The organism is Burkholderia sp. HI2761 (genome assembly GCF_002223355.1).
GTDB lineage: Bacteria > Pseudomonadota > Gammaproteobacteria > Burkholderiales > Burkholderiaceae > Burkholderia.
Window position 1 is genome coordinate 1 of sequence record NZ_NKFN01000007.1, and the last position, 459,843, is coordinate 459,843.

Below are 459,843 nucleotides of genomic sequence, written 5' to 3' on the forward strand. Positions count from 1 at the left end.
CTTCATAAACCTGACTTACTTTAGTGTGAGACTCTTGATACTTTCGCTTTCTGATCCGAGGATCAGCTCGCTTCCATCAAGCGCCCACACTTATCGGCTGTTAATTTTTAAAGAGCATTTCTGCGAGGAACCTGAAGTTTCCCGGCAGCGCTGCGTTTTCAGCAGCAGAGAAGCGAGATTATGAACCGTGTTTCGCAGCTCGTCAACAACTTTCTGCACTACATCGTTGCGACTGCGGGGCCATCTTCCTGCACCGCCAAGGCTCGCTACCACCGAACCTCACCAGCACCGCTTCCCTTCCTTCCGCGCCGTGTTTCCGTTAGCGCGAAAGAGGCGTGATTCTATGCATCCACCGGCAATCGCGCAAGGGGTTTCGCAAAAAATATAAGGCGCCGCACGCTATCGCGTGCGGCGCCTTATATAGAAGCAGCCGAACAGTCAGGAGGCCGCACGCACCTGGCGCGCGACGATCTCCATATAGTGATCGAGATCCGGCGTGATCTTGCCTTCCTCCTTCGCCGTGTCGTCCCAGCGGCGCAGGCGCAGCGCGTCCTCCGCGAACGGGCGCTGCAGGAACGCAGCCGTCTCCTCCTCACTGAAGATGTCGCCCTGCAACGCCAGACTGCGCACCGAATCCGGCGACAGGCTCTCGAAGTAGCCGGCGTCCGTGCGGCACAGGCAGCGCTTCGCGTCGACGTGCAGCCGGATCGGCTCCAGCACCGCATCGTTGAACAGCGGCCGCAGGAACGGCAGCACGTAATACTGATGCAGATCGTCGATCCCGCGCGCGCTCGGCGTCTCGCCCTGCCGATTCAGCAAATGGCCGAGGTCGTGCAGGAACGCCGCGGCGACCAGCGCTTCGTCCGCCCCGGACGCCTCCGCCAGCATTGCGCTCTGCAATGCATGCTCCAGCTGCGTGACCGGTTCGCCGGCATAGGCCACATGGCCATGCTCGCGATACAACCCGTGGATCTCTTCCACCGTCAACGCCATTCGTTTACTCCCAAGGCAACGAAAACGTCTTCAGGTTCGTGAAACTCTTCATCGCCTCCTGGACGCCTTCCTTGTAACCGAGCCCCGAATCCTTGATCCCGCCGAACGGCGACAGTTCGATCCGGTATCCCGGTACTTCCCACACGTTCACTGTGCCGACGTTCAGTTCGTTGACGAACCGCACGACGGCCGCCGTGCTGTCCGTACAGACACCCGACGACAGCCCGAACGCCGTCCCGTTGCTGATCCGGATCGCGTCGTCGATCGTGTCGAACGCGATGACGGGCGAGACGGGGCCGAAGGTCTCCTCGCGCACGATCGTCATCGACGGATCGACGTTGTCGAGCACGGTCGGCGCGTACAGCGCGCCGCGCCGCACATTGCCGGTCAGCAGGCGCGCACCCTGCGCGACCGCCTCGTTCACGCGTGCCTCGAACAGCCGCGCCGCCGCTGCGTCGATCACCGTGCCCATTTCGTTCGCGGAATCGAACGGATCGCCGTATTTCCATGCGCGCGTCTTCTCGACGAGCAGTTCGGTGAACGCGGGCGCGATCGAGCGCTGCACCAGCATCCGCTTGACGGCCGTGCAGCGCTGGCCGGAATTCCGGTACGAGCCGAGCACCGCGAGCGACGCCGCGCGGTCGAGATCGGCATCGGCGAGGACGATCAGCGGATCGTTGCCGCCCAGTTCCAGCACGATGCGCCGGTAACCGGCCCGCGCGACAATCGCCTTGCCGATCGCGACACCGCCCGTGAACGTGATCAGCGACGCATGCGGATGCGTGACGAGTTCGTCCGCGATCTCGGCCGGGTCGCCGGTCAGCACCTGCAGCATCGGCTCGGGCAATCCTGCTTCGTACAGCAGGTCCGCCAGATAGAACGCCGACAGCGGCACCTTCTCCGACGGCTTCACGATCACGCGGTTGTTGGTCGCGATCGCCGGCGCGATCTTGTGCGCCACCTGGTTCATCGGATGATTGAACGGCGTGATCGCGACGATCACGCCGTCGAGCGGCTGCCGCTGCGAGAACACGCGCCGTGCCTTGCCGTGGGGCGTCAGGTCGCACGAGAAACTCTGCGCGTCGTCGCGCAGCGCCTCGACCGCCGCGAACTTCAGCACGTCGGCGACACGGCCGATCTCGTAGCGCGAATCCTGTTTCGACAGCCCCGATTCGAGCGTGATCAGGTCGGACGCTTGCTCGGTGCGTTCACGCAGCAACGCGGCCGCACGTTCGAGAATCTGCGAACGCTCGTAGCGCGTGAGCGTCGGCCGGTAGGCCATCGCATAATCGAACGCCGCGCGCACGTCGTCGACGCTGGCGAGCGGCGCGGTGCCGACGCGTGTGCCCGTGTACGGATCCGCGACGTCGAGCGTGCGCTCGCGCATCGCACGCGTGCCGCGCCAGCGCAATGCTTCTGCGCGAAACGCCGGATGATCTTGCCGCGGATGAGCCATCATGTCGCGATCCGGTTCAACACGAAATCGAACACGTCGAAGTTGCGCGGGCGACGGGCGGGATCGTCCCGCTCGATACGGCGATTGAACAGCAGCGGCACTTCCTGCTCGGACACGCCGCCATGCGAACGCAGCGGCACCGTGAGGCCCGACAGGTCGTGTTCGCGCTCGCGCGTGCCGAGCGTCATGTCGCGGCGGCCGATCACGACGAGATCGCCGATCCGGTCGGCCGGCAGTTCGAAGCGCGCGGCAGCTTCCGCGTTGTCGAGCACGAGCTCGACGCCGTCGAGGCCACCGATGCGCCACATCGCCTCGACCCGGTCGACACCCGGCGCCAGGTAGATCGTCGCAAACGAACCGAGCGCACCGTGGTGCACGACGTACGGATCGGTAATCGGCAGGATCACGCGCGCAGCCTGCGCGCCGTACCAGGCGTCGAAGGCATCCTGCAGATAGATCACGTTCGGCCGGCCCGTCGCCGGATCGTGCTTCGCGTTCATCCCGTGGTCGGCCGTGAGGCCGATCGCCCAGCCGAGCGCGTCGAGCTGCGCGAGGTAGCCGTCCATCATCGCGTAAAACGCATTCGCGCCGGGACTGCCCGGCTCGCACTTGTGCTGCACGTAGTCGGTGGTCGACAGGTACATCAGGTCGACCTGCCGCGTCTGCGCGAGCCGTACGCCGGCCGCGAACACGAATTCGGACAACGCCGCGCTGTACACATCCGGCGACGGCAGGCCGACCCAGTCGAGCACGTCGACGATGCCGTTTTCCGCGAGATTGGCCTGTGCGGCCTTCTCGGCCGAAAAGCAGATACCGTTCAGCCGCCAGCCGAGCAGCCTGCGCAGCTTGTCCTTCGCGGTCACGACGGCCACCCGCGCGCCGGCGTCGGACGCCGCCGCGAGCAGCGTGCCGGCACGCAGATAGGCCGGGTCGTTCATCATGACTTCGGCACCGCGCCCGCCGTCGGCGGCGGGATCCCAGAAATAGTTACCGCAGATGCCGTGGACCGACGGCGGCACGCCGCAGACGATCGACAGGTTGTTCGGGTTGGTGAAGGTCGGCACGACGCAATCGGCCCGCCAGGCCGTGCCTTCCGCGATCATCCGGCCGATGAACGGCGCGACGCCCGCTTCCACCGCGCGTTCGAGATAGTCGTACTCGCAGCCGTCGACACAGATGACGACGGTCGGCTCGACCGGCAGCCGGTAGTGCCGGCCATTGACGTCGATCGAACGTCCGGCGAGACCGGTCGACGCGCCGGCGGGCGACGCATCACCGGGATGGCGCAACGCGAACGCGGCGTTCATGATGGCGCCCGCTTGCCGCGCGGCACGCGCGCGGCGATCAGCAGCAGCGCCGCGAGCGACGCGCCGAGCATCAGCAGCGACAGCGCCGACGCCGGCAGGTAATAGCCGCGCTCCACCTGGCCGATCACGACGATCGGCACGGTCGCGAAGCCGGGCGGATAAACCGTGAGCGTCGCGCCGAGCTCGCCGAGCGACAGCGCAAAGCCGAGCGCGAGGCTCGCGCGCAGCGCCGGCACGAGTTGCGGCAGCAGCACGCGGCGCAGCACCATCGCGGGCGGCGCACCGAGGCTCGCGGCGGCTTCGCGCAGCACGGTCAGCTCCGGACGCAGCGCGGCGGCCGCGCAGCGATAGCAGAACGGCAGGATCAGCGCGAGTTGCACCAGCACGACGATCGCCGCCGAGCTCGACAGGTCGAGCGGCTTCTGGTGATACGCGATCAGCACCGCGAGCCCGAGCACGACGCTCGGTACGCCGTTCGGCACCATCACGAGCGCGTCGACGACCGCGCCGAGGCCGCGCCGGTCGCGCCCTTCGAGCGCGAGCGCCAGCCACAGCCCGAGGATCGTGCCGAGCGCCGATACGCCGAAGCCGATTTCGAGGCTCGTCAGCAGCGCGTCGTATTCCTGCGAGCCGAGCCGCTCGAACCAGCGCAGGCTGTAGCCGGCCGGCAGGATCGTGCCCGACCACTGCGTCGCCACGCTCGACAGCGCGACGACGATCACCGGCAGCACGAACAGCCAGAAGCACGCGAATGCGGCCAGCGCGAGCGCGGCGCGCGACGCATGCTTGAGCAGCGCGTCGGTCCAGCCGATCTGGTGGCGCGGCACGGCCTGCCCGATACGGAATTCAGCGGACATCGTTTCCTCCCGTCGCACGCCGGTTCACCCGGCGATAAACCGCATACAGCGCCAGCGACAGCGACAACATCACGACCGCGCCGGCCGACGCGGTCGGCAGGTCGAGATCGACGGTCGCGCTGCTGTAGATCGCGACCGGCAGCGTCACGAGCCGCGCACTGCCGAGCACGAGCAGAATCCCGAACTCGTTCAGCGTCAGCAGGAAACACAGCACGGTGCCGGCGGCGATGCCCGGCCACGCGATCGGCAGCACGACGCGGCGCGCGAGCATCCAGCCGGGCGCGCCGAGGCTGCGCGCGGCTTCGATCAGCCGCAGGTCGAGCGTCGCGAACGACGCGAGCGTCGGCCGCACGACGAACGGCGTGTAGAACACGGTCTGCGCGAGGATCACGCCGCCGATGCCGAACAGGAAATCGAGCGGCGGATTCTCGAGATGGAACAGGTGCTGCAGCGCGATGCTGATCGAGCCTTGCGAGCCGTACAGGAAGATCAGCGTGAACGCGACGAGGAACGACGGAAACGCGACGTACAGCTCCAGGAAGCGCGTGACGAGCGACGCGCCCGGGAACGGCCTGAAGAACAGCAGCGCCGCCAGCAGCACGCCAAGCACCGACGCGGTGCCGGCGCTCGCGAACAGGACGCCGAGCGTCGTCAGCAGCACGTTGCGCGTGTCGGGATTGCCGAAGAAGGTCCGGTACGCGGCGAAACTCAACCCGTGATCGCCCGAGACGCTCAGCAGCACGAGCCGCACCAGCGGATAGACGACGAGCGGGCCGAGCACGACGATCGCGAGCGCGGCCAGGTGCAGGTCGCCCATGCGCCTGCGGCGCCGCGCGGCGGCGGCATGCGCGGCGGCCGACGCGAGCACGTGCGGCGGCAGGCCGGCTTCAGGGCTCGATAAGGACGACATCGTCTGCCTCGCAATGCAGGGACACGCGCGCGCCGCGCTCGGGAGCCGCGCCGCGGCCGCGTTGCATCGTCACGCGCACGGGTTCGTCGGGCGCCGCGTCGATGACGACCGCGATCGACAAGTCCGCACCCTGCCATTCGACCGACGACACGGTGCCGTGCAGGCCGCCTGCCGCGGGCGGCATCACGGTCAGCCGCTCGGGGCGCACGCAGGCGACCTTGCCGCGCACTTCGTGGCGCGGATCGCCGAGCGGGAAGATCACGTGCGGAGGCAGCAGGTTCGCCGGGCCGAGATAGCGCGCGACGTAACCGTCGCACGGCGCGTCGTACAACTGCTGGGGCGTGCCGAGCTGCGCGATGTGGCCGTCACGCATCAGCAGCGCGCGGTCGGACAGCACGAGCGCGTCGTCGCGGTCGTGCGTCACGCAGACGACGGTCAGGTTCGGCAGGCGCTCGTGCAGCGCCTTCAGTTCGCTGCGCACCGATGCGCGCAGGTTGGCGTCGAGCGCCGACAGCGGCTCGTCGAGCAGCAGCACGTCGGGCTCGATCACGAGGGCGCGGGCCAGCGCGACGCGCTGCTGCATCCCGCCCGACAGTTGCGCGGGCAGATGGTGGCCGGCGTCGCCGAGTTGAACGAGCTTGAGCGCATCGGCGACACGGCGCGTCACTTCCGACGACGCCATGCCGCGTGCGCGCAGCCCGAATGCGACGTTCTCGAACACCGACAGGTGCGGGAACAGCGCGTAACTCTGGAACAGCAGACCGAGGTTGCGCTTGTGCGGCGGCGCATAGGTCAGGTCACGCCCGGCAACGGTCAGCGTGCCGGTCAGGCCGTCGGCCTTCACGAACCCGGCGATAAAGCGCAGCAGCGTGGTCTTGCCGCAGCCGCTCTTGCCGAGCACGGTCAGAAATTCACCGGCGCCGATCGACAGCGACAGATCGTCGAGCACCGTGCGTGCGCCGTAGCGCACGCTCAGGTGTTCGATCTGCACGCCGCCCGGCGCGCCGGACCGCAGCGTCGCGTGCGGTTCGGCGGCGCCGAATGCGCCGGGATGGGTCAGGGTGGTTTCCACCGGGTTCATCCTCTTGCTCGCTGTACAGGCGGCGTGCGCCGCTCACTTCGGCTTGACGACGTCGAGCTGCTTGCCCGAGCTGCCGATCACGTCCTTCTTCCAGCGCTCGATCCACACCGGCTTCTTCGCCATCACCTGGGTCCAGTCGACCGGAATCAGCTTCACGCCCGCGATCGCCTTCTTGACCGCTTCGCCGTTCTTGCCGGACAGCGGCACGTCGGTGCGGCCCGGAATGCCGTACATATCCGGCACCTTCGACTGCACTTCCGTCGACATCAGGTAGTCGATCAGCTTCCTGCCGGCGTCCTGATTCGGGCCGCTCTTGATCAGGCCGATGCCGTACGGGAGCTGGAACGTGGTCGGCTGGTCGCCGTCCTTCGCGGACAGGAAGATCGGCTTGACGGACAGCGCGCCGTGTTCGGCGTCGTCGAGATCCATCTGCAGGTCGCCGTTCGCGACGCTGATCTCGTTACGCGAGAGCAGCACGTTCAGGTAGCCCGTGCCCTTCGTGTGGAACTTCACGCTCTGCGACAGCTTCGCGAGGTAGTCGAACGCCTTGTCCTCGCCCATCAGCGACGTCGTCAGGATCAGCACGGCCATCCCGTCGCCGGCCGTGGCCGGGTTCGAATACGCGACCTTGCCGGCGTAGGCCGGCGCGAGCAGGTCGGCGAACGTCTTCGGCTGGTTCTTCACGACGTCCGGGTTGATCGCGAACGAGAAGTAGTTGTTCACAAACGTCGCCCACGTGCCATCTTCGGCCTTCGCGATGGCCGGCACGTTCTTGTAGTTGACGCTCTGGTACGGCTGCAGCAGGCCCATCTGGCCGGCTTGCTGGATGAACGGCGGCAGCGTGACGATCACGTCGGCCTTCGGGGAATTCTTCTCGATGTTCGCGCGGTTCACCACTTCGCCGCTGCCCGCCGTCACGATGTTGACCTTCACGCCTTCCTTCTTCTCGAAGGCCGGCAGCACATCGCGATAGAGGTTCTCGAGGCCGTCCGCCGTGTACAGCACGACCGCGTTTGCCGCATGCGCCGGCATCGCGGCGCCTTGCAGCAGACCGGCGGCGCAGGCGGCCAGCGCGAGCTTGCGGAACGCGCCGGCGGCGGCGCGCGAGGGTTTCTGCAGTGTCATCTCACTTCTCCGTAGGCGGAACACCAAACGGCCGGGGCACGATCCGGCTCTCCTGTTATCTCTGGGCAGACCGCCTGGCGGCCCGCCTCGCTACCGCGCTCAGGCTGGGTGTCGCGCGGCAACCGAAGGATCACAGCGTTCGATGACAAAGCCGTGACGAATGCCACAATTTCCAAAAAATGACACATTTTGCCACTATCATGCAAGTCATTCAGAAATGCCGATCGGCGTTTCGTTCGCCCTTTGCCGGAGAAAAAAACCATGCCCGACCCGATCCTGCTCACGCCCGGCCCGCTCACCACGTCCGCCACAACACGCCACGCAATGCAACATGACTGGGGGTCGTGGGATGCCGCTTTCAATCAACTGACGGCCAGCGTCTGTGCCGATCTCGTCGCCATCGCGGGCGGCGGCGACGCGTACGTGTGCGTGCCGATGCAGGGCAGCGGCACGTTCTCGGTCGAAGCCGCGCTCGGCACGCTGGTGCCGCGCGACGGCGTCGTGCTGGTCCCCGACAACGGCGCGTATTGCGCGCGCATCCTGAAGATTCTCGGCCGGCTCGGCATCGACGCGATCGCGTTGCCGTTCGGCGAAGACGCGGCCGTCGACGCGGCGGCCGTCGAAGCCGCATTCGCACGCGAGCCGCGCATCACGCACGTCGCGCTCGTGCACCTGGAAACGAGCGCCGGGATCCTGAATCCGCTCGATGCGATCGCGGCCGCGTGCCGGCGGCACGGCAAGCGGCTGATCGTCGACGCGATGAGTTCGTTCGGTGCGCTGCCGATCGCGCTGGCGGACAGCGGCATCGACGCGCTGATCTCGGCCAGCGGCAAATGCCTCGAAGGCGTGCCGGGAATGGGGTTCGCGATCGTGCGGCGCGACGCGCTCGACGCGAGCGAAGGCAACTCGCCGTCGCTCGCGCTCGATCTCCACGATCAGTACGCGTATCTGCGCAAGACGGGGCAATGGCGCTTCACGCCGCCGACGCACGTGATTGCCGCGCTGCGCGCCGCGCTCGACCAGTACCTCGCCGAAGGCGGCCAGCCGATGCGCGGCGCACGCTATGCGGACAACTGCCGGACGCTGATCGAATCGATGCGCGCGCTCGGCTTCGTGCCGTTCCTCGACGCCGGCGTGCAGGCGCCGGTGATCGTCACGTTCCACGCGCCCGACCATCCGGCCTACGATTTCCGCCGCTTCTACGACGCGGTGCGCGACGCGGGCTTCATCCTGTATCCGGGCAAGCTCACGCGTCTCGAAACGTTCCGCGTCGGCTGCATCGGCGCGATCGACGCGACCGATATCCGGCGTGCGGTCGCCGCCATCGCGGCCGCGGTCGAATCGCTCGGCATCGCGATGCAGCACGCGTGAAGTTGCGTACGTGCCGGCCGCCCGCCGGCACGCGCAAATAAAAAAGCCCGACGGCCGATCGGCCGCCGGGCGAATGCACCGAGTGTGCGGGGAGCCGGTATTTACAACTCGATCCGCTTGATGTCGCCGACGACGAAGATGTACGACAGCGCGCCGATCAGCGCGATCACGCCGATGAATACGAGCGCGCCGACGAACGAGCCGGTCGACGCGACGATGAAGCCGACGACGAGCGGCGTGATGATGCCGGCGAGGTTCGCCGCGAAGTTGAAGATGCCGCCCGTCACGCCGAGCAGGCCGTCCGGCGCGATGTCCGACACGAGCGTCCAGCCCAGTGCGGCCATCCCCTGCGCGAAGAACGCGACCGACATGATCGCGATCACGGCTTCGTTGCTCTGCACGTAGTTCGCGAGAATGATCGTCGACGCGAGCAGCAGGCCCGCGATGATCGGCAGCTTGCGCGCGAGGTTCGCGGACTTGCCGCGGCGCAGCAACCAGTCGGAGAAGATTCCGCCGAACATCACGCCGATCGACGCGGCGATGAACGGCATCACCGCGAAGAAGCCGATCTTCAGCCAGCCCATGTGGCGCTCGGTTGCCAGATAGGTCGGGAACCAGGTCAGGAAGAACACGAGCGTCGAGTTGCCGGCGAACTGGCCGAGGCAGATGCCCGCGAGCTGGCGCTTCTTCAGCAGTTTGCCGGCCATCGCCCAGCTGAACTTCGGTTGCGCGGCCTTGCCGCTCTTGTCGTCGGTCTTGCGCACGCCGTGCACGAGGCCGCCGCCCGCCTCGATATAGGCCAGTTCCGCCGCGTTCGCACCCGGATGGTTGCGCGGCTCGTGGTAGAGCTTCCACCAGACGAGGCCGAACACGATGCCGACCGCGCCCACGACCCAGAACAGCGAGCGCCAGCCGAAAGCGCCCATCAGCGCGAACAGCACGGGGCTGAAGAACGCGAGGCCGATGTATTCGCCGACGGTATAGGTGCCCGTCGCCATCGCGCGTTCGTTCTGCGGGAACCACGTCGCGACGACACGGCTGTTGGTCGGGAAGCACGGCGCCTCGGTGATGCCGAGGCCGAGGCGGCACGCGAGCAGCGTCGCGACGCCCGGCACGAAGCCTTGCAGGAGCGTGCACAGCGACCACAGCGTCATCGACCAGTAGTAGGTGATCTTGCTGCCGAAGCGGTCGAGGAACAGGCCGCCTGGAACCTGCATCGCCACGTACGTCCACGAGAACGCGGAGAACATGATGCCCATCACGGCCGCGTTGATGCCGAGCTCCTTCGTGAGCTGCGGCGCAGCCACGCCCAGCACGGTGCGGTCGAGATAGTTGATCATCGTGCCGATCGCGAGCAGCGCGAGGATCTTGTAGCGCGCCGACGTGCGCCGGACCGTGCCGGCCGCCTGCGCCGGCGCGGCGCTCGTCTGGGTAGTGTGCTGCATGGTCGTCTCCTTGGTCTCTTTCTGTATCTGTAAGGGGTCAGCGCGCGACGAGCGACTGAAAGTGCTCGAACATCCGCTCGGCGTCGGGCGTGCGCCCGGTGAAGATCTCGAACGCGTCGACGGCCTGGTACACGGCCATCCCCCCGCCCGGCAGCGTCGCGCAGCCGGCCGCGCGTGCGGCGTGGATCAGCTCGGTTTCGAGCGGGAAATACACGATGTCGGCCACCCACATGCCCGCGTGGAGCAGTTCGGCCGGCAGCGGCAGGCCCGGATGCTTGACCATGCCGGTCGGCGTTGCGTGGATCAGGCCGGTCGCGGCGCGCATCGCGGCCGCGAGATCGCTACCCGGCGCGACCCGGGCCGCGGGGAAGCGCTGCTGCAATTCGGCCGCCAGCGCGGTGGCCCGCGTGCCGTCGACGTCGAAAATCGTCAGTGCGGCCGCGCCCATCTGCAGCGCCGCGTGCGCGACAGCCGCGCCCGCGCCGCCCGCGCCGAGCTGGACGACGCGTTCGAGCGACGCGCCGGGCAGCCCGCGGCGGAACGATTTCGCGAAGCCCGACCAGTCGGTGTTGTGGCCGATCCGCTTGCCGTCCTTGAACAGCACGGTGTTCACCGCGCCGAGCGCACGCGCGTCGTCCGACAGCGCGTCGAGGTGCTCGATCACGCGCTGCTTGCACGGGTGCGTGATGTTCAGCCCGTTGTAGCCCATCCGCTGCGCGGCCTCGAGCAGTTGCGGCAGCGCGTCGACGCTCAAGCCGAGCGCATCGAGATCGATGCGCCGGTACACGTAGCCAAAGCCCTGGCGGAATCCCTCTTCCTCGTGCATCGCGGGCGACAGCGAACCGCCGATGCCCTGGCCGATCAGGCCGATCAGAAACGACGGGCGGCTCATCGGGCGGCTCCCTGTGCGAACAGCGTCGCCAGGCGCTGCAGCGCGAACACGTAGCCTTCGGTGCCGCAGCCGCAGATCACGGCTTCGGCGATCGCCGACACATACGAATGGTGGCGAAACGCCTCGCGGCGATGGACGTTCGAGATATGCACTTCGATCACCGGCTTCGCGATCGCGGAAAGCGCGTCGGCCAGCGCCACCGACGTGTGCGTATAGGCGGCCGGGTTGATCACGATGCCGTGCGTGTCGTGACGCGCGGCATGCAGCCAGTCGATCAGTTGATGCTCGGCGTTCGACTGGCGGAACTCGATTTCCAGCCCGAGCCCTTCCGCCGCCGTGCGGCAACGCTGCTCGAGATCGGCGAGCGTTTCCGCGCCGTAGATGTGGGGCTCGCGCGTGCCCAACAGATTCAGGTTCGGGCCGTTCAGCACCAGCACCTTGTGCTTGCTCATGTGATTTTGCTCCAGAAACGGGGGCGAATCGTTAGCCGACTCCGTCCCCTGACGTCAAGATTTGGCGCTAGTGTGCACTTGCGCCAGCGCAATGTCTTTTCGGGTTTTCGCTAATTTGTACCATCTAGTTAGTTTGTACAATACGCATCACTAGCCCAGTAAATTCGGGATATGGCGCCCGCGCCGAACTCAACGACTGGTTCATTCAGGGTCGGTTCGACCGGCGTCATGCCCCGCTCATCCGCAGGAATCGCCCATGCAGCGCTCGATCGCCACCGTGTCCCTGTCCGGCACGCTCGCCGAGAAGCTCGCCGCCATCCAGGCCGCGGGCTTCGACGGCGTCGAAATCTTCGAAAACGACCTCGTCTACTTCGACGGATCGCCGGCCGACGTCCGGCGCATGGCCGCCGATCTCGGCCTCGACATCGTGCTGTTCCAGCCGTTTCGCGATTTCGAGGGCGTGAGCGCGGCCCAGCTCGCGCGCAATCTCGACCGGATCAAGCGCAAGTTCGACGTGATGCATGCGCTCGGTACCGACCGCATCCTCGTCTGCAGCAATGTGTCGGCCGATACGATCGCCGACGACGGGCTACTCGTCGATCAGCTCGGCGCGCTCGCCGAGGCCGCGCGGCAGGCCGGCGTGGTGGCCGCGTACGAAGCGCTCGCGTGGGGCCGCGTCGTCAAGCGGTACGGCCACGCGTGGCAGCTCGTGAATGCGGTGAACAGCCCGCATCTCGGCCTTGCGCTCGACAGCTTCCACACGCTGTCGCTCGACGATTCGCCGGACGCGATCGCCGACATCCCCGGCGACCGGATCGCCTTCGTGCAGATCGCCGACGCGCCGAAGCTCGTGATGGACGTGCTCGAATGGAGCCGCCACTACCGTTCGTTCCCGGGCCAGGGCGACTTCGACCTGGCCCGCTTCACCGCGCGCGTGATCGAGTCGGGCTATACGGGGCCGCTGTCGCTCGAGATCTTCAACGACGGCTTCCGCGCGGCGCCGACCGCGCTCACGGCAGCGGACGGCCATCGCTCGCTGCTCTATCTGGAAGACCTGACGCGCGCGCGGCTCGCCCAGGAGGGTCGCGCGCCGGCCGCCGGCCAGCCGCTGTTCGCACCGCCCGCGCCGCCCGCGCACGTCGGGTTCCAGTTCATCGAATTCGCGGTCGACGCGCAGGCGGCGGCGACCGTCGGCGAATGGCTCGGCCGGATGCGCTTCCGGCTCGCCGGCCGGCATCGCTCGAAGGACGTGACGCTGTTCCAGCACGGGGCCGCATCGATCGTGCTGAACGCCGAGCGCGACTCGTTCGCCGATGCGTTCTTCCAGCAGCACGGGCTGTCGCTGTGCGCGTCCGCGTTCCGCGTCGACGATGCCAAGGTGGCGTTCGAACGCGCGGCCGGCTTCGGCTACGCGCCGTTCTCCGGCCGGGTCGGGCCGAACGAGCGCGTGCTGCCGAGCGTGAAGGCGCCGGACGGCAGCCTCGAATATTTCGTCGACGAAGCGCCGGATGCGCCGACGCTGTATGAATCTGACTTCGTGCTGACCGACATCGACGGCCCGAGCGAAGTCGGCCCGCTGACGGGCATCGATCACGTGTGCCTCGCGCTGCCGGCCGACGCGCTCGACACGTGGATCCTGTTCTTCAAGACGGCGTTCGGCTTCGAGGCCGAGCGCAGCTGGCTCGTGCCCGACCCGTACGGGCTGATGCGCAGCCGCGCGGTGCGCAGCGCCGACGGCTCGGTGCGGATCGCGCTGAACGCGTCGGTCGACCGTCACACGGCCGTCGCCGAATCGCTCGACCGCTACCACGGCACCGGGCTGAACCACGTCGCGTTCCGCACGGGCGACATCGTGAAGACGGTCGCCGCGTTCGCGGCCGACGGCGTACCGTTCCTGCGCATTCCGGCCAACTACTACGACGATCTCGCCGCGCGCTATGCGTTGCCGGACGACGTGATCGATACGCTGAGCGCCCATCATCTGCTGTACGACCGCGACGAGCACGGCGGCGAGTTCCTGCATGCCTATACGGAACTGGTCGACAACCGCTTCTCGCTCGAGATCGTCGAGCGACGCGGCGGATACGACGGCTACGGCGCGGCGAATGCGGCCGTGCGGCTCGCCGCGCAGGCGCAGCGCAGGAAATAAGGAAAAGGACGCGAACCGGAGTGGGGGGCCGGATCGCGCCCACCCATCGATCGGACGGGCCCGCTTGCCTGCCGCATCGTGGTGTATCTCGCGGCCAAGGGCCGGCCCGCATGGCTGCCCGCGGTCGTGCCGGGAGCCGCGCGTCGTCGGACGTTACATCCGGTAACCCGTACCGCAGTGCAGCATTGCGTCGCCCACCACGGTTTTAAGAATCGCTTAAGTCTTAGACGGCACCATCCGCAACCAGTACCCGATGGTTATCTTGAAAAGGAGGAAAGCGATGAGCGCCGTAGAAGCACCCGCGGGCCGCCCGGCCGCGCCCCCTGCAAAGAAGACGATGCTGCGCCGCCTGCTCAGTCATCACGAAATCGCGACGTTGCTGGTGCTGCTGCATGCGCCGATCGGCGCGAACGCCAAACCGGAATTGCCCGCGCTGCAGGAAGCCGGCCTCGTCGAAATGGTCAAGCTGGACCCTGATACGACCCCGAGCTTCCGGCTGACCGAAGACGGCACGGCCGTCCTGAAAGGGCTCGGCTACCGTTGAGCCACCGCTTTACCCGCTTTCACCCGTTCCCGTTTCCCCGCCCGACCCCGGTCCCTGCCACGCGCCGACCACGCCGGCGAGTGGCGTCACCCTGCCCGCTCCTGCAGCATCAACCGGTATTCCGTCGGCGTCACGCCGACCGTCGCCTTGAACTGGCGCGTGAACGCGCTGTGATCCGTATAACCGCATAACGCCGCGACGTCGGTCACCTTGTCGTGGGTGACGAGCAGCGCGGTGGCCGCGTCGAGCCGCGTCTTCAGCAGCACCTGACGCGGCGTCAGGTGGAACACCTTGTGGAAGTAGCGCTCGAGCTGCGCGACCGACATCCCGGCCATCTGCGCGAGATGCTTCAGGTTCAGCGGCTGCACGTAGTGATCCTGGATGTGCTGGACCACGTCGGCGAGCCGGCTGTACGCCGGGTGCGATCCCTCGTGCGCCTTCAGGTCGCGCGAGATGCCCGCGAGGCCGATCACCCGGCCCGCGGCGTCGCGCAGCGGCTCCTTGCAGGTCAGGCACCAGCCCGGCTGGCGGCCCGGATACAGGTGCAGCTCGAGCTGGTCCATCAGCTGCTGACCGGCGTTGATCGTCGCCATGTCCTGCTCGAAGTAACTACGGCCGAAGCGGCGCGGAAACACCTCGTCGGCCGTCTTGCCGAGCAGGTCGCGCTTGTCCTTGTAGCCGCAGCGCATCGCCAGCGTGCGATTGACGATCGCGTAGCGGCCGCTCGCATCCTTCACGAAGAACGCGACATCCGGCAGCGCATCGAACACCGGTTCGAGCAGACGGAAATGCGCAAGCATCGCACCGAGATCGGCGTTGTCGGGCTGGTAGCGCAACGTGTCGGACAGGCTCATGGGCGGTACGGCAAGCAAGGTCGTCATCCCGGCAACCGCGAAGCGAGTGGCAGATGGCGTCGATTATAGGAGCGCCCCTTCGATCGCGTCGCGCCGAAGGCGGGGCAGGCAAGACGGCGGCCGGTCGAATCGTGTGTCCCGGCCAGGTTCATCGGTCAGCGGGACAGGTTGCGTACGCAACCACTACGCGGCACGTGCGCGGCCGGCAGCCGTTCCGCTTGCGCCGCTGCGGCCGCGGCGCATCGACACGCCGGTGCCACGCACCCGAATTCATCATCCTAAAAATGCCGACGACCCGCGTCTTGGCGGGTTTGCGCATTCGTCATGACGATTTCAGCATATATCAGGGTTATCGACGATATGCCGATATCGTCGCCGGCCACGCATCGAACGCGCAAGACGCACGCATTTTCGCTACCTAGACTTCGCTTCACGGTCACGAGACGACATCCCGTCGCTGCCGCAATCGGCATGCACGGCCCGCCGCATCCACCATCGCGCACGCCGATTCCGGCACAGCGCGCGCAGCACGCGGCAAGCACGCATGGCCGGCCCATCGGCCTGCGGACCGATACGTCTCGCCCGGTTTACCGGCGCCGGCCCGCATGCCGGCGGCGGCCCAACCACGCCATCAAGGGGAAGTGAAAGTGAAGCTGAAGGTATCGCACGTCGCGCTGGCCGCCGCCTGCGCACTGTCGGGCGCGCACGCCGTCGCCGCCGACGTCGTCAAGATCGGTTTCGCCGCACCGCTGACCGGCCCGCAGTCGAATTACGGCACGGACATGCAGAAGGGCGTGCAGCTCGCGATCGCCGATTTCAACGCGACGCATCCGACGATCGGCGGCAAGCCCGTCACGTTCCAGCTCGACTCGCAGGACGACCAGGCCGACCCGCGCACCGGCACGACCGTCGCGCAGCGGCTGATCGACGACAACGTCCGCGGGATCATCGGCCACTTCAACTCGGGCACCAGCATTCCCGCGTCCGATCTGTACGATCGCGCGGGGCTGCCGCAGATCTCGATGGCGACGTCGCCGCAATACACGGCGCGCGGCTACAAGACGACCTACCGGCTGCTGACGAGCGACGCGCAGGCCGGCCGCATCGTCGGCACGTATGCGGTGAAGACGCTGCACTTCAAGCGCATCGCGATCATCGACGACCGCACGGCCTACGGCCAGGGCATCGCCGACGAATTCGCGAAGGCCGTGGAAGCGGCCGGCGGCACGATCGTCAAGCGCGACTTCACGAACGACAAGGCGCTCGATTTCTCCGCGATCCTGACCAACCTGAAGGGCGTGAATCCGGATGCGGTCTTCTACGGCGGCGGCGACGCGCAATCGTCGCCGATGATCCGCAAGATGCGCCAGCTCGGAATGAAGTCGGCGTTCGTGACGGGCGAGATGTCGCGCTCGCCGACGTTCCTGAAGGTCGGCGGCGACGCGGCCGAAGGCGCGATCGTCTACATGGGCGGGCTGCCGAAGGAAAAGATGCCGGGCTTCTCCGGGTACGCGGCCCGCTACAAGGCGCGCTTCAACGAAGACGTGATCACGTACTCGCCATACTCGTACGACGGCACGATCGCGCTGCTCACCGCGATGAAGGACGCGAATTCGACCGATCCGAAGGTGTACACGCCGTACCTCGGCAAGGTGTCGATCAAGGGCGTGTCGGCTCCGAGCATCGCGTACGACCCGAAGGGCGACCTGAAGGATGCGCCGGTGACGATCTACAAGGTCGAGCGCGGCGCGTTCAAGCCGGTCGATACGATCGCCGGCAACTGATTACGCGGGCCCTGCCCCGCGCGGCGCGCCAGCGGCTCACCGGCCGCGCGCGCCGCGTGCGCTTCGGCTGCATGGTCCGAAGCCGCGCTCGGCGCGCGCCCGCGCGCAGGCATTTCGCGCTCCTGTAGAATCCCCCCCACCCGCTTTGCCGCTTCGTCTCTGCCGTGCCCCATCCCGGTGCGGCGGCGCGTGTTTCGTGCCTCACCCGGCACGCGGCACGCTTCGACGACGCAAGCCGCGCCTTGTCAGTCCATGCCGATAGCGGGCCCTGGAGACGCAGCACCGACAACAACATTCGAAAACCGATCGTCCTGACCATGCAAGCTTCCGAATTGAGCGGCGTGCCACTCGCCGCCGAACGCGCGCTCACGCGCAGCGACTACAAGACCCTTGGCCTTGCCGCACTCGGCGGCGCCCTCGAGTTCTACGACTTCATCATCTTCGTGTTCTTCGCGCCGGCGATAGGACAACTCTTCTTCCCGCACGACATTCCCGACTGGCTGCGCCAGTTGCAGACGTTCGGCATCTTCGCGGCCGGCTATCTCGCGCGCCCGCTCGGCGGCGTGATCATGGCGCACTTCGGCGACCTGTTCGGCCGCAAGCGGATGTTCACGCTGAGCGTGCTGATGATGTCGGTGCCGACGCTGCTGATGGGCATGCTGCCCACCTACGACACGATCGGCATCCTCGCGCCGGTGTTGCTGCTGCTGTTCCGCGTGCTGCAGGGCGCGGCGGTCGGCGGCGAGGTGCCGGGCGCGTGGGTGTTCGTGTCCGAGCACGTGCCGTCGCGCCATATCGGCTACGCATGCGGCACGCTGACCGCGGGCCTGACGGCCGGCATTCTGCTCGGCTCGCTCGTCGCGGCCGGCATCAACAGCCGCTACTCGACGGCCGAAGTCGGCGCGTTCGCGTGGCGCATCCCGTTCCTGCTCGGCGGCGTGTTCGGGCTGTTCTCCGTGTACCTGCGCCGCTGGCTGCATGAAACGCCGGTGTTCGCCGAGATGAAGGCGAAGAAGGCGCTCGCGGCCGAGATTCCGCTGAAGGCGGTGTTGCGCGACCACGGCCGCGCGGTGATCGTGTCGATGCTGCTCACGTGGATGCTGTCGGCCGCGATCGTCGTCGTGATCCTGATGACGCCCGCGCTGCTGCAGAAGCAGTTCCACCTGACGCCGGCGACGACGCTGTTCGCGAACAGCGTCGCGACGCTGTGCCTGACGGCCGGCTGCATCACCGCGGGTTCGCTCGCGGGCTGGATCGGCGCGAAGCGCGTGCTCGGCATCGGCGGCATCGGGCTGGCCGCGTGCTACTACCTGCTGTTCGTGCAGGTCGCGGCCGATGCGTCGACGCTGCCGCTCTACTACGGGATCGCGGGCTTCATGGTCGGCACGATCGGCGCGGTGCCGTTCGTGATGGTCAAGAGCTTCCCGGCCGTCGTGCGCTTCTCGGGCATCTCGTTCTCGTACAACGTCGCGTATGCGATCTTCGGCGGCCTCACGCCGGTGATCGTGTCGCTGATGATGAAGTCGAATCCGCTCGCGCCGGTCGTGTACGTCGCGGCGATCTGCGTGCTGGGCGCGATCGCCGTGCAGTTCTCGAAGGATGCGAAGGACGTGAAGGGCACGCACTGACGCTGGCGCCCGCTTCATGAACGAAGGGCCGAATCCCGCGGCGTGCGGGATTCGGCCCTTTTGACTTGCCTCGGCGTAGCGGCGCGAGTGCGGTCAGCTCAACGCAGCATGCCGTACGACGAACTCGGCCGGCGCAACGCGTCGATGCTCGCGCCGCCGGCGCCGGTGACGAACAACAGCAGGAACCCGCCGGCGATCGCGACGTTCTTCCAGAAGTGAATCACCATGTCGTGCTGGACGGCGGCGTTGGTCGCGTCCCAGAAGTTGTGCCCGACCATCGCGGTCGCGATCGTGTAGACCGCCATCAGCAACGCGAGCGGCCGGACCTTGTAGCCGACGATCAACAGCAGGCCGCCCAGCCCCTCGATCGCGACGACGATCGGTGCGACGACCTGTTGATAGGGCACGTTCATCGTGTGCAGATACGCGACGAAATCGCTGTAGCCGAGCAGCTTCATGATGCCGCCCCACAAGAACAACGCCGCCAGCGCCAGGCGTGCGAAAAAAATGACGCCGGAATCGACGGTACGCGTCATGCCTCTCTCCTCGTATGCAATTCGGCCGCCCGCCCGGGCGCGCCCGGGCGGTTCGGCGCCGCGCGGCCCGGGTGGGCGCGCGGCAAATGGGCCAGCATAGAGGGTCTTTTCGCCGTGTCCAAGAAAAAGGTTGTAGCAAATCTTTACACTGCGGCGGCGGCGCCGGCAGCCCGGCGCGCTGAAAAACGCGTTTAGCCCGCGTCGCTCAACAGCACGCCCTTCTTGAAGATGAAGCAGCCGTAGCCGCGCAGTTCGCCGGTGACGATCACCGCATACGTCTGCTGCGCGCGCTCGTAGAACGCGAAACGTTCGACGCCGGCAAGCGGCACGGCGCGCCCTTCCGCGCGGTCGATCTCGGCCTGCACTTCGCGCTGCACGGGCGGCACCGCGGCCGCGTCGCCGACGACTTCCATGCGCCACGCGGGCGTGTCGACGAACGTATCGAGCGGCAGCACGGACAGCACCGCGCGCACGACGCGCGCCGAATCGGCGCCGTCGATCCGCAGCGCACGGCCGACCACCGTGTGCTCCGCGACGGATTCCGCCGGGAAATTCGCATCGCAGATCGCGATTTCGTCGCCGTGACCCATCGCGCGCAGCGTGTGCAGGATGTCGGCGTGCAGCAGCGGGTCGAGATTCTTCAACATGTGGGCTAGTCTCCGGGTTCAGGAACGAATCGCATAACGTTACCCGATCCCGGCGGCCCGCAGTGCATGCATCGTTGGGATCAGGACGCCGCGGCCGGCATTTCGTCGATGAAACCCGTGACCGACGCGAGGCGGCCCGACGCGTCGACGGTGCCGAAGTCCGAACCCTTTACGATCGCCGCGCCGTCGGGCGACACGAGCTCCCACGAGAATCGCAGGTACGAGCCGAACGCATCGACGTCGGTCGTGCGGCTGAAGCGGTAGGCGGGGAAACGTTGCTGCACGGCGGCGATCATCGTGTCGATGCCCGCGTGGCCGTCGCCGGCCATCAGCGGATCGCGATAGGCCGCGTCGCTCGCGTACGTCGCATCGATCAGCGCGCGGCGGCGCGCGACGTCGGGTTCGTTCCAGGCGTCGAAGTAGCGGTCGATCAGATCGGCGTGGACGGACGATGCGGATTGAGCGGTGTTCATGGCGAGGCTCCTTGTGTCGGTGACGGACGATGTCGCGGACGTTTCGTGTCCGCGTGCCGCTATCGTCGCCGGGCCGGCGGGGGCGGTCGATTACGCGGGAGGTAAGGAAATCGCGCCGGCCACGCGCCACATGCCCGCGCCAAATCGCCATGCGCATCGCAACGAAAACGGGCGCCCGAAGGCGCCCGCATCGTCGTGCCGCAACCACCGCGCGCGCGTCAGGTCACCGGCGCCGGATTGAACAGCGTCAGCGCATTCGCGAGCTTCCATTGCTCGGCCCACGTGCGGCGCTTGCCGCTGGCGACGTCGAGCATCAGCCGGAACAGTGCCCAGCCCGTGTCCTCGATGGTCGCCGCGCCGGTCGCGATCTGCCCCGCATCGAGATCCATCAGGTCGTGCCAGCGGCGCGCGAGATCGCTGCGCGTCGCGACCTTGATCACCGGCACCTGCGCGAGGCCGTACGGCGTGCCGCGGCCGGTCGTGAAAATGTGCAGGTTCATCCCCGCCGCGAGCTGCAGCGTGCCGCAGATGAAATCGCTCGCGGGCGTCGCCGCGTACAGCAGCCCCTTTTGCCGCGCGCGATCGCCGGGGCGCACGACGCCGGCGATCGGCGCGCTGCCCGACTTCACGATCGACCCCATCGCCTTCTCGACAATGTTCGACAGGCCGCCCTTCTTGTTGCCCGGCGTCGTGTTCGCACTGCGGTCGACGCGGCCGCGCTGCAGGTAGCGGTCGTACCAGTCCATCTCGCGGATGATCTCGCGGGCGACGTCCTCGTTCGCCGCGCGCGACGTGAGCTGCGCGACGCCGTCGCGCACTTCGGTCACCTCCGAGAACATGATCGTCGCGCCCGCACGCACGAGCAGGTCGGCCGCGAAGCCGACCGCCGGGTTCGCGGTGAGCCCCGAGAACGCGTCGCTGCCGCCGCACTGCACGCCGACGACGAGATCCGACGCCGGGCAGGTTTCGCGACGGCGGCGGTTCAGCCGCTCGAGATGCGATTCGGCCATCTTCATGATCGAGTCGATCATCGAGTTGAAGCCGACGTGCGCGGCGTCCTGCAGGCAGACGACGCCGCCGTTGCCGGTCGCGCCGTCGGCCGCCAGCGGAATCGAGCCCGGCGGCAGCAGCCGCTCGGGCTGCAGCTTCTCGCAGCCGAGGCTCACGGTCATCACTTCGCCGCCGAAGTTCGGATTCAGGCTGATGTTGCGCAGCGTGCGGATCGGGATGTCGGCGTCGGGCGCATCGATCGCGACGCCGCAGCCGTACGTATGTTCGAGCCCGACCACGTCGTCGACGTTCGGGTAGCGCGGCAGCAGTTCGTCCTTGATCCGCTTCACCGCATGCTCGACGACGCCCGACACGCACTGCACGGTCGTCGTGATCGCGAGGATGTTGCGCGTGCCGACCGAGCCGTCGGCATTGCGGAAGCCCTCGAACGTATAGCCTTCGAGCGGCTCGAGCGGCGGCGCGGCGCGCGTGGCGAGCGGCAGGTCGTCAAGGCCGGGCGGCTCGGGCATGCGCATCGTGCGCTCGTTGACCCAACTGCCGCGCCGCAGGTCGGTCAGCGCATAGCCGATCACCACGTTGTAGCGAACGACCGGGTCGCCGGCCGCGAGGTCGACGAGCGCGACCTTGTGCCCCTGCGGCACGCCTTCGCACAACGTCAGCCCGTCGGCGAACGTCGCGCCTTGGGGCAAACCACCGTCGTTGACGACGATCGCGACGTTGTCGTCCGGATGCACGCGGATGTAGAGAGGGGAAGCAGTCATCGGAATTCCTGGAAGCTATCTGCGATATCGTTAGTCATCATACGACATTCAACCTCAATCCACGATGCTGAGTAAACCCTTATCCGGAAAGACCCTACCCTTGACCGGCCAGCAAACCGCTTGCGCCGCTCTTTCTTGCGTTGTACGATGACATACAACGACATCGCCAATATGGCTCGGATGCCGTACCGACGAACCCCGCACTCGCGCTAGACGGACGACCCAACCATGACTTCACCGCAAGAACTCAAACAGATCATCTCCCACGGCCTGCTGTCGTTTCCGCTGACGGATTTCGACGCCGACGGCAGCTTCCGCCCGACCACCTATGCCGAGCGCCTGGAATGGCTGGCGCCGTATGGCGCGAGCGCACTGTTCGCGGCCGGCGGCACCGGCGAATTCTTCTCGCTCACCCAGCGCGAGTATTCGGACGTGATCCGCGTCGCGACGGAAACCTGCAAGGGCAAGGTGCCGATCCTCGCCGGCGCCGGCGGCGCGACGCGCGTCGCGATCGAATATGCGCAGGAAGCCGAGCGCCTCGGCGCGAGCGGCGTGCTGCTGATGCCGCACTACCTGACCGAAGCGAGCCAGGAAGGAATCGCCGAGCACGTCGAGCAGGTCTGCCGCGCGCTGAAGATCGGCGTCGTGGTATACAACCGCGCGAATTCGAAGCTGAATGCCGACATGCTCGAGCGCCTCGCCGACCGTTGCCCGAACCTGATCGGCTTCAAGGACGGCGTCGGCGAAATCGAAAGCATGGTCACGATCCGCCGCCGCCTCGGCGATCGTTTCGCGTACCTCGGCGGCCTGCCGACGGCTGAAGTCTATGCAGCCGCGTACAAGGCGCTCGGCGTGCCGGTGTACTCGTCGGCGGTGTTCAACTTCATCCCGAAGACGGCGATGGCGTTTTACGAGGCGATCGCGAAGGACGACCACGCGACGGTCGGCCGCCTGATCGACGAGTTCTTCCTGCCGTACCTGAAGATCCGCAATCGCCGCGCAGGCTACGCGGTCAGCATCGTGAAAGCGGGCGCGAAACTCGTCGGCCACGACGCGGGCCCCGTGCGTGCGCCGCTCATCGACCTGACCGAAGCCGAAGCGGCCGAGCTCGACGTGCTGATCAAGAAGATGGGCCCGCAGTAAGCAGGTTCGCCGTCGGCGCGGCCTTCATGGCGCCGCGGCCGGCCTGATCACGCCGTACCCGCATCACTCGACGGCCGCGCGGCGCGACGCGCCGGCGCGATCGTCACATCTGCGCGATCGCGCCGACGATCCGCTGGCGCACGCCGGTGAGCGTGCGCTGCGTCTCGTCAATTCCCTTGCGCGCCGCGACCGGCCGGCCGCGCGTCGGCGACTCGGCGCCCACGATCTGCTCGAGCACGTCGCGGTCGACCACCGCATCGAAGAACCGCCCGACCGTGAATATCGCGTACTGCTTCGCGGTCGCGAGATGCGTATTGGCCTGCGTGAGTGCGTCGGCGCGCTGCGCGCCGTTGGGCTCATCGATGCTGCGGCGATGCTTCAGCGCGAACACCACCGCCTCCATGTCGTACCTGAAGCGCTCGACGGCCCTGCCGAAGATCACCGAATGCGGATCGGAGCCCACGACGGGCCGCCCCTGGTTGATCGTCACGTCGAATTCGCCGCCGCCCAGCTCGCGCTGCAGCGCGAACAGCGCGTCGGCCAGCACACGCCCTTCGCTGTATTCGCCGATCTGGGTACGGACCGATTTCGCGACGTCGCCGATTGCTTTCCACAACCCGGCCGCGAACAGGTGGTCGCCACGCTTGCTGATATTCATCGGATGGTTCCTTGTTGGTTTTGTGCGTCTCTCAGGCTCGCCTGCGGGCCGGACAGCCCGAGGCTTCGCTACTGTAGGAGAAACGCGGGCAACAGGAAAGCCGACATTTAGTCGCCCGCCCCGCTCACTGACCGAGCGAACCTGGCACGAAAACCGGCGCTGCATAAAAAACGGCGGGGCCCGTGAGCCCCGCCGCCATGTTCCATCGTGCCGGAACGCGTCCCTTCCGGGACGCTGCCTTCAACGGTTACGCCACGTCACTCCGCCTTGCCGTCGCGCAGCCGCGGAATCGCGAGCGGATTGCTTTCCTGCAGTCCTTCGGGCAGCAGATCGTCCGGGAAGTCCTGATAGCACACCGGCCGCAGGAAACGCTCGATCGCGGTCGCCCCGACCGACGTGACGGCCGGATTCGACGTTGCGGGGAACGGCCCGCCGTGCACCATTGCGTCGCACACCTCGACGCCGGTCGGGTAACCGTTGACGAGCAGGCGCCCGGCCTTGCGTTCGAGGATCGGCAGCAGCCGGCGCGCGAGCGGCTTGTCGTCGGCATCCATCTGCAGCGTGGCCGTGAGCTGGCCTTCGAGCGCGTCGAGCACGCGCGCGACTTCGTCGAGATCGCGGCAGCGCACGATCAGCGACGCCGGCCCGAACACCTCGTGGCTGAACGCCGGCTCGGTCAGGAACGCCTGCGCGCCGACTTCGTACAGCGCGCCGCCCGCCTGGCAGTCGGTCTGTGCGGATTCACCCACGCCGATTTCGCGCACGTCGGACAGCTCGGCCAGCTTGCCGCGACCGTTGCGGTACGCATCGGCAATGCCGCGCGTGAGCATCACGCCGGCCGGCTTCTTCGCGAGCGCCTGCGCGGCGACCGTCTCGAAGCGGTCGAGATCGGGGCCGTCGATCGCGAGCACGAGGCCCGGATTGGTACAGAACTGGCCGACGCCGAGCGTCAGCGAATCGACGAAGCCCGTCGCGATCGCGTCGCCGCGTGCGGCCAGCGCGGCCGGGAACAGCACGACGGGGTTGATGCTGCTCATTTCCGCGTAGACCGGAATCGGCTGCGGGCGCGCGTTCGCGAGCTGCACGAGCGCCATCCCGCCCTGCCGGGAACCGGTGAAACCGACGGCCTGGATCGCCGGATGGCTGACCAGCGCCGCGCCGGTCACGCGGCCCGGGCCGACCAGCAGCGAGAACACGCCGGCCGGCATGCCGGTTTTCGCGACCGCGGCGCGGATCGCACGGCCGACCAGCTCGGACGTGCCGAGGTGCGCTTCATGCGCCTTCACGATCACCGGACAGCCGGCCGCGAGTGCCGACGCGGTATCGCCGCCGGCCACCGAGAACGCGAGCGGGAAATTGCTCGCGCCGAACACGACGACGGGCCCGAGCGCGACTTTCTGCAGCCGCAGGTCCGAACGCGGCAGCGGCGTGCGTGCCGGCTGCGCGGGATCGATCGACGCGGCGAGGAAGCGCCCGTCGCGCACGACGCGCGCGAACAGCCGGAGCTGGCCGACGGTGCGGCCGCGCTCGCCCTGCAGCCGCGCGACCGGCAGGCCCGTTTCGGCATGCGCACGCTCGATCAGTGCATCGCCGAGCGCGACGATTTCATCGGCGATCGCTTCGAGAAACGCCGCGCGGGCCGCGAGCGGCTGCGTGCGGTACGCGTCGAACGCGTCGCGTGCGAGTTCGCACGCGCGGTCGACGTCGGCCTGCGTCGCGACGCCGAACGCCGGGACGTCGATCGGCGCGCCCTTCGTCGGGTCAAACGCGTGCAAGATTCCAGCCGAGCCGGCCACCGCTTCGGCGCCGATCAGCATCTCTCCTGTCAGTTGCATGGGGTGTGCTCCGTGGTTCGGGAATGGATTGCTCATTGTAGCTCAACAGATACGATGTCTGCCGACAGTATCGCATCGCCTGCGAAGGCGCCGACGATACACCCGCAAGCCTTTCCAGGCCAGCAAATCCGGACTTTTCCATATTGTGGCGACGCTCTTCAAAGGGAAAACCCGAGGTTTCTGAATCCGCATATTCTTAATAAACTTCGCTTATGTCATACGACGACGTACATTTAAAGTGAGCAATCAGACCTCCCCTCGCGATCTTCCGCTCGACGTCGCGCGCACCGCGCGCCGAACCGCCGTGCGCTACTGGATTCTGGCGATGCTGTTCGTCGTCACGACGCTCAACTACGCGGACCGCGCGACGCTGTCGATCACCGGCACACCGATCCGCAAGGCGTTCGGCATCGATCCGGTGACGATGGGCTACATCTTCTCGGCATTCAGCTGGGCGTACGTGCTCGCCCAACTGCCGAGCGGCTGGCTGCTCGACCGCTTCGGCGCGCGGCGCGTGTATGCGGCGAGCATCTTCCTGTGGTCGGCGTTCACGCTGCTGCAGAGCACGATCGGCCTCGGCGGCAGCGCCGCGTTCGCGGTCGCCGCGCTGTTCGCGATGCGTTTCGCGGTCGGCATTGCGGAAGCGCCCGCGTTTCCGGCGAACGCGAAGGTCGTCGCGAGCTGGTTCCCGACCGCCGAGCGCGGCACGGCATCGGCGATCTTCAACGCCGCGCAGTATTTCGCGGCCGTCGTGTTCTCGCCGCTGATGGCGTGGCTCACGCATGCGTACGGCTGGCACCACGTGTACCTGTGGCTCGGGCTCGCCGGCATCGCACTTGCATTCCTGTGGCTGCGCGTGATGAAGGATCCGGTCGACCATCCGGGCGTGAACCGCGCGGAGCTCGAGCATATCGAACAGGGCGGCGGCCTGGTGCGGTCGACGGCTCGGCCGACCGGAGCAGGCGGTAGCGGCGGCGGCGCTTCCGAAGGCAGCCGCGTGGCGGGTTGGTACTACGTGCGCCAGCTACTGTCGAACCGGATGCTGCTCGGCGTCTATCTCGGCCAGTACTGCGTGAACGTGCTGACGTACTTCTTCCTCACGTGGTTCCCGATCTACCTCGTGCAGGCGCGCGGGATGTCGCTGCTGAAGGCCGGCTTCATGACGTCGCTGCCGGCAATCTGCGGATTCCTCGGCGGCGTGCTCGGCGGGATGCTGTCGGACGCGCTGATCCGCCGCGGCGTATCGCTGACGCTCGCACGCAAGATTCCGATCGTCGGCGGGATGGCGCTGTCGATGGCGATCATCGGCTGCAACTACGTCGACAGCGAAGCGCTGGTGATCATGCTGATGGCCGTGTCGTTCTTCGGCAAGGGGATCGGCTCGCTCGGCTGGGCCGTCGTCGCGGATACCGCGCCGAAGGAAGCGATCGGCCTGTCGGGCAGCCTGTTCAACATGTTCGGCAATACGGCGGGCATCGTCGCGCCGATCGTGATCGGCTACCTCGTCGGCGCGAGCGGCTCGTTCAACGGCGCGCTCGTGTTCGTCGGATTGAACGCGCTCATCACCGTATTCAGCTATCTCGTGATCGTGAAGGACATCAAGCGCGTCGAACTGCGTCATCGCGACGCGTGAGGTTCGACCTTCGGGAAGCGGCGGCCGCGTAACAGTGGCCGCCGTTTTTTTGCATCGAATCGACGTCAGGTCGACGCATGCACGACGCGCAACATGTCGTGCACGCCGGACGTCATCAGCGCGAGGAACGCGAGCAGGCCGACGTAGCAGAGTGCGTAGGTCGTCTTCGTCTCGATCGACGTCGCGTAGTACACGCGATTCTCCGGCGCGTCGGGATCGTAGCGCCACGCGCGCTTCAGTTGCGGCAGCGCGAGGATCGCCATCACGATCAGCAGCGGGCTCGGCCGATACACGAACAGCGCGATCAGCACCGGCACGCCCGCGAACCAGATGCGCGGCGACAGCACCGCGGTGATCCGCCCGCCGTCGAACGGCGACAGCGGAATCATGTTGAACAGGTTCAGGAAGAAACCCGTGTACGACAGCGCGAGCAGCAGGTTGCTGTCGTAGTGACGCGCGGCCGCATAGCAGGCCAGCGCGCCGAGCGTGCCGACGAACGGCCCGGCGAGCCCGACATATGCCTCCGTTTCCGCGTCGTGCGGCATTTCCTTCAACTGGATCCATGCGCCGACGAACGGGATGAACGTCGGCAGCCCGACGTCGAGCCCGCGCCGCTGCGCGGCGAGGTAGTGGCCGGCTTCGTGCACCAGCAGCAATGCGACGAAACCGGCCGCGAAGCGCCAGCCGTAGAACAGCGCATAGACCGCGATCGACGCGAGCATCGTGCCGGCCGATACGAGCACCTTGCCGAGCTTCAGCCCGCCGAAGATCAGCAGCAGCAGCTTCGTCATTCCTTGCGCTCCGTGGCGGCCGCATCGGATGTATCGGCGACGGCCGGCACCGCGGCCGCCTTCGGCTTGCGTCCGAAGAAGCGCTTGAGCGCCGCACCGCCGGCCAGCAGCGCGACCGCGCCGATCTTGAAGAACTTCAACGCGAACGCGCCGATCAGCGCGAGCAGGCCGAGCTTTTTCGCGCCGACGCCGACGATCAGCGCCGCGAGCCCGTACTCGGCGACGTGGTCCGTCGACTTGTTGAAGTCGGCATAGCGCTTGCCGTCGTTGAAGCTGATGTTCGACAGCAGCGCGTCGGCCGATGCCTTGTACTTCGGCAGGTCGGCGAGCGTCGACGCCATCGTCAGCGACAGGTAGCCGTCGCGGCCGAGCACGAGCGTCCGGTAGTTCACGCCGTCGCTCCCGGCATTCGGCGCCGTGCCCTTGTCGCGGATGATCGCGGACCACACGAGCCGGTGCGTGGCCGCATCGTATGCGGGCGCCTTCGCCCAGCCGACCACCTCGGTTTCGGGCAGGCCGCGCTCCTTGCGCGCCGGGTTGTTCTCCTCGGTGCCGGCCTGCAGGCTTTTCAGCAGCTCGTCGGGCTTCCAGTCCTTCGCGTCGTCGTCGCGGATGTAGCCGCTCGGCTCGAACGACACGACCGAGATCCAGTCGGCGTCGGGATCGTCGGGCAGCACGAGGCCGACCAGCTTCGATTCGTCGATCGCGTTGCCCATCGAACGCAGGTAGCGGCCGGCCTCGGCGGCCGGCACGAACGATTCGCCGGCCTTCAGCTTCAGCACGGCTTCGTGTTTCACGTCGATGTCGGTCGGTCCCTTCACGACCGCTTCGTTGGCGGCCGCGGCGGCGGCCCTCATTTCCACCTGCGCAGCTTCGGTCTGCGCGTGGCCGCTGGTCGCGGCGAGTGCGAGCGTCGCCACGCAGGCGAGCCGGACGGCAAGTTTTTTCATTGTTGGATTCCCCTGGAATGCCTTGTTGTCAATGTGCGCGGCGACCGGCCCAGGCATCGTCGTCGCGGGTCCGGCGCCGCCTCTCAGGTGGCACGGGAGCTATGGTAACGCAGCGGATGTGCGCGCCGGGGGCGCGGTGCTTACCTCGCAGGTAATACCGAAGCGGCGCGGGATTGCCTATCATCATCCTCCATGAACTCGACCGCTACCCTCCATTCGCCTTCCCCGCCCGCCGGCCGCGCGTCCGGCGTCGGTCCGCTGCTGCGCACGTGGCGGCAACGCCGGCGCCTGAGCCAGATGGCGCTCGCGCTCGACGCGGAAGTGTCCGCGCGCCACCTGAGCTTCGTCGAATCGGGCCGCGCGCAGCCGAGCCGCGAGATGGTGCTGCATCTCGCCGAACGCCTCGACGTGCCGCTGCGCGAGCGCAATGCGCTGCTCGTCGCGGCCGGCTTCGCGCCGCTGTTCCGCGAACGGCCGTTTTCGGATCCGCAACTGGATGCCGCGCGCCATGCGGTCGAAGCCGTGCTGCGCGGCCACGAGCCGTACCCGGCGCTCGCGGTGGACCGCCACTGGACGCTGCTCACGGCGAACCGGATGCTCGGCGCACTGGTCGCGCAGGCCAATCCGGCGCTGCTGCAGCCTCCCGTCAACGTGCTGCGCCTGAGCCTGCATCCGGACGGTCTCGCGTCGCAGATCGTCAACTGGCACGAATGGCGCGCGCACATCCTGCATCGGCTGCAGCGGCAGATCGATGCGAGCGGCGACCGCACGCTGCATGCGCTGCGCGACGAACTCGCCGCGTATCCGGCGCCGGCCGGTCAGCCCGACGACACGCATGCGCGCACCGATTTCGCGGATATCGCCGTGCCGCTGCGGCTACGCACGGCGCGCGGCGAGCTGACGTTCTTCAGTACGACGACGGTGTTCGGCACGCCGGTCGACGTGACGCTGTCGGAACTCGCGATCGAGGCGTTCTTTCCGGCGAATCCGGAAACGGTGGATGCGATGCGGGCGCTGGCGGACGCGTTGCCGGCGGAGTAGCAAGCGGGCAGCGGCGATCGACGGAAGCCGCCGCTCGAACACCGCCTTGCGCGCCGACGCCGGTGTGCCGGCGGTCGGCGCAACCATCAAGACGACGAATTTTCCCCCCAGCATAGAGATCGGGCGCCATGGCAAACCTGGGCGCCGGCAAGTCCGATCAAAATGCGTCGTCGCATCTCCGTGCTGCAGATCCGGGACGCGTCGGCGTTCCGGATAAGTCAAATGTAGCGGCACCTGTGCCATTTCCCCCCTGGACGCACTCCGCCGAATGTCAAATTTGTTTAGTACATCTTTTCAATTTGATCGTACTCGAACAACGACTTCGGTAAAAAAAATCGCGAATGCACCGCGATCGGGAAATCGTGAGAACGACGAGCAAGCCACAACACAATTTTTATATCGAGCCTAGGAAAAACATGAACAAGATGCATCGAGGGTTGGGGAATCCGGCACTGCACGCGCCGGCGAAGTCGAAAGCGGCGTTGGCCATCGCCGTGAGCGCAGCGGTTGTCGCATTCGCGGCTTCCGCACCCGCGCGCGCCGATTATGTGCAGAACGGGACGTCGACCGACACGTCGGGCGGCTGTGTCGGCAACATCGCCATCTCGGGAAGCGGCACGTATCCTGCCAATGCAACCGGCTGCGACAACGTGGCGATCGGCACCGCGGCAGTCGCGAACTCGGGCTCGTCGACCGGGGCCTATAGCGAAACCGTCGCGATCGGCCGCATGGCGGCCGCGACCGGTACGCTCGCGACGGCCGTCGGCGGAAATGCCGTGGCAACCGGCGATCAGGCAACGGCGGTGGGCGCGGCGTCAAGCGCGGTCGGAACCCAGGCGACGGCAGTCGGCAACGGCGCCATCGCGAACGGCGGGACGGCATCCGCCTTCGGCCAGGGCGCGTTCGCCGTCGACCAGTCGACGGCGGTCGGGCAAAGCGCCAGCGCCACCACGACATTTTCCACGGCCGTGGGTAAGGGCAGCATTGCGGCCGGCGGTACGGCACTCGGCTTCCAGGCGAACGCAGGTGCGGGCGACGCGGTCGCGCTCGGCATCGACAGCGTGGCATCCGCTACCGGCAGCGTCGCGATTGCGCGCGCAACCGCGTCGGCGGTGAATTCGGTCGCCATCGGCGAAGGCGCGAACGCGGCCAATGCGAATTCCGTGGCCCTGGGTTCGAACGCTGCCACGCGTGCTTTCACGACCGTAAACAGCGTGACGCTCAACGGCGTCAGCTACGGCGGTTTCGCGGGTACGCCGGTGGGCGTGGTCAGCGTCGGCAGCGCGGGCGCCGAGCGTCAGATCGTGAACGTCGCAGCCGGCGCCATCAGCGCGACCAGCACGGACGCCGTCAACGGCTCGCAGCTCTTCTCGGTCGCAAATCAGGTTTCCACGTTGACGGCGGATCTGGCAACGCTCACGACGACCGTCGGCAAAATTTCGTCGAGCGTCCCGAGCGGCACGGTGACGGACGATACCGACACCGCAATCGGCAAAAATACGCTGGTCAGCGTGCCGAACGGCACCGCAGTAGGCAACGGCTCCAACGTCTCGGGAGACAACGGTACGGCGGTCGGCGTCACCGCCACTGTCACCGCAACGAACGGAACGGCCATCGGCACGAATTCGAAAGTCACCGGGACAAACGGAACGGCGATCGGCACCGGCTCGAACGTGTCGGGCACGGACTCGACCGCGATCGGCACGAATAGCCGCGCGAGCGCCAACAATTCGGTGGCATTGGGCGCCAACTCGGTGGCGGATCGCGACAACACGGTTTCGATCGGCGCGCCGGGCGCCGAGCGTCAGTTGACCAACATGGCCGACGGCACGGCACCGACGGACGGCGTGAACGTGCGCCAGTTGAACGGCGCAATCAATTCCGTCCGCGAGGAAATGTCGAAATATCGCAAGGACGCGAATGCGGGCACGGCAAGCGCGATCGCGATGGCGAACCTGCCGCAAGCCGTGCTGCCGGGTGAAAAGGTGGTCGCGCTCGGCGGCGGCACGTACGGCGGTCAAAGCGCAATGGCGGTCGGCCTTTCCGTCGCGACGGCGAAATGGCTGGTCAAGGGCTCGGTGACGACGGCTGTTTCGGGCCACGGCTCGTTCGGTGCGGGTGCGGGCGTAGGCTACCGCTGGTAATCGGCCTCTGACCGTGCAGTGTCAAGAGACCGTCTTGACACTGCCATGCTGGTCATCGGCGTCACCGCGCCGATGACGCGGTCGTGACACGCGGCATGCCGGTTACGCTGGCGATTCATTTCGCTTACGTATAGAGCGACGCCGGCGGCAATTCCGCGGTGAGCGCGAACCGGCCCACGTCGCGCAGCCGGTAGTCGAGCGGATCGTGCAGCGTATGCGTGCGCGCATTCCGCCAGAAGCGGTCGAGGCCGAGCGACGCGGCCGTCGCGCGCGCGCCGCACGCATCGAACAGCGCCTCGCCGTTGTCGAGCGCCGCGCGCTGCGCGACGATCTTCGCTTCCGATACCGCGAGCGCGACTTCGGCGCGTTCGTCCGCCGTCAGCGCATCCTGCCGCGCCCACGCGTGCTGCAACGCGCCGGCCGCGCGATCTGCCAGCGCCGCCGCGGCAATCGCACGCACGCGCATGTCGCCGAAGCGCTGAAGCGTGTACGGATCGTCTTCGGCCCGCTCGACGTTCGAGTGAACCCACGGGCGGCCATGCTGACGCACGTAGTCGCGCGCCTCGGCCAGCGCGCCTTCCGCCAGGCCGACGAACAGGTTCGTCAGCACGAGCTGCGACACGAGCGTGCGCAGCGTCGCGCGCGGCGTCGGTGGAGTTTCGGAACGATGCAGCACCTCGTCCGCCGCGAGCACCACGCCGTCGAAGCGCACGCTGCCGCTGTCGGTCTGGCGCTGGCCGATCGGGTCCCAATCCTCGTTGACCGTGATCCCCACCCGATCGGTCGGCACCACGCCGAACACGGTGCGGCCGATTTCCGGATCGTGCGCGGACACCGTCATCCGCTGCGAGCCGCGCGTGCCGGAACAGAAGCCCTTCACGCCGTCGAGCCGGTAGCCGCCGTCGGGCGTCGCCGTGGCCACGAGCCGCGTGTCGAGCGGATTGACCGCGTTGCCCCACCACCAGCGCTCGTCGACCGTGCCGCGCAGATAGCGCTCGCGCTGCGCGGCGCTGCCCCACACGTCGACGCTCACCACCTGCAGGCACTGGAACCCGACGAGATGCGCGAGCGCGCTGTCGACCCGCGCGACCTGCCGGATCGCGTCGTAGATCGCGGGCCACGCCGCCTCCTGGCCGCCGAACGCGCGCGGCACCGCGAGCGTCAGCAGGCCCGCATCGGCGAGCCACTGCTTCTCCTGCGCCGCATGACCGCCCGCGCGGTCGCGCGCGGCGGCGCTCGCTCGCAATGCATCGATGACGGGTGTCAATGCGCCCGGGCCGAGTACCGGCGCATCGTCGGTATCCGGCGCGAGGGTCGCCGGGCCGCGCGGATCGTTCATGCGACAGCTTCCTGTTCAACGGTTTCGCCCGACAGCGGTACGAGCGCGCCGAGCCGGCGGCCGGTCAGCCGCGACAGGATCTCGCGCCGCCAGTCGTCGTAGATCGCACGATATTCCGCGATATCCGCGCCGAACACCAGCGCGGTGTGCGCGTACTCGTCGTGCAGGTAGCCGTCGAGCCGCGCCTGGGTTTCCTCGTCGGCCGCGATCACGCGATCGATCAGCGCCTCGCGCTCAGCGGCCGGCAGCGCCTGCAACGTGTCGAACCACCACTGGACGATCTGCACGCGATGCCATTCCTCGTCCGGGCGAATCCGGTTCTCGCCGTGCTCGCGCATCGCACCGTCGCCGATGCGGCCGGTCTTGCGCTGAATCCACAGCTTCGCGAGGATGTGCAGCTCGTAATGCCATTCGAACGCGAGAAAGCCCGCGACGTCGCGCACCGCGATGTCGCCGATGCGCGCCCAGTGCGCGGCGACGAGCCGGTCGACTTCCGCCAGCGGATCGTGCCCCGTCAGTTCGGTCACGCGCTCGCGGCCGATCACCGCATGCGCGCCGTCGTCGCCGAGCTGGCGCGACAAGATCAGCTGGAAATGCGAATCGTCGCGGAACAGCGTGTCGATCGCCTTCGCGACGACCTGCACGATGAACAGGTCGTGCGACGCCATCTTCGTGTAGTAGTCGGCGACGGCGGCCAGTTCGTCCGCGTTGGCCGGCTCGCGCGGCGGCGTGGCGAGTTTGTCAGGGAAGCCGGGACGATGGCGTCGCGCCACGTCGAGAAACAGCGCTTCCTCGAATTGTCCGTTCCATTCGCGCGGCGCGCCGAGGGGCAAGGTCATATCTGTCGGTCTCTCAGGATCATTGATGAAGCGAGCGGACGCTCGTGGCGTCGCTCAGGTACGCCGGGTCACGCGTCGGACCAGGCGGTCGCCCGTGATTTGCACGGCCGAGACGAGCGCGATCAGGATCACGATCACGGTCGCCATGACGGTGGTGTCGAAACGCTGGTAACCGTAGCGGATCGCGAGATCGCCGAGCCCGCCCGCGCCGACGGCGCCCGCCATCGCGGTCGAGCCGATCAGCGCGACGACGGTGATCGTGAAACCGCCGAGCATGCCGGGCAGCGCTTCGGGCAGCAGCACGTGCCACACGATGTGGCGGCGCTTCGCGCCCATCGCGAGCGCGGCCTCGATCAGCCCGCGATCGACTTCGCGCAGGCTCACTTCGGCGATCCGCGCGAAGAACGGGATCGCGGCGATCGACAGCGGCACGACGGCCGCCCAGACACCGATCGTCGTGCCGATCAGCACGCGCGTGAACGGCAGCAGTGCGACCAGCAGGATGATGAACGGCGTCGAGCGGAACACGTTGACGAGCGCGCCGAGCACCGCGTTCACGCCGCGCCGCGCGTAGATGCCGCCGGGCGCGGTGGTCACGAGAATCACGGCGAGCGGGATGCCGATCAGCGCGGCGATCGCGGCCGACGCGGCGACCATCGACAGCGTGTCGCGGATCGCGTCGAGCAGTTCGGGCCACCAGAGCTCAAACATAACCGAGCACCTCCGCGTGATTCGCATGGCGGCGCGCGCGTTCGAGCAGCGCGGCGACCGCATCGCCGCGCGCCGCCGACGGGCCGGCGTCATCCGCACGCGGCGTCGCGGCGATCACGAGCCGCCCCTGCGCATGCCCCTGGATGCTTTCGATGCCGCCGTGCAGGAACCGCACGGAGCCGCCGAGCGCCGCCGCGAGCGCGCCGACGTCCGGCTCGCCGCCGCTCTCGCCCGTATAGCGGACGTCGAGCACGATCCGCGCGCCGTCGGGCAGCGCGGCGGGTTCGGGCAGCGGCCTCACGCGCGCGGCCAGCTCGGCCGGCAGGTCGTGCTGAAGCGTGCTCAGCAGCGCACGCGTCGCACCGTGGCGCGGATCGCCGAACACGCGCCACACCGGCCCCGTTTCGACGACCTCGCCCTGTTCGATGACCGCAACGGTGTCGCACACCGCGCGGATCACTTCCATCTCGTGCGTGATCAGCACGATCGTCAGCCCGAGGCGGCGGTTGATGTCCGCGAGCAGCGCGAGGATCGATTGCGTGGTTTCCGGATCGAGCGCCGACGTCGCCTCGTCGCACAGCAGCACCTCGGGATCGTGCACGAGCGCCCGCGCAATGCCGACACGCTGCTTCTGCCCGCCCGACAGGCTCGCCGGATACGCATCGCGCTTCGCGGCGAGCCCGACGAGATCGAGCAGCGCCTCGACCTTGCGCACGCGTTCGGCCTTCGGCACGCCGGCGATCTTCAGCGGCAGCGCGACGTTCTCGAACACCGTCTTCGCGGACAGCAGGTTGAAATGCTGGAACACCATGCCGGTGCGGCGCCGCAACGCGACGAGGCCGTCCTCGTCGAGCGCGCCGACGTCGACGCCCTGCACGCGCACGCGGCCCGAGCTCGGCCGTTCGAGGCCGTTCACGAGCCGCAGCAGCGTCGACTTGCCGGCTCCGCTGCGGCCGATGATTCCGAACACCTCGCCGCGCCGCACGTCGAGCGTGACGTCGCGCAGCGCGGCGGCATGGCCGCGCGGTGTCGCGAACACCTTGCCGACCTGCTCCAGCGATACGGCCACGCCATCGGCCGGCGCGGCCGTTTCGTCATGCGCCGTCGCACCGGCGCCGGCACGCGCGGCCGACGCCTCGATGAAACCCAGCGTATCGAACAATTGCGTCATCGCTTCGCTCCGTCACGTTCAGGCATGCGCGGGGTGCGCGGGTTCGGACACGACCGTCGGCCGGTGCTGCGCGCCGGTATGCCAGGCGGGCAGGCGCGGGCCCGCGCCGAACAGCTTCTCGCGCAGCGTCGGCGCGGGATCGTAGTCTTCCTTGTAGACGCCGCGGTTCTGCAGCTCGGGCACGACCCAATCGACGAAATCCTCGAACGATTCCGGCATCACGGTGCGCGTCAGGTTGAAGCCGTCGATGCCCGTCTCGTCGATCCACGACTGCAGCTCGTCCGCGACCTGCGACGGCGAACCGACGATCGGCGCATAACGGCCGCCGAGCGACATCTGCTCGAGCATCCGGCGCACCGTCCACGTGCCGGTCGTGCTCTTGCGCGAGATCGCGTCGACCGCCGACTGGATCGAATCGGTCTTCACGTAGGAAATCGGCTCGTCGAGACCGTATTTCGCGAAGTCGATGCCGGTCGAACTCGCGAAGTGCGCGAGTCCGGCCTCCGGGCTCGCGTAGCGCCGGTACTCGTCGAATTTCTCGCGCGCGAGCCGCTCGGTCTCGGCGGTCACGACGCTCACCCCGGCGAAAATCCTGATCGACGCCGGGTCGCGCCCCTGCCGCGCGGCGGCCGCGCGGATGTCGAGCACCGCCGCGCGCGCCGCGGCCTTGCTCTGCCCGTTCACGAACACGCATTCCGCGTGGCGGCCCGCGAACTCGACGCCGCGCGCGGACGACCCGGCCTGATACAGCACCGGCGTGCGCTGCGGCGACGGTTCGCTCAGATGAATCGCATCGATCGAATAGAACGGCCCGTCGTGCTTCACGCGCCGCACCTTGCCCGGCTGCGCGAACACACGCGCCTGTGCGTCGCGGATCACCGCGTCGTCGTCCCAGCTCTGTTCCCACAGCTTGTAGACGACGTCCATGTAATCGTCGGCGCGCTCGTAGCGGTCGTCGTGGCCGATCTGCTGCGCGAGGCCCATCCCGCGCGCGGCGCTGTCGAGGTAGCCGGTGACGATGTTCCAGCCCACCCGCCCTTTCGTCAGATGATCGAGCGTCGACATGCGGCGCGCGAACAGGTACGGCGGCTCGTAGGTCAGGTTCGCGGTCACGCCGAAGCCCAGATGCCGCGTGACCTGCGCCATCGCCGGCACGAGCAGCAGCGGATCGTTGACGGGCACCTGCACCGATTCGCGCAGCGCGGCGTCGGGCCCGCCGCCGAACACGTCGTACACGCCGACGATGTCCGCGAGAAAGATGCCGTCGAATTTGCCGCGTTCGAGCGTCCTCGCGAGATCGGCCCAGTAGTCGAGATCGGTGTAGTGCGCGGAGCGGTCGCGCGGATGCGTCCACAGCCCGTGGTTGATGTGCCCGACGCAGTTCATGTTGAACGCGTTGAGCAGGATCTTCTTGCGGTTCGCCGTCGTCATGTTCGCCTCCGTCACCACGCGATCGCGTACAGCGAGCCGAACGCGTTGTCGAGTGCCCGGCGCACGGCCGGCGAGTGCTGGTAGATCGCGATGAACTTGCGGATGCGCGGATCGTTCGCGCTCTCGGGCCGCACGACCCACTGGATCGCGAAGTTCTTATTCTCGGTGCCGTCGAACAGCAGCGCGCTGTTCGGGTCGGTCGTGCCGGCGAGCTTGATGAAACTCGGGTAGCCCTGCGCGAGGTCGACGTCGTCGAGCGAACGCGCGAGCTGCGACGCTTCGAGCGGGATGATCTTCAGGTGCTTCGGATTGGCGACGATGTCGTGCGTCGTCGCACGGTAGTCGGTGCCCGGCTTCAGCGTGATGAGCCCCGCGCGCTGCAACAGCAACAGCCCGCGCCCGCCGTTGACCGGATCGTTCGCGATCGCCACGCGCGCGCCGTCCTTCAGTTCGGCGAAGCTTTTCACCTTCTTCGAATAGAGGCCGATCTTCATGATCGTGCCGGGCGCGATCGAGATGAAGTTGTAGCCGCCCTGCTTCTTCGCGTTCTCGAGAAACGGGATGTGCTGGAAGTAGTTGACGTCGATGTCCTTGTTCGCGAGCGCCGCGTTCGGCGTATTCCAGTCGGTGAATTCGACGATCTTCACGTCGAGGCCCTGCGCCTTCGCCTCCTTCGCGGCGATCTTCAGCGCCTCGATCTGCGGGCTGGTCGAGATGCCGACCTTCAGCGGCGCGGTGTCGGCGCGCGCGCCGTTCGACAGCACGAGGCCGAACAACGTCGCGAGCAAGGCGGCCGTCAGCAGGCGGGCCGGCCGGGCCAGGCGGCCGACGGAAAAGCGGGCGGAAAAAACGGGATGCAGCATGGAAACCACTCTCCTGTCCAGGGACGGTATCGACGGATGAGCGATGCCGCGGCGAATGCGCGGGCGTTCTCCGGACAGTCGTCATCGCATCGGAAAAGGATCAGCCGATGATAGAGAGCGGCGGGAGGGTGGTCTACGAAGCGATTGTGCGAAGAAAATCGCGCGCGGCGATATGGCGGGCGCCGGGCGCGGCCGGCCGCCCGGGCCGCAGCCAGGCCGAAATCTCGGCCTGCCCGCCGCGCCGATTCCGAAATCTCGGCCAGCCGGCGGGGAAAACCCTTTCCGCAGACGAATCAAATCCCTTGTGAATCAATGCATTAAAAATATTCCGGCAGGCCGGAATACTGGCACGGAGGTTGCGTAATAGACGGCACACGATGCCGCGAAGCGAATGCAGGCATTCCAAACATCAGGAGACACGTCTTGCAGACCTCTATCCAAACCCCGTCTCATCCCGCGCCGATTGCCGAAGCCGGTCCCGCCACGCGCGAACGCTTCTGGCCGGAAGGCTGGTGGAAGCTGATGGAAATCCGCATCGGCATCATTCCGCTGCCCGTCTATTTCATCCTGCTCGCGCTGATCGTCGGCTTCGTGGTGACCGGCAAGGTGCCCGGCGAAATCTCGATGGCGATCGCGGTGCTCGCGTTCTTCGGCTTCACGTGCGCGGAACTCGGCAAGCGCCTGCCGCTGCTGCGCAACATCGGCGCGGCCGCGATCTTCGCGACCTTCGTGCCGTCGGCGCTCACGTACTACCACGTGCTGCCGAAGCCGGTGCTGAACCTGACGACCGAATTCACCAAGTCGACCAACTTCCTGTACCTGTTCATCGCGTCGATCATCGTCGGCAGCATTTTGAGCATGGACCGGCGCGTGCTGATCCAGGGCTTCGTGAAGATCTTCGTCCCGCTCGCCGTCGGTTCGATCGCGGCCGCGATCGTCGGCACGGCGGTCGGCACCGCGCTCGGCCTCGGCGCGCGTCACACGCTGCTGTACATCGTCGTGCCGATCATGGCGGGCGGCGTCGGCGAAGGCGCGATTCCGCTGTCGATCGGCTATTCGGAACTGATGCACCTGCCGCAAGGCGAGATGTTCGCGATGGTGCTGCCGTCGGTGATGCTCGGCAGCCTGACCGCGATCATCCTGTCGGGCGCGCTCGACATGCTCGGCAAGCGCCTGCCGCACCTGACCGGCAACGGTCGCCTGCAAGTCGGCGAAAGCGGCGACATGACGCCGGAAAACGAGGAGATCCGCGGCCACGTCGACGTCACGCACATCGCGGGCGCCGGCATCACGGCGATCACGCTGTACCTCGTCGGCCTGATGGCGCACAAGCTGTTCGGTCTGCCCGCGCCGGTCGCGATGCTGTTCCTCGCGGTGCTGGTGAAGCTCGCGCGCGCGGTGTCGCCGCCGCTGCAGGAAGGCGCGTTCGTCGTCTACAAGTTCTTCTCGACCGCCGTCACGTATCCGCTGCTGTTCGCGATCGGCGTCGCGATGACGCCGTGGGACAAGCTGACCGCCGCGTTCACGATCGTCAACGTGATCACGATCGTGTCGACCGTCGCGACGCTGATGGGCACCGGTTTCGTGGTCGGCCGCCTGCTGAAGATGTACCCTATCGACACCGCAATCGTGAACGCCTGCCACAGCGGGCAAGGCGGCACCGGCGACGTCGCGATCCTGACCGCCGCGAACCGGATGCAGCTGATGCCGTTCGCGCAGATCGCCACCCGGATCGGCGGCGCGATCGTCGTCACGGTGACGCTGATCCTGGTCGCGCACTTCGGATAATGCGCGGCCGCGCGCATCGTCGCGCCCGCTGCTTCGCACGCGCCGCCGCCGGCCCTGCCGGCGCGCGGCGCGCGTCGTTCTGAGCGGACGGTTGTGGACGGCCGGTTGTGGACGGCCGGTTGTGGACGGCCGGTTGCGGACGGCCGGTTGCGGACGGCCGGTGACGGACGACCGGTGGCGAGCTTCGATGAGGGCGAACGTGCAGAAGAGCTTCAAGGGAATCCCGTGGTGGGGCTGGGCATCGGCCGCGGTGCTGTATGTCGGCGTGGCCGGTGCGGCCGTCGATTTCGCGTGGGAACGCGCGATCGACGCGCTCGAGGAGGCCGGCGCGCACCGGCTCGACCTGTACGCGTCGAGCCTGAAAAGCGAGCTCGGCCGCTTCGAGATCCTGCCCGGCCTGGTCGCGCGGCAGGACGGCGTGCGGGCGATGCTGAAAGCCGCGCCGAACGATGCGCCCGAGCTCGCGCATGCGGTGAACACCTACCTCGAAGCCGTGAATCGCGACGCGGGCAGCGGCGCGGTCGACGTGATCGATCTGCAGGGCGACGTGATCGCCGCCAGCAACTGGAACGAGACGATCAGTTTCGTCGGCACCAACGTGTCGTACCGGCCGTACTTCAAGGACGCGCTCGCGCGCGGCAGCGGCCGCTTCTTCGGCATCGGCACCAACACCGGCGTGCCGGGCGTCTATTTCGCGAGCGCGGTGCGCAGCGACGGCGTGCCGATCGGCGTGGCCGCCGTGAAGATCAGCGTCGACCCGCTCGAATCGGCGTGGCGCGCGCCGGGCGTCGCCGCGCTGGTGGTCGACAGCAACGGCGTGGTCGTGATCTCGACCGAGCCCGCGTGGAAATTCACCGCGCTGCGCCCGATCACCGCGCAGCAGCAGCGCGACATCCAGGCGTCGCGCCAGTACGCGGGCCGCACCGTCGACGCACTGCCCTATCGCCGCATCGGCGATCGCAGCTCGGCCGCCTGGTTCGGCACCTTCCCCGATCCGCGTCACGCCGGCCGCACCACGCGTTATCTCGTGATGTCGCGCCCCGCGCCGCAGGCCGGCGATTCGTTGATGGTGCTGCTCGACATCGCCGGCGCGCGGCGCCAGCAGCAGACGGCGTTCGTGTTCGTCACCGGCGCGTTCCTGATCGTCGCGCTGCTGGTCGGCTATGCCATCCAGCGCCGCCGGGCGATCATCGCGCGGCTGAGCGCGCAGGACGCGCTGCGCCGCGCGAACGACCGGCTCGAACTGACGGTCGCGCAGCGCACGGCCGCGCTGACGACCGCGAACGAGCGGATGCAGCGCGAGATCGTCGAGCGCGAACGCACCGAGCAGCGCCTGCGCGCGTCGCAGCAGGAAGTCGTGCACGCGGGCAAGCTCGCGGTGCTCGGGCAGATGGCCGCCGGCCTCACGCACGAGCTGAACCAGCCGCTCGTCGCGATCCGCACGCTGTGCGACAACGCGCGCACGTTCTTCGAACGCGGCCAGCCGGCGCCGGCGCTCGCGAACCTCGAACGAGTCGGCAAGCTGGTCGACGGCATGGCCGTGCTCACCGGCGAGTTGAAGACCTTCGCGCGCAAGCCCGACGTCGAGCGCGTCGCGGTGTCGCTGAACGAGGCCGTCGCGCATGCGCGGCTCATCTACGATGCACGCATTCGCGACGAAGGCGTGCGGCTCGACGTGAACATCGCGCCCGGCACGATGGTATCGGCCGAATCGAGCCAGTTGCAGCAGGTGATCGTGAACCTGCTCGGCAACGCGCTCGACGCGGTGCACGACGCGCCGGTGCGCCGCATCGTCATCGAGGCGGACGATGCGGACGACGCCGGCCGCGTGCGCTTCACGGTGGCCGACAGCGGCGCCGGCATCGCGCCCGACGTGCTGCCGCACCTGTTCGAGCCGTTCGTCACGACCAAGCCGCGCGGCCAGGGCCTCGGGCTCGGCCTCGCGATCACGTCGCGCATCGTCGAGGCGTTCGGCGCGAAGATCGCCGCGGCGAACCGCGACGAAGGGGGCGCGCGATTCACCATCGAATTCGCGGCGGCGACGCCGCAACAAAGGACAGAGCATGGAAGATGAGATTCGGGTGCTGGTCGTCGAGGACGATGAAAACGTCCGGATCGGCGTCGAGCAGGCCGTCGCGCTCGCCGGATTCCCGGTCGACGCGTTCGCGTCGGCCGCCGACGCGCTCGCCCACGTCGCGCCCGGCGCGCCGGTGGTGATCGTGTCGGACGTGCGGATGCCGGGCATCGACGGGCTGCAGTTGCTCGACCGCGTGATGGCCGTCGATGCGCAGATCCCGGTCGTGCTGATCAGCGGCCACGCGGACATCTCGACGGCCGTCGGCGCGATGCAGGTCGGCGCGTACGACTTCATCGAGAAGCCGTTCTCGTCGGACCTGATCGCCGGCCGCGTCGCACGCGCGGTCGAGAAGCGCCGGCTCACGCTCGAAGTGCAGGGGCTGCGTGCGGCGCTGAACAACTGGCAGGGCATCGAGGCGTTCGTGCTCGGCAAGTCGCCCGCGATGGCCGACGTGCGCAAGAAGATCCTGCGCCTCGCCGATACGTCGGTGTCGGTGCTGATCACGGGCGAAACGGGTACCGGCAAGGAGCTGATCGCGCGCAGCCTGCACGACTTCGGCGGCCGGCGCGATGCGCATTTCGTCGCGCTGAACTGCGGCGGCCTGCCCGAGCAGATTTTCGAAAGCGAACTGTTCGGCCACGAGGCCGGCGCGTTCACCGGCGCGATCAAGAAACGCATCGGCAAGATCGAATGGGCGAATGGCGGCACGCTGTTCCTCGACGAGATCGAGACGATGCCGATTGCGCTGCAGATCAAGATGCTGCGCGTGCTGCAGGAGCGCGTGATCGAGCGGCTCGGCGCGAACGACCTGATTCAGGTCGATTGCCGCGTGGTGGCCGCGTCGAAGGCCGATCTCGCCGAACTCGCGGCCGACGGGCGCTTTCGTGCGGACCTGCTGTATCGCCTCAACGTCGCGCAGATCGAGCTGCCGCCGCTGCGCGAGCGGCGCGAGGACGTGCCGCTGCTGTTCGAGCATTTCGTGCTCGCGGCCGCGCGGCGCTTCGGGCAGCCGGCGCCGGTCGTGACCGCCGCGCAGGTGTCCGAACTGATGACGCACGCGTGGCCCGGCAACGTGCGCGAGCTGCAGAACGTGGCCGACCGCTTCGTGCTCGGGCTGACCGGCGACAGCCTGCTGTCGTCAGGCGGCGCGCCGACGGCCGGCAGCACGCTCGCGGAACAGCTCGCGTATTTCGAGCGGATGCTGATCGAGGACATGCTGCGGCGTCACAACGGCAACGTCGCGGACGCGAGCGAGGCGCTCGGCATGCCGAAGAAAACGCTCTATCACAAGCTGCGCAACCTGCGGATTCCCGCGCGCGGCGACGCGGCGGCCGACGGCGGCGAATGACGCGGACAAGGACACGCACTGCATGGATCGCATCGAAGTGACTGAACAAGGCCGCATCGCCGGCCACCTGATCCGCGGCGTCACACGCGCGCAGAAAACCTTCCGCCCCAGCGACTGGCCCGAACGCCTCGCGGGCGTCATCACGCTGTTCGTCGGCGAGCGACGGCCCGGCTATCCGTGCGCGCTGTCGCGGCTCGCGATGCCGGTCGTCGACGGCGGCGTCAAATGCCTGTTCGTGTCCGACGAATTGCGCGGCGTGTGCGCGGACGCGTTCGACTTCGCGATGCAGTTCGCGGCGGACAACGATCTGCCTGTCGAGCTTCAGACCGCGCCCGCGTTGACGGTGCGCTGACGCGCGGGCCCGCCTGCTTCCTTTTTCCGGTGCGAATGCGCGTGCGCGCAGGCCGCCGCAAGCCCTTTCGGCGACGAAACCGATCGTCAGATTATTGAAGGCTTCGGCGCACGCCTACGCTCCGACAGGGGTTTGCGGCGTAGCCATCAATAAAATTGATCGTCACGATGAAAATTATGCGTTTTCCTTGCAGGTCGCCGTGATGCATAGTTGCGTCGTGTTGACGCACCTTTGAGCCTTTCAGTCATGAACATGCGAATCGAGCCGTCCGTGCTCGCGAACCCCGACCTGCAATTTGCGACGCTTTCGTCGGGCATCAGCCTGCCGTATGTCGAGCGGGGCAGCGGCGCGCCGATGGTGTTCGTGCACGGTTCGCTGTGCGACTACCGCTACTGGGATCCGCAGCTTGCGGCGCTGTCGGCTCATTACCGCTGCATCGCGCCGAGCCTGAGCCACTACTGGCCGGCCGTCGAAGCGGGCATCCAGGACGAGTTCAGCTGGCAGAACCACGTCGACGAGCTCGCCGAATTCATCGACGCACTCGATCTCGGCCCCGTGCATCTGGTCGGCCATTCGCGCGGCGGCAGCGTCGCGTTCAACGTCGCGCGCCAGCATCCGCACCTCGTCGAATCGCTTACGCTCGCCGATCCGGGCGGCCCGCTGCAGCAGCCGGGCGTACGCGAAGCCGCGCTGCCGGCCGCCGCACTCGCACTGCGCACGAAGGCCGTGAATCTGATCGATCGAGGCGAAGTCGAAGCCGGCCTGGAGATGTTCGTCGATTCCGTGAGCCTGCCCGGCGCATGGAAGAAGAGCACGTCGCGCTTTCGCACGATGGCGATCGACAACGCGAGCACGCTGCCGAAGCAACTGCGCGACCCGCTGCCCGCGTATTCGCAACTCGCGGCCGGCGATATCGCATGCCGCACGCTGCTGATCGACGGCCAGCGCAGCCCGAAGATGTTCCGAAGCAACGTCGATACGCTGTCGCAGTGGATCGGCGATGCGCAACGGCAGACCGTCGCCGGTGCGTCGCACGGGATGAATGCGGCGAGCCCGGCGGTATTCAACCGTTACGTGCACGAGTTCGTCGCCGCGTAACGTCGCGGGCGGCATGCGCGCCGCCCGCCTTCCCTGATCGAAGCGAAACGACGCGGCTTGCCCGCATCGGATCGTTTCGCATCCCTCTGCGTCATGCCGCCGGCGCCGCCTTGCGTGTCACCGCATCCGGCAACCCGAACACACTGTCGAACGCCCAGTTGTACGCGAACGTGAAGATCGGGAAGAACACGATCAGCACCGCGTCGTACAGGAGTGCCTGCAGCAGCGACACGTCGAGCCACCATGCGATCAGCGGAATCAGGAACGTCACGAGCGCGACCTGGAATCCGATCGCATGCACGACACGCCTCCCGACAGTGCGCGTGGTGGCCGCGCGCCGCCGCTCCCACGCCTCGAACCCGAGGTTGTACAGGAAATTGACGATGACGCCCGTCGTCGAAATCATCACGCCGAGCAGGCCGCTCGCCGTCGCGCTCGCGCCGCTCAGCATCCCGAGCACCGACGATGCGACGAGGATGCCGAGCACCTCGAACATCACGACGTAGACTATGCGTCTTTTCCATCCTTGCATGACCGCCCCCCTTCGTTTCGAACCAGGTGGCGAGACTACAGCGGGCACTTCGTCCGCCAAAGTCAGGTCCTTTCAATTTTTCTGACAGGAGGCGGCTGACCATGCTGACCAGCGATCACATCGACATGCTGCTGACCGTCATCGACAAAGGCTCGTTCTCGGCCGCCGCGCGCGCGCTCGGCCGCACGCCGTCGGCGGTCAGCATGGCGATCTCTAACCTCGAGGCCGAGCTCGACCTCGTGCTGTTCGACCGCGGCACGCGCGAGCCGACACCGACCGCCGCGATGGCCGCGCTGCTGCCCGACGCGCGCTCGATCTCCGAACGGCTGCATGCGCTGCGTGCGCATGCGCAGCATCTGTCCGAAGGTGTCGAGGACACACTGCGGCTCGGGCTCGCGGCCGAAATCGACGGCACACCCGTCGCGCGCGCGCTGACGGCCGTCGCGGCGAAATATCCGGCGCTCGCGGTCAACCTCGTCACGGCGCCGCAGGATGCGATCGTCGACGCACTGCATCGCGGCGCCGTCGATCTGTGCGTCGCATACGGCGGCCTCGATCTTCATCCGCAGGAACAGATTCACGCGCTGTGGACCGAGACGCTGATCGCGGTCGCCGCGCCCGACCATCCGGCAATTGCCGACGCCGCGCATCCGGAGGCGATCGAACGATTGTCGGGATTTCGGCAGATCGTGATCGCCGATCCGGAGCGACCGTTGACCGACGTCCGGCCCTTGATCGGCAATCGCACGTGGAAGGTGACCGACATGGGGACCGCAATCGCGCTCGTGAAGGCGGGCCATGGCTGGGCGAACCTGCCTGAATCCGTGATCGGCCGACACGTTGCCGACGGCGAACTCGCACCGCTCGTGTTCGCGAACATCCGCAACGGGTTGCCGCTGCCGGTGTATTTGCGGCGGCCGAAACATACGGGGCTCGGCAAGGCGGCGAGCGACCTGGTGCGGGCGCTGCGCGCCGAACGCGCCGACACCTGAGCGCCGCCGCTGACGACAGCCCCCGTCAACGTGCGCGCTTCGCCGCGCGCGGCCGTTTCCCGGTCGGGCCCCGGCGCGTCGCCGCCCCCGCGAACATCGTCATGTCGTGCAGCAGGCAGTTCAGCAACGTATCGGCCGCGACGCCGAGCGGCCTCCCCACCTTCACGAGCAGGCGCGCTTTCGCGGAATCGAACAACGGATGCGCAATCGGCAGCGCAACGAGTTCGCCGCTCTCGAGTTCGCGATACGCGGCGAATGCGCCAATCAACGTAATCCCGTCGTGGCGCTTCACGAAATGGCGCAACACCGCGAGGGAGTTGGTCGTCAGCGTCGGACGGATCGGCAGATTCTCCGTATAGGCGAGCATCTGCGCGACCTGACCGAGGCCGAACGCCGGCGGCATCAGTGCGAGCGGATACTCGCCGAGTTCGTGTGCGCGCACCGCGCCGCCACGCACCGCGAGCGGATGGCCGGCATGAACGAGCGCCACCACCGGCTGTGACGACGTGGCGAGATACGCGATCTCCGGATGGGCCGGCGGGTTGTACGCGAGCCCGATGTGCGCGCGGCTTTCCGCCACTTCCTGCAGCACGTTGTTGACCGGCAGGACGTCGACGATCACGTCGAGCTTCGGATAGCGCATGCAGAAATCGGTCAGCACCTCGTCCATCAGCACGTCGACATAACCCTCGCTGGTGACGATGCGCACCTGGCCGGATTGCAGCCGCCGCAACGCCTGCAGGCGCTCCTCGAACAATTCCTGCTGCGAGCGGCACCCGCGCCAGTACTCGAGCAGATGCGCGGCCGCCTCGGTCGGCCGCACGCCGCGCGCCTGCCGCTCGAACAGCTCGACGCCGATCTCCTCCTCGAGCAGGCGAATCTGCCGCGTGATCACGGACGGCGCGGTATTGATGCTGTCGGCCGCGCCGCGGATGGAGCCGTGCGTCAGCACCTCGTGGAAGTAGCGCAAGCGGCGCTGGTTGAGTTCGCGCATGGAGTGTCCCGTCTGCCTGATGGTCGCCCGGGCGGTTCGCCTGAGCGGTTCGCCAGGTCGTTGCCCATTGAGCAACATTAGATCACTTAAGTTGCTCTTGCTCTGCTTTTTCGGCTCTCCGACGATGCGGCAATCGGAACCCATCCCACAAGACGCTTACGCCACTGGAGAGAGACATGTCCGCCGTCCCATCCTCCCGCCGTTCGGCCACGCACGACAGCGCGCCGGTGCAGGCGCTGTACCGCAAACTGAACTGGCGCCTGCTGCCGCTGCTGTTGCTCTGCTACACGTTCGCGTATCTGGATCGCGTCAACATCGGCTTCGCGAAACTTCACATGCAAAGCGCGCTTGGCTTGTCCGACGCGGCGTATGGCCTCGGCGCGGGCATTTTCTTCCTCGGCTACGTGCTGTTCGAGATTCCGAGCAACCTGATACTGCCGCGGATCGGCGCGCGCAAGACGATCAGCCGGATCATGGTGCTGTGGGGGCTGACGTCCGCCGCCATGATGTTCGTGCACGACTCCACGTCGTTCTACGTGCTGCGCTTTCTGCTCGGCGTGTTCGAGGCCGGCTTCGCGCCTGGCATGATCTTCTACCTGACCTACTGGTACGGCCCGCGCCGCATGGCTGGCGTGATGGCCGTCGTGATGCTGGCCGGGCCGATCGGCGGCATCGTCGGCTCGCCGCTGTCGACCTGGCTGATGACCGCCCTCGATGGCGCACACGGGCTGGCCGGCTGGCAATGGATGTTCGTCGCGGAAGGTTTGCCGTGTGCCGTGCTCGGCCTGCTGGTGCTGAAGATACTGGCCGATCGCCCGGACGATGCGGCGTGGCTGAGCGATCGCGAGAAAAGCCTGCTCGCCACCGAACTGCAGACGCCTTCGGCCGGCCACCACGCGTTCGGGCAGGCGGCGCGCGACCCACGCGTCTACCTGCTGGCCTTCGCGTACTTCACGATGATCTGCGGAATCTATGCGGTCAGCTTCTGGCTGCCGTCGATTCTCAAGGCCAACGGCGTGACCGACACGATGCAGATCGGCTTCTATTCGATGATTCCGTATATCGGCGCCGCCTGCGCGATGCTCGTGATCGGCCGGCGCTCGGATCGTCGCGGCGAGCGCCGCTTGCACAGCGCGGTGTCGGCGCTCGTCGGCGCCGCGGCGCTGGCCGCCGCGACATGGGCCGGCGGCAATCTCGCGGTATCGCTCGCCTGCATGACGATCGCCACGGCGCTGTTGTGGGCCGCCTACACGGTGTTCTGGGCCATCCCGTCGCAATACCTGACAGGCAACGCGGCCGCCGGCGGCATCGCGCTCATCAACACGATCGGCCTGCTTGGCGGCTTCCTCAGCCCGACGCTGATCGGCGAAATCCGCACCGCAACCGGCAGCATGCAGGCGGGGTTGCTCGTGATCGTCGTGCTGATGGTCGCGGGCGCCGTGGCGCTGATCATGAACCGCCTGCCCGCCGCGGCACGGTGACCGGTCGCGCCGCGACGGCACCGTATCGCCCCATGGACCACGCACAGCTGCCTGCTCTAAAGGACTCAGTCTCATGACCCGACGCATTCTCGTTGCCGGTTTCCAGCATGAAACCAACACCTTCGCCCCCACCAAGGCCACCTATGCCAACTTCGAACGCGGCGAAGGGTTTCCCGCGCTGGTGCGCGGCGCCGACGTGCTCGCCCTGCGCGACGTCAACATTCCGGCCGGCGGCTTCATCAACGCGGCCGAGCGGCGCGGCTGGCGCTTGCTGCCGGTGATCTGGGCCGGCGCGAGCCCGTCGGCGCACGTCACCGAGGACGCCTTCGAACGCATCGCCGGCGAGATCGTCGATGCGGCACGACGTGGCGAATGCGACGCTGTGTATCTCGACCTGCACGGCGCGATGGTCGCCGAGCATACGGACGACGGCGAAGGCACCTTGCTCGAGCGCGTCCGCGCCGCGGTCGGTCCGAACGTGCCGGTGGTCGCGTCGCTCGACCTGCACGCGAACGTGACCGACCTGATGCTGAACCGCGCCGACGCGCTGCTTGCCTTTCGCACGTATCCGCACGTCGACATGGCGGAAACCGGCGAACGCGCGGCCGCACTGCTCGAACGCCTGCTCGCTGGCCGCGACCCGCTGCATCGCGCGGCGCGGCGGCTGCCGTTCCTGATCCCGATCAACGGGATGTGCACGCTGCTCGATCCCGCTCGCGCGATGTACGCGCGCCTCGCGGCGCTCGAAGCCGGCGGCGTGGTGTCGCTGTCGTTCGCACCGGGTTTCCCGGCCGCGGATTTCCCGGAATGCGGGCCGGTCATCTGGGGCTATGGCGACGCCGACGCGGTAGAGGCCGCCGTACAGACGCTGTACGACACGATGCTGGCCGACGAGGCGCAGTGGCAGGTGCCGTTCCTGTCGCCGGACGACGCCGTGCGCGAGGCAATGCTGCTCGCAGCGGACGCAAGCAAACCAGTCGTGATCGCCGACACGCAGGACAACCCGGGCGCGGGCGGCGATTCGAATACGACGGGCCTGCTTCGCGCGCTGCTGCGTCATGGCGCGCAGGACGCAGCGCTCGGCCTGCTGTGGGACCCGGCGGCGGTGGCCGCGGCGTGGCGCGCAGGGGTCGGCGCGCGCGTCGACCTGTCGCTCGGCGGTTCGGGCGTGCCCGGCGACGAGCCGCTTCGCACGTGCTTCGAGGTCGTCGCGCTGTCCGACGGAATCTGCCGCTACGACGGCCCGATGATGAACGGCATGCAGGCCGATGTCGGGCCGGTCGCCTGCCTGCGGATCGACGGCGTGCGGATCGTCGTGAGCACCGGCAAGGCGCAGATGCTCGACCGCAATCTGTATCGGGTGGGTGGCGTCGAGCCGGAAGCGATGAAGATCCTCGTCAACAAGAGCTCGGTGCACTTCCGCGCCGATTTCCAGGACATCGCGCATGCGGTGCTGGTCGCCAAGGCGCCGGGACCGATGCAGGCCGATCCGGCCGACCTGCCGTGGACCCGGCTCGCGCGCGGGATGCGAATGAGGCCGATGGGACGCGCGTTTGGCGGCGCGTGATGCGGTGGTGCGGTGGCGCGACCGGTTTCGCTCGGATGCGGCTACGGTGTCACGCGTTGCCGTCCTGCCTGCAGGCTGATCGTCGTCATCCATCGACGGTGCGCGTGGCGGGACGCCGCCGCACCGTCGGAAGGTGCGGGGCGGAACTGACCGTTAGTTGCCAAACGCAGTCAATAAAAAACCCCCGGCATGCAGACCTGAGCCTGCATGCCGGGGGGTTTCGCTTCTCGGCCGGCGAGCGACGAGTCGCAGGCCGTTCGCACTCACCGCGTCGCCACTTCCTGCTTGGCAGTCGCCGCATCGCCGACCGCCGTCGGCGCCGCGCCCCACCCGCCACCCAGCGCGCGGATGAGGTTGACGGTCGACACCGCCTGCGCACCCGTCAACTGATTCGACTGCAATTGCGACTGCAGCACCGACCGCTCGCTGTCGATCACGTCGAGATACGCGACCTCGCCTTCCTGGTACTGCGTCCGCGACAGCGTCGCCGCACGGCGCGACGCGTTGACGGCCGCATCCTGCGCGCGGATCTGGTCGTCGAGCAGGCGCAGGTCGGCGAGATTGTCCTCGACCTCGCGGAACGCGACGAGCACCTGCTGCCGGTAGTTCGCGACCTGTTCGTCGTACTGCGCGCGCGCCTGCTGCACGCCGGCCGCACGACGCCCGCCGTCGAACAGCGGCAGCGTCAGCGCGGTGCCGGCGAACGGCCCGAGCAGGAACGTGCGGCTCGACCACAGGAACAGGTTGCCGAGTGTCGACGCCTCATAGCCGAACGACCCGGTGATATCGAGCTTCGGGAAGTACGCCGACTTCGCGAGCCCGATCCGCGCGTTCGCGGCCGCCATCGCGCGCTCGGCCGCCGACACGTCCGGGCGGCGCTCCAGCAGCGCGGACGGCAGGCCCGGCGGAATCTTCACCGCGACCGGCACGATCGGCGTTTCCTTGAACGCGAAATCCGCGGGCGCCTTGCCAAGCAGGATCGCGAGCGCATGCTCGGACGCCGCGCGCCGGCGCGCGACGCCGACCGCATCGGCCTGCGCGCTGGCCAGCTCGTTCTTCGCGCGCGACACGTCGAGCTCGCTGATATCGCCTTCGTTGAAGCGGCGCTGCACGAGCTTCAATGCCTGGTCGCGCAGTTCGACGGTGCGGCGGTACAGATCCTGGTCCGAATCGAGCTGCCGCAGTTCGAAGTAGTTCTGCGCGACGTCGGCCTGCAGCGCGAGCTGCACCGAGCGGAACAGCGCTTCGCTCTGCGCCTGGTCGGCGCGCGACGCCTCGACGTTGCGGCCGACTCGACCGAACAGGTCAGCTTCGTACGACACCGTGCCCTGGGCGCGCCATAACGTCGCGTTGGTCGGGCCCGTGCCCTGCGGCTGGAGCTGCGACGCCGACGACAGCCCCTCGCGCGTCGGCCCGAACCCGGCGCCAACCTGCGGGAACCATTGCGAGCGCGCCGAACGGGTCGCCGCACGCGCTTCCTCGACCCGCGCGGCCGCGGCCTTCAGGTTCTGGTTCGCGGCGAGCGCCTGCGTCTCGAGCGAATCGAGCACCGGGTCGCCGAACACCTTCCACCATTCGCCGCGATGTTCGCCGTCCGACGGCTCGGCCGTCTTCCACGTGCCGGCCTGCTCGCCGGCGGCGAGGGTCGGCGCTTCCTTGAACGCGGCGGGCGCCGCCGCATCCGGACGCTTGTAATCGGGGCCGACCGCGCACGCGGCGAGCAGCGTCGCGAGCAGGGTGCTCGCGGCCGCCACCTTCGCGAAGCGCATCAGGCCGTTCGTGTTGTGCAAGTTATTCATTTTCTGGTCCTCAAGCATCGGGCGCCGGCACACCGTACCCCGCCGAATCCTTGCCGGCGACGTGGATCTTCCCGCCCGCGAGCGTACGCAGCACGACGTAGAACACCGGCGTCAGCATCAGCCCGAACAGCGTCACGCCGAGCATCCCGAAGAACACCGCGACACCCATCGCATGGCGCATTTCCGAACCGGCGCCCGTCGACGTGACGAGCGGCACCACGCCCATGATGAAGGCGATCGACGTCATCAGGATCGGGCGCAGCCGCAGACGGCTCGCCTCGATCGCGGCCTCGAGCGGCGTCCTGCCGTCGTGTTCGAGCTCGCGCGCGAATTCGACGATCAGGATCGCGTTCTTCGCCGACAGCCCCACCAGCACCATCAGGCCGATCTGCGTGAAGATGTTGTTGTCGCCCTGCGTGAGCCACACGCCCGTCAGCGCCGACAGAATGCTCATCGGCACGATCAGGATCACCGCGAGCGGCAGCGTCAGGCTTTCATACAACGCGGCGAGCACGAGGAACACGAGCAGCACGCTGATCGGGAACACGTACATCGCCGAATCGCCCGCGAGGATCTGCTGGTACGTGAGGTCGGTCCACTCGAAGCGCACGCCGCGCGGCAGCGTTTCGTGCGCGATGCGCTCGACCGCGGCCTGCGCCTGCCCCGACGAGAAGCCGGGCGCCGGGCCGCCGTTGATGTCGGCCGCCGTGTAGCCGTTGTAGCGCACGACCATTTCCGGGCCGAACGTCGGCGTCACGGTGACGAGCGACGACAGCGGCACCATCTCGCCCTTGTCATTGCGCGTCTTCAGTTGCAGGATGTCGTCCGCGCGCTGACGGAACGGCGCATCGGCCTGCACGCGCACCTGGTACACGCGCCCGAAGCGGTTGAAGTCGTTCACGTACAGCGAACCGAGATACACCTGCATCGTGTTGAACACGTCGGTCACCGGCACGCCGAGCTGCTTCGCCTTCACGCGGTCGAGATCGACGTTGAGCTGCGGCACGTTGATCTGGTAGCTCGTGAACAACGGGCCGAGTTCCGGCGCCTGCTGCGCGCGCTTGATGAAGTCGTTGGTCGCATCCGACAGCTTCGCGTAACCGACCGCGCCGCGATCCTCGATCTGCATCTTGAACCCGCCGAGCGTACCGAGGCCCAGCACCGGCGGCGGCGGAAACACCGCGACGAACGAATCCTTCATCGCGCCGTATTTCTGGTTCAGCGCACCGGCGATCGCGCCGGCAGACAGCGCCTTGCCGTGCCGTTCCGCGAACGGCTTCAGCGTGACGAACACGATACCCGCGCTCGAGCTGTTGGTGAAGCCGTTGACCGACAGCCCCGGGAATGCGACCGCGCTCTCGACGCCCGGCTGCTTCAGCGCGATCGAACCCATGTCGCGGATCACCTTCTCGGTGCGGTCGAGCGATGCACCGTTCGGCAGCTGCGCGAACGCAATCAGGTATTCCTTGTCCTGCGCGGGCACGAAGCCGCCCGGCACGACCTTCGATACGAGCACCGTCGCGCCCACCAGCACGAGATACACGCCGAGCATCGCCGTCTTGCGCGACAGCACGCCACGCACGCCGCGGCCGTAGTTCTCCGCACCGCGATGGAACACCTTGTTGAAGCCGCGGAAGAAGCCGCCGAGCACGCGGTTCATCACGCGCGTGAGCCAGTCTTCCTTCTCGCCATGCCCCTTCAGCAGGATCGCTGACAGCGCCGGCGACAGCGTCAGCGAGTTGAACGCCGAGATCACCGTCGAGATCGCGATGGTCATCGCGAACTGCTTGTAGAACTGGCCGGTCAGGCCCGACATGAACGCGAGCGGCACGAACACGGCGACGAGCGTCAGCGCGATCGCGATGATCGGCCCGCTCACTTCCTGCATCGCCTTGTAGGTCGCCTGCCGTGCGGTCATCCCGCCCTCGATGTTGCGCTCGACGTTCTCGACGACGACGATCGCATCGTCGACCACGATCCCGATCGCGAGCACCATCCCGAACAACGACAACGCGTTGATCGAATAGCCGAACGCCAGCAGCAGCGAGAACGTGCCGATGATCGACACCGGCACCGCGATCAGCGGAATCAGCGACGCGCGCCAGGTCTGCAGGAACACGATCACGACGATCACGACCAGCGCGATCGCCTCGAGCAGCGTGTGCACGACGGCCTTGATCGACGAGCGCACGAACTGCGTCGGGTCATAGACGATCTTGTAGTCGATGCCCGCCGGCATGTCCTGCTTCAGCTCCGCCATCGTCTTGCGCACTTCGTCGGAGATCTGCAGCGAGTTCGCGCCCGGCGACTGGTTGATCGCCATCGCGACGGCCGGCTTGTTGTCGAGCAGCGAGCGCAGCCCGTATTCGGATGCGTCGAGCTGGATCCGCGCGATGTCGCGCAGGTGCGTGACGCCGCCGTCCGGCGTCGTCTTCACGACGATGTCGCCGAATTCGTCTTCCGTCTGCAGACGGCCGCGCGCGTTCACCGACAGCTGCAGCGGCGTGCCGGGCAGCGACGGCGATGCGCCGATCACGCCGGCCGCGACCTGCACGTTCTGCTCGCGGATCGCCTGCACGACGTCCTCGGCCGACAGCCCGCGCTGCGCGACCTTCTGCGGATCGAGCCACACGCGCATCGCGTAGTCGCCCGAACCCCACAGCTGCACCTGACCGACGCCCTGGATCCGCGACAGGCGATCCTTCACGTTGATCAGCGCGTAGTTGCGCAGATAGGTCATGTCGTAGCGGTTGTCCGGCGAGATCAGGTGGACCACCATCGTCAGCGTCGGCGAGCTCTTCACCGTGGTGATGCCGAGCCGCTGCACGTCTTCCGGCAAGCGCGGCAGCGCCTGGTTCACGCGGTTCTGCACGAGCTGCGTGGCCTTGTCCGGATCGGTGCCGAGCTTGAACGTGACGGTGATCGTCATGTTGCCGTCGCTGTTCGCCTGCGACTGCATGTAGAGCATGTCCTCGACGCCGTTGATCTGCTCTTCCAGCGGCGACGCGACCGTCTCGGCGATCACTTTCGGGTTCGCGCCCGGGTACTGCGCCTTCACGATCACGGAAGGCGGCACGACTTCCGGATATTCCGAAATCGGCAGCAGGAACATCGCGATCACCCCGCCGAGCAGGATGATCACCGATAGGACTCCTGCAAAGATCGGCCGGTCGATAAAGAATTTTGAAATGTTCATGTGTGGCTCTGTCTGGTTGAACGCGGATGCGAAGCGGGCGCGCCGCTTACGAATCCGCCTTCGCCGGTGCGGCCGGCTTCGCGGTGCTCGCGAGCGGCGCGGACGGCTCGTCGCCGCCCGTCATCGGGACCATGTGCGGCTTCACCTGCTCGCCGGGGCGCACGCGCTGCGTGCCGTTCACGATCACGCGGTCGCCGGCGGCGAGGCCGCTGACGATCACGCGCCGGTTGCCGTGCTGCATCCCCGGCTGCACTTCGCGATACGACACGCGGCCCTGCTGGTCGACGACGAACACGAACTTCTTGTCCTGGTCGGTGTTGATCGCCGCGTCGTCGACGAGCAGTGCCTCGTGCGGCGCGCTGCCGCCCACCTTCACGCGCGCATAGAGGCCCGGGACGAGCGTGCCATCCGCATTGTCGAAGCGTGCGCGCACGCGGATCGTGCCGGACGACGTGTCGAGCCGGTTGTCGACCGAATCGATCTCGCCGCTGCGCGAGTAGCCGGTTTCGTTGGCGAGGCCGAGCTCGACCGGCACCTTGCGGCCGCTGCGCGCGCCGTTGATGTATTGCAGATAGGTCTGTTCGTCCGCGTCGAACGACGCGTAGATCGGCGATACCGACACCAGCGTCGTCAGCGGCGCGGCCGACGCGCCGGCCGACACGACGTTGCCGAGCGTGATCTCCGCGCGCGACACGCGGCCCGATACCGGCGCGGTGATGCGCGTATAGCCGAGGTTGATGCGTGCCGTTTCCAGCGCGGCTTCGGCGGCCTTCAGGTTCGCGTTCGCTTCGCGTGCCGCGTTCTGCTTTTCGTCGTAGTCGCGCTTCGCGATCGCGTTGTCGCCGATCAGCCGCTGCGCGCGCTGCCAGTCGCTCTGCGCGTAGCCGTTGCGTGCCTGCGCGCCCGCGAGCTGCGCGGCGGCGCGGTCGACTTCCGCCTGGTACGGGCGCGGATCGATCACGAACAGCACGTCGCCCTTCTTCACGAGCGCGCCGTCCTTGAAGTTCACCGCGACGATCGTGCCCGACACCTGCGGGCGCACGTCGACTTTCTCGACCGCTTCGAGGCGGCCCGAGTAGCTTTGCCAGTCGGTCACGGTCTGCGGCACGATGGTCGCGACGTCGACTTCGGGCAAGGGCGCCGCGGCTTTTTCGGGCGCGTTCGCGTTCACGCGCATCGCGCCGAACGTGCCGAGGCCGACGACGGCGAGCGTGACGATCGCCGCGGTCGCGATTCGGGAACGGGAGGTGCGTAGGATGGCCATGTGGATCTCCGGTAAACGTGGATTGGTCTGGTTATTCGGAACGGTTCGGCTGGCGCGCCTGGAAGCGGCACTGGAAGAAGCGCACGGCTTCCTCGAACGCGGCTTCGTGCGTGGCGAGCGCGGCGTGCGTGATGTCCGGATAGCGGATCACCTGCGTGAGCACGCCCGACGAAATCAGGCAGCCCGCATATTTCTCCGCCTCGACGTGCAGCACGTCGTTCTGCGCGGTGACGACGAGCGTCGGCGGCAGCCCCGCGAGGCGCACCGATTCGATCGGCGCCGCGTACGGGTGCATGCGCTGCGCCGCCTGCGGCAGGTACGCGCGATAGCAGGCCGCGCATTCGCGCGCGGTGATGTCGGACGCGAGGCGCTCGGCGTCGCCGATGCGCGTCATGCTCGGGTCGAGCATCGGCCCGAACAGCGCCTGCGCGGCGATCGACACTTCACCTCGGTCACGTGCGATGAAGGCCAGGCAGTTCGCGAGCTGGCCGCCCGCGTCGTGCCCCGCGACCCCGATCTTCTTCGGGTTGCCGCCGAACGCGCGGGCGCGCGTCGCGGCCCACACGGCGGCGCGATACGCATCCTCCGGCGCGGCCGGAAAAGGAAAGGCCGGCGCGAGCGAATAATCGACCGACACTACGAGAGCTGGTAAGCGTTCTGCTAAAAAACGCGCGGCGAAATCCGCGTCTTCGAGCGAACCGCGGACGAAGCCGCCGCCGTGGAAATAAAGCACTACTGGCAACCCGGTCTTGTCCGGACGGCGGTAGAGGCGCAGCACGATGTCCTGTGCGTAGCCGGGAATTTCCACTTCGGCAACCGTCAGCGCCGCGCCCGCCAAGGCTTGCGCGGGCAACGCGGCTTTCAGGAATTTGCTGAATTCAGATGCGTCCATGACGATGCAGGATCCATTTCGAGATGGAACGAATTCTGGGTCCGGCAGACATTGGGATAAATGCCTATAATCCGGCAACACAATTCAACGCCCCCGAACAATCCGAGGCTGCGTTCACCCATGAGGTAGCGCAGCCTTGTCGTTCCGGCGGCAAATTAGATTGCGGATAGATTGCGGAGGTTGTGATGGACCGGCTTCAGGCCATGCAGGTGTTTACTCGCGTCGTCGATACAAGCAGCTTCACCAAGGCAGCAGAAACGCTCAGCTTGCCGCGAGCGTCCGTCACGACGATCATCCAGAATCTCGAAGCATTCCTCGGCGTGCGGCTGATGCACCGGACCACGCGCCGGCTCTCGCTCACGCCGGACGGCGCCGCCTACTACGAACGATGCGTGCGGATCCTCGCGGACGTCGAGGAAACCGAAGCAAGCTTCCAGGCCAACAACCGGAAGCCGCACGGAAAGTTGCGTATCGACATGCCGGGCTCGATCGGGCGGCTGCTCGTGATTCCGTCGCTGTGCGAGTTTCATACGCGCTATCCGGACATCGACCTGCAACTCGGCCTGTCCGATCGGCCGGTCGACCTGCTGCAGGAAGGCGTCGACTGCGTGATCCGCGTCGGTGCGCTGCAGGATTCGTCGCTCGTCGCACGCCGCGTCGGCCTGTTCGAATGCGTGACGGTCGCGTCGCCCGACTATCTCGAGCACCACGGCGAGCCGCAGACGATCGACGACCTGAGCCAGCACAAGGCCGTCAACTACTTCTCGAGCCGCACCGGCCGCACGATCGACTGGACGTTCCTGATCGAAGGCAAGGAAGTCGAGATGAAGATGGAAGGCATCGTGTCGGTGAACGACGCGGATGCGTACGTGACGTGCGGGGTCGAGGGCTTCGGCCTGATCCAGCCGCCGCTGTTCATGGTGCTGCCGCACCTGCGCGAAGGCCGGCTCAAGGAAGTACTGCCCGGCCTCAAGCCGCTACCGATGCCGATCTCGGTCGTGTATCCGCACAGCCGGCATCTGTCGCCGAAGGTGCGCGTATTCGTCGACTGGATTGCCGAGGTGTTCGACCGCTGCCCGCTGCTGAGCGGCAAGGGCAGCCTCGACGCGACGTGCAGCAAGCGTACGTTCGAGGAAGCCGAGCGCGCGCCGGTGCTCGATACGCCGGTCATCAACGAGTGGGTCGCCTGAGCGGGGCGCGACCCGCCCCCATCACTTCGGCCGCCACCCGCGAATGAACGCGCCGACTTGGCTGTGCCGCACGGCGCGGCCGGGCTGCACCTCGCGCGCCAGGATCCGCGCAAACTCGTCGCGCTGCAGATTCACGTGCCGCGCGCAATGCTGATCGATCACCCCGATCTGGTGTTTCAGGAACGCGATCGTCAGGACGATGCCATTGCGCACGCTCGCGTGACACCAGGTCAGCAGTTGATATTCGGCGATCTGCATGCGCGCGAGCTGGCGGCGGCGCTGCACCAGCGCCTGCACATGTCCCAGCTGCGGATCGGCCAACGGCGCGACGAGCCGCCCGCCACGCGGATAGCGGTCGAGCGCCCCGGCCAGCGCCGCCAACAGGCGCGCCCGTGCGCCCTTCCCTTCTAGCGAGCCGGCGACGCGGTCCGGAATCCAGTCCCGGGCCTGATGCGGCTTGGCGATGGCCAGCGGCAATCGCAGCGCCTGCAGCACGCACGCCACCTCGCATTCGGGCCCGCCGGCCGACTCCACCACGACAAGCGCCGGCGCCCATTCGGCGATCGCATCCGCGAGCGATTCGATGCCGAACGTCTCGTTGCGGTAGCCGAGGATCACGCTCAGCGACGAAATGCACACCTCGAGCGTCTCGCGCGTCACGCCGATGCCGACATACACGGGCTCGGGCGCCACCCCGTCGTTGTCCCGAGCCGCCATTTCGTCGTTCATGCCCGCTTCCCCTCGGCGTCGGCAACGTCGGCCGCCCCATGGCCGCCGAGGCCGCGCCCAGTTACCAGAATTGTCATAATCAAAAGTAATATGGTCGTATTGGAACCGGTCCCGGTTGCGAGGGCGTCCTCCGCATGGCCATCGCATCGCCGGCCGTTCGTTGAACGCATCGTGCGGCCGGCGCTGGGCCGTGCAGGCAAGATGCCCGGAAGAGGCAAGCGCCTGCACGACTCGAACCCATACTCCCACCGCGATTCGACTCCACCACATAATCAGGAATCCTCAGATTGTTTCGAATCGGTGGACATCGCATCGATGGCGAACCGGCTTCGATCCTGACCGCGCATCCACGCCGGTTCACGACCGACGCCGGACCACGTCTGCCCGGTCTGGGGATTGAAGTACTTGACGCGGCGCTTTCTCGTGGACGGTCCGCCATCGGCGGGGAAGATGTCGCGCGACGTGAAGCCGAACTCTTCGACGCAGCGCCGTACTTCGATCAACACGGTCGCCGCGATGGCGAGACGTTCCCGCTCCAACTGCGCCTCGAGCAACGCTTTTTTTTCGACAAAGGACTTGTAAGTCAACATGACATGCTCCCCGAACCGCTTGTTTCCGTCGTTGCGCCAACCGTCCGACCCGATGACCAAGCGTAATCGCGCCATTCGCGCGCATTGACAACTTTTGTCAACAAAAATCAGCCATCACATTCGCCAAAGACTCTGCAAAATTGATCAATACGTCCAATTTCAAGGATTCGTTGCGTTCAAAATCGTTGACAATTTTTTCGACGCTTCGATGCGAACATCGCGACACATTGCGTGCCGCCGATTGCCGTGTGCCTGCGTCGATCCGCCCGCTCCAGCCTGGATGCTCGATATGTCGTGATCGCCACGACCGATATCGAAGGAGTACGTAACATGAACGTTCTCTATCTCGAGGACGACCCCGCCTATGTCGAACTGGTCACCTCGATACTGGAAACGTCCGGCTATCGCGTGCATGCGGTCGGCAACGGAAACCAGGCGATTCGTCATCTGGAAAGTTCGGTGGTCGATCTGCTGATTCTCGACTGGCTGGTGCCCGGCATGTCCGGCTTCGAAGTGCTTCAATGGACCCGCGAACGGATCGGCGGCCATCTGCCGATCCTGTTCCTGACCCAACGCGCGCGCGACGACGCAGTCTTCTCCGCGATCAACGCGGGCGCGGACGACTACATGGTCAAGCCGATCAATCGATTCGAGCTGCTGGCGCGCACCAACGCGCTGCTCAGGCGCGCGTATCGCGGCGATAGCGGCCGGCACGACACGCTCAGGCTCGGCGGCTACCTGATCGACACGCGGACGCGAACCGTGCTGTTGCATGACGCGCCGATCAAGCTGACCCCGCGGGAATTCGACCTCGCGGTGCTGCTGTTCCGTAATCCCGGCCGCATCATGCCGCGCGATGCGCTGATTCGCTCGCTGTGGGGCCGCGACATGGCCGGCGTGTCGCGCAGCCTCGACACGCATATCTACCGGTTGCGCATGAAGCTCGCGCTGCAGCCGTCGAACGGCGTGCGGCTCAGCGCGGTCTATACGCTGGGTTACCGGCTCGAAGCGATCTGACTCGCCGTCCACCGTCGGGCGGCGCAGCCGGCCGCGTCCGTGGGCACGACGCGCGATGAACGGCACGCGCCGCGGCATCCTGACACCGTGCGCAATGGACTGTTGCTGCACGCGTACCGATCGTCGCGGCGCGCCCCGTCCGACCCGCTGTATCCCGCTGTCAGCCCCACCGAGCAAGGCTGTGCGCATGCCCCCACCGCCCGTGCGGATTCCAATTGTTCCAGTACAGCGACAATTCAATTCGCGGTAGCCGCATTTATCGGCCCGGAACGGACACCTAGAGTAAACCCTGTCGCGCACCTCGTTGCGCATCGAACAGATCCCGCCTCGCGGGACCGGAGTCAGCGCTCAAGCGCCAGCTCCGACATCTCCAGGAGTTACGCCATGAACCGCCGCCATCTTCTCTCGGCCCTTGCTCTTACCCTTGCCGTGTCCGCACCGGCCTTCGCCGATTCGGGCACCCCGCACGCCGGCGACTACGGCAACACATCGTGGTACTCGCAGCACAACGGCCCGCGTACGCGCGCCGAAGTGAGCGCGGAAGTCGAGCAGGCACGCAAGGACGGCACGCTCGCGTACCTGCGCAAGGCGACTTCGTATCCGCAAGGGCTCGAACTCGCGCAAGGCCCGTATCGCCCGACGCCGGAAGGCAATCAGCTCGCCGGCGGGGGCCGGTAAACGCACGACGCCGCGCAACGGATTGCCCCGTGCGCGGCGTCTCGAATCACCTCGTCGACGACTTGCTGAGTCAGTTAGTTGCAGGAGCACATGATGAACGACCCACTTCCTTCGCCGCTCGATCACTGGGACGACACCACGCCGGTGTGGACGCCGTTCCGTTCGGCCTCGCACGTGCATTGACCATTGACCGCCGGCTGAATCATCGTCCGGCGATCAACGGCGCGGCACCCCGTCGCGCCATTCGCCCCAGTGCGTGACGATGTCCTGCACCAGCGGATTGCCCGCGCGGTACAGGTTTTCGGTCGCCGGCGCGAAGCCGCCCTGATCCGCGTAGTTCAGCAGGTTGTCGGCGCTCGTCTGCCCCGCGTACGGCCGGTCGAAATCGGACCCCGTGCGCAGCACGGCGACGCGCGACAGGTCGACCCGCTTCACGCTCGCCGCGCGCTTGAGCGCTTCGTACGTCGCGTTGTCTTCCTGCGCGGTCATGCAGTAGGTGCCCTTGCCGTCCGTCAGGATCTTGGTCCACTGGCGTGCGCGCTCGCCGATCAGCGTGCCCGAGAACCACGTATTGCCCGATGACGTGTCGCACTGGATCACCGTCGGCGGCCGGTTTGCCGGCGCATACGTGAACTTCGCACGCGCCGCCTGCGCCTGTGCGCTGTCCGCCAGCACGACGTTGCGCGACAGCGCGTAGGCGGCGTCGGTCAGTTGCGGGTTGAGCTGGAACACTTCGGTGCGATAGTCGAGCGGCGGCTTGTCGTTCGGACTCTTCGTATTGATGCCGAGATAGCCGGTGTTCCAGCCGGCCGGGATCTCGCGCGCGTCGAGCTCCCATTGCAGGCTGAAATCGACGAGGTATTTCGACCACGCGGCCGATCCGACCGTGCCTTGCGCGGGGTCGACGCCCGCGATGCCCGAGACCAGGAAATACGTGCGGCGCAGATCGAAGCGTTGCGAGAACGTGAGCGCCATGATCGTCGCCGACGCGTTCGCATAGCCCATGCCGGTCGTGACCACGCACACGTCCTGCTTGTTGCAGTGGACGGCCGGATAGTCGGGCGACAGGCCCGGCACGGTGATGTCGCGCCACGGGCCGAGCCGGTCGAGCCACGCCTGGCCCTCCGGCCCGAACATCGTGATGATCATGACCTTGACCGGGCGGCCATGCGAGCCGGTCTCGGCGAATGCCGCGTTGCCTGCATCGTTGCCCGGGTTGTCCTGCGCGATCGACGGCGCGGTCGCACAGGCGGCCAGCGAGAATGCGGCGGCGGAAAGAATGGAGCGAGTCAGCATCGGCGTTCCTTGTTTCGGTGATGTTGGGTGAGAACGGCTGTCGGAGACTGCGCGACGAGTATAGAACGGGCGTGCGCGGTGCGGAACCCGACTACGAAACGACTGGCGGTGTTTCGTGCGAACGGATGCGTGTTGCGTGACGGAAAATCGCGCGTTCGTCGCCGTGTTGCAAACATCAGGAATGCTATCGGGTTCGCCGCCACGTGCGACGTCGGCTGCTTCTCGCCGCGCTACACGCGCATCAACGCCGCGACGCCGATCATCAGCGCGACGGGCCCGACCGACAGCGCGATCATCAGCCCGAACAGGAAGTCGTTCATCGGTCGTCGATGCCTTCGAGGAAAGGCATCGATTCTATCGACCGACGGCACTCCAGCACGAGAAAACCCGCGTCAAGCGACGTCGACGCGTGAAGGCCCGTCCACCATCTCGCCGATCACGGCCGCGCGGTCGAAACCGTCGGCGCGGAAGCAGGCGAGCACGTCGTCGACCGCTTCCGGCGTGCACGCCACCAGCAACCCGCCCGACGTCTGCGGATCGGTCAGCAACGCCTGCGCGACGGGCGGCAGCCCGTCGGCGAGCCGCACATCGGTGCCGTACGCGGCCCAGTTTCGGCCCGATGCGCCTGTGAACACGCCGTCGGCAACGAACGTCTCGACGCCCGCGAGCCACGGCAGCGACGCATAGTGCACGCGCGCGGTGAGCTGCGCGCCGCGCGCCAGTTCGAGCGTATGGCCGAGCAGCCCGAAACCCGTGACGTCGGTCAGCGCATGCACGCCCGGCAGCGCGGCAAGCTCGGCGCCCGGCCGGTTCAGCTTGGTGGTCGTCGCGACCATTTGCGCGTAACCGTCGGCATCGAGCTGGTTCTTCTTCAGCGCGGCCGACAGTACGCCGACGCCGAGCGGCTTGCCGAGCACGAGCACGTCGCCCGCGCGCGCGGCCGCGTTGCGCTTCACGCGCGACGGATGCACGACGCCGATCGCCGCGAGCCCGTAGATCGGCTCGACCGAATCGATCGAATGGCCGCCCGCGACCGGAATGCCGGCATCCGCGCACACCGATTCGCCGCCGCGCAGCACGGCAGCGATCGTCTCGTGCGGCAACACGTTGATCGGCATGCCGACCAGCGCAAGCGCGAGGATCGGCTTGCCGCCCATCGCGTAGACGTCGGACAGCGCATTGGTCGCCGCGATGCGGCCGAAGTCGAACGGATCGTCGACGATCGGCATGAAGAAATCGGTGGTCGCGACGATCGCCTGCTCGTCGTTGAGCCGGTAGACGGCCGCGTCGTCGGACGTCTCGGTGCCGACCAGCAGGTCCGGGAACAGCGCGGGCGGCGTCGCGCGCTTGAGCAGCTCGGACAGCACGCCCGGCGCGATCTTGCAGCCGCAGCCGCCCCCGTGCGACAGGCTCGTGAGGCGCGGAACGGCAGGCGGGGTAAGGGTGGCTTCGGTCATCGTCGGCATCCGGTGAATACGGTGAATAACAACGCTCCATTATCGACAATTCCGCGCGAACGCGCCCGATACCCACATAATTGACGGCCCTTGCCCGCTCCCGCCCTCGCTCGCACCTTCATTGATCGATGGATCACCTCTTCATCGCCCTCGTGCTGTGCTCGGCTCTCCTGCACGCGATCTGGAACGCGTTCCTCCACGTCAGCGAAGACCGGCTGGTGCAACTCGGCACGATGGCGCTGCCGTATCTCGCGTTCGGCATCGCCGGCGCCGTGCTGCTGCCCGCGCCGGCGCCCGCCGCATGGCCGTACGTCGCCGCGTCGGCCGTACTCGAGGTCGCGTACTGCTTCACGCTGGCGCGCGCGTACCGCAGCGGCGAATTCGGGCAGATCTATCCGATCGCGCGCGGAATCTCGCCGCTGCTCGTTTCGGTGCTCGCGTTCGCGATGCTGCACGAGCGACCGACGCCGTTCGGCTTCGCGGGCATCGCGCTCGTATCGTTCGGCATCATGTCGCTCGCGCTGCGGCGTGGCTTGCGGTTCTCCGGCGAAGGCGTGCCGTATGCGCTGCTCACGGGCGTGTTCATCGCCGCGTATTCGATCTGCGACGGGATCGGCTCGCGCGTGTCCGGCAGCGCGCTCGGCTACATCGCGTGGGTGTACCTGCTGTGGAGCGTGCCGCAGCTCGTGCTGGTCTGTGCGTGGCGCGGCGGCCCGCGCGCGGTGCTCGGCTCGCGCACCGCGCTCACGCAGGGCGCAATCGCGGGCACGATCTCGCTCGCCGCGTACGGGATCGTGATCCTCGCGTACCGGCACCTGCCGGTCGCGACCGTGTCGGCGCTGCGCGAGACCAGCTCGATCTTCGCGGTCGCGATCGGCTGGGTCGTGATGCGCGAGCGTCCAGGCCCGCAGCGGCTCGTCGCGTGCGCGCTGGTGGTGGCGGGCGCGGCACTGATTCGCCTTTGAGCAGAACCGGCGCGCCCGCGGCGTCGCGCGCCGGCGTCAGAACTTGTGGCGAATGCCCGTCACGGCAACGATCTGCGTACGCGTGCTCGACGGATTCGCGATCCCTTCGATCGCGGCCACCGCGTTCGACGACGCGCGCTGGTAGAACGCATTCACGTAGACGTCGGTGCGCTTCGACAGGAAGTACTGCACACCGACACTCGTCTGCAGATAGTGCGAGTTCGGCTTCGGCCCCTGCGACGCGAGCACCTGCGTGTAGGTTTCGCCCAACGCGAACTGCAGCGCGGGCGTCATCAGGTAGCGCACGCTGCCCTCGTAGTTGTTGAAGCGCATCGCTCCGCCCGTCTGCAGGTTGAACAGCGAGCTCGTGTACAGCAGCCCGAACGTCGCGGCGCCCCACGCGTACGCGCCGCCCGCGCCCCAGATTTGCTGGCGCGCCACGCCCTTGATGAACGTGTAGTAGTTGTCGGATGCCGCCGCACCGCTCGTGTCGAGCGCCGGATGATCGACGCGCACATATGCCGCGCCGAGTTGCAGCGGCCCGTTCTCGTAGCTCGCGCCAATGCTCCACACGCGATTTTCCGCGAACGACGTCGAATTCGAGAAACCGTACAGGCCCACCGCGCGCAGGCCGTACCAGGTGGGTGTCTGATACTGCACCGCGTTGTTGGTGCGGAACGTATTGTTCAGGTCGTCGGTGTCGAAGGGATGCAGTGCGTACTGAGTGAGCGCGGTGGTCGCGCCGATCTGCAGCGGCTCCAGGATTTCCTGCGCCGCGTTGTACTGGCGCCCCATCGTCAGCGTGCCCCAGCGGTCGTTTTCCAGCCCCACGTATGCGCGACGCCCGAACAGCCGCCCGCCCTGGCTCGCGGCACCGGTCTCGAGATTGAAGCCGTTCTCCAGCCGGAACACCGCGCGCGTGCCGCCGCCAAGATCCTCCTTGCCGAGCAGCCCCCAGCGCGTGCCCTGCTCGTTGCCGCCGGTCGCCTGCCACGCGGCATGCCCGTTCTGATTGTTCGTGTACGTGATCCCCGCATCGACGACGCCATACAGCGTCACGCTCGACTGCGCATGCACGAGCGGGACGCCCGCTGCCATTGCAACGCCTGCCAGCACCATCGTCATCTCTTTCCGCTTCATCTCCGACCCCTTTTGTCCATTGCATATCGAGCGTGATTTATTTCTCGCGCGACGTGTTTTATTGAATAAAACATGGTCTTATTAATTGTGGGATTTGGGGATTTGAAGCGTCAAGCCGCGCCAAAAAATGCCGACAGGCGTCGATACGATCGTGTGTGCTCGGCGTTTCAAGCAATGAAACGACGTCAATGTGGATGGGCTTTTCGGGCGAGTCAGGAGCCATAACTCCCGCGCCGAAAAAAGCCCTTGACCGCAATTTTCTGCCGTTGTGAAATATTGATACGCTGTTTTAATAAATAAAACGCGCTGCCCGAATGCCGCGAGAAACTAGGTAAAGAACCTGATCCCATGCTGACGTTTAATTGCAACACCGCTGCTGCCGGCGAATCGCCCGCGTATCGCGTCGCGCTGCCAACAGCGCCGGCGCTGCCGATCGTCGTCGATTCGCCGCACAGCGGCATCGCGTATCCGCCCGACTTCTCCACGGTCGCGCCGGACGACGCGATCCGCACGACGTGGGACGCGTACGTCGACGAACTGTGGGGTGGCGCCCCCGCGTGCGGCGCGACGCTGCTCGGCGCGACGTTTCCGCGTGCATACATCGATCCGAACCGCGCTGAAGCCGACATCGACGCGGCACTGCTCGCCGAACCCTGGCCCGAGCCGCTTGCGCCGCAGCCGTACACGCAGCGCGGGATGGGGCTGATCCGGCGCGACGCGCTGCCCGGCGTACCGCTGTATGACCGCAAGCTGTCGCTCGCGGAAGTGCGGCACCGGATCGATGCGTACTACCGGCCGTACCGCCGCGCGCTCGCGTGCATCGGCGAACCGCTGCACGCCGCGCATCGCGCGCTGTGGCACATCGATTGCCACTCGATGAAATCGCGCGGCAACGCGATGAACGTCGACGCGGGCGCGTTGCGGCCGGACGTCGTGATCAGCGACCGGCGCGGCACGACAGCCGACCCGGCCTTCACCGCGTGGACGGCACGGTGGTTCGCCGAGGCCGGCTATCGCGTGCAGGTGAACGACCCATACCAGGGCGGCGACCTGCTGACCGCGCTCGCCGATCCGGCGCGGCAGCGCCACAGCATCCAGATCGAATTCAACCGCGCGCTGTACATGGACGAAGCGGCGTTCGCGAAACACGCGGGCTTCGCCGCGCTGAAACGCTCGGTCGACGCGTACCTCGACGCGCTCGCCGGCTACGTTCGCGCGCGCCTTGCCTCGCCGGGAGACCCCGCATGACGACCTACATCGTCGACGCCGTCGACAGCGCGCTGAAGCTGCTGACCTACGTGGCCGAGCATCCGAACCTCGGCGTGACCGAGCTGGCATCGCAACTCGGCATCAACAAGTCGCGCACGTACCGGATGCTGTGCACGCTCGAGCTGCACCGCTTCGTCGTGCAGGACCCGCGCATGTCCACCTACGCGCTCGGCCCGCAGGCGTTCGTGATCGGCGTGGCCGCGTCGCAGCAGAACGCACTGGTGCGCGCCGCGCACCGGCACATGCTGGCGCTCAATCAGGCGATCAACGAAACCGTCGTGCTGCGCGTGCGCGAAGGGCTCGAATCGGTGTGCGTCGGGCGTTGCGAAACGACGCATGCGGTGCGCACCGTCGGCGCGGTCGGCAACCGCCGGCCGATCAATTTCGGCGCATCGGGCAAGGTGCTGCTCGCGTTCGCGCCCGACGCAGTGCGCGACGAATATCTCGCGCAGCTGCGCAGAAGCGGGCAGGCCGACGCGCCGCCGAAACTCGCGGGCGAACTCGACGCGGTCGCGCGCAAGGGCTACGCGGTGAGCAGCGGCGAGGTGACGCCCGGCGCGGTCGGGATCGCGGTGCCGGTGCGCGACCTGACGGGCGCGACGGTCGCATCGGTCAGCGTGACGGGGCCGGAGGTGCGCATCAGCCACGCCGACATTCCCGACTACCTCGAACGTCTGCAGGCGTGCAGCCACGCCATTTCCGCCGAACTCGGCTACGTCCCGGCGCGCGCCGCGCTGCAACCGGCCTGACGGCCCGCTCCCTCACCGACGAGAATCCGATGTCCGCCTCTTCCCCCAACCCGGCCGGCGCGCACGGCGCCGACACCCACGCACTCGCGGCCGACGATCCGGCGGGCGGCGCTCCGGCGGCCGGCGATCCGGCGGCCGGCGCTCCGGTCGCGTCCGCCGCTCATGCGCCGCATCCGCACGGCAAGATGCTGCATCCCGTCGTGATGATGCTGTGGGTGCTGGCCGCCGCGATCGCGCTCACGTGGATCGTCGACTCCGGCCACTTCGCGCGCAACGGCCGGCTCGTGGTGCCGGGAACCTATCAGGTGGTGCCGAAGACGACCGCGCTCGCGACGCTCGTCGCGCCGGCCGTCAGCCACAGCACCGCCGCGCATGCGCTGCCGGCGAGCCTCGTGTCCGCGTTCGTCGCGGTGCCGGAAGGCCTGCTGAAGAATGCGCCGCTGATCGTGATGGTGATGTTCGTCGGCGGAATGTTCGGCGTGATGCGCCGCACGGGCGTGGTCGATGCCGGCATCGACCGTCTGCTGCAGCTCACCGGCAACAACGCGTACCTGCTGACGCCGATGCTGATGATCCTGATCGGGCTCGGCAGCACGCTGCTCGGCTTCATCTCCGAATACCTCGTGATCATTCCGATGGTCGTCGTGATCGCGCGGCGCCTCGGCCTGTCGGACCTGTTCGCGGTCGCGCTCGTCGCGATCGCCGCGAAGATCGGCTATATCGCGTCGGTCACGAACCCGCTCGCGCTGGCCGTCGCGCAGCCGCTCGTCGGCGTGCCGCTGTTCAGCGGCGTCGCGCTGCGCGCGGCCGTCTTCGTCGTATTCCTGACGATCGGCATCCTGTACCTGCTGCGCTACGTGCGGAACACCGGTTACCGGGCCGGCCAAACCGCGTCCGACGACACCGCACGCACGGCCGCGAAACTGTCGCTGCGGCACAAGGCCACGCTGGCCGTATTCGCCGCGGCCGTCGCGATGCTGATCTACGGCACGCGCGAACTGAAATGGGGCAACGTCGAACTCGCGGCGTTCTACGCGTTCGTGAGCATCGCGACGGCCGTCATCGGCCGGCTCGATTCGCGCAGCGCGGCCGACGCATTCGTCGACGGGATGAAGAACATGATGCTGGCCGCGCTGCTGATGGGACTCGCAGCTTCCGTCGAACTGCTGCTGCAGAACAGCCTCGTGCTCGACACGCTGATCCATTTCTTCACGCGGCTCGCGGACGGGCAGTCGCCGGTATGGGTCGCGAACGGGCTGATGGGCGTGCAGATGGTGCTCGACGTGTTCATTCCGTCGGTATCGGGCAAGGCCGCGGTCAGCATGCCGATCATCGGGCCGATCGCGCAGCTCTCTGGCGTGAGCGGCCAGACCTCGGTGCTCGCGTTCGTGCTTGGCGGCGGGCTGACGAACCTCGTCACGCCGACGTCCGGGATGCTGCTCGCGTATCTCGCGACCGCGCGCGTCGATTTCGGCGCGTGGATCCGCTTCGTGCTGCCGCTGTTCGCGATCCTTCTCGCGCTGTCGTGTGTCGTACTGACGTTCGCGGTGTGGATCGGGTATTGAGATTCACGGTACAGCGAGACGCACGAGCTCGACGGCGCGCATCGCAACGCGCTGCCGTCGCCGGATGCGACGTTCAAGCCAACGCCACGGCCCCGCCGAACGCCCGCTCGTCGATCGCCTCCGCGAGCGTCGCGAACGCGGTCGCGATCTCGTCTTCCGGCACGCACGCATAGCCGAGCAGCAACCCCGATGCAGCCCGCGAGCGGTCGGCGTAATACCCGGACAACGGCCGCACGACGATATTGCGTTCGAGCGCAGCCTGCGCGACCGCGCGATCGTCGACGCCCTCCGGCAACTGCGTGACGAGATGCAGCCCCGCGTCGCTGCCGAGCGCGTGCAGCGTATCGCCGTAGCGGCGCGCGACCGCCTCGAGCAGCACCTCGCGGCGTTGCCCGTACAGCGTGCGCATCTTGCGGATATGCGACACGAAGTGCCCTTCCCCGATGAATTCGGCGAGCACGGCCTGTTGCAGCAACTGGCCTTCGCGATACAACTCGGCGCTCGCGGTCGCGAAACTCTCCGCGAGCGGCTCCGGTGCGACCAGATAGCCGACCCGCAGCCCGGGGAACAGCGTCTTGCCGAAACTCCCGACGTAGATCACCTGCCCGGCCGTGTCGAGGCCCTGCAGCGACGCAAGCGGCCGGCTGCCGTAGCGGAATTCGCTGTCGTAGTCGTCCTCGATGATCCAGCAGCCGTGCTGGCGCGCGTATTCGAGCAACATCCGGCGGCGCGCGAGGCTCATCACCATCCCGAGCGGATACTGATGCGACGGCGTGACGAGCATCAGCTTCGGCGGCTCGGCGAGATCGGCGGCCGACGGCGCGATGCCTTCGTCGTCGACCGGAATCGGCCGCGTGGTCAGCCCCGACACGTTCAGCACGCTGCGCACGCCCCAGTAGCACGGATCCTCGGTCCAGATCGCGTCGCCCGGGTCGGTCAGCAACCGCACCGCGAGGTCGATCGACTGGTGGATGCCGGTCGTGATCACGATCTGCTCGGGCGTGCAGCGCACCGAGCGCGCCGTGCGCAGATAGTCGGCCAGCGCCTCGCGCAGCAACGCGAGCCCGCCGCCCGGCGCATAGGTCAGCAGGTCCGGACGCAGGCGCCGCCAGTACTTGTTGTGCAGCCGCGTCCACACGCGCGCCGGAAATCGCGACACATCGGGCACGCCCGGCATGAACGCGCCGCCCTGGCGCTTCGACACGCCGGCGCCTTCGACGAGCCGCGTGCCGCGCGCGGACAGGCGCCGCGCGGACGGCATCACGACGGCCGGCCCGGCCGCCGCGTCCGGCGGCGCGCCGACGATCTCGTCCGGCGCGCTGTCGGCGACGAACGTGCCGCGGCCCGTCGCCGAGTGCACATAGCCTTCGAGCGCAAGCTGTTCGTATACCTGCGTGACCGTGTTGCGCGCGATCCCGAGCTCGGCGGCCAGCAGCCGCGACGACGGCACGCGCGTGCCGGCCGGCAGTTCGCGCGACAGGATCGCCTGTTGCAGCAGCCGGTGAAGCTGCCGGTAGATCGGCTGTTCGCCGCCGCGCACGAGGCGTTGCGCCAGCCAGTCCGACAACACGCTCGCGCGCATGATTGGCTCCTGAATATTTATTGAAATGGCTCTGATTGCCAGAGCCAAATGTGATTATAGTCGCCTCCATGGGCTGCCAAGGCGCCCGATTTTCTACTGACCGGACCGAATATCAAGGAGATGACCGTGAAGAATGCCGACCTGCAGGCCCGCAAGAACGCCGCCACCCCGCGCGGCGTCGGCGTGATGTGCGATTTCTACGCAGCCCGCGCCGAGAACGCGGAGCTGTGGGATGTCGAAGGCCGCCGCTTCATCGATTTCGCCGCCGGCATCGCGGTGCTGAACACGGGCCACCGCCACCCGAAGATCGTCAAGGCGATCGCGGACCAGCTGAACAGCTTCACGCACACCGCTTACCAGATCGTCCCGTACGCGTCGTACGTCGAGCTGGCGGAAAAGATCAACGACCGCGCGCCGGGCGACTTCCCGAAGAAGACCGCGTTCTTCACGACCGGCGCGGAAGCCGTCGAGAACGCGATCAAGATCGCGCGTGCGGCGACCGGCCGTCCGGGCGTCATCGCGTTCTCGGGCGGCTTCCACGGCCGCACGATGATGGGCATGGCGCTGACCGGCAAGGTCGCCCCGTACAAGCTGAACTTCGGCCCATTCCCGGGCGACGTGTTCCACGCACCGTACCCGAACGCGCTGCACGGCGTGACGACCGCCGACTCGATCAAGGCGATCGAAATGCTGTTCAAGGCCGACATCGATCCGAAGCGCGTCGCCGCGATCATCTTCGAACCGGTCCAGGGCGAAGGCGGCTTCAACCCGGCGCCGGCCGAATTCGTGCGCGCGCTGCGCAAGATCTGTAACGAGCACGGCATCCTGCTGATCGCCGACGAAGTGCAGACGGGCTTCGCGCGTACCGGCAAGCTGTTCGCGATGCAGCACTACGACGTGCTGGCCGACCTGATCACGATGGCGAAGAGCCTCGCGGGCGGCATGCCGCTGTCGGGCGTCGTCGGCCGTGCGGACGTGATGGACGCGGCCGCGCCCGGCGGCCTCGGCGGCACCTACGCAGGCAACCCGCTGGCCGTCGCGTCGGCGCACGCGGTGCTCGAGATCATCGACGAAGAGAAACTGTGCGAACGCGCGACGCAGCTCGGCGACGTGCTGAAGGCGAAGCTGAACGCGCTGCAGGCCGACGTGCCGCAGATCGCCGACGTACGCGGCCCGGGCGCGATGATCGCGGTCGAATTCCTGAACCCGGGTTCGGGCGAGCCGGATGCCGAATTCACGAAGCGTGTGCAGACGCGCGCGCTCGAACGCGGCCTGCTGCTGCTCGTGTGCGGCGTGTACTCGAACGTCGTGCGCTTCCTGTTCCCGCTGACGATCCCGCAAGCCGTGTTCGACGAAGCGCTCGTGATCCTCGAGGAAGTGCTGAAGGAAACGGTCGGCGTGCCGGCCTGAGTGCCCGTCCAACTCAACTGAATGCGCCGCCGCCGTCGTGAAGACGGCGGCGGCCGTTTTCATCCGTCCTTTTCGAAGCAGGTGATTCATATGAGCACGGTTCAGGAAACCCTGGCACTGAAAGATCCGTCGCTGTTCCGCCAGCAGGCGTACGTCAACGGCGAATGGCAACACGCAACGAACGGCGAGACGTTCGACGTCCGCAACCCGGCGACGGGCGGCCTGCTCGGCACCGTGCCGGCGATGGGCGCGGCGGAAACGCGTCACGCGATCGACGCCGCGAATGCCGCATGGCCGGCGTGGCGCAAGAAGACCGCGAAGGAACGCGCGGTCGTCCTGCGCAAGTGGCACGACCTGATGATGGAAAACGCCGACGACCTCGCGCTGATCCTCACCACCGAGCAGGGCAAGTCGCTGGCCGAAGCGAAGGGCGAGATCGGCTACGCGGCGTCGTTCCTCGAGTGGTTCGCGGAGGAAGGCAAGCGCGTGTACGGCGACACGATCCCGACGCCGGCGAGCGACAAGCGCATCGTCGTGACGAAGGAAGCGATCGGCGTGTGCGCGGCGATCACGCCGTGGAACTTCCCGGCGGCGATGATCACCCGCAAGGTCGGCCCGGCGCTCGCGGCAGGCTGCCCGATCGTCGTGAAGCCGGCCGAGGCGACACCGTTCTCCGCACTCGCGATGGCCGTGCTGGCCGAGCGCGCGGGCGTGCCGGCCGGCGTGTTCAGCGTCGTCACGGGCGACCCGAAGGCGATCGGCGGCGAGCTGACGTCGAACCCGATCGTGCGCAAGCTGTCGTTCACCGGCTCGACGCCGGTCGGCCGCCTGCTGATGGCGCAATGCGCGGCGACGGTCAAGAAAGTCTCGCTGGAGCTCGGCGGCAACGCGCCGTTCATCGTGTTCGACGACGCCGATCTCGATGCGGCCGTGCAGGGCGCGATCGCGTCGAAGTACCGCAACAGCGGCCAGACGTGCGTGTGCACGAACCGCTTCTACGTGCATGAAGCCGTGTACGACCAGTTCGCGCAGAAGCTCGCGGCGGCCGTCGGGCAGTTGAAGGTCGGCCGCGGCACGGAGCCGGGCGTCACGCAGGGTCCGCTGATCAACGAAGCAGCCGTGCTGAAGGTCGAGGCGCATATCGAGGACGCGCTCGCGAAGGGCGCGACCGTCGTGACGGGCGGCAAGCGCCACGCGCTCGGCCACGGCTTCTTCGAGCCGACCGTGCTGACCGGCGTCACGCCGGCGATGAAGGTCGCGAAGGAAGAGACGTTCGGGCCGCTCGCACCGCTGTTCAAGTTCGGCAGCGACGACGAGGTGATCCGCCTCGCGAACGACACCGAGTTCGGCCTCGCCGCGTACTTCTACAGCCGCGACATCGGCCGCGTGTGGAAGGTCGCCGAAGCGCTCGAATACGGGATGGTCGGCGTGAACACGGGCCTGATCTCGAACGAAGTCGCGCCGTTCGGCGGCGTCAAGCAGTCGGGCCTCGGCCGCGAGGGCTCGCACTACGGCATCGACGACTACGTCGTGATCAAGTACCTCTGCCTCGCCGTCTGACGGTTCAGGGCCTGCCGCTTCGGCGACGGGCCTTGGCCGCCCGGCCGGAACCGGGCGGCCCGACGCGGGCCGGCCCTCCTCTCCGTCGCGCCCGCGTCACCTTCCCTTCCCGCGATCAGCGAAACACGTTCACCGCATCCACCAGCCGCGTCGCCTGCTGCTTCAGGCTTTCCGACGCCGCCGTGCTCTGCTCGACGAGCGCCGCGTTCTGCTGCGTGATGTTGTCCAGATGCACGACCGCCTGGTCGACCTGCTCGACGCCCGTGCTCTGCTCGGCCGTCGACGAGCTGATCTCGGCGATCAGATCCGAGACGCGCTTCACCTGCGTGACGATGTCCTCCATCGTCTTCCCCGCGCCGTCGACGATCCGCGCGCCCGATTCGACACGCTCGACGCTCGCGCCGATCAGCGTCTTGATTTCCTTCGCCGCGTTTGCGCTGCGCTGCGCGAGCGCGCGCACTTCGCCGGCCACCACCGCGAAGCCGCGCCCCTGCTCGCCTGCGCGCGCGGCCTCGACCGCGGCATTCAGCGCGAGGATGTTGGTCTGGAACGCAATGCCGTCGATCACGCCGATGATGTCCGCGATCTTGCGCGAGCTGTCGGTGATGTCGTTCATCGTCGCGACGACTTCGTTCACCGCCTGCCCGCCGCGCCCGGCCGCCTCGCTCGCGGAAACGGACAACTGGTTCGCCTGCAGCGCCGTCTCCGCGTTGCTCGATACGGTCGCCGTCATCTCGGCCATCGATGCGGCCGTTTGCTGCACGCTCGAGGCGGCCTGTTCGGTGCGCGCGCTCAGGTCGCTGTTGCCCTGCGCGATCTCGTTGCTCGCGCGCTGCACGTTCAGCACCTGTTCGCTGACGTCGTCGACGAGCCAGCGGAACATCAGCCCGAGCTGGTTGATCGTGCGCAGCGTCATGCCGATCTCGTCGACACGGTTCATCCGCACGCCGCGCCGGCTTTCGCCGGTCGCGACGCGCAACGCCTCGTCGCGCAACTGCCGGAGCGGCCGCACGATCTGCGCGTCGAGCCACAGCCCGGCGCCGGCCGTCACGGCGACCGCCGCCCCGGCAAACGCCGCGAGCGCCCCGCCGCTCAACCCGCACGCCCAACCGGCGCCGACGACCGCCGGTGCCAGCACGCACAGCGTCGACACCACCCGGGCCCGCACCGACATCGTCTGGAACAGCGACGCGATGCGCATCGCGCCCGTGCGGACGATCAATCCCTTGTGGAACCCGCGGCTGCCGGCCTTGCCTTCACGGAAATCGCGATACAGCGCGTCGGCGGCCGCGATCTCGTCGCGCGTCGCCTTCGTGCGCACCGACATGTAGCCCTTCGGCTGCCCGTTGCGCATCACCGGAATCGCGTTCGCGCGCACCCAGTAGTGGTCGCCGTTCTTGCGGCGGTTCTTCACGAGCGCGGCCCACGGCTCGCCGCCCTTGAGGGTCGCCCACATGTCGGCGAACGCCTCCTTCGGCATGTCCGGATGCCGCACCACGTTGTGCGGCTGGCTGACGAGCTCCTCGTTCGAGAAGCCGCTCACCTGCGCGAACGTCGTGTTCGCGTAGGTGATGATGCTGTCGGCATCGGTCGTCGACATCAGCGTGACGTCGTCGGGAAAATCGAATTCCTGTTGGGTAACGGGCTGGTTGTTGCGCATGCAAGGCTCCGAAAAGCGGATCTGTCGTCCGCGCCGCGCTGAAATCGCGCTCAGTAGCCGAAAAACGGTGGATCGCTTTACGACATTCTCGTCCTTGCTGTCGGCAATTCACCGGAAAACCTTAATTCGATTTCGAATAAAAAAGGATAATCCGGCCATTACCATGATTTCGATCAAATAATCCGGCGATAATCGTCGCGCGCGTTTATCCGCATGTCACGAAACGCTGCGCGGCATCGAATATGCCCGCAGCCGTTGCGGGCGGCGAAACGATTGGCCTATCCTGCTCCATTCCACCGGAATTCGAATTCGATGAAAAAGGCATTGCATGAACTGAATCGGCTGTCCCGGAATACGGCGACGGTCGCGCATGATCGCAATCAAAGTGATCAGTCCGCGTTTTTCCCCAATGGCGGCGCCACGCGGTTCCCTAAAAAGCGTGAACTGGACGGCCACCCGATGGCGCTGCCCGACGGCATGACGCGCGTGTCGCTAATGGTGGCAATCGCCGCGCACCGGGTGGCCGCATGACGCGCCGCACCGCCGCCGAACGCGACGCGCTGTCGGCCCGCCTGCTTGCCCGCGACGACGTACCCCTCGTATGGACCATCGACCGGCGCGAAATCATCGAACACCTGTACGTGCTGCGCGACGGCGCGCTGCATCTCGTGCCCGAGTTCTACGACGTGGCAGGCTGGCCCGACGGCGAAGCCGAGCATTACACGCCGATCCTGCTCGACTGCCACGATCGCGGCGGCTGGTTTCTCGGCATGTTCGACGGCGCGCGGCTCGTCGCGGCTGCGATCGTCGACAGCCGGCCGCTCGGCCCGCAACGCGACATGCTGCAACTGAAGTTCCTGCACGTGAGCCACGACTGGCGCGGCTGCGGGCTCGGCGAACAGCTCTATCGCGCGGCCCGCGCGCAGGCGCGCGCGATGGGCGCCGAGCGCCTGTACGTGTCGGCCACGCCGTCGCGGCGCACGATCGACTTCTACCTGCGGCTCGGCTTCACGGTCAGCACGGCGCCCGATCCCGAGCTTCATGCGCTCGAGCCCGAGGACATTCACCTCGAAGGGCCCACGCGCTGACGGCCCGGCTCGTGGATGAAGCGTGGAATTTTCCGCTTAGCCCCAGCGACCATCAGCCGCCATCAGCCACCATCAACCGCCACGGAGCGCGACATTGAACGACGACCCGCCACCGGGCCGCCACGCCGAAGATCCTCGTCGGCCTATGCGTGGTCGGTCATCCGGTCCGTAACAATGGCTCGGCGAAGACCGCCGCGCACGACGCGCGCCTCAGGCAACTGTCACAGGCCGGTTAACGACGCAGGGCGGCACGAGATACCTCGTGCCGCCCTGCGTGGCGGAACCAGCGCAGCGGTAAAGCGGCGCGTATCCGGCCGCTTCGCCGCATCGCGCCGCTCAGACGCGTTCGATCGCGATCGCGATGCCCTGGCCGACGCCGATGCACATCGTGCACAGCGCAAAGCGGCCGTTCGTGCGATGTAACTGGTACATCGCGGTCGTCACGAGGCGTGCACCCGATGCGCCGAGCGGGTGGCCGAGCGCGATCGCGCCGCCGTTCGGGTTCACGCGCGGATCGTCGTCGGCGACGCCGAGCATGCGCAGCACCGCAAGGCCCTGCGACGCGAACGCTTCGTTCAGCTCGATCACGTCGAACTGGTCGATCGTCATCCCGAGCCGCGCGAGCAGCTTCTGCGTGGCCGGCGCGGGGCCGATGCCCATCACGCGCGGCGCGACGCCGGCCGTCGCGATCCCCAGCACGCGGGCGCGCGGCGTCAGGCCGAAGCGCTTCGCGGTTTCCTCGTTCGCCAACAGCAGCGCGGCCGCGCCGTCGTTCACGCCCGACGCGTTGCCGGCCGTGACCGAGCCGTCCGGGCGCACGACGCCCTTCAGCTTCGCGAGCGCTTCGAGCGACGTCTCGCGCGGATGCTCGTCGCGCGACACGACCACCGGATCGCCCTTCTTCTGCGCAATCGTGACCGACACGATTTCTTCGGCGAGCGTGCCGTCCTGCTGCGCCCGCGCGGCCTTCTGCTGGCTGCGCAGCGCGAACAGGTCCTGATCCGCGCGGCTGATGGCGTAATCGACCGCGACATTCTCGGCCGTCTCCGGCATCGAATCGACACCGTGCAGCTGCTTCATCAACGGATTGACGAAGCGCCAGCCGATCGTCGTATCGTGGATGTCGGCCTGGCGCGCGAACGCGCTCGCGGCCTTGCCCATCACGAACGGCGCACGCGTCATGCTCTCGACGCCGCCCGCCACCATCAGCGCGGCTTCGCCCGACTTGATCGCGCGCGCGGCCACGCCGACCGCGTCCATTCCGGAGCCGCACAGGCGGTTGATCGTCGAACCCGGCACGCCCTGCGGCAGGCCCGCGAGCAGCAGCGACATGCGCGCGACGTTACGGTTGTCCTCGCCGGCCTGGTTCGCGCAGCCGTAGATCACGTCGTCGATCGCCGTCCAGTCGACGTCGCGGTTGCGCTCGACGAGCGCCTTGAGCGGCACCGCGCCCAGATCGTCGGCGCGCACGCCGGACAGTGCACCGCCGTAACGCCCGATCGGCGTACGGATCGCATCACACAGAAAAGCTTCGGTCATCAGTGTCTCCGGTCCCGTGAAAGGCTGGGAAGTGAACAGCGCGCGCCCCTTGCATTGCCCACCGGGATGCGCTTAAATGTTCTATATACGAACATAAGATCGTGTATCGAACGTTCAACGCATCATAGGGAGTGCAGGGACGACCTGTCAAGCGCGGTCCGCCGGGCGGTTGGCGGGTCGGGTCCCATGCGCTATCTTCTCGGCTGCACGACATTTCAGGCACTCATGACAACCGACGATATTCAGACGAAACCCGGCGACTCCTATGTGCAGTCGTTCGCGCGCGGCCTCGCGGTGATCCGCGCATTCGACGCGGCGCGCCCGGAGCAGACGCTCACCGAGGTCGCGTCGGCCACCGGCCTCACACGCGCGGGCGCGCGCCGGATCCTGCTCACACTGCAGACGCTCGGCTACGTCGAGGCCGACGGCCGGCTGTTCAGGCTCACGCCGAAGATCCTCGAGCTCGGCTTCGCGTACCTGACGTCGATGCCGTTCTGGAATCTCGCCGATCCGGTGATGGAGCAACTGTCCGCGCAGATCCACGAAAGCTGCTCGGCCGCGGTGCTCGACCGCACCGAGATCGTCTACGTGCTGCGCGTGCCGACCCGCAAGATCATGACGATCAATCTGTCGATCGGCAGCCGGCTGCCCGCGTACTGCACGTCGATGGGCCGCGTGCTGCTGTCCGCGCTCGACGACGCGGCGCTCGACGAGACGCTCGCGCAGAGCGGCATCCGCGCGCATACGCCGCGCACGATCACCGACCTCGGCGAGCTGAAGGCGGCGATCGCGCAGGCGCGCCAGCAGGGCTGGGCCGTGGTCGACCAGGAACTCGAAGTGGGGCTGATGTCGCTGTCCGCGCCGATCCGCAACCGGCGCGGGCAGATCATCGCCGCGATGAACATCAGCGGCAACGCGCAGCGGCATACCGCGAAGCAGATGGTGAAGGAGTTTCTCGGGCCGCTGCAGCAGGCCGCGCAGACGGTATCGGAACTGGTGGCGCGGCGCGGCTGAGCAATCGGTTCGCCGGGCGGACCGGCAAGACGGGGGATGGGCGGAGCGCGTGGAGTGCACGGATAAAAAGACGGGCGGCATGCGCCGCCCGCTCAACTCTCTGACTCTATTTGCAACGTCCTTCTCACGGAACACGGAGCGCGCTCCGCATTACCCAATTTAGAGGTGCGGCAACGCCCGGTCAATTTGACGAGAACGAAATTGCACGGCGCATCTCGTACACGTGCGCGCCCGGCGCCGCTCACGCGCCCAGCAGCATCCCCTTTCGCACCGGCACCGTGCCCGTCACGCGGCCGAGCGGCGCGCCGGCCGTCACGAAACGGATCGCGCGCCGCATATAGAACACGCCGTCGGTCGCGCTCGAGATCGTCGTGACCGCATCCGTCAGCGGATCGACGATGTCGAACAGCGGATCGCCCGCACGGATCGTCGCGCCGATCGCCGCACGGTGCACGAGGATCCCGCTCACCGGCGCGTAAAACTGCTCGCTGCCCGCAAGCGGCGTGGCCGGCGCGGCCAGCGGCGGCAGCGGCGCACGTTCGCCGCGCACCGCGCCGCACCACACGAGATAGTCGACGAGCGCGCTGGCGTCGCGTTGCGCATAGTCGTACGTCACGTCGCGCTGGCCGCGACACTCGACCGTCACGGCCACGGTGCCGGCCGCCATCGGCGTGCCGTCCGGCAAAAGCGCGCGCAACCGCGACCACAGCAGGTGATGCGCATCGTCGAACGCATGGCCGCCCGAATCCTCGGCGAGCAGCGATACCTCCGCACCGAGATAGCGCGCGAGCGGCTCGACCTCCGGCCATGCGGTATCGCTCGTGTACACGTGCATCACCGCTTCGAGAGAACAATGCAGGTCGATCACGACATCGGCGTCGTGCGACAGCTTCAGCAGCGCGAGCTGCAGTGAATCGAATTCGGTGCGCGGCGCGATGTCGTCGAGCGCCGCGCCGACGCATTCGCGCACGATCGCGCGATTGCGCACGCCGTCGTCGCCCAGCCGGTCGCGCGCACGCGCGGCGATCTCCGCGAGCGGCAGGAAGCCGCGATTGAAGTTGCGGCCGCTTGCGAGATCGAAACGGCCGATGAACTGCCCGAGCAGATGATGATTGAGGCCGACCGGGTTCGACACCGGCACGAGCACGATGTCGGCCGCGAGCCGGCCTGCGGCGTCGAGCTGCGCGAGGCGCTGCTTCAGCACGACCGCCGCGAGCATCGCGGGCGTCTCGTCCGCGTGCAGCGCGGCCTGCAGGTAGATCTTGCGGCCGCTGTCGGCAGGCCCGAAATGAAAGCTCGTCAGCGTGCGCTGCGTGCCGATCGACGGCGACAGGAGCGGCGTGGTGCGAATCTGCATCGATGGTCTCGAACGGATGAAAACCGGAAATCGGAAGAACGGGCCTGAACGGCGCTCAGTCGCCGTACGGGTTGAAATCGAAGTACTGCTTCGCGATCCGGTCGTACGTGCCGTCCTTCAGCATCGCCGCGATCGCGCCGTCGATCGACGCCTTCAGCGCGGTATCCGACTGCCGCATGCCGATGCCGACGCCGCGATCGCCCATGTCGAGCGGCGCGCCGACGAACGCGAAGCCCTTGCCGCGCGGCTGGCGCAGGAACCCGTAGTCGGCTTCCACGGTGCCGAGCAGCGCCGCGTCGAGGCGGCCGTTCACGAGATCGGCGAACACGTCGTCCTGGCTCTTGTACGGCACCACGCCGACGCCGGCGGGCGCCCAGTGCGCGAGCGCCCACGATTCGAACTGCGTGCCCGACTGCACGCCGACGCGCTTGCCGGCCAGCGACGCCGCCGTGCCGTCGAGCCCGCTGCCGGGCCGCGCGACGAGCCGCGACTTGAAGCGGAACAGCTTCGACGAGAACAGGATCTGCTTCTCGCGCTTCGCGGTGATCGCCATCGACGACAGGATCGCGTCGATCTTGCGCGCCTGCAGCGCGGGGATCATCCCGGAGAATTCGAGCTCGACCCACTGGCAGCGCAATTGCGCGCGGCGGCAGATCTCGTTGCCGAGATCGACGTCGAAGCCCTTCAGGCTGCCGTCGGGCGCTTTCGCATCCATCGGCGGATAGGTCGGGTCGATGCCGAGCCGCACCACGTGCGCATCGAGCGCGAACGCGGATGGGGCCGCCAGGCCAATGCACAGGGAAACGAGCAGGACGAGGAAACGTTTCATGATCGACGATGGGCAGGACGCGGGACAAACGGCATGAGCCGGACTGCCTGCGATCGTAGGGGCCGCGGGCTGCCGCCGGAACCATCGGCTGACTTATCATGATCGGTATTTCCGATCACCGGCCTCGCAGCTTCCCATGGCGTTCACGCTGTCCCAGCTCCGCATCTTCCAGGCCGTCGTCGAGCACGGCAGCCTGCGCGCGGCCGCACGCGCGCTCGATCTCGCGCAAAGCGGCGTCACGCAGCAACTGCAGGGCCTCGAGGCAGCGCTCGGCGCGACGCTATTCACGCGCACCAATCGCGGAATCGTGCCGACGGCCGTCGGCCAGCGGCTGCTCGCGCGTTCCGGTTCGATCCTCGGCGAATGCGAGCAGGTCGAGCGGGAAATCCGCCAGTTGAGCGGCGCCTACGAAGGCACCGTCACGCTCGGCCTCGTGACCGAGCCGCTGATCGACGCGTTCGCGCCCGTGCTGACCGCGTTCCGCGCGCGCTTCGACAAGGTCGACGTGCACCTGCGCACCGGCACGTCGCGGATGATGATCGGCTGGCTGCGCGAAAGCGCGGTCGATTTCGCGATCGCGCTGGTCGCGAAGCAGACCGACACGACCGATCTCGCGGTCACGCCGCTGCGCACGTCGGCGCCGGTGGTCGTCTGCCGCAACGGGCACCCGGCGATGCATGCGCGATCGCTCGCCGAGCTGGCCGACCATGCCTGGGTGTCCACGCGCTCGCCGAACCTGAGCGCCGACCCGGTCGTCAACCGGCTGCTCGCGTACTTCGACGCGCACGGCCAGCCGCCGCCGAAAATTCTCGCGACCGTCGAAGGGATGTTCGAGACGCTGCAGATCGTCACGCAGACCGATTCCCTCGCGCTCGAAACCGAAGCGATCACGCGGCACGGGCCGTTCGCCGGCGCGCTCGCGAAGGTGCCCGTGCGCGAACGGGCCGAAGCGCAGGACGTCTGCCTGCTGCAACGCGCGGCCGTGCCGCTGACGCCGGCCGCGCAGGAACTCGCGACGATGCTCGCGTCGTATCTGAGGGTGGTGCGCGGGCGGTAAGCGCAACGCGCGCCGCCGCCCACGTTGCGTGTTGCGCGTTGCGCGTCAGTCCAGCGATTCCCGCGCCGTCTCGCGCAGCTTCGCGACCGCGATCAGCGACAGCACCACGCACGCGGCCACGTAGCCGGCCGGGGCGAGCTTGCTGCCGGTCGTCTTCACGAGCCAGGTCGCGATCAGCTGCGCGGTGCCGCCGAAGATCGTCACCGCGAGCGCATACGCGATCGAGATGCCCGTCGCCCGCACGTGGCGAGGCAGCGACTCGCACATCAGCGCCATTTCCGAGGCGGAGCCGAGCGAATAGAACAGCAGCATCAGCGCGGTCAGCGGCAGGATCACCGACAGCGTCGGATGATGGTTCATCAGCCAGAACGCCGGGAACAGCAGCGCGACCAGCACGCCGCGGCCGACGAAGATCGGCAGGCGCCGGCTGCCGAGCCGGTCCGACAGCCAGCCGAACAGCGGGCACGTGACCAGCATCACGCAGCCCGACGCGACGCCGACGAACATCGACAGCTTCATCGGCAGGCCGAGCGAGTGGATCGCGTAGGTCGGCATGTAGAAGGTCAGGATGTAGGTCGATACCGTGCCGCCCATCACCGTGAGCATCAGCAGCACCACCGTGCGCGTGTGCTTGGAGAACAGCTCGTGCAGCACGCCGCGCTCGATGCCGTGATGGCGGTCGCCGGGCGCATCGTCCGCGAGCCGCCGGCGCAGATACATGCCGACCGGCGCGATCAGCACGCCGACGAGAAACGGCAGCCGCCAGCCCCAGCTTTCCAGCGCGTCCTTCGTCATCGTGTTCGACAGCAACGCCGCGAAGCCCGAGCCCATCAGCGCAGCGCCGCCCTGCGTCGCGAGCTGCCAGCTCGCGCGGAACGCGCGGTGCGACGTGCCGCCCTGTTCGAGCAGCGTCGACGTCGCCGCGCCGAATTCGCCGCCTTGCGAGAAGCCCTGCAGCAACCGCGCGAACACGACGAGCAACGGCGCGGCCACGCCCACCTGCGCATAGGTCGGCGCGATCGCGATCAGGCCGGTGCCGAGCGCCATCAGCATGATCGTCAGGTTCAGCGCGGCCTTGCGCCCCTTGCGGTCCGCGTAGACGCCGAGCACGACGCTGCCGAGCGGCCGCGTGAAGAAGCCGGCGGCGAACGTCGCGACCGACAGCAGCAGCGACGTGGTCGGGTCGCTCGACGGGAAGAACAGCTTGCCGATCAGCACCGCGAAAAAACCGTACACGGTGAAATCGAAGAATTCCAGCCAGTTGCCGATCACGGCCGCGGCGATCGCGCCGCGCCGCGTAACCGCGGGCGCGCCGGGCGCGCTGGTGTCGGCGGCCCCCGTCGACGCGGGGTGCAGCGCGAGATGGTCTTTCTGCATCGTTCCAGTCTCCTCTCAGTGCGGCCGGAAGCGCCGGCCGCGCGCCACTGCGATCACTGCCCCAGGTAACGCTCCACGAGACGCGTCCAGAACGCCGCGCCGATCGGCAGGTTGCGGTCGTTGAAGTCGTATTTCGGGTTGTGCACCATGCAGCCGTCCTCGCCTTCGCCGTTGCCGAGCCGCACGAACGAGCCGGGCCGCTGCTGCAGCATGAATGCGAAATCCTCGCTGCCCATCAGCAGGTCGGTCTGCTCGACCACGTGCGCATCGCCGACGAGTTCGCGCGCGACCTGCGCGGCGAAATCCGTTTCGGTATCCGTATTGACGACGACCGGATAGCCTTCGATGTACTCGACGTTGGCGGTCGCGCCATAGCTCGCGGCCTGCGTCTCGGCCAGCTCGGTGATGCGGCGCTTGAGCAGCGCGCGCACTTCGGGGCTGAACGAACGCACGCTGAGTTCGAGGCGCGCGCCGTTCGGAATCACGTTGTTCGCGGTGCCCGCGTGCATCGAGCCGACCGTGACGACCGCCGGCTGCGACGGGTCGACGTTGCGCGCGACGATCGTCTGCAGCGCCATCACGATGCTCGCCGCGACGACGACCGGATCGACCGTCAGGTGCGGCCGCGCCGCGTGGCCGCCGACGCCTTCGATCGTGATGATCGCCTTGTCGCCCGCCGACATGAACGGGCCGCGCCGCGTGAGGAAGACGCCCGGCGCCGCGCCCGGATGGTTGTGCATGCCGAACACGGCGTCGCACGGGAAGCGCTCGAACAGGCCGTCGTCGATCATCTTCTTCGCGCCGCTGTCGACGCCGTGCTCTTCCGCCGGCTGGAAATACAGGTGCACGGTGCCCGAGAAGTTGCGGGTCTTCGCGAGATGCTGCGCGGCGCCGAGCAGCATCGTCGTGTGGCCGTCGTGGCCGCACGCGTGCATCTTGCCGTGCGTGCCGCTCGCATACGGCAGGCCGGTCGCCTCGACGATCGGCAGCGCATCCATGTCGGCGCGAATGCCGATGCTGCGGGTGCCGTCGCTCACCCGCAGCGTGCCGACGACGCCCGTCTTGCCGACGCCGCGCGTCACCTGCCAGCCCCATTGCTCGAGCTTGTCCGCGACGAGCGCGGCCGTGTCGTGCTCTTCGTACGCGAGTTCGGGATGATGATGGATGTGGTGACGGATCTCGCGCAGCCCGCCGGCGGCGGGCATCAGATCCTCGATTTCGGTGAATCGGGTAGCGGTGGTCATCAAGGGGCTCCTGCCGTTGTCTGCGCACGCGAGGGATGCGTGCGGGAAAGCGAGCCACTATAGCGAGCCGATATCCGCTCAATAAGATGCGGAATTTTTCACCGTGATAAGGTTTTTTAATCAGGGTTAATACGGGCAGCGGTTACGCTTGAATCGTCGGACCGTCAGCCTATCGAACTTCGCCATGTCCGGCCGGACAAAGGCTGGTGCGGCCGTCGTGGTCGCCACGCCGCTCGCGGTAGCAGAGCACCGCGGACAAAAGCTGCGCCACCGTCGAAGCAGCGGCAATCGAATGAACCCCGAATAAGGCACCGTCCTCGACGCGCAGCAAGGCGTCGGTGTCGCGCGCCAGCGGTGACACGCGGCTGTCGGTAATCACGATGAGTTGCGCGCCGTTGCGCTTGGCGAGTCTGGCGACACGGCCCGTCTCGTCGCCGTAAGCCGGTAATTCGACAGCCACGAAAACGTCGCCCGGCCTTACCGAGCCGGCCTGGCAGAGATCCATCCCGCCGAGCGCGGTGAACAGGCAAATCGTCTTGTCTGTCTGGCGCAAGGCCTGCGCCAGATGAACTGCAAGGGGAAACGCCTGACGCACTCCCATCACCCAGATTGTGGCGGCGTCGCGCAGCATGACCAACGCGCGCCTCCAGTCCTCGGATGCCAGCAATTCGCTCAGACGCGCAACCGCGGCCAGGCTGGACGCCAGCACCGCCTCTGTCAGGCCGTCCAACCCATCGGCCGCTGCGTCAGCGTGCGCGGGCTTTGTGTCACGCAGCAGCGGGAGCGGTGGCACGATCTGCTGACGTAACCGCCGCCGCAGGTCCGCATAGCCGGACAGGCCGAAGTGCTGGGCAAAGCGCACGACCGCCGACGGGTGCACGCCACACTGGTCGGCGATGCTGCGAATATCGAGGATGCCGACCTGATCGGCGTGGGTATCGACGAAGTGTGCAATCGATTTCAGCCGCGGGCTCAGCGTGTCGTACTCGGCGCGAATGCGCAACAACAGTTGGTCGGCGCCGTTGCGGCAAGGTTCGTCCGGCATACTCGCTGATCCGGCCCGGGATATGTAATCGACGCTCATCGTGTCAGGCGCGAGCCGGCTCCGTCGGTACAAGGCTCATGCCATCGTGGAACTGCAGCGGCATCGGCTCCGGCCGCGCCATGCTGGTCTCGAGCGGATAGATCACGTTGTTGGCCGCCGATTCGATCATGCCGTGCATGACCTCTAGAACATGCAGCGCCATGTCGACGCTGGCACGAGGTTGACGTCCCTCGGCAATCGAAGCGGCCATGTCGACGAGGCCGATGCCGCGGCTGTTTTGGCGATGACTGGTCTCTGTGAACGGTCGCTCGATCGGGACTCTTCTCCACGGACGCAGTGCGGCATCACCGCGCGGAAGGTCGCCCCATCGATAATCATCACGCGTGCGCAGTAGCAGATCGCCACCAAACAGATTCGGCCCGTCACACGGATCGATGTCGTTGAGGCACAAGGTGCCATCCGTACCGTAGAGTTCCATCCGCGGCAACTCGGAATCCCATACGTCGTAGCTTACGATCAGGGTGACGAGTGCGCCCGATACGAATACCAGGTTGGCGGCAACGTGTGTCGGTACGTCGACCGGAATGCGCGTGCCGAAAAGCGGCCCACTTTCGACGACGCGTTCCGAAGACGTCCGGCCCGCGACCGCGGAGCATTGCCGTACCGGCCCCAACAAGGACACCAGCGCGCTCAGATAGTACGGTCCGATATCGAGCACGGGGCCGCCACCGCGTCGATACAAGAAAGCGGGATTCGGGTGGAACCACTCCGGGCCTCGGCTCACCGCAAACGCCGTGGCGCTATGCACGATTCCGATCACGCCTTCGTCGATCAGTTGACGGCAGGTCTGCAGGCGCCCGCCCAACACCGTATCGGGTGCGCAGCCGAGCACCAGGCCTCGCCGTCGCGCTTCCTCATACAGTGCCTTTCCGTCGGCAAACGTCATGGCGAGCGGCTTCTCGCTGTAGACGTGTTTGCCGGCGCGCAACGCAGCCAGCGTCAGTTCCGCATGCACGTCGGGCGTGGTCAGGTTCAACACGATATCGATCCCGACATCGTCAATCAGCGAGGCAGCATCCGGATACGCTTTCGGTACGCCATGCGCCGCCGCCTTCGCGCGCGCTTTCTCCAGATCGCGCCCGGCCACTGCGGCAAGCTCGACAATCGGGTACTTCGCCAGATTGCGCAGATAGACGTCGCTAATGTCGCCCACGCCTAGTACACCGACTTTAAGCGGCTTCATGGTGCTCCTCGTCAGGAAGGTCGCCGGCATGCGGCGGCAGGATATCGCCCGGATCTCTTGCGTGCGTCGCGCCGCGTGCGGTTTCGGCCGACGCGCACGGCGCACGCAAGAAGGTTCATGCACCGGACGGTTCGTCAGAACTGCGTGGCAATCCCCGCGAACACACCGAACTGGCTGCGCCCATAACCGGGATTGAGGTTCGATGCGCTGCCGTTGACCGGGTCGTTCACGTTATTGGCCCCGTAGGTCCCGCCGTTCAGCCCAAGGTTCGACGTCGAACTGTTTCGCAAATACCCGAGTTCGGTATAAAGCCGCGTCTGCTTCGACAGCGAGTAGATGCCGGACAGCGTGTACAGCGTCCCATTGCCATTGCCGTGATTGGCATTGGCGTGATAGACGGCGCCCATGATGGCGGTTGCCGGCGTCACGGCCCATTGCGCGCCGACCCATTCCTGATCGACCGCGGTCGGCAAGGAAACGCCGGCGGGCTGCGCCGACGGGGTGCCCGTTCCGTAATATCCGGCATTCGATGCGTCTGGTGCGCTCAAGTGAACGTAGCCGGCATACAGTGTCACCGGCCCGATTCCGTACGACGCGCCGGCGAAGATCGAGCGCGACGCCAGATAGACGTTGCTGAACTTGCCGTTGCCGTCGCGGATCTCGTCGTAGATCAGCTGCGCTTCGAGACTGGACGCCTTGTACTGCAATTTCAGGCCGTCCGAGCGGCCCTGCGAGCTGCCCAGGCCGGTGGCCGTTCCCAACTGGCTCGGCGCCGTGCCCGGCGAACCGGCATTCCATTTGGTCGAATTGGTGAGGTTGTACTGGCCTTTCACCGTGAAGCCGCCGAAATCGGGCGACGTATATTCGATGCCGTTCGACGCCTGCGGGAACATGCGGCCGCGCACCAGCGTGCCGAACGAATATTTCTTGGTCTGCTGCGGGTCGAGTGTGCCGGTATCCTGCAGTAACTCGCTCGCACCGAAATTGCCGAGGCGGATCGCGCCGTACGCGTCGTGTCGCAACCCGAGGGTCGCCTGCCCCTCGAAGAACGAACCGTTCGCCACGGAGCCGTTCAGCGTGTTCAGACGCGCCTCCAGGCGGAACGTGGCCTGCAGGCCTCCCCCAAGGTTCTCGTTGCCGAGCATGCCGAAGCGCGACTCGCCCCAGCCGCCGGACTCGGCCGACAGCCGCTTGCCACCCGGCAGGCCTGTTTCATATTGCAGGCCGTTATCCACGATCCCGTACAACGTGACGCTGCTCTGCGCATGCGCGAACGCCGTGACGCCGCACAGCGCCGTACCGGCAATGAATCTGAGCATTTTCGCATCCATCGACAAATCTCCTTTGCATACCTAAGTTATTTATGTTTTTCTCGTCTTTATTCATACGCCGACGCATATTGGTCATACGCCGGCCGACCTGCCTACTTGAGGTAATTCCCCACGTTGTTACGGGTGACGGATTCGAACGGTACGATCACTTCGGCGGGGGCCGGCTTGCCGCTCTTGAGCGTTTCGACAACCAGGTATGCGGCCTGTGCCTGGCCCTTCGCGTTTTGGAAGATGGTCTGGGACATCTCGCCCGCCTTGATCGCCCGCATCGCGTCCGTGGTGCCGTCGACGCCGGAGATCGCCACACCCTTGAGCCGCCCTGCCGTCTTCAGCGCTTCCAGCGCGCCAAGCGCCATCTGGTCGTTGGCGGCGACGATTGCATCGAACTTCGGATACCGCTGCACCCAGTCTTCGGTAACTTTCATGCCCTGTGCGCGATCATAGTCGGCCGGAAGGTTCGACAGGATCTTGACGTCGGGGCGCTTGGCCAGCGTCTGCACGAAACCGGCCAGGCGCTCCTTTGAGTGGTAAAGGCCGGGGGTGCCCTGCAGGTAGAGGATCTGCGCGTTCTTCGGCAGGACCGAATCAAAGTACTCGGCCTGCAGACGTCCAGCATCGTAGTTTTTCGAACCGACGAACGTGTACTTGCCGCCGGCGGACTGGATGCCCAGCGCGATCACCGGGATGCCGGCCTTGTTGGCACGCTCGACCCCGGGAACGATGCCGCGATAGTCAACCGGCACGATCATGATCACGTTGACCTTCTGCGCGATGAAGTTGTCGATCTGGTCGAGCTGGCGGCTCACGTCGCCGTTCGCATCGGTGTAGACCACGCTCACGTTCGGGTCCGCCCTGACCGCATCTGCAAAGGCCGTCTTCCGGCTCATCGTGAACACATCGGTGTCGGCAAGATTCGTGTAACCGATCACGAATTTCTTGTCGGCTGCGTTGGCCGATGCCGCCAGCACCACCAACCCGAATACCGCCACCGCTACTTGTTTCCAAACCTTCATATGCTCCTCCGTTGTTGTCTGACCTGCTGCAGGTTGAACATCGACTTTTCTGCAAATGCTTCGCTTGCTGCTTCACTGCTTGCCGGAGATCCGGCTCGTCCGGTTCCGATCTCAGGCCGGACGCCGTACGCGCTTGCCGCGACCGTTCTTGGTCTTGACGTCCAGAATCACGGCGGCCGCGATGATCAGCCCCTTGGCGATCTGCTGCCAGTAGGAGCTGACGTTCAGAAGGTTGAGGATGTTGTTGATCACGCCGATGATCAGCGATCCGATCATCGAACCCATGATCGTGCCGGTCCCGCCCATCAGGCTGGTCCCGCCCACCACCACAGCCGTGATCGCATCGAACTCGTAGCCAACGCCGCCAGCCGGTTGGCCCGAGTTGATCCTCGACATCAGCACGATGCCGGCGATCGCGGTCAGCACGCCGCTGTAGACGAAAGCCATCGTCGTCACGCGTCGCGTATTGATACCGGAGGCCAGCGCGGCGCGCGTGTTGCCGCCGGTTGCATAGACATAACGACCACAGCGCGTGCGATTCAGCAGCACCCACGACACCGCGAGCACGGCGATCAGGATCAGTACCGAGATCGGCACCGGTCCGACCGAGTCTTGGCCGATAACGGTGAAATCGCCCAGGTCGCTGACGGGCGCGCCGCCGGTATAGAGCAGGATGCCGCCGCGCGCCACTGTCGTCATCGCGAGTGTGGTAATGAACGATGGAATGCCGAACGTCGTGACGATGAAGCCGTTGACGAAGCCGACCACCACTCCCATCGCCAGCCCGGCCGCTATCGCCAGTGCGATGCTGCCGGTAAGCGACATCACGCTCGCCGCGATCGTGCCTGTCAGGGCCACGACCGCGCCCAGCGACACGTCGATCTGCCCGAGAATGATGATGAAGGTCACACCGCATGCGAGCAGGCTGACGACCACCACTTGCCGCAACACGTTGGTCAGGTTCGGAACGGTCAGGAACGCATCGCTGACCAGCGAAGCGAGCACCACGATGCCGATGAAGATCAGCATCGTGCCGTATTTGCGGTAAATCTCGGCCGGGCTCGCGCCCTTCAGCCAGGCCATGATGCCGGCTCGCGGCTGCATCGAATTTTCCTGCATGCTGTTCAACATCATTGACCTCCGGTTGCCAGTTTCATGATTCGTTCCTGCGAGGCCTCACCCCGGCTCAGCTCGCCGGCCACCCTGCCCTCGCGCATCACGATCACACGATCGCTCATGCCGAGAATCTCCGGCAGTTCGGACGAGATCATGATGATGGCCAGCCCCTGCTGCGCGAACTGCGACATCAGACGGTGAATTTCGGATTTCGCGCCGACGTCGATGCCGCGCGTCGGTTCATCGAGGATCAGCACCTTCAGGTCGCGCAGTAGCCATTTCGCGATAGCGATCTTCTGCTGGTTGCCGCCACTGAGATTGCCGGTAACGGTCAGCAGGTCCGCGGTCTTGATCTTCAGCATCTCACGCATCCGCGTGGCCTCGGCGCGCTCGCGGCGCACGTCGAGAAAGCCGCACCGAGAGAAACCCTTCAGGTTCGCGAGCGAGATGTTTTCCATCACCGAGCGGCACAGCACGAGCCCTTCGCCCTTGCGATCCTCGGATACCATCGCGATCCCGTTGCGGATCGCGACATCGCTGCCTGTGCCTTTGATCCGCAACGGCATGCCCTCGAGAACAATCTCGCCGTCGTCCAGCGCATCAAGCCCGAATATCGCGCGCACAACTTCCGTCCGCCCCGCACCAATTAACCCGGCCAGCCCGACGATCTCGCCGCGCCGCACGCTGAAACCGATGTTCGAGAACACGCCATGGCGCGTCGCGTTGCGCAACTCGAACACGGTTTCGCCGATCGGCGCGTCGAGCTTCGGGAAGATGCTCGAGATCGGCCGGCCGACCATCGCCGCGATGAGGCGGCTCTCGTCGTAGTCGCTGGCGTGGCCCGACTCCACGTAGCGGCCGTCTCGAATGATCGTGATGTCGTCTGCGATCCGGAAGATCTCGTCCATCTTGTGGCTGATGTAGATGATCGCGACACCGCGCGACTTCAGGTCTCGAATCTGCTCGAACAGCATGCCGACCTCGGTGTCGCTGATCGCCGAAGTCGGTTCGTCCATGATGACGACAGATGCCCGACGCGAAATCGCCTTCGCGATTTCGATCAGCTGCATGCCTGCCACGCTGAGTTCGCGCATCTTCTGGCGTGGCGTGTACTCGAGCCCGAGGCGATCGAGCAACGCTTGCGTATCGCGCTCCATGCGCCGGAAATCGATCATCCCGCGCGACAGTGCACCGAACGCCACATAGGTCGGCTCGCGACCGAGAAAGATGTTTTCGGCGATCGACATGTCGAGAACGGGGCTCAGTTCCTGGTGGATCATCGCCACGCCGGTCTCGAGCGCCGCCTTCGTACCGGCGGGACGATACGGCGCGCCTTTGAAACGGATCTCGCCCGAATCGACGCGATGCTCGCCGGACAGGATCTTCATCAGCGTCGATTTGCCGGCGCCGTTCTCGCCGACCAGCACGTGCGTGGTGCCCCCACGCACCCTGAGGCTGACTCGGTCGAGCGCGAGCACGCCTGGGAATGCCTTCGATACGTCCTGCATCTCGAGCACATATTGCGGTTCTTCGCTAGCCATGTGGCTGCTCCTCCTGGGCCGGCCGAGGCCGGCCCGATGGCATGCCGGCGAGACGTCCGCGCGACGCTGCGCATGGACGGTTCCGCCGCGGCGCGCCGGTGGCGCCCCGCATGCCTGTCTCCGTTGTGTTTCTTGGTCTGTCGCGTGCGCAGGGCCTTGCCGGGCCGAGACGGGCTAGCGGCTGATGGTCTGCTTCAGTGCATCGATCGACGTGGCGATACCGGCCTCAACCGACATCGTCATGTCTTCCATCTCGAGCGAAACCCAGTCGTTGTAGCCGGTCATGCGCACCACCGAGAAGAACTCCTTCCACCACTGGAGGTCCTTGCCGCAACCGACCGCCACGTAATTCCACGCGCGCCGGCCGACATCCTCGACCCGCTTCGTTTCGAGCAGGCCGTTGACGTCCACCATGCCGCGTTCGAGGCGCGCGTCCTTGCCGTGTACATGATGGATCGCGTCGCCGAGCGCGCGGGCCGCAGCGATCGGATCGGCGCCCATCCACATCAGGTGGCTCGGATCGAGGTTAAGGCCGACCATCGGACCGACCGCGTCGCGCAGCCGGAACAGCGTTTCCGGATTCCAGACCAGCATCGCGCTGAAGTTTTCCAGCGCAAACTTCTCAACGCCCGATTCGCGCGCCTGGGCAACCAGCGATTTCCAGTACGGAATCGCCACGTCGTTCCACTGATAGTCGAGGCACCCCTTGAGCGTCGCCGGCCAGCTCACCGTATAGGTGATCCAGTTCGGCACGCGATCCTCGGGGCTGGCCGGCGGCAGGCCGCTCATCGCGACGATCTTGCGGACGCCGAGTTCGCCGGCAAGGCGGATTGCCTTTTCCATGTCGGCCTTGTGCTTGGCGCCGAGCGCGCCGGGATCGAGCGGATTGCCCGACACGTTCAGCGCGGCGATTTCCATGCCGCGGCTCTCCAGCGCGGCAAGCAACGCGCGACGCTTGCTCGCGTCGGCCAGCAGTTCGTCGGTGCGGAGATGCGGCGCGGACGACCATCCGCCCGAGGTCATTTCCACACCGAAGACGTCCATTTCACACAGCGTGTCGAGCATCGCTTCATACGGCAGGTGGCCGAGGCTGTCCGTGCAGAACGAAAGTTTCATGGGGTTATCCGACTGTCTTGGTGGTGAGGTCCGGCACACCGGAACGTACCGGCGCGCCTCGGTGAAACATATCCGTGCGACGTCAGGCGTCGCGGTAAAGCGCCGGTTTCTCGTTCAGCGTCACGGCAACTTTCTCGCCGCTGCGTTGGGCCGCTACGCCCGCTTCGCAGCACGCCGCCGTGGCATAGCCGTCCCAGGCGGAAGGCCCGTCGATCGTGCCGTTGCGCGCGGCATCGACCCACGTCTGCACCTCGAGATCGAACGCAGCGCTGAATCGCTCGACGAAGGTCGGGGTGACCGACCCGCCCCACTGCCCGGCGCTGCGCACGTACGGGCCGCCGTCGTTGCCGATGTTGACGATGCCGTCCTCGAACACCGCCTGCGTGGCCACCTGATAGCCGAAGCGCGCGTTGACGAAGATCTCGACATCGGCGAGCACGCCGCTCACCGTTTCGATCAGGACCTGCTGCGGATCGTGCTGCCCCGGATGCGCATGTCGCGTCGGGCGGCCCAGCCGGACCTGCACCGACGCGATTTCATCGCCCGTCAGGAAGCGGATGCCGTCGAACTCGTGCACCACGGAATCGTTCACCAGCATCTGGCTCGTAAAGCTTGCCGGCGTGGTGGCGTTGCGATGCGAAAAATGCAGCATCAGCGTATCGCCGAGCCGTCGCGTGGCGATCAGCTCGCGCAGTTGCCGGTATTCGGCGTCGAAGCGGCGCATGAAGCCGACCTGGATCAGCTTGCGCCCGAGCTTCACCTCGGCTTCGACGACGCGCCAGGACGATTGCGCGTCGGGCGTCAACGGCTTCTCGCACAGGATCGGCAGCCCCTCGGACAGCACCTGCAGCAGCGTGGCTTCGTGCAGGAAGCCGGGGGTGGCAATAACGACCGCATCGCCCAGGCGATCCGCCAGAACCCGCTCGATCCCCGCCACCGCCACGGCCCCCGGCGCCTTGTCAGCGACGGCACGGGCACGGGCTGCGTCGATATCCACAACGGCCGAGACTTCGGCGCCGACGATGCGACGTGCGATGCGGTCGACATGATCGGCTCCCATCAGACCGGCCCCGACTACCGCGATACGAAGCTTCTTACTCATATATCGAATTCCTAAATATTTTCAGTTGACCTGCTTGTCGAAATGCCTGCATGTCATGCCCGACCGGCAGAGGTTCAAACGAACGAGACGAGTACGGGAGCGATGGCCAGGGCCGGCGGCGCTTGCGCAGCAAGCGGATGCGGTCGATTCATGTCTCCGGCGGCTCGATCGGTTCTCTCATGGCCGTTTTGGACCGTGAGTCTCGAGACCTCATTCGATTGTTCGGTATCGAAGTTTAGAGACGCACGATGCCGCTGCAACAACATTCGTGACCATAAATGGTCATGACATGCAGCATCGAACTGCCCCTGCCCAATGACCATAAATGGTCAATCTTTCTGTTGATGAGCAAGCACCGGACCTCGTAATTTATTGACGAACGCGACGTAGCCGACGCGACGAGCCGAGCCGGTTGGTTCCACGCTTGCGCCGCGAAAACAATGCTGGAGACACGTCCCTGCCCGCCGCGCATTTGCGCTCGCAGGCGAAGCGATGGCGTCGGCGCGGCGCGCCGATATCGCCTCGCGTTGCCTCCCTGCATTCATCCCTTTCCACTGCACGGATCATTCATGGGTCATATCAGGCTAACGATGGCGCAGGCACTCGTACGCTTTCTTGACAATCAGTATGTCGAGATCGACGGCGAGCGCATCAAGTTCGTCAAGGGCATCTTCACGATCTTCGGACACGGCAACGTACTGGGCCTCGGCCAAGCGCTCGAGCAGGATCCCGGCCGGCTCGTCGTGCATCAGGGCCGCAACGAACAGGGCATGGCGCACGCGGCGATCGGCTTCGCCAAGCAACGGCGCCGCCGGCAGATCTATGCGTGTACCTCGTCGGTCGGCCCAGGCGCGGCCAACATGGTGACGGCCGCCGCGACCGCCAGCGCCAACCGCATTCCGTTGCTGCTGCTGCCGGGCGACGTGCATGCCGGGCGGCAGCCGGACCCGGTGCTGCAGCAGATCGAGCAGACGCACGACCTGTCGATCAGCACCAACGATGCATTCCGTGCGGTCAGCAAGTACTGGGATCGCATCGTGCGTCCCGAGCAACTGATGAGCGCCTGCCTCAATGCGATGCGCGTGCTGACCGATCCGGCCGACACCGGCGCGGTGGTCCTTGCGCTGCCGCAGGATGTGCAGGCCCAGGCTTACGACTATCCGGAAAGCTTCCTCGCCGAGCGCGTGCACTACATCGACCGTCGCCCCGCCGCGCCGGAATCGATTGCGCGTGCCACTGCCCTGATCGCGCCGGCCACCCGCCCGCTGCTGATCTGCGGCGGCGGCGTGCGCTACGCCGGCGCCGCCGCCGAGCTGCGCCGCTTCGCCGAGCGCTTCGACATTCCGGTCGCGCATACGCAGGCCGGCAAGGGCGCGCTGCCCTGGGATCATCCGCTCAACCTCGGCGGCATCGGAGAAACGGGCTCGCTGGCAGCCAACGAGATCGCGCGCCGCGCGAACCTCGTGATTGGCGTCGGCACGCGCTACACCGATTTCACGACCGCATCGAAATGGTTGTTCCAGGATCCCGAGGTGCGGTTCGTCAACCTCAACCTCAACGGCTTCGACGCCGGCAAACTCGACGGCTTGTCGATCCAGGCCGACGCAAAGACCGGCCTGAGCGCGCTCGCCGCCGCGCTGGACGGCGCCGGCTACCCGCGCGACGGCCGGCACGGCTACCGCGACGAGATCGCACAGGCAATCGGTCGCCTGCGTGCGGAAGAAGAACGCCTGTTTGCCGTGACTTACGGCGCCGAGCATTTCGTACCTGAAATCGACGATCACCTCGATCGCGCGGTGCTCGACGAATTCGCGCGCATGACCGGCTCGTCGCTGACCCAGTCGCGTGTGCTCGGCGTGCTCGACCGCAAGCTGACCGAACGCGACGTGGTGGTGGCCGCCGCCGGCAGTCTGCCCGGGGACCTGCAGCGCATCTGGCGGGCCAAGGGTGAGGACAGCTATCACGTCGAATACGGCTATTCCTGCATGGGCTATGAAGTCAACGCCGCACTCGGCGTCAAGCTCGCGCAACCCGAGAAGGACGTGTTCGCGTTCGTCGGCGACGGGTCGTACATGATGCTGCACTCGGAACTCGTCACGTCGATCCAGGAAGGCCGCAAGATCAACGTCCTGCTGTTCGACAACATGACCTTCGGTTGCATCAACAACCTGCAGATGGAACACGGTATGGGCAGCTTCGGCACCGAATTCCGGCGCCGCAATGCCGACACCGGCCGGCTCGACGGTGCATTCGTGCCCGTCGATTTCGCCGCCAATGCGGCGGCCTACGGCTGCAAGACCTACACGGTGCGCAACGTCGACGAACTGGAGGCCGCGCTCGCCGATGCCCGCACGCAGCGCGTGTCCACCCTCATCGACATCAAGGTCCTCCCCAAGACGATGGTGCACAAGTACGGCTCGTGGTGGCACGTGGGCGTGCCGGAAGTTTCAACCAGCGAGCGCGTCGAGCGCGCCGCCGAACGGATGAAGACCGCACTCGCCACCGCCCGGCGCTACTGATTCGACCGAACCACCCGATGCGGGGCGCGCTCCCTGCCGCGTCATTCCGCCCTTTTCACGAGGAACCGACATGCGTATCGCACTTGACCCCTACATGTACCGCCATCTGCCGCTGCCGAAGATGGTCGAGAAAGTCGCCGAACTCGGCTACAGCTATATCGAACTGTCGCCGCGCGAAGACTTCCTGCCGTTCTACAAATATCCACGCGTCGACAAGGCGCGCATTCAGGAATTCAAAGCCGCGCTGCGCGACACCGGCGTGCAGTTGTCGTCGCTGCTGCCGCTGTATCACTGGGCAAGCCCCGACGAGTCGCTGCGCGAGGCGGCTGTGCGCAACTGGAAACGCGCGATCCAGGTGGCGGTCGAAATGGAATGCCCTCTGATGAACACGGAATTCAGCGGCCAGTCGAACCATGCACTCGCCAGCGAGAACCAGTTCATGCGCTCGATGGAGGAACTGATGCCCGTGTTCGAGCGCGAAGGCATCAGCCTCGACATCCAGGCGCATCCGTACGACTTCTGCGAGCGCAACAACGAATCCGTCGATATCGTCCGTGGCCTCGACAAACCCTGGCTCAACTATCTCTACGCGGTGCCGCACACCTATTTCTACGACGACGGCGTCGGCGACATCGCCGCGATGCTCGAATATGCGAGGCCGAAGCTCACGCACCTGATCATCGCCGACACCTACAACCATCGCGCGTCCTCGAACCTGCGCTACATCGTGAATCCCCCCGGCGTGACAGCCACCGTGCACCAGCACCTCGACATCGGCCAGGGCGAAATCGACTGGGACACGTTCTTCTCGAAGATTCGCGAGATCGGCTTCGACGGCATCGCGACCGTGGCCGTGTTCGCCTGGGAGGACCGGGCCGACGAATCGAGCCGGATGATGCTGGATACCGTCAAGCGCGGCCTCGGCCTCGCCTGACGTCCGGCACCGCTCATCCGCTCATTCGCTTATTCGCTCAGACTCAAGACGACAGGAACTCATCGTGCATACACCGACGCTCGCGTCCGAACGCCAGTTCGACCTGATCTGCCTGGGACGGCTCGCCGTCGATCTCTACGGCCAGCAGGTCGGCGCCCGCCTCGAGGACGTCACCAGCTTCGCCCGCTACCTTGGCGGGTCGTCCGCCAACATTGCCTTCGGCACGGCCCGGCTCGGGCTGAAATCGGCGATGCTCTCGCGGGTCGGCAACGACCATATGGGCCGGTTTCTCCTCGACGCGCTCAAGCAAGAGGGCTGCGACGTCAGCCAGATCCGCATCGATCCGGAACGCCTGACCGCGCTGGTCCTGCTCGGCCTCAAGGATCGCGACACGTTTCCGCTGGTGTTCTATCGCGAGAACTGCGCCGACATGGCAATCGACGAGCAGGACATCGACGAATCGTTCATCGCGTCGAGCCGCGCCCTGCTGATCACCGGTACGCATTTCTCGACCGAGCGTGTCCACCGCGCCAGCATGAAGGCGCTCGATTACGCGCGACGTCACGATGTCCGCACCGTGCTCGACATCGATTACCGGCCCGTGCTGTGGGGCCTCACCGGGAAGGCGGACGGCGAGACGCGCTTCATCGCGGATGGCAGCGTCAGCCGCCACCTGGGCGGCATCCTGCCGATGTTCGACCTGATCGTCGGCACCGAAGAGGAATTCCGCATCGCCGGCGGCCATGACGATCTGATGGCTGCACTGCGCGTCGTTCGCGAGGCCACGCCCGCCACTCTGGTGGTCAAGCGCGGCCCGCTCGGCTGCACGATACTCGACGGGGCGATTCCGGCGAGCATCGACGACGGCCGCTTGCATGGCGGCGTGCAAGTCGAGGTGCTGAACGTGCTCGGCGCCGGCGACGCCTTCATCTCCGGCTTCCTCAAGGGCTGGCTGACCGGCGCCGATGAAACCCGCTGCTGCGCGTACGCCAATGCTTGCGGCGCGCTGGTGGTCTCGCGCCACGCTTGTGCACCGGCCATGCCGACGACGGCCGAACTCGACTATTTCGTCGCGAATTCGGCCCGCATGGGCCGGCCCGACCGTGACCCCGCGCTGAACCGCCTGCATCGCGTCAGCCCGAACCGCAAGCCATGGGACGAGGTGCTCGGCTTTGCGTTCGACCACCGCGACCAGCTCGCCGACCTGGCGCGTCAAGCCGGCGCCGACGAACGGAAGATCGGCACGCTCAAGCAGCTCTTTGTCGAAGCCGTCGCCGAGACCGAGGCCCAAATCGGCGGCCAGGGCAAGATGGCCGTGCTGATCGACGACCGCTTCGGTCAGGATGCGCTCAATGCCGCCACCGGCCGCAACTGGTGGATCGGTCGCCCTGTCGAACTGCCGGGTTCGAACCCGCTGCGCTTCGAACACGGACGGTCGATCGGGTCGGCGCTGCTGTCCTGGCCGCGCGAGCATATCGTGAAGTGCCTCGTTCAGTACCACCCCGACGATGCCCCTGAACATCGGCTCGAACAGGAAGCGCAGTTGCAGGCGCTCCAGCAGGCGGTATCGGTCAGCGGTCACGAACTGCTGCTGGAAGTGATCCCGCCCAAGGATCGCCCCGCATCGCAGGACGTCGTGGTCCGCGCGCTGGAACGCCTCTACGATCTCGGCATCGAGCCCGACTGGTGGAAACTCGAATCGATGCCGGCTGAAACCTGGCGCCGCATCGACGCGCTGATCGAGGCGCACGATCCATATTGCCGTGGCGTCGTGCTTCTGGGCTTGAACGCACCGCTCGAAACGCTCGTGCAAGGCTTCATCGACGCTGCCGCCAGCCGGACCTGCCGCGGTTTCACGGTCGGCCGCTCAATCTTTTACGAGCCGAGTCGCGCCTGGTTCGCCGGCGAGATCGACGACCGCGAGGTGATACGCCGCGTGCGCGTGTCGTTCGAGACACTGATTCGCGTCTGGCGTCAGGCTCGGCCACAACAGGAGGCAGCATGAGCAATCTGCTGATCAAGGGGCGTGCAAGCGGGCGCGATATCGTCACGGTCACGCCGGCCAGCGCCGGTTGGCGCCACGTCGGTTTCGCCGCCAAACGGCTCGCGGCTGGCGAGCGGTTCGAGGTCGACACCGGCGGCGACGAACTCTGCATCGTGGTGCTGACCGGCACCGTGACGCTCACGACCGGCGATCGGGTCTGGCGCGACATCGGCGGACGACGCAGCGTGTTCGAGGACCGCTCGCCCCATGCGGCCTATGTGCCGCCGGGTCGCAACGTGTCGATCGACGCTGCCGACGCGGCCGAAATCGCGCTCTGCACGGCGCCCGCCACCGGCCGATACGACGCCCGCCTGATCGAGCCCGCGTCGATCGCGCGTTCGGTACGCGGCAGCGGCACCAATACTCGCTACGTCTGCGACATCCTTCCACAAACGGAACCGGCCGAAGGACTGCTGGTGGTCGAGGTGGTGACGCCAGCCGGCCACGCGTCCAGCTATCCGCCGCACAAGCATGACGTCGATGCAATCCCGGCCGAAAGCGTGCTGGAAGAGACCTATTACCATCGGCTCGACCCGGAGCAGGGGTTCGCATTCCAGCGTGTCTACACCGATTCGCGCGATATCGACGAAGCCTATGCGGTCGAGAATCACGACGTCGTGATGGTGCCGAAAGGCTATCACCCGGTGGTCGCACCGCATGGCTATCGCAGCTACTACCTGAACGTGATGGCGGGACCGAAGCGGGTCTGGCACTTCCGCAACGATCCAGCGCATGAATGGATGCTGACGAAGTAGTCGCCCGGGATGTGACGCCGGCCCTTGCGGGCCGGCTGGCATGCGTGGCGGACAACGGCAGACGACTGTCGGCAATGCGGTTCGGCCATGGGCCGCCCTGTGCGCACGTGTCGCGGCCGCTCAGTCGTGTGGGGAAAGATAAGGGCTGCGCCGCACATTCGCGGCGCAGAACACACCGAACTCGACAGGGCCGCCCGGCGGCGTGGCCTCGAGCACCCCGCAACCGTACAGCATGTGCTGCAACGCGGAAATCACCTGTGCGTCGGGATTCTGATCGATCACGATATCCATCGTGCCTTCGTCGATATAGACACGATGCTCGTCCAGCATCTCGTGACCGACCCACACCACCTTGCCGGCCACATCGAATTCCCTGAGCGCTGCGGCGATGCCCGCCGAACCGTAACCGCTGTTGTAGATGCCGACCAGGTCCCCCTGCTTCAGCGCCGGCAATACGGCGCGATAACACGCATCGGCATTGTCGAGCGTCTCGATTTCGACGCCCTGATACTCGAGCTCGGTTTCGGCCCCCTCGAGCGCCGCGCGAAAACCGGCGATCCGGTCGCGATGCGCGCCGAAACTGCGGCTTCCGCAAAGCTTGAGCACGCGCCCGGCCCGCTTGGCGAGCCGCCCGATGAAGTAGCCTGCGGTGCGGCCGGCGCCAACGTTATCGATCCCCGCGAAGTGGGTACGCGCAATCTCGCTGATGTCGGTCATCAGCGTCACCACCTTTTCGCCCTCGGCGATCGCATCGCTCAACGCCGCGCGCACGGGCGCGGTGTCGCGCGTCGTGATGATCATGCCGGCCCTGCGGTAGCGGCAATTGCCGATAGCATCGACCACCGCCCGATCCGATTCGGGAAGAATCAACCGATGCAGAACGATGCGTTTATCGAGTATCTGGGCCGAACGCTGCAATGCCGCGTTCAGGCGGCGAAAAAACGGCGTGTCGCCGTGAGAGAGGAGCACGTCGATATGAATCAGCCCGTGCCGGCAATCCGGTAGCACGCGGCGCACGCCTAGCCGGCGTGCCGCCGCGATCACCCGCTCGCGCGCCGATTCCGATACGCTGCCCCGCTCGTTGAGGACCCGATTGACCGTGGCCTCGCTGACGCCGGCCTCGGCCGCGATCTCGACGAACCGGGCGTCGCGCTTGCGCCTCGTGCCGGCTGGTGTCACAACCGAGTCCTCGCTCATCGTGCCTGCTCCGTGTCGCCGTACAAGCCGCGGAAATGCGCTTCGATCTCCTCGAGGCTGCGCCCCCGCGTTTCGGGCAGGTTGCGCCAGATGAACGCAATCGACATCAAGCCGATGGCAAAGAATACGAAGAAGGTGCTCGAAATGCCGGCGTAGGCGACCAGCGACGGGAAGCTCAGGCCGAGCACGAAATTGACCATCCACAGCACGCAACCGGCGACACCCACCGCGAAGCCGCGGATATGCAGCGGAAACAGTTCGGCCAGCAGCACCCAGCACACCGGCGCGATCAGCGCCTGCATGAAGCCCAGAAAGCAGGCCATGGCGGCCAGAATCAGGCCAGCGCGCAGAAAGGAAACGGGCAAGAACAGGGAAAAGAGACCGATCGTCAGCAAGGACAGCGTCGTGCCGCTCAGCCCGATGAGGAACATCGGCCGGCGCCCGAGCCTGCCGAGCACCTGGATGCCGACCAGGGTCGCCGCGACCGAAATCACGCCGTTCGCGACGTTGCCGATCAGCGCCGTCTCCCGTCCGAAGCCCGAACTCGTCAGGATCTGCGTACCGTAGAACATGATCGAATTGACGCCGGTCGCCTGCATGACGATGGCAATCCCGATCCCAACCCAAAAGACATGCCGGACCCAAGGCGCCGACAAGCCCGGTCCGTTACGACGGACCGGATGGGTGTTGCGCTGCTCCGCGTGGCGAATCGAATCGAATTCGTGCCGCGCGGCCTGCGTGTCGCGCACCTGTTGCAACACCTTCCAGGCCGCGTGCAGCTTGCCCTTCGACGCCAGCCAACGCGGGCTTTCCGGCATCACCAGCATGCCGAACCACAATCCGACCGCCGGCAGCGTCGCGACGGCGAGCATCCAGCGCCAGACGCCATGCTCGCTGCCCCACAAGCTGCCGATCACCGCATTGACGATGAACGCGATCATTTGCCCGGACACGATCATCAGCTCGTTTTGCGTGATGATCTGTCCTCGGCGATGCGCGGGCGCCAATTCGGCCAGGTAGGTCGGCACGCAGATCGACGCCCCGCCGACCGCGATGCCCAGCACGAATCGCGAGGCAATGAGCAAGTCGACGGTCGAGGCGAAGGTACTGGACAACGCGCCACCGAGGAACAGGACCGCCAGGAGCATGATGCTCATCCGCCGCCCATAGCGGTCCGCTACCAGGCCCGAGGCCACGGAGCCGAGCACGGCGCCGAGCAGCAGCGAACTGGTGACGAGCCCCTCAGTGAGCGGTGTCAGCCCGAGATCCTGGGTCATGTATGCCAGCGCCCCATTAATGACCCCGGTGTCATAACCGAACAGCAGGCCACCGAGCGTCGCGATCATCGCGATGAACCGCATCGACCGGCGCGCCTGAGCGGGCTGGGCCGCCGAGGACGAAGCGGGTTCGGCGGACGTGAGCGTCTCACAAACTTCCTGCATCAGTGTCTCCATGATTTGTATGTTTCATCGCATCGTCCCGGCTGCAATCGCTGCCTGTGCCGCGGCTCGGGCAGCGCCAATGCAGCACAAGCCCGTGAGCCTCCACGTCGAACCGGTCATTCGCCGGGCCGACGGCGGTCATCGTGCCGGACGCCAAGGGAGACTTAACCGTAGACAAAGCGGCATGGACGTGCAACGCGACCGTTGACCATTTTTGGTCAATGATGCCGTGACGTGAACTGCCTGCCCAGCTCTACCGCTGCGTTCCAGCTTCGGGTCGCGGCCATTCGAGTTGGAGGAAGTGATGACGACTCTGGAACTGCATCAGCAGAGTGTTTCGGCCATCGCCGCTCGACTGGGTATGGATCGCAAGATCGTTGGCAATACATCGCATGGTGATGGCTCATGGCACCCGGTCGGAAATGGGGAGGGCACCGCCACCCCTTCAATCGGCGCACCGTACGCACCTGCGTCGCCTTTAGTGGCTGCACGCCGAACGCGGTTTCATAAATGACGCTCCGCCCATTGATTTTTGAGACGAACGGTCTATTATTCGCCCATGGACGTTCGAACCGATCAGCCTCGCCGCCGCGGCAGGCCACCGAAACAGCACGAGGACCTCGTCGCCACGCGGGACATGCTGTTGCGCACCGGCCTCGAGATCCTCACCGAAAAGGGCTTCTCGGCCACCGGGCTCGACGAGATCCTCGGGCGCGCCGGCGTGCCGAAGGGCTCCTTCTATCACTACTTCGACAACAAGGAAGCGTTCGGCCTCGAACTGATCGACCGCTACGCCGATTTCTTCGCGCGCAAGCTGGACCGCCATTTGGGCAATACGGCGCACGCGCCGCTGCAGCGCGTGCAGGCATTCGTCGACGACGCGCGGGACGGCATGGCCCGCTACGCGTTCAGCCGCGGCTGCCTGATCGGCAATCTCGGACAGGAAATGGGCGCGCTGCCCGAAAGCTTCCGCGCACGGCTGCGTGCGACGTTCGAAGATTGGCAACGTCGCCTCGCCGATTGCCTGGCCGCCGCGCAGCAAGCCGGCGAACTGGCCGCTTCGGCGGAACCGGCCGAGCTGGCCGCGTTTTTCTGGATCGGCTGGGAAGGCGCCGTGCTGCGCGCGAAGCTGGAGCGCAGCGACGTGCCGCTGGCATTGTTCGCCCGGTTTTTCTTCAATGGATTACCCCGCCGCTGAATTTTTTTGCCATTAACTAGACGATCGGTCTAGAAAGGAGGACGGATGTTCCAGGGCATCGTGATCGACAAGGACGAAACCGGCCAGCACGCGCGGCTGCACACGCTGGACGACGCGCAGTTGCCCGCCGGCAACGTGACGATCCGCGTGGGCTATTCGACGCTGAACTACAAGGACGGGCTCGCGATCACCGGCAAGAGCCCGGTGATCCGCAAGTTCCCGATGGTGCCGGGCATCGACCTGGTCGGCGAAGTCGAAGCGAGCACGCACGCGGATTACCGTCCCGGCGACCAGGTCGTGCTGAACGGCTGGGGCGTCGGCGAAACGCATTGGGGCGGCCTCGCGCAGAAGGCGCGGGTCGACGGCGACTGGCTGGTGCCGCTACCCGCCGCGTTTTCGCCGCAACAGGCGATGGCGATCGGCACGGCCGGCTACACCGCGATGCTGTGCGTGATGGCGCTGGAACGGCACGGCGTGCGCCCGGACGACGGCGAGATCGTCGTGACCGGCGCGGCAGGCGGTGTCGGCAGCGTCGCCACCGCGATCCTCGCGCGGCTCGGATACCGGGTCGTCGCCGTGACGGGCCGCCCGGCCGATGCCGACTACCTGCGGCAACTCGGCGCGGCCGACATTCTGGATCGCGCGTCATTCAGCACACCCGGCAAGCCGCTCGGCAAGGAACGATGGGCCGGCGCGGTCGACGTGGCCGGCAGCCACGTCCTCGCCAACGTGTGCGCGACCACGCGATACCGCGGCGTGGTGACGGCCTGCGGCCTCGCTGCGGGTATGGATTTACCCGCGACGGTCGCGCCATTCATTCTGCGCGGCGTCACGCTCGTCGGGATCGACAGCGTGATGTGCCCGCGCGCCGAACGGCTGGAAGCCTGGCGCCGGCTCGCGTCCGATCTCGACGTCGAGAAGCTGGGCGCCATCGGTCATCAGGTCGGCCTCGCCGACGCCATCCCGCTGGCCGCGGAACTGATCGACGGCAAGGTGCGCGGCCGCATCGTCGTCGACGTCAATGCCTGACCGCCCTTCGTGCCACTTTATCCAGGAGAATTGAAATGAACGCGTCCCACCCGAAGCCGTGAGAGCAGAAAGAAGGGGTGGATCCTCACGGGCCGACGGCATCAAAGTGCCCAGGTGGAAAATGCATGCATTTCCCGGCAACCGGAGGATCCACGATGAATAGTATGACCGTGGGCGTAGATATCGCCAAGCAGGTTTTCCAGGTGCATTACGTCGATCAGGCAACTGGAGAAATCGTGAACAAACCGATCAAACGGGCGAAGTTTCTCGAGTACTTCGCGAACCGTGTGCGATGCCTGATCGGGATGGAAGCGTGCGGCGGTGCGCACCACTGGGCTCGACAACTGCGGCAGATGGGTCACGAGGTCAGACTGATGCCAGCGGAGTTCGTGAAGGCATTCAACATCCGCAATAAGAACGATGCGGCGGATGCGCGGGCGATCTGGCTGGCGGTGCAGCAACCGGGCAGGCCAGTGGCGGTGAAAACGGAAATGCAGCAGGCGATGCTGGCACTGCACCGGATGCGCGAGCAGTTGGTGAAGTTCCGCACGATGCAGAGCAACGGATTGCGCGGGCTGATGACGGAGTACGGCGAGGTGATGAGCCGTGGCCGAGCGAAGCTGGACCAGGAAATACCCATCGCGCTTGACCGGCTCGAGCAGCGCCTGCCGGCAGCGCTGATCGATACGTTGCGTGAACAGTGGAACGGGTTGGCGAGGCTCGACGAGCAGATTGCCGAGATCGAACGTCGGATGCGCGAATGGAAGAAGGAAGACAAGGCCGTTGCGGCGATCAGCGAGATACCCGGCGTGGGCTTGCTGACGTCGACGGCGGCAGTGGCGATGATGGGCGACGCGAAGGCGTTTCGCTCAGGACGCGAATTCGCCGCGTGGGCAGGTTTGGTACCGAAGCAGACGGGCTCGGGCGGCAAGGTGAACTTGCACGGCATCAGCAAGAGGGGCGACACCTATCTGCGCACGCTGTTGATTCACGGCGCGCGAAGCGTGTTGAACCATGCGAAAGAGCCGGGCCCATGGGTCGAGCAGATGAAGAAGCGGCGGCCAGCAAATGTAGTGATCGTGGCACTGGCCAACAAGATGGCACGGACGATCTGGGCGGTACTGGCCCATGAGCGGCCGTACCGGAAGGACTACGTGAGCGTGAAGCCAGCCTGAAATCGGCCACGCGAGGTAGAAAATCAACGTTTAACACAGGGTGAACGTCGAAAGGTTGCGCAGGAATCGAGTGTGATGACAAGCCAGGTAGGACCGGGACTCGCTAAACCTGTATGAGGTGACGGGCTTCGAGCTCGCCAGGAGAATGAGGCGCGAGTCAGCGAATTTCATAGGGGCCCGCAGCGGCTGCACCAGCTGCATCAAGGCCGGATATAGAGCTGCAGCCCATCCTGTCCGTCGAAACACGAGAAAACTGTTGCAAACGGGACGCGTTCATATAGACCTCATGATCACTTCAGACAATGCACCCGTCAGCCGCTTCCCCGTGCCGGCGCTCGAAGACCTGCCCGACGACATTCGCGAACGCATCGCGGCCGTCCAGGAAAAGTCGGGCTTCATCCCGAACGTGTTCCTCACACTCGCGCATCGCCCGGACGAGTTTCGCGCATTCATGGCGTACCACGACGCGCTGATGGACAAGCCGGGCAACCTCACCAAGGCCGAACGGGAAATGATCGTCGTGGCCACCAGCGCCGTGAACCAGTGTCAGTACTGCGTGATCGCACACGGTGCGATCCTGCGCATTCGCGCGAAGGACCCGCTGATCGCCGACCAGGTCGCGACCAACTACCGCAAGGCCGACATCACCGCGCGACAGAAGGCGATGCTGGACTTCGCGATGAAGGTGTCGCAGGCCGCGCATCAAGTGGGCGAAGCGGATTTCGACACGCTGAAAACGCACGGCTTCACCGAGGAGGACGTGTGGGACATCGCGGCGATTTCGGCGTTCTTCGGGATGTCGAATCGCATCGCGAACGTGACGAACATGCGCCCCAACGCGGAGTTTTACGCGCTGGGACGCTGAGCGCGCGACGGCAACGGCAGCGGCGACGGCTCGGCGATCCCGGCGGACAGCGCCCCTCTTCGGTCGGCCGCCGCGCGCCCCGGCGCAACATCAACGCGGCACACCGCCGCCGCGCGCCGCGGCCCTCGCGCCTACTCGACCTGCTTCAACGCGTGCAGCCCTTCCGGCAGCGTCGCATCCGGAAACTGCGTGGACAGCGTCGCATCGCGCCACCGCGCCGCCTCTTCCGCGCGCTGCCGCTCCGCCTGCTCGCAGACGAACAGCGCATCGCCGCCGAGCAGCAAACGCAGCGGCACGTCGTCGCGGCGCGACAGCTCGACGATCAGCGCCGCGATCCGGGCGGGATCGCCGACCTCGTGGCCACCGTACGCGCCGAGCAGGTCGAGAATCTTCCCGACCGACGGCCGATAGTCGGGCAGCAGATCGTCGATGCCGCGCTTCGCCTGCGCGGCCCATTCGGTACGCATCCCGCCCGGTTCGAGCGTGCACACGCGCACGCCGAACGGCGCGACCTCCTTCGCGAGCACGTCGCTGAATCCGCCGACCGCCCACTTCGCGGCCTGGTACGCCGACAATCCGGGCGTCGCCGAGCGCCCGCCGACCGACGACACCTGGAAGATGTGCCCGGCGCGCTGCATGCGCATCGTCGGCAGCACCGCGCGCGTCAGGTTGATCACGCCGAACAGGTTCGTTTCGATCTGATCGCGGAAGACGTCGGCGCCCGTCTGCTCGAACGGCGCCGTATGGCCGTAGCCCGCGTTGTTCACCAGCACGTCGATGCGGCCGAACGCGGCGCGTGCCGCCGCGACGGCTTGCGCTGCCGCCGCTTCGTCGGTGACGTCGAGCTCGACCGGCAGCACGCGGTCGCCATGACGCTCGGCCAGATCGGCCAGCCGCGCCGGATCGCGCGCGCCGGCCACCAGCCGGTCGCCCGCCGCCAGCACCGCTTCCGAAATCGCCCGCCCCAGGCCGCGTGCGGCCCCCGTTACCAACCAGACTTTCGACATTTTCCGCTCCTTGATCACGATGAAACGATGAAAATGAATGATTACTCACTCATTAATATGGGCGACGTATCGATCCTTGCCGACCTGTATCGCCCTGCCTGAAACCGTCCTGCCTTCCGTCGTGCGGCACGCGCACCGCCTTATGCCGCCACGACGGCCAAACCCTTCCGTCACCTCGTTCGCGTCACGCTCACACCGCGTGCAACACCGCCCACAGCGCGCGAAACCCTGCTTCCCGGTAAGCATCGGCCCGCGCCGGATCGCGTGCGATCGACTCCATCGCGGTTTCCGCGATCGACGTAAACAACGCCGAGCAGAACGCATGCGCTTCGTCGCGGTTCAGCGCGCCCGAGGCGGCGACCTGCTCGCGCAGCAACGCGCCGATCCCGCCGAAGCCTTCCGAGCCGGCCGCGCGATGCGCGTCGTCGATGCGCCCGCTCACGCCCAACTGCCGCAACGCGCGCCGGCCGTCCGGATTCGCGACGCCCCACGACACATAGCCGTTCCACGCATGCCGCAGGGCCTGCTCGGCCGGCGCATGTTCCGGAAACCCGGTCATCATCGCGTCGCGCATGTCGGCCTTCAGGCTCAGGTACAGCGCGTTCAGCAACGCATCCTTGGTCTCGAAGTACGTGAACACCGTCCCTTCCGCCACGCCGGCGAGCCTCGCGATGCGCGCGGTCGTCGCGCTCGGGCCGTCCTCGGCGAGCGCACGCGCGGCCGCGGCGAGGATGGCTTCGTGCTTGTCGGGACTGCGCGGTCGGGCCACGTTGATTCCTTTAATGAGTGAGCGCTCAATCATAATCGAGCGAAAAGGAGAAACGCAAGTCCTGTTACATCCTGGGGAACGCATACGCAATCCATCAAAACGGTGCACTATTGCGTTTTGCCGTACCGGCGCCGGCCATCCGGTGCCCGATGCCTCGACGTTCGTTTCACGTTCATCGTTTCAAACCGCGAACCTCCCATGACGAATCAGCCTTCCCAGACCGCGGCCGACCGGCCTGTCGACATGATCATCTTCGGCGGCGGCGGCGACCTGGCCGCCCGCAAGCTGTTGCCCGCGCTGTACATGGCGCACCTGCACTGCAATCTTCCGCCCGAGACGCGCATCATCGCCGTCGGCCGCCGCGACTGGGGCATCGACGGCTATCGCAAGTTCATGGACGAGCAGTCGCGCCCGTTCATCGACGAGAAGGCGTTCGACGCCGGCGCGTGGAGCCGCTTCCTCGACCTGTTCAAGTACGTGCTGATCGACGTGAACGCGCCGGACGACTACCTGCGGCTCGCCGAAGCGGCGCGCGGCGACGCGATCCGCGTGTTCTACCTGTCGACGTCGCCGGAGCTGTTCACGACGATCTGCGACAACCTGTCGGCCGCGCACCTCGTCGACGCGCACTCGCGCGTCGTCCTCGAAAAGCCGCTGGGCCACGATCTCGCGTCCGCGAAGGCGATCAACGATGCGGTCGGCAAGCACTTCGAGGAATCGCAGATCTACCGGATCGACCACTATCTCGGCAAGGAAACCGTGCAGAACCTGATGGTGCTGCGCTTCGGCAACCCGATCTTCGGGCCGCTGTGGCAGGCGCCGAGCATCCGCAGCGTGCAGATCACGGTCGCGGAAACGGTCGGCGTCGGCAGCCGCGCGGGCTTCTACGACCATACCGGCGCGCTGCGCGACATGGTGCAGAACCACCTGCTGCAACTGCTGTGCATCGTCGCGATGGAGCCGCCCGTGTCGCTCGACCCGGACGCGGTGCGCGACGAGAAGCTGAAGGTGCTGCGTTCGCTGCGGCCGATGGCGCTGTCGGACGTCGCGCGCGACACGGTGCGCGGCCAGTACACGGCCGGCGCGGTCGACGGCCAGCCGGTCAAGGGCTATCTCGAGGAAGACAACGTGCCGGCGGACAGCCGCGCGGAAACCTTCGTCGCGCTGCGCGCGCACATCAACAACTGGCGCTGGGCGAACGTGCCGTTCTTCCTGCGCACCGGCAAGCGGCTGCAGCGCCGCCAGTCGGAAATCATGATCGAGTTCGCGGACATGCCGTTCTCGATCATCCCGACTGGCCCGCGCCATTACAGCAACCGCCTCGTGATCCAGCTTCAGCCGGAAGAGTCGATCCAGCTGCAGATGCTCGCGAAGGAGCCGGGCAGCGGGATGAACATGGTGCCCGTGAGCCTGAACCTCGACCTGCAGCAGGCGATTCCGGAGCGGCGCGCGGAAGCGTACGAACGGCTGCTGATCGACGTGATCCGCGGCCGCCTCACGCACTTCATGCGCCGCGACGAGCTCGAAGCCGCATGGTCGTGGGTCGAGCCGATCCTCGACGGCTGGAAGCAGCTCGGCGACCGGCCGCGGCTGTACACGGCCGGTACGTTCGGGCCGGCGGCTTCGTCGGCGCTGCTCGCGCGCGACGGGATGTCGTGGGCCGAAGAGGCGTAATCGCAACCCGACGGCGTGCCGCCGCGCGGCACGCCCGTTCCCGAAGCGCAGCGCCGCCTGCGCTACGCCGCTACTGCGACAGCAGCCACGTCGGCTTGCGCCGCGCCGGCGCATCGCCGGCGCTTCCGGCGCCGAGCACCTCGATCATGTAATCGACGAACGATGCGATCCGCGACGAGATCGCGGTGTTCCGGTAATACACCGCGTTGATCGGCTGCTCGACCTCGAGCGTCTGCCGCGCGAGCACCTGCACGAGCCGCCCGGCCTCGCGATCCTGCGCGGTCACGAAATCCGACAGGCACACGACACCCGTGCCCTCCAGCGCGAGCTGCCGCAGCGTCTCGCCGCTCGACGACCAGACGCCGGGCTCGATGCGGTAGGGCTCGCCGTCCGTGCCGAGGATCGGCCATACGTTCAGCGATTCGGGCTGCGTGAAGCCGAGCAGCGTGTGCTTCGCGAGATCCTCGACCTTGCGCGGCTGGCCGTGCGCTTCGATGTAGGCAGGGCTCGCAAGGATGCGCACCCGGCTGCTGCCGATGCGCCGGCTGTGCAGCGTCGAATCCTTCAGCCGGCCGATCCGGATCGCGACGTCGGTGCGCCGCTCCAGCAGGTCGATGATGCCCTCGTTGCTGTTCAACTCCAGGTCGACCTTCGGAAAGCGTTCGCGGTAGCCGCGCACGAGCGGCACGATCACGTGCAGCATGAACGGCGTCGCGGCGTCGACGCGCAGGCGCCCGGACGGCATCTCGCGCCGCGCGAGCATCTGCTCTTCCGCGTTCTCGACCGATTCGATGATCGCGCGCGCGTTCTGCAGGAATGCGCGCCCTTCCTCGGTCAACTCGAGCCGGCGCGTGGTCCGGCGCAGCAGCGTGGTCTTCAGCTTCTCCTCGAGCCGCGCGAGCGTGCGGCTCGTCGCCGACACGGTGAGGTCGAGTTGCTGGGCGGCGGCCGTGATCGAACCGGTGTCCACCACGGCGGCAAAGGCCTGGAGTTCGTCGAGGGTGATCTTCATTGTTGATTTGAAATCAAAACAATTTGGTTTATAGACCAGTTTTTCAGCAAAAGTAAAGCCGGCACACTGCGATCCGTTCCTACTGAAACCCGGATCCCGTCATGCCACTCGCGTTGCTTGCGCTGACCATCAGCGCCTTTGCCATCGGCACCACCGAATTCGTGATCGTCGGGCTGATTCCGACGATCGGCGCCGACCTCGGCGTCAGCCTGCCGTCAGCCGGCCTGCTCGTCAGCCTGTATGCACTGAGCGTCGCCATCGGCGCGCCGCTCCTCACCGCGCTCACCGGCCGCGTGCCGCGCAAGGCGCTGCTCGCCGGGCTGATGGCGCTCTTCACCGTCGGCAACCTCGTCGCGTGGCAGGCGCCGGGCTACGAATCGCTGATCGTCGCGCGCGTCCTCACCGGCCTCGCGCACGGCGTGTTCTTCTCGGTCGGCTCGATCATCGCGACCACGCTCGTGCCGAAGGACAAGGCCGCGAGCGCGATCGCGACGATGTTCAGCGGCATGACCGTCGCGTTCGTCGCCGGCATTCCGCTCGGCACGTTCATCGGCCAGCACTTCGGCTGGCGCGCGACGTTCCTGATCGTCGCGCTGTTCGGCCTCGTCGCGTTCCTCGGCGCGGTCGCATTCGTGCCGCGCGGGCTGCCGCAAACGCCGCCGGCGCCGCTCGCTCGCCAGCTGCGCGTGCTGGCCCAGCCGCGCTTGCTGCTCGTCTATGCGATGACCGCAGTCGGTTACGGCGGTTCGCTGATCGCATTCACGTACATGGCGCCGCTGCTCGAACAGATCGCCGGCTTCACGCCGTCGCAGGTCAGCCTCGTGCTCGTCGGCTACGGCGTATCGGTCGCGGTCGGCAACGTGTGGGGCGGCAAGCTCGCGGACGCCGTCGGCCCCGTGAAGGCGCTCAAGCGGATCTTCCTGCTGCTCGCGATCGTGCTGCTCGCGCTGACCTTCACGATCCACGTGAAATGGCTCGCGGTGCTGACGATGCTCGCGTGGGGCGCCGTGGCGTTCGGCAACGTGCCGGGGCTGCAGGTGTACGTCGTCAAGCAGGCGCGCCACTTCGCGCCGGACGCCACCGACGTCGCATCGGGCTTCAACATCGCCGCCTTCAACCTCGGCGTGGCCGGCGGGTCGTCGCTCGGCGGCCTGATCGTCGCGAACGTCGGCCTCGGCCACACGCCGTGGATCGCCGCCGCCGTCACGCTCGGCGCATTTGCGCTCACCGCGTTGAGCGGCCGTCTCGACCGCCGCCACGGGCTGCCCGAACGCACGGCCGAACCCGTCGAACTCGCCCATTGAACGTCACCTTTGCAGGAGCCACCAGCATGAACGCATCGACCCCACGTCCGCCGTTCGCCGGCAAGACTTTCGAAGTCCGTTACGACGGCCTCACCGCGCTCAACGCGTACGACGAAGACGGCCGCCACATGCGCTACGAAATCACCGAAGGCCCGTACGCGGGCGCGAAGGGCGAAGTCGAATACACGTGGCAGCCCGTCGCCGGCGAGACGTACGCGATCTCGTGGCAGGAAGCCGATCGCGCCACCGTCGTGCATATCGACGATTTCGCCGCCGGGACGTCGCGCTCGTTCTTCACTGCGTCGTCGCTCGATTTCTACCGGCTCGACGGCAGCCTGCGCGCGGTCTGAACGGAGCCCGACCATGTCCACTTCACTCGACATGCTCGCCGACGGCGGCTTCAGCATCGGCATCGAACTGCCGCTCGACAACGACTGGACCGCGTCCGGCAACGCGAAACGCCGGCATGACGGCCGCCACCCCGGCGTGCCCGATCTGGAAATTCACGCGGAACTCGCGCAACTGGCCGACACGCTCGGTTTCCGCGCGCTCTGGGTGCGCGACGTGCCGCTGTACGACCCGTCGTTCGGCGACGCCGCGCAGGTGTTCGAAACGTTCTCGTATCTCGGCTACCTCGCCGGTGTCACGCGCGACATCCTGCTCGGCACCGCGGCCGTCGTGCTGCCGCTGCGCGAACCGCTGCTCACGCTGAAATCGGCCGCGACGATCCAGGAATTGAGCGGCGGGCGCCTGCTGCTCGGCGTCGCGAGCGGCGACCGGCCGGTCGAATATCCGCTGTTCGGCCGCGACTTCGCCACGCGCGGCGCGAACTTCCGCGACCAGATCGCGCTGCTGCGCGACGGCGCGCGCGGACATCTGCCGCCCGGCCTGGAAGTGCTGCCCGCCGCCCGTTCGCCGGTGCCGCTGCTCGTCGCGGGCCTCGCGCAGCAGACGCCCGCGTGGATCGGCGAACACATGGACGGCTGCCTCGCGTATCCGGGCACGCCGGCCGATCACCTGCAGCGCGCCGCGAACTGGCGTGCGGTGGCCGGCGACAAGCCGTACGTGAGCTTCATCCACCTCGACCTCGCGGAAGATCCGCACGAACCGCTGCAGCGGCACCGCTTCGGCGCCCGGGCGGGACGCGTCGCGCTGACGGAGGAACTCGCGGCGATGCGCGACGCGGGCGTGCGGCACATCGGCCTGCATTTCCGCCGCAACCGGCGGCCGCTCGACGAGACGATGGCCGAGATCGCGGCGGACGTGCTGCCCGCGTTCCCGCCGAACAAGAATCCGCAGGCGCGCGCCGCATAAGGCCGGCCACGGCCCGCACGCGCCCGCGATACGCTCAATATTTGACTTAAAATCAAATATCTTTGGCATCTAAAGGCGTTTATTTCATCAGTATCACGCGCCAGAATGACTCGCATACCGCAACCGTTCCCCTCTCCCAGGAGCACATGATGAGCAAGATTCCCGCATTCGGCCTCGGTACGTTCCGCCTGCAAGGCCAGGTCGTCATCGACTCGGTCCGCAACGGCCTCGAAGTCGGCTACCGCGCGATCGACACCGCTCAGATCTACGGCAACGAAGCCGAAGTCGGCGAAGCGATCGCCGCATCGGGCGTACGCCGCGAAGAGCTGTTCCTCACGACGAAGATCTGGGTCGACAACTACGCACCGGACAAGCTGGCGGCCAGCCTCGCGGAAAGCCTGCGCAAGCTGCGCACCGACCATGTCGACCTGACGCTGATCCACTGGCCGGCGCCGGACAACGGCGTGTCGATCGACGCGTTCATGACCGCGCTGGCGGACGCGAAGGCGAAGGGACTTACGCGCCAGATCGGCATCTCGAACTTCAACATCGAACTGACGAAGGAAGCGATCGCGGCCGTCGGCAAGGACGCGATCGCGACGAACCAGATCGAGCTGAGCCCGTACCTGCAGAACCGCAAGCTGGTCGAGTTCCTGAACGCCGAAGGCATCCACGTGACGTCGTACATGACGCTCGCGTACGGCAAGGTGCTCGGCGACCCGGTGATCGGCGCGATCGCGCGGCGTCGCGACGCGACGCCGGCGCAAGTCGCACTCGCATGGGCGCTGCAACTCGGCTACTCGGTGATTCCGTCGTCGACCAAGCGCGAGAACCTCGCGAGCAACCTGCTCGCGCAGACGCTGCGCCTGACCGACGAAGACATGGCGCAGATCGCCGCGCTCGAACGCAATGGCCGCGAAGTCGACCCGGCCGGCCTCGCGCCGAAGTGGGACTGAGCGCGCCGCGCCCTCATTCGATATGACCCGCTCGCGGCCCGCCGGCCGCGGCACCGACAGGACACCACCATGACCCAGGACCCGCTTTTCCAACCGCTGCGACTCGGCGCGCTGACGCTGCCGAACCGCATCGTGATGCCGCCGATGACGCGCTCGCGCGCGACCCAGCCCGGCGACGAAGCCAACGATCTGATGGCCGCGTACTACGCGCAGCGCGCGAGTGCGGGCCTGATCGTCAGCGAAGGCACCTACATCGCGCCGCTCGGCAAGGGCTACGCCTGGACGCCCGGCATTCACACGCCGTCGCAAGTCGCCGGCTGGCGCAAGGTGACGGACGCCGTGCATGCCGCGCACGGCCGCATCTTCGCGCAGCTGTGGCACGTCGGCCGGCTGAGCCACACGAGCCTGCTCGGCGGCGCGCAACCGGTGTCGTCGTCGCCGCTCCAGGCGAAGGGCGTGAACGTGTTCATCGCCGGCGAAGACGGCAGCACGCCGGGCTTCGTGCAGGCATCCGAGCCGCGCGCGCTGTCGATCGACGAGATCCGCGAGATCGTCGATCAGTACCGCGCCGCCGCGCGACACGCGATCGAAGCCGGCTTCGACGGCGTCGAGCTGCACGGCGCGAACGGCTATCTCGTGAACCAGTTCATCGACTCGAACGCGAACACGCGCACCGACGCGTACGGCGGCTCGCTGGAAAACCGGCTGCGCTTCCTGCGCGAAGTCACGCAGGCGCTGATCGACGGCACCGGCGACGCATCGCGCGTCGGCATCCGCCTCGCGCCGCTGACCACGCTGAACGGCTGCGTCGACGACGATCCGGAAACGACCTACCTCGCCGCCGCGACGCTGCTCGGCGAACTCGGCGTCGGCTACCTGCACATCGCGGAAGCCGACTGGGACGACGCGCCGCTGATGCCGGTCGCCTTCAAGCAGCAATTGCGCGCCGCGTACCCGGGCGTGCTGATCTATGCCGGTGCATACACCGCCGAGCGCGCACGCGAAGCGATCGCCGCCGGCTGGGCCGACCTCGTCGCATTCGGCCGCCCGTTCGTCGCGAACCCCGACCTGCCCGAGCGCCTGCGCATCGGCGCCGCGCTCGCGACGCACGATCGCGACACGCTGTTCGGCGGCGGCGCCCATGGCCTGACCGACTACCCGATGCTCGCGCAAGCCGCGGCATAACGATCCCCAGGAATCCGACATGAGAATCACGCTTCCTTCCCGCCTGGGTTTCGGCACGGCGCCGCTGGGCAACATGTATCGCGACATCCCCCACGAAGAAGCACTGGCCACGGTCGACGCGGCCTGGGAAAGCGGTATCCGCTACTTCGACGCCGCGCCGCTGTATGGCGCGGGCCTCGCCGAGCTGCGCCTCGGCGAAGCGCTCGCGGGCCGTCCGCGCGACGACTATGCGCTCGGCACGAAGGTCGGCCGGCTGGTCCTCGACGAACACGAGGACGCGTCGCAACGCGATCTCGGCGAAAAGGGCGGCCTGTTCCGCCATGGTCTGCCGAACAAGATCGTCTACGACTACACCGAGGACGGCACGCTGCGCTCGATCGAAGCGAGCCTCGAGCGGCTGCGCACCGACCGGCTCGACACCGTGTGGATCCACGATCCGGCCATCGACTTCCACGGCGAGCGCTGGCTCGACGTGTTCGACGTCGCGATGTCGGGCGCGGCCAGGGCGCTCACGCGGCTGCGCGACGAGAAGGTCATCAAGGGCTGGGGCCTCGGCGTGAACCGCGTCGAGGCGTGCGAGCTCGCACTCGAGCGCTCGGATCCCGACGGCTTCCTGCTCGCAGGCCGCTACACGCTGCTCGATCATGCGGGCGCGCTCCAACGGCTGATGCCGGAAAGCGTCGCGCGCGGGCTCGGCATCATCGTCGGCGGTCCGTACAATTCCGGCGTGCTCGCCGGCGGCACCCACTTCGAGTATCAGCCGGCGACGCAGGAAATGCTCGATCGCGTCGCGCGCATCCGGCAGATCGGCGAACGCTTCGGCGTGGACGTCCGCGCGGTGGCGCTGCAGTTCTCGCTCGCGCATCCGGCCGTCGCGGCCGTGATCCCCGGCGCGAGCCGGCCCGATCGCATCGACGAGAACCTGCGGCTGGCCGCGGTGCCGATTCCGTCCGAACTGTGGCAAGTACTGAAGGCCGAGGGCCTGATCGCGGAACACGCGCCGACGCCGGCCGGCGCGGCCTGACGCGCTTCCAGGCGAGCGCCGCGACGAGCGGCGCGCATGACCATTCGGTCGCAATCGCGGCGACTATCGCCGCGATTGCCATTTCCGAATTGCAGCCTGCGCAATCGGCGTCTAGGGTTTACCGGATCGACTCCGCCCGACCCACCCGACCTGAAAGGACGCCCCGCCATGCCAAGCCGCTCTCCGAAACGCGACATGCTGCCGGCTCTCGCGGCCGGCCTTTCCTTTGCGGCTTTCACGTTGACGGCTCATGCCGACGATGCGGCCGGTCTCGCGCCGCCCGAGCCTGCGACGCCCGTGCTGTCGACGACCGCGACTGGCGTGCAGATCTACACATGCGAGTACGACAACGAACACCGGCTCGCGTGGACATTCCAGCGCCCAGAGGCAATGCTGTTCGACGCCGGCGGCACACTCGTCGTCCGGCACGGCGCGGGACCGTCGTGGGAAGCACTCGACGGCAGCCGTATCACCGGCAAGAAGCTTGCGGAAGCGCCTGGCGCACGGCCGGGCAGCATTGCGCAACTGCTGCTCGCCGCGACGCCGGCCGCGACCGGTACGCTGGCCGGCGTGCGCTTCGTGCAGCGGCTCGATACAGCGGGCGGCATGCCGCCGGCGGCGACGTGCGCGACCGAGCATGCGGTCGGCCGCTTTCCGTACTTCGCGCGATACGTGTTCCTGAAGTGACACGCTCGGCGCCGTCCTGCCACCCGTCGTCATGCATCCATTTAATCAGTTTTCCTATGTTTGATGAATGGAAGCATGAAATCGTCCGCGCCATCGTTACGGTTGCAACGTGCTCAGCGTATCCGCATCGACAATTCGACGTCGCCGCCGAACGGCACCGACAGATAGCCGTTTTCCGGCGCACGCACGTAAGCAAGATAGTCGGGGCTGTATTCCGCGTTGTCGGCCACGACGAACGCCCCCGCCCTGAGCCGCGGCTCGACCAGCGCGAGAATCTCCGGGTACAGCGCCTTCGCCCCGTCGAGCAGCAGCAGGTCGACCGAATCCGGAAGGCCGGCGGCCAGCGTGCGCAGCGCATCGCCTTCGCGAATCTCCACGAGATCGGCCAATCCGGCCGCCGCCAGGTTCGCGTGCGCGCGCACGACCTTCGACGGCTCGAACTCGCTCGTGATCAGCCGCCCGCCTCCGTTGTCGCGCAGCGCGGCCGCGAGATGCAGCGTCGAAATGCCGAACGACGTGCCGAATTCGACGATTGCGTTGGCGCCGCTGCTGCGCGCGAGCATGTACAGCAGCGTGCCCGTCTCGCGCGACACGGCGAGCGGATAGTCCTTCAGGCGCGCATACAGATCGGCGTAGTCCGTCTTGCTGCGCATCAGCCGCGCTTGCTCGTCGCGCGACACGTTGGCGAAGTCGGGGCTCGTCGCGGGCGACGACGCGTCGGCCTCGTCGAACAGGCGCGCCAGCAGCGAAGCCAGCGGGTCGAGCATCAGGGTGGTCATGCGAATCTCCGGTATCGGGTTTGAGTGCGTCGTTGCACCCGGCTAGAATATGACGAACTATTCAGGTTTTACTATTCGCATTGGCAAACCGCTCATGACCGACCGCCGAAACACCCCGATTGCCACGCGCAAGCAGCCTCGGCAGGCGCGCTCGACCCGTCTCGTCGAGGACGTCCTCCAGGCGGCTATTCAGGTTTTGGCGAGCGAAGGCGCGCAGCGCTTCACGATGGCGCGCGTCGCCGAGCGGGCCGGCGTGAGCGTGGGCTCGCTGTACCAGTACTTCCCGAACAAGGCCTCCGTGCTGTTCCGGCTCCAGCACGACGAGTGGCAGCAGACGCACGCCATGCTGTGCGGGATGCTGCAGGACACGCGGAAGACGCCGCCCGAACGGCTGCGCACCGCCGTCCACGCGTTCATCCGTTCGGAATGCGACGAGGCGCCGATGCGCGTCGCCCTCGACGATGCCGCGCCGCTCTATCGGGACGCCCCGGAGGCGCACGAAGTGAAGGCCGAGGGCAACCGGGTGTTCAACGCGTTCATTCGCGAAGCGCTGCCCGACGTATCCGACGCCACGCATGCGCTCGCGTGCGAGCTGATCTTGACGACGCTCACGACGGGCGGCAAGGCGTTCTCCGAGACAGCGCGCACGCCGGCGGAAATCGACGCCTACTCGGCCGCGATGGCCGACATGTTCTGCGCGTATCTCGCGCATCTCGCACACGATTGAGGCCCGCGCCCGTACGGAAACCGCGCACGCGCGCCAGCCGTATCGTCCGGATGCAGATGGCAGAGGCGCACCCGCCGCCGTTCGCACCGGCCGTCCTGGTCGCCTCGAAAGCCGTTCGTAATATCCCATGCATCGCCCGCTTCCACCCCGCCCGCCGACCCTGCCTTCAAATAGTCGCCTTAACGGATTCGAACTAGGCGTATACACGCGTGTCGGCTCGACGGAGCCCCGTTGCACGCCGATATAAGCGCTGCGACATGCGCTGCATGCTCTTCCCCCGATGGGACGTGATGGGCGGCTCGCCTAACCTTCGCTACGGCAAAGCACACGTGACGGGGTCGACCACACCACGCGTCGTCCGACGCGACATCCTCGCGCTCGTTTCGATTCGCACGTAACGACACGCATCGCGCGTCATTCGTCTCCACGACGTTGCCGAACAATCCCAACCAGATACGAGACACCCTGACGACGGTTCGCTACGGACCGTTTCAGCATGCTGATAAAGGAGCAAGCTCATGAGTGATACCCCGGTGCAGCCGACGGTCGGCGTCGGCGCGCAAGAAACTGACTTTGGCACCCAGGGAGTCATCGACCGGTACTTCGGCATTTCGTCGCGCGGCAGCACGCAGCGTCGCGAAATCATTGCCGGCGTGACCACCTTCCTCGCGATGGTCTATTCCGTGTTCGTCGTGCCCGGCATGTTCGGCAAGGCCGGTTTCGACACGAGCGCCGTGTTCGTCGCGGTGTGTCTCACCACCGCGTTCGGCTCGCTGCTGATGGGCCTGTGGGCGAAGCTGCCGATCGCGATCGGCTGCGCGATCTCGCTGACCGCGTTCACCGCGTTCGGCCTCGTGCTCGGCAAGGGGCTGTCTCCGACGGTCGCGCTCGGCGCCGTGTTCCTGATGGGCCTCGTGTTTACCGGCATCTCGGTCACCGGCGTGCGTTCGTGGATCCTGCGCAACCTGCCCGCGGGCGTCGCGCACGGCACGGGGATCGGCATCGGCCTGTTCCTGCTGCTGATCGCATCGAACGACGTCGGCCTCGTGATCAAGAACCCGGGCGCCGGCCTGCCGGTCTCGCTCGGTCAGGTCACCGCGTTCCCGGTCATCATGTCGGTCGTCGGCCTCGCCGCGATCTTCGGCCTCGAAAAGCGTCGCGTGCCGGGCGGCATCCTGCTCGTCGTGATCGCGATCTCGCTGTTCGGCCTCGTGTTCGATCCGGCCGTGAAGTACCACGGCATCTTCGCGCTGCCGTCGCTGAGCGCACCGGGCCATGCGTCGCTGATCGGCGCGATGGACATCAAGGGCGCGCTGTCGATGGCCGTGCTGCCGAGCGTGCTGGCGCTGGTGATGACCGCCGTGTTCGACGCGACCGGCACGATCCGCGCGGTCGCCGGGCAGGCGGGCCAGCTCGACGAGAACGGCCGCATCATCAACGGCGGCCGCGCGCTGACCGCCGATTCGATCAGCTCGATCTTCTCCGGCTTCCTCGGCGGCGCGCCGGCGGCGGCCTACATCGAGTCGAGCGTCGGCGTGGCCGCCGGCGCGAAGACGGGCCTCGCGGCAGCCGTGGTCGGCCTGCTGTTCCTCGTCGTGATGTTCTTCTCGCCGCTCGCGGGCCTCGTGCCGTCGTACGCCACGGCGCCCGCGCTGATGTACGTCGGCCTGCTGATGCTCGGCAGCGTGAGCAAGCTGCACATGGACGACATGGTCGACGCGATGTCGGGCCTCGTGTGCGCGGTGTTCATCGTGCTGACCGCGAACATCGTGACGGGCATCATGCTCGGCTTCTCGACGCTCGTGATCGGCCGCATCGCCAGCGGCGAATTCCGCAAGCTCAACGTCGGCACCGTGCTCATCGCGGCCGTGCTCGTCACGTTCTATCTCGGCGGCTGGGCCATCTGAGCGCGAGACATGCGCGACGTCTCCGGCACAAGGGCGACGCGCATCGAGACGAGATCGTCTCCTCCACCATCATCGTTGATGGTCTCCAGGCCTGGGAACGCAAGTTTCCAGGCTTTTTTGTTCATCGCTAATTCCCGTTGATGCGAGGTGGACTGTCGGCGTTCGGCCATAACCAGTCCTTCGAAGTAACCCTACTGGTCGCTCTCAGCTAGCATCGGAAGAATATCTTTCAATGGATGGAGAAGAGTGAGGCATTGGTCCGGATACGCCTCCACCCACGTCGCGAGAAATGCATCCCGAACGGTACTCTCAGGAAGCAGCCCAAGATCGTGCCCTATTTGAGAGAACAAGATATGAGGGTCGTGATTAGTAATTCGCCTCTCTCTCAGCAGAGACAACACATTGTCCGACGAAGAGTGGGGTTGCAGAAGCCGCACAGATAGAATTCCACCGATCAATGCGGATTTTTCCATCACAGCATCAAAAATGAATGCTTCAGGCGCATTGCCAGGCAAACGAATTACCTTGTCGGGCGCAGACTCCTTCTGCTGTGAATCACCATCAATAAAGCACGCAGAAGGAAACTTCGAACTTGGATCCGCGTTGTGATTTTTATTAACCTTCACTGCTGTCCCATCCCCAAGCATCGCATGAATCTCAATGGCTTCGGCTGCCACATTGCTCTGGCACCGGAGAATCGCACGGAGCCATGCCGCGGCGAATTCGTCCTCACAGAACAAGGCAAGCCTTGCATCAATTTGACCAGCGATTGCACGGAGAGCAGCGATGTCGAGCTTCCCTTGATATACGTGGCCACTGACGGATGCCCAGATAGCTTCAGGCGGCAATGGCTTTAACGCTTCATTCGAATGTGTAGTAAAAATAGCCTGAGCACTCTTCCGAGTCGCGACCTCAATTAGGTACTCCACCATTCTTACCGTAGCAACGGGATGGAGACCATTTTCAATTTCTTCAATGAGAAGAAGGCAGTTATCACCGAGCGATTCGATCTTCATCACCATTCGAATGATACTTGATTCGCCAGCGCCAAAGTGAAATTCAGAGTATGCAGTTCCCTTCTCTGTAGCGCCAGTTAGCAATGACACACGCCCTGAATCGTCAACCCGAATGTGTGTATACCCGGAGATATTCTTTCCAAGTATTCGGCCGACAGCTTTGATAACAGGCTCCTGGATGCTATCCACTCGAGCTGGATCAACGGCAAATGTCCCCGTTGCACATTTTTGAAGCTCTTTACGCTCGTTTGCCGGCACCGTTCTCGCAACACCGAACACGGCGACGTCACGTTTCACTGTATCGCGCGACCATTTCATGCTGGTAAAACTGGCTGTTCGGCGAATCGCATCAGTCTTGTTGACGTCGCGGTCGATTAACTCATGCTCGAGGCGCCAGTTGAGCATGCTTTCATCAAACTTTCCGCTCTTAGCAAAAAATTGACGAGGCGGGACCGTATCATAAGCAATCGCGGCTGCACCAAGCACTGTCGTTTTCCCACCCCCATTGGGCCCAACCAATGCGGTCACCGGAAAGTCGAAAGCAACCGACGCCCCTTCAAACCCACGCAGCTTCTGCATTCGGACCCGGAGCAAATATTTTCCATACTTGCGCTTTGTAACCTTTTCAAGCAAATCCTTGATCTCGCTCTCGCGAATTTCACTGCGGAATCCCTGCGAATTTACGGTTGTCATGTTTTTGTCTTGCAGTGTAGTTGCGTATGGTGTAACTGCGACTGTTCAGTTTGCATCGATGTCGCTCAAGTTGTCAAAGTACGCCTCAGCTAACCGCTGAGGCGAGCGCAAACTCCTGGGTGGCAACATCCCCCCTACGTCGATACTCAATCGTAGGTGGACAACTGTCGGTTCGAAAGCGGGTCCAGCCACAAAGGCCAACAGTGGTCGGGACCTGTCGTCAGATATATCGATCAGGCGCGCCACATCTATGGCTGAGCGTAGTTGGCGTGCAGCCGATGTGGCAGGATGTTCGATAGTTCTAGCATCAGGCGCCTGCCGATTCGACCTGGACAACCGGGTTGAGTGCGAATTTGATCTCATATTCGAATAACTGAACGTTGGGAAACGCGGCAATTGCATATCGCAATTCCCGACTGATTTCGTGCGCCACTATCACGCCGCTTACCATGCGACCATTGGCAAGGTGGGTTCTCACCCAGCCCATGTATCGCGCCAACTGACCAATAGCCCTATCGGCGGCATTACCGCGCTTCAGTTCGAACACAACAAACGCTCCCTCTTGGTCGACAGCGAGAATGTCGATTCGCCCAACGTCGGTGGAGAATTCGATGCCGGTTGCGCCATTCTCCATATATAGCCGGAGGCGCTTGTTGCCGACCCGGATCGACTCGAGATTGTGCGAAATGAAGTCCTGCAACTGGTTTTCCAGTTTGAAGACGGTCTCTTCGCTTTCCGCCGCCGAGTCGGGCTCCTGCTCCTCTGCGTCGTCAAACAATTTCCCGAATACGACAGAGGACCCAGGGGAGATCAGATGAATCTCCTCTTCTGTTTCAGCTGAAGACCATCCCATCTTCTCAAAAGCTCGTCGCAGCGCTCGCGAATTCCTGCCACGAAAAACCAAATTACTAGGTGCACGATCTGGGTTGTCACGGCACCACTGGAGCATAGGGAACAACTCCACACTTTTTCCGTCGCTTGCACTGATAGCTACTAGGTAACGTTTCGATTGCGCCCGCACGTATTCTGCTCCTCAAAAAACGACCTATCAGCCCGATTCTTGTACCAGCGAATTCCGGCGTGACGAGGCCGCAATTCGATTGGCGTCCAGTGCTAAGCCTGCATCATATATCGACCGAAACATTGATATCTTTAGCAGTCGCGTACAAAACTCTCGCCCTCAATTCGATTGTCAACGGCCGTACCTCAAGTAGAAAAACGCCGGATTGTAAGAGCGGCTCGACAAGCAACATCCACGGAAATCAGCGACGGAGAAATCGTCGTTGATGGCCTCAGGCCTGGGAACGCGAGTTTCCAGGCTTTTTTATCGGTGCGCCGCGGCGGGACGCGCTGCGCGAAAACGGCGCGACACCCATTCCCATTCGCGCGCGGTGCTACGATCGCGTTTTGCCCCTTCAGGAGTCGCGATGAACCCACTTGGCATCGTCTCCGAATCGATCACCCGGGCCTCGGCGCGCAAGCCGCCGTTCATTCCGTCGTTCGGCTTCCACGAAGTGCACGAATCGCAACCGATCGGCGCGCCGCCCGCGCGCATCATCGATGTCGTCGCATCGCTCGACATGCGCGCCGATTCGGTCATCGACACGCTGCTGACGGTGCACGAATTCCCGGCGGCGATCGCCGGCGCGCTGCGCAATGCGCCGGCCCGCCCCGAACGCGCGCGCTTCGGCTTCGACACGTTCACGCCGCTCCATCGCGACGACACGTCGCTGTCGCTCGGCCTCGTCGGACGCTTCTAACGCCCGACGCCCGACGTGCGCCCCGTCGCCGATGCCGACGCGTTCGTCCGACGCGTTCGTCCGACACGACGATCCGCGCGACGCGAAGCTGGTGCTCCGGTTCGAGGTCGTCGGGCTCGCGTCGGGCGCGCACATCCTGCGCACCGAAACCTTCGTCCATTGCCCGAGCGCGCGCACACGCTGGCTGTTCACGCCGTACTGGCTCGCGATCCGGCTGGGCAGCGGCTGGATCCGGCGTCGCACGCTGGCGGCGGTCGAGATGGCGCTCGCCTGAACGCGCCCCGTCAGAACGGCTTGATCACGGCCAGCCCGACGACGAGCGCGGTCGCGACGATCACCGCGCCCGCCGCCTGCCCGAGCCATGGCGCCGGCATGACGACGAGATCGTCGCGCTCCATGCGCCGCAGCGTACCGGCCAGGATCCCGTGCAGCACCGACAGCGCGGCGACGAGCGCGAGCTTCACCGACAGCCACGCGGCGCCGAACCAGTGACCGCTCAGCACGAGCGCGATGCCGGCGATCCAGACGATCGCGAGCGCGGGCGACGTCACCGTGCGATCCCAGCGCCGCACCGCGCGATGCACGGCGAGGTTCGCAATACGGACCGCGACCGACGACAACAGCAACCCGCCGACGAACGTGACGACGGCGACCAGATGCACGGCCTTCAGCACCAGGTAGATCATCGCGCGTGCCGCCTGCGCGCGATCCAGCCGGCGCTCGCCAGCCCCGCGAACGGCACGACGGCCGACAGCACGAGCCGCGCGACCTCGCCCCTGCTCCACAGCCCGCTCGATGCGGTGCCGACCACGGCCCATACGTACATGACGAACGCGATGCCGTGCACCGGGCCCATGATCGATACCGCGACCGGATACCCGGCCAGATGCTTGAGCGGCACGGCCACGCACACCAGCACGACGAGCGTGGTCGCCTCCATCAACGACAGGTATTGCAGGTTCCGCAACGCGTTGCGATCGTCTTGTTTCATCGGCAGGGCTCCAGGTGGGTCCGCCGCGATTGTCGCGTGTGGTGCGGATTCCAGCCATTGGCTAGAATGACATCTTTCAACGGATTCCGGCCACGGCCGCACCCGCCATGCACACGGTCGCCGTTCTTGCGTTGCCCGATGTCGTCCCGTTCGATCTGGGCGTCGCATGCGACACGTTCGCGCGCGTGCGGGCGCCCGACGTCGCGCCCGCGTACCGCGTGCGCGTGTGCAGCGAGCAGCCGCGCGTCGGCGGCGACCTGTTCGAGCTGCGCCCGCCTTTTCGTCTCGATGCGCTGGCCGACGCCGATACGATCATGGTGCCCGGCACGTCGGTGCCGCTCGCGCCCACGTCGCGCCGCGTGCTCGACGCGCTGCGCGCGGCGGCCGCGCGCGGGTGCCGGATCGCGTCGATCTGCAGCGGCGCGTTCGTGCTCGCGGAAGCCGGGCTGCTCGACGGCCTGCGCGCGACGACGCACTGGCTCGCGGCCGCCGAACTCGCGCGCCGCTACCCGAACGTCGACGTCGACCCGAACGTGCTGTTCGTCGACAACGGCCGGATCCTGACGTCGGCCGGCGCGGCGGCCGGCCTCGATCTATGCCTGCACATGATCCAGGCCGACTATGGCGCGGCGGTCGCCGTCGACGCCGCCCGCAGCGCGGTGGCGCCGCGCGTGCGCGAAGGCGGGCAGGCGCAGTTCATCGCGCCCGAATGGCCGGCCGGCGGCGACGGACTGCACGACCTGATGGACTGGCTGCAGGCCAACCTGCGCAAGCCGCTGACGCTCGACGCGATCGCGCGCAAGGCGTCGACCAGCGTGCGCACGCTGACGCGGCGCTTCCGGGAGCAGACGGGCACGTCGCCGGGGCAATGGCTGCAGACCGTACGCGTCAGGCATGCGCAGCAGTTGCTGGAGGTGACCGAGCTGTCGATCGAACATGTGGCGACGGAGGCCGGGTTCGGTTCGGTCACCGCGTTTCGCGAACGCTTCGCGCGCATCGTCGGCACATCGCCGCAGCGTTATCGGCAGGCGTTCCGCGCGCGCGTCGATGCGTGACGTTCGTCGGCGTCGCTCCCCTGAAGCATCAGTCCGCCGCCCCCTTTCGCGCCACCCGGACCCTATCGATGACCCGCATCCGCAACCCGTTGAACATGGCGCAGCTCCAGGCGTTCGTCTCCGCCGCGCACCTCAAGAGCCTGCGCGCCGCCGCCCGCGAGCTCGGCGTCACGCAGCCGGCGATCACGCACACGATCCGCGAGCTCGAAACCGCGCTCAACGCGGAGCTGCTCGCACGCAGCGTGCGCGGCGTCGAGCTGACCGCCTGCGGCGAGGCGCTGCTGCCGCGCGCCGAGCAGTTGCTCGGCGACATCCGCCGCACGGTCGAGGCGGTCGAGCAGGTGAAAGGCGAGATGTCGGGGCGCGTCGCGGTCGGCACGATGCCGTCGATCGCACTGACCGCGTTGCCGCACGCGGTGACGGCGTTCCGCGGGTCGATGCCGAACGTCAGCCTGCATCTCGTGGAAGTGACGGTGCCCGACGCGCTCGCGCAGTTGCGCAACGGCACGCTCGACATCGCTGCGATGCACCATGTGCCCGCGCTCGACCGCGATTTCACGCAATTGCCGCTGCTGTCGACCGAATTCACGATCGTGATGCGCGACGGTCATCCGCTCGCCCATGCGCGCCGGTTAGAGGAACTGCTCGACGCCGAGTGGATCGTCACCGTCGGCGCCGAGCAATTTCCGCACAGCGTGATGGTCGGGATGTTCGAGGCGCACGGGCTGCCGCTGCCGAAACGTTTGCTACGCTCGCCGATGTCGTTCGCGGTGACGCTGGGGCTCGTCGCGCGCTCGGACGTGATCGGCTGCTTCACGCGCCCGCTCGCCGCGATGGTCGCGCCGCTCGGCATCCGCACGGCCGAACTCGACGAAAGCATGCCGCGCTTCGACCTGTCGATCATCGCGCGGCGCGACCTGCTGCCCACGCCGGCCGTCTCGCACTTCGTCACGTGCCTGCAGCGCGCGGTCAACGAAACGCTCGGCTGAACCGTTCCTGTGTGTGAAACGGCGGCGCACCCGACGCGCCGCCGCCGGGCCCGGTATCGGGGCTTGTCCTAGGCGCCCTGCCGGTATTTTGTCTTGATAATCTTGCGCACGTCGCGCGCCCCCATCGGGCGGGCGAAACGGACTGTCCGACGCGAAGCCGCGGCGGGCCGAAGGCTTACGGCGCGGCACAACCGCGCACCCATCGAACAAAACGAGGAGTCACCGAGTGAAAAAGATTCTTGCGGCTGTGACCGTGGCCCTGCTCGCCGTATCGGCCGGCAGCGCGTACGCGAAAGACTGGACGACCGTGCGGTTCGGCGTCGACGCAAGCTACCCGCCTTTCGAATCGAAAGGCGCTGACGGCAAGGTGGTCGGCTTCGACGTCGATCTGGGCAACGAAATCTGCCGCCGCATGAACGCCAAGTGCGTGTGGATCGAAAACGACTTCGACGGGATGATCCCGGCGCTGAAGGCCCGCAAGTTCGACGGCGTGCTGTCGTCGATGTCGATGACGCCGGCGCGTCAGGAACAGATCGCGTTCTCGGCGAAGCTGTTCAACACGCCGACGCGCCTCGTCACGAAGAAGGGTGCCGGCCTGATGCCGACGGCCGAATCGCTGAAGGGCAAGACCGTCGGCGTCGAGCAGGGCACGATCCAGGAAACCTACGCGAAGACGTACTGGGCGTCGAAGGGCGTGAACGTCGTGCCTTACCAGAACCAGGACCAGGTCTACGCCGACCTGATCTCCGGCCGTCTGGACGGCGCGCTGCAGGACGCGGTGCAAGCCGAGATCGGCTTCCTGAAGACGCCGCGCGGCGCGAACTTCGACTTCGCCGGCAAGGACATCGACGATCCGAAGACGCTCGGCAACGGCGCCGGTATCGGCCTGCGCAAGGAAGACACCGACCTGAAGGCGAAGATCGACGGCGCGATTGCCGGCATGCGCAAGGACGGCACGTACGACAAGCTCGCGAAGAAGTACTTCGATTTCGACGTCTACGGCAAGTAATCCGGCCGACAGACGCGCGATTCGGCGCGATGGGAACGGGCTCCGCGAGGAGCCCGTTTTTTTTGCGCGCGGCGCGGGCGACGTTATTTTTTCTGCGCCAACCTGATGATTCTCAACGGAAAACCGCGCGTTCTGGCGCCGGTTTGATGGCGGCGAGAAAGGCAACGTACAATCGATCTTCCTCGCACACGGATCATTCGCGGCTGCGCCGCACTCCCCTCATCATGCAAACGCAGACCCATCCGCTGATTTCCCCCGCCGTCGGCACCGAACGCCGGATCACCAGCTTCCATTACGGCCCGCGCGGCGGCAAGAAAGTCTACATCCAGTCGTCGCTGCACGCGGACGAGCTGCCCGGCATGCTGGTCGCCACGCTGCTGCGCCGCAAGATCGCCGCGCTCGAGGCCGCCGGCAAGCTGCTCGGCGAAGTCGTCGTCGTGCCCGTGCCCAATCCGATCGGCCTGTCGCAACACGTGTTCGGCGATCATCTCGGCCGCTTCGAGCTCGGTTCGATGCAGAACTTCAACCGCAATTTCTACGATCTCGCGGCGCTCGTGCTGCCGCGCGTCGAAGACCGCCTCACGAACGACGCGCAGCGCAATCTCGCCGTCGTGCGCACCGCGATGCGCGAAGCGCTCGACGAACAGAAGCCGCGCACCGAACTCGACTCGCAGCGCCTCGCGCTGCAGAAGCTGTCGTTCGACGCCGATATCGTGCTCGACCTGCACTGCGACAGCGATGCGGTAATGCATCTCTACACGAATCCCGATCTGTGGCCGGACGTCGAGCCGCTGGCGCGCTATCTCGATGCCCAAGCGTCGCTGCTCGCGCTGAATTCAGTCGGCAACCCGTTCGACGAAATCCACAGTTTCTGCTGGTCGGATCTGCGCAACCGCTTCGGCGACCGCTTCCCGATCCCGAACGGCGCGATTTCCGTCACGGTGGAACTGCGCAGCGAACGCGACGTGTCGTACGAGTTCGCCGAAAAGGATGCGCAGGCGATCGTCGAATACCTGACCGAGCGCGGCGTCGTCGAAGGCACGCCGGCGCCGCTGCCGCCGCTCGCGCACCCGGCCACGCCGCTCGCGGGCACCGATCCGCTCGTCGCGCCCGTGTCGGGCGTGATCGTGTTCCGTACGCCGGTCGGCGTGATGATCGAGGCAGGCCAGGCCGTGGCCGACATCGTCGATCCGCTGACCGATCGCGTCGTCACGCTGAAGAGCAGCGTGTCGGGCGTGCTGTACGCGCGCCAGATCATGCGCTTCGCGACGGCCGGCATGGAAGTCGCGCGCATCGCCGGCGCGACCGCGATCCGCACCGGTTCGCTGCTGTCCGCCTGAGCCCGCGCGCGCGGCCCGCGCGCCGGACCTACCGCGGTTCGCATGCGGTCGCATGCACCAACGAAATCGCCCGCTTGCGCGGGCGATTTGCTTTCCGGAACGCGCGCCGGCGGCCGCCGCGCGCGAAAACCGTTCAGAACGCGGGCACGATCGCGCCACCGAACTTCTGGTCGATGAACTTGCGCACGTCGTCCGATTCATAGGCCGCGACGAGCTTCTTCACCCACGGCTTGTCCTTGTCCTGCGCGCGCACCGCGATCAGGTTCGCGTACGGCCCGCGCAGATCCTCGATCGCGATCGCATCCTTCACCGGCGTGAGCCCGGCCTTGACCGCGTAGTCGGTGTTGATCGACGCGGCATCGACGTCGGGCAGCGCGCGCGGCAGTTGCGCGGCGTCGAGTTCGACGATCCTGATCTTCTTCGGATTCTCGGCGACGTCGAGCGGCGTCGCGTTCACGCCGTTCGTGCCGGCGCCGGCCTTCAGCTTGATCACCCCGTACTTCTGCAGCAGCAACAGCGCGCGGTTGCCGTTCGACGGATCGTTCTGGATCCCGACCTTCGCGCCGACCGGCAAATCCTTCAGCGACTTGAGCTTCTTCGAATAGAAGCCCATCGGGGCGGTATAGGTGAGCCCGACGTTGACGATCCTGTAGCCGCGCTGCTTGATCTGGCTGTCGAGAAACGGCTGGTGCTGGAAGCCGTTCGCATCGAGATCGCCGGCATCGAGCGCCGCGTTCGGCTGCACGTAGTCGTTGAATTCGATGACCTTGATCGCGAGGCCTTCGCGCGCGGCGACCTTCGTCACTTCGGTCCAGATCTGCGCGTCGGGGCCGCTCATCGTGCCGATCTTCAGCGTTTGCGGGTCGGCGTGCGCACCGGGCGCGGCGAATGCCAGCGCGGCGGCAAGTGCGCCGAGGCCGGTCAGGATCGAATGTCGCATGGGGTGTCCTCTTGTCCCGTGTCGTTTGTTGGAGCACGGATCGTGGCACGGGGCCCGAACGCCATCAACCAAGCTTATTTCATGTGCATATTCCTGATCGGGATCGAATCTCAGCCGAAATCGGTATAACTCCCGCTATACAACCCGGGCAGAATCCAGTGTCGCATCGGCACCACACATTCTTCATATGACAGACGCTGTCATATTCATTACGTGGCCCGCCGATAAAGTTGCGCCGGTCCGTGAACGCGCCCATAGAGTGCGCCGGAACCGCAACTGGACACGCCATTTATTCGCTCGGAGAATCCTTTGAACAAGAAACTGTTGACCATCGCCATCCTCGCAGCAACGGCCGGCGCGGCGCACGCGCAAAGCAGCGTGACCCTGTACGGCGTGATCGACGCCGGTATCAGCTATGTGAACCACAGCAAGAACGCTGCGGGCGGCAGCAGCAAGCTGTTCAAGTATGACGACGGCGTTGCCCAGGGCAGCCGTTGGGGCCTGCGCGGCACCGAAGACCTCGGTGGCGGCCTGAAGGCGATCTTCGTGCTCGAAAACGGCTTCAACAGCGGCAACGGCACGATCGGCCAGGGCGGCGCGATCTTCGGCCGTCAGGCTTACGTCGGCCTGAGCCAGTCGCAATACGGCACGGTCACGTTCGGCCGCCAGTACTCGTTCTCGACCGACATCCTCGGCTCGAACTACTCGACGGGCGGCAACACGATCGGCGGTAACTACGCGTACCACGTGAACGACGTCGACCAGCTCACGTCGAGCCGCATCAACAACTCGGTGAAGTTCCAGAGCGCGAACTACGCCGGCTTCACGTTCGGCGCGTTGTACGGCTTCTCGAACTCGACCGACTTCGCCGGCGCACCGGCCACGACGTCGGGCACGACGACGACGGCAGGCTCGTCGCGCGCATACAGCTTCGGCCTGAACTACGCGAACGGCCCGTTCGCCATCGGCGCCGCGTACACGGATATCCGCTTCCCGAGCCAGTCGACGCCGGCGTTCTCGACGACGATCGCGAACATCAGCACGGGCAACATCCGCGACCTGCGCACGTATGGCGTCGGCGGCCGCTACATCTTCGGCCCGGCGACCGCATGGCTGCTGTGGACGCGCACGCAGTTCACCCCGCTCGCGAGCGGCGCATCGGGCACGTTCTACAACGCATACGAAGCAGGCCTGAAGTACGCGATCACGCCGGCCCTGTCGGCAGCCGCCGGCTACACGTACACGAACGCCACGCAAAGCGGCAGCTCGGCGCACTGGAACCAGGGCGACCTGGGCCTCGACTACGCACTCAGCAAGCGTACGGACGTGTACGGCCTCGTCGTCTACCAGAAGGCATCGGGCAACAACGTGCAGGCGCAGATCGGTTCGAGCACGAGCTACTTCAACACGTCGGGCAACGGTTCGTCGAACCAGCTGGCCGCTCGCGTCGGTATCCGTCACAAGTTCTAAAGCATCCGCTTGACGGTCCGCTCAACACGCGGATCACGATGGCGAGAAGCGCCCCGCTCCACGCGGGGCGCTTTTTTATGGGCTTTTAAGTTTCGCTTAATTCTGGGCTGAGAGGATGCTCTCACCCCCCCTGTTGGCCGCCTGAGCATCGGCGGCTTTTTTTTTAAACGCCGACGGCGCCGCCATCGATTGCCCACAAGACAGGATCGGAGGCCATGATGATCGAAGATACCGTTTTCAGCCATCTGCACGCGATTCTGACGTGCCAACACTCGCTGCCGGTCCAGAGCTGCCGCGTCTCGGTTGAAATGCAGCGCCCCTGGGGCCGCCCGTATCGCCTCGTCGAATGGACGATGCATCTCGACGCCCCCGCGCGGCGCCAGATCGTGCCGGCCGAATCGACCGACGAAGAGATCGCCGAAGTCGTCGCGTCGCACGTGCCGGGCCGGCTGTACGGCGACGGCCGGCTGCAGTTCTGAACGCGGTTCCGCTCCCCCCGCTTCCCGTCTTTCGGCCGCGCCGCACGCATCGTGCGGCAGTCGGTCTCGTTTGACGCGGCAACGAAACCTGCTACGCTGCGCGTTTTCGTCCACGCAACACACGATGGAAAACGCATTCAACGAACGTGGCGTCATGGTCACGCGCAACGGCCTGTCGGCCGCCGGGCAGGTATTCGCCTTACGTGACATCCGCCGCGTCGACGTCGTCAAGATTCCGAAGAACCGTCTCGTGCCGTCGCTGATCTCGCTGATCGGCGCGGCCATCGCCGTCGCCGGCGGCATCGGCGCATCGAGCGCGGCGCTGGTGGTCGGCGTGATGCTCGCCGTCGTCGGCTATCTCGCCTGGGCCACGCAGGACATCACGTATCGCCTGATGGTCGAGATGCCAGACGGCAAGCGCGAAGCGCTGTCGAGCGTCGACGCCGAGTTCGTCGAACGTGTCGCGCAGGTCGTGCGCGACGCGCAGGCCGTCACCGTCGGCGGCTGATTTCGCCTGCATCCGTGCCCGCGCCGGTTCGCGTGGGTGGCAACGACGCGGCGCGTGTCGGCTGGTGCAGCGTTCGCGTCGAATCGCGGGCCGCCCGCCGTCACGCACGCACCTCGCCTCCATTGCGCACGCCGACCGCCTAGTATGGAAAGAGCGGCCCGCCGCCGCATCGTCCGAGGAGGTCGGCATGAACGTCCAATCGCTGTCCGGCATGCTTCGCGCGCAGGAACTGCTGCTCGTGTCGATGATCCGCGCGCTTCCCCTTGACGAACGCCGTGCGCTCGTCGACCTCTACACCGAACAGATCGCGTTCGCCGAACAGGCCGGCATCGAAAGCCACAGCGATCGCGCGACACACGATGCGTTCATCGCGCATGCGCGCAATCTGCTGATTCGCATCGAAGCGCTGGCTTAGGGCCCGTTTCTCCCGAATTTCCGCCCCGGCTCGGGCAAGCCGTGCATGCGAGCGCTCACTCGCATGGGCCGCTTTACGTTCTTGTATTGATAATAATTCTCATTTACACTGATAAAGTTGTCAGTTGCCTTTCACATCGCCGTTTGCCGCATGCCGCGCGCAAACGGGCCAGCCAGGTGAACGCGTCACCCAGCCAGCCTTCGGGCTTGTTATCGTCAATGGGAGACCACCTGTGCATTGCTATACGCTGGCGCGGCGGCCGATCTGTGCCGCGCTGTTCGGCGCGTTCGGCCTGTCCGTCGCCCCGGCTCACGCCGATTCGTCGCCGCAAGGCGCCACCCCGCCTGCTGCCGTCCTGACCGCCGCGTCCACGCGCGGCGATGCAGCGCTGCTGGACCCCGTCACCGTCACGGCCACTCGCACCGCCACCGCGGCGAGCCGCACGGCGGCGTCCGTGTCGGTGATCACCGACGACGATCTCGAAGAGCAGCAGGCCACCAACATCAAGGACGCGCTGCGCTACGAGCCCGGCATCACGGTGCGCCGCACCGCGTACCGGCCGGGCACCGCCGCGCTCGGCGGCGGCCGCGACGGCGATTCGAGCATCAACATCCGCGGCCTCGAAGGCAATCGCGTGCTGCTGATGGAAGACGGCATCCGCCTGCCGAACGCGTTCTCGTTCGGGCCGCTCGAAGCGGGTCGCGGCGACTACGCCGATCTCGACACGCTCAAGCGCATCGAGATCCTGCGCGGGCCGGCGTCGGCGCTCTACGGCAGCGACGGCCTGACCGGCGCGGTGAACTTCATCACGAAGGATCCGCGCGACCTGCTGTCGATCTACGACAAACCCCATTACTTCTCGTTCCGGCCGAGCTACGACTCGGCCGACCGCAGCATCGGCGCGACCGTGTCGGCCGCGGGCGGCAACGATCGCATCCAGGGGATGATCATCGCCGACGGCCGGCGCGGCCACGAGGTCGACACGCGCGGCGGCAACAACTCGGCGAGCACGCTGCGCACGACGTCGAACCCGCAGGACATCTATTCGGAATCGCTGCTCGGCAAGCTCGTGCTGACGCCAACCACGCGCGACACGATCAGGTTCACCGCGGAAACCGTGCAGCGGCGCGTGAGCACCGACGTGCTTTCCGCGATCAATCCGCCGACGACGCTCGGGCTCACGACGAACGACCGGCTCGAGCGCAACCGCTTCAGCGTCGACTACGACTTCCGCGACGACACGTTCCGCTGGTTCCAGACCGCGCACGTGCAGTTCTACTACCAGGACGCGAAGCAGGACCAGTACGCGTTCGAGACACGCGGCGCGCCGCTGAAATCGCGCTCGCGCGACAACCAGTACAAGGAACGCACGTTCGGCGGCGCCGCGTTCGCCGAAAGCGGCTTCGCGACCGGCCCGCTCGCGCACAAGCTGCTGTACGGCGTGGACGGCAGCCTGTCGCGCGTGACGAACATGCGCGACGGCACGGTGCCGGGCGTCGGCGAAGCGTTCCCGAACAAGGCGTTCCCCGACACCGACTACACGCTGTTCGGCGCGTTCGTGCAGGACCAGATCGGCTACGGCCGCCTGCTCGTCACGCCGGGCCTGCGCTTCGATACGTACCGGCTGAGCCCGACCGGAAACGATCCGCTGTTCACCGGCAAGGCCGTGTCGACGAGCGCGAACGAACTGTCGCCGCGCGTCGCCGTGCTCTACGAGATCACGCCCGCGCTCATTCCGTACGTGCAGTACGCGCACGGCTTCCGCGCGCCGACGCCCGACCAGGTGAACAGCAGCTTCTCGAATCCGGTGTACGGCTACACGTCGATCGGCAACCCGAACCTGAAGCCCGAAACCAGCGACACGTTCGAAGCCGGCCTGCGCGGCAGGGCCGGCACCGGCTACGGCGTCGTGCGCTACAGCGCCGCTGCGTTCACGGGCCGTTACCGCAACTTCATCTCGCGCACGACGATCGCCGGCAGCGGCCGGCCGGTCGACCCGTTCGTGTTCCAGTACGTGAACTTCGCCGACGCGCGCATCCACGGCCTCGAAGGCCGTGCCGAATGGGTGATGCCGAACGGCATCACGCTGAAGACGGCGATGGCGTTCACGAAAGGTTCGACGCAGAACGACGGCGCGGCCAGTCAGCCGCTCGACACCGTGAACCCGTTCTCGGCCGTGTTCGGCGTGCGGTACGAGCCGGGCGAGCGCTGGTTCGTGCAGACCGACCTGCTGTTCCAGGCCGCCAAACGCGACAAGGACATCGACAAGTCCGACTGTTCGAACAAGGCGTGCTTCACGCCGCCGTCGTCGTTCGTCGTCGACCTGCGCGGCGGCTACCGCTTCAACAAGCACGTGAGCGCGACGATCGGCATCCGCAACCTGTTCGACCGCAAATACTGGAACTGGTCGGACGTGCGCGGCATCGCGGCCGATTCGCAGGTGCTCGACGTGTATTCGTCGCCCGGCCGCACGGTCGCCGTCAGCATGAAAGTGGATTTCTGATGCGCGTTGCCCGCGCTGCCACCCCAACCGTTACTTGAAGGAGTCCGACATGATGCAATCCGCCCTTCCCGGTCAATCGGCCACGCCGGCCCGCGCGGCCGCCGCACTGCGCGACGCGTTCATCAAGCTCAAGACGGAGCGGCAGCTGCGCAACCGCGACGTCGCGCAGGCGCTCGGCGTCAGCGAAGGCGAGGCGCTCGCCGCGTTCGTCGGCGAGCACGTCGTGCGGCTCGACGCGCGCTTTCCGGCGATGTTCGAGGAAATGCCGCGCCTCGGCCGCGTGATGGCGCTGACGCGCAACGACACGGCCGTCCACGAAAAAGACGGCGAGTACGCGCAGATGAGCCACGACGGCCCCGTCGGCCTCGCGCTCGGCGACATCGACCTGCGCATCTTCTATCGTCACTGGGTGTCGGCGTTCGCGGTGCGCGACGAGACCGCGCACGGCCCGCTGAAGAGCCTGCAGTTCTTCGATGCGCAAGGCCATGCGATCCACAAGGTCTACCTGCGCGCGCACAGCGATCACGCCGCATACGACGCGTTCGTCGAACGCTGGCGCGCGCCGTCGCAGGAAGCCGGCCTCGACGTCGCGCCCGCCGCGCCGAAAACGCCCGAGCGCGCGGACAGCGAGATCGACGTCGCGGGCTTTCGCGCCGCATGGGACGCGATGACCGACACGCACCAGTTCTTCGGCATCACGCAGCGCTTCGGCGTAAGCCGCATGCAGGCGCTGCGCCTCGCCGACCCGCAATACGCGTATCCGGTCGAAACCGCGCATGCGTTGCGCCATGTGCTCGAACGGGCAGCCCAAAGCGGCCAGCCGATCATGGTGTTCGTCGGCAACGCGGGGATGATCCAGATCCATACGGGGCCCGTCGCGAACGTGCGCGAGGTCGGCGCGTGGATCAACGTCCTCGATCCGGGCTTCAACCTGCACGTGCGCGAAGACCTGCTCGCCGCCGCATGGGTCGTGAAGAAGCCGACGAGCGACGGCATCGTCACGTCGCTCGAACTGTTCGACCGGCAGGGCGACCACGTCGCGCTGCTGTTCGGCGAGCGCAAGCCGGGAAAGGTCGAACGCGACGACTGGCGCGCGCTCGTCGCGACGCTGCCGCCGGCCGCACGCGGGGACGCGCGGTGAGCGCGCGGCCATTCGATCCGCGCCGCCGCGCGGTGCTGGCGAGCGCGGCGGCCGGCGCGCTCGCGGGCGCGCTGCCCGGTAGCGTGCTCGCACAAGTTGCGCCGGCCGCACCGAAGCGCGTGATCGTGATCGGCGGCGCGCTCGCGGAGACCGCATTCGCGCTCGGCGGCGCCGAGACGCCGCGTTACCGGCTCGTCGGCGCCGACACGACCTGCACGTACCCCGACGCCGCGAAGCGCCTGCCGAAGGTCGGCTACCAGCGCGCGCTGTCGGCCGAAGGGCTCCTGTCGCTGCGGCCCGATCTCGTGCTGGCATCGGCGGAAGCCGGCCCGCCGATGGCGATCGCGCAAGTGAAAGGCGCTGGCGTCCCGGTCACGACGTTCGACGAGCGCCACGACGTCGAATCGGTGCGCGCGAAGATCACCGGCGTCGCGCAGGCGCTCGACGTGCGCGATGCGGGCGCCGCGCTGCTGCGGCGTTTCGATCGCGACTGGCAGGCTGCACGCGACGCAGTCGCCGCGCGCGTACCCGGCGGCGCGCAGCCGCCGCGCGTGCTGTTCGTGCTGAACCATACCGGCACCCAGGCGCTCGTCGCCGGCCAGCGCACGGCCGCCGACGCGATGATCCGCTATGCGGGCGCGCGCAACGCGATGCAAGGCTTCGATCACTACAAGCCGCTGACGCCCGAGGCGCTCGCGGCCGCCGCCCCCGACATCGTGCTGATTTCCGACGAAGGGCTGGCGGCCGTCGGCGGTCACGCCGCGCTGCTCGCGACACCCGGCTTCGGCGCGACGCCGGCCGGCCGCGCGCGGCGCGTCGTATCGCTCGACGCGCTGTTCCTGCTCGGCTTCGGCCCGCGCCTGCCGCTCGCCGTCACGACCCTGCATCGACGTCTGTCGGATGCGCTCGCCTGATCCCGGATCGACACGATGCCCGCTCACGCTTCGCCCTTCGACGCGCCATCGCCCGCCTCGCGCACCGGCGCCGGCGCCGCGCGCGTCGGCACGTCGCGCCGCTTCGCGCCGTTCGTCCTGGCCGCGCTCGCCGTTCTGGTGGGCGCGATGTCCGTCGTCGCGCTGTGCGTCGGCGCGTACCGCATTCCGCTGGCGGAAGCCTGGGCCGCGCTGAGCGGCGACCCGGCCGCGCAACAGGCGCGCGCCGTGCTGCTCGACATCCGCGCACCGCGCGTCGCGCTCGCGCTGCTGGTCGGCGGCGGCTTCGGCGCGACCGGCGCCGCGATGCAGGCGCTGTTCCGCAATCCGCTCGCCGATCCGGGCCTCGTCGGCGTGTCGAGCGGCGCCGCGCTCGGCGCGACCACGCTGATCGTGCTCGGCCCCGCGCTCTTCGCCGCACACGCGAGCGCAGCCGCGCTGCCGGTCGCCGCGTTCGCGGGCGGCCTCGCGGTCGCGGCGCTCGTCTACCGGCTGGCCGCGTCGCGCGGCCGGCTTGCGCTGCCGCTGTTGCTGCTCGCGGGCATCGCGATCAATGCGCTGGCCGGCGCGGCGATCGGGCTGCTCACGTTCGTGGCCGACGACGCGCAGCTGCGTTCGCTGACCTTCTGGAGCCTCGGCAGCCTCGGCGGCGCGCAATGGTCGACGCTGGCGGCCGTCGCGCCGTGCGTCGCGATCGGCTGCGTGCTGCTCGTGCGCGAACGCGATGCGCTGAACGCGCTGCAACTCGGCGAAACCGAGGCGCTGCATCTCGGCGTGCCCGTGCAGCAACTGAAGCGGCGCGTGCTCGTCGCGGTCGCGCTCGCGATCGGCGCGCTCGTGTCGTGCGCGGGCATCATCGGCTTCATCGGGCTCGTGGCGCCGCATTGCGTGCGCCTCGCGTGCGGCCCCGACCAGCGCATCGTGCTGCCCGGCGCCGCATTGCTTGGCGCGTTGCTGACGCTCGCGGCCGATCTGGCCGCGCGCACGGTCGCCGCGCCCGCCGACATTCCGCTCGGCGTGCTGACCGCGCTGCTCGGCGCGCCGTTCTTCCTCGCGCTGCTGTGGAAGAACCGCGGCGCGCTCGGCGGGTAATCCCTTTTTCACGACAACCATGCTGACTGCCCACCACGTCGACGTCGCCCGCCGGCACGCCACGATCCTGCACGACCTGTCGCTGTCGATCGAACCCGGCCGCGTGACCGCGCTGCTCGGCCGCAACGGCGCGGGCAAGAGCACGCTGCTGAAGACTTTCGCCGGCGAACTGACCGGCAACGTCGCGCCAAACGGCGTGCGCGTGACGGGCGACGTCACGCTGAACGGCGAACCGCTCGCGCGCATCGACGCACCGCGGCTCGCATGCCTGCGCGCGGTGCTGCCGCAGGCCGCGCAGCCGGCCTTCCCGTTCAGCGTCGACGAAATCGTGCTGCTCGGCCGCTATCCGCATGCGCGGCGCAGCGGCGCCACGTCACATCGCGATCGCGACATCGCCTGGCGCGCGCTCGAACGCGCGGGCGCCGAAGCGCTCGTCGGCCGCGACGTCACGACGCTGTCGGGCGGCGAGCTCGCGCGCGTGCAATTCGCCCGCGTCCTCGCGCAGCTGTGGCCGGACCACGACGCGACGGAACCCGGCCCACGTTACTTGCTGCTCGACGAGCCGACCGCCGCGCTCGATCTCGCGCACCAGCACCGGCTGCTCGATACCGTTCGCGCCGTCGCGCGCGAATGGCAGCTCGGCGTGCTGGCGATCGTCCACGATCCGAATCTCGCCGCGCGGCATGCGGATACGATCGCGATGCTCGCCGACGGCACGATCGTCGCGCATGGCGCCCCGCGCGACGTGATGACGCCTGCCCATATCGCGCGGTGCTATGGTTTCGCGGTGAAGATGGTGGAAACCGGCGACGGCACGCCGCCGGTGATGGTACCCGCGTAGCGCGGGCGGGTGTCGCATGATCGTTGCGTCGCTCGATGTCGTACGCTGCCTTCGGCTGCGGCGTTCTCTCTAGATCTGTCATATCTCACCTTCGAGGCCCCCCATGACGCTTCCAATGACCCGCATCATCTTGTACGTCCACGACTTCGCGTTGCTGAAGACGTTCTATCAACGGTATTTCGCGCTGCCCGTCATCGAAGAAATCGACGGCGAATGGGCCGTGCTCGACGCGGGCGCGATCGAACTCGCGCTGCATCGGGCCGGCCCGGCGTTCCGCCATGCGGCCGCATCAGCAAGCACGAACGCGAACGCGGCCGCCAGCAACGTGAAGCTCGTATTCACGATCGACGCCGATATCGACGCATATCGCGACCGGCTAGCCCGCGACGGCGTGACCGTGCGCGATCTCAAGCGCTACGACGGTTTCCCGTACCGGATGGTCGACGGCATCGATCCGGAAGGGAACGTCTTCCAGGTGATGCAGCCGGACTGAACGCCGGCGCGCGCTCGGGCGCGAGCGCTCAATGCTCGACGTCCGCCGCGCCGAAGCTGCGCATCTTCCAGCCGAGCCGCACGGCGAGCATCCGCATCGAGAAACCGGCCGCCAGCGCGACGAGCGTCGCGAATCCCGCGTCGATGCCGAGATGCTGCATCCCGACATACAGCGCGCCCGTGACGAACGCGACGCTCGCATACAGTTCCTCGCGCAGGATCAGCGGCATCTCGTTGCAAAGCAAATCGCGCAGCATCCCGCCGCACACGCCCGTGATCGCGCCGGCCAGCACGACGATGATCGGCGCCGTGCCGGTCGACGCGCCGATGTCGCAGCCGATGATCGTGAACGCCGCGAGGCCGATCGCATCGACGGTGACGAACAGCGTCTTCATCCGCACGACGTGCCGCGCCGCCCACGATGCGACGGTCGCCGCGACGAGCGTGATCACCAGGTATTCGGGATGCGCGATCCAGCCGAGCGGATAGTGGCCAAGCAGCACGTCGCGCACGGTGCCGCCGCCGAGCGCCGTCACCGCGCCGACGAGCGCGAGGCCGAAGCGGTCCATCCCGCGGCGCATGCCCATCAGCGCCCCCGACATCGCTTCCGCGACGATCGCGATCAGATAGAGCGTATGCATGGCGCGCGTCAGTCGTCGGTCCGGAACAGGTCGAGCACGCGTTCGCGCTCGGCCGCATCGACGGCGGCGGGCATCGGCTCGCCGGGCCTGCCGTTGTCGGCAGGCGTGTCCGACGCGTCCCGCACCGCCGCGCCGCCGCATGCGAAGCGGCTGCGGATATACGTCGGCACGTCGGCCGTGCACGTGCCGCGCGTGTATTCGGCGTACACGAAATCGCCGTCGACGAGCGCGACGTCCTGCGGCGGCGTCGCATCGACCGGCGTGCGCCCGTCGACGGCCGTCTTCATGTAGTCGAGCCAGACCGGCAACGCCAGCGTCGCGCCGGTCGCGCGCCCCATCGGGCGCGGCGTGTCGTAGCCGAGCCACGCGACCGCGACGATGCCCGACGAGTAGCCGGCGAACCACACGTCCTTCGACCCGTTCGACGTGCCCGTCTTGCCCGCCGCGTCGTCACGCCGCAGCGCGAGCGCCCCGCGTGCGGTGCCGGCCCGCACGACGTCACGCAGCATGCTGTCCATCACGAACGCATTGCGTGCCGACACGACCCGCTCGCCCGCCGGCACGGTCGCCTCGTATATCGCGCCGCCGTGACGCTGCTTCACCGACAGGATCAGGCGCGGCTCCATCCGCGTCCCGCCGTTCGCGAACACGCTGTATGCGCTCGCAAGTTCGAGCGGCGTCACGGCGCCCGCGCCGAGCGCGAGCGGCAGCGATGCCGGATTGCGCTGCGCGTCGAAGCCGAAATGCACCGCGTGCTGCTGCACGTAGCGCGCGTCGGTGGCCTGCATCAGGCTGACCGCGACCAGATTCTTCGAGCGCACGAGCCCGCGCCGCACCGGGATGAAGCCTTCATAGCGATTGCCGAAATTACGCGGACGCCACGGCCGCGCGCCGGTTTCCGCGTGCGTGAGCGTGCGCTGCGTATCGTCGACGAGCACGCCGGGGAAGTAGCCCTTCTCCAGCGCCGCCGAATAGACGAACGGCTTGAAGCTCGACCCCGGCTGCCGGTACGCCTGCAGTGCGTGATCGAACACGTTGCGATTGAAATCCGCGCCGCCGACCAGCGCGAGCATGTCGCCGGTGGCCGCATCGAGCGACACGAGCGCGCCTTCGAGCCCGTTGCGCGCGTCGCGCTTCGCGCGCGGTTGCCGGCTCAGCGTGCGCTCGAGCGCGGCTTCGGCCGCGCGCTGGTCGCGCATCGAGATCGTCGTCGTCACGTCGAGGCCGAGCGTGTACGCGTCGTCACGAAACCGCTCGACCATCATTCGGCGCGCACGCTCGGCGACGTACGGCGCCGCGACGATCCCGGGCGGCGGCGTGGTCGACAGCGCGACCGGCGCGTCGACGGCCGCGCGATACGTCGCCTCATCGATCTGACCGAGCGCGTGCATCCGGCCGAGCACGTAATTGCGCCGCGCGGTCGCGCGCGCCGGATTGACGACCGGGTTGAACGCGGACGGCGCCTTCGGCAACCCGGCGAGCACGGCCGCCTCGCCCGCGCTCAGCGCGTCGAGCGGCTTGCCGAAGTACACGTGCGCGGCGGCCGCGAAGCCGTACGCGCGTTCGCCCAGATAGATCTCGTTCATGTACAACTCGAGCAGCTTGTCCTTGCTGTATTCGCGTTCGAGCTTGGCCGCCATCAGGATCTCGGCGAGCTTGCGGCTCAGCACCTTGTCGCGCGTCAGGTAGAAGTTGCGCGCGACCTGCATCGTGATCGTGCTGCCGCCCTGCCCCGGCTGCCCGGTGACGACGTTCGCGAACGTCGCGCGCGCGAGGCCGCCGACATCGACCGGGCCGTGTTCGTAGAACTTCGCGTCCTCGGCCGCAAGCAGCGCGTGCCGCATCAGTGGCGGGATGCGTTCGAGCGGCACGAACTCGCGCCGCTCGACGCCGTATTCGGCCAGCAGGTCGCCGTCGCGCGAGAAGATCCGCAGCGGCAGCGCGGGACGATAGACAGCCAGGTGCTCGACGGACGGCAACTGCGTCCAGATGCGATCGATCGTCCATGCGCCGATGCCCGCGCATGCGAGCGTCAGCCCGAGCAACGCGCCCGCGAGCGTGCGCCATACGCGGCGGCGGCGCGGCGGTGCGGATGGCGGCGCGGGCGGCGGCGGCGGATTGGCGGTGTGGTCGGTCATGTCGGGCTCCTTCTTCAGTGCCGCGACGGCCGGCGCGCGAGCGGCGCCGATCGGTCACGAAAGGCGCGCATTGTCGAAGGGATGGCGCGAAACCGGAACATTCTTTAGCCAAAGTTTGGCTGGCTAAATTTTATTTAGGAAAGCGCTTTGGGGCCCGCTCGCACCGTGCATGCGGGTCTGCGGCATGTCGTCGCGACCGAGCGCGCCGGGCGCGTGAACCGGTTCGCTTGTACCATCGTCGGATGTTTGATCGATACCTCGACCTGTGGGGCCTCGTTCCCGACGGCGGCCCGATCCTGACCGCAAGCGGCGGCCTGCTGCCGGTCGTCTGGTACGCGCGGCCCGCGATGCTGAAGGTCGCGACGTGCGACGAAGAACGGCGCGGCAATGCACTGATGGCCTGGTGGAACGGGCAAGGCGCCGCGCAGGTGTGGCGACACGACGGTGACGCGATCCTGCTCGAACGCGCGCAGCCGGCGCCGTCGCTGGCCGCGTTGTCGGCAGCGGGCCACGATGACGACACGATGCGCATCGCCTGCGACGTCGTCGCGCGGCTGCACGCGCATCGTGCGCCGCAGGTGCCTACGGTCGTGCCGCTGCATGACTGGTTCTACGCGTTGCTGTCGAACGATGCTGACAACGACGCGCTGCGGCGCTCGGCAGCGATCGCACGCCAGTTACTGGCCGAGCCGTCCGTCGACGAAGTCGTGCTGCATGGTGACATCCATCACGGCAACATCCTGCATTTCGGCGATCGCGGCTGGCGCGCGATCGACCCGAAAGGGCTGCGCGGCGAGCGCACGTTCGATTACGCGAATCTGTTCTGCAATCCTGCGCACGACATCGCGGTCGATCCGGTACGTTTCGAGCGGCGCGTTGTGCTCGTGGCAGATGCGGCGCTGCTCGACCGGCGGCGGTTGCTGCAATGGATACTCGCGTGGTCGGGGCTGTCGGCCGTGTGGTTGATGGAGGACGACCTGCCGGCCGATTCGCGGCTGCAGGTCGCGAGGCTTGCGGCGGGTGCGCTCGGGCTGTAGCGATACGCAACGACCATGAAAACAACCCATCGCGGATTTCCGCGGGAAAGCGGCGAAGACCACCGGTATTCGGCCAGTTTCAGACGCTCGACCATAAGGACTCGATCACCGACAATCTTCAGTACCCGCTTGCCTTTGGTCAATATCGATGAAAGTTTCGAGAGATTTCGGAATCGTTGTCCGGCGGGCTGCAGCGGCCCGCGGGCCGATGCCTGACGCGCTACGGTTTGCCTTTTCTTCTTCGTCCGCATATCCATGACTTTTACGCCTCATGATATGCCCCGCCCACGAAATGACGGATAGGTCCGAGTGGAGCTGGAAAACGTCGTGCAATGCAATCTCAAAAACGACGCTTATGTCCTGTACCGCGCTTCGTCGAGATCCTCGATCAGTGTTGGTCCTGTCGGGTGCCAATCCAATCGCGCCTGTGTCCACGCGCTCGAAGCGGGCATATCCAGCCCGACGAACATCCCCATCCATCCGAAATGCGCTGCGGCTTCCGTCGGGGCGATCGAAATAACTGGCAACTCAAGGCCTCGACCCAGCGCCTCGGCGATTTCGCGACTGCTGATGCCCTCCTCGCCAACAGCGTGATAACGCGCGCCCCGTTCGCGCGCCTCCAGTGCGAGCCGGTAGAGACGCGCGACGTCGGATAGGTGGCCGGCCGCCCAGCGGTTGCTTCCGTCACCGACGTAGGCAACTACACCTTTTTCACGAGCCACGTCGATAAGCGGCCCAATGAGACCCTGCTTGAACGGATTGTGAACTTGCGGCAGTCGTACCACCGACACGTTGATGCCCTGTTGTAGCAGAGTCTGCCCCGTCAGTTCGGAGACAATGCGCGGATTGGGATGACTGGCATTGAAGACGTCTTCGGTCGCGGGTTCGCCGTGCTGGCCGCCGCCCATTCCGGTCCCCGACGTGATGATCAGCGGTCGATCGGAACCCGCGAGTGCGGCGCCGAGTGCGGTAATCGCGCGCCTGTCCTTTTCGCAATTCTCGGCGAACCGGGTGAAATCGTGGTCGAACGCCAGGTGAATAACGCCGTCTGCCTTTGCGGCGCCGCTACGCAGGCTTTCCGGCTCCTCGAGCGTGCCGCGATGCGGCTCGGCGCCCGCGTCGATGAGTGCTCGCGCTCCCGCGTCCGAGCGCGTCAAACCAATCACCTGATGACCGGCCCGAATGAGTTCGGGAACGAGCGCCGAACCGATAAAGCCCGTCGCACCTGTCAGGAAAATACGCATGGTGAAGCCTCCTTGGTCGTCAGGTGTCCACTATCCGATCATTTGTTATCCCGTTAAAGTAGTGACCTCATCATAGTAAAGTGACTAACAGGTTCACTATGTCAGTCAATACGCCCAGGTCGCTTGGAGATTTTCTGAGAAGCCGCCGGACGCGCCTTGACCCCGCGAGCTTTGGATTTACCGGGCGCAGGCGAACGCCTGGACTACGCCGTGAAGAGGTGGCCCAGCGCGCCAATATCAGCCCGACGTGGTACACATGGCTCGAACAGGGGCGTGGCGGTGCGCCTTCTGCGGAGGTGCTGGACCGGATCTCCAGTGCCCTGATGCTGACGCCTGCCGAGCGCGAGCATCTTTTCATGCTCGGGCTTGGGCGGCCGCCCGACGTCCGCTATAACCCTGTCAACACTGTCAATCCTCGGTTGCAGCGGCTGCTCGATTCGTTGGACGCCAGCCCGGCGATCATCAAGACCGCTACCTGGGACGTCGTTGCCTGGAACCGTGCCGCCGCGGTGGTGCTGACTGATTACGGGACCTTGCCGTCCGGTCAGCGCAATATTCTCCAATTCCTGTTCCGCAATCCCGCCGTCCGCGAGAAGCAGCACGATTGGGAAAGCATCGCCCGTGTCGTGGTAGGCGCGTTCAGAGCAGATGTGGCTCGCGCGGGTCTCGCGTCCGAGGTCGGCGAGCTGGTTGCCGAATTGCGCGATCTTAGCGCGGAGTTTGACGCGCTGTGGCGGGACAACGAGGTACTTGACCAGAGCGAAGGAGACAGCGTCAAGCGACTTCAGCATCCCACGCTGGGCACGGTCGAACTGGAGTACTCGGCACTTTCCGTTGACGGTCGGCCAGACCTGGGCTTGATCATCTATACGCCGCTCGACAGTGAAGTCGCGGAGCGAATCAGGGCGCTTGCCGCACTACATCAGCGCGACGCTGTGGCCGAAGATGCGTCGCAAGAGGACGTACGAGCTGGATGACGTCGGCGACTGTTCAGGGTCGACGCCAGCCGTCGCCTTCCCGCGCCAGCGCATCGTTCGATGCGCGTCACGGACGGGGCCGCACCGATAGACGCAAGCGCTGAATCCCGGGCTCGCTCGAAACAGCGGACGTCTGATCGTGGAGTAGTATTCCCGCATGTTCAGGTGAGTGCCCGGCCTCTACGGCGCACAGCCGCCCCGTCTACGCGTAGTGGCGTCGGCCGTGACGACGGCATTGATGGAAACGCAGCATGTCAACCGAGTGGAAGCACCGCGTCAGACTGTTTGTTCAGCGTTTCTGGCAGCCGACCAGTGCGTGCATGACCTGCATGCCGGGGAGCTGGGGAAACATCACGAGCGTGGCGCACTGGACTATCGCATTTCATACCGGTCTGCTTACCGGCCTTCTGGCTGTACTCCTGACTTTCACGCCTGTCTCGAAACTCTACGCGCATCGATACGGCAATGCGCTGGTCGTTGGCGTGCTGACGACGTTGGGCGATGCCTACTCGCACACGAGTCGTTACCGTATCCCCTATGTCGAGCACATCGTGACGGGTGCGATTTCAGGTCTCCTGGCGCTTGCGGCCTCATACCTTTTCGAAGACCGCGCACGCCGCCTTCGAACGGTTTGGGTTCGGATTGTCGGACAGCTTATCCGCTGACTTTCCGACCCACGACGCACCCGAAAAAAAGCCCGCCGGCTTGCACCGACGGGCTTTCGTATCCGACTTGCGCGGCGTTTCAGCGCGCCGGGTTCAGCGTCAGATTCATGTGACGGTTCACATCCTTGTACAGCAGATAACGGAACCGCCCAGGGCCGCCCGAATAGCACGCCTGCGGGCAGAACGCGCGCAACCACATGAAATCGCCGGCTTCCACCTCGACCCAGTCCTGGTTCAGGCGATAAACGGCCTTGCCTTCGAGCACGTACAGGCCGTGCTCCATCACGTGCGTTTCAGCGAACGGAATCACGCCGCCCGGCTCGAACGTCACGATGTTCACGTGCATGTCGTGACGCATGTCGCTCATGTCGACGAAGCGCGTCGTCACCCATGCGCCGTTGGTGCCCGGCATCGGGATCGGCTCGACGTCCTGCTCGTTGGTCACGAACGCTTCCGGCAGCGGAATGCCGTCGACGGCCTGATAGTGCTTGCGCACCCAGTGGAAACGCACCGCGGCATCGCTGACGTTGTGCAGCGTCCAGTCCGCGCCCGGCGGAATGAACGCATAACCGCCCGGCTTCAGCGTGTGCTGCTTGCCCTGCAGCGTCAGCTCGGCTTCGCCTTCGACGACGAACAGCACGGCTTCGGCGTTCTTGTCCTGCTCGGGCTTGTCGCTGCCGCCGCCCGGATTCACTTCGACGATGTACTGCGAGAAGGTTTCCGCGAAACCCGACAGCGGGCGGGCGATCACCCACAGGCGCGTGTGGGTCCAGAACGGCAGCCAGCTCGTGACGATGTCGCGCATCACACCCTTCGGGATCACCGCGTACGCCTCGGTGAACATCGCGCGATCGGTCAGCAGATCCGTCTGCGGCGGGTGGCCGCCATGCGGCGCGTAATACGTTGTCTTAGACATATTGCATCCAGGCAATGGGTTGGTCCGGCCCCGGGCGCTAACGGCATCGGGCGGTTCGCATGCGCGTGGGGCACGCATGCGGCGGCGGGACATCGTTCCCGGGGTGGCTTGAAAGCGCGTGCGCCTTCGATCGGTCGGCCAGGCTTCGCGTCGGGTCCGTCCGGTTCAGCGGACACGGCGGCCCGGGTTGTCGGGCTGCCGGCCGCGCCGCTGCGCTCTCGATCATGCGGCGAGGCGCGGACGGCGGCACGGTTCGATTCCGTAGCGAGCATCGCCGACGATAGCGAAGTCGATCCCGATCGACCAATTAAATGTTGCGATGACATCCATTCGATTTCGCACTACCCGTCGGCACCCGCGATGCGCAGTGGAGGAGCGTTGCGGGGCGGGCCGACCATCAGGGAAATCCTGACCGTTGCGATGTTCGTGCGATGCGTCCGTGCACGGCAACGCAGTGTGCAAGCGCCGCTCTCGATGCAGCATCCCGTTACGCGGATCGAAGGCGTTTGCTACGTGCGCGGCAGCGGATCGCTGCGGCAGGATCTCGGGATACGCTCCGATCAGCTTGGAACGAGCCGACGTGTCGAACGAAAAACAGATGTGATTCGGCCAACCCTGTCCGGACGCATTCGGACACGGCAGACGATATCGTCGAGAAACGGAAAAACGGCGGGAGAAGAATGACCGGCCCGTCGATCAGGCACATGGCCGCGGCTGATGAAGCCGGAGGAGAATCGCCGGTCTGGCCGGCGAAGCGGCCCGGCAGGGCGCCGGGCTGAAGCTCGCGTCGGGATGCCGACGCCGTCGGCGCGCCGGTGCGCGAGTCGCGCACCGTGCCGCGCCAGCGGCGATCAGTCCCAGTCGCGGTGGTGACGATGCTTGCGGTGACGGTAGCCGCGGTCGCCATGATCGCGATCGTACGAACTGCGCGACATGTTGCCGCCGAGTGCCGCGCCGGCGCCACCGCCGACCGCCGCGCCCAGCAGGCCGCCCGTACGGCCGCCCATCGCATTGCCTGCCGCGGTACCTGCGCCGCCGCCGAGGGCGCCGCCGATGATCGCGCCGGTGCGCTCGCGACGGTTCGACGTCACCGCGCCGCCGGCGCCGCCGCCGATCGCGCCGCCGATGACGGAGCCGGTGCTGCCGCCGACCGCGCCGCCGACCGCTGCGCCGGCAACCCCGCCGAGCGCGCCGCCGAGCGCATTGTTCAAGTCACCGGCTACTGCCGGCAGTGCAGTCGCGCCGGTCAGCACGGCGACGACGAGAGCGGGGGCGATTTTCTTCCACATTCCCGTATTCTTCCTTGTTCGCAATTCTGGTTATCGAGGTCCGCTCGGTACGACGATCTGAATCGATCGACGTCGGGCCAGGCATTGTGCCGAACCGCGGACCAATTCATTTCAATGAGCTTGCGGCGAAGAATAGCACCGGTCCCACATTCGTGCCGTGGACATTCTGGTAACAAGTTGTTTACGAATCACGCATGTCGAACGCGTACCGGAAATCGCTCGAAACCCTTGTCGGTATTGACGAACGCAAGGGTCCGTCCCCGTACCGGGACAGGCGCCTCACGCATGCGGTCGCACGTTTGAGACACACGTGGCAACACATCTGCACACGCCGTAAGCGGCATCCGAACGACGGGCCGCCGAAAGATGACGGGGTCAATACACGCCGGGCAGCAACCGCCACGTCCGCGCGCAGTACGCGTCGTATTCGGCGCCGAATTGCGAACGCAGCAATGCCTCCTCCGAGCGGATCCGCGCGACGAGCGGCACCAGCGTCAGCACGACCAGCAGCACGCCGACGCCTGAGCGGAACACCAACGCCCAGCCGAGCGAATTGACGAGCAGGCCGAGATAGCTCGGATTGCGGATGCGGCTGTAGATGCCGCCCGTCACGAGCGTATGGCCCGGCTGGATCGCGACGAGCCCGCTGAAGCGCTTGCCGAGCACGAACACGGGCCAGATCCGCAGCACGCCGCCCGCGAGGTACAGCACGACGCCGATCCAGCGCACGGTGTCGCCGCCGAAGGTCCAGACGTCGAGCCAGTCGGTCAGCGCGGGCAGGTACGCGAGCAGGAAGCCGCTCACCGCGAACGCCGCGAGCACCCAGCGGTTGTCGCGGTTCTCGCGCTCGCCGCTGCTCAGGTTGCCTTCGGTGAACAGCACGGCGGCGGCCATCGCGAACGTCGCGACGGCGATGACGATGAACGGCGGATGCGAGAAGAAGGCAGCGAACCCGCCGCTGCCGAGCACGGCGAGCCCGAGATAGACGAGCGTGGCGACGCCCGACAGGACGACGACCTTGGGGGTAATTGTCATGATGACGGCCTCGCGGGGATGCGCTTTCCTGTGAAGTATAGGAACTGCGCACACCGGATGCCGTGCGCCGCCGTCATGCGGCGCGCGCGTTCACGCGCATCGTCTGGCTAACGGTAGCCGACCGGCCGGTACAGTCGGGGCGGCCGAGGCGGGCATCGGGTGCCGGATCAGCGGATGCGGAAGTGGCCGCCGATTCCGATGCTGACGGGCGGCGCGTAGTATGCGGGCGCATAACCGTAGCCATAGCCGTAGTAGGCCGGCGCGGGCGCGTAGCCGTACGGCGGCGCGACGTAGCAGCCGGACAGGCCGCCGATCAGGGCAAGCGTGATGAGAAGTCTGGACATGGCTCGGTTCCCGGCGCGAAAGACGAATGGCACCGCGCGAAGGCCGTGCCGCCGCGACGGGCGGCGGCCGGCACGAAGAGGCGATCCGCCCTTCCTGTCGCTCGATGAAACAATGCGCGGAGTCTAGCGCCGGGCCTGGCCGGCCGAGTTTCCCGGGCGGTTACACGTGTTACCTGGTGTGACCGCCGAAACAGGCTTTGGCGGCGCGGCGGCTGGCCGGTGGACGGCCGCCGCACCCGGTGCGTCAGGCTGTTACACGAAGCGGGCGCGAATGCGCTGCGCGAGCGCTTCGAGCGTCGCCGCGTCGGCGATGTCGCGCGCATGCATCCGCAACTCCGCGCCTTCCCAGCGCGGAATCACGTGGAAATGCACGTGCGGGACCGTCTGGCCAGCGGCCGCGCCGTTGAACTGACCGATGAACACGCCGTCCGGCTCGAGCGCCGTGCGCACCGCCGCCGCGACGCGCTGCGTCATGCGGATGCCGGCCGCGGCCGCCTCGCCGGACAATTCGAAAATCTGCGCGGCCGGCTCCTTCGGAATCACGAGCACGTGACCGTCGGCCTGCGGCATCAGATCCATGATCGCGAGCGTCGCGTCGTCTTCGGCGACCTTCACGCACGGCAGTTCGCCGCGCAGGATTTTGGCGAACGGGTTGTTGTTGTCGTAGGACATGGCGTTTTCCGATCTCGGTTGGACAGTGGGACTGGCAGAGCAATCCCGGACGATTATCGGCCGATGGCCCGCCCGATATCAACTCGCCCAACGCGCGACGCGTGCCGAACCGTCGAGCGCGCGGCAGCGCGAACGCATGCGGCCGCCATCGCGCGTCACGCGGTCGCGATTGCAACGCATCGCCCGAACCTGCGACACTGCCGGATCGTTGCCGGCCGGCACGCCATCGAGGACGCTCGCGCATGACGATCCCCCTCAAGAAGCTGATTTTGCGCGGTGTCGCGCTCGCGCTCGTTGGCGCGATCGGCTACACGGGCTACATGCTGTCCCGGCTCGCGCCGATCGCGACCGGTTATGCGGCCAAGGCGCTGTGTTCCGGCGTGTTCGTGTCGGGCCGCCCGGCCGCGTCCGTGATCGACGTCGACATCATGGCCGGCGTCCATCCGCTTCTGAAACTGGTGCGCCCGTCGATCGACCCCGACCATCATCGCGCGGTGGCGACGTTCGCCGGCTTCGCCGAACGCGAAGCCGACTTCCGGCCGGGACTCGGCTGCACGCTCGCGCTCGGATCCCCGACTGGGGCGGCGGCAGCGACCTTGCCCGCCGCGTTGCCGCCCCTCCCCGACCTGCCGCCCGCGCCACCCTCATCGGCCGCACCGGCCACGCCGCCCGCCGGCATCGACGCCCACAAGCTGCAGACCGCGCTCGACCGCGCGTTCGACGAACCCGATCCGGCGCGGCCTCGGCGCACGCGCGCGGTGGTCGTGATGTGGCGCGGCCAGGTGATCGCCGAACGCTATGCGCCCGGCTTCACGGCCGACACGCCGCTGCCCGGCTGGTCGATGACGAAGACCGTCACGGCGGCGCTGGTCGGCACGCTCGTCGCGCGGCACAAGCTGTCGCCGGACGCGTCGGCGCTACTGCCCGAATGGCGCGGCAGCGGCGATCCTCGCGCGGCCATCACGCTCGACGAGTTGCTGCGGATGACGAGCGGCCTGCAATTCAACGAGGACTACGACGACCCGCTGTCCGACGTCGCGGTGATGCTGTTCACGCAGCCCGATACCGCGCGGTTCGCGTCGGCGAAGCCGCTGGCCGCGACGCCCGGCGCGCAGTGGTCCTACTCGAGCGGCACGAGCGCGATCGTCGCGCGCGTGATGCGCGAAGCACTGGGCGGCCGCGACGACGACTACCTCGCGTTTCCGCGCCGTGCGCTGTTCGCGCCGCTCGGGATGCGCAGCGCGGTGTTCGAGCCCGATGCGTCCGGCACGCTCGTCAGCGCGTCGTACATGTATGCGAGCGCACGCGACTGGGCGCGCTTCGGGCAGCTTCTGCTGCAGGACGGCGTGTGGAACGGGCAGCGGCTGTTGCCGGAAGGCTGGGTGCGCTACCTGACGCGCGCGACGCCGCTGTCGTCGCGGCAGGAATTCGGCGCGCAGCTGTGGGTCAAGGTGCCGGAGCCGTTCAACGATCGCGATCCGCACGCGCGGGCGATGCCGGCCGACGCGTTTCACGCGGTCGGCCATGAAGGCCAGTTCGTGAGCGTGGTGCCGAGCCGCCAATTGGTGGTCGTGCGGCTCGGGCTGTCGCGGCCGGAAGCCGCGTGGAATCACGAGGCCTTTCTCGCGCGCGTGCTCGACGCGGTGCCCGCGCCCGGTGCGTGACGACGGGCGATTATCCGCCGGGCGCGTGAAGCGGCGGCAGTGACGCCGCCGCTTCACGCGCTATCCGCGCCGCATTACGGATTCGCGCTGCCCGCGTACTGCTTGAAACCCTCGCGCGTCGCGAGACGTTCGATATAGCGCGACACCGCTGGCAGGTCCGGATGCTCGAACGGCGTGCCGAACCAGCGGTTCACCGACAGGCCGACCGGAATGTCCGCGAGCGTGAACGTGTTGCCCGCCACGTACGCGCCGGTCTTTTCGAGCTGCGCATTCAGCACCTGCATGTGCTTCGTCCAGCCCGCGATCGACTGTGCGATGCCGTCCGGATCCTGGTGATCTGGCGATTTGCGCACGAGGCCGAGGAATGCGCCGACCCACGAGCGGTTCAGGTCCGAGCCCTGCCAGTCGATCCACTGGTCGACCCGCGCACGCGCCTGCGGCTCGGCCGGATACAGCGCATCGCCGCCGTAGCGGTTCGCGAGGTAGCGGATGATCGTGTTCGATTCCCAGAGCACGAAATCGTCGTCCTTGATGACGGGCACGAGCGCGTTCGGGTTCAGCGCGAGATAGGCCGGTTCGTGGGTCGTGCGAAAGCCCGCGCCCCAGTCTTCCTGCTCGAACGGCAGGTTCAGTTCGGTGCACAGCCACAGCACCTTGCGGACGTTGATGGACGGAATCTTGCCGAGGACGTGCAGCATGCAGTCTCCTTGTGGGGTCGGGTGCGGAGCGTTCGGGGCGCGCGGCACGCTCCGAATGCGTTCACGCCGAATTTATACACGACCGCGCGGGAAACGGCAGGCCGCGGACGCGAAATCGGTGTGCGGCCGGTTCGTCAGGTCGCGCAGCGCGTGCTCGGCCGTCGGGAAGCGGAACATGAATCCGTCCTGATGCAGCCGTGCCGGCAGCACGCGCTGCCCGTCCAGCAGCAGTTCGCGATTCAGCGCGGGCAAGTCGACGCCCAGCGGCGCCGGATTGAACCCCGGCTTGGCGATATCGACGAACGCCAGCCGGTGTCGTGCGTCGCGGGCGCCGAGACGCCGGATTTCCGCAACGCATAACGGACATCGCCCGTCGAAGTAGAGAACCAATTCACTTGATTCCATGCTTTGCACTCCTTCTTGTTGTCGCAAGCATCATGAATCGATCGACTGCCTTCACGCGTACGCCGCCGCTTCCACGCCACGGCGACGGGCTTACATCGGCTTGACCACCATCAGGAAGTAGACGGTCAGCATCGCGAAGAACGCCGGATAACCGAGCAGTTCCCAGCGCTTTGCATAGCGCCAGTAGCGCTCCGGCAACGCGGCGTCGCCGTTCGCGTGCGCGAGCGTCGCCATCGATGCCAGTTCGAGCTGCAGCCACACGACCGGCAGCCAGCACGCACCGGCGACCGCGTACAGCCCAATCGACGCGAGTAGCCACGGGGTATGCCACGGCCAGCCGGCCGTATGCGCGAGCCACAGGCCGGACGCCGGCTGGAAGATCACGGCCGGCGTCGTGAACCACCAGTCGGCGCGCACCACGAGCCGCGACACGGCCGCGATCGCGGGCACCGACCGCGTGCGGTTCGCGAAGAACAGGTAGAACGCAGTGCCGAGCCCCGTGCCGACCAGCAGCACCGAAGACAGGATGTGAAGCGCCTTGATGACGAGATAGGTATTCATGTGCGTTCTTCTTCTGAAAACAGGATCAACAGGATGGCGAGAATCGGCACGTTCTTGAGCACGGGGCCGAACGGTTCGGCCAGCAGGCCCGGCATCGTGACCGCGATGACCGCCGAATACGCGACGATCAGCGCCGCTTGCGCAGCCCACAGGCGCCGCGACGGCGCGGCGATGGTCGCGATGCCGAACGCGAAATCCAGCGCGCTGGCCGCGTAAAGCGCGATCAGTGCGGGCAGGCCCGTCAGGTGTGCGGGCGCCAGCAGCGCGAGGCTCGCGTGCAGCGGATGGACGAATGCGCTGGCGATCGCCGTCCAGATCCATACGATCGCGAGCGCGCCCTGCAACAACGGGCGCCGCCACATCGCGAGCGCATCGCCGCGCAGCGCGGCGGCGTCCGCGCCGATGAAGCTGCCGATACCGCGCGGCGGCCGGCCCAGCACGGCGGCGGTGGCCGCCGGATCGCCGGTGTTCCCGCCGCGCAGCATCGTCCACGTGTCGTGCGTCAGCATCGCCCCCGGCAACGCGCCGAGCAGCGTGGCCGCCGCGCCGACCAGCGGGCCCGGCAGCGTCACGCGGGCCGCCGGCGAAAACCCGAGCGCGGCGCGGTAGCCGGCCAGCATCTCGCGGTATTCGACTTCGTCGCGGCCGACCACGTCGATCACCCGGCTGCCCGCCGTCGGCGCATCGCCCGCTTGCACGATGAGCCGCGCAACGACTTCGGCGAGATCGTCGACATGCACCGGGCGCAGCCGCTGACGGCCGCCCGCCGGCAATACCTGCATGGGGAGTGACGCGAGCATCCGGAAAAACCGCGCGGACGCGCCGGCCGCCCCGTAGACGAGCGCGGGGCGCACGATGCGGAAATCGATCGGCAGCGTCTGCAGGAAACGGTCGGCCGCAAGCTTGCTCGCGAAGTACCGCGTATCGCCGCGCTCGACCCCGAGCGCCGAGATCTGGATCACGCGCCGCACGCCGGCACGACAGCACGCGGTAAAGAGCGCGCACGGCGCGGCGCCATGCACGACGTCGAGCGTCGCGCCGCGCCGATCGGCCAGCATGCCGACCGCGTTGATCACCACGTCGACGCCCTTCAGCCGCGCCAGCCACGCGTGCGGATCGACGTCCCGCGCGAAGTCGATCGCGACGTCGTGCGGGCCGGCCGCGTGTCGCACGCCGCGCAGCACGCGATGCCCGCCGGCTTCGAGTTGCGCGCACAGCGCCCGCCCGATGAAGCCGTTCGCGCCGCACACGAGCACGGTCATGCCGCGTGCGCCGGTGCGCTCGGACGGGCAGGTCGACGGCAAGGCTGCGTTCATTTTCATCCTCTATTTACAGTTATTTCTGTACAAACAGAAATAACAATCCCGAAAAAAGCGGGCCTGTTGCCCGCACGTCCGTGACCGGCACGTCCATCGCCGCTTACTTCGACGGCTTACGCCTGACCGTCTGGCTGATCTTCGCACCGATGCCGAGCGCCTTCATCAGCGTATCGGGCTTGAGCCTCAGCATCTCGTCCGACCAGGTCGTGAGCGTCTCGACGAACTGCAGCGTGTCGCGGATACGCTGTTCGGTCTCGCGGCTCTCGTTCGCGATCTCCGGATTCGTCAGGCAATCGCGCAGCACCGTGAGCGTCGGCTCGATCTCGCGCTGCCGCCGCCCCTCGACGATCAGCTTGAACAATTCCCAGATGTCGGTGGACGTCTCGAAGTGGTCGCGGCGATCGCCCAGCACGTGCACCACCTTCGCGAGCCGCCACGCCTGCAGTTCCTTCAGGCTCGTGCTGACGTTGGAGCGCGCGACGTTGAGCGTCTCGGCGATTTCGTCCGCCGCCACCGGCCGGCCGGCCAGGTAAAGCAGCGCGTGAATCTGCGAGACGGTGCGGTTGACGCCCCACCGCGAGCCCATTTCGCCCCAATGGAGAATGAATCGTTCGGCAATCGGTGTGAGTTCCATGTCGAGGAATTTATTCATTTCAGTTATTTCTGTCAAGAGAGAAATAACCGGACGATCCGGCGCCTTCCGGCCGCGCCCGCCCGCGATCGGCCGCTTCCTTTACAATGCGCGGGATTTTTTCGATTTCAGGCCGTCCCCGCCTTTCTGATAGACAGAGGTTTCCATGATCATCAAACCGCGCGTGCGTGGCTTCATCTGCGTGACGACTCATCCCGTCGGCTGCGAAGCCAACGTCAAGGAACAGATCGACTACGTGACTTCGCACGGCCCGATCGCCAATGGCCCGAAAAAGGTGCTCGTGATCGGCGCGTCGACCGGCTACGGCCTCGCCGCCCGGATCTCGGCCGCATTCGGCTCGGGCGCGGACACGCTCGGCGTGTTCTTCGAGCGCGCCGGCAGCGAAACGAAGCCGGGCACGGCCGGCTGGTACAACAGCGCCGCGTTCGAGAAATTCGCCGCGGAAAAAGGCCTTTATGCGCGCAGCATCAACGGCGACGCATTCTCCGACAAGGTCAAGCAGGTCACGATCGACACCATCAAGCAGGATCTCGGCAAGGTCGACCTGGTGGTCTACAGCCTCGCGGCGCCGCGCCGCACGCACCCGAAGACGGGCGAAACCATCAGCTCGACGCTCAAGCCGGTCGGCAAGGCCGTCACGTTCCGCGGCCTCGACACCGACAAGGAAGTGATCCGCGAAGTGTCGCTCGAACCGGCGACGCAGGAAGAGATCGACGGCACCGTCGCGGTGATGGGCGGCGAGGACTGGCAGATGTGGATCGACGCGCTGGCCGAAGCCGGCGTGCTGGCCGACGGCGCGAAGACCACCGCGTTCACGTACCTCGGCGAGCAGATCACGCACGACATCTACTGGAACGGCTCGATCGGCGAAGCGAAGAAGGATCTCGACAAGAAGGTGCTGTCGATCCGCGACAAGCTGGCCGCGCACGGCGGCGATGCCCGCGTGTCGGTGCTGAAGGCCGTCGTCACGCAGGCCAGCTCGGCGATCCCGATGATGCCGCTGTACCTGTCGCTGCTGTTCAAGGTGATGAAGGAAACCGGCACGCACGAAGGCTGCATCGAGCAGGTGTACGGGCTCCTGAAGGACAGCCTGTACGGCGCGACGCCGCACGTCGACGACGAAGGCCGCCTGCGCGCGGACTACAAGGAACTCGATCCGCAAGTACAGGGCAAGGTCGTCGCGATGTGGGACAAGGTGACGAACGAGAACCTGTACGAGATGACCGACTTCGCCGGCTACAAGACCGAGTTCCTGCGTCTGTTCGGCTTCGAGATCGCCGGCGTCGACTACGACGCGGACGTGAACCCGGACGTGAAGATCCCGGGCATCATCGACACCACGGTCTGACGGCGCGGCCCGCCGCCGCACTCGCGGCGGGTTCGCATTGCCGGCGGCGTCAATGCAGCGCCGGTTCTTCCAGATAGCCGCCCGACGACAGCGTGGCCTTCACCTGCCGCGTGAATTCGTCGGTCGACACTTCCTCCGCCCCCGCTTCGATGGCGTCGTACGCCTGGCGCACGACGTCGGCCGGCGTGGCTTTCGGTACGTCGAGACCGGCCGTCAGGTCGGTATCGATGAAGCCGGCATGCAGCCCGACGACCTGCGTACGCTGCTCGCGCAGCGAATGGCGCAGCCCGTTGGTCAGCGCCCAGGCGGCCGATTTCGAGACACCGTAGCCCGACAGGATCGGCGGGTTCATCCAGCTCGCGACCGACAGGATGTTCAGGATCGCGCCGCCGCCGTGAGCCGCGAGGGTACCTGCAAACGCCCGCGACATCGCCAGCATCCCGAACATGTTCGTCTCCAGATGAGCGCGTAATGCGTCGACCGCGCCGTCGTCGGTCAGGCTACCGAGCCGCGCGATGCCGGCGTTGTTGATCAGCAGCGTGACGTCGCGCGCCGCGTCGGCCGCCGCGGCGACCGCCGCCGGATCCGTCACGTCGAGCTTCACGGGCACGACGCCCGGCAGCGTCACGCTGGCCGGATCGCGCGCCGCCGCATAGACCTTCCGCGCGCCACGTTCGAGCGCCTGCCTCGCGAACTCGAGGCCAAGCCCACGGTTCGCGCCCGTGATGAAAACGACTGCATCTTCGATCTTCATGATCGTTCCTTTCCGAGATTCCATCCCGTGCGCGCCGGTTCGCCGTACGCGTCGAGATCCAATGAAAAACCGCGCTGCCGACGCGGGCCGAACCGTTGCACCGCCGGTGCCGGACGGCAGGCAGTCCCGCCGCCCGCGCCGCCGCGCACCGAAGACCTGATCCACGTCGATCCGTGCGGCGCCGGTTGCTTCGCTTCGTCCGCGAAGTCGGCTACACTTGAATCTCAATGTCGATCACCATCGTCTTGGAGATGCATGGTGCCAGCCGGATGCCGGCACGTCAATGGTGATCGACATTGTGTTTTTCAATCGGCGCAATTGCCGGAATGAGGGAGGGATCGATGGGCGTATCCAGACAGCAGGCTGCCGAGAATCGCAGCGCGATCGTCGCGGCCGCGGAGCGGCTGTTCCGCGTGCGCGGCGTCGATGCGGTGGGCTTGACGGAACTGATGAAGGAAGCCGGCTTCACGCAGGGCGGCTTCTATAACCACTTCAAGTCGAAAGACGCGCTGGTCGCCGAAGTCATGGAAAAGGCGATGGCCGACCGCGCGGATTCGCCGAACGCCGGCAGTCTCGACGCGCAGCTGGCGGCCTATCTGTCGCCCGCGCATCGCGACGACGTCGAGGCCGGGTGTCCGCTATCCGGCTTCGCGGGCGATGCGCCCCGGCTGACCGATACGGCGCGCGCATGCTACGCGCACGGGCTCGCCGCGTATCTCGATCGACTGGAACGGATGGTGGCGACCGACGGCGCCACGCCGGAGCAGACGCGCCGCGACGCGCTTGCGGTCTTCAGCCAGATGGTTGGTGCGCTCGTGCTGTCCCGCGCGATCGCAGGCAGCGATCCCGCGCTGGCCGACGAGATTCTGGACGCGGGGCGGGACGCGCTGATCGGCCGACGCGGCGATCCGGTGGCGTCGGTGTAACGGCGTAGCGGTGTAACGGCGCGCCCGTCGACGCGGTGGCGCCGTCCTGGCGCGCTATTCGATTGCCCGCGCGGCATCCCACAGCGGCTGCGTGCCGCGCGCCGCATTCCACGCGGCAAACTGCGTGCGCCACGATTCGAACGGCTGCGCGAGCGGATGGCGCGGATCGTCGCTGAGCGCATACGCCATCCCTTCGATCAGCCAGCGCGGCTTGGTCAGGACGGCGAGGTTGCCGAGCACTTCGGCCTGGCGGTGATGGATCAGCTCGTGCGCGAGAAAGTAGGTCTGCCAGCCGCGCGGTGCGATCACCACGCCGAAATCGCCGAGCGTCAGCGCCGCGCGCGTGCCGAGGCCGAACGCATCGGCGCACGTGCGCGTCGCGCAGAACACGACGCGCGGTGCGGCGCGAAACGCGCCGACGGCCGCCGCCGCGCGCGCGTAGCCGTCGCGATAGAGCTGCCGCGCGTCGCCGAGCGTCGCGACATCGTCCGTGCAGATGTCGGCGCTCGGGCACGACACGCCGGGAACCAGCGCGGGCGCGACGACGCGCAGCGGCTTGACGAGCGCGTACGCGGCAATCGGCAGCGCGACGAGCAGGCCCGTGAGGGCGAAAGCGACATGGGAGCGTTTCATCGAGGCGGCGGTTCGACGGATTCCGTCACGCGAGTTGTTTGTGGAAATACGTCGTCGCGCAGAGCGCGCCGTCGGGCATCAGCGCATAGTTCGGCACGATGCCGACGCGTTGCCAGCCGGCCCGCTCGTACAGCCGCTCGGCGTCGCCGCCCGTCACGGTGTCGAGCACGAGCACGGTCTTGCCGGCGTCGCGCGCGGCCGCGTCGGCCGCCGCCATCAGCCGCGCGGCGACGCCCTGCCGGCGCGCGTGCCGCGACACGAGCATCTTCGAGACGTCCGCGCGATGCGGCTGGTTCTCGGGCTGCGCGGTCACGACCTGCACGGTGCCGACGATCCGGCCGGACGTATCCTCGGCGACGAGCAGGATGCGCTCGCCGTTCGCGACGCCCTCGGCCACGCGCGTCCAGAATGCGACGGCGGTCGGCCGCTCGATCGGCAACATGAAGCTGACGGATGCGCCGCCTTCGACGCAATCGATCAGCACGTCGGCCAGCGCATCGACACAGGCCATCGCTTCGCTCGCGCCGACGCGGCGCACGGTAACAGGTTCGGTCATGCCATCTCCGGGAGTCGGATGGGCCGCATGCACGGGTTCGGCATCGGCCGGAATCGGAACGAACGCCGGCCGGGTATCGAGGCTCGCACGACGGTGGCAGGCGTGCGGCAACGCGGCGCCCGATCGGCGCGTGTTACCGCCCCATCATCGTACGCGACGGAAGTTTTCGTTGCATCGGTTTCGACATCGTCTACACTTAGCCAAATGGATAACATTCAGTCCGGCATCAGCGACGTGTTCCATGCCCTCGCCGATCCGACGCGCTGCGCGATCGTCAGCGCGCTCGGTCAGGGCGAGCGGACCGTCTCCGCGCTGGCCGCGCCGTTCGACATGGCGCTGCCGTCGTTCATGAAGCATGTCGCCGTGCTCGAGCGCAGCGGCCTCGTGGCGACCCGGAAAACCGGCCGCTCGCGCACCTGCGCGCTGGTCGGCAGCCGCCTGACCGAGGCCGAGGCATGGCTCGCCGCGCAGCGCGCGCAGTGGGAAGCGCGATCCGATCGTCTCGTCGAATTCGTCGAACGCCGTCACCAGGAGGAGCAAGATGTCAGCAAGCCGCGTCGAACCCGCTGAAGCCAACGATCTCGTCATCACGCGTACGTTGCGCGCGCCGCGCCACGCGCTGTGGCGCGCATGGACCGACCCCGAACTGCTGAAGGAATGGTGGTGCCCGAAGCCGTGGACCACCGAGGTACGCGCGTTCGACCTGCGGCCGGGCGGCGCTTTCCATACGTTCATGCGCGGCCCCGACGGCGGCACGAGCGACAATCCCGGCTGCTTCCTCGAAATCGTGCCGGAATCGCGCATCGCGTTCACGTCGATGCTCGCGGGCGGCTGGCGGCCGCAGGCGCCGTGGCTGGGCTTCACGGCGATCGTCACGATGGCCGACGACGACGCGGGCAGCCGCTACGAGGCGCGCGTGATGCATCCCGACGCCGCGACGCGCGAGCGCCACGAAGCGCTCGGTTTTTTCGAGGGCTGGAACACCTGCATCACGCAGCTCGACGCCTTCGCCGCCACTTTGCGCTGAACGCCGCTTCGCGTGCGGTCATTGCATGCCGCCGCGCCCGCGCCTAGGATTCCTGAAGGAAGCATGACGACACGCCGAGCACCGGCGTGCACCGTCGCGCGCGCTTCGCGGGAGGCAACATGTTGCATACGCACACGCATTCGACCCGAGTCAGCCGGCACCTGAACGCCCCGCGCGGGCGCGTCTATCGCGCACTGCTCGACCCGCACGCCGTCGAACAGTGGAAGGTGCCCGACGGCATGACCTGCCGCGTGCATGCTTACGATGCACGCGAAGGCGGCGCGCTGCGCGTGTCGCTGAGCTACGACGCGCCGTCGGCCGGCACCGGCAAGACCACCGCGCACACCGACACCTGTCACGGCCGCTTCGTCACGCTGGTGCCGGACCAGCAGATCGTCGAGATCGATGTGTTCGAAACCGACGACCCGATGCTGCGCGGCGCGATGACGATCACGATCACGCTGTCCGACGAAGCGGGCGGCACGCGCGTGGACGCCGTGCATGACGGCGTCCCGCCCGGCGTGCCGGTCGCCGACAACGAGACCGGCTGGCGGATGGCGCTGGCGCGGCTCGCGGCGCTGGTGGAGGCCGGATAACGCCGCGCAAGCGCGTCAACCGAGCCGGTACACCCGCGTAACCGTGCCGCGGAACAGCGCGTCGCGCTCGCCCGCACCGGCCTGCGCGGTCAGTCGCTTGAACGCGTTCCAGCCGTTCACGAACGCATACGACCCCTTGTCGACCGGGAAATTGCTCTCGAACATGCAGCGCCCGGGGCCGAATGCGTCGATGCAAGTCATCATCCACGGCTTCCATGCGTCGGCAAGCTGCGCCGAAGACGGCGGCTTCGCGCCTTTCTCGAAATCGAACCCGTTGATGCGCATCCCGAGGCCGCCGACCTTCACGTACACGTTCGGCAATTGCGCGAGCGTGCGCATCGACGCCGACCAGCGCGCGAATACCTCCGCCCGCTTGTCCGCATAGCTGGCAATCCGCACGACGCCACCGCAGTGGTTGACGATGATCCGCGTGTCGGGGTTCGCTTTCGCGAGATCGAACAATTCGGGCAACTGCGGAAAGAACAGCCACGCGTCGTACGACAGCCCGAGCGGCGCAAGTTGCGCGACGCCGGCCCGGTACGCGGGATCGAGCAGCAGCCCGCGCGGCACCGCCGACAGCGGATTGGCGAGCGTCGGATCGGCATCCCACGTCGTCAGGTGCCGAATGCCGCGAAACCGCCCGCGGCCGGCTTCGAGATGCGCTTCCAGCACGTCGCGCACGCGCGCGCCGAGCCGCAGGTCCGCGTGACCGACGATGCCTTTCGCGACGGCCACGGGGCCGTTCTGCAGCGGCTCGGTCACGCCGGCGACATAGGCCGTCTCGCCCACCGGCTTCAGTTCCACCGGGCCTGAATCGCGATAGCGCGTCTGCGCCTGCATGTAGACGGACGCCTGGATGTTGTGGCCCGAGCGCGCATCCTGCAGATAGTCGTCGAGCATGTAGATCCAGCCCGGCCGCTCATAGAAGTGATGATGCGCGTCGACGATCGGCAGGTCGGGCTCGAGCGCGGGTTCGAGCGCCGACGCGAGCCAGTCGGGGCGGACCGCGAGGTAGTTGCTTTGCGTCATCCGGGAAGCTCCGTCATGGGCCGGCGTGTCGGCGAACGCGGGCAGCGCGAGCGATGCGGCGGTCGCACCGATCAACCGGCGCCGTTTGATCGAAAAGGTCATGTCATTCGCTCCGGTCGAACGCGTACAGCGACAGCGTGAGCAGTGTCGTGATCGCCAGGACGATCGCGAGGCCGAGCATCCCGGCCGTGAACGTGCCGAAACCGTCCTTCAGGTAGCCGACGAGATAGGGGCCCGCAAATCCGCCGAGCGCGCCGATCGAATTGATCAGCGCCAGCCCGCCGGCCGCGGCCTGGCCGGACAGGAAGCGCGACGGCAGCGTGTAGAAGATCGTGCGGCCGGCAATCGTGCCGATCAGCGCGAGCGTGATGCCGACGAGCGCCGGCCCGAGGGTCAGGAAATGCGTCGACACGCCGAGCGCCACCGCGCCGATGAACAATCCGATCGCCAGGTTCGCGATCGGGGCACCGCGACGGTCCACCCGTTTCGCCCACCCCAGCAGCGCGACCGTCGCGAAGAAGTACGGCACTGCGGACAACCAGCCCGTCTGCATCGTCGACATCCCGTGCGCCTTCAGCATTTGCGGCAGCCAGATGCCGATTCCGTACGAGCCCATCGTGAAGCCGAACGAAATCAGCGCAAGCACGTACACGCGGACGTCGCGCAGCGCCACGCCGAAGCGCTTCTTGCGGCCGGCGGCGCCATCGCGCTCGAACGCGCGTTGCAGCGCGGCACGCTCGTCGCCCGACAGCCATGTCGCATGCTCCGGGGAATCGGACAACAGCTTCAGTACGAGGAAACCGAGCGCGCACGCAGGCAGCCCTTCGACGATGAACATCCACTTCCAGCCGGCGAGCCCGAGCACGCCGTCGAGCTGCAGCAGCCAGGTCGAGAGCGGGCCGCCGACCAGCGACGACAGCGGCGTCGACACGGTGAACCACGCCAGCACGCGCGTGCGATAGCTCGCGGGAAACCACACGGCAAGGAAGAAGATCACGCCCGGAAAGAATCCGGCCTCGCCGATGCCCAGCAGCAGCCGGATCGCGTAGAAGCTGGTCGGCCCGGTCGCGAGCGCGGTCGCGGCCGCCATCAGCCCCCACGTGATCATGATGCGTGCGAGCCAGCGGCGCGCACCGAAGCGGTACAGCGCGAGATTGCTCGGCACTTCGAACACGCAATAGCCGGCAAACATGATCCCCGCGCCCCAGCCGAACTGCGTCGCGGTCAGCCCGAGATCGCGGTTCATCGTGAGCGCCGCGAATCCGACGCTCGTGCGATCCAGATAGTTGAAGAAATACGCGAGCGCGAGCAGCGGGATGAAGCGCCACGCGGCCTTGCGCACGGCGCGTTGCTCGATCGACGCGTCGGTCTCGCGATCGGCGGCCAGCGCCGGGGAAGCGGATGTCATGGTTGTCTCCGTGGATGCGGCGATCCTCCCCGCGCGGTGCGCGGCCGGGACGCCTTTGTTCGTTCGATGAATCGCGGCCGCGCTACGCGCTCGCCACTTCGTTCGCCGAAGGCGCGCCGCCCGGCCCGTCGCCGTGCGCGGCGGCGTCCGCGCCGTACCGCCCCGCGACGACGCCGGCATCGATCAGCGCACGCGCATCGTCCGGCGTGTAGCCGAGTTCGCCGAGCAGCGCGCACGTGTCCTGGCCGAGCGCGGGCGGCGCCGAGCGCAGCCGCAGGCGCTGGCCCGCGAGCGTCAGCGGCAACAGCGCCGTGCGCGTGTCGATCGACCGGCCGGCGCTGCTCGCGTCGGCCGGCAGCGTCACGGCTTCGAGGCCGCCCGTGGCAAGCAGATGCGGATCGTCGAACAGGTCCTGCGGCTTCGTGATCGGTGCGTACGGCAGGCCGGTCGACTCGAAGATCGCGCCGATCTCCGCGGCCGAGTACGGCGCAAGCCGCGAACGCAGTTCGGGCAGCAGCCATTCGCGCGCCTGGACGCGCAGGTTGTTGGTCGCGAGGCGCGGATCCTCCTTCAGCGCAGTCAGGCCGAACGCGTCGCAGAACAGCACCCACTGCGTGTCCGACACGACCGCAAGAAAAATCTGTTCGTCGTCCTTGACGGAGAACACGTCGTAGACGGCCCACGCGGAAATCCGGCTCGGCATCGGCGACGCGGCCTGCCCCGTCACCGCGAACTGCATCATGTGCTGCGCGACGAGGAACACGTTGTTCTCGAACAGCGCGCTCTGCACCTGCTGGCCGCGACCCGTGCGCTCGCGCTGGGCGAGCGCGGCCATCGCACCGATCGCGCCGAACATGCCGCCCATGATGTCGTTCACGCTCGCGCCCGCGCGCAGCGGTCGCCCTTCCGGGCCCGTCATGTAGGCCAGGCCGCCCATCATCTGCACGACCTCGTCGAGCGCGGTGCGATGCTCGTACGGCCCCGGCAGGAAACCCTTGTGCGACACGTACACGAGGCGCGGATTGAGCGCGTCCAGCGCCGGATAGCCGAGACCGAGCCGGTCCATCGTGCCGCTCTTGAAGTTCTCGCTGAAGACGTCCGCCGTCGCGACGAGCCGCAGCACGATCTCCAGCCCGCGCGGATCCTTCACGTCGACCGCGAGGCTTTTCTTGTTGCGGTTGAACATCCCGAAGAAGCCCGCGCCGGAGCCGCGCAGCGCCCGCGTGCCGTCGCCCGCGATCGGCTCGATCTTGATCACTTCCGCGCCGAGGTCCGCGAGCAGCATGCCGCACGTCGGGCCCATCACCATGTGCGTCATCTCGATCACGCGCACGCCCGCATACGGCAGCGCGGAGGCCGATTGCCGATCGTTCATCGTGCGGCTTCCGGCAGACATCCTTCCGGTTGCACGGCGGACGGAGCGCGGCCATCCGCATAGCGGAAGCCCTTCGGCAACCCGGCGTCGGGCACGTGGCCGTATAGCGCCTCGGACGGCAGCGCCGCATGCAGGATCGCGCGCGCGGCGAGCAGCGCGTCGACGTCGACGCCCGTGTCGTATCCCATCGCTTCGAGCAGGAACACGAGATCCTCGGTGACGATGTTGCCGGTCGCCCCCGGCGCATACGGGCAGCCGCCAAGGCCGCCCTGACTGGCGTCGATCGTCGTCACGCCCGCATCGAGCGCCGCGACGACGTTCGCGAGCCCCTGGCCGCGCGTGTTGTGGAAATGCGCGCCGCCGGCCTTGTCGCCGACTTCGCGCCGCAGGCGCGTGAACAGCCGGCGCACCTGTACGGGGTTCGCATAACCGCTGGTATCGGACAGGCCGATCTCGTCGACACCGCATTCAGCCATCGCCACCGCCATCGCGATCGTCTCGTCATCGCTGACGGCGCCCGCAATCGTGCAACCGAACGCGACCGACACCCCCGCCTCGATCTGCACCGACGGAAACCGCGCGTCGCGCAGCGCGACGATCGCGCGCACCTCGTCGATCATCCGCGCGGGCGTCTTGCGAATGTTCGCCAGCGAGTGCGCTTCCGTCACCGAGACCGGCAGCGTCAGCTTGTGCACGCCCGCGTCGAATGCGCCCTCGGCGCCGCGCAGGTTCGGCGCGAGCGCGGCGACGTGCAGCCCGGGAATCGCCAGCGCGTGCGCCACGACTTCACGTACGTCGGCCATCTGCGGCAACAGTCTGGCCGGCACGAACGACCCGACCTCGATCTCGCGCAGGCCGGCCGCGGCCAGCGCGGTGATCCAGCGCAGCTTGCCGGCCGTCGGCATCACGACCTCGATGCTCTGCAGCCCGTCGCGCGGCCCGACCTCGCTGACCAGCACCTTCGGATGTTCGGAACCCTTCATTCGAGACCTCATCGTTCTATCTGAAAGAATATCGTTCTATTTGACAGAACTCTAAGCGCGCATTGAAGGAGCGGTAAGCGGGGTATACCCGTGAAATTGCGTTTTTCTGGAACTTGAGTTCTGCCAGATAGAACGATATAGTCGGCCGACCGTTATCCGAAGGAAACAGGTAGTGCCGACTAATCCAGCAAATCAGGCCGGCGACGCATCCGATCCGGCGACCGAAGAAGCGTCCAGCGGCGTCGCGGTGCTCGACCGTGCGTTCGCGATCCTCCGTGCGTTCGGCCAGACCGACGACCGGCTGTCGCTCGCCGAATTGTCGCGCCGCACCGGGTTGTACAAGAGCACGATCCTGCGCCTGCTCGCCGCGCTCGAGCATGGCGGATTCATGCGCAAGCTCGACGATGGCCAGTACGCGATCGGGCACGAGCCGTTGCGGCTCGCGGCGTTGTACCAGCGTTCGTTCCGCGTCGGCCCGGTGGTCGAGCCGCTACTCGAGACGCTGAGCCGCGAACTCGGGGAAACGGCATCGTTCTATGTGCGCCAGGGCGACGTGCGCTCCGTGCTCTATCGTGTCGAGCCCGCGCGGGCGGTGCGCGTATCGATCCGCGTCGGCGAGGAGTTTCCGGTCGGACAGGGTGCATCGGGGAAGGTGCTACTGGCCTTCACCGACACGCAGGACGCCCGCTGGAACGACGTGCGCGAACAGCTGTGGGCCGCGTCGTACGGCGAGCGCGATCCGGAGACGGCATCGGCGTCCGTGCCCGTGTTCGGCGCGGCCGGCGAATGCGTCGGTGCGCTGACGGTGTCGGGCCCGAAATCGCGGCTCGCCGCCGCGCCGGCGATGACGGCGGCGCTCGCGATGCTGCTGCCGCTCGCGCAGAAGGCGACCGTCGCACTCGGCGGCACGGGCGCGCGCTACGACGCCGCCGCCGTGCGCGACAGCCTCGCGCGGCTCGCATCGTCAGCGGACGACCCCGCCCGGTCGTAGGGAGCCGGTTGCATCCGGCAGGCGACACGGCAGCGCGAAAGGCAGCCGCATGCGACACTGGCCGCCGATGCACGCAGCGCGCCGTTCGCAGGCGACGCACCGCGCGTGCAACCGTCAACCGGCCCCGCACGAGGAGACACCCGCGATGAACGCCGCGCGTACCGCCACCTGGTATTTCGATTTCGTTTCGCCGTTCGCCTACCTGCAGCAGGAACAGTTCGACCGGTTGCCGCCCGCCGCCGCGTTCGAGCCGCGGCCGATCGTGCTCGGCGCGCTGCTCGCGCACTGGGGCCAGAAAGCGCCGGCGGAGATCGCGGCCAAACGCGTGTTCACCTATCGGCATGCGCAATATCGCGCGGACAAGCTCGGCATTGCGTTCCGGATGCCGCCCGCGCACCCGTTCAATCCGATCAAGCCGCTGCGCCTCGCGATCGCGATGGGCAGCTCGCAGGACGCGATCCGGCGGATCTTCCGGCACATCTGGCGCGACGGCCAGGACGTATCGACGCCGGCAGGCTTCGCCGCACTGTGCGAAGCCGTCGGCTTTCCGGAAGGCGTGACGGCCGTCGAGGCCCAGCCCGTCAAGGATGCATTGCGCGCGAACACGGATCGCGCAATCGCCGACGGCGTGTTCGGCGTGCCGACCTTCGCACTCGACGGCGACCTGTTCTGGGGCGAGGACGCGACCGACATGTTCGTGGACTGCGCGACGTCGCGCGCGTGGCTCGACTCGCCCGAAGTACGCCGCATCAGCGCGCTGCCCGAAGGGATCCGGCGCGGCTGACGGCGAGCCGCCATCGGGCGCCGCGGGTTTCAGCCGTCGCGCCCTTCGACGAGCGCCGGCACGGCCTCGCGCATCATCGCGGCGAACCGCACGAGCCGCGACGGATAGAACTGCGCATGCGGATAAGTCAGGTAGACGGGCAGCGGCGCGGCCTGCCAGTCGGGCGCGAGGTGCACGAGATCGCCGCGCGCGAGATCGTCGGCCAGCATCCACGACGATCCGACGCACGCGCCGACGCCCAGCAGCGCCGCGCTGCGCAGCGCATACAGGTTCGCGGTCGTGATGCGCGGGCGGATCGCGATGCGCCGCGTGTCGCCGGTGGCCGCATGCGTGAGCGCGAGCTCGGTACGGTAGTACGTGCGCAACGCGAGCCACGGCAGCGCGGCGAGCGCGTCCGGATCGGCCGGCACGTCGGCGCCGTTCAGCACCGACGGCGCGGCGACCACGAAGCGCGGCACCTTCGTCAGCCGGATCGCGACCACGCCCGGATCGGTGGGCTCGCCGACCTGGATCGCGCAATCGATGCCGCTGCCGACGAAATCACGCACCTCGTCCTGCAGCAGCCACTCGACCGACACGCGCGGATAGTCGCGCAGGAACTGCACGAGCGGCGCCACGAAACGCTGCTGCCCGAACGCGTGCGGCACCGCGACGCGCAGCAGCCCGTCCGGCTCCTCCTGCGCGCCGCGCAAATCGGCCTCGAACGCCGCCCAGCTCGCCAGCAGCTCCTTCGCCCGCTTGAAGCAACGCTCGCCGTCGACGGTCAGCCGCATCGTATGGGTCGTGCGTTGCAGCAGCCGCATGCCGAGCGAACTTTCCAGCGCCTGCAGCCGCCGGCTGACGGTCGGCTGCGTCGTATGCAACTGCACGGCGGCCGCCGACAGGCTGCCGGCCTCGACTATGCGCACGAAGGTTTCCATCAGCTCGAAACGATAGCCGGCGCCGTCCACCGGCACCGTCTGAATGCGCCGAGACCCGCCAGCAGCGGGAGAGGGGGAAGATTTTTCGGTCATGCGTGTAGCGTATAACAAATCTGCGCCTGCCGGCACTACCGTCGCCGGCCGCGTACCGCCACACTCGCGTCCATCCCATTCTTCAACCGAGGATGTACGCGATGTCCACCCCGACCCGTCTCGACGCCACGCCCCGCGTGGCGCATGCCCCGGCCCATCCGGCCGCCCATTCGATGCCCGATCGCCGGCTCGTGCTGCTGCTCGCGGCCGCCGCCGGCCTCGGCGTTGCCCCGCTCTACTACGCGCAGCCGATGCTCGGCGCGCTCGCACCCGATCTCGGCGCATCGGCGCGAGCGATCGGCTTCGTGCCGACGCTCACGCAGCTCGGCTATGCGCTCGGCATCCTGCTGCTCGCGCCGCTCGGCGACCGCTTCGACCGACGCCGCGTGATCGTGACCAAGGCCGCCGCGCTGGTCGTCGCGCTGCTGTTGGCCGCCGTCGCGCCGTCGCTCGGGCTGTTGCTCGTGGCGAGCTTCGCGATCGGCCTCGCGGCCACGATGGCGCAGGACGTCGTACCGGCCGCCGCGACGCTCGCGCACGATGCGCATCGCGGCCGCATCGTCGGCACGGTGATGACGGGGTTGCTGCTCGGCATCCTGCTGTCGCGCGTCGTGGCCGGACTCGTCGCCGAGACGGCCGGCTGGCGCGCGATGTTCGCGCTCGCGGCCGTCAGCGTCGCCGCGATCGGCGCCGTGGCCGCCCGCGGGTTGCCGCGCTTCGAGCCGACCACGCGGCTGCCGTATCGCGCGCTGATCGGCTCGCTCGGCGCGCTGTGGCGCGACCATTCGGCACTGCGCCGCGCCGCCCTCGCGCAGGGGCTGCTGGCCATCGGTTTCAGCGCGTTCTGGTCGACGCTCGCGGTGATGCTGCACGGTGCGCCGTTCCACCTCGGCAGCGCGGCCGCCGGTGCATTCGGCCTCGCGGGCGCCGCGGGCGCGCTGGCCGCCCCGATCGCCGGGCGGCTCGCCGACCACCACGGCCCCGAGCGTGTCACGCGGATCGGTATCGGCATCGCGACGGCGTCGTTCGCGTCGATGGCCGCTGCGCCGCTGATGTCGCCGCATGCGCAGCTCGTCCTGCTCGCACTCGCGACGATCGGCTTCGATCTCGGCGTGCAGGCCACGCTGATCGCGCACCAGTCGATCGTCTACCGGATCGATCCCGCGTCGCGCAGCCGCCTCAACGCAGTGCTGTTCGTCGGCATGTTCATCGGGATGGCAGCCGGTGCCGCGCTCGGCAGTTTGTTGCTCGCGCAACTGGGCTGGAACGCGGTGACTGCGCTCGCCGTCGCGACGTCGCTGGCCGCGCTCGCCGTGCGGGTGTGGCGCAACTGAAGACGGGCATCGCGTCACGCCGGCGGGCAAGCCCACGAGGCTTGCCCGTTTTTTTATTTTTGATCGGCGCGCGCATGACGCTGCGCCGCCCGGCAGATTCGCACCGTTCCAGCGCGGCAATCATTCATCCGGCGCAAGGTCCGCAACGGCCTGTCGAATTGTCCAGTTCACCCAAATATTTTTCCGGCGCACGTGCACGCCCGCACGCAAACGTCGGATGAATCGACCCTGCCGCACGGGACGGCGCGCTCCCATCCGGCCCCAGCATGCAGCTCCGGTTTATCAGGGGATTCCCGGTATTTTTTCGCATTTTCTTCGAAATAACGGGTGACATACTTGCCCCCCGTTGCGCTCCGTGCGAGCGCGCTTTCCGATCCAGCCGGCCGCTCGTCATGCGCTGCGCGTCCGCCCGGGTCGCACAGGACATGAACGATTTCGACACCACGATCCAGATCTTCCTCACCCACGTGACGTTCGGCCCGTTGATGAATCACGCGATCCGCGTGATCGCGGGCCTCTACACGTTCAAGGGCTTCGTGCTCATTCCCGTGCTGTGCTGGCTGTGGTTCCAGCCGGTCCCGCACCGCGAACGGCAACGCGAGCTGGTCGTCGCCACCGTCGCGAGCGGGATCATCGCGCTGGCCGTCGGCCGCGTGCTTGCCCAGGTACTGCCGTTTCGCGTGCGGCCGATCTACAACCCCGACCTGCACCTGCACTTTCCTTCAGCCGGACTGCGCGCGGCGACGCTGCAGACATGGAGTTCATTTCCGAGCGATCACGCGATGCTGTGGATGGCGATCGCGACCGGCATCTTCATCATCGCGCGCCGCGTCGGCATCGTCGCGCTGCTGTATTCGATCGTGTTCATCTGCCTGCCGCGCGCGTATCTCGGCTTTCACTATCCGACCGACCTGATCGCGGGCGCGGCGATCGGCATCGCGATCGCCTGGCTGCTGACGCGCGACGCGATCCGGTCGCGCTTCGCGCCGCCGGTGCTGGAGATGATCCGGCGCTTCCCCGCGCCGGCCTATACGCTCGCGTTCCTGCTGTGCTTCGAGTTGATCACGCAGTTCGACGAACTGCTGACGCTCGCGCAGTCGGCCACGCGCACGATGTGACGGGCACCTCGCGATGCTGCCGCTGCTGTCGTTCCGTCGCCCCGGCGCGCGCTGCCGGCCATGCGCGGCCGCGGCCCGCCGTGCGACGGCTGCGCCCGTCAGTCGCGATCGGGCGCGCCGAGCGGAAAGAACGCACGATACGGCCGTGCCTCGTCCACCGCGCGCGCAAACGACGGCCGCGCGAGCAGACGCTTGCGGTACGCGATCACGCTCGCGAACGCCGGGTCGATCCGGTGCGTCCAGTCCGCGTAGAACAGGAACGGCGCCGCGCCGCAATCGGCGAGGCTGAAACGGTCGCCGGCCGCCCATTCGCGATCGGCCATCGTCTTGTCGAGCCACGCATACGACGTGTCGAGCATCGTGCGCGCGTCCGCCACCCCACGCGCATCGCGTTCGGCTTCCGGCCGCAGCGCATCGAACACGACCTTCTGCTGCGGCGTCGCCACGTAGTTGTCGAAGAAGCGGTCCATCGTCCGCACCTCGAGCGCGGCGCGCGGATCGTCGGGCAGCAGGCGCACGGGGCCGGGATGGTTCAGGCCGAGATGCTCGATGATGATCGACGCCTCGATCACCGTACGACCCGCGTCGACGAGCACCGGGAAGCGCTTCAGCGGCCACAGCGCGGTCAATTCCTGCATCGGCTTCGGATCGTCGTGCGCGAGCACGCGATAGTCGAACGGCGTGCCGTTCTCGTACAGCGCGGTCAGTACTTTCTGGCAGTAGGACGAAAAGGGATGGGCGTAAAGCGTCGGCATCATTGACAGGTCTCCCGGGGTTTCGGCGCCGCGTCGTGCAGCGCCACATGATCGGATACCTGGACGACGAACGGTGCCCGGCCGTTTCGACATCGACCGGGAATTTTTTTCGGAAGACTGCCTGGGCCGCTACGACCGGCCATCCGTCACGACACGCCCTTCGGCACGCCAGCGCAGCATTCCGCCGCCGAGATTGGCGACCGCGTCGAAGCCGGCCTTCTTCAGGATCACCGTCGCCTGCGCGGAGCGCCCGCCGGCCCGGCACACGGTCACGACCGGCCGCTCGCGCGCGATCTCGCCGATGCGCGCGGCCAGTTCGCCGAGCGGGATCGGCGTCGCGCCGGGCAGATGGCCGAGCGGGCCCGCGAATTCGTCCGGTTCGCGCACGTCGACGACCTGCACGGCCGGCAGATGATCCTCGAGCCATTGCGGATCGATTTCCCAGAAACCGGCGAACGTATAGACGAGGGGCGCCCAGTCGGCAGCCGCCTGCGCATCGGGCGCGTTCGCGGCGACGCCGCACTGGAGGTTCGCCGGCACCGCGACGTCGATCTGGCGCGGATGCGCGAGCCCGAGGTTGCGCATGTAGCCGGCGAAATCGTCTTCGCTGAGATCGCCGCCGAGGCGCGGGTTGAAGCGCCGCTCCTCGCCGACGCTCGTCACCGTGAGCCCGCGATAGTCGTGCGCCGGATACAACAGGCACGCGGCCGGCAGCGTGAAGAGCCGGCCGTGCACCGCGCGATACAGCGCGCGCGGGTCGCCCTGCTGGAAGTCGGTGCGGCCGGTGCCGCGGATCAGCAGGCAATCGCCGGTGAACGCCATCGATTCGTCGTCGAGCACGAGGCTGATGCATCCGCTCGTGTGGCCGGGCGTCGCGCGTACGGTCAGGTAGCGCGAGCCGAACGCGCAGCGGTCGCCGTCGTTCAGGTAGCGGTCAGCTCCCTGCGCGCCGCTCGCCGCCGAGATCGCGATCGCGCTGCCCGTGTGCTGCTTCAGGAGCCACGCGCCCGTCACGTGATCGGCATGCACGTGCGTGTCGACGGTCGCGACGAGCCGCAGCCCGAGTTCGTCGAGCAGCGCCGCGTCGCGACGCACCTGCTCGAACACGGGATCGATCAGCAGCGCCTCGCGCGATGCGCCGTCGGCGAGCAGATACGTGTACGTCGACGATTGCGGGTCGAAAAGTTGCCGGAAGATCATTGCTCTGGTGCTCCGTCGTCGTCTGGTTCTTCAGTGAGGTGTAGTCGGATCGGCATGCTGCATATCGCAGCCGGGCGCCGGCGTCGGCATGACGACATCGCCACCGCGCGAGCGGCATCGCACCCGCCGCGTTTCGCCCATTCATACAGCGTAGATCAAAATGCCCGCGCCGCCGGCATCACACCGCGCGGCAATCGATTCCGACGACGAATCGCGCACGCTGGGACGATGCGCCGCGCCGGGACGGCAGCGCACGCTGCCTTACACTACGGCCTGTTCACGTCTCCGATCACAGGAATGCCCCCGACATGTCGATGACGATCGATCCGAAGCAGGCCGCCGCGCTGCTGGCCGTCGCCGACACCGGCAGCTTCGAACAGGCGGCCGTGCGCCTGCACGTGACCGCGTCCGCCGTCACGCAACGGGTCCGCGCGCTGGAGGCGAGCCTCGGCACGCCGCTCGTGCTGCGCACGCGGCCGTGCCGACCGACGGTGGCCGGGCAGCGGGTGCTGCAGCACCTGCGCCGCGTCGCGCTGCTGCAGGCCGACCTGCAGAGCACGCTCGCGACCGAGCGCGAATCGCCGATCTCCGTGACGATCGCGCTGAACGCCGACAGTCTCGGCACGTGGTTCCTGCCCGCGCTGACGTCCGTGCTCGCGGGCGAGCGGATCCTGTTCGAGCTGATCGTGGAGGATCAGGATCACACGTTCGCGCTGCTCGAAAGCGGGATGGCGGTCGGCTGCGTGACGACCGAGCCCAAGCCGATGCGCGGCTGCATCGCGACGCCGCTCGGCACGATGCGCTACCGGCTGCTCGCGGCCGCCGCGTTCGCGGTGCGCTGGTTTCCGCGCGGGCTGAACCGCACGAGCGCCCGCCGCGCACCCGTCGTCGCATATTCGCGGCGCGACACGCTGCAATCGTCGTTTCTGAAGGAGAAGTTCGGGTTACCCGAGGGCGCGTACCCGTGCCACTACGTGCCGGGCACCCATTCGCACTTCGCAGCGGTGCGGCACGGGCTCGGCTACGCGATGGTGCCCGAGCCGCTGATCGGCACCGCGCCGCTCGACGCGCAGGGGCTCGTCGATCTCGCGCCCGCGCATCCGACCGACGTCACGCTGTACTGGCACGCGTGGACCGTGCAGTCGCCGACGATGGCGTCGCTGTCCGCGCGGGTCGTCGAAGCGGCGCGTCGGCTGCTCGCGCCGTTGCCGTAACGCTGGCGGGCGCGCGGGTGATCAACGCTGCCGGCGCGGTATGCGCCGCGGCGAGAAAGTCAGCCGCGCCGCCTATACTTTTTCCATCGGCCTCGCGAACGCGCCGCGCGGCCGATCATCCAGGTCCGGCCGTTCCCTTTCATGTGAGGAGAACATCATGTCCCGCCGCTATATCGATTGCCGCGAGTTTCCCAGCGCGATGCATTGCTCGGTCGCAATTTCCGCCGACTCCGACAACGAACTGCTGGAGGCCGCCGTGCAACATGCGGTCTCGGTGCACCAGCACACCGACAGCGCCGAACTGCGCACGCAGCTCAAATCGCTGTTCCGCGACGGCGCGCCACCCGTCGACACGCCGCCGCAAGCGTAATCCGCCGGCACGACACGGATCGACCGACAACGCGCCGCGTCACCCCTTCCGTGTGTTGCGTCATGCCAGATCGCGCCGGCCCGTCGCGGGCCGGCGCATTTCGCGTCACGCGCGACGCTGCGCGAAATACGCGCCTACCGCGTCGACGAACGTGTCGATGTCCGCGCGCGACACGTCGCAATGCGTGACGAAGCGCGACGCATACAGCATCTGCGTGAGGATCCCGCGCGCCTTGAGCCACGCCTCGAGCGGCGCGCAATCGGCTTCGGGGAATTGCGCGAACACCATGTTCGTCGCATGCGACAGCACCTTCACCGAGTCGATGCAGGCGAGGCCGGCCGCGAGATGCGCGGCATTCGCGTGATCGTCCGCGAGCCGCTCGACGTTGTGATCGAGCGCATACAGGCACGCCGCCGCGAGAATGCCCGACTGCCGCATCCCGCCGCCCAGCACCTTGCGCCAGCGCTGCGCGCGCTCGATCAGCGCACGGCTGCCGACCAGCACCGAGCCGACCGGCGCACCGAGCCCTTTCGAGAAGCAGATCGACACGGTGTCGAACGGCGCGCACAGCTCGGCGATCGGGCGACCCGATGCGACGGCCGCATTGCAGACGCGCGCGCCGTCGAGGTGCGTGGACAGCCCGCGGCTGCGCGCGAACGCGACGGCTTCCTGCACATAGCCTTCGGGCAAGACCTGGCCGCCGATCGTGTTTTCGAGCGCGAGCAGCCGCGTGCGGGCAAAGTGATTGTCGAGCGGCTTGATCGCCGCGGCGATCTTCGCGAGCGGCAGCGTGCCGTCCGGCGCGTTCTCGATCGGTTGCGGCTGGATGCTGCCGAGCACGGCCGCACCGCCGCCCTCGTACTTGTAGGTATGCGCGAGCTGGCCGACGATGTACTCGTCGCCACGCTCGCAATGCGACATCAGCGCGGCGAGGTTGCTCTGCGTGCCGCTCGGGAAGAACAGGCCGGCTTCCTTGCCGGCGCGCTCGGCCGTCACCGCCTGCAGGCGCAGGACGGTCGGGTCGTCGCCCCAGACGTCGTCGCCGGTTTCGGCGGCCATCATTGCAGCCAGCATCGCCTGGCCTGGACGTGTCACGGTATCGCTGCGTAAATCGATCATCGCTGTGCCCTGAGTAAACGCGAGCCGGAACCGATGCGCCCGGCCCTGCCGAAACGAGACTGAGAGTGTACGCAATTCGCGCGGCGGCTGCCGCCCGCCGCCGCGCGCCCGATTCCGCACGCGCGACGTCGTTCCGATGATGCGACGCGCCATATTGACGCACGTGCGTCAGACCGCCACGCCGCGGCCACACGCGCCGCGAGCGGTCTTCTTGATACGAATCAACGATTTAACCGGAAATGGCGCGCGACGGGCTGGACATCTGCGACGAGTTGGCGCATTTCGCGGTGCAACATCGCGACCCATACTCCAGCCAACCCCGCTGCCTGTCTGCCGGGGTCCGCCGGCACCCGCCGGCGGGTATCGTCAGCCTCGGTCATCTGGTATGGACACCGCACTTTCGGCCCTCGATCTGGCCCGCCTGCAATTCGCGTTCACCGTCTCCTTTCACATCGTCTTTCCCGCGTTGAGCATCGGCCTCGCCAGCTTCATCGCCGTGCTCGAATATCGCTGGCTGAAGACCGGCAAGCAGTACTACAAGACGCTCTGCCTGTTCTGGTCGAAGATCTTCGCGGTCGCGTTCGGGATGGGCGTCGTCTCCGGCGTCGTGATGAGCTATCAGTTCGGCACCAACTGGTCCGGCTTCTCGAGCTTCGCCGGCGCCGTCACCGGCCCGCTGCTGATGTACGAGGTCATGACCGCGTTCTTCCTCGAGGCCGGCTTCCTCGGCATCATGCTGTTCGGCTGGAACCGCGTGAGCCCGCGCGCGCACTTCGGCGCGACGCTGATGGTCGCGATCGGCACGCTGATCTCGACGTTCTGGATTCTCGCGTCGAACAGCTGGATGCAGACGCCGCAAGGCTTCGAGATCGTCGACGGCCGCGTCGTGCCGACCGACTGGTTCGCGATCATCTTCAACCCGTCGTTCCCGTACCGCCTGTTCCACATGGCGATCGCCGCGTTCATCGTCGCCGCGCTGGTGGTGGCCGCGACGGGCGCGTGGCATCTGCTGAAGGGCCGCCGCGACAAGGGCGTGAAGAAGATGTTCTCGATGGCGCTGTGGCTGCTGCTGGTGCTCGCGCCGCTGCAAGCCGTGATCGGCGATCAGCACGGCATCAACACGCTGAAGCACCAGCCGGCGAAGATCGCCGCGATCGAAGGGCTGTGGGAAACCGAAAAGGGCGGCACGCCGCTCAACCTGTTCGGCATCCCGGACATGAAGGCGGAGACGACCCGCTACGCGGTGAAGGTGCCGCACCTCGGCAGCCTGATCCTCACGCACAGCTGGGACGGCGAAATTCGCGGGCTGAAGGACTTCCCGCCGCAAGACCGCCCGAATTCGACGGTCGTGTTCTGGAGCTTCCGGATCATGGTCGGCCTCGGCTTCGCGATGATCGGCCTCGCCGCGCTCGCCTGGCTGCTGCGCCGCCGCGGCCGCCTGTATGAATCGAAGTGGTTCCAGCGCTTCGCGCTCGTGATGGGCCCGACCGGTTTCGTGTCGCTGCTCGCGGGCTGGGTGACGACCGAAGCCGGCCGCCAGCCGTGGGTCGTGTATGGCGTGATGCGCACCGCGCAGGCCGTGTCGCCGCTGTCGGTGCAGCAGGTCAGCCTGTCGATGATGACGTTCGTGATCGTGTACTTCCTCGTGTTCGGCACCGGCGTGTACTACATGCTGAAGCTGATGAAGGCCGGCCCCGCGCTGCCCGACGTCGAGCACGACGCGACGCACGACCTGCCGGACACGCGCCCCGACCACACCGCGCGCCGCCCGATGTCGGCCGTCGACGAGCTGATCGAGACCGTCTGAGCCCACTCCTTTCGCATACGAGAAAACCTATGGACGTCACCGTAATCTGGGCCGCGATCATCGCATTGGGGCTCTTCATGTACGTCGTGCTCGACGGCTTCGACCTCGGCATCGGCATCGTCTTCCCGTTCTTCCCGGACGAGAAGGAACGCGACCTGATGATGAACACGGTCGCGCCCGTGTGGGACGGCAACGAGACGTGGCTCGTGCTCGGCGGCGCCGGGCTGTTCGCGGTCTTTCCGATCGTCTATTCGACCGTGCTGTCGGCGCTGTACCTGCCGCTGATCTTCATGCTGGTATGCCTGATCTTCCGCGGCGTGTCGTTCGAGATCCGCGCGAAGGCGCGGCGCACGAAGCAGCTGTGGGATCTCGCGTTCATCGGCGGCTCGGCCGGCGCGACGCTGTTCCAGGGCATCGCGCTCGGCGCGTTCCTGCAAGGCATCGACGTGAAGGACGGCGTATACGCCGGCGGCGCATTCGACTGGCTCACGCCGTTCAGCCTACTGACGGGCCTCGGCCTGCTCGTGACCTACGCGCTGCTCGGCTGCTGCTGGCTCGTCGCGAAGACCGAAGGCGATCTGCAGCGGCGCCTCCATCGCGTCGTATGGCCGCTGACCGTCGTGCTGCTCGGCTTCATCGCGGTCGTCAGCCTGTGGACGCCGCTGCAGGATCCGGCCATCGCGCAGCGCTGGTTCGATTCGGGCCTGTTCTGGCGTTTGCTGCCGGTACCGTTCCTGGTGGCCGCGTGCGCGGTGTGGATGCACCGCGCCGTGCGCGACCGGCACGACATGACGCCGTTCGTGCTCGCGCTGGCGCTGGTGCTGCTCGGCTACGTCGGCCTGCTCGTCACGCTGTTCCCGTATGCGATTCCTCAGACGATGACGATCTGGGAAGCGGCGGCGCCGCGGTCGAGCCAGACCTTCACGCTGGTCGGCGCAGCGGTTATCCTGCCGATCATCATCGCCTACACGACGATGGGTTACTGGGTATTCCGAGGCAAGGTGCGCCATGAAGACCAGCATTACTACCACCACTGATTCCGCCGGTCGCCCGCCCGAGGCGCCGCGGCCGCGGATGCGCGGCTGGATGTGGTTCGTCGTTCTGTGGGCGGGCGGCGTGATCGGCGCCGTCACGCTCGGCTATGCGTTCAAGATCTTCATGAACCTGACGCTGTTTGCGGTGAAATAAGCTGCGCGGGGTGCAACGCCCCGCATCCGGCCCTCTCGCCGTACTGCACGCTGCCGTGGCGCCTTGCGACATCGGGCCGGCGATCGGGTGAACGGCGCCGGACGGCGGCGAATGCGCGACCGGCTACGCGTCCTGCCGCACCACGCCCAGCTTGAGCCCCAGCATGCCGAATATGCGGTTCATCGTCTGCACCGTCCCGTCGCTGCGCCCCTGTTCGATATCCTGAATCGTCTTGGTCGACACGCCGGCAAGCGTCGCCATTTCCGCACTCGTCAGCCGCATCGTCTTCTTCAGGTGCCGCACCGATTCGCGCAGCGACCATTCGGGATGTGCGAGAACGCCCTCGATCGCTTGCCGCCGGAGCGAAAGCTGTTCGGGAAGCGGCAGCGCGTTGTAGCGTTTGTCCATCGTGTCGCCCTCCGCCTAGCCCAGCGCATCCAGTTCACCGGCAAGCCGCTCGAGCCCAGGCCGCAGAAACGCATGCACGTCGTCCTCCAATCCGAGACCGGCGCCGTGATCGGCGATTTCCTGCAAACGCGGCGCCATCGCACTCAGCCGCGCCTGCAATGCAGCACGGTCCAGCACGACATGCGTCTCGCGCGTCTGCGGCTCGCTCGACCGAACGACCGCATCAAGCACGCACGCCCAGTCCGGCCGGCCACCGTCATTTCCTTCCCAACGAATACGCCTCGCAATGCCATCCGGATGCAGATACATCGGTGCAAAGTCGTAAAGCGGCGTCAGCGCGATGCGCCCGTCGAAATCGCGCTGCAACGCGGTGTTTCGCGCATGGTTGTCCTTGTTGCCCAACGCGAGATTCGCGACGTCGCGGCACAGGTATTCAGCCACCTCGGCCTGGGGGTTCGTGCATTGACGCACGAGATGCCGGCATACCTCGTCATGGCTCGGCACGACACCGAAGCCGGCCTTGCCCGTCAACGAAGCCACACTTTCCTGAGCGAGCCGGACAACGCGACCGCCCACACGCGCACGATCGAAACGCCGGATGAAGAGCGAGCGATCGCGCAGCACCAGCGGTGCATGCACGCGCAAGCCGAGACGCTGGGCCAATGACATGTAGGGCGCTTCGTGACGCAGGATCTGCGCGAGGCGCGCGTTCGCGCCGCGTCCGAACTTGACGATGTAATGCTCGATCGCGCGCTCGTCCGGCAGCGTGTGATCGAGATAGAGCAGCCCGTCGTCGGCGCGGGTCAGCAGCAGCTTCGGCCACTCGCCCTGCACACCCGAAGAGCCCGCAACGAAGAATCCGTGCGCGGCAAGATATTCGCTGAACGCGTCGCCTCGCGCGACCACCTCCTCGTCGGTAAAACCTTGCTGCGGCCCCTGACGCTCGGCAAGCCATTGCGCCGCTTCCTTGACGCGCAGATTCCCGATCGAATTACCGGCCCCCGCGAGCAGCAGCGGCCAGTCGGCATGCTGCTCCGCCGTTTCCGGCAAACCGAGGCGGCGCGACAGTTCCTCGCGGCCGAAGCCTTGCGGCAGCAGATCGATCAGGAAAACAGGCCAATGCGGTGTCTCCAGTGGCTCGAGGCCAACCGGAAAACGGCACGTCATCGCATGCGCGTCGCGGGCAGGCCGATGCCGAATGGCCCACTCGACGTCGTAACCGGTATAAGCACGCGCGCGCCAACCTTCCCCGGGGTCGCCGAACAGGTTGACGACGCCGATGTCGTGCCAGGCACCGTCGGCATGGAGCTGGATCGTGCAGGAGGCGTTCATTTCGGAAGAAATATATATAAATTACCAAGCAGCAAGCAAGTAAAGTATATATTTTTCTACCGAAATGCAAATCTTCTTCGTCGAGTACGCCTGAGCAGGCGCACCTTGAATCAGCTTCTGCGGGTCAACGCCGCCTCGATCTTGCGATCCGTCTTGTACTGGCTCAGCGCATACACCGACCAGATCGCGGCGGGCAGCCAGCCGATGATCGTGAGTTGCAGGAGCAGGCAAATGATCCCGGCGATCGGGCGGCCGATCGTGAAGAACTGGAACCACGGGAGCAGCAGGGCAAGCAGAAGGCGCATGAACGATCCTCTCGGTACGTCGTTGAACGGGTGATGCGCGACGAATATGCCGGTGCATGCGGCGAAATTCAAGCCACACGACGGCAGGCGGCGCCGTCGACCGCCCGGCGCCGCCTGCGTCGTCCGCCTCATGCGGCGGGCGCATTCCCGTTACCGCGCTTAGCGCCCGATACCCAGCCCCGGCAGCACGCCCGTGTTCTCGGCCACCACCGCGTGCAGCAGGCGCGGATCGGCGCCGAGCAGCGCGAGGATCGTCGGCGCGACCTGCTTCGTGCCGACGAGATCGTTCACCGTGCGCGCGCGATGAAGGCCCGGGTACGACACGAGCAGGCCGAGGTGGCTGTCGTCCGGTGCGTTGCCGCCGTGCTCCTCGTCCTTCTTCGTGCTCGACGTGTAGATCACGCCCGGATTCGGCTGGACGACGATGTCCGGCGTGCGGCCGTTGGCCGGATCGCCGAAGCGGTCGGCGAGCGCCGCGCCATACAGCACGTACGCCTGCGGGCCGTCCGCGCAGATCCCCGGCGCGTTGCAGCCGAGATTCGCCTTCAGCGTCTGCACGACGGCCGTGCGCTGGCTGCGGTCGCGCAGCCAGATCAGCCCGACGTCGTCGGTCTGCACGAAGCCCGTGCCGACCAGGCCCGAACCGTCGTTCAGGTTGCCCGTCGCCGTGTTGTTCTGGCCGAAGTTGCCGTTCGGATCGATGTAGTTGTTCGCTTCGAGCAGCTTCGTCAGCGTGTCGCCGTTCTTCACGAGCTTCGTGTGATCGGTCGGCGACTGGCCGTGCTTCGACGTGACGATCACGGCCGTCGACGAATACAGGTTGGCCTGCTTCAGCGCCGCGACGACACGGCCGATCGAGTTGTCGACATACGTGATCGCATTCGCGACCTGCCCGTTCGGCGTGAAGTCGGCGTCGAGATAGCCGCCGCCCTTCGCGACCGGCGCCTTCTGCGCAACGCTCAGCGTCTGGAAGTTCGCACCGAACAGCGTCGGCACCGGCGCATTCTTCGTACCGGTCGAATCGCGGCCGCCGATCTGGTTGATCAGCGCCTGCACGTGGAGGTTGTCGAAGCGCGCGGTGTGCGAATAGACGTCGGTGTAGGCCGTGTTCGTCGCCGGGTCGATCGAATTGATCTCGGTGCGCATCAGGTCGTCGACGCCCGTGCCCGACGGGCCGTTCAGCCAGTCGTAGCCCCACGCGTGCTTGTCGGCCCACGCGGTGTGCGCATTCGGCACGCCGGCCTTCACGGCCTCGAACACCGTGTTGGTCTTCACGTAGTTGTGCGGGTACACCGGCACGCACTGTCCGTTGACCTTCGCATGCGGAATCGCCTGCGGATTGAACGCGCCGCCGCCGTCGAGGTGCACGAGCGCGCCGCCGTTCTGCGCGTCGATGCCGGTCGTCTCGTCGAACACGACGTTCCAGCCCTGCTTGCCCGAGCATGTCGAGTCGCTCGGCGCGTACAGGTTACGGTCGTACGACACGTCGTAGAACAGGCCGGCCGTCTTCGGCGAGCCGCCCGTCACCAGTGCGGCGAGGCCCGGAAACGAATCCGACAGCCCCGGCGTGTATGCATTCGCGTACGTCACGCCGCTCTTCGCGAGCACGGCGATGTTCGGGCACGTATTCGCGCCGATGCAGCGCGCGAGATCCTGCTCGTGCAGGCCGTCGATGCTGAGCAGCAGCACGTGCTTCACGACGCGGCTCGCCCGGCCGTTGCCTTCGCCCTGATCGTTACCGTCCTGTTGCGCCGCATGCACGCCTGCGCTGGCGAACGCCAGCGCGCCCGCCACCATCGCCGCCATCTTCCGCTGTTTACCGAAAAACGAAATCATCACCCCACCTCACCGATTGATGTTGAACTCCGTGACCTGCCATCAGGCGCGCAAAATATCGCCGGATCGTGGGGCGGACGGATGAAGCCAGGCTTTCTGTTCTCTGTCAAACGTAACCAAACGCAAGCGACATGAAGCGGTCGCCATGCGATGCGCGCCGTGCGCCGGCCGTGCGGCCGGATTTTTTTTTCGGGTTGGCCGGCGACTATTGGCGTGTGATAAAGGGTTTTCCCTGACCCGGAGCACGAGTATGTCGACCCTGGAAGCTCTCCGGTTCGTGCTGGACGATGCACGTACCCCTGAAATCATTCGCCATCACGTCGTCGACGCGCTGCAGTACGCGTTGCGCAACTACGGACAGGTGTTTACCGCGAAGGAAGTCGAATGGCTGGCGCAGTGGGACGACGCGCGTCTGCCGCTGGCCGCGAGGAAGGAGCTGGACAAGCGCGAACCGGCGATCGCCGGGCGCTGAAAAAACCGCCGCGCCCGGCGGGTGCGGGCGCGGCGGCGGATGGCGATGACGCTTACTGCAGCCCGAAGTCGACGCGGGTCGTCGCGCCCTTGTCCGAGATGCCCTTCGCGTCGAGCTTCGGCGCGACGACGAACATGCGGCTCGAATCGATCTTGCCGTCGAGATACTGGCGCACCGCCTGCGCGCGCTGCTGCGCGAGCGCACGCAGTGCGTTGTCGTCGGCCGGCGCGTGATCGGCGAGCGCCTGCTTCATGTCCGCATCGGGCAGCGTCTTCTGCAGGCCGACGAGGTTGCGCGGCTTCTTGAAGTCGGCGGCCTTGTACGCGCGCGTCAGGTACTTCGAGTATTCGGCCCTGTCGACCTTCACCGACATCGGATCGACGCTCTCGCCCTGGCCGACCACGTCCTTCAGCTTCTGCTGGCGCACCAGCCGCTCGACGTATGCGTCGCGCAGCCCCGGCGTGTCCTGCGCCGGATCGACGCGGCCGATCAGGTCGAGGCGGATCGACGGCTTCTCGGTCAGCATCTTCACGACGGTGTCGAGCTTCTTCTGCTGCGCGTCGGTCAACGCGTAGGAACCCGGTGCGAACTCGACGTAGCCGAGATCCTCGCCGCCGCTGCCGCCGAACGCATTCGCGAGCAGCGTGAACGGCGACGTGACGGCCTTCGCGATCAGATTCAACACCGCGTGCCAGATCAGCCCGCCGACGCTGAACTCCGGATTCGACAGCGAGCCCGACACCGGCAGGTTCACGTCGATCTGGCCGCGCGTGTTCTTCAGCAGCGAGATCGCGAGCTTCACCGGCAGCTTCGTCGCCGTGTCGTTCTCGACACGATCGCCGAACGTGAGCTGGTCGATGAAGATGTGGTTGTTCGCCGACAGCTGATCGTTCGCGAGCTGGTAGTGCAGATCGACGTTGAGCTTGCCCTTCGTGATCGGGTAGCCCGCGTACTTCGCCGAATACGGCGTCAGGTTGGTCAGCTCGATGTCGTGCGCGGTCGCCGTGAGGTCGAGCGCCGGTTTCTCGATCAGCGGGTTCACCGAGCCCTTGATCGAGATCGGCCCGTTGCCCGCGAGGTTCGCTGCGACGTCGACCGGCGCGGACGTCGTCGAATCCGTGCCGAACGCGCCGACCGTGCCCTTGATCGCGACGAGATTCGCCGTGTAGTTCGGCTTGATGAAGTTGTCCGTGTACGTGACGCGGCCGTTCTGCAGCAGCAGTTCGCCGAAGTGCATGCGCACCGGGTTCTGCGGCTGCGGCGCGGCCTTCACGACCACCGTCGCCGACGCGGCGGCCGGCACGGACGCCTGCTGCGCGGCGGCGGCCGACGCGGCCAGCGCGGCGGCCGGCGGCGTCACGCCCGGCGACAGCGGCACCGGCTCGCCCTTGCTCGCGTCGCGCGTGAGCGACTGCGCGGGGCCCGACTCCTTCGCGACCACGTCCTTCAGGTTCAACCGCCCCTGCGCGTCGAGCAGCACGCGACCGTAGAAGTTCGAGAACGTCACGCGCGCGGCGTCGACGTCGGTGCCCTTCTCGTCGTAGTTCGCCTTCAGGTTCGACAGCGCGAGCGAGCGCCAGCCGGCGAACGGGTCGGAGGTCGCCTTGTCGAGCATCCGCACGTCGACCAGCGCGACGTCGCCGCGATAGGTCGCGCGCGGCCTGTCCTTCACCTGCGCGAAGGTCAGGTTGCCTTGCGCGTTGAGCAGCGCGCTCGCGATCGTCGCGTTCAGCGCGCTGCCGAAGTACGGCTCGAACGCGGCCGCGTCGAGGCGGTTGCCGTTGATCTTCAGGCCGAGCTTCAGCGGCTGCGCGGTCACGTCGCCCGACACGTTCAGCGAGCCCTTGCGGTTCAGCGTCGCCTTCAGTTGCACGGGCAGCGGCTTCGTCAGGTCGTCGCTCACCTTCTGCACCGACAGTTCCAGCGGCTTGATCGCCAGCTTCACCGGGCGCGGCGTCGACAGGTCGGTGAAGTTCGCGGACGCGTCCTTCACGTTCAGCGCGTCGATCCGGTAGCGCCACGTCGGCGCGACGGCCTGGGCCTTGCGCGCGACCGTACGCTGCGGCACCGCCGCCTGCGCGGGTTCGGCCAGCGCCGCGAGGTCGATCTTGCCGTCCTTCAGGCGCTTCACGTCGAGCGCGAGCCCGCTCGCGTCGACGCTCACGATCTCCGCGGTGCGCGCGGCGACGTCGACCTTCGCGATCTTCGCGCTCGCGTCGGGCAGCACGATCGCGGGCGCCTTGTCGTTCGGCGCGGCGATCTTCAGCGACTTCAGGCTGACCGTGCTGTCCGCGACTTCCGCGGCGAGCGGCGTCTTGCCCCAGTCGGTCTTCGCGTTGACGGTCGCGCCGAGCGTGCCGTCGAGCACGCGCGCGCGCGTCGCCTCGCCCAGGTACGGCTGCAGTGCCGGGAGCGCGAGCGCGGCGACCATCAGCTTCGTGTCGGCCTGCTTCGCGGCAAGATTGAATGCGCCTTCGGCCCTCACGTCGCCGCCGCGCGACAACGATGTCGACAGCGTGTATTTCGCGGGCGTCTTGCCCTGCAGCGAGAAGCCGTCGAGCGTCGCGGCGAGCTTCGTCAGCGACATCGCGGTCGGCGGCGCCGGCACGCGGTCGTCGACGTTGATCGTGCCGCCGTCGATCGCGAAATGACGAATCGTCAGGTCGAGCGGCGGCGCTTCCTTCGCGGCGGCGCTGCCTTCGGCCTTCGCGGCGCTGGCGCCGCTGGCCGCGGCGACGGCGGCTCCGGACGCACCGGAAACGGCGACGGCCGATGCGGCCGATGTGGTCGACTTGCCGGCTTCGGCCTTCGGCGCGGCGGCCGGCTGCGCGACGAGCTTCTCGACGTTCAGCACACCCTGCTTGTCGCGCGACAGGTCGACCACCGGCTGGTCGATCCGGATCTCGTCGAAGTGCATCGCGTTGCGCAGCGGCTCGAGGCCGGCCGCCGCGACGTGCACGCCGCGCGCGGCGAATAGCGGCGCCGACGCGCGGTCGGTCACCTTCGCGTCGTTCAGGTCGACGGTGCCCGACACGCGCAGCGCCGGCGTCTCGCCGCTCATCACGAAATTGACCGTCAGGTTGCTGCTCAGCAGGCCGCTCGTCACGGCCACCGGCAGCTTCGCCGGCACGTACGAGATCAGCTTCGGCACGTCGAGGCGGTCGAACTTCAGCGCGATCTCCGATTCGCGCGACTGCGCGAACGGCTTGGTCTTGCCGTCGATCGAGATCGGGCTGCCGTCGAAACGCGCGCGCAGCTTCGGCTCGACGAAGATGTCGGTCTTCGAGGCCAGCGTCGCGATGTACGGAATGCCGAGCGTCCAGTTGTCGACGACGTGCTTTTCGTTCAGCAGGCGATCGTCGAAATCGATCCGGCCATCGTTCACCTGGATGTTCGACACCGAGAACTGCGTCGGCTTGCTGTCGGGCTTCGGCGTCGGCGACGAGAACTTCTCGATCAAATCGGTGAAGTTGAAGCGCTGCGCGTCGTAGCGGACGATATGAAAGCGCGGCGCGTCGAGCCGGATTTCATTGACGATCGGCGCGCCGCGAAACAGCGACGACCACGACGGCCTCACGACGAGCTTGCCGATGTCGATGAAGTCGCCCTGGCCGCCGCGCTCGCCGAGGTGGATGCCGTCGGCTTCGAGGTTCAGCGTGTACGGGTTCAGTGCGATGCGCTGGATCGTGGCCGGACGGTCGAGCTGCTTGCTCAACTGCTGTTCGGCGACATGGCGGATCAGCGGCGGCGCCGCGAAGAAGCCGAGCAGTCCGAATGAAACGATGAAGATCAGCAGGCCGATGCCGATACGCCGGGTCCGGCGCGAGCGTGCAACGCCACCGAGGGCATGGAGGGTCGAAGGTACGGTTTCTTTGTCTGCGCTTGCCATGCTTGAATATCTCGGGAATGGATGACGGGCCGCACCGGAGAACCGGGCGGCCGCGCACGCTATCCCGAAAGTATAGGCTCAGGAGGTGACGGTACGGAGGTCGGGCGCCGCCGCCGCGCCCGCCGGTCGGACAACGGCGGCGCTCAACCGTTCATTTCCGGACGACGGCGGGCGGCGTCCACGATCCGTCGCTCGCCTGCGGCTTCGGCGCGTACAGGCGCAACGCGAGCGCGAAATCGGTACGCGGCGCCGGCAGCCAGTTGGCCGCATGCGTGCCGCCCGGCGACGCCGACACGACGATGTCGATCGAGCCGTCGCGGTTGCGGCGCAGCCGGTCGCGATCGCCGAGCGAGCGGCGCGCCGACCCGACGTCGGGCAGCGCGCCGTTGGTCGTGTACGGCGTGAGCGTCCAGAACGCGCGCACCGGCGGCAGTGCGCCCGGCGCGAAATGCAGCACGTAGCGGTTCGCGCCGTTCAGCGAATGGCCGTCGCTGTCGACGCGGGTGATCGCGAGCGTCTCGTCGTCGCGCGTCGCGGTGCCGAACTGCGTGTAGGCCGCGTACGCACGCAGCGCGTAGTCCTGGCCGTACTTGCCGGCCGTGTCGCCGATCCAGTTCCAGCCGTTCGCGCTCAGCAGGTTCGACGGCGGCGTCGCGAGCCGCGCGCGCGCCTCGGCGACGCCGGCCGTCGCGGCCGTGAGACGGTCGCCCGTCCACAGCACCGGGTAGCCGGCCGTCACGCCGATGTCGCCGAGCGACTCTTGCGCGTGCGCGTCGTCGGCCGGCGCCGGATTGTCCTGCAGCGCCTGCGCGAAACGCGTGAAGAACGCCTTCGGGTCGAGCGCGGCCACCTGCTCGGCCGGCGTGCCGCCGCCCACCGCTTCGGACGGCGCGCTGCCCGCATGGACCGCGACCGACGCGCCGCGCTCGGCGCCCGTGTAGACCGACAGCGGCACCACGCGGATCGCACGCTGCAGTTTCTTCACGTTCGTCAGGTCGCGCCCGCCGCTCGTCTGCAGCCGCACTTCGAGCCACGCATTGGCGGACGGCACGTCGACGCGCAGCACGCCCTTCGGCAGCGTGCCCTGCCAGTCCTTCGCGGCGAAGGCAATCGTTTGCGATCGCCCGGCGCCACGGGCGCCGCGGGTCGCGACGCTCGACGACGACCACAGTACGTTCGTCCACATGTCGAGCGCGCGCGCGTCCCAGTAGCGGCCGCGCGTGTCGGGCAGCGTGACGATCACGGGTTCGGCGGCGACGTCGAGCCAGCCGGTCGAGTCGAGCGTGTCGACGCCCGGCAGCGGCGGATTGACCGCGCCGACGGGCGGCAGCGCCGCCGCGTGGCGCAGCGTGTTGAGCGGGGCCTGCCCCGGTTGTGCGCCGTCGCCGCCCGTCGCCGCTTCCTTCGCGACGTCCATCAGCACGAGCGGATACGCATAGATATAGGAGTCGGCGACTTCCGCACGCATCCAGCCGGTTTTCCGCTGGATCGCGTCCGGTTGCGACGCGCATCCTGCAAGCAACGCCGCAATGGCCAGCGACGCGCACGCGCGTCGCAGAGAAACTGATTCTCGCTGGTTTTCAATCATCGATTACTGGCCGAATATCGTTCTTTTCAGTCAACGCCCTGTTCGTCTCGTGAACGGCGAAAAAGGCACCCCAGCGTGCCCGGATGACCGTTTCGCTACAGTTCGTAACGGTGGGCGCTGATGTCAGGCCGGTATCATAGCGCCTAAGGGCATCCCCCAATATGCCGAATAAAGGGTAAAACGCTAGCCAACCCGTCAAAAAATCTGAAATATTTCACGGGATTCGGCAAAAAACCGAAACAGACCAGGAAAGCATCGGCCCTCGCTCGCCTCGCGAGCGCCAGGCTCCGCGCCTGAGCGCGTACGCGCACGCCCGGCACGCTCGCCCGGCTGTCCGTCTGGAAGGCGGGCGCTCACTTTTCCATGTTGTGACAACCTGTGTGCATCGACATGCGTCGCATCGTCGCCGGCGCTTGACCTTACCATCATGGGAATGTTGATACTGGAACCATTCGCGGCACGAACCGCGCCTTTGGGGAATCCGACATGACTGAACCACTTGCCTCCGCGGCGCTGCAAACGATCGAACTGAGCGTCGACGGCATGCATTGCGGCGGCTGCACGGGCCGCGTGCAGCGCGCGCTGGCCGCCGTGCCGGGCGTCGTCGATGCGGCGGTCGATCTCGATACGCATGCGGCAACCGTCACCGCGCAGGAGACGGTCGAGCCCGATCGGCTCGTCGACGCCGTCCGCGAGGCCGGCTACCGCGCAGCGGTGCGCGAAGCGGCGGTCGAAGCCGTCGCGGCCGCGCCTTCGGCGAACGCGCCACGCGCGGCAACATCGCCTGCGCCGGCTGCCGCCGCGACGATCGAACTCGATATCGACGGGATGACATGTGCGTCGTGCGTGTCGCGCGTGGAGAAGGCGCTCGCGAAGGTGCCCGGCGTCACACGCGCATCGGTCAACCTCGCGACCGAACGCGCGACGGTCGATACGTCGGCCGGCGTTTCCGCCGCGCAATTGGCGGATGCCGTGAAGCAAGCCGGCTATGGTGCGACGCCGACGGTGTCGGACACCGCCGTACCGGCCGTCACCACCGCCCCGCCCGCCAGCATCAAACTCGACATCGACGGCATGACCTGCGCGTCCTGCGTGTCGCGCGTCGAGAAGGCGCTTGCCAAGGTGCCGGGTGTCACGCGCGCATCGGTCAACCTCGCGACCGAGCGCGCGACGATCGACGCGTCAGCCGACGTCTCCGCCGCGCAGCTTGCCGAAGCGGTGAAACAGGCCGGCTACGACGCGACACCGGCTGCCATCGCCACGCCTGCCGTCACGTCCGCTGCCGCCGACATCGAACTCGACATCGGCGGCATGACCTGCGCGTCCTGCGCCGGCCGCGTCGAGAAAGCGCTGGCCGCCGTGCCGGGCGTCGCGCGCGCGACGGTCAATCTCGCGACCGAGCGTGCATCGGTGCACGGCGCCGGCGCACTCGACGCCGCCACGCTGATTGCGGCAGTCACCTCGGCCGGCTACCCTGCGTCGCTTCCCGCCGGCGAAACGACCGGCACCGGCCTACAACCGGCCAGCCCCGCGCAGGACCCCGACGCACGCAAGCGCCGCGAAGCGATTCGCGAACGCAACCTCGTGATCGGGGCCGCCGTGCTGAGCGCGCCGCTCGTCGCGCCGATGCTCGCCGCGCCGTTCGGCATCGACTGGATGCTGCCCGGCTGGCTCCAGCTCGTGCTCGCGTCGATCGTGCAGTTCGGCTTCGGCGCGCGCTTCTACCGCGCGGCCTGGCATGCGGTAAAGGCGCGCACCGGCAACATGGATCTGCTCGTCGCGCTCGGCACGTCGGCCGCGTACGGGCTGAGCCTGTGGATGCTGCTGCGCGATCCCGCGCATCCCGGCCATCTGTATTTCGAAGCGTCGGCCGTCATCGTCACGCTCGTGCGCTTCGGCAAGTGGCTCGAATCGCGCGCGAAGCGCCAGACCACCGAGGCGATCCGCGCGCTGAACGCGCTGCGCCCCGACCGCGCGCGCGTCGTCGAGCACGGCGTCGAACGCGACGTGCCGCTGGCGCAGGTGCGCGTCGGCACGCACGTCAGCATCCGGCCGGGCGAGCGCGTGCCCGTCGACGGCCAGATCGTGACGGGCCGCTCGCACATCGACGAATCGTTGATCACCGGCGAAAGCCTGCCCGTGCCGAAGGACGACGGCGACGCCGTCACGGCCGGCTCGATCAACGGCGAAGGCGCGCTCGTCGTCGAAACCACCGCGATCGGCGCGGAAACAACGCTCGCGCGCATCATCCGCCTCGTCGAATCCGCGCAGGCCGAGAAGGCGCCGATCCAGCGGCTTGTCGATCGCGTGAGCGAGGTGTTCGTGCCGGCGATCCTCGGCATCGCCGTGCTGACGCTGGTCGGCTGGCTGATCGCCGGCGCCGGGACGGAAACCGCGATCCTCAACGCGGTCGCGGTGCTCGTGATCGCGTGCCCGTGCGCGCTCGGCCTCGCGACGCCCGCCGCGATCATGGCCGGCACCGGCGTCGCGGCCCGGCACGGCGTGTTGATCAAGGACGCGCAGGCGCTCGAGCTCGCGCAGCGCACGACCGTGATCGCGTTCGACAAGACCGGCACGCTGACCGAAGGCAAACCGTCCGTGACGGCGTTCGACGCCGTCGGCGTGCCGCGCGACGAAGCGCTCGCGCTCGCGGCGGCCGTGCAGCGCCAGAGCGACCATCCGCTCGCGCGTGCGGTGGTCGCCGCGCATGACGCGGACCTGGCCGCACATGGCGCCGCCGCCGAGTCGGTCGTCGCGATCGATGCGCGGGCGGTGCCCGGGCGCGGCGTGGAAGCGCATGTGGGCGGGCAGCGGCTCGCACTCGGCAGCACGCGCTGGCGCGACGAACTCGGCATCGCGGTACCGCCGGCGCTCGACGCCCGTGCGGCGGAACTCGAGAGCGCCGGCAACACGATCTCGTGGCTGATGCGTGCCGATGCGCCGCGCGCGGTGCTCGCGCTGATCGCATTCGGCGACACCGTGAAGCCGGGCGCCCGCGACGCGATCGCGGCGTTGTCGGCGCGCGGCGTCGCGAGCGCACTCGTGACGGGCGACAATCGCGGCAGCGCGGCGGCCGTCGCGGCGGCGCTCGGCATCGGCGAAGTGCACGCGGAGGTCCTGCCCGACGACAAGGCACGCGTCGTCGCCGAGCTGAAGCGCACGCACGGCGGGATCGTCGCGATGGTCGGCGACGGGATCAACGACGCGCCCGCGCTCGCCGCGGCGGACGTCGGCATCGCGATGGCGACCGGCACGGACGTCGCGATGCACACAGCCGGCATCACGCTGATGCGCGGCGACCCGGCGCTCGTCGCCGACGCGATCGACATCTCCAGACGCACGTACCGCAAGATCCAGCAGAACCTGTTCTGGGCGTTCGTGTACAACCTGGTCGGCGTGCCGCTCGCGGCGTTCGGGTTGCTGAACCCGGTGATCGCGGGCGCGGCGATGGCGTTTTCCAGCGTCAGCGTCGTGACCAACGCGTTGCTGCTGCGGAGATGGAAAGGCCGCGCGCGGTGATGCGGCAGGCGATGAATGCCGGATGATCGAACCGGCCGTCCGGCGCTCGACGCTCGATCAACAGGAAGGATCGGTAGGCGTGCCGACGTCGGTCGGCTACCCGGCATGCCGCACCGGCAGCACGTCTGCCACGCATCGCGGGCCGGCGGATTCAGTCCGACACGATCGGTTTGATCAACGTCGTGGTGATCGGCGCGAAGCCGCACGCGCGATACAGCGCACGCGCCGCCGCGTTGTGGTTGAACACCGACAACCCGATCTCGGTGACACCGTACCGGCGCGCCTCGGCGTCGAGCGCATCGAGCGCGCGCGTGGCCCAGCCCTGGCGACGCCGGGACGGGACGATGTCGAGGTCGTAGATGAACAGTGTGCGGTTCGGCCCTTCGGGGACGATCGCGTACCAGAGGTCGCCCACCGGGTCGCCGCTGGCGCCGTCGATGAGCGTGACGAGGGTCTGGCCGGCACTCAGCAGGCCGTCCGGCAGCAGCGTGTCGAAACAGGCGCGCGCACGATCGGCGGCGGCTTCGACGGCATTTTGTCCGGAGGAAACGAGATCGCGCGCGTAGCCGTCGATGGCTCGCGTGCGGTACGCGTGGAATTCGCCGGCCGTCATCGGCCGCATCTGCAGCATGGCCCGGTCGCCGTGAACGGAATCGGACTTCCAGTGTAGCGGGACTGTCGCACCGGCGCGCGATGCGGCGGTGGAAAAACGGGCAGGCAGGTGCGGCGGACGCCGCGCCGAATCAGCGAATCAGCGAATCAGCGAATCAGCGAATCAGCGAATCAGCGACGATACAGAACGATCGGCACGAGGTGGGCACGGCGCACGCGCTCGGCTTCGGCGTGACGTGCGGCGTACGAGTATTCGGCGTCGAGCGGCAGGTGCGGGGACACGAACAGGTCGTCGATTTTTTGCAGCAGGGCGAAGATGAAGCTCATGTGAGACTCCTGACAGATAAGACTAGGGTTTTCCCTTAAACTGCCTCCATTCTAAGGGTTTTCCCTGAACTCCGCCAGTAAGCTGCATCGGTTTGCCGCACGCGCGTGATAGCCGATCGCCGATGCGGAACCGCGATCCTTGCTCCGTCACGCTCCCAGGATAGGGTCGAAACGATTAACGAGTGCGACGAACCCGCTTCGCGACGGCCGCCTCGCGGTTCGCGTTGCGCTGAAGCCGGTCGACTTGCGACAGCAGCGCTTCGTGGTGCTCCTCGAGCGTCATCAGCGTGGCCTGCTGCGTCGACAGATCGGCCGCGAGGCGATCGATCCGTTGCTGCTTGGTGGCTACGTCCTGCTTCAGATGCGCGATCTGCCGCGTTTGCAGCACCAGCGCGACGAGCCCCGCCAGCACGACGACAGCCAGCGCGAGCAGCAAGCGGTTGACGCGGCGCATCTCGCGATCGGCCGTGCGCGTCAGGCCGTCCACGTCGGACTGCAGCACGGCGAGCCGGTCGGTCAGCGGGCTCAGGTGCGTGTCCGGATCGAAGGCTGGCGCGGCCGGTTGGGTACGCTCCGACGACGGCTTGGTCACGAACGACGCGGCGGATGCCACCGGCTGCGCAACCGGCGACGGCGAAGCGTCGGGTTGCCGGGCCGTGTCGCGGGGCTTCGCGGAAGGCGGGGCGATCGCCGGTTCGGGCGAAGGTGCCGGCTGTGCCGGCGTCAGCGGTCCCACCGGCGCGGCGAGGCCGGGCGGCGGGTTCGATTCAACCGCTTCCGGCTTCGCGTCGACGCTCGTCGCAACCGATACGGTTTGCGTCGCCGCCGCTTCGTGGGCCCCGGCAGCCGCCCGGCGCTTGCCGCCCGACGACGAGCGGCGCTCCTTCACCGCGTCGCCCGAAGATTTCCCTTCGCGGGATTTGACGACTGCCGCCTCGACGACAGGCTGCGCGACTTCGCCATCTGCCGCTTGCGATTCCGCCGCTTGCGTCACGGCGCCATCGGCGGCTTGCCGCTTCGTCTCCGCGTTCGCGGCGTCGTCACCCCCGGGCGCATCGATCCGCGTCACGCCGCCATCGCCCGCCGGCAAATCGGCTGCCTTCGCTGCAAGACCCGCCGCGGATGCGCCGTCAACGATCGCGGCCATAGCGACTTCAGGTGCCGAAACGGCCGCGATCCCCCCATCCGTCGCCACCGTACCTTCAGTTTCCGCATGCGTTGCCGCAACCGCATCCGCAGGCGGGATGAAACCGTCGAGCGTGGCTTGTCGCCCGTCGTCGGCACCGGCCGCCGCATCGGCTTCCTCGACCGCTTCATCGCGCGCCGCAACCGGCATGCGCTCGCCCGGCTCCAGCACCGGATCGCCGAACAGGTCGAGCGTCCGTTCGTCGCGCGGCCCGTCGCCGGCCGGTGCGCCGCCGGATCGTGCCGTCGCCCTTGCGGACGTGCTGCCTGCGGCAGCGGCCGAGCGCTGGCGCGAACGGGCCGACGAACGGGTGGAACGGGAACGGGAGCGTGGCGTGGAAACGGATTCGGTCATGGAAATCGGATAGCGGGGCCCGCAGGCGCGGACCCGGATGTCGAACGGAATCGGTGGTCGGCCATTGTCGCACGCCCTGCAATCGATTCACGCTATTCGTCGCCCGCGAGCCCACTCCCGCCGTCGAAACGCGTGACGCCCGGCAGCGCGCGCAGCTTGTCGCAGATCGCCTTGTATTCGAGCTCCGACACCCGCGCCAGCGCGATGCGCACCTCGTCCTGCTCGCCCGTGTCGTCGGCGCGCTGCACGATGAACTGCTTCACACGCGCACTGTCGGGACCGAGCGCCGCGTGCAGCGAATCGAACGTCAGCGTGCCGCTCGCAACCGTCAACGCAAGCTGGCGCCGCTGGCGCACCGTGAAATAACGCCGCTCCAGCGGCTTGATGCCGGCCAGGATGATCAGGATGATGATCGTCGCCGAAATCGACGCGACATAGAGCCCGCCGCCCACCGCGAGGCCGATCGCGGCGACCGACCACAGGCTCGCGGCCGTCGTCAGCCCGCGCACGATCTCGCCGCGCAGCAGAATCGAGCCCGCACCGAGGAAGCCGATGCCCGACACGACCTGCGCGGCGATCCGCGACGGATCGAGCACGACGTGGTCGCTGCTGCCGAGTACGTCGGCGAAACCGAACGCCGACACGATCATGATCAGCGTCGAGCCCACGCACACCAGCATGTGCGTGCGCAGGCCGGCCGCCCACGAGAGGCGCTCGCGCTCGAAGCCGATGACGCTGCCGAGCGCCGCCGCGAGAACGAGCCGCATCACGAGTTCCAGGTTGCTGAGCATCCGATTTCTCTCCTTTTTTGGTGCCGGCCGCGCGGAATGTTTTATCCTTGGCCCCGGCCGCGCCGATTCTCCGGGCCCGCCGACACGTTTCGATCCAAGCGCTCAACCCCGCCATGTCCGTTTCCGACTCCGCTTCCGCTCAGGCCGCCCAACTGCGCCACCATTTCGCGCACGTCGTCTTGCCGATCTGGCGGGGTTCAGGGTTCGACCCAGCCTTGCAACTGCCGTTCGAGGCCGTCGATCCGGCCACCCACGCGCCGCTGCCCGTGACCCGTTATCGCGCAATGGCGTGCGCGAGGCAACTGTTCGTGTTCGCGCAGGCCGGCGACCTCGCGCATGCGGCGACGCTGTTCGATGCGCTGTGCCGGCGCTTTCGCGACCCGCGCCACGGCGGCTGGATCTACAGCGTCGACGCGCAGGGCGCGCCGCTCGATACGACCAAGGATCTCTATACGCACGCGTTCATCGTGTTCGCGTGCGCCGCATGGCATGCGGCGTCGCGCGACGCCGCCGCGCGGACGGTGGCGGAAGAAACCGCCGCGCTGATCCAGGACCGCTTCGCGCCGCGCCAGGGCGACGCCCTGCTCGATGCCGCGCGCCACGCCGATTTCTCGTCATCCGGCAGCGGTGCGCTGCAGAATCCGCTGATGCATCTGACCGAAGCGTGGCTCGCGGCCGCCGATGCGTTCGGCGACCCGGCGTTCGACGATGCGCTCGCCCGCACCGCGCAGGCCGTCGAGCACACGTTCGTCGATGCGGCGACCGGCTGCGTGGCCGAGTTGCCGCTCGGGGCGGCCGACAACCGTTTCGAGCCCGGCCATCAATTCGAGTGGTTCTATCTGGTCGACGCGGCCGGCGCGCGGCTCGCGCAAACCGGGCTCCCCGCCGCGCTGTCGCGCGCGTTCGCGTTCGCCGAGCAATACGGCGTCGATGCGCAAACGGGCGGCGTCTGCGCGGCGCTCAACGCGCAAGGCGCATGCATCGACGGCACGCAGCGGATCTGGGCGCAGACCGAATACCTGCGCGCGCTCGCGACGCACGGCGGCACGCCGGCCTCGGCACCGCTCGCGCGGCAAATCGAGCGCTTCGCCGCGCGCTTCCTGCATCCGCGCGGCTGGTTCGAGTGCAAGACGGCGGATGGCCAGGTGTCGCGCGCCGACATGCCGTCGACGACGCCTTACCACCTCGCGACCGCCTACGCGGCGCTGCCGGCCGGCGCGTAACCCGCATCGGCGAACGACGGCGCCGCGCGTTCGCCGCGTGCGGCGCGTCCATCGCCCAGTTCGAACACCGACACCGCCTGCATCAGGTGCGCGGTCTGGTCGTTCAGTGACGCAGCGGCCGCAGCGACTTCCTCGACCAGCGCCGCGTTCTGCTGCGTGAGCTGATCCATCTGCGTGACGGCCTGGTTCACCTGCTCGATCCCGACGCTCTGCTCGACCGACGCCGCCGTGATCTCCGACATCGTCTGCACGACCCGCGTGATCGACGCCGACACCGTGCGCATCGCGTCGCCGGCGCGCTCGACGAGCTCCGCGCCGCCGTTGATCTGCGCGACCGAATCCTCGATCAGCGCCTTGATCTCCTTCGCCGATTGCGCGCTGCGCTGCGCGAGCGAGCGCACTTCGCCGGCAACCACCGCGAAGCCGCGCCCCTGTTCGCCGGCCCGCGCGGCCTCGACCGCCGCGTTCAGCGCGAGAATGTTGGTCTGGAACGCGATGCCGTCGATCACCGAGATGATTTCCGCGATCCGCCCCGAGCTATGCGCGATGCCGCGCATCCGGTCGATCACGCTGTCGACCACGCCACCGCCGTGGCTCGTCGCTTCGAGCGCCGCGTCGGCCAGCGCGCTCGCCGCACGGGCGCTGTCGGTGTTCTGCCGGACGGTCGCGGTCAGTTCCTCCATGCTCGCGGCGGTTTCCTCGAGCGAAGCAGCCTGCGTGCCCGTGCGCGCCGACAGATCGGCGTTGCCGCCGGCGATCTCGCCCGCGCCGAGATGGATCGCATCGGACGCGTGGCGCACCGTGCGCACGGTGCCCGCGATGCTCGTCTGCATCGTGGCGAGGCCGCGCAGCATCCGGTCGATCTCGAACACGCCGCCCGCCTGCACGGCTTCGTCGAGACGGCCCTGCGCGATCCGCTCGAAATGGCGGCCGGCCTGCTCCAGCGGCGCGACGACCGCACGCCGCGCGGCCGCGTAGATCGCGGCGCTCGCCGCGAGCATCGCCACCAGCAGCACGATGCCGACCGACTTGAACCACAGCATGCCGCCGTCGATGGTGTCGAGCGCCGCGCGGCTCGAGGTGCCGCCATAGTCGGTGAAGCGATGCAGCTCGGCGATGTACTTGTCCTGGAAGCCCTGGGTCGGCTGGTCGAGGAACGCCTGGATGTTGTCGGCGTCGAGAAACTGCACGAGTTCGCCCAGCGCGCCGCGCAGCGCACGATAGCGCTCGGTGAGCGCCGCGACACGCGCGCGGTTGGTATCGTCGACCGGCTGCGCGGCCGTCAGCACGGCGAACGCCTTGTCCGCTTCCGCGAGCGACGCGCCCGCATGGCGGATGATGTCCTCGGGCTTCGGGCCGCCGCGCACCATCCGCGTGCCGGCACGCGACAGGTTGATGCGCGCGTCGAGCAGTTGCTCGGTCGCCCGGCTGGCCGCGCCGACCTGCGCGATCGCGACGTTCGACAGATCGTCGACGCCGCTGCGCGTCGACGCGAGCGTCCAGAAGCCGAGCGCTTCGATCGCGAACAGGAAGAGGCAGAACACGGTCAACACGCCGAGCAGACCCGACGCGAGCTTGATTTTTCCGAACATGGGGGATTCCTGGAGAGCGGACGATGAGCGATGCCCCGGCATTAGCGGCATTTCTTCGTCGGACTTTAGGCGGATTGCCGGCAACGCAGGTCAATCGCGCGGTTCGCGCGCGCATTCGCGCCGAATCGCCCGCAAACGCGGAGATCTTGAGCATTCGACGCAATAATCGCGTCGCATCGCACCGGAATTTGCCCGAAACGCGGACGAATTTCCTTGCTTATCCGAAGCCCCCTTCCTAGAGTTCAGCGCAAGCGGGCACTCATTTCTAAGGAAGTTCAATGACCGACATCACGGACCACGCGCGCGGGGCATTGCGCGCGCAACCGTTCAGCATGCTGCTGGGCACGCAGCTGATGCATATCGGCGACAACGAAGTGTCGCTGTGTCTGCCCGTGCGCGAGGAACTGCGGCAGCAGCACGGCTTCGTGCACGGCGGCGTCATCAGCTATCTCGCGGACAACGCGCTGACGTTCGCCGGCGCGCTCGTGCTCGGCCCGCGCGTGATCACCGCCGAATACAAGATCAACTACCTGCGGCCGGCCGTGAACGGCACGCTCGTCGCCCGCGCGAAGCTCGTCTACGCGGGCCGGCACCAGGCGACGTGCCAGTGTCACGTGTTCGTCATCGACGGCGATCACGAGCGCCTCGTCGCGATCGCGCAAGGCACGATCAACCGCGTCGGCGACGGCAAGGTGCCGGACAGGCCGGAAGAAACGGCGTGAGAACGGCCCGAGCGGCCCGCGCACGATATCGCGGCCGCTTGACGCCCGCGTCGCGCCGCTAGGCCGCGTCGTCCCCCGCCAGCGGCAAAAACTGCGGCGCCACCCGCGCCCGCACGTTCCCGTGCTCATCCGTCCGATAGATCCCGCGTGCCGCGTTGTGCGGATGCACGGCCGCATCGGCCACGCTCAGCACCGGCGCGAAACACGCGTCGGTGCCTTCGAGCAGCGCGCGCCAGTGCGCGAACGGCTGCTGCGCGAACACCTCCGCGAAACGCGCCTTCAGCGCAGGCCAGTGCGCGCGGTCATACTGCGACGCGGGATCGAGGTCGGTCAGCCCGAGCCGTTCGACCAGCAACGCATAGAACGGCGGCTCGAGCGCACCGATCGTCACGCATTCGCCGTCCGCGCAGCGATACACGTCGTAGAACGGCGCGTCGTGGAACAGGCTCGGCTGCGTGCCGTCGAGCTGCCCGTTCGCGCGTGCCCACAACGCGAGCGACCCGAGCATCGAGACGATGTCGACGATCGCGCCGTCGACCACGCGCCCCGGCCCGCCGCCGCGCACGTCGAGCAACGCGCAGACGATCCCGAACGCGAGCCCGAGCGCGCCGCCCGCATCGCCGACGACGGTCGGCGGCACGCCCGGCCGGCCGTCGCGCGGCGCGGACAGCGACAGCAGCCCGGTCAGCGCGACGTAGTTCAGGTCGTGCCCGGCCGCGCCCGCGAGCGGGCCGTGCTGGCCCCAGCCCGTCATGCGTCCGTAGACGAGCTTCGGATTGCGGCGCGCGCAAGCATCGGGCCCGAGGCCGAGCCGCTCCATCACGCCGGGCCGCAGCCCCTCGATCAGCGCATCGGCCCGCGCGATCAAGTCGAGCGCGGCGTCGCGGCCGGCCGGCGCCTTCAGGTCGAGTTCGACGATCGTCTTGCCTTCGCGCAGCAGGTCGCCGTCGCGGGCCCGTAGCGCGTCCGGGGCGCTGGTGCGGCCGGCCGGGCGTGAGATCAGCGTGATGCGCGCGCCCATTCCGGCGAGCATCCAGCCCGCGAGCGGGCCGGGGCCGAGGCCTTCGAATTCGACGATGTGGATGCCGGAAAGCGGCGCGTTCAATGGCATGGCGACCTCGTGGGAATGTGATGGAAGCAGGCGGACGAGCTGTCGCCGCAGGAACGAGTGTTCGTCTGATTCGCGTATTTTGACCTGCTTTCGCGCCCCAAAGGCAACCAGCCCGAATCGGCGAAACGATGCACAAAGAGGCCGGCGAAACGACGCCGGCCCCTGCAGTCAGGATACGACCCAGGACTGGCCCTCATACACCCGGGTCGCCGTCGAAACGTCGGAGAGATCGATCTCGACGTAACGGCTGGTCACCCGTCCGATCACGGACGGGTTACGGCGTTTTCCACTGTCCCCCTTCGTAGACTCGCCCCGTCGAATTCGTATTCGTGAGGTCGATCTCGATGCTCCGCGACCGCGCCTTCGAGAAGATCGTCGACGTCTGGATGTTCTGCTCGAACCACACGAGTACTTTCTCGATCGGCGTGAACGACGCTTCTCCCGACACCATCACGTCGGGCGCGACGTAGATCGGCGTGCTGACAGCTTCGCCGTCGACGCCAGTACTCAGCTGGCAGATGCCGGGATGGATGTCGCCGTAGTCGTTCTCCATGTTGATCGCAGTCGGGTCACCGCCCGTCGAAGGCGCTCCGAACTGGCCGTACTTGTCGAGAATGATGATCTCCCCAAGGCCGATCGCGACCTTCTTGGTCGACGCCTTGACCGTGATGCCGTCCTGATACCGGTTTGTCCCGAAGATCTGGTAAATCGGTGTCCACGAGAACTCGTTGTCTTCGAGATACTCGAATGACGCGCGCCAGACGATGTTGTAGTCGGCGTCCCCGACCTTTTTCGCGAAGCACAGGTTGTAGCCGGCTTGCTTGAGCGTCGCGAAGTCCTTCTTGCCGATCCCGATGTCGACGGTCTTGGTCGCGGCCGCCAGGACGTTTTGGAACGTCTGGACGAGCGCGCCGTATTCCTCGGCCAGGAAGACCTGCGCCTGTACCTGGAATTCGGCCACGTTGCCGGTCGAACTGAGGCTCTTGCACACGACCTTCTGGCCCTGGTCGGAATGCGAGCCCTGATAGACGTAGTACGTGTTTTCGGTTCTGAGGCCGTCCTTGTTCACCCCGGTCACGGAGAATTTCTCGCCGGGCTTTTTCTTCAGTTCCCCGGTACCTTCCGTAATCACGTCCCAGCTGACGCCAACTTTCGGCCAACGGCAAATTTTCAGAATGCTCATTTTCTGATCCCCTCGAATAGCTCGCTGAAAATAAACTTCTTGCGTACGGCGAGCGACGCGCGCAAAACGGCAAGATACTTATTCACCGGTAAATGCAGTCGTTTCCAATTTCAAAACGATTGAGAAATTAATTCACCAATTCGAATGTGCAGCACATGGAGTCAGATTAGGATTCGCCCGACGAATTGGCCATGCCACATTTCGCGTATTGACCGGCGACCCAAGCCACCAGTTGACGTGTCGATTCGCAGCGGCATTTATCCAGTAAATGCTCGCGATGCTTGTCGACGGTGCGGGGACTGATTTGCAGTACGCGTGCGATCTGCTTGCTGCCGTGCCCCTGGCAAAGCAGTCGCAGCACGCGGGATTCGGCCGGACTCAGGCGGATGCCGCTCATATTGAGTCGATCCAGCCACTCGGGGCCATCAGGAAGATCGAGGCCCGGCAATGCGATGACGGATCGGACGCCGGTCTTCCGCTTGACACGGCTCACGTGGCGTCGCGTGGTATCGAGTCCGATTCCGAGGTGAACGGCAATGGCCTTGTTGCTGAATCCGCGGCACAGCAGATCCAGGACTTCTTTCTCTCGCGGCGTGAGAGCAGGATCCGAATCCATCGGCCCGGTCGTGTCATTTTCGCCGCCGGGTAGGTGTGGTCAGTTAAATACGATGCTGTCGGCCGCGGTATTTATGGTCGAAATTTCCGACAGAATTGTTGCTTATATCACAATTCGATACACCGGACTCGAATGCATATTGAGTCAAATCGAATCGACGTCGCAAATAAAACGCCAGCGTTACCGGACATCCGATTAAGGATTGGAATCGTTTTCCACGATAAAGATATTTTAAGTTCCCGGTCATTCATGACCGGAATTTCCTCTCGTATCGGATCGTCCCGGAATATCGCGGTTGCGCGAGCCGCGTCGCGCAACCGATCGAGCTGGAAGGGAGTCCGTTCAGATCGATGTCGGACCTGATGGATCCGATACCGGCGTGCAAACGGGAGGTGAGTATCAGGAACGCGCCGAGAAAGCGCGTGAATGGGATGTCGGGGCGGATCGCGCGGACTGCGAACGCGGAGCAATGTGCCGCGCCGGGCCGGCGGTGTCAACGCGTAGCGCGTGTCGATCGCAACGTGGCCTGTGCCCTCCATGCTGCATGACGGGTTCGAAGAACGCGCATTGCACGCAGGCCCCCGCATCGCGGTTGGCCCGCCCGGCTTCGCCGGTCATGGAACCGGCGAAGCGGGAAAGTCAGCTGCCGCATGCCCCTGCATCCGAGCGATGCGGATGCATCAGAACGCATCCCCCGGCACCCGCACCCAGCCTTCCATCAACACGCGCGCGCTGCGGCTCATGATCGCCTTCGTGACGGTCCACTCGCCGTTCTCGCGCCGCGCCTCCGCGCCGACGCGCAGCGTGCCCGACGGATGGCCGAAGCGCACCGCGTTGCGTTCGCCGCCGCCCGCCGCGAGATTGACGAGCGTGCCGGGGATCGCCGCGGCCGTGCCGATCGCGACCGCCGCCGTGCCCATCATCGCGTGATGCAGCTTGCCCATCGACATCGCGCGCACCAGCAGGTCGACGTCGCCCGCCTTCACGTGCTTGCCGCTCGACGCGACGTAGTCGGCCGGCTTCGCGACGAACGCGATCTTTGGCGTGTGCTGCCGCGTCGCGATTTCGTCGAGCGTGTCGATCAGGCCCATCCGCAACGCACCGTGCGCGCGGATCGTCTCGAACTTCTCGAGCGCCTTCGCGTCGCCGTTGATCGCGTCCTGCAACTCCGTGCCCGTATAGCCGATCGCTTCCGCCTCGACGAAGATCGTCGGGATGCCCGCGTTGATCATCGTCGCCTTCAGCGTGCCGACGCCCGGCACGGCCAGATCGTCGACGAGGTTGCCGGTCGGGAACATCGAGCCGCCCGCGCCTTCTTCCTCGGCGGCCGGGTCCATGAATTCGAGCTGCACCTCGGCGGCCGGGAACGTGACGCCGTCCAGTTCGAAGTCGCCCGTTTCCTGCACCGCGCCGTTCACGATCGGCACGTGCGCAACGATCGTCTTGCCGATGTTCGCCTGCCAGATCCGCACGGTCGCGACGCCGTCGCGCGGCACGCGTGCCGGATCGACGAGCCCGCCGCTGATCGCGAACGGGCCGACCGCCGCCGACAGGTTGCCGCAATTGCCGGTCCAGTCGACGAATGCCTTGTCGATCGCGACCTGACCGAACAGGTAGTCGACGTCGTGGCCCGGCCGCGTGCTCTTCGACACGATCACCGTCTTGCTGGTGGACGACGTCGCGCCGCCCATCCCATCGATCTGCTTGCCGTACGGATCGGGGCTGCCGATCACGCGCAGCAGCAGCGCGTCGCGCGCGGCGCCGAGCGCCTGCGCGGCATCCGGCAGATCCTGCAGCCGGAAGAACACGCCCTTGCTGGTGCCGCCGCGCATGTACGTGGCGGGAATCCTGATTTGAGGAATGTGAGCCATGTCTGTGTTCCCAATGTGCGCCGTTCAGGCCGCCTGCGACGATTCGAGGAAGTCCTGCGCGAAACGCTGCAGCACGCCGCCCGCCTCGTAGATCGACACTTCCTCGGCCGTATCGAGCCGGCACGTCATCGGCACCTCGACACGCTCGCCGTTCCTGCGGTGAATCACGAGCGTCAGGTCGGCGCGCGGCGTGCGCTCGCCGATCACGTCGAAGGTCTCGGTGCCGTCGATGCCGAGCGTCGTCCGGTTGGTGCCGGGCTTGAACTCGAGCGGCAGCACGCCCATCCCGATCAGATTGGTGCGGTGGATCCGCTCGAAGCCTTCGGCGGCGATCGCCTCGACGCCCGCGAGCCGCACGCCCTTCGCGGCCCAGTCGCGCGACGAGCCCTGGCCGTAGTCGGCGCCGGCCACGACGATCAGCGGCTGCTTGCGATTCATGTACGTCTCGATCGCTTCCCACATCCGCATGACCTTGCCTTCCGGCTCGACGCGCGCGAGCGAGCCCTTCTTCACCGCGCCGTCGACCACCGCCATCTCGTTGATCAGCGTCGGATTCGCGAAGGTCGCGCGCTGCGCGGTCAGGTGGTCTCCCCGGTGCGTCGCGTACGAATTGAAGTCTTCTTCCGGCAGGCCCATCTTCGCGAGGTACTCGCCGGCCGCGCTGTCCAGCAGGATCGCGTTCGACGGCGACAGGTGGTCGGTCGTGATGTTGTCGCCGAGCACCGCGAGCGGGCGCATGCCCTTCAACGTGCGCTCGCCGGCAAGCGCGCCTTCCCAGTACGGCGGACGGCGGATGTACGTACTCTGCGCGCGCCAGTCGTAGAGCGGCGCCGCGCGCTCGCCCGCGTCGGCGCTGCGCGCGAACATCGGCTCGTAGACCTTGCGGAACTGCTCGGGCTTCACGCTCGACGCGACGATCGCATCGATCTCCTCGTCGGTCGGCCAGATGTCCTTCAGCGTGACGGGCTTGCCGTCGTGGTCGTGACCGAGCACGTCCTGCTCGATGTCGAAGCGGATCGTGCCGGCGATCGCATACGCGACCACGAGCGGCGGCGATGCGAGGAACGCCTGCTTCGCATACGGATGAATGCGGCCGTCGAAGTTGCGGTTGCCGGACAGCACGGCCGTCGCGTACAGGTCGCGATCGACGATCTCCTGCTGGATCTTCGGATCGAGCGCGCCCGACATCCCGTTGCAGGTCGTGCACGCGAACGCGACGATGCCGAAGCCGAGCTTCTCGAGTTCGGGCAGCAGGTTCGCTTCTTCCAGATACAGCTCGACCGCCTTCGAGCCCGGCGCGAGCGAGCTCTTCACCCACGGCTTGCGCGTGAGGCCCTTCGCATTCGCGTTGCGCGCGAGCAAGGCCGCCGCGATCACGTTGCGCGGGTTGCTGGTGTTCGTGCAGCTCGTGATCGCGGCGATGATCACCGCGCCGTCGGGCATCTCGCCCGGCTTCTCTTCCCACCGGCCGGCGATCCCGCGCGCGGCCAGATCGGACGTCGGCAGCCGCTTGTGCGGGTTCGACGGGCCGGCCATGTTGCGCACGACGCTCGACAGGTCGAACGTCAGCGTGCGCTCGTATTGCGCGTTGGCCAGCGTATCGGCCCACAGGCCGGCCGCCTTCGCGTAGGTCTCGACGAGCTTCACCTGCTCGTCGCTGCGGCCGGTGAGGCGCAGGTAGTCGATCGTCTGGCCGTCGATGAAGAACATCGCGGCCGTCGCGCCGTATTCGGGCGCCATGTTCGAGATCGTCGCGCGATCGCCGAGCGTCAGGCTCGCCGCGCCTTCGCCGCGGAACTCCAGGTACGCGCCGACCACCTTTTCCTTGCGCAGGAACTCGGTCAGCGCGAGCACGACGTCGGTCGCGGTGATGCCGGGCTGGCGCTTGCCGGTCAGCTCGACGCCGACGATGTCCGGCAGGCGCATCCACGACGCGCGGCCGAGCATCACGTTCTCGGCTTCGAGCCCGCCGACGCCGATCGCGATCACGCCGAGCGCGTCGACGTGCGGCGTGTGGCTGTCGGTGCCGACGCAGGTGTCCGGGTACGCGACGCCGTCCTGCGCCTGGATCACCGGCGACATCTTCTCGAGATTGATCTGGTGCATGATGCCGTTGCCCGGCGGGATCACGTCGACGTTCTCGAACGCCTTCTTCGTCCACTCGATGAAGTGGAAGCGATCCTCGTTGCGGCGATCCTCGATCGCGCGGTTCTTCGCGAACGCGTCCGGATCGAAGCCGCCGCATTCGACGGCGAGCGAGTGATCGACGATCAATTGCACCGGCACGACCGGGTTCACCTTCGCCGGATCGCCGCCGCCGTCCGCGATCGCGTCGCGCAGGCCGGCGAGATCGACGAGCGCCGTCTGCCCGAGGATGTCGTGGCATACCACGCGCGCCGGGAACCACGGAAAATCGCGTTCGCGCTTGCGCTCGATGATCTGCTTCAGCGACTCGGCGAGGATCGCCGGATCGCAGCGGCGCACGAGGTTTTCGGCGAGCACGCGCGACGTGTACGGCAGCGTGTCGTAGGCGCCGGGCGCGATCGCGTCGACCGCGGCACGCGCGTCGAAATAGTCCAGCGACGTGCCGGGCAGGGGTTTGCGGTTGGCGGTATTCATGATGTGGGGCGGGAATTCGGGGGATGACGTGCCGCGCGCGCAGGCCGCCCGCATCACGGGCGCCGGTGCGCGCGGCAGGCGTTTCAGCGCTTCTCGATCGGCACGAACTGCAGGTCTTCCGGGCCCGTGTAGTTCGCGCTCGGGCGGATGATCTTGTTGTCGATGCGTTGCTCGATGATGTGCGCGCTCCAGCCCGACGTGCGCGAGATCACGAACAGCGGCGTGAACATCGCGGTCGGCACGCCCATCATGTGATACGACACCGCGCTGAACCAGTCGAGGTTCGGGAACATCTTCTTCGCGTCCCACATCACCGCTTCGAGGCGCTCGGCGATGCCGTACAGCTTCAGGTCGCCCGCTTCCTTCGACAGCTTGTGCGCGACGCCCTTGATCACCTTGTTGCGCGGATCGGAGATCGTGTAGACCGGGTGGCCGAAGCCGATCACGACTTCCTTGTTCTCGACGCGGCGGCGGATGTCGGCTTCGGCGTCGTCCGGCGAGCTGTAGCGGCTCTGGATTTCATACGCGACTTCGTTCGCGCCGCCGTGCTTCGGCCCGCGCAGCGCGCCGATCGCGCCGGTGATCGCCGAGTAGATGTCCGAGCCCGTGCCCGCGATCACGCGGCCCGTGAACGTCGACGCGTTGAATTCGTGCTCCGCGTACAGGATCAGCGACGTGTGCATCGCCTCGACCCACGACTTCGACGGCGTCTTGCCGTGCAGCAGGTGCAGGAAGTGGCCCCCGATCGAGTCGTCGTCGGTTTCCGTCTCGATGCGCTTGCCGTTGTGCGAGAAGTGATACCAGTACAGCAGCATCGAGCCGAGCGACGCCATCAGGCGATCGGCGATGTCGCGCGCGCCCGGCAGGTTGTGGTCGTCCTTTTCCGGCAGCACGGTGCCGAGCACCGACACGCCCGTGCGCATCACGTCCATCGGGTGGGCCGACGCCGGAATCTGTTCGAGTGCGGCCTTCAGTGCGCTCGGCAGGCCGCGCAGCGCGCGCAGCTTGGTCTTGTAGGCGGCCAGTTCGGTCATGTTCGGCAGCGTGCCGTGCACGAGCAGATGCGCGATTTCCTCGAATTCGCACGATTCGGCGACGTCGAGAATGTCGTAGCCGCGATAGTGCAGGTCGTTGCCGGTCTTGCCGACCGTGCACAGCGCGGTGTTGCCTGCCGTCACGCCCGACAGCGCCACCGACTTCTTCGGCTTGAATGCGCCTGCGGCGGCCGGTGCTGCTGCGTCTTTCGTCTCGCTCATGTTTTCCTTCTCCAATGGGTATCGGGGGGTGCGGGCCGCGTTACTTCTTGCCCTGCGCGAACAGTTCGTCGAGCTTGCGCTCGTATTCGTGATAGCCGAGGAAGTCGTACAGCTCGGCGCGCGTCTGCATCGTCGGCACGGCTGCCTTCTGCGTGCCGTCGCGGCGCAGCGTTTCGTAGAAGTTCAGCGCGGCCTTGTTCATCGCGCGATACGCACCGCAGCAGTACAGCGCGATGTCGACGTTCGCCTCGCGCAGCTCGTCGACCGTGAACAGCGGCGTCGAGCCGAATTCGGTCAGGTTCGCGAGGATCGGCACCTTCACGGCCGCCTTGAAGCGGCGGTAGTCGTCGAGCGTCTTCATCGCTTCCGGGAAGATCATGTCGGCGCCGGCTTCGACGTACGCGACCGCGCGCTCGATCGCCGAGTCGATCCCTTCCGCGGCGGCCGCGTCGGTACGCGCCATGATCACGAACTGATCGTCGGTACGCGCATCGACCGCGGCCTTCACGCGATCGACCATTTCCTCGATCGGCACGACTTCCTTGCCCGGGCGGTGGCCGCAGCGCTTCTGGCCGACCTGGTCCTCCAGGTGCACGGCCGCGACGCCGGCGTTGATGAACGAGCGGACCGTGCGCGCGATGTTGAATGCGCCGCCCCAGCCCGTGTCGATGTCGACCAGCAGCGGCAGGTCGGTCGCGTTGGTGATCCGGGTCGCGTCGATCAGCACGTCTTCCATCGTGCTGATGCCGAGATCGGGAATGCCGAGCGAGTTCGCGGCGACGCCGCCGCCCGACAGGTAGACGGCCTTGAAGCCGACGGCCTGCGCCATCTTGGCCGCGTACGCGGTGATCGCGCCGACCACCTGCAGCGGCTGCTCCGCCGCGACTGCCGCGCGGAATTTCGCGCCGGCGCTCTGAAGATGCGTATTGCTCATGAACGGCCTCCTGATGGAATGCCCGATAACAGCAAGGACCGGGCCAGCTCGCGAAACGCCGCTAACCCACTGATTCTTAAGCACCCGGCCCGAGCGAGGCGGCGCCGGGATATTTCAATTTAGCAATTTCATGTTTCAAAAATGAAATCGCGCGCGCATAATCGGCCGTCATGGACCTCTCTTCGACCAAGCCCGTCGGCCCGGCCGACCGCACGGTACGCCCGCGCATCTGGGCGATGGGCATCAGCCGCCTGCGCGACCTGTTTCGCGAGATCGCCGGTGAGTTCGACGAACGCGCCGACGTGCGCATCGTGACGCGCGCGTACGAGGATGCGCTCAGCGCGATCGCCGAGGCCGGCACCGCGCGGCCCGACGTGATCGTCGCGGCCGGCTCGAACGGCGGCTTCCTGAAAACGCGCGCCCAGGTGCCGGTGGTGGTCGTGTCGCCGACCGGCTTCGACGTGATGCAGGCGCTCGCCCGCGCGCGCCGCGATGCAGCGCGGATCGCACTGGTCAGCGCCGGCGAAACGCCGCCCGAAGTGCGCCGCTTCGTCGCCGCGTACGGCCTCGACGTGCAGTTTGCGTCATATCAGTCCGCGCAGGAAGCGGAAGCCTGCGTGCACGACCTGCGCGATCGCGGCATCGAGACGATCGTCGGCCCGGGCCTCGTCACCGATCTCGCGGCCGGCGCCGGCATGGGCGCGGTGTTCCTGTATTCGCATGCGTCGGTGCGCAAGGCCGTCGAGACGGCGCTCGAAGTCGCGTATGCGACGCACGCCGAGGCATTCCGCCGCCAGCGGCTCGACACGCTGCTGCAGCACCTGCGCGACGGCGTGGTCGCGCTCGACGCGCGCGGCCGCGTCGAGGCGATCAACGAACGGCTCGCGTCGGCGCTCGGGGTCGAACCGGCGGCGGCCGTCGGCCGCGCGCTCGTCGACCTGCGGCCCGAGCTGCGCACGCTGCGCGGCGAGGACGGCGACGCGCTCGCGACCGTACGCGGCGTACGCTACGTCGTGCATCGCGGGCCGCTGGTCGATCGCGGCGTCACGTCGGGCAGCGTACTGACGTTCCAGGAATCGCGCGCGGTCGAACGGCTCGATCGCGCGCTGCGTTCGCAACCGACCACGCAACAGTTCGCCGCACGCTACGCGCTCGACGACGTGGTCGGCGCATCGGCGCCGATGATGCGCGTGCGCGAGCTCGTGCGGCGCTACGCGAAATCCGACGCGACCGTGCTCGTGCTCGGCGAAAGCGGCACCGGCAAGGAAATGATCGCGCAGAGCCTGCATGCGCTGTCCGCGCGGCGCAGCTATCCGTTCGTCGCGGTCAACTGCGGTGCGTTTCCGGAAGCGCTGCTCGAGAGCGAACTGTTCGGCTATGAAGAAGGCGCGTTCACCGGCGCGCGGCGCGGCGGCAAGACCGGCCTGTTCGAGGCCGCGCACCGCGGCACGCTGTTTCTCGACGAGATCGGCGAAATGCCGCCGTCGCTGCAGAGCCGGCTGCTGCGCGTGCTGCAGGAGCGCGAGGTGATTCGCCTCGGCTCGACCGAGCCGATCCGCATCGACGTGCGCGTGATCGCCGCGACGCACCGGCCGCTGCTCGCGGCCGTCGAGGCCGGCACGTTCCGCGCGGATCTCTATTACCGGCTCAACATCCTGAACGTCGGCCTGCCACCGCTGCGCGAGCGCGCGGCCGACATTCCCGCGCTCGCGGCGACGCTGCTCGTGCAGGCCGCGCGGCGCGAGCCGCGTCTGGCCGAACGCGTGCGCGACACCGACGATGCACTGCGCGTGCTCGACGCGACGCAAGCGACGCTCGCGCGCTACCGCTGGCCCGGCAACGTGCGCGAACTGCAGAACGTGGTCGAGCGGATCGCGGTCGAGCTGGCCGAGGAAGTCGATGAAAGCGATCCGGGCGCCCCGTGCACGGCGCTCGCCCCCGGCGCGCTGCAGGTGATCGCACCCGAGCTGTTCGTCGCGCCGCCCGACGCGGCCGACGCCGATGACGCGCAAACGCTGCACGCGCGCCGCCGTCGCGCGGAAGCCGACGAGATCCGTGCGGTGCTCGACGCGTGCGGCGGCGACCGCGACCGCGCCTGCGCGATGCTCGGCATCAGCAAGACGACGCTGTGGCGGAAGTTGTCGGCGAAATAGGTTCGGGTCGCCCCGTCATTCGGCCTTGTGATAGTGGCGATACGCCTTCGCGCGATTGCCGCACGAAGACATCGAGCACCAGCGCCGGCTGCCGTTCTTGCTGTCGTCGATGAACAGCCACTGGCATGCATCGTTCGCACAACGCTTGACCTTCGCGAGCCGCGCGCCGCCGAGCAGGTCGATCGCCGACCACAGCACCGGGCTCAATAGCCCCGCGAGCGTCGCACCCGACGCGTCGATCCGCCACGCATAGCGGCCGTCGACGCGCGCCAGCGCAACGCGCGGCGACGCTTCCGCCAGAAAGCCGCCGAGCAGCGCGAGATCGGCATCCCGCGGCTCGCGCTGTTCCGCCTGTGCATTAAACAGCCGGTATAGCGCCTCGCGCAACGCGAGCGCCTGCGCGAGCATTGTCGGCTCGTCGTCCTTCTCCTTCTCTTTCTCTTCGTCGGGCACGCGACATGCGTCGGCCAACTCGCCCGGTACGCCCGCCTGTTCGCGACACCACGCCAGCAGGTCGTCCATCGTGCCGAAGGTTTCCGTCGGCGGGTCGCTGCCGCGCCAGTACAGCGTGTTCGCGAAATCGAGGCTCAGCGTGTCGGGCGGCGCCGGGATCAGGCAGTCCGTCGTGACGGAAGGTTGCATTTTTCTCATGATCCGATCGTATCTAACCACCATGCCGGTTGACAAGCACTCGAGCGATTTCTAACATAACCGGCAAGGTGGTTAAAAACAGGTTTGCCGCACCGACGCCCCTTCAATTCAAGGAGACACAGATGATCGATCGTCTTTCGTTCAACGTTATCCACACCGCCGCCGGCCGCACGTACGACGACACCACGCTCGGCGCGCTTCGCTACAAGCGGCTGGCATGGTGTCTATGAGCAGGTTTGCCGCACTGACGTCCACATCAGTTCAAGGAGCCACAGATGATCGATCACCTTTCGTTCGGCGTTGCGCACATCGGCCGCAGCCGCACCTTCTACGACAGCGCGCTCGGCGCACTCGGCTACAAGCGTCTGTATAGCGACGACGGCGCCATCGGGTACGGCACGACCGAGCCCGAGCTGTGGTTGCAGCACGCCGCTCGCCCCGTCGTCGCCGATCCCGATTCGGGGCTGCACCTGTCGTTCAAGGCCGCGTCGCCGGTCGAGGTCGACGCGTTCTACCGCGCCGCCCTTGAGCACGGCGGCAAGGACAACGGCGGGCCCGGCAAGCGCGAGCATTACGGCCCCGGCTATTACGCGGCGTTCGTCGTCGACCCCGACGGGTATCGGCTCGAAGCGCATTGCGAACTCGACAACGTCGTTTGATCCGCTTCGTCCGCACGCGGACGAGCAACAAAGGCCCGGTTCCGCATCGCGCGGAACCGGGCCCCTGATTTCGGCTACATCGTCGTTCGGTACGCGCCGCTCGCGGCGACGGTCATGCCGACGGATCGGGCAGCATGGCCGGCGCGCGGGTGGCTGCGTCCTCCAGTCGGCCCGCGCCGCTCACGCGCTCATTGCGCGTTGCGCGTGCTCTGCAACTGCTCGCCGAGCCCTTCGATCCCGAGGCGCACCATCTGGCCGGCCTTCAGGAACACCGGCGACGGCTTGATGCCCATGCCGACACCCGGCGGCGTACCGGTCGTGATCACGTCGCCCGGCTGCAGCGTCATGCAGGTCGACAGATACGCGATCAGTTGCGCGACCGTGAACACCATCGTGCGCGTGTTGCCGCTCTGATAACGGTGGCCGTCGATTTCGAGCCACAGGTCGAGACGCTGCGGATCGGGTACTTCGTCGCGCGTGACGAGCCACGGGCCGAGCGGGCCGAACGTGTCGAAGCCCTTGCCCTTGTCCCACTGGCCGCCGCGCTCGATCTGCCATTCGCGCTCGGACACGTCGTTGACGACGCAGTAGCCCGCGACGTAATCGAGCGCGCGCGCCTCGTCGACGTCCTTGCACTTCGCGCCGATCACGACACCCAGCTCCACTTCCCAATCGGTCTTGACCGACCCCTTCGGGATGTCGATGCCGTCGTTCGGGCCGCAGATCGAACTCGTCCACTTGCCGAACACGACCGGCTCCTTCGGCACCGCCATGCCGGCTTCGGCTGCGTGGTCGGCGTAGTTCAGGCCGATGCCGATGAACTTGCCGACCTGACCGACGCACGCGCCGATGCGCGGCTCACCGGACACGAGCGGCAGCGTGGCCGGATCGATGGCGCGCAGCCGCGCGAGACCCGCGTCGGACAGCACCTCACCGGCAAGATCCTGCACATGCGCGGACAAGTCGCGAATCCGGCCGGCCGCGTCGAGGACGCCGGGCTTTTCCTGGCCGGACGGGCCATAGCGAAGCAGTTTCATCGTGCTTAACCTCTGTTGTCGAATGGGACAGGATACCGGCCGCCGCGGCCTTTCGCGGCCGCGCGCCGGACGGGTTGTCGATCGTCGAGTGCACGCGTCGGCGCCGCATGCGGCATGCCGTCGACGCGCGAGAGTCGCGCGGGCGCAGCGATCGCGGCGCCGTACGACGGTACGGCGCGCATCGAACGGGCGGCCGCCGGTCTGCGCATCGGCGACGACGGCCCGGCATCCGCGACGCGTGCCGGGCCATGCCGGCCGGCTGCACGCGCGGCCGCGCCGTCGCTGGCCCGCAAGCCTTTGTACCATCGGCCGCGCGCCGTGAAATGACGCGCGACGGATACCGACTATTGGTGCGCCTGCCGACACTGCGGCGCAGCATGCGCGGCCCCACCGTCGATCGATCGGCCGTCATGCGCGGCCGCGCCTGCCATCGGTACATGAATACTGGCTATTCGGGGTGCCCCTGTCATCGAAAACGTTTGCTTATCCGTTCTTGTTCGGTAACGATCGGTAAAAAGACGCTGCATTGCACACTGGATGTTTATTGCTAAGCTCGTACGGATGGCTTTCATAGCCATACGCGGAGCCGCCCTATACGCGTGCAGAACCGGCCAGCGTGCGTCGCCAACCGATCGACGGCAATCCCCCAACCTCACACCGACAATGCAGACAACCAACGACCCGCTTCCCGGCAGCGACGCACGGGAATCGATGGCCGCTATCGACCGCTATCGCGCACCCGCGCTCGACAAGGGCCTCGACATCCTCGAACTCCTGTCCGAGCAGAAGGAAGGACTCACCCGTACCGAAATCACGAAGGAACTCGGCCGTAACGCGAGCGAAATCTACCGGATGCTCGAACGCCTCGTCGCGCGCCGCTACGTGATGCGTTCGACCGGCGGCGACCGCTACACGCTCAGCCTCAAGCTGTTCGCGCTTGCGCACCGGCATCCGCCGATGAACCGGCTGATCGCCGAGGCACTGCCGCCGATGCAGCGCTTCGCCGATGCCGCCGAGCAGTCGTGTCACCTGTCCGTCTACGATCGCGGCAACCTGCTCGTGATCGCGCAGGTGGACGGGCCCGGCCCGTGGGGCGTGTCGGTCCGGCTCGGCTCGCGCGTCGGCCTCGCCGATACGGCGTCGGGGCGCATGATGTTGGCGTTCCAGGGCGCCGAGCAACGCGCGCACATGCTGGCCGAGCACCACAAGGTCAGGGGCGAGGCGCCGCTGAACGAGCAGGAGCTCGCGAATGCGTGTCAGTCCATCCGGCAGTCCGGCTATCTGCGCCAGGACAGCCGGCAAGCGTACGGCGTGACCGACCTGACCGTGCCGATCCTCGGGCCGGCCGGCCACGCGATCGCGGTGCTGACGTGCCCGTACATGCGCCGGATCGATGCGCACATGGCGCCGTCCGTCGACGGGGTCGTCGGCGCACTGCGCGACACGGCCGCCCATCTGTCGATGTGCCGCACCGAGACCTGCTGACGCGCGGGTTACCCGGCAAAGTGCAGCGGGCACGGCACAGCGGCGCCGGCGCCGGGTGTATGCGACGCCCGTGCGGTGCCCGATGCGCGATGCCGCATCGGGCACCCGCGGCGCTACGCTAGAATAGCGGCCCTCTCAAAAACTACGGCGGCCGGTTGTCGCGGCCGTCGTGTCCGATGGATGTCATGGCCAAACTTCTGAACGATCAAGAATTCCAGCGTTTCTCCGAACTTCAGCAGAAGCAGGCAAGCTTCACGATCACGCCCGAGGAAGCGGACGAGTTGCGCGATATCGTCGCGCGCGCGCAGAAAAAGCGCGACGATCGTGCCGCCGCCATGCAGGCGATCGAAAACTACATCGAGCAGTTCGACATCACGCCTGACGAACTCTTCTCGCCCGAGCAGATCGGCGACGCGGCCCGCACCTACGGGCTCATCACGGCGACCAAGAAGGAACGTACACTGCCGCCGTCAATCACGTTCAACGGCAAGCCGTACCAGTGGACCAAGACGCTTCCGGACGACGTGCGAGGCGCACTGTTCGACGCGTTCACGTCCGGCGAGTCGGTCAAGCGCTTCATCGCGATGCCGAAAGACACCGCGCGCTGTGCGCTCACGATCGCCCGCCTCGAGCGCGAAACCGGTGCGATCTATGCCGATTCGCACCTCGAGGAACTCGCGATTTCGCGCGACCAGGTGAACGACGCGGCATCGAAACTCGCTGCGTGAATGTAATCGCGGGCACGGTTCCTGCGTGCCCGCACCCGCGCGTCACGCCGGCATGGGCCGGCGCGGCGCCCCTGGGAGCCATGCGTTCGCATGCTCCCGAAAAAGCTCACCTCGGCATCCCGCAAGCGCTCACCACGGTCTCCCGAAAAGCCTCACCCAAGGTTCCCGGAGACGATCACAGAGGTCTCCCGAACGTCCTCACCAATCGCTCCCGGAAGTGCTCACCGAGGCCTCCCGGAAAGGCTCACCGGCCTCTCCCGCAGGTGCTCACCAACCGTTCCCGGGAAAGCTCACCGAACGCTCCCGTATCGGCTCACCACGCTGTCCCGAAAAAGCTCACTCGCCGCTCCCGAAAAGTCTCACCTTGGTGACGGCTCTGTAAATGCGAGGCCGGAATACGGTAGCGAATGCCTGCACGGACATCGATTGAAACGGCTGCGGCGGACGAATATCGCAGCACGGCGTGAGCATCGCCGGACGCCATTCGTGCGTTACGGTATCGCTTCGAATGACAGGTCCGATACGTTGACAGACGTCTTGCTTCGAGACAGGCTCGAACGCTTTGCATTCCTTATTTAGCATCCGACATGGCGAAACGTTCGGACGCATCGACACCACGCGCTGCCCCAAGCGCCAGACCTGAAACCGACGCCTACGGCTGCAACTTCATCCTGAAACCCACGACGCCGGGCTCCTCCGTCGTCGACACCGCAAACCCGCACGATTTCGCGAGCGAGATCATCGCCGAATTCTCGCGCAGCGCCTCGCCGACCATCCAGGCGGTGCCACGCGAGCGCGCGTAGTCGATGATGCGGGTCATCATCAGCCGGCCAAGCCCCTTGCCCTTTTGATCGGGCCGTACCGCGATCGCGAACTCCGCCGTCTCGTTGTCGGGATCGGCGACCGCACGCGCGACCGCGAGCGTGTGGTCGCGCCCCGACACATCGGTGAACGACACGATGAAAGCCATCTCACGGTCGTAGTCGATCTGCGTCATGCGCGCCACCTGCGAATGGTCGAAGCTGCGCACCGCGCCGAAGAAACGCATCCGCAGATCTTCCGGCGTCATCGCACCGAGCAGTTCGTTGTGTGCGGCCTCGTCTTCCGGACGGATCGGACGGATCGTCACCGTCTCGCCACGCCACTCGAGCGTCTGCTCGAGGTGCCGCGGATACGGCATGATCGCGAGCCGGCTGCGCCCCGTAGCCAGCGTGATGCGCGGCGCGACCACCCATGCGCGGTCGGACAGCACGCGCAGCGTGACCGACATCGCGACGACTTCGCGCACGTCGCAGACGACCTGCGATAGTGCCGTCAGCGCGTCGAGCGTCGGCTCGACGGGCGTCCTGCGCGCATACGGCGAGCGCTCCATCACCGCGCGGGCGAGCACAGTGTTCAGCGGCGGCAGGCCGTAGACGACGAACGGCGCCGATACGCCATCGGCCGGCGGCACGGCATAGCGAAACACCGGACCGAAATTCGAATCGTCGTACATGTCGACCGTGATGTCGACGACCTTCTTGCCGGCCGGTTCGTTGGGCTGCTCGCCCTGCAGACCGAAACGGGACAACCAGCGCAGCGCGGCTTCGCCGGTCAGTTCATGCTGACCGGCTTCGACCATGCGGCGTGCGTCGGCCTGGGCGGACGCCACGCGCTCGGCCGGCTGCAGCGGCGTGCCCTCCGGCGTCTGCATCAGCAACTGGCGCCCGAGGTTGTAGTCGACGAGACGCGCATACGCGCGTGCGAGCCGCTGCGGCGTCGTGTGCACCGGGATGCCGTTCGCGTGCAGCGCATCGCGCGTCGCCGCGTCGACCGCCCCGAAGAAACACGCGAGGATGCCGCGATGCGCATACTGCCGCGAGTCGATCAGCGTGCGCGCGACCGAATCGGCCGGCGCGCTGTGCGAAGTGGAATGAACGACGAACAGCGTGCCCGTCTGCGGAAAAAGGGCGAGCGCCTTGATTGCCGCGGCAAAGTACTCGGGGCACGCATCGTCGCCCAGCGTAAGCGGATTGGCTGGCGCCTCGAGATGCGGCAACGCGGCCGCGACGGCCGATGTTGCCGCGGGCGACCAGTCGGTCAGCACGTCGCGCACTTCGGCCACCGCATCGACCGCGAGTTTCGCCACGCCCGCATCGCTCGTCACGAGCGTCGCCGCCCCCCGTGCGGTGACGCGGCCGACGCCGAGCGTCTCGATTTCGTCGAGCAGATCGTCGAGCGCATCGACGCGCACCATGCCCGCGCGCTGGAACGCCGCCGTGTAGAGCGCGTCGCCGGGATCGGCGCGGCCGGTGCGCAGCGCGAGCACCGGCTTGTTGCGGGCGGCCGCGCGCGCCGCCGACATGAACTTGCGCGCCGCGCGCACGGTATCGAGTTCGAGCAGGATCGCGCGCGTGCCGGGATCGCTTGCCAGATAGTCGAGGACGTCGCCCGCATCGACATCGGATTCGCTGCCGAGCGCGACGACATGCGAAAAGCCGAGGCCCCGCGCATCGGCCCAGCCAAGCACCGCGTTCGTCAATGCATTCGATTGCGACACCCATGCGACGCCGCCCGACCGCGCCGTATATGCAGGCGCGCCGAAATGCGCATGCCGCGCGGGCGACAGCACGCCGAGACTGCGGGGCCCGACGATACGGAGCACGAATGGCTTCGCCGCCTTCAGCGTGCGATCGACCGCGGCGCGATCGGCATCGGTACGGGCCTCGCCGACGATCACCGCGACACGCGTGCCCAGCTCACCGAGCTTGCGCACGATGCCGGCCCAGGTCGCGGGCGGCGTGCAGATCACGGCAACCGACGGCGGCGCGGGCAGCCGGTCGACATCGGAGACGACCGTATGCCCGTCCAGCTCGCGATATTTCGGATTGACCGGCCACACGGGCCCCTGGAACGCACCGTCGAGCACACGCGACCACACCATCGCGCCGATACTGCCCGCGCGCGACGACGCGCCGACGACCGCAACGGACTTGGGCTGGAACAACGCATCGAGATGGCGAACGGTCACATCGGCTCCCTGCGGTGACGAAAGACGACACGATCGGCATGCGGCCACGCAGGCCGTGCGCCGATCGACGCGAACCCCAAGCATAGGCGAAGCGCCTGCGACTGCCTATATGCCGAACGGCCGACTGTTCGACGAGCGTCAATGCTCGCACCATGGACTGCAACCCACGCGGCCAGGCATCGCCGCGCCGCTCGCATGATGCACGCAACGCGGCACGACGCTGCAGCCGCTTTCTCAAAGGTGAGGATTTACAGGAGCCATGGTGAGTATCTTCGGGAATCGCACGGCACGCCGCGCAAACACGCGAAAGGTGATGAAAATCCGCGTCGGGCATGCACCGCGAAAAACGCGAATGCCAATGCGCGTGCATTGCGCCATTACGCGGTTGTTTACGGGAATTCCCCGCTATATGCGGCAGGATCGCGGCGAATTCGCAAAACGGGATCCGTCAATTGCGCGGCATCGCACTTCAATTCGCGAGGGAAAATCGCATGACGATTGCGCCAAAACAAAACGGTGCGAAGGCCGCATGGCCGTTCGCACCGTCAGTCGGCACACGAAAGGTGAGGATTTTCGGGAGTCAGTCCTTGATCAGGAAACGTCCGCGATTCTTGCCCAGCCATGCCGGCGCCCGCCCGCGGCCGCTCCAGGTTTCGCCCGTCTTCGGGTTCAGGTACTTCGGCGGCAAGGTCCGCTTCGGCTTCGCGGCGGCGGCCGATCCTGCCGGGAGAAAACCGAGCTCTTCCGGCGTAATGTCGTATTCGTCGATTTTCGCGCGGATATCCGCAATCGCGTCGGCAATCGCCTTTTCACGTTCCTTGTCGATTTTTTGCTGGAGCCGTTCGAGCTGCGCGCTCAGTTGCCTGTAGGTCGCCATATGGATGGGACTCCGTGAGTGTTATTCGTGAAAAACAAGTGACTCAAAGCAAACAGAAAAGCGCTTCCCCGATCGTGGTCTCCTCGGCCGGTCATTTCGGGATCAATAGCCGCTCTTCTTCTTGCATGCGAAGAGAAGATTTCGCACGGCGTCATCCGTCGATTGCTGGATCACTTCGAAATCGCCGTTGCACATGGCCCGGGCATTGTCCGTGCAATTGCTCCAGTCGCTGCCGGTGCATTGCACCTGAGTGGTCGGGCGCCCGTCCGAAGTGAACAGCGGAGCACTGCCACCGCACCCGCCGAGCCCTGCAACCAGAGCCAACATCACGGCCGCCCGAGGCCACCGACAGACCGACGCAAGCATGTGTTTCATTGTTCTTCCCGTCAACCTTTTTTTGAATGTCGCGAGTATGCCATGGGCAGCCCTTCGGCCGTCAGTCCGGCGTGCGGTCGGGTTGCCCGCGCGCCTTGTACGGCAAGCGCTTGCGCGGATCATCGGTGATGCGAACGAAAACCTGCTCGACGTCCGGAAGCGCCTCGAATTCGTGTTGCAGCGCCTGACGATCGAACGTCGTATCCGCACATCCTTCGACGTAGATAAACCGTCGCTGCACGGTGATCCACAGGCTCGTGCCGCGCAGACGATCGGAGCCGGCGAAGTGCGCCTTCGCCGCCTCGGCGATCGACGCGTCATACATATACGAGTTCGGCTTCGTGCAACGATGGGCGAGCCAGCAGGTCGTGCCGCGTTCGGCGCGGTAGTGCGCATCGTCCGTCATCTCGGCGCGCGTCATCCACGGGCCGAGCGGCAACGGGCATTCGGCCACGTCCTGCGACAGCGCGACGAACGGATCGTTGTACCAGTTGCGCCGCGCTTCGGGCACATCGGCGTCGCCGGCCTGCGCGAGTACGGAGCTCGCCAGCAACATGGTGAGCCATCCTGCAATGCCGATCTGCTTCATCGTGATCTCCTGTTCGATGCGTTACGTCGAGCCGCGTCGACATTGCCGATCGGCCTACCGGTCGATACCGAGCGCCGCCAGTTTCTTGTACAGCGTCGCGCGGCCGATCCCGATACGCGCGGCCGCTTCAATTACCTTCCCGTCACAGGCCGCCAACGCATCGGTCAGGAACTGGCGCTCCCACGCCGCCAGTGCATCGGCATACGAGGCGGCCGGCGCACCGGATGCCGTCGACGCATCGCCCGCGCGCGGCTCGGCCGGCACCGCGGCAACCCGCTGTGTCGGCGCCGCGCCGTCCGGCGAGACACGCACCGGCCCGAGAAACGGCGCGAGCGCGCGCGCATCGATCACCGAACGGTCCGACAGCATCAGCGCGCGTTCGAGCGTATTGCGCAACTCGCGTACGTTGCCGGGCCACGGATACGCGCACAGCATCCGCAGCGCATCGTCGGTCAGCTCGCAGTGCGCGGCGCGCCCGTGCTGGGCCGCCAGCTCCTCGAGCGTCGCGTAGACGAGCGCCGCGATGTCGGAGGCGCGCTCGCGCAACGGCGGCGCATGAATCGTCAGCACGTTCAGCCGGTAATAGAGATCCGCGCGAAACCGCCCGGCCGCCACGAGCGCCGGCAGGTCGGCCGACGTGGCGGCAATGATGCGCACGTCCGCGCGCACGATCCGGTTCGAGCCGACCGGCTCGAACTCCTTGTCCTGCAGCACACGCAGCAGCTTGCCCTGCAACGGCAGCGGCATGTCGCCGATCTCGTCGAGAAACAGCGTGCCGCGATCGGCCAGCTCGAATTTTCCGACGCGCCCCTTGCGATCGGCGCCGGTGTACGCACCGGGCGCCGCGCCGAAGAATTCGGTTTCGAGCAGCGTGTCGGGAATCGCGGCGACGTTGACGGTCACGAGCGGCTGGAGCGCACGCGCCGACGCCGCGTGAATCGCGTGGGCGAGCAGCTCCTTGCCGGTGCCCGTCTCGCCGAGCAGCAGCACCGGCGAATCGACCTGCGCCGCGCGGCGCGCCTGGCGCTTGGTCTCGAGGCTCGCGGCACTCGTGCCGACGAAGCTCGCGAACGTGTATTTCGCGCGGCGCGCCTGGGCGAGCGAGCGCTGCGTCGCGATCAGTTGCTGCTGAAGCTGCGCGTAGCGGGAAAAAATCGGCGTGAGCGTCTTCAACTGGTCGAACAGCGCGAAGCCAATCGCACCGACCGTCTCGCCGGCCTCGTTCTTCAACGGCAGGCGCGTGACGACGAGCGGCTCGCGGCCCGTCTCCATGATGTCGAGCAGGATCGGCTGCCCGGTCGACACGACCTCGCGCATCAGGCTGTTCGGGATCACGGCCTCGCAGTCGAGGCCGACGGCCTGCTGCGGATCGGCGAAACCGAAGCGTGCCGCGTAACGCTCGTTCATCCACACGACGCGCGCGTCGCGATCGACGACCACCGTGCCCGCACTCGAATCCTCGAAGGTCCGGAACAGCGACTCGGCAGCGCGCCGCAGCACGTCGCCGTAGTTCACGGGCAGGCGGATCCAGTCGTTCATCATCGTGTCTTCGTCTCCGTGTATCGTCGGCCGGATGTCTCCGGAACGAGACGGATTATCTCACTCTGGAGACACGCCGCAATGCGTTGTCCGGGAAAGCCCGGCACGATTTCGACGGGTGACCGGACGGCTAAAACGTCTCCAGATGGAGACGTTTTATGTAGAATCGTCAGACCTACACCGGCGCGGGCCCGCCGGCTGCCGGCGGACCCATGTCCGGCGGCGCAATCCGGCCGATGGCACGAAACCTGCACGAACCTGAGCTGGTCCGCGGCACACCGCGCGATCGAACAACAACCAAAGCCATTAGGAGACTCCCTTGTCTTTCGTGATCGTCCTCGCCGCGCTGGCGTTCCTGATGTTTGCCGCGTATCGCGGCTACAGCGTGATCCTGTTCGCGCCGATCGCCGCGCTCGGCGCGGTGCTCCTGACCGAACCCGCCGCCGTCGCACCGGTCTTCTCCGGCATCTTCATGGAGAAGATGGTCGGCTTCGTCAAACTGTATTTCCCGGTCTTCATGCTTGGCGCCGTGTTCGGCAAGGTGATCGAACTGTCCGGGTTCTCCGAGTCGATCGTCCATGCGGCGATCCGCTACATCGGCCGCTCGCGCGCGAATGCGGTGATCGTCGCGGTGTGCGCGCTGCTCACCTATGGCGGCGTATCGCTGTTCGTCGTGGTGTTCGCGGTCTATCCGTTCGCGGCCGAACTCTATCGTCAGAGCAACATTCCGAAACGGCTGATGCCCGGCGCGATTGCACTCGGCGCGTTCTCGTTCACGATGGATTCGCTGCCCGGCACGCCGCAGATCCAGAACATCATCCCGACCACGTTCTTCAAGACGACTGCCTGGGCCGCGCCCGCGCTCGGCACGATCGGCTCGCTGTTCATCATCGTCGTCGGCCTCACGTATCTCGAATGGCGCCGCCGTTCGGCGATGGCGAAGGGCGAGGGCTACGGCACGTCGCTCGTCAACGAGCCGGAGCGCGTCGAGGCAAAGGCGCTGCCGCACCCCGCGCTGGCGATCCTGCCGCTGATCCTCGTCGGCGTGTCGAACTTCGCGTTCACGAAGCTGATCCCGCAGTGGTACGGCGCCGCGTCGTACACGGTCGCGCCGGAAGTGCTGCCGGGCGTGCATGCGCCGATCACGACGTCGATCAAGACGGTCGTCGCGATCTGGTCGGTCGAGGCCGCGCTGCTGCTCGGTATCGTGCTGGTCTTGCTGTCCGCGTTCAAGCGCGTCAGCGGCCGCTTCGCGACAGGCTCGAAGGCCGCCGTCGCCGGCGCGCTGCTCGCCGCGATGAATACCGCGTCGGAATACGGCTTCGGCGGCGTGATCGCCGCGCTGCCGGGCTTCCTCGTCGTCAGCGACGCGCTGAAGAGCATCCCGAACCCGCTCGTCAACGCAGCCGTGTCGGTCAGCTCGCTCGCGGGCATCACGGGCTCCGCGTCCGGCGGCATGAGCATCGCGCTCGCCGCGATGTCCGACCTGTTCATCAAGGGCGCGCAAGCGGCCAACATCCCGATGGACGTGCTGCACCGGGTCGTCGCGATGGCGAGCGGCGGCATGGACACGCTGCCGCACAACGGCGCGGTCATCACGCTGCTCGCCGTCACGGGCCTCACGCACCGCGAGTCGTATCGCGACATCTTCGCGGTCACCGTCATCAAGACGCTCGCGGTATTCTTCGTGATCGCCGTGTACTACGCGACGGGGCTCGTGTAAGCGTTGGCATCAAGGCGGCGTTTCGCGCGCCGCCTTCTCGTCTTTCGAGATCGGACCGCATGCGCACCGGAACGGATTCCGGCACGCGCATCCGGTCCGATTTCATTTCCCTACGCCAAATCGACACGCCGGCAGTCGTCCGAGCCGTCACTCGCCCGGCCGCCACCCATTGTTGCCCGCAGCAAAACACTGCGTTGGGCGCGATCGCATTTTTCGCACGCCCGCGCCGGCCTACACTGGTTTCGACATCGCGCGACGCTTCGACGAACGAAGCGCCGCGATTCACCGGAAATCGTGGAGGTCCGCATCATGAAGCGCCTGATCCAAGCCATTGCCATCGCCCTGGCCGTCTCGGCCCCGTTCGCCGCGCAGGCCCAGTCGAACCCGCCGCTCACGCGCGCGCAGGTCCATGCCGAAGTCAAGGCGCTCAAGCAGGCCGGCTTCCAGTCGAGCGACTGGTTCTATCCGGCCAGCATCGTATCCGCCGAAGCGAAGATCGCCCGTCAGCACGACGCCGGATACGGCAGCGATCGCGGCGCGTCGTCGGAGTCGGGCCGCTAATCCGCCGTCGGCCCGCTCGACGCTCCCTCGGCGCGCCGTTACGCCTTCACGGGCTGGATCAGCTTCGCGCACACCGCCGCCTGCGGATCGCCCGCCGGCAGCTTCTCGCACACGCCGTCGAACTGCTTCACGACCGACCTCACCGACGCATCGTGCGCGCCGCTGCCACGCCAGCGGTTCAGCTGCGTGACGACCTTGGTCAGCGCGCGCAGGTTCGCACCGTAGAACGCGTCGCGGGTCTTGTCGGCCTGCGCGAGCACACTGGCCGCAATCCCTTCGATGCGCGCCGAATCGTCCGGCGCCAGTTCGACCGCATTCGCAAAGTAAGTCGCGCCCCAGCGCAGCTTCGTCGCCGGCCCGCTCGCCGCGTCGTACGCCTTGCGATACCAGTCGAGCGCGGCCGCCTTGTCGCCGCGCGCCTTCGCGTTCGCGGCGAGCCCCGACATGAAGTAGTACGGCGTGGACGAACGCGGCAGCTCGGCCTTCAGCAACGCATCCGATTCGTCGTACAGCCCCGCGTCGGTGAGCGTGTCCGCGCCTTCGCTGACGAGCGCCTGCCGCTCGTACGCGTTCGCCGCGCCCTGCACCGACGCGGCGATCTGTTTGCGCGCGGTGTCGGCGAGCGCCGGTGCGGCGGGCGGTGCGCCCTTGCGCGCGTCGCCGCGCGCGAGCAGCACGCGGCCGTGCAGCGCCATCAGCCGGTCGATCGACGACAGCGTGCCGTCGGTCGACAGGCGCGCCAGCGCCGTGTCGTACGCGCCGCGCAACTTCGTGCGCTGCGCGTCGCCGCCGCTGCCGCCGCCGCCGCCGAGATACGCGACCACGCGTGCCGGCGCCGCGACCAGCACGTCCGAATCGGCCCGCGACAGCGCGGGATCGTGCAGCACCGTGCGCAGCGAATCGGCCAGCGCGGCCTTGTCGAGCGCACCGGCCTGCGCCGGGTCGTCCGACGCGGCGACCACCGCCGACTTCAGCGCGAAGCGCGCCGATTCGGCTTTCGCCCCCACCGCCCGTGCGCGTTGCGCGAGCGACTGCAGCGTCTCGGCGACGCGATCGGCCGGCACCGGCAGCGCACCGTCGGTATCCCATGAATAGTCGGCCAGCAGGCGCCATTCGTCCGGCGTCAGCGACGCGCCGTTCTTCAGCGCCGTCGCGAGCGTCTGCCGCACCGGATGCGCGGCCGTCATCCCGAGCGACAGCGCCTGCATGTAGCGGTCGAGATCGGCTTCGCCCGGCAGCCGCGTGACTTCGGTGCCGTCGGGGCGGAACAGGATCATCGTCGGATAGCCGTGCACCTTGAACCGCTCGCCGAGCTTCTGCGCGCTTTCGGTATCGCCGTCGAGATACACGGGCACGAAGAACGACGAACGTGTCTTGAATGCCTGCTGGCTGAAGATCGTCGACTTCACCTGGTTGCACGACGGACACCATACCGCGCCCCAGTACAGCAGCAGCGGCTTGCCCTCGCGCTTCGCGAGCGCGAACGCGGCATCGACGTCGCCGTGTTGCCACGCGATGCCGGGCGGCAGATGCGCACCGTCGGGCGATGCGTTCGCCACCGGGGCGCCCGCGGGCGCGGCAGCGGCAAGTGCCGCACCGGCGGCAGCGAACAGGCAGGCGGCGGTGAGATTGCGGAGTACGGTTTTCATCGAAGCAGGTTCCATTGAAAAAGACGGTTTCGGGGAATGCCGCGCGCGCAACGAGGGCCGTGATGCGACGACGATGAGGCCGGCCGACATGCGGCGCCGCGCATGCATCGATACGGAAAACGAAGCCAGCCGCGGCGACCGGCAAATCGTTCGACGATACGACGGGTACAGCCGAAGGAAAACGAACGAATTCTCGATTGAATATGACGCGCGGCGTCGCGGTCGCGTGCCGTCACGTCCGCGACGGCCGGCCGTTCATTGCCGCGCCTTGAGCCGGGCCATGTGATACACGGACGCCTGCACGCCGTCGCGCAACGCGTAATCCGGCGATTCGCCTTCGATGCGGAAACCGTGTTTCTCGTAAAGCGCGATCGCCGCGCGGTTGTCGGTAAACACGGTCAGCTCGAGACGCGTGATGTTCAGCCAGTTCTCCGCGAGATCGATCGCGGCCGCGAGCAGCCGGCCGCCGATGCCGCGCCCATGACGAGTCGCGTCGACCATCATGCCGAGCGCCGCCGCGTGGCGCCGGCGGGGATTCGGCTCGGGATGCAGGCCGAGATGGCCGACCACCGTGCCGTCGATGTCGGCGACGAGGCTCACGCCGTGCTCGCGCACGTCGTCGAGCCGCTTCCGCCATTTTTCGAGCGACGGAAAAGGAAGTTGCAACGTATTCACGTACACCGCGGGATGCGCGGCGATCTGCCGGATCGCGTCGACGTCGTGCGTCTCGCTGTGCCGGATCCTGATATCGGTCATGGGTGGGCCGGTTCCGAAAAGTCGCGCCACAGGCGCGGACTGCGCAGGCGCGCAGCAATGCATCGAGCTTAGCCGATTTCACGCATTCGAAACACGGGTGTCACACCGCCGCCCGTCAGGTTGCATCCGCAACGAAACGCGCACGCGCCACCCTCGCAAAATCCGGAAAATTCTGACCGATCACACCTGCGAAGATCGGTAATTTCTTACCGTTTTCGACCTCGCATTCGCCCTTGAACGAATCGTTGCGCGCGCAACGTCACGTACGCGACATGCGATGTCATTTCTTCATCATGGCGACGTCATGTCGCCTCCCTAGACTGGGCGCCGCCCCAGCCCGGCATACGCCGGCCCGATGTGTGCCGACCCTGCCCCGCGCATCACGAGCGTGCGGTGCGCAGGATCGCGACGGCGAGGCCGCCGCATCCGCGCGACGTCGCGCGCCGGGCGCGATACGCGCAGCCGATGCCCCGAACGCGCACGCATCGCGGATCGTCCCGGGGCGGGACGACGCCCGGGCGCCACCAGACGAACTCACGAACGCTCCCACCCTCACAGGATCCGAACGCCATGACGTCACGCCGCAAATTCCTTCAGCAGACCGCCGGCTCCGGCCTCGCCGCCGCCGCGCTGTCCGCGTTTCCGCCGAGCATTCGCCGCGCGCTCGCCATTCCCGCCTTCCACGAAACGGGAACCATCCAGGACGTCAAGCACGTCGTGCTGCTGATGATGGAGAACCGCGCGTTCGACAGCTACTTCGGCACGTTCAAGGGCGTGCGCGGCTATGGCGACCGTTTTGCGGTGCCGTCGCCGAACGGCCGCGACGTGTTCTACCAGGCATACACGAAGGCGACGCCCGCCGCGACCGTGACGCCGTATCACCTGGACGCGCGCCAGGGCAACGCGCAGCGCGCGGGCGGCACGCCGCACACGTGGGCCGATGCGCAGGCCGCGTGGGATCACGGCCGGATGAACCGCTGGCCCGACGCGAAGACGCCGCTGTCGATGGGCTATTACGATGCGGCCGAAGTGCCGTTCCAGCGCGCGCTCGCCGATGCGTTCACGCTGTGCGATCACTACCACTGCGGGATGCACACGGGCACGATCGCGAATCGCCTGTTCTACTGGAGCGGCACCAACGGCCCGAACGGCATCAGCCCGGCCGACGGCAACCGCGTGAAGATCGCCGCGCTGAACAACCAGTTCAACGGCGGCAACGACATCGGCCCGTCGAGCCAGGGCTGGACCTGGACGACCTATGCCGACCGGCTGCAACAGGCGGGCGTGAACTGGAAGGTCTACCAGAGCCTGATCGACAACTTCGGCTGCAACGAGATGATGAGCTTCCGCCACTGGCGCGCGGCGATCGAGCAGATGCCGGCCGCGCGCCGGCCCGCGTACGTCGCGTCGACCGATATCACGCAGCCGGTGACGGCGGCCGGCGCGTTCTACGACCCCGCGATCGACGATCCGCTGAGCCCGCTCGCGAAGGGCTTCGGCAACACGATGCCGTACGGCTTTCTCGAAACGTTCCGCGAGGACATCCGCAACGGCAAGCTGCCGGAAGTGTCGTGGATCATCCCGCCGTCCGCGTACAGCGAGCACCCCGGGCCGTCGAGCCCCGCGCAGGGCGGCTGGTACGTGCAGGCCGTGCTCGACGCGCTGACGGCGAACCCGGAGGTCTGGAGCAAGACCGTGCTGCTGGTCAACTACGACGAGAACGACGGCTTCTTCGACCACATGCCGTCGCCGGCCGTGCCGTCGCGCAACGCCGACGGCACGCTCGCGGGCGGCCATACGCTGTCGGCCGCCGACGTCGCGGTCGAGTACCACGACTTCACGCCGGCCACGTCGAACCAGCCGGCAGCCGACGGCCGTCCGTACGGCCCCGGCCCGCGCGTGCCGATGTGGATCGTGTCGCCGTGGAGCCGCGGCGGCTGGGTCAACTCGCAGGTATTCGACCATACGTCGACGCTGCGCTTCCTCGAGACGCGCTTCGGCGTCGCGGAGCCGCAGATCAGCGCGTACCGCCGCGCGGTGTGCGGCGACCTGACGAGCGCGTTCAATTTCCGCACGCCGAACGACGAGCCGCTGCCGACGCTCGCGGGCCGTACGACGAAAAGCCAGGTCGACGCGCTGAGCGCCGCGCAGCAAACCGCGCCGAAGATCGTGCCGCCCGCCACACCCGCGCTGCCCGCGCAGGCAACCGGCGTGCGCCCGTCGCGCGCCCTGCCGTACGAACTGCACGCGAGCGCGCGCACCGATGCCGGCGCCGGCACGGTCACGCTGAAGTTCGCGAACACCGGCCGCGCCGCCGCCGTGTTCCACGTCTACGACAAGCTGCACCTCGACCGGCTGCCGCAACGCTACGTCGTCGAGCCCGGCAAGACACTGCACGGCGACTGGCCCGCGCGCGCCGACAACGGCGGTAAATATGACCTGTGGGTGCTCGGCCCGAACGGCTATCACCGCCGCTTCACCGGCGACCTGAGCCGCCTGGCCGGCGCTCGCGCGCCGCATCCGGAAATCCGCGTCGGCTATGCGGGCGCGAGCGGCAACCTCCACCTGCGGCTGCGCAACGACGGCGGCGGCACGGTGCGTTTCACGGTGAAGTCGAACCAGGTCTACGGGCCGCTGTCCGGGCGCGGCGGAAACGACGGCCACGGCCATGGCCACGACAATGAAAACGATCACGCCCAGGGCAACGGCCATGGCGCCGGCACCACGTGGACCGTCGCGGTACGCGCCGGCGACCAGTCCGAACTGCACTGGAAGCTCGACTCGACCGGCCACTGGTACGACTTCATCGTCACCGCCGACAGCGACGCGAGCTTCTCGCGCCGCCTGGCCGGCCGCGTCGAAACCGGCCGCCACTCGGTCAGCGACCCGGCGATGGGACTCGGCGACCGCTTCTGACGCCGCCGCGGCGACGCGCGGCGCAGCGCGTGTCGCCGCCCGCGTCGGCGTGGCCGCGAACGCCGCTCGGGCACCGGTTTCGGCCGGCGCCCGATCCGGCGCAGACGCCCGCCCGGCGCGGCTCAAACATCAGAAGGATCGGTGGTTCAGCCCTCATTTCACCCCCTCGAAAATGCTCCGTTTTGCGGCCTGTTCGCGTTAAACTGCGTCAAGCTGTATTCAACAAAGACATCCTTGCCGCCAAGGCACCCACGACACGAGGATAGGTTCGATGCGCACTACCGGCTCATCCGGGGCAATGACCCTGCTCACCGAACACGACGCGGCCGACGGCCGCGAACTGCGCTCGCTCCGGCTCGAAGCGACCGGCGACGGCAAGAGCGTGCTGCTGATCGAGATCGACGAACGCAAGCCCGGCATCCATCGCGAAGTCCGCTACGAGATCACCCCGGCCGAACTGATCGCGGCGATCCGCTCGCACGGCGCCGAGCTGCCCGGCGAAAACCACGGCGCCGCATCGCTCGCCCGCACGCCCTCGTGATTCCGAACGGTGAGCCGCGCGCCATGCGCCGGCTCACCCGCATCTCCCTGCCGCCGTCAGGCGCTTTGCATCATTCCCGCCGCTGTGTCGAAAAAGGCCGATAATCGGCCCATCTGCATTTCCCGCCCACGCGTTTCTTTTTCGGCCAGCCGTCATGCTCCTACGTGACCTCGTCGCCCAATACGGGCCGCTTCTCGTGTTCGCCAACGTGCTCGCGGCGGCGATCGGCCTGCCGGTGCCCGCGATGCCGACGCTCGTGCTGTTCGGCGCGATGTCGGCGATGCATCCGGCGATGATCGGCTCGCAGCTCGTGACGGTCGTGGTGCTGTCGGTGCTCGGCGCGCTGATCGGCGACACGGTCTGGTACGTCGCCGGGCGGCGTTACGGCGGCACGACGCTGAAGACGATCTGTCGGCTGTCGCTGTCGCGCGATACCTGCGTGAAAAAGACCGAACGCTTCTTCGGCCGCTACGGCGTGCGCGTGCTCGCGGTCGCGCGTTTCATTCCGGGATTGTCGCTGGTGTCGGTGCCGATGGCCGGTGCGCTCGGCACACGCTATCGCACGTTCGCCGGCTACGACGCGCTCGGCGCCGCGCTGTGGACGATCGTCGGGCTGCTGGCCGGCCTCGTGTTCTACCGGCAGATCGACTGGCTGTTCGCCGGCGCGAGCCGTCTCGGCCGTGCGGTGCTGCTGATCATCGTCGCGCTGCTCGCAATCTATGCGGCCGTGCGGTGGATGCGCCGCCGTGCGCTGATCCGCCAGCTCGCGAACGCGCGGATCGGCGTCGACGAGCTCGACGTGCTGCTGCGCGACACCGCCGCCCCGGTGGTGCTCGACGTCCGCTCGCCCGAGCACCGCAAGCTCGACCCGTTCACGATTCCCGGTGCGCAGTTCGCCGACGAGCGCCGGATCGCCGACATCGTCGCGCGCTATCCGCTCACGCAGAAGTTCGTCGTATATTGCTCGTGCCCGAACGAGGTGACGGCCGCGCTGATGGCGAAGCGCCTGCTCGATGCAGGGTTCACCGATGCGCTCGCGCTGCGCGGTGGCCTCGACGCATGGCGCGATACGGGCCGCCAGCTCACGTCGCTCGTGGAAGAAACGCCTGCCGCGAGCGAGCCGGTCGCGGGATGGCACAAACCGGCCTGATCGCACCGATCGCGGGCCGGCTGCGAGATAGGGGGCATTGCGCCCCCTTCCATCAGAACGCGTGCAGCGGCAGGTTCACGACCAGACGGTACTCGGTGTTCGTCGCGTCCGAGTAGTGCGCCGAACCGGCGTGCCACATCGCGATGAACGTGACCTTCGTGTTCTTCAGCTTGCCGCTCTGGAACGTGTACGACGGGATGAAGCCGAACTCGTGGTGACGGCCCTGCACCGGCGCACCGTTGCTCCAGTAGATGCTCGACTTGCTCGGATCGTTCGCCGCGCCGGCGCTGCCGTCCGCCCCCCAGCCCGTCACGCCCCACACCATCGCCTTGAAGCCCGGCAGGCCCGCTTCCTTGCCGTAGAACGTGTAACGCAGCTGCAGCGATTTTTCGTGCGGCGCGTTGTAGTCGACGTCCATCGAGTTGGTCAGGAAGATGCCGTTCGTTTCGTTCAGGTAGTCGAAGAACTGATCGCCGAGCACCTGCTGGAAGCCGAGCAGCAGCTCGTGCGGGCCGTGCTGCGCGGCCAGCGACAGGCTGTACGCGTTGTTGTTGATCTTGCCCTGCAGCGCATCGCCCGTGTCGTGCGTCGAGTAGACGTTGCCGAAGCCGGTCCACTTGATCGTCTGCGGGCTGCCGACGCTGTGCTTCACCGACGCGTAGTACTGGTGCCACACGTCGTCGGCCTGGTTCGCGTACAGCGCGACTTCGCCGTTCGGCGAGTAGTCCCACGTGCCGCCGACGTAGGTCAGGCGATTGATGCGCGTGCCGCCGTATTGCGTCGTCAGGTTGGTGAGCGTCGTATGGCCGCGCGCGTCGGTCTTCGTGAAGCTGCCGCCCTCGAGCATCACGTTCTTGAATTCGTTGCTGACGATCGTCGCGCCGAGGAACGTCGGCGGCAGCGCACGGTTGTCGTGCTGCTCCATGAACGGGTTGTCGACGGCCTGCAGACCGTACTTGACCACCGTGTTCGAGATGCGCGCCTTGATGTCGTAGATGCCCGGATAGGCCCACGCGAGCTGGTTGCCGCCGCCGCCGCCCTTCGCGATGTGCACCATGCTGCCGGCGCCCTGGCCGCCGTCGAGCTTCAGCGCCGCATACAACGACGCATCGAAGCCGATCCCGATCAGGCCGGTCGTATAGCCCGACTCGAAGTTCGCCATCGCGCCCTGGACCCACGCATGGCGATGCGGCCCGCCCTTGTTGTCGAGCACGTCCGCATAGTTACGGAACAGGAAGTCGAGATGGCTGTCGGCAATGAAGCCGTTCGATTTCGACTGCGCCGACGGCTCGTCGGGCGGCGTGACGGCCTGGGTCGCCTCGGCGTTGACAATGGCGTTCGGGGTCGTTGCCTGCGCAACGGTTGCGCCCGACCCGGCGGCCGGCGCGGCCTGCGCGACCGTCAGCGGCGCCGGCGCCGCGTCGTCGGCGTGCGCGACGCCCGTCAGCGACACGCCGGCGAGCGCCGGTAGTCCCCATGCAAGCAGCATCTTCGATGCCGTCCCGATCGTCTTCTGCTTTTTCATCGTGATTCTCGTCTTGTGTTGATGTCGTCCACGCCGGTTGCGATCCGCTTCCAGCCCCCCGGCGAGCCCGGCTAAGGACGCGCCTGTACCCGCGGCGCGAAGATCGTTCGCGCCGCACCTACCCCTGTTGACCTGCCTTGGTTATGTTTGCTGCGTCACTTCACATCACGCCGCGCCCGCGCGGATACACGCGACGCGCGCCGCCGACCCCTGCCGCACTTCCGGCAGCGGCACGTCCTGCGCGCACGCGTCGATCGCGACCGGGCAGCGCGTGCGGAACGCGCAGCCGGACGGCGGGTTGAGCGGCGAGGGCATCTCGCCCGCCAGCAGCATCGGACGGCGAGCACGCTCGCGCGCCGGCTCCGGCGTCGGCGCCGCATCGAGCAGCGCCTTCGTGTACGGGTGTTGCGGCACGCCGTACACGTCATGCCGCGTGCCGAACTCCATCACGCGGCCGAGATACATCACGAGCACGCGCTGGCTGATGGCCTTCACCACCGCCAGGTCGTGCGCGACGAACAGATAGGACAACGACAGGTCGCGCTGCAGATCGCGCAGCAGGTTCACGATCTGCGCCTGGATCGACACGTCGAGTGCCGACACGGGCTCGTCGCAGATCACGAGCTTCGGCTCGCCGATCAGCGCGCGCGCGATGCCGACGCGCTGGCACTGCCCGCCGGAAAATTCATGCGGGTAACGCAGCAGGTGATGCGCGTTCAGGCCGACGCGTTCGAGCATCGAGACCACGCGGCGGCGCACTTCGGCGCGGCCGAGGCCGGGCTGGTGCGTGACGAGCGGCTCCGCGACGACCTGCTCGATCGTCATGCGCGGATCGAGCGACGCGAGCGGATCCTGGAAGATCATCTGCACTTCGCTGCGCATCGCGGTGCCGCGCAGGTGATCGGGCGCCACGGCCTGGCCGCGCCATTTCACGGTGCCGGCCGTCATCGGCACGAGGCCGATCAACGCGCGAGCGAGCGTCGATTTCCCGCAGCCCGATTCGCCGACGAGCCCGACCGTCTCGCCGCGCCTGACGTCGAACGACACGCCGTCGACCGCGCGCAGCGTGCCCTTCGGCGACCACGGATAGCCGCCGAGCGGCACGCGAAAATGCACCTTCAGATTCTCGACGGACAGCAGCGTGTCGTCCGTCGCGCCGGCTTGGCGGCGTTCATCGACGCTCATCGCAGACCTCCCGTCAGATCGGCCACGGGCCGGTGGCACGCGCGCACCGCGCCCACGGCGCCATAGGTTTCGAGCGCGGGGCGCGCGGCGCCGCAGCGTTCTTCCGCATACGTGCAGCGCTTCGCGAACGCACAGCCGGCCGGCGCGGTGCCGGGCATCGGCGGGTTGCCGGGAATCGCGACGAGCGGCGCATCGTCCGCGTCGGTCAGGCGCGGCAGCGCGTTGAGCAGGCCGATCGTGTACGGATGCGACGGCGCCGCGAAGATCGATTCGGCCGGCGCGTATTCGACGGTGCGGCCCGCGTACATGACCATCACGTCGTCGGCTAGGCCGGCGACCACACCCATGTCGTGCGTGATCAGCACGATCGCGGTGCCGCGCTCGCGGTTCAGCTCGCGCAGCAGGTCGATGATCTGCGCCTGCACGGTCACGTCGAGCGCGGTGGTCGGCTCGTCCGCGATCAGGATTTCCGGCTCGGACAGCAATGCCATCGCGATCATCACGCGCTGGCGCATGCCGCCCGAGAACTCGTGCGGATACATGCGGATGCGGCGCGCCGCGTCGGGAATGCGCACCGATTCGAGCGCCTCGATCGCGCGCTTGACGGCTGCCTTGCGCGACAGCTTGCGATGCAGCTGCAGCGTTTCGGTCATCTGCCGCTCGATCGTCAGGAACGGATTGAGCGACGTCATTGGATCCTGGAAGATCATCGCGATCCGGTCGCCGCGCACCGCGTTCAGCGCGCGCGTATTCATGTCGAGCAGGTTGTCGCCGCGATAGCGCGCGGTGCCGGTCGTCGTGCCGTTGGCGGCCAGGAGGCCGAGCATCGCCATCACGGTCTGGCTCTTGCCCGAGCCCGATTCGCCGACGATGCCGAGCGTCTTGCCGGCTTCGACCGAGAACGACACGCCGTTTACGGCATCGATCGGCGGGGCGTCCTTGCGCGTGAAGCGCACGCCGAGGTTGTCGACTTCGAGTAGTGCGGTCATCTCAACGATCCTTCGGGTCGAGCGCGTCACGCAGGCCGTCGCCGACGAAGTTCACGCAGTAGAGCGTCACGCACAGCATGACGGCCGGGGCCAGCAGCAGCCACGGCATCGATTCCAGTTTCTGCGCGCCGTCCTGGATCAGCACGCCCCAGCTCGTCATCGGTTCCTGCACGCCGAGGCCGAGGAACGACAGCACCGACTCGGTCAGCACGATGTTCGGCACCGAGACCGTCGCGTACACGACGACCACGCCGAGCAGGTTCGGCACGACGTGGCGCCGCACGATCGAGGCGGGCGACACGCCGATCGCACGCGCCGCATCGACGAACTCGCGATTGCGCAGCGACAGCGTCTGGCCGCGCACGACGCGCGCCATGTCGATCCACGAGAACGCGCTGATGGTCAGCACGACCAGCATGAACGAGCGGCCGAACAGGGTCATCATCAGGATCGCGATCAGCAGGTACGGGATCGCGTACATCATGTCGACGATGCGCATCATCACGGAGTCGACGCGGCCGCCCGCGAAGCCCGCGGTCGCGCCCCACGCGACGCCGAACAGGCCCGACACGAGCGTGCCGAGCAGACCGACCTCGATCGACACGCGGCCGCCGATCAGCGTGCGCACCAGCAGGTCGCGGCCGAGCTCGTCGGTGCCGAACCAGTGCTGGTTGGTCCAGGTCGGCGGCAGGCTGATCGAGCCCCAGTCGCTCGCGGCGGGATCGGCCGCGAGCAGCCACGGGCCGGCGAAGCAGGCGAGCGTGATCAGCGCGAGCAGCACGAGGCTGAACACGGCCGCGCGGTTGTGAAGGAAGCGCGCGAACGCCAGCTCGAGCGGCGAGCGCGAACGCGGCGGCGAATCGGTCTGCACGGGCAGGCCGACGACGGGAGTGGTCGGAGTCATCGCTATGCCTCGCTCAATAACGGATGCGCGGGTCGAGCCACGCGTACGCGAGGTCGACCAGCAGGTTGAACAACACCGCGAAGACGGTCGTCAGCACGACGAGGCCGAGCACCAGCGTGTAGTCGCGGTTGATGGCGCCGTTCACGACGAGCTGCCCGAGGCCCGGCAGCGCGAACACCGATTCGGTGACGACGGCCGCCGTGATCGACGTGATGCAGACCGTGCCGAACAGCGACACGACCGGCATGAGTGCGGGCTTCAGCGCGTGGCGCAGCACGATCGTCGAGCCCGGCAGGCCCTTCGCGCGCGCGGTGCGGATGTAGTTGCTCGACAGCGTCTCGATCATCGAGCCGCGCATCACGCGCGCGAGCAGCGACACGTTGATGAAGGTGAGCAGCACGATCGGCAGCAGCCGGTACTGCCAGCCGCCGTCGCCCCAGCCGCCCGCCGGCAGCCAGCCGTTGCCGGCCGACGTCTTCAGCAGGATCGCGAAGATCCACACCAGCACCGGGCCGAGCACGAACGGCGGCACGACGTTGCCGAAGTTGCCGATCAGCATCACGAAGCGATCGATCACGCTGTCGCGGCGCACGGCCGCGACGGTGCCGAGCAGCACGCCGACCACGATCGAGATCGGGATCGACACGCCGCCCACGCCGAGGCTCACGGGCAGCGCCTTCTTCACGAGATCGTTCACCGACCAGTCGACGTAACGGAACGACGGGCCGAGATCACCGTGCAGCAGCGAACCGAGATACAGCAGGTACTGCTTCCACAGCGGCTCGTCGAGGTGGTACTTCGCGTTCAGGTTCGCGAGCGTCGCGGCGGACAGCTGCTTCTCCGTATCGAACGGGCCGCCGGGCGTGAAATGCAGCAGCAGGTAGCAGACGGTGATGACCGCGAGGATCGTCGGCACCGCCCACAACGTGCGCCTCAATGCGTAGGCCAGCATGATCGCTCCGCTCAGTGCTTGATCAGGTACAGGTCCTGCGAAGCACGCATGTCGATCACGTTCTTCAGCGAATAGCCGCCCACGTAGGGCTTCACGAGACGGTCGGCCGAATACTGGAACAGCGGCACCATCGGCGTGTCGTTCATCGCCATGTCGTGCGCCTGCGTGAGCAGCGCGGCGCGCGCCTTGTCGTCGAGCTTCTGGTTGCCTTCGTCGACGAGCGCGTCCATCTGCTTGTTGCAATAGCCGACGGTGTTCTGCGAGCTGCCGCAGCGGATCAGGTCGAAGAAGGTCATCGCGTCGTTGTAGTCGGCGAACCAGCCGTCGCGCGCGATCTGCACCTTGCCGTCATGCCGCTCCTTCATCAGCACCTTGAATTCGACGTTCTCGAGCTTCGTGGTGATGCCGAGCTTCGTGCGCCATTCCGAGGCGGTGAACAGCGCGACCTTCTTGTGCAGGTCGTTGGTGTTGTACGTGAGCGTGAACGACAGCGGCTTCGCGTCCGAATAGCCGGCCTGCTTCAGCAGGTCCTTCGCGGTCGCGATGCGCTTGGCCATCGGCCACGACGCCCATTCCGGCGTGAACGGCTGCACGCCCTTCGTGCCGTTCGGCATCAGCCCGTACATCGGCTTCTCGCCGGCCTGCGTGAGCTTCGACGTGAGCACGTCGCGATCGATCACCATCGACAGCGCCTGGCGCACGCGCTTGTCCTTCAGCGCCGCGTCGCTGTTGTTCAGGTAGTAGTAGTAGGTCGCGAGCTGCAGGCCCGGGCGCAGTTCGCCGCCGAACTGCTTGCTCACCTGCTGGAAGATGCCCGACGGAATCGAGTAGCTGTAGTCGATCTGGCCGGCCTGGTACATGCGCATCGCGGTTTCGTCGCTTTCGATCGGCAGGTACGTGACCTTGTTGATCACGACCTTCGACGCGTTCCAGTACTTCGTGTCCTTCGTCGCCACGATGCGGTTGTTCGGCTGCCAGTCGACGAGCTGGTACGCGCCGTTGCTGACGATGTTGCCCGGGCGCGTCCATGCGTCGCCGAACTTCGCGACCACGTCCTTGTTCACCGGCGCGAGCGGCGCCATCGCGGTCAGCTCGGGGAAGAATGCGACGGGCACGTCGGTCGTCACCTCGAGCGTGTACGGATCGACGGCGCGCACGCCGAGCGTCGAAGATGCGGCCTTGCCGGCGATGATGTCCTTCGAATTCTTGATGAATTCGACGAGGATCGTGTATTTCGAGCCCGTCTTCGGATCGACGAGGCGCTGCCACGAATAGACGAAATCGGCGGCCGTCACCGGCTGGCCGTTGCTCCACTTCGCGTCGCGGCGAAGCTTGAAGATCCACGTCTGCGGCGTCTTGCGTTCCCACGACAGCGCGACGCCCGGCACGACCTGGCCGGCCGCATCGATGCGCGCGAGCCCTTCGAACAGGTCGAGGCCGATCGTGTTGCCGGTCCACGATTCGATGTGCGCCGGGTCGAGCGACTCGACTTCGGCCGGCACCTGTCGCGTCAGGTCCTGTTGCGGAGCGAGCGCGACGTTCGACGGAACGGTTACGGCGTGGGCGACGGGCGTCGTCAGGGCGAGCGCGGCCAGCACGGCCGACATGGCATGCAAGGATTTCATCGTGGCAGTCTTGAGAAAGTGTGTTCGGTGAGCGTCGCGCGGCGGATGCCGCGGATTACGCGTGAGACGCTGACGGGTGCAGCGATCGAGGAGGCCCGTGGTTCTCGTATTGCATGTTAGTATTCCTTACGTTTCTTTCGACAGGCATCCCGTCGAAGAAACGAAGGAATACCCGTGCGTTAGAACAGTCGCGGCGTACCGACCCAGACCACCACCGACTCGATCTTCGCGGTGTTGACCCAGCTGTGCGGCACCGTCGACTGATAGTGCGAACTGTCGCCGGCTTGCAGGACGAACGTCTTGCCTTCCAGCGTCAGCGACACTTCCCCTTCAATCACGTACAGGAACTCCTCTCCTGCATGTGTCGTCACCTCGGACCGTTTCTGCCCCGGCGGCATCCTCACGAGGATCGCCTCCAGCTGGCGCCCTTCGGACACGTTCGTCAGTCGCGCGAACAGGTTCGCCGAATCGGCAAACCCGAAGAAGCGCAGCTGATCGCCTCGGCACACCGAGCGTTCCTCGCTCGGCGTATCCACGAAGTACTGCACCGTCACGCCGAGCGCGTGTGCGATACCGGCCAGCGACGTCAGCGACGGCGACGCGAGCCCGCGCTCGACTTGAGACAGAAACGGCTTCGAAATCCCCGCGGCGGTAGCGGTGTCGTCGAGCGTGCGCTTCAAACGTTGGCGCAACGCGCGAATCTTGCCGCCAAGTGCGACAGCGTCTGCCGATCGCGAGTTTTCAGTGGGGGGAACCATAGCAGGCCGAAAAGTGGTCGTCAAAAAATGTTTGATGGAAAGTAACTAAGTTAATTCGAGATAGCTTAATCTTCGGGTTCGTACACGTCTTCGGCATTGAGCCCGGTGCACTAAACAGGGCCCGAAGCGAGCGAAACGACGCGCTATCTTGCCAGACTCGCCGGCTTCACAGGCAAGCTGCAAGCGGCTCTCCGGGAATCTGCGGAGAACGGGCGTCAAGCTTACAAGTAAATGATGAGACGAATATTCCTGAAAGCTGCTGCCATATCGGGAGTTTCCCTGAGTGGCGCGCACCTGACGCACCGGACCGGCAAACGTTACCATTCGCGTGCCGGTCGGGGCCTCGCTCCGCCTCGTAGGGCGGAGTCCGTCCCCGGCCCGGGCTAACCGCCCGACTGCTCCATCGCCAACGCAAGCCTATCCGGCCACAGTGTTCCGGCGCCAGTTCGACCCCCAAGGCGACGCGCGATCCGCGCCGTCCGTTTCAAACGAGATTGATGATGCACGCACCTGTTTCACAGACCCGATCGTTTACGACGGTCTTCCTCATCGAAATGTGGGAGCGCTTCGGCTACTACGGCATGGCCGCGCTCCTGGTCCTCTTCATGGTCGACCGGCTCGGCTTCACCGACAGCCACGCGAACCTGACCTGGGGGGCATTCACCGCACTCGTCTACGCCGCGCCGTCGATCGGCGGCTGGATCGGCGACAAGGTGCTCGGCGCGCGCCGCACGATGATCATCGGCGCGTCCGTGCTGTGCGCCGGCTACCTGATGCTCGCGGTGCCGAACGATCACCTGACGTACATGTACGCGTCGCTCGGCGTGATCGTCGTCGGCAACGGCCTGTTCAAGGCCAACGCGGCAAACCTCGTGCGCCGCATCTACGAAGGCGACGACGCGCGCATCGACAGCGCGTTCACGATCTACTACATGGCGGTCAACATCGGCTCGACGGTGTCGATGCTCGCGACGCCGTGGATCAAGGATCACTGGGGCTGGCACACCGCGTTCGCGGTCTGCTGCGGCGGCATGCTGCTCGCGATCCTCAACTTCATGCTGATGCACCGTACGCTCGCGCACGTCGGGTCGCAGCCGGACGATGAACCGATCCGCTGGAAGCGCCTCGGCGCGGTCGCGGCCGGCGGCGTCGCACTCGCGCTGATCACGCTGTACGTGCTGCAGCACAAGCAGCTCGCGGTCGCCAGCGTGTGGACGGCCGCGTTCGCGATCCTCGCGATCTTCGCGTACATGATCGCGAAGTCGGAGCGCTCGGAGCGCGCGGGCCTGATCGCGGCGCTCGTGCTGATCGGCCAGGTGATCCTGTTCTTCATCTTCTACGTGCAGATGTCGACGTCGCTGACGCTGTTCGCGCTGCGCAACGTCGACCCGCGCTTCATGCTGTTCGGCACGACGCTGTTCACGTGGAGCGCCGCGCAGTTCCAGGCGCTGAACCCGATCTGGATCATGCTGCTGAGCCCGGTGCTCGTGTGGGTCTACAACGCCGTCGCGAAGGGCGGCCGCGACCTGCCGGTCGCCGCGAAGTACGCGCTCGGTTTCGGCGCGGTCGCCGCGGGCTACCTGGTGTTCACGATCAGCGGCCGCTACGCGGTCGACGGCCGCGTGTCGTCGTGGTTCATGGTGTGGGGCTACGGCCTGTACTCGCTCGGCGAACTGCTGGTGAGCGGCCTCGGCCTCGCGATGATCGCGCGCTACGTGCCGGCGCGCATGAGCGGCTTCATGATGGGCGCGTATTTCGTCGCGACGGGCGTGTCGCAGTATCTGGGCAGCGTCGTCGCGAACTTCGCGCAGATGCCGTCGCACGAACTGCCGGCCACCGAATCGCTGCCGCTCTACCTGTCGCTGTTCGAGAAGCTCGGCTGGCTCGCCGCGATCGGCATGCTGCTCGCGCTGCTGCTGCTGCCGCTGATGAACCGCCTGTCGCGCCAGCATCAGCGCTGCGTGGAAGAGCGCCGCGACGAAGCGCTGCAGGCGCAGGCCGCCGCCGCGCAGTAAGTACTATCCCTCGGCGTGCGGCTTGCACGCCACATTCTCCCGCCAGGCGCGCGAACGCGTCCTACACTGGTTGCAGGCAATGCATCCGCTTCGCGAGATGCGCACTGGCTGGAGAGCACGATGAAAAGCAAGACGACGCGGCTTTTGAGGATTCTGTCGGACATCCGGCATGCGCAGCGCTGTACCGCGATGCGCGCTGCCCGGGCCGCGGCCGAAGCCGATGCGGTCCTCGCGGAGCGCGACGACCCGGCGCAGGACGAACGCGACGACGCCGAAGCCGACGACGCCACCGCCACGCCCCGCTCCCGTATCGGCTCACCTCACTGATGCCGCGCGGCGCCTGCCGCGCCGCCTGCCCCCTCGCGCGCGCCTACGCCGCCGCGCCGCGCCATCGCGCGAACCACGTTCCCGAACCGGCCACCGCCATCATCAGCCCGACCGCGCACGCGTCGGCCGCGAGGCCCACGCCGACATGCCGCAGATCGGCGCTCCGCACCACCGGATGCAGCAGCGAATCGATCACGAGCGAAATCGCCGCGCCCGCGACGAAGCAGATCAGCCCGCGCTGGCCGACCGCCACGACGGGCCGCACGCCCTGCGCGATCCGCGCGATCCAGCCGAAGCGCACGCAATCGGCCATCAGCCACGCAACGGCCGCGAAGCTCACGACGCGCGGCAGCGCGAGATCCCGCTTGAGCACGCCTTCCGGCACCGGCAGCCCCGAGAACAGCTTGTAGCTCGCGCAGCCGAGCACGATCGCGAACGCGAGCCCGGTCGCGGCGGCGCCCCAGCGGCCGAGCGCGATGCGCCGGTAGAACGGCTGGCAGCGTGCAAGCACGCCGGCGACGAACATCAGTTGCCACGCGAACGGGTTGAAGCTCCAGCGGAAGCCGTCGGTGTCGAGCAGCTCCGGGCCGAGCCAGCCCGCGGCGAGCCACGACGCGGCGCTGACCGCGACGAGCAGCCACGGATGGCGCCGCGCGAACGGCACCAGCACCGGCGACGCGAGCGCGAACAGCACGTACATCGGCAACACCGACGCGAGATACGGCTGGCGCTGGAACGTCAGCAGCTCGGCCGCGCCCGTGAGCGGCGACGCGAGCATCACGCTGACGTCGTCGAGCGCGAGGTTCGGCGCATCGATTCCGTAGTGATCGAGCACGGCCGACACGACGAGCATCAGCGTCGACGTCGCGAGAAACGCGCGGTAGATCTGCATCGCGCGCCGCACGAAACGCCGCTGCGCGGCGCGCGCGCCGTGCCGCTCGGCGATCGCGCCGTACGCGCTCGCGGTCGCGAAGCCGCCGAGGAACACGAACACCTCGGCCGCATCGCACAGCGCGAACGCGTGCAGCGTCACGCGCGACAGCACGCTCGCACCGATGTGATCGACGACGATCATCAACAGCACGAGCCCGCGGAAGAAATCGATTTCGATCAGGCGGCCGCCGCGCGACGGCGGCACCGTGGCGGAAGGCAGCGGGCTCAACGACATGAGCGCACCTGTGCGGCGGCGGTGCGACGCGCACCGGGGAAGGAATCGGGAACAAGCAGGCGAGCGCGATCGGCGGCGATACGCGTATGCTCGCATCGCGCCAACCCGGCCGGCCCGGCACGGAGATGACCGTTCATTGAAAAGCTGCATACGAAGGGAAGTCGGTCAGCTCAGTCTAATGGCCGATCAGGGGTGACCCTAAGTAACAAAGTGCAACCGAATCTTCTCTTCGATTACAAGCGCGAGCGTTGCGCGGAGAAGCGGGCAGCGTCGCCAGATTCGCGTCAGCGCTGCGCCAGTTGGCGGTCAGTATCGAGGGATTAGGCAGAGAAACGAGCGCGGTTGGATGGTCGCTGATGCACGCGATGCGCGGCACGTTCCGCACGGCCGGCACGTCGCGATGACGCGGTTATTTGCGCGCGGGCAGGCGCCGCATCAGCATTGCGCTGTGCCACGCGGTCAGCGCGACGGCGACCCAGATCGGTCCGTACGTCGCGAGCTGCGCGACGCTGAGCGTCTCGCCGAGCAGCAGCAGCGACACCACGACGAGCAGCACGGGCTCGACGTAGCCGAGAATTCCGAACAGCGCCATCGGCAGCATCCGGCTCGCCTTCAGGTAGCTCGCGAGCGCGAGCGTGCTGAGGATGCCGAGCCCCGGCAGCAACGCGGCCCACAGCAGCGGATGGCCGGCGACGCGCGTCGTGCTCGTCGCGACCATCGCCAACGCGATCGGGCACAGCAGCACGATCTCGATCGCGAAGGCGGCCAGCGAATCGGCGTTGATGCGCCGGCGCAGCACGAAATACGGCGGATAGCCGAGCGCGACGACCAGCGTCGGCCACGCGAACGCGCGCGTCGCCCACACCTCGTGCGCGACGCCGAGCGCCGCGCACGCGACCGCCGCCCATTGCAGCGGGTCGAGCCGTTCGTGATAGTAGAAGCGGCCGACGAGCACCATCGTCAGCGGCAGCAGGAAATAGCCGAGCGACACTTCGAGCATCCGGCCGTGCAGCGGCGCCCACAGGAACAGCCACAGCTGCACGCCGAGCAGCGCCGCGCTCACCGGCAGCGCGATCAGCAGGCGCCAGTCGCGCGCGCTGCGCCGCGCAAGCTCGACGAGCGCCGGCCAGCGGCCGCGCAGCGCGATCAGCGCGAGCGCCCCCGGCGCGGTCCACACGACGCGCCACGCGAAGATGTCGAGCCCCGTGAGCGGTGCGAGCAGTTTCGCGTAAGCCGACATCAGCGCGAACAGCGTCGACGCCATCACCGACAACATGAGGCCGCGCCCGGCTTCCGGATACCCCGTCATGATCGTTCCGCGCCGCTTACTGCTGCTGGAAGCGCTCGAAGCGCCGCTCGGTCCGGCATTCCTCGAACGTCACCTCGGTCACGCGCGCGGCGGGCGGCCCGTGACGCAGCCACGCGAGCATCCGGTCGATCTGCGCGCCGGGGCCCTGGATCATCGCCTCGACGGTGCCGTCCTCGAGATTCGCGACCCAGCCGCGCAGCTTCAGCGCATGCGCTTCGCGCACCGTCGCATGACGAAAGCCGACGCCCTGCACGACGCCGCGCACCCGCACGTAGTAGGTCTCGATCCGTTCGTCCAGTTCATTGCGGCTCATCGCGTCGCCCTCCCGTTGCATTCAAGCCCGGCATTGTAGTCGGGTCGGCCGCTTCGCACACGCGCCGGCCGGGCGTCGCCGCGCACGCCGACCACGTACAATCTCGCCGATGCCCAACCGCCGCGCCGCGCGCGTGGCCCCGAAGGAAACGCATGACTGATACTTCCCGCGATCTCGTTCTCGTCACCGGCGCGTCCGGTTTCGTCGGCTCGGCCGTCGCGCGCATCGCGCAGCAGAAAGGCTATGCGGTGCGCGTGCTCGTGCGCCCCACCAGCCCGCGCACGAACGTCGCGGATCTCGATGCCGAGATCGTCACCGGCGACATGCGCGACGAGGCGTCGATGCGCGCCGCGCTGCGCGGCGTGCGCTACCTGCTGCACGTGGCGGCCGACTACCGGCTGTGGGCGCCCGACCCCGACGAGATCGAGCGCGCGAACCTGGAAGGCGCGGTCGCGACGATGCGCGCCGCCCGCGCGGAAGGCGTCGAGCGGATCGTCTACACGAGCAGCGTCGCGACGCTGAAGGTGACGAGCGCCGGCGACCCGTCCGACGAGAACCGGCCGCTCACGGCCGAGCAGGCGATCGGTGTCTACAAGCGCAGCAAGGTGCTCGCGGAGCGCGCGGTCGAACGGATGATCGCCGACGAAGGGCTGCCCGCCGTGATCGTCAATCCGTCGACGCCGATCGGCCCGCGCGACGTCAAGCCGACGCCGACCGGCCGCATCATCGTCGAGGCCGCGCTCGGCAAGATTCCCGCGTTCGTCGACACGGGGCTGAACCTCGTGCACGTCGACGACGTCGCGCACGGCCACTTCCTCGCGCTCGAGCGCGGCCGGATCGGCGAGCGCTACATCCTCGGCGGCGAGAACCTGCCGCTGCAGCAGATGCTCGCGGACATCGCGCAGATGACAGGCCGCAAGGCGCCGACGATCGCGCTGCCGCGCTGGCCGCTGTATCCGCTCGCGCTCGGCGCCGAAGCGGTCGCGAAGTTCACGAAGAAGGAGCCGTTCGTCACCGTGGACGGGCTGCGGATGTCGAAGAACAAGATGTATTTCACGTCGGCGAAGGCCGAGCGCGAGCTCGGCTACCGGGCGCGCCCGTATCGCGAAGGGCTGCGCGATGCGCTCGACTGGTTCGGCTCGGCGGGCTACCTGAAGTAACACAAAGCGGCGCACCTCGCGCCGCTTCGCGCACTTTGTTACACGTCGCGCACGGACCGGCATCGGCGCAGCGGTTAAAATCGCGGGTCTTACGCAGAGAAGACACGCATGAACCTGAACGATCAGATCGCTTCGCTCGCCACGGGCGTCGATCAGCTCCTCCACGATCACCACGCCGCGCAACAGGCGGCACGCAGCGCGGAAGCCTTCGCGCGCGCCGCGGCAGCGGAAGCCCGGGCCGCGGCCGAGCGTCACGCGGCGGCGGAAGCCGAAGCCCAGGCCGCCGCGCAGCGCCACACGGCCGCTGCCGCCGATGCCGAAGCCGCGCAGCGGCGCCACGCCGACGCCACCGCCGCCGCCGAAGCAGCCGCCCAACGTCATACGGATGCGGCCACGCAAGCCGAAGCCGCGTCGCAGCGCCATGCGGAAGCCACCGCGCTGACCGAAGCGCTCGCGCAACGTCACGCGGATGCCGAAGCCGCATCGCAGCGCCACGCGGCGGCGATCGCCGAAGCCGAGGCCGCCGCGCAGCGTCATCATGCCGCCGCGACCGAGGCCGACGCGGCCGCGCAACGTCATGCCGCGGCGACCGTCGAAGCCGAAGCCGCCGCGAAGCGCCACGCGGAAGCGACCGCCGAAGCCGAAGCCGCCGCGCAACGCCACGCGGCCGCGATCGCCGAGGCCGAGGCGCTCGCCCAGCGTCACACGCAGGCGCTGGCCGACACGCAGGCCGCCGCCCAGCGCCACGCCGAAGCCACCGCGGAGGCCGAAGCCATCACGCGGCGTCACGCCGAAGCGATCGCCCAGGCCGAAGCCGCCGCGCAACGCCACGCCGAAGCCACCGCCGAAGCCGAAGCCATTACGCAGCGCCATACCGAAGCGATCGCCCAGGCCGAAGCGGCCGCGCAGCACCACGCCAAGGCCATCGCCGACGCCGAAGCGCTGGTCGAGGCTGTCGTCAAGGAAGCCGCGACGAGTGCGGCGGCGATCGCCGTGGCGGCCGAAGCCGTAGAACCGGCACCCGCGGACACGCCGGCGGTGGAGCCGGCCGTACACGCGGTCGCACCGGTTGCTGCCGAAGCAGCCGAGGTGTCGACCTCAGCCGCCGGCAGCGAAACCGAAACCGCGATCGTCCCGGCGGCGCGCACCGACTCCGCGGTTGAAACCGACACCGATACCGCCGCCGCGCCGGCCGACAAGGCGACGCTGCACGTCGCGCGCCCGTCCCAGAACGAACTCACGCTGACCATCAACGGTGAGTCGATCACGCTGCATCCGGAGCAACTGGGCCAACTGATCGAGGAACTCGCGCATGCGCGCGCCTCGATGCAGCCGGAGCCGCCGCCCGGCATTCCGGCCGGCTGGCGTTTCGTGACGACGAAGAACCCGATGATGGCCGTGCAGAAGCAGGCGAACGGCGACCGCCTGCTGGTCGCCCGCCATACGGGCTACGGCTGGGTGCCGTTCACGTTCTCGCCGGACGTCGTGATCCAGATGTACATGATGCTGACGCAGCGGTAAGCGCCGGCATCGGCAAACGACGCCGCCGAAAACGAAACAGCCCGATCGGTCCGCACCGATCGGGCTGTTTGCTTTCCGGCTGCCGGGAGGCACGCCTCCCGGAACACACTCAGCGCTCCACCGGCGCCTGCACGCGCGCCTTCCACTGGCCGCCCTCGCCGCGCCAGTAACGCCACGCGGACGCGAACGTCGCGCCGACGTAGAACAGCGCGACGAGCGGCAGCGCAGGCGCCCACAGCGGCGAGCGACGGTAGTAGCGCAGCATCGGCGCATAGGCGGCGCACATCGACGCCCACGCGAGCCACGCCGGCCACGCGCGCGCGCCGTAGGCGAGCGCGGCGACGGGCGGCACCAGGTAGATGATCGTCATCCCGAGCAGCGTGCCGGCCAGTAGCAGCGGCGAATAGTGCAGCTGGGTGAACGCGGTGCGCGCGATCATGTTCCAGATGTCGCGCCAGCTGTCGTACGGGCGCAGCGACACGCTGCGATCGGCGAGATCGAGCCGGATCGGATGCCGGCCGGTGCCGCGATGCTTGATCTGCGCGGCGAGGCTGCAGTCGTCGATCAGCGCGCCGCGAATCGATTCGATGCCGCCCGCTTCCTCGAGCGCCGTGCGCTTCACGAGCATGCAGCCACCCGCCGCGCCGGCCGTCCGGTTGCGCGGATTGTTGATCCACGAGAACGGATACAGCTTCGCGAAGAAGAACACGAACGCCGGGATCAACGCCTTTTCCCAGAACGAGTCGCAGCGCAGCCGCACCATCAGCGACACGAGATCGCGATCCTCGGCCTGCGCGCGCGTGACGAGCTGCGCGACGGCGTCGGGCGGATGGCCGATGTCGGCATCCGTCAGCAGCAGGTAATCGGCCGGCAGGCCGAGCGTCTGCACCGCCGCGATCCCCTGCGACTGCGCCCACACCTTGCCCGACCAGCCGGCCGGCAGCGGCTTCGCGGTCAGCACCGTCAGCCGGTCGGCGCGGTTGATCGCCAGCGCGGCCGCGCGGGCCGCGTCGGCGGTGCCATCGTCGCTGTGGTCGTCGACGATGATCAGATGGAAGTCGCCCGGATAGTCCTGCTCGAGCAGCGAAGTCGCCGCGCGGGCGATCACGTCGGCTTCGTTGCGCGCCGGCACGACCGCCACGACGGCCGGCCAGCCGGCTTCGGCCGCGGCGCCGCGCGCATCGGGCGGCAGCGGCCGCGCGGGCTGCGCGCGCCAGAAGCCGCCGCGCGCGACGAGCAGCACGATCCAGATCACCAGCGACAGGCCGGACACCAGAAAAGCGATCGCCAGCATCATCGGCATGCCTCCTGCCGTGCGCCAGCGCATTCGGCATGAATAGGGGTCGGAAACGAAACACCCGACGCCGCATGGTCGGACGGGCAATACGCGTAAGAATCAACGGTCATCGAATGGCCTTGAAATGAGCGCGATGGCGGGCAGCCGGAGCGGCCGACCGCGAAACCGCGCAGTTTACCGGGTTCCGCGCGCGCCAGCGCCGACGCGGCTCTCCCGCAATTGCAACGATGCCGATACGGCACCGAAGCAAGGACGGCGCGATAGGGTTAAAATGCGCGATTAATTCGGGGTTCCGGGGCCTGGCCGGCCGGTTCGTTCCTGCCTTCATAACATCAAGCCGGGGCGAGCGAGCAGTGCCAGCTCCTCGAACCCCGGTATCTGTCGTCGGAGTTCGCTCACTTATGCGAGTCATCCTTGCCCAGCCCCGCGGCTTCTGTGCGGGGGTTGTCCGTGCGATCGAGATCGTCGATCGCGCGCTGCAACAGCACGGTGCGCCGGTCTATGTGCGTCATGAGATCGTGCATAACCGGCATGTCGTCGAAAATCTGCGAAATAAAGGGGCACGATTCGTTGAGGAACTCGACGAGGTGCCGCACGGCGCTGTCGCGATCTTCAGCGCGCACGGTGTCGCCCAGACGGTCGAGCACGACGCGCAAGCGCGCGGGCTCGACGTGCTCGACGCGACCTGCCCGCTCGTCACGAAAGTGCACGTGCAGGGCCGCCAGTATGTCGCGGCGGGCCGCCGGCTGATCCTGATCGGCCACGCGGGCCACCCGGAAGTCGAGGGTACGATCGGCCAGATTCCGGCCGAGGTGATCCTCGTGCAGAGCGAAGCCGAAGTCGATACGCTGACGCTGCCCGTCGATACGCCGGTCGCGTACATCACGCAGACCACGCTGTCGGTCGACGACACGCGCGGCATCATCGAAGCGCTGCAGCGCCGGTTCACCGACCTCGTCGGCCCGGACACGCGCGACATCTGCTATGCCACGCAGAATCGCCAGGCCGCCGTGCGCGAGCTGAGCGAACAGGTTGACGTGCTGCTCGTCGTCGGTGCGACGAACAGCTCGAACTCGAACCGCCTGCGCGAGATCGGCACCGAAAGCGGTGTGCCGAGCTATCTCGTCGCCGACGGCTCGGAAGTGAAGGCCGAATGGTTCGCGGGCGTGCAGACGGTCGGCCTGACCGCCGGCGCGTCGGCGCCCGAGGAAATGGTCGAGGATGTAATCGGCGCGCTGCGCGCGCTGGGGCCCGTCGATGTCGCGACGATGGCGGGCCGTGAAGAAAAAGTCGAATTCAAGTTGCCGGCGAAGCTCATGCAAGCTGTCGCCCGCGAAGTTTAAGGAGGACATACCTTGTCTATTCCGCTGCTCCAGCAAGTTCGTGTCGGCGCCTACATCGTGCGCCAGCACCTGTCCGGCAACAAACGCTATCCGCTCGCGCTGATGCTCGAGCCGCTGTTCCGCTGCAACCTCGCGTGCAACGGCTGCGGCAAGATCGATTATCCGGATCCGATCCTGAACCAGCGTCTTTCCGTCGAGGAATGCCTGCAGGCCGTCGACGAGTGCGGCGCGCCCGTCGTGTCGATCGCAGGTGGCGAGCCGCTGCTCCACAAGGAGATGCCGGAAATCGTCAAGGGCATCATGAAGCGCAAGAAGTTCGTGTACCTGTGCACGAACGCGCTGCTGATGGAAAAGAAGATGGACGATTACGCGCCGAGCCCGTATTTCGTCTGGTCGGTCCACCTCGACGGCGACAAGGAAGCACACGATCATTCGGTGTCGCAGGAAGGCGTGTACGACAAGGCCGTCGCGGCGATCAAGGAAGCGAAGCGCCGCGGCTTCCGCGTGAACATCAACTGCACGCTGTTCAACGATGCGGTGCCGGAGCGCGTCGCGAAGTTCTTCGACACGCTGGGCCCGATCGGCGTCGACGGCATCACCGTGTCGCCGGGCTACGCGTACGAGCGCGCGCCGGATCAGCAGCACTTCCTGAACCGCGACAAGACGAAGAACCTGTTCCGCGAAATCCTGAAGCGCGGCGAAGGCGGCAAGCGCTGGTCGTTCAGCCAGTCGTCGCTGTTCCTCGACTTCCTGGCCGGCAACCAGACGTACAAGTGCACGCCGTGGGGCAACCCGGCGCGTACGGTGTTCGGCTGGCAGAAGCCGTGCTACCTGGTCGGCGAAGGTTACGTGAAGACCTTCAAGGAACTGATGGAAACGACGGAGTGGGACAACTACGGCGTCGGCAACTACGAGAAGTGCGCCGACTGCATGGTCCACTGCGGCTTCGAGGCCACGGCCGTGATGGACACGATCTCGAACCCGCTGAAGGCGCTGCGCGTGAGCCGCAAGGGCATCAAGACCGACGGCCCGTTCGCACCGGACATCTCGATCGCGAAGCAGCGTCCGGCTGAGTACGTGTTCTCGCGCCACGTCGAGATCAAGCTCGAGGAAATCCAGCGCGCCGGCAAGGGCAAGCTGCAGAAGCCGGCGAAGTCGGCGACGGCGGCTTAAGCGCGTTTCGCCGCGCGAAGGTTCACGCCGTCAGCGGCCACGCATCGAAAAAGCGCCACGGGGTTCGCTCCGCGGCGCTTTTTGTTTTGATGGACGCCGTGTGACGCATCGCGCTTGCGCGCCTGCGTCCGGAAGCGGCCGTCGATTGCCTAGCTTCGCGATTCCGCCGCGGCAATGAGTTGCCAGGCCGTCGGCCCCCGATCGAGCAGTAGGTCGGACGGCGGATCGAGATCGTGCGGATGCGCTTCCTCGGCCGGCAACGTCTGCGATTTCGCAATACCGATTTCGTCGCCGCACACGGTGCATCGATAGATGCCCGCCACCGTCACCTTGCTGCCCGGCGGCAGGTTCTCGCTGAATGCGCGGCCACTTCCGCACGTGAAGTAGCCACCGCTCCTGTATAGCGCCATCGCTCCTCCTGACTGAAATGCGCTCGCGTCGACACGCACGTTCGCCGCCCACGCGACGATGGATCGTCGTCGCCCGGACTCGCCGAGTTCCAGTCATGTCATTAGACGGTGCACGGCCGCGCGATGGAATGGGACGCGTACGAAACACGGCCCGCCGGGGCAGCCATTCAGTGCAGAACGGCCGGCTCTTGCATCTTCGCCGCGGCCTGCGCGACCAGCCCCGGCTGTTCGGCGCAAGCGAACGTGCAGACATGACGCCACAGCTCCGCCAGCCGATGCCGCGTGAGCGTCGCGACGCATGCGTCGTGCGCGGCGAGCACGCGTTCGAGCACCGCGCATTCGTCGTCGTGCAGCGTCCAGGCACCGGTTTGCGCGGCGCGCGCCACGCTCGCGTCCAGCACGCGCTCCGCGTCGACGCACAGGTCGATGGTCGCGTCGGGAGAGACCGCATCGTCGAGCGCGAGGAACACCAGATACGCGCTCGTGCGCAGCCGCATCAGCAACGTTTCGCTACCGTGCCCGCCGCGCAGCGCGACCAGCGCCATATGGCATTTCAGCGAGATGTCGCGTGCATGCGCGGGCGGCAGCGGCAGCAGCCATTCGCGTGTCAACGGCGGATGGCGACGTCCTTTTCGGGTAGCTTTCATGATTCGCCCTCGTTCGCGGACGCGTCGTCCTCAGCCGCCCCGGGCCACCCACCGCGGCACATGGCGGCGCTGCGGCCCGCGTCGCTCAATGTGTTCGCCCGGCGTCGCATGCCGTGCACATCAGCGCGCCGTCGCGCCGCACACGCCTCGGGCAGCCTGCGTATCGGCGACGCACGTAACACGCGGGACCATCGGTCGGGGCATGCCATGTTCGTCTCCTGCATCAAAACGTGTTCTCGCCCTTCAGGTAGTACGCGGTTTTCACGAAGAACGCCTTCACCGGATGGCCGCTCCGCGCGTCGCGGGCCGCCCGCGCTTGCATCGCGGCCTTGTCGTCGCGCCACCGGCCGGGTATCGGGTTGTTCACACGCTCGAGCGCCCGCTGCATCGCGAGCGGATAGTTCTGGTTGCCGGCCGTCGTCGCGCGATAGCCGGCACGCGTCATCTGCATCAGTTGCACATTGGTTTCGGCACGCGCCGCCGCCCAGGTCAACGACGCGGCATGCGGCGTGCCGCCGGCACCGCTCGACTGCGCGAAGCTGACGGCCGGCAGCGCAGCGAGTGTGCAGGAAAGAACGGCAACGGGAACGAGGGATCGCATAATGGCCTCCAGATGGTTGTCCCCGCATCGATCCATCATCGATGCGTTGAAATCATCGTATGTCGCGCCACATGCCGCTTGAATAGCCGAATCCGCAATTATTATTTTCAGCCGCGTATTCGGCGTGCGAACGGCGCCATTCGCGAATCCCTTCGCAATGGAATTTCTTTATTTCATTCAACGATCTGATCGGATTTTTACCAGCGATCCGGTGAGATGCTCACCCCGCTCTTTCAATTTCCGAAACGACGTGTTGCCTGTTCGGTTCCGGCCAGCGCACCTGCCCACAAGGCGCCGACGTGATATCGCGCACGCGGATACCGGAATACCGCCGAAACGGCTTCATCGGATCGGCCGATTCTTCCGATATAGGACAAGTCATCGCATCGGCTTGCCGGATTGAGACACGACGCAATCGGCAAGGACGCGCGATAATCAAGCATCGGCCGTTTCGCACGGCATCTCAGGCATTCCCCTTTTTAATCGAGTCTTCCCATGGCCGCCCTCGACACTACCTCCATCGACAGCTGGCACGCGCACGTCTATTTCGATGCGGCGAGCCGCGACGCGGCCTGGGCGTTTCGCCAGGTCGTCGACGCACGGTTCGGCGCGGTCATCGCACTCGGCCGCTTTCACGAACGCCTCGTCGGCCCGCATCCGGCCTGGTCGTACCAGATCGCGTTCGAGGCCGCGCGATTCGACGACATCGTGCCGTGGCTCGTGCTGAACCACGGCGCGCTCGACATCTTCCTGCATCCGAATACCGGCGACGACCTGCGCGATCATCGCGATTCGGCGGTGTGGATCGGCAAGTCGTATGTGCTGAATCTCGACGCGCTGGCCAGGTAAGGGCCGACGCCCGAACGCCCTTGCCGCGGCGAGGCATCCACGTTTCGGGTCGACGTGAAACGTCTCGCGGCGGCGCGCCCCTACAGTGGTTTCCGTGATCCCCCTCCGGAAACCCGCCATGACACCCGCAGACACCGACGCCGACGCCCGGCGCGTCCATCAAGACTGGCACGCGGCCGTCGTCGCGCGCGACCTCGACGCACTGATGGCGCTGTATGCCGACGACGCGGTGCTCGAAACGCCGCTCGTCGTCGCCACGCTGCCCACGCACGGCTCGGGCGTGCTGCACGGCAAGGCCGCGATCGGCGCATTCTTTGCGGCCGGCCTGCGCAATCCGCAACACAGGCTCGGGCGCTGGTACCGGACCGGGCTGTTCTTCTCGAACGGCCGCCAGCTCGCCTGGGAATACCCGCGCGAGACGCCGGACGGCGATCAGGTGGATCTCGTCGAAGTAATGGATCTCCGCGACGGGTTGATCGCGCATCATCGTGTGTATTGGGGATGGGTCGGCTTTCTCGCGCTGCAGGCCGCCGCGTCGGCGTCCGACCGCACATGACAGCCGCCACGCCGAACCGGGCAGCGGCCCGCCGCGTGCTCGCCGCGACCTGCGTGAGCTACACGCTCGTGCTGCTCGACGCGTCCATCGTCAACGTCGCGCTCACCGACATCGCGCACACGTTCGGCAGCCACGTGGCCGGCTTGCAATGGATCGTGAACGCGTACACGCTGGCGTTCGCGAGCCTGCTGATGACGGGCGGCACGCTCGGTGACCGGCTCGGCGACCGCACCGTCTATGTCGCGGGGCTGGCGGTGTTCGTCGCCGCGTCGGCGCTGTGTGGCGTCGCGCCGACTCTCCCGGCGCTTGCCGCCGCCCGTGCACTGCAAGGCGTCGGCAGCGCGATGCTGGTGCCCTGCTCGCTCGCGCTGATCAACCGCACCTTCCCCGAACCGGCCGCGCGCGCGTCGGCGATCAGCGTGTGGATGGGTTGCGGCGGCATTGCGATGGCATCGGGCCCGCTGATCGGCGGCCTGCTGATCCATCTGTTCGGGTGGCGGAGCATCTTCTTCGTGAACCTGCCGATCGGGCTCGCCGGCATCTGGCTCGGCCGCACGGTCGCACGCGCCACCGTCGACGCCAATGCCGACGCATCGCGGCATGTCGATTGGGGCGGCCAGGCGGCGGCCATCGTCGCGATCGCGGCGCTGATCGGCACGCTGATCGAAGGCCCGTCGCTCGGCTGGCGCTCGGCGCCGATCGTCGGCGGCGCGGTGACGAGCGTCGTCGCGTGGATCGCGTTCATCGCGATCGAAGCGCGGCGCCGCGAGCCGATGCTGCCGCTCGCATTCTTCCGCAATCGGCTGTTCGCGGGATCGACGTTCGTGTCGATGGCATCGGCATTCGTGTTCTACGGATTGCTGTTCGTGCTCAGCCTGTTCTATCGGCAGATTCGCGGCGCCAGCCCGCTCGACACGGGGCTCGCGTTCCTGCCGATGACCGCGATGGTCGCGCTCGGCGGCCTGAGCTCGGGGCGGGTCGTGGCGCACTTCGGCGCGCGCGGAACGATGTGTGCGGCGTTCGCGCTCTATGCGGCCGGCGCGCTCGGCATGACGGGCATGGGTGCGACGACACCCGCGTGGCTCGCCGTCGCGCCGATGCTCGCGATCGGCTTCGCATCGGGGTTCATCTCGCCGGCCGCGACGGCGCCGGCGCTCGGGACGGTCGACCGGCGCCGCGCCGGCGTGGCGGCGGCCGCGCTGAACGCGGCGCGACAGAGCGGCTCGGCGCTCGGGGTGGCGATCTTCGGTGCGTGCATCGCGACGCTGCAGCCGTTTCCGGCCGCCATGCGGGCGGCGCTGGGCATGGCGACCGGCGTGTCCGCGCTCGCCGCGGCGACGTGGTGGATCACGGCTCGGGCGACACCGGCAACCGGCGACCCGAACGCGCACCTGCAGGCCGCCACGCGCCGGTAGCGAATGCGGCGGCAGGCGCGCGCATGGCGCGTCGTCAGAGGGTCAACGCCGCATTCCCTTCACGCGACATACATCGCCACACTGACGAACTGGCACAGGCTGCCGGCCAGCACGAACAGATGCCAGATGCCGTGCCCGTGGCGAATGCGTTCGTCGTTGATGAAGAAGTAGATCCCCGCGCTGTAGATCACGCCGCCGGCCACGAGCCACGCGGTGCCGGTCGGGGGCAGCGCATGGATCAGCGGCCGCACGGCGACGAGCGCGAGCCAGCCCATCAGCACGTACAGGATCATCGACAGCAGGCGCGTACGGCGCCCGAGCGTGAGCTCCTGCACGATGCCGAACACGGCGAGCCCCCAGCTCACGCCGAACAGCGACCAGCCCCACGGGCCGCGCAGTGTGACCAGCGTGAATGGCGTGTAGCTGCCGGCGATCAGCAGGTAGATCGCCGAATGGTCGCATTTCTGCAGGATCGCCTTCAGGCGCGGGTTGCGCACGCTGTGATACGCCGTCGAGATCGCGTAGAGCAGGATCAGCATCGCGCCGTACACGCTGAAGCTCACCACCTTGTACGGATCGCCTTCGAGCGCGCCCATCGTCACGAGCGCGACGAGACCTGCCACCGACAGCACCGCGCCGACGAGATGGGAAATGCTGTTGAAACGCTCACCGACATGCACGACGTGTTCTCCTGCGGTCCATCGGGAAAAGAAATAGCCCTCATGATACCGGCGGCCGGATGCGGCCGTGCTGCGCCTGGGCAACCGGCGCACGGGCGCCGCGCGATGCGCGCGGCCGGCCCGCCAAAGAAAAAGCGCCGCGATGGCCATCGCGGCGCTTTCCGTTTCGATACCGAACCGATTCGTCAGTTCATTGCAACGGCCCGGTTCAGCAACACTTTCCTGCTCCCGACCCGTACCGCGCATTCTGACGCTCGCGGAAGAATTCCTCGTACGTCATCGGCTCGCGGTCCGGATGGGTTTCGCGCATGTGCGCGACGTAGGTATCGTAGTCGGGCAGGCCGACCATCAGCCGCAACGCCTGCCCGAGGTAACGCCCCGCGCTGCGCAGGTCGCTGCCAAGATCGGTGAACATCGCGGCCTCCCCTTAACGTCCGCTGCCGAGCGCCTGCGCGGCCGGCATCGCTTCGTACGGCGTCTCGCGCACGGTCGGCTTCGACTCGCGGCGCGCGCGCAGCACGGCGATCACGCCGTACACCGCGATCGCCACGACGACGAAGATAAACAGCCCGGCCAGCGCCGCATCGATGTAGTCGTTGAAGATGATGCGCTTCATCTGCGCGATCGACTTCGCCGGCGCGAGCACCTTGCCTTCGTCCACCGCGGCCTGCAGCTTCGCGGCGTGCGCGAGGAAGCTGACCTTCGGGTTCGCGTCGAAAATCTTCTGCCAGCCGGCCGTCAGCGTGCAGATCAGCAGCCACACGGTCGGCACGATCGTCACCCACGCATAGCGCTCGCGCTTCATCTTGAACAGCACGACGGTGCCGAGCACCAGCGCGATCGCGGCGAGCATCTGGTTCGAGATGCCGAACAGCGGCCACAGCGTGTTGATGCCGCCGAGCGGATCGACCACGCCCTGGTACAGGAAGTAGCCCCACGCGGCCACGCACAGCGCGGTGGCGACGAGGTTCGCGGGCAGCGACTCGGTGCGCTTGAGCGCCGGGTGGAACGTGCCGAGCAGATCCTGCAGCATGAAGCGGCCCGCGCGCGTGCCTGCATCGACGGCCGTCAGGATGAACAGCGCCTCGAACAGGATCGCGAAGTGATACCAGAACGCCATCATCGCTTCGCCGCCGATCACCTGGTGCAGGATGTGCGCCATGCCGACGGCCAGCGTCGGCGCGCCGCCCGCGCGCGCGATGATCGTCGTTTCGCCGACGGCCTTCGCGGTCTGCGTGAGCATGTCGGGCGTCAGCACGAAGCCCCATTGCGTGACGGTGTTCGCGACGGCTTCCGGCGTCGAGCCGAGCACGGCGGCCGGTGCGTTCATCGCGAAGTAGATGCCCGGCTCGATCACGCACGCGGCGACCAGCGCCATGATCGCGACGAACGATTCCATCAGCATCGCCCCATAACCGATGAAGCGCGCGTTGGTTTCGTTGTCGATCAGCTTCGGCGTCGTGCCCGACGCGATCAGCGCGTGGAAGCCCGACACCGCGCCGCACGCGATCGTGATGAACAGGAACGGGAACAGGTTGCCGGACCACACCGGGCCCGTGCCGTCGACGAACTTCGTCAGCGCGGGCATCTTCAGTTCCGGTGCGACGACCAGGATGCCGATCGCGAGGCCCAGGATCGTGCCGATCTTCAGGAACGTCGACAGATAGTCGCGCGGCGCGAGCAGCAGCCACACCGGCAGCACCGATGCGACGAAGCCGTAGCCGATCAGGATCCACGTAAGCTGCGTGCCGCTGAACGTGAACCACGCGGCGAGCGCCGGCGAGTCGTGCACGGTCTGGCCGAACGCGATCGACGCCATCAGCAGCACGAAGCCGATGATCGATACTTCGCCGATGCGGCCCGGACGGATGTAGCGCGTATAGATGCCCATGAACAGCGCGATCGGAATCGTCGCGGCGACGGTGAACGTGCCCCACGGCGAATTGGTCAGCGCCTTCACGACGATCAGCGCGAGCACCGCGAGGATGATCACCATGATCAGGAACGCGCCGAACAGCGCGATCACGCCGGGCACCGTGCCGAGCTCCATCTTGACGAGGTCGCCGAGCGAACGGCCGTCGCGACGCGTCGAGATGAACAGCACGATGAAGTCCTGCACCGCGCCGGCGAACACGACGCCGGCCAGGATCCACAGCATGCCGGGCGTGTAGCCCATCTGCGCGGCGAGCACGGGGCCGACCAGCGGCCCGGCGCCGGCGATCGCGGCGAAGTGATGGCCGAACAGCACGTACTTGTTGGTCGGCACGTAGTCGAGGCCGTCGTTGTACTTGACCGCCGGCGTCATCCGCAGCCCGTCGAGCTGCATGACCTTGCTGGCGATGAAACGGCTGTAGAAGCGATACGCGATCAGATACACGCAGACTGCGGCGATCACGATCCAGAGGGCACTGACGCGCTCGCCGTGCGCGAGTGCGATCGTGCCGAATGCGAACGCGCCGAGCAGCGCGACCGCGATCCAGAGCAGGGTACTGGAAGCCCGATTCATGGCGTCTCCTGGTCTCCAATGTGTTTTGAGTGGATGCGGCGAGAGGCCGAACCCGCGTGACGTCGATGCGTCGAACCGCGTCTCGTGGAAGCCGCGGCGGTGGGCCGTAGTATTCCGCGCGACGGGGGAGGCTTACAAGCGCACAACTACGTACGATGAGCTACGTAGAATTACGTAGATGCCTGTCGCCTGCACGCCATCAGGCCGCGATTGCTCGCGATCGGCGAGCCACGTACAGTATTCGCCTGCCTCCATTCCGGAACCGCCATGCCGATCGAATTTCAAAAGATGAACGCGAATGGCGATGACTTCGTCATCGTCGACCTGCGCGGTCGGGAACGCGATCCAGCGTTGCGCATCGATCGCGATCTCGTGCGGCGCATGGGCGATCGGCATCGCGGCATCGGCTTCAACCAGCTCGCGGTGATCTCGGACGGCGACGATGCAGCCGCGCGCGTCGCGTTCTGGAATCCCGACGGCTCGGCGCTCGATACCTGCGGCAGCGCGACGCGCGGCGTCGCATGGAAGCTGATGCGGGAAACCGGTGCGGCGTCGGTCGTGCTGCGCACGAATCGCGGGCGGCTGCACTGTGCGCAGCAGGCGGACGGGCTGATCACCGTCGAGATGGGCGCGCCGCGGCTCGACTGGCAGGACGTGCCGGTCGCGGAAGCCGTCGACACGCTCGCGCTGCCGCTGCCCGGCGCGCCGGCCGCATGCAGCATGGGCAATCCGCACTGCACGTTCTTCGTCGACGATGTCGCCGCGCTCGACATCGAAGCGCTCGGCCCGGCGATCGAAGCGCATCCGCTCTTTCCGCTGAAGACCAACGTCCATTTCGTGCAGGTCGTCAGCCGCACGCACATTCGTCTACGTATCTGGGAACGCGGCGGCGGCGTGCCGCTCGGCTCCGGCTCGTGTTCGTGCGGTGCGGTGGTCAACGGCATCCGGCGCGGGCTGCTCGACGACACCGTGCGGGTGACGTGCGATGGCGGCGACGTCACCGTTCAATGGGACGGCGCCGGCAGCGCGTTCCTGAGCGGGCCCGTGACGTTCGGGTTCGGCGGAGTGTGGCTGCGATGACCAACGACGCACAAATTTTCCACGCGCTGCGCCCGCGCCTGCAGAAGATCGCGTACCGGATGCTCGGCTCCGTCGCGGATGCCGAGGACATCGTGCAGGACGTGTGGCTGCGCTGGCACGATGCGGCGCGCGACAGCATCGAGAACGCCGAGGCGTGGCTCGTCGCGGTCACGACGCGGACGTCGATCGATCGCCTGCGCGCGGCGAAGCTCCGGCGCGAGCACTATGCGGGTATCTGGCTGCCCGAACCGGAGCTCGGCGAATCGCCCGCGACGCCCGAGGAAATGACGGAGCGCGCGAACGACGTGTCGGTTGCGTACCTGCTGTTGCTCGAACGGCTGACGCCGGAAGCGCGCGCGGCGTTCCTGCTGCATGAAGTCTTCGAGTTCGACTACGACCGGATCGCCGACGCGATCGGCAAGACCGAAGCCGCGTGCCGGCAGCTCGTCAGCCGGGCCCGGGCGCGGCTGCGCGACGATACCCTGCCGCGGCATGCGGTGCCGCACGAAACGCATCGCCGGCTGCTGAAGACGTTCACGCAGGCGCTGGCGCAAGGCGACTTCCCGTCGATCCAGGCGCTGCTCGCCGAAGACGCGATACTGATCGGCGACGGCGGCGGTCACGTCCAGAGCTTCCCGAAACCGATGGTCGGCGGCCGGCGGATCGCTCAACTGTTCTATGCGACGTGGTTGCGGTGCGGCAGCGGTGTCGAGATGCGGCCGGTCGTGCTGAACGGCCAGTGGGCGATGCTGCGCTTCATCGGCGGACAACTCGAAGCGGCGATGTCGTTCGAGACCGACGGTACGCACATCGGCCGGATTCTCGTGCAGCGCAACCCCGACAAGCTCGCCCGGATCGCGACTGCCTGCGCGGCCGGCTGACGCGCGCAGCGCACGCCGGCGCCGGCCGCGGCCGCGGTCGGGCGCGGATTGGTGCAGCGCGCGCAACACGATGCGTCCCCGTGCGTGGCTACCGCGCACCGGCGCACACTCCTAAGATGATTTCGCGCGGCGCCCTGCCGCCCACGACACCCGCGCAGCGCGGGCCAGCCTCTTCGTCGCCAGGAGAAATCATGACGCAGCGTATCAACTACATTCAACAGTCGCCCGAGCTGTTCCGGAAATTCCTCGAACTCAGCAACCAGCTGCGCAGCAGCGCGATCGAGGAACCGATCCGCGATCTCGTGTCGCTGCGGGCGTCGCAGATCAACGGCTGCGCGTTCTGCGTCGACATGCACGTGAAGGAAGCGCGCATCCACGGCGAGCGCGAGCTGCGCCTGCACCATCTGGCGGCGTGGCGCGAATCGACGCTCTTCTCGCCGCGCGAGCGGGCCGCGCTCGCATGGACCGAAGCGCTGACGACACTGCCCGCGCACGGCGTGCCGGACGACCTCTACGACCGCGTGCGCGGCCAGTTCTCCGAAAAGGAATTGTCGGACCTGACGTTCGAAGTGATGGCGATCAACGGCTGGAACCGCGCGAACGTCGCGTTCAGGACCGTGCCGGGGTCGTCCGACAAGGCGTTCGGCCTCGACAAGGCGAACCTCGCCTGACGACCGCCCACCGCCCTCCCTTTGCTGCCGGCCGTCGGCCGGCGGCCCACCGGAAGCCACCACCATGATTCGCATGAAACACGTGATCGCGTCCGCGCTCGTCGTCGCGGGCGCCGCGACCGGCGCCGTTCGCGCGGCGCCCTCGGCCATCGTCACGCCGCTGATGACGAAGCCGCTCGACGCATACCCGGGCAAGGAAGCGCTGATGATCTCGGTCGAGTATCCGCCCGGCGCGGTCGACCCCGTCCACCGCCACCACGCCGAAGCGTTCGTCTACGTGGTCGAGGGTTCGATCGTGATGCAGGTGAAGGGCGGCAAGCCCGTCACGCTGAAGCCGGGCGAGACCTTCTACGAGGGTCCGAACGATCTGCACACGGTCGGACGCAACGCGAGCCGGACCCGGCCCGCGAAGTTCATCGTGCTGCTGTTGAAGGACAAGGGCGCGCCCGTGCTCGTGCCGGAAAAATAGCCGGCCCGCACGCCGCCCGCGCCTTTTTTGAAAAAATGCGGCGGGCGGTGTCACAGGCGGCAGCGCTGAAACGTCTAGTCGCATACGGACACTACGATTCCAGCGCCCCCATGCCCGACACCTCCATTCGCCGCCCCGATGCCGACGATCCGTTCGCACGCAGTTTCTCGACCTGCTATGCCGGCGTGGTCACCTTTCTGGCCGTCGTCACCGAGGGCAGCTTCGCGCGCGCCGCCGATCGCCTCGGCGTCGGACGCTCGTCCGTCAGCCGCCACGTGCAACGGCTCGAGGACCGGCTCGACGCACGCCTGTTCCAGCGCACGACCCGCAGCATGTCGCTGACGCGCGAGGGCGAGCTCTTCTACGAAAACTGCCGGCCCGGCATCGAGCATCTGGCGCAGGCGCTCGAGGACATGCGCGAGCTGCGCAGCGGGCCGCCGAGCGGGCACCTGCGCATCGGCTCGACGCCGGGCTTCGGCCGCAAGGTCATCGCGCCGCTGCTGCGCGATTTCCATGCCCAATATCCGGACATCACGCTCGACCTGCTGTTGAACGACCGGCCGGCCGACTTCTCCGCCGATCGCATCGACGTCGCGTTTCGCGACGGCCGCATGGAGGACAGCGCGATCGTCGCGCGCCGGCTGATTCCGATGCAGATGATCGTCTGTGCGTCGCCGTCGTACGCGCACCGGTACGGCTTGCCGCGCCACGTCGACGACCTCGCCCGGCATCGCTGCATCAACCTGTGCACCGCGTCGGGCCGCGTGACGGAATGGGAATTCAGGATCGACGGACTGACGCAGCAGCGCCAGCTCGCCGCGCATCACACGTTCAACGACATCGATCTCGTCGTGCGCGCGGCGCTCGACGGGCTCGGCATCGCGCAACTGCCCGCGTACCAGGTGTGCGACCTGCTCGCCGACGGTCGGCTGGTGAGCTGTCTCGGCCAGCACGCGCCGGACGACGGCGGCCACTATCTCTGCTACCTGAGCCGCAAGCACCTGCCCACGCGCATCCGCGTGTTCATCGACTACATGATCGAGCAGACGCGTGCGCGCGACCTGCAGTGCCTGACCACGATGACGACGATGGCGCCGCTGGAGACGGTCGATTGATGCATTCGCGGCAACATGGTGAGGGCTTGCGGGCCTCTACCGGATCACGCGACGCACGCCTACGATGCGGGCTGTTCGACAGACGCGCGAATACGGCGCCGTTCGGCAAGGTACGGGCCCGATCGCGCGAGCGCGATGAGCGCCGGTTTCGGCAGGTTCAGTTAAAGCGGCGCGCATGTCGCGCGCCCGTTCAAGGAGAGCAATCGTGAAGATCGTCGTGATTGGTGGTACCGGCCTGATCGGCAGCAAGGTCGTCAGGAACCTGATCGCACGCGGCCACGACGCGGTGGCGGCCGCGCCGTCGACCGGCGTCGATACGATCACGGGCAAGGGACTGGACGACGCGCTCGCCGGCGCGGAAGTCGTCGTCGATCTCGCGAATTCCCCGTCGTTCGAGGAAGCGGCCGTGAAGGCATTCTTCGAGGCGTCGGGGCGCAACCTGTTCGCCGCGGAGCGCGCGGCCGGCGTGCGCCATCACGTCGCGCTGTCGGTGGTCGGCACCGACCGGCTGCAGCAGAGCGCGTATTTCCGCGGCAAGATCATTCAGGAAAACCTGATCCGCGAAGCAGGCGTCCCGTACACGATCGTGCGCTCGACGCAGTTCTTCGAATTCGTCGGGGCGATCGCGCAGGCCGGCGCGCAAGGCGACACGGTCCGGTTGACCACGGCGCACTTCCAGCCGATCGCATCGGACGACGTCGCGGCCGCCGTGACCGACTTCGCGCTCGACGCGCCGCGCAACGGCATCGCCGAAATCGGCGGCCCCGAGCGCGTGCGGATCGCGGATCTGGTCGAGCGGTTCCTGTCGGCCACGCACGACGCGCGTACGGTGACGCCCGATGCGGGCGCCGACTACTTCGGCGCGGTGCTGCAGGACGACACGCTCGTGCCGGCGCCCGGTGCACGGCTCGGCGCGACGACCTTCGACGCGTGGTTCCGGCAGAACGCGCTCGTGCGCTGAACGCCGCAGCCGGATCACGCACGCCATGACGCCGCTGCACCCGCCGCCGCTGTCGCTGCTCGACCGGTATCGCGGGCGGGAACCGCAGACGCTGTACTCGACGACCGTGACCGTCACGGGCGGGGCGGCGGAGCACGGCCGCGCATCGGGCGTCGCGCGTTCCGACGACGGGTGCCTGGATGTCGAGCTCCGCCTGCCCGCCGCGCTGGGCGGGCCCGGCGACGGCCCGAACCCGGAGCAGTTGTTCGCCGCCAGCTATGCGGCGTGCTTTCACGGCGCGCTGAGCCTGCTGGCTGCACGGGCGGGCGTGTCGGTCGCCGGCGCGTCGGTAGCCGCATCGATCGACTTCTGTCGCGATCCGGTGGACGGGCTGTTCATGCTGAACGCGAACATTCGCGTGCGGCTGCCGGGCGTCGAACGCGCGGTGGCGGAAGAGCTCGTCCGCAATACGGAGCGTTTCTGTCCGTATACGAAGATGGCGCATGAAGGGATTCGCCACATCGTCGCGCTCGCGCCGGCGGACGACACATCGAAGCGTTGAGCGAAAATGACAATGCGGCGCCCGCCGCATCGCGCAACGGGCGCCGCATCGATACGACGGATCAGTGCTTTTCGTCGAGCTTCTTCGGCTTCGGCGGCGACGGCACCTTCGCGTACTGGAACGCCGGCGTGGCCTTCAGCGCATCCTTGGTCGCACCGGGCAGATAGATGTTGCCGTTGCGCACGTCGAGCGATGCGATCGGCACCGCGACATCGTGCGCGGCCACGCCGAGGAAGCCGCCGGCCGACACGATCGCGGCCGACACCGAGCCGTCCGGCGCGACGATCAGGTCGCGCACCTTGCCGACTTTCTGGTTCTCGTCGTTGTACACGGTCTTGCCGAGCACGCTCTTCTTCACGCTCCAGCCTTCGAGCAGCGCCTGCGATTGCTCGACGGTCACGCTGATCGGCTGCGCGCCCGCGATCTGCGCGTGCGCGCTGACGCTCGAGGCGAGAACGGTTGCTGCGAGGAGGGTCTTGTAGAACTTCATGTGGAATGCACTCCGGTTCGGTTGTTGTTGATTTCGGGAGCGAAGCGACGCAGGCGCAACGGCTGATCGGTGAGCGCCCCGCGGATGGCCGCCCCGCGGATGGCCGCCCCGCGGATGGCCGCCCCGCGGATGGCCGCCCCGCGGATGGCCGCCCCGCGGATGGCCGCCCCGCGGATGGCCGCCCCGCGGATGGCCGCCCCGCGCTTCGTCGGTCGCGTGGCGGACGGCCGCGCCGCCACGGCGTGTGTGCGTGGCGGACCGGCGTGGCCGGGCCGCGGCGAGCAACACGTCTTTCATGGTAGCGGCATTCGCCGGATCGTGCGTTGAGCGTGCGACGTGGCAACCGGGGCGACCCGATCGGGATCAATGATCGTGCAGACGGTTGGGGCGCGCGGCGCGAAAAAAATGGCGCCGCCGACCATCGATCAGGACAACCTCACGGACGAGCACCCGATCTTCTCGGTACATCGAACGATGCGGCGAGCTGCGTGCCGCCCCGCCGCGTCATGCATTCCGCGAATACACCCTGCGATGCCGCACCGCTTCCGCCAGCACGTCGAGCACCGGCTCCGTCTGCGTCCAGCTCAGGCACGCATCGGTAATCGACACGCCGTACTGCAACGGCACGCCCGGCTTCAGATCCTGGCGCCCGGCCTCGAGATGGCTCTCCACCATCACGCCGACGATCCGGTGCTCGCCCTGCGACAGTTGCCGTGCGAGATCCTGCGCCACTTCGATCTGCCGCTCGTGCGACTTGTTCGAGTTCGCATGCGAGCAGTCGACCATCACCTGCTCGCGCAAGCCGGCCTTGCGCAGCACCGCGCAGCTCGCTTCGACGTGCTCCGCATCGTAGTTCGGCCCGTTCTTGCCGCCGCGCAGGATCACGTGCGCATCGTCGTTGCCGCGCGTCTCGAAGATCGCGGCCATCCCCATCTTCGTCATCCCCATGAAGGCATGGCTCGCGGCCGCGGCGACGATCGCGTCCGACGCGACCTGCACGCCGCCGTCGGTGCCGTTCTTGAAGCCGATCGGGCAGCTCAGGCCCGACGCGAGCTGGCGATGGCTCTGGCTCTCGGTCGTGCGCGCGCCGATCGCGCCCCACGCGATCAGATCGGCGATGTACTGCGGGCTCAGCAGGTCGAGGAATTCGGTCGACGCCGGCAGACCGAGCGCGTTGATGTCGAGCAGCAGTTGCCGCGCGGCGCGCAGCCCTTCGTTGATGCGGAAGCTGCCGTCGAGGCGCGGATCGTTGATGTAGCCCTTCCAGCCGACCGTCGTGCGCGGCTTCTCGAAGTAGACGCGCATCGTGATCAGCAGGTCGTCCTTCAGCGCATCGGCCGCAACTTTCAGGCGGCGCGCGTAATCGAGCGCCTGGTCGTGATCGTGGATCGAGCACGGGCCGACGACGAGCAGCAGCCGGTCGTCGCGGCCGTGCAGGATATCGCCGATCGCGCGGCGCGTATCCTCGACGAGCGTCTGCGTGGCGGCCGGCACCGGCAGTTCGTCGAGCAGCAGCGCCGGCGAAATCAGCGGACGCACGGCGCCGATGCGGACGTCGTCGATGCGCGTGGTGTCCTGCGTCGCGTCGGCGCTGCCTACCTCGCGATCGTGGGAAGGATTGTCGAGGTTCTGCATGGTGATTCTCCGGGGGACGTCTATCTGGAATGATGGGCAGGCTCGATTATGGCACCGGGGAGAGGCGGCGGCGGGGTGTGGCGGGGATGCGGGGCGACTGCGGTCAGGTAAATCCGACAGACGGAGAAACGCGGGATGAAAAAAGGGCGATCCGCGGCGGATCGCCCTGCCCTCCATTGCGCCGCCCGGCGCGTCTAGTGCGGCGTCTCGGGCGCCAGCGAATTGCTCGGCAGCAGCGCCGTCAGCCAGCAATTGCTCGGCGCGGCTTTCCCGTTGAAGCGGTCGTAGAGCCACGGCAGCATGCCGGCCACCCAAGGCGCGATCGCGCCCACATGTTCGAGCGGATACTCGGTGTACGTGACCGGCGTGCCGCTGGCGCAGAACTTCTGCGCCAGCGCGCGCACGTCGTACGCCAGCATCACGCCGTCGCCCACCTGGCTGCCGAACGTGCCGTCGAGCGCGCCCGCCGTGCCCTGGCCGATGAACATCGGGATCGTCGGCGACGCGGCCAGCCCCGCATTCACCTTGTTCGCGTACGTCACGTACACCGGAATGCCGTTGATGTCGTTCGCGTATTGCGGCTTGAACAGCGTCGCCCAGTGCAGGCCCGTGTACTTCGGCAGGATGTACGCGAGCGACTGGCTCTGGATGTCCTTGAACACGGCAACGCCGGTGTCGCTGAGATAGGGTGTCAGGTCGAAGCCGTAGCCGCGCGACAGCCCGGCGAGCGCGGCCGCGGCAACGCCGCCCCAGACGATACTGCCGTCCACATAGCGCAGATTGTGCGCGGGGTCGACCAGCACGCCGCCTTCCGCCGCGCCGACGAGTTGCCTGTTGACGTCGGGCGCATAGCTCGGCGCGAGTTGCGCGGCCCAGTTCGTCGCGATCGCACCGCCGGAATAGCCGATCATCGCGACCTTGCTCGACGGATTCAGGCCGGTCGATGGCGTATTGAGCGCCGCGCGGATCGAATCGAGCGTCGTCATCCCGTATTCGGGGCCGGCGGCGAAGTCTGCCGTCTGGCCTTCCGTATCGGGCACGATGATGTTGTAGCCCAGCAGCAGCAGTGTCGACAGCGGAACCGATTCCGCGCTGTAGAGCAACGTGCCGACGTTGACGACCTTGGTCACGTCGCGGTCGCCGGCGATCACCTGCGACGGTTCGTCGTACGGGTTCAGCGAATCGTAGGCCGACTGGTACGAGATGGCCTGGCCGTTGCTGACCTGACTCCGGATCACGGACGTCACGTTGACGACGGGCTGGTTCCGCGCGTCGTTGGTGCGATACAGCAGCTGCTGCGCGGTCAGCGCGGTCGGAATGCCGGCCACGTGATAGGTGACATTGCGCGTCTTCAGCACCGTGCCCGGCGGAATCGACGCCAATGGCGTGGCGCCGGTGTACGTATAGAACGGATCGGACACGGCCGGCGCGCCGGCGCTGGCCGGCGAAGTAGCGATGCCCAGCGCGGCGGACACGGCAGCGGCGGCAATCATCGAACGTCTGGAGGACATGGGTGGGGGCCCCTTGGATAACCTGCTTTCATCGAAGGAAGTTCGGCGGTGTTGCAGACCATCGCGATTGCCGCTTCAAAAGCGTTTCCGTGCCATCGACTGTCTCCTGTGAATGAATGATCCGGCTTGTTCTGAATCTGTAATTTAGTAGGAGTACAAACCGGATGAATTGAAGCACAACGAGAACGCGTTCGATGCACGTTTTCCGTTGTTTGAAGGTAAACGTCTAAAGCCGCCGCAACGCGATGCGGCCGCCCCGGCCGTTCGGCCGACTGCCCGCCCCCGGATGAAGTACCGTACGATCACGGCTGTCCGTTACCGAAGCGGCCCGTCGTGCGAGGCGGGCCGCGCGGCCCACCGCCTGCCTGCGACCGATCGTTTCCTGCTCAACCGACACGCCACGATGACCGTATCCGAACTGCTCCGTGCCATCCGCCAACCCTATATCGACCTGCTCGCGCAAGCGGCAGCGCAACCGGCGGTGACCGTCGAACCGGCCTACCGGCAGGCCGATGGCGCGCTGGCCACCGAAGGGCCGCTCGCGCTGCCGTGCCGGGCCGACACGATCCCGGCCGAAGGCGACGCGGCGGGCCAGCCGTCGATGGTCGATTCGACCTCGCAACTGGATTTCGAACCGTTCGCGTTCGACCTCGAAACGGCGGCCGTGTCGATCCGCCCATTCGTATGGGACTGGGCCGCGATCGAGGCCGACGGTCTCGACGAAAGCGCGGCGGTCGACGCTTTCAAGGCCTGGTTCCTCGCGTGGTTCGATGTGGACGACGAGAACACGCCGGCCGCAGACGGGCTGCATGGCGTCGTCCATTACCTGTCGGAACCGGTTCGCACGGAACAGGGGTGGCGCGTCAATGCCGACCTCGGCTCCGCGCCCGAGACGGCCGTCGAGGATCTGCTGTTCCGGCTCGTCGATGCGGGGGCGACGCGGATCAATGTCGGTTGAAATGTCGCTTTATCTCTTGCACACCACCCTCATGAAAAAAGCACTTGCCGCGGTACTGCTCTGTATTTCGTTGCCGGCGCTCGCCAAGGTTTCCACCGAAGTGTTCTGCTTCAGATCGGATGGCGACAAACCCGTGCGCTTCGAGATGCGCACCTACTACGACGATGCGGTCGATTGGACGGGCGGCATGGTCCGGTATGCGAAATCGAAAACGGCCCTCCCGCTGGTGATCGAACACGAAGAGGACGAAGTGCTTGCCGAAGACCGTCCGCATCAGTTCACGACGACCTGGGTCGAAATGGTCGACGGCAAGATCAACGGGAGATACGAAATGATGTCCCAGGGCGCCAACATCTATTCGATGACGTACACCAATGCGCGCACCGGCAAGAAAACCGCATTCGGCAGGGCGGTGGATGTCGATGTTTCCGAACAAACCGGGTGCCGCTGGTGATGCGCCCGTTGATCCGGATCGCATGGGTGCTGATCGCGCTGCGCGCGGGCGTGTCGGATGCCGCGCCACGCACGGTCTATGAGGGAACGCTACAAGGCGCCGGGGCCGTCGTGATGGAACTCGACAACCTCCCGGCCGCGGACGGCAAGCTCTCCGGTCGCTATTTCTATATGCAGTTCGGCGTCGATATTCCGCTGCACGGCACACCCGCACAACTAATCGAACCGCTCGTGCGAACGCAGTTGCCGGACGACGCACGCAACACATCGGGATTCCGCGAGCGTGCCGATTTCGACCATGCCGCGGCAACCTGGCGCGGCACGCGAGACAAGGACGGCTACCGCGGCCGCTGGATCGAAGCGCGCTCGGGCAGATCACGCTCCTTCACCTTGCGCCGCGTCGCCGAATACGATCCCGACGCGATAGCGCCCGGTTCCGTCGAAGCCATCACCGATCTCTCCGCCGGCGGCGTTGGAAGCGGCATCGCGCGCAGCGCGGACATCGACATGAAGCATGCGCCGTATGCAACGCTGAAGCTCGCAGGGCACGCACGGCCGGTTGGCCCGGAGGTCGGCGACGACACGGTTGCGTACCGGATGTGGAGCGATCCGCGCACGGTGCTCGCCTATCCGCGGCTGAGCCGCCATCCCGATCCGGCCGTGATGGCGCGGGTCAACCATCTGCTGGAGCAGCGGCACTGGCACATGAGTCTCGCGGCGCTCGAATGCGCGTCGACGCGCTATACCGACGACGGGCCGGCCGCCGGAACGCTCGGCGGCTACGACGACGAACACGTGACGGTCACATGGCTGTCGCGCGCGGCTTTGGGCATCGTGGAATCGGGCAGCACGTTCTGCGGCGGCGCTTACCCGGACAATCACTACGATCCGGTCACGTTCGACCTGCTACGCGGTGCGTACCTCGACTGGAATCGCGTGATCGACGCGGCTGCGCCGGCGGAAGTCCGTGAATCGGCAACGAGCGCTGCGATGGTGAAGTTCATTGCGCGGCTGCGCGACGGAGCCGCACCGCGCCACCGGCCGACGAGCGACGACGACGATTCGCTGTCGTGCGCCGACGTGTTCCCACAGTATTTGACGTTCGAACTCGATGCCCCCGGCAAGATATCGTTCGTCGTATCAGGGATCAATCACGCAATGGGCGCCTGCCTCGGGCCGCAACTCGACGCGCCATTTGCCGCGCTCGCGCCGATCCTGAAGCCTGACGGTGCGCGTTATCTCGTACCAGGCGTCAAGCTGAAATAACGCTGCGGTACGTAAGGGTATCGGCATTGCGCATCGGCCCGGCCGCGCAGCGACCAGGCCGGTCGACGCGCAAGCGCGCAGTCATTGCGTCAAGACGCGTCGCCCTGCGCGTCGACGTCGATCCCCAGTTCGCTGGCCATCCGCTGAACCAGCGCATTCAGCCGCGCCACTTCATCCGCGAGGCGCTTCTGTTCGGCCTTCAGCGCTTCGAATTCGGAAGGCGGCACCGAATCCGCGCCGCCGGCATCCGCGCTCGCGAAGTCGGCCACGTTCACCTCGCCGCACATCAGATGCATCCAGCGGTTCTCGCGCGCGCCCGGTGCACGCGGCAGCCGGACGACGAGCGGCTGCGCGCGCGCAGCGAGTTCGTCGAGAAACGCCTCGACCGACGAGATATCCGCGAAACCATGCAGGCGCGCGCTGTTCAGGCGCAGCTCGGCGGCCGTCTGCGGGCCGCGCAGCAACAGGATCGTCAGCAGCGCGATTGCCTGGCTCGGGATGCCGAGCACGCGGTTCATGTTGTGCTCGAAGCGCGGCACGCGGCTGCTGCTGCCCTCCATCACGAGACTCAAGTGCTTCAGCCCGTCGAGCGCGGTCGTGACTTCGTCCTCGCTGACGTTCATCACCGGCGCGCGCGCGGTTTTCTGGTTGCAGCCCGCGGTCAGCGCGTTCAGCGACAGCGGGTAGGTATCCGGCACCGTGTGCTGTTTCTCGACGAGCACACCGAGAATGCGGGCCTCGAGGGGCGCGAGTTCGCGAAGGGTGCGGGGCGTGGGCGTATCCGGCGTGGTGTTCATGATGGCTTCGCAGCGTGCAGCAGGTGAGGGGAAACGGTCGCGGCCCGTCCGGCGTCGCGAACGGGGAGCCATATGATAGCTCGCGAAGCATGGCCCGGCGCCGCTCGCCGCACCGAAGTGTGCACTTGTCGCAGCAGGCTTTCGTCCGACGTAGCAGCGCGCCCGGCAGCACGCGACACAACGCGGCGATGCATGCATACGCTGCGGATTCCTCCCGCGCGCAGGCGCGGCGTTTGCGCGATGCACATGCCGGCGCTACGATATACGTTCGTCCCGATATCCGCGGCGCCGCGTGCGACCTCTTCGCACGTCGATACCACGCATCACCCGCCCTGAATGCGCTGCCGCCGTGCGTGCGCGCCGCCCGTCAACTCCGTTCACTCCTCATCGGTTCACCACCATGACTGCATCTTCTACCGCACCCGTGCGCGCCATCGTCACCGGACACACACGCGGCGTCGGCGCGGCGCTCGCCGAACACCTGCTGCAGGAAGGCATCGCCGTGCTCGGCGTGTCGCGCAGCCGTCATCCGTCGCTCGCGTCGCAGGCCGGCGAACGCTTCGCCGAAGTCGAACTCGACCTGTCGGACTCCACGGCCGTCGCCGCCTGGCTGGCCGGCGACACGCTGCGCCGCTTCGTCGACGGCGCGTCCCTCGTGCTGCTGTTCAACAACGCGGGCATCGTCGATCCGATCGGCCCGCTCACCGCGCAGGATCCGGCGATCGTCGCCCGCGCGGTCGGCCTGAACGTCGCCGCGCCGCTGATGCTGTCGGCCGCGCTCGCACAGGCCGCCTCGGCCGCGACCGAATGCCGGATCGTGCACCTGTCGAGCGGCGCGGCCCGCAACGCGTACGCGGGCTGGAGCATCTACTGCGCGACCAAGGCCGCGCTCGATCACCACGCGCGCGCCGTCGCGCTCGACGCGAACGGCGCGCTGCGCATCTGCAGCGTCGCGCCGGGCGTCGTCGATACGGGCATGCAGGCCACGATCCGCGCGACCGACGAAGACAATTTCCCGATGCGCGAGAAGTTCGACCAGTTGAAGTCGAGCGGCGCACTCGCCACGCCCGAGGCAACCGCCCGGCTACTGATCGGCTATACGCTGAGCGACGCGTTCGGCACCGAGCCGACGGCCGACGTGCGCCACCTGCCGACGAAGTAAGCGTCGGACGCGGCCCGTCATCCTTCTAGCCGCTTCGTCCAGTCTTCGACCTGCCGCTCCGTCCGGCGCCTTTCGAGCATCTTGCGCCAGGCGGGCGGCAGCACCGGCACGTCGCACAGCGCATCGAGCGCGGCCATGTCGAGCGTGCGTCGATACAGCACGTCGAGCACCGTCGACAGCGGCCATTGCGGGTGGCGACGCTCATGCAGCGCGAGCACGTCGCCCGCCCCCACCCAGCCTTCCTGCAGCACGCGGTAGTACCAGCCGGTCCGGCCGCTTTGCTGCACGAGCGCCGCCATCCGCGGATGATCGAAACGCGCGTTGAGCTTCCAGCACGGCTGCCGCGACTGCGAGACCTGGAGCACCGCACCGCCCAGCGTGAACACGTCGCCGAGACACACGTCGTGCTCGGTGATGCCGCGTGTCGACAGGTTCTCGCCGAACGCGCCCGGCCGGGCGAGTACGTCACGCGCGCCGATCTGCGCGGCCCACCATGCATAGTGATCGTGTGCATAGTGGTGAACGGCCTTGTCGGGGCCGCCGTGATGCCGCGCATCGGCCTGCGCGTCGCCGGCAAAGCCGAGCGCGCCCAGCCACAGGCGTGCATCCACCGGCTGCTTGTCGATCGCGCTTGCATGCGGCGTGCCGGCGACCGGCCGGCTCGTGCCGATCCGCACCGCGCCGATGGCGGCCGCGATCGCAGGCCGGGCGTCGTCGCTCATGCGGCCACACCGTCCGGCAGCGCCGCGAGCAGTTGCTTGAGTTCGCGGGTGCGTGCGTCGCCGAGCGGCAGCAGAGGCCGCCTCGGTTCGCCGGCGTCGAAGCCGCGCAGCCTCAGTCCGGCCTTCACGGTCACCGGCAACCCGCCGTTGACGATGAACTGCAGCAACGGCAACTGCGCGTGAAAGACCGATCTGGCGCGTGCGAGGTCGCCGGTGCGCATCGCGTCGAACAACGCGAGCGGCAACGCGGCGTTCAGGTTCGGCGCGGCCGTGCACCATCCGGACGCGCCCGCGGCCAGCGCGGCGAGCGCCATCGGATTGCTGCCGTTGTAGAACGGGATCGTGCCGTCGCTCAATTGCGCGAGCCGGTGCATCCGGCCGATGTCGCCGGTGCTCTCCTTGACCATCGTCACGTTGTCGACGGCTCGGCAGATCGTCGTAATCAGGTCCGGCGGCATGTCGACGCCGCTCGTCGCCGGGTTGTTGTACAGCATGATCGGTATGCCAATGGCGTCGCCGATCGCGCGGTAGTGCGCGACGATTTCGTCGTGGCCGAGCTTCCAGTACGACACCGGCAGCACCATCACCGCATCGGCGCCGGCCTGCTCGGCGAAGCGGGCACGGCGCACCGCGCCCGCCGTGGTGAGATCGGAAATCCCGACGACGGTCGGCACGCGCCGGCGCACCGCGCGAATCGATGCGGTGGCGACGGCCTCCCATTCGGCGTCGGACAGGTAGGCGCTTTCGCCGGTACTGCCCAGCGGCGCGATCGCGTGAACGCCGTCGGCGATCAGGCGTTCGATCAGTGCATCGAGCGCTTTCAGGTCGACGCCGCCGTCGACGGAGAACGGCGTGACCGGGTAGGCAATGATGCCCTTCAGAAGGATGGACACGATTTGTATTCCTCAATGATTGTCCGACAACATCGGAACGGCACGACTTACGCGACGCAGTCCCGATGCGTGCGCAACGCGCGGCGCGCGTAGTAGTCGAACGTCACCGCATCGCGCTTCGGTTTCGAGATCCAGTCGTGCGCTTCGCGCGCGAGCGCCGGCGGCACCGGCTTGATCTCGCCGGCCGACATCGCGAGCAGTTGCAGCTTCGCGGCGCGCTCGATCAACAGCGCGAGGATGCACGCCTCCTCGATCGTCTTGCCGACCACGAGCTGGCCGTGATGCGACAGCAGGATCGCGCGCTTGCTGCCGAGCGCCTTCGAGATGATCTCGCCCTCCTCGTTGCCGACCGGCACGCCCGGCCAGTCCTTCAGGAACGCGCAATCGTCGTACAGCGGGCAGATGTCCATGTGCGACACGACGAGCGGCTGCTCGAGCATCGACAGCGCCGCGACATGCGCCGGATGCGTGTGGATGATGCAGTTCACGTCCGGACGCTCGCGATAGATCCACGTATGGAACCGGTTGGCCGGATTCGGAATGCCTTCGCCATCGACGACGTCGAGATCCTCGTTGACGCGCAGCAGGTTCGCGGCCGAGATCTCGTCGAAGCCGAGCCCGAGCCGCTGCGTGTAGTACGTGCCGGCCGCATCCGCGCGGCAGGTGATCTGCCCGGCCAGGCCCGAGTCGTGGCCGGCGTCGAACAGGATCCGGCACGTCAGCGCGAGCTTTTGCCGCGCGGACCAGCTGCTGTCGCCCACTTCGTTTTCAAGACGCCGCTCCGCCAGCGCGACCAGCGCTTCCTTCGTCAAATTCAGCGTTTCCGCCATGTTCGCCTCCTGAATGAACCGGGCCTGCCGCGCCGTCCGCAGCCGTTTGCCCGCCGCACGTGACACACGATACACCGAATGACACCTTGTGTCATGCGTTACAATCGGTTTTTCGAAGGACACCCGGCGCCCCATGACGATTCGCCTGAAGCTGCTCAGAAAACAGAAAGGCTGGACGCTCGACGTGCTGGCCGGCGAGACCGGCCTCACCAAGAGCTATCTGTCGAAAGTCGAGCGCGGCCTGAGCGTGCCGTCGATCGCGGTCGCGCTGAAGCTGTCGAAGGCGCTGAACGTCGACGTCGAGCAACTGTTTTCGGAAAGCCGCAACCGCGAGCTGATCGCGATCACGCGCGCCGGCGAGCGCACGGCGATGGGCGGGGCGGCCGACAGCCACGCGCACCGTTTCGAAAGCATCGCGGCCGGCGTCGCGCCGAAGAAGATGCTGCCGTTCGTCGTGCATCCGCCGCACGAATTCGTCGCGTCGACGTTCCGCGAGCACGAAGGCGAGGAATTCCTGTTCGTGCACAAGGGGCGCGTGGAAATCGAATTTCCGAACGAGACGGTGCAACTCAGGGCCGGCGATTCAGTCTATTTCAACGCACTCATCCCCCACCGCACGCGCAGCCTCGGCACCGCGCAGGCGGAGATCCTGGTCATCGTCAGCCACGACGACTAGCCTCGTCACTTCTTCGCGCAAGGATCTTCCGATGGTCACCAAGGCCACCGCACCGTTCCAGCAGATCAAGACGCTCGTTCGCCAGAACGTCGAGTCCGGCGACTGGCGCCCCGGCGACCGCATCCCGTCCGAACTCGATCTCGCCGCCCGGTTCGGCGTCGCGCGCATGACGGTCAACCGCGCACTGCGCGAGCTGACCGAGGAAGGCGTGCTGAAGCGCATCGCGGGCGTCGGCACCTTCGTCGCGGAGGTCAAGCCGCAGTCGAACCTGCTGATGATCGCGCATATTCGCGACGAGATCCGTGCGCGCGGGCACGAGTACCGCTGCCGCGTGCTCAGCCGGTCGCGCGAGCCCGCTTCGTTCGACGTCGCGGCCGCGTTCGGCCTGCCGGTCAACACGCCGGTCTTTCACGTGGTGTGCGTGCACGAGGAAAACGGCCGCCCGATCCAGCTCGAGGATCGCTACGTGAACCCGGCGGCCGCGCCCGGCTTCATCGATCAGGATTTCCAGACCGAACCGCCGTCCGAGTACCTGTACAACAACGTGTCGCACTACGAACTGGAAATCGAGCACGTCGTCGACGCGTCGCTGCCGACCGTCGAGCAGGCGCGGCTGCTCGACATGCGCGCCGACGAGCCGTGCCTCACGCTCACGCGCCGCACGTGGACGGACGGGCTGCCCGTCACGTTCGTGCACTTCCTGCATCCGGGTAACCGCTACCGGCTCGGCTCGCGCTTCAAGCCGGGCGCGGGGCGCCACCCGACCTGATCGTTCGTCGCACGCCTCCGACACGCACGGCGAACGTTTCGTCATGAAACGGCCGCCGTGTTCATTCGTTACGTCGGGTCAGATCGCGCCAACCTGCCCCGCCCCGCGTGACCACACGACCGGAAACAGCGGGTGATCGAGCGGCGCGCCGTCGGCCAGCTGTTCCGCGAGCCCGGGAAAATCGGGCGACGTTTTCCAGCGGCGCGGCGCGTGACGGACATCGTCGCCGACGAAGCGGATCGAGAACGCGCGCCGGCGGTTCTGCGTGCCGCCCGACGCATGCAGCGTTAGCATCCGGAAGCACACCATGTCGCCGGGTTCGAGCGCCCAGTGGCGGATCGGGAACGCCGTGCGGTCGGCTTCGATGTCGGGCAGATCGGCAAGGCTGCCTTCCGGGAACCACTTCGCCTCCTTGTCCATGAACGTGCGCGGCATCAGCCACGGCCCGCGATGCGAGCCAGCGACGAATTCCAGCGTCGACTCGAGCGGCACCGGATCGACCGGAATCCACATGCTGACGTTGTCGTTGCCTTCGATGTTGTAGTACGGCTGGTCCTGGTGCCACGGCGTGCGCTGCCGCGTGCCGGGCTCCTTCACGAGCAGGTGGTCGTGATGCAGCCGCACGTTGTCCGTGCCCATCAGCGCGGCGGCGACCGACGGCGCCGGCGAGCGCACGATGAAGTCGCGATACGCGTCGTTGTGCTGCCAGTTGCAGAAATCCTCGAAGAACCAGCCCGGATCGTCGGGCCGGCTCGCGACTTTCGCGCGTTCGCTCGGCTGCGCGAGGTTCGCGTCGATGCCGGCCCGCAGCGCGGCCACTTCGTCGGGCGAAAAGATGCCCTTGATGCAGACCGCACCTTCCTCGCGGAACGCGGCGATCAGTTCGGGCGTCACGGCTTGCGCGACGCGCTCCTGGATACTCGTCATGGTGTGCCTGTCGATCGAATGAATCACGGAGTCACGGAATCACGGCGCCGAAGTCAGTTGCTGCTTCGCGCCATAGATGTCGAAGTCGAAGTATTTCGCGGCGATCTTCTGGTATGTGCCGTTCGCGCGAATCGCGACGATCGCGTCGTTCAGCCGCTTCTTCATGTCGGCGTCGCCCTTGCGTATGCCCATCGCGACGCCGTAGCCGGTGATCCGCACGTCGGTCACGTCCGGGCCCGCGAATGCGTAGCCCTTGCCGCGCGGCGTCTTCAGGAACGAGTAGCCGGCCTGCGTCTTGTCCTGGAAGGTCGCGTCGAGGCGACCGTTGACGAGATCCTGATACACCTGATCCTGATTCTGGTACGAGACGATCGTCACGCCCTTGGTCGCCCATTCGGCCTTCGCGTACGCCTCCTGCGTCGTGCCCTGGTCGATCCCGACGCGCTTGCCGGCCAGCGACGCCGCGGTCGGCAGCAGCTTCGAGCCGACCGGCGCGACGAGCGCGCCCGGCGACGCATACAGCTTGTTCGAGAAGTCGACCTGCTTGAGCCGCTCGTCGGTGGCCGTCATCGCGGACATGATCACGTCGAACTTGCGCGCGCGCAGCGCCGGAATCATCCCGTCGAAGCCCTGCTCGACCCACACGCACTTCGCACGCAGTTGCTCGCAGATCGCATTGCGCAGGTCGATGTCGAAGCCGGCGAGCGAGCCGTCGGGCTGCTTCGCCTCGAACGGCGGATACGTCGGATCGATACCCCAGCGGATCGTCGACGTGTCCTGCGCGAACGATGCGAGCGGCGCGAACGCCAGCGCGGTAACGAGGAACTTGGCAGTACGGTTCATGGCGTGTCCTTGTGGTCTCGACGCGGCGGGGAGCGCCGGGCGTCCGGTGGGGAGCGTCGTGCCGGCATGCCCGGCGCGGTACGCGAAAGACGGGACTTCGATGAAACTGCGATGCAGTCTAGACCGCTAGATTTTCGAGCGCAAGCGGGGGTATGACGGAGTGCGGCGGATTGAAGAGAGGCGGGAGACGGGAGAGCGGGCAGATGCTTGATCCACGGCCTTTTTACGGGGTTTTCAGGTGTTTACCCTGTGCGACGCACGTTTGCCACAGAGCGTGTTTTTCCGGATGTTCGTGAAATGTAGAGGTCTATACCGGAAGCTACGGCGATGTGTCGCCCGATCTTCCACCGACCGTACGGCGATGCGCCCCTGGCGTGCCCGCGCTCGCCGCTGCGCGGCCGATAAGATGCGTCACGCGCTTCAAAGGCGCCGCGAAACGCCACACCGAATCCGGCGAAACCGCGATTGCCCGCTGCGTCCGGCCATGTTAAAAGTCGTCGCACGCATTTGAAAATGAAATGCTCGAATCCACAGAAGTGCAGAAATGAATAGACCCCTGTTCGACATCGACCTGCTGCGCGCGCTGGTGATGGTCGCCGACTGCGGCAGTTTCACGACGGCTTCCGCGCGCCTGCATTCGACGCAGTCGACCGTCAGCCAGAAGGTGCGCCGGCTCGAGGAAATCGCCGGCCACCGCCTGCTCGACCGCGGCGCGCGCGACGTGCGGCCGACCGACGCGGGCGTGACGGTGCTCAGCTATGCGCGGCGCATGCTCGCGCTCAACGACGAGATGCTGGAGGCGCTGTCGGGCGCGACGGTCGCGCTGACGATCCGGCTCGGCGTGCCCGACGATTTCGCGGCGGGTCGCACGACGCACGCACTCGCGGCGTTCAAGCGCGAGCATCCGCAGGTGAAGCTCGAAGTGACGTGCGGGCTGAGCCGCGACATCAGCGCCGCGTACGATCGTGGCGAACTCGACCTCGTGCTGATCAAGCAGCGGCGCGACAGCCGCGAGGCGGTCGTGCGCTGGCCCGAGAAGCTGCGCTGGATCGACAGCGCGAAGCATCCGTCGATCGATCTCGACCCGGTGCCGATCGTCGTGTTCCCGCCGCGCGGGCTCTACCGCGACGACATGATCAAGGCGATCGAGGAGCGCGGCCGCCGCTGGCGGATCAGCTTCACGACGTCGAGCCTGAGCGGGATCCAGGCGGCCGTCGCGGACGGGCTCGGCATCAGTGTGCTGCCCGCGCGCGTGGTGACTGACGAGCATGTGGTGCTGACCGCGAAGCAGGGCTTCGCGCCGATCGAGCATATGGACATCGCGATCCTGCACCGGCCGACGGCCGACCCGATGGTCAGCGAACTGACGAAAACGCTCGCGGCGATGCTGGAACTCGAAGGGCGGTAAGCGAAGCGGGTTTCATCCGGCAGCAGGGAACGGGGCACGGCGTGCCGAGCATGCGTCAGAACATCGTGTTGCCGTTCGCCGCCTGCTCGGGCACCGGCTGGTTGACGTCCCAGTGTTCGACGATCTTGCCGTGCTCGAGCCGGAAGATGTCCATGATCGCGCTGCCGCGCGTGCCGGGTTCGCGCACCGCGTGCACGTGCAGGATCACGTAGTCGCCATCGACGAACGAGCGTTTGATCTCGCTGTGCGACTGCGGATATGTGTCGCGCAGGAACGCGACGAACTTGCGGAAGCCGTCGCGCCCGTCGGCCGCGTTCGGGTTGTGCTGCACGTAGCGATCGCCGACATACACAAGCGCGGCGTCCGCATCCTTCTCGTTCAAGCCTTTTTCGTAGAACGCCAGCACCGTGCGCCGGTTGGCCTCCTGCCGCGCGTCGGCCGGGCCGGCCGCCCCCGCATGCGTGGCGGTCACGGCGAACAGGGCCACCGCCATCCATCGTGCGGCCCGTGCCGCGGTCGTGCGTCGCATCGTCGTCTCCCCGGAAATCCGGCTGAAAACCGGATCATACCGGCGCGACGCGGCGTTCAGACCAGTGCGCCGTCGCGCGCGACGACCTTCCCGGACGACACGACGAGACGCCGCACCGGCCGCGCGACGACGGCCTCGGCGAACGTCAGCGCATCGACGAGCACCACGTCCGCGCGGTGACCCGGCTGCAGGCCGTAATCCGCGAAACCGCAGCCGCGCGCCGCGCCGTGCGTCACGCAGTCGAGCGCGACTTCGAGCGCATCGTCGCGGCGGAAATCGTTGCGCATGGCGATCAGCATCGCGCGCTCGAGCATGTCGGGCGAGCCGTACGGCGTCCACGTATCGCGCACGCCGTCGTTGCCGCCGACCACGGTCACGCCCGCCGCACGGCACGCGGCCAGCGGCGGCACCGGCACCGCGGCCGGCGCGGTCGTGACGATCGCGACGCCGAGCTCGGCCATCCGCGCGAGCAGCGCCTCGCGCTCGCGTTCGGCGATATCGCCGAGGCAGAAACCATGGCTGATCGTGACCTTTCCCTGCATGCCGAGCGCCGCCGTGCGCTGCAGGATCAGTTCGAGCGAGTACGCGCCCATCGACCCGCGCTCGTGCAGATGGATATCGAGCCCGCGGCCGTGGCGCCCGGCGATCGCAAACAGCACGTCCACCGCCTCGACCGGATCGCCTTCGATCGCGCACGGATCGAGCCCGCCGAGCAGGTCGGCGCCGGCGCCGAGCGCGTCGGACAGCAGCGCATCGGTGCCCGGCCGCTTGAGCACGCCCGATTGCGGAAACGCGACGATCTGGATCTCGACCTGCCCGCGCAGCGTCTCGCGCGTGGCCAGCACGCCGTGCAGGTGGCGCAGCCCGGCTTCGGTATCGACGTCGACGTGCGTCCGGATGCGCGTCGTGCCGGCAGCGAGGAACGCACGCGCCAGCGCGAGCGAGGCGGCGCCCGCGTCATGGCCGCTCGTCGCGCGATAGTGGCGTTCGTTCTCGATGCGGTCGACGAGGCGCGGCCCGACCTGGTTGCGATACCACGGCATCCCCCAGTGGGTCTTGTCGAGGTGCGTATGGCCTTCGACGAGGCCGGGCAGCGCCAACGCGCCCGCGCCGTCCTCGATCGCGCAGCCGGCGGGCGCGTCGAGCGACGGGCCGACGCGCGCGATGCGATCGCCTTCGATCAGGATATCGAGCGCAGCGTCGGCGTTCGTGCGGACATTGCGGATCAGCAGGTTCGTCATGTCGGGTCCGGTCGGGTCGGTCGGTGCAAGGCGGGCACGGCGCGTGCCGTGCCGCCGGTCATGTGGTTCAGCGCGTAAAGCGCAGCGACGGAGCGAACGGTGCGTCCGTATCGCTTTCGCCGCGGCGAAATACCCAGCGCTCGGCCGGCACGCCCGCGACGGCCGCCGCCGCATTCGGCGCGCGCACCGCGACGAAGCTTGCGTCGCAGCCGAGCGCGATTCCGTAGTTCTCCTTGCCGATTGCACGCGCGCCGGCGTGCGTCGCCATGTCGAGCGCGATGCCGAGCGCTTCGTCGGTGTAGAAGCCCGACCGGTAGCCGACCATCATCGCGCGCTGCAACATGTCGCCGTTGCCGTACGGCCACCACGCGTCGCGGATGTTGTCGTTGCCCGCGAACACGTGTACGCCCGCGTCGCGCAGCCGTCGCACCGGCGGGAACGCGCAGTCGCCCGGCGCATTCGTCAGGATCGATACGCCGGCTTCGGCCAAAGCCGCGGCCGTACGCTGCACGTCGTCATCGCTCACCTGGCCGAGCGCGTACGCATGGCTCACGTTCACGCGCCCGCCGAGCCCGGCCGCGCGCGTGCGCGCCGCGATCCGCAGCAGTTGCGCAATGCCCGTTTCCCCCGGCTCGTGCAGGTGGATGTCGATTTTCGCGCCGCGCTTCTCGGCGATGCCGAACACGATGTCGAGCTGGCCGTCCGCGTCGCCGTCGAGCGTCGTCGGGTCGATCCCGCCGACCACGTCCGCGCCTTCGCGCACGGCGGTATCGAGTATCTCGGCGGTGCCCGGGCACGTGATCACGCCGGCTTGCGGAAACGCGACCAGTTCGATGTCGACGATCCCGCGCCATCGTTCGCGCGCGGCCATCACGGCGTGCAGGTTCGACAGGCCCGTCGTCGCATCGACGTCGACGTGGCTGCGCATCGCGATCGTGCCGAACGCGGCGGCCTGCGCGATCAGCGCGTTCGCTCGCTCGACGATCGGCGGCGCGGCCGCGAGCTGGCGCTTCTCGACCGCGAGCCGCTCGCGCAGCGAGCCGACCGGTTCGTGCGGCACCCAGCGATCGCCGACGAAGCTCTTGTCGAGATGGATATGGCCGTCGACGAAACCGGGCAGCACGACGCGGCCGTCGAGGTCGATCGTCTGCGCGCCGGGCGCGGCTGCGCAATCGGCGCCGATCGCGGCGAAGCGGCCGTCGCGGACGACGAGGTTGACGGGCTGGCCGCCGGCGTCGACGGCGTTGATGAAGAATCGTTCGGTCATGGCCTGGAATGTGGAGCGGTCGCGGCGCGACACCGGCGCGGACAGGGGAAGGAACCGCGGCCGGCGCGGCGCGGCCGGTGGCAGGGAATCCGGCCACGATATCGGACGCCGCCGGCCGAGGCCAATTAAATGTCGCGATGCCGTGCATTCGATTTCGCGATGTGCGGCGCAGACGCCACGCCAGCAAGATGCGACGGCGGGGTCCGATCTCGTCGGAGACGGCCTGCCTGCATTGGCCCGTCGGGCGACGTCGCGGAAGCCGAGGTTTCGAGCGCCTGCATCGAGGCGCCGACTGCCTCGAAAGACACTCCGCCGGACCGCTATCGATGCGCGTTGTCGACGCTGCCGAACGGCCGCCGCCCTTCCCGGCCATTGCGCGATCGCCCCGCGCAAGCCGCGATTTACGCGGCAACAGACTTTACACGTTGTTACCCGGCCGCACCGGACGCGCATCCGGCCATTCCTTATACTCACGCCGAGTTCGCCACCCGTCTCGGGAATCCATCGGCGAACACGTTGCCGATGCAGGAAACACATGATGCGCATGCCTTCCACGAAGACCGTTCTGTTCGCCTCGCTCGTCGCCGTGGCGGCGCTTCCGCTCACCGCGTGCGTCGCGCCCGGCTACTACGGCGCGCAGCCGGGTTATCCGCAGCAGCAGCAATACGCGACGCCCGGTTATGCGCAGCCCGCGTATTCGCAACCGGGCTACGTGCAGCAGCAACCGGCGTATCCGAATCAGGCACCGCAACCGTACGATCAATACGGCAACCCGACGCAATACGGCTCGCAGCCGTATGACCAGTACGGCAATCAGCAACAGCAATACGCGACCCCGTACGGCAAGCAATACGGCACCGTCGCGAACATCCAGCCGGTCAACGGCTCGGTCGGCCCGTCGGGTGTCGCCGGCACCGTCGTCGGTGCGCTGGTCGGCGGCCTGGTGGGCAACCAGTTCGGCCGCGGTCATGGCCGCGATGCGGCGACGGTGATCGGCGCGCTCGGCGGTGCGGTGGCGGGCAACCAGATCGGCCAGCAGATGGGCGCCGCACAAGGCCCCAGCAGCTACCGGATCGACGTGCAGGTCAGCGACGGCTCGATGCGCTCGTTCGACGTGCAGTCGCCGGGCAACCTGCGTCCGGGCGACCGCGTGCAGATCAACGGCAACCAACTGTCGCGCTATTGATTCCAGTGGCGTGCGCGTGAGCCGATCTCGCGCATGTCGAGCATTCGACGTCGGGTGCCGGTTCGGCGCAACGGCACACGCGTCTGGCGTCCCCGTCGATGGCGGCACGACCCGCCGCCGTCACCATCTTCTCCGTTCACGATCGTGCCCGCACCGGGCATTGCCCCGCGACATCCGGATTCCCATTAGGATAAGGACGATGCATCCCGCGCCCGCGGCAGCGGCACGCGCCGGCATGCACGCCCCTCGACCGGAACGCCCCCGATGACGATCACGATCCGCCTGCTCGACGCGGCCGACGCCGCCTGTTTCCGCACCGTCCGCCTGCGTGCGGTCGACACCGCGCCCCTATCCTTCCTGCCGACGCTCGACGAAGAATCCCAGGTGCTGGTCGACGAATTCGCGAAGCGCCTCACGCCAACGCAGGTCCAGGCCGTGTTCGGCGCGTTCGACGGCGATACGCTCGTCGGCATCACCGGCGTGCGCCGCGATGCGCGCACGAAGATCGCGCACAAGGCGACGATCTGGGGCGTGTACGTCGACGCCGCGTATCGCGGGCAACGCATCGCGCAAGCGCTGCTCGACAGCGCGACCGGGCATGCGGCGAGCGCGTGGGGATGCAGCCAACTGATGCTGTCCGTGAACGAGGTCAACCACACCGCCGAGCGGCTGTATGCATCGCAGGGGTTCGTGCGGTTCGGCACGGAGCCGCGCTCGCTGTTCGTCGATGGCCGCTTCTACGACGAGCACTACATGATCAAGACGCTGGCATGACGCGTCGGCGTTCGCGTGCAGGCACCGACCGGCTGCACGCGAACGCCGTGGCGTTACGTCATCTCACCGCTTGTCGGTGATCGTCGCGTTGACGACCTGCCCGGCGATCGTCACGTTCGTCAGCGTCATCGCGCTCACGTTGAACGCATAGATCGGCCCCGGCGACGTGACCGTCGGCGTGCCCGACGCCACCGGCGTGCCGAAGTCGCAATCGGTGATCGTCACGCCGGAGATCGGCTGCACCGCGGGCGTGGGCGGCGTGCCGTTGTAGTCGAACGCGACCGGCCCCTGCGCGACGATCGCCTGGAAGCACGATGCGGTCACGCCGTTCAGCGTCACGTTGCTCGCTTTCACGTCGGCGATCGTCACGTTCTGCACGACCGGCGCGCGCGTGCGCACCGCATCGTTCGCCGGCTGATAGTCGCAGTCGAACGTGACGATGCCGCCCTGCGCCGCGGACGGATTGCCGGCCGACGGCGTGACGACGCCGAGCGGCACGCTCGCGTTGACCGGGCTGCCCGCGAGCAGCGCGCTGCCGTAGCCGCCGCCCTTCAGCGTCACGCCATTCGGCAGCGTGACGCCCTTCACGTGGAAATCCTTCACGTAGCCGCCGCGGTTCATGTTGGTCTTCACGCGAATCGCGATGTTCAGCGGGTTGGTCTGCCAGTTCGCGTTCAGCATCGACAGGTTCGTCGCATAGATCTGCTCGACGCCGCCGCCCATCTCGCTGCCGAGCGTGATCCCGCCGTGCCCGCTGTTCATCGTGCAATTGCGGATCAGGTGCCGCTTCGCGGGCCCGTATTCGGTGTCGCGGTCCTTGCCCGACTTGATCGCGATGCAGTCGTCGCCGGTGTTGAACGTGCAGTCCTCGCACAGCACGTCGGTGCACGCGTCCGGATCGAAGCCGTCGTTGTTCGGGCCGATGCTGTTGGTCGTCACGCCGCGGATCACGACGTTGCGGCTCGCGGTCGGATGGTGCTGCCAGAACGGCGTGTTCTGGGTCTGGTAGTTCGCCATCAGCACGTTCGTGCAGCCGATGAATTCGACCATGCATGGCCGCAGGTAGTGACCAAGGCCGAAGATGCGCTTCTCCACCGGCACGCCGGCCTCGGACAGCGCGGGCAGGTAGTTCTGATCCTGCTGCCACGGCGTGACGGGCGACGTCAGCAGCGCATAGAGCGCGTCGGAAATCGCGGGCGCGACGATCCGCAGGTCGACGTTGTTCGGGTTCGCGTAGTTCTGGGCCGGCACCGTCGCGCCCGCGCCGTACGCGCCCGACGAGCCCTTGTAGGTCCACCAGCAGACGCTGTTCGCGCCGCTGCCGGAGAACGGCGTCATCGCCTGCCCGTTGAGCACCGACGTCGGGCCTTCGCCGGTCAGCGCGATGTTCGTCGCGTTGCGCGCATAGACGGGCGCGCCGTAGTTCAGGCAATCGTTCGCCTGCCAGCGGCTGTAGTACAGCCGGCCGTTCGCGCCGCAATCGACCGGGCCGTCCTTCGCGTAATCGGCCGGGTTCGGGCTGAAATAGATCGTGCAGTTCGCGCTCAGATGGAACGTGACGTTGCTCTGCAGCACGATCGGCCCCGCGCAGTACCAGGTGCCGGACGGCACGACGACCCGGCCGCCGCCTTCACGCCGGCATGCGTCGATCGCCGCGAGAAACGCCGGGCGCGAATCGAATGCGCCGGGCGCGGCCGTCATATCGGAACCGGGGCTGACGGGCGATTTCGCGGCCGGGTACGGCGACGTCTGCGCGACCGTCGCGCACCGGCGCGCGCCGTAGTGCGTCACGTCGAGGTCGCGCCCGCGCCGCGCGAGCCGCGACACGTGCGCGAGCGATGCGGCGATGCGCGCCGCCGCGCCGTGCTCGCCCCACACGAGATCGACCGCCGACGCATCGGGCGTCGCGCCTGCCGCCAGCGCCCGGGTGGCCGCGAACGGACCGCCGAGCATCGCGCCGCCGGCGAGCGCGCCGGTCCAGCCGATGAAAGCGCGGCGCGATACCCGTTTCGATGCGGGCGATCGGGCGGGCGAAGACGAACGGCGGCGATGGGCGGCCATGGGCACTCCTTCAGAGTAAGGGGTATCGATGCGCCGAGTGGCGGATCGTTATTTATACGTCGTCGTACTACATCGCGAAGTCTAGACGCGATTGGAGCAACGCATGTATTTGTCGTTTACCCTGTTTTCTCCGACTTCATGGGCTGTATGTGAGCGCACACTCACATGGACGAATGCGCTTTCAGAGATATGTTGTCGTATGTTTATGCGCAAAAACTTCGACTCAATCCCGCAATCCTGTCCATCGGAAACGGGTTCCCAGCCCGTCCACTGCCAACCCGCTTCGGTAATTCCGCCTCTGGTCAGCCCCGCGCCGCCCGCGCTATCGTTTCGCCATCCCCACAGCCCAGGAGCTGCCTTTGCCTACCCGCCACGGAGTCGATCTCATCCGCGCCCGCGCGCTGTTCGATCGCGAGCGTCAGACGTTCACCGAAGCCATGCCGGCCTCCCGCGCACTGTCCGCGGAAGCATCCGAGCACTTGCTGTTCGGCGTGCCGTTGCACTGGATGCAGGACTGGTCGACCCCGTTCTCGCTATACGTGAAGGAAGCCCGCGGCGCGACGTTCACCGACGTCGACGGTCACCGCTACGTCGATTTCTGCCTCGGCGATACGGGCGCGATGTTCGGCCATGCGCCCGAACCCGTCGCACGCGCGCTCGTCGAGCAGGCCACGCGCGGCTACACGACGATGCTGCCAAGCGAGGACGCCGCCTGGGTGTCGCGCGAACTCGCGCGGCGCTTCCGGTTGCCGGTCTGGCAATTCGCATTGAGCGCGAGCGACGCGAACCGCTTCGTGCTGCGCTGGGCGCGCGCGGCCACCGGCCGCAACACGATCGTCGTGTTCAACGGCTGCTATCACGGCACGGTCGACGACGTGTTCGTCGATCTCGTCGACGGTCGCCCGGTGCAGCGCGACAGCCTGCTCGGGCAGTCGTACGACCTGCTCGCGAACACACGCGTCGTCGAATTCAACGATCTCGACGCGCTCGAAGCGGCGCTGAAGGATGGGGATGTCGCGTGCGTGCTCGCCGAGCCCGCGATGACGAACATCGGCATGGTGCTGCCCGAGCCGGGCTTTTGGGAGGCCGCGCGCGAACTGACACGCCGCACCGGCACGCTGCTCGTGATCGACGAGACGCACACGATCAGCAGCGGCCCCGGTGGCTACGCGGTCGCGCACGGTCTCGAACCGGACATGCTGGTGGTCGGCAAGCCGATCGCGGGCGGCGTGCCGTGCGCGGTGTACGGGTTCAGCGCCGAATTCGCGGAACGCGCGAAGCAGGCGAAGCTGAACGCGCCGCCCGGCCACTCGGGCATCGGCACGACGCTCACCGCGAACATGCTCGCGATGCATGCGATGCGCGCGACGCTCGCCGAAGTCGCGACCGACACCGCGTATGCGCACATGTTCGCACTCGCCGCGCGGCTCGCGACGGGCCTCGAACACGCGATCGCGAAACACGGGCTGCCGTGGTGCGTGACGCGCATCGGCGCGCGCACCGAGTTTCAGTTCGCGCCCGTCCCGCCGCGCAACGGCACGCTGGCCGGCGCGCAGCTCGACAGCGAAACTCGAGCACATCGTGCACCTGTACCTGCTGAATCGCGGCGTGCTGATCACGCCGTTCCACAACATGATGCTCGTGTGCCCGCAAACGACCGACGACGATGTCGACCGGCTCGTCGCGCAGTTCGATGCGTGTCTGGGCGAACTGGTGTGAGACGCTGATGCAGGGCCCGGTACTCGCGCAAGCGCGTGCCGGGCCGTCCCGCCCGCTATGCGGCCCGCAACGCGCGCCGCGCCACTTCCGCGAAATACCGCGCGCCGACCGGCAAAATCTCGTCGTTGAAATCGTACGTCGCGTTGTGCAGCGGCACGCCGCCCTGCCCGGCCGCTTCGCCGTTGCCGATGAACACGAAATTGCCCGGCACCGCCTGCAGGAACGCGCCGAAATCCTCCGAGATCATCATCGGCTGCACGTCGGCGTTCACCGCGTCGGCGCCCGCGACCTGCGCGGCGGCCTGCACGGCCGTCTCCACCCATTCCGGTGAATTCACCGTCGGCGCGAACTCGTGCGTGTACTCGAACGTGCAGGTCGCACCATGCGTGCGGCAGATCCCTTCGCTGATTTCGCGCATCCGCGTGGCCAACAGCGTCTGCACGTCGCGCGAATAGCTGCGCGTGTCGCCCTTGATCGTCACGGTCGACGGCAGCACGTTGCGCAGCCCGTCGGTGATGAATTCCGTGCACGAGATCACCGCCTGTTGGCCCGGGTCGAGATTGCGGGACACGATCGTCTGCAGCGCGAGCACGATCTGCGAGCCGATCACGATCGGATCGATGCCCATGTGCGGCCGCGCCGCGTGCGTGCCGCGCCCGTCGATCCGGATCACGAAATTGTCTTCGCTCGCCATGATGCCGCCCGCACGCGTCGAGAACGTGCCCGCGCGCATGCCCGGCATGTTGTGCGCGCCGAAGATCGCATCGACCGGAAAGCGCTCGAACAGTCCGTCGGCCATCATCGCCTTCGCGCCGCGGCCGTGCTCTTCCGCCGGCTGGAAAATGAAGCGCACGGTGCCGTCGAAATCCTTGCGCTCGGCCAGCAGTTGCGCAGCGCCGAGCACCATCGACATGTGGCCGTCGTGCCCGCACGCATGCATCTTGCCCGGCGTGCGCGACACGTGTTCGCGGCCCGGCGCGTGCTCGGCGATGTTCAACGCGTCCATGTCGGCGCGAATGCCGATCGCGCGCCGGCCCGTGCCGGCCGTCAGGTTCGCGACGAGCCCGGTGCCGCCGATGCCGCGATGCACGTCGAGCCCAAGCGTGGTCAGGATGCGCGCGACGTAGTCCGACGTGTTCACCTCTTCGAAACCCGTCTCCGGATACCGGTGCAGATGGCGGCGCCAGGTCTTCAGTTGCCCGTGCAGCGGGCTTGCTTCGATTGCGTCGGTTTCGTCCATCGCGTTCGCCTCGTCGGTCGTCATGTCGTTCAGGCCGTCACCGCCGCGCGGCTCAGCCATTCACGCTGGCGCGCGAGCACCGCGTCGGCCGTCTCGCCGACGCAATTCCGGTACACGGACGGCGCGGTCGCCCCTTCCGTGTTGATCGCCAGCACGCGCGCATTCGCATCGAGCCCGACCTGCCGCGCGAGCGCCGGGTCGCGCATCAGCACGTCCAGCCCTGCCACGCCGGCCGCGCCCGATTCGCCGGCAACGAGCGGCACGTCGCGTTCGCTGCCGGCCGCGAGGCCGCGCATCGCCTGCACCGCGTCTTCGTCGTCGATCAGCATGAAGTGATCGATGCACGTCTCGAGGAAATCCCACGCGAGCGGCGACGCCTCGCCGCACGCGAGCCCGGCCATCACCGAATCGACGCTGCCGGTGGCCTTCGTCGCGCGCCCGGCCAGCGCGCTCTGATACAGACAATCGGCCTGGCGCGGCTCGACGACGACGAAGCGCGGCCGCTGCACGCCGTCGCGCTCCCACAGGTAGCTCGCGACGCCCGCGGCGAGGCCGCCCACGCCGCCCTGCAGGAATACGTGCGTGAACGGTTGCCCGTCGTCCGCTGCCGCCTGCGCGGCCGCTTCGGCGGCGATCACGCCGTAGCCCTGCATCACGTCGCGCGGAATCGTTTCGTAGCCGTCGTACGACGTATCCGACACGACGTACCAGCCGTTCGCCTGCGCGAGCTGCGCCGCGCAGACGACCGATTCGTCGTAGTTCCCCGCGATGCGCACGATCCGCGCGCCGTACGCCGAGATCGCGCGTTCGCGCTCGGCGTCGACGTTCGCGTGCAGCACGATCACGCACCCGCAGCCGATCGCGCGCGCGGCGGCGGCCAGCGCGCGGCCGTGATTGCCGTCGGTCGCGCTGATCACCGTCAGGTCGGCCAGCTCCGCCGCATGGCGGCCGGTGACGAGCTCCCGCGGATCGAGTTCCTGCTTGCGCCGCAGCCGCTTCACGAGCCGCACCAGCGCGATCGGCGCGCCGAGCGCCTTGAAGCTGCCGAGCGGCGAGCGGCACGATTCGTCCTTCACGCTGACGCTCGCGACACCGAGCCGCGCGGCCAGATCGGGCAGCGCACGCAGCGGCGTGCGCGCATGGCCGACGAGCGGCCAGTGCGACAGCCACGCGCCGCTTTCGTCGGCCGATGCGACGTTCATCACGCGGCGCAGTGCGTCGGGATAGGGCGTGCGCGACGCGCGCGGGTTGGCGATCAGCATGACCAAGGCTCCGGTGGGGGACGGCGCGGGCAGTCCGTCAAGTGGGTCGGATCGGGCAGGCGCGGGTTGCGCTCGCCGTCGGTTGGAAAATAATATTGCGCATGCTGGTCGAAAAATTCGCCAAATTGGCACCGTAGACGCAAAAATTTCTCATTCTTTCGAGGTTTCATACGCCATCATGACGTCCCCTCTCGATGCGTTCGATCGCAAGCTGTTGATGGAAGTCCAGCGCGACGCGCAGACCCCGCAGGCCGAACTCGGCGCACGCGTCAACCTGTCGACCGCCGCCGTGAACCGGCGGCTGCGGCGCCTCGCGGAAGACGGCGTGATCGAGCGCTATACGGCCGTCGTCGCGCCGGACAAGGTCGATCATCCGCTGACGATCGTCGTGAACGTCGAGGTCGAAAGCGAGCAGATCGACCAGCTCGACGCGATGAAGCGCACGTTCGAGCGCTGCCCGCAGATCCAGCAGTGCTACTACGTGACCGGGGAATGGGATTTCGTGCTGATCCTCGCGGTGCGCAACATGGATCAGTACAACGCGCTCACGCGCGAGCTGTTCTTCGCGAACAACAACGTGAAGCGGTTCAAGACGCTGGTGAGCATGAGCCGCGTGAAGGTCGGGCTCGACGTGCCGGTCGATTCCGGCGAGTGAACGCAGCGATGAAGCGGCCGGCGCACGACTGCCTGCGCCGGCCGCTTCCCATCGACGGCTACGTCAGCGGCAACTGAAGCTCGCCGCCGAATTCAGGTCGCCCGAGCCGTTGTAGCGTGCAATCTGCGGATACGGACACAGCGGCCGCGTGCGCCCCGCCCCCCACGATGCGGGCACGTCCGCGTTCGGCACCGGGTTCGTCGTGTCGCGTGCGGCAGCAACGACCGCCGTCGGCGCCTGCCCCTGTTCGACCCACGCAACGAGCGGCGTCAGCATGTCGAACTGGTCGGCGGCCGGCCCGCCCGCGCAGTGATTCATGCCCGGCACCGGATAGAAGCGTGCAAAGCTCGACGCATCGCCGCCGTTCGCCTGCGCGACCTGCGCGTACCAGTCGCGCGTGTCGTTGAACGAGAACACCGGGTCGCCCGTGCCGTGATAGACGAGCAGCTTCGCGCCGCGCGCCTTCAGCGCGGACAGGTTCGTCTCGTCGGGCGGCGTCATGAACGACCACGACGATTGCATGTACACGCCGTTCGTCGCGAAGATCGCCGGCGCATCGTTGTCCATGTCGAAGCCGAGCGCGAAACCGGGCAGGTTCGCGAGCGCCGCGGCGGTTTTCGGCGGCGTCATGAAGGTGAACGCCATCGCGGCCGGATCGAGCGTGATCGACGCCGATTGCTTCCACGACGCCCAGCCGCCGGCAGCCACGCCCGGATCGTACGGAAAGCTCGCGTACAGCGCCGTGCCCGCGCTGTTGCGTGCACCGGCGAACACGTTCTCCAGCGCGGTTTTCTGCGCGGGCGTCAGGCAGGCGCCCGTGCGCGTGCCGTTCGCGCAGGTCGGGATATCGGCATCGACGCTGAAGTGCGCCTGGCACGCGGCGACGTCCTGCACCATCCCGTCGGCCGCGCCGTCGAGCGCATCGCATTTATCGAGGATCCTCGCGCCGACGAACTGGCGCTCCGCATCGTTGAAGCCGCTGCGGATATCCGGCAACCCGTTCGATCCGGTGGCCGACGCGATCTTCGCGAACTGCTGCGCGCCATACATCTCGCCGATCGCCGCCTTCGGCAGATGGAAGCCCGGGTCGCCCGCGATGATGCCGTCGTAGTCGGCCGGGTTGCGCACCGCCGTGACCATCGCGTGACGGCCGCCGTTCGAGCAGCCGCCGAAATAGCTGCGATCGGGCGCCTTGCCGTACGCGAGCCGGATCACCTGCTTCGCCATCGGCGTCAGCGCATCGACGGCGCCGTAGCCATAGTCGAGGCGCGCCTGCGGATCAAGGCCGAACAGCGGATTCTGCGCGGCGCCGTGCCCGGAATCCGAGCTGATCACCGCGAAACCCTGGTTCAGTGCGTTGGTCAGCGGCCCGCCGCCACCGATCTCGCCGGTCGCGGTCACGACGTTGCCGTCGAGCCCGCCGTTCGCCTGGTAGAAGAAGCGGCCGTTCCACGCTTTCGGCAAGCGCATCTCGAAGCCGATCGCATAGGTCTTGCCGTCCACCGCGCTCACGCGCTCGTTCATCTTCCCCGTGATCACGCAGTGCTCGGCGACCGGCTTGCCGGCCACCGTCAGCGCGCCGGCAGCCGCGGTCGTCACCGACGTGAACGACGTGTTCGCATACGCGAGCTTCGCGGCGAGCGCGTCGCAGGTCTGCGCCATCGCGGCCGGCGTCGCGGCGCTCAGGTGGGTGGGCGCGGCACCGATCGAATCGTCGCCGCCGCAACCGGCGAGCATGGCGGCGGCGGACAGCGGCGCAATACAGAGGATTGCAGATTTCCTGTTCAAGATAACTCCCGTTCGGTTCGTCACGTCGGTGAATCAGAACATGTGCCGCACGCCGACCATCGCGCCGAGCTGCCCCATCCCTGCGCCGGGCGTCGTGCCTGGCCCGCCGCCGCTGACCGAGTAGCGTGCATGCGCGCTGTTCCACAGATACGACGACTGCGCGTAGACGGCCGTGCGCTTGCTCAGCAGATAGGTCGCACGCAGCGTCGCCATCGTCGCGCGCGTGTCGTGCGCGCTGTTGACGATCCGGTAGCCTTCTCCGTCGACGATGAAATCGGGCTTCACCGCATACGACGCACCGAGGAAGAACAGGTCCGAATGCGCGCCGGCCGCGGCCGGCGAACCGGTCGACACGCGCCGCCCGATCCAGCCCGCGCCGATTCGCGCGCCGGCCGCCTGCGCATACGCGCTCACGTGCGTGCGCGCGTCCTTGCCGCCGCTGCTCGTGAAGGGGACGGGCGCGACGCCGTCGAAGAAGTTCGCGGCCGCGCCGGTGCCGCCGCGCTGCTCCTCGTACGACGCCGCCGCACCGAAATACGCGCTGTCGTACTTGAGCATCACCGACCAGTTGCGGCACTGCACCGCGTCGCCCGGCACCTGCCCCGCGCACGTGCCCTGCCCCGGCGAGTTGCCGGTGCCCGCGCCGTCGCGGCCGAACGAATACGCGGCGCCGAGCGTCACGCCGCGATACGTGCCGACGTAGGTCACCGCGTTGTCGGCGCGGCCGTTCGGCACGTACGCGTCGAACGAGCCGAGCCCGTAGATGTCGGGGCCGATGATGTCGGCGCCCTGCAACGCGAGATAGGTCATCGTGTACTGACGGCCGAACGCGAGCGTGCCGAAGCCGCTCTTCAGCCCGACGAACGCCTGCCGCCCGAACAGCCGCCCGCCCTGCCCGAGATCGCCGCCGCGCACGTTGAAGCCGCTTTCGAGCGTGAACACCGCCTGGTAGCCGCCGCCGAGATCCTCGGTGCCGCGCAGCCCCCAGCGCGACGGCAACTCGCCCGTCACGCCCGGCATCCGCACCACGTGGTCGCCGGCCGCGTTCGCGTGCGACACGAATTCGACGCCCGTATCGATGATCCCGTACAGCGTCACGCTCGACTGTGCGTGGGCGCCCGGCGCGGCGAGCGCGCAGCACGCGCCGGCGGCCAGCAGGCCGTTCCTTGTCTTCGTTTTCATGTCGTCTCCAGACCTTGTTGAATCGCGCGCTCTGACGGCGCGCATTGAAAAAATCGAACCGTCAGTCGCCGGCTTGCGGGCGGCGAATCAGCACGAATGCAGCGAAGGCCGCGACGAGCGTGACGGGGATGCTCGCGCCGATCACGACGGGCGCGCTGCGGCCGGCGGCCAGCAGCGTCGCGGCCGCGAGCGGCCCGACGACGGAACCAAGCCGGCCGACCGCCACCGCCGCGCCGACGCCGGTTCCGCGCATCGCGGTCGGGTAGTAGATCGCCGCGAGCGCATACAGCACCGACTGCCCGCCGACCACGAACATCCCCGCCGCGAACGCGGCCGCCGCGAGCGACGCGAAACCGGGCGCGGCCGCGAGCGCGGCGAGCGACAGCACGATCCCGACATACATGCCGCCGACCACGCGCGACGCGCGCATCCGGTCGAGCGCCGCACCGATGCCGAGCGCGCCGAGCCCGGCGCCCACGTTGAACGCGATCTGCACGAGGCCGACGTGGGCGCGATCGAGCCCGCGCGCGGCCATCAGCGACGGCAGCCAGTTCAGCAGGAAGTAGAGGACGATCAGCGTGCAGAAGTAGCTGACCCACAGTGCGACCGTCGACGTCGTGCGGCCGTCGCCGAACAGCGTCCGGGCGACACTGGACCGCGCGGCAGGCGTGCCCGCGACGTCGAGATACGCGCGCGATTCGGGCAGGAACCACACGAGCAGCGGCACGAGCAGCAGCGGCCCCACGCCGCCGACGTAGAAGATGTGCCGCCATTCGGTATCGCCGGCGAGCAGCACGCCGATCACCGACGCGATCACGCCGCCGAACGGGATCCCGCAGTACATCGTCGCGACCGCGCTACTGCGCGAGCGCGGCTCGACCGCTTCGGACGACAGCGCGATCAGGTTCGGCATCGCGCCGCCGAGGCCGATGCCGGTCAGCACGCGCACGACGACGAGCATCGCGAAGCTCGAGACCTGCGCGGTCGCGATCGACAGCAGCCCGAACAGCACGGTCGATGCGATCAGCACGCGCTTGCGGCCGATCCGGTCGGCGAGCCGCCCGCCGAGCATCGCGCCCGGCAGCAGTCCGAAGGTGCCCGCGCTGAACGCGATGCCCATCTGCGACACGGACAGCCCGAATTCGCGCGCCATCCGCGGCGCGGCGACGCCGACCGACTGCAGGTCGAGCCCTTCGAGGAGTGCGATCGCGAAACACAGCGCGAGCGTGGTCGCGACCGTGGGTTTTTCGGCAACGTAGGTGTTCATTCTGTCTCCAGTCCCATGTCTTGTAGTCGGTCGGCCGTGCAACGACCGCCGCGCGCCGCCGCCGGCCAGGGACGGTTCGGCGCGCGAGGTGTCGCATGAACGGCCGCCTTTATCAGGCAACCTGATTCACTGGCCGCAAGCGTGCCTGCCGGTGTCGTGGCCGGCCGGTCGTTGTGTCTGCTCGTTGCTGCTGGTTGCTGCTTACTGCTAGCGCGTACTGCTTACGCGTAAATCACGTCGGGATCGCGCCGCGCCGGGTCGTACAGCGCGTCGATCATCGCCGCGCGATGCTTCTGCACGGCCGCCTGGTTCAGCGAACCCTTGTCGGTCGCTTCGCCGAGATCGAGCGACGGCGGCGTGTCGACCAGCCGGATCCGCGCGACGAACGTCGAGCCGCCGCTCGCGTTCCGGTTCAGCACGGCGAGCCACGCCGAGAACGCCGCGCGCACGGGCGGCGCGCGCAGCACGTCGGTCACGGATGCATCGGCGGCGAGCCCCGCGAGCGCACGGCATGCATCGACGCGCGGGAACACCAGCAAGCCGATGTCGTCGCGATCGATCCCGGTCACGACCACGTCCTGCACGTACGGGGCCCCCGTCGACACCGCATTCGCGCGCAACGGCCCGACGCTGACGAACGTGCCGCTGCTCAGCTTGAAGTCCTCGGTCAGCCGCCCGTCGAACAGCAGCCCGAGTTCCGGCCGTTCCGGGTCGGCGAACGCGGCCGCGTCGCCGCTGCGGTAATAGCCTTCTTCGTCGAACACGTCGCGCGGATCGACGTCCGCATGCCAGTAGCCGCGCATCACGTTCGGCCCCTTGAAGCGCACTTCGAGCTTGCCGCCGCACGGCACGAGCTTCGCGTCGCAGCCGGGCGCGGGCAGGCCGATATAGCCGGCGCGCATCAGCGGCCCGGTCGTAAACAGGCACGACGGCGACGCCTCCGTCATCCCGAGGCCAGCCATGATCCGGATGCGCTCGCCGCAATGCGCTTCGGTCACGCGGTCGAGCCGGTCCCACGCGGCTTGCGACAGCCCCGCGCCGCCGAAGAAATACAGCTTCACGCGCGAGAAGAACGTGTCGCGCAGCCCGGCATCGCGTTCGAGCGCGGCGGCCAGCTCCTCCCAGCCCTTCGGCACGTTGAAGTAGATCGTCGGTGCGATCTCGCGCAGGTTGCGCACGGTTTCGTCGAAGCGGCCGGGCATCGGGCGGCCGTCGTCGATATACAGCGTGCCGCCGTTGTACAGCGCGATGCCGAGGTTGTGACTGCCGCCGAACGTGTGATTCCACGGCAGCCAGTCGACCAGCACCGGCGGTTCGCGCGTGAGTTCGGGCATCGTCTGGCGCAGCATCTGCTGGTTGCTGCACAGCATCCGGTGCGTGGTCGGCACGGCCTTCGGCTGCTTCGTCGAACCGGACGTAAACAGGATCTTCGCGAGATGGTCGGGGCCGACCGCGTCGTGGATCGCGTCGATCGTGCGCGGGACGGTAGCGAGCAAACGCGACAGCGGCACCGCGCGCCCGTTGCCGCCGGTGTCGGCATCCTCCTGCACATCGGCATCGCGGGCGACGATCAGCGTCGCATCGGCCGGCAGCGTCGCGTCGAGCGCACGCGCGAACGGCGCGCGCTCCGCGACGAACACCGCACCCGGCCGCAGCACGCCGAGCGTGTGACGCAGCTTGCCGTAGTCGGTCGACACCAGCGAATACGCGGGCGAGATCGGCGAATACGGCACGCCGGCCAGCATCGCCGCGAACATCAGCTGCAGATGCTCGAGATCGTTGCCGGACAGCACCGCGAGCGGACGCTCAGCCGACAGCCCGAGATCGACGAGCCCCTGGCCGAGCGCGCGCGCGCGTTCGAGCATCCGCGCGTACGTGATCTCGATCCAGCGCCCATCGGCGCCGCGCCGCGCGGCGAGTACGCGGTCCGGATGCGCTTGCGCGCCACGCACGAGGCAGTCGGTGATGCGCGTCGGGTAATCGCCGAGCGGTTCACGCGAGCGCAGGTACCACGTACCGTTGTCCGCGCGGCGAATCTCGGCCGCGCCGACCGCGACGGCGGCCGCGCGATAGCGCACGGCGTCGGCGTGTTGGCCGACCTGAAGCGGCGCCTTCTCTGCATTCATCGTTGGCTCGCTCATATCGGGTAATGGCGCGGCGTGGTCTGCACGGTGATCCAGCGCAGCTCGGTGAATTCGGCGATCGACGCGCGGCTGCCGAAGCGGCCGTAGCCGCTCGCCTTCGTGCCGCCGAACGGCATCTGCGCTTCGTCGTGCACGGTCGGCCCGTTGATATGGCAAATCCCCGATTCGATCCGCCGTGCAATCGCCATCGCACGTGCGACGTCGCGGCTGAACACGCTCGCCGACAGCCCGAATTCGCTATCGTTCGCGAGCGCGACCGCTTCGTCGTCGCTGTCCGCGCGCAGGATCGCGACGACCGGCGCGAAGGACTCCTCGCGATAGAGCCGCATGTCGCGCGTGACGCCGTCGACGATCGCCGGCTGCATCGTCGCGCCGTCCACACGGCATCCGAGCGGCAGGTGCGCGCCATGCGCACGCGCATCCTCGACCAGCGCCGCCGCGCGCGCGGCGGCCGACGCATCGACCATCGTGCCGAGCGGATGGCCGGCCAGCGGATCGCCCGCGACCAGCGTGCGCGCCTTCGCGGCGAGCCGCTCGACGAGCGCATCGGCGATCGGCCGCGCGGCGATCACGCGCTCGGTCGACATGCAGATCTGCCCCTGGTTGAAGAATGCACCGAACGCGATCGCGTCGACGGCCGCATCGAGATCCGCGTCGTCGAGCACCAGCACCGGCGCCTTGCCGCCGAGTTCGAGCAGCACCGGCTTCAGGTGCGCGGCCGCGTGGCGCGCGATGATGCGGCCGACGTGCGTCGACCCGGTGAAGTTGATCCGCTTCACGTGCGGATGCGCGATCATCCGCTCGACAAGTTCGGGTGCGTCGGCCGCCGCGTGCGTGATCACGTTCACCACGCCCGCACCGAGCCCTGCTTCGTCCAGCACCGCGCCGATCAGCGCATGTACGCCCGGGCACGCCTCGGACGCCTTCAGCACGACCGTGTTGCCGCACGCGAGCGGCATCGCCAGCGCACGCGTGCCGAGGATCACCGGCGCGTTCCACGGCGCGATGCCGAGCACCACGCCGCACGGCACGCGCATCGCGAGCGCGAGATTGCCCGGTACGTCGGACGGAATCACGTCGCCGGCGATCTGCGTCGTCATCGACGCCGCCTCGCGCAGCATGTTCGCCGCGAGTGTCACGTTGAAGCCCAGCCAGCCGGGCGTCGCGCCGGTTTCGGCGACACCGGTCGCGACGATCTCGTCGATGCGCGCATCCATCAGGTCGGCCGCCTTCAGCAGCCGGCGGCGCCGCTCGGTCGGCGCGAGCGCTGCCCATGAGGGGAGCGCACGGTGCGCGGCCTCGATGGCCGCGTCCGCGTCGGCCGTGCCGGCCGCCGGCGCGCGCGACGCGAGCGCGCCCGTCGCGGGGTTGAAGCGGTCGAAGGTCCGCCCGTCGCGGGCGGTGCACCACTCGCCGCCGATCAGCATCCGTCTGTCGGTCATGTCGTCTCCTGCCTTGCCTGTCTCTTGCGATTACGCCGGCGGTAATGCCGGCGGCTGCGTCGACGCTCGTATCAGCGCTTGTATGCCTGCAGGCCCGGCTTGATCGTCTTGTCGTCGAGGAACTGCTTCAGCCCCTGCTCGCGGCCGCGCTCCGGGTCGCGCAGCTGCGCCTGGTCGAGCTTCGCATACAGGTAATCCTCGCACTGTTCCCACGTGAGCTCGCGCGAACGCTTGAAGCCGTGCTTCGCCGCGCGCAGCACGACCGGATTCTTGTCCATCAGCCGCGCGGCGAGCGCGATCGTCGCGTCGCGCAGCTCGGCGAGCGGCACGCTGCTGTTCACGAGGCCCATTTCCGCCGCTTGCGCGCCGGTGAACGTATCGCCGGTCATGATGTAGTGCAGCGCGCGGCGATGCCCGACCGTGTCCGCCATCGCCTTGCTGACGAGGTTGCCCGGCGGGATGCCCCAGTTGATTTCCGACAGCCCGAACACCGCGTCGTCCGCCGCGATCGCGAGGTCGCACGCGACGAGCGGCGAGAACCCGCCGCCGAAACACCAGCCGTTCACCATCGCGATGGTCGGCTTGTTGTACATCCGCAGGCGGCGCCACTGCCAATCCGATGCGTCGCGGCGCACCTTTTCCTGCAGCGCGTCGGAGCCGCCGTCGATCTCGCGGAAATATTCCTTCAGATCCATGCCGGCCGTCCACGCGGCGCCCGCGCCGGTCAGCACCAGCACCTTCGCCTCGTCGTCGAACTCGACCGCGTCGAGGACGTCCAGCATCTCCCGGTTCAGCGTCGGACTCATGGCGTTGCGCTTCTCGGGGCGATTCAGCGTCACCCATGCGATGCCGGCCTCCACTTTCACTTCAACGGTTTGCCAGCGGTTGTCGTACTTGCTCATGTCTGTTCCTGTCGTTCGTTCCAGTGCGATTCGGTGCGCAGCATGCCTGCTGCGGACGACCTCATTTAATATCAGGCTACCTGATATTGCAAGCGGCACGAGCGCCGGTGTAAACCCGGAGCGGAAGGCGGAGAAAGCACCGGAAAATCAGGGAGCGGTCGGACGAGCGCCGAAGGCGCGTACGAAGCGAGCGCGGGCCTGGCGGGCCCGCGTCGTGAAAATCGGGGAAGCAGTCAGCCGCGCAGGTTGCGCGAGAACAGTTCGAGCGCGCGCTGCACGTGCGCGGCGTCGTCGGCCGAGATGTCGCCGAGCATGCGTGCCTCGAGCGGGCGCAGCACGATCTCGCATTCGCGCAGCATCGCCGCCCCTGCGTCGGTCAGCGTCAGCAGGATGATGCGGCCGTGCGACGGGTCGGCTTCGCGCGTGACGAAACCGCGGGCGGCCATCACGCTCATCACCTCGTTCGCCGATTGCGGCGTGATCCACGAGCGCTCGGCCAACTGCGCGTTCGACGATGCGCCGCGCGCCTCGAGCACCGACAGCGCCGTGTATTGCGCGAGCGTGATGCCGAGCGGCGCGAGCGCGTCGGTCATGTGACGGCGCAGCAGCCGGTCGAGGCCGCCGATCACGTAGGTCAGGCGTTGTTGCACGCGCGCTTTCGGCTTGTCGCCCGTCGCGCGGGCGGCGCTTTTCGCGGCGTTCTTCGGATTCGCGGGCTTGGTCGGTGCGGAACTCATGGTGCGGGCAGGATGGAATTGCGGGCCATCTTACCAGCAGGTGGGGAGATGAACGGATGTTCTGGGAAGACGGACGGCCGCCGTGCGCTCGCGCACGTGCGGCGGATCGCGGGCCTGACCGCGAAGTCCGCCGCGTCAGCCCGATCCCATGAACGGGAACCCGTATCCGACGACGCGATCAACCGCGCGGCGTGCCCGCGAATCGTGCGGTCGGCAGCCCCGCATGCCGCGTTTGCGCGACGAACACGCCGCCGGCGTGCGCGTCGCCGGCCAGCGCGTCGTCGCTCAACCCGACACGCGCACTCGTCACGTACAACCGGCCGTCACCGTCGATCGCGACGCAACTCGGCTGCGCGGTCGGCACCTCGACGCGGTCCGTCTCGATCCCGTCCGGCCCATAACGCACCACGCGGCGGCCGCCCCATTGCGCGTTCCACAGCCCGCCGTCGCGATCGACGATCGAGCCGTCCGGGTCGCCGTCCACATCCGTCAGCCGTGCGAACGGCCGCACGTTCGCGACGTCGCCGCCCGCGCGGTAATCGCACACGAAAATCTCGCGCACCAGCGAATCGCAGAAATACAGCTTCGTGCCGTCCGGCGAGAACGCGATGCTGTTCGCGATCGCGGCCGCCGGCAATGCGAGCCGTTCGAGCGCGAGATCGCGATTGAGTCGATAAAACCCGCCGATCGCACGCGGCGGCTCGGCGCCTTCGTCCTTCATCCCGAACACGAAAGCACCGAACGGATCGCAGCGCCCGTCGTTCAGCCGCGTGGGCAGATCGGGTTCGACGTCGACGATCCGCGTGAACGCGCCGCGGCTCAGGTCGAAGAACGCGAGATGTGTCGCGAGCCCGACGAGCAGCACGTCCGGATCGTCGGTCAGCGCGAAGCACGCGAGCCGTTCGGGCATCGCCCATTGCGCGAGGTCCGAACCGTCCGCGCGGCAGCGCCACAGCTGCGCGCCCTCGATGTCCACCCAGTACAGCGCGTGCGTCCTGTCACACCACGTCGCGCCTTCGCCGAGCGTGTTGCGACTGTCGGCCAGCAGCGTCGCCGACGCGGCCGGAGGAGTCTGTTGCATGCCGTCTCCCGATATTCGTCGTATTTGCAGGCGGCCGCGCGATCGAAATCAGATCTTCATCGCGCGCCGCTGGTTGCGACGGTACTGGTCGAACAGCACCGCGAGCAACAGAATTCCGCCGCGTATCAGATATTGGTAAAAGGTCGGCACGTTCAGCAGGCTCATCGCGTCCTGCACGGAGCCCATGATCAGCACACCGACCAGCACGCCGGAGATCGTCGCGACGCCGCCCGTCAGCGACACGCCGCCGAGCACGCACGCGGAAATCACGCCGAGCTCGAGGCCGACCGACGTCTTCGGATCGCCGAGGCTCATCCGCGACGCGAGCATCACGCCGGCAAAGCCCGTCACGAGCCCCTGCAGCACGAACACGGCGATCTTGATGCGCATCACCGGCAGCCCCGCGAGCAGCGCGGCCTCGCCGTTGCCGCCGACCGCCAGCACGTTCTTGCCGAACACCGTCTTGCGCAGCAGGAAGCCGAACACGACGAAGCCGATGATGTTGCTCCAGATCGGATACGAGATGCCGAGGAACGACCCGCCGCCGAGATCGAAGAAGCGTTCCTCGGAGATCATCACCGCGTCGCCGTTCGACGTGATGAACGCGAGCCCGCGCACGACTTCCATCATCGCGAGCGTGACGATCAGCGAGTTGATCCGGTAGCGCGCGATCAGCACGCCGTTCACGAGCCCGACCGCGCCGCCCGCGAGCACGCCGCCCGCGATACCGAGCACGACGCTGTGCGTCGCGGTGATCAGCGTCGACGCGACGACGCCCGAGAACGCGACGATCGACGCGACCGACAGGTCGACCTCGCCGAGCGCGAGCACGAACATCATCGTCACCGCGATCGAGCCGATCAGCGTGACCGACAGCAGCAGGCCCTGGATGTTGCGCGACGTGAGGAAGTCCGGCACCGTCAGCGACAGCGTCGCGAACAGCACGAGAAACACCATCACGATGCCGGAGCGGTTGATCATCTGCCACACGCCGCCGCGCGCACGGGCGGGCACGGCGGGGGTATCCGGGGATGGGGACGTACGTTGGGGTTGCATTGCCTGGCTCATAACGTTTGCTTTCCGGTTGACTGCGGGCCGCTAGCGCGGCAGCGCGAGCTTGATCAGCGCGTCGGGCGTCGCGTGCGCCTTCGCGACCTCGCCCGCGATCCGTCCTTCCTTCATCACGATGATGCGGTCCGACACGCCGATCACCTCGGCCAGATCGCTCGACACGAGGATCACCGTGCGGCCCGCTTCCGCGAGTTCGTAGAACAGGTTGTAGATTTCCGCGCGCGCGCCGACGTCGATGCCGCGCGTCGGCTCGTCCATCAGGAACACGTCGATGCGCTCGGCCAGCCAGCGCGCGAGCACGACCTTCTGCTGGTTGCCGCCCGACAGCGCGCCGATCGGCGTTTCGCCGTCGCGGGTCTTGATCGCGAGCCGCTCGATGTATTTTTGCGCGAGCTCGCGTTCGCGCCGCCCGTCGAGCAGCACGCGCGCCGGGCTGAAATGACGGCGCGCGCTGATGTTGAGGTTGTCGGCCACCGACGCGATCGCGACGATGCCTTCCTGCTTGCGGTCTTCCGGGCACAGCGCGATGCCGGCGCGCACCGCGTCGCGCGGGCTGCCGAACGCCACCCGCTTGCCGTTCAGCTCGACGTGCCCGGCGCTCGGCCGCACCGCGCCGTACAGCAGCTTCATCAGTTCCGAGCGGCCCGCGCCGACGAGCCCGAAGAAGCCGACGATCTCGCCGCGCCGCGCGGTAAACGACACGGGCTCGGCCAGCCCCGGCCCCGTCAGTCCCTTCGCTTCGATCAGCACGTCGCCGGCCGGGCGCGACCGATAGCCGTACACGTCCTCGATCGAACGGCCGACCATGCAGCCGATCAGCCGGTCGCGGTCGAGCTCGGCGACGGAATCGAACGTGTCGATGCGGCGGCCGTCGCGAAACACCGTCACGCGGTCGCACAGTTCGTAGACTTCCTCCATCCGGTGCGTGACGTAGATGATCGCGCGGCCTTCCGCGCGCAACGCGCGGATGATCCGGAACAGTTGCGTGGTTTCGCGCGCGGACAGCGAACTCGTCGGTTCGTCGAACGCGATCACGCGTGCGTCGCGCATCAGCGCCTTGCCGATCTCGATCATCTGGCGCTGGCCGATCGACAGGTATTTCACCGGGATGCCCGGATCGATGTGCTCGCCGAGCCGCTCCAGCGCATCGAGCGCGCGCGCGGCGAGCGTACGCTCGTCGACCACGCCGAGCCGGCTCGGCAATTGCCCGAGCATCAGGTTTTCCGCGACCGTCAGCTCGGGCACCAGATGCAGCTCCTGGTAGATGATCGCGATGCCGGCCTCGAGCGCCGCGCGCGTCGACGCGAAGCGCTGCACCGTGCCGTTCAGCGTCAGCGTGCCGGCCTGCGGCTGGTTCACGCCGGACAGCACCTTCAGCAGCGTCGATTTCCCCGCGCCGTTCTCGCCCATCAGCCCGTGCACTTCGCCCGCGCGCACCGACAGCGACACCGCGTCGAGCGCACGCACGCCGGGAAACGTCACGGTGATGCCGTCGAGCGCGAGCAGCGCGCCATCCGGCGGCGTGGCCGCTTCGGCGTCGTGGCCGGACACGGCCGTCATCGTCTGCATCGTCATTACGTTCTCGCCTCGCCCCGCTCAGATACCGAGTTCGGCGCGCACGGCCTGCCAGTTCGCGCGCGTCATCAGCTTGCCGCTCGTCTGCGTGTCGGCCGGCGGCGTCTTGCCGTTGCGGATCCAGTCGACGAGGTTCTGCGTGCTGTCCTTGCCGTGGTTCGTCGAGCTGACCGCGATCGTCCCGTAGAAGCCGGTCGGCTCCTTCTTCTGGAACTCGGCGAACGCCTCGCCCGCGCCGTTGATGCCGACGCCGATCACGTCCGCCGCCGGGATGTGCAGCTGCTCCGTCGCGCGTACCGCGCCGAGCACCGTTTCCTCGTTCAGCGCGTACACCACCCATTTCTTCACGTTCGGATGGCGCGCGAGCACGGGCGCCGCGGCGCTGAAGCCGCCTTCGTCGTCGGTCGTCTTCTGCGGCGCGTCGAAGATGTTTTCCTTGCGGAAGCCGTTCGCGAGCAGCGCCTGCGTCGCGCCGTCGGTGCGCAGCTTCGCGGTCGGCAGCTCGTTGTTCGTGATCCGCAGCGCGCCAACTTCTTCCGGCTTCCAGCCGCGCCGCTTCATCTCGTCGGAGATCGCCTGGCCGACCTGGTTGCCGATCTTGGTCGCCGACATCCCGAGGTGCGGCACGTTCGGCAGCGGCTTGCCGGTCGAGTCGACGAGCTGGTCGTCGACCGTCACGAACTTCATGTTGTAGCGCTTCGCACGCGACGCGATCGCCGGCCCGAGGCGCACGTCCGGCGCGCAGATCACGAAGCCCTGGGCGCCCTGCGAGCCGAGGTTGTCGATCGCGGCCAGCACCTTCTCGCCGTCCGGCGTGCCGATCTTCACGACCGAGAAGTTCTCCTTCTGGCCGAGCGCGGACGCCGCGTTCTGCTCGTTGATGAACCACGCCTGCTCCGGCATCTTCACGAGGAAGCCGATCTTCAGCGGCGTATCGGCGCGCGCGGCGCCCTGCATGCCGAGCGGCGCGATGCAGAGCGCGGCCAGCAGCGCGCGCAGGGTATGTCGACGAATCGTGCGGTTCATGGGTGTCTCCTTTGTATCGGCTGATGCCGTGATGTGTGTCGTAGTCAATCAATCACGCGTCGCGCGCTTCGGGTCGAAGCGCGCGACGCAGGTTCAGCGGCCGAACGCGTCGGTCTGCACGCGTCGGCCGAACAGGAAGGCATCGGCGACGAGCCGCAGCGGCCGCGCGTCGACGTCGCTTTCGCCACGCGCGATCAGCGCATGGAAGTGCGCATACAGCGCCGGGTACTCGCGTTCGGGCCCGATCTCGACCGGCTCGCCCGCGATCGACAGTTGCGCGCCGCCGCGGCTGATCGCGAGCACGCCGTCGGCCGTGTCGACCGCGATCTCCCATTGCTCGACCGGGCCGTGCCGCCAGTCGAACTCCGCGTGCACCGGCACGCCGTCGGTATCCGCGCAGTCGAGTTCGGCCGCGATCGGCATCTGTGCGTCGCTCGGCACGAACAGCGTCGCCTCGCGCAGCACGAGCTCGCGCGGCAGGATTCGCGTGACGATCGACAGCGCGTTGATGCCCGGATCGAACACGCCGAGGCCGCCCGGCTCCCAGATCCACTGCTGCCCCGGATGCCAGCGCCGCACGTCTTCCTTCCAGCGCACCTGCACCGCCCGGATCGTGCGCTGCGCGAGCCACGCGCGCGCCGGCTCGACCGCGCTCGCGCAACGCGAATGCCAGGTCGCGAACAGCGTGAGGCCGCGCTCGCGCGCCAGCGCGTCCAGCGCGGCCACTTCGCCGAGCGTCGCGCCCGGCGGCTTCTCGAGCATCACGTGCTTGCCGGCTTCGAGCGCGGCGCGCGCCTGCGCGTAGCGCACCTGCGGCGGCGCGCACAACGATACCGCATCGAGCTCGCGCTCGGCGGCCAGCAGCGCGTTCAGATCAGGATAATTGCGCACGCCGTTGACTTCCGCGTGACGGCTCGCACAGGCGGTCAACGCGAAACCCGGTTCGGCGGCGATCGCCGGCAAATGCTGGTCGCGCGCGATCTTGCCGATCCCGACGACGCCCAACGAAATCACATCGCTCATCGTGCTTTCCTCCTTCGCCACTCGTTCAGTGCGCCCAGCGCAGCACGAGCGGATCGAGCCGGCGCGCGATCGCGAGCAATTCCGCGCGCGTGTCCGGGTGCAGTTCCGGCATCGGATGCCGCGGCCGCTCGCACGCGATCACGCCGCCGGCGCGCATCAGCGCCTTCGCGGTGAGGATCCCGGACTGGCGGTTCTCGTGATTGATCAGCGGCAGCCACGTCTGGTAATGCGCGAACGCATCGTCGTGCCGGCCTTCGCGGAACGCTTCGAGGATCGGCCGGATGCCGTCCGGAAAGCCGCCGCCCGTCATCGCGCCGGTCGCGCCCGCATGGAGATCGGCGAGCAGCGTGATCGCCTCCTCGCCGTCCCACGGCCCCTCGATCGCGTCGCCGCCGAGCCGGATCAGCTCGCGCAGCTTGTTCGCGGCGCCGGGCGTCTCGATCTTGAAGTACGCGACCTGCTCGATCTCGCGCGCCATCCGCGCGAGGAACGGCGCGGACAACGGGGTGCCGCTCGCGGGCGCGTCCTGGATCATGATCGGGATGTCGATTGCATCCGACACGCGCGCAAAGAAATCGAAGATCTGCGCTTCCGGCACACGGAACGTCGCGCCATGATACGGCGGCATCGCCATCACCATCGCCGCGCCGAGCTGCTGCGCGCGCAGGCTGCGCGCGGCACACACCTGCGTGCTGTAGTGCGACGTCGTGACGATCACCGGCACGCGGCCGGCGACGTGTTCGAGGATCGTGCGCGTGAGTACGTCGCGTTCGTCGTCGGTGATCGCGAACTGCTCGGAGAAATTCGCGAGGATGCACAGCCCGTCCGAGCCGGCGTCGATCATGAAATCGACCGCGCGCTTCTGGCTCGCGAGGTCGAGCTCGCCGGTCTCGGCAAAGGTCGTCGGGACGACCGGGAAAATGCCGCGATAGCGCGGCGTGCTGCTCGATGTCATGGTGGGTCCTGCGTCAGTCGAATCGGCGTTCAGCCGGAAAACAAGGCGTTCAGGATTCGCCGGCGAATGTGCCGGCGGCCGGCTCGGGCGCGCGCAGCGCGGCCCGGACCACGAACGTCATCAGCACGGCGAACAGCAGCGTCGCCGCGAGGAAATACAGGCCGGCCGCGAGACTGCCGGTCGATGCCTTGATCAGGCCGATCCCGTACGGCCCGAAGTAGCCGCCGAGATTCGCGAGCGAATTGATCGCGGCGATGCCGACCGCGGCGCTCGTGCCGGTCAGGAATTCGCCGGGCAGCGCCCACACGACGGCCTGGATCGAATAGAGCGAAAACGCGGTGAGGCAGATGAACATGAATTGCAGCGCGGGCTGCCGTACCCACGCGCTCGCGGCCATCGTCACGGCGGCCGCCGCCGACACGACGACGATGTGCCAGTAGCGCTCGCGCTTGCGGTCCGAATGGCGCGGCACGACGAGCAGGCCGACCACCGCGAACAGGTATGGCACGGCGGACAGCAGACCGGTCGTCGCATCGCCGGTGCCGAACGCGTGAATGATCGTCGGCAGCCACAACGACAATCCGTAGATGCACAGCGGGAACGGCAGGAACAGCGCGGCGAGCAGCAGCACGCGGCGGTCGCGCAACGTGGCGAGCGGATTGCCGTGCGAATCGGGGCGATAGGTGTCGCGATCGGCGGCGAGTTGCCGGGCGATCCAGCGACGTTGGCCGTCGTTCAGCCAGCGCGCATGCGCGGGCGACTCGGGCAACAGCCGCAGCGTCGGCCACGCGAGCAGCACGGCCGGCAAGCCGCTGACGACGAACAGCGTCTGCCAGTCCGACAGGCCGAACCATCCGTGCGTCGACAGCAGCCATCCGGCGAGCGGCCCGGTCACGATACCGGCGAGCGGTTGCGCGAGCACGAGCAGGCCGATCACGCGCGCGCGGTCGCGCATCGGGAACCATTGCGTGAGGAAGTACAGGATGCCGGGATAGAGGCCGGCTTCGGCCGCGCCGAGCAGGAAGCGCAGCACGTAGAAGCTGGTCGGCCCCTGTACGAGCGCCATGGCCATCGTGATCGCGCCCCAGGTCGCGAGGATGCGCGCGAACCACACGCGTGCGCCGAAGCGGCCGAGTGCGAGGTTGCTCGGCACCTCGCACAGGAAGTAGCCGATGAAGAACAGTCCCGCGCCGAGCCCGTACGCGGCGTCGCCGAGGCCGATCGCCGCGTTCATGTGAAGCTTCGCGAAGCCGACGACGGTACGGTCGACGTAGGCGACCACGTAGATCAGCGCGAGGAACGGCACCAGCTTGCGCGTGAGCAGGCGGGTCAGTTGCCGTTCGTCGACGGCTGCCGTCGAATCGGACTGTTCCGCCGCGGCGTGCGCGCTCGTGTACTGCGTCGTCATCTTGTCTCCTGTCGATCCCACGTTAGCGCTTCAGCGCTTACGTGGGTCCCATGCACCGCGGTCGATCCCACGTTAGCGCTTTAGCGCTTACGTGGGTCCCATGCTTCGCGGTCGATCCCACGTTGGCGCTTCAGCGCTTACGTGGATCCGATGCTTCGCGGTCGATCCACGTTAGCGCTTCAGCGCTTACGTGCGCCGTGTCTCTGCACAACCGCCCATTACCGCCCGCCGCTCAATGCGAATGGCTCGGCACGTCCGCGCCGCGCATGCCGACCAGGAAGTCGAGGTCGCACCCCTCGTCGGCCTGCAGCACGTGATCGATGTACAGCCGTGCGTAGCCGCCCTTGCCGACCTGGCCGGCCACGCCCGGCGCCGCGGTCGGATCGACGTCCGACAGGCGGCGCTGCAGTTCTTCATCCGTAATGTCGAGATGCAGCGTGCCGGCCTCGCAGTCGAGCTCGATCCAGTCGCCGTTGCGCACGGCCGCGAGCGGCCCGCCGGCCGCGGCTTCCGGCGCGACGTGCAGCACGACCGTGCCGTACGCGGTGCCGCTCATCCGCGCGTCGGAAATCCGCACCATGTCCTTCACGCCCTGGCGCAGCAACTTCGGCGGCAGCCCCATGTTGCCGACCTCGGCCATGCCCGGATAACCGCGCGGCCCGCAGTTCTTCAGCACCATCACCGAGCTGGCGTCGATGTCGAGCGCTTCGTCGTTGATCGTCGCCTTGTAGTGGTCGAGATTCTCGAACACCACCGCGCGGCCGCGATGCTTGAGCAGTTCGGGGCTTGCCGCCGACGGCTTCAGCACCGCGCCGCGCGGCGCGAGATTGCCGCGCAGGATGCAGATCCCGCCGTCCGCGATCAGCGGCCGGTCGAGTGGGCGAATCACCTCGTCGTCGTAGTTCGGCGCTTCGCGCACGTTGTCCCACAGCGACTTGCCGTTGACCGTCAGCGCATCCGGGTGCGGCAGCAGCCCGCCTTCGCCGAGCCGGCGCAGCACGGCCGGCAGCCCGCCCGCGTAATAGAACTCCTCCATCAGGAAGCGCCCCGACGGCATCAGGTCGACGATCGTCGGCGTGTCGCGGCCGATGCGCATCCAGTCTTCCAGTTCGAGCGGCACGCCGATGCGGCCGGCGATCGCCTTCAGGTGAATCACGGCATTCGTCGAGCCGCCGATCGCCGCGTTCGCGCGGATCGCGTTCTCGAACGCCGCGCGCGTCAGGATCTTCGACAGCACGAGCCCTTCGAGCGCCATCTCGACGATCCGGATGCCCGACATGTGCGCGAGCACGTAACGGCGCGAATCGACGGCCGGAATCGCCGCATTGTGCGGCAGCGCGACGCCGAGCGCCTCGGCCATGCAGGCCATCGTCGATGCGGTGCCCATCGTGTTGCAGGTGCCGGCCGAGCGCGACATGCCGGCTTCGGCCGACAGGAAGTGATGCACGTCGATCTCGCCGGCCTTCAGCGCTTCGTGCAACTGCCACACGGCCGTGCCCGAACCGATGTTCTTGCCTTCGAGCTTGCCGTTCAGCATCGGACCGCCCGACACGACGATCGCCGGCACGTCGCAGCTTGCCGCGCCCATCAGCAGCGCGGGCGTCGTCTTGTCGCAGCCGGCGAGCAGCACGACCGCGTCGATCGGGTTACCGCGGATCGCTTCCTCGACGTCCATCGACGCGAGGTTGCGCGTGAGCATCGCCGACGGCCGCAGGTTCGATTCGCCGTTCGAGAACACCGGGAACTCGACCGGGAAGCCGCCCGCCTCGGAGATCCCGCGCTTCACGTGCTCGGCGAGCTTGCGGAAGTGCGCGTTGCACGGCGTCAGTTCGGACCACGTGTTGCAGATGCCGATGATCGGCCGGCCGTCGAATTCGTGATCGGGAATGCCTTGGTTCTTCATCCAGCTCCGGTACATGAAGCCGTTCTTGTCGTTCGTGCCGAACCATTGGGCAGAGCGCAGCCTGGGTTTTGTTGCCGACATCGTCAGTCCTGTGGTGACGGGATACCGGCGCAGTCTAGGCAGAATTTTGATAACTGGCTAATGACGATTTAGGCGATTACGATATCCATTCCGATATCGATATAAACCCGTACGATGCCCGAAGCCAGCCCATGGGGAAACCGCGCCCGCCTGAAGACGCGCCAGTTGCTGCTGCTCGTCGCGCTCGCCGACGAAGGCAGCATTCACCGCGCGGCGGCCGCGCTGAACATGACGCAGCCGGCTGCGTCGAAGCTGCTGCGCGAACTCGAGGAATCGATCGGCGCGGTGCTGTTCGAGCGCCTGCCGCGCGGGATGCGGCCGACGCTGTACGGCGACGCGCTGATCCGCCACGCGCGCGCGGCGCTCGGCAGCCTCGACCAGGCGCGCGAGGAGCTGGCCGCGTTGAAGGCCGGCCATCTCGGCCACGTGGCGGTCGGTGCGATCACGTCGCCGGCCCTGCGGCTCGTGCCGCCTGCCGTCGCCGCCGTGAAAGGCACGCATGCGGGCCTGCACGTATCGGTCGAGATCGATACCAGCAACGTGCTGCTCGAACACCTCGCGCAGGAAAAGATCGACATCGTGCTCGGCCGGCTGTCCGCCGAACACGACAAGCTGCGCCTGCGCTACGAGCCGCTGATCGGCGAAACGGTGGCGGCGGTCGTGCGGCCCGGCCATCCGCTGCTCGCGCATGCGCCGCTGTCGCTCGCGGACGTGCAGCGCGCGGCGTGGGTCGTGCCGCCGGCCGGCAGCGTGCTGCGCCATCGCTTCGAACTCGTGTTCCAGCGCGCAAGCCTCGCGCCGCCGGCGAACCTGGTCGAGACGTCCGCGCTGCTGTTCATCACGCAGTTGCTCGAACAGAGCGACATGATCGCGGTGCTGGCCGAGGACGTCGCGCGCTACTACGCACGACACGGGATCGTCACGGTGCTGCCGCTGGAGATGGATTGCCGGATGGACGATTTCGGGATCATCACGCGCACCGACCGGCTCCATTCGCCGGCCGTCACGGTGATGATCGATGCGATTCGGGCGGCCGCGCGGGGGGTGTACGACGTGGTGCTGTGACGACGCAGCAGCGGTTTCTTACTCGGAGGCAAACTCGATCACCGGCTCACAGCGAATCGGGAAGTTGACCGAATTCGCGATATAGCATTTCGCATGCGCGTCGTGATGCAGATGCGCCGCCCGTTCACGATCGTCGCCGGCCCGGATCGTCACCTGCGGACGCAGCACGATTTCGGTGAAGCGCCCCGCTTCGGCGCCGTCGAGCATCGTGCCTTCCGCGTGGTCGACGTAGGCCAGCACGCGAATGCCGGCCTCGGAACACAGGTGCAGATACCAGAGCTTGTGGCATGCCGACGCCGAGGCGAGCAGCAGATCCTCGGGGTTCCAGCGCGCCGCGTCGCCGCGGAACGCCGGGTCCGCCGAACCGGGGATATCCGGCTTGGCCCCCGCCCGGATCACATGTTCCCGCCCATATTCGCGATATCCCGACGTGCCGGTTCCCCGGTTGCCCGTCCACTCCACCGCGACGCGATACGTGTGTTCGCCCGATGCCATCTCGCCCTCCGTTGATGTCCGTGTCTCGACCGGCCCGATCGTCGTTGCGTGACGCCCGCCGGTGGACGCCATTGTGGCACCGGATTTCCATTTGGTATACCATTATTCCAAAATGACGGAACAGGCAGGCATGGAAACCAGACTCGACTCCACGGCGGACGCGGTCGCCGCATCGCTGCGCGACATGATCATCAACGGCGAGCTGGCGGCCGGCGAGCGGCTCGTCGAGCGCGATCTGGCCGATCGGTTCGGCATCAGCCGGATTCCGATGCGCGAAGCCATCCAGCGCCTGGAACGCGAAGGGCTGCTCGATATCTTCAGGAATCGCGGCGCCGTCGTGCGCATGCTGAGCGCGTCGGACGTGCAGGAAATCTACGACTTGCGCGTGCTGCTCGAAGGCGATGCGATCTACCGCAGCGTGAAGCGGCTCGACGACGAAACGCTCGCGCGCGCCGAACTCGTGCATCGGCTGCTCGGCGACGCAACCGTGCCGCGCCGGCAAGGTGAGCTGAACCGCGAATTCCACGCGCTGCTGTATTCGTGCTGCGGCAACGCGCGGCAGTTGAAGTCGATCGCCGAACTGCGCGGCCAGGTCGAGCGCTACGAGCGCCTGCAGGCCACGCTGCTCGCGGATACGCCGTCGTTCCAGGTCGAGCACGACGACATCCTGGCGGCGTGCCGCGAGCGCAATGCGCGCGTCGCCCGTTCGATGACGGTCGCCCATCTAGAATCGGCCAGACGCATCGTCATGCGGCGCGTCGAAGGCGGCTGAGGCCGGCACCGCGCTTGCGGCCTCCACATCGCACGCGGCTGCGCGCCGGGCCGCGCCGAGTGCGTCGGCGAATAACCCGAAGCACTCGGCGCCGCCCCGCGCGATCTTTACCGCGGCGCGCGCTCACTCCGCACGCGGCTGGTCGTCCCGCGCACCACCAGCCGCGGCACCGATGCTGTCCGCACGCGCGACGCATCGTCGAAACGGCCACCTGCCTCGCGCAGCGCGTTGAGCAATTCGACCGCGATTCCGGCCGCTTCGGCGGTGGGGATCGCGACGGTCGTCAGCGTGGGCCGCGTGTCGCGGGCGAGATGGATGTCGGTGATGCCGACGATCGACAGATCGTCGGGCACGCGCCTGCCGCGATCGGCTGCCGCGTGCATGGCGCCGATCGCCGGCAGGTCGTTGGTGGCGACGAGCGCGGTCAGCCGCGGATGCGCATCGAGCAGCCGGCCCGCCGCGCGCACGCCGCCCTCGATCGAATCGTGATCGGCCGCGACGATCGACGCGTCGAGCCCCGCTTCGCGCATCACGTCGACGAAGCCGTCATAGCGCGCCGCCTGCACGCCGCTCGCCGCCCCGCCGACGATCACACCGATGCGCTCGTGTCCGAGTTCGAGCAGATGCCGCGTCGCGATCCGCCCCGCTTCGCGCAAATCGATGGCCACGCATGGCAATCCGTCGGGCGGCGCGTCGGGCCGCTCCCACAGGCACAGCACGACCGGCACGCCGCGCCGCGCGACGTCGAGCAGATCCGGCAGGTGCAGGTTCGCATTGGTCACGAGAATCCCCTCGGAAATCGTGCCGGCGATCTGGTCGAGATACGCGCGCCCCTGCAACGGATCCTCGTTCGTATTGCAGACGATCAGGAATTGCCCGTTGCGGCGCACCGCACGCTCGACCGCCAGCGCGAACTCCGGATAGAACGGGTTCGCGATGCTCGACACCATCAGCGCGACCGTCGGCGCACGCCCTTCCGCCAGCGCCCGCGCGGCGAGATGCGGCCGATACCCGAGCGCGTCGACCGCTTCGAGCACCCGGGCCCGCGTCGCGTCGCCGACCCGGCCGCGGTCGCGCAGCACGTTCGATACCGTCGCGGCCGTCACGCCGGCGCGGCGCGCCACTTCATCCAGTGTTGCCATCGCTTGCTCACTATATGAGACGTCGATCCAGTATTTGCTTCGCTCACCGAAGCGGCGCACTATCGCCGCACACCTTGCCGCCCGACCGACGGGTGCGACTCGGCCGCGATCGCATCGCCTCTTTTTTTGATCGCGGTGATTAAGCGCTTAATCACGCAGTATGGCGCATTAAAACATGGAGCGGAGACAATGGCGAGCATCTCGATGCGACGCGTGCAAAAAGCCTATGGCGAGCACGCGCCGGTCATTCGCGACGTCGATCTGGAGATCGGCGCGCACGAGTTCTGCGTGTTTCTCGGGCCGTCCGGATGCGGGAAATCGACGCTGCTGCGCATGATCGCCGGGCTCGAGGATCTGAGCGCGGGCGAGCTGTCGATCGATGGCCGCCGGGTCGACGACGTGCCGGCCGCCGAGCGCGGCGTCGCGATGGTGTTCCAGAGCTACGCGCTGTTTCCGCACATGACGGTGTACGAGAACATGGCGTTCGGGCTGAAGATCGCGCGCGTGCCGAAGGCCGAGATCGACCGGAAGGTGCGCGACGCCGCGCGGATCCTGCAGCTCGACACGCTGCTCGAGCGCAAGCCGAAGGCGCTGTCGGGCGGCCAGCGGCAGCGCGTCGCGATCGGCCGCGCGATCGTGCGCGAGCCCGGCGTGTTCCTGTTCGACGAACCGCTGTCGAATCTCGACGCGGCGCTGCGCGGCCAGACCCGCATCGAGATCGCGCGGCTGCACCGGCAGTTCGAACGCGCGAGCGTCGTCTACGTGACGCACGACCAGACCGAGGCGATGACGCTCGCCGACAAGATCGTGCTGCTGCACGCCGGCGCGGATACCGCGCAGCACGGCAGCATCGCGCAGGTCGGCGCGCCGCTCGACCTCTACCATCACCCGGCCAGCCGCTTCGTCGCGGGCTTCATCGGCTCGCCGCGCATGAACTTCCTGCCGGCCGTCGTGACCGCGTGCGACGCGCATCGCACGACCGTCTCGCTCGTGCCGTCCGGCGAAATCTTCGTGCTGCCGCGCGACGGCTCGGCGCTCGGCGCCGGCGCCGCCGTGACGCTCGGCATCCGCCCCGAACACCTGACGCTCGGCGCCGCGCCCGACGCGACGACGCTCGCGCGCGACGTCGCGCTCGTCGAACGCCTGGGCGAGCAGACCTACGTGCACCTCGATCCGTGCGGCCAGCCCGACGCGACGCCGCTGATCGCGAAGGTGCCTGGCGACGCGCAGGTGCACAGCGGCGAACGCGTGCACGTGCATGCGCCGGCCGCGGCCTGCCATCTGTTCACCGAAGACGGCCGCGCGGTGCCCGCGTGCGCCGACGTCCACGTTCACCACTACGCATAAGGATCGGCATGCGCCTCGGAGTCTGCTACTACCCGGAACACTGGCCGGAATCGATGTGGGCCGACGACGCCCGCCGGATGAAAGCGCTCGGCATCGCGCAGGTGCGGATCGCCGAATTCGCGTGGAGCCGCATCGAGCCGTCGCCGGGCGAATACGACTGGGGCTGGCTCGACCGTGCGGTCGACGTGCTCGGCGCGGCCGGTCTCGAGATCGTGATGTGCACGCCGACCGCCACGCCGCCGAAATGGCTGGTCGACCGCCATCCCGACATCCTCGCGATCGGCGCCGACGGCCGGCCGCGCGCGTTCGGTTCGCGCCGCCACTACGATTTCTCGTCGCCGACCTATCTCGAAGCGTCGCGCCAGATCTGCACGGCGGTCGCCGAACGCTACGGCCGCCACCCGGCCGTGCGCTACTGGCAGACCGACAACGAGCTGGGCTGCCACCAGACCGTCGTCAGCTACTCGCCGGCCGCGCTCGTGCGCTTCCGTGCGTGGCTGCAGACGCGCTACGGCACGATCGACGCGCTGAACCGCGCGTGGGGCACCGTGTTCTGGAGCATGGAGTATCGTCACTTCGACGAAGTGGATGCGCCCGTGGGCACCGTGACCGAAGCCCATCCGTCGCATCGCCTCGACTACCGACGCTTCGCGTCCGACGAGCTCGCGCGCTATCACCGGATGCAGGTCGACGTGATCCGTGCGCACTCGCCGGGCCGGCCGGTCGCGCACAACTTCATGCAGCTGTTCACCGAGTTCGATCACTACGAAGTCGCGCGCGACCTCGACGTCGCGACGTGGGACAGCTACCCGCTCGGCGCACTCGAGGAGCTGTGGTTCGCGCCCGACGTGAAGGCGCGCTGGCTGCGCACCGGCCATCCCGATTTCGCGTCGTTCAATCACGACCTGTACCGCGGCATGTCGAAGCTGCCGTTCTGGGTGATGGAACAGCAGCCGGGCCCCGTGAACTGGGCGCACTGGAACCCGGCGCCGCTGCCGGGCATGGTGCGGCTGTGGAGCTGGGAAGCGTTCGCGCACGGCGCCGGCTGCGTGTCGTACTTCCGCTGGCGGCAGGCGCCGTTCGCGCAGGAACAGATGCACGCGGGCCTGCACACCCCCGACGACAAGCTCGACGAAGGCGGCCGTGAAGCGCAGCGCGTCGCACGCGAGATCGCGGCCGTGCACGACGCCGGCGCGGACGCGGACGCAGACGGCCCGGTGCGCGCACCGGTCGCGCTGGTCTTCGACTACGAGGCGAAGTGGCTGTTCGAAGTGCAGCCGCAGGGCGCCGATTTCCACTACCCGCGTTTCGCGTTCGAGTACTACTCGGCGCTGCGCTCGCTCGGCCTCGACGTCGACATCGTGTCGGCGCACGCGCCGCTCGACGGCTATCGCCTCGTCGTCGTGCCGCCGCTGCCGATCGTGCCGGACGATTTCGCGTCGCGGCTCGCCGCGTCGGGCGCCCACGCGGTGTTCGGGCCGCGCACCGGCTCCAAGACCGCCGACCTGCAGATTCCGCCGGCGCTGCCGCCCGGCCCGCTCGCGTCGATCCTGCCGGTGCGTGTGTGGCGCGCCGAATCGCTGCGGCCGAACGTGATCGAACGAATCGACGGCACGTTGCGCGACGGCGCGCCGCTCGCGGGCGAAGCGCGTCACTGGCGCGATCTCGTCGAGCTGCAGGACGACACGCGCAGCGTCGTGCACGCGCGCTTCGCCGACGGTCATCCGGCCTGCATCTCGCACGGTACGCTGCACTACTGGGCCGCGCTGTTCGACGATGCGACCACCGTGCGCCTGTTCGCCGACGTCGCGGCCGAAGCGGGCCTCGCGCCGACGCCGCTCGCCGACGGCGTACGCGTGAGCCGGCGCGGCGGCCTGACCTACGTGTTCAACTACGCGAGCACACCGCACACGATCGACGCGGTGCCGCCGTCCGCGTTCGTGGTCGGCGCCGCGCAGGTCGAGCCGCAAGGCGTCGCCGTGTATCGAAGCCGTTCGTAACCCCTCCACCGGCGCCGCGACGCGCCGGTCACGCACAACGACACACAGGACTGGAGACACCATGACACATCGCCCCCTTCGCGCCGCCGCCCGGCTCGCCACGGCCGCCGCCGTCGCCTTCGCATCGCTCGGCATGACGGCGCCCGCCGATGCCGGCACGCTGACGATCAACATCGCGTTCAAGGGCGCGAGCCAGCGCGCCGTGTGGCAGTCGACGATCGAAGCGTTCCACAAGGCCCATCCCGACATCGACGTGAAGCCGACCTTCGTCGACGAGGAAGCGTACAAGGTGCAGCTCCCCGCCTGGCTCACGACCGTCGCGCCGGACGTCGTGAACTGGCACGCGGGCGAGCGGATGGCGTACTACGCGAAGCGCGGGCTGTTCGAGGACCTGAGCGGCGACTGGGCGAAGAACGGCTGGGACGCGATGTACGCGTCGACGCGCAGCGCATCGTCGTACAACGGCAAGCAGTACGCGGCGCCGACCGTCTACTACTCGTGGGGGCTGTTCTACCGCAAGGACCTGTTCCGCAAGGTCGGCATCGCCGACGAACCGAAGACGTGGGACCAGTTTCTCGATGCGTGCAAGAAGCTGAAGGCCGCAGGCATCACGCCGGTCGCGATCGGCGGCCGCGACGCGTGGACGCTCGCCGGCTGGTTCGACTATCTCGACCTGCGGCTGAACGGCAACGCGTTCCACCAGCAACTGATGGCCGGCGACGTGTCGTACACCGACCCGCGCGTGAAGAAGGTCTACACGACCTGGAAATCGCTGATCGATGCCGGTTACTTCATCGACAACGCACTGTCCTACGATCTCGACGGCGCGCAGCCGTTCCTGTTCCAGGGCAAGGCCGCGATGATGCTGATGGGCACCTTCATCGCGGCGGGCTTCCCGCCGAACGTGAAGCAGGAAATGGGCTACTACCGCTTCCCGATCATCGACCCGAAGGTGCCGACCGCGGAGGACGGCCCGGTCGAATCGTTGCACATCCCGGCCAAGGCGAAGAACAAGGCCGACGCGCACACGTTCCTCGCGTTCGTCGAAACGCCCGAGATGGGCGCGAAGCTCGCCGAAGGGCTCGGCTCGCTGTCGGCCAACAGCAAGTCGCCGGAGCCGGCCGATCCGATCTCGCGCATCGGCTTCCGGATCCTCGCCGACACGAAGGGCGGCGTCGCGCAGTTCTACGATCGCGACATGACCAAGGAAATGGCCGACGAAGGGATGAAGGGCATGCAGCAGTTCCTCGCGAATCCCGCGCAGCTCGATACGGTGCTCGCGCAGCTCGAACAGACCCGCAAGCGGATCTACAAGAAGTGACCGCGTGACCCCACCGGCGGCCGCGCGCCGCCGTGTCCGTTCAGGAGGCTTGCCGTGTCCAGTCCGATCGCGTCCCCCCCGCCCGCCGGCACCGCGCCGCCGCCGCGCGGCTCATCCGCCACCACGCTGCCCGCGCGCCGCCCGTCGCCCGCCGTGCGGCGGCAACGGCGCGCCGCGTGGCTCTTTCTCGCGCCGGCCTGCGCGATGGTTGCCGTCTATGTGATCTGGCCGATCCTGTCGACGCTGTGGCTGAGCCTCTACAACTGGGACGGGATGACCGAGCGCACCTTCGTCGGTCTCGCGAACTACGCGGAGCTGCTGCACGCGCCGACGTTCTACACGGCGCTGCGCAACAACGTGATCTGGCTCGTGCTGTTCATGCTCGCGCCGCCGCTCGGCCTCGCGCTCGCGCTGTACCTGAACCAGGCGGTCGGCGGCATCCGGCTCGTGAAGTCGCTGTTCTTCGCGCCGTTCGTGCTGTCGGGCGTGGTCGTCGGGCTGATCTTCTCGTGGTTCTACGATCCGACCTTCGGCTTGCTTGCGCTGCTCGCCGGGCATGGCATCCCGGTGCTCGGCGACGCGCGCTATGCGACGTTCGGCATCGTGTTCGCCGCGCTGTGGCCGCAAACGGCGTACTGCATGATCCTGTACCTGACCGGCCTCACGTCGGTCAATCCGGAACAGATCGAGGCCGCGCGGATGGAAGGCGCGCGCGGCTTCGCGCTGCTGTGGCACGTCGTGCTGCCGCAACTGCGGCCGACCACCTTCATGGCGATCGTCGTCACGGTGATCGGCGCGCTGCGCAGCTTCGACCTGATCTCGGTGATGACGGGCGGCGGCCCGTTCGAAAGCTCGACCGTGCTCGCGTATTACATGTACGACCAGGCGATCAAGTACTACCGGCTCGGCTATTCCGCGTCGATCGCGGTCGTGCTGTTCGCGATCATGCTCGTCTACATCGTGTTCCAGTTGCGCCGCATGCTGCGCAACGAGCAGTGACCTTTCGGGAGTTCACTCATCATGTTTCCGACACCCGTTGCCCACTGGAAGCCGGTATCGCGCAGGCTGTACAAGCTGTCGCTGCCCGTCGCGCTGCTCGTCTGGCTGCTGCCGATGATCGCGGTGTTCGTCACGTCGGTGCGCTCGACCGAGGAACTCGTCGAAGGTCACTACTGGGGCTGGCCGCGCCGCTTCGCGATGATCGAGAACTATCGCGACGCACTGACCACGTCGCCGATGCTGCATTACTTCTGGAACAGCGTGCAGATCACCGTGCCCTCGGTCATCGGCTCGATTGCGCTGGCGGCAATGGCCGGCTTCGCGCTCGCCACCTACCGGTTTCGCGGCAATACCGCGCTGTTCGGCACGTTCGTCGCCGGCAACTTCGTGCCGGTGCAGGTGCTGATGATTCCGGTGCGCGACCTGTCGCTGCGGCTCGGCGTGTTCAATACCGTCGAAGCGCTGATCCTGTTTCATGTCGCGTTCCAGACCGGCTTCTGCACGCTGTTCCTGCGCAACTTCATCAAGCAGTTGCCGTTCGAGCTGATCGAGGCCGCGCGCATCGAAGGCGCGGGCGAATGGACGGTGTTCTGGCGAATCGTGCTGCCGCTGATCCGGCCGGCGCTGGCCGCGCTCGCGATTCTCGTGTTCACGTTCGTGTGGAACGATTACTTCTGGGCGCTGTGTCTCACGCAAGGCGACGAGGCGGCGCCGATCACGGCGGGTGTCGCGGCGCTGAAGGGGCAATGGACGACGTCGTGGAATCTCGTATCGGCCGGGTCGATTCTCGCCGCGCTGCCGTCGGTCGCGATGTTCTTCGCGATGCAGAAGCATTTCGTCGCCGGGCTCACGTTCGGCGCGACGAAAGGCTGAACGCGCGCCGGCCGCGTCTTCGTATCTCCCCCTCCGCATCGTGAGGTTGCCCGCTTCGGCGGGCTTTTTTTCATGCTTCGCCGGGTTGGGTGGATGTCGGCTGGCAAGCCTGGGCGTGCGCGGAAGTTTGGCGTCATGCGCAGCCGCCCTCAGCAAACGCCAGCCTTCGGTATCGAACGACAGCGATTCGGCTACGCGTACTTGTCGCCGACGGTACTGCGAATGGGATGGGTGTCGTAGACGATGACCATCCGTTCGATGAGCCCCGCGGTGTCGAACTCGAACACGTCGACGCACTCGAAGCGCGCCACCGAACCGTCTTTCAGGCCCCAGTCGTAGATGAAGTAACCTGTCGCACGTCGAGCCCCACTCGTGCTGACGCAGATGTCGATCGGTGTAATCTTGCTTTCTCCCGATGCGGCAGCGACCTTCGAAAAGAAGGGCCCCGGATGCATCCAGCCAAGAAATGGCGAGAAAATCCGCGCGTCCGGCGTAAATAGCGCGCAGATGGCGCCGACATCGCCTCGCTCCAGCTCCCGAAGGTAAGCGCGAACCTGTTCCGTGTAGAGTGATTCCGACGTTGAGCCCAAAATTATCCTCCGATCATTCGTTGACAACCCCGTTCATTCGCAAGAACAGGGCATCCGGCAGACGCACGATAGCGAGGCACCGATGACCGGACAATCGAAAAATTTGCAACCCGGGTATGCGGCGCATGCATATCCGCTGGCTGACCTGACGCGGCCGCTGCCGCCGCTGGCCGCGATTCAGTCGTTCGTCGCGGCGGCGCAGCTGGGTAGCGTCAGCAAGGCCGCGGATCATCTATGCCGCACGCAAGGGGCAGTGAGCCGCCAGATACAGCAGTTGGAAACGCATTATCGATGCGCATTGTTTGTGCGCCATGTATCGGGGCTGACGTTGACGCCAGAAGGCAATGCACTGCTGATGGTCGCGGTCAACGTGCTCACGCAATTGGTCCAGCACGCGGATTCCCATGCACGGGCGACCTCGGTGCTCACGTTGAAGTTGCCGTCCACGTTCGCCGTTCGCTGGTTGCTCCCGCGGCTGCCGGACATTCATCGTGCGATGAGCGGGACGGAGCTGCGTATTTCCACATCCGCGGACGACACGCCGGATTTCACGACGTCCGACGTCGACGCCATCATCGTGCGAGGCACGGGACAGTGGACCGGTATGGAAGCAGTACGGCTGTTTCCCGAGAGGCTCACGCCGATGTGCGCGCCGGCATTGGCGACATCGCTGCGATCCGTAGCCGACCTTGCGCATGTCGATTTGCTCCATCCCGGGCCCAGCCGCGCAGAGTGGCGATGCTGGCTCGATCACGTTGGGGCACGCCAGATCGATGCGGGACGTGGGCTCGTATTCGATACCCTCGAATTGACGCTCGCGGCATCGATGGAAGGACACGGAATTGCAATCGGCGACCCGCGAATGGCGAGAGACCGACTCCGTGCCGGATCGCTCGTGACACCGTTCGAGGATGTGGCGGAAGACGGCCTTTCCTACTTCCTCGTCTATCCGCCCCAACGTGCGGCACAACCGAAAATTCGGGCCCTCGCCGATATCTTGCTACGACTTGCGCGAGAAGATTGAGTGACAGGCGTGTCCGATACCTGTTGCGGAGCCGACGTTCAAATGGCGCACCCAACCTACCGACGAATGACGGGCCTGGTCAGAGATCTCCGCGCACTTCACCGGTTCCCAGCGCGCTGCGCTGCCGGTTGACTTCCGCCCAAAGCTCATCGCTGTCGTCATGGCGCAGCACGACCATGCAATCCAGCTGATCGTCGGTCACCTCGAAGTATTCCAGGATTTCGCGCCGGACCCCATCGATGAACTCCGCGTATTCCGGGGTGGCCTCTGCCCGCGCGTGCAAGGCGTCGTATTCTGCATCGTCCACGCCGCCGCCGTGCTCGTCGATATAGCGCGAGATCCACTTGTCTCGTTCATGGTCATAATCAGCCTCGGCGCGCATTGCCTGCACAGCGGTGTAGAAATCCAGTTGGGCAAACGCGGCGATCGCCGCCGTTGTCGCCTCGTCGAATGTCGTCGTCATTCCATCTCTCACTTCAGTCATCGCATATCGTCGGTCGCGCCGCGAAACCTCTATCGCGGGCGGTTTCATTAGGTCGTTGACGAGAAAACGGCAGCGCTGTTCCGAACCGCCCGTATTCGTTCACTCGTCGGACGGTTCAATCGTATCGGGTACGTTGAACCGGAAGGATTCAGTCTATCTCGACGGTTTGCCGGGTTTGCCGCGACCGCCGGCGGATTTGCCGGCAACCTTCCCCGCAGCCGGCTTGCCACGCGGCTTCTGCGCGCTGAACGGGCTACCGATGGTGTAGTCCGGGCCCTTACCGGCACCCGTGGCCGTCGCATGCGGCGCCGCAGCCTTGCGCTTGCCTTCGCCACCTTGCGCATGCGGCTTCTTGCCCGGCCCTTGTTTGGCGACCGGCACGGCTTGCTGCACCTTGGGCTTCTTCGGCTTTTTCGGCTTCTTGATGATCTGACCCGTCGCGCTGGTTTCCGGCACGCGGTGTTCGGCTTCGAAACCCGGCTCTTCTTCCCGCCGCAGCGTCTGCCGGATCAGTGCCTCGATCGCGGCCAGTTGCGGCGCTTCATCGGCGCACACGAGCGACACCGCCACACCGCTGGCGCCCGCGCGGCCGGTGCGGCCGATACGGTGCACGTAGTCTTGCGCGACGATCGGCAGATCGACGTTGATCACCAGCGGCAGATCGTCGATATCCAGCCCGCGCGCCGCCACATCGGTGGCGACCAGCATCTGCACTTCACCCGCCTTGAAACGCTCCAGCGCGCGCATACGCGCGGGTTGCGGCTTGTCGCCGTGGATCGTATCGACCGCATAGCCCGCTTTCTCCAGCATGACCGCCAGATAATCGACGCCATTGCGGGTCTTGACGAATACCAGCGCGTGCTCCCACTTGTTCCGGGCCACCAGGTGCAGGAAGAGATCGGGCTTGTTCCGCTTGTCGACCGGCACCACCCATTGCTTGATCTTGCTCGCGGTGGCGTTGGGCGGGCTGACGCTGATATCGACCGGGCTGCGCAGGATGCCCGCCGCCATCGTGCGGATTTCATCGGAGAACGTGGCCGAGAACAGCAGCGTCTGGCGCTTGGCGGGCAGCACGGCAAAGACCGCATCGAGTTCGCGCGCGAAGCCGAGATCCAGCATGCGGTCGGCTTCATCGAGCACCAGCGTCTGCACCTGATCGAACTGCACGGCGTTCTGGCGATTGAGGTCGAGCAAGCGGCCCGGCGTGGCAACGAGCACGTCCACGCCCTTGCGCAGCTTCATCATCTGAGGATTGATGCTCACCCCGCCGTAGGCGGCCAGAAACCTCAGATCGAGCCCTTTGCCGTACTCGACGAAGCTTTGCAGCACCTGTTCGGCCAGTTCGCGCGTGGGCACCAGCACCAGCACGCGCGCACGGTTGCTGGACACCGCCGGGCCGTGTTGCACCAGCCGTTGCAACAGCGGCAACGCAAAGCCGGCCGTCTTGCCGGTGCCGGTCTGCGCCGCGGCCATGACGTCCTTGCCGCCGAGCACGGCGGGAATCGCCTTGGCCTGCACCGGCGTGGGTGTCTGGTAATTGAGGCCCTGCACATTACGCAGCAACGGCTCGATCAGGCCAAGCGAGGCAAAAGACATGGACGTATTCCGGACGAAAACCGCAATTCTAGCGGTTAGCGCGCCGGTTGCGCCCCATCCGCGCCGCCGCGCAACCGCCCATCCACCGTCCCGATATTCTTCTCGTGCGCCACCAGCATCAGCGACAGCGCGTGATGCATATCCCGATCGGCGAGCGTCGGCAGCAAGGTCTGCAGCTTGCGCACGACCCAGCGCTGGCCGCGATTCAGGAACGCCATGCGCTCCGCGAGATCGTCGATCGCCATCGCCTTCTCGTAAAACGCGCCGGTCGCGCGCGTCGGGACCGCATCGAGCGAGCGGATCGCGTCGACGAGCACACTGCACCAGTGCGCCTCGTCCTGGCGGATATGGGCGATCAGCCGATGCAGTTCGGGATCGTCGGTCACCTCGGCCGCCGTCTCGGACGCGACGCGCGCGCCCGCGCGCTCGGCTTCCAGCAATTCGTCGAGCGCAGCCAGCAACGCGGCGCGGCGTCCTTGTTCGCGTTCGTCGACAGCAGCGGCCGACGGCGCCGTGCCGCCTTTGTCGAGCATCGCGGCCGCACCGGCGACGATCCGGTGCAGCACGTCGCCGGCCATCTCGATTGCATCGATTCGCCCCGCACCCGTGCCCGCATACAGCGCCATCGCCTCGAAATCGCCGGTCATCGTGCGCAGCGGCGAATCGGTGCTGAACAGGTAGATCGGCCGCCCTTCCTCGTCGCCGATCACGGTGCGCGCGTCGCCGAACGGATCGCCGCGTTCGCCGCGCGTCACGCTCGACGGCAGCACGCGCACCATCGCGCCGCGCGGCCAGTTGATGTGGAAGATGTCGGTCAGCAGCGTATCGCCTTCGCGCGCCTCGACGATGCGCTGCTTGTGATACGCATGCGCGAACGATTCGTGCGTCGCGATGAAGGCCGTGCCGATCACCGCGCCCTGCGCGCCGAGCGCCATCGCGGCCGCCACGCCCGCACCGTCGACGATCCCGCCCGCCGCAAGTACCGGCACGTTCGCTGCGCCGATCACGTCCGGCAGCAATCCGGCAAGCGGCCGGTCGCCGCGTACGTGGCCGCCCGCCTCCCGGCCCTGCACGATCAGCGCCTGCGCGCCGGCCGCCTCGGCCGCGCGCGCATCGTCGAGCGAACCCACCTGATGCACCACGCACACGCCTGCGTCGCGCAGGCGCCGCACGACGGCCGGCATCACGTCCCAGAACAGCGCGACGACGGGCACACGCAACTCGATGCATGCGTCGAGCTGGGCATCGAGCAGATCGGGCGGCGTCGACGCGGGAATCAGGTTGATGCCGAACGGGCGATCCGTCGCCGCGCGCACTTGCTGAACCTCGCTGCGCATCAGCGCGACCGGCTCGCGCACCATGCCGAGAAAACCGAAGCCGCCGGCCGCGCTCACGGCGCTCGCAAGCTCCGCACGCGCGACCCCGCCCATACCCGCGAGGACGATCGGCCACGTGCAACCGAGCAGGTCGCAGATGGGGCGATGCAGAATCTGGACGGCGCGGGCGTCGTGCCCGTCGCCACGCGTCGGAATCGACATGCAGCATCCTCCTGTCAGAATCGGGACCGGTGACGTATCACGCTCGACGGTACACGGCGCGTGTTGCATTCACATGCACGAGCGATGACAAGCCATCCGTTCCAATAGATCACATTGCGATATATTCGATCGTGGCGCCGCGTCTTCGGCGCAATCTGCATGACTTACGTCAACGTGCAAGCGAACTGCCGCCCGCTCACGTCCACCCTTCGAGCCGCAACGTCGAACGCACGAGCCGCTGTTCCTCCTGCTCGATCTCGCGCAGATAGTCTACGCACTGACGGATATGTTCGCTCGCGGCCTTGCGCGCCTGATCGGGCAGCCGCCCCGTGACCGCGTTGTAGAGCCGCGCATGCTGGCGATCGATCTGCTTCTTCAGCGGCTCGCGGTGATAGAGGTTGTTCACCGACGCGAACACCGAACTGAGCAGCAGATCGGTCAGCGACTGCAGCGTATTGACGAGCACGGGGTTGTGCGAGGCCTCGCAGATCGCGAGATGAAATGCGTGGTCGAGCTTCGCGCGCGCGGCGGGGTCGAGATCCTGCGCATCGGCCGCCGTCATTTCCTCGTAGCGGCGCCGGATCAGGATGAAATCGGCCGGCGTGCCGCGCAGCGCCGCGAGCCGGGCAGCCTCGGCCTCGAGCATCCCGCGCACCTCGAACAGGTCGTACAGCGTGCGCGGCTGCGAGCCGAGCAGATGCATCATCGGCGTGATCGCGCGCTGCGGGGTCAGGCTCGCGACGAACGAACCCTTGCCGTGCGCGGTGTCGATGATCCCGCGCGCGTGCAGCAGCTTCATGCCTTCGCGCACGGCCGTGCGCGACACGCCGAGCTTTTCGGTCAGCCGCCGCTCGGACGGCAGCGCCTGACCGGCCTTCAGCACGCCGTCGACGATCAACTGCTCGATCCGCTCGGCGACGACGTCGGCCACGCGCCGCGCCGGCCCCTCTCGATTCTGCATTTCCATACTGGTATGACCACTTTGGACGGATGCCGTCGATTTTCGCACAAAGCCTTGTCGTGATTGGGTTTCATCGAGCCGGGAAGAACCCGTGGTCAGCGCCATCGAAAAAACTGGTACGACCACCTTCGCGACGTCTGGACAGGCCCGCGCGCCCCGCCAAGAATGCGTGCCATCCGGCGTGCCGCGCGTCGCGCGGCCGCCTGCATGGTGGAGACGGAGACACACGATGAGTTTCATCTACGACGAACGGATCGACGGCCCGCTGGCGACCGTCGACCGCGCCACGCTCGTCGCCGCGCTGCACGCTGCGGCGCCCGGCCTCGACGTGCTGCACGAACGCGAGGCGCTCAAGCCATTCGAATGCGACGGGCTGGCCGCGTACCGCACGGTGCCGCTCGCGGTCGTGCTGCCCGATGCGGTCGATCAGGTGCGCGCGGTGCTGCGCGTCGCGGCCGCGCACGGCGTGCCGGTCGTCGCGCGCGGCGCGGGCACGGGGCTGTCGGGCGGCGCGATGCCGCTCGAAAAAGGCATCCTGCTGGTGATGGCGAAGTTCAACCGGATTCTCGACATCGACCCCGATGCCGGCATCGCGCGCGTGCAGCCCGGCGTGCGCAACCTCGCGATCTCGCAGGCCGCCGCGCCACACGGCCTCTACTACGCGCCCGATCCGTCGTCGCAGATCGCGTGCTCGATCGGCGGCAACGTCGCCGAGAACGCGGGCGGCGTGCACTGCCTGAAATACGGGCTCACGGTCCACAACATCCTGAAGGTCGAGATCCTGACGATCGACGGCGACACGCTTATGCTCGGCGCCGACGCGCTCGATGCGCCGGGCTTCGACCTGCTCGCGCTGTTCACCGGCTCCGAAGGGATGCTCGGCATCGTGACCGAAGTGACCGTGAAGCTGCTGCCCAAGCCGCCGAGCGTGAAGGTGCTGATGGCGAGCTTCGACGACGTCGCCGAGGCGGGCGCCGCGGTCGCGCGGATCATCGGCGCGGGCGTGATCCCCGGCGGCCTCGAGATGATGGACAACCTCGCGATCCGCGCGGCCGAGGATTTCATCCACGCGGGCTATCCGGTCGACGCGCAGGCGATCCTGCTGTGCGAACTCGACGGTGCGGCGAGCGACGTCGACGAGGACGCCGACCGCGTCGCCGCGCTGCTGCGCGACGCGGGCGCGAGCGAGATTCGCGTCGCGCGCGACGAGGCCGAGCGCCAGCGCTTCTGGGCCGGCCGCAAGAATGCGTTCCCGGCGGTCGGCCGGATGTCGCCCGACTACTACTGCATGGACGGCACGATCCCGCGCCGCGAACTGCCGCGCGTGCTCGAAGGGATCGCCGCGCTGTCCGCCGAATACGGGCTGCCGGTCGCGAACGTGTTCCACGCGGGCGACGGCAACATGCATCCGCTGATCCTGTTCGATGCGAACCGGCCCGGCGAGCTCGACCGCGCGGAAGCGCTCGGCGGCAGGATCCTCGAGCTGTGCGTCGCGGCGGGCGGCAGCATCACCGGCGAGCACGGCGTCGGGCGCGAGAAGATCAACCAGATGTGCGTGCAGTTCAACGCCGACGAAATCACGTTCTTCCACGCTGTGAAGGCCGCGTTCGATCCGCAGCGCCTGCTCAACCCCGGCAAGAACATCCCGACGCTGCACCGCTGCGCCGAATTCGGCGCGATGCACGTTCATCACGGCAAGCTGCCGTTTCCCGAACTGGAGCGCTTCTGATGCGACGCGACATCGAATCGATCGACGACAGCGCGGCGCTCGTCGCACAGGTCGACGCCGCGATCCACGATCGCCAGCCGCTGCACATCCGCGGCGCCGGCACGAAGGCGTTCGTCGGCCGCCCGGTCGAAGGCCGCACGCTCGACGTGCGCACGCATCGCGGCGTCGTGTCGTACGACCCGACCGAGCTCGTCATCACCGCGCGCGCGGGCACGCCGCTCGCCGATCTCGACGCGATGCTCGACGCGGCCGGCCAGATGTTGCCGTGCGAGCCGCCGTCGTTCGGCGGCGCGGCGACGGTCGGCGGCATGTTCGCGGCGGCGCTGTCGGGCCCGCGCCGGCCTTGGGCCGGTGCGGTGCGCGACTTCGTGCTCGGCTGCCGCGTGATCACCGGCCATGCGAAACATCTGCGCTTCGGCGGCGAGGTGATGAAGAACGTTGCGGGCTACGACGTGTCGCGGCTGCTCGCGGGCAGTTTCGGCTGCCTCGGCGTCGTGACCGAGGTGTCGCTGAAGGTGCTGCCGAAGCCGCGCGCGACCAGCGATCTCGCGTTGACGCTCACGGCGAGCGAAGCCGTGCAGCGCGTCGCCGCGTGGCGTCGCGCGGGGCTGCCGCTCGCGGGTGCGTGCCACGCGGATGGCGTGCTGCGCGTGCGGATCGAAGGCGGAGAAGGCTCGGTGAAGGCCGCGCGCGACACGATCGGCGGCGAACGGATGGACGACCGCGACGACGCGTTCTGGGCACGTCTGCGCGACCTGTCGCTGCCGTTCTTCGACGATCCGCGCCCGCTGTGGCGCGTGTCGGTGCCGGCCGCCGCGCCGCTCGACGCATGGTCCGGCGCGCAACTCGTCGACTGGGGCGGCGCACAGCGCTGGCTGAAGACCGACGCCGAGCCGGCCGACGTGCAGCGCATCGCCGCGCAGTGCGGCGGCCATGCGACCTGCCTCACGTCGGGCACGACACCGGAGCCGTTCCAGCCGCTGCCGCCTGCGCTGTTGCGCGTGCATCGGCAGCTCAAGGCGCAGCTCGACCCGCACGCGATTTTCAATCCCGGCCGGCTCTACGCCGATTTCTGACGCGAACCCGATCCCGATCCGCCGATGCAAACCAATCTCAGCGAAGCAAGCAAGGCCCTCGCCCGGGCCGACGAAGCGGAAGCGATCCTGCGCGCGTGCGTGCACTGCGGCTTCTGCAATGCGACCTGCCCGACCTACCAGGTGCTCGGCAACGAGCTCGACGGGCCGCGCGGGCGCATCTACCTGATCAAGCAACTGCTCGAAGGCGAGCCATGCGGCGAACGCACGCAGCAACATCTCGACCGCTGCCTGACATGCCGCAACTGCGAGACGACCTGCCCGTCCGGCGTGCGCTATCACACGCTGCTCGACATCGGCCGCGCGGAAGCCGAGAAGCGCGTGCAACGGCCCGCGCGCGAGCGCCTGCTGCGCGCGGGGTTGCGTCATGTGGTGCCGCGCCCGGCGACGTTCGCCGCGCTGCTGAAGGTCGGCCGCGCGCTGCGCCCGCTGCTGCCCGGCACGCTGCAGGACAAGATCCCGGCCGCCGTTCCCGCGGCCGCGCCGCGCCCGGCCGTGCGTCATGTGCGACGCGTGCTGATGCTCGAAGGCTGCGTGCAGCCGTCGCTGTCGCCGAACACCAATGCGGCCGCCGCGCGCGTGCTCGACCGGCTCGGCATCAGCGTGAGCCCGGCGCGCGAAGCCGGCTGCTGCGGCGCGACCGAATACCACCTGAACGCGCAGGACGCGGGCCTTCACCGCGCGCGCCGCAACATCGACGCGTGGTGGCCCGCGATCGAGGCCGGTGCGGAAGCGATCGTGCTGACCGCGAGCGGCTGCGGCGCGTTCGTGAAGGAGTACGGCGATCTTCTGCGCTCCGACCCCGCCTATGCGGACAAGGCGCGGCGGGTCAGCGCACTCGCGCGCGATCTTGCCGAAGTGATCGCGGCCGAGCCGCTCGACGCGCTCATCGATGCGACGCCACGGCGCGTCGCGGTCCACTGCCCGTGCACGCTGCAACACGCGCAGCGCCTCGGCGGCGCGGTCGAAAGCATCCTGACGCGGCTCGGCTTCGATCTGACGAATGTCGCCGACGGCCATCTGTGCTGCGGCTCGGCGGGCACCTATTCGCTGACGCAGCCCGAACTCGCGACGACCCTGCGCGACAACAAGCTCGATGCGCTCGAAGCCGCGCAGCCGGACCTGATTGTCACCGCCAACGTCGGCTGCCAGACTCATCTGAACGGCGCGGGCCGCACGCCCGTGCGCCACTGGATCGAGCTCGTCGACAACCGGCTGGTCAACTGACCGCCGATTCCGGAGGAAAGCCATGCAAATGAAACCCGAACTCGAACTGGCCGATGCCGAGCGCATGCTCGCCGCCGCCCGCGCGGAAGCGGAACGCCACGGCTGGGCCGTGTCGATCGCCGTCGTCGACGACGGCGGCCACCTGCTCGCGTTCGCGCGGCTGAACGGCGCATCGCCGGCCAGCAGCACCATCGCGCAGGACAAGGCGCGCGCGGCGGCGCTCGGCCGTCGCGAGACGAAGGCGTATGAGGATATGATCAACGGTGGCCGCACGGCGTTTCTGAGCGCGCCGCTGACGGGATTGCTCGAAGGCGGCGTGCCGGTCACGGTCGGCGGCCGGATAGCGGGCGCGATCGGTGTGTCTGGCGTAAAGTCCGAACAGGACGCGCAGATCGCCCGCGCCGGCACACGAAGCGTCGCGGAATAACCAGCCAAGCCGCACGCATTTTTCCCGGGAGGATTCACGATGATCGACCAAGCAGGACTGCAAGTCGCGCCAGCGCTGAGCCAGTTCATTGAAAACGAAGCGCTGCCGGGCACCGGCATCGACAAGGCCGCGTTCTGGAGCGGTTTCTCGGCCCTGGTGCACGACCTCGCGCCGCGCAACCGCGAGCTGCTCGCCGAACGCGACCGCCTGCAGCAGGAACTCGACGCGTGGCATCGCGCGCACCCCGGCCCGGTACGCGACCATGCCGCGTATCGCGCATTCCTCGAACGAATCGGCTACCTCGTGCCGGTCCCGTCGAACGTCGCGGCAGCCACCGCGAACGTCGACAGCGAGATCGCCACGCAGGCCGGCCCGCAGCTCGTCGTGCCGCTGTCGAACGCGCGCTATGCGCTGAACGCCGCGAACGCGCGCTGGGGCAGCCTGTACGACGCGCTGTACGGCACCGACGCGCTGCCGGAAGACGGCGGCGCCGAACGCACCGCGGCCTACAACCCCACGCGCGGTCAGCGCGTGATCGACTACGCGCGCAACGTGCTCGACAACGCGGCGCCGCTCGCGAGCGGCTCGCACCGCGATGCGCTGCGCTACCGCGTGCAGGACGGCCAGCTTGCGGTCGAAACCGCGAAGGGCGTCGTGCACCTCGCGCAGCCGGCGCAGTTCGTCGGCTACCAGGGCGCGGCCGGTGCGCCGTCCGCGATCCTGCTGAAGCACAACGGCCTGCATCTCGAGATCCAGATCGATGCATCGACGCCGATCGGCCGCGCCGATCTCGCGAACGTGAAGGACGTCGTGCTCGAAGCCGCGGTCAGCACGATCATCGACTGCGAGGATTCGGTCGCGGCGGTCGACGCCGACGACAAGGTCCAGCTCTACCGCAACTGGCTCGGCCTGATGCAGGGCACGCTGGTCGAGGAAGTCGCGAAGGGCGGCAAGATCTTCACGCGCCGCCTGAACGCCGATCGCGAGTACACGACGCCGGCCGGCGGCACGCTGTCGCTGCACGGCCGCTCGCTGCTGTTCGTGCGCAACGTCGGCCACCTGATGACCAACGGCGCGGTGCTCGACCGCGACGGCAACGAAATCCCGGAAGGGATCCTCGATGGCGTCGTCACGACGCTGTGCGCGCTGCACGACCTGAAGGCCAAGCGCAATTCGCGCACGGGCTCGATCTACATCGTGAAGCCGAAGATGCACGGGCCGGCCGAAGTCGCGTTCGCCGACACGCTGTTCGCGCGCATCGAGGATCTGTTCGGCCTGCCGCGCAACACGCTGAAGATGGGCATCATGGACGAGGAGCGCCGCACCAGCGTGAACCTCGCCGCGTGTATCGCCGCCGCTGCCGCGCGCGTCGCGTTCATCAACACCGGCTTCCTCGACCGCACCGGCGACGAGATGCACACCGCGATGGAAGCGGGCCCGATGATCCGCAAGGGCGACATGAAGTCGTCGGCGTGGATCCAGTCGTACGAGCGCAACAACGTGCTCGCGGGCCTGTCGGCCGGCCTGCGCGGCCGCGCGCAGATCGGCAAGGGCATGTGGGCGATGCCGGACCTGATGCACGCGATGCTCGAGCAGAAGATCGCGCATCCGCGCGCCGGCGCGAACACCGCATGGGTGCCGTCGCCGACCGCCGCGACGCTGCACGCGCTGCACTACCACCTCGTCGACGTGCAGGCCGTCCAGCAGGAACTCGAGAAGACGCCGTACGCGAGCGAGCGCAACGCGCTGCTCGAAGGGCTGCTGACCGTGCCGGTCGTCGAGCGCGCCGCGTGGAGCGAGGCCGAGATCCTGAGCGAGGTCGAGAACAACGCGCAGGGCATCCTCGGCTACGTCGTGCGCTGGGTCGAACAGGGCGTCGGCTGCTCGAAGGTGCCGGACATCCATGATGTCGGCCTGATGGAAGATCGCGCGACGCTGCGCATTTCGAGCCAGCACATCGCGAACTGGCTGCGCCACGGCGTGATCACCGAGGCGTTCGTGCTCGACGTGTTCAAGCGGATGGCCCGCGTCGTCGACCAGCAGAACGCCGGCGACCCGAACTATCGCCCGATGGCGCCCGGCTACGACCAGTCGACCGCGTTCCAGGCCGCTTGCGCGCTCGCGCTGCAAGGCACGTCGCAGCCGAGCGGCTATACCGAGCCGCTGCTGCATCGGTTCCGGCTCGCGTTCAAGGCGCAACGCCACGGCGCATGAAGCTGCGCATGCGGGCGCGCCCCGCATGCCGTGAAACGGGCAGCCTTCGCGGCTGCCCGTTTTCATATTCACGTTTATCCGACCGTTGAAACCGATAATCGATGCATATCGCGCGCTTTCGCGTGCGACGCCCGGCCGCCGTCGATTCGCCGGTATCCGCCGCCGTATGCCGCGCGATCCTGCCACCGCCCCGCAAAGCCTTTCGCCGTAACGCTCCGCCCGATATTGGCAAGCCCGGGATTACACGATAATTTGACCCCGATCAACGGTTTGCAACATTTTCCGCACACGCAAACACGCGCGTTATACTCCGTGGCATTCGCGTCGCGCGATTCGTCAGATCGTCGAATTGCAGCAGAAGTTACCTGTGAATACAGGCTTCATCGGTTTATCTGGCCGCGCTTGTCGATAACCCGAGCCCGTTTTCTCCGCTGAACGCAACGCGTGCACGGGAAGGGCTGCGCACCGGATCGCCACCGGTAGTCATACGAACAATCGCATCGGCCCGCGGCACGGCGGCGATGCCCCCGATCCACCGACCATGGCAGAAACCGACTACGCAATGCCCAGCGAATCCGGCCTGACGAGCCGTGTCGCCGCTCATCTGCGCAGGTTCCTGCTGCCGCACCTGATCTTCTATGCGGGGCTTCTGATCGCGCTGATCCTGCTGCTCCTGTGCGGGATCGTGCTGTACGAAGGCCGCATCGACGCACGCGACCGCTCGCGCAGCATGCAGCAGAATCTCGCGCTGATGGCGTCGTGGGACATCGAACGCAACATCGAGATCTATTCGCTGTCGCTGCAGGCCGTCGTCGAAGGCATGAACGACCCCGCGGTCGTCGCGTTGCCGATGTCGCTGCGCCGCCAGGTGCTGTTCGATCGCGCGACGACGGCCAAGTACCTCGGCGGCATCTACGTGCTCGACGCAAAGGGCGACATCGAGGTCGACGGCAAGAGCGACGTGCCGCGCAAGGCCAGCTTCGCCAACGAGCCGTACTTCACCGTGCACCGTGATCACCCCGACGTCGGCCTGTACGTCAGCGATCCGTATCATTCGCGCCTGCGCGGCGGCTCGCCGAGCATCGCGCTCAGCCGGCGGATCACGCGGCCCGACGGCTCGTTCGGCGGCGTTGCGGTGATGTCGATCCGGCTCGAATATTTCCAGAACCTGTTCTCGCGCCTGTCGCTCGGCGATCGCGGCTCGGTTGCGCTGATCAACACGCACGGCCTGATGCTCGCGCGCGAGCCGTACGACCCCAAAACCGTCGGCCGGGATATCAGCCGCGCGAGCACGTTCCGGCAATTCATGACCGCCAGCGAAGGCAGCTTCGCCGATACCGCGTCGATCGACGGCGTGCGGCGCCTGTACGTGTTCCGGCACCTCGACAGCCTGCCGCTCATCGTCATGGTCGCGCGCTCGGAAACGGACACCTACGCCGCGTGGTACGACCGCGCGATCCCGATCGGCTCCGCGATGGCCGTGCTCGCGATCGGCTTCGTCGGCCTGTCGCTGCTGCTCGACGTGCAGCTGCGCAAGCGCCATCGCGCGGAAACCGAGCTGCAGGCGCTCGCGCGCACCGACGGCCTGACGGGCCTCGACAATCGCCGGATGCTCGACGTCACGCTGGCGCGCGAATGGCGCCGCGCCGCGCGCTCGCAACATGCGCTGTCGCTGCTGTTCATCGACGTCGATTACTTCAAGCGCTACAACGACACGCAGGGCCACCAGGCCGGCGACGACGCACTCGCCGCGGTCGGCCATTGCATCGCCGGTTGCCTGCGCCGCCCGGCCGACTATGCGGCGCGCTACGGCGGCGAGGAATTCGTCGTGGTGCTGCCGGACATCGACACGGACGGCGCGGTGACGATCGCCGAAACGATCCGCGCGGGCGTCCTCGATCTCGGCATCCGGCACGACGCCGGCACGGTCGGCCGCCTGACGGTGAGCATCGGCGTGACGACCAGCTATCCCGAACTCGACGACAACATCCAGGCCGCGCTGAAGCGGGCCGACGATGCGCTGTATCGGGCGAAGGAAGGCGGGCGCAACCGCATCGTCGTGCAGGCGGCCACGCCGGTCGACGATCTCCAATCGCGGCGGGCCTGAGCGTACGGGCAGCGGGGCGGCCGCCGGCCGCATGCAAAATCGCCGACAATGTCGGCTCGATACGCCGCCGCGGCGCCGCACGGCCGATGCGCCCGGCCGGCCGCACCTGGCCGGCCGCACCTCGCCGGCCGCACCTGGCCGGCCGCACCGTTTCGCACCACCATGAGACTCAAGGCAAAGATCTTCCTTCTGGCCATCGTGCCGTTCCTGCTCGCGATCGCCGGCATCGGCTTCGGCGTGCGCCAGCAGGCGACGTCGCTCGCCCGCACGCAGCACGCGACGATCCAAGCCGCATACCTGTCGAGCAAGGAAGTCGAGCTGAAACACTACGTCGAGCTCGCGACGAGCGCGATCATGCCGATCTACGACGCGAGCGGCCGCAATGGGCGCGACGACGCGCTGCTGCGCACGCAGGCGCTCGCGGTGCTGCAGAAGATGGATTTCGGGCCCGACGGCTATTTCTTCGTCTACGACCTGCACGGCAATTCGCTGATGCATCCGCGCGAGCCCGAGCGCGTCGGCCACAACTTCTGGTCGATGCGCGACCCGGAAGGCGCGCTGACCATCCAGAAGCTGATCGGCGCGGCGTCGCAGGGCGGCGGCTACGTGCGCTATGCATGGCAGCGGCCGTCGACGGGCCGCGTCGCGCCGAAGCTCGGCTACGTCGTCGCGCTCGAGCGCTGGGGCTGGATGGTCGGCACCGGCATCTATCTCGACGACGTCGACAACGCGCTGCAGCGCATCGACGCACGGGCGTCCGCGAACATCGAGCGCACGATGAGCTGGCTCACCGCGATCGCGCTCACCGGTGCGGCGGCGATCGCCGTATGCGCGCTGGTGCTGAACGTCAGCGAGTCGCGCAGCGCCGACGCGAAGCTCAAGCTGCTCGCGCAACGCGTCGTCGAATCGCAGGAGCAGGAGCGCGCGCGGCTGTCGCGCGAACTGCACGACGGGATCAGCCAGATGATGGTGTCCGCGAAGCTGATGCTCGAATCCGCGCTCGCGCGCTTCGAACGCGGCACGTCGCGCGTGCCTGAAGCCGAGCAGGCGCTCGCGTCGGGCGTCGGGCGGCTCGGCGACACGCTGCGCGAAGTCCGGCGCATCTCGCATGCGCTGCGTCCGTCGATGCTCGACGATCTCGGCCTCGCGGCCGCGCTCGAGCAACTCGTGCGCGAGCTGGGCGCCGAAAGCGGCGTCGACATCGGCTATACGCAGGTCGCGCACAGCGGCACGCGGCCGCTGCCCGAAGCCGTCAATACCGCGCTGTTCCGGATCGCGCAGGAAGCGCTGAGCAACATCGTGCATCATGCGCGGGCGTCGCGCGCGGCCGTCACGCTCGACGTCGGCGCGCAAGCCGTCACGCTGACGATCGCCGACAACGGCTGCGGCTTCGACGCCGAACGCTCGCAGGCCGACGCACGCCGCGGCATCGGCCTGCGCAACATGCGCGAGCGCCTCGACGCGCTCGGCGGCACGCTGTCGATCACGTCGCAGGTCGGCCACACCGTCGTGGCCGCGCGCGTGCCGCTGCGGCGCGCCGCCGCCTGAACACGCGCCCCCCAACCCGAGACCTTTGCCCATGAGCACCCCCGACACCGCCCGGCCCGCCGCCCGACTGCTGCTCGTCGACGATCACCCGCTCGTGCGCGACGGCTTGCGGATGCGGCTCGAAGCGGCCGACCTGTCGGTGGTCGGCGAAGCCGGCAACGCGGACGAGGCGCTCGCGCTCGCCGCATCGCTCGAACCCGATCTCGCGCTGATGGACGTCGGGATGAACGGCATGAACGGCATCACGCTCGCCGGCGTGTTCCATGAGCGTTTTCCGGGCATTCGCGTGCTGATGCTGTCGATGCACGACAACGTCGAGTACGTGACGCAGGCGGTGCGCGCCGGCGCGAGCGGCTACCTGCTGAAGGATTCGCCCGCGAGCGAGATCGTCCGTGCGATCGGCGCGGTGCTGGCCGGGCAGACGTTCTTCAGCGAAGGGCTGGCCGCGCGGATGATCCAGGCCAGCGCGACCGCGTCGCCGCTGGACCGGTTGACGCCGCGCGAACGCGATATTCTCGACGCGCTGGCCGAAGGGCTGTCGAGCAAGCAGATCGCGCAACAGACGGGGCTGTCGGTGCGCACGGTCGAGACGCACCGGCTCAACCTGAAACGCAAGCTGGAGATCGAAGGGCAGGCCGAGCTGATTAAGTTCGCGGTCGAGCATCGGCGGCGGTAGGCGCGAACGCGTGCGCCGTCCACGCGCCGCCATGAAAAAAGGCGCCCGAGGGCGCCTTCCATGCATCCGGACCACGCGCAGCGGCGCTCAGTTCGTCCGCGAATTGTGCTTCTGCAGATACGCGATCAGCCCGTCGATCCCGCCCGTCGCGAGCTGGCTCTTGAACTGGCCCTGGTAGACCTGGATCAGCCACGCACCCGACATGTCGATGTCGTAGATCTTCCAGTCGTTGCCGACCTTGCCGAGACGATAGCCGACCGACTGGCTGTCGCCCGGCGTCGTCACCGTCGACTGGACGAGCGCGTCGGCGCCCGACGCGCCGCCGGCCTTGAACGAGAACTTCGCGTCCTGGTTGCCGAGCTGCGCGAGCGACGCGGCGTAGGTGCGCGTCATCAGCAACCGGAACTGCTTGTACAGCTCCTGCTGCTGTTGCGGCGTGGCCTGCTTCCACGCGTCGCCGACCGCGATGCGGGTCGTGCGCTCGAAGTTGGTCGCGGGCAGGAAGCGCTGCTCGACGACCTGCGTGACCTTCGCCATGTCACCGCCACGCGCGGCCGGATCGGCCTTCATCGCATTGACGGTGCCCTCGACCGCGGTGCGGACGATATCGACCGGCGCGCTCTGCGCGAAAGCGGAAACCGACACGGCGGCCGCCGCGACGAAAGCAAACAGATGACGTTTCATACGAATTTCGCACTCGATGGAAAAAAACGGCCGGCACTTTGCATCCGCCGGTGGTGCAAAGTATACCGGCCCCGACGCCGCATTGCCGCCCGGTGACCGACTGTTACCTTTCAGCGGCGTTTGTCACAGGCGCGCAGCGGGGCGCCGACGCATCCGCGCGCGGATTATGTAAATATCCCCATACAAATGAGCCGGCCGCGCGATCCCATTGCAACGCCCGGAGCAAATATCCTTCCCGCCCCGAATCTCCGCGACGTCACGACCGTCGCCACGCCGCGCCGGTATACTTGGCTACTTTGCCCTAGCCAGCCGCTCCCCACCGCCACATGGTGACATCTCTCATCGTCCGACTCGTTGCGTGGTCGGTGCGCCGCCCCGTCTGGGTCGTCGTCCTGTCGCTCGTCATCGCCGCCTTCAGCGGCGTCTACGTCGCGCAGCATTTCAAGATCAACACCGACATCAGCAAGCTCGTCGATGCGGAACCGCAATGGGCCGCGCTCGGCCAGGCCGTCGACAAGGCGTTCCCGCAACGCAACGGCACGATCCTCGCGGTCGTCGAGGCGCCCGCGCCCGAATTCGCGACGGCCGCCGCGCATGCGCTGACCGAAGCGCTGCAGAAGGACGCCGACGCCGGCCGCATCGGCCAGGTCGCCGAACCGGGCGGCGGGCCGTTCTTCGAGCACAACGGGCTGCTGTTCCTGTCGACGCAGGACGTCTCCGATACGACCGCGCAACTCGCGAGTGCGCGCCCGCTCGTCAATGAACTCGCGAAGAACCCGAGCCTCACCGGGCTCGCCACCACGCTGTCCACCACGCTCGGCCAGCCGCTCCTGACCGGCCAGGTGAAGCTGCCCGCGATGGCGAAGCTGCTCGCGCGCAGCGCGGCGACGGTCGACGACGTGCTGGCCGGCAAGCCGGCCGCGTTCTCGTGGCGCGCGCTGGTCGACAACGATGCCGCGCGGCAGCCCGCGCGCGCATTCGTCACCGTGCAGCCGGTGGTCAACTACGGCGCGCTGAAGGCCGGCGCGGCAACGAGCCAGGTGATCCGCGACGCGGCCCGTTCGCTCGACCTCGAAAAGCGCTACGGCGCGGCCGTGCGCCTGACCGGCGAACAACCGCTCGCCGACGACGAATTCGCGTCGGTCGAAGACGGCGCCGCGCTCAACGGCGCGCTCACGCTGCTCGCCGTGCTCGTCATCCTGTGGCTGGCGCTGCGCTCGAAGCGGATGATCGGCTCGGTGCTCGTCACGCTGTTCGTCGGCCTCGTCGTGACGGCCGCGCTCGGCCTCGCGATGGTCGGCTCGCTGAACATGATCTCGGTCGCGTTCATGGTGCTGTTCGTCGGCCTCGGCGTCGACTTCTCGATCCAGTACGGCGTGAAGTACCGCGAGGAACGCTTCCGCGACTCGCGCATCGATCACGCGCTGATCGGCGCCGCGCACTCGATGGGCATGCCGCTCGCGCTGGCCACCGCGGCCGTCGCGGCGAGCTTCTTCTCGTTCATCCCCACCGCCTATCGCGGCGTATCCGAGCTCGGCCTGATCGCGGGCGTCGGGATGTTCGTCGCACTGCTGACCACGCTCACGCTGCTGCCGGCGTTGCTGCGCCTATTCGCGCCGCCGGGCGAATCGAAGACGCCGGGCTTTCCGTGGCTCGCGCCGGTCGACGATTACCTCGATCGCCATCGCAAGCCGATCCTGATCGGCACGCTCGCGGTCGTGATCGGCGGGCTGCCACTGCTCGCGTTCCTGCATTTCGACTTCAACCCGCTGCACCTGAAGGACCCGCACAGCGAATCGATGGCGACGCTGCTCGCGCTGAAGGATTCGCCGGAAGCCGCCGTCAACGACGTCACGCTGCTCGCGCCGTCGCTCGCGCAAGCCGATGCGGCCGCGAAGCGCCTCGACGCGCTGCCCGAAGTGGGCCGCACGACCACGCTGTCGACCTTCATCCCCGCCGACCAGCCGGCCAAGCGCGCGGCGATCGCCGCAGCCGCGAGCGAGCTGCTGCCCGCGCTGACGCAGCCGGCCGCGCCGGCCGCGACCGACGCGCAACGCGTGGCCGCGCTCAAGCGCGTGTCCGACCTGCTGAGCTATGCGGCCGAAGATCACCCGGGGCCGGGCGCCGCGGCCGCGCAGCACCTGTCCGCATCGCTCGCGAAGCTCGCCGCCGCCGACAGCGCGACGCGCGACCGTGCCGAACGTGCGTTCTCCGATACGCTGCGCATCGCGCTCAACCAGCTCGCGTCGCTGCTGCAGCCGCAGGACATCACGCGCGAATCGCTGCCGCCGCCAGTCGTGCGCGACTGGGTCGCGCCGGACGGCCACGCGCTCGTGCAGATCTCGCCGAAGGTGCCGAAGGGCGTCGACCCGAACGACGACACGATGCTGCGCCGTTTCGCCAAGGCCGTGAAGGCCGCTGAACCGGGCGCGACCGGCGGGCCGATCTCGATCCTGCATTCGGCCGACACGATCATCAACGCGTTCCTGCACGCGGCGCTGTGGTCGATCATCGCGATCACGGTCCTGCTGTGGGTCACGCTGCGCCGCTTCGGCGACGTGCTGCGCACGCTGGTGCCGCTGCTCGTGTCGGGCATCGTGACGCTCGAAATGTGCGTCGTGCTCGGCATGTCGCTGAACTTCGCGAACATCATCGCGCTGCCGCTGATGCTCGGCGTCGGCGTCGCGTTCAAGGTGTATTTCGTGATGGCGTGGCGCGCGGGGCAGACGGGGCTGCTGCATTCGAGCCTCACGCACGCCGTACTGTTCAGCGCCGCGACGACGGCGACCGCATTCGGCAGCCTGTGGCTGTCGCACCATCCGGGCACGTCGAGCATGGGCAAGCTGCTCGCGCTGGCCCTGACCTGTACGCTGATCGGCGCCGTGGTGTTCCAGCCCGTCCTGATGGGCAAACCGCGCGTCAAACGCGCCAAGAACCAATCGCAAGGAATCAATGAATAAGGTGCGAATCATTGCGGCGACCGTCGCCGCCAGCGCGATGCTGACCGGCTGCGCGACGGGACCGAACCGCAATCCCAACGACCCGCTCGAGCCGATGAACCGGGCGATGTACAAGTTCAACGACACGGTCGATTCGAACATCGCGGTGCCGATCGCGAAGGGTTACCAGAAGATCACGCCGACGCCGGTGCGCACCGCGATCAGCAACTTCTTCTCGAACCTCGGCGATCTCGGCAACATGGCGAACAACCTGCTGCAGTTGCGCATCACCGATGCGACGCAGGATCTGATGCGCGTGGCGATGAACTCGCTGTTCGGCGTCGCCGGCCTGATCGACATCGCGACGCCGGCCGGGCTGCCGAAGCATCACCAGGATTTCGGGCTGACGATGGCGCGCTGGGGCATGCCGTCCGGCCCGTACCTCGTGCTGCCCGTGTTCGGGCCGAGCACGATCCGCGACGGCGTCGGCCGCGCGGTGGACGTGCGCTTCAACCTGCTGAACTACATCGAGCCGGCCGCGCGCAATCCGATGTACATCGCGCAGTTCATCAGCGCGCGCTCGGACCTGCTCGGCGCGACCGACCTGCTGAAGCAGGCCGCGCTCGATCCGTATTCGTTCGTGCGCGACGCGTACCTGCAGCAGCGCAAGTCGTTGACGTACCGGAGCCAGTCGGCGTCGGCCGCGCTGCCGAGCTACAACGAACCGGGTGAATCGGGTGCCGTGCCGGCGGCCGCGCCGGGCGTGCCGGGGCTGCCGAACTACGAGGATCCGGGCGACGCGGGCGGCGCATCGGGCGCTACGCCGAACAACGCACCCGCCGCGCCGGGATTGCCGCAGTACGACGATCCGGGTGCGGACAATGCGATGCCCGCGAGCGCACCGGCTGCCGCACCGGTCGCTGCGTCGGCTGCCGCACCGGCTGCCGCGTCGGCCGGAGCGACGACGGCGCCGGCCGCCAACGGCGCGCCGGTCGCGCCAGCGATGCCGACGCTGCCCGCGAGCAGCCCGGCCGCGCAGTAACGCCGCAACGGCGGCCGCGCAAAAGCAAAGAGCGCTGCATGATGCAGCGCTCTTTTTTTGTCCGTGCGAAACGGCGAACCGGCGAACCGGAAAGCGGGGAGAGGGCAGCGGCGCGTGCCGCTCAGAAGATCCGCATCGCGCCCGCCCGCTCGAACGCGTGCCGCGCCTGGATCAGGGTCGTGCGCGCCGCGCGCGCGTCGCTGGCGACCTGCAGCAGCGGGCCGAGCTGCGACGGCTGCTTCAGCAGTTCGCGCAGGATCGGCAGGATCGCCGTGCTGCCGTCGTCGCGCAGGCCGGCCGTTGCCGCACGCGGCAGCGTGCGCCACGCCGGATCGACGATCGCGCGGCACACGGCGAACGGCACGCCGCGCGCGGCCGCGAAGGCGGCGGCGATGTGCGACTCCATGTCGACGGCCAGCGCCCCCTTCGCGTGATGCAACGACGCCTTGTCCTGTTCGCTGACGACCGGCGCCCCGACGGCCGCGATCGTGCCGCGCGCGACGCGCGCCCACACCGGCGTGTCGTGCAGCGCGGCGACGAGCCGCGTGCTCCAGCCCGCATCGGTCTCCACGCGGCCGAACGGCCCGTCGATCGCGCTCGCGATCACGAGCGCGCCGGGCGCCAGATCCGGCGCGAGCCCGCCCGCGGTGCCGAAGCTGACGATGCCCGCACAACCGCGCGCGGTCGCATCGATCAGCGCGCGCTCGAGCCGGTCGGCCCGCGCGGCGAACACGGCCTCGACGCCGTCGCCGCGCGCGATGCGCGCCTCGAACGCCATCCCCGTCACCGCGATGACGGGCAATGCGCCGTTGTGCCGTGACATGCCCACGCGTTACATCCCGACCGTGACGCGCGTCGCGTTCGCGCGCTTCAGGCTGCGATAGCGCGCGAGCGCCCACAGCGGGAAGAACTTGCGATAGCCGTGGTAGCGCAGGTAGAACACGCGCGGGAAGCCCGTCGCCGTGAAGCGCGTCTCGTCCCACAGACCTTCTTCGTTCTGCTGCGCGACCAGGTAGTCGACCCCGCGCGCCACGGCCGGATTGTTCACTTCGCCTGCCGCCATCAGGCCGAGCAGCGCCCAGGCCGTCTGCGACGCCGTGCTCGGCGCCTGCTCGAATCCGCGGTAGTTCAGCTTGTAGCTGTCGCCGTCCTCGCCCCAGCCGCCGTCCTTGTTCTGGATCGACAGCAGCCACTGCGCACCGCGCTTCATGCGCGGATCGTCCGGCGTCAGGCCGGCCGCGTTCAGCGAGCACAGCGCGGTCCACGTGCCGTACACGTAGTTCATCCCCCAGCGGCCGTACCAGCTGCCGTCCGGCTCCTGTTCCTTCAGCATGTAATCGAGCGCGCGGCGCGCCGGCTCGCTGTTCAGCGGCGTCTCGCCGAGCTGCGACAGCATCGACAGGCAGCGGCCCGATACGTCGGCCGTCGGCGGATCGAGCAGCGCGCCGTGATCGGAGAACGGGATGTTGTTCAGGTAGTACTGCGTGTTTTCCGGTTCGAACGCGCCCCAGCCGCCGTCGCTGCTCTGCATGCCGACGACCCATTCGCGCGCACGCGCCATCGATTCGCGGTACGTGTCCGACTGCGTGAGCTTCTGCGCGCGATCCATCGCCATCACCACCACGGCCGTATCGTCGACGTCCGGGTAGTGCGCGTTCGCGTACTGGAACGCCCAGCCGCCGGGCCGAACGTTCGGGCGGCGCGAGATCCAGTCGCCGCGCACGTCGAGGATCTGCAGCGGGCGCAGCCATTCGAGGCCGCGCAGCACGGCGGCCTCCGCACGCGCATCGCCGGTTTCGAGCAGCGCATGCGCGGCGAGCGACGTGTCCCAGACCGGCGACAGGCACGGCTGGCAATACGCTTCGTCGTCGTGCACGACGAGCAGCTTCTCGACCGACTTGCGCGCGAGCGCGCGGTTCGGATGGTCTTCCGCATAGCCGAGCACGTCGTACATCATCACCGCGTTGGCCATCGCCGGATAGATCGCGCCGAGGCCGTCCTCGCCGTTCAGGCGCTCGTCGACGAACGACACGGCCTGACGGATCGCGCGTTCGCGCGTATAGCTCGGGAACAGGCCATCGACCGCGCGCAGCGCATGGTCGACCACGCGGAAGAACGCGAACCAGCCGGCGCTCTGGTGCCCCTGGCGCGGCAGCAGCCCGGCGTTGACGGGCGGATCGATGAACAGCTCGTCGATGCGCACGCCGCGCGGGTTCTTCGCGAGCGGACGCTTCGCGTTCAGCACCAGCAGCGGCACGATCACGGTGCGCGCCCAGTACGACACCTTCGACAGGTGGAACGGGAACCACTGCGGCAGCAGCATGATCTCGACCGGCATCATCGGCACCGCGCGCCACGGAATCGCACCGTACAGCGCGAGCTGGATGCGCGTGAACACGTTCGACATCTCGGCGCCGCCCATCGCATGGATGGCCTTGCGCGCGCGCTGCATGTGCTCGGCGTTCTCGTCGTCGCCGATCACCTTCAGCGCGAAATACGCCTTCACGCTCGCGCTGATGTTCGGCGCGCCATCGGTGAACAGCGGCCAGCCGCCGTCGGCCTGCTGGATGCGGCGCAGATACTTGCCGATCTTCTGTTCGAGCTCGAGGTTCGGCGTCTCGCCAAGATAGTGGACGAGCAGCACGTATTCGGCGGGAATCGTCGAATCGGCTTCGAGTTCGTAGACCCAGTGTCCATCCGGTTGCTGCGCGGCCAGCAGCGCGTCGGTCGCACGCGCGACAGCCGCGTCGACGTCGGCCGGCACGGCGCCGGCGGACAAGGTAGCCATTTCGGTGAGATCGTTCATCGGTCCCTCTGTTTATTGCGTCTGGAGCACGTCCGCGGCCAGCTGGCCGGAACGGATCGCGCCCTCGATCGTGGCGGGCAAACCGGTGGCAATCCAGTCGCCCGCGAGTACAAGATTGGTCCAGCGCGTACGCACGGCCGGACGTTTCATTTCCTGCGACGGCACCGCCGCAAAGCCCGCGCGCGGCTCGACCACGAGCTGCCACGCGGGGATGGTTTCCGGGTTCGCGCCGCTCACGCGCGCGACGTCTTCCCAGATGCGCCGCGCGAGCGTGTCGCGCGGCATGTCGAGCCAGCGGCCCGCATCGCGGATCGTCGCCGCGAGCAGACCATCGCCGGTCCGCACCGCATCGACGACGCCGTTGACGACGCTCGTCTGCAGCGGAGCGCCGGCCGGCTTTTCGACCGCGAAATACGCGGTGGCGACCGCGCTGAACGTGTCGGGCGCGACGAGTTCGGGCACGAGCGGCTGCGCGACTTCGGGCGGCACGGCCAGCACGACCGCGTCGCCCGGCGCGAGATCGATGCGCTCGCCGCCGACCGACACCGCATCCACCGCATTGCCGTGCGCGCCGAATTCGAACGCGTCGAGCCGCGAATTCAGGCAGATCTGCGCGCCGCCGTACTGCAGCATCCGCAGCGCCGGTTCGACGAACGCGCTGCCGAGCCCGCGGCGCGCGACGAGCGGACGGCAACCGGGGCCGCCCGCGGCAAACGTGCCGCACAGCGCGGCGCGCGCGAGCTCGGCGCTCGCGTGGCGCGGCTCGATGTTCAGCACCCCGAGGAAAAACGGTCGCAGCCAGCGATCCCACAGCACGCCGTCGCATCGCATCGTCTGCGCGAGCGAGCGGCCCGTGCGCGCGAACGCGAGCGGGGCGAGCGCGAAGTAGTCGAGCGGCGTCGTGCCCGGCGCGCGCGACGCGGCATCGAACAGCCACGACGGCCAGCGGCCGTTGCCGAAACGCAGCGTCCAGCGCTGCTGCGACGCGACGTCCACGACCGGGAATTCAGCCAGCGCGGGCCCCGCGAGCTGATCGGCCGCGCCGATCGCGCGCAGGTAGCGCTGCGTCGCGGGCTGTCCCGCGAAAACCGTGTGCAGCCCGCTGTCGAGCGTCGTGTTCAGCGTCCCGTCGAACCACGAGCGGCAGCGGCCGCCCGCGTGTGCGTGCGCGTCGTGCAGCACGATGCGCCGCCCGCGGCGTTGCAGCTCGACCGCGGCCGACAGGCCCGCGAGTCCTGCGCCGATCACGTGGACGGTTCTGGGCATCGCGTCGGCGACTCAGAACAGCGCGTAGCGCGCGGCGATCATCAGCATGCGCGCCTTCGGCTTACGCAGCGGCGCGCGCGGCGCGGCAAAGCCGCGTGCGATCGCGGCCTCGAGAATGCAGCGATACGCGCCCGACATGATGCGGGGCGCCTTCACCTGCGCACGCGGGCAGGTGTCCATCACCGCGTCGGCCTGACGGAAGTGCTCGAGCGCGCGCTCGACGAGCGTCGCGCACACGCGCGGCACCGCCGGATCGCGCACGATCGTCGCCGGATCGGTGATCGCGATGCCTTCGCGCGCGAGCAGTTCGCGCGGCAGGTAGCACCGGTTGATCGCCGCGTCGTCGTCGATGTCGCGCAGGATGTTCGTCAGTTGCAGCGCGCGGCCGAGGTGGTGCGACAGCGTGATCCCTTCGGTTTCCGGCATCCCGAAAATCCTCACCGACAGCCGGCCGGCCGCGCTCGCCACGCGATCGCAGAAGAGATCGAGCGTCGGCTCGTCGGGCGCGCAGATGTCTTCCGCCGCGTCCATCGCCATCCCGTCGATCATCGCGTGGAAATCGGCGCGCTGCAGGTTGAACGCGCGGATCTCGCGATCGAGCGCGGCCAGGTGGCGCGGCGGGCGGCCGGCGAAGCATGCGTCGATGTCCGCGCGCCAGCGATCGAGGCCCGCGTTACGCTCGGCGCGCGGCAGGTCGCTGTCGGCGATGTCGTCGACCGCGCGGCAAAACGCGTAGACCTGGAACATCGCCTCGCGCTGCGCGGCCGGCAGGATGCGCATCGCCAGATAGAAGGAGCTGCCCGATGTGACGGCAGCGGCGTCGGTTTCTTGTTCGTCCACGACGGAATGGGAAACGGCCAAGACGAGCTCCACGGAGACACCCACGCGGGGCGATTGAAGAAGCCATGCCCGGCTGGGATGGTCAGGGCGTCAAATGCGTGCGAGATATGCGAACGATCGACGCAGACAGGCACAAATTACCGGCCGGAAGCCGGAATTGGGCGAAAGTATAGCAATCTTTGAAGTTCGATGGCGGACACGCGCCATGTGCGGCGGGGCATCGAGCGCCACCGGGAGGCTGATGCGGCCGGCCTGCGCGCACGGCCGCCGGAAAGCGCGTCAGCCGTAGACGATGTCGCGCTGCAGATCGAGCGCGATGAGCCCCATTTCGCGCGTGAGCTGCAGCATCGAGCGGCGCTCGAGGCGCGAGCCCATGAAGCTCGTCACGCGGCCGTCGGGCTCGGCGGTGAACTGGAAAACCGCGCCGCCCGTACCGAACCACGCGCCCGGCACGTCGGGCGATTCCTGCCAGTCGATCTGTTCGAACACGCGCGCGATGCCCGCGCGCACCTGGGCGCCCGGGCCGATCGGCGGCGCGACGTCGCCCAGGTCGTCGAGCGAATAGGGGCCGGGTTTATTCGGCTTCCGGTAGAAGAAATAGTCGACGTTCATGGACGCAATCGCAGGCAAAACAACAAATTAGCGCGCTTCGGCACAAATTCAAATCGGATCCGGACGAAATGTGGCCTGCGCGACACAAAGGGGCCGTTCGTTGCAGGTCGAGAAACGCGCGGCGCGATCGCGTCTCGCTGCCGGCGGGTTCGTCTAAGATGACACCTTTCTCGAAAAAAATACGGACACCATGGAGACGAACGACACCGCCACCCCGCAGCCGGATCATCCCGTTTTCGTGCTCGTGCACGGCGCGTGGCATGGCGCGTGGTGCTACGCGCACGTGGCGGCCGCGCTCGCCGCGCGCGGCTACCTGTCGATCGCGCGCGACCTGCCCGCGCATGGCATCCATGCCCGCTTTCCCGCGTCGTATCTCGCCCGGCCGCTCGACAAGGACGCGTTCGGCGCCGAGCCGTCGCCGGTCGCGAACACGACGCTCGACGACTACGCGACGCAGGTGATGCAGGCCGTCGACGACGCGTACGCGCTCGGCCGCGGCAAGGTCGTGCTGGTCGGGCACAGCATGGGCGGCCTTGCGATCACGGCGGCCGCCGAACGCGCGTCGGAGAAGATCGCGAAGCTCGTCTATCTCGCGGCCTTCATGCCCGCGTCGGGCGTGCCGGGCCTCGACTACGTGCGCGCGCCGGAAAACAAGGGCGAGCTGCTCGGCCCGCTGATGCTCGCGAGCCCGCGCGTGGCCGGTGCGCTGCGCATCGATCCGCACAGCGGCGACGCCGCCTATCGCGAACTGATGAAGCGCGCGCTGTATGAAGACGTGCCGCAGGCCGACTTCGACGCGGTCGCCAACCTGATGAGCTGCGACGTGCCGGCCACGCCGTTCGCGACCGCGATCCCGACGACCGCCGCACGCTGGGGGGCGATCGACCGTCACTACATCAAGTGCCTGCAGGATCGCGTGATCCTGCCCGCGCTGCAGCAGCGCTTCATCGACGAAGCCGACGCGCTCGCGCCCGGCAACCCGACCCACGTGCATCAGCTCGACAGCAGCCACTCGCCGTTCGTGTCGCAGCCGGCCGTGCTGGCCGGCGTGCTCGCCGACATCGCGAAAAGCTGAACGCGGCGGCGCGGTCGGTCAGTCGGACGCGACCGACCGATCGCGCCCGAGCCGCTTCGCACGATAGAGCGCGGCGTCGGCCTCGTTGACGAGCACGTCGCAGGTCAGCGCGCCGGCTTTCGCGCACGCGCCGCCGACGCTCGCCGTGACCGGCACGCTGACGCCCTCGGCATCGACCGGCACGCTGCCGATCGCCTCGCGCACCTTGTCGGCCACCCGCATCGCCTCGTCGAGATTCGTGCACGGCAGCAGCAGCGCGAATTCCTCGCCGCCGAAACGGCCGAACGTATCCTGCGCGCGCACGATCGACGCGACCCGGCGCGCCGTCTCGCGCAGCACCGCGTCGCCGGCCGCATGCCCGAAGCGGTCGTTGATCGTCTTGAAGTGATCGAGATCGAACAGCAACATCGACAGGTCGCCGCCGTAGCGCTGCCAGCGCGAGAATTCGTCGCCGAGCCGCGCCTCGAAGAAGCGGCGGTTCGCGATGCCGGTCAGCCCGTCGCGATTCGCGTGTTCGCGCAGCTTCGCGACCGCTTCCTCGCGCTCTCTTTGCATCACGCTCACATGCGTGACATCCGAGATCGTCACGCACACGGCCTCGACGTCGCGGCCGCGCGTGAGCGGCATGAACGTGCAATCCTGCTGCATGTAGTCGACGCCGCCCGTGATCGGCCGGTCGTGCTCGAAGCGGAACAGGTAGGGCCGCTGCTCCCACGAGCTGAACGCGAAGCTGCCGAGCTGAAACACGCTCTCGAGCTTGCGCGACAGCCACGCGCGCGGCAGGTCCGGAAAGCGGTCGAACAGGTTGCGGCCGATCACGTCGGCAGCCGGGATGCCGCTGTGGTCCTGCATGAAGCGGTTCCACATCAGTACGGTCATCGAACGGTCGAGCACGAACAGGCCGAAGCCGACCCGCTCGATCACGAGGTCGCTCAGCGACGGGGCGGCGGCCGTCATAGCGCGGACAGCAACGCGTCGAGCGCGTCGCCCATCAGCCGGATCGAATCCTCGGCCATCAACATCACGAAATGCGCGCGGAACGTGTGGTCCTCGAGCCCGAAGTTCACCTCGAGCAGCAGCGCGACGCTCCACCCCAGTTCGTTCGGCTGGAAGACGTCGTCGAACGACACGTTCGCGCCGAGCAGCCCCGGCGGAAAGAACACGGGCTTGCGGCCGAGTTCGTCGAGGATCGACGCGACGCAGGCGCCCATCAGCACGTTCGCGACGTCGAACACGAGCTCGTCCGGCGTCGCCATCCCGGCGTACACGCCGTCGCCGAACGTGCGGTCGACGACCGACATGAGCCGCGCGACGCCGGCCGTGCGGCACAGCACGATCGCCTCGCCCTTGATGTCGGAACGGAAGCCCTGGCGCACGGCGGTCACGTTGTCGTGGATACCCGTCATCTCGCGCATCGCGTCGCCCGCGTCGGCCGCTTTCACGACGCGCACGCGCGGCACCGACAGCTCGATGAAGTGCCCGAGCAGCAACGCAAGCCGCGCGGCGGCGCGGCCCATTGCAAGGTTGGCGATTTCCTGCAACGCGTCGCGTTGCTCCGCCGTGAACACCGATTCAGGCATACAACCCATACTCCTTGAGAATGGGCAGCAATGCCTCCGACGTCACGGGCTTGGCAACGAATGCGATCGCGCCCAATTCGCGCACGCGTGCTTGCGCCTGCGGCTGGATATCGGCGGATACCACGATCACGAACGTGTTCAGATCTTCGTGGCGCAGTGTTTCCAGGACCTGATATCCGCTCATGTCGGGCATCGTCAGGTCCAGAAACATCACGGAAGCTTTGCCGTCACGATAGAGCGCCAAGGCCTCGCGACCATTCGCTGCATACGCGACGTCAACGTCCCAATCTCCCGGCAGCGCCTTTGTCAGAAGTTTGCGAGCGAGCAGCGAATCGTCGGCAATTACAATCGGCAAAGGCATGGGGCGATGCTGTATACGGAATGGTCTCTCTCGCGTTAACGACCGCGCGGCGCATTTCTTTAGTGCCATGCGTTTCGGGCGCGGGGCAACCGCCTTGCAGCCGCGCACGGGCGCCGCGACGCAGGTGCGCGCGACGCACCGCGCGGCAACCGCCGGCGGGCGCATGTATCTGTCATAGGGAAAGCAAGGCGCGATTCTCGGAGTAAACCGGAGGCGATGCAACTCGCCATTTTCACCATTTCGAACAGAATCGATCCGATTGCGCGCCATTCCGAAAACAGGCGCGACCATTTTCGAGATAAGTACGCAAAATTTTTCCTTGTGTACGTTTGCGCTGCCGGATTCGTCGCGTTTTCAATCTGACGGTTTCCGTCGGCCGGATTCGACGGAATCGCGTGCGTACGGCGCCGCACGGCGGGCCGCCGCAACTCGTTTATGATGGCAGGCACCTCTGCTTCACCCGTATTCCTCGATGACGTCCGAACGGCCTGACGCCCCCCAAGCCCCCGCCCACCCTCCCGCCGACGACTGGCAGGACGACGGCAGCTACGCGTCCGGCGCACCCGAGCACGATTTCGCGGTGCGCCGCGTGACGCTGATCGTGCTGCTCGTCGCGGCCATCGTGCTGCCGTGCATCTACGTGGTGGTGATGGCGTACAACGACCTGAAGGCGCGCGAGGCCGCCGCGAGCGACGTGACGATGCGCACGGTGCGCGTCGCCGAGGAGCACGCGCTCAAGGTGTTCGACCTGAGCGAAACGCTCGATGCGCGCATCGTCGACCTCGTGCAGGACATGGACGACGCGACCGTGCGCAGCAGGGAGTCCGACATCCACGAAGCCCTGAACACGATCGGCGGCGGCTATCCGCAGGTGGCGGCCGTGTCGATCTTCGGCGCGAGCGGGATGCTGCTCGCCAACAGCCTCTACTATCCGGCGCCGTATGCGTCGATCGTGAACCGCGACGACTTCGCCGGCATCCGCGACGGCAAGGTCATCGAACACATCTCGCGGCTGATGATGGGGCCGCTCAAGCTCGAGAACATTCCCGTGTTCAACACGGGCGTCGCGCGACGCCATAGCGACGGTTCGTTCGCCGGCATGGTGTCGATCGCGCTGAAGTCGTCGTATTTCAACGCGTTCTACCGCGACCTGCTCGGCGGCGCGAACACGCCGATGACGATGGCGCTCGCGCGCTCCGACGGCGCGGTGATCGCGTCGTATCCGCCGCCGCCGTCGCTTGCGCACACCGATCGCTCGGTCACGTTCGGCGATGCGCGCAACGATCCGCGCGCGGGCGTCGTGCGCGTGCGCCACGACGGCGCCAGCGAGATCGTCGCGTATCGCCAGGTCGGCAGCTATCCCGTCTACGTGAGCTGCGCGTACCGCACGTCGGCGATCTGGCATGAATGGTACGAACACCTGAGCGTGCTGTTCATCTCGATGTTCGCGCCGTCGGTCGCACTGTGGTCGGTGATCTGGCTATCGCTCAAGCGGCTGAAGGCGGAAGAGCAAGCGTGGGACCGCTGGCAGGCCGAAGCGTCGATGCGGCGCTCGATCGAATCGGCGTACCGGCAGTCGCGCAAGATGCAGGCGCTCGGCAATCTCGTCGGCAGCGTCGCGCACGACTTCAACAATCTGCTGATGATCATCTCGAGCAACGTGCAGATCGCGCGGCGGCGCGGCGTGCAGCATCTCGACAAGGAGCTCGGCGCGATCGAACGCGCGCTGAAGAACGGGCAGTCGCTCACGCGCCAACTGCTCGGCGTCGCGCGCAAGCAGCCGCTGCACAACGAGACGATCGACGTCGGGCAATGGGTCGGCACGTGCCGCGAACTGCTGAAGACGTCGCTCGGATCGAAGTCGTCGCTGGTCGTCGCGATCGAGCCGGGCGTCTGGCCGATCCGCGTCGATGTCGCGGAGCTCGAGCTCGCGGTGATCAACCTCGCGGTCAACGCGCGCGATGCGATGACGACCGGCGGACGCTTCACGGTCGGCGCGCGCAACGTCACGCTGCGCCGCGAGGACGGCTTTCCGCTGACCGGCGATTTCGTGCAGATCTCGCTCGACGACACGGGTTCGGGCATGGCGCCCGACGTGCTCGCCCGCGCATTCGAACCGCTGTTCACGACGAAGGCGCAGGGGATGGGGACGGGGCTCGGCCTGCCGCAGGTATTCGCGTTCTGCGAACGCTCGGGCGGCCTCGCGACGATCGACAGCGCGGTCGGCGCGGGTACGTCGGTGCGCCTGTACCTGCCGCGCGCGCGCGCCGAGGATGTCGTCGCGCGGCCCGCGGCCGGCGCGCACGATGCGGGTGGCGGCGCGCTCGCGGGCTTGCACGTGCTGCTCGTCGAGGACAACGGCGAAGTCGCGGCCGGCACGGAAGCGCTGCTGTCGCTGCTCGGTCATCGCGTGACCTATGCGCCCACCGCCGACGACGCGCTGCGCCTGATCGAAGGCGCCGCGGCGAACGACGCGTTCGATCTCGTGATTTCCGACATCCACATGCCGGGCCGTCTGAACGGCATCGACCTCGCGGAAGCGGTCGAAAAGCGACCCGGGAAGCTGCCCGTGATTCTCGTCACGGGTTACGCGGAGGAGCTCGACCGGACGCGCACCGTCAACGTCCGCGTGCTGTCGAAACCGTTCGACATCGCGCTGCTCGACGAGATCCTGCTGGGCATCCGCGAAGCGCGCGACGCACGCCACACCGGCGCGTGACCCGCTGCGTGCGGGCCGGCACCGGCGCGACGGCGTGAACGGGCGCGGCGATCGAGCCGACGGACGTCAGGCCGATTTCAGCAGGCGAACCCAGCCCGCATAGCGATCGACGAAGCCCTGCAGGAACTTGCGAGTGTCCTCGCTGACGATCTGCCCCTGGTCGTCGATGCGCGCCGGATCGTGCTTGATGAACATCTCGGGCTGACCGAGCGTCTTCACGTCGAGGTACGCGAGCACGTTGCGCAGGTGCTGCTGCGCGAGCGCGGTACCCACTGCGCCCGGCGACGTGCCGAGCACCGCGCCCGGCTTGCCCGACCACGAGTTGGAACCCCATGGGCGCGAACCCCAGTCGAGCGCATTCTTCAGCACGCCCGGAATCGACCGGTTGTACTCGGGCGTGACGAACAGCAGCGCGTCGGCGGCTTCGATCGACTGCTTGAAGCGTTTGGCGACGTCGGGGAAATCCGCGTCGTAGTCCTGGCTGTACAGCGGCAGCTCGCCGATCTCGACGAACTCGAACGAAAAATCGGCGGGGGCGAGCGAGGTCACGGCGTGCGCGAGCGCGCGGTTCGTCGAAGCGCGACGCAGGCTGCCGACGACGACCGCAATACGATAGGACATGGCATTCTCCTTCCAGTGAGTGAGGAATCGGATCGATTGCTTCCGAATGGGCGACAAAGGTCTGTTTATAGGCAAGCCAGCCCGCGAGCCGTCCCACGGGGCCGTCCGGCCGACTTTCCACAAGGTTTTCCACAGAAATTGTGGATAACTCGACCGTTATGTTCCGACGTTACAGATTGCCCGCCGCGCGGCGGCGTCGACGCGCGAGACGGCGGTTCGGCAAGGATAGCGCAGCGCACCGGCCGGTTTCGCGAATTCGTGACGGAACATTGCATTGCAGGCCGGCACCGCGCCCAGTAAGCTGCTCGCACCGCGACGCGCCCGCTCCGTGACGCACGCGCGATCGCTTCGAGACACTGCCATCCAGACATGCCGTCCGCACACGACGACCCCGCCTATCTCACGCAACTGCGGCGCGACCTGCTGCGCTTTGCGCGACTCCAGCTCCGCGATGCCGACGCGGCCGAAGACGCCGTGCAAGAAGCGCTGGCCGCCGCTTGGTCGCACGCCGGCGATTTCGCGGGGCTGTCGGCCCACAAGACCTGGGTATTCGGCATCCTGCGCAACAAGCTGATCGACGTGCTGCGCGCACGACAGCGGATGGTGAGCCTGACCGCGCTCGATGCGGAGCTCGACGGCGAATCCGTACTCGATCGCGAACTGTTCAAGGACAACGGACACTGGACCGCGCATGCGAAACCGCGACCGTGGCCGAAGCCCGAAACGCTGTTGCAGCAACAGCAGTTCTGGATGCTGTTCCAGGTCTGCCTCGACCATCTGCCGGAGCAGATCGGACGCGTATTCATGATGCGCGAATTCCTCGACGTCGAGATTGCGGACATCTGCAGCGAGTTGACGCTGACGACGAATCACTGCAGCGTGCTGCTGTACCGGGCGCGCACGCGCCTGCGAACCTGCCTGAGCGAAAAAGGACTGACGACCGAAGATGCTGCCGGGGAAATGTACTGACGTGACACGACTGCTGTCGGATGCGCTCGACCGGCATCTGACGCTGCACGAGCGCCTGCAGGTGCGCGTGCATTTGCCGGCGTGCAGCGGATGTCGCGCGTATCGCGGACAGATCGCGCTGTTGCGGACGGCCGCGAAAGCGGCGGCGGGGCGTGGCCCGGACGATGATGATGGGTCGCCGCGCGGTGGAGGCTAGGCGTCGCGGTGTCGACGTAACGTTCCGGTGGCGGCGAGCAGGCTGCCCGGCGATTGCGTCGGCCCGGGATGCCGTTGCGTGTGCCGGGCTGGGCTGGGCCAACGCTGATGCAATAAGAAAAATACGCCGGGCAAGAATTATTCGAACAATGCCTTCACCGACTCAGGGGGGCGACCGATGGCCGCCTTGCCTCGATACACGACGATGGGGCGTTGCAGCAGAATGGGATGAGCGGCGATCGCCGCGTAGGCTTCGGCGTCGGTCAAATCCGCGCGGGCCAGGTTCAACGTCTTGTACGGCTCCTCGCCGTCGCGCAGCATGTCGCGAACCGGACGGCCGAGCTGCCGGTGCAGCGTTTCCAGTTCTTCGACCGTCGGCGGCGTCTTCAGGTACTCGACGACGTTCAGCGGTGCGTCGGTGGTATTCAGCGACTCGACCAACGCCAGCGTTTCGCGGGATTTCGAGCATCGGGGGTTGTGGTAGATCGTGATCATCATTCAAGCGTGGATGGCGGAGCCTTGTATTGTAGCCAGTCTGCATCGAGGGCTCGGTGGGGTGGTTCGACCGGATCTGGATGGCCTTCTTTTCGAGAGGTCGCTGAGACGGTTCGGTTTAGCGATGCGCCGTGATCGGGAGAGAGGCGGGCCTGGTGGCCGGGGAGATACCTCTAAGGGCGGTCGTGTTTATGCGCATAAAGTTGGGCGGCCTGCTTCGCGGGACCAGAAACCGCCGGTAGCCCAATCCATGCTTCGTGAGGGCTGCCGTGGAAAGGGATGCATGGTGGCGAGGCAAGGCAGGTGGTCTATGCGCATAAGGCCCGTGATCGTCCAGCGAGATACTGCGCGACTCAGGGTGTGGACGCATGTCGAGGCGAGACGGTACACCGGGCGATCGCCGTATCGATCGATAGGCTGTCCCGCCACGACATCATCACGCGCCTGACGCAGGCGAGGTTGCTGCCTGCGGTCCTTCATTACGGGCGATCATCGCGTCCGGTTTATGCGCATAAACGCGGCGGCCCGACAGGCGCCGCCTCGATGCGCGTCTTTCCGCTCGACGATGCAGCCGTGGACACGCATTCGACTCGGGCTCGCAAGTCACTCGCCTCGCGAGTGCCGGGTGCTCAAGCGAGGGAGTTGCCCGCGTCGGCCTCGGCAGACTTTATGCGCACAAACTCCCGGCTCGCCGGCGCCGCAGTTCGTCCAGCGAAAGGGCAGCGCACCGAGACATCTCTACGACGAACAGCCCTCCGACGCTGTAGACGTGCGGACCCAACCGTGAAGCGACCCATCCGCCGGATCAGCGCCCCGCATCTCCAACACACCGCCCAAACGCGCCCCTATCTCCGCCACCGCGTTTATGCGCATAAACCGATAGTCCGAATGGCCAATGCGTAGTTGGCGAATAACAATTTCATTGAAATTCAAATATCGTCCTGTAGAATTCCAACGACCCAAACAGGAGTGAAAATTGGCCGCGGAAATCATTGCAGTCACTCAACAAAAAGGTGGCGTCGGCAAAAGCACGATTGCCATGCATCTTGGCGCCGCGTTCCATGAAAAAGGGAAGCGCGTCCTCGTCATCGACGCAGACCGTCAAAACACGCTGGTTCACTGGTCGAGCGCATCCGGCGACAGCGACAACGGCATCCCGTTTCCGGTCGTCAACCTCGCCGAAGCCGACGGCCAGATCCATCGCGAGATCAAGAAATTCATCAACGACTACGACATCATCGTCGTGGACTGCCCGCCATCGATCACCGAGAAAGTCTCCGGCGTCGTCCTGCTGGCCGCATCGATTGCCGTGATCCCGACATCGTCGTCGCCGGCCGATTACTGGTCGAGCGTCGGGCTGGTCAAACTGATTCAGCAGGCGCAGGTGATGAACGAAGACCTCCGCGCGGTCTTCCTGCTGAACAAGACCGAAGAGAAGCGCATGCTGACCCGCGAGCTCAAGCGTGCACTCGAGGAACTCGGCTTCCCGCTGCTGAAGACGCAGATTCCGACTCGGGAAGCGTACAAGCAGGCCATGGCGCTCGGTCAGACCGTACTGCAGATGAACGATCGCGGCGGCAAGCTGGCCGCCGCCGAAATCCGCGCATGTGCCGACGAAATCGTCGCCATGCTGCCCTGACTTTATGCGCATAAAGGAGTCACATGAAACCTTCCCAATTTGCCAAAGGATTCCAAGCGCGCCCGGATATCACGACGAGCGAGAAGCGCACGGCGCTTGATCGGCTCAATGCGATCGACGGCATCGTCAAGTCCGAGACGCCGGCGCCGGCGCCGACCAAATCCGCGAAGAAAGACATCGCACCGCCGCCTGCTCCGGAATTCACGATCGATCCGTCGATCGACGAATCGCAGCAATATCGCGCGTGGCGTCTCGAGAATCGCTATGCGCCGGGGCAGGTGATCGAGCTGCCGCTGAAGGCGATCAAGCACAGCCCGTTCAACCCGCGGCACTTCTATCTGAAATCGTCGATTGCCGAACTCGCGGTCAACCTCGCGAAGCAGGGGCAGCAGCAGGCGATCCACGTGATTCCGGATTACGACAACCCGGGCACGTATTTCGTCAGCGACGGTGGCCGTCGCGTGCGGGCCCTGAAGGAAGCGAACAAGGAGTCGGTCAAGGCAATCGTGATCGACGTGCCGATCGGCATCCAGAGCTACAAGCTCGGTTACGATCTCAACGTTCAGCGCGATTCGCAGACGGTGTTCGACAACGCCGTCGTGTGGCGCCGCTTCCTCGACGACAAGCATTTCCAGAGCCAGAAAGAACTCTCCGAGCATCTCGGTCTCGACGAGTCGACGGTGGCCGTCGCGCTGTCGATCGGCAAGTTGCCGGAAGCGATCATGCAGGAAATGGTCGCGCGCCCAGATCGCTTCGGGTCGAACATGGCGTATCAGGTCGGCCGCTATCACAATGCGCGCGGCACCGAGGCGACGCTGCGGCTGATCAACAAGATCGTGTCGGACGATCTCAGCACGCGCCAGGTATCGGACATCGTCAAGGGCCGCGTGGCGGCACAGGAGACGCCGAAGGCCGCGGGCCGTCAGCGCTATGCGCAGCGTCTCGAGATCAAGCTCGGCGGCAAGTCGGTCGGCGACCTGAAGTCGTATGGCGAAGACCGCATCGAACTGCGCCTGCGCGGCCTCCCGAAGGACAAGCGTGACGCGATCCTCGAGCAGCTCGAGCGGATGCTGTTGTCGGAGTGATGGAAGCGGCCGGCAGGGCCTGGTGAGGACGCCGGTCCCGCCCGACCAGGGCCGGGGACCGGCGGCGGCCCGTCAGCGGGCCTGAGCGGGCCTCAAGCGGCCCGCGACTGGTTCAGCGTGAACGAGAGCAGATCGCCGTCCGTCGGCTCGCCCCAGGTCTTCTGGGCCAGCCAGTCGAAAAAGGCCGTCTCGGCCAGCTTGGAATCGAGGCCGCGCTTGCGCCAGTCGTCGCGCAGATGCGAGCCCATCGTCGGCAATGCCTCCGATTCGAACGACTCGCGCGCCACTTCGCGCTCCGCGTCGCCCTGCTCTTCGTACAGCACCTTCGCTTCCTTGCGGCGGAACGCCGAGAACTCGCTCAGCAAGCGGGCCTTCAAATCGTCCGGCTGCGCAGCCGCGACCTTCGCGGACGGCATGCCGGCCGGCAGCGCGTCGACCGACTCGACCGGCGGCGCATACCCCTTCTTCAGCGCATCCTTGAACAGTGCCGGCGCGCTGCGCACCGGCGGCAGCGTCGTGCTGCGCATCCGCTGCTCGGTCATCTGCAGTGCGGCGCGAATCCGGTTTTCCTCGCTGTCCGCATAGAGCGTCTGCGCTTCCTTCAGCGGGATCCCGAGCTTCACCATCCGGTCGACCAGCGTGCTGTCGAACACGTTCGGGTGTTCGTCGAGCGCGAGCATCGGTTGCTTGCGCTCGGTCACGCGGAACTGGATCTCGGCAACCCGACGTCCTTCGCGATGCTCGATCAGCTCGACGAAGATGTTGGTGACCGCGTTGACTTCCGCGATCGCGGGCCGCAGGTAGTCGCGCTTGAAGTACTTGTACTCGCGCTTCGCTTCGTCGCCGGCTTCCGTGTCGGGCGTGCCCGACAGGATCGGCCGCCACCATTCCCACGGCTCGCGCATCGTCAGGTGGCTCGGATTCGTCAGGTAGCGCACGCAGATCTCGTACAGCGCGAGACCGGCGCTGCTGCGCAGCTGGCTCTGGAACTGCAGGCTCAGGCGCGCATACTGGACCGGGTCGAGCAGTTTCTTCTTGATCTTCGGTGCGAACGAGAATTCGACCCACACGCGGCGGGTGTTCGGATCCTCGAGAATTTCCGCATCGGCGATCAGCGTGGAGATCCCCCACTTGCGGCCCGGTTTCTGGCTCGACGTCCCCGTGCTCCATTCGACCTGCACCGACACCATGCGGCGCAGGTGTTCCTTCACCAACGCGGTGTCGTTCGAATCGAAAGCGGAGTTGGCGACGATGTCCGACAGCAGCGCGCGGTACGTGTCGCCCGAGTCGTCGGCCTGCTGCGCGACGGCCAGCAGGACATTGAACAGCTTGCGAGTGAGGAGCGTGATCTTGCCGCTCTTCGGCTGAATGGCGATCGCCTCGACGGCCTTTCGCAATTCGGCTGAACTGGCACTCACCACATCCACATCGGTTTTCTTGGCGCGCTTCGTCGTGGCCATACGTCGGGTCGGAGGAGAAGTTTCCGGAAGGATAGCGCCTGCGGTGATGTGCGTCCAGAACGACATGCTCACCATAGCCGGTGAAGCGCGCCGGTGAAACGGCACTCACCCGAACCGCTTCCCGAAAACGCTCACCGGTCCGCCGGTGCGGCGTTCGGGACTCTTCCAGACGTGCCGCGGCATGCGCCGAGTCACAGAATTTCACCTGTGCACGACACGTGCGAAATTGGCTCCCGTATCGGCTCACCTTTCGATTTGTCGTAATTTTGCGACTTCGCAGCCGTGAGTTCGACACAGGCTCGCGATTGCACCTCACCGTCCCTCCGCGAGCATCGTCCATCGGCCTGTATGCATGTACAGGCACGGCTCGCCCGATGAGCGGTTCGGCTTCGACACGTGGAAAACCGCCGTCGAAACCGGCGCGCGCGGCCCGATCAGCGGGTGCTTGGCCAGCCCGGGCGCGCATTGTACAGCGCCCGAATCGCGTCCGTTCCCGAAAATGCTCACCTCAGGCACAGCATGTTGATTCGTCCGGATGCCGACGAAGGCCCGACACGACGGGGGACTGGCTGCCAACAACTCCCGAAAACGCTCACCTTGCCGAAAAAATGCGGCACAGCAGCGGGCACGGAAACGGCTCCCGAAAAACCTCACCGTAACCGCCGCGGTATCAAAAATCCCAATCTCTTCCGATACTTATGCACAGAAGGCATTTGGCTGCGCATCGCGGGGATCCCCCGAAAAGCCTCACCTTTCGAGCCAAATCCTTCATACGACAACCGTATGTCGGCCCCCGAAAAATCTCACCTGTGCCAAAAGGTGGCACAGCAAAAATGAGATTTCTTCCAGTCCTGGCGGGCTTTTCGGCGAATTCGACCGGTCGCAGGTCCCGAAAAGCCTCACCTTTGACCATTTTTTAGGCAAATATATATCCCGAAAAGTCTCACCTGTGAGCGAGGTCACGGCCTGTGATCCATGCCCCGAAAAAGCTCACCTTAGAGGGATCGGGACAGGAAAACCCGGATTTCCCTCCCGAAAAGCCTCACCTTTGGGGCATCACAGGCCCCGCCGAGCACTTTTGCTGTGCAAAATGGCCGTCGCCTCCCGGAAATCCTCACAGCAAATTCCCGTGGAGTCCCGTGAAACCTCACCTTTCGCCAAATATGCCCAAAAGATGGGCAGAATCGGGGCACGAAGCAGGTCCCGCAGATTCTCACCTATGTCTGCACAGGCAGAAAACTGTGCAGCTAGGCACTGCGCGGGTTCCGTGGCTGTGCGGCCCCGAAAACCCTCACCTGTGGGAAAGCTCGTGTTTTATTGTGATCCCGAATCCGCTCACGACCCTTCCTGCAACGGCTCACGCAGCTCCCTGAACCCCATCACGTAAGCTCCCGCAGAAGATCACCTTGGCTCCCGTAAAACTTCACCTTGTCGGCCGGAAAGCCTTGCACCATAAGGCTGTGCCGTGGCGTTAACGTTTTTAACTAAGGGTTCAAGGGTGTTTACTTCTAATACTCTCAAGACATCGGGCTGACGAGTTTTCCACAGACACCGAACCCCTGAACAACCACAGGCAACCGGATTCGTCGTCATGTGAAACAAATGCCCAAAATCGAGGCTCGCCGGAAATCGCTTGTAGTACAAGGACTTGGCTGGCTTTCTTCGCTTTGTTTCACGAAATTCCAGGCTACCTTCAACAGGATCGGCGCACAGAGCCGATTTCTGTGCGAAACGACGTAAATTCACAACGGACCCTCGAAACAAGTATCAGGAAATACGTATTTCGTTATGATTGCCACACTTCATTGTCTGTGAGTGTTGCCATGACCCTGGACGAAATGCGTCAAGTCATTCGGGACGAACTGGAATCGCTGCGCGCAAGCGGTGCACGACGCCAGGAATTGTCGCTGCATGCGTGCAAACGCTTGTTCTTCGATCTCGGTATCCGGCCGTCGGCCGCCAACGTCCGCGATCTCACCCAGACCGGTAGCGCCAGCGACATCCCGAAAGACATCGACCATTTCTGGGAACGCATTCGTTCCGCCTCCAAAATCAGGCTCGACGGCGCGGCGATCCCGAAAGCCGTCGAGGAAAAGGCCGGCGCGTTGCTCGGTGCACTCTATGAAGAGGCATTGAAAGCCGCGCGCGACAGCCTTGATGGGGATCGGGAACAGGTTCGCGCCGACATGGCTGCCGCCGAGCAACGGTTACGCGACGCAACCGTCCGCCAGGAAACGCTGGAGGGCGCGCTCGCGCGCGGTGAAGCGAGAAACGAGCAATTGCAGGCGCGGGTGACCGAACTCGAGGTTCAGCTCGCGTCGCAGACCACCCACGGTTCGGCAAGCGAAGCCACATTGCTCACCACAGTCGCCCGACTGGAAAAGGAACTGGCCGCGGCTGCCGGCCGGATCGATGCCGAACAGGCACAGAACGCCGCGCTGCGCGACCGCATCGACGCGCTGCAAGCCGAATTGCAGCAGCGCACCGAGCATTACGCGCAGCAAATCAAGGATGCGGTGGCCGAAGCCGAACGCCGCGTCAAGCCGATGCTGGTCGAACTGGACTCGTTGCGCAGCATGGCGTCGACCTACCAGAGCGGGTTGCGCGACGTTCAGCGCAAGGAGTTCGATTTCCTGCAGCAATTGAGTTCGGCCAAGGCGCGCGCCGACCGGCTCGAAGAACAGTTGCGCACCCAGAGCGATGAATTGGAGCGCGCAACGCGCGACATGAGTTCGTTGCGCGCGAACCGCGGAATGAATCCGGAAATCGCCGCGCTGCTGCGGCGTCTGGCCGACGCCGGACAACTGGATGCGGACGCGTATGCCGCGATCGGCGCCTCGCTGGATGACGAGATTCCGGCGCCGGCCCAGTGCCCCCATTGCGATGGCGAACCCGAACTGTCACATGGCGACGACGGTTTTGAAGTCACGTGCCCCGAGTGCGAGCACGCGTCGGGCGCATGGCCGTCCCGCTTCGAAGCCGTCGCGCGTTTTGCGCATACCTGACCCGGCGGTCGGGGGCGCCGCACAGGTGAGAGAATCCGGGAAGCTTGAGGTGAGGTTTTTCAGGAGCCGTGAAACGGTGAGGCTGCGCCACGCAAGGCCACTCACGGATCGCTTCGCGTGAGCAGCCATTTCCCGATCAGTGAGTTTCGTTGCGGTCGGACGCGTCACCGTTGCTGTCGGCCAGCCCGTCGCGCCAGTTTTTCCAGGCGCGATGCAGGCGATTCGACGAGATCGGCCGCATGAAGCCCAGCCATTTGCCGACGCGCTCGGGCGGCACGTCGTGCTCGAACAATTCGGCCGCGTAGGTATTGCGCAATGTTTGCGGGCTTGCACGTGCGGTGCGTGACGACGTGAGCCCGGCCGACTCGACGATCGCGTCGATCGCGCGCAGCATCGTCGCCTTGTGCATCGGCCGTCCGGCGTGCGATGCGGGGAAGACGAGTTCTCCCGGAATCTCCTGGCGTTTGCGTTCGGTGAGCCAGGCTTCGAGCAATGCGATCGCGAACGAGGCCAGATGGGTTTCGCGTGCGTAATCCGGATGCGTCGACTCGATCCGCAGCGACGTGCCGCTTGTATTGATGCAACTAATCGTAAGTGCGCGCGCTTCGCCGGTTTTAATGCCGGCGCCGAGAAACACGGCGACGAGCGCGCGGTCGCGACGCTCCTTCCAGTACGCGGAACCCGATACGCCGATCGGCGAAAACAGATACGCGAGCAACGCCGCGCGTTCCGCCGGCGTGAGGAAACCGGTCGGTTCGTTGTCGCGCGCCTTGCGCCAGTTCGCTTCGCCATCCTGAGCAATGAAACGGGCCGGATTGGTCGACGCATACTCGGTGCGGCGGACATGATCGAGCACACGTTCGATCAGCCGAAGATAGCGCATCCGCTGTGTTTTCTTGATCGGCAACTCGCCGACGAAGTTCGCGATGGTCGGCGTATCGACCGTCGCCAGGTTCTTTTGATGCGCTCGCATCCACGCGAGAAACGCGCCCCATTGTGCGCGATAGACATCGGCCGACGAGCGGCGATAGTCCTGCATCGCCAGCCACGCGTCGAACGCGGCTTCGGGCGAGACGACCCAGTCGGACGCGTCGCGGTCGAACAGATCCTTTTCTTCCGGCGGGGCGGTGGTGTCGGGAGAGGCGGGAAGGGACATGATATTAATTCCGTTAGTTGCGTATATGGTAGCCCTTTCCGCAACGTATCGGGCAGCAAGCGTATAAACCGGTCGCGGTGCGCCGCGGCCGGGGCTGGGCCGTCAGTCGCCCCACGCCTTGGACTGGCGATGAGCGCGCTCGGGACGCGCGGTATCGTGCGTCGTTGCCGCGGCTTCGTACGCGAGGACGGCGAATGAAAAGACCGCGGGCAACGCATTCGAGCGCCCGAAGTCGATCGGATCGTCCGTTTCGGGAAACGCCATGTCCGACGGCCGTTCGAACAATTGACGCATGCCGGCGTCGTGCCGGCTGGCAAAGCCGAGATCGGCGAGCGCTTCGGCTTCGATCGCGTGCAGCAGGCGCCACGTCAGCGGCACGCGCTGGCGGATGTAGCGCCCGGCGATATGGCGAACGATCAATTCGAGGTCGTGCGCGGCAGCCTTGAAGCTGAGCGCGGCCAAATCTTGTTCTTCTGTCATTGCAGGCTCCTGTCGACCGGGGCGGGCGCCTCGGTGCGCCGGCTCCGGCCCATGCATGGCGGAATGTCCGTATACTGTACAAACATACAGTACTTTCCGCAACTGGCCTGCGATGTCCTTTTGGCCGACTATCCGCGCCGTCAGCGGTGTATCACGATCAACAAGGCCCGCGCTTCGGTTTTGCCGGGATTGCGGATCGCATGCGGCTCGTCGGCCGGGTAGCGCGCGGTGTCGCCCGCTTTCAGGCGCCGGCTGGCCGCGGCGGCTTCGATTTCCATCGCGCCCTGCAGCACGGTGAGGTGCTCGCGCGTGCCGGGCTCGTGCGCGTTCGATACCAGTGCGCCGCCGCCCGGCAGCGTCAGCTCGTACCACTCGAACTTGCCGGCGAGGTCGATCGGGCCCCATACGCGCAGCTGGTACCGGCCGTCGTGGCCGGCGAGCGTCGGAATGTCGTGCGGGCCGTCCACGCGGATCGTCTCGGGCGCCTTCGGCTGCGAGAACAGTTCGTCGAGCGTGATGCCGAGCGCGTTCGTCAGGCGCCACGCGACGGCGATCGTCGGGTTGGCCTTGTCGCGTTCGATCTCGGAGAGCATCGATTTCGATACGCCGGCAGCGCGCGACAGGTCGTCGAGCGTCAGCTTGCGTTCGTTGCGCAGGCGCTGGATTTGCTCGCCCACGCGCGGTGGGGTCGCGGCCGGCGGCTGCGGGGCGGCGTCGGCACGCGTGCGCCGCGATCCGGAGGAACTTGCCATTTGGATTCCGTTCGCTTAGAGTTGTTCGGTATTTCGAATTCTAGTTCGGAATATTGGATAAATGCGGTCAACCGAACGACCGACTATAACAGTAGCAGGCCGTTGCGCCGCCACGAGCCGTGCGCCGCGGAATGCGAATCCCTGTCAGGAGCTTTGCGATGCGTGATGCCTTTCTCGCCCAGGTGCGCGGGACGCTCGACCAGATCCGCGCGGACGGTTTTTACAAGACCGAGCGCGAGATCGCGAGTCCCCAGGCGGCAGCCGTGCGGCTCGCCGGCGGTGCCGGCGTGCTCAATTTCTGCGCGAACAACTATCTGGGTCTGGCGAACGATCCGCGCCTGATCGACGCGGCGAAGGCCGGTCTCGACCAGGATGGCTTCGGCATGGCATCGGTGCGCTTCATCTGCGGCACGCAAACCGTCCACAAGCAACTGGAAAGCGCGCTGGCCGCGTTTCTCGGCACCGAGGACAGCATCCTCTATTCGAGCTGCTTCGACGCGAACGGCGGGCTGTTCGAGACGCTGCTCGACGAGAACGACGCGGTGATCAGCGACGAGCTCAATCACGCGAGCATCATCGACGGCATTCGCCTGTGCAAGGCGAAGCGTTTGCGCTACAAGAACAACGATCTTTCCGATCTCGAGGCGAAGCTCAAGGAAGCCGACGCCGCCGGCGCGCGCCACAAGCTGATCGCGACCGACGGCGTGTTCTCGATGGACGGCATCATCGCCGACCTCAAAGGCATCTGCGATCTCGCCGATCGCTACGGCGCGCTCGTGATGGTCGACGATTCGCATGCGGTCGGCTTCATCGGCACGCACGGCCGCGGCACGCCCGAGCACTGCGGCGTCGAAGGCCGCATCGACATCATCACGGGCACGCTCGGCAAGGCGCTCGGCGGCGCCTCGGGCGGCTATGTCGCCGCGCGTCGCGAGGTGATCGAGCTGCTGCGCCAGCGCTCGCGTCCGTATCTGTTCTCGAACACGCTTACGCCGAGCATCGCCGCGGCATCGCTGAAGGTGCTGGAACTGCTCGGCAGCGACGAGGGCGCGAAGCTGCGCGAGCGCGTGCGCGAGAACGGCGCGCGGTTCCGCAAACAGATGACCGAAGCCGGCTTCACGCTCGTGCCCGGCGCGCATCCGATCATCCCGGTGATGCTCGGCGACGCGCAGCTCGCGACGAACATGGCCGACAAGCTGCTCGGCGAAGGCGTCTACGTGATCGGCTTCTCGTTCCCCGTCGTGCCGCGCGGCCGGGCGCGCATCCGCACGCAGATGAGCGCCGCGCATACGCCCGAACAGATCGACCAGACGGTTGCCGCGTTCGTGCGCGTCGGCAAGTCGCTCGGCATCATCTGACGGAGGCGCGACCATGAAGGCACTGGCAAAGCTCGAACGTGGCCCCGGCCTCACGCTCACGCGCGTGAAGCGCCCCGAAGTCGGCCACAACGACGTGCTGATCAAGATCCGCCGCACGGCGATCTGCGGCACTGACATCCATATCTGGAAGTGGGACGACTGGGCGCAGAAGACGATTCCGGTGCCGATGCACGTCGGTCACGAATACGTCGGCGAGATCGTCGAGATGGGGCAGGAAGTGCGCGGTTTCGCGATCGGCGATCGCGTGTCCGGCGAAGGCCACATCACCTGCGGTTTCTGCCGCAACTGTCGCGCCGGGCGCAGGCATCTGTGCCGCAACACGGTGGGCGTCGGCGTGAACCGCGAAGGCGCGTTCGCCGAATACCTGGCGATTCCGGCGTTCAACGCGTTCAAGATTCCGCCGGAGATCTCCGACGATCTCGCGTCGATCTTCGATCCGTTCGGCAACGCGACGCATACGGCGCTGTCGTTCAATCTCGTCGGCGAAGACGTGCTGATCACCGGCGCGGGCCCGATCGGCATCATGGCCGTCGCGATCGCGAAGCACGTCGGCGCACGCAACGTCGTGATCACCGACATCAACGACTATCGGCTGGAGCTCGCGCGCAAGATGGGTGCGACGCGTGCGGTCAACGTCGCGCGCGAGTCGCTGCGCGACGTGATGGCCGATCTGCACATGACCGAAGGCTTCGACGTCGGTCTCGAGATGTCCGGCGTGCCGAGCGCGTTCACGAGCCTGCTCGAGGCGATGAACCACGGCGGCAAGGTTGCGCTGCTCGGCATCCCGCCCGCGCAGACGGCGATCGACTGGAACCAGGTGATCTTCAAGGGGCTCGAGATCAAGGGCATCTACGGCCGCGAAATGTTCGAGACCTGGTACAAGATGGTCGCGATGCTGCAGAGCGGCCTCGACCTGTCGCCGATCATCACGCATCGCTTCGCAGCCGACGACTACGAGCAAGGCTTCGCCGCGATGCTGTCCGGCGAAAGCGGCAAGGTGATTCTCGACTGGACGGTCTGAGCCGAGTGTCGAGACGGGGCAGCGCGGCGCATTCGCCGCCTGCCCCGCATTCGTTTGCACGCGCGCCGTCGAACCTCGGAAGTGCGATTCAACGCTTGAGGTGAGATTATTCGGGAGCCGTGTTTGCGCACCGAATCGCCACGCGATCCCACGTCGGTGACCTGCAGTTGCATGTTCGCTTCACCTGTCGGCGGACGCGTCGTTTCTTTCCATCGCGCCATTCGGTGCTTGTTTCTCCTTTTCCACGTACCTCCCCGCTTCGCTTGGCGTGCGAGCACTCGCACGCCGCCGTGTGCGATATCGTGCCGAGCCGGAACATCGACCGTGAGCCGCACGCAACGTCGCGACTCACTGATGCACGATGCGATCGACATCGATCGGCCTTGATCGGTGCGCAGACCACTACATGATCCATTCACCCTTCGATCCGCGCGGGTCGAGCTGAAGGTTCCACACAACGCGTCGACGCACCGGGCACGATTCGGCCCTCCCACCGGCAGGGCCTTCTCATCAGGGTATTGACGACGGAGAACGATCGTTCTACCGTAAACCCATGAACACCCCTCTCGACTCCTCCGGCGAACCCGCCGTTCGCGACCGGCTGCTCGATGCGGCCGAAGCGCTGATCTATTCGGGCGGCATCCATGCGACCGGTGTCGATGCGATCGTCAAGCGATCCGGTGCGGCACGAAAGAGCTTTTATTCGCATTTCGAATCGAAAGAGGCGCTGGTGGTCGCCGCGCTCGAACGTCGCGACGAGCGCTGGATGCGCTGGTTCGTCGACGCCACGCTGGCGCGCGGCAAGGCGCCACGCGCGCAATTGCTCGGCATGTTCGACGTGCTGCGAGACTGGTTCGCGCAGCCCGACTTTCACGGCTGCGCGTTCCTGAATGCGTCGGGCGAGTTACCCGACGCCGACGATCCCGTGCGCGTCGTCGCCCGCATGCACAAGGCGCGCCTGCTGGCGTTCGTGCGCGAGCGCTTCGACGCCCATGCCGACGAAACCGGCATCGAGCGCCGCGGGCTCGCGCGCATCGCGCGTCAGTGGCTCGTGTTGATCGACGGCGCGATCGGCGTGGCGCTCGTCAGTGGCGATGCAAACGCCGCGCGCGATGCGCGCGCGACGGCCGAACTGCTGCTCGATACCGTATCGCGGTAGCCGACGCAGCGAATCCGAACCGGCTGCGTGCATTCGCGGCCAGAACCCTGAACAGGAGCACCCCATGTCCGCTTCCCCCGAAGTTCGTCCGCCCGTTCCGCCTTTCACGCTCGAAACGGCGCGCCAGAAGGTGCGCGCCGCCGAGGACGCGTGGAACACGCGCGACCCGCAACGCGTGTCGCTCGCCTATACGCCGCAAAGCCGCTGGCGCAATCGCGCGGAGTTCGTGACGGGCCGCGACGAGATCGTCGGGCTGCTGCAGCGCAAGTGGACGCGCGAACTCGACTACCGGCTGATCAAGGAGCTGTGGGCGTTCGGCGGCAACCGCATCGCGGTGCGTTTTGCGTACGAGTGGCATGACGATGCGGGCAACTGGTTCCGTTCGTACGGCAACGAGAACTGGGAGTTCGATGAAAACGGCCTGATGGCGCATCGTCACGCGAGCATCAACGATCTGCCGATTCGCGAGGCGGACCGTCTTTATCACTGGCCGCTCGGCCGTCGTCCGGACGACCATCCGGGGCTGTCCGATCTCGGGCTGTGATGCGCGCACGCGTTCAACGGACCGGCAAACGTATCACCAGAGATCAATGGTGAGGAAATTCGGGAGTCGTCCGCTGAAGGTGAGATTTTTCGGGATGAGGTGAAATGGCGCGTCGAGCTGTGTTTCGAACAGATCGACGCGTTGTTGCGCCCCGCGAAGCGGCGTATGTCTCGACATGCAGCGGTGTGCTTCACCGCGTGATGCATCTCGCCGATCTCGCCAATCGCATCGAGGCAATCGTGCGTCGACGATCGGTGTGCGCGGGCATGACGTGCAACTCACCGATCGGATGGATTTCGACTTTCAACGAAAGACGGCGCAAGCCGTGCGCGTTGCGATGTGTCGCTACTCACTGCTCGGCTTCACCGCCGACGCATCGGCCGCGTGTGCACGAGTGCGCAACCGCGGCGCGTGCCGCTCACCGCAGACGCATTCATGAGCGCAGCCCGGCGCGAGCGCCGGGCACGACCGCGACCCTCAACCCGCAATCCGCGCGGCGATCGCCTCGCCCATTTCCTGCGTGCCTGCTTGGCCGCCGAGATCGCGCGTACGCGGTCCCGTGCGCAGCACGTCCTCGATCGCGGCGACGATCGCATCGTGCGCGTCGCGTTCGCGGCCCGTGCCGTTGCCGAGGAAGTCGAGCATCATCGCGGCCGACCAGATCATCGCGATCGGATTCGCGATGTATTGCCCCGCGATGTCGGGCGCCGAACCGTGCACGGGTTCGAACAGCGACGGGAACGTGCGGTCCGGGTTCAGGTTCGCCGACGGCGCGATGCCGATCGTGCCCGTACAGGCCGGCCCGAGATCCGACAGGATGTCGCCGAACAGGTTCGACGCGACGACGACGTCGAAGCGGTCCGGCTGCAGGACGAAACGCGCGCACAGGATGTCGATGTGCTGCTTGTCGACCGCGATCTCGGGATAGCGTTCGGCCATCTCGGCCGCGCGCGCATCCCACCACGGCATGCTGATCGCGATGCCGTTGCTTTTCGTCGCGACGGTGACGCGTTTCGCGCGCCGCTGCGCGAGCTCGAACGCGAATTTCAGTACGCGCTCGGTACCGTGCCGCGTGAAGATCGACTGCTGCATCACGACTTCGCGCTCGGTGCCTTCGAACATCGTGCCGCCAACCGACGAATATTCGCCCTCGGTGTTCTCGCGCACGATCATGAAATCGATGTCGCCCGCGCGGCGGCCGGCGAGCGGCGACGGTACGCCGTCGAACAGGCGCGCGGGCCGCAGGTTGATGTACTGGTCGAATTCGCGGCGAAATTTCAGCAGCGAGCCCCACAGCGAAATGTGATCGGGCACCGTTGCCGGCCAGCCGACCGCGCCGAACAGGATCGCGTCCATGCCCGACAGCTGCGCTTTCCAGTCGTCCGGCATCATCGTGCCGTGCTGCGCGTAGTAGTCGCAGCTCGCCCAGTCGATCTCGACGAAGTCGAAGCGCACGCCGAAGCGCGCGGTCACGGCCTCGAGTACGCGCAGGCCCTCGGGCATCACTTCGCGGCCGATGCCGTCGCCGGGGATCACGGCAATCCTGTAAGTCCTGTCGGTCATGCAAATCTCCTTGGCTGATTGGCCGGCTGCCGGGGAGGCAGCGGCCCGTCACGTCATTCTATTTATTTCCATCTGGATTAAAATCGCGCAAAAGTTAATCGACTTTCCACGAATCGTGAATAAATCACCGAACCTCGACGACCTGCGCGTGTTCAGCCTGGTCGTTCGCCTCGCGAGCTTCAGCGCGGCCGCCGAGCAACTCGCGGTGTCGCCTGCGTATGTCAGCAAGCGCGTCGCGATGCTCGAGGCGCAGCTCGGCACGCGCCTGCTGCATCGCTCGACACGCCGCATGACGGTCACCGACGCCGGCGAGCGCGTGTTCGCGCGCGCCGAAAAGATTCTCGACGACGTCAATCATCTCGTCGAGGACGTGTCGACCACGCGCACGGTGCCGCGCGGCACGCTGCGCATGTCGAGCAGCTTCGGCTTCGGCCGGCACGTCGTCGCGCCGGCGCTGCTCGACTTCAGCGCGCGCTATCCGCAACTGAACGTGCGGCTCGATCTGTTCGACCGGCTCGTCGATGTTGCCGGCGAAGGCTACGACCTCGACGTGCGCATCGGCGACGAGATCGCCGATCACCTGATCGCGCGCCGTCTTGCCACGAACCATCGCGTGCTGTGCGCATCGCCCGACTATCTCGCCCGCCGCGGGACGCCGCGCTCGCTCGCGGATCTCAGCTCGCACGACTGTCTCGCGATCAAGGAGCGCGATCATCCGTTCGGCGTATGGCGGCTGAACGTGCGCGGCGAAACGGCCACGGTGAAGGTGGGCGGCGCGCTGTCGACGAACCATGGCGAGGTGGCCGTGCAATGGGCGCTGGCCGGGCGCGGCATCGTGCTGCGCTCGATCTGGGAGGCCGGGCCGCTGATCGAGGCCGGCGCATTGTGCCGCGTGCTGCCGGACGCGATCCAGCCCGCGAACATCTGGGCCGTGTATCCGGAACGCGTCGCGGCGTCGGCGAAGGTACGCGTGTGCGTGGATTTTCTGGTGGAGACGCTGGCCGGCCTGAATGCCGCCGCGGGTGACGATACGGCCTGAAACCGGCTAAAGGTGAGCTTTTACGGGGGCGTGCGCAGGCACCCTCGACGATGCCTGCGGGAGCGTCACGCCGCGTCTGGCACACCGAGCATCAAGTCGAGATTCTGCACGGCGGCGCCGGATGCCCCTTTGCCGAGATTGTCGAACACGGCGGACAGCAGCACCTGCCCGGCGTCTGCGTTGACGAACACGCCGAGGCGCAGATCATTGGTGCCGTTCAACGCTTGCGGATCAAGATGCGTTGCCGTGCGTGCGTCCGCGAGCGGCATCATGTCGACGTGACGTGCATCCGCATAGTGATGCGCGAGACAGGCATGCAACCGTTCGCCCGTCACCCCGGCCGGAAGCAGGCGCAGCTCGATCGGGATGGTGAGCACGATGCCTTGCCGATACGCACCGTAGGCCGGCACGAAGAACGGGCGGTGCGCGAGCCCCGCATGCTGCCGGATCTCGGGCACGTGCTTGTGCTCGAGCGCGAGGCCGTAGACCTGCAGCGGCAACGCGCGTGCGGCGGCGTCGCCCGATTCGAATGCGTCGACGGCGGCCCGCCCGCCGCCCGAGTAACCGGACACCGCATGAATGCTCACCGGGTAGTCGCGCGGCAGCAGCCCGGCCTGCAGCAGCGGGCGAAGCAGGCCGATCGCGCCCGTCGGGTAGCAGCCCGGATTGGTCACGCGCGTCGCCTGCGCGATGTGTCGCGCATGTCCGTCGGCCATCTCGGGAAAGCCGTAGACCCATTCCGGCTGCGTGCGATGGGCTGAACTGGCGTCGATCACGCGTACCGCCGGGTTCCGGATGAAGCCGACCGCTTCGCGCGCGGCCGCGTCGGGCAGGCACAGGATGGCGATATCGCACGCGTTGAGTGCTTCTGCGCGCCGCGCAGGGTCCTTGCGTTCGGCGGCGGCAAGCGTGAGCAGCCGCACGTCGGTGCGGTCGCGCAGACGCGCGTGAATCTGCAACCCGGTCGTGCCCTGGTCGCCGTCGATGAAGACAGTGGGGAAGCTCATGATGGTCGTGTTCGTCGCGTTCGGTCGTCGGGGGAAGCCGTATCGTCCACCGAACGCCTAGAATAGGAAAAGTTGAATTTGCTGACCGTCCGGTTCAGCTTTCCTGAACGAGAGGTGTGCGATGCGCGAGATCAGTCTGGACCGCCTGCGTACGCTGGTCGCGATCGCGGACCAGGGATCCTTCGTGGCGGCGGCGCAATGGCTTCATCTCGCCCCGCCGACCGTCAGTCTGCATGTCGCCGAGCTGGAAAGCCGCGTCGGCGCGCCGCTGCTGTCCCGCACCCGCGGCAACGTGCGCCCTTCCGTGATCGGCGAAGTGCTGGTGGAGCGGGCGCGGCGTCTGCTGGCGGAAGTCGAATCCACGCTGGACGACGTGCAGCGACAGGTGCAGGGGTTGACCGGGCGCGTACGCCTCGGCGCATCGACCGGTGCGATCGCGCATCTGTTGCCGCAGGCGGTGGCCGGATTGCGCGCACAGCATCCGGATATCGATGTGCAGATCGCGGTGCTCACGTCGCACGACACGCTGTCGCGCATTGCGCAAGGTACGCTCGACGTCGGGTTGGTCGCGCTGCCGCAAGCGCCGGTCGCGGGGCTGTCGATTCGCCCGTGGCGCCGCGATCCGGTGATGGCTTTCCTGCCCGCGGACTGGCCGCTTCCGGCCCGGGTGACGCCGGCGTATCTGGCCGCGCGGCCGCTGATTCTCAACGATGCGACGACGCGTCTGTCGCGGCTCACGACCGAATGGTTCGCGCTCGGCGGCCATCGGCCCGAGCCGCGGATCGCGCTCAACTACAACGATGCGATCAAGAGCCTGGTTGCCGCGGGTTACGGCGCGACGCTGCTGCCGCACGAGGCGGGCGCCCCGTTGCCGGATGCGCGCATCGTCATGCGGCCGCTACGCCCGGCGTTGTGGCGCGAGCTGGGAATTGCCCATCGAACCGGCCCGGTCGAACGGGCGACGCAGCACGTGCTCGATGCGCTGCGGGCGCTCGGCGCACGATAGCGGGCGTCGCGCGGCTGGGCCGTGCGGCCCGAACGCGCGTTCAGAGCCGGTTGTCTTTCGCCAGCGTGAGCACGCGCGCCCAGCGCTGCGCATCGCGCTTGTCCATCATCGGCAGCGTCCATTCGCCGCGTACGGCGTCGCGCACGCGCACGACGAGATGCCAGCGGCCGTCGATCGGCGCGGCCTCGCAACCGTCGAGTTGCGACAGCGTATAGCGGCCGTCCGCGCCGTCGTGCGACAGCCACAGCAGCCCTTGCGTCGCGGACACGCGCAACTCGCCCCATGCGCGATGCACGATATGCGTCCAGCCGGGTTCCTTCGTGTTCGGTGCGATGTCGCGACGGCGTTTGAGCCACCACGCGATCAGTGCGATCAGGAGCGCGGCGGCCAGCACGGCGGCCGCGATCGCGACCGGCTGGCCGAACTGCGCGGCGATGACGTGAAACAGCTGAACGGCGCCCCATCCCAGGGCGATGAGCGCGAATAGCGCAATGAAAATCGGCATGTCGAACCGGAAAGGAGGACGGACCGGCGCATGCAGCGCACCGGCCCGTTGCACACGGCATTACCGGCGGCGGTGAATGTCGTGCGTGACGAAGCCCGCGTCGTTGACGGGCAGCGCGAGGCCGTCCTTCACCGCGAGCGTCTTGCGGATGTCGTCGAGACCCGCGGACCAGTGGTCGCGCATCGTCGACAGACCGAACTGATAGTCCTTGTAGTGATGCTCGTACGCTTTCTGCTGGTAGATCAGGTGCTGGATGTTGTACTTCTTCCCGCTCGACATCGCGTCGGCCTCGACGCACCACGGGTCGTTCTTGCGCTGCTCTTCCGGCACCTGCTCGAGCACGTGGCGCAGCACGTTGCGGTAGCGCTGTTCGCGCTGCAGCGTATCGGTGACGAAACGCGTGCGGCTCGAATACTGCACGTCCTTCGTGCGCTCGGCGACGTCGGCCATCGTGCGCGGCAGCGGCCCGCGCGCGCTCCACAGATCGACCTGGAACGCGAGCGTGTCGCGGCGCGGCCGGGCGCGGAGCACTTCCATCAGCGGCGTGTTCGACACGACGCCGCCGTCCCAGTAATACTCGCCGTCGATCTCGACGGGCGGGAACGCGGGCGGCAACGCACCGGACGCCATGAAATGCTCGGGCGCGAGACGGATGCGCGAATTGTCGAAGTACACGAAGTTGCCGGTGCCGACGTTGACCGCGCCGACCGACACGCGCGTCTCGCCCGAATTGATCCGGTCGAAATCGCACAGTTTCAGCAGCGTCGTGCGCAGCGCCGACGTGTCGTACCAGCTGATTTTTTCCGGATGATCGGACACGCCGGGCAGCGGCGGCGGGAAGCGCGGCACGAAGAAGCCCTGCTGGCCCTGCATCATCGCGCTGGCGGCCTGCGATGCGGTGAAGAACGTGCGGATCTGATCGATGCTGTTGAACAGCGCGAATTCGAACGCGGCCGGAATCGTCGGAAAGAACGCCGGCTGGCAGATCGTTTCCCAGAATTCACGCAGGCGCTCGACGCGATGCTCGGGCGCATTGCCGGCGATCAGCGCGGTGTTGAGCGCGCCGATCGAGATGCCCGCGATCCAGTCGAGCGGAATGCCTGCTTCATGCAGCCCTTCGAATACGCCGGCCTGATACGCGCCGAGCGCGCCGCCGCCTTGCAGGACGAGCGCGACCGTTTCGTACGGCAGCGACCGCGCAGCAGCCGGCGCGCCGGCTTCGTGTTGCAGGTCCGCCGCATCGACGGCCTGCTTTTCTGTACGCGCGTGCGGTTTCATCAGTTGCTCCGAGAAATCCCGCCGTGGACGGCGGTGATGGATGGCGTGGCGTCGATCGACGACGGCACGCCATCGCAAGAGTGGAGGTGGCGCGGAAAATCGCCTGCCGTCGGGGAAGCGCAGGTGTTACTGCATGAACCAGCCGTGGCTGACGATGAACGACTGGCCCGTGAGCGCGGCGCTCGGGAATGCCGACAGGAACAGCACCGTCTGCGCGACGTCCTGCACCGTCGTGAACACGCCGTCGACCGTGTTGCCGAGCATCACCTTCTTGATCACTTCCTCTTCGCTGATCCCGAGCTCCTTCGCCTGCTCCGGAATCTGCTTGTCGACCAGCGGCGTGCGCACGAAGCCCGGACACACGACGTGCGAGCGCACGTTGTGCTTCGCGCCTTCCTTCGCCAGCACGCGCGCCAGGCCCAGCAGCCCGTGCTTGGCCGTCACGTACGCCGATTTCAGCGGCGACGCTTCGTGCGAGTGCACCGAGCCCATGTAGATCACGACGCCGCCGCGATCGTCCTTGTACATGTGCTTGAGCGCGGCCTTCGTCGTCAGGAACGCGCCGTCCACGTGGATCGCCTGCATCTTCTTCCAGTCGGAGAACGAATAGTTCTCGATCGGGTTGACGATCTGGATGCCGGCGTTCGACACGAGGATGTCGACCGAGCCGAACGCTTCGGCCACCTTGTCGATGCCGCTGTTCACGGCTTCCTCGCTGGTCACGTCCATCGCGACGCCGATCGCCTTGCCGCCTGCCTTGTTGATCTCGTCGGCGACCGCGTTCGCGCCGTCCTGGTTCAGGTCCGCGATCGCGACGGCCGCGCCTGCCTTGGCCAGCTCCAGCGCGATTTCCTTGCCGATGCCGCTCGCGGCGCCCGTGACGACTGCGGTCTTGCCATTCAGGTTGCTCATGTTCGAATTCCCGTGGTGAAAGGATTGACAGGGAGAAAGGACTGCGGACGTGTTACTGGGCCAGGTAATCGTAGACGACTTCGCCGAGACCCAGCGTCAAATCCGCGACGAGGTGGCGCGCCTCGACGATCTCGAGCACGGGCAGATCGGCCACCGGCGCGAGCGCGTGCGGCGCCAGTTCGAGCGATGCGGGGCCCGTCCACGCGCCCTTCATCTTGATGTCCTGCATGTAATAGCGCACCAGTTCGCAGACGCGCGCGGTGCCGTCGACGTGCGGGATGATCTTCAGCAGGAAATTGGGGCCGGCGAGCCGCTTCATCTGCTCGTCGATGTCGAGTTCCTTGTGCTTGTAGCCCATCGTGCCGGTCGCGACGCGCACCTTGCCGTAGTCGAGCGTGCCGAGGATGTGGTCGGTGTTCACGTGCAGCGTGGGCGACGCGAGCTTCTTCGGGAAGCCCCACAGCTCGCGGCCGCCGGCGATCGGCGGATGATCGTCGAGGTACATCGCCAGCGTATAGCCGCCCGGCTGGCCGTTGTATTCGACGGGGATCACCTGGCCGCTTTCGGTGTAATCGCCGAAGCCGGTCGAATCGGCCATGCGGATGAATTCGTAATGCACGAGCGGCTCGGTGACCTGCAGCGGCTCGGGGACGATTTCACGCAGACGGTCCGGATCGGTGCGGTACGTGATGATCAGAAACTCACGATCGACGAAACGGTACGGGCCCATCGGGAACGCAGGGCTGGTCAACGGCATCGCAAACGCTTTCGATCGGACATCGCTGGGTTTCATGCGGACTCCTTGTTGTTGATCGCTTCGTGGATGAGTGGTCGTAATCGTATGCCTGTGCGTTGCCGTTGTGCGATGCCGCATTTGGAATTAATTGTTGCCGATTTCGAATAATTCAGTGCGTAAATATTGAGACGAACGATGCAAACGGCACGGTCGGCACCCCGGCCGGGCGATGGTGGCACGTGTCGATGACGCCATCATGTGAAAAAGGTGAGTCTTTACGGGAGGTGTGGTGAGCTTTTACGGGGACGTTTGCGCGGCAATATGACAATTGTGTGAACTTGTGTTGCAGTGCGGGCTCTAAGTGCGTTCGCCGCGCGACCTTGTCCGGGTGGCTGCCGCATTAAGCACCGCTTAAGCGGCCACGCCCTAGCATTCGTTCGCATCCGGCCGGGCAACCGGCCGATCTTTTATACGCTCCACGCAACCGGATTCATGCAGAACCTCAATCTCGCCCTCTTTTCCGCCATCAACGCCGGGGGTGCACCGCACCCGGGCGTCGCCCGCCTCGCGATCTTCGCCGCCGACTGGCTCGTCTATGCGCTGCCCGCGATGCTGCTGCTGACCTGGATCTTCGGCGCGCGTCCCGCGCGGCGCCAGGCGATCGAAGCCGGCGTGGGCGTCTGCGTGGCGCTCGTGCTCGCGCAGGTGCTCGGGCATGTGTGGTTCTCGCCGCGCCCGTTCATGGCCGGCGTCGGCACGCAGCTGATTCCGCACGCGCCGGACAGCTCGTTTCCGAGCGATCACATGACGTTCGCGTGGAGCATGGCGGTCGGCCTGCTGCTCGGCGGCACGACGCGGGTCACCGGTTTCGTGATGGCCGCGATGGCCGTCGCGATCGCATGGGGGCGTGTCTATGCGGGCGTGCACTGGCCGTTCGACATGGCGGGCGGCGTGCTGGTCGGCACGGTCGGCGCGCTGGCCGCGCACCTGTACGGGCAACGCGTGACCGCGCTGCTCGAACGGCTCGGCGATTCGGTGCATGCGGCCGTGATGGGGCGCCGGCAGGCGCCGTAAGCGGGAAGCAAGCGGCAGGACGCCGTCAGCCTGACGAGCCGGGTGTGCGGGCCGATTCGGCCGAGGCGGACGGGCCGCCGCCCGCATCGCGCAGTTCGGGCGTGTCGGCCGGATGCCGCGCGGCATCGCGGTCGAGGGCGCTTTCCTTCAGGATCGCGCACATCGCGACGAACAGCGCGAGGACGACCGCGGCGAGGCCGCAATAACCGGCGATCTTCAGATGGCGAAGGAAAGGCGAAGCGTGGCTTTCTTTTGTCATGACCGGGCGCTCCTTGGCGGGCCGCGGCGGCTATCCCCGACAGCGGCGCCGCAGACGTACATATATACCAGCCGCGATGCCGATGCCAAGCCCGCCGCTGCGCCGGCGCCACGATTGTTTCAGCCGCCCGGCAACCGGGCGCCGATCCCCGGTCAGTCTTCCAGCGTTTCGTGCACGGCCGCCGCGCCGCGCTTCCAGTAGGCCGCCGCGCGGATGCGCGACTTGTCGACGCCGCGTTCACCGGTCAGGTGCTGGCGCACCGCGCGCATCGACAGCGCTTCGCCGGCCGCCCAGACGTAGCCGTCGCCGGACGACGGCAGCGGCAGGTCGCGAACGGCATTGAGCAGCGCGTCGCCGTTCGCCGCGTCGGCTTCGGCGCGGAAGCGCCAGATTTCATGCACGTCGGCGCGTGTATCGAACGAGATCTGCGCGGTGCGATCCGCGACTTCCAGCACGACCGCCGCGCGCGCACCGGCCGGCAATTCCTCGAGACGCCGCGCGACGGCCGGCAGCGCCGTATCGTCGCCGATCAGCAGATGCCAGTCGAAACCGGTCGGGACGACGAACGAACCGCGCGGGCCGCCGATGCCGAGCCATTGGCCGACGCGTGCCTGCGCGGCCCACTGCGAGGCCGGGCCCGGATGGTTTAACACGAATTCCAGATCGAGTTCGCAGGCGGCGCGGTCGAAGCGGCGCGGTGTGAAGTCGCGCGCGACCGGCTTCGGTTCGCCTTCCGGAAACTCGGGGCCGTTCGCGCCGAGCGTCGGCAGCGCGGGCCGCTCCGTGCCCGGCGGCGGGAAAAAGACCTTCACATGATCGTCGAACGACGCGGATTCGAAATCGGCGAGATCGGGGCCGCCGAGCGTGACGCGCAGCAGATGCGGTGTCACGGTGTGCACGCGCAGGACCTGCAGCAGGCGGAACTTGAGGGGATGGCGCACGCGGGTCACGGTGCGCTCGGGCGTGTTCTGCATCAATCTGTTCTCCTTAGTGGTGACGGGGCGGCGCGGGTCACGCGCCGGCGCCGCCTTCGATTTCGGCCGTCGCGCGGCGCATGATGGCCGCGATGCGACGCTGTTCGTCGGCATCGGCGGAGCTCTTGTGCAGCAGCGCACGCTTGAGCGCGAGACGCGCCTCGACGAATTCCGGCAGCCAGCCGGCCTGTGCTTCGTCTTGCGCTTCGTTGCCGGCCGATTCTCCGGCGAACGCGCGGCGCATGAACTCCATCTTGCGAGCGAGGTGCGTGAGGCGCGCGAACAGCGTGTCGACGCGTTCGCGCTGCGCGTCGAGATGCGTGCGGCCTGCGTCGGTCAACGCATAGCGCTTGCGGTTGCCTTCCGCTTGCGACGCGACGAAGCCGACTTCCTCGAGATACGTGAGCGCCGGATACACCATGCCGGGGCTCGGGGCGTAAAAACCGTTCGAGCGCGTGTCGAGCGCCTTGATCAGTTCGTAGCCGTGGCTCGGTTGTTCGGCCACCAGCGCGAGCAGCAGCAGTTGGAGATCGTCGGAGCTGAACTGGCGACCGCGCGGCATGCCATCGTCGCCGAAATCGCCAAAGCCGCGGCCGCCCCGGCCGCCGAACGGGCCGCCACCGCCGAACGGATCGTGGCCGCGACGGTGGCGACCGATGGCGTACCAGAGACCGGCGAACCAGTCGGGGCGGGCATGCGCATCATGACCGTCGCATCGGGCATGGCCGTGGAAGTGGTTGTGTCGCATGATCGTGTCCTTAGATATGTCGGAAAATATATCTAAAGATATATATCGAAAGATAGGGCGTCAAGGGGAATTATTGGGGTTGGATGGGAGTGCGGGGTGGCGATTTGCTTGGATGTCGGCATCGCCCGGGAAGGCGCAGGCGAAGGTGGGCAAACGCGGTGGGCGGGCGTGCGTCGGAGAACCTTGGCGAAGGATTGTGAGGCGATTGACGCGCAATCGACCTAGGGGGACTGCCTGGAAGTTGGGGAAACCTAGCCTGGAGAGGGGAGCAAATCTAGCTTGCTTCGTTGGTCTTTATGGACCGGCCAGCCTTTCGTAGACATCTTCGGGCAACCGAGAAGGTCCCGATTCAACCGTTGCGCGAACTTGCGGACGACGATGTCATCACTCGCCGCGACTACCGGACGGTTCCGCCGAAGGTGGATTACGAAATGACGCCATTGGGTCTATCGTTGGCGCAAGCACTGAAACCGCTTTGCGCCCGGGGCGATGAAAACCGGGTTCGGACTGGTGGGGTTGCAGAAGGAAGCTCAGTCGACCGCTGCCTGACATGGGTCGACAAGAACGCAGGCGCTCGGGGGCGACCCACCGCTTGACACAAGGCGCCGCAGCAACGTAGTCCCGCTCCGCTTGGGAAGTACTTGAGGTTCCCGTAGGACTGCATTCTGTTTCACGGAGACAGACGGCGCTTAAGTTCCTCGAGCAACCAGCGTCCGGCGACTCCCGGCACATGGTCGCGCCGATGGGCCGCATAGATTGTTAGTCCGTCTCGAGGGGTTGGGTCGTTTTCGATCTCGATACGAACCAAGCGGCCCGTCGAAACGAGATCGCTGACGAGATGACTGGGCATGCGGCACCAGCCCAAGCCTGCCAGGACGAAATCCATGCGTCTCGCCAGATCGACGAATCGCCATAGTCTGGCGCTTGAAAGTCCATAGGATGCGCCGCCTGGATCAACTGGGTCCGAGAGCACGAGTTGGGTATGAGGCTCCAGGTCGCTTTGCGTTGCCGGTCTCCCGAGTATGGCCAGCGGATGGTCGGGTGCGACGACCGGGATCAGTTCGATGCGCAGTAACGGATACGCGACGATGTCCTCGGGCACGCCGGGGAGCAGCAGGCAGATGGCCAGCGCGGCGGAATCATCGCGAAGACGGCGCAGGGCACCACCGAGCCCTTCGGTCCTAAAGCTGACGGGAAGGTCGGGGTAGGTGCTCCGCAGAGCGTGTAAGCTCTGGATCAATGGCGAAGTCGGCACAAGCGGATCGATCGCAAGCGCAAGTTCGGCTTCCAGGCCGGCGCGGTTGCTGGCGGCCACAGCTTCGAAGCGAGAGGCGCTGGCGAGGACTTGGCGCGCCTGGTCCACCAGCACCTGTCCAATATCGGTGAGCCTGGGACGGCGGCCGCTTCGGTCAAACAGGCGGACGCCTTGTAACGCCTCCAGTGTCGCAACCGCTTGGCTAATGGCCGACTGTGCGCGCCGAAGCTTGCGGGCGGCAGCTGAAAAGCTGCCAAGGTCCGCAATCGTCACCAGCACCCGCAGCTGATCCAGACTAAGAGTGCCAAGTGCCATGTATCATAAAAACCGATATAAAAGATAAGAATTATATCACTTCGCATGAAGGGTGGGCGACGGCAAACTTCGTCCATGCAACCGACTTTCTTCATCAACCACGGCGGTGGTCCTTGCTTCTTTCTTATGCCCGGTCCGCTGCGTGCCGTCTGGCATGAGTTAGAGATATACCTGCGCAACTTCTCCAACGCGCTGTCGGAACGGCCATCTTCCATACTCGTTATTTCGGGGCACTGGGAGGAAGCGATTCCGACTGTGAATGTCGGTGCGACTCCGGAACTGCTTTTTGACTATGACGGATTCCCCGACTACACGTACCGACTGAAGTGGCCTGCATCTGGCGCGCCAGACCTCGCGGTTCGAGTGCGCGAACTTCTCGGTGCCGCTGGTGTGGCGAGCGCAGTCAATGAGCGGCGTGGCTGGGATCACGGTGTTTTCGTGCCGATGAAGGTCATGTTTCCGGCCGCGGACATTCCCCTTTTGCAGCTTTCAATGCAGCGTGGGCTTGATCCCGCTGTTCACCTTGCTATTGGGCGAGCGTTGAAGCCGCTGCGCGACGAGGGTGTACTCATCATTGGTAGCGGGCAGACCTATCACAACATGCGTGGTTTTTCGGGCGGCCTCCGGGACCCTGGTGCGGAAGCCTTTGACCGCTGGCTTCGCGCTGCAATGGTGGACAGCTCCACCCGCAATCAAGCGCTGATCCACTGGGAAAGGGCCCCAGGTGCGCGCGCCGCCCAACCACATGAAGACCACCTGCTTCCACTCATGGTCGCCGCCGGCGCAGCGTCTGGTGAGCCGGGGCATGTCGATTTCCATGGCCAAGCACTGGGTAAGCCGATCTCCGGCTTTCGCTTTGGTTGATTTAACTACTGAGACTTAAAGAGGAAACCTATGACCCAACTACTCGTCGTTGAAACCAGCCCTCGTGGTGATTCTTCCATCTCGCGCAACATGACGCGCCGCTTCGTCGCGCAATGGCAGGATGCAAATCCAGGAGGAAAGATCCTTTGGCGCGATCTTGCGGAAACGGATCTGACATTTGTCTCAGCACCTTGGTTGCAGGCGTACTTCACTCCTTCCGAACGCCATACGGCCGAGATGAAGGAGGTACTGCAGCTGTCCGATAGTCTGGTCGCCGAACTGCTGGCCACAGACCACATCGTCATTGCCACTCCAGTTTACAACTACAACATCCCTGCTGCCCTGAAGGCCTGGGTCGATCACATCGTGCGCAAAGGACTGACACTGGGGTTCGACGGAAAGGGGCTGGTTACGGGGAAAAAGGCGACGGTTCTGTTGGCGTCGGGCGGCGTTTATACCGAAGGCTCGCCTATTCGCGACCGAGACATCGCGACCCAATACCTGAAGCTGATCCTAAATGTGATCGGCATTTCCGACGTGACGATCGTCGCGGGAGAAGGGGCCAAGGTTGTTGATCTTGGCGAAGAGTCGATGGATAGCTTCGTCGGGAAATTGGACTCTCACCTTAAGCTTGCCGCAGCAGGTTGAGATGGACTTATTGCTCGACGTGCAGACCGCGGATCGATGAGCTGAGCGAACTGTGCGCCTCACGAGACATCCACACACGAAAACACGATCCGCCGCTCTGAACGGCATCGAGCGCATCACATCAAAGGGGCCCTTGCGCCCCCTTCATATTTGAGCAAAATGCTCGACATTGCGCCGCCGTTCAAGCGCGGTTCCGGACCGCCATCAACAACCAACCCCTCCGCAGCAAGCGCGCGGGTAAAGAGGGAACAGGCGATCTGACCAATGCGCCGGGCTTGGCAACGTAGCGGTAGCACCAGAAACACTTGAAACGCACGACAGGGATTCGACGCGATTGCCATGTGCGCGGCACCGAGCTATCCGCGGCTTCCTATGGATGCTGCTCACCCGCCCCGGCAGCATGCTTGCGGACTCAGCTGCCCATTTCCCCAAGCAGCGAGTCGACATTCGCATTCAGCCGCTCGGCACCGCGCCAGATTTGGCTGTCGATGATTTCGTCCACCATCCCGAGGATCATCCGTTTCCCTTCGAGCACTGCTTGCGAATGCGAGCGCGCCGTATTTTCACAGAGCGCCCAGGTGATATAGGCGCCCCGGATCGGACTCCACGAGATCGAATCTTCCCAGAACGCATTGCCACTGACCGCGCAACATGGCGTCACGGTGTCCGCGATTCCTCGCCGGGCGAGTTCCATCGAGAGATGCATCGCATCGAGTTCGAACAGGATGTCGAGTTCGACATTGCGACGGACCATCGCGTGTTCGATGGTCGAGCGGATGACATTCTGTTTTCCCGCCAGCGCGAGTTTGCGATCGCCGAGACGCGACAGCGGCACCGCCTTGTCGGGCCTCAAGCCGGCATCCCTGGCGCTCACGAGAATGAGCGGCTCCCGAACGAGTGGTGTATGGGCGTAGCCCTGCGGCGGCGACGCCTCGAACGGGACGATAGCGAGGTCCAGCATTCCGGAATGCATGACGTCACGCAGCTCGTGGCTCACGCCCTCGTGAACACGAAGCCTCACGCCTGGATAGTCGGCGACCAACCGCGCCACGAAGTTCGATGTGAAGAGATTGCGCCACGACGGCGCAATACCTATCGCCAACTGACCCGCGGCGCGGTCGCCCACTTGCTCGACCAACGATGTCAACTGACGAAGAATGGGTCTTGCTCGCTCCACCAGCAGCGTGCCGGCTTCGGTCAGCTGAACGCCGCCCCGCGTTCGCGTAAAGAGCTTCGCGCGAAGTTGATGCTCGAGCAGCGCGATGTGGCGCGACAGCGCCGGCTGCGAGAGCCGCAAGTCGGTGGCGGCCTTGTTGATGCTGCCGAGTTCGGCCACGCGCAAGAAGTACTCGATGAGGCGGGAGTCCACGATGCCTCCGTGCGTTCCAGTTGGGCGATTGCGAAAGCAGAGAAAGCATAACGCCGCTATTCAATATGTGGATAACAGCCATAGAACGTCCGCATTATCGGGATAACGCAGCGCTCGTTAGCATTGAAGCAATCGCATACGAGGTCCTCGACCAAAGCAGTCCCATGGCAGCCCCTGATATCGAGCATTTCACGAGTCCGTGCCTCCGCAGCAAGGAGGCCGCGATCGCCGCATTCGGCAGACAGGAGGGCGGCAAGTGACGGCGACAACCACGACCCATGCCGGTTGGAGCGCACGTCGCGGCTGGATCGCGCTCGCCGTCGGCTATCAATGGTTCTATAACGGAGCCAATTTCCTGGCTTTCAAGGTCGCCGGTAACGCGTTGCATCCGCTGATGGTGGCGACATTGCGCTTCTCGCTGGCGGCGCTGGTCATTCTGCCGTTTGCGCTGGTCCGGTGGCGCCGTTCACCGGCGTCGGTCCGCGAGTCGGGTGGGGCGGTGTTGATCGGCATCACCATGCTGGTAGCCAGTCAGGCACTGGCGATCTGGGGGACGCATTTTCTGCCGGCAGGGGTGGCTGCGGTATTCGGCTCGTCTTCGCCGCTCTTTCTGGCGTTGTTCGCATGGGCGGTGTTTCATCGGCCGCTGAGAGGCCGTCAGGTCGCCGGGGTCGCCATTGGCTTTGCCGGTCTCGCGCTGATGGGCTGGACGTCTGCTACCGGCGGCGACTCCCGGCCGATGGGCGCGGCGCTTGCGCTCACCGGGGCGGCGGCCTGGGCAGCCGGATCGCTGCTTGCGCCGCGACTGGCGTTGCCTCGCGATCCCGTCATCAGCCTGGCGATACAGCTGATATCGGCCGCAGCGGTGCTCGGTGCGATCGTCGCCGTATCGGGGATCGCTGCCACGACGCATCTTGCGCGCGTACCGCCGGCGGCATGGGCTGCGCTCGCGTTTCTCGTCGTGGCGAGCACGCTGATCGGTTACGCCGTGTTCCTGACGCTCAACGCTGAGGTGTCGACGACGCTCGCCAACACCTTCAACTATGCGGCGCCGGTGATCGCGCTGGGTCTCTCGGCGCTCCTGCTCCACGAGCCGTTGACGCTCGTGAAGCTGATTGCTGGCGGCATCGCGTTGGTGGGTGTGGCGCTGATGATCGATCGCAAGTAGCCCGGCGAACGGCAGGCTTTTCACCTTCGGCAAACCGCTGAAATCAACCGGAGTCCTGGATCATGACGGAGACATCTCGACACCCGCTGGTATCGCGCGCGCTCAACACGACGCGTCAGGTGACGCACTATCTCGAGAGCGGGCCGGCCGAGGGGCCGCTGATATTTTTTCTGCACGGCTGGCCGAGCTCGAGCTTGATGTGGCGCGCCCAGATGGACGCCTTTGCCGCCGACGGCTGGCACTGCGTCGCGCCGGACCTGCGCGGCTACGGCGGCTCTTTTGCGCCAGAAGCGAACGACGCCTACACCATCGAGGCAGTCGTGGCGGACATAACCGAACTCCACGATCACCTCGGCGGTGCGCCTGCGATCTGGGTTGGGCACGACTGGGGCAGCGTCGTGGCCGCCGAGTTGTCCGCGCACGAGCGCGAGCGCAGCCGCGGTGTCGTGCTGACCTCGCTGGCCTATCAACCCGACGGGCACGCCCTGAGCACGGTCGTTCCGCTGATCGACCGGGCGATTTATCCTGCCGACGAATATCCCGATGGCCAGTGGGATTACTACCGCTACTACATGACGCATTTCGAAGCGGCGGTGGCAGACCTGGATGCGGACCGGACAGCATCGCTGGCGTCGATTTTTCGACGGGGCGACCCTGACGGGATCGACAAGGTGTCGCCGAATGCGGTCGTCACGCGCAATGGAGGGCGTTTCGGTGCCGCGCATCGTGCGCCGCCGACTCGCCCGGATCCGGCTCTGTGGCCGCCGGCGGACTTCGAAGCGCTGGTAGAGTCGTTCAATACTCATGGTTTTCGTCCCGCCTGCGCGTGGTATCTGAACGATGAGGCCAACATCGCATACGCGCGCAACGCGCCGGATGGCGGCCGTCTCTCGCAGCCGGTGCTGTTCGTCAACGGCGAATTCGATCAGATTTGCAGCATCACCGGAAATCGCCAGGGCGACCCCATGCGTGCGGCATGCGCAGACCTGACCGTGACGACGATGCCGGCCGGACACTGGTTGCCGCTGGAATGCAAGGCACAGCACGTCGAAGCGGTCCGCGTCTGGCTCCGGAGCAAAAATCTTTGATGCGGCGAGACATCGCTCGGACTGTTTGCCTCGATTCACGCGTCGCAGAGCACACTTGCAAGTTCGCACTCCTTGCTGACTGGGGCGAAACCGGCGACGATCGACAGCACCAGCAGCCACGCGCGCCACGTTGCCCCGCGATGCGCTGCAGCCGTACGTCTTCCATGATCCGATGGAAATGAATCGCTATGCCGGATCCTCGCCGCTACCGGCCGGGCCATCCGAGCGTCTGTGCCCGGTCGAGCGAGGCTCGCACGACGAGGCGATGGAACGGCGCGATAACGCCGAGATAGGCGCGGCCCAGCAGACGATTGTAGAAGACGAGCGTCGTGAGTATCAGTTGCCGGGGCCGGTCGCCGGAGGCAGGCTGCACGAGAATCGACACGCGGAAATCGAGATGCGCGTCGTCCTCGCCCAGAATGATCTCGTCTTCGTGCCGTTCGAACACGCGGAAAATACTGAGCCGGTCGCCGTTCGCGGCTTTCAGGTCGATCGTTCTTTTGAGGCCGAACGGCCGGACGGCAATGTCGCGAATTTCCTGCAGCATGGCGATCCACTGGGGTTGTCCTGCAAAGACGTATCGAGCGAGCGACTCTGCGTCGTTGCAGGCAGTCGCCGGCAAGTCCACCGAAAATGCGTCGACGAAATCGGCGGTGCCGTACGACCGGCTCAGCCTCGAGGTCGCCGGCGGGCCGATCTGCCTGGCCTTTTTCGGTTGCTTCTGCATGCCCATTCTCCATGCGTTCAAGTTGTCCAGCTGCCTCGGCGCGGCCCAAATGAGCGTGACCTATTCCTGCCTGAGCTGAAGCGAACTGATCGTGGTGGTCCGGCAACGAACATCGGACCGGATCACCCCTCGGGAGCAGTCCACCTCTGGACACTGACCTCTGCCAGCGCTTCGAATACGGCCGGCGTGCGTTCCAGGCGGGCGATCGTTCGTGCGCCTTCGAGGGCGGCTACCAATGCGGCCGCGGAGGAGTCCGCGCGCGCGGGAGCGAAACCGCAGCCCCTGAAATGCTCCGCAATAATCGCGGTCGATTCGGCAAATCCACGCGCCACGCGTTGGGTCAGCTCGGCGTCGAGCGCGGGTAGCTCATTCGCCAGATTCTGCATCAGACATCCGTACTGGAAATCGGAGGCGACCATTTCGGCCGCGAACGTGCTGAAAATTCGATGAACGAAATTCAGCGCATCGCCCGCCGTACTCGCCGAGATATCCCGCAACACGGCCATTCGATTCGCAACATAGTTGTCGATGGCTTCTTCCGCGAGTTGCGCCTTGCCCCGTGGGAAATGAAAGTAGAACGATCCTTTAGGCGCGCCGCTTTCTTCCAGTATCTGGGTCAAGCCGGTCGCCGTGTAGCCCTGGATGCGGAATAGTCGCTCGGCCGTGGCAATTGCGCGAGCGCGCGCGTCAGTCTTGCGTGTCATGCCGAGAACCTATCACGTTCCGCTTGACGTGGCTATGGTGACCGACATAGTATGGCGATCACCATATATCGGAGATGTGCGATGTCCTGTTACTCGATCAAGCCATCGGCATCCCGACGAGCGGTCCTGGCGATGGGCGCGGCCGGCCTGGTTGCGGCGTTCCTTCGACCCGCCCGCGCAAACCCTACGGGAGGAATTGATTTGGCCACGTCGACCTATGGCGAGGGAACGCTTCCCACCGGGGTCCGCTCACGCATGATCCATGGGGTCAACGGCCTCGATGTCCATGTTCTCGAGGCCGGTTACGAAAGTCCCGGGCGGCCGCTCGCGCTGCTTCTGCATGGTTTTCCGGATCTGGCTTACGGTTGGCGACACCTGCTCCCCATCCTGGCTGACGCCGGATATCACGTCGTCGCGCCCGACCAGCGGGGTTTCGGGCGCACCACCGGCTGGGTGAACGGCTATGACGCCCCTCTGGCGCCATTCGGTCTCCTGAATATGACGCGCGACGCCCTCGGATTGGTTTCGGCGTTGGGGTATCGACGGACGGCGATGCTCGTCGGGCACGACCTCGGCTCGCCGGTGGCGGCCTATTGCGCGCTGGCGCGGCCTGACGTCTTTCCGTCGGTGGTGCTGATGAGCGCACCGTTCCCCGGGCCGCCGGCCCTGCCGTTCAACACCGCGCAAGGCGACGCATCGTCGGCTCGTCCGAACACCGAGAATCAGAAGTTGGCGGCCGCGCTGGCATCGCTCGACCCGCCCAGGGAGTATTACCAGCAATACTTGAGCACACGGCAGGCGAACGATGACATGTGGCACCCCCCTCAAGGCTTGCACGCCTTTCTTCGTGCATTTTTCCATGTCAAGAGCGCGGACTGGCCGGGAAACAAGCCGTATCCGTTGAAGGCGCGGACCGCCACGGAGCTTGCACGGATGCCCACCTATTACGTGATGGATCTCGGCAAGACGATGCCCCAGACCGTCGCGCCATTCCAGCCATCCGCCGCCGAGGTCCGGGCCTGCAAATGGCTCACCGAGCCGGAACTCGGGGTGTACACGGCCGAGTATGGCCGCACGGGATTTCAAGGCGCCCTGCAGGCGTATCGCGTCTTTTCCGATCCTGATCTGAACGCCGAGTTGCGTCTGTTCTCGGGCAAGACGATCGATGTCCCATCGCTCTTCATTGGCGGAAAGAGCGATTGGGGTACCTATTCGGCGCCGGGCGCGCTCGATCTGATGAGGACGAAGGCGACGACGAGAATGAGCCGCATCGAGTTGATCGACGGCGCCGGTCACTGGATCCAGCAGGAGCAACCGGGTCGGCTCGGCGAGCTGCTGCTCGCCTTCGCCAAGGAGGTCGGCGCGGCGGATCGTGCTGGCGATTCGTTCGGGAGCGGCGGTCGTTAGGGCGTCGGCGCCTGCCCCCACTGCCTTCGATCGCGGAGTGAAACATGAAGGGGACGAAGGCAGCGGCCGAACCGGCGTCGCGCCTTCGTCGTCGGCCGCGCCGGATGCCGGACCGCCGACAGCCCGCCCCGGATCAGAACCGCGTACTGAACCCGATCCGCGCGATTGACTGCAGTGCGCCGCTCGACGCGCCATTCGGATCCAGCACGCCGTTGATCCGCGCGTTGCTGCCGTGGCTTGCGCGCTGATGCACGCCCGCCACATACACCATCGTGCGTTTCGACAGCCAGTACTGGACGGCGGCCAGGACCTGGTGCGCATGCGCGTTGTCGAGCGTGTCGTTGCCTTTCATGTACGTGTAGCTCGCGCCGACCACCCAGGCGGGCGACGGATGCCACGACGCGCCGGCCTCCGCCGACCAGACGCCCGCGCCGTTCCCCGAGTTGCGCACGGTCGTCACGAGCGCCTTCCCGGTGACCGTGCCGAGCGTGTAGTGCACACCCGCGCCCCAGTTGCGCACGCTGGACGCCGGCAGCCCGGCCGCCGCGCCGTATTTCTGGTTCGTATAGGCCGCCCCCGCGCCGAACGGACCGTTGTCGTAGCTCGCGCCGACGCTGACCGTGTTGTTCGCGCCCACCGACCCCGCGACGTTGCCGAAGCCGTACAGCGCGCCGACGGTCAGGCCCGCCAGCGACGGGCTCGTGACCTTGACCGAATTCGCGACGCGATTGCTGCCGGCGACACGATCCCAGTCGAACGCGCCGGTCGGATTGTTCGGCAGCGCGAGCTTGTCGAACGGCCCGTTACGAAAGCCGTACAGGCCGACGAGGTCCTGCGCGATCTCGTTGCCGCTGGCAGCCAGCGAATCGACCATGAACTCGTACTGGTTGCCGAGCGTCAGCGTGCCGTACCGGTCGTTCTGCAGCCCGACATAGGCCGTGCGCGCGAACAGCCCGCCACCGATGATCGAGCCGTTGCCGAGCGAATACTGATTGACGAGCCGGAAGATCGCACGCGTGCCCGCGCCGAGATCTTCCTTGCCCTCGAAGCCGAGCAGGTTCGGAAAGAAGATGTTGTCGTCGAATTTCGGGTTGCCGTGGCCGCCTTCGTTGCTGACATAGCTGATGCCGGCGTCCATCAGCCCGAACATCGTCACGCTGCTTTGCGCGAACGACGCAGCCGGGATCGTGCAGGCCGCGAGTGCCAGAAGGGTCTTTTTCGCCATCTCCAATGTGCTCCTCACATGTTTCCGATCGGGTCGGATATTTTTAATGGGACTACTGATTGTTGTGATGAATGCCGAAGCGGATGGGTCTCGGCATGGTCCTGATGAAACGGAATCGAATGGCGCGTCGCGGCGTCGGCGTAAGCCTTTCGCCGCTGCCGCGACGCGCCGGATGCTAGACCGTCGAATACCCGCCGTCCACCGGTACGATCGCGCCGGTGACGAACGATGCGCCGGGCGAGCACAGGAACAGGATCACTTCCGCGACTTCGTCGGCCGTGCCCCAGCGCCCCAGCGGCGTGCGATCGAGGATCCGCCGCGACGCCTGCGTATCGGCCATCAGCCCGCTGCTGAGCGGCGTGTCGATCCAGCCGGGCGCGACCGCGTTCACGCGGATGCCGCGATCGGCCCACGCTTGCGCGAGCGATCGCGTGAGTTGTGCGATGCCGCCCTTGCTCGCGCTGTACGCGGGCCGGTCCTTGCTGCCGAAGTACGTGTACATCGACGCGATATTGACGATGCTTCCGCCATTCGCCGACAGCGCCGGCCGCGCGGCGTCGGACGCGCGCATCACCGACGTCAGGTTCACGTTCAGCACGAGCTCGAACTGATCCATCCGGTATTCGTCCGCGTGCCGGCTGATGCCGACGCCGTTGACGAGCACGTCGAGCCGCGGCAACGCGGCGATCGTGTACGTCAGCGCGTCGCTGTCGGTCACGTCCAGCTCCATGCACCGGACGCGCGGATGCACGGGCGCATGTGGGCCGGTGGCGTCGAGCCCGAGCGCGACGACCGACGCGCCCGCTTCCGCGAAGCGCCAGGCGGTGCTCGCACCGATGCCCGACGTGCCGCCCGTCACGACGACGGTCTTGCCTTCAAACGCCCACTGACGACTCATGTTCGACGCTCCCGAGGATGCGCGCGCGGCAGGTCGGCCGCTGCGCGGGTGAAACGAGGATCTTGATTTGCGTGCGGTCGGCGAGCAGCGCGTCGAAGCCGTCGGCGACGGCGTCTTCCAGCGATACGGTGCGCGTGACGATCGACGTGAGATCGAGCGCGCCCGACGCGACGATGCGCAGCAGATCTTCGTACGCATGCCGGTAGCCGACGCTCGCCGTGAAGGTCAGCTCGTCGTTGACCGCGCGGAATGCGTCGAAGCCCGCATGCGGCATCAGGCCGACCATCACGACGCGGCCGCCCTTGCGCAGCGCCCGCATCGCCGATTCGAACGTGGCCTGCAATCCGGCCGCTTCGAAACTCGTATCGACGCCGAGCCCGCCCGTGGCCGCGCGAATCGCGTCCTGCAACGCCGACGCATCGAGCCCGCGCGCATCGAACGCATGCGTCGCGCCGAAGCGCGTGGCGGCCGCGAGCCGTTCGGGCGACACGTCGACGGCGACGATCGTCGTCGCGCCCTGCAGCTTCGCGAGCATGATCAGCAGCAGCCCGATCGGCCCGAGCCCGAACACCGCACAGGTCTCGCCGAGCCGCAGTTCGCCGCGCCGCAGCGCGTGCAGTGCCACGGCGGCCGGCTCCATCACCGCGGCCTGTTCGAGGCTCACGCCGTCGGGCAGGCGATGCAGCATGTAGGCCGGCACGACCGCGAAGTCGGCCATCCCGCCGTCGCCCATCAGCCCGGCGAAGCCCATCGACACGCACAGGTTGTACGACCCCGAGCGGCAGTACGCGCACTGGCTGCAGCGATACTCGGGCTCCACCGCGACGCGGTCGCCCGCGCGCAGCGTGGTCACGCCTTCGCCGACTTCGACGACGGTTCCGCAGAACTCGTGGCCGAGCGTCAGCGGCGCGGTGCGGCGCGACAGCGGATGCGGCACGTCGACCGGAATCGCGTGCGGGCCATCCGCGTATTCGTGCAGGTCGCTGCCGCAGATGCCGCAATACGCGACCGCGATGCGCACGTCGCCGGGGCCGACGCGCGGCGTGTCGATTTCCACGAGACGGACGTCGCGCGGGCCATGCCATTGAAGTGCGCGCATGTCAGCGTCCTCCGAGGTTCTGCGTATCGAGGCGGCTAGCGGCGGCGCCTGCGAGCGCGCGCTTGCGCAGCACGGCCGGCGCGGTTTCGACGAGGCCGAACGACAGCACGCACGCGAGGATCGCGCCGGTGCTCGACGTCCACATCGCGAACTGCAGACCGTACTTGTCGGCGGCGAAGCCGGCGACGGTCGGCGCGACGAAGCCGCCGATCAGCTCGCCGGCGCCCATGATCAGCCCGAGCGCGCTCGCGATCGCGCGCGGCGGCACCGTTTCGGCCGGGATCGTCGCCATGAACAGCGTGAAGCAGCCGAGGCCCGTGTACGTGACGAACACGAGCGCGCCGAGCGCCCAGACCGAGCCGACGTGGATCAGCACGACCGGGCACACGGCCGCGATCAGCGCGAACACGATCATCGTCGGCTTGCGGCCGATCCGGTCGGAGATCGCAGGCACCGCGAAGCCCCAGAACACCCACGCGGCGCCGAGGCAGGTCATCACGACGCCCATGTCGGACGGCGACAGGTGGCGGCTTTCCACGAGGAACACCGGTGCGAACGAGATGATCACGACGAACCACGTGAGGAAGAAGCAACTGATCAGCACGCACAGCAGGATGTTGCGTTCCTTCAGCAGCGCCCAGCGGCTGACCGCCGCTCCGGCGGCGGCCGGTACCGCGGCGGTATCGGCCTGCGCGTGGCGCGCGCCGCCGGGTGGCGCTTCGCGCACCCAGCGCCAGATGCAGAACGCGATCAGGAAGCCCGGAATGCACGACACGTAGAACGCCTCGCGCCAGCCGTATGCGGTGGCGATGCCGATCACGACCGGCGGGCCGATCATCGCGCCGAGCAGGCCGGCGGCCGAGCCTTGCAGCAGGCCCATGTTCAGCCCGCGGCGGCTCGGCGTCGAACTCTCGACCATCAGCGATTGCGACAACGGCAGCACGGGGCCTTCGGCGATGCCCATCAGCGCGCGAAACGCGATCAGGCTCGCGAAGCCGCCGACGAGGCCCGACAGCGCCGAACACACCGAAAAGCCGAGCACGGCCGCGATCAGCAGCGGCTTGCGCGTGCCGCGCGCGTCGGACCATGCGCCGGTGGCGGCGCCCGACAGTGCCCACGTGAGCGCCAGCGCGGACGACACCATGCCGAGCTGCGTGTTCGTCAGGTGCAGCTCGGCCGACATGAACGGAAACAGGAACGACAGCGCGAGGCGGTCGAAGAACACGAAGCCGAACGTCATGAACAGGATCAGCAGCAGCCTGTTCTCGTACGTCCATGCGGATCGGGAGGAGGAAGGGGAAGTCATCGCGAGCCTCGCCGTGCGTCAGCGGAACAGCTTCTCGATCGCTTGCGCGCCGAGGCCGACCTTCTCGTAATGCGCCTTGCATATCGCGATGTACGAATGCACGTCGAAGTAGCCGTCGGGATTGCCTGCGTCGTCGAGCCAGATCAGCGGGCCCTTGACGATGAAGAACGCGCGCATCGGCTCGGGATGATCGAACGCGACGAGCGTGTGGCCTTCGCCCGGCGTCTCGTACACGAAATCGCCGCGGGTCGCGGTCCATTCGTGTTCCAGGTAGCCCCATTTCCCCGAAAGCGTGTACGCGAAAACCTCGTGCGGGTGATAGTGCCGGTTCACGAGCCCGGCTTTCTTCGCCATCAGGATGTCGCACCATTTGTTCTGCGACGGCGAGATCCACAGCGGCCGCGACGAAACCGTTTCGGTGAACGGAACGTAATAACGCTCGTCGTCGGTGGCTGCGTTCGGGATGTAGGCTTCGGGCAGCGCATCGGGCTTGAACGGATTGGCAATCGCCGGGATGTTTTGCCAGAATTCGGATACGGCTTGGTCGACCACGGTATGTCTCCTTGTGTATGGGTATCGTGGGCTCGACTTTAGCCAGCCGGTGCGCGCCGCTCTTGACTGGGCTGGACGAATTGCTTGACCGCGCCGGACATTGCATCGCACCAAAACCCAGACGGACCATCCCCCCAATCCGTGCCGTTCCGCACGACAGGCGCCAGCAGGAGGCGACGTGACGAATTCGACCGTTTTTTCACGCACGCGAGGCTCGACGGCCGACGTGCCGGCGCGCGACAGGATGGCGTACTGGGATGCGTTCAACGCGGCGACGCTGGTCGGCCTGCGCTGCTCGTCGCTGTCGCCGGCCGGGCTCGAAGTCGAGAAGACCGACATCGCGCTGCCGGGCCTCGGCATCGCCGACATCAGCGGGCAGGATCACGTGATCGAACGCAGCCCCGCGCTGGTGCGCCAGTTGCCGAAGGAGTCGCTGTTCGCGTGCCAGATCGTGAGCGGGCGCGCGTATTTCATTCAGCGCGACCGGTGCCTGCTTGCGGAAGCCGGCGATGTCGTCGTCTACGACACACGTGTGCCGTATCTGTTCGGATTCCTGACGCCGATGCGGCAACTGCTGATCGATATCCCGATCACGACGTTCGACGACCGGCTCGATACGGCACTCGCCGCGCTGCCGCTGCGGATCGCGCCGAAGCCGGGCGCGGGCGCGATGCTCGGCGCGACGTTGCGCGCGAGCGTCGAGCGATTCATGAAGACGCCGGTCGAGCGCGACGCCGCGCGGTTCGCCGAGCACACGCGCACGCTGATCGCGGAGCTCATCGATGCCGAAATGAACGGCGCGGGTGCCTCGCGCGCGTCGCTGTCGTATCTGCTGACCGCGAAGCAGTACATCGCGACGCATCTCGGCGAGCCGGAACTCGCGCCACAGGCCGTCGCCGATGCGGTCGGGCTGTCGCTGCGGCATCTGGGCCGTCTGTTCGCGGCCGAAGGCGAGTCGATCACGCAGCACATCTGGTCGGAACGGCTGTCGCACGCGCATCGCGAACTGACGGATGCGCGGCTGCGCAAGACCAGCATCGGCGAGATCGCGTTTCGCTGGGGGTTTTCGAGTCAGGCGCACTTCAGCCGCGCGATCCGCGAGCGCTACGGCGCGTCGCCGATGGCGCTGCGCGATGCGATGCATGCGGCCGGCGGGTGATACCGGTTTTCAGATGGTTCGGCGGCGGCGCATGCATCATGCGCCGCTTTCTTTTTCGGCGCGGCACGGCACGGCGCGGCGCGGTGCATGCGCATCGCATCATTCCGCCAGCATGAACTCGGCGCAGCGCTCCGCGATCATGATCGTCGGCGCGTTCGTGTTGCCGGACACGATGCGCGGCATCACCGATGCATCGCAGATCCGCAATCCGTCGACGCCCTGCACCGCGAGACGCGGCGAGACGACCGCGTGCGCGTCGTTGCCCATGCGGCACGTACCGGCCGGGTGATAGACGGTTTTCGCGCGACGCCGCACGTAGTCGGCGAGCGCGGCATCGGTCAGCGTCTCGGCTTCGCGAACGATGCGCGCGAGCGACGGCGCACGCAGAATCCGCCGCGCGAGCGCGACACCCCGCACGAGGCCCTCGACGTCGGCCGGATCGGACAGCGCGCCGCTGTCGAACCGGATCGGCGCGGCCGGATCGTTGCCGCGCAGTTGCACGGAGCCGCGCGAGCGCGGCCGGAGCAGGCACGGGTTGATCGACAGGCCGTGGCCGGGCAGCGGCTCGCGATCGACGTCGCCGACGAGCGTCGGCAGCACGTGGAACTGGATGTCCGGCCGGCCGCTGCCGGTCGTGTCGACGAACGCGCCCGATTCGACGACGTTCGACGTCAGCAGGCCCGAGCGGCACAGCATCCATTGCAGCCCGTGCCGCAACGCGTTCCACCCGCGATCCTCGCCGAGCAGGCTGATCGGCGCTTCACTGCGGCCGTAGATCGATACCTCGAGATGATCCTGGTAGTGCGCGCCGACGTCGCGGCTGTCGTGCAGCACGTCGATGCCGTGCGCGTGCAGGTGTGCGCCGGGGCCGATGCCGGAGAGCATCAGCAGCTTCGGCGTGCTCAACGCGCCGGCCGCGAGCACGACGTCGGCGCGGGCGGCGGCCGATCCCGATGCGCCGCTCGCGGTGCGCCATTCGACGCCGGTCGCCCGGCGGCCGTCGAACCGGATGCGCGTCACGCGGCAGCCGGTCAGCACGCGCAGGTTCGGATCGGCGATCGCGTCGGCCAGATAGGTGGCCGCGGTGCTGCCGCGCTGCCCGTCGAAGATCGTCGTGTGATAGAAGCCGACGCCATGCTGCGCGGCGCCGTTGAAGTCGTCGTTGTACGCGATGCCGGCTTCCTGCGCGGCCCTCACGAACGCGAGGCTCAGCGGATGCCGGAAGCGCGTGTCGCCGACCTTCAACGGCCCGTCGGTGCCGTGATACGGCTCGGACAGCCGCAGATGCGATTCGGCGCGCTTGAACACGGGCAGCACGTCGTCCCAGCCCCAGCCGGTGCAGCCGAGCGCGGCCCAGTCGTCGTAGTCCTCGCGCGTGCCGCGCACGTACAGCATCGCGTTGACCGAACTGCCGCCGCCGAGCGTGCGGCCCTGCGGCACGTAGGTCTTGCGTCCCGCCGCGCCCGGCTGCGGCTCGCTTTCGAACGTCACCGTGCGCTGCGTGCCGAGCACGCGGATGAACGTCGCCGGAATCCGGATGAACAGGCTGTCGTCCTTCGGGCCGTCCTCCAGCAGCAACACGCGCCGGCCGGCCTTCACGAGCCGGTGCGCAACCGTGCAGCCGGCCGAACCGCCGCCGACGACGATGTGATCGTACGTCTCCATCCCGCTTCTTCTCCTTGCTGTCGGGCGGCGGAACGCATGCCGCCGCGCAGGAGGTCAGCTTAGCGAGCGGGTTGCAGCCCCATTTGACCGGGGCGGACGCCATGCTTGCCTTGCCGGGACATGAGGCGAGTGGCGGTGTGGGCGGCCGGGCGCGTGCGCTAGCACGCGTCGGCCGGCGCGCGCGTGTCGCTCGGCGTCTCGCCGAACCGCGCGCGATAGCTGCGGCTGAAGTGCGCGCTGTTGTTGAAGCCCCAGCGGAACGCGATCTCGCTGACCGTCAGGTGCTTCAGCGACCGGTCGCGCAGGTCGGCGCGGCAGCGTTCGAGCCGCCGCGCGAGGATGTAGCGCGTGAGCGGCATCCCCTCGATCTCGAACACGCGTGCGAGCTGGCGCGGCGACAGGTTGATCGCGCGGCTGACCGACCGGCTGTCGAGACCGTCGTCGGCGAGATGGCTTTCGATGAACGTCTTCGCACGCGACAGCGTGTGAACCGTCGACTTCGTCGGCGATGCATCGCCGTCGCGCAGCCGCAGCATCGACTGCACGAGATCGAGGATCGCGGCGGCGCGCCGTTCGCGCGCGTCGGGCGTCGGTTCCGGCGGCGCGGCGAGCAGCGCGTACACCTGCCGCACGGCCCACGACGCGACGCCGTCGCCGCGGTCGATCTTGACGAGGCTGCGGTAGCGCCACGGGCCGACGCGCGCTTCGAACACGTCGCGCGGCACGTCGAGCACCGTCATCGCCATGTCGGCGGGAAAGCCGTGACCGTACGGCATCGACGTGTCGTACAGCACGAGGTCGCCGGGCCCGTGCTGCATGCAGTCGACGTCCTGGAACGTGTAGCCGTGCCCTTCGTGCATCACGCAGATGAAGACGGCGTCGCGCTGGTCCGCGTGGATGTTGTGCGGCGTGCGCACGACCGCGTGCCGGTTCGCGACGATGTCGCACGCGCGGAACAGCCCGAGATCGCGTTTGCGCAGCGACGCATCGATCCCTTCGGACGACCTTCCGCTGCATTCGATCCGCACGAGCGTGCGCGCGACATGGTCGACCCAGAAGTCGACGCGCTCGGCGCCGCGTACGGCGCGCGTCGAGATCGTGGCGATCTCCGTGCTGGTGTCCGGCATGACGTTCTCCCGATGACGGCCCGAGCGGCGCAGTCTCGGGCACGCCGAACACCGCGGTCAATCCGTGAAAGACCCGGGGCAGGCGCGTGACGCGCTTGCCGCGGGGCGCGGCGGGCGATTGCGCGGTCGATGTCCTTGCCGGTCAACGGAAGCGGCCGTATGAGTCAAGACATCGGTGCGGCTTTGGGGTAGGTGCTGCCGGTTTACTTCGACGAAGGCGACGGCAGCCCGAGCGAGACGTCCTGCTGATAGCCTATCTTGCCGCCGCGGAACTCGACGCTCACGTCGTCCGGCGGCTGCGCGCCGGTGACGTTCGCGTAGATCGCAGGCAGGCCGTGGAAGCGCAACGCCGTTCTCCCGGCCTGCCCGCCGTCGCCACGCACTTCAAGGCGCGCTCGCTGCGTCGATCTGACGGATGTCGTCCTGATCGAGCGTGACGCGGATCGCTTCGCCGAGCAGGGCGAGCTGCGCGAGCGACGTCGCGCTCGCGATCGGTGCGGTGATCGTCGGCCGCGCGATCTGCCACGCGAGCGCGATCGCGGCCGGCTGCGTGCCGTGCTTCGCCGACACGGCGTCGAGCGCCGCGAGGATGCGCAGGCCGCGTTCGTTCAGATAGCCGGCGACGCGATCGCCGCGCACGCTCTTCTTCAGGTCGGCTTCGCTGCGATACTTGCCCGACAGGAACCCGCTCGCGAGCGCGTAGTAGTTGACGACGCCGAGCTTCAGGTCGCGCACGACCGGCTCGAGATCGCGTTCGTAGCCGGCGCGGTCGAGCAGGTTGTATTCGGGCTGGATGACCTGGTATGCGGGCAGCCCGTCGCGCGCGCTGATGGCGGCCGCTTCGCGCAGGCGTGCGCCGCTGTAGTTCGACGCGCCGATGATGCGTACCTTGCCCGCGTCGATCAGCGTTTGATAGGCGCCGAGCGTTTCTTCGAGCGGGGCCGTGTCGGCCAGATCGCGGTGCGAGAAATACAGGTCGATGTAGTCGGTCTGCAGCCGGCGCAGCGAATCGTCGACGGCCTTCAGGATGTTGTCTTTCGACAGCCCCGCGCGTGCGTCGAGCAGGCCGACCTTGGTCGCGATCACGACCTGTTCGCGCTTGCCGGAGCGCTTCAGCCACTTGCCGATGATCGTTTCCGATTCGCCGCCGTGGTTGCCGGGAACCCACGCCGAATAGACATCGGCCGTGTCGATGAAGTTGATGCCGGTGTCGGCGAGTGCATCGAGCAACGCGAACGATGCGTTTTCGTCGACGGTCCAGCCGAAGACGTTGCCGCCGAACGCGAGCGGCGAAACCTGGATGCTGGAGGTGCCGAGGGTGCGAAGTGCCATGTTCTGCTCCGATATCTGCGGGTGACGGGGCGGGACTGCGGGACATGAAGCCTGTCGCGTTGAGACGGCGAAGCGCGTGGCGAGGTTCCGCCGCCGGCACGCTAATCTGCGGGTTTCGCGCTCGCGTGTCGGCATGGCGGACGATGCGACGTCATCGTGGCGGCGAGATCCGTTCGAGCGTCGGTCCGGAACGCGCAAGGCACTGTATTTATTACCGATTTTCCGTGACGGGTTAGGGAAATGACGCATGGCGTCAATGTTGTCGCGCTGCGTTGTCTACGATATCCTTTCATCCCAAAATTAAGGGAGGCAGCGGGCCGCTGCCATACGAACGAAAAATCATTCTGAGGCGGTCATGGCTGACCTGGCGGCATTCATTCGAACCCCGTTTTTCCAGCAAGACAAGCGCCTGCTTGCGCTGTCCTTTCCTCACGACGACGCGCCGTCGGTGACCGATTCATACGGGCGGCAACGTCCGGCGCGGCTGGTCGCCGAGCGTCTCGTCGCGCACGAGGGGCTGGGGATCGATTTCACCTTCGAGGTGACGCTGTTGTCCGGCGAGGCGGGCGTCACGCTGGCCGACATGCTGGGCAAGCTGCTCGCGGTGTCGATGGTGCGCCCCGACGGCGGCCTGCGTTATTTCACCGGTTACTGCACCGAGTTTTCGCTGGTCCGCAACGACGATTCGATTGCGGAATATCGCGCGGTACTGCGCCCGTGGAGCCATTTCCTGCGGACCCGCGTGAACAACCGCCTGTTCCTCGGCCAATCGCTTCAGCAACAGATCGGCACGTTGCTCGCCGATTACCAGGGGCTCGCGCCGTCGTGGGAGTGGCGCGTGCGCGGCGACGATCCCGCGCGCACGATGAACGTCCAGGGCGGCGGGCTCGGCGAAAGCGACTGGAACTACATCGTCCGCCATCTCGAAGCCGTCGGGTGCCTGTACTGGTGGGAGCACGACGAGAAAGGCGTGAAGCTGATCGTCGGCGACGACAGCACGGTGCAGTGCCCGCCCATCGACGGCCGCTCGCCGGAGATCCGCTTCCAGACGCACGACGGCCCGATGGCCGCCGACGCCATTTCGCAATGGTCCGCGGTCCGGTCGCTGTCCGCCGGCAGTTACAGCGCGACCGCGTTCGACTTCAAGGCGCCGCGTGCGGCCAATGCGCAGATTCCGACGCTGCATCCGTCGGGTGTCGCGCCGCAGGTCGAGCATCACGAATACGTGGGGCACTACGGCTTCGCGAAACAGACGCGTGCCGACGACGCGCTCGCGCGCGTGCGGATGGAAGAGATCGAGGCGGCCGCGACGCGTTTCGACGCGGCCGGCAACCATCACGGCATCCTGCCCGGGCGCTGGTTCCAGCTGTCCGATCACTTCAGCGTGGCGTCGGGCAGCCCGGAGGATCACGAATACCTGATTCTCGAAGCCCGTCACGAAGCGGCGAACAACTACCTGCAGGCCGACGGCAAACCCGAGTATTGGAACCGCTTCGTCGCGGGCCATCGGCGTACGCCCTGGCGCCCGGGCCGCGGGTTCAACAGCGAACCCGTGCGCGTGCTGGCGCCGCAAACCGCGACGGTCGCCGGCGCGAAGGGGGCCGGCAGCGTCGACGTCGACGAATATGGCCGGGTCTGCATCGTGTATCACTGGGATCGTGCGGCGCAGATCAGCGCGCGGATCCGCGTGGCCGCCGGCTGGGCGGGCGGCGAGAAGGGCATGATCGCGCACCCGCGCGTGGGCAGCGAGGTGCTCGTGATGTGCCTCGACGGCAATCCCGACCGGCCCGTCGTGTCGGGCACCACGTACAACGCGGAACGGATGCCGCCGTGGGCGCTGCCCGACCAGCACGTGCTGACCGGCCTGCGCAGTCGCGAGCTGTCGGGCGACAGCGGCAACGCGGCGGGCGGGCGTTCGAATCACGTGCTGCTCGACGATACGCCGCAGCAGCTTCAGCTGAAGCTGCGCAGCGATACCGACGCGAGCGAACTGACGCTCGGGCATAACGTCCGCATCGATGCGACGCAGGGGCGCACCGATCAGCGCGCCCGCGGTTTCGAGTTGCGGACCGACGCGCATGGCGCGGTGCGGGCGGCCAAGGGCCTGCTCGTGACCAGCGAGGCGCGCTATGACGCGCGCGCCCACGCAACCGACATCGGCGAGACCGTCGCGCGCCTCGACAACGCGCACGACCTGCACGAAGCGTTGTCGGGGTCCGCGCACGACGTGAAGGCGCAGGAGTCCGGCGACCAGGATGCCGTCCATCAGGCGCTCAGAACGCAGAACGACGGCCTGCGGGGCAGCGGCGGCAATCCGCAGCAGGGCGAGTTTCCGGAATTCGCGCAGCCGTTCCTCGCGCTCGCCAGCCCGGCGGGGATCCTGGCCACGACGACGGGGTCGACCCATGTCGCGAGCGATCAGCACGTCGCGTTGACGAGCGGGGCCCACACGAGCATCGGCGCGGGCAAGAGCATGCTGGTCAGCGCGCGGGAGGCGGTGCGCGTCGCCGCGTTCGAGAAAGGCATCCGGCTCGTGGCCGCCGCCGCCGACATCGACATCCAGGCGCTGAAGGACAGCATCAACGTGCTGGCCAAGCTGGACGTGAAGGTCGATGCGAACCGCATCACCATCACCGCCAAGGAAGAAGTCCTGATCAACGGCGGGACCAGCTATACGCGCTGGAACGGCAGCGGCATCGTCCACGGGACCAAGGGCGAATGGACCGCGCACGCCGCGTCGCATACGTTCATCGGGCCGGACAGCCTGCCGGTACCCGCGCGCGCGTTCCCGGGCACGGCGTGCGCGCCGTGCATGGTCAATGCGGCCTCGATGGCGTCGCCGTTCGCGGCCAAGGCGTGAGGCGAGGCATCGAATGACGCATGACCTGATCGCCGCGCAGGCGGCCGACGTGCTGCAGGCAGCGCTGTCGTCGCAGGACGGGCTGCGTGCGTACGTCCTGATCGACGGCGCATTGCTGGATACGTTGCCGGACGATGAAAAGGCGTCGTGGCCCGCGTTCGTCGCGGCCTCGCTGCTCGACGACGCCGACGACGATGCGAGAGTGGTCGGGCCGCTGCTGTTCGAGTGGCAACCCGCCGGCGACAGCGCCGAGGCGGCGGACGCAGCCATCGAGCCGCGCAGCATTCCCTGGCCGGCGGCGAGCGTGCTCGTGTCGCCGCTGTCGCTCGAGCGACTGGCCGCGCATCTTGCGCCGATGGTGGATGTCCAGCTCGAGCAGATGGAGAGCGTGATGCTGATGCGCTTCTTCGATCCGCGCGTGCTGCCGTTCTGGCTCGACATGCTGCCCGCCGCGCATCGCGCGTATCTGGCGCAGGGCGTGCGGCACTGGATTCACCTGGATACCGCGCTGCAGATCCGGACGGCGGAAATCGCCGTGCCCGCCAACGTCACGCAGGCCGCCGAGTTTCCGCTGCAATTGACCCAGGCGCAGGAGGACGATCTGCTCGCCGCCTGCTATCCGTACACGATGCTCGAGCGGCTGCGTGCCGAAAAGCCCGCGCTGCTGGCGTCGTTGCCGGCCGCGCAGCATTACGGCTTCGTGCGCGATCAACTGGTACGCTGCCGGGCGCACGGCGCTGACAGCGCGGCATCGCTGCTGATCTATTGCGAACTGGCATTGCGGTACGGCGCGCGTTTCGACGAGGATCCGGCGATGGCCGCCGTGTTCGACGCGGTGGCGCAGGGGCAGGCGTTTCCGGAGGCGCTGGCGCTGGTGCCGGCCGAGGATTGGCGGCGGATGCAGGAAGTGGCCGGATGATGGCGCCTTCGCGACGCGACTCGAATGAAATCGACTGGAAGAGAAGGAAGTTCAATATGAACCGCTGCTGGATCACCTTGCTGTCCGTGATGGTTTTTTCCACGGCTGCGTGCAGCAAGAGCGTGAACGATGCCGAGAAGGACAGCCTTGCGCCCGGCGAAGTGAATAAATGGAACGACCCGAACTACGACATCATCACCGCCGGGTCCTTCAACTATACGGATTACGACATCTACGGCGTCTATCTGCTGCCGCCGGACAGGAACAGCCTCGACGACGCGGCAAGCGCTGACGGCGCGCGTGCCACGCCCCGGAGCGCGAAGTACTGGTCCGGCGGTGGCGGTTCGCGCCCGAGTCTCGCATGGGATTTCCGCTGGAAGACCCCGAAGACGTTCAAGGTGTGGTGGGAGCGTGTGGTCGACAAGCGCGCGATGGAAGCGTCGTCTCCGAACTACGACCCGTACACCCACCGCGAAACCCAGCCGGGGATGGCGTGGTGCGAAGGCGAGATCACGGTCACGCGCCCGCCCGTCAAGGACAAGAGCGGCGGCATCGTGCTGCACTTCTTCCCCGACGGCCGCGTGGAAGGCGACATGGATTTCGGCGTCGACGGCCCGGACCCGAAGGTGGCCCTTTCGAAGCGCGACGCGCAGCGCAAGCTGACCGAGCGCGCGTGCCTGAAGGAAATTCCCAATCCGTTCTATGGGCGCAAGAAGCCGGCCCAGTGGAATTGACGCTGGACGCGTAGCCGGAACAGGAGCGTAACCGCCATGAGCAATCCCCCCCTCATTCGACGCATCACCGATATCACGCCGGTCGAGGATTCGATCCGCAACGGGTACCGCGAGGCGCTCGATCCGCTGCGGGTCGAGCAATGCAAGGAGTGTCCGAAGCCCGTGTGGTTCACGGCCTTCTTCGACGGCACGGGCAACAACTACGGCGCGGACGGCAACGGCGCGACGGACGTCGCGAAGACCAAGTACAGCAACATCGCCAAGCTCGCGATGTTTGCCCATGTCCCGTTCAACAAGGCCAATCCGCGCACGATGGGCCGGTACGTCGAGGGCGTCGGCACGCCGTGCAGCAAGGTCGGCGATTCGGGCGCGGGTATCGACGGCGCGTTGGGCATGGCGGCCGCGAGCAAGGGCGAGGCGCGCATCCGCTGGATGCTCCGCGAACTCGAAAAGCACGTGGCGAACCACATGCCGGCCGTGAGCCAGATCAACGTGGCCGCGTTCGGCTTCTCGCGTGGCGCCACGGAGGCGCGGGCGTTCGTCCGCATGCTGACCGAGCAACTGGCCGAGAACATCGGCGGCCGGCTCTGGTGGAACAAGAAGAACATGAAGGGGATGCGTCCCGAAGTGGTCGTGTACTTCATGGGCATCCTCGATACGGTGGCGTCGACGGGCTTCGGCGGTAGCCGCCTGGAGAAGGCGGCGCCCTACATCGTCGGCGGAATCCTCGGGCCGGTCTACGGCGGCCTGCTCCACAGCATCGACAAGGGCGGCCATGCGGAATGGGCGAACGACATCCGCATTCCGGACTACGTACGGCAATGCGTTCACTATGTCGCGTCGCATGAGGTGCGGGAGAAATTCCCCGGCGATTCGGTGCGCGAGGACCAGAAGCTTCCCGCGAACTGCCGCGAGGTGTATTACCCCGGCATGCACTCGGACGTGGGGGGAGGCTACGAGCGCAACTACCAGGAAGGGCGAACCAACGAACTGGCCAACATCCCGCTGAACAATCTCTATATCGAGGCGTGGAAGGCCGGCGTGCCGCTTCGCGAGCCGAAGGAGGTCATGGAAACGGCCGGCGGGCTGTTCGCGATTTCCCCTGAGCTGGAGACGGCATGGAACGTGTACATGGGGCAGGGCAACGAGCGTCGCGCGGGCGTGGCGTCGAACAGCGACAGGCTCGAGTCGCAGGTCATCTGGCACATGAACCGCTATTACCAGTGGCGCGCGAGCCGCAGCCGGCGCCTGCACGACGGCCGACTGAAGCCGCCGGGTGGCGTAAACCCCTACATGGCCATTACCGACGGCGAATGGAACGAAGATGCGGATCTCATCCGTCGCGCCAACGGGGGCGTCCTGACGCGGACCATCTCGGAGCAGTACAAGGCGATCGACGCGGCCACGCGGGTCACCGGCAACTGGCTGGGCGGCATCGATCCTGCGGCGCGCGCGACGTTCGACCGGTTCTTCGATCACTACGTGCACGACTCGATCGCGGGCTTCAAGAAGCAGATGGAAGACGGTCACGTCGGCTTCGCCGAATCGAGCCGCTGGTCGGTCAACCGCCAGTACTTCATGGGCAAGCGCGGCAAGAAGTTCCTGTACTGGCGCTACGAGGGCGACAAGGCCGAGCAGGCCGCCACGCAACTCGCCAAGGTCGATCCGGCGAAGCAGCAGGACCCGATGGCCGCCAACGAACCCCAACTGGCCAGCAACCAGCCGGCTGCGATCGGCGGCACGCTGCCCGACGCGACATCGACGGCCTGACGTCGAACGCGGTACCGCTCGCGACCGCGAGCGGCCGACCTGACGTCGCGGCAGACAGCATCTGCCGCGACGCTCCCCCCTACCGCAACTGCACGGCCGCGAGAAACAGCACCATGCTGCCGATCGCGCCATCCAGCACGCGCCACGCGACCGCCTTGCGGAACCACGGCGCCAGCAATCGCGCGCCATAGCCGAGCCCGAGGAACCATACGACGCTGGCCGTCATCGCGCCGATCGCGAACGCGAGCCGGCCGCCTTCCGGTTCGCGCGCGCCGGCCGTGCCGATCAGCAGGAACGTGTCGAGATACACGTGCGGGTTGAGCCACGTGAACGCGAGCGTCATCAGCACGATCGCGAGCGCGCTCTGCGGCGGCGGCGCGACCGCGTCGCCGCGCACGTCGAGCGTGTCGTGGCCCGGCTTGAATGCACGGCGCAGCGCGTTGATGCCGAACCACGCGAGATACGCGAGGCCGACGTACAGCACCGCATGGACGAAGGTCGGATAGCGTTCGACGAGCACCGATGCGCCGCCGACGCCCGCGCCGATCAGGATCATGTCGGACACCGCGCACAGCAGCACGATCTTGCCGACGTGCGCGCGCATGATGCCCTGGCGCAGCACGAACGCGTTCTGCGCGCCGATGGTGACGATGAGCGATGCGCACAGTGCGGCGCCGTGGGAAAAAGCGAGCCAGTTCATGGTGAGGGACAGCCGTGGAAGCAGTAGACGAATGAATCGGGTAGCGCTAGTCTGCGATCGGCACGAAAATAAGAGAAGCTAAATCACCTAATGCCGATTAAGGAAATCTAATGCTCGACTACGCGTTGCTCGATGCGCTCGCCGCCGTGATCCGGCACGGTTCGTTCGAACGGGCGGCCAAGGAGTTGAATGTCACGCCGTCGGCGGTGTCGCAGCGCGTGAAGCTGCTGGAGGAGCGGGTCGGCAGCGTGCTCGTCAAGCGCGGGCAGCCGTGTGTCGCGACCACGTCGGGCGCGCTGCTGTGCCGGCATACCGAACGCGTGCAGTTGCTGGAAGCCGAACTGGGCGGCCGGATGCCGGCGCTACCGGGCCAGATCGCGAGCGCGTGGCCGACGTTGCGCGTGGCCGTCAACGACGACAGCGTCGCGACGTGGTTCATCGACGCGGTCGGGCCGTTCTGCACGGAACGCGAGACGCTGCTCGACCTCGTGATCGACGATCAGGATTACACGGCCTCGCGCATTCGCGACGGCAGCGTGCAGGGCGCCGTGACCGCGCAGGCCGAGCCGATCCAGGGATGCCGGTCGGAGCGGCTCGGGCGGATCCGCTATCGCGCGGTGTGCTCGCCGGCGTTTTACGCCCGTTATTTCGATGCGGGGATCACGCGCGATGCGCTGCGCCGCGCGCCGTGCGTGATGTTCAATCCGAAGGACGGGTTGCAGGCGCGCTTCATCCGGCGCGTGACGCGCGCGGATCTCGATCCGCCGCAGCACTGGATACCGCACGTCGCGGGCTATTTGCGCGCATGCGAAACCGGATTGGGATGGGGGATGTGCCCGGACCGGATGGTCGACCGCCAGCTGGCGGCGGGCGAGTTGATCGACATGTCGCGCGGGCGAACCATCGACATCGATCTGTACTGGCAGAGCTGGCGTCTGTCGATCGGCTGGCTCGACGATTTCAGCGCTGCGCTGAAGACGCGTGCCGCGCTGTTTCTCGATTGACCGGCGACGTGATGCAAGCGGCCGCGCGCGAGACGCGCGCCGTGCGGTGTCAGAGGTGCTGCAGGCCGTCGAAATCGACGATCTGCACGTGGCGCCCCTGCATTTCGATCAGGCCGCGCTTCTGGAATTTCGACAGCGTGCGGCTGACCGTTTCGAGCGTCATGCCGAGATAGCTGCCGATGTCTTCACGCGTCATCCGCAGGTTGAATTCCGACGGCGAGTAGCCGCGCTTCAGGTAGCGCGACGACACATCGAGCAGGAAAGCGGCGACGCGCTCTTCGGCGTTCAGCGAACCGAGCAGCATCGTTTGCGACGTTTCGCGCACGATCTGTTCGCTCATCAGCTTGTGCATGCGCAACTGCATCGAGCCGGCTTCCGAGCACAGCGCCTTGAGCGCGCTGTATGGAATCACGCAGACGGAGCTGTCTTCCAGCGCGACCGCGGTGCGCGGGTGCGTATCGTCGCAGATGCCGTCGAGGCCGAGCGCTTCGCCGGCGAGATGCAGGCCGGTGACCTGCTCGCGGCCGTCGTGGCGCGTCGCGACGGTTTTCAGCGAACCCGAGCGCACCGCGTACAGGTTGTCGAATGCGTCGCCTTCGCGGAACAGCGCTTCGCCGCGCTTGACCGGGCGTGCCGCGCAGATGACCGACTCGAGCCGACTGAGCGCGTCGGGCGCCAGGCCCTGCGGCATGCACAGGTGCCGCATCGCGCACGACGAGCAGTGCGGGGCCTGACGGGGAGCCCAGCTACCGGCATGGGGCGTGGCGGCGGGGCGGGTGGCGACGGGCGTCAGCATGATCGTTTACTCCGGCGTTGAATCGACGAAATCATTGTCCCACCGCAAGTTGCCGCTGTCGGGTGACAAAACGTCGCGACCGGCCACGCCGGCCGAACGCCGCTCAGGCGGCCGGCTCGTCTGCGTTGGCGGCCGCCGGAATCAGCAACACGGGCAGCGTCGCGTGGCGCACGCATTGTTCGGCGATGCTGCCGAGCACGAGGCGGCGGAAGCCGCGGCGGCCGTGCGTGCCGAGCACCAGCAGATCGGCGCCGAACGCTTTCGCGCCGTCGAGGATCAGCGACGATACGTCGTTGAGCGACGTCGCTTCGTTCAGCCGCGTTTCGCCTTTCACGCCGGCGGCCTGCATCAGCTTCGCGAAATCCTGCGCGAGCGCGTTGCCCTGCGCGACGAGCTGATCGCGCAGCACGGACGGATCGTAGCCGGGCACGTTGTAGTAGATCGCGGCGTTCTCGACGACGTAGAACGGCTGCAGCTGCGCGCCGTGCGCTTTCGCGAGCGCCAGCGCGGCATCGAACGCATGGCGGGACGTGTCGCTGCCGTCGACGGCAACCAGAATACGCTTGTACATAGTGTCTCCGAGTGGCGAGTTGAAACGAAGTCGGCCGGATGGCCGATGGGGCTGGGCAATGCAGCAATGCTGCGAGGCAGAGTAAACCAACGGGCACGATCGTGCAGCGAGATGCCCGCCGTGCCGCGCGGGCCTGTCGCCGTCGCGCACGGCCATGCGCGCGACGCATGCTGCACCGCGCGATGCGTGTCGTGTGTTCGGCCGCCTGGTCGGCGAAAACGCATGCGCACACATCGACCCGGCACGGCAACCATGGCGATGCGCCGCACGCATCGCCATTCAATCGCAAGCGCGCCGTGGCGCCATGACTTCGATCAATGCATGTGCGTCGATGCGATGCGCGGCATGCGTGACGTCGAACGCCGATGCCCCATGCGCGGAATCGTTTGCTCCGGCCCCGTACGAGCGAGTACCGGCGCGCGGTCGAATCGCGCGCGCCGATTCACCGTCATCGATCGATGGCGGTTCCTGAACGAACGATCGATTCAAACGCCGCGCCGGCTATCCCGGCACGACGGTCAACTCGATGACGCGCTCCGGCCGGCGGCCGTGGCCGGGCCAATACGCGCTGCCGTGCATCCGGTGAACGGGACCGAACGGCGTGTCGCCCGCGGGCGGCACGTCGAAGCCTTTCTCGATCACCCTGTAGCCGGCGCGCAAGGCGAACGCCGGGTGATTGCCGTCGGGGCGGCTGTCGAAACCGGCGAGACCGTCGCCGGCTTCCGGCATCGCGTTGACGAGCGACGCGTTGCTGCGCGTGACCTGGTCGGGCGAGATCGGCCCGGCGCCGGCGAGGCGCGACGCTTCGCGGTTCTTGCCGTCGGTGTCGACCGTGCTGTCGTGCGTGTCGTCGTTGTCGAGTTCGATGCTGCGCGGACGCGCACGCGCTGTTCGAGCGGATGATTCCATCACGGCTCTCCTGGCGGCGATACGCTCCGGATCGAAGCAAATCCCGTTCCGGGCGCAACGGGAAAAGGCGCGGGGGCGATCGCCGCGGTCGCTCGACGCGCACTGATTTGTCATGATTTATTTCAGCTAGAAGACACGTTTTCTACAGAGTATGATTCTTTTCCTGCGAAGCGGCGACAGGGGATGAAGTCTCGCCGCCTCTGCCCGCGCCGGGGCGCCGCAGCACCCTTAAAGACGGGTAGCGAACAACAAAGCAAGGGACTAGAGGTGGCGGATTCATGCAAGCGACTACTGCCTTCACGCACCGCGGTTATCTGTTGAATTGCGCGCCCGCACGCGCCAGTGACGGTTCATTCAAGCCCTACGTCGTGATCTCCCGATCGAGCGACGGGGAGCTCGTCGCGAACCGGTTTTTTCCGATCGAGCTCCAGTTCAACGACGAAGGCGACGCGATCGCGCACGCGCGCGACTGGGCCGTACGCTGGATCGACGCGAGCAGCATCTCGATGTGACGCCGTCGCGCTCATGCAGCGTCGGCCGTCCGGCCGATCCCCGGGTGCCGCTCCCGGACAAAAAACGCGGTAATCTTGCGGAACCCGTCACTTTATTAGCGGCCGCGCAACCGAGTGCGGCTGCCCGCATTGGCATATGTCGACATCACCCGCCCGTCAGTGGGGCCTCGAAGAAATCGTCTCCGGCTTGCGCGAGTCGCGCGAGGAGCTCCATCGCACGCGCCATCCGCGCGGCATCCGCGAACTGCCGTCGCGCGATGCAATCTGCAAGATTGTGACCGGCCTGCGCGCGTCGATGTTTCCGACGCACTACGGCGCGCCCGACCTGACCGACGAAAGCGTCGATTACTACGTCGGCCATACGCTCGAAAGTACGCTGCGCGTCCTGTCCGAGCAGATTCGCCGCGCGTTGCCGTTCCTGCCGGAGCATGTCGATACGCCGTTCGCCGAGCTCGATGAACGCGCGTTCGAGATCGCGCGCGAATTCGGCCGGCAATTGCCGGCGATCCGCGCGCTGCTCGTCAGCGACATCCAGGCCGCATATGCGGGCGATCCGGCCGCGCAGCACATCACCGAGATCCTGCTGTGCTACCCCGGCGTGCTCGCGATGATGCACCATCGGCTCGCGCATGCGCTGCACCAGCTCGGCGTGCCGCTGCTCGCGCGGTTCATCAATGAAATCGCACACTCGGCGACCGGCATCGACATCCACCCGGGCGCGCAGATCGGCCCGAGCTTCTTCATCGACCATGGCACGGGTGTCGTGATCGGCGAAACGGCGATCATCGGCGAGCGCGTGCGCGTGTACCAGGCCGTCACGCTCGGCGCGAAGAGTTTCCCGGCCGATGGCGAAGGCGCGCTGGTGAAGGGCAATGCACGGCACCCGGTCGTCGAGGACGACGTGGTGATCTATGCGGGCGCGACGATTCTCGGCCGCGTGACGATCGGGCGCGGCTCGGTGATCGGCGGCAACGTGTGGCTCACGCACAGCGTGCCGCCCGGCACGAGCGTCGCGCAGGGCAAGGTCCGCGAGGGCGGCAGCGCCGAGAAGCCGTAACGCGGCGGGCGGCGGCGCGCTCGATCCGAACGGGCGCGCGCCGTGCGTGCGTCAGTGCTTGCCGTCCGGCGAGCGGTGCTTGTACAGCACGTCCTGATCCACGCGGATCAGGTTCTGGCCCGCATCGACGACGAAATCCACGCCGTTGTACGCATTGCCCGTCAGCAGCAGGATCGCGCTTGCGACGTCGTCGGGGCCCGCGATGCGCGCGAGCGGCGTTGACGCGCGGCTCGCGTGTTCGAAGTCGGCCTGCGTCTGGTCGTCGCTCGGCAGCATCAGCCCCGGGAACACCGCATTCACGCGCAGCACCGGCGCGGACGATAGCGCGAGCATCTGCGTCAGGTTGCCGAGCGCGGCCTTCGCGACCGTGTAGCTGAAATGGTCGCGGTGGAAGTTTTCCTTGATCTTCTGGTCGACCACATTCACGACGACACCCTGCGTGCCGGCCGCGCGGGCCCGCTCGTAGAACGCACGCGTGAGCAGGATCGGCGCGCGGCAGTTGACGGCCCATGCCTGGTCGAACGCCGCGAGATCGAAGCTCGGGAAATGGTCCTGCCAGAACACCGACGCGTTGTTGACCAGCACGTCGAGGCGCCCGAAGCGCGCATAGACCTGCTCGATCAGCGCGGTGATCTGCGCGGCATCGGACAGATCGGCCTGCAGCGCCGCCGAATCGTGCCCGCGTTCGGCCATCGCATGGGCGGCGGCCCGCGCGGCATCGGCCGAACGGTCGTAGTGCACCGCCGTGCGATAGCCGTGCGCGGCGAAATACTCGGCGAACGCGCGCCCGGCCCGGCGCGCGGCGCCGGTCACGAGCACGACGGGCGCGTGCGCCGTTTGCTTCGTCTGCTCCATCAGGTATTCGTCAGGTTGACCGAGGAAGGATTCGCGACGATCGACAGGAATTCGCGACGCGTCGACGGATCGGTGCGGAACGTGCCGAGCATGCGCGACGTGACCATCTCGACGCCCGGCTTGTGCACGCCGCGCGTCGAGATGCACTGGTGCGCGGCCTCGAGAATCACGCCGACGCCCTTCGGCTGCAGCACGTCGAACAGCGTGTCGGCGATCTGCACGGTCATCTTTTCCTGGATCTGCAGGCGCTTCGCGAATGCGTCGACGAGGCGCGCGAGCTTCGAGATGCCGACGACGCGATGGTTCGGCAGATACGCGACGTGCGCGCGGCCGATGATCGGCACCATGTGGTGCTCGCAGTAGCTCTCGAAGCGGATGTCCTTCAGTACGATCATTTCGTCGTAGCCGTCGACTTCGCTGAACGTGCGCGCGAGGATGTCGCGCGGGTCCAGCGCATAGCCGGCGAAGAACTGCTCGTAGGCGCGCACGACGCGTGCGGGCGTGTCGAGCAGGCCTTCGCGCGCGGGATCGTCGCCGGCCCAGCGCAACAGCACGCGCACCGCGTCTTCCGCTTCTTCGCGGCTCGGCCGGGAGGCGACCGCCTCGGGCGGCGCGGATTTCTTTCCCTTACCCATGTAGTGGCTCCATCGAAGGCCGCGTGCGGCGGCCGATATCCGGCCATTGTTTCATGCTTTCGCCGGTCGTGCGTACGGGCCGTCGCGCCCGCTTTCTCACTTCGGCCATTCGTCCTGCTCGTCGTTGAACAGCGACGCGACGACGCCGCGCAGCCAGGCGGTGCGCGGGTCGTTGTGGTACTTGCGATGCCAGTGCTGCTTCAGGTCGAAGCGCGGCAGCGCGAGCGGCGGCTCGACGGGCACGATGAACGCGTGCTCGGCCGCATACGCATAGCCGATCGCATGCGGCACCGTCGCGATCAGGTCGGTGCGGCTCAGGATGAACGGCAGGCTCATGAAGTGCGGCGTTTCGAGTACCGCGCGGCGCTGCATGCGCTGCTTCGCCAGATATTTCTCGAGCACTTCCTGGCTGCGTCCTTCGGCGCGCACCACCGCATGCCCGCACGCGAGGAACTGCTCGACCGTGAACGGCGGCGTCTGCTCGAACGGATGGCCGCGCCGCATCAGGCAGACGAACCGGTGCGTGAACAGCCGCTGCTGGAAGAAGTTGTTGCCGTCGAGATCGGGGAAGTAGCCAACCGCGAGATCGATCGACCCGGCTTCGAGGCCGCGTCCGACTTCGTCGTGCGCGAGCGAGACCGAACGCAGGTTCGCGTGCGGCGCCAGCGTCGCGAACGCCTGCAGCAGTTTCGGCAGGAAGACGATCTCGCCGACGTCCGACAGCGCGATCGAGAACGTATGCGTGCTCGCGGCCGGGTCGAAATCGTGCGGCGCGACGAGGCCGCGCTCGATCTGCGCGAGCGCGTCGCGGGCGGCCGGCAGCAGCGCGAGCGCGCGCGGCGTCGGTTCCATCCCGCGCGACGTGCGCACGAACAGCGGATCGCCGAAGTACTCGCGCAGCCGGCCGAGCGCCGTGCTCACGCGCGGCTGGCTCACGCCGAGCAGGTCGCCGGCGCGGCTCACGTTGCGCGTGTCGTCGAGCGCGACGAGGTAGGGAATGAGGTTCAGATCGAGCGAATCCATCGGCGGGCCGGTATCTCCAAAACGTATACAACATATCTCCTGAATCGCGTTGCCGCATAGTCGGGAAAGCGCTCAAATGTGTTCCATTACTCGAACCAATTTGCTTTGCATGGGGCCCGACTAAGCGCTGAAGCGCTTAGTCGGGCCGACACAGCAACCATCTTGAGACAGCCCATGTCATGCGCCCTTGAAATCCGGCTGCCACCGCTCGCCCGAGCGGGCGATGGCATTGAGCGTGATGAGCAGTTTGCGCATGCACGCGACGAGGGCGACTTTTTTGGGCTTGCCGGCGGCGATCAGCCTCAGATAGCAGCTACGGATCAGCGGATTGAAGCGCGTGGCGACCAGTGCGGCGACGTACAGTACGCGTCGGACACTGGAGCGCCCGCCGAAGATATGGCGCTGCCCGCGCAGGGTGCCCGAATCGCGATTGATGGGTGCAAGCCCCGCAAGACTGGTGATCTGCTTGCGAGTGAGGTGTCCGAGTTCGGGCAGTTCAGCGATGAGTGTACTGGCGGTGGTCGGGCCAACGCCCTTGACCGATTGCAGCAAAGCCGACAGATCGGCGTAGCGTTCCTGAAGCACACGTTGTACGTCGTTATCGATGTCGGCCAACTGACTGAGCAAGGCCTCGATCATTGCCTCGATGCTGGCACGGGCCCGCTCGTGAGCGACGGCCAGGCGTTGCCGCTCGCTCACGAGCATGGCCACGAGTTGCCGTCGGCGCGTAACAAGTGCGACGAGCTCACGCTGCTCCTGAGTGGCCAACGCACGGGGCTGATGCCCCTGGGCATGCAACACGGCGGCGAACTCGGCCAATGCCCGCGCGTCAAGCCGATCGGTCTTGGCCAGTCGCCCCATAGCCCGCGCAAAATCACGTGCCTGGCGAGGGTTGATGACCGACACGGGCAATCCGACGCCCGCCAGCGCCACCGCGCAGGCTCGCTCGTAGCCGCCGGTGGCCTCAAGTATGACCAACGTAACTGTCTTGCGCCTGAGCCAGCGCAACAACTTCGCGTGTCCGGCTTCAGTGTTCTCGAACGCATGCGTCGAGGCGTCCGAGCAGCAGACTTCGACACTGTCCTTGGCGACATCGATACCGACGAAAACCGGTTGGCTCATGTTCATCGACTCCCAGCCTTATAGATGCGAAATGAGATCAATCAACCATTCGGGATAGCGTTAAACGAGGCAGCCACGACACGCCTTGAGCTGTGATTCGAGCTCGATGGCTCGCAGGAGACACAAGCTGTGCCATGGCCGCCAACCGGTAAGGCAGCCCGCCTCACGGCGGGCCACAACTGAAGTTTGAAGCAAATCGAAGATATAAGGAGACGAACAATGCGCACGCAAGTCGCGATCATCGGCGCCGGCCCGTCCGGTCTTCTACTTTCCCATCTGCTGCGCCTGCAAGGCGTCGATTCCATCCTCGTCGAAGCGCGTTCGCGCGAGTATTGCGAGAACCGCATCCGCGCCGGCGTGCTGGAGCAGGGCACGGTCGATACGCTGAACGAAGCCGGCCTCGGCGACCGGATGCGCCGCGAAGGGCTCGAACATCACGGCATCGAACTGCTGTTCTCGGGCCAGCGTCATCGCATCGACCTGTCCGCGCTGACCGGCGGGCGCGCGATCACCGTCTACAGCCAGCACGAAGTCGTGCGCGACCTGATCGCGGCGGGCGTCGAACACGGCCATCAGATGCATTTCGAAGTCAGCGACGTCGCGCTGCACGATGTCGAAAGCGAGCGCCCGTTCGTCACCTTCAAGCACGCGGACGGCCGCGCGGACCGCATCGACTGCGATTACATCGCCGGCTGCGACGGCTTCCACGGCGTCGCGCGCCAGACGATTCCCGCCGAGCGGCTGAATACGTTCGAGCGCGTCTACCCGTTCGCGTGGCTCGGCATCCTCGCCGACGCGGCGCCGTCGCTGGACGAACTCGTGTACGCGCATCACGACAACGGCTTCGCGCTGTTCTCGATGCGCTCGCCCACGGTCACGCGCCTGTACCTGCAGTGCCAGCCGGATGAAGACCTCGCCGAGTGGTCCGACGCACGGATCTGGGACGAGCTGCACACGCGCTTCTCGAACGACACCGGCTGGACGCCCACCGAGGGCCGGATCACGCAGAAGAGCGTGACGCCGATGCGCAGCTTCGTGTCGGAGACGATGCAGCACGGACGCCTGTTCCTCGCCGGCGACGCCGCGCACATCGTGCCGCCGACCGGCGCGAAGGGCATGAACCTCGCGGTGGCCGACGTCCGCGCGCTGTCCCGCGCGCTCGGCGCGCGCTACCGGACGGGCGACGCGACGCCGCTCGACGCCTATTCGGCGACCTGTCTCGAACGCGTATGGCGCGCCGAACACTTCTCGTACTTCATGACGAACATGCTGCATGCGTCGCCGGACGATTCGCCGTTCGTCAATCGCCTGAAGTTTGCCGAGCTGAAATACGTGACGCGTTCGCGGGCCGCCGCGCAGTCGCTCGCCGAAAACTACGTCGGCTTGCCGTTCGACGACGCGACGGCCCCCGAGGCAACCCGTCTTGACAACGCGCTGTGCGCCCCTCTATGATCGGCCCATCGTTCGCTAATCGAATCTAGGTTCGAATAGCGAACAAATACCGGGATCGACATCGGCCCCGGTGCGGCACGCGACACGCGCGTGTCCCCTCGACAGGCCGCGCACGAGCCGCGGGTTCGCATCAGGAAGAGACATGGTCAACAAGATTTTCGAATCGCTTCAGTCGGCGGTTGCCGACGTCCACGATGGCGCGACAATCATGATCGGAGGCTTCGGCACGGCCGGCATGCCGTCCGAGCTGATCGACGCGCTGATCGAACAGGGCGCGCGCGACCTGACGATCGTCAACAACAACGCGGGCAACGGCGAGACGGGCCTCGCGGCGCTCCTGAAGGCGAAAAAGGTGCGCAAGATCATCTGTTCGTTCCCGCGCCAGAGCGATTCGCAGGTGTTCGACGCGCTGTACCGCGCGGGCGAGATCGAGCTGGAACTCGTGCCGCAGGGCAACCTCGCGGAGCGCATTCGCGCGGCGGGCGCCGGCATCGGCGGTTTCTTCACGCCGACGGGTTACGGCACCAAGCTCGCGGAAGGCAAGGAAACGCGCGTGATCGACGGCAAGCCGTATGTGTTCGAAACGCCGATCCATGCCGATTTCGCGCTCGTGAAGGCGTACAAGGGCGATCGCTGGGGCAATCTCGTGTATCGCAAGACCGCGCGCAACTTCGGGCCGATCATGGCCAGCGCCGCGAAGATCGCGATCGTCCAGGTGTCGGAAGTCGTGCCGCTCGGCGCGCTGAACCCGGAACACATCGTGACGCCGGGCATTTTCGTCCAGCGTGTCGTCGAGGTGCCGCAGGCCGCGCACGCGGCCGAACTGGCCGCCGAACACGCCGCAGCGCAAGCCGCCTGATCGCCTTGAGGAAAACCGACATGAAACGACTGACCCGCGATGAAATGGCCAAGCGCGTCGCCCAGGACATCCCTGAAGGCGCGTACGTGAATCTCGGCATCGGCGTGCCGACGCTGGTGGCGAACCACCTCGATCGAAACAAGGAAATCTTCCTGCACAGCGAGAACGGCCTGCTCGGCATGGGCCCGGCGCCCGCGCCCGGCGAGGAAGACGACGAACTGATCAACGCCGGCAAGCAGCACGTGACGCTGCTCACCGGCGGCGCATATTTCCACCACTCGGATTCGTTCGCGATGATGCGCGGCGGCCACCTCGACTACTGCGTGCTCGGCGCGTTCCAGGTATCGGCGAACGGCGACCTCGCGAACTGGCATACGGGTGCGCCCGATGCGATTCCGGCCGTCGGCGGCGCGATGGACCTCGCGATCGGCGCGAAGCAGGTGTTCGTGATGATGGAGCACCTGACGAAGCAGGGCGAGAGCAAGATCGTCGCGCAGTGCTCGTATCCGGTTACCGGCGTGCAATGCGTGAGCCGCATCTACACCGATCTCGCCGTGCTCGACGTGACGGCCGACGGCCTCGCGGTGAGCGAGATCTTCACCGACCTGTCGTTCGACGAACTGCAGAAGCTGACCGGCGTGCCGCTGATCGACGCGACGCGAAAGGCCGCCGCCTGAACGGCAAGCATGCCGGCGCGCGCATTCGAGCGCACGCCGGCACGCTTGGGTAGACAATAGGCGCACGCCGTTTCCCCATTCCGATGCCATGCTCGAAGACAGCGCCCGTCTGACCTCCCTGATCTGCGGCACCGAGCCGCTCAACCGGATCTGGTCGCCCCGCGCGACGATCCAGCGAATGCTCGACGTCGAGGCCGCGCTCGCTCGCGCACTTGCCGCGCGGCAGGTGATTCCCGCCGCCGCGGTCGAGCCGATCGAACGCGCGTGCGACGCCGGCCGGCTCGACGCCGAGGCGCTCGCGCACGGTGCGGCGCTCGGCGGCAATCTCGCGATTCCGCTCGTCAAGCAACTCACCGCGCAAGTGAAGGCCGACGACCCCGAGGCCGCGAAGTTCGTGCACTGGGGCGCGACGAGCCAGGACATCATCGATACCGCGACCGTGCTGCAGTTGCGCGACACGCTCGACGTGCTCGAACCGATGCTCGACGAAGCCTGTGCGTCGCTCGCGGCGCTCGCGCGCACGCATCGCGCGACGCCGATGATCGGCCGCACGTGGCTGCAGCAGGCGCTGCCCATTACGCTCGGCCTCAAATTCGCCCAATGGCTCGATGCGCTGCTGCGCCATCGCGCGCGTTTTGCCGAGTTGCGCGAACGTGCGCTCGTGCTGCAGTTCGGCGGCGCCGCCGGCACGCTCGCGAGCCTGCGCGAACACGCGGCCGGCGTGAGCGCCGCGCTCGCGGCCGACCTGAAGCTCGCGGTGCCGGCCGTGCCGTGGCATACGCAGCGCGACCGCATCGCGGAAGCCGCGTCGTGCTTCGGGATGTTGACCGGTACGCTCGGCAAGATCGCACGCGACGTGTCGCTGCAGATGCAGACCGAAGTCGGCGAGCTGGGCGAACCGGCCGCCGCCGGCAAGGGCGGTTCGTCGACGATGCCGCACAAGCGCAACCCGGTCGGCTGCGCGGCCGTGCTGACGGCCGCCGTGCGTGCGCCGGGCCTCGTCGCGACCGTGTTCGCGGGGATGGTGCAGGAGCACGAGCGCGCACTCGGCGGCTGGCAGGCCGAATGGGATGCGTTGCCCGATCTCGCGCGCCTGACGGGCGGCGCGCTCGCGCAGATCGCGCAGATCGTCGCGGGCCTCGACGTGAATACCGACCGCCTCGCCGCGAACCTCGACCTCACGCACGGGCTGATCCTCGGCGAAGCCGTAATGCTCGCGCTCGGCGACCGCATCGGCCGGCTCGATGCACATCACGTCGTCGAGCACGCGTCGAAGGAGGCCGTGCGCACCGGCGCGACGCTGTTCGACGTGCTCGCCGCCGATGCGACCGTGTCGGCGCACCTGTCGCGCGACGCGCTCGCGCAACTGCTCGATCCCGCACATTACGTCGGCGAGGCGCAGGCCTTTGTCGATGCCGTGCTCGCGCTGCATGCGGGTGCGAAACAACCAGGAGAACATTGATGCCTTTCGCCACTGTCAACGGCGTGAAACTGCATTACCGGATCGACCGTGCCGCACGCGACGACGCGCCGTGGCTCGTCTTCTCGAATTCGCTCGGCGCCGACCTGCAGATGTGGGCGCCGCAGATTCGCCCGCTTGCGCAGCACTTCAACATCCTGCGCTACGACACGCGCGGCCACGGCCACTCCGACGCGCCGGCCGGTTCGTACACGATCGAGCAACTGGCGGGCGACGTGATCGGCCTGCTCGACCACATCGGCATCGAGCGCGCGCATTTCTGCGGGATCTCGATGGGCGGGCTGACCGGTGCCGCGCTCGCCGCGCGCTACCCGTCGCGCATCGTGCGCGCCGTGCTGTCGAATACCGCCGCGAAGATCGGCTCGCCGGAAGTGTGGGCGCCGCGTGCGCAGAAGGCGCGCGCCGAAGGCATGGCCGCGCTCGCCGACGCCGTGCTGCCGCGCTGGTTCACCGACGCATTCGTCGAGCGCGAGCCGCGCCTGTTCGATGCGATCCGCGACACCTTCGTGCATACCGACAAGGACGGCTATGCGGCGAACTGCGACGCGCTGAACGCGGCCGACCTGCGCGAGGAAGTGAAGGGCATTGCGTTGCCGGTGCTCGTCGTGACCGGTGCGAAGGACATGTCGACGCCGCCCGACCAGGGCCGCGCGCTTGCCGCCGCGATTCCCGGTGCGCTGCACGTCGAATTCGACGCCGCGCACATTTCGAACATCGAGTGCACCGGCGGTTTCAACCGCGCGCTGCTCGATTTCCTGACTGCGTGAGGCATCGGCGATGGATGACCAGGAACGTTATGAAGCAGGGATGAAGGTACGTCGCGCCGTGCTCGGCGACGCGCACGTCGACCGTTCGATCGAGAACCGCACCGAGGTGACCGACGAATTCCAGAACCTGATCACGCGTTATGCGTGGGGCGAGATCTGGACCCGCGACGGGCTGCCGCGCCATACGCGCAGCCTGCTGACTATCGCGATGATGGTGGCGTTGAACCGTGGCGAGGAACTGGCGCTGCACCTGCGCGCCGCGCGCAACAACGGCGTGACGCGCGACGAGATCAAGGAAGTGCTGCTGCAGACCGCGATCTATTGCGGCGTGCCGGCCGCGAATTCCGCGTTCCATCTCGCGGACAAGATCTTCAAGGAACAGGATGCGGCCGGCTGAGTGCCGGCGGTGATCCGATCGGGCGGCTCGCCGAGGTGGGCGAGCCGTCGTCGATGAAGAACGCGCCGGCAGCGAATCGGTGCGTGAACGAAGGAAAGGCGCGGCCACGAGGCCGCGCTTCTTGCATATATCAACGTTGCATGGGACCGGAGCGGGCGCTCAAGCGCGCGTTTCGGCCGACAAGGAGACTAGCGATGAGTCGCGCACCCGTGGTCGATGTCCAGACCTTCATCAACGAGCAGCCGTTCGGCGGTTTTCAATGGCTCGTGTTCCTCATGTGTTTCGTGATCGTGCTGCTCGACGGCTTCGATACGGCCGCGATCGGCTTCATCGCGCCGTCGTTGCTCGGCGAATGGAACCTCACCAAGCCCGATCTCGCGCCCGTGCTCAGCGCCGCGCTGTTCGGCCTCGCGTGCGGCGCGCTCGTGTCCGGCCCGCTGTCCGACCGGCTCGGCCGCCGCTCGCTGCTGCTCGGCTCGGTGTTCCTGTTCGGCGTCGCGTGCCTGATGTCCGCGTTCTCGAACACGATCGGGCACCTGATGATCCTTCGTTTCATCACAGGTGTGGGGCTCGGCGCCGCGATGCCGAACGCGGTCACGATGATGGGCGAATTCTGCCCGGACAAGCGCCGCGCGACCGTGATCAACCTGATGTTCTGCGGCTTCCCGCTCGGCGCCGCGTTCGGCGGTTTCCTGGCCGCGTGGATGATTCCGCATTTCGGCTGGCGCAGCGTGCTGATGCTCGGCGGCGTGACGCCGCTGCTGCTCGGCGTGCTGTTGCTGCTGAAGATGCCGGAATCGGTGCGCTTCATGGTCGCGACCGGCCAGGGCATCGACAGGATCCGCGCCACGCTCGCGCGCATCTCGCGCGACGCGCTGAACGCCGGTTCGTTCGCGTTGACCGAAGCCGCGCCGCAGACCGGCAGCAAGGGCCTCGGCGTCGTGCTGTCGCGCTCGTACATCGTCGGCTCGGTGATGCTGTGGCTCGCGTACTTCATGGGGCTCGTCATCTTCTACGCGTCGATCAACTGGATGCCGATCTTGCTGAAGGATGCGGGTCTGACGCCGAAGAGCGCGACGCTGATCTCGGCGCTGTTCCCGCTCGGCGGTGTGGGCGCCGTGCTGTGCGGCGTGCTGATGGACCGCTTCAACGCGAATCGCGTGATCGCCGTGTGCTACGCGCTGACGGCGGTGAGCGTGTATGCGATCGGGCAGGCGGCCGGCAACGTCGGGCTGCTGGTGCTGGTCGTGTTCGTGGCCGGCGTGCTGATGAACACCGCGCAATCGTCGATGCCGGCGCTGGCCGCCGCGTTCTATCCGACCGAGGGGCGAGGCACGGGTGTCGCGTGGATGCTCGGCGTCGGCCGGTTCGGCGGGATCGCCGGGTCGTTCCTCGTCGCCGAATTGACGCGCCGGCACTTCTCGTTCGCAGGCGTGTTCGCGACGATCGCCGTCGCGGGCGTGCTCGCGTGCGTCGCGCTGCTGATCAAGCAGATGGCGCGACCGCATGGCGTTGCGCAGCCGACGGGCAAGATCGAGTCGCTCGGGCATTGAGCGGCGGTGGGGCCGGGTGATGCGCCGGCCCCAAGCATGAGCGATTCAGGCCGGCCGCACGCAGAACGACCGGCGCACGACGATGGACCGGGCCGCCTTCGCGGCCCGTCGACATTTCGGCCGTCGCGCCGTTACTCCTCCGCGTCGTGCTCCTTGACGAAGTTGCGCAGATACGCGCGCAGCGCGGCTTCCCGGCCGCGATGATCGTCGTGGTTCGCGGCGCCCATCCCTTCCTCGTCGCCGAACAGCGTCGGCGGCGCGCAGTACGTGCCCACCTCGATGTTCTCGCGCAGCACGCGGATATCGTGCGTGAGCGGGCGATACTCGGCGATCCAGTGCATTCCTTCGATGTGCTCGCCCGTTCTCAGCATCGGCTTCATCGGCAATCTCCATGCAGAGCAGCGGTGCAACCGCCGAAGCGATTGCACGCGCCCGTACCGAAAGGGTACGCCTGCATCACGTGAAGCTCAACGGGCGCGCTCGTGAGCGCTTACTGCGGCAGCAAGTGCGCAATGAGCGGGTACAGCGACAGGATCAGCAGCACGGCCATCGTCACGTTGAAGAGGCGCAGCGCGCGGGGATTCGACAGGAAGCGACGCAGGCCGAGACCGAACGCGGCCCACAGGCAGATGCACGGGAAGCCGATCAGGATGAACACGACGGACATCCAGGCGGCGTTCATTCCGTAGTCGGCGGACAGGCGGATCGTCGTCGCGGCGGTCAGTACCATCATCCATGCCTTCGGGTTGACCCACTGGAACGCGGCGGCTTCGACGAACGTCATCGGCCGCGGTTTGGCGCCGTGCGCCTTCACTTCGCCGGACGTGCCGATCCGCCAGGCGAGGTACAACAGGTACGCGACGCTCGCGGCCTCGAGGATCGTGTACAGCAGCGGCAGGCGCTTGAACGCTTCGCCGAGGCCGAAGCCGACGCAGAGCATCAGGATCGCCACGCCGATGCTGATGCCGAACAGGTGCGGCATCGTGCGGCGGAAACCGAAGTTGACGCCGGACGCGAGCAGCATCGTGTTGTTGGGGCCGGGCGTGATCGACGTGACGAGCGCGAACAGCATGCCGGCGGGCAACGCGCTGAGGGTGAGGAATTCCATCGCGGACTCTCCATTCGGTTCGAGGCTGGGATGGAGATCAGTTTAGCGACGGGTTTATGTACAGTACCGGTACAGTTTGGTTGACGAATGCCGGTACGGGGAGAGAGTTGCTGAGGGCTGGGTGGGTTCTTTTTGTTGTTTCTCAGAAAAGATGTCCGCAGTCTCAATAAGTTGTCTTTGAATAATTGGCTACCTTTCATGCGTTGGGAATGTAACCCGCGTGGATAGGCAGAAAATGATCGGAGAATATTTGGCAATGACGGCCTACGACGCAATGTTTAATCGATGGTTTCGGATCGATGTCACCGCATTGGCGACGCTCCATCGTCGTTTCATGTCTGGGGCGTGTCTCCACAAGCCGATGGAGCTCGATGCTTTGTGCAGGGCGCAAGCCATCTGCCGAAGCTACTCGGCTCGTTCGGCTAACCCTCCCCGTGCAGGTCGATGTGGCACTTGAGCGCATCGCCAAGATTGGCTTCTACGGCCGCTCCGAGTCGGAGGTTGTCGCGATATTGCTTTAGCGAGAACTTGATCGAATCGCCGAGGATGGCTTTGTCGATTGTCTTGATGACCTGACGAAGTAGACCTAGAGGCTCTGTGCAGTCTTTCTGCGGCACGCACTTCCACTTGTCATACCAATCGTGGCGATGTGAGCCATGGCTATTTGTGTTGCTTTGCAACCCGGCCCGCACTTGTCCTGGGAGTGTAACTTTCGCGCAACGGATGCTTATCGGCCGGCCGGCACCGTTCATCCGTCACCGCAAATCTGCGCGTCGTTTGAACACCTATAGATTAATTTTCGTCGATTTCCTTGCGGACGCCGTTCAGAAGTTTGACGAATGAATCGACCCTACTCGAGAAACATACGAGCCAACACTTGTACAAAAAGGGAAATTATTTTCTTCTCATTTTCAGCGTTTCCATAACGCCTGACTCTATTTTTTGATTCGAACGAGGGTTCTTCCGCCTTTGTTGTTGCGGAGAAGAAGAAAAAATTTACTTGTCCGCCGGCTGGGTCACCACATACATTGGGAGATAGGACACGTGTAGGTGGAAGGCGATGACTCCATTCTCAAACGCATTGGTGCACTACCGAAAGCGAGCCGGCCTCAGTCAGACGAATGTGGCCAGGCAGCTTGGGGTCGCGATTCAATATGTCTGGAAGTTGGAACGCGCGGTTAAGCCGCCACCATCGACCGAACAAATCGAGCGGATTGCCGCGGTACTCGGCATGAGCAACGCCGATGTCGCTTCATTACTTGAAGCCGCTCTGGACTCGCAAAGGAAATTGCGGTTACCTGACGACCTGCACTCAGATACGTTGCGCCTGATCAATCGCTTGGTGCGAGCGTCGACGCGTCTAAGCGGTGACGAAGTCACCTTGCTTGATGAGCTGTTGGCGAGGCTGGATCGGTAACGTCATCCCGAAAATGCCTTTCCCCATCAACCTATTGAATTAGGAGTACTGCCTATTCGACAGAAAAGAAAAAACCAACCCTTTACGACGGATTGGTTCTTTCGACCCGACTGAGCGGGAGCACAACTGAAACCTAAGCGACTTCAGTATAGCTCCCCTCTCATCGGCGTCAAGGCCCAACTCGTCTCCTCGTTGCGTGGAAATGACATCCGCGCGGCCAGCGCTCGTCCATGCGGACTGGCGCCCCCCACATCCACGCGCCCGAAAGGGCGCAGGAGACATCATCATGCCTTCGTACGATACCCGCAGTGGCGGAAATTTTCGAGGTTTCACGCCCTCTGTCAAAAACGCTTGCTCGATGCCTTGGTATTCCCTGGCGGAAGAGGCGACGACCCTCTTGCTCGAGTTCAGCCCTGAGGTACTGCGCTTTCGTAGCGCTCAAGATAGAACATTTGTTCTTCGTGAGGCCGGCCAGCTTTTTCGGTACACGCCGGATTACGAGATTGTGCGGCGCGACAGTTCGACTGTCTTCGTCGAAGCCAAGCCAGCAAAGGATCTGCAGAAGCCTTCAGTGCAGGCCCGCATGGCGCGTGCGAGAGCCGTCCTTGCGGAGCATGGACACGCCCTTTTCATTTGGGATGAACGTACCTACATCTCCGGCACCCGCCACGAGACTCTGCGGCTCTTGCGGCCGTGGCTGGGGCGAATTTCGTCCGAACGGATCCGGGAAGCACAGTGGCTCGTTGAAAAGAAGTATCCGAAAACTTTCCGAAACCTCGTGCATCTGGCCCGTTCGCGCGACGTTGCGTTGACCTGGATCGCCAACGGCGCCGCGGGTATCGATCTCGATGTGCCGCTGACCTCCGACGCAGCCATTTACGTCGCTCCTTCGGAGGTGCGTCATGCAAAAATTTTTGCTTAAGCGTGGCGTAGAGTTCCGTGAGGGTGAGTATGTCTGGCGCGTTCAGACTGCGCTGCCCGATGGTCGAATCGAGCTCAGCTCCGACTACAGCTCGCCAATACGCCTGCACGAAACTGAAATATGGGCACGCCACGGTAATGGGACATGGTCCGTCAGTATCGAATCGCTACGTGAGACGGCTGCGTCACCGATTGTTGTTGCTCGACGTGATGTCACCACCTTCAAAGAAGAAGATCTTGTCGTGATGCGTGCGCGACTCGTCTACCTAAGAGCCGTCGAGGAGGCGAAGTGCTCGCGCGTCCACGAAGTCGAGACCGTCATCAAACGGGTGGCGTGTGAGGTTGGCGCATCGATACCGCCAACCTATCGATCCTTCTGTCGGTGGAGAAAACGCTACCAGCCGTCACGTGATGTCATGGACGTGGTGCCGCGCCATGAAAACAAGGGACGACGCGAAATCCTCGATGGTTCACTGCTCACGCTGGTGGAAGATGTCATCGAAACGCACTATCTCAACGGCCAGAAACTCAACGTCGCGAGATTGTACGATCAAGTAGAGGAGGCCATTGACGCTCATAACGAACGTGACCTGGAAAATCCGTTACCCACGATTAGTAGAGCGACGCTTTACCGTCATGTCGAGAAACTGAACAGCTATCTCGTCACCGCGGCCCGGGAGGGCCGCACCGAAGCACTGAAGCAGTATCGACCGGTGTTCCGTCGGCTCAAAACAAAACGACTCAACGAGCGGTGGGAGATTGACCACACGCCGGTGAACTTGCTGTGCGTCTGTGAGCGCACCCGTATGGTCATCGTTCGTCCCGTACTGACGCTCATCATCGACGCGCACACTCGCATGGTGATGGGGTTTCATATCGGGGCGCGCTCACCTGGCCAGGAGGAGGTCGGATGGGCAATGCAAATGGCCATGCTCAGCAAGTGCGATCTACTGAACCGATTAGGCCTGGGGCATCTTGAATGGTTGGCGCGAGGTGTAGCCGAGATGATCTTCGGTGACAACGCGTGGGAATTCCACGGCGGCGCCACACGAGCTGGCTGCGACGAGTTGGGGATTTCACTCGCGTACTGCCCGAGCCGTGCACCATGGTTCAAAGGCCGTGTGGAGCGGTTCATGCGCACGATAGCAGAACAACTCTTCCATTTGATTCCGGGAACGACTTGGTCGAATACCAAGGATCGAGGAGAGTACCCGTCCGAGAAGCTTGCGTGCGTGACCCTCGAACAGCTAACGGTGTTTGTCGTGCGCTGGATTGTGGAGTGTTACCAGCACGCGCCACATCGTGGCTTGAAGGGCAAGACACCGTTTCAGGCATGGCAGGAAAGCGCGCGGCTGACCCTCATCTACATGCCGGCCGATCCCGATCAGCTTTCCGTCGCGTTCTCGGACACCATCATGCGTCCGATCACGAACAGTGGCGTGACGTTTGATCACCTGTCGTACAACTCCAGTGCGTTGCAACTGCTTCGTCACAGCATATCGGACGACGAAAAAGTCAAGGTTCGGTATTTCAACGAGCAGACCGGCTACGTCTATGTCTATGACCCACGACAGAAGGAATACTTTCGCGTTGATTGTACCGATCCGGATTACACGAAGGACTTGACCAGATGGATGCACAACGAAGTCACTGGTGCCATGCGCGACAGCCGCATCGATATCAACCCTGTCGCGCTGCGTAAGGCACGTATTCGTCTCGCGGACGACATTGCCAAGGCGGAGCTCGATCAAAAACTCAAGAAGCGCAAATGGGTCGCGCAGATCAAGGGAAAGTCGAGCAAGGAAATTGTGTTCGGAGCCGCTGGCGGGACCGCCATGGGAAATTCTGCCCAGTCCGATCAAGCGGATTCCGTGGTCGTCAGATTCGATAGTGTTCCTGAATTTTCAGTCATGAAGCGTACCGAACGGTAAGGAGACCATCATGAAACGATTCAATGTCCGTAAAAGTATCGTCGAACATCCCGATTTCGTTGCTGCACTCAAGAGTATCGAGGACGTTCATCAGTGGTTGCGGGAATCCGGCGAGGCCGGTTGTCTGGCCACGATCGGAGAGTCTGGCGCCGGGAAGTCGACCGTGCTCGAGTGCTATCGCGCCAAATTCCCGGTGCGAGAGGAGGTCCTGCGCCGGCACGTACCCGTGCTCTACGTCATCGTGCCCGCAGTGCCAACCGTTCGATCTCTTGCAGAGGCGATCCTGATTGCCTTGGGCGAGATCCCGCAAGTCGGTCAATCGAGCGCGCGCCTGACGGAGCAGATTGTCAAGCTGGTACACGGTTGTGGCGTCGAGATCATCATGCTCGACGAGTTTCAGCACTTTGTCGAGGGCGATCGTCGTTCGTTGAGACAGGTCGCAAACTGGTTGAAGGTGCTGCTGGACCGGCTCCCCGCCGCTGTTGTGCTCGCCGGGCTTCCATCGCTGCTGGGTGTGCTGCGGGTCAACGGACAGTTGAGACGCCGTTTCTCGCGCGTGACGGAGATCCGTCGGTTCGATGTGAACACCCAGGAGGGCGCTCAGACGTTTATTGGTGTGATGCAGGCGCTTGCCAAGGATATGCCCCTGCCGATGATGGACATTGCTGACAAGCGGGTTGCGATGAAGCTGTACTACGCGAGTGCGGGCCTTGTGGATTACATGTGCAAGCTGTTGAACGGCGCTTACCAGATCGCCGAACGACGCGGTGCGAAAGCCGTCGCACTCCATGATTTCGCCGCAGCTTTCCGCGTTCACATCTGGAAAGATGCGCCCCCGTCGCGCAATCCCTTCGATGCGAAGTTCAATGGTGTGCCGCTCGACCAACCGGGTGAGCCGTTTGCGGGGGACGTGCAATGACGACCCCTCTTCTTCTTAGCGTTACGCCGCGTCGCGGCGAATCGCTCTCGTCGGTGCTGCATCGCGTTGCTGAAGTCAATGGGCTGAGTGGGCCAGGGATGGTGCTGCGACGGGCGGGCGTGGCAGCAGCTCGGCCGCGTTTCCCGTCGGAGGTCGATGCGCTTGCCCGTGTTTGCCGGCTTTCCCCGAAACTGGTCCGTGCGATGACACCGATGAGTATAGGCGCGATGGACTGTAACGGGGTGAAGCACCCGAAGATCAGCTTGTACGGTCACTGGGTTGAGCCTGATGCAATCCTGGTTGGCGCCAACGAGCGCGTATGCCCGGTGTGTATCGCGGAGCACCGACATGTGCTGGGCGTGAATGCTTACGTATTCGCGACGTGCTGCGCTGTCCACGACGTCCAACTCCTCGATCGCTGTCCGAGCTGTCGACGTGATGTGTCCTCCATGCGACCGGGTCTGGCGCGTTGTCACTGCGGGATGGATCTCGGCTCGGCCGCGTGTCGACCCCCGACGCCGGACGAGTTGATGATCACTCGGCTCATCGATCGACGCTGGCGCATGAGCTTTGAGCATGACGTGCCGGACTGTCCGCCAGGCGTCCCTTCCGATTTCGTCGCGCTTGACCTTGGGGAGTTGCTGCGTGTGCTTTCGTTTCTGTATCGCGTCAGCGGTGCAACAAGCGGATCGACAGACAAGGGGCTGCGCTCGAAGGCCATTCATGAGCTTGCGCCGCGCATGCAGAAAATCGGACGGATCATGTCGGACTGGCCTCGGGGATTCGCGGAACTGGTCAACGCAGAACGGCAATACCGGCCTCGGTCGGGTTCGATCCTGAGTTCGGTCAAAAGCGTTGAGCACATTTCCTTGCGTTTGTTCACGGAGTTGCCGGAGCCGCCGTTCGCGTTCCTTCATCGCGCATTGGTCGACGCAATAGGCGGTCCGGTGATGCAGGCCGTGTGACGTGGTGTTGTCGATGACCCGTGGCGATCCGATTCAAATCGGATCGTCACGGGTTCCGACGTGGGACTTCGAATCTGAGCGAGGTGGACATCATGAAAACGTGTCGTTGTGGCACATGGCGATCCGAATGTATGGTCGAGCGCGTGCCTGAAGTGGTCTGGAACAAGCTCGTGAATCTTGTGCAGAAAATGGTCAACGAGTCAGGCGAGCCGGAGGGATTTGATGCGAAAAAGTGGTTGTGTACGTGGCTGCACGAAGAGGTTCCGTCACTCGGGTGGAGGAAGCCGGTCACGTATCTAGATACCGCCGACGGAGAGGAACTGGTGGCCCGGACGCTGCTGAGTATGCAGACAGGCGCCTATCGCTAGGAACGAGCACCTCATCGATCTGGAGTTCGATATGGAAAATCGCAGTTGGCCATCGTATTCCGTCCGACCGGCGAATGCGATGTTACGGCTACCGCTCGCGCTTCGCGTCGAACCGTTTCCCGACGAGTCGTTGTCGTCGGTGCTCATGCGCCTGGTGGATGCCAACGGTCTGAGAAGCGTTGGGGCGTTGCTGCGCGACGCCGGTTGCATTGCATTCGGTCCGTTGGTTTCCGCCGAGATTGCGGAATTGTCTCGTGTTTGCCGGATCGGTCAATCGACGATGAGATCGATGTGTCCGGTCGAAGGTGGTGGGCGAGCACGAGGGACCGCCTTCAGTTACGCGGTGGGGCGTCACGTGATTGAGGCGAGGCATTTGCTTGTTCGAGAGCGCGAGCGGATTTGTCCGCTGTGCCTTCTAGGCGGCGGCATCATGCTTGCGTCACATCGTCTTACGTGGATGACGGCATGTCTCGTGCATGCCGTTCAATTGCTTGATGTCTGTCCGCAGTGCGAGAAGCCGATCATGATGACGCGCCCAAACATGATGCGATGCCGATGTGGTTTCGATTTTTCTCGCATTGAACCCGCGGCATCTGCACTAGAGGAAACTGAGAACGCGAGCTATCTGGACCAGTGCTGGCGCGTGCCGCCAACGACAGGATCCGAACTTTCCGAACGACTGACGGCAGTAGAGAAGCGAGTGGCCCGGCAACATACCGTTCTAACAAAAAGGGGCAACGACTTGGTCGACCGGCGGGGAGTTCCGTTGCATCAGCTACGGAGCGCATTGGGCTTCAACTGATTCGCGTGGAGGCTGAACTTGCTGCGGCAGTCGATCGGTATCAGAGACTCGAACATCGTGACGCGATTGCCAAGGATGACCGAGATGAACTGTATCGACGACTCCCTCACTTAGTCCCGAAGATCCAAAGGCTTGATGCTTCGCCGGCTCACTGCCATTCGATACTGTAACGATGAACACAGTGCACGCCTTTCGTCCGCCCCTGCTTCCGTACAGGGTAGTCATAGATTACGCGCATGATGTGGTTTTCTACGCAGTAAAGCGCTGCACCGATCGCGGTAGGTTTCGTCCCGAACGGAGCAACGGCTAACCGACTACACCCCGATCCCTGGAGCCCGGATTGCACTTTCGCGAGTAGTTGATATGCGCCCAATGGATCATTTGCACCGCTGAAGCTCACGCGAGGACTAGAGTGTGTGAGTAGGCTCGTATTTGCCATGAGCGAATGTAGATCCCAGGTGCTCTGGAACGGTGGCACACCGAACACGACGGTCACAGTCTTGTAGAAATTTCCATCGTCATCTTGAAGCACGCGTAGTACCCGCGTTCCCTCGAATCCGAGGAACGCAACGAGATGCGCCTTGTTGTTGGCTGACAAGGCCGCCGCAAATTGCGGAATCGGCCGACGCTCGCCAAAGGTCTCCGTCAACTGGTACGCCACCGCCTCGTTGACTTCCTGAACCTTTTTGACGTACTCGGCGGGCTCGGCGTAGATGAATGAGCAAGCTGGCTTCCGGTTAGGCGAAAAGTGCCGGTAGGCATAGAGCAACAATGCCATTTCAGGAAATTCCATCGTCGTCGCATCGATGACAATGGTTCGGGCGGCGTAGTCCAGCGGAATGCTTTCCAGTTCGTCACTCCGATAGCACTTGTCAGCGATAGTCAGAGAGAACGTCTGTGAATCGTAACTGACCCGGAGTGAGCGTTTCGCGGCGCCCGTGCTGATCTTGACCGACGCCTGGCTCCGGTCATCCAGTTGATCGTTGCCATGAAAGGCAATGTCAAACTCGTCGCCTTGCTTGAGGTCGCCCGCAACGATCACTTCCTGTTTGAGGAATCGCATGCTGCTTCCTAAAAGAGCTGAGCCGTGGAGCCCACCTTAGGATCCACGTCGTCCGGATCAACGAGCGACTTCAATACCATCTCGAACTGCTCATACGAGCCCGTAAGGATTATGTTCACCTGCCCTGCAGTCAGCATTGCTTTCTTCTTCTTCCGATAGCTGATATTGAAGTGAGGGCAGTAGATTTGATTCAATATCCAGTCGGCCTGAGAGACGTCGTAATTGGTCTTACTTTTCGTCTCTTTCTCTTCATACAGCACCGACCAAATTTTCGCTTCCCTGAGAATCTGAACTGAGGTTGCAGACAGGTGAACCTGGTCCGCCTCGTCGATAGAGAAGTGGTTGATCTCCGTTTCGCTCTGGCTTCGGCGCCGATTGAATGCCTCGAATAACTGACCGAGTCGACGGGCAATGTCCAAAAGCTTCTCACCGTGCGATCCGACTTGGGCGATGCTTTGTAGCAGTGCGTCAGAGACTTGCCTTGCTGCCCGCGCCTGAATTTCCGGGTCTACTACGATCGCCGATTTGCCCACGGATTCTACTTCGGCGGCGTCTCGGCGCTCGTAGGCCAACAGCAGGGTGACGTGACACAGTTCTTGAAAGAAGCGCAAATTAGGTGTGGCAAGCCGGCAGAAGCGATCGAAGCCTGCGTAGAGAATATTCGGTCGCTGCGGCAAGCCGGCGTGCAAATGGAACAAGCAACCGTATAGGTTATTGTCGGTCCATCCGCCACTCTTATAGAAGGGATCATCGTCGCTCTTTTTCGCCTGCTTGTACAGGTCGATGACTGCCCTCGGCTCCTTCCTCTTGCGATTCAGCAAGGCGCCAAGTACCACGCTCGCCTCAGGTTTGCCTTTATCGATAAGCGTTTCGGCCTTATATTCCCCGTCCAATCCAGAGAAGACCAACCCTTTCTCAACCATCTCCTTCAAGCGCCGGAAGAGCGGTTCATCTTTCATGACGATTTCCGCAATGTCCGGCGCAGTCAGGTCAGGAAGAATGGTTCGCACGGTGCCAACCACCTGATCCCGATAGGTCTTGGTTAGGCGGTCGGCTAGGTACTTTGGATCGTTCAGTTTGTCGATGTCGAACTTTTCGCAATCGAAATTTAGTCCTTGCCGATGCAGCCGCAACAGCACGAGCTCGGCCGCCAAGAGCTCAAAGTCCTTATTCGGCTCCGCGAGCTCTTGCTCGAGATCAATTTCCCGCAGATCATGGACCAGGGAGATTCTCTCCTCACTGCTCGTCTTGAAATCCGTCACTGCATCGCGTTTGTGCGCAATGTTCACGATTGTACGAATTGACGGATGCTTGATTGCGTCACAGATGACTCCGCGCTGCAGCTCCGTCAAATTCTCAAATTCGTCGACAAATATGCGCAGTGAAAAATTCTTAAGTCGATCATTAGATTGCGCGATCACTTCAGCAATGCGTGACATCACCTGATTGAACGACAACAGCATCGGCATTGGCGCATTGCGAGGATTTTGCACCCACATCTCGACGCCAACCATTTCGGTTTCAACATACCTTTTCAGATCGATGATTTTTTCAACGCGACCGCCGAAATAATTTTTTATTGCGTCCGTCAACGCCAAATCGGAGAAGCTCAACCGGCCATGGGAAAAATCTGCCTGCGCGATGCTTTCCGACGCAGCGCACAACTCCCAGAGGAGCTGGAGTGTCACATAATGAGAAAACGCCAGCTTTGCATTGATGCCACGGTCTCAATAATTGCGAGTCTGAGGGCACAGCAAAAGACATACGAGAGTCGATGGCTCCAAGGACGGGGCACGCGGGAACAGAAATCTGCCGCCCTTGAGCTTGTAGGGCTCTACAATCTCGCCAGTGCGGCTGACCGGATGGCGTCGTACACGATAACTGGACGCAGTGAGGGTGCATCAGATATTGGCGCGCAAACTGACATGCAGTTCGAGCGTGCAATCGAGGCGTTTGAGCGCGCTCGCTCGTTAGATTTGCTCGACGTTGGGATTTTGTTGCATGCTGCCGCGAAGCAGTTGATAGCTAACTCGGTTCGCACCGCGGTTCGAGGTGCAAATTCTCTAACGCAGCGATTTGCTAATTACCTTGTAAATCGACCACACAATCCAATATTCGAACTGCTTCCGCCTCAGCGGGCTGCCTTGGCTGAGGAAGGGCTCATTTCAACAGCCCGCCGCTCGATAGTCGTAAATTTACCGACATCTAGTGGAAAGACGCTTATTGCAGAATTCTCAATACTGCAAGCGATAAATGACCTGGGCAGCTCTAAAGGTTTTGTTGCTTACATCGCGCCAACACGTGCTCTAGTCAATCAAATCTCGGCGAAGTTACGTCATGATTTCGGAGAGTTGGGTTTACGCGTTGAACGCCTATCTCCGGCATTGGAATTCGATTCTATCGAAGCAGCTATTTTGGACGCTGAGTCCGCTGAGAATGCCGAACCACCGGTCAATGTGCTTGTTTGCACACCCGAGAAATTTGATTTGCTGATGCGTCGCGATGACATACGCGACAAGCTCGGCGTGCTTGCATTGGTCGTTGTCGATGAAGCGCACAATGTAGGTGGCTCAGACGACCGTGCCATCAAACTTGAATTGCTGTTGGCGATGCTGAATCGAGAGCATCGAGACGCGCGCTTTCTACTTCTGACGCCGTTTATTAAGAACGCGAAGGAGGTCGCGACGTGGCTCGACCAGGTAAATTATCAGGATTACTCCATTGCGGCGGATTGGGTGCCGAATGATAGAGTCGTCGGTCTCGCCCTGCCCCCTCGCGATAAGGCGAAGCGTGGGAAACTGCTAGAGGATATTCGATTTCGCACGCTTCATACGCCGAGGCGGACACTTTTCGTCGATGAAGTGGTGACGCTTCCCGGCGTGAGCCCATTGCTTGAGCTTACGGAATCCGTATCCAAGACTGCGGTAAATAGGCTTGCTGTTGCTACTACTCAGGTTTTGAGTACGCGTGGCCCTACAGTTTTGTTGTGCGGTCGCGTTGACGCGACATGGGATGCTGCGAAAACGCTGGCGATGTATTTTGACAATCTTGGCGAGCAGTCAAATACAAGACGGGCTCTTGCTGCACGCTTTGTTGAATATGAGTTGGGAAAGGACTTTCCATTGGCCGACTACATAAACGTCGGTGTTGCGGTCCACCATTCAGGATTGCCTGAGGAGGTTGCCCAATTCATTGAGCTGCTTTTTTCCGAACGACAGCTTCACACTCTTTGCTCAACCACCACACTTGCGCAAGGGGTGAATTTCCCGATTTCGAACTTAGTGTTGGCGACGATTTCCCAACCGTATAAGTCGAAGATGGATTACTCCGAGTTCTGGAATATTGCTGGACGCGTGGGGCGTGTTGACCAGGAAGCCGTCGGTGTTGTCGCACTCGCTAGCAGCACGCAAGAGCAGCAAACCAAGCATGAGCAATTTGTAAGTGAAGCTCTCGAGAATCTCGCGTCGAGGCTACTTGCAATGGCACAAAAGCTGTATGACGAGCGCGCCCTAAAAGGGCTAAGGGATTTCGTGTGGCAACCGGAATGGTCAGCCTTCGCTCAGTTCATTACTCACACGTTCCGGCGTGTCGGCCCCGTGAAATTTGCAGATGAGTTGGAGCTTATCTTGCGCGGGACATTGGGCTACAAAGCTCTCCGTGAGAACAATACGGTGCTGGCGCGACACCTGCTGATTCAAACGCAGCAATATGCACAAGGCTTTGCCTCGGACATGGGGGCGGTCAAGTTAGTCGATTCGACAGGATTCTCTATAGAAAGTGTTCGTCGTGCGCTGAGTGACTTAGCACAAGTTCATGCGCCTGAATCACTCTTGAGCGGAAGTCTACTGTTTAATGGAAAAAATAGGACTTTGAAGGAAGTCATGGGAATTTTGCTCAAGATTCCGGAAATTCGCGAGAATCTGGAATTTGGCAAGGGCTCGGATGGCAGCAAGTTAGCGTTCATGGTTGCAGATTGGGTGAACGGCCGCCCCATTCCTGACATTGCGAAGGAGTACTTCGAGGGTGAAACAGACGTAGAGAAAATTACGGAATGTATGAGAAACGTAAAGAAGATATCTACGTCCGCATCATGGGGGCTTGCTTCATTGATATCGATGAAGTTCGGTACGAGCCTTGAGTCAATGAGTGACGAACAGCGCCGCGAGGCGGCTAATGTTCCATCTATGGCCTTGTATGGTGTCAATCGCGACTCCGCGATCGCTTTGCGTAGTGCCGGGGTGCCACGCAATGCCGCGTTGGGCCTTGCTGCTAGGTCGTCACTTGGACAGGGCGGAAGCGTTTATCGATTGCGCGAAGAATTAAAAGGCAGTCATGAAACGTGGGCGATTGCCCTTGGGAAGCAGCGTGGCGCAGACTATCACCAAGTATGGTCTATGTTAGAAGGTGTTTGACGAGCGTAGGTTAATTATTTGTGCGCGGTCTTTTGCTGTATGCGCATTAAATGGATTTGTCATGTATCTAGCTGTTATGTCCTATTCCCTGTCGTGGCGGGGGAACCGAATATTGCTTATTTAAATTTAATGGCGAGAAAATCCGTCTGACCATTTTGCCCAGTGGCCTGTCGGGAATCGGTCAGTTCATTTTCGGGCGTCCGCGATATTCCGCAGGCGGGGACTTTATCTCCTTTGCGGCCGATGTATTGTCGGTCGACTTGAACAGAGAGGCATCGATCTCAAAGACGCTGACTGGTCTGAGGCATAGTGACCCACATTGGGCGAAGCGGCTGGGAATTGATTTACTTGAAGACTTTTTGATCGACGTCGTAACCCCTAATAGGTGAGCATTATGCCTTTGCCGGATGTGGCAGGAGCACTCAAGTCATTTCAACAAGCCCTTGCTGCAAATGCGATAACAGTGCAGTACGGCGACCTTGACCGAAACTTGCTGGTCCACATGGATCGGCCCAACGGGGAAACTAGGCTGAGCTATGCCCAAATGGCTGGGCGTTCCGTTGTGGCTCTCGTGCAGTTCATTCCATGTGACCCGGTCGAGGGCGAGCCTTGTTTCAGCGTGGGTTGGGCGGTCGCCGAGGCTTACCGGGGGCAGGGGAAGGCCCGTGGGGCTGTTGTTGCCGCGATCAAGGAGATGTGGAACGGCTTCAGCCGAGCAGGAATGACGGCCTTCTGGATTGAGGCCATCGTTGGTGAGGACAATGTTGCCTCGCAACGGCTGGCTGAGAAGGTGTTGTCTGAGCCGATTAAGAAAGGGGCGGATAGCTACAGCGGAGACCCCATCATTCAGTACCTGCGTCGGATCGATGCTCAATCCGAGTTGTGAAATGAGCGAATTGAAATTGCGACCTAGAGCGTTCGTCGTCGGCCTCATCCAGCCCGGCGATGTTGTCCTGACGACCACGCTCGAGCCAATGAGCCGAACGATCCGTAGGGTCACCGGTGCGGACATCTCTCATGCCATGATTTGTGTGGGTAAGTCGAGTGTGATCGACTCCACTGGCGACGGTGTGCACGCACGCAATCTTGAGCGACTTATTCTTGATCCAGGCTGCGCTGGTTATGTACTTCGACCGGTGAAGCCGTTGACAACTGACCAATTGCACTCCGTCATTTCTTTCGTCAGAGCAGCGGTTGGTACCCGATACTCCATGACCGGCGCCGCCAAGAGCGTGTTGGCAGGTTTCGTTGCTGGCCGGAGACAGTACTGTTCGCGTTTGGTCGCGCAGGCCTATCGCAATGCCGGCGTGGACCTCATGTCGGATGCTGATTTTTGTCATCCCGGGGAGTTCCTAAAGAGCTCGGCGCTTGTTGAAGTGTCTAATGTGCTCAGAAATCTCAGCGCAGAAGAAGAGGCTGACTGGCGCGACGACATTGACAACGTGCAGACCATGCGCGATTCAACCAACGCCCTGCTTCGGGAGGCCCGCAAGTTATCCTCTGAGATTGAGTCACTCAACGACATCGATGCCTACCTGATAGAGCATCCGGAGTGCGACGCTTACCTGGTGCAAGCCCTGCGATCTTCTAGGTACCTGGAACTGTGGCGAGATGAGTTTGAAAGGAATGCCTGGCAGTACCACGTCGCCTTGATGGAGGGGCACACTGGCTCGGCGGAACGCAAGCAGAGGTACTGCGAAGAGCTGCTGGCAGACGAGGAGTTGTGTCAAAACCGTTTTGTCCTGAACCACGCGGGCTACGTGACTGTGAACACGTTGCACCCTCGCCAATACTTTGCGCTGAAGGTAGAGCTGTACGATATCCTGACGCAGTTTCATGCTCGGCGCATTAGAGCGGCAACTCGGTGGCTCGAGCGTAGGGGACTGCGCGAGCCCGCGCCTCCCAGGTTGCTCCGTCCGCACACACCTGAGTGGTTTGCTTCGTTACGCGAATGGAATCCCAAGCAGGCCGCAATGACGGAAGCGGCCATTAGCGCAACGGGAAGTTTGGATGTATGCAGTGTCTGTGCGGATGATCCAGCCTGCGATTATGTCTTCGTGAATATTCCGGCGGCTGGGCCGGGAACGCTTCGACTCTGCGACGACTGTTTTCGCATCCGTTCGATCGACGAACCAATGAAGCTTTTCTAACCGCGCAGTCCATCGTCATCAACGGCAGTCTGGCTGACTGATGCTGTATTCCGCTTCAGCGTCGTGTGATTGTGGTTGGGACGTCACACGGCTTTGAATCGGACCGAGGGCCGGTTGTAGTCGACAGACGGGCAATGAAATCGCTTGCTTTAAGTCATCGTCGCATTACGGCCATGAGAAATTTAACTACGCTGTCTTGATGCAATCGAAGACTCATGCAGCAAGCGGAGATGCGCGTATGGAAATATATAACTACGATAAATGCCTTCACGTTGCGACTAAAAATTTTGAGCGAGACTTGGATAAAATAGAATCGGTTTCCGACCTGTTCAACTCCTCCCGTACCTTGCTCACAGACAATTTTCAAGCGTGTTTTGAGGCTCTTCACTCATCGTTGAAGCAGGCTCAGAGTTTCACGATCCTGAGTGCCGTGGAAGAGATGATCGAGATTATCTTGATCTGTCTCAACTCTCGCAGATTTACCACGGTAGAGGTGCTTTCTCGAGTTGTTCTGGAACATTCCGTCAACCTGCTCTATATCATCGCAGGAAAGGGAAAGGAACGAGCGTTCTCATTCTTGCGTGCTCACTTCGACAACGCGTACGCGCGAGCACGAAAATGGCACGAGTTTGCATTGAAAAGCGGACGGCCAAACATCATCGAGGCGGCCGCTGGCCGGATGGCTTATTTGGATGCTTCCAGAGCGCGAATCCCTGAGATTGCAAATGCCCAAGCATGGCCGGATGCTCGCAGACGGTTTCAAGTATTGGAAATAGAGGAGGCGTATCACGACATCTTCGCTCCCGCGTCGGACGCAATTCATGCGCTGGCAGAAGATACCTACAACAATTGGTTCACTGAGCGCAACACAGAACCCGAGCACGAAGGCCGTGTTATGCAGTTGAACCTCGCTGAGAAAGGATCATACGCAGTATATATGGGTGCGAATGCTGTGGCGCTTTACGCGCAATTGGTCGAGCGCCTTTTGGCCGCTGCCTTATGTCGAGACGCTGAATCTGAGATAGAGAAAATCATTCGAAGATTGAACGAGATCCTGATCTCATTTACGCTGATTCGAAATGCTACCGATGAGGCTGCTGGATGACGTAGGTGGATGTTCTCTTCTGCCTCAAAGAAGACTATATCGGCTGCCTAATGGTTGAGGTTCACGTACGGTTCTTTCTCGAACTCTTGCAATAGGAGGCGGTTACGGACCGACATCCGCGAGTGGTGCGTCGAGTGGGTTTCGATGTGAAGTAGCTGTTCTAGCGCGTGCTACATCCCCCAGTGACTGGCCAATACCTGCATGACCCGCCACGCGCGGATACCAGCATAAAGCGGCATACGGTTATGTTGGCACAAAAAAGAAAACGCCCGCTCAACCAACGGCATTTGAAGAGGTGGGGCGGGAACAAACCGCGGAACAACGTCCAGACCGATAAGCCCCGCTCCCTGTTTTCTGTCACCGAACCTGACCGGCTACATCACAAGAGTAGCTGGCGTTTTGCTGGCTCGCAAGGCAAGCCTTGCGGCCTTACCCGGCTGCCCCGGCCTCGAGCGATGTGACGTAGCGCAGTAGGTCTTCGGTGCGTCCTTCGGATACGAGTTGTTCTGCGGTTTTGTAGTCGAAGACCGGCAAAGGCTCATTGCGATACCAGAAGAGCGCGCTCTGCAGGTCGCCGGAGATGTCGGTGGCGGCTCGAATAATTCTGAGGGCTTCCCGAAGGTACTTCTGCACGCTTTCGGAGCCCGTCAGACGGCGCAGCGTATTGCGATGAACATGTGCCAGTCGCGCAAGGGTCTGCATATCGATACGCAAGGCGGCCGCGAAGCGTCGTGCCGAGACGATCGGCGCAGCGCTTTCCGAGTCCCTCAAGGACGCCATGAACTGGTCGAAATCGAGGGGAGGCGTTGAATCTAGGGCCATATCATGATTCATGGCAGGCCGCTCTGTGCACACGATTTGCACATTTATAGCACAAGTAGTGTCGACGGTGCTGGTCGCTGAAACACCCGTCCGTGGCGCTGCTTGTCGCCAAATTCAGTCGAGGGACCTAGGCAGGGCCTCGACATTCCCAAGGACAACTTTTCTGAGATTTTCCATGGCTACGGACATCTTTTCTGAGACGAGAGGCATGTAGATTTCTCAAAAAAGATGTCCAAGTGCCTGATTTGTCTAGAGGGCCAAAGACACCTTTTCTGAGAGCCCACACTTTTCTTGGCGCGACGCCACCTTCAAATTCCTGACTAGCCAGGAAACTTGGCGGCTAGCTCAACAGGTAAGACCGTGACCCGGTGGAAGATGGAAGAACGATGGTCGGCGACATCGCCGCTTGGGATTGAACGCGCAACGCCCGGGGGTGCGCCGGATGCCATGTATCAGCGAGAACTTGCCCTGTCTCCAGCTAGCGGGATGAGCAGGATGTGCGCCTAATCCGCAGGGCCAAGGATGAGATCGATGGCAGCCTAGCGAGCGATTTTCGCAACGAGGTAGGCCCAGCAACGGGAAAGCCCCGCCGATCACGAAATTGAGTAGCGAGTTTGCGGACCACCCACATACAGTTTCTTCGCGATTTCGAGCAGCTGCTCGCGCAACTCGTCGAACGCACCGAGTATCGAGCGTTCGTCATTGCCCACGCCAGGCTGCAGATTTTTCAGCATCGCATCGTCGACCACGAAGGTGATTTCGCGCGAATTGTCGTATCCCCAGAAGCTCACGCATTGACGGGCAGCATCGTGGCTACGGCTGGGATTGGGAAATTGGAGCGCCATGATCAGGTTTTCACGTTGATGGCCGAATAGCGCCACTTGCTCGCGTTTGAATTGATGGAGGCGTAGCTGATGCGTCTCGCCTCAGCGCGTAGGGCGTCCGCTGTCTCGAGTCGTAGCGCACGGGCCTTGCACTCGATGGCGTATTCGCTCTGGGTACCGGTCGATCTGGAAGCAGGTTTGATGGGAGATTGCATGATCGCCCTCGCAGCAGTAGGTCGCGCAAGGCGACCGGTCAGACCACTGTATACCCTTTAGGCAATACCAGTGTCCTTTCTTGGCGGAACGTCCAGGGGCTTGGTTCGCCCCTCCTTGAATGTGTGCCGCCGGCTAACTTTCAGATAAGGCCGTGGCTGACACGGATAAGTCCAGCGACAGCGTATGTGATCCTGCGTCCAGCGGCACGCGGACGCCTTCCCCATTGCAGTCAACGGGCTCGCCGTCGAGTACGGCACGCATCGCATCGCCGCGCGCGAGTGATTCGACGCGGATCTCATACCGCGTCGAATGCATATCCACTGTTGCCGTGAAGCCCGGCCACGCATCCGGAATACAAGGGTTCACCACTAGATAATCGCCTTCCCGCCGGATGCCCAGAATGCCCTCCACACCGGCGCGGTACATCCATCCCGCCGACCCCGTGTACCAGGTCCAGCCGCCGTGCCCGACATGAGGTGCCACCGAATAGACGTCGGCCGCAACGACATAGGGCTCGACCTTGTAGCGATCGACCTCGACCGGCGTACGCGCGTGATTGACCGGATTGAGCAGCGCAAACAGTTCAGCTGCGCGGTTGCCGTCGCCGAGTTTCACGTATGCCAGAATCGCCCACATCGCGGCATGGCTGTACTGGCCGCCGTTTTCACGCAACCCCGGCGGATAGCCCTTGATATAGCCCGGATCGCGCGATGTGCTATCGAACGGCGGCGTGAACAGCAGCGCTATTCCGTCGTCGCGGCGGATCAGATGCTTTTCCAGCGAAACCATCGCCAGCGCGGCACGCGCCGGGTCCGCCGCACCGGACAGCACCGCCCACGACTGGGCGATCGAATCGATCCGGCATTCGTCGTTCGCGTGCGAGCCGAGCCACGTGCCGTCGTCGAAGGTCGCACGGCGATACCACTCGCCATCCCATGCGTCGCGCTCCAGCGCGATGCGCACCGTCGCCGCATGCGCGCGCCAGCGTGCGACACGCTGTGCGTCACGCGGTTCGGCGAGCGGAGCGAACAGCTCGACGGTGCGCAGCAGCAGCCAGCCAAGCCAGACGCTTTCTCCGCTGCCTTGCGCGCCGACCCGATTCATCCCGTCGTTCCAGTCGCCGGTGCCGATCAGCGGCAAACCGTGCGCGCCGGTCAATTCGATGCATTGATCGAGGCCGCGCGCGCAATGCTCGAACAGCGACGCGGCTTCGTCCGCGATCATCGGCTGGAAGAACGCATCGTGCTCGCCGGGCCGCAGCAGTGGCCCATCGAGGAACGGTACGATTTCGTCCAGCACCGCAGCGTCGCCGCTGCAACCGATGTACGTCGCGGCCGCGAACGCGAGCCAGACGCGGTCGTCGGAAATCCGCGTGCGCACCCCTTGCCCGGAGTGCGGCAACCACCAGTGCTGAAAATCGCCTTCGACGAACTGCCGCGACGCCGCGCGCAGCAGATGCCGCCGCGTTTCATCGGGCTGCACGTGCGTGAGCGCCATGCCGTCCTGCAACTGATCGCGGAACCCGTATGCGCCGCTTGCCTGATAGAACGCCGAGCGTGCCTCGATACGACACGCGAGCGTCTGATACAGCAGCCAGCCGTTCAGCATCAGGTCCATCGCGCGGTCGGGCGTTTTCACCTGAATGGCACCGAGCACGTTCTGCCAGTGGTGCGTGACGTCCGCGAGCACGGCGTCGAGATTCGTGCTGCGATAGCGCTGGATCAACGCGCGCGCCTCGTCAACGGACGCACATTGACCGACGAACGCGACCACTTCGACGGTCTCGTCCACACCCAGCTCGATACAGCCCTGCAATGCCGCACATGGGTCGAGTCCCGCGCCGGTTGCGCCGGACAGCGGTGCGTCGCCCGTCAGCCCGAGCGGCGCGTCGGCAGCGCCGTGACGGCCGAGGAATTCGGTACGATCCGCGGTCCACGCGGTTTGCCGGCCACCGAGGTCGGCGAACGCGACGCGCGTGCCGAATGCCATGTTCCACGGATTGTGCGCGAACATCGCGCCGGTGACCGGATCGATTTCCGTTACGACGAACGGCCCCGACGCACCGCGCGATGTGCCGAGCACCCATTCCATCCACGCCGTCACGGATAAGCGCCGGGCGATACCGGACGTATTGCGCAGCGTGAGCCGGGAAATTTTCAGCGGATCGGCGAGCGGCACGTATTGCAGCAACCCGAGCGCGACGCCGTACGCTTCGTGTTCGAAGTGGCTGTAGCCGTGACCGTGACGCGCAATGTAGGTCCCGCTGTCGCGGATCGGCAGTGCAGTGGCGCCCCAGATGTCGCCGGTCATTTCATCGCGGACGTAGAGCACTTCTCCGGCGGGATCCTCAACGGGATCGTTCGACCACGGCGTGAGCTGGTTCTCGCGGCTGTTCTCCGCCCACGTATAGCCGGTACCCTCCGCCGCGACCTGAAAGCCGAACCCCGAATTGGCGATCACGTTGATCCACGGTGCCGGTGTCGCGGCGCCCGCGGTCAGCACGGTCACATATTCGCAGCCGTTCTTGTCGAAGCCGCCAAGGCCGTTGAAGAATTCGAGTCCGGCAGTCATCGGGAGAGGTGTGGCGGGCGCATCGAGCGGGTTGGGCCACGGCGACAACATCGGCCGGCTTTGCCGACGCAGCGCTGGCGTTTCGTCCTGGGCCTGCGGCATGCGAGCGAACTGAGTCGCGATAGAGCCGCGCCGGGCGGTCAGCGCGACTCGCGCGATCGATTGCAGCAGCGCACGCGTGTCCACGCTTATCAGATCGGCACGCAGCGTATAGACCGCTCCTTGCGCCAGCTCTTCGCCGAAGCGGGGACGCGTCTGGCTGCTGCGCACGGCTGTCTCGATGGCTGTCTGCAACTCCTGGATATACGACGAAGCCCGTTCGTTGACGATGACGAGATCGACGGCGAGCCGCTTCATTCGCCAGTATTCGTGGGCCTTCAACAACTGCCGGACCTGGGCGATGTCTTCGACGTCGCTGATACGCAGCAACACGATCGGCAGATCACCCGAGATCGCCTGCGGCCACAGCCCCGATTGCACGCCGGCTCCGCGCGTGATCGCCTCGGACGGTGCCCTGAAGCGCGGATCGGCGTACAAAATAGGCGCGGCGAGCCGCTGGAAGTCCGCGGCCTCCTCGGCTTCGATGTCAAGGTAGCGCAACTGCACCTGAGCCTGGGTCCACGCGAGTGTCTTCGCGCGGTCGAACGCGTTGCGATCGTGGTGCTTGTCGATCAGGTCGAGCAACCGTGCACGCGAATCGGCCACCACGGTCCAGAAGGTCACGCGTACCACCTTGCCCGGCGGTACCAGCACACGGTAGCGCAGCGCAAAGACCGGATCGAGCACGGTGCCGGTGGTATTGCCAAGCGGTTCGCCGTCGACGATCGATGCGGCGTTACCCACACTGTGTCCGCGACCGAGAAAACGCAGGCGGTCGGTTTCGTATTGCGGCTCTGCAGCGATTTCGCCGTCGACGACCGCAAAATGCGCGGCCCAGATCTGCGGGTCGTCGGGCGAGCGCAGGCGTCGCGTCGCCACCAGTGCGCCGAATTCCGCGAGGTGCTCGGTCTGCACGAACATACGGGAAAAAGCCGGATGCGCGTTGTCGGCGGCCGGGGTCGCCAGCGAGAGCTCGGCATACGAGGTCAGCTCGATTTCGCGCGCGCCGCGCCCGCTGTTGGCAAGCGATACGCGACGGACTTCGCCGTCGTCCTCGCCGGACACGAGCACGTTCATCGTGGTGGTGAGCGATCCGTCGCGCCGGGTAAATTCCGCGTGATCCTCGCCAAACACGACACTGCCAGCCTCGACTTCGCCGGTGAGCGGCTGCGCTCCCGCGGACCAGACGTGCCCACGCAGCGTGTCGCGCAGGAAGATGAACGAGCCCCAGTTGTCGCGGGTCGTGTCTTCACGCCAGCGCGTGATCGCCAGATCGCGCCATCGGCTGTAGCCTGCGCCGGTCGCGGTCAGCATCACCGCGTACCGTCCGTTGGACAGCAGATGCGTGATCGGTGCCCGTACGGCGGATGTCTGCTCGACGACACGGCGCACGGTGAGCGGCGCGGTGCCGGCGTCGGTCGCCGATTTGTTCACTTCTTCGGCGCGCGGGTGCGCGACGGCCACGTCGCGTGGCATGCGTTCCTGCAGCAGCAGCTCGCTTGCCTGGATCATCGGCTCGCGATGGAAGCGCGCCCGCATCTGCGCGTCGAGCAGGGTATTGGCGATAGCCACGATCGTCATGCCCTGGTGATGCGCCATGAAGTTGCGCACGATGGCGAAGGGCTCGCCGTCAGGCAAACGGGCACGGGTGAAGTCGAGCGCTTCGTAAAAGCCGTAGCGTCCCAGCGCACCCAGCGCAGCGAGCCGCGCGTAGTTTTCGCAGGCGGCCTCCGGCGCAACCATGGCGGCGAGGCCCGTCGCATAAGGCGCGATCACTCGGTTTTCGGAGAGGCCGCGTTTGAGGCCGAGGCCCGGTACGCCGAAGTTCGAATACTGGTAGGTGAATTCCATGTCGCGCGCGTTGTAGGCGGACTCCGAGATGCCCCACGGAATACCGAGTTCGCGGCCATACGAGCGTTGTCGTTCCACGATCAGGGTACTGGTCTGTTCGAGCAGACTGCCGACCGGCGCGCGCATCACCAGCGATGGCATCAGATACTCGAACATCGATCCCGACCACGAGATCAGCGCGGAGCCTGTGCCGACCGGCGTCGCGGCGCGGCCGAGACGAAACCAGTGAGTCGTCGCGACGTCGCCCTTCGCGATCGCGAACAGGCTTGCAAGTCGCGCCTCGGAAGCCAGCAGGTCGTAGCAGCTCGGGTCGAGGCTGTTGTCGACATGCGAGTAGCCGATCGACAACAACTTGCGTTCGGGATCGAGCAGGAACGAGAAGTCCATGCCGAGCGCCATCGCGCGCGAAGTTTCGGCGAGCGAGATCAGGCGCGTCTGCAGCGATTGCGGGTCGGCCGCGTATTCCATCTGATCGCGAGCGTGCTCGGCCACGTTCTTCGTCAGCGCTTCGATCCAGAACATCAGATCGGAGTAACCGTCGTCGCCGGCGGCGGGCATGATGTCGCGCGTAGCATCCAGTGCTTTCTTCGTGAGACGTGCGAACACGGGTGACAGCGCGTCGAGCGTCTGCGGGCCGCGCAGCTGGGTGTCCATTTCTTCGAGAATGCCGAGCAGTTTCTTGCCGCGCTCGCCGTTGGACACACGCAGGGCATCGAGTGCCGCTCGCGCCAGATGCAGGTTGTCGAGCATGCCGGAGCGGGCCACCGGGGCGAGTGGCGGCGGCAGCCATTCTTCGCATGCGTTGGCGAGTGTGATCAGATGGCCGGCCAGATTGCCGCTATCGACCGACGACACATACGCAGGCGCCAGCGCCTGCAAGTCCTGCGTGCCGTACCAGTTATAGAAATGCCCCTTGAAACGCGTCATTTTCTGCATCGAAGCGAATGCGGCTTCGAGCCGTTCGACGGTCTGCATCGTGCCTGCCCAGCCGAAATCGCGCGCGGCGACGGCTGAAAGCAGATACAGGCCGAGGTTGGTCGGCGACGTGCGATGCGCGACGACGGGCTTCGGGTCTTCCTGATAATTGTCCGGCGGAAGCATGTGTTCCTCCGGGGTCACGAACGTCTCGAAGAAGCGCCACGTGCGCCGTGCGATCAGGCGCAGATAACGCGCGTCCTGCTCAGAGGCGGCGAGACGTTGCGCGGTGGCGGGCGACCGACTCGACCACAAGGCGAACGCGGGTGCGGCGAGCCACAGCAATGCGATGGGCAGCACGAGCGGCAAGTGCGACGGCGCAAAGGCGATCGCCCCCGCCGACAGCGCGAGCGTGAGCGCGATCGAACCCGCCATCTGCCGATAGAAGCCGCTCAGGGTAAGTCGGGGGGCGCCTTTCGACTGCGCGGCGGTGGTCCATTCGAGCAGGTGCCGGTGCGTCACGAACAGCCGCATCAGCGTCCGCACGATCGCATCTCCCATGCGCCACGCGTGGTCCACGAGAAACGCGGCGGACAGCAGCGTTTGCAGCGCGGCGAGCCGCGCGTCGCCGCCGAGCGTACGAAGGCGGCTGCGCAGACGAACCCCCGTGCGACGCTGCAGGATCGCGAACATGGTCGGCAGGAAAGCAGGAATCGCGAGCACGCATAGCATCCACGCCACGCCGGCAATCCCCGCAGGCAGCGGCATGAGCCAGCACAGCGCAAGCCCGGCGACCACCAGCGGAGCAATCAGTGAGCGGCGCAGATTGTCGAGCATCTTGAGACGGCCGATCAGTGGTATCGCCTGACGGTCCCGGCGCCGATGCCCGACGATCCACGGCAGCAACTGCCAGTCGCCGCGCGTCCAGCGATGTTGGCGCTTCGCTACCACGTCGTAGCGAGCCGGCGCTTCTTCGACCACCTCGACATCCGATGCCAGCCCGGCACGCGCAAAGACACCCTCGAACAGGTCGTGACTGAGCAACGCGTTCTCCGGCACGCGGCCCTGCAACGCAGCTTCGAATGCATCGATGTCGTAGATGCCCTTGCCGGTAAACGAGCCTTCGCCGAACAGATCCTGATAAACGTCGGAGACAGCAGCAGCATAGGGGTCCATCCCGCTGGGGCCGGAGAACACGCGCTGATGCAGCGACCCTTCCTGGCCTACCGGCAGCGAAGGCGTCACGCGCGGCTGAAGAATCGCGTAGCCGCCCACGACCCGTTGCTCGACGCTGCTGAATCTCGGCCGGTTCAGTGGATGCGCCATTTTGCCGATCAGGCGCAATGCGGCGTCGCGCGGCAGCCGGGTGTCCGCATCGAGCGTGATGACGTAGCGCACATCAGGCGGCACATGCGGCGTGTATCCGGCGATCGGCACGAACGTGGTGTCGGTCGCGCCGCGCAGCAAACGGTTGAGTTCGTGCAGCTTGCCACGCTTGCGCTCCCAGCCCATCCAGCAGTTTTCGCCTGCATTGAATACGCGTCGGCGGACCAGCAACAGGAAACGGTCGCCGCCCGGGCCCGGCCCGTAGCGGTGGTTCAACGCTTCGATGGCAGCCGCGGCGACGGCGACCAGCGGCGCGTCGCCATCGAGGGTCTCCTGATCGGCGTCGAGCCCGTCGGCCAGCAACGCAAACGACAGATCGCCGCCCGCGCCCGCCAGGTGATGAACCTCGAGACGTTCGACGAGTTCGCGCGTATCGGCTTCGCTGGTCAGCAGCATGGGTACCGCGATCAGCGTACGCAGCGACGACGGCACGCCGGCTGTCAGTTCGAGTGCCGGCAACGGGTTCGCACCGAAACTCCAGGTCACCGTCCGGTTGACGAGCGCGACGGCGATTTCCGTGGCGGGCAGGAATCCACATACGGCGAACAGCACGAACACCCAGGGATCGTGCCATTGCGGCGCTAGCGCCGACACCGCCCACAACGCGAGCGCAAGCAGCATGGCGGCGACCGCCATCACCTCGCCGACGTAACCGATGATGCCGAGGCGGATGTTGAAGCGCGTGAGCCGCAAGCCTGTCGGAGGACGAAAGCCGATCGCGTCTTCCAGCGCGCGCCGTCCCTCGGCAATCAGGTGGTAGCCGGGGTCCGCGGTGCGTTCTTCATGGGCGGAATCGGTGGCGGGCCCGGCCGTCGTATGCGCCAGATGCAGCGCGAGGCCGGTGATTTCGAGTTCGGTAAAGGCCGAGCCGCGTGCCAGTTGCTCGATTGCGCTGCGATACAGATTACGGGTCGGAAAATCCATCGCCGAGAAGGCGCTGCCCGCGCGTAGCCGTTCGTCGACGAGGCTCACGCTTTCGAACAGATCGGTCCAGCTGATGTCGGAAATCATCCGCATGCTGGTGATCACGTTGCGCACGGTGACATTGGACGCGCCTTGTCTCTGCTGCGCATGGAGCACCACTTCCTCCACCGACGAGCCCTGCTGCCTGAGCCGCTCCTCCAGCCAGCCGAGCGCCGGCGTCGTGCGGGGGTCCTGGTCGCGCAGCCGCTTCGCGAGTTGAGCCGCGAACAGTTCCGACAGCAAGCCCGACGAGCGCGTCGAAATATCCGCTTCGAGCGCGGAGCGCGCGCTACCCGATTCGAGCAGACGTTCGGTCAATGCGTCGGCATCGGCGCGTGCGATTCGGCCGGCGGTGATCTGGTCGGCGAGGCGTCTCAGGTTTTCGATCAGCACGATACGCAGCGTGATCGCGACCGCCCATAGCTCACCGATCGTCAGCGGTTGAACCCGCTGATATGCGTCGATGAAACGCCGCAGGATCTGCGGGTTGAAGTGGCTGTCGGTGTGCGCGACGAACGCCCATGCAAGACCAAACACGCGCGGGTAGCCGGCGAACGGACCGCTCGAGAGTTTCGGCAGCAGTCGGTAATAACCGGGAGGCAGATCGTCGCGGATCTCGCGGATCTGTTCTTCGACCAGGTGATAGTTGTCGAGCAGCCATTCGGCAGCGGGCACCACGCTATGGCCGCGCTCCAGTTCTCTGGCGCTTGCGCGGTAGGCGGCGAGCAGGACGGCGGCGTTGTCGTCGAGCCGCGTGTGCAGCGACAGCACGACAGGCGGTTGATCCGTCACCGGCTGCGCGGCGGCAAGGCTTTGCGCGTGCTGTTCGAGGCGTTCAATCCCGAACAGTTCGTCCCGCACCGGCGCGGTGTCGGTCCATGGCGGCGAGTGCGGACGCAATCGCGCGGCGAAGTGGAGGAGTGTTTTCATGAGCGTCCGTCCTGCGGTGTCGATGGTGTCGATGGACGAGGCAAATGCTTCGCACGCGCGATATTTCTGAAGGGCGTACCGCGCGCTATCGTCGCAGCGATGCACGGCTTGTCGAGTTGAGACATGATCGGTTCTTCCTTCGGGACAGCCGGACGAGGCGCGGCGTGTGCGGACTGAGGTGGCGCTCGTTCTGTGCGGTTGAACACACGCAAACAGATGCAAACGGACGGAACGAAGAAACGGTCGTGTGCTACCGCGGGTCAATGCGCATGCGGCCGCTGAGACCACCGATGGCAGCCGAAGCGACACGAGACCCGGTCGAGTGCCCGCGGCCATCACCATGGGCCGCCGGTGTGACGGATATTCCGGTGCAGCGGCACAAACCGCGGACGAGGAAACCGCGCGAGGACTTCGCGACGGGTGGAGGCGCATGCCCGGGATAACAGCAATTGCATGCAGGTCATCCGCGACCTGCGCAATTCATTCCGGAGCGGGTGAGCGCGTGGGGTGTTGCCGTCGCCGATCCGTATGGCGCTGCGACAGGCAGGGGTGGAGGAGGTAAGAGAGACGCAGACCTTGGTCTGCGTGATCGGTTGCCCGCTATTTCTTCTTTGCTGGTTCGCCGGATGAGGTGGTCTTCGGAACGGCCGTCCATGACGTACCTGCTGCGGGAGACGGCAATTTCTTCGGTTGCTTAGGCTTTTTCGCCTCTCGGTTACTGCGCGCTTGGCCCTTTGCCATAATGTTTCCCCAATTTCACCGGCCGCAGACGCGGCCGTCGTGTCAGGCAGTTTGGGCGCATTTCATGATGCTGTCGCGATCTATTTTCGGCGGCACGCATGCAGACCTTCCGGACGGGCGATTCAGGAAAGACCGCCGATGCCCGGCGGTGGCGGCGCTGACGCTGTCGTGGGTAGCGGAATCTGAGACGAATACCATGCGGCCGTCTTGGAAAAGATGTCCGATCCGTTGATTTCCATAGGGTCCAAAGACAACTTTTCCGGCAGCCTGCATTTCTCGGGTCACGCTCCTGATACGACTACCCCCAACTCCGCCGTATCAATCCTTGCGCTTGTGCTGCGGGAGCACCCAAAGCATCCGTCCGACCGCTTCGGCCTGATTCCGGGCGTGTGTCTTTTCATAGATCGCCCGCAATTGGGTGCGAACCGTCGCCAGCGACACGCCGGCGATGGCCGCACATTCGTCAGGCGCCTTGCCGTTGATGAGCGCTTCGGCGACGGCGGCTTCGGCGCTCGACAAACCGAACGACTGCCGCAACTGTTGTGCGACGACGAGCGGGGCAGTGCCGCGTCGCCTGATCGTGATCAGTATCGTCGCATCGCCGAACGTCGCATGGAGCGCTTGTCCGGACAGTGCCGCAATACTGAGAAAAATTTCGTGCGCCGCCACCCGCGTGCCGGAAAGTGCAAGGCTCTCGCTCTTGCGGGTCTTCGCGACGCGCGTCAATGCCGCCTTCAGTGCATCGTTCTGCGGCGCGCTCGTCGCGCTCAGATATCCGTTCTCGAGCCTGAGGCAGGTGGTGGCGCGCAGCATCGACTCGGCCGCGCGGTTGACGAAGACGACGCGCGCGTGCCTGTCCAGTGCAAAGACGGAAAGACCCAGCTCCTCCATCAATTCGGCGCCGAGCGTGGCGTCGCGATGCAGCACGCGCGCGTCTCGCCACAGGTTGATCGAGCGCTGCAGATGCCCGGCCATACGGGTCAGGGCCGCACGTTCTTCCGACGAATACGGCGTTCGGCCGTGTGCCCGGAGTAACCCGAGCAGGATGTTGTCGCTGCCGGGGCGCGCGAAGCGAATCCCCATCAGGTAGCGAAATCCCGACGGAATCTGAAAGTCCTGGAAGAACTCGCTGCGTTCGACGTCGCAATCGGTGAGGTGATCCTGACAGCAAACGAATTCGCCGAGCGGTGCGTTCTCGACGAAGCCGCGGCGTGGATCGAGCGCGCCGTAATACTGGTCGTAGCGGGCGATGATCTCGTCGAACTCCGCGCGTGGCGAATAGATTGAGAATTGCGGGGCATTGCGTGCGGCGTCCCAGCTGAACATGTGAAATACATTTGCGCCGAGCGATTCGGATACCCGATGAAAAACATCGAGAAAACCGTCCGGCTGCAGCGCGGCCTCATAGAGGTCCCCGATGAGTTCGTCCCGTTGCATGCTTCCCCCGTCGCTTCGCGATCTTCGTATGTGTATTTTGTCTGACGATATCGCTTCGAATACCGAATTTTTTTCAGGCTAACACAGGTTATTTGCATTTCACGCGGTGTTATTTCCCGATTTTCATCCACCTGAATGATGATCGCAAAAATCGTCTTTGCGAGAATCCTCGCCGTCCAGCGTGCATGAGCAGTGCATATGACACGCATCAACCAGAAGGATGTCGGGGGAAACGCAATGAAACTCACGCCTGTCGTATCCGGTATTGCAGCGCTCGTCCTGTCGGCTTGCGGGGGGGGCGGCAGTTCGTCGTCGCCGCCGCCGGGCGAACCTGCGGCTCAGACGGTCAGCGGGGTCGCGGCCGCCGGCGCTGCGATGCAGGCCGCCACCGTGAAACTGGTCGATGCGACCGGCAAGACGGTCGACTGCCCGGCCGATGCGTCAACCGGCGCGTTTCATTGCGCGGTGACCGGCCTGAGCGCGCCATTTGCGTTGTCCGCATTCGGCAACGTCGCCGATTCGCAGGCCACGCTGATCGCGCTCAGCGCCACGGCCGGCACGCAGACGATCAACATCACGCCGATCACGAACGCGATCGCCGCCACGATCATCGGCGACAATCCGGCGAAGCTGCTGGCCGACACCGGTTTGCTCCAAAGCAAGGTGACGGCCCAGGCGGTCGCCGGCACGATGCAGGCCTATTCGTCGGCGCTGGCCGACCTGCTGGCCGCTACCGGCAACACGGGCATCGACCTGATTTCCGGCCCGTTGACCGCGGGTGCGCCGGGGCTCGACCGATTGCTCGACCAGGTGAAGATCAACGTCCTGCCGGATGGCGGCGTGCAGATCAGCTCGGTGGCGGGCGCCTCCAGCGATACGCCGGTGCAGCTTCAGCTCGCGCCCGGCGTCGCGCCGCAGGCGAGCGACAAGGCCAGCCTTCCGGCCGCCGCGACGATCAATGGCGCGGTGGTGTCGAACCTGCCGAGCGCCAGCGATCTGGCGGCATTGCAGCGCACGCTCAACCAGTGTTTCGCCGGTTCGACCGGCGCTGCGCGCACGGGCGGCAACGTATCGGCATGCGGCCAGATCTTCGTCGACGATGTCGCGTCCGGCGCGCTGAATGCCGGCGTGCCCGCCACGTATCTCAACAACGGGATGTCGGTCGGCCAGGAGTTCGGTGCGGTCGCCGGCGGCGCGCCGGGCATCGCGGCCGACGACGCGATGAACAACGCCAGCTTCAGCTTGCCGGAAGTCATCCGCGTCGTCGCCAGCGACACGATGTGGGTCAAGCTCGCGTGGACGCGCAGCGACGGCATTCGCGACGGCATGCAGCAGCATGTCCAGCTCGCGGTGCGGGCGAGCAGTCTCGCGAATGGCGATACCGGGTGGCGCGTGATCGGCAATCAGCGCGCGGTACTGAGCAAGATCAACGCGAATGCGCAGAAGTGGGATTGGCTGAATCCGGCCAATCCGTCGACGGGGACCAACGCGTTCGTCGATTCGCTCAACCTGCAGGTGGGTACCGTCGACGCGGCCGGCACGGCGGTGGACTTCGCGATCGTCAACGGTCCCGGCTTGCGCAACGGCGTGTTTCTTCAGCCGTCGAGCGGCACCTGCGACACGCTGAACATCCGTGCGCAGATCGCAAGCGGGCAGACGCCGGCGCAGCTCGCCGCCCTGGCGAAGAGTGCGCAGTGCCGCAACAACTTCCGTCTGGCCGGCGTCGCGCAGGACCCGGCCAACCAGGGCCTGTTCACGTGGCCCGGCGACGCGCCGCGCAACAATACCGCGTGGGCGAAGCCGCAACTGAGCGCCGCCGAGCTGGCCGACATCAAGCCGTTCGGCGCCTATACGATCGACGTCTACCAGCACGGCAACACGTCGGCGCCGGCCAGGCACTACACGGTGCGGGTGCGTATGCCGTCGCCGTCACCCGACGCGCTGCGTCAGTACGCGTGGCACGATCTCGCGCAGTCCACGCGCGACAAGCTGACGCCGGGATCCGCCGGCACGTTCGCGGGCGGCGCGACCTTCCCGCTGGGCTGGACGTCGAAAGCGGGGTTGCCGTTCGTCAAGCGCGGCAACGTGCAGATTCGCGCAACCGCGGCTGGGCAGACCGTGGCGACGTTCGTCAACGGTGTTGCATCGGCGTCGCCGGTCCAGCCGGGGGCGGCG

405 protein-coding genes and 4 pseudogenes (1 of these 409 only partly in view) are annotated in these 459,843 nt (G+C 66.6%); 187 read left to right on the forward strand and 222 right to left on the reverse strand.

Annotated features, from left to right (window positions below; genetic code table 11):
* Positions 1-438 precede the first annotated feature (438 nt).
* From CFB46_RS17530 to phnS, 7 genes are read right to left on the reverse strand one after another with little or no spacing between them, the layout of a single operon-like run.
* Positions 439-993, reverse strand: a complete 555-nt coding sequence (locus tag CFB46_RS17530; RefSeq protein ID WP_089500652.1) for a phosphonate degradation HD-domain oxygenase — start codon at positions 991-993, stop codon at positions 439-441.
* A gap of 4 nt (positions 994-997) precedes the next feature.
* Positions 998-2,452 carry a phosphonoacetaldehyde dehydrogenase gene (gene phnY, locus CFB46_RS17535; protein ID WP_089500653.1) on the reverse strand — a complete coding sequence of 485 codons (1,455 nt, stop codon included), beginning with the start codon at positions 2,450-2,452 and terminating at the stop codon, positions 998-1,000.
* The gene (phnA, locus tag CFB46_RS17540; protein WP_089500654.1) at positions 2,449-3,756 is read right to left on the reverse strand and encodes a phosphonoacetate hydrolase; all 1,308 of its coding nucleotides are present in this window, start codon (positions 3,754-3,756) and stop codon (positions 2,449-2,451) included. The genes phnY and phnA overlap by 4 nt, the downstream gene beginning before the upstream one ends.
* Entirely contained in the window at positions 3,753-4,613 is an 861-nt protein-coding gene (gene phnV / locus CFB46_RS17545) for a 2-aminoethylphosphonate ABC transport system, membrane component PhnV (protein ID WP_089500655.1), read from the reverse strand. Before phnV ends, phnA begins: the two co-directional genes overlap by 4 nt.
* Positions 4,603-5,523, reverse strand: coding sequence for a 2-aminoethylphosphonate ABC transporter permease subunit (phnU, locus tag CFB46_RS17550; protein ID WP_027806028.1), 921 nt, complete (start codon positions 5,521-5,523; stop codon positions 4,603-4,605). The genes phnV and phnU overlap by 11 nt, the downstream gene beginning before the upstream one ends.
* Entirely contained in the window at positions 5,501-6,604 is a 1,104-nt protein-coding gene (gene phnT / locus CFB46_RS17555) for a 2-aminoethylphosphonate ABC transport system ATP-binding subunit PhnT (RefSeq protein ID WP_089500656.1), read from the reverse strand. The genes phnU and phnT overlap by 23 nt, the downstream gene beginning before the upstream one ends.
* 33 nt (positions 6,605-6,637) lie before the next feature.
* Entirely contained in the window at positions 6,638-7,729 is a 1,092-nt protein-coding gene (gene phnS, locus CFB46_RS17560; protein ID WP_027781498.1) for a 2-aminoethylphosphonate ABC transporter substrate-binding protein, read from the reverse strand.
* Between the two features lie 261 nt (positions 7,730-7,990).
* On the opposite strand from phnS, the gene CFB46_RS17565 reads away from it, so the two are divergent.
* Positions 7,991-9,100: a 2-aminoethylphosphonate--pyruvate transaminase gene (locus CFB46_RS17565; protein WP_089500657.1), complete on the forward strand. Its 1,110-nt coding sequence runs from the start codon at positions 7,991-7,993 to the stop codon at positions 9,098-9,100.
* Positions 9,101-9,201: 101 nt separating this feature from the next.
* On the opposite strand, the gene CFB46_RS17570 is transcribed toward CFB46_RS17565, so the two are convergent.
* Genes CFB46_RS17570 through aroQ form a run of 3 tightly spaced genes read right to left on the reverse strand, consistent with a single transcriptional unit; the run spans position 9,202 to position 11,889 of the window.
* Positions 9,202-10,545 (reverse strand): MFS transporter, encoded by a 1,344-nt coding sequence (locus CFB46_RS17570; protein WP_027781500.1) that lies wholly within the window; start codon positions 10,543-10,545, stop codon positions 9,202-9,204.
* Positions 10,546-10,582: 37 nt separating this feature from the next.
* Complete coding sequence (locus CFB46_RS17575) at positions 10,583-11,437, reverse strand: shikimate dehydrogenase (protein WP_089500658.1); 855 nt, start codon at positions 11,435-11,437, stop codon at positions 10,583-10,585.
* Positions 11,434-11,889, reverse strand: coding sequence for a type II 3-dehydroquinate dehydratase (aroQ, locus tag CFB46_RS17580; RefSeq protein ID WP_027781502.1), 456 nt, complete (start codon positions 11,887-11,889; stop codon positions 11,434-11,436). Before aroQ ends, CFB46_RS17575 begins: the two co-directional genes overlap by 4 nt.
* Before the next feature lie 256 nt (positions 11,890-12,145).
* Between aroQ and CFB46_RS17585 the strand changes: the two genes are divergently transcribed.
* Both CFB46_RS17585 and CFB46_RS17590 read left to right on the forward strand, forming a co-directional pair.
* Complete coding sequence (locus CFB46_RS17585) at positions 12,146-14,038, forward strand: bifunctional sugar phosphate isomerase/epimerase/4-hydroxyphenylpyruvate dioxygenase family protein (RefSeq protein WP_089500659.1); 1,893 nt, start codon at positions 12,146-12,148, stop codon at positions 14,036-14,038.
* Positions 14,039-14,318: 280 nt separating this feature from the next.
* Positions 14,319-14,582, forward strand: coding sequence for a hypothetical protein (locus CFB46_RS17590; protein ID WP_027781504.1), 264 nt, complete (start codon positions 14,319-14,321; stop codon positions 14,580-14,582).
* 86 nt (positions 14,583-14,668) lie between these two features.
* Here the strand turns inward: CFB46_RS17590 and CFB46_RS17595 are convergent, their stop codons facing one another.
* Positions 14,669-15,463, reverse strand: a complete 795-nt coding sequence (locus CFB46_RS17595) for an AraC family transcriptional regulator (RefSeq protein WP_089500660.1) — start codon at positions 15,461-15,463, stop codon at positions 14,669-14,671.
* Positions 15,464-16,041: 578 nt separating this feature from the next.
* On the opposite strand from CFB46_RS17595, the gene CFB46_RS17605 reads away from it, so the two are divergent.
* Complete coding sequence (locus CFB46_RS17605) at positions 16,042-17,220, forward strand: branched-chain amino acid ABC transporter substrate-binding protein (RefSeq protein WP_152777907.1); 1,179 nt, start codon at positions 16,042-16,044, stop codon at positions 17,218-17,220.
* 317 nt (positions 17,221-17,537) lie between these two features.
* Complete coding sequence (locus tag CFB46_RS17610; RefSeq protein ID WP_089500662.1) at positions 17,538-18,848, forward strand: MFS transporter; 1,311 nt, start codon at positions 17,538-17,540, stop codon at positions 18,846-18,848.
* Between the two features lie 98 nt (positions 18,849-18,946).
* Here CFB46_RS17610 and CFB46_RS17615 read toward each other — a convergent pair whose 3' ends face one another.
* The 4 genes from CFB46_RS17615 to garD all read right to left on the reverse strand — a co-directional run bounded on the left by CFB46_RS17615 (position 18,947) and on the right by garD (position 22,276).
* On the reverse strand, positions 18,947-19,384 hold the full coding sequence (locus tag CFB46_RS17615; protein ID WP_089500663.1) for a DoxX family protein: 438 nt from the start codon (positions 19,382-19,384) through the stop codon (positions 18,947-18,949).
* Between the two features lie 191 nt (positions 19,385-19,575).
* On the reverse strand, positions 19,576-20,031 hold the full coding sequence (locus tag CFB46_RS17620) for an RbsD/FucU family protein (RefSeq protein ID WP_027781509.1): 456 nt from the start codon (positions 20,029-20,031) through the stop codon (positions 19,576-19,578).
* 80 nt (positions 20,032-20,111) lie between these two features.
* Positions 20,112-20,504, reverse strand: a complete 393-nt coding sequence (locus tag CFB46_RS17625) for a nuclear transport factor 2 family protein (protein WP_089500664.1) — start codon at positions 20,502-20,504, stop codon at positions 20,112-20,114.
* A 218-nt stretch (positions 20,505-20,722) separates the two neighbouring features.
* Positions 20,723-22,276 carry a galactarate dehydratase gene (gene garD, locus CFB46_RS17630; RefSeq protein WP_027781511.1) on the reverse strand — a complete coding sequence of 518 codons (1,554 nt, stop codon included), beginning with the start codon at positions 22,274-22,276 and terminating at the stop codon, positions 20,723-20,725.
* Between the two features lie 228 nt (positions 22,277-22,504).
* Between garD and kdgD the strand changes: the two genes are divergently transcribed.
* Positions 22,505-23,419, forward strand: coding sequence for a 5-dehydro-4-deoxyglucarate dehydratase (kdgD, locus tag CFB46_RS17635; protein WP_027781512.1), 915 nt, complete (start codon positions 22,505-22,507; stop codon positions 23,417-23,419).
* A gap of 103 nt (positions 23,420-23,522) precedes the next feature.
* Here the strand turns inward: kdgD and CFB46_RS17640 are convergent, their stop codons facing one another.
* Together CFB46_RS17640 and CFB46_RS17645 are read right to left on the reverse strand one after the other, a co-directional pair.
* A complete protein-coding gene (locus CFB46_RS17640; protein WP_089500665.1) occupies positions 23,523-24,077 on the reverse strand; it encodes a hypothetical protein in 555 nt (184 codons plus the stop codon).
* Positions 24,078-24,334: 257 nt separating this feature from the next.
* A complete protein-coding gene (locus CFB46_RS17645) occupies positions 24,335-25,912 on the reverse strand; it encodes an aldehyde dehydrogenase (NADP(+)) (RefSeq protein WP_089500666.1) in 1,578 nt (525 codons plus the stop codon).
* A 238-nt stretch (positions 25,913-26,150) separates the two neighbouring features.
* Here CFB46_RS17645 and CFB46_RS17650 point away from each other — a divergent pair, with 238 nt between their 5' ends.
* Positions 26,151-27,545, forward strand: coding sequence for an MFS transporter (locus CFB46_RS17650; protein ID WP_089500667.1), 1,395 nt, complete (start codon positions 26,151-26,153; stop codon positions 27,543-27,545).
* Positions 27,546-27,610: 65 nt separating this feature from the next.
* Here the strand turns inward: CFB46_RS17650 and CFB46_RS17655 are convergent, their stop codons facing one another.
* Both CFB46_RS17655 and CFB46_RS17660 read right to left on the reverse strand, forming a co-directional pair.
* On the reverse strand, positions 27,611-28,336 hold the full coding sequence (locus tag CFB46_RS17655; protein WP_027781516.1) for a site-2 protease family protein: 726 nt from the start codon (positions 28,334-28,336) through the stop codon (positions 27,611-27,613).
* The gene (locus CFB46_RS17660) at positions 28,333-29,286 is read right to left on the reverse strand and encodes a DUF2167 domain-containing protein (RefSeq protein WP_089500668.1); all 954 of its coding nucleotides are present in this window, start codon (positions 29,284-29,286) and stop codon (positions 28,333-28,335) included. Before CFB46_RS17660 ends, CFB46_RS17655 begins: the two co-directional genes overlap by 4 nt.
* A 192-nt stretch (positions 29,287-29,478) precedes the next feature.
* On the opposite strand from CFB46_RS17660, the gene CFB46_RS17665 reads away from it, so the two are divergent.
* Entirely contained in the window at positions 29,479-30,327 is an 849-nt protein-coding gene (locus CFB46_RS17665) for a helix-turn-helix domain-containing protein (RefSeq protein WP_089500669.1), read from the forward strand.
* A 416-nt stretch (positions 30,328-30,743) separates the two neighbouring features.
* Positions 30,744-32,471, forward strand: a complete 1,728-nt coding sequence (locus tag CFB46_RS17670) for a YadA family autotransporter adhesin (protein ID WP_089500670.1) — start codon at positions 30,744-30,746, stop codon at positions 32,469-32,471.
* 124 nt (positions 32,472-32,595) lie between these two features.
* Here the strand turns inward: CFB46_RS17670 and CFB46_RS17675 are convergent, their stop codons facing one another.
* Genes CFB46_RS17675 through CFB46_RS17700 form a run of 6 tightly spaced genes read right to left on the reverse strand, consistent with a single transcriptional unit; the run spans position 32,596 to position 38,825 of the window.
* Positions 32,596-33,810: an acyl-CoA dehydrogenase family protein gene (locus CFB46_RS17675; RefSeq protein ID WP_089500671.1), complete on the reverse strand. Its 1,215-nt coding sequence runs from the start codon at positions 33,808-33,810 to the stop codon at positions 32,596-32,598.
* Complete coding sequence (locus CFB46_RS17680; protein WP_089500672.1) at positions 33,807-34,649, reverse strand: hypothetical protein; 843 nt, start codon at positions 34,647-34,649, stop codon at positions 33,807-33,809. The genes CFB46_RS17675 and CFB46_RS17680 overlap by 4 nt, the downstream gene beginning before the upstream one ends.
* A 54-nt stretch (positions 34,650-34,703) precedes the next feature.
* Entirely contained in the window at positions 34,704-35,360 is a 657-nt protein-coding gene (locus CFB46_RS17685) for a methionine ABC transporter permease (RefSeq protein ID WP_027781522.1), read from the reverse strand.
* Positions 35,353-36,531: a methionine ABC transporter ATP-binding protein gene (locus tag CFB46_RS17690; protein WP_089500673.1), complete on the reverse strand. Its 1,179-nt coding sequence runs from the start codon at positions 36,529-36,531 to the stop codon at positions 35,353-35,355. The genes CFB46_RS17685 and CFB46_RS17690 overlap by 8 nt, the downstream gene beginning before the upstream one ends.
* An 18-nt stretch (positions 36,532-36,549) precedes the next feature.
* Positions 36,550-37,962 (reverse strand): LLM class flavin-dependent oxidoreductase, encoded by a 1,413-nt coding sequence (locus tag CFB46_RS17695; RefSeq protein ID WP_089502230.1) that lies wholly within the window; start codon positions 37,960-37,962, stop codon positions 36,550-36,552.
* Between the two features lie 11 nt (positions 37,963-37,973).
* Positions 37,974-38,825 (reverse strand): MetQ/NlpA family ABC transporter substrate-binding protein, encoded by an 852-nt coding sequence (locus CFB46_RS17700; protein WP_089500674.1) that lies wholly within the window; start codon positions 38,823-38,825, stop codon positions 37,974-37,976.
* 423 nt (positions 38,826-39,248) lie between these two features.
* On the opposite strand from CFB46_RS17700, the gene CFB46_RS17705 reads away from it, so the two are divergent.
* The 5 genes from CFB46_RS17705 (at position 39,249) to CFB46_RS17725 (ending at position 45,488) form a co-directional block, all read left to right on the forward strand.
* Positions 39,249-40,613 carry a 2-hydroxycarboxylate transporter family protein gene (locus CFB46_RS17705; RefSeq protein WP_027781526.1) on the forward strand — a complete coding sequence of 455 codons (1,365 nt, stop codon included), beginning with the start codon at positions 39,249-39,251 and terminating at the stop codon, positions 40,611-40,613.
* 187 nt (positions 40,614-40,800) lie between these two features.
* Positions 40,801-42,687, forward strand: coding sequence for a sensor histidine kinase (locus CFB46_RS17710; RefSeq protein WP_089500675.1), 1,887 nt, complete (start codon positions 40,801-40,803; stop codon positions 42,685-42,687).
* Positions 42,677-44,038 (forward strand): sigma-54-dependent transcriptional regulator, encoded by a 1,362-nt coding sequence (locus tag CFB46_RS17715; RefSeq protein WP_089500676.1) that lies wholly within the window; start codon positions 42,677-42,679, stop codon positions 44,036-44,038. Before CFB46_RS17710 ends, CFB46_RS17715 begins: the two co-directional genes overlap by 11 nt.
* Before the next feature lie 22 nt (positions 44,039-44,060).
* Positions 44,061-44,390, forward strand: coding sequence for a DUF3579 domain-containing protein (locus tag CFB46_RS17720; protein ID WP_089500677.1), 330 nt, complete (start codon positions 44,061-44,063; stop codon positions 44,388-44,390).
* A gap of 246 nt (positions 44,391-44,636) precedes the next feature.
* Complete coding sequence (locus CFB46_RS17725) at positions 44,637-45,488, forward strand: alpha/beta fold hydrolase (RefSeq protein WP_089500678.1); 852 nt, start codon at positions 44,637-44,639, stop codon at positions 45,486-45,488.
* A gap of 91 nt (positions 45,489-45,579) precedes the next feature.
* Here the strand turns inward: CFB46_RS17725 and CFB46_RS17730 are convergent, their stop codons facing one another.
* Positions 45,580-46,020 carry a PACE efflux transporter gene (locus CFB46_RS17730; RefSeq protein ID WP_089500679.1) on the reverse strand — a complete coding sequence of 147 codons (441 nt, stop codon included), beginning with the start codon at positions 46,018-46,020 and terminating at the stop codon, positions 45,580-45,582.
* A 101-nt stretch (positions 46,021-46,121) separates the two neighbouring features.
* On the opposite strand from CFB46_RS17730, the gene CFB46_RS17735 reads away from it, so the two are divergent.
* A complete protein-coding gene (locus CFB46_RS17735) occupies positions 46,122-47,012 on the forward strand; it encodes a LysR family transcriptional regulator (RefSeq protein ID WP_089500680.1) in 891 nt (296 codons plus the stop codon).
* Positions 47,013-47,037: 25 nt separating this feature from the next.
* Here the strand turns inward: CFB46_RS17735 and CFB46_RS17740 are convergent, their stop codons facing one another.
* Complete coding sequence (locus CFB46_RS17740; protein ID WP_027781538.1) at positions 47,038-48,006, reverse strand: LysR family transcriptional regulator; 969 nt, start codon at positions 48,004-48,006, stop codon at positions 47,038-47,040.
* 176 nt (positions 48,007-48,182) lie between these two features.
* Between CFB46_RS17740 and CFB46_RS17745 the strand changes: the two genes are divergently transcribed.
* Both CFB46_RS17745 and CFB46_RS17750 read left to right on the forward strand, forming a co-directional pair.
* The gene (locus tag CFB46_RS17745) at positions 48,183-49,487 is read left to right on the forward strand and encodes an MFS transporter (protein WP_089500681.1); all 1,305 of its coding nucleotides are present in this window, start codon (positions 48,183-48,185) and stop codon (positions 49,485-49,487) included.
* 73 nt (positions 49,488-49,560) lie between these two features.
* Positions 49,561-51,054, forward strand: a complete 1,494-nt coding sequence (locus CFB46_RS17750) for a M81 family metallopeptidase (protein ID WP_089500682.1) — start codon at positions 49,561-49,563, stop codon at positions 51,052-51,054.
* A 263-nt stretch (positions 51,055-51,317) separates the two neighbouring features.
* Here CFB46_RS17750 and opcM read toward each other — a convergent pair whose 3' ends face one another.
* Genes opcM through CFB46_RS17770 form a run of 4 tightly spaced genes read right to left on the reverse strand, consistent with a single transcriptional unit; the run spans position 51,318 to position 58,205 of the window.
* Entirely contained in the window at positions 51,318-52,853 is a 1,536-nt protein-coding gene (gene opcM / locus CFB46_RS17755; RefSeq protein ID WP_089502231.1) for a multidrug efflux transporter outer membrane subunit OpcM, read from the reverse strand.
* A gap of 10 nt (positions 52,854-52,863) precedes the next feature.
* Positions 52,864-56,049, reverse strand: a complete 3,186-nt coding sequence (gene ceoB / locus CFB46_RS17760; protein WP_089500683.1) for a multidrug efflux RND transporter permease subunit CeoB — start codon at positions 56,047-56,049, stop codon at positions 52,864-52,866.
* 46 nt (positions 56,050-56,095) lie between these two features.
* The gene (gene ceoA / locus CFB46_RS17765; RefSeq protein WP_027781543.1) at positions 56,096-57,313 is read right to left on the reverse strand and encodes a multidrug efflux RND transporter periplasmic adaptor subunit CeoA; all 1,218 of its coding nucleotides are present in this window, start codon (positions 57,311-57,313) and stop codon (positions 56,096-56,098) included.
* Between the two features lie 31 nt (positions 57,314-57,344).
* Positions 57,345-58,205, reverse strand: a complete 861-nt coding sequence (locus CFB46_RS17770; RefSeq protein ID WP_027781544.1) for an alpha/beta hydrolase — start codon at positions 58,203-58,205, stop codon at positions 57,345-57,347.
* A gap of 185 nt (positions 58,206-58,390) precedes the next feature.
* Between CFB46_RS17770 and ceoR the strand changes: the two genes are divergently transcribed.
* The gene (gene ceoR, locus CFB46_RS17775) at positions 58,391-59,395 is read left to right on the forward strand and encodes a putative multidrug efflux transcriptional regulator CeoR (protein ID WP_027781545.1); all 1,005 of its coding nucleotides are present in this window, start codon (positions 58,391-58,393) and stop codon (positions 59,393-59,395) included.
* Between the two features lie 21 nt (positions 59,396-59,416).
* Here ceoR and CFB46_RS17780 read toward each other — a convergent pair whose 3' ends face one another.
* Both CFB46_RS17780 and CFB46_RS17785 read right to left on the reverse strand, forming a co-directional pair.
* Positions 59,417-60,124 (reverse strand): hypothetical protein, encoded by a 708-nt coding sequence (locus CFB46_RS17780; protein WP_089500684.1) that lies wholly within the window; start codon positions 60,122-60,124, stop codon positions 59,417-59,419.
* A gap of 272 nt (positions 60,125-60,396) precedes the next feature.
* The gene (locus tag CFB46_RS17785) at positions 60,397-60,714 is read right to left on the reverse strand and encodes an H-NS histone family protein (protein ID WP_089502232.1); all 318 of its coding nucleotides are present in this window, start codon (positions 60,712-60,714) and stop codon (positions 60,397-60,399) included.
* Positions 60,715-61,044: 330 nt separating this feature from the next.
* On the opposite strand from CFB46_RS17785, the gene CFB46_RS17790 reads away from it, so the two are divergent.
* Entirely contained in the window at positions 61,045-61,731 is a 687-nt protein-coding gene (locus CFB46_RS17790) for a response regulator transcription factor (RefSeq protein ID WP_027781547.1), read from the forward strand.
* Positions 61,732-62,115: 384 nt separating this feature from the next.
* The gene (locus CFB46_RS17795; RefSeq protein WP_089500685.1) at positions 62,116-62,409 is read left to right on the forward strand and encodes a DUF4148 domain-containing protein; all 294 of its coding nucleotides are present in this window, start codon (positions 62,116-62,118) and stop codon (positions 62,407-62,409) included.
* A gap of 216 nt (positions 62,410-62,625) precedes the next feature.
* Here CFB46_RS17795 and CFB46_RS17800 read toward each other — a convergent pair whose 3' ends face one another.
* The 3 genes and pseudogenes from CFB46_RS17800 to selD all read right to left on the reverse strand — a co-directional run bounded on the left by CFB46_RS17800 (position 62,626) and on the right by selD (position 65,162).
* On the reverse strand, positions 62,626-63,705 hold the full coding sequence (locus CFB46_RS17800; protein WP_089500686.1) for a purine-nucleoside phosphorylase: 1,080 nt from the start codon (positions 63,703-63,705) through the stop codon (positions 62,626-62,628).
* A gap of 257 nt (positions 63,706-63,962) precedes the next feature.
* Positions 63,963-64,025, reverse strand: a pseudogene (locus CFB46_RS35340) (LysE family translocator); the annotation flags it as partial.
* 72 nt (positions 64,026-64,097) lie between these two features.
* On the reverse strand, positions 64,098-65,162 hold the full coding sequence (selD, locus tag CFB46_RS17805) for a selenide, water dikinase SelD (RefSeq protein ID WP_089502233.1): 1,065 nt from the start codon (positions 65,160-65,162) through the stop codon (positions 64,098-64,100).
* A 128-nt stretch (positions 65,163-65,290) separates the two neighbouring features.
* Between selD and CFB46_RS17810 the strand changes: the two genes are divergently transcribed.
* On the forward strand, positions 65,291-66,127 hold the full coding sequence (locus CFB46_RS17810) for a DMT family transporter (RefSeq protein WP_027781552.1): 837 nt from the start codon (positions 65,291-65,293) through the stop codon (positions 66,125-66,127).
* 36 nt (positions 66,128-66,163) lie between these two features.
* Here CFB46_RS17810 and CFB46_RS17815 read toward each other — a convergent pair whose 3' ends face one another.
* Positions 66,164-67,267, reverse strand: coding sequence for a porin (locus tag CFB46_RS17815; protein WP_089500687.1), 1,104 nt, complete (start codon positions 67,265-67,267; stop codon positions 66,164-66,166).
* Positions 67,268-67,615: 348 nt separating this feature from the next.
* Here CFB46_RS17815 and CFB46_RS17820 point away from each other — a divergent pair, with 348 nt between their 5' ends.
* The 3 genes from CFB46_RS17820 to CFB46_RS17830 are packed head-to-tail and all read left to right on the forward strand — an operon-like array spanning position 67,616 to position 70,850.
* Complete coding sequence (locus tag CFB46_RS17820; protein WP_089500688.1) at positions 67,616-68,515, forward strand: N-formylglutamate amidohydrolase; 900 nt, start codon at positions 67,616-67,618, stop codon at positions 68,513-68,515.
* Positions 68,512-69,285, forward strand: coding sequence for an IclR family transcriptional regulator (locus CFB46_RS17825; protein WP_089500689.1), 774 nt, complete (start codon positions 68,512-68,514; stop codon positions 69,283-69,285). The genes CFB46_RS17820 and CFB46_RS17825 overlap by 4 nt, the downstream gene beginning before the upstream one ends.
* Before the next feature lie 29 nt (positions 69,286-69,314).
* Positions 69,315-70,850 carry a YfcC family protein gene (locus CFB46_RS17830; RefSeq protein WP_089500690.1) on the forward strand — a complete coding sequence of 512 codons (1,536 nt, stop codon included), beginning with the start codon at positions 69,315-69,317 and terminating at the stop codon, positions 70,848-70,850.
* Between the two features lie 73 nt (positions 70,851-70,923).
* Here the strand turns inward: CFB46_RS17830 and pdxR are convergent, their stop codons facing one another.
* A complete protein-coding gene (gene pdxR / locus CFB46_RS17835; protein WP_089500691.1) occupies positions 70,924-72,432 on the reverse strand; it encodes a MocR-like pyridoxine biosynthesis transcription factor PdxR in 1,509 nt (502 codons plus the stop codon).
* A gap of 126 nt (positions 72,433-72,558) precedes the next feature.
* On the opposite strand from pdxR, the gene CFB46_RS17840 reads away from it, so the two are divergent.
* Positions 72,559-73,842 carry a 4-aminobutyrate--2-oxoglutarate transaminase gene (locus CFB46_RS17840; protein ID WP_089502234.1) on the forward strand — a complete coding sequence of 428 codons (1,284 nt, stop codon included), beginning with the start codon at positions 72,559-72,561 and terminating at the stop codon, positions 73,840-73,842.
* A 90-nt stretch (positions 73,843-73,932) separates the two neighbouring features.
* The gene (gabD, locus tag CFB46_RS17845; protein ID WP_027781559.1) at positions 73,933-75,402 is read left to right on the forward strand and encodes an NADP-dependent succinate-semialdehyde dehydrogenase; all 1,470 of its coding nucleotides are present in this window, start codon (positions 73,933-73,935) and stop codon (positions 75,400-75,402) included.
* A 115-nt stretch (positions 75,403-75,517) separates the two neighbouring features.
* Here the strand turns inward: gabD and CFB46_RS17850 are convergent, their stop codons facing one another.
* Positions 75,518-77,062: a methyl-accepting chemotaxis protein gene (locus CFB46_RS17850; RefSeq protein ID WP_089500692.1), complete on the reverse strand. Its 1,545-nt coding sequence runs from the start codon at positions 77,060-77,062 to the stop codon at positions 75,518-75,520.
* A 312-nt stretch (positions 77,063-77,374) separates the two neighbouring features.
* On the opposite strand from CFB46_RS17850, the gene CFB46_RS36455 reads away from it, so the two are divergent.
* The 3 genes and pseudogenes from CFB46_RS36455 to CFB46_RS36765 all read left to right on the forward strand — a co-directional run.
* Positions 77,375-77,593 carry a hypothetical protein gene (locus CFB46_RS36455; RefSeq protein WP_089500693.1) on the forward strand — a complete coding sequence of 73 codons (219 nt, stop codon included), beginning with the start codon at positions 77,375-77,377 and terminating at the stop codon, positions 77,591-77,593.
* Positions 77,590-78,150, forward strand: coding sequence for a GNAT family N-acetyltransferase (locus tag CFB46_RS17860; protein WP_089500694.1), 561 nt, complete (start codon positions 77,590-77,592; stop codon positions 78,148-78,150). Before CFB46_RS36455 ends, CFB46_RS17860 begins: the two co-directional genes overlap by 4 nt.
* A gap of 94 nt (positions 78,151-78,244) precedes the next feature.
* Positions 78,245-78,356, forward strand: a pseudogene (locus tag CFB46_RS36765) (DUF523 domain-containing protein); the annotation flags it as partial.
* A gap of 130 nt (positions 78,357-78,486) precedes the next feature.
* Here CFB46_RS36765 and pcaF read toward each other — a convergent pair.
* Entirely contained in the window at positions 78,487-79,689 is a 1,203-nt protein-coding gene (gene pcaF / locus CFB46_RS17870; protein WP_089500695.1) for a 3-oxoadipyl-CoA thiolase, read from the reverse strand.
* Positions 79,690-79,914: 225 nt separating this feature from the next.
* Between pcaF and CFB46_RS17875 the strand changes: the two genes are divergently transcribed.
* Positions 79,915-80,703, forward strand: coding sequence for an IclR family transcriptional regulator (locus tag CFB46_RS17875; protein ID WP_027781564.1), 789 nt, complete (start codon positions 79,915-79,917; stop codon positions 80,701-80,703).
* Positions 80,704-80,944: 241 nt separating this feature from the next.
* Here CFB46_RS17875 and CFB46_RS17880 read toward each other — a convergent pair whose 3' ends face one another.
* Positions 80,945-82,060, reverse strand: a complete 1,116-nt coding sequence (locus tag CFB46_RS17880; RefSeq protein WP_089500697.1) for a succinylglutamate desuccinylase/aspartoacylase family protein — start codon at positions 82,058-82,060, stop codon at positions 80,945-80,947.
* A gap of 55 nt (positions 82,061-82,115) precedes the next feature.
* Positions 82,116-82,889, reverse strand: coding sequence for a transporter substrate-binding domain-containing protein (locus CFB46_RS17885; protein WP_089500698.1), 774 nt, complete (start codon positions 82,887-82,889; stop codon positions 82,116-82,118).
* 136 nt (positions 82,890-83,025) lie between these two features.
* Here CFB46_RS17885 and CFB46_RS17890 point away from each other — a divergent pair, with 136 nt between their 5' ends.
* Positions 83,026-83,946 carry a LysR family transcriptional regulator gene (locus tag CFB46_RS17890; protein ID WP_089500699.1) on the forward strand — a complete coding sequence of 307 codons (921 nt, stop codon included), beginning with the start codon at positions 83,026-83,028 and terminating at the stop codon, positions 83,944-83,946.
* A gap of 45 nt (positions 83,947-83,991) precedes the next feature.
* Here CFB46_RS17890 and CFB46_RS17895 read toward each other — a convergent pair whose 3' ends face one another.
* From CFB46_RS17895 to CFB46_RS17940, 10 genes are all read right to left on the reverse strand, one after another.
* Positions 83,992-85,323: an MFS transporter gene (locus CFB46_RS17895; protein ID WP_089500700.1), complete on the reverse strand. Its 1,332-nt coding sequence runs from the start codon at positions 85,321-85,323 to the stop codon at positions 83,992-83,994.
* A 53-nt stretch (positions 85,324-85,376) separates the two neighbouring features.
* The gene (locus CFB46_RS17900) at positions 85,377-86,567 is read right to left on the reverse strand and encodes a M20 aminoacylase family protein (protein ID WP_027781569.1); all 1,191 of its coding nucleotides are present in this window, start codon (positions 86,565-86,567) and stop codon (positions 85,377-85,379) included.
* Between the two features lie 169 nt (positions 86,568-86,736).
* Positions 86,737-87,612, reverse strand: a complete 876-nt coding sequence (locus CFB46_RS17905; RefSeq protein WP_179235083.1) for a MurR/RpiR family transcriptional regulator — start codon at positions 87,610-87,612, stop codon at positions 86,737-86,739.
* A gap of 43 nt (positions 87,613-87,655) precedes the next feature.
* Entirely contained in the window at positions 87,656-88,855 is a 1,200-nt protein-coding gene (locus CFB46_RS17910; RefSeq protein ID WP_089502235.1) for a Gfo/Idh/MocA family protein, read from the reverse strand.
* A gap of 134 nt (positions 88,856-88,989) precedes the next feature.
* Positions 88,990-90,186 (reverse strand): porin, encoded by a 1,197-nt coding sequence (locus CFB46_RS17915; RefSeq protein WP_227789676.1) that lies wholly within the window; start codon positions 90,184-90,186, stop codon positions 88,990-88,992.
* 92 nt (positions 90,187-90,278) lie between these two features.
* A complete protein-coding gene (locus CFB46_RS17920; protein ID WP_027781572.1) occupies positions 90,279-91,199 on the reverse strand; it encodes a sugar ABC transporter substrate-binding protein in 921 nt (306 codons plus the stop codon).
* A 111-nt stretch (positions 91,200-91,310) separates the two neighbouring features.
* Complete coding sequence (locus CFB46_RS17925) at positions 91,311-92,333, reverse strand: ABC transporter permease (protein WP_218827929.1); 1,023 nt, start codon at positions 92,331-92,333, stop codon at positions 91,311-91,313.
* Entirely contained in the window at positions 92,330-93,856 is a 1,527-nt protein-coding gene (locus CFB46_RS17930; protein ID WP_089500702.1) for a sugar ABC transporter ATP-binding protein, read from the reverse strand. Before CFB46_RS17930 ends, CFB46_RS17925 begins: the two co-directional genes overlap by 4 nt.
* Positions 93,857-94,030: 174 nt before the next feature.
* Complete coding sequence (locus CFB46_RS17935; RefSeq protein ID WP_089500703.1) at positions 94,031-94,972, reverse strand: sugar phosphate isomerase/epimerase family protein; 942 nt, start codon at positions 94,970-94,972, stop codon at positions 94,031-94,033.
* 82 nt (positions 94,973-95,054) lie between these two features.
* Complete coding sequence (locus CFB46_RS17940) at positions 95,055-96,074, reverse strand: Gfo/Idh/MocA family protein (RefSeq protein WP_089500704.1); 1,020 nt, start codon at positions 96,072-96,074, stop codon at positions 95,055-95,057.
* A gap of 569 nt (positions 96,075-96,643) precedes the next feature.
* On the opposite strand from CFB46_RS17940, the gene iolD reads away from it, so the two are divergent.
* The 4 genes from iolD to iolB all read left to right on the forward strand — a co-directional run bounded on the left by iolD (position 96,644) and on the right by iolB (position 102,326).
* Positions 96,644-98,593, forward strand: coding sequence for a 3D-(3,5/4)-trihydroxycyclohexane-1,2-dione acylhydrolase (decyclizing) (gene iolD, locus CFB46_RS17945; RefSeq protein WP_027781577.1), 1,950 nt, complete (start codon positions 96,644-96,646; stop codon positions 98,591-98,593).
* A gap of 70 nt (positions 98,594-98,663) precedes the next feature.
* The gene (locus CFB46_RS17950; protein ID WP_027781578.1) at positions 98,664-99,527 is read left to right on the forward strand and encodes a sugar phosphate isomerase/epimerase family protein; all 864 of its coding nucleotides are present in this window, start codon (positions 98,664-98,666) and stop codon (positions 99,525-99,527) included.
* A gap of 64 nt (positions 99,528-99,591) precedes the next feature.
* A complete protein-coding gene (locus tag CFB46_RS17955; RefSeq protein WP_089500705.1) occupies positions 99,592-101,532 on the forward strand; it encodes a bifunctional 5-dehydro-2-deoxygluconokinase/5-dehydro-2-deoxyphosphogluconate aldolase in 1,941 nt (646 codons plus the stop codon).
* Positions 101,529-102,326: a 5-deoxy-glucuronate isomerase gene (gene iolB / locus CFB46_RS17960; protein ID WP_027781580.1), complete on the forward strand. Its 798-nt coding sequence runs from the start codon at positions 101,529-101,531 to the stop codon at positions 102,324-102,326. Before CFB46_RS17955 ends, iolB begins: the two co-directional genes overlap by 4 nt.
* 120 nt (positions 102,327-102,446) lie before the next feature.
* On the opposite strand, the gene CFB46_RS17965 is transcribed toward iolB, so the two are convergent.
* A complete protein-coding gene (locus tag CFB46_RS17965; protein ID WP_027781581.1) occupies positions 102,447-103,523 on the reverse strand; it encodes a LacI family DNA-binding transcriptional regulator in 1,077 nt (358 codons plus the stop codon).
* The gene (locus CFB46_RS17970) at positions 103,520-104,977 is read right to left on the reverse strand and encodes a sugar porter family MFS transporter (protein WP_227789675.1); all 1,458 of its coding nucleotides are present in this window, start codon (positions 104,975-104,977) and stop codon (positions 103,520-103,522) included. Before CFB46_RS17970 ends, CFB46_RS17965 begins: the two co-directional genes overlap by 4 nt.
* Positions 104,978-105,524: 547 nt before the next feature.
* On the opposite strand from CFB46_RS17970, the gene acuR reads away from it, so the two are divergent.
* From acuR to CFB46_RS17990, 4 genes are all read left to right on the forward strand, one after another.
* Complete coding sequence (gene acuR / locus CFB46_RS17975; RefSeq protein ID WP_089500707.1) at positions 105,525-106,163, forward strand: acrylate utilization transcriptional regulator AcuR; 639 nt, start codon at positions 105,525-105,527, stop codon at positions 106,161-106,163.
* 45 nt (positions 106,164-106,208) lie between these two features.
* Positions 106,209-107,192: an acrylyl-CoA reductase (NADPH) gene (gene acuI, locus CFB46_RS17980; RefSeq protein WP_089500708.1), complete on the forward strand. Its 984-nt coding sequence runs from the start codon at positions 106,209-106,211 to the stop codon at positions 107,190-107,192.
* Positions 107,193-107,347: 155 nt separating this feature from the next.
* Positions 107,348-108,367, forward strand: coding sequence for an IS110 family transposase (locus tag CFB46_RS17985; RefSeq protein WP_027781481.1), 1,020 nt, complete (start codon positions 107,348-107,350; stop codon positions 108,365-108,367).
* A 286-nt stretch (positions 108,368-108,653) separates the two neighbouring features.
* Complete coding sequence (locus CFB46_RS17990; RefSeq protein WP_089500709.1) at positions 108,654-109,232, forward strand: peroxidase-related enzyme; 579 nt, start codon at positions 108,654-108,656, stop codon at positions 109,230-109,232.
* Positions 109,233-109,363: 131 nt separating this feature from the next.
* Here CFB46_RS17990 and CFB46_RS17995 read toward each other — a convergent pair whose 3' ends face one another.
* Complete coding sequence (locus CFB46_RS17995) at positions 109,364-110,239, reverse strand: SDR family NAD(P)-dependent oxidoreductase (RefSeq protein ID WP_089500710.1); 876 nt, start codon at positions 110,237-110,239, stop codon at positions 109,364-109,366.
* A 190-nt stretch (positions 110,240-110,429) separates the two neighbouring features.
* Positions 110,430-111,008 (reverse strand): TetR/AcrR family transcriptional regulator, encoded by a 579-nt coding sequence (locus CFB46_RS18000; protein ID WP_089500711.1) that lies wholly within the window; start codon positions 111,006-111,008, stop codon positions 110,430-110,432.
* A gap of 198 nt (positions 111,009-111,206) precedes the next feature.
* On the opposite strand from CFB46_RS18000, the gene zwf reads away from it, so the two are divergent.
* Positions 111,207-112,682 carry a glucose-6-phosphate dehydrogenase gene (gene zwf / locus CFB46_RS18005; protein WP_089500712.1) on the forward strand — a complete coding sequence of 492 codons (1,476 nt, stop codon included), beginning with the start codon at positions 111,207-111,209 and terminating at the stop codon, positions 112,680-112,682.
* A gap of 70 nt (positions 112,683-112,752) precedes the next feature.
* Here the strand turns inward: zwf and CFB46_RS18010 are convergent, their stop codons facing one another.
* Positions 112,753-113,694 carry a LysR family transcriptional regulator gene (locus CFB46_RS18010; protein ID WP_089500713.1) on the reverse strand — a complete coding sequence of 314 codons (942 nt, stop codon included), beginning with the start codon at positions 113,692-113,694 and terminating at the stop codon, positions 112,753-112,755.
* A 101-nt stretch (positions 113,695-113,795) separates the two neighbouring features.
* Between CFB46_RS18010 and CFB46_RS18015 the strand changes: the two genes are divergently transcribed.
* The 7 genes from CFB46_RS18015 (at position 113,796) to CFB46_RS18045 (ending at position 120,164) form a co-directional block, all read left to right on the forward strand.
* A complete protein-coding gene (locus tag CFB46_RS18015; protein WP_027781589.1) occupies positions 113,796-114,998 on the forward strand; it encodes an MFS transporter in 1,203 nt (400 codons plus the stop codon).
* Between the two features lie 26 nt (positions 114,999-115,024).
* Complete coding sequence (locus tag CFB46_RS18020; protein WP_027781590.1) at positions 115,025-115,348, forward strand: MoaF-related domain-containing protein; 324 nt, start codon at positions 115,025-115,027, stop codon at positions 115,346-115,348.
* A 13-nt stretch (positions 115,349-115,361) separates the two neighbouring features.
* A complete protein-coding gene (locus CFB46_RS18025) occupies positions 115,362-116,312 on the forward strand; it encodes an LLM class oxidoreductase (protein ID WP_089500714.1) in 951 nt (316 codons plus the stop codon).
* Between the two features lie 149 nt (positions 116,313-116,461).
* Positions 116,462-117,268 (forward strand): 2,5-didehydrogluconate reductase DkgB, encoded by an 807-nt coding sequence (dkgB, locus tag CFB46_RS18030; RefSeq protein ID WP_089502238.1) that lies wholly within the window; start codon positions 116,462-116,464, stop codon positions 117,266-117,268.
* 69 nt (positions 117,269-117,337) lie between these two features.
* Positions 117,338-118,453: an alkene reductase gene (locus tag CFB46_RS18035; RefSeq protein WP_089500715.1), complete on the forward strand. Its 1,116-nt coding sequence runs from the start codon at positions 117,338-117,340 to the stop codon at positions 118,451-118,453.
* 19 nt (positions 118,454-118,472) lie between these two features.
* The gene (locus tag CFB46_RS18040; RefSeq protein ID WP_089500716.1) at positions 118,473-119,477 is read left to right on the forward strand and encodes an aldo/keto reductase; all 1,005 of its coding nucleotides are present in this window, start codon (positions 118,473-118,475) and stop codon (positions 119,475-119,477) included.
* Between the two features lie 168 nt (positions 119,478-119,645).
* Positions 119,646-120,164 (forward strand): DUF3455 domain-containing protein, encoded by a 519-nt coding sequence (locus CFB46_RS18045; RefSeq protein ID WP_089500717.1) that lies wholly within the window; start codon positions 119,646-119,648, stop codon positions 120,162-120,164.
* A 113-nt stretch (positions 120,165-120,277) separates the two neighbouring features.
* Here CFB46_RS18045 and CFB46_RS18050 read toward each other — a convergent pair whose 3' ends face one another.
* Positions 120,278-120,943 carry an O-methyltransferase gene (locus CFB46_RS18050; RefSeq protein WP_089500718.1) on the reverse strand — a complete coding sequence of 222 codons (666 nt, stop codon included), beginning with the start codon at positions 120,941-120,943 and terminating at the stop codon, positions 120,278-120,280.
* A gap of 49 nt (positions 120,944-120,992) precedes the next feature.
* On the opposite strand from CFB46_RS18050, the gene CFB46_RS18055 reads away from it, so the two are divergent.
* Both CFB46_RS18055 and CFB46_RS18060 read left to right on the forward strand, forming a co-directional pair.
* Positions 120,993-121,670 carry a TetR family transcriptional regulator gene (locus CFB46_RS18055; protein ID WP_089500719.1) on the forward strand — a complete coding sequence of 226 codons (678 nt, stop codon included), beginning with the start codon at positions 120,993-120,995 and terminating at the stop codon, positions 121,668-121,670.
* A gap of 518 nt (positions 121,671-122,188) precedes the next feature.
* Positions 122,189-123,577, forward strand: coding sequence for an NCS2 family permease (locus CFB46_RS18060; protein WP_027781598.1), 1,389 nt, complete (start codon positions 122,189-122,191; stop codon positions 123,575-123,577).
* Between the two features lie 191 nt (positions 123,578-123,768).
* Here the strand turns inward: CFB46_RS18060 and CFB46_RS18065 are convergent, their stop codons facing one another.
* The gene (locus CFB46_RS18065) at positions 123,769-125,286 is read right to left on the reverse strand and encodes an ATP-dependent nuclease (protein ID WP_089500720.1); all 1,518 of its coding nucleotides are present in this window, start codon (positions 125,284-125,286) and stop codon (positions 123,769-123,771) included.
* Between the two features lie 307 nt (positions 125,287-125,593).
* Positions 125,594-126,139 carry an endonuclease NucS domain-containing protein gene (locus tag CFB46_RS18070; protein ID WP_227789629.1) on the reverse strand — a complete coding sequence of 182 codons (546 nt, stop codon included), beginning with the start codon at positions 126,137-126,139 and terminating at the stop codon, positions 125,594-125,596.
* Positions 126,140-126,713: 574 nt separating this feature from the next.
* Here CFB46_RS18070 and CFB46_RS18075 point away from each other — a divergent pair.
* Positions 126,714-127,320: pseudogene (locus CFB46_RS18075) on the forward strand (hypothetical protein).
* Positions 127,321-127,330: 10 nt separating this feature from the next.
* Here the strand turns inward: CFB46_RS18075 and CFB46_RS18080 are convergent.
* Complete coding sequence (locus tag CFB46_RS18080) at positions 127,331-127,732, reverse strand: CopD family protein (protein ID WP_089500721.1); 402 nt, start codon at positions 127,730-127,732, stop codon at positions 127,331-127,333.
* Entirely contained in the window at positions 127,729-128,037 is a 309-nt protein-coding gene (locus tag CFB46_RS18085) for a DUF3817 domain-containing protein (RefSeq protein ID WP_027781600.1), read from the reverse strand. Before CFB46_RS18085 ends, CFB46_RS18080 begins: the two co-directional genes overlap by 4 nt.
* A 107-nt stretch (positions 128,038-128,144) precedes the next feature.
* Here CFB46_RS18085 and CFB46_RS18090 point away from each other — a divergent pair, with 107 nt between their 5' ends.
* From CFB46_RS18090 to CFB46_RS18105, 4 genes are all read left to right on the forward strand, one after another.
* Complete coding sequence (locus tag CFB46_RS18090; RefSeq protein WP_089500722.1) at positions 128,145-129,092, forward strand: GlxA family transcriptional regulator; 948 nt, start codon at positions 128,145-128,147, stop codon at positions 129,090-129,092.
* Between the two features lie 68 nt (positions 129,093-129,160).
* Positions 129,161-130,081 carry a LysR substrate-binding domain-containing protein gene (locus CFB46_RS18095; RefSeq protein ID WP_179235084.1) on the forward strand — a complete coding sequence of 307 codons (921 nt, stop codon included), beginning with the start codon at positions 129,161-129,163 and terminating at the stop codon, positions 130,079-130,081.
* A 226-nt stretch (positions 130,082-130,307) separates the two neighbouring features.
* Positions 130,308-131,090, forward strand: a complete 783-nt coding sequence (locus CFB46_RS18100; protein ID WP_027781603.1) for an ABC transporter substrate-binding protein — start codon at positions 130,308-130,310, stop codon at positions 131,088-131,090.
* A 224-nt stretch (positions 131,091-131,314) separates the two neighbouring features.
* Positions 131,315-132,430, forward strand: a complete 1,116-nt coding sequence (locus CFB46_RS18105) for a succinylglutamate desuccinylase/aspartoacylase family protein (protein WP_089500723.1) — start codon at positions 131,315-131,317, stop codon at positions 132,428-132,430.
* Between the two features lie 133 nt (positions 132,431-132,563).
* Here the strand turns inward: CFB46_RS18105 and CFB46_RS18110 are convergent, their stop codons facing one another.
* A complete protein-coding gene (locus CFB46_RS18110; protein ID WP_027781605.1) occupies positions 132,564-133,370 on the reverse strand; it encodes a MetQ/NlpA family ABC transporter substrate-binding protein in 807 nt (268 codons plus the stop codon).
* Positions 133,371-133,679: 309 nt separating this feature from the next.
* Between CFB46_RS18110 and CFB46_RS18115 the strand changes: the two genes are divergently transcribed.
* The 10 genes from CFB46_RS18115 (at position 133,680) to CFB46_RS18160 (ending at position 143,244) form a co-directional block, all read left to right on the forward strand.
* Entirely contained in the window at positions 133,680-134,840 is a 1,161-nt protein-coding gene (locus CFB46_RS18115; RefSeq protein WP_027781606.1) for a porin, read from the forward strand.
* 218 nt (positions 134,841-135,058) lie between these two features.
* On the forward strand, positions 135,059-135,319 hold the full coding sequence (locus CFB46_RS18120) for a DUF2866 domain-containing protein (RefSeq protein WP_011548992.1): 261 nt from the start codon (positions 135,059-135,061) through the stop codon (positions 135,317-135,319).
* Between the two features lie 124 nt (positions 135,320-135,443).
* Entirely contained in the window at positions 135,444-135,827 is a 384-nt protein-coding gene (locus tag CFB46_RS18125) for a DUF6232 family protein (RefSeq protein ID WP_089500724.1), read from the forward strand.
* 187 nt (positions 135,828-136,014) lie between these two features.
* The gene (locus CFB46_RS18130; RefSeq protein ID WP_027781608.1) at positions 136,015-136,242 is read left to right on the forward strand and encodes a hypothetical protein; all 228 of its coding nucleotides are present in this window, start codon (positions 136,015-136,017) and stop codon (positions 136,240-136,242) included.
* 232 nt (positions 136,243-136,474) lie between these two features.
* Entirely contained in the window at positions 136,475-138,745 is a 2,271-nt protein-coding gene (locus tag CFB46_RS18135) for a TonB-dependent hemoglobin/transferrin/lactoferrin family receptor (protein WP_089500725.1), read from the forward strand.
* Positions 138,746-138,794: 49 nt separating this feature from the next.
* On the forward strand, positions 138,795-139,886 hold the full coding sequence (locus CFB46_RS18140) for a hemin-degrading factor (RefSeq protein WP_089500726.1): 1,092 nt from the start codon (positions 138,795-138,797) through the stop codon (positions 139,884-139,886).
* The gene (locus tag CFB46_RS18145) at positions 139,883-140,800 is read left to right on the forward strand and encodes a heme/hemin ABC transporter substrate-binding protein (protein ID WP_089500727.1); all 918 of its coding nucleotides are present in this window, start codon (positions 139,883-139,885) and stop codon (positions 140,798-140,800) included. The genes CFB46_RS18140 and CFB46_RS18145 overlap by 4 nt, the downstream gene beginning before the upstream one ends.
* Positions 140,801-140,815: 15 nt before the next feature.
* On the forward strand, positions 140,816-141,910 hold the full coding sequence (locus CFB46_RS18150) for a FecCD family ABC transporter permease (RefSeq protein ID WP_089500728.1): 1,095 nt from the start codon (positions 140,816-140,818) through the stop codon (positions 141,908-141,910).
* A 19-nt stretch (positions 141,911-141,929) separates the two neighbouring features.
* The gene (locus CFB46_RS18155; protein WP_089500729.1) at positions 141,930-142,751 is read left to right on the forward strand and encodes a heme ABC transporter ATP-binding protein; all 822 of its coding nucleotides are present in this window, start codon (positions 141,930-141,932) and stop codon (positions 142,749-142,751) included.
* 103 nt (positions 142,752-142,854) lie between these two features.
* Complete coding sequence (locus CFB46_RS18160; RefSeq protein WP_089500730.1) at positions 142,855-143,244, forward strand: VOC family protein; 390 nt, start codon at positions 142,855-142,857, stop codon at positions 143,242-143,244.
* Between the two features lie 28 nt (positions 143,245-143,272).
* Here CFB46_RS18160 and CFB46_RS18165 read toward each other — a convergent pair whose 3' ends face one another.
* On the reverse strand, positions 143,273-143,884 hold the full coding sequence (locus tag CFB46_RS18165; RefSeq protein ID WP_089500731.1) for a trimeric intracellular cation channel family protein: 612 nt from the start codon (positions 143,882-143,884) through the stop codon (positions 143,273-143,275).
* Positions 143,885-143,892: 8 nt separating this feature from the next.
* The gene (locus CFB46_RS18170; RefSeq protein WP_089500732.1) at positions 143,893-146,022 is read right to left on the reverse strand and encodes a penicillin-binding protein 1A; all 2,130 of its coding nucleotides are present in this window, start codon (positions 146,020-146,022) and stop codon (positions 143,893-143,895) included.
* 242 nt (positions 146,023-146,264) lie between these two features.
* On the opposite strand from CFB46_RS18170, the gene CFB46_RS18175 reads away from it, so the two are divergent.
* Positions 146,265-147,059 (forward strand): aminoglycoside phosphotransferase family protein, encoded by a 795-nt coding sequence (locus CFB46_RS18175; protein ID WP_089500733.1) that lies wholly within the window; start codon positions 146,265-146,267, stop codon positions 147,057-147,059.
* Between the two features lie 353 nt (positions 147,060-147,412).
* On the opposite strand, the gene CFB46_RS18180 is transcribed toward CFB46_RS18175, so the two are convergent.
* A complete protein-coding gene (locus tag CFB46_RS18180) occupies positions 147,413-148,303 on the reverse strand; it encodes an SDR family oxidoreductase (protein WP_089500734.1) in 891 nt (296 codons plus the stop codon).
* Between the two features lie 98 nt (positions 148,304-148,401).
* Between CFB46_RS18180 and CFB46_RS18185 the strand changes: the two genes are divergently transcribed.
* Together CFB46_RS18185 and CFB46_RS18190 are read left to right on the forward strand one after the other, a co-directional pair.
* Positions 148,402-149,280, forward strand: a complete 879-nt coding sequence (locus tag CFB46_RS18185; protein WP_089500735.1) for a helix-turn-helix transcriptional regulator — start codon at positions 148,402-148,404, stop codon at positions 149,278-149,280.
* A 251-nt stretch (positions 149,281-149,531) separates the two neighbouring features.
* The gene (locus tag CFB46_RS18190) at positions 149,532-149,945 is read left to right on the forward strand and encodes a hypothetical protein (protein WP_089500736.1); all 414 of its coding nucleotides are present in this window, start codon (positions 149,532-149,534) and stop codon (positions 149,943-149,945) included.
* A 79-nt stretch (positions 149,946-150,024) separates the two neighbouring features.
* Here the strand turns inward: CFB46_RS18190 and CFB46_RS18195 are convergent, their stop codons facing one another.
* The 5 genes from CFB46_RS18195 to CFB46_RS18210 form a co-directional block, all read right to left on the reverse strand.
* Positions 150,025-150,861: a bifunctional allantoicase/(S)-ureidoglycine aminohydrolase gene (locus tag CFB46_RS18195; protein ID WP_027781620.1), complete on the reverse strand. Its 837-nt coding sequence runs from the start codon at positions 150,859-150,861 to the stop codon at positions 150,025-150,027.
* An 851-nt stretch (positions 150,862-151,712) separates the two neighbouring features.
* Positions 151,713-152,150 carry a hypothetical protein gene (locus CFB46_RS18200; protein ID WP_027781621.1) on the reverse strand — a complete coding sequence of 146 codons (438 nt, stop codon included), beginning with the start codon at positions 152,148-152,150 and terminating at the stop codon, positions 151,713-151,715.
* 375 nt (positions 152,151-152,525) lie between these two features.
* Complete coding sequence (locus CFB46_RS18205; protein ID WP_089500737.1) at positions 152,526-153,185, reverse strand: methyltransferase family protein; 660 nt, start codon at positions 153,183-153,185, stop codon at positions 152,526-152,528.
* A gap of 167 nt (positions 153,186-153,352) precedes the next feature.
* The gene (locus CFB46_RS35940; protein WP_175888582.1) at positions 153,353-153,529 is read right to left on the reverse strand and encodes a hypothetical protein; all 177 of its coding nucleotides are present in this window, start codon (positions 153,527-153,529) and stop codon (positions 153,353-153,355) included.
* A 252-nt stretch (positions 153,530-153,781) separates the two neighbouring features.
* A complete protein-coding gene (locus CFB46_RS18210) occupies positions 153,782-154,201 on the reverse strand; it encodes an HIT family protein (RefSeq protein WP_089500738.1) in 420 nt (139 codons plus the stop codon).
* A 242-nt stretch (positions 154,202-154,443) separates the two neighbouring features.
* Between CFB46_RS18210 and CFB46_RS18215 the strand changes: the two genes are divergently transcribed.
* Entirely contained in the window at positions 154,444-155,865 is a 1,422-nt protein-coding gene (locus CFB46_RS18215) for a serine hydrolase domain-containing protein (RefSeq protein ID WP_089500739.1), read from the forward strand.
* A 74-nt stretch (positions 155,866-155,939) separates the two neighbouring features.
* Here CFB46_RS18215 and CFB46_RS18220 read toward each other — a convergent pair whose 3' ends face one another.
* From CFB46_RS18220 to CFB46_RS18240, 5 genes are all read right to left on the reverse strand, one after another.
* Positions 155,940-156,563, reverse strand: a complete 624-nt coding sequence (locus tag CFB46_RS18220) for a glutathione S-transferase family protein (RefSeq protein WP_027781625.1) — start codon at positions 156,561-156,563, stop codon at positions 155,940-155,942.
* Positions 156,564-156,635: 72 nt separating this feature from the next.
* Positions 156,636-156,968 (reverse strand): DUF1731 domain-containing protein, encoded by a 333-nt coding sequence (locus tag CFB46_RS36460; RefSeq protein ID WP_089500740.1) that lies wholly within the window; start codon positions 156,966-156,968, stop codon positions 156,636-156,638.
* A gap of 90 nt (positions 156,969-157,058) precedes the next feature.
* A complete protein-coding gene (locus CFB46_RS18230) occupies positions 157,059-157,529 on the reverse strand; it encodes a DUF2269 family protein (protein ID WP_089500741.1) in 471 nt (156 codons plus the stop codon).
* On the reverse strand, positions 157,526-158,845 hold the full coding sequence (locus CFB46_RS18235) for an SDR family oxidoreductase (RefSeq protein WP_089502241.1): 1,320 nt from the start codon (positions 158,843-158,845) through the stop codon (positions 157,526-157,528). The genes CFB46_RS18230 and CFB46_RS18235 overlap by 4 nt, the downstream gene beginning before the upstream one ends.
* A gap of 103 nt (positions 158,846-158,948) precedes the next feature.
* Positions 158,949-159,482, reverse strand: coding sequence for a GbsR/MarR family transcriptional regulator (locus CFB46_RS18240; protein WP_006480371.1), 534 nt, complete (start codon positions 159,480-159,482; stop codon positions 158,949-158,951).
* A 163-nt stretch (positions 159,483-159,645) separates the two neighbouring features.
* Between CFB46_RS18240 and fabV the strand changes: the two genes are divergently transcribed.
* Positions 159,646-160,848 (forward strand): enoyl-ACP reductase FabV, encoded by a 1,203-nt coding sequence (fabV, locus tag CFB46_RS18245; protein WP_027781630.1) that lies wholly within the window; start codon positions 159,646-159,648, stop codon positions 160,846-160,848.
* Positions 160,849-160,897: 49 nt separating this feature from the next.
* Here the strand turns inward: fabV and CFB46_RS18250 are convergent, their stop codons facing one another.
* Positions 160,898-161,602 carry an SDR family oxidoreductase gene (locus CFB46_RS18250; protein ID WP_089500742.1) on the reverse strand — a complete coding sequence of 235 codons (705 nt, stop codon included), beginning with the start codon at positions 161,600-161,602 and terminating at the stop codon, positions 160,898-160,900.
* A gap of 341 nt (positions 161,603-161,943) precedes the next feature.
* Here CFB46_RS18250 and CFB46_RS18255 point away from each other — a divergent pair, with 341 nt between their 5' ends.
* Complete coding sequence (locus CFB46_RS18255) at positions 161,944-162,528, forward strand: TetR/AcrR family transcriptional regulator (protein WP_089500743.1); 585 nt, start codon at positions 161,944-161,946, stop codon at positions 162,526-162,528.
* Between the two features lie 54 nt (positions 162,529-162,582).
* Here CFB46_RS18255 and CFB46_RS18260 read toward each other — a convergent pair whose 3' ends face one another.
* The gene (locus CFB46_RS18260; RefSeq protein WP_089500744.1) at positions 162,583-163,161 is read right to left on the reverse strand and encodes a hypothetical protein; all 579 of its coding nucleotides are present in this window, start codon (positions 163,159-163,161) and stop codon (positions 162,583-162,585) included.
* 25 nt (positions 163,162-163,186) lie between these two features.
* Positions 163,187-163,717, reverse strand: a complete 531-nt coding sequence (locus tag CFB46_RS18265) for a GNAT family N-acetyltransferase (RefSeq protein ID WP_089500745.1) — start codon at positions 163,715-163,717, stop codon at positions 163,187-163,189.
* A 204-nt stretch (positions 163,718-163,921) separates the two neighbouring features.
* Here CFB46_RS18265 and CFB46_RS18270 point away from each other — a divergent pair, with 204 nt between their 5' ends.
* From CFB46_RS18270 to CFB46_RS18280, 3 genes are all read left to right on the forward strand, one after another.
* Complete coding sequence (locus tag CFB46_RS18270; protein ID WP_089500746.1) at positions 163,922-164,287, forward strand: ArsR/SmtB family transcription factor; 366 nt, start codon at positions 163,922-163,924, stop codon at positions 164,285-164,287.
* Positions 164,259-164,744 carry an SRPBCC family protein gene (locus tag CFB46_RS18275; RefSeq protein ID WP_027781636.1) on the forward strand — a complete coding sequence of 162 codons (486 nt, stop codon included), beginning with the start codon at positions 164,259-164,261 and terminating at the stop codon, positions 164,742-164,744. The genes CFB46_RS18270 and CFB46_RS18275 overlap by 29 nt, the downstream gene beginning before the upstream one ends.
* A gap of 119 nt (positions 164,745-164,863) precedes the next feature.
* Entirely contained in the window at positions 164,864-165,340 is a 477-nt protein-coding gene (locus CFB46_RS18280; protein ID WP_089502242.1) for an SRPBCC family protein, read from the forward strand.
* Between the two features lie 15 nt (positions 165,341-165,355).
* On the opposite strand, the gene CFB46_RS18285 is transcribed toward CFB46_RS18280, so the two are convergent.
* The 4 genes from CFB46_RS18285 to CFB46_RS18300 all read right to left on the reverse strand — a co-directional run bounded on the left by CFB46_RS18285 (position 165,356) and on the right by CFB46_RS18300 (position 170,135).
* The gene (locus CFB46_RS18285) at positions 165,356-166,471 is read right to left on the reverse strand and encodes an amidohydrolase family protein (RefSeq protein WP_027781638.1); all 1,116 of its coding nucleotides are present in this window, start codon (positions 166,469-166,471) and stop codon (positions 165,356-165,358) included.
* A gap of 1 nt (position 166,472) precedes the next feature.
* Entirely contained in the window at positions 166,473-167,777 is a 1,305-nt protein-coding gene (locus CFB46_RS18290; protein WP_089500747.1) for an MFS transporter, read from the reverse strand.
* Positions 167,778-167,859: 82 nt separating this feature from the next.
* On the reverse strand, positions 167,860-169,152 hold the full coding sequence (locus CFB46_RS18295; protein ID WP_089500748.1) for a CaiB/BaiF CoA transferase family protein: 1,293 nt from the start codon (positions 169,150-169,152) through the stop codon (positions 167,860-167,862).
* Positions 169,149-170,135, reverse strand: a complete 987-nt coding sequence (locus CFB46_RS18300; RefSeq protein WP_089500749.1) for a hydroxymethylglutaryl-CoA lyase — start codon at positions 170,133-170,135, stop codon at positions 169,149-169,151. The genes CFB46_RS18295 and CFB46_RS18300 overlap by 4 nt, the downstream gene beginning before the upstream one ends.
* A gap of 172 nt (positions 170,136-170,307) precedes the next feature.
* Here CFB46_RS18300 and CFB46_RS18305 point away from each other — a divergent pair, with 172 nt between their 5' ends.
* Together CFB46_RS18305 and CFB46_RS18310 are read left to right on the forward strand one after the other, a co-directional pair.
* The gene (locus tag CFB46_RS18305) at positions 170,308-171,126 is read left to right on the forward strand and encodes an IclR family transcriptional regulator (protein ID WP_089500750.1); all 819 of its coding nucleotides are present in this window, start codon (positions 170,308-170,310) and stop codon (positions 171,124-171,126) included.
* Positions 171,127-171,271: 145 nt separating this feature from the next.
* Positions 171,272-171,910, forward strand: a complete 639-nt coding sequence (locus tag CFB46_RS18310) for a 2-hydroxychromene-2-carboxylate isomerase (RefSeq protein ID WP_089502243.1) — start codon at positions 171,272-171,274, stop codon at positions 171,908-171,910.
* A gap of 29 nt (positions 171,911-171,939) precedes the next feature.
* Here the strand turns inward: CFB46_RS18310 and CFB46_RS18315 are convergent, their stop codons facing one another.
* Entirely contained in the window at positions 171,940-172,923 is a 984-nt protein-coding gene (locus tag CFB46_RS18315) for a LysR family transcriptional regulator (RefSeq protein WP_027781644.1), read from the reverse strand.
* Between the two features lie 101 nt (positions 172,924-173,024).
* On the opposite strand from CFB46_RS18315, the gene CFB46_RS18320 reads away from it, so the two are divergent.
* Both CFB46_RS18320 and CFB46_RS18325 read left to right on the forward strand, forming a co-directional pair.
* Complete coding sequence (locus CFB46_RS18320) at positions 173,025-174,257, forward strand: MFS transporter (RefSeq protein WP_089502244.1); 1,233 nt, start codon at positions 173,025-173,027, stop codon at positions 174,255-174,257.
* Positions 174,258-174,682: 425 nt separating this feature from the next.
* The gene (locus CFB46_RS18325; RefSeq protein ID WP_089502245.1) at positions 174,683-175,375 is read left to right on the forward strand and encodes a phosphatase PAP2 family protein; all 693 of its coding nucleotides are present in this window, start codon (positions 174,683-174,685) and stop codon (positions 175,373-175,375) included.
* 98 nt (positions 175,376-175,473) lie between these two features.
* On the opposite strand, the gene CFB46_RS18330 is transcribed toward CFB46_RS18325, so the two are convergent.
* Together CFB46_RS18330 and CFB46_RS18335 are read right to left on the reverse strand one after the other, a co-directional pair.
* Positions 175,474-176,133, reverse strand: coding sequence for a glutathione S-transferase family protein (locus CFB46_RS18330; RefSeq protein ID WP_089500751.1), 660 nt, complete (start codon positions 176,131-176,133; stop codon positions 175,474-175,476).
* 126 nt (positions 176,134-176,259) lie between these two features.
* Complete coding sequence (locus tag CFB46_RS18335; protein WP_089500752.1) at positions 176,260-177,330, reverse strand: rhodanese-like domain-containing protein; 1,071 nt, start codon at positions 177,328-177,330, stop codon at positions 176,260-176,262.
* A 308-nt stretch (positions 177,331-177,638) separates the two neighbouring features.
* On the opposite strand from CFB46_RS18335, the gene CFB46_RS18340 reads away from it, so the two are divergent.
* Positions 177,639-178,544 carry an HTH-type transcriptional regulator ArgP gene (locus tag CFB46_RS18340; protein WP_089500753.1) on the forward strand — a complete coding sequence of 302 codons (906 nt, stop codon included), beginning with the start codon at positions 177,639-177,641 and terminating at the stop codon, positions 178,542-178,544.
* A gap of 157 nt (positions 178,545-178,701) precedes the next feature.
* Complete coding sequence (locus CFB46_RS18345; RefSeq protein WP_027781650.1) at positions 178,702-178,914, forward strand: DUF1059 domain-containing protein; 213 nt, start codon at positions 178,702-178,704, stop codon at positions 178,912-178,914.
* A gap of 105 nt (positions 178,915-179,019) precedes the next feature.
* On the opposite strand, the gene ltaE is transcribed toward CFB46_RS18345, so the two are convergent.
* The gene (gene ltaE / locus CFB46_RS18350; RefSeq protein ID WP_089500754.1) at positions 179,020-180,033 is read right to left on the reverse strand and encodes a low-specificity L-threonine aldolase; all 1,014 of its coding nucleotides are present in this window, start codon (positions 180,031-180,033) and stop codon (positions 179,020-179,022) included.
* A 385-nt stretch (positions 180,034-180,418) separates the two neighbouring features.
* Here ltaE and CFB46_RS18355 point away from each other — a divergent pair, with 385 nt between their 5' ends.
* Genes CFB46_RS18355 through CFB46_RS18365 form a run of 3 tightly spaced genes read left to right on the forward strand, consistent with a single transcriptional unit; the run spans position 180,419 to position 183,028 of the window.
* Complete coding sequence (locus CFB46_RS18355) at positions 180,419-181,840, forward strand: cytochrome ubiquinol oxidase subunit I (RefSeq protein WP_027781652.1); 1,422 nt, start codon at positions 180,419-180,421, stop codon at positions 181,838-181,840.
* Positions 181,841-181,869: 29 nt separating this feature from the next.
* Positions 181,870-182,877, forward strand: coding sequence for a cytochrome d ubiquinol oxidase subunit II (gene cydB / locus CFB46_RS18360; protein ID WP_089500755.1), 1,008 nt, complete (start codon positions 181,870-181,872; stop codon positions 182,875-182,877).
* The gene (locus CFB46_RS18365; RefSeq protein ID WP_027781654.1) at positions 182,849-183,028 is read left to right on the forward strand and encodes a hypothetical protein; all 180 of its coding nucleotides are present in this window, start codon (positions 182,849-182,851) and stop codon (positions 183,026-183,028) included. The genes cydB and CFB46_RS18365 overlap by 29 nt, the downstream gene beginning before the upstream one ends.
* A 123-nt stretch (positions 183,029-183,151) precedes the next feature.
* On the opposite strand, the gene CFB46_RS18370 is transcribed toward CFB46_RS18365, so the two are convergent.
* From CFB46_RS18370 to CFB46_RS18385, 4 genes are all read right to left on the reverse strand, one after another.
* Positions 183,152-183,436: a helix-turn-helix domain-containing protein gene (locus tag CFB46_RS18370; protein WP_089500756.1), complete on the reverse strand. Its 285-nt coding sequence runs from the start codon at positions 183,434-183,436 to the stop codon at positions 183,152-183,154.
* A gap of 15 nt (positions 183,437-183,451) precedes the next feature.
* Positions 183,452-184,768, reverse strand: coding sequence for a type II toxin-antitoxin system HipA family toxin (locus tag CFB46_RS18375; protein ID WP_089500757.1), 1,317 nt, complete (start codon positions 184,766-184,768; stop codon positions 183,452-183,454).
* A gap of 110 nt (positions 184,769-184,878) precedes the next feature.
* Complete coding sequence (locus CFB46_RS18380) at positions 184,879-185,073, reverse strand: YqaE/Pmp3 family membrane protein (RefSeq protein WP_027781657.1); 195 nt, start codon at positions 185,071-185,073, stop codon at positions 184,879-184,881.
* A 159-nt stretch (positions 185,074-185,232) separates the two neighbouring features.
* The gene (locus tag CFB46_RS18385; protein WP_089500758.1) at positions 185,233-186,909 is read right to left on the reverse strand and encodes an alkaline phosphatase family protein; all 1,677 of its coding nucleotides are present in this window, start codon (positions 186,907-186,909) and stop codon (positions 185,233-185,235) included.
* 250 nt (positions 186,910-187,159) lie between these two features.
* Between CFB46_RS18385 and CFB46_RS18390 the strand changes: the two genes are divergently transcribed.
* The gene (locus CFB46_RS18390; protein WP_006480344.1) at positions 187,160-187,381 is read left to right on the forward strand and encodes a hypothetical protein; all 222 of its coding nucleotides are present in this window, start codon (positions 187,160-187,162) and stop codon (positions 187,379-187,381) included.
* Between the two features lie 52 nt (positions 187,382-187,433).
* On the opposite strand, the gene CFB46_RS18395 is transcribed toward CFB46_RS18390, so the two are convergent.
* Together CFB46_RS18395 and CFB46_RS18400 are read right to left on the reverse strand one after the other, a co-directional pair.
* Positions 187,434-191,270 (reverse strand): DUF748 domain-containing protein, encoded by a 3,837-nt coding sequence (locus tag CFB46_RS18395; RefSeq protein ID WP_089500760.1) that lies wholly within the window; start codon positions 191,268-191,270, stop codon positions 187,434-187,436.
* A 151-nt stretch (positions 191,271-191,421) separates the two neighbouring features.
* Complete coding sequence (locus tag CFB46_RS18400) at positions 191,422-192,858, reverse strand: DUF1254 domain-containing protein (RefSeq protein WP_089500761.1); 1,437 nt, start codon at positions 192,856-192,858, stop codon at positions 191,422-191,424.
* A 486-nt stretch (positions 192,859-193,344) separates the two neighbouring features.
* Here CFB46_RS18400 and CFB46_RS18405 point away from each other — a divergent pair, with 486 nt between their 5' ends.
* A complete protein-coding gene (locus CFB46_RS18405; protein WP_089500762.1) occupies positions 193,345-196,377 on the forward strand; it encodes a heavy metal translocating P-type ATPase in 3,033 nt (1,010 codons plus the stop codon).
* Positions 196,378-196,528: 151 nt separating this feature from the next.
* Here CFB46_RS18405 and CFB46_RS18410 read toward each other — a convergent pair whose 3' ends face one another.
* From CFB46_RS18410 to CFB46_RS18420, 4 genes are all read right to left on the reverse strand, one after another.
* Positions 196,529-197,008: a GNAT family N-acetyltransferase gene (locus CFB46_RS18410; RefSeq protein ID WP_089500763.1), complete on the reverse strand. Its 480-nt coding sequence runs from the start codon at positions 197,006-197,008 to the stop codon at positions 196,529-196,531.
* 152 nt (positions 197,009-197,160) lie between these two features.
* Positions 197,161-197,316, reverse strand: a complete 156-nt coding sequence (locus tag CFB46_RS35955; RefSeq protein WP_162838117.1) for a hypothetical protein — start codon at positions 197,314-197,316, stop codon at positions 197,161-197,163.
* 175 nt (positions 197,317-197,491) lie between these two features.
* Positions 197,492-198,856 (reverse strand): flagellar hook-length control protein FliK, encoded by a 1,365-nt coding sequence (locus tag CFB46_RS18415; protein ID WP_089500764.1) that lies wholly within the window; start codon positions 198,854-198,856, stop codon positions 197,492-197,494.
* 92 nt (positions 198,857-198,948) lie between these two features.
* Positions 198,949-199,647 (reverse strand): MgtC/SapB family protein, encoded by a 699-nt coding sequence (locus CFB46_RS18420; RefSeq protein WP_089500765.1) that lies wholly within the window; start codon positions 199,645-199,647, stop codon positions 198,949-198,951.
* Positions 199,648-199,760: 113 nt separating this feature from the next.
* Between CFB46_RS18420 and CFB46_RS18425 the strand changes: the two genes are divergently transcribed.
* Positions 199,761-200,870, forward strand: coding sequence for an AGE family epimerase/isomerase (locus CFB46_RS18425; protein ID WP_089500766.1), 1,110 nt, complete (start codon positions 199,761-199,763; stop codon positions 200,868-200,870).
* Here the strand turns inward: CFB46_RS18425 and CFB46_RS18430 are convergent.
* Positions 200,843-202,462 carry a methyl-accepting chemotaxis protein gene (locus CFB46_RS18430; protein WP_089500767.1) on the reverse strand — a complete coding sequence of 540 codons (1,620 nt, stop codon included), beginning with the start codon at positions 202,460-202,462 and terminating at the stop codon, positions 200,843-200,845. The genes CFB46_RS18425 and CFB46_RS18430 overlap by 28 nt on opposite strands.
* A gap of 278 nt (positions 202,463-202,740) precedes the next feature.
* Between CFB46_RS18430 and CFB46_RS18435 the strand changes: the two genes are divergently transcribed.
* On the forward strand, positions 202,741-203,184 hold the full coding sequence (locus CFB46_RS18435) for a PaaI family thioesterase (protein WP_027781667.1): 444 nt from the start codon (positions 202,741-202,743) through the stop codon (positions 203,182-203,184).
* A gap of 58 nt (positions 203,185-203,242) precedes the next feature.
* Here the strand turns inward: CFB46_RS18435 and CFB46_RS18440 are convergent, their stop codons facing one another.
* The 7 genes from CFB46_RS18440 to prpB form a co-directional block, all read right to left on the reverse strand.
* The gene (locus CFB46_RS18440) at positions 203,243-204,295 is read right to left on the reverse strand and encodes a CaiB/BaiF CoA transferase family protein (RefSeq protein ID WP_089500768.1); all 1,053 of its coding nucleotides are present in this window, start codon (positions 204,293-204,295) and stop codon (positions 203,243-203,245) included.
* Between the two features lie 274 nt (positions 204,296-204,569).
* Positions 204,570-205,478 carry a hypothetical protein gene (locus CFB46_RS18445; protein WP_089500769.1) on the reverse strand — a complete coding sequence of 303 codons (909 nt, stop codon included), beginning with the start codon at positions 205,476-205,478 and terminating at the stop codon, positions 204,570-204,572.
* A 166-nt stretch (positions 205,479-205,644) separates the two neighbouring features.
* Complete coding sequence (locus CFB46_RS18450; protein ID WP_089500770.1) at positions 205,645-206,094, reverse strand: LuxR family transcriptional regulator; 450 nt, start codon at positions 206,092-206,094, stop codon at positions 205,645-205,647.
* 680 nt (positions 206,095-206,774) lie between these two features.
* A complete protein-coding gene (gene prpF / locus CFB46_RS18455) occupies positions 206,775-207,965 on the reverse strand; it encodes a 2-methylaconitate cis-trans isomerase PrpF (protein ID WP_089500771.1) in 1,191 nt (396 codons plus the stop codon).
* 24 nt (positions 207,966-207,989) lie between these two features.
* A complete protein-coding gene (gene acnD / locus CFB46_RS18460) occupies positions 207,990-210,584 on the reverse strand; it encodes a Fe/S-dependent 2-methylisocitrate dehydratase AcnD (RefSeq protein ID WP_089500772.1) in 2,595 nt (864 codons plus the stop codon).
* Positions 210,585-210,667: 83 nt separating this feature from the next.
* The gene (prpC, locus tag CFB46_RS18465) at positions 210,668-211,840 is read right to left on the reverse strand and encodes a bifunctional 2-methylcitrate synthase/citrate synthase (RefSeq protein ID WP_027781671.1); all 1,173 of its coding nucleotides are present in this window, start codon (positions 211,838-211,840) and stop codon (positions 210,668-210,670) included.
* A 40-nt stretch (positions 211,841-211,880) separates the two neighbouring features.
* A complete protein-coding gene (gene prpB, locus CFB46_RS18470; protein ID WP_027781672.1) occupies positions 211,881-212,774 on the reverse strand; it encodes a methylisocitrate lyase in 894 nt (297 codons plus the stop codon).
* A 170-nt stretch (positions 212,775-212,944) separates the two neighbouring features.
* Here prpB and prpR point away from each other — a divergent pair, with 170 nt between their 5' ends.
* Positions 212,945-214,927, forward strand: a complete 1,983-nt coding sequence (gene prpR, locus CFB46_RS18475) for a propionate catabolism operon regulatory protein PrpR (RefSeq protein ID WP_089500773.1) — start codon at positions 212,945-212,947, stop codon at positions 214,925-214,927.
* Positions 214,928-214,942: 15 nt separating this feature from the next.
* Here prpR and CFB46_RS18480 read toward each other — a convergent pair whose 3' ends face one another.
* Complete coding sequence (locus CFB46_RS18480; protein ID WP_227789630.1) at positions 214,943-215,578, reverse strand: CGNR zinc finger domain-containing protein; 636 nt, start codon at positions 215,576-215,578, stop codon at positions 214,943-214,945.
* A gap of 275 nt (positions 215,579-215,853) precedes the next feature.
* Between CFB46_RS18480 and CFB46_RS18485 the strand changes: the two genes are divergently transcribed.
* Positions 215,854-216,237, forward strand: a complete 384-nt coding sequence (locus CFB46_RS18485) for a VOC family protein (RefSeq protein ID WP_027781675.1) — start codon at positions 215,854-215,856, stop codon at positions 216,235-216,237.
* A 188-nt stretch (positions 216,238-216,425) separates the two neighbouring features.
* Here the strand turns inward: CFB46_RS18485 and CFB46_RS18490 are convergent, their stop codons facing one another.
* Entirely contained in the window at positions 216,426-217,274 is an 849-nt protein-coding gene (locus CFB46_RS18490) for an ureidoglycolate lyase (RefSeq protein ID WP_027781676.1), read from the reverse strand.
* Positions 217,275-217,937: 663 nt separating this feature from the next.
* Here CFB46_RS18490 and CFB46_RS18500 point away from each other — a divergent pair.
* Together CFB46_RS18500 and CFB46_RS18505 are read left to right on the forward strand one after the other, a co-directional pair.
* A complete protein-coding gene (locus CFB46_RS18500) occupies positions 217,938-218,759 on the forward strand; it encodes an IclR family transcriptional regulator (protein ID WP_027781678.1) in 822 nt (273 codons plus the stop codon).
* Between the two features lie 176 nt (positions 218,760-218,935).
* Positions 218,936-219,487, forward strand: coding sequence for a hypothetical protein (locus tag CFB46_RS18505; protein ID WP_027781679.1), 552 nt, complete (start codon positions 218,936-218,938; stop codon positions 219,485-219,487).
* A 652-nt stretch (positions 219,488-220,139) separates the two neighbouring features.
* Here CFB46_RS18505 and CFB46_RS18510 read toward each other — a convergent pair.
* From CFB46_RS18510 to CFB46_RS18530, 5 genes are all read right to left on the reverse strand, one after another.
* Positions 220,140-222,497 carry a GNAT family N-acetyltransferase gene (locus CFB46_RS18510; RefSeq protein ID WP_089500774.1) on the reverse strand — a complete coding sequence of 786 codons (2,358 nt, stop codon included), beginning with the start codon at positions 222,495-222,497 and terminating at the stop codon, positions 220,140-220,142.
* Positions 222,498-223,077: 580 nt separating this feature from the next.
* Entirely contained in the window at positions 223,078-223,374 is a 297-nt protein-coding gene (locus tag CFB46_RS18515) for an H-NS histone family protein (protein WP_027781681.1), read from the reverse strand.
* A gap of 102 nt (positions 223,375-223,476) precedes the next feature.
* On the reverse strand, positions 223,477-223,749 hold the full coding sequence (locus CFB46_RS18520) for a hypothetical protein (RefSeq protein WP_063831192.1): 273 nt from the start codon (positions 223,747-223,749) through the stop codon (positions 223,477-223,479).
* Between the two features lie 61 nt (positions 223,750-223,810).
* Positions 223,811-224,338, reverse strand: coding sequence for a BON domain-containing protein (locus tag CFB46_RS18525; protein WP_089500775.1), 528 nt, complete (start codon positions 224,336-224,338; stop codon positions 223,811-223,813).
* Positions 224,339-224,392: 54 nt separating this feature from the next.
* A complete protein-coding gene (locus CFB46_RS18530) occupies positions 224,393-225,880 on the reverse strand; it encodes a sigma-54 interaction domain-containing protein (RefSeq protein WP_089500776.1) in 1,488 nt (495 codons plus the stop codon).
* A 316-nt stretch (positions 225,881-226,196) separates the two neighbouring features.
* On the opposite strand from CFB46_RS18530, the gene CFB46_RS18535 reads away from it, so the two are divergent.
* Both CFB46_RS18535 and CFB46_RS18540 read left to right on the forward strand, forming a co-directional pair.
* Positions 226,197-227,600, forward strand: coding sequence for a GntP family permease (locus CFB46_RS18535; protein WP_089500777.1), 1,404 nt, complete (start codon positions 226,197-226,199; stop codon positions 227,598-227,600).
* A gap of 309 nt (positions 227,601-227,909) precedes the next feature.
* Entirely contained in the window at positions 227,910-228,161 is a 252-nt protein-coding gene (locus CFB46_RS18540) for a DUF4148 domain-containing protein (protein WP_027781686.1), read from the forward strand.
* Between the two features lie 38 nt (positions 228,162-228,199).
* On the opposite strand, the gene CFB46_RS18545 is transcribed toward CFB46_RS18540, so the two are convergent.
* Both CFB46_RS18545 and CFB46_RS18550 read right to left on the reverse strand, forming a co-directional pair.
* Positions 228,200-229,810, reverse strand: coding sequence for a thioredoxin family protein (locus CFB46_RS18545; protein WP_089500778.1), 1,611 nt, complete (start codon positions 229,808-229,810; stop codon positions 228,200-228,202).
* 255 nt (positions 229,811-230,065) lie between these two features.
* Positions 230,066-230,566 (reverse strand): GNAT family N-acetyltransferase, encoded by a 501-nt coding sequence (locus CFB46_RS18550; RefSeq protein ID WP_089500779.1) that lies wholly within the window; start codon positions 230,564-230,566, stop codon positions 230,066-230,068.
* Between the two features lie 570 nt (positions 230,567-231,136).
* On the opposite strand from CFB46_RS18550, the gene CFB46_RS18560 reads away from it, so the two are divergent.
* From CFB46_RS18560 to CFB46_RS18570, 3 genes are all read left to right on the forward strand, one after another.
* Positions 231,137-233,482, forward strand: coding sequence for a phosphocholine-specific phospholipase C (locus tag CFB46_RS18560; RefSeq protein WP_089500780.1), 2,346 nt, complete (start codon positions 231,137-231,139; stop codon positions 233,480-233,482).
* Positions 233,483-233,753: 271 nt separating this feature from the next.
* Complete coding sequence (locus CFB46_RS18565) at positions 233,754-234,023, forward strand: hypothetical protein (RefSeq protein ID WP_006480304.1); 270 nt, start codon at positions 233,754-233,756, stop codon at positions 234,021-234,023.
* 154 nt (positions 234,024-234,177) lie between these two features.
* Positions 234,178-235,173, forward strand: a complete 996-nt coding sequence (locus CFB46_RS18570) for a DedA family protein/thiosulfate sulfurtransferase GlpE (protein ID WP_027781690.1) — start codon at positions 234,178-234,180, stop codon at positions 235,171-235,173.
* A 52-nt stretch (positions 235,174-235,225) separates the two neighbouring features.
* Here the strand turns inward: CFB46_RS18570 and CFB46_RS18575 are convergent, their stop codons facing one another.
* The 7 genes from CFB46_RS18575 to CFB46_RS18605 all read right to left on the reverse strand — a co-directional run bounded on the left by CFB46_RS18575 (position 235,226) and on the right by CFB46_RS18605 (position 243,111).
* A complete protein-coding gene (locus CFB46_RS18575; RefSeq protein ID WP_089500781.1) occupies positions 235,226-236,698 on the reverse strand; it encodes an OprD family outer membrane porin in 1,473 nt (490 codons plus the stop codon).
* Positions 236,699-236,863: 165 nt separating this feature from the next.
* Complete coding sequence (locus CFB46_RS18580; protein WP_027781692.1) at positions 236,864-237,883, reverse strand: ABC transporter ATP-binding protein; 1,020 nt, start codon at positions 237,881-237,883, stop codon at positions 236,864-236,866.
* Positions 237,880-238,872 (reverse strand): ABC transporter ATP-binding protein, encoded by a 993-nt coding sequence (locus CFB46_RS18585; protein ID WP_027781693.1) that lies wholly within the window; start codon positions 238,870-238,872, stop codon positions 237,880-237,882. Before CFB46_RS18585 ends, CFB46_RS18580 begins: the two co-directional genes overlap by 4 nt.
* A 1-nt stretch (position 238,873) precedes the next feature.
* Positions 238,874-239,776 (reverse strand): ABC transporter permease, encoded by a 903-nt coding sequence (locus CFB46_RS18590; RefSeq protein ID WP_089500783.1) that lies wholly within the window; start codon positions 239,774-239,776, stop codon positions 238,874-238,876.
* A 13-nt stretch (positions 239,777-239,789) separates the two neighbouring features.
* Positions 239,790-240,728: an ABC transporter permease subunit gene (locus CFB46_RS18595; protein WP_027781695.1), complete on the reverse strand. Its 939-nt coding sequence runs from the start codon at positions 240,726-240,728 to the stop codon at positions 239,790-239,792.
* 11 nt (positions 240,729-240,739) lie between these two features.
* Positions 240,740-242,353, reverse strand: a complete 1,614-nt coding sequence (locus CFB46_RS18600; RefSeq protein WP_027781696.1) for a peptide ABC transporter substrate-binding protein — start codon at positions 242,351-242,353, stop codon at positions 240,740-240,742.
* A gap of 179 nt (positions 242,354-242,532) precedes the next feature.
* Positions 242,533-243,111 (reverse strand): cupin domain-containing protein, encoded by a 579-nt coding sequence (locus CFB46_RS18605; RefSeq protein ID WP_027781697.1) that lies wholly within the window; start codon positions 243,109-243,111, stop codon positions 242,533-242,535.
* A 497-nt stretch (positions 243,112-243,608) separates the two neighbouring features.
* Here CFB46_RS18605 and CFB46_RS18615 point away from each other — a divergent pair, with 497 nt between their 5' ends.
* A complete protein-coding gene (locus tag CFB46_RS18615; protein ID WP_027781698.1) occupies positions 243,609-245,126 on the forward strand; it encodes a peptide MFS transporter in 1,518 nt (505 codons plus the stop codon).
* Positions 245,127-245,246: 120 nt separating this feature from the next.
* Complete coding sequence (locus tag CFB46_RS18620; RefSeq protein WP_089500784.1) at positions 245,247-245,453, forward strand: hypothetical protein; 207 nt, start codon at positions 245,247-245,249, stop codon at positions 245,451-245,453.
* Between the two features lie 43 nt (positions 245,454-245,496).
* Here CFB46_RS18620 and CFB46_RS18625 read toward each other — a convergent pair whose 3' ends face one another.
* The 3 genes from CFB46_RS18625 to CFB46_RS18635 all read right to left on the reverse strand — a co-directional run bounded on the left by CFB46_RS18625 (position 245,497) and on the right by CFB46_RS18635 (position 248,243).
* Positions 245,497-246,621: an OpgC domain-containing protein gene (locus CFB46_RS18625; RefSeq protein ID WP_089500785.1), complete on the reverse strand. Its 1,125-nt coding sequence runs from the start codon at positions 246,619-246,621 to the stop codon at positions 245,497-245,499.
* Positions 246,622-247,030: 409 nt separating this feature from the next.
* Positions 247,031-247,930, reverse strand: coding sequence for an EamA family transporter RarD (gene rarD, locus CFB46_RS18630; protein WP_027781701.1), 900 nt, complete (start codon positions 247,928-247,930; stop codon positions 247,031-247,033).
* A gap of 16 nt (positions 247,931-247,946) precedes the next feature.
* Positions 247,947-248,243 carry an acylphosphatase gene (locus CFB46_RS18635; protein ID WP_089500786.1) on the reverse strand — a complete coding sequence of 99 codons (297 nt, stop codon included), beginning with the start codon at positions 248,241-248,243 and terminating at the stop codon, positions 247,947-247,949.
* A gap of 152 nt (positions 248,244-248,395) precedes the next feature.
* On the opposite strand from CFB46_RS18635, the gene hpnA reads away from it, so the two are divergent.
* Complete coding sequence (hpnA, locus tag CFB46_RS18640; RefSeq protein WP_011659815.1) at positions 248,396-249,403, forward strand: hopanoid-associated sugar epimerase; 1,008 nt, start codon at positions 248,396-248,398, stop codon at positions 249,401-249,403.
* A gap of 108 nt (positions 249,404-249,511) precedes the next feature.
* Positions 249,512-250,924 carry a phage tail protein gene (locus tag CFB46_RS18645; protein ID WP_089500787.1) on the forward strand — a complete coding sequence of 471 codons (1,413 nt, stop codon included), beginning with the start codon at positions 249,512-249,514 and terminating at the stop codon, positions 250,922-250,924.
* Between the two features lie 109 nt (positions 250,925-251,033).
* Here the strand turns inward: CFB46_RS18645 and CFB46_RS18650 are convergent, their stop codons facing one another.
* Positions 251,034-252,221, reverse strand: a complete 1,188-nt coding sequence (locus tag CFB46_RS18650) for a glycosyltransferase (RefSeq protein WP_089502246.1) — start codon at positions 252,219-252,221, stop codon at positions 251,034-251,036.
* Positions 252,222-252,622: 401 nt separating this feature from the next.
* Between CFB46_RS18650 and ispH the strand changes: the two genes are divergently transcribed.
* Together ispH and hpnH are read left to right on the forward strand one after the other, a co-directional pair.
* Complete coding sequence (gene ispH / locus CFB46_RS18660; protein WP_027781705.1) at positions 252,623-253,564, forward strand: 4-hydroxy-3-methylbut-2-enyl diphosphate reductase; 942 nt, start codon at positions 252,623-252,625, stop codon at positions 253,562-253,564.
* Positions 253,565-253,576: 12 nt separating this feature from the next.
* Positions 253,577-254,737, forward strand: coding sequence for an adenosyl-hopene transferase HpnH (gene hpnH / locus CFB46_RS18665; protein WP_089500789.1), 1,161 nt, complete (start codon positions 253,577-253,579; stop codon positions 254,735-254,737).
* Between the two features lie 149 nt (positions 254,738-254,886).
* Here hpnH and CFB46_RS18670 read toward each other — a convergent pair whose 3' ends face one another.
* The 3 genes from CFB46_RS18670 to CFB46_RS18685 all read right to left on the reverse strand — a co-directional run bounded on the left by CFB46_RS18670 (position 254,887) and on the right by CFB46_RS18685 (position 256,395).
* Positions 254,887-255,147, reverse strand: coding sequence for a hypothetical protein (locus CFB46_RS18670; protein ID WP_089500790.1), 261 nt, complete (start codon positions 255,145-255,147; stop codon positions 254,887-254,889).
* A 167-nt stretch (positions 255,148-255,314) separates the two neighbouring features.
* A complete protein-coding gene (locus CFB46_RS18675; RefSeq protein WP_027781708.1) occupies positions 255,315-255,794 on the reverse strand; it encodes a hypothetical protein in 480 nt (159 codons plus the stop codon).
* 223 nt (positions 255,795-256,017) lie between these two features.
* Complete coding sequence (locus CFB46_RS18685; protein ID WP_089500791.1) at positions 256,018-256,395, reverse strand: hypothetical protein; 378 nt, start codon at positions 256,393-256,395, stop codon at positions 256,018-256,020.
* Between the two features lie 495 nt (positions 256,396-256,890).
* On the opposite strand from CFB46_RS18685, the gene CFB46_RS18690 reads away from it, so the two are divergent.
* The 3 genes from CFB46_RS18690 to CFB46_RS18700 all read left to right on the forward strand — a co-directional run bounded on the left by CFB46_RS18690 (position 256,891) and on the right by CFB46_RS18700 (position 259,215).
* Entirely contained in the window at positions 256,891-257,244 is a 354-nt protein-coding gene (locus tag CFB46_RS18690; RefSeq protein WP_089500792.1) for a DOPA 4,5-dioxygenase family protein, read from the forward strand.
* 118 nt (positions 257,245-257,362) lie between these two features.
* Complete coding sequence (locus tag CFB46_RS18695) at positions 257,363-257,800, forward strand: nuclear transport factor 2 family protein (protein WP_089500793.1); 438 nt, start codon at positions 257,363-257,365, stop codon at positions 257,798-257,800.
* The gene (locus tag CFB46_RS18700) at positions 257,797-259,215 is read left to right on the forward strand and encodes an MFS transporter (protein WP_089500794.1); all 1,419 of its coding nucleotides are present in this window, start codon (positions 257,797-257,799) and stop codon (positions 259,213-259,215) included. Before CFB46_RS18695 ends, CFB46_RS18700 begins: the two co-directional genes overlap by 4 nt.
* Before the next feature lie 59 nt (positions 259,216-259,274).
* Here CFB46_RS18700 and trhA read toward each other — a convergent pair whose 3' ends face one another.
* From trhA to CFB46_RS36465, 4 genes are all read right to left on the reverse strand, one after another.
* Positions 259,275-259,895, reverse strand: coding sequence for a PAQR family membrane homeostasis protein TrhA (gene trhA / locus CFB46_RS18705; protein WP_027781713.1), 621 nt, complete (start codon positions 259,893-259,895; stop codon positions 259,275-259,277).
* Between the two features lie 208 nt (positions 259,896-260,103).
* Positions 260,104-260,310, reverse strand: coding sequence for a YbdD/YjiX family protein (locus CFB46_RS18710; protein ID WP_027781714.1), 207 nt, complete (start codon positions 260,308-260,310; stop codon positions 260,104-260,106).
* A 12-nt stretch (positions 260,311-260,322) separates the two neighbouring features.
* Complete coding sequence (locus CFB46_RS18715; RefSeq protein WP_089500795.1) at positions 260,323-262,401, reverse strand: carbon starvation CstA family protein; 2,079 nt, start codon at positions 262,399-262,401, stop codon at positions 260,323-260,325.
* 132 nt (positions 262,402-262,533) lie between these two features.
* The gene (locus tag CFB46_RS36465) at positions 262,534-262,797 is read right to left on the reverse strand and encodes a hypothetical protein (protein WP_227789636.1); all 264 of its coding nucleotides are present in this window, start codon (positions 262,795-262,797) and stop codon (positions 262,534-262,536) included.
* On the opposite strand from CFB46_RS36465, the gene dapF reads away from it, so the two are divergent.
* The 7 genes from dapF (at position 262,690) to CFB46_RS18750 (ending at position 268,119) form a co-directional block, all read left to right on the forward strand.
* Complete coding sequence (gene dapF / locus CFB46_RS18720) at positions 262,690-263,481, forward strand: diaminopimelate epimerase (protein ID WP_227789635.1); 792 nt, start codon at positions 262,690-262,692, stop codon at positions 263,479-263,481. The two genes, CFB46_RS36465 and dapF, sit on opposite strands and share 108 nt — an antisense overlap.
* Positions 263,478-264,362, forward strand: coding sequence for an RNA polymerase sigma-70 factor (locus tag CFB46_RS18725; protein WP_089500797.1), 885 nt, complete (start codon positions 263,478-263,480; stop codon positions 264,360-264,362). The genes dapF and CFB46_RS18725 overlap by 4 nt, the downstream gene beginning before the upstream one ends.
* A gap of 191 nt (positions 264,363-264,553) precedes the next feature.
* Positions 264,554-265,033 carry a carboxymuconolactone decarboxylase family protein gene (locus tag CFB46_RS18730; protein WP_089500798.1) on the forward strand — a complete coding sequence of 160 codons (480 nt, stop codon included), beginning with the start codon at positions 264,554-264,556 and terminating at the stop codon, positions 265,031-265,033.
* A 64-nt stretch (positions 265,034-265,097) separates the two neighbouring features.
* The gene (locus CFB46_RS18735) at positions 265,098-265,502 is read left to right on the forward strand and encodes a cupin domain-containing protein (RefSeq protein ID WP_089500799.1); all 405 of its coding nucleotides are present in this window, start codon (positions 265,098-265,100) and stop codon (positions 265,500-265,502) included.
* 110 nt (positions 265,503-265,612) lie between these two features.
* Entirely contained in the window at positions 265,613-266,617 is a 1,005-nt protein-coding gene (locus CFB46_RS18740; RefSeq protein ID WP_089500800.1) for a LysR family transcriptional regulator, read from the forward strand.
* A 205-nt stretch (positions 266,618-266,822) separates the two neighbouring features.
* The gene (locus CFB46_RS18745; RefSeq protein ID WP_089500801.1) at positions 266,823-267,578 is read left to right on the forward strand and encodes an SDR family oxidoreductase; all 756 of its coding nucleotides are present in this window, start codon (positions 266,823-266,825) and stop codon (positions 267,576-267,578) included.
* A 25-nt stretch (positions 267,579-267,603) separates the two neighbouring features.
* The gene (locus CFB46_RS18750) at positions 267,604-268,119 is read left to right on the forward strand and encodes an Ohr family peroxiredoxin (RefSeq protein ID WP_027781722.1); all 516 of its coding nucleotides are present in this window, start codon (positions 267,604-267,606) and stop codon (positions 268,117-268,119) included.
* Positions 268,120-268,180: 61 nt separating this feature from the next.
* Here CFB46_RS18750 and CFB46_RS18755 read toward each other — a convergent pair whose 3' ends face one another.
* From CFB46_RS18755 to CFB46_RS18770, 3 genes are all read right to left on the reverse strand, one after another.
* The gene (locus CFB46_RS18755; protein ID WP_027781723.1) at positions 268,181-268,609 is read right to left on the reverse strand and encodes a PRC-barrel domain-containing protein; all 429 of its coding nucleotides are present in this window, start codon (positions 268,607-268,609) and stop codon (positions 268,181-268,183) included.
* A 504-nt stretch (positions 268,610-269,113) separates the two neighbouring features.
* Positions 269,114-270,244 (reverse strand): 3-deoxy-7-phosphoheptulonate synthase, encoded by a 1,131-nt coding sequence (locus tag CFB46_RS18765; RefSeq protein WP_089500803.1) that lies wholly within the window; start codon positions 270,242-270,244, stop codon positions 269,114-269,116.
* A gap of 194 nt (positions 270,245-270,438) precedes the next feature.
* Positions 270,439-271,755 (reverse strand): lipase family protein, encoded by a 1,317-nt coding sequence (locus tag CFB46_RS18770; protein WP_089500804.1) that lies wholly within the window; start codon positions 271,753-271,755, stop codon positions 270,439-270,441.
* A 403-nt stretch (positions 271,756-272,158) separates the two neighbouring features.
* On the opposite strand from CFB46_RS18770, the gene CFB46_RS18775 reads away from it, so the two are divergent.
* The 3 genes from CFB46_RS18775 to CFB46_RS18785 are packed head-to-tail and all read left to right on the forward strand — an operon-like array spanning position 272,159 to position 274,432.
* Positions 272,159-272,713, forward strand: coding sequence for a hypothetical protein (locus tag CFB46_RS18775; RefSeq protein WP_089502248.1), 555 nt, complete (start codon positions 272,159-272,161; stop codon positions 272,711-272,713).
* Positions 272,714-272,744: 31 nt separating this feature from the next.
* A complete protein-coding gene (locus CFB46_RS18780; protein WP_089502249.1) occupies positions 272,745-273,167 on the forward strand; it encodes a hypothetical protein in 423 nt (140 codons plus the stop codon).
* Positions 273,167-274,432, forward strand: a complete 1,266-nt coding sequence (locus tag CFB46_RS18785) for a hypothetical protein (RefSeq protein ID WP_089502250.1) — start codon at positions 273,167-273,169, stop codon at positions 274,430-274,432. The genes CFB46_RS18780 and CFB46_RS18785 overlap by 1 nt, the downstream gene beginning before the upstream one ends.
* A gap of 89 nt (positions 274,433-274,521) precedes the next feature.
* Here CFB46_RS18785 and CFB46_RS18790 read toward each other — a convergent pair whose 3' ends face one another.
* Positions 274,522-275,229, reverse strand: a complete 708-nt coding sequence (locus tag CFB46_RS18790) for a YceH family protein (RefSeq protein ID WP_089500805.1) — start codon at positions 275,227-275,229, stop codon at positions 274,522-274,524.
* 400 nt (positions 275,230-275,629) lie between these two features.
* On the opposite strand from CFB46_RS18790, the gene CFB46_RS18795 reads away from it, so the two are divergent.
* Positions 275,630-276,391 (forward strand): SDR family oxidoreductase, encoded by a 762-nt coding sequence (locus CFB46_RS18795; RefSeq protein ID WP_089500806.1) that lies wholly within the window; start codon positions 275,630-275,632, stop codon positions 276,389-276,391.
* Positions 276,392-276,408: 17 nt separating this feature from the next.
* On the opposite strand, the gene CFB46_RS18800 is transcribed toward CFB46_RS18795, so the two are convergent.
* From CFB46_RS18800 to CFB46_RS18810, 3 genes are read right to left on the reverse strand one after another with little or no spacing between them, the layout of a single operon-like run.
* Positions 276,409-277,113, reverse strand: a complete 705-nt coding sequence (locus CFB46_RS18800; RefSeq protein ID WP_089500807.1) for an MOSC domain-containing protein — start codon at positions 277,111-277,113, stop codon at positions 276,409-276,411.
* Entirely contained in the window at positions 277,110-278,006 is an 897-nt protein-coding gene (locus tag CFB46_RS18805; protein WP_089500808.1) for a dihydrodipicolinate synthase family protein, read from the reverse strand. The genes CFB46_RS18800 and CFB46_RS18805 overlap by 4 nt, the downstream gene beginning before the upstream one ends.
* A 47-nt stretch (positions 278,007-278,053) precedes the next feature.
* Positions 278,054-278,836: an aldolase gene (locus CFB46_RS18810; protein ID WP_089500809.1), complete on the reverse strand. Its 783-nt coding sequence runs from the start codon at positions 278,834-278,836 to the stop codon at positions 278,054-278,056.
* A 133-nt stretch (positions 278,837-278,969) separates the two neighbouring features.
* Here CFB46_RS18810 and CFB46_RS18815 point away from each other — a divergent pair, with 133 nt between their 5' ends.
* Both CFB46_RS18815 and hutC read left to right on the forward strand, forming a co-directional pair.
* The gene (locus tag CFB46_RS18815; protein WP_027781733.1) at positions 278,970-279,512 is read left to right on the forward strand and encodes a helix-turn-helix domain-containing protein; all 543 of its coding nucleotides are present in this window, start codon (positions 278,970-278,972) and stop codon (positions 279,510-279,512) included.
* 31 nt (positions 279,513-279,543) lie between these two features.
* Positions 279,544-280,281 carry a histidine utilization repressor gene (gene hutC, locus CFB46_RS18820; RefSeq protein ID WP_089500810.1) on the forward strand — a complete coding sequence of 246 codons (738 nt, stop codon included), beginning with the start codon at positions 279,544-279,546 and terminating at the stop codon, positions 280,279-280,281.
* A gap of 78 nt (positions 280,282-280,359) precedes the next feature.
* Here the strand turns inward: hutC and CFB46_RS18825 are convergent, their stop codons facing one another.
* Both CFB46_RS18825 and CFB46_RS18830 read right to left on the reverse strand, forming a co-directional pair.
* Positions 280,360-281,208 (reverse strand): phytanoyl-CoA dioxygenase family protein, encoded by an 849-nt coding sequence (locus CFB46_RS18825; RefSeq protein WP_089500811.1) that lies wholly within the window; start codon positions 281,206-281,208, stop codon positions 280,360-280,362.
* Between the two features lie 39 nt (positions 281,209-281,247).
* Positions 281,248-282,051: an ABC transporter substrate-binding protein gene (locus CFB46_RS18830; protein ID WP_089500812.1), complete on the reverse strand. Its 804-nt coding sequence runs from the start codon at positions 282,049-282,051 to the stop codon at positions 281,248-281,250.
* A gap of 544 nt (positions 282,052-282,595) precedes the next feature.
* On the opposite strand from CFB46_RS18830, the gene CFB46_RS18835 reads away from it, so the two are divergent.
* On the forward strand, positions 282,596-283,459 hold the full coding sequence (locus CFB46_RS18835) for a LysR family transcriptional regulator (protein WP_027781737.1): 864 nt from the start codon (positions 282,596-282,598) through the stop codon (positions 283,457-283,459).
* 55 nt (positions 283,460-283,514) lie between these two features.
* Here the strand turns inward: CFB46_RS18835 and CFB46_RS18840 are convergent, their stop codons facing one another.
* From CFB46_RS18840 to CFB46_RS18850, 3 genes are all read right to left on the reverse strand, one after another.
* Entirely contained in the window at positions 283,515-283,988 is a 474-nt protein-coding gene (locus CFB46_RS18840) for a nuclear transport factor 2 family protein (RefSeq protein ID WP_089500813.1), read from the reverse strand.
* 56 nt (positions 283,989-284,044) lie between these two features.
* Positions 284,045-285,229 (reverse strand): amidohydrolase family protein, encoded by a 1,185-nt coding sequence (locus CFB46_RS18845; protein WP_089500814.1) that lies wholly within the window; start codon positions 285,227-285,229, stop codon positions 284,045-284,047.
* 67 nt (positions 285,230-285,296) lie between these two features.
* Positions 285,297-286,496, reverse strand: a complete 1,200-nt coding sequence (locus CFB46_RS18850; protein ID WP_089500815.1) for an amidohydrolase family protein — start codon at positions 286,494-286,496, stop codon at positions 285,297-285,299.
* A 535-nt stretch (positions 286,497-287,031) separates the two neighbouring features.
* Here CFB46_RS18850 and CFB46_RS18860 point away from each other — a divergent pair.
* On the forward strand, positions 287,032-287,682 hold the full coding sequence (locus CFB46_RS18860; RefSeq protein ID WP_089500817.1) for a glycine zipper 2TM domain-containing protein: 651 nt from the start codon (positions 287,032-287,034) through the stop codon (positions 287,680-287,682).
* 264 nt (positions 287,683-287,946) lie between these two features.
* Positions 287,947-288,456 (forward strand): GNAT family N-acetyltransferase, encoded by a 510-nt coding sequence (locus tag CFB46_RS18865; protein ID WP_089500818.1) that lies wholly within the window; start codon positions 287,947-287,949, stop codon positions 288,454-288,456.
* Positions 288,457-288,519: 63 nt separating this feature from the next.
* Here the strand turns inward: CFB46_RS18865 and CFB46_RS18870 are convergent, their stop codons facing one another.
* A complete protein-coding gene (locus tag CFB46_RS18870; protein WP_089500819.1) occupies positions 288,520-290,517 on the reverse strand; it encodes a glycoside hydrolase family 28 protein in 1,998 nt (665 codons plus the stop codon).
* A gap of 359 nt (positions 290,518-290,876) precedes the next feature.
* On the opposite strand from CFB46_RS18870, the pseudogene CFB46_RS18875 reads away from it, so the two are divergent.
* Positions 290,877-292,236: pseudogene (locus CFB46_RS18875) on the forward strand (aspartate aminotransferase family protein).
* 55 nt (positions 292,237-292,291) lie between these two features.
* On the opposite strand, the gene CFB46_RS18880 reads toward CFB46_RS18875, so the two are convergent.
* Both CFB46_RS18880 and CFB46_RS18885 read right to left on the reverse strand, forming a co-directional pair.
* On the reverse strand, positions 292,292-293,476 hold the full coding sequence (locus tag CFB46_RS18880) for a M20 aminoacylase family protein (protein WP_089502251.1): 1,185 nt from the start codon (positions 293,474-293,476) through the stop codon (positions 292,292-292,294).
* A 29-nt stretch (positions 293,477-293,505) separates the two neighbouring features.
* Entirely contained in the window at positions 293,506-294,738 is a 1,233-nt protein-coding gene (locus tag CFB46_RS18885) for a diaminopropionate ammonia-lyase (RefSeq protein ID WP_089500820.1), read from the reverse strand.
* A 178-nt stretch (positions 294,739-294,916) separates the two neighbouring features.
* Here CFB46_RS18885 and CFB46_RS18890 point away from each other — a divergent pair, with 178 nt between their 5' ends.
* Complete coding sequence (locus CFB46_RS18890; RefSeq protein ID WP_027781747.1) at positions 294,917-295,393, forward strand: Lrp/AsnC family transcriptional regulator; 477 nt, start codon at positions 294,917-294,919, stop codon at positions 295,391-295,393.
* Between the two features lie 63 nt (positions 295,394-295,456).
* Here the strand turns inward: CFB46_RS18890 and CFB46_RS18895 are convergent, their stop codons facing one another.
* From CFB46_RS18895 to CFB46_RS18965, 15 genes are all read right to left on the reverse strand, one after another.
* Positions 295,457-297,181, reverse strand: a complete 1,725-nt coding sequence (locus CFB46_RS18895) for a tannase/feruloyl esterase family alpha/beta hydrolase (RefSeq protein WP_089500821.1) — start codon at positions 297,179-297,181, stop codon at positions 295,457-295,459.
* Between the two features lie 33 nt (positions 297,182-297,214).
* Positions 297,215-298,363 carry a porin gene (locus tag CFB46_RS18900; protein WP_089500822.1) on the reverse strand — a complete coding sequence of 383 codons (1,149 nt, stop codon included), beginning with the start codon at positions 298,361-298,363 and terminating at the stop codon, positions 297,215-297,217.
* 61 nt (positions 298,364-298,424) lie between these two features.
* Positions 298,425-299,630, reverse strand: coding sequence for a 3-(3-hydroxy-phenyl)propionate transporter MhpT (mhpT, locus tag CFB46_RS18905; protein ID WP_027781750.1), 1,206 nt, complete (start codon positions 299,628-299,630; stop codon positions 298,425-298,427).
* A 221-nt stretch (positions 299,631-299,851) separates the two neighbouring features.
* Entirely contained in the window at positions 299,852-301,771 is a 1,920-nt protein-coding gene (locus CFB46_RS18910; protein WP_373558196.1) for a feruloyl-CoA synthase, read from the reverse strand.
* Positions 301,768-303,216, reverse strand: coding sequence for an aldehyde dehydrogenase (locus tag CFB46_RS18915; RefSeq protein WP_089500824.1), 1,449 nt, complete (start codon positions 303,214-303,216; stop codon positions 301,768-301,770). Before CFB46_RS18915 ends, CFB46_RS18910 begins: the two co-directional genes overlap by 4 nt.
* Before the next feature lie 71 nt (positions 303,217-303,287).
* Positions 303,288-304,118, reverse strand: coding sequence for a p-hydroxycinnamoyl CoA hydratase/lyase (locus CFB46_RS18920; RefSeq protein ID WP_027781753.1), 831 nt, complete (start codon positions 304,116-304,118; stop codon positions 303,288-303,290).
* Positions 304,119-304,351: 233 nt separating this feature from the next.
* Positions 304,352-304,855 carry a MarR family winged helix-turn-helix transcriptional regulator gene (locus CFB46_RS18925; protein ID WP_089500825.1) on the reverse strand — a complete coding sequence of 168 codons (504 nt, stop codon included), beginning with the start codon at positions 304,853-304,855 and terminating at the stop codon, positions 304,352-304,354.
* 178 nt (positions 304,856-305,033) lie between these two features.
* Complete coding sequence (locus CFB46_RS18930) at positions 305,034-305,936, reverse strand: SMP-30/gluconolactonase/LRE family protein (RefSeq protein ID WP_089500826.1); 903 nt, start codon at positions 305,934-305,936, stop codon at positions 305,034-305,036.
* 48 nt (positions 305,937-305,984) lie between these two features.
* Positions 305,985-307,004, reverse strand: coding sequence for an L-arabinose ABC transporter permease AraH (araH, locus tag CFB46_RS18935; protein ID WP_027781756.1), 1,020 nt, complete (start codon positions 307,002-307,004; stop codon positions 305,985-305,987).
* A gap of 30 nt (positions 307,005-307,034) precedes the next feature.
* The gene (araG, locus tag CFB46_RS18940) at positions 307,035-308,582 is read right to left on the reverse strand and encodes an L-arabinose ABC transporter ATP-binding protein AraG (protein ID WP_089500827.1); all 1,548 of its coding nucleotides are present in this window, start codon (positions 308,580-308,582) and stop codon (positions 307,035-307,037) included.
* Positions 308,583-308,603: 21 nt separating this feature from the next.
* Entirely contained in the window at positions 308,604-309,608 is a 1,005-nt protein-coding gene (locus CFB46_RS18945) for an arabinose ABC transporter substrate-binding protein (RefSeq protein WP_027781758.1), read from the reverse strand.
* A 93-nt stretch (positions 309,609-309,701) separates the two neighbouring features.
* On the reverse strand, positions 309,702-310,631 hold the full coding sequence (locus CFB46_RS18950) for a Gfo/Idh/MocA family protein (RefSeq protein ID WP_027781759.1): 930 nt from the start codon (positions 310,629-310,631) through the stop codon (positions 309,702-309,704).
* A 25-nt stretch (positions 310,632-310,656) separates the two neighbouring features.
* Complete coding sequence (locus CFB46_RS18955; protein ID WP_089500828.1) at positions 310,657-311,586, reverse strand: dihydrodipicolinate synthase family protein; 930 nt, start codon at positions 311,584-311,586, stop codon at positions 310,657-310,659.
* Between the two features lie 49 nt (positions 311,587-311,635).
* On the reverse strand, positions 311,636-312,994 hold the full coding sequence (locus CFB46_RS18960) for an MFS transporter (protein WP_027781761.1): 1,359 nt from the start codon (positions 312,992-312,994) through the stop codon (positions 311,636-311,638).
* A 232-nt stretch (positions 312,995-313,226) separates the two neighbouring features.
* Positions 313,227-314,978, reverse strand: a complete 1,752-nt coding sequence (locus CFB46_RS18965) for an IlvD/Edd family dehydratase (protein ID WP_089500829.1) — start codon at positions 314,976-314,978, stop codon at positions 313,227-313,229.
* Positions 314,979-315,092: 114 nt separating this feature from the next.
* Between CFB46_RS18965 and CFB46_RS18970 the strand changes: the two genes are divergently transcribed.
* Positions 315,093-316,043: a LysR family transcriptional regulator gene (locus tag CFB46_RS18970; protein WP_089500830.1), complete on the forward strand. Its 951-nt coding sequence runs from the start codon at positions 315,093-315,095 to the stop codon at positions 316,041-316,043.
* Positions 316,044-316,061: 18 nt separating this feature from the next.
* Here CFB46_RS18970 and CFB46_RS18975 read toward each other — a convergent pair whose 3' ends face one another.
* A complete protein-coding gene (locus CFB46_RS18975; protein WP_089500831.1) occupies positions 316,062-316,538 on the reverse strand; it encodes an OsmC family protein in 477 nt (158 codons plus the stop codon).
* A 130-nt stretch (positions 316,539-316,668) separates the two neighbouring features.
* Here CFB46_RS18975 and CFB46_RS18980 point away from each other — a divergent pair, with 130 nt between their 5' ends.
* On the forward strand, positions 316,669-317,310 hold the full coding sequence (locus tag CFB46_RS18980; RefSeq protein WP_179235085.1) for a GntR family transcriptional regulator: 642 nt from the start codon (positions 316,669-316,671) through the stop codon (positions 317,308-317,310).
* A 107-nt stretch (positions 317,311-317,417) separates the two neighbouring features.
* Here CFB46_RS18980 and CFB46_RS18985 read toward each other — a convergent pair whose 3' ends face one another.
* Positions 317,418-318,452, reverse strand: coding sequence for a LacI family DNA-binding transcriptional regulator (locus tag CFB46_RS18985; RefSeq protein ID WP_089500833.1), 1,035 nt, complete (start codon positions 318,450-318,452; stop codon positions 317,418-317,420).
* 189 nt (positions 318,453-318,641) lie between these two features.
* Between CFB46_RS18985 and CFB46_RS18990 the strand changes: the two genes are divergently transcribed.
* The 5 genes from CFB46_RS18990 (at position 318,642) to CFB46_RS19010 (ending at position 324,992) form a co-directional block, all read left to right on the forward strand.
* Positions 318,642-319,799, forward strand: coding sequence for an ABC transporter ATP-binding protein (locus CFB46_RS18990; protein ID WP_089500834.1), 1,158 nt, complete (start codon positions 318,642-318,644; stop codon positions 319,797-319,799).
* 8 nt (positions 319,800-319,807) lie between these two features.
* The gene (locus CFB46_RS18995) at positions 319,808-321,799 is read left to right on the forward strand and encodes a beta-galactosidase (protein ID WP_089500835.1); all 1,992 of its coding nucleotides are present in this window, start codon (positions 319,808-319,810) and stop codon (positions 321,797-321,799) included.
* 61 nt (positions 321,800-321,860) lie between these two features.
* A complete protein-coding gene (locus CFB46_RS19000) occupies positions 321,861-323,120 on the forward strand; it encodes an ABC transporter substrate-binding protein (RefSeq protein ID WP_089500836.1) in 1,260 nt (419 codons plus the stop codon).
* Between the two features lie 54 nt (positions 323,121-323,174).
* Positions 323,175-324,119 (forward strand): carbohydrate ABC transporter permease, encoded by a 945-nt coding sequence (locus tag CFB46_RS19005; protein WP_089500837.1) that lies wholly within the window; start codon positions 323,175-323,177, stop codon positions 324,117-324,119.
* A gap of 21 nt (positions 324,120-324,140) precedes the next feature.
* Complete coding sequence (locus CFB46_RS19010) at positions 324,141-324,992, forward strand: carbohydrate ABC transporter permease (RefSeq protein WP_027781771.1); 852 nt, start codon at positions 324,141-324,143, stop codon at positions 324,990-324,992.
* A gap of 191 nt (positions 324,993-325,183) precedes the next feature.
* Here the strand turns inward: CFB46_RS19010 and CFB46_RS19015 are convergent, their stop codons facing one another.
* Positions 325,184-325,582, reverse strand: a complete 399-nt coding sequence (locus CFB46_RS19015; protein ID WP_027781772.1) for a nuclear transport factor 2 family protein — start codon at positions 325,580-325,582, stop codon at positions 325,184-325,186.
* Positions 325,583-325,664: 82 nt separating this feature from the next.
* On the opposite strand from CFB46_RS19015, the gene CFB46_RS19020 reads away from it, so the two are divergent.
* Entirely contained in the window at positions 325,665-326,606 is a 942-nt protein-coding gene (locus CFB46_RS19020; protein ID WP_027781773.1) for a LysR substrate-binding domain-containing protein, read from the forward strand.
* A 79-nt stretch (positions 326,607-326,685) separates the two neighbouring features.
* Here CFB46_RS19020 and CFB46_RS19025 read toward each other — a convergent pair whose 3' ends face one another.
* From CFB46_RS19025 to glcC, 4 genes are all read right to left on the reverse strand, one after another.
* Complete coding sequence (locus CFB46_RS19025) at positions 326,686-327,069, reverse strand: ATP-dependent protease (RefSeq protein WP_089502252.1); 384 nt, start codon at positions 327,067-327,069, stop codon at positions 326,686-326,688.
* A gap of 174 nt (positions 327,070-327,243) precedes the next feature.
* Positions 327,244-328,686: a DEAD/DEAH box helicase gene (locus CFB46_RS19030; RefSeq protein ID WP_089500838.1), complete on the reverse strand. Its 1,443-nt coding sequence runs from the start codon at positions 328,684-328,686 to the stop codon at positions 327,244-327,246.
* Positions 328,687-328,721: 35 nt separating this feature from the next.
* Positions 328,722-330,224 (reverse strand): nitronate monooxygenase, encoded by a 1,503-nt coding sequence (locus tag CFB46_RS19035; RefSeq protein WP_089500839.1) that lies wholly within the window; start codon positions 330,222-330,224, stop codon positions 328,722-328,724.
* Positions 330,225-330,420: 196 nt separating this feature from the next.
* On the reverse strand, positions 330,421-331,191 hold the full coding sequence (glcC, locus tag CFB46_RS19040; protein ID WP_027781777.1) for a transcriptional regulator GlcC: 771 nt from the start codon (positions 331,189-331,191) through the stop codon (positions 330,421-330,423).
* A 223-nt stretch (positions 331,192-331,414) separates the two neighbouring features.
* Here glcC and glcD point away from each other — a divergent pair, with 223 nt between their 5' ends.
* From glcD to CFB46_RS19080, 8 genes are all read left to right on the forward strand, one after another.
* Positions 331,415-332,914 (forward strand): glycolate oxidase subunit GlcD, encoded by a 1,500-nt coding sequence (gene glcD, locus CFB46_RS19045; RefSeq protein ID WP_089500840.1) that lies wholly within the window; start codon positions 331,415-331,417, stop codon positions 332,912-332,914.
* Complete coding sequence (gene glcE / locus CFB46_RS19050) at positions 332,914-333,990, forward strand: glycolate oxidase subunit GlcE (RefSeq protein ID WP_089500841.1); 1,077 nt, start codon at positions 332,914-332,916, stop codon at positions 333,988-333,990. Before glcD ends, glcE begins: the two co-directional genes overlap by 1 nt.
* 24 nt (positions 333,991-334,014) lie before the next feature.
* Positions 334,015-335,235: a glycolate oxidase subunit GlcF gene (gene glcF, locus CFB46_RS19055; RefSeq protein ID WP_089500842.1), complete on the forward strand. Its 1,221-nt coding sequence runs from the start codon at positions 334,015-334,017 to the stop codon at positions 335,233-335,235.
* A 22-nt stretch (positions 335,236-335,257) separates the two neighbouring features.
* A complete protein-coding gene (locus CFB46_RS19060; protein ID WP_089500843.1) occupies positions 335,258-335,662 on the forward strand; it encodes a GlcG/HbpS family heme-binding protein in 405 nt (134 codons plus the stop codon).
* A 39-nt stretch (positions 335,663-335,701) separates the two neighbouring features.
* Positions 335,702-337,876 (forward strand): malate synthase G, encoded by a 2,175-nt coding sequence (locus CFB46_RS19065; RefSeq protein WP_089500844.1) that lies wholly within the window; start codon positions 335,702-335,704, stop codon positions 337,874-337,876.
* Between the two features lie 541 nt (positions 337,877-338,417).
* Positions 338,418-339,983: a sensor domain-containing diguanylate cyclase gene (locus CFB46_RS19070; RefSeq protein ID WP_089500845.1), complete on the forward strand. Its 1,566-nt coding sequence runs from the start codon at positions 338,418-338,420 to the stop codon at positions 339,981-339,983.
* A 162-nt stretch (positions 339,984-340,145) separates the two neighbouring features.
* Positions 340,146-341,531 carry a cache domain-containing protein gene (locus CFB46_RS19075; protein ID WP_089500846.1) on the forward strand — a complete coding sequence of 462 codons (1,386 nt, stop codon included), beginning with the start codon at positions 340,146-340,148 and terminating at the stop codon, positions 341,529-341,531.
* A 31-nt stretch (positions 341,532-341,562) separates the two neighbouring features.
* Entirely contained in the window at positions 341,563-342,207 is a 645-nt protein-coding gene (locus CFB46_RS19080) for a response regulator (RefSeq protein WP_027781785.1), read from the forward strand.
* An 87-nt stretch (positions 342,208-342,294) separates the two neighbouring features.
* Here CFB46_RS19080 and CFB46_RS19085 read toward each other — a convergent pair whose 3' ends face one another.
* Positions 342,295-342,891, reverse strand: coding sequence for an MlaC/ttg2D family ABC transporter substrate-binding protein (locus CFB46_RS19085; RefSeq protein ID WP_027781786.1), 597 nt, complete (start codon positions 342,889-342,891; stop codon positions 342,295-342,297).
* A 326-nt stretch (positions 342,892-343,217) separates the two neighbouring features.
* Here CFB46_RS19085 and CFB46_RS19090 point away from each other — a divergent pair, with 326 nt between their 5' ends.
* Both CFB46_RS19090 and CFB46_RS19095 read left to right on the forward strand, forming a co-directional pair.
* Positions 343,218-345,851: an MMPL family transporter gene (locus tag CFB46_RS19090; protein WP_089500847.1), complete on the forward strand. Its 2,634-nt coding sequence runs from the start codon at positions 343,218-343,220 to the stop codon at positions 345,849-345,851.
* Positions 345,844-346,872: an MlaA family lipoprotein gene (locus CFB46_RS19095; protein WP_089500848.1), complete on the forward strand. Its 1,029-nt coding sequence runs from the start codon at positions 345,844-345,846 to the stop codon at positions 346,870-346,872. The genes CFB46_RS19090 and CFB46_RS19095 overlap by 8 nt, the downstream gene beginning before the upstream one ends.
* 121 nt (positions 346,873-346,993) lie before the next feature.
* On the opposite strand, the gene CFB46_RS19100 is transcribed toward CFB46_RS19095, so the two are convergent.
* The 5 genes from CFB46_RS19100 to CFB46_RS19125 all read right to left on the reverse strand — a co-directional run bounded on the left by CFB46_RS19100 (position 346,994) and on the right by CFB46_RS19125 (position 352,396).
* Positions 346,994-347,695 (reverse strand): phosphorylase, encoded by a 702-nt coding sequence (locus CFB46_RS19100; protein WP_089500849.1) that lies wholly within the window; start codon positions 347,693-347,695, stop codon positions 346,994-346,996.
* 9 nt (positions 347,696-347,704) lie between these two features.
* Complete coding sequence (shc, locus tag CFB46_RS19105) at positions 347,705-349,678, reverse strand: squalene--hopene cyclase (protein ID WP_027781790.1); 1,974 nt, start codon at positions 349,676-349,678, stop codon at positions 347,705-347,707.
* Between the two features lie 12 nt (positions 349,679-349,690).
* Positions 349,691-350,944, reverse strand: coding sequence for a hydroxysqualene dehydroxylase HpnE (hpnE, locus tag CFB46_RS19110; protein WP_089500850.1), 1,254 nt, complete (start codon positions 350,942-350,944; stop codon positions 349,691-349,693).
* Between the two features lie 12 nt (positions 350,945-350,956).
* A complete protein-coding gene (hpnD, locus tag CFB46_RS19115) occupies positions 350,957-351,805 on the reverse strand; it encodes a presqualene diphosphate synthase HpnD (RefSeq protein WP_089502253.1) in 849 nt (282 codons plus the stop codon).
* Between the two features lie 258 nt (positions 351,806-352,063).
* Complete coding sequence (locus tag CFB46_RS19125; protein WP_089500851.1) at positions 352,064-352,396, reverse strand: hypothetical protein; 333 nt, start codon at positions 352,394-352,396, stop codon at positions 352,064-352,066.
* A gap of 190 nt (positions 352,397-352,586) precedes the next feature.
* Here CFB46_RS19125 and CFB46_RS19130 point away from each other — a divergent pair, with 190 nt between their 5' ends.
* The gene (locus tag CFB46_RS19130; RefSeq protein WP_089500852.1) at positions 352,587-353,471 is read left to right on the forward strand and encodes an alpha/beta fold hydrolase; all 885 of its coding nucleotides are present in this window, start codon (positions 352,587-352,589) and stop codon (positions 353,469-353,471) included.
* A gap of 18 nt (positions 353,472-353,489) precedes the next feature.
* Here CFB46_RS19130 and CFB46_RS19135 read toward each other — a convergent pair whose 3' ends face one another.
* The 3 genes from CFB46_RS19135 to CFB46_RS19145 are packed head-to-tail and all read right to left on the reverse strand — an operon-like array spanning position 353,490 to position 355,412.
* Positions 353,490-354,428: a GGDEF domain-containing protein gene (locus CFB46_RS19135; RefSeq protein ID WP_089500853.1), complete on the reverse strand. Its 939-nt coding sequence runs from the start codon at positions 354,426-354,428 to the stop codon at positions 353,490-353,492.
* A complete protein-coding gene (locus tag CFB46_RS19140) occupies positions 354,425-355,051 on the reverse strand; it encodes a chemotaxis protein CheC (protein WP_027781796.1) in 627 nt (208 codons plus the stop codon). Before CFB46_RS19140 ends, CFB46_RS19135 begins: the two co-directional genes overlap by 4 nt.
* Positions 355,044-355,412, reverse strand: a complete 369-nt coding sequence (locus CFB46_RS19145; protein WP_011548759.1) for a response regulator — start codon at positions 355,410-355,412, stop codon at positions 355,044-355,046. The genes CFB46_RS19140 and CFB46_RS19145 overlap by 8 nt, the downstream gene beginning before the upstream one ends.
* A gap of 472 nt (positions 355,413-355,884) precedes the next feature.
* Between CFB46_RS19145 and CFB46_RS19150 the strand changes: the two genes are divergently transcribed.
* On the forward strand, positions 355,885-358,131 hold the full coding sequence (locus tag CFB46_RS19150) for a hybrid sensor histidine kinase/response regulator (RefSeq protein ID WP_089500854.1): 2,247 nt from the start codon (positions 355,885-355,887) through the stop codon (positions 358,129-358,131).
* Between the two features lie 66 nt (positions 358,132-358,197).
* Here CFB46_RS19150 and CFB46_RS19155 read toward each other — a convergent pair whose 3' ends face one another.
* Entirely contained in the window at positions 358,198-358,752 is a 555-nt protein-coding gene (locus CFB46_RS19155) for an NADPH-dependent FMN reductase (protein WP_089500855.1), read from the reverse strand.
* Between the two features lie 369 nt (positions 358,753-359,121).
* Between CFB46_RS19155 and CFB46_RS19160 the strand changes: the two genes are divergently transcribed.
* Together CFB46_RS19160 and CFB46_RS19165 are read left to right on the forward strand one after the other, a co-directional pair.
* Positions 359,122-359,721 (forward strand): RNA polymerase factor sigma-70, encoded by a 600-nt coding sequence (locus CFB46_RS19160; protein ID WP_027781799.1) that lies wholly within the window; start codon positions 359,122-359,124, stop codon positions 359,719-359,721.
* Positions 359,699-359,917 (forward strand): zf-HC2 domain-containing protein, encoded by a 219-nt coding sequence (locus CFB46_RS19165; RefSeq protein WP_027781800.1) that lies wholly within the window; start codon positions 359,699-359,701, stop codon positions 359,915-359,917. The genes CFB46_RS19160 and CFB46_RS19165 overlap by 23 nt, the downstream gene beginning before the upstream one ends.
* A gap of 137 nt (positions 359,918-360,054) precedes the next feature.
* On the opposite strand, the gene arsC is transcribed toward CFB46_RS19165, so the two are convergent.
* Positions 360,055-360,411, reverse strand: a complete 357-nt coding sequence (arsC, locus tag CFB46_RS19170) for an arsenate reductase (glutaredoxin) (RefSeq protein ID WP_089502255.1) — start codon at positions 360,409-360,411, stop codon at positions 360,055-360,057.
* Between the two features lie 976 nt (positions 360,412-361,387).
* Between arsC and parA the strand changes: the two genes are divergently transcribed.
* Entirely contained in the window at positions 361,388-362,050 is a 663-nt protein-coding gene (parA, locus tag CFB46_RS19175; RefSeq protein ID WP_006480195.1) for a ParA family partition ATPase, read from the forward strand.
* A gap of 23 nt (positions 362,051-362,073) precedes the next feature.
* Positions 362,074-363,135 carry a ParB/RepB/Spo0J family partition protein gene (locus CFB46_RS19180; RefSeq protein WP_027781802.1) on the forward strand — a complete coding sequence of 354 codons (1,062 nt, stop codon included), beginning with the start codon at positions 362,074-362,076 and terminating at the stop codon, positions 363,133-363,135.
* A gap of 92 nt (positions 363,136-363,227) precedes the next feature.
* On the opposite strand, the gene CFB46_RS19185 is transcribed toward CFB46_RS19180, so the two are convergent.
* Complete coding sequence (locus tag CFB46_RS19185) at positions 363,228-364,595, reverse strand: replication initiation protein (protein ID WP_027781803.1); 1,368 nt, start codon at positions 364,593-364,595, stop codon at positions 363,228-363,230.
* 1,823 nt (positions 364,596-366,418) lie between these two features.
* On the opposite strand from CFB46_RS19185, the gene CFB46_RS19195 reads away from it, so the two are divergent.
* A complete protein-coding gene (locus CFB46_RS19195; RefSeq protein WP_089500858.1) occupies positions 366,419-367,600 on the forward strand; it encodes a DNA-binding protein in 1,182 nt (393 codons plus the stop codon).
* A gap of 136 nt (positions 367,601-367,736) precedes the next feature.
* Here CFB46_RS19195 and CFB46_RS19200 read toward each other — a convergent pair whose 3' ends face one another.
* The 3 genes from CFB46_RS19200 to CFB46_RS19210 form a co-directional block, all read right to left on the reverse strand.
* Positions 367,737-368,756: a tyrosine-type recombinase/integrase gene (locus tag CFB46_RS19200; protein ID WP_089500859.1), complete on the reverse strand. Its 1,020-nt coding sequence runs from the start codon at positions 368,754-368,756 to the stop codon at positions 367,737-367,739.
* Between the two features lie 102 nt (positions 368,757-368,858).
* Entirely contained in the window at positions 368,859-369,236 is a 378-nt protein-coding gene (locus tag CFB46_RS19205) for a DUF2471 family protein (protein ID WP_089500860.1), read from the reverse strand.
* 140 nt (positions 369,237-369,376) lie between these two features.
* Complete coding sequence (locus CFB46_RS19210; RefSeq protein ID WP_034205807.1) at positions 369,377-369,988, reverse strand: helix-turn-helix domain-containing protein; 612 nt, start codon at positions 369,986-369,988, stop codon at positions 369,377-369,379.
* A gap of 158 nt (positions 369,989-370,146) precedes the next feature.
* Here CFB46_RS19210 and CFB46_RS19215 point away from each other — a divergent pair, with 158 nt between their 5' ends.
* The 4 genes from CFB46_RS19215 to CFB46_RS19235 all read left to right on the forward strand — a co-directional run bounded on the left by CFB46_RS19215 (position 370,147) and on the right by CFB46_RS19235 (position 374,091).
* The gene (locus CFB46_RS19215) at positions 370,147-371,346 is read left to right on the forward strand and encodes a glycine C-acetyltransferase (RefSeq protein ID WP_089500861.1); all 1,200 of its coding nucleotides are present in this window, start codon (positions 370,147-370,149) and stop codon (positions 371,344-371,346) included.
* A gap of 13 nt (positions 371,347-371,359) precedes the next feature.
* On the forward strand, positions 371,360-372,388 hold the full coding sequence (gene tdh, locus CFB46_RS19220) for an L-threonine 3-dehydrogenase (protein ID WP_006480187.1): 1,029 nt from the start codon (positions 371,360-371,362) through the stop codon (positions 372,386-372,388).
* Between the two features lie 553 nt (positions 372,389-372,941).
* On the forward strand, positions 372,942-373,547 hold the full coding sequence (locus CFB46_RS19230) for a TetR/AcrR family transcriptional regulator (protein ID WP_089500862.1): 606 nt from the start codon (positions 372,942-372,944) through the stop codon (positions 373,545-373,547).
* Between the two features lie 64 nt (positions 373,548-373,611).
* A complete protein-coding gene (locus CFB46_RS19235) occupies positions 373,612-374,091 on the forward strand; it encodes a nuclear transport factor 2 family protein (RefSeq protein WP_027781811.1) in 480 nt (159 codons plus the stop codon).
* Positions 374,092-374,568: 477 nt separating this feature from the next.
* On the opposite strand, the gene CFB46_RS19250 is transcribed toward CFB46_RS19235, so the two are convergent.
* Complete coding sequence (locus tag CFB46_RS19250) at positions 374,569-375,654, reverse strand: tartrate dehydrogenase (RefSeq protein WP_089500864.1); 1,086 nt, start codon at positions 375,652-375,654, stop codon at positions 374,569-374,571.
* A 115-nt stretch (positions 375,655-375,769) separates the two neighbouring features.
* On the opposite strand from CFB46_RS19250, the gene CFB46_RS19255 reads away from it, so the two are divergent.
* The gene (locus CFB46_RS19255; protein WP_089500865.1) at positions 375,770-376,693 is read left to right on the forward strand and encodes a LysR substrate-binding domain-containing protein; all 924 of its coding nucleotides are present in this window, start codon (positions 375,770-375,772) and stop codon (positions 376,691-376,693) included.
* 65 nt (positions 376,694-376,758) lie between these two features.
* Here CFB46_RS19255 and argC read toward each other — a convergent pair whose 3' ends face one another.
* Positions 376,759-377,700 carry an N-acetyl-gamma-glutamyl-phosphate reductase gene (gene argC, locus CFB46_RS19260; RefSeq protein ID WP_089500866.1) on the reverse strand — a complete coding sequence of 314 codons (942 nt, stop codon included), beginning with the start codon at positions 377,698-377,700 and terminating at the stop codon, positions 376,759-376,761.
* A 121-nt stretch (positions 377,701-377,821) separates the two neighbouring features.
* On the opposite strand from argC, the gene CFB46_RS19265 reads away from it, so the two are divergent.
* A complete protein-coding gene (locus tag CFB46_RS19265) occupies positions 377,822-378,706 on the forward strand; it encodes a LysR family transcriptional regulator (RefSeq protein WP_089500867.1) in 885 nt (294 codons plus the stop codon).
* 40 nt (positions 378,707-378,746) lie between these two features.
* On the opposite strand, the gene CFB46_RS19270 is transcribed toward CFB46_RS19265, so the two are convergent.
* The 4 genes from CFB46_RS19270 to CFB46_RS19285 all read right to left on the reverse strand — a co-directional run bounded on the left by CFB46_RS19270 (position 378,747) and on the right by CFB46_RS19285 (position 382,194).
* Positions 378,747-379,211: a hypothetical protein gene (locus CFB46_RS19270; RefSeq protein WP_089500868.1), complete on the reverse strand. Its 465-nt coding sequence runs from the start codon at positions 379,209-379,211 to the stop codon at positions 378,747-378,749.
* 60 nt (positions 379,212-379,271) lie between these two features.
* On the reverse strand, positions 379,272-380,489 hold the full coding sequence (locus tag CFB46_RS19275) for a patatin-like phospholipase family protein (protein ID WP_027781817.1): 1,218 nt from the start codon (positions 380,487-380,489) through the stop codon (positions 379,272-379,274).
* A 126-nt stretch (positions 380,490-380,615) separates the two neighbouring features.
* A complete protein-coding gene (locus CFB46_RS19280) occupies positions 380,616-381,401 on the reverse strand; it encodes a 3-hydroxybutyrate dehydrogenase (protein ID WP_027781818.1) in 786 nt (261 codons plus the stop codon).
* Positions 381,402-381,453: 52 nt separating this feature from the next.
* On the reverse strand, positions 381,454-382,194 hold the full coding sequence (locus tag CFB46_RS19285; protein WP_027781819.1) for an acetoacetate decarboxylase: 741 nt from the start codon (positions 382,192-382,194) through the stop codon (positions 381,454-381,456).
* A 435-nt stretch (positions 382,195-382,629) separates the two neighbouring features.
* Between CFB46_RS19285 and CFB46_RS19295 the strand changes: the two genes are divergently transcribed.
* A complete protein-coding gene (locus tag CFB46_RS19295) occupies positions 382,630-383,211 on the forward strand; it encodes an undecaprenyl-diphosphatase (RefSeq protein ID WP_089500870.1) in 582 nt (193 codons plus the stop codon).
* A gap of 25 nt (positions 383,212-383,236) precedes the next feature.
* Here CFB46_RS19295 and CFB46_RS19300 read toward each other — a convergent pair whose 3' ends face one another.
* The 3 genes from CFB46_RS19300 to CFB46_RS19310 form a co-directional block, all read right to left on the reverse strand.
* Positions 383,237-383,470 (reverse strand): hypothetical protein, encoded by a 234-nt coding sequence (locus CFB46_RS19300; RefSeq protein ID WP_089500871.1) that lies wholly within the window; start codon positions 383,468-383,470, stop codon positions 383,237-383,239.
* Between the two features lie 152 nt (positions 383,471-383,622).
* On the reverse strand, positions 383,623-384,444 hold the full coding sequence (locus CFB46_RS19305) for a siderophore-interacting protein (RefSeq protein ID WP_089500872.1): 822 nt from the start codon (positions 384,442-384,444) through the stop codon (positions 383,623-383,625).
* A gap of 37 nt (positions 384,445-384,481) precedes the next feature.
* Positions 384,482-385,192 carry a PadR family transcriptional regulator gene (locus CFB46_RS19310; RefSeq protein ID WP_089500873.1) on the reverse strand — a complete coding sequence of 237 codons (711 nt, stop codon included), beginning with the start codon at positions 385,190-385,192 and terminating at the stop codon, positions 384,482-384,484.
* Positions 385,193-385,488: 296 nt separating this feature from the next.
* On the opposite strand from CFB46_RS19310, the gene CFB46_RS19315 reads away from it, so the two are divergent.
* Positions 385,489-385,788, forward strand: coding sequence for a winged helix-turn-helix transcriptional regulator (locus CFB46_RS19315; protein ID WP_227789684.1), 300 nt, complete (start codon positions 385,489-385,491; stop codon positions 385,786-385,788).
* Between the two features lie 74 nt (positions 385,789-385,862).
* Here the strand turns inward: CFB46_RS19315 and CFB46_RS19320 are convergent, their stop codons facing one another.
* Positions 385,863-386,762, reverse strand: a complete 900-nt coding sequence (locus CFB46_RS19320) for a LysR family transcriptional regulator (protein WP_089500874.1) — start codon at positions 386,760-386,762, stop codon at positions 385,863-385,865.
* A 75-nt stretch (positions 386,763-386,837) separates the two neighbouring features.
* On the opposite strand from CFB46_RS19320, the gene CFB46_RS19325 reads away from it, so the two are divergent.
* Positions 386,838-387,626: a DODA-type extradiol aromatic ring-opening family dioxygenase gene (locus tag CFB46_RS19325; RefSeq protein ID WP_089500875.1), complete on the forward strand. Its 789-nt coding sequence runs from the start codon at positions 386,838-386,840 to the stop codon at positions 387,624-387,626.
* A 30-nt stretch (positions 387,627-387,656) separates the two neighbouring features.
* On the forward strand, positions 387,657-388,274 hold the full coding sequence (locus CFB46_RS19330) for an FMN-dependent NADH-azoreductase (RefSeq protein WP_089500876.1): 618 nt from the start codon (positions 387,657-387,659) through the stop codon (positions 388,272-388,274).
* Between the two features lie 412 nt (positions 388,275-388,686).
* On the opposite strand, the gene CFB46_RS19335 is transcribed toward CFB46_RS19330, so the two are convergent.
* Entirely contained in the window at positions 388,687-389,643 is a 957-nt protein-coding gene (locus tag CFB46_RS19335) for a LysR family transcriptional regulator (protein ID WP_089500877.1), read from the reverse strand.
* A gap of 256 nt (positions 389,644-389,899) precedes the next feature.
* Here CFB46_RS19335 and CFB46_RS19340 point away from each other — a divergent pair, with 256 nt between their 5' ends.
* Entirely contained in the window at positions 389,900-390,811 is a 912-nt protein-coding gene (locus CFB46_RS19340) for a DMT family transporter (RefSeq protein WP_152777936.1), read from the forward strand.
* A 62-nt stretch (positions 390,812-390,873) separates the two neighbouring features.
* Positions 390,874-391,899: an alpha/beta hydrolase gene (locus tag CFB46_RS19345; RefSeq protein ID WP_089500879.1), complete on the forward strand. Its 1,026-nt coding sequence runs from the start codon at positions 390,874-390,876 to the stop codon at positions 391,897-391,899.
* A 205-nt stretch (positions 391,900-392,104) separates the two neighbouring features.
* On the opposite strand, the gene CFB46_RS19350 is transcribed toward CFB46_RS19345, so the two are convergent.
* Both CFB46_RS19350 and CFB46_RS19355 read right to left on the reverse strand, forming a co-directional pair.
* Complete coding sequence (locus CFB46_RS19350; protein ID WP_089502257.1) at positions 392,105-392,626, reverse strand: DUF2867 domain-containing protein; 522 nt, start codon at positions 392,624-392,626, stop codon at positions 392,105-392,107.
* Positions 392,627-392,748: 122 nt separating this feature from the next.
* Complete coding sequence (locus CFB46_RS19355) at positions 392,749-393,330, reverse strand: TetR/AcrR family transcriptional regulator (RefSeq protein WP_089500880.1); 582 nt, start codon at positions 393,328-393,330, stop codon at positions 392,749-392,751.
* Positions 393,331-393,585: 255 nt separating this feature from the next.
* Between CFB46_RS19355 and CFB46_RS19360 the strand changes: the two genes are divergently transcribed.
* Complete coding sequence (locus CFB46_RS19360) at positions 393,586-394,737, forward strand: alpha/beta fold hydrolase (RefSeq protein WP_089500881.1); 1,152 nt, start codon at positions 393,586-393,588, stop codon at positions 394,735-394,737.
* Between the two features lie 133 nt (positions 394,738-394,870).
* Here the strand turns inward: CFB46_RS19360 and CFB46_RS19365 are convergent, their stop codons facing one another.
* From CFB46_RS19365 to CFB46_RS19385, 5 genes are all read right to left on the reverse strand, one after another.
* Positions 394,871-395,962, reverse strand: coding sequence for a porin (locus CFB46_RS19365; RefSeq protein ID WP_089500882.1), 1,092 nt, complete (start codon positions 395,960-395,962; stop codon positions 394,871-394,873).
* 175 nt (positions 395,963-396,137) lie between these two features.
* Complete coding sequence (locus CFB46_RS19370) at positions 396,138-396,860, reverse strand: SDR family NAD(P)-dependent oxidoreductase (protein ID WP_089500883.1); 723 nt, start codon at positions 396,858-396,860, stop codon at positions 396,138-396,140.
* Complete coding sequence (locus tag CFB46_RS19375; RefSeq protein ID WP_089500884.1) at positions 396,838-397,959, reverse strand: 2,3-butanediol dehydrogenase; 1,122 nt, start codon at positions 397,957-397,959, stop codon at positions 396,838-396,840. The genes CFB46_RS19370 and CFB46_RS19375 overlap by 23 nt, the downstream gene beginning before the upstream one ends.
* Position 397,960: 1 nt before the next feature.
* Positions 397,961-399,265 carry an MFS transporter gene (locus tag CFB46_RS19380; protein ID WP_089500885.1) on the reverse strand — a complete coding sequence of 435 codons (1,305 nt, stop codon included), beginning with the start codon at positions 399,263-399,265 and terminating at the stop codon, positions 397,961-397,963.
* Between the two features lie 18 nt (positions 399,266-399,283).
* Entirely contained in the window at positions 399,284-399,817 is a 534-nt protein-coding gene (locus tag CFB46_RS19385; protein WP_089500886.1) for a 2,4'-dihydroxyacetophenone dioxygenase family protein, read from the reverse strand.
* A 178-nt stretch (positions 399,818-399,995) separates the two neighbouring features.
* On the opposite strand from CFB46_RS19385, the gene CFB46_RS19390 reads away from it, so the two are divergent.
* Positions 399,996-400,976: a helix-turn-helix domain-containing protein gene (locus CFB46_RS19390; RefSeq protein ID WP_027781838.1), complete on the forward strand. Its 981-nt coding sequence runs from the start codon at positions 399,996-399,998 to the stop codon at positions 400,974-400,976.
* 99 nt (positions 400,977-401,075) lie between these two features.
* Here CFB46_RS19390 and CFB46_RS19395 read toward each other — a convergent pair whose 3' ends face one another.
* The 4 genes from CFB46_RS19395 to CFB46_RS19410 form a co-directional block, all read right to left on the reverse strand.
* Entirely contained in the window at positions 401,076-402,641 is a 1,566-nt protein-coding gene (locus CFB46_RS19395; RefSeq protein WP_089500887.1) for a GMC family oxidoreductase, read from the reverse strand.
* 158 nt (positions 402,642-402,799) lie between these two features.
* Entirely contained in the window at positions 402,800-403,768 is a 969-nt protein-coding gene (locus tag CFB46_RS19400; RefSeq protein WP_089500888.1) for a helix-turn-helix domain-containing protein, read from the reverse strand.
* A gap of 203 nt (positions 403,769-403,971) precedes the next feature.
* Complete coding sequence (locus CFB46_RS35960; protein ID WP_179235080.1) at positions 403,972-404,115, reverse strand: hypothetical protein; 144 nt, start codon at positions 404,113-404,115, stop codon at positions 403,972-403,974.
* 37 nt (positions 404,116-404,152) lie between these two features.
* Positions 404,153-405,100, reverse strand: coding sequence for an aldo/keto reductase (locus CFB46_RS19410; protein ID WP_089500890.1), 948 nt, complete (start codon positions 405,098-405,100; stop codon positions 404,153-404,155).
* Positions 405,101-405,455: 355 nt separating this feature from the next.
* Here CFB46_RS19410 and CFB46_RS19415 point away from each other — a divergent pair, with 355 nt between their 5' ends.
* The 4 genes from CFB46_RS19415 to CFB46_RS19430 are packed head-to-tail and all read left to right on the forward strand — an operon-like array spanning position 405,456 to position 411,383.
* A complete protein-coding gene (locus tag CFB46_RS19415) occupies positions 405,456-407,960 on the forward strand; it encodes a type VI secretion system Vgr family protein (protein WP_089500891.1) in 2,505 nt (834 codons plus the stop codon).
* A 13-nt stretch (positions 407,961-407,973) separates the two neighbouring features.
* On the forward strand, positions 407,974-408,879 hold the full coding sequence (locus CFB46_RS19420; protein WP_089500892.1) for a DUF4123 domain-containing protein: 906 nt from the start codon (positions 407,974-407,976) through the stop codon (positions 408,877-408,879).
* A gap of 56 nt (positions 408,880-408,935) precedes the next feature.
* Complete coding sequence (locus CFB46_RS19425) at positions 408,936-409,613, forward strand: DUF3304 domain-containing protein (protein WP_089500893.1); 678 nt, start codon at positions 408,936-408,938, stop codon at positions 409,611-409,613.
* Positions 409,614-409,649: 36 nt separating this feature from the next.
* Positions 409,650-411,383 (forward strand): T6SS phospholipase effector Tle1-like catalytic domain-containing protein, encoded by a 1,734-nt coding sequence (locus CFB46_RS19430; protein ID WP_089500894.1) that lies wholly within the window; start codon positions 409,650-409,652, stop codon positions 411,381-411,383.
* Between the two features lie 79 nt (positions 411,384-411,462).
* Here the strand turns inward: CFB46_RS19430 and CFB46_RS19435 are convergent, their stop codons facing one another.
* Positions 411,463-412,083, reverse strand: coding sequence for a LysE/ArgO family amino acid transporter (locus CFB46_RS19435; protein ID WP_089500895.1), 621 nt, complete (start codon positions 412,081-412,083; stop codon positions 411,463-411,465).
* A 110-nt stretch (positions 412,084-412,193) separates the two neighbouring features.
* On the opposite strand from CFB46_RS19435, the gene CFB46_RS19440 reads away from it, so the two are divergent.
* Entirely contained in the window at positions 412,194-413,087 is an 894-nt protein-coding gene (locus CFB46_RS19440) for a LysR family transcriptional regulator ArgP (RefSeq protein ID WP_089500896.1), read from the forward strand.
* A gap of 49 nt (positions 413,088-413,136) precedes the next feature.
* Here CFB46_RS19440 and fnr read toward each other — a convergent pair whose 3' ends face one another.
* The 3 genes from fnr to CFB46_RS19465 form a co-directional block, all read right to left on the reverse strand.
* Complete coding sequence (fnr, locus tag CFB46_RS19445) at positions 413,137-413,883, reverse strand: fumarate/nitrate reduction transcriptional regulator Fnr (protein ID WP_089500897.1); 747 nt, start codon at positions 413,881-413,883, stop codon at positions 413,137-413,139.
* Positions 413,884-413,986: 103 nt separating this feature from the next.
* Positions 413,987-414,454 carry a universal stress protein gene (locus CFB46_RS19450; RefSeq protein ID WP_089500898.1) on the reverse strand — a complete coding sequence of 156 codons (468 nt, stop codon included), beginning with the start codon at positions 414,452-414,454 and terminating at the stop codon, positions 413,987-413,989.
* A 501-nt stretch (positions 414,455-414,955) separates the two neighbouring features.
* Positions 414,956-415,363, reverse strand: a complete 408-nt coding sequence (locus CFB46_RS19465) for a DUF3005 domain-containing protein (RefSeq protein WP_089500899.1) — start codon at positions 415,361-415,363, stop codon at positions 414,956-414,958.
* A 278-nt stretch (positions 415,364-415,641) separates the two neighbouring features.
* Between CFB46_RS19465 and CFB46_RS19470 the strand changes: the two genes are divergently transcribed.
* Together CFB46_RS19470 and epsC are read left to right on the forward strand one after the other, a co-directional pair.
* Entirely contained in the window at positions 415,642-415,875 is a 234-nt protein-coding gene (locus CFB46_RS19470; protein WP_006480138.1) for a hypothetical protein, read from the forward strand.
* 136 nt (positions 415,876-416,011) lie between these two features.
* Positions 416,012-416,932 (forward strand): serine O-acetyltransferase EpsC, encoded by a 921-nt coding sequence (gene epsC / locus CFB46_RS19475; RefSeq protein ID WP_089500900.1) that lies wholly within the window; start codon positions 416,012-416,014, stop codon positions 416,930-416,932.
* 51 nt (positions 416,933-416,983) lie between these two features.
* Here epsC and CFB46_RS19480 read toward each other — a convergent pair whose 3' ends face one another.
* From CFB46_RS19480 to CFB46_RS19495, 4 genes are all read right to left on the reverse strand, one after another.
* Positions 416,984-417,787 carry an SDR family oxidoreductase gene (locus CFB46_RS19480; protein ID WP_089500901.1) on the reverse strand — a complete coding sequence of 268 codons (804 nt, stop codon included), beginning with the start codon at positions 417,785-417,787 and terminating at the stop codon, positions 416,984-416,986.
* Positions 417,787-418,422 (reverse strand): GTP cyclohydrolase I FolE, encoded by a 636-nt coding sequence (gene folE / locus CFB46_RS19485; protein WP_089500902.1) that lies wholly within the window; start codon positions 418,420-418,422, stop codon positions 417,787-417,789. Before folE ends, CFB46_RS19480 begins: the two co-directional genes overlap by 1 nt.
* Positions 418,423-418,518: 96 nt before the next feature.
* Positions 418,519-419,445 (reverse strand): LysR family transcriptional regulator, encoded by a 927-nt coding sequence (locus CFB46_RS19490; RefSeq protein WP_027781853.1) that lies wholly within the window; start codon positions 419,443-419,445, stop codon positions 418,519-418,521.
* A gap of 177 nt (positions 419,446-419,622) precedes the next feature.
* Entirely contained in the window at positions 419,623-420,573 is a 951-nt protein-coding gene (locus CFB46_RS19495; RefSeq protein WP_373558197.1) for an IS110 family transposase, read from the reverse strand.
* A gap of 213 nt (positions 420,574-420,786) precedes the next feature.
* Here CFB46_RS19495 and pobA point away from each other — a divergent pair, with 213 nt between their 5' ends.
* From pobA to CFB46_RS19530, 7 genes are all read left to right on the forward strand, one after another.
* Positions 420,787-422,019: a 4-hydroxybenzoate 3-monooxygenase gene (gene pobA, locus CFB46_RS19500; protein WP_089500903.1), complete on the forward strand. Its 1,233-nt coding sequence runs from the start codon at positions 420,787-420,789 to the stop codon at positions 422,017-422,019.
* A 142-nt stretch (positions 422,020-422,161) separates the two neighbouring features.
* Entirely contained in the window at positions 422,162-422,878 is a 717-nt protein-coding gene (locus tag CFB46_RS19505; RefSeq protein ID WP_089500904.1) for a 3-oxoacid CoA-transferase subunit A, read from the forward strand.
* Between the two features lie 20 nt (positions 422,879-422,898).
* Positions 422,899-423,555 (forward strand): CoA transferase subunit B, encoded by a 657-nt coding sequence (locus CFB46_RS19510; protein WP_089500905.1) that lies wholly within the window; start codon positions 422,899-422,901, stop codon positions 423,553-423,555.
* Between the two features lie 88 nt (positions 423,556-423,643).
* Positions 423,644-425,017, forward strand: a complete 1,374-nt coding sequence (locus CFB46_RS19515; RefSeq protein ID WP_089500906.1) for a 3-carboxy-cis,cis-muconate cycloisomerase — start codon at positions 423,644-423,646, stop codon at positions 425,015-425,017.
* Complete coding sequence (pcaD, locus tag CFB46_RS19520; protein ID WP_089500907.1) at positions 425,017-425,802, forward strand: 3-oxoadipate enol-lactonase; 786 nt, start codon at positions 425,017-425,019, stop codon at positions 425,800-425,802. The genes CFB46_RS19515 and pcaD overlap by 1 nt, the downstream gene beginning before the upstream one ends.
* A 10-nt stretch (positions 425,803-425,812) precedes the next feature.
* The gene (gene pcaC / locus CFB46_RS19525) at positions 425,813-426,199 is read left to right on the forward strand and encodes a 4-carboxymuconolactone decarboxylase (RefSeq protein ID WP_006480129.1); all 387 of its coding nucleotides are present in this window, start codon (positions 425,813-425,815) and stop codon (positions 426,197-426,199) included.
* A gap of 194 nt (positions 426,200-426,393) precedes the next feature.
* The gene (locus CFB46_RS19530) at positions 426,394-427,752 is read left to right on the forward strand and encodes an MFS transporter (protein ID WP_089500908.1); all 1,359 of its coding nucleotides are present in this window, start codon (positions 426,394-426,396) and stop codon (positions 427,750-427,752) included.
* 131 nt (positions 427,753-427,883) lie between these two features.
* Here the strand turns inward: CFB46_RS19530 and CFB46_RS19535 are convergent, their stop codons facing one another.
* Together CFB46_RS19535 and CFB46_RS19540 are read right to left on the reverse strand one after the other, a co-directional pair.
* The gene (locus tag CFB46_RS19535; protein ID WP_089502259.1) at positions 427,884-428,132 is read right to left on the reverse strand and encodes a hypothetical protein; all 249 of its coding nucleotides are present in this window, start codon (positions 428,130-428,132) and stop codon (positions 427,884-427,886) included.
* Between the two features lie 110 nt (positions 428,133-428,242).
* Positions 428,243-428,860, reverse strand: a complete 618-nt coding sequence (locus tag CFB46_RS19540; protein ID WP_089500909.1) for a LysE family translocator — start codon at positions 428,858-428,860, stop codon at positions 428,243-428,245.
* A 1,060-nt stretch (positions 428,861-429,920) separates the two neighbouring features.
* On the opposite strand from CFB46_RS19540, the gene CFB46_RS19550 reads away from it, so the two are divergent.
* The 7 genes from CFB46_RS19550 (at position 429,921) to CFB46_RS19580 (ending at position 436,183) form a co-directional block, all read left to right on the forward strand.
* Positions 429,921-430,277, forward strand: a complete 357-nt coding sequence (locus tag CFB46_RS19550) for a helix-turn-helix domain-containing protein (RefSeq protein ID WP_089500911.1) — start codon at positions 429,921-429,923, stop codon at positions 430,275-430,277.
* Positions 430,278-430,563: 286 nt separating this feature from the next.
* Positions 430,564-431,199 (forward strand): hypothetical protein, encoded by a 636-nt coding sequence (locus CFB46_RS36470; RefSeq protein WP_226200259.1) that lies wholly within the window; start codon positions 430,564-430,566, stop codon positions 431,197-431,199.
* On the forward strand, positions 431,180-433,129 hold the full coding sequence (locus CFB46_RS19560; protein ID WP_089500912.1) for a Mu transposase C-terminal domain-containing protein: 1,950 nt from the start codon (positions 431,180-431,182) through the stop codon (positions 433,127-433,129). Before CFB46_RS36470 ends, CFB46_RS19560 begins: the two co-directional genes overlap by 20 nt.
* Positions 433,130-433,139: 10 nt before the next feature.
* Complete coding sequence (locus CFB46_RS19565; protein WP_060183031.1) at positions 433,140-434,048, forward strand: TniB family NTP-binding protein; 909 nt, start codon at positions 433,140-433,142, stop codon at positions 434,046-434,048.
* Positions 434,045-435,013 carry a TniQ family protein gene (locus CFB46_RS19570; protein WP_089500913.1) on the forward strand — a complete coding sequence of 323 codons (969 nt, stop codon included), beginning with the start codon at positions 434,045-434,047 and terminating at the stop codon, positions 435,011-435,013. Before CFB46_RS19565 ends, CFB46_RS19570 begins: the two co-directional genes overlap by 4 nt.
* 131 nt (positions 435,014-435,144) lie before the next feature.
* A complete protein-coding gene (locus CFB46_RS19575; RefSeq protein WP_089500914.1) occupies positions 435,145-435,381 on the forward strand; it encodes an antitoxin Xre/MbcA/ParS toxin-binding domain-containing protein in 237 nt (78 codons plus the stop codon).
* Between the two features lie 31 nt (positions 435,382-435,412).
* Positions 435,413-436,183 (forward strand): TniQ family protein, encoded by a 771-nt coding sequence (locus tag CFB46_RS19580; protein ID WP_089500915.1) that lies wholly within the window; start codon positions 435,413-435,415, stop codon positions 436,181-436,183.
* Positions 436,184-436,331: 148 nt separating this feature from the next.
* On the opposite strand, the gene CFB46_RS19585 is transcribed toward CFB46_RS19580, so the two are convergent.
* Complete coding sequence (locus tag CFB46_RS19585) at positions 436,332-437,246, reverse strand: hypothetical protein (RefSeq protein ID WP_089500916.1); 915 nt, start codon at positions 437,244-437,246, stop codon at positions 436,332-436,334.
* Between the two features lie 8 nt (positions 437,247-437,254).
* Positions 437,255-438,964, reverse strand: a complete 1,710-nt coding sequence (locus CFB46_RS19590; protein WP_441300183.1) for an ORC-CDC6 family AAA ATPase — start codon at positions 438,962-438,964, stop codon at positions 437,255-437,257.
* 207 nt (positions 438,965-439,171) lie between these two features.
* Here CFB46_RS19590 and CFB46_RS19595 point away from each other — a divergent pair, with 207 nt between their 5' ends.
* The 4 genes from CFB46_RS19595 (at position 439,172) to CFB46_RS19610 (ending at position 444,913) form a co-directional block, all read left to right on the forward strand.
* Entirely contained in the window at positions 439,172-441,658 is a 2,487-nt protein-coding gene (locus CFB46_RS19595) for a DEAD/DEAH box helicase (protein WP_179235086.1), read from the forward strand.
* A 394-nt stretch (positions 441,659-442,052) separates the two neighbouring features.
* Positions 442,053-442,544 carry a GNAT family N-acetyltransferase gene (locus CFB46_RS19600; RefSeq protein ID WP_089500919.1) on the forward strand — a complete coding sequence of 164 codons (492 nt, stop codon included), beginning with the start codon at positions 442,053-442,055 and terminating at the stop codon, positions 442,542-442,544.
* 1 nt (position 442,545) lies between these two features.
* Positions 442,546-443,808: a YiiX/YebB-like N1pC/P60 family cysteine hydrolase gene (locus tag CFB46_RS19605; protein WP_218827930.1), complete on the forward strand. Its 1,263-nt coding sequence runs from the start codon at positions 442,546-442,548 to the stop codon at positions 443,806-443,808.
* Positions 443,809-444,007: 199 nt separating this feature from the next.
* Positions 444,008-444,913 (forward strand): DUF5677 domain-containing protein, encoded by a 906-nt coding sequence (locus CFB46_RS19610; protein ID WP_143751634.1) that lies wholly within the window; start codon positions 444,008-444,010, stop codon positions 444,911-444,913.
* A 429-nt stretch (positions 444,914-445,342) separates the two neighbouring features.
* Here the strand turns inward: CFB46_RS19610 and CFB46_RS19615 are convergent, their stop codons facing one another.
* From CFB46_RS19615 to CFB46_RS19635, 4 genes are all read right to left on the reverse strand, one after another.
* The gene (locus CFB46_RS19615; RefSeq protein ID WP_089500922.1) at positions 445,343-445,747 is read right to left on the reverse strand and encodes a DUF2384 domain-containing protein; all 405 of its coding nucleotides are present in this window, start codon (positions 445,745-445,747) and stop codon (positions 445,343-445,345) included.
* Between the two features lie 581 nt (positions 445,748-446,328).
* Positions 446,329-446,580 carry a DUF1488 domain-containing protein gene (locus tag CFB46_RS19620; RefSeq protein ID WP_027781863.1) on the reverse strand — a complete coding sequence of 84 codons (252 nt, stop codon included), beginning with the start codon at positions 446,578-446,580 and terminating at the stop codon, positions 446,329-446,331.
* A 327-nt stretch (positions 446,581-446,907) separates the two neighbouring features.
* Positions 446,908-455,490, reverse strand: a complete 8,583-nt coding sequence (locus tag CFB46_RS19630) for a GH36-type glycosyl hydrolase domain-containing protein (protein ID WP_089500924.1) — start codon at positions 455,488-455,490, stop codon at positions 446,908-446,910.
* 1,059 nt (positions 455,491-456,549) lie between these two features.
* Positions 456,550-457,668, reverse strand: a complete 1,119-nt coding sequence (locus tag CFB46_RS19635; protein WP_089500925.1) for a helix-turn-helix transcriptional regulator — start codon at positions 457,666-457,668, stop codon at positions 456,550-456,552.
* Between the two features lie 237 nt (positions 457,669-457,905).
* On the opposite strand from CFB46_RS19635, the gene CFB46_RS19640 reads away from it, so the two are divergent.
* Positions 457,906-459,843 carry the 5' portion of a hypothetical protein gene (locus CFB46_RS19640; protein ID WP_089500926.1) on the forward strand. Its footprint extends 147 nt past the window's final position, so 1,938 of the gene's 2,085 nt are visible here — the first part of the coding sequence; it begins with the start codon at positions 457,906-457,908; its stop codon lies beyond the right edge, outside the window.

Coding starts and splice junctions, on each gene's coding strand:
- CFB46_RS17530 (WP_089500652.1), bottom strand. CDS start 993: ATGGCGTTGACGGTGGAAGAGATCCACGGGTTGTATCGCGAGCATGGC.
- phnY (WP_089500653.1), bottom strand. CDS start 2,452: ATGATGGCTCATCCGCGGCAAGATCATCCGGCGTTTCGCGCAGAAGCA.
- phnA (WP_089500654.1), bottom strand. CDS start 3,756: ATGAACGCCGCGTTCGCGTTGCGCCATCCCGGTGATGCGTCGCCCGCC.
- phnV (WP_089500655.1), bottom strand. CDS start 4,613: ATGTCCGCTGAATTCCGTATCGGGCAGGCCGTGCCGCGCCACCAGATC.
- phnU (WP_027806028.1), bottom strand. CDS start 5,523: ATGTCGTCCTTATCGAGCCCTGAAGCCGGCCTGCCGCCGCACGTGCTC.
- phnT (WP_089500656.1), bottom strand. CDS start 6,604: ATGAACCCGGTGGAAACCACCCTGACCCATCCCGGCGCATTCGGCGCC.
- phnS (WP_027781498.1), bottom strand. CDS start 7,729: ATGACACTGCAGAAACCCTCGCGCGCCGCCGCCGGCGCGTTCCGCAAG.
- CFB46_RS17565 (WP_089500657.1), top strand. CDS start 7,991: ATGCCCGACCCGATCCTGCTCACGCCCGGCCCGCTCACCACGTCCGCC.
- CFB46_RS17570 (WP_027781500.1), bottom strand. CDS start 10,545: ATGCAGCACACTACCCAGACGAGCGCCGCGCCGGCGCAGGCGGCCGGC.
- CFB46_RS17575 (WP_089500658.1), bottom strand. CDS start 11,437: ATGAGCCGCCCGTCGTTTCTGATCGGCCTGATCGGCCAGGGCATCGGC.
- aroQ (WP_027781502.1), bottom strand. CDS start 11,889: ATGAGCAAGCACAAGGTGCTGGTGCTGAACGGCCCGAACCTGAATCTG.
- CFB46_RS17585 (WP_089500659.1), top strand. CDS start 12,146: ATGCAGCGCTCGATCGCCACCGTGTCCCTGTCCGGCACGCTCGCCGAG.
- CFB46_RS17590 (WP_027781504.1), top strand. CDS start 14,319: ATGAGCGCCGTAGAAGCACCCGCGGGCCGCCCGGCCGCGCCCCCTGCA.
- CFB46_RS17595 (WP_089500660.1), bottom strand. CDS start 15,463: ATGACGACCTTGCTTGCCGTACCGCCCATGAGCCTGTCCGACACGTTG.
- CFB46_RS17605 (WP_152777907.1), top strand. CDS start 16,042: ATGCCGGCGGCGGCCCAACCACGCCATCAAGGGGAAGTGAAAGTGAAG.
- CFB46_RS17610 (WP_089500662.1), top strand. CDS start 17,538: ATGCAAGCTTCCGAATTGAGCGGCGTGCCACTCGCCGCCGAACGCGCG.
- CFB46_RS17615 (WP_089500663.1), bottom strand. CDS start 19,384: ATGACGCGTACCGTCGATTCCGGCGTCATTTTTTTCGCACGCCTGGCG.
- CFB46_RS17620 (WP_027781509.1), bottom strand. CDS start 20,031: ATGTTGAAGAATCTCGACCCGCTGCTGCACGCCGACATCCTGCACACG.
- CFB46_RS17625 (WP_089500664.1), bottom strand. CDS start 20,504: ATGAACACCGCTCAATCCGCATCGTCCGTCCACGCCGATCTGATCGAC.
- garD (WP_027781511.1), bottom strand. CDS start 22,276: ATGACTGCTTCCCCTCTCTACATCCGCGTGCATCCGGACGACAACGTC.
- kdgD (WP_027781512.1), top strand. CDS start 22,505: ATGACTTCACCGCAAGAACTCAAACAGATCATCTCCCACGGCCTGCTG.
- CFB46_RS17640 (WP_089500665.1), bottom strand. CDS start 24,077: ATGAATATCAGCAAGCGTGGCGACCACCTGTTCGCGGCCGGGTTGTGG.
- CFB46_RS17645 (WP_089500666.1), bottom strand. CDS start 25,912: ATGCAACTGACAGGAGAGATGCTGATCGGCGCCGAAGCGGTGGCCGGC.
- CFB46_RS17655 (WP_027781516.1), bottom strand. CDS start 28,336: ATGACGAAGCTGCTGCTGCTGATCTTCGGCGGGCTGAAGCTCGGCAAG.
- CFB46_RS17660 (WP_089500668.1), bottom strand. CDS start 29,286: ATGAAAAAACTTGCCGTCCGGCTCGCCTGCGTGGCGACGCTCGCACTC.
- CFB46_RS17665 (WP_089500669.1), top strand. CDS start 29,479: ATGAACTCGACCGCTACCCTCCATTCGCCTTCCCCGCCCGCCGGCCGC.
- CFB46_RS17670 (WP_089500670.1), top strand. CDS start 30,744: ATGAACAAGATGCATCGAGGGTTGGGGAATCCGGCACTGCACGCGCCG.
- CFB46_RS17675 (WP_089500671.1), bottom strand. CDS start 33,810: ATGAACGATCCGCGCGGCCCGGCGACCCTCGCGCCGGATACCGACGAT.
- CFB46_RS17680 (WP_089500672.1), bottom strand. CDS start 34,649: ATGACCTTGCCCCTCGGCGCGCCGCGCGAATGGAACGGACAATTCGAG.
- CFB46_RS17685 (WP_027781522.1), bottom strand. CDS start 35,360: ATGTTTGAGCTCTGGTGGCCCGAACTGCTCGACGCGATCCGCGACACG.
- CFB46_RS17690 (WP_089500673.1), bottom strand. CDS start 36,531: ATGACGCAATTGTTCGATACGCTGGGTTTCATCGAGGCGTCGGCCGCG.
- CFB46_RS17695 (WP_089502230.1), bottom strand. CDS start 37,962: ATGACGACGGCGAACCGCAAGAAGATCCTGCTCAACGCGTTCAACATG.
- CFB46_RS17700 (WP_089500674.1), bottom strand. CDS start 38,825: ATGCTGCATCCCGTTTTTTCCGCCCGCTTTTCCGTCGGCCGCCTGGCC.
- CFB46_RS17710 (WP_089500675.1), top strand. CDS start 40,801: ATGAGGGCGAACGTGCAGAAGAGCTTCAAGGGAATCCCGTGGTGGGGC.
- CFB46_RS17715 (WP_089500676.1), top strand. CDS start 42,677: ATGGAAGATGAGATTCGGGTGCTGGTCGTCGAGGACGATGAAAACGTC.
- CFB46_RS17720 (WP_089500677.1), top strand. CDS start 44,061: ATGGATCGCATCGAAGTGACTGAACAAGGCCGCATCGCCGGCCACCTG.
- CFB46_RS17725 (WP_089500678.1), top strand. CDS start 44,637: ATGAACATGCGAATCGAGCCGTCCGTGCTCGCGAACCCCGACCTGCAA.
- CFB46_RS17730 (WP_089500679.1), bottom strand. CDS start 46,020: ATGCAAGGATGGAAAAGACGCATAGTCTACGTCGTGATGTTCGAGGTG.
- CFB46_RS17735 (WP_089500680.1), top strand. CDS start 46,122: ATGCTGACCAGCGATCACATCGACATGCTGCTGACCGTCATCGACAAA.
- CFB46_RS17740 (WP_027781538.1), bottom strand. CDS start 48,006: ATGCGCGAACTCAACCAGCGCCGCTTGCGCTACTTCCACGAGGTGCTG.
- CFB46_RS17745 (WP_089500681.1), top strand. CDS start 48,183: ATGTCCGCCGTCCCATCCTCCCGCCGTTCGGCCACGCACGACAGCGCG.
- CFB46_RS17750 (WP_089500682.1), top strand. CDS start 49,561: ATGACCCGACGCATTCTCGTTGCCGGTTTCCAGCATGAAACCAACACC.
- opcM (WP_089502231.1), bottom strand. CDS start 52,853: ATGAATAACTTGCACAACACGAACGGCCTGATGCGCTTCGCGAAGGTG.
- ceoB (WP_089500683.1), bottom strand. CDS start 56,049: ATGAACATTTCAAAATTCTTTATCGACCGGCCGATCTTTGCAGGAGTC.
- ceoA (WP_027781543.1), bottom strand. CDS start 57,313: ATGGCCATCCTACGCACCTCCCGTTCCCGAATCGCGACCGCGGCGATC.
- CFB46_RS17770 (WP_027781544.1), bottom strand. CDS start 58,205: ATGGACGCATCTGAATTCAGCAAATTCCTGAAAGCCGCGTTGCCCGCG.
- ceoR (WP_027781545.1), top strand. CDS start 58,391: ATGGACCGGCTTCAGGCCATGCAGGTGTTTACTCGCGTCGTCGATACA.
- CFB46_RS17780 (WP_089500684.1), bottom strand. CDS start 60,124: ATGAACGACGAAATGGCGGCTCGGGACAACGACGGGGTGGCGCCCGAG.
- CFB46_RS17785 (WP_089502232.1), bottom strand. CDS start 60,714: ATGTTGACTTACAAGTCCTTTGTCGAAAAAAAAGCGTTGCTCGAGGCG.
- CFB46_RS17790 (WP_027781547.1), top strand. CDS start 61,045: ATGAACGTTCTCTATCTCGAGGACGACCCCGCCTATGTCGAACTGGTC.
- CFB46_RS17795 (WP_089500685.1), top strand. CDS start 62,116: ATGAACCGCCGCCATCTTCTCTCGGCCCTTGCTCTTACCCTTGCCGTG.
- CFB46_RS17800 (WP_089500686.1), bottom strand. CDS start 63,705: ATGCTGACTCGCTCCATTCTTTCCGCCGCCGCATTCTCGCTGGCCGCC.
- selD (WP_089502233.1), bottom strand. CDS start 65,162: ATGACCGAAGCCACCCTTACCCCGCCTGCCGTTCCGCGCCTCACGAGC.
- CFB46_RS17810 (WP_027781552.1), top strand. CDS start 65,291: ATGGATCACCTCTTCATCGCCCTCGTGCTGTGCTCGGCTCTCCTGCAC.
- CFB46_RS17815 (WP_089500687.1), bottom strand. CDS start 67,267: ATGAAGCGGAAAGAGATGACGATGGTGCTGGCAGGCGTTGCAATGGCA.
- CFB46_RS17820 (WP_089500688.1), top strand. CDS start 67,616: ATGCTGACGTTTAATTGCAACACCGCTGCTGCCGGCGAATCGCCCGCG.
- CFB46_RS17825 (WP_089500689.1), top strand. CDS start 68,512: ATGACGACCTACATCGTCGACGCCGTCGACAGCGCGCTGAAGCTGCTG.
- CFB46_RS17830 (WP_089500690.1), top strand. CDS start 69,315: ATGTCCGCCTCTTCCCCCAACCCGGCCGGCGCGCACGGCGCCGACACC.
- pdxR (WP_089500691.1), bottom strand. CDS start 72,432: ATGCGCGCGAGCGTGTTGTCGGACTGGCTGGCGCAACGCCTCGTGCGC.
- gabD (WP_027781559.1), top strand. CDS start 73,933: ATGAGCACGGTTCAGGAAACCCTGGCACTGAAAGATCCGTCGCTGTTC.
- CFB46_RS17850 (WP_089500692.1), bottom strand. CDS start 77,062: ATGCGCAACAACCAGCCCGTTACCCAACAGGAATTCGATTTTCCCGAC.
- CFB46_RS36455 (WP_089500693.1), top strand. CDS start 77,375: ATGAAAAAGGCATTGCATGAACTGAATCGGCTGTCCCGGAATACGGCG.
- CFB46_RS17860 (WP_089500694.1), top strand. CDS start 77,590: ATGACGCGCCGCACCGCCGCCGAACGCGACGCGCTGTCGGCCCGCCTG.
- pcaF (WP_089500695.1), bottom strand. CDS start 79,689: ATGACCGAAGCTTTTCTGTGTGATGCGATCCGTACGCCGATCGGGCGT.
- CFB46_RS17875 (WP_027781564.1), top strand. CDS start 79,915: ATGACAACCGACGATATTCAGACGAAACCCGGCGACTCCTATGTGCAG.
- CFB46_RS17880 (WP_089500697.1), bottom strand. CDS start 82,060: ATGCAGATTCGCACCACGCCGCTCCTGTCGCCGTCGATCGGCACGCAG.
- CFB46_RS17885 (WP_089500698.1), bottom strand. CDS start 82,889: ATGAAACGTTTCCTCGTCCTGCTCGTTTCCCTGTGCATTGGCCTGGCG.
- CFB46_RS17890 (WP_089500699.1), top strand. CDS start 83,026: ATGGCGTTCACGCTGTCCCAGCTCCGCATCTTCCAGGCCGTCGTCGAG.
- CFB46_RS17895 (WP_089500700.1), bottom strand. CDS start 85,323: ATGCAGAAAGACCATCTCGCGCTGCACCCCGCGTCGACGGGGGCCGCC.
- CFB46_RS17900 (WP_027781569.1), bottom strand. CDS start 86,567: ATGACCACCGCTACCCGATTCACCGAAATCGAGGATCTGATGCCCGCC.
- CFB46_RS17905 (WP_179235083.1), bottom strand. CDS start 87,612: ATGCCGGACGAACCTTGCCGCAACGGCGCCGACCAACTGTTGTTGCGC.
- CFB46_RS17910 (WP_089502235.1), bottom strand. CDS start 88,855: ATGAAGCCGCTTAAAGTCGGTGTACTAGGCGTGGGCGACATTAGCGAC.
- CFB46_RS17915 (WP_227789676.1), bottom strand. CDS start 90,186: ATGGATGCGAAAATGCTCAGATTCATTGCCGGTACGGCGCTGTGCGGC.
- CFB46_RS17920 (WP_027781572.1), bottom strand. CDS start 91,199: ATGAAGGTTTGGAAACAAGTAGCGGTGGCGGTATTCGGGTTGGTGGTG.
- CFB46_RS17925 (WP_218827929.1), bottom strand. CDS start 92,333: ATGATGTTGAACAGCATGCAGGAAAATTCGATGCAGCCGCGAGCCGGC.
- CFB46_RS17930 (WP_089500702.1), bottom strand. CDS start 93,856: ATGGCTAGCGAAGAACCGCAATATGTGCTCGAGATGCAGGACGTATCG.
- CFB46_RS17935 (WP_089500703.1), bottom strand. CDS start 94,972: ATGAAACTTTCGTTCTGCACGGACAGCCTCGGCCACCTGCCGTATGAA.
- CFB46_RS17940 (WP_089500704.1), bottom strand. CDS start 96,074: ATGAGTAAGAAGCTTCGTATCGCGGTAGTCGGGGCCGGTCTGATGGGA.
- iolD (WP_027781577.1), top strand. CDS start 96,644: ATGGGTCATATCAGGCTAACGATGGCGCAGGCACTCGTACGCTTTCTT.
- CFB46_RS17950 (WP_027781578.1), top strand. CDS start 98,664: ATGCGTATCGCACTTGACCCCTACATGTACCGCCATCTGCCGCTGCCG.
- iolB (WP_027781580.1), top strand. CDS start 101,529: ATGAGCAATCTGCTGATCAAGGGGCGTGCAAGCGGGCGCGATATCGTC.
- CFB46_RS17965 (WP_027781581.1), bottom strand. CDS start 103,523: ATGAGCGAGGACTCGGTTGTGACACCAGCCGGCACGAGGCGCAAGCGC.
- CFB46_RS17970 (WP_227789675.1), bottom strand. CDS start 104,977: ATGGAGACACTGATGCAGGAAGTTTGTGAGACGCTCACGTCCGCCGAA.
- acuR (WP_089500707.1), top strand. CDS start 105,525: ATGGACGTTCGAACCGATCAGCCTCGCCGCCGCGGCAGGCCACCGAAA.
- acuI (WP_089500708.1), top strand. CDS start 106,209: ATGTTCCAGGGCATCGTGATCGACAAGGACGAAACCGGCCAGCACGCG.
- CFB46_RS17985 (WP_027781481.1), top strand. CDS start 107,348: ATGAATAGTATGACCGTGGGCGTAGATATCGCCAAGCAGGTTTTCCAG.
- CFB46_RS17990 (WP_089500709.1), top strand. CDS start 108,654: ATGATCACTTCAGACAATGCACCCGTCAGCCGCTTCCCCGTGCCGGCG.
- CFB46_RS17995 (WP_089500710.1), bottom strand. CDS start 110,239: ATGTCGAAAGTCTGGTTGGTAACGGGGGCCGCACGCGGCCTGGGGCGG.
- zwf (WP_089500712.1), top strand. CDS start 111,207: ATGACGAATCAGCCTTCCCAGACCGCGGCCGACCGGCCTGTCGACATG.
- CFB46_RS18010 (WP_089500713.1), bottom strand. CDS start 113,694: ATGAAGATCACCCTCGACGAACTCCAGGCCTTTGCCGCCGTGGTGGAC.
- CFB46_RS18015 (WP_027781589.1), top strand. CDS start 113,796: ATGCCACTCGCGTTGCTTGCGCTGACCATCAGCGCCTTTGCCATCGGC.
- CFB46_RS18020 (WP_027781590.1), top strand. CDS start 115,025: ATGAACGCATCGACCCCACGTCCGCCGTTCGCCGGCAAGACTTTCGAA.
- CFB46_RS18025 (WP_089500714.1), top strand. CDS start 115,362: ATGTCCACTTCACTCGACATGCTCGCCGACGGCGGCTTCAGCATCGGC.
- dkgB (WP_089502238.1), top strand. CDS start 116,462: ATGAGCAAGATTCCCGCATTCGGCCTCGGTACGTTCCGCCTGCAAGGC.
- CFB46_RS18035 (WP_089500715.1), top strand. CDS start 117,338: ATGACCCAGGACCCGCTTTTCCAACCGCTGCGACTCGGCGCGCTGACG.
- CFB46_RS18040 (WP_089500716.1), top strand. CDS start 118,473: ATGAGAATCACGCTTCCTTCCCGCCTGGGTTTCGGCACGGCGCCGCTG.
- CFB46_RS18045 (WP_089500717.1), top strand. CDS start 119,646: ATGCCAAGCCGCTCTCCGAAACGCGACATGCTGCCGGCTCTCGCGGCC.
- CFB46_RS18050 (WP_089500718.1), bottom strand. CDS start 120,943: ATGACCACCCTGATGCTCGACCCGCTGGCTTCGCTGCTGGCGCGCCTG.
- CFB46_RS18055 (WP_089500719.1), top strand. CDS start 120,993: ATGACGAACTATTCAGGTTTTACTATTCGCATTGGCAAACCGCTCATG.
- CFB46_RS18060 (WP_027781598.1), top strand. CDS start 122,189: ATGAGTGATACCCCGGTGCAGCCGACGGTCGGCGTCGGCGCGCAAGAA.
- CFB46_RS18065 (WP_089500720.1), bottom strand. CDS start 125,286: ATGACAACCGTAAATTCGCAGGGATTCCGCAGTGAAATTCGCGAGAGC.
- CFB46_RS18070 (WP_227789629.1), bottom strand. CDS start 126,139: ATGGGATGGTCTTCAGCTGAAACAGAAGAGGAGATTCATCTGATCTCC.
- CFB46_RS18080 (WP_089500721.1), bottom strand. CDS start 127,732: ATGATCTACCTGGTGCTGAAGGCCGTGCATCTGGTCGCCGTCGTCACG.
- CFB46_RS18085 (WP_027781600.1), bottom strand. CDS start 128,037: ATGAAACAAGACGATCGCAACGCGTTGCGGAACCTGCAATACCTGTCG.
- CFB46_RS18090 (WP_089500722.1), top strand. CDS start 128,145: ATGCACACGGTCGCCGTTCTTGCGTTGCCCGATGTCGTCCCGTTCGAT.
- CFB46_RS18095 (WP_179235084.1), top strand. CDS start 129,161: ATGACCCGCATCCGCAACCCGTTGAACATGGCGCAGCTCCAGGCGTTC.
- CFB46_RS18105 (WP_089500723.1), top strand. CDS start 131,315: ATGCAAACGCAGACCCATCCGCTGATTTCCCCCGCCGTCGGCACCGAA.
- CFB46_RS18110 (WP_027781605.1), bottom strand. CDS start 133,370: ATGCGACATTCGATCCTGACCGGCCTCGGCGCACTTGCCGCCGCGCTG.
- CFB46_RS18120 (WP_011548992.1), top strand. CDS start 135,059: ATGATCGAAGATACCGTTTTCAGCCATCTGCACGCGATTCTGACGTGC.
- CFB46_RS18125 (WP_089500724.1), top strand. CDS start 135,444: ATGGAAAACGCATTCAACGAACGTGGCGTCATGGTCACGCGCAACGGC.
- CFB46_RS18130 (WP_027781608.1), top strand. CDS start 136,015: ATGAACGTCCAATCGCTGTCCGGCATGCTTCGCGCGCAGGAACTGCTG.
- CFB46_RS18140 (WP_089500726.1), top strand. CDS start 138,795: ATGATGCAATCCGCCCTTCCCGGTCAATCGGCCACGCCGGCCCGCGCG.
- CFB46_RS18150 (WP_089500728.1), top strand. CDS start 140,816: ATGCCCGCTCACGCTTCGCCCTTCGACGCGCCATCGCCCGCCTCGCGC.
- CFB46_RS18155 (WP_089500729.1), top strand. CDS start 141,930: ATGCTGACTGCCCACCACGTCGACGTCGCCCGCCGGCACGCCACGATC.
- CFB46_RS18160 (WP_089500730.1), top strand. CDS start 142,855: ATGACGCTTCCAATGACCCGCATCATCTTGTACGTCCACGACTTCGCG.
- CFB46_RS18165 (WP_089500731.1), bottom strand. CDS start 143,884: ATGCATACGCTCTATCTGATCGCGATCGTCGCGGAAGCGATGTCGGGG.
- CFB46_RS18170 (WP_089500732.1), bottom strand. CDS start 146,022: ATGACCGACCACACCGCCAATCCGCCGCCGCCGCCCGCGCCGCCATCC.
- CFB46_RS18175 (WP_089500733.1), top strand. CDS start 146,265: ATGTTTGATCGATACCTCGACCTGTGGGGCCTCGTTCCCGACGGCGGC.
- CFB46_RS18180 (WP_089500734.1), bottom strand. CDS start 148,303: ATGCGTATTTTCCTGACAGGTGCGACGGGCTTTATCGGTTCGGCGCTC.
- CFB46_RS18185 (WP_089500735.1), top strand. CDS start 148,402: ATGTCAGTCAATACGCCCAGGTCGCTTGGAGATTTTCTGAGAAGCCGC.
- CFB46_RS18190 (WP_089500736.1), top strand. CDS start 149,532: ATGTCAACCGAGTGGAAGCACCGCGTCAGACTGTTTGTTCAGCGTTTC.
- CFB46_RS18195 (WP_027781620.1), bottom strand. CDS start 150,861: ATGTCTAAGACAACGTATTACGCGCCGCATGGCGGCCACCCGCCGCAG.
- CFB46_RS18200 (WP_027781621.1), bottom strand. CDS start 152,150: ATGTGGAAGAAAATCGCCCCCGCTCTCGTCGTCGCCGTGCTGACCGGC.
- CFB46_RS18205 (WP_089500737.1), bottom strand. CDS start 153,185: ATGACAATTACCCCCAAGGTCGTCGTCCTGTCGGGCGTCGCCACGCTC.
- CFB46_RS35940 (WP_175888582.1), bottom strand. CDS start 153,529: ATGTCCAGACTTCTCATCACGCTTGCCCTGATCGGCGGCCTGTCCGGC.
- CFB46_RS18210 (WP_089500738.1), bottom strand. CDS start 154,201: ATGTCCTACGACAACAACAACCCGTTCGCCAAAATCCTGCGCGGCGAA.
- CFB46_RS18215 (WP_089500739.1), top strand. CDS start 154,444: ATGACGATCCCCCTCAAGAAGCTGATTTTGCGCGGTGTCGCGCTCGCG.
- CFB46_RS18220 (WP_027781625.1), bottom strand. CDS start 156,563: ATGCTGCACGTCCTCGGCAAGATTCCGTCCATCAACGTCCGCAAGGTG.
- CFB46_RS36460 (WP_089500740.1), bottom strand. CDS start 156,968: ATGGAATCAAGTGAATTGGTTCTCTACTTCGACGGGCGATGTCCGTTA.
- CFB46_RS18230 (WP_089500741.1), bottom strand. CDS start 157,529: ATGAATACCTATCTCGTCATCAAGGCGCTTCACATCCTGTCTTCGGTG.
- CFB46_RS18235 (WP_089502241.1), bottom strand. CDS start 158,845: ATGAACGCAGCCTTGCCGTCGACCTGCCCGTCCGAGCGCACCGGCGCA.
- CFB46_RS18240 (WP_006480371.1), bottom strand. CDS start 159,482: ATGGAACTCACACCGATTGCCGAACGATTCATTCTCCATTGGGGCGAA.
- fabV (WP_027781630.1), top strand. CDS start 159,646: ATGATCATCAAACCGCGCGTGCGTGGCTTCATCTGCGTGACGACTCAT.
- CFB46_RS18250 (WP_089500742.1), bottom strand. CDS start 161,602: ATGAAGATCGAAGATGCAGTCGTTTTCATCACGGGCGCGAACCGTGGG.
- CFB46_RS18255 (WP_089500743.1), top strand. CDS start 161,944: ATGGGCGTATCCAGACAGCAGGCTGCCGAGAATCGCAGCGCGATCGTC.
- CFB46_RS18260 (WP_089500744.1), bottom strand. CDS start 163,161: ATGAAACGCTCCCATGTCGCTTTCGCCCTCACGGGCCTGCTCGTCGCG.
- CFB46_RS18265 (WP_089500745.1), bottom strand. CDS start 163,717: ATGACCGAACCTGTTACCGTGCGCCGCGTCGGCGCGAGCGAAGCGATG.
- CFB46_RS18270 (WP_089500746.1), top strand. CDS start 163,922: ATGGATAACATTCAGTCCGGCATCAGCGACGTGTTCCATGCCCTCGCC.
- CFB46_RS18275 (WP_027781636.1), top strand. CDS start 164,259: ATGTCAGCAAGCCGCGTCGAACCCGCTGAAGCCAACGATCTCGTCATC.
- CFB46_RS18280 (WP_089502242.1), top strand. CDS start 164,864: ATGTTGCATACGCACACGCATTCGACCCGAGTCAGCCGGCACCTGAAC.
- CFB46_RS18285 (WP_027781638.1), bottom strand. CDS start 166,471: ATGACCTTTTCGATCAAACGGCGCCGGTTGATCGGTGCGACCGCCGCA.
- CFB46_RS18290 (WP_089500747.1), bottom strand. CDS start 167,777: ATGACATCCGCTTCCCCGGCGCTGGCCGCCGATCGCGAGACCGACGCG.
- CFB46_RS18295 (WP_089500748.1), bottom strand. CDS start 169,152: ATGAACGATCGGCAATCGGCCTCCGCGCTGCCGTATGCGGGCGTGCGC.
- CFB46_RS18300 (WP_089500749.1), bottom strand. CDS start 170,135: ATGAAGGGTTCCGAACATCCGAAGGTGCTGGTCAGCGAGGTCGGGCCG.
- CFB46_RS18310 (WP_089502243.1), top strand. CDS start 171,272: ATGAACGCCGCGCGTACCGCCACCTGGTATTTCGATTTCGTTTCGCCG.
- CFB46_RS18315 (WP_027781644.1), bottom strand. CDS start 172,923: ATGACCGAAAAATCTTCCCCCTCTCCCGCTGCTGGCGGGTCTCGGCGC.
- CFB46_RS18320 (WP_089502244.1), top strand. CDS start 173,025: ATGTCCACCCCGACCCGTCTCGACGCCACGCCCCGCGTGGCGCATGCC.
- CFB46_RS18325 (WP_089502245.1), top strand. CDS start 174,683: ATGAACGATTTCGACACCACGATCCAGATCTTCCTCACCCACGTGACG.
- CFB46_RS18330 (WP_089500751.1), bottom strand. CDS start 176,133: ATGATGCCGACGCTTTACGCCCATCCCTTTTCGTCCTACTGCCAGAAA.
- CFB46_RS18335 (WP_089500752.1), bottom strand. CDS start 177,330: ATGATCTTCCGGCAACTTTTCGACCCGCAATCGTCGACGTACACGTAT.
- CFB46_RS18340 (WP_089500753.1), top strand. CDS start 177,639: ATGTCGATGACGATCGATCCGAAGCAGGCCGCCGCGCTGCTGGCCGTC.
- CFB46_RS18345 (WP_027781650.1), top strand. CDS start 178,702: ATGTCCCGCCGCTATATCGATTGCCGCGAGTTTCCCAGCGCGATGCAT.
- ltaE (WP_089500754.1), bottom strand. CDS start 180,033: ATGATCGATTTACGCAGCGATACCGTGACACGTCCAGGCCAGGCGATG.
- CFB46_RS18355 (WP_027781652.1), top strand. CDS start 180,419: ATGGACACCGCACTTTCGGCCCTCGATCTGGCCCGCCTGCAATTCGCG.
- cydB (WP_089500755.1), top strand. CDS start 181,870: ATGGACGTCACCGTAATCTGGGCCGCGATCATCGCATTGGGGCTCTTC.
- CFB46_RS18365 (WP_027781654.1), top strand. CDS start 182,849: ATGAAGACCAGCATTACTACCACCACTGATTCCGCCGGTCGCCCGCCC.
- CFB46_RS18370 (WP_089500756.1), bottom strand. CDS start 183,436: ATGGACAAACGCTACAACGCGCTGCCGCTTCCCGAACAGCTTTCGCTC.
- CFB46_RS18375 (WP_089500757.1), bottom strand. CDS start 184,768: ATGAACGCCTCCTGCACGATCCAGCTCCATGCCGACGGTGCCTGGCAC.
- CFB46_RS18380 (WP_027781657.1), bottom strand. CDS start 185,073: ATGCGCCTTCTGCTTGCCCTGCTGCTCCCGTGGTTCCAGTTCTTCACG.
- CFB46_RS18385 (WP_089500758.1), bottom strand. CDS start 186,909: ATGATTTCGTTTTTCGGTAAACAGCGGAAGATGGCGGCGATGGTGGCG.
- CFB46_RS18390 (WP_006480344.1), top strand. CDS start 187,160: ATGTCGACCCTGGAAGCTCTCCGGTTCGTGCTGGACGATGCACGTACC.
- CFB46_RS18395 (WP_089500760.1), bottom strand. CDS start 191,270: ATGGCAAGCGCAGACAAAGAAACCGTACCTTCGACCCTCCATGCCCTC.
- CFB46_RS18400 (WP_089500761.1), bottom strand. CDS start 192,858: ATGATTGAAAACCAGCGAGAATCAGTTTCTCTGCGACGCGCGTGCGCG.
- CFB46_RS18405 (WP_089500762.1), top strand. CDS start 193,345: ATGACTGAACCACTTGCCTCCGCGGCGCTGCAAACGATCGAACTGAGC.
- CFB46_RS18410 (WP_089500763.1), bottom strand. CDS start 197,008: ATGCTGCAGATGCGGCCGATGACGGCCGGCGAATTCCACGCGTACCGC.
- CFB46_RS35955 (WP_162838117.1), bottom strand. CDS start 197,316: ATGAGCTTCATCTTCGCCCTGCTGCAAAAAATCGACGACCTGTTCGTG.
- CFB46_RS18415 (WP_089500764.1), bottom strand. CDS start 198,856: ATGACCGAATCCGTTTCCACGCCACGCTCCCGTTCCCGTTCCACCCGT.
- CFB46_RS18420 (WP_089500765.1), bottom strand. CDS start 199,647: ATGCTCAGCAACCTGGAACTCGTGATGCGGCTCGTTCTCGCGGCGGCG.
- CFB46_RS18425 (WP_089500766.1), top strand. CDS start 199,761: ATGTCCGTTTCCGACTCCGCTTCCGCTCAGGCCGCCCAACTGCGCCAC.
- CFB46_RS18430 (WP_089500767.1), bottom strand. CDS start 202,462: ATGTTCGGAAAAATCAAGCTCGCGTCGGGTCTGCTCGGCGTGTTGACC.
- CFB46_RS18435 (WP_027781667.1), top strand. CDS start 202,741: ATGACCGACATCACGGACCACGCGCGCGGGGCATTGCGCGCGCAACCG.
- CFB46_RS18440 (WP_089500768.1), bottom strand. CDS start 204,295: ATGCCATTGAACGCGCCGCTTTCCGGCATCCACATCGTCGAATTCGAA.
- CFB46_RS18445 (WP_089500769.1), bottom strand. CDS start 205,478: ATGAGCATTCTGAAAATTTGCCGTTGGCCGAAAGTTGGCGTCAGCTGG.
- CFB46_RS18450 (WP_089500770.1), bottom strand. CDS start 206,094: ATGGATTCGGATCCTGCTCTCACGCCGCGAGAGAAAGAAGTCCTGGAT.
- prpF (WP_089500771.1), bottom strand. CDS start 207,965: ATGGCTCACATTCCTCAAATCAGGATTCCCGCCACGTACATGCGCGGC.
- acnD (WP_089500772.1), bottom strand. CDS start 210,584: ATGAATACCGCCAACCGCAAACCCCTGCCCGGCACGTCGCTGGACTAT.
- prpC (WP_027781671.1), bottom strand. CDS start 211,840: ATGAGCGAGACGAAAGACGCAGCAGCACCGGCCGCCGCAGGCGCATTC.
- prpB (WP_027781672.1), bottom strand. CDS start 212,774: ATGAGCAATACGCATCTTCAGAGCGCCGGCGCGAAATTCCGCGCGGCA.
- prpR (WP_089500773.1), top strand. CDS start 212,945: ATGGACCTCTCTTCGACCAAGCCCGTCGGCCCGGCCGACCGCACGGTA.
- CFB46_RS18480 (WP_227789630.1), bottom strand. CDS start 215,578: ATGAGAAAAATGCAACCTTCCGTCACGACGGACTGCCTGATCCCGGCG.
- CFB46_RS18485 (WP_027781675.1), top strand. CDS start 215,854: ATGATCGATCACCTTTCGTTCGGCGTTGCGCACATCGGCCGCAGCCGC.
- CFB46_RS18490 (WP_027781676.1), bottom strand. CDS start 217,274: ATGAAACTGCTTCGCTATGGCCCGTCCGGCCAGGAAAAGCCCGGCGTC.
- CFB46_RS18500 (WP_027781678.1), top strand. CDS start 217,938: ATGCAGACAACCAACGACCCGCTTCCCGGCAGCGACGCACGGGAATCG.
- CFB46_RS18505 (WP_027781679.1), top strand. CDS start 218,936: ATGGATGTCATGGCCAAACTTCTGAACGATCAAGAATTCCAGCGTTTC.
- CFB46_RS18515 (WP_027781681.1), bottom strand. CDS start 223,374: ATGGCGACCTACAGGCAACTGAGCGCGCAGCTCGAACGGCTCCAGCAA.
- CFB46_RS18520 (WP_063831192.1), bottom strand. CDS start 223,749: ATGAAACACATGCTTGCGTCGGTCTGTCGGTGGCCTCGGGCGGCCGTG.
- CFB46_RS18525 (WP_089500775.1), bottom strand. CDS start 224,338: ATGAAGCAGATCGGCATTGCAGGATGGCTCACCATGTTGCTGGCGAGC.
- CFB46_RS18530 (WP_089500776.1), bottom strand. CDS start 225,880: ATGATGAACGACTGGATCCGCCTGCCCGTGAACTACGGCGACGTGCTG.
- CFB46_RS18540 (WP_027781686.1), top strand. CDS start 227,910: ATGAAGCGCCTGATCCAAGCCATTGCCATCGCCCTGGCCGTCTCGGCC.
- CFB46_RS18545 (WP_089500778.1), bottom strand. CDS start 229,810: ATGAAAACCGTACTCCGCAATCTCACCGCCGCCTGCCTGTTCGCTGCC.
- CFB46_RS18550 (WP_089500779.1), bottom strand. CDS start 230,566: ATGACCGATATCAGGATCCGGCACAGCGAGACGCACGACGTCGACGCG.
- CFB46_RS18560 (WP_089500780.1), top strand. CDS start 231,137: ATGACGTCACGCCGCAAATTCCTTCAGCAGACCGCCGGCTCCGGCCTC.
- CFB46_RS18565 (WP_006480304.1), top strand. CDS start 233,754: ATGCGCACTACCGGCTCATCCGGGGCAATGACCCTGCTCACCGAACAC.
- CFB46_RS18570 (WP_027781690.1), top strand. CDS start 234,178: ATGCTCCTACGTGACCTCGTCGCCCAATACGGGCCGCTTCTCGTGTTC.
- CFB46_RS18575 (WP_089500781.1), bottom strand. CDS start 236,698: ATGAAAAAGCAGAAGACGATCGGGACGGCATCGAAGATGCTGCTTGCA.
- CFB46_RS18580 (WP_027781692.1), bottom strand. CDS start 237,883: ATGAGCGTCGATGAACGCCGCCAAGCCGGCGCGACGGACGACACGCTG.
- CFB46_RS18585 (WP_027781693.1), bottom strand. CDS start 238,872: ATGACCGCACTACTCGAAGTCGACAACCTCGGCGTGCGCTTCACGCGC.
- CFB46_RS18590 (WP_089500783.1), bottom strand. CDS start 239,776: ATGACTCCGACCACTCCCGTCGTCGGCCTGCCCGTGCAGACCGATTCG.
- CFB46_RS18595 (WP_027781695.1), bottom strand. CDS start 240,728: ATGCTGGCCTACGCATTGAGGCGCACGTTGTGGGCGGTGCCGACGATC.
- CFB46_RS18600 (WP_027781696.1), bottom strand. CDS start 242,353: ATGAAATCCTTGCATGCCATGTCGGCCGTGCTGGCCGCGCTCGCCCTG.
- CFB46_RS18605 (WP_027781697.1), bottom strand. CDS start 243,111: ATGGTTCCCCCCACTGAAAACTCGCGATCGGCAGACGCTGTCGCACTT.
- CFB46_RS18615 (WP_027781698.1), top strand. CDS start 243,609: ATGATGCACGCACCTGTTTCACAGACCCGATCGTTTACGACGGTCTTC.
- CFB46_RS18620 (WP_089500784.1), top strand. CDS start 245,247: ATGAAAAGCAAGACGACGCGGCTTTTGAGGATTCTGTCGGACATCCGG.
- CFB46_RS18625 (WP_089500785.1), bottom strand. CDS start 246,621: ATGTCGTTGAGCCCGCTGCCTTCCGCCACGGTGCCGCCGTCGCGCGGC.
- rarD (WP_027781701.1), bottom strand. CDS start 247,930: ATGACGGGGTATCCGGAAGCCGGGCGCGGCCTCATGTTGTCGGTGATG.
- CFB46_RS18635 (WP_089500786.1), bottom strand. CDS start 248,243: ATGAGCCGCAATGAACTGGACGAACGGATCGAGACCTACTACGTGCGG.
- hpnA (WP_011659815.1), top strand. CDS start 248,396: ATGACTGATACTTCCCGCGATCTCGTTCTCGTCACCGGCGCGTCCGGT.
- CFB46_RS18645 (WP_089500787.1), top strand. CDS start 249,512: ATGAACCTGAACGATCAGATCGCTTCGCTCGCCACGGGCGTCGATCAG.
- CFB46_RS18650 (WP_089502246.1), bottom strand. CDS start 252,221: ATGATGCTGGCGATCGCTTTTCTGGTGTCCGGCCTGTCGCTGGTGATC.
- ispH (WP_027781705.1), top strand. CDS start 252,623: ATGCGAGTCATCCTTGCCCAGCCCCGCGGCTTCTGTGCGGGGGTTGTC.
- CFB46_RS18670 (WP_089500790.1), bottom strand. CDS start 255,147: ATGGCGCTATACAGGAGCGGTGGCTACTTCACGTGCGGAAGTGGCCGC.
- CFB46_RS18675 (WP_027781708.1), bottom strand. CDS start 255,794: ATGAAAGCTACCCGAAAAGGACGTCGCCATCCGCCGTTGACACGCGAA.
- CFB46_RS18685 (WP_089500791.1), bottom strand. CDS start 256,395: ATGCGATCCCTCGTTCCCGTTGCCGTTCTTTCCTGCACACTCGCTGCG.
- CFB46_RS18690 (WP_089500792.1), top strand. CDS start 256,891: ATGGCCGCCCTCGACACTACCTCCATCGACAGCTGGCACGCGCACGTC.
- CFB46_RS18695 (WP_089500793.1), top strand. CDS start 257,363: ATGACACCCGCAGACACCGACGCCGACGCCCGGCGCGTCCATCAAGAC.
- CFB46_RS18700 (WP_089500794.1), top strand. CDS start 257,797: ATGACAGCCGCCACGCCGAACCGGGCAGCGGCCCGCCGCGTGCTCGCC.
- CFB46_RS18710 (WP_027781714.1), bottom strand. CDS start 260,310: ATGTTCACCGATCTTGGCAGCGACCTGCGCAGCGCGGGGCGTTACCTC.
- CFB46_RS18715 (WP_089500795.1), bottom strand. CDS start 262,401: ATGAATCGGGCTTCCAGTACCCTGCTCTGGATCGCGGTCGCGCTGCTC.
- dapF (WP_227789635.1), top strand. CDS start 262,690: ATGAACGCGAATGGCGATGACTTCGTCATCGTCGACCTGCGCGGTCGG.
- CFB46_RS36465 (WP_227789636.1), bottom strand. CDS start 262,797: ATGCCGATCGCCCATGCGCCGCACGAGATCGCGATCGATGCGCAACGC.
- CFB46_RS18725 (WP_089500797.1), top strand. CDS start 263,478: ATGACCAACGACGCACAAATTTTCCACGCGCTGCGCCCGCGCCTGCAG.
- CFB46_RS18730 (WP_089500798.1), top strand. CDS start 264,554: ATGACGCAGCGTATCAACTACATTCAACAGTCGCCCGAGCTGTTCCGG.
- CFB46_RS18735 (WP_089500799.1), top strand. CDS start 265,098: ATGATTCGCATGAAACACGTGATCGCGTCCGCGCTCGTCGTCGCGGGC.
- CFB46_RS18740 (WP_089500800.1), top strand. CDS start 265,613: ATGCCCGACACCTCCATTCGCCGCCCCGATGCCGACGATCCGTTCGCA.
- CFB46_RS18750 (WP_027781722.1), top strand. CDS start 267,604: ATGACGCCGCTGCACCCGCCGCCGCTGTCGCTGCTCGACCGGTATCGC.
- CFB46_RS18755 (WP_027781723.1), bottom strand. CDS start 268,609: ATGAAGTTCTACAAGACCCTCCTCGCAGCAACCGTTCTCGCCTCGAGC.
- CFB46_RS18765 (WP_089500803.1), bottom strand. CDS start 270,244: ATGCAGAACCTCGACAATCCTTCCCACGATCGCGAGGTAGGCAGCGCC.
- CFB46_RS18770 (WP_089500804.1), bottom strand. CDS start 271,755: ATGTCCTCCAGACGTTCGATGATTGCCGCCGCTGCCGTGTCCGCCGCG.
- CFB46_RS18775 (WP_089502248.1), top strand. CDS start 272,159: ATGACCGTATCCGAACTGCTCCGTGCCATCCGCCAACCCTATATCGAC.
- CFB46_RS18780 (WP_089502249.1), top strand. CDS start 272,745: ATGAAAAAAGCACTTGCCGCGGTACTGCTCTGTATTTCGTTGCCGGCG.
- CFB46_RS18785 (WP_089502250.1), top strand. CDS start 273,167: ATGCGCCCGTTGATCCGGATCGCATGGGTGCTGATCGCGCTGCGCGCG.
- CFB46_RS18790 (WP_089500805.1), bottom strand. CDS start 275,229: ATGAACACCACGCCGGATACGCCCACGCCCCGCACCCTTCGCGAACTC.
- CFB46_RS18795 (WP_089500806.1), top strand. CDS start 275,630: ATGACTGCATCTTCTACCGCACCCGTGCGCGCCATCGTCACCGGACAC.
- CFB46_RS18800 (WP_089500807.1), bottom strand. CDS start 277,113: ATGAGCGACGACGCCCGGCCTGCGATCGCGGCCGCCATCGGCGCGGTG.
- CFB46_RS18810 (WP_089500809.1), bottom strand. CDS start 278,836: ATGGCGGAAACGCTGAATTTGACGAAGGAAGCGCTGGTCGCGCTGGCG.
- CFB46_RS18815 (WP_027781733.1), top strand. CDS start 278,970: ATGACGATTCGCCTGAAGCTGCTCAGAAAACAGAAAGGCTGGACGCTC.
- hutC (WP_089500810.1), top strand. CDS start 279,544: ATGGTCACCAAGGCCACCGCACCGTTCCAGCAGATCAAGACGCTCGTT.
- CFB46_RS18825 (WP_089500811.1), bottom strand. CDS start 281,208: ATGACGAGTATCCAGGAGCGCGTCGCGCAAGCCGTGACGCCCGAACTG.
- CFB46_RS18830 (WP_089500812.1), bottom strand. CDS start 282,051: ATGAACCGTACTGCCAAGTTCCTCGTTACCGCGCTGGCGTTCGCGCCG.
- CFB46_RS18835 (WP_027781737.1), top strand. CDS start 282,596: ATGAATAGACCCCTGTTCGACATCGACCTGCTGCGCGCGCTGGTGATG.
- CFB46_RS18840 (WP_089500813.1), bottom strand. CDS start 283,988: ATGCGACGCACGACCGCGGCACGGGCCGCACGATGGATGGCGGTGGCC.
- CFB46_RS18845 (WP_089500814.1), bottom strand. CDS start 285,229: ATGACGAACCTGCTGATCCGCAATGTCCGCACGAACGCCGACGCTGCG.
- CFB46_RS18850 (WP_089500815.1), bottom strand. CDS start 286,496: ATGACCGAACGATTCTTCATCAACGCCGTCGACGCCGGCGGCCAGCCC.
- CFB46_RS18860 (WP_089500817.1), top strand. CDS start 287,032: ATGATGCGCATGCCTTCCACGAAGACCGTTCTGTTCGCCTCGCTCGTC.
- CFB46_RS18865 (WP_089500818.1), top strand. CDS start 287,947: ATGACGATCACGATCCGCCTGCTCGACGCGGCCGACGCCGCCTGTTTC.
- CFB46_RS18870 (WP_089500819.1), bottom strand. CDS start 290,517: ATGGCCGCCCATCGCCGCCGTTCGTCTTCGCCCGCCCGATCGCCCGCA.
- CFB46_RS18880 (WP_089502251.1), bottom strand. CDS start 293,476: ATGGACGAAACCGACGCAATCGAAGCAAGCCCGCTGCACGGGCAACTG.
- CFB46_RS18885 (WP_089500820.1), bottom strand. CDS start 294,738: ATGCTGATCGCCAACCCGCGCGCGTCGCGCACGCCCTATCCCGACGCA.
- CFB46_RS18890 (WP_027781747.1), top strand. CDS start 294,917: ATGACGTCCCCTCTCGATGCGTTCGATCGCAAGCTGTTGATGGAAGTC.
- CFB46_RS18900 (WP_089500822.1), bottom strand. CDS start 298,363: ATGAAAACGAAGACAAGGAACGGCCTGCTGGCCGCCGGCGCGTGCTGC.
- mhpT (WP_027781750.1), bottom strand. CDS start 299,630: ATGAACACCTACGTTGCCGAAAAACCCACGGTCGCGACCACGCTCGCG.
- CFB46_RS18910 (WP_373558196.1), bottom strand. CDS start 301,771: ATGAGCGAGCCAACGATGAATGCAGAGAAGGCGCCGCTTCAGGTCGGC.
- CFB46_RS18915 (WP_089500824.1), bottom strand. CDS start 303,216: ATGACCGACAGACGGATGCTGATCGGCGGCGAGTGGTGCACCGCCCGC.
- CFB46_RS18920 (WP_027781753.1), bottom strand. CDS start 304,118: ATGAGCAAGTACGACAACCGCTGGCAAACCGTTGAAGTGAAAGTGGAG.
- CFB46_RS18925 (WP_089500825.1), bottom strand. CDS start 304,855: ATGAGTTCCGCACCGACCAAGCCCGCGAATCCGAAGAACGCCGCGAAA.
- CFB46_RS18930 (WP_089500826.1), bottom strand. CDS start 305,936: ATGCAACAGACTCCTCCGGCCGCGTCGGCGACGCTGCTGGCCGACAGT.
- araH (WP_027781756.1), bottom strand. CDS start 307,004: ATGAGCCAGGCAATGCAACCCCAACGTACGTCCCCATCCCCGGATACC.
- araG (WP_089500827.1), bottom strand. CDS start 308,582: ATGACGATGCAGACGATGACGGCCGTGTCCGGCCACGACGCCGAAGCG.
- CFB46_RS18945 (WP_027781758.1), bottom strand. CDS start 309,608: ATGAACCGCACGATTCGTCGACATACCCTGCGCGCGCTGCTGGCCGCG.
- CFB46_RS18950 (WP_027781759.1), bottom strand. CDS start 310,631: ATGAGCGATGTGATTTCGTTGGGCGTCGTCGGGATCGGCAAGATCGCG.
- CFB46_RS18955 (WP_089500828.1), bottom strand. CDS start 311,586: ATGACATCGAGCAGCACGCCGCGCTATCGCGGCATTTTCCCGGTCGTC.
- CFB46_RS18960 (WP_027781761.1), bottom strand. CDS start 312,994: ATGACGACGCAGTACACGAGCGCGCACGCCGCGGCGGAACAGTCCGAT.
- CFB46_RS18965 (WP_089500829.1), bottom strand. CDS start 314,978: ATGTCGGCAACAAAACCCAGGCTGCGCTCTGCCCAATGGTTCGGCACG.
- CFB46_RS18970 (WP_089500830.1), top strand. CDS start 315,093: ATGCCCGAAGCCAGCCCATGGGGAAACCGCGCCCGCCTGAAGACGCGC.
- CFB46_RS18975 (WP_089500831.1), bottom strand. CDS start 316,538: ATGGCATCGGGCGAACACACGTATCGCGTCGCGGTGGAGTGGACGGGC.
- CFB46_RS18980 (WP_179235085.1), top strand. CDS start 316,669: ATGGAAACCAGACTCGACTCCACGGCGGACGCGGTCGCCGCATCGCTG.
- CFB46_RS18985 (WP_089500833.1), bottom strand. CDS start 318,452: ATGGCAACACTGGATGAAGTGGCGCGCCGCGCCGGCGTGACGGCCGCG.
- CFB46_RS18990 (WP_089500834.1), top strand. CDS start 318,642: ATGGCGAGCATCTCGATGCGACGCGTGCAAAAAGCCTATGGCGAGCAC.
- CFB46_RS18995 (WP_089500835.1), top strand. CDS start 319,808: ATGCGCCTCGGAGTCTGCTACTACCCGGAACACTGGCCGGAATCGATG.
- CFB46_RS19000 (WP_089500836.1), top strand. CDS start 321,861: ATGACACATCGCCCCCTTCGCGCCGCCGCCCGGCTCGCCACGGCCGCC.
- CFB46_RS19010 (WP_027781771.1), top strand. CDS start 324,141: ATGTTTCCGACACCCGTTGCCCACTGGAAGCCGGTATCGCGCAGGCTG.
- CFB46_RS19020 (WP_027781773.1), top strand. CDS start 325,665: ATGACCGGACAATCGAAAAATTTGCAACCCGGGTATGCGGCGCATGCA.
- CFB46_RS19025 (WP_089502252.1), bottom strand. CDS start 327,069: ATGACGACGACATTCGACGAGGCGACAACGGCGGCGATCGCCGCGTTT.
- CFB46_RS19030 (WP_089500838.1), bottom strand. CDS start 328,686: ATGTCTTTTGCCTCGCTTGGCCTGATCGAGCCGTTGCTGCGTAATGTG.
- CFB46_RS19035 (WP_089500839.1), bottom strand. CDS start 330,224: ATGTCGATTCCGACGCGTGGCGACGGGCACGACGCCCGCGCCGTCCAG.
- glcC (WP_027781777.1), bottom strand. CDS start 331,191: ATGGAAATGCAGAATCGAGAGGGGCCGGCGCGGCGCGTGGCCGACGTC.
- glcD (WP_089500840.1), top strand. CDS start 331,415: ATGAGTTTCATCTACGACGAACGGATCGACGGCCCGCTGGCGACCGTC.
- glcE (WP_089500841.1), top strand. CDS start 332,914: ATGCGACGCGACATCGAATCGATCGACGACAGCGCGGCGCTCGTCGCA.
- glcF (WP_089500842.1), top strand. CDS start 334,015: ATGCAAACCAATCTCAGCGAAGCAAGCAAGGCCCTCGCCCGGGCCGAC.
- CFB46_RS19060 (WP_089500843.1), top strand. CDS start 335,258: ATGCAAATGAAACCCGAACTCGAACTGGCCGATGCCGAGCGCATGCTC.
- CFB46_RS19065 (WP_089500844.1), top strand. CDS start 335,702: ATGATCGACCAAGCAGGACTGCAAGTCGCGCCAGCGCTGAGCCAGTTC.
- CFB46_RS19070 (WP_089500845.1), top strand. CDS start 338,418: ATGGCAGAAACCGACTACGCAATGCCCAGCGAATCCGGCCTGACGAGC.
- CFB46_RS19075 (WP_089500846.1), top strand. CDS start 340,146: ATGAGACTCAAGGCAAAGATCTTCCTTCTGGCCATCGTGCCGTTCCTG.
- CFB46_RS19080 (WP_027781785.1), top strand. CDS start 341,563: ATGAGCACCCCCGACACCGCCCGGCCCGCCGCCCGACTGCTGCTCGTC.
- CFB46_RS19085 (WP_027781786.1), bottom strand. CDS start 342,891: ATGAAACGTCATCTGTTTGCTTTCGTCGCGGCGGCCGCCGTGTCGGTT.
- CFB46_RS19090 (WP_089500847.1), top strand. CDS start 343,218: ATGGTGACATCTCTCATCGTCCGACTCGTTGCGTGGTCGGTGCGCCGC.
- CFB46_RS19095 (WP_089500848.1), top strand. CDS start 345,844: ATGAATAAGGTGCGAATCATTGCGGCGACCGTCGCCGCCAGCGCGATG.
- CFB46_RS19100 (WP_089500849.1), bottom strand. CDS start 347,695: ATGTCACGGCACAACGGCGCATTGCCCGTCATCGCGGTGACGGGGATG.
- shc (WP_027781790.1), bottom strand. CDS start 349,678: ATGAACGATCTCACCGAAATGGCTACCTTGTCCGCCGGCGCCGTGCCG.
- hpnE (WP_089500850.1), bottom strand. CDS start 350,944: ATGCCCAGAACCGTCCACGTGATCGGCGCAGGACTCGCGGGCCTGTCG.
- CFB46_RS19125 (WP_089500851.1), bottom strand. CDS start 352,396: ATGAACGTCGACTATTTCTTCTACCGGAAGCCGAATAAACCCGGCCCC.
- CFB46_RS19130 (WP_089500852.1), top strand. CDS start 352,587: ATGGAGACGAACGACACCGCCACCCCGCAGCCGGATCATCCCGTTTTC.
- CFB46_RS19135 (WP_089500853.1), bottom strand. CDS start 354,428: ATGACGGCCGCCGCCCCGTCGCTGAGCGACCTCGTGATCGAGCGGGTC.
- CFB46_RS19140 (WP_027781796.1), bottom strand. CDS start 355,051: ATGCCTGAATCGGTGTTCACGGCGGAGCAACGCGACGCGTTGCAGGAA.
- CFB46_RS19145 (WP_011548759.1), bottom strand. CDS start 355,412: ATGCCTTTGCCGATTGTAATTGCCGACGATTCGCTGCTCGCTCGCAAA.
- CFB46_RS19150 (WP_089500854.1), top strand. CDS start 355,885: ATGACGTCCGAACGGCCTGACGCCCCCCAAGCCCCCGCCCACCCTCCC.
- CFB46_RS19155 (WP_089500855.1), bottom strand. CDS start 358,752: ATGTCCTATCGTATTGCGGTCGTCGTCGGCAGCCTGCGTCGCGCTTCG.
- CFB46_RS19160 (WP_027781799.1), top strand. CDS start 359,122: ATGCCGTCCGCACACGACGACCCCGCCTATCTCACGCAACTGCGGCGC.
- CFB46_RS19165 (WP_027781800.1), top strand. CDS start 359,699: ATGCTGCCGGGGAAATGTACTGACGTGACACGACTGCTGTCGGATGCG.
- arsC (WP_089502255.1), bottom strand. CDS start 360,411: ATGATCACGATCTACCACAACCCCCGATGCTCGAAATCCCGCGAAACG.
- CFB46_RS19180 (WP_027781802.1), top strand. CDS start 362,074: ATGAAACCTTCCCAATTTGCCAAAGGATTCCAAGCGCGCCCGGATATC.
- CFB46_RS19185 (WP_027781803.1), bottom strand. CDS start 364,595: ATGGCCACGACGAAGCGCGCCAAGAAAACCGATGTGGATGTGGTGAGT.
- CFB46_RS19195 (WP_089500858.1), top strand. CDS start 366,419: ATGACCCTGGACGAAATGCGTCAAGTCATTCGGGACGAACTGGAATCG.
- CFB46_RS19200 (WP_089500859.1), bottom strand. CDS start 368,756: ATGTCCCTTCCCGCCTCTCCCGACACCACCGCCCCGCCGGAAGAAAAG.
- CFB46_RS19205 (WP_089500860.1), bottom strand. CDS start 369,236: ATGACAGAAGAACAAGATTTGGCCGCGCTCAGCTTCAAGGCTGCCGCG.
- CFB46_RS19210 (WP_034205807.1), bottom strand. CDS start 369,988: ATGGCAAGTTCCTCCGGATCGCGGCGCACGCGTGCCGACGCCGCCCCG.
- CFB46_RS19215 (WP_089500861.1), top strand. CDS start 370,147: ATGCGTGATGCCTTTCTCGCCCAGGTGCGCGGGACGCTCGACCAGATC.
- tdh (WP_006480187.1), top strand. CDS start 371,360: ATGAAGGCACTGGCAAAGCTCGAACGTGGCCCCGGCCTCACGCTCACG.
- CFB46_RS19230 (WP_089500862.1), top strand. CDS start 372,942: ATGAACACCCCTCTCGACTCCTCCGGCGAACCCGCCGTTCGCGACCGG.
- CFB46_RS19235 (WP_027781811.1), top strand. CDS start 373,612: ATGTCCGCTTCCCCCGAAGTTCGTCCGCCCGTTCCGCCTTTCACGCTC.
- CFB46_RS19250 (WP_089500864.1), bottom strand. CDS start 375,654: ATGACCGACAGGACTTACAGGATTGCCGTGATCCCCGGCGACGGCATC.
- argC (WP_089500866.1), bottom strand. CDS start 377,700: ATGAGCTTCCCCACTGTCTTCATCGACGGCGACCAGGGCACGACCGGG.
- CFB46_RS19265 (WP_089500867.1), top strand. CDS start 377,822: ATGCGCGAGATCAGTCTGGACCGCCTGCGTACGCTGGTCGCGATCGCG.
- CFB46_RS19270 (WP_089500868.1), bottom strand. CDS start 379,211: ATGCCGATTTTCATTGCGCTATTCGCGCTCATCGCCCTGGGATGGGGC.
- CFB46_RS19275 (WP_027781817.1), bottom strand. CDS start 380,489: ATGAAACCGCACGCGCGTACAGAAAAGCAGGCCGTCGATGCGGCGGAC.
- CFB46_RS19280 (WP_027781818.1), bottom strand. CDS start 381,401: ATGAGCAACCTGAATGGCAAGACCGCAGTCGTCACGGGCGCCGCGAGC.
- CFB46_RS19285 (WP_027781819.1), bottom strand. CDS start 382,194: ATGAAACCCAGCGATGTCCGATCGAAAGCGTTTGCGATGCCGTTGACC.
- CFB46_RS19295 (WP_089500870.1), top strand. CDS start 382,630: ATGCAGAACCTCAATCTCGCCCTCTTTTCCGCCATCAACGCCGGGGGT.
- CFB46_RS19300 (WP_089500871.1), bottom strand. CDS start 383,470: ATGACAAAAGAAAGCCACGCTTCGCCTTTCCTTCGCCATCTGAAGATC.
- CFB46_RS19305 (WP_089500872.1), bottom strand. CDS start 384,444: ATGCAGAACACGCCCGAGCGCACCGTGACCCGCGTGCGCCATCCCCTC.
- CFB46_RS19310 (WP_089500873.1), bottom strand. CDS start 385,192: ATGCGACACAACCACTTCCACGGCCATGCCCGATGCGACGGTCATGAT.
- CFB46_RS19315 (WP_227789684.1), top strand. CDS start 385,489: ATGGACCGGCCAGCCTTTCGTAGACATCTTCGGGCAACCGAGAAGGTC.
- CFB46_RS19320 (WP_089500874.1), bottom strand. CDS start 386,762: ATGGCACTTGGCACTCTTAGTCTGGATCAGCTGCGGGTGCTGGTGACG.
- CFB46_RS19325 (WP_089500875.1), top strand. CDS start 386,838: ATGCAACCGACTTTCTTCATCAACCACGGCGGTGGTCCTTGCTTCTTT.
- CFB46_RS19330 (WP_089500876.1), top strand. CDS start 387,657: ATGACCCAACTACTCGTCGTTGAAACCAGCCCTCGTGGTGATTCTTCC.
- CFB46_RS19345 (WP_089500879.1), top strand. CDS start 390,874: ATGACGGAGACATCTCGACACCCGCTGGTATCGCGCGCGCTCAACACG.
- CFB46_RS19350 (WP_089502257.1), bottom strand. CDS start 392,626: ATGCAGAAGCAACCGAAAAAGGCCAGGCAGATCGGCCCGCCGGCGACC.
- CFB46_RS19355 (WP_089500880.1), bottom strand. CDS start 393,330: ATGACACGCAAGACTGACGCGCGCGCTCGCGCAATTGCCACGGCCGAG.
- CFB46_RS19360 (WP_089500881.1), top strand. CDS start 393,586: ATGATCCATGGGGTCAACGGCCTCGATGTCCATGTTCTCGAGGCCGGT.
- CFB46_RS19365 (WP_089500882.1), bottom strand. CDS start 395,962: ATGGCGAAAAAGACCCTTCTGGCACTCGCGGCCTGCACGATCCCGGCT.
- CFB46_RS19370 (WP_089500883.1), bottom strand. CDS start 396,860: ATGAGTCGTCAGTGGGCGTTTGAAGGCAAGACCGTCGTCGTGACGGGC.
- CFB46_RS19375 (WP_089500884.1), bottom strand. CDS start 397,959: ATGCGCGCACTTCAATGGCATGGCCCGCGCGACGTCCGTCTCGTGGAA.
- CFB46_RS19380 (WP_089500885.1), bottom strand. CDS start 399,265: ATGACTTCCCCTTCCTCCTCCCGATCCGCATGGACGTACGAGAACAGG.
- CFB46_RS19395 (WP_089500887.1), bottom strand. CDS start 402,641: ATGGAGACGTACGATCACATCGTCGTCGGCGGCGGTTCGGCCGGCTGC.
- CFB46_RS19400 (WP_089500888.1), bottom strand. CDS start 403,768: ATGCCGGACACCAGCACGGAGATCGCCACGATCTCGACGCGCGCCGTA.
- CFB46_RS19410 (WP_089500890.1), bottom strand. CDS start 405,100: ATGGCACTTCGCACCCTCGGCACCTCCAGCATCCAGGTTTCGCCGCTC.
- CFB46_RS19415 (WP_089500891.1), top strand. CDS start 405,456: ATGGCTGACCTGGCGGCATTCATTCGAACCCCGTTTTTCCAGCAAGAC.
- CFB46_RS19420 (WP_089500892.1), top strand. CDS start 407,974: ATGACGCATGACCTGATCGCCGCGCAGGCGGCCGACGTGCTGCAGGCA.
- CFB46_RS19425 (WP_089500893.1), top strand. CDS start 408,936: ATGAACCGCTGCTGGATCACCTTGCTGTCCGTGATGGTTTTTTCCACG.
- CFB46_RS19430 (WP_089500894.1), top strand. CDS start 409,650: ATGAGCAATCCCCCCCTCATTCGACGCATCACCGATATCACGCCGGTC.
- CFB46_RS19435 (WP_089500895.1), bottom strand. CDS start 412,083: ATGAACTGGCTCGCTTTTTCCCACGGCGCCGCACTGTGCGCATCGCTC.
- CFB46_RS19440 (WP_089500896.1), top strand. CDS start 412,194: ATGCTCGACTACGCGTTGCTCGATGCGCTCGCCGCCGTGATCCGGCAC.
- fnr (WP_089500897.1), bottom strand. CDS start 413,883: ATGCTGACGCCCGTCGCCACCCGCCCCGCCGCCACGCCCCATGCCGGT.
- CFB46_RS19450 (WP_089500898.1), bottom strand. CDS start 414,454: ATGTACAAGCGTATTCTGGTTGCCGTCGACGGCAGCGACACGTCCCGC.
- CFB46_RS19465 (WP_089500899.1), bottom strand. CDS start 415,363: ATGGAATCATCCGCTCGAACAGCGCGTGCGCGTCCGCGCAGCATCGAA.
- CFB46_RS19470 (WP_006480138.1), top strand. CDS start 415,642: ATGCAAGCGACTACTGCCTTCACGCACCGCGGTTATCTGTTGAATTGC.
- epsC (WP_089500900.1), top strand. CDS start 416,012: ATGTCGACATCACCCGCCCGTCAGTGGGGCCTCGAAGAAATCGTCTCC.
- CFB46_RS19480 (WP_089500901.1), bottom strand. CDS start 417,787: ATGGAGCAGACGAAGCAAACGGCGCACGCGCCCGTCGTGCTCGTGACC.
- folE (WP_089500902.1), bottom strand. CDS start 418,422: ATGGGTAAGGGAAAGAAATCCGCGCCGCCCGAGGCGGTCGCCTCCCGG.
- CFB46_RS19490 (WP_027781853.1), bottom strand. CDS start 419,445: ATGGATTCGCTCGATCTGAACCTCATTCCCTACCTCGTCGCGCTCGAC.
- CFB46_RS19495 (WP_373558197.1), bottom strand. CDS start 420,573: ATGAACATGAGCCAACCGGTTTTCGTCGGTATCGATGTCGCCAAGGAC.
- pobA (WP_089500903.1), top strand. CDS start 420,787: ATGCGCACGCAAGTCGCGATCATCGGCGCCGGCCCGTCCGGTCTTCTA.
- CFB46_RS19505 (WP_089500904.1), top strand. CDS start 422,162: ATGGTCAACAAGATTTTCGAATCGCTTCAGTCGGCGGTTGCCGACGTC.
- CFB46_RS19510 (WP_089500905.1), top strand. CDS start 422,899: ATGAAACGACTGACCCGCGATGAAATGGCCAAGCGCGTCGCCCAGGAC.
- CFB46_RS19515 (WP_089500906.1), top strand. CDS start 423,644: ATGCTCGAAGACAGCGCCCGTCTGACCTCCCTGATCTGCGGCACCGAG.
- pcaD (WP_089500907.1), top strand. CDS start 425,017: ATGCCTTTCGCCACTGTCAACGGCGTGAAACTGCATTACCGGATCGAC.
- pcaC (WP_006480129.1), top strand. CDS start 425,813: ATGGATGACCAGGAACGTTATGAAGCAGGGATGAAGGTACGTCGCGCC.
- CFB46_RS19530 (WP_089500908.1), top strand. CDS start 426,394: ATGAGTCGCGCACCCGTGGTCGATGTCCAGACCTTCATCAACGAGCAG.
- CFB46_RS19535 (WP_089502259.1), bottom strand. CDS start 428,132: ATGAAGCCGATGCTGAGAACGGGCGAGCACATCGAAGGAATGCACTGG.
- CFB46_RS19540 (WP_089500909.1), bottom strand. CDS start 428,860: ATGGAATTCCTCACCCTCAGCGCGTTGCCCGCCGGCATGCTGTTCGCG.
- CFB46_RS19550 (WP_089500911.1), top strand. CDS start 429,921: ATGACTCCATTCTCAAACGCATTGGTGCACTACCGAAAGCGAGCCGGC.
- CFB46_RS36470 (WP_226200259.1), top strand. CDS start 430,564: ATGCCTTCGTACGATACCCGCAGTGGCGGAAATTTTCGAGGTTTCACG.
- CFB46_RS19560 (WP_089500912.1), top strand. CDS start 431,180: ATGCAAAAATTTTTGCTTAAGCGTGGCGTAGAGTTCCGTGAGGGTGAG.
- CFB46_RS19565 (WP_060183031.1), top strand. CDS start 433,140: ATGAAACGATTCAATGTCCGTAAAAGTATCGTCGAACATCCCGATTTC.
- CFB46_RS19570 (WP_089500913.1), top strand. CDS start 434,045: ATGACGACCCCTCTTCTTCTTAGCGTTACGCCGCGTCGCGGCGAATCG.
- CFB46_RS19575 (WP_089500914.1), top strand. CDS start 435,145: ATGGTCGAGCGCGTGCCTGAAGTGGTCTGGAACAAGCTCGTGAATCTT.
- CFB46_RS19580 (WP_089500915.1), top strand. CDS start 435,413: ATGGAAAATCGCAGTTGGCCATCGTATTCCGTCCGACCGGCGAATGCG.
- CFB46_RS19585 (WP_089500916.1), bottom strand. CDS start 437,246: ATGCGATTCCTCAAACAGGAAGTGATCGTTGCGGGCGACCTCAAGCAA.
- CFB46_RS19595 (WP_179235086.1), top strand. CDS start 439,172: ATGCAGTTCGAGCGTGCAATCGAGGCGTTTGAGCGCGCTCGCTCGTTA.
- CFB46_RS19600 (WP_089500919.1), top strand. CDS start 442,053: ATGCCTTTGCCGGATGTGGCAGGAGCACTCAAGTCATTTCAACAAGCC.
- CFB46_RS19605 (WP_218827930.1), top strand. CDS start 442,546: ATGAGCGAATTGAAATTGCGACCTAGAGCGTTCGTCGTCGGCCTCATC.
- CFB46_RS19610 (WP_143751634.1), top strand. CDS start 444,008: ATGCAATCGAAGACTCATGCAGCAAGCGGAGATGCGCGTATGGAAATA.
- CFB46_RS19615 (WP_089500922.1), bottom strand. CDS start 445,747: ATGAATCATGATATGGCCCTAGATTCAACGCCTCCCCTCGATTTCGAC.
- CFB46_RS19620 (WP_027781863.1), bottom strand. CDS start 446,580: ATGGCGCTCCAATTTCCCAATCCCAGCCGTAGCCACGATGCTGCCCGT.
- CFB46_RS19630 (WP_089500924.1), bottom strand. CDS start 455,490: ATGAAAACACTCCTCCACTTCGCCGCGCGATTGCGTCCGCACTCGCCG.
- CFB46_RS19635 (WP_089500925.1), bottom strand. CDS start 457,668: ATGCAACGGGACGAACTCATCGGGGACCTCTATGAGGCCGCGCTGCAG.